Annotated in this window: 408 protein-coding genes, 2 tRNA genes, 1 other RNA gene, 3 pseudogenes and 2 riboswitches (1 of these 416 running past the window's edge); of the genes and pseudogenes, 239 read left to right on the top strand and 175 right to left on the bottom strand. The window is 72.0% G+C overall.

The genetic code is table 11. The features are described 5' to 3' along the window. From B9O00_RS02060 to B9O00_RS02045, 4 genes are all read right to left on the bottom strand, one after another. Window positions 1-551, bottom strand: the 5' portion of a protein-coding gene (locus tag B9O00_RS02060; RefSeq protein ID WP_085120756.1) for an electron transfer flavoprotein subunit alpha/FixB family protein. Its footprint begins 400 nt before the window's first position; only the first 551 of its 951 coding nucleotides appear in the window; it begins with the start codon at window positions 549-551; its stop codon lies off the left edge, out of view. An 80-nt stretch (window positions 552-631) separates the two neighbouring features. Then, window positions 632-1,381, bottom strand: a complete 750-nt coding sequence (locus tag B9O00_RS02055) for an electron transfer flavoprotein subunit beta/FixA family protein (protein ID WP_085120755.1) — start codon at window positions 1,379-1,381, stop codon at window positions 632-634. A gap of 185 nt (window positions 1,382-1,566) precedes the next feature. Continuing rightward, window positions 1,567-2,142 (bottom strand): cob(I)yrinic acid a,c-diamide adenosyltransferase, encoded by a 576-nt coding sequence (locus tag B9O00_RS02050; protein ID WP_085120754.1) that lies wholly within the window; start codon window positions 2,140-2,142, stop codon window positions 1,567-1,569. Between the two features lie 22 nt (window positions 2,143-2,164). Continuing rightward, window positions 2,165-2,359: a twin transmembrane helix small protein gene (locus B9O00_RS02045; protein WP_085120753.1), complete on the bottom strand. Its 195-nt coding sequence runs from the start codon at window positions 2,357-2,359 to the stop codon at window positions 2,165-2,167. 153 nt (window positions 2,360-2,512) lie between these two features. Here B9O00_RS02045 and B9O00_RS02040 point away from each other — a divergent pair, with 153 nt between their 5' ends. Next, entirely contained in the window at window positions 2,513-3,322 is an 810-nt protein-coding gene (locus B9O00_RS02040) for an FkbM family methyltransferase (protein ID WP_159460063.1), read from the top strand. 41 nt (window positions 3,323-3,363) lie between these two features. Here the strand turns inward: B9O00_RS02040 and B9O00_RS02035 are convergent, their stop codons facing one another. Next, window positions 3,364-4,341: a calcium/sodium antiporter gene (locus B9O00_RS02035; RefSeq protein WP_085120751.1), complete on the bottom strand. Its 978-nt coding sequence runs from the start codon at window positions 4,339-4,341 to the stop codon at window positions 3,364-3,366. A 224-nt stretch (window positions 4,342-4,565) separates the two neighbouring features. Between B9O00_RS02035 and B9O00_RS02030 the strand changes: the two genes are divergently transcribed. The 4 genes from B9O00_RS02030 to glcF all read left to right on the top strand — a co-directional run bounded on the left by B9O00_RS02030 (window position 4,566) and on the right by glcF (window position 10,066). Further along, entirely contained in the window at window positions 4,566-6,056 is a 1,491-nt protein-coding gene (locus B9O00_RS02030; RefSeq protein WP_085120750.1) for an FAD-linked oxidase C-terminal domain-containing protein, read from the top strand. Window positions 6,057-6,069: 13 nt separating this feature from the next. Continuing rightward, window positions 6,070-7,305 (top strand): glycolate oxidase subunit GlcE, encoded by a 1,236-nt coding sequence (gene glcE, locus B9O00_RS02025; protein WP_085120749.1) that lies wholly within the window; start codon window positions 6,070-6,072, stop codon window positions 7,303-7,305. A 67-nt stretch (window positions 7,306-7,372) separates the two neighbouring features. Further along, window positions 7,373-8,650, top strand: a complete 1,278-nt coding sequence (locus tag B9O00_RS02020; protein WP_143596121.1) for a hypothetical protein — start codon at window positions 7,373-7,375, stop codon at window positions 8,648-8,650. Window positions 8,651-8,710: 60 nt separating this feature from the next. Then, a complete protein-coding gene (gene glcF / locus B9O00_RS02015) occupies window positions 8,711-10,066 on the top strand; it encodes a glycolate oxidase subunit GlcF (protein WP_085120747.1) in 1,356 nt (451 codons plus the stop codon). A gap of 21 nt (window positions 10,067-10,087) precedes the next feature. On the opposite strand, the gene apbC is transcribed toward glcF, so the two are convergent. Further along, entirely contained in the window at window positions 10,088-11,224 is a 1,137-nt protein-coding gene (gene apbC, locus B9O00_RS02010; protein ID WP_085120746.1) for an iron-sulfur cluster carrier protein ApbC, read from the bottom strand. 142 nt (window positions 11,225-11,366) lie between these two features. Between apbC and hflK the strand changes: the two genes are divergently transcribed. The 4 genes from hflK to B9O00_RS01990 all read left to right on the top strand — a co-directional run bounded on the left by hflK (window position 11,367) and on the right by B9O00_RS01990 (window position 15,417). Beyond that, window positions 11,367-12,539, top strand: coding sequence for an FtsH protease activity modulator HflK (hflK, locus tag B9O00_RS02005; protein WP_085120745.1), 1,173 nt, complete (start codon window positions 11,367-11,369; stop codon window positions 12,537-12,539). A 15-nt stretch (window positions 12,540-12,554) separates the two neighbouring features. Further along, window positions 12,555-13,508, top strand: a complete 954-nt coding sequence (hflC, locus tag B9O00_RS02000) for a protease modulator HflC (protein WP_085120744.1) — start codon at window positions 12,555-12,557, stop codon at window positions 13,506-13,508. 31 nt (window positions 13,509-13,539) lie between these two features. Further along, window positions 13,540-13,737 (top strand): DUF2065 domain-containing protein, encoded by a 198-nt coding sequence (locus tag B9O00_RS01995; RefSeq protein ID WP_085120743.1) that lies wholly within the window; start codon window positions 13,540-13,542, stop codon window positions 13,735-13,737. Window positions 13,738-13,905: 168 nt separating this feature from the next. Further along, a complete protein-coding gene (locus B9O00_RS01990; RefSeq protein WP_085120742.1) occupies window positions 13,906-15,417 on the top strand; it encodes a DegQ family serine endoprotease in 1,512 nt (503 codons plus the stop codon). Between the two features lie 63 nt (window positions 15,418-15,480). On the opposite strand, the gene serB is transcribed toward B9O00_RS01990, so the two are convergent. After that, the gene (serB, locus tag B9O00_RS01985; protein WP_085120741.1) at window positions 15,481-16,386 is read right to left on the bottom strand and encodes a phosphoserine phosphatase SerB; all 906 of its coding nucleotides are present in this window, start codon (window positions 16,384-16,386) and stop codon (window positions 15,481-15,483) included. A gap of 25 nt (window positions 16,387-16,411) precedes the next feature. On the opposite strand from serB, the gene miaA reads away from it, so the two are divergent. From miaA to B9O00_RS01910, 15 genes are all read left to right on the top strand, one after another. Continuing rightward, window positions 16,412-17,476: a tRNA (adenosine(37)-N6)-dimethylallyltransferase MiaA gene (miaA, locus tag B9O00_RS01980; protein WP_085120740.1), complete on the top strand. Its 1,065-nt coding sequence runs from the start codon at window positions 16,412-16,414 to the stop codon at window positions 17,474-17,476. 117 nt (window positions 17,477-17,593) lie between these two features. Beyond that, on the top strand, window positions 17,594-19,387 hold the full coding sequence (locus B9O00_RS01975) for an acetolactate synthase 3 large subunit (RefSeq protein WP_218822764.1): 1,794 nt from the start codon (window positions 17,594-17,596) through the stop codon (window positions 19,385-19,387). A 95-nt stretch (window positions 19,388-19,482) separates the two neighbouring features. Continuing rightward, on the top strand, window positions 19,483-20,031 hold the full coding sequence (gene ilvN, locus B9O00_RS01970; RefSeq protein WP_085120738.1) for an acetolactate synthase small subunit: 549 nt from the start codon (window positions 19,483-19,485) through the stop codon (window positions 20,029-20,031). A gap of 112 nt (window positions 20,032-20,143) precedes the next feature. Further along, complete coding sequence (gene ilvC / locus B9O00_RS01965; RefSeq protein ID WP_268810736.1) at window positions 20,144-21,193, top strand: ketol-acid reductoisomerase; 1,050 nt, start codon at window positions 20,144-20,146, stop codon at window positions 21,191-21,193. A gap of 286 nt (window positions 21,194-21,479) precedes the next feature. After that, the gene (locus B9O00_RS01960) at window positions 21,480-22,184 is read left to right on the top strand and encodes an ArsR/SmtB family transcription factor (protein WP_085120736.1); all 705 of its coding nucleotides are present in this window, start codon (window positions 21,480-21,482) and stop codon (window positions 22,182-22,184) included. Window positions 22,185-22,254: 70 nt separating this feature from the next. Next, a complete protein-coding gene (locus tag B9O00_RS01955; protein WP_085120735.1) occupies window positions 22,255-22,845 on the top strand; it encodes a hypothetical protein in 591 nt (196 codons plus the stop codon). Then, window positions 22,845-23,837: a hypothetical protein gene (locus B9O00_RS01950; RefSeq protein WP_085120734.1), complete on the top strand. Its 993-nt coding sequence runs from the start codon at window positions 22,845-22,847 to the stop codon at window positions 23,835-23,837. Before B9O00_RS01955 ends, B9O00_RS01950 begins: the two co-directional genes overlap by 1 nt. A gap of 330 nt (window positions 23,838-24,167) precedes the next feature. Further along, a complete protein-coding gene (locus B9O00_RS01945) occupies window positions 24,168-25,742 on the top strand; it encodes a 2-isopropylmalate synthase (RefSeq protein WP_085120733.1) in 1,575 nt (524 codons plus the stop codon). A gap of 160 nt (window positions 25,743-25,902) precedes the next feature. Further along, a complete protein-coding gene (locus B9O00_RS01940; protein WP_085120732.1) occupies window positions 25,903-26,970 on the top strand; it encodes an NAD(P)H-dependent flavin oxidoreductase in 1,068 nt (355 codons plus the stop codon). Window positions 26,971-27,149: 179 nt separating this feature from the next. Continuing rightward, window positions 27,150-28,190, top strand: coding sequence for a rod shape-determining protein (locus B9O00_RS01935; protein ID WP_085120731.1), 1,041 nt, complete (start codon window positions 27,150-27,152; stop codon window positions 28,188-28,190). A gap of 98 nt (window positions 28,191-28,288) precedes the next feature. After that, complete coding sequence (gene mreC, locus B9O00_RS01930) at window positions 28,289-29,164, top strand: rod shape-determining protein MreC (protein ID WP_085120730.1); 876 nt, start codon at window positions 28,289-28,291, stop codon at window positions 29,162-29,164. A 13-nt stretch (window positions 29,165-29,177) separates the two neighbouring features. Further along, a complete protein-coding gene (mreD, locus tag B9O00_RS01925; protein WP_085120729.1) occupies window positions 29,178-29,705 on the top strand; it encodes a rod shape-determining protein MreD in 528 nt (175 codons plus the stop codon). A gap of 24 nt (window positions 29,706-29,729) precedes the next feature. Continuing rightward, window positions 29,730-31,616 (top strand): penicillin-binding protein 2, encoded by a 1,887-nt coding sequence (gene mrdA, locus B9O00_RS01920; RefSeq protein ID WP_085120728.1) that lies wholly within the window; start codon window positions 29,730-29,732, stop codon window positions 31,614-31,616. Window positions 31,617-31,621: 5 nt separating this feature from the next. Beyond that, complete coding sequence (rodA, locus tag B9O00_RS01915) at window positions 31,622-32,782, top strand: rod shape-determining protein RodA (protein WP_085120727.1); 1,161 nt, start codon at window positions 31,622-31,624, stop codon at window positions 32,780-32,782. A 126-nt stretch (window positions 32,783-32,908) separates the two neighbouring features. Continuing rightward, window positions 32,909-32,984, top strand: a tRNA-Lys gene (locus tag B9O00_RS01910). 199 nt (window positions 32,985-33,183) lie between these two features. Here B9O00_RS01910 and B9O00_RS01905 read toward each other — a convergent pair. The 3 genes from B9O00_RS01905 to B9O00_RS01895 all read right to left on the bottom strand — a co-directional run bounded on the left by B9O00_RS01905 (window position 33,184) and on the right by B9O00_RS01895 (window position 36,697). Then, entirely contained in the window at window positions 33,184-34,776 is a 1,593-nt protein-coding gene (locus B9O00_RS01905; RefSeq protein WP_085120726.1) for a TRAP transporter large permease, read from the bottom strand. Continuing rightward, entirely contained in the window at window positions 34,769-35,530 is a 762-nt protein-coding gene (locus B9O00_RS01900) for a TRAP transporter small permease subunit (RefSeq protein WP_085121066.1), read from the bottom strand. Before B9O00_RS01900 ends, B9O00_RS01905 begins: the two co-directional genes overlap by 8 nt. A 147-nt stretch (window positions 35,531-35,677) precedes the next feature. Further along, a complete protein-coding gene (locus B9O00_RS01895) occupies window positions 35,678-36,697 on the bottom strand; it encodes a TRAP transporter substrate-binding protein (protein WP_085120725.1) in 1,020 nt (339 codons plus the stop codon). A gap of 186 nt (window positions 36,698-36,883) precedes the next feature. On the opposite strand from B9O00_RS01895, the gene B9O00_RS01890 reads away from it, so the two are divergent. From B9O00_RS01890 to B9O00_RS01875, 4 genes are read left to right on the top strand one after another with little or no spacing between them, the layout of a single operon-like run. Further along, window positions 36,884-37,558: a GntR family transcriptional regulator gene (locus tag B9O00_RS01890; RefSeq protein WP_085120724.1), complete on the top strand. Its 675-nt coding sequence runs from the start codon at window positions 36,884-36,886 to the stop codon at window positions 37,556-37,558. Then, window positions 37,555-38,754, top strand: coding sequence for a mandelate racemase/muconate lactonizing enzyme family protein (locus B9O00_RS01885; RefSeq protein ID WP_085120723.1), 1,200 nt, complete (start codon window positions 37,555-37,557; stop codon window positions 38,752-38,754). The genes B9O00_RS01890 and B9O00_RS01885 overlap by 4 nt, the downstream gene beginning before the upstream one ends. Then, on the top strand, window positions 38,754-39,515 hold the full coding sequence (locus B9O00_RS01880) for an SDR family oxidoreductase (RefSeq protein ID WP_085120722.1): 762 nt from the start codon (window positions 38,754-38,756) through the stop codon (window positions 39,513-39,515). Before B9O00_RS01885 ends, B9O00_RS01880 begins: the two co-directional genes overlap by 1 nt. Before the next feature lie 15 nt (window positions 39,516-39,530). Then, window positions 39,531-40,496 (top strand): 2-hydroxyacid dehydrogenase, encoded by a 966-nt coding sequence (locus B9O00_RS01875; RefSeq protein ID WP_085120721.1) that lies wholly within the window; start codon window positions 39,531-39,533, stop codon window positions 40,494-40,496. Window positions 40,497-40,604: 108 nt separating this feature from the next. Here B9O00_RS01875 and B9O00_RS01870 read toward each other — a convergent pair whose 3' ends face one another. The 3 genes from B9O00_RS01870 to B9O00_RS01860 all read right to left on the bottom strand — a co-directional run bounded on the left by B9O00_RS01870 (window position 40,605) and on the right by B9O00_RS01860 (window position 45,474). Then, window positions 40,605-42,248: a hydantoinase B/oxoprolinase family protein gene (locus tag B9O00_RS01870; RefSeq protein WP_085120720.1), complete on the bottom strand. Its 1,644-nt coding sequence runs from the start codon at window positions 42,246-42,248 to the stop codon at window positions 40,605-40,607. Continuing rightward, on the bottom strand, window positions 42,245-44,365 hold the full coding sequence (locus tag B9O00_RS01865) for a hydantoinase/oxoprolinase family protein (RefSeq protein WP_085120719.1): 2,121 nt from the start codon (window positions 44,363-44,365) through the stop codon (window positions 42,245-42,247). The genes B9O00_RS01870 and B9O00_RS01865 overlap by 4 nt, the downstream gene beginning before the upstream one ends. A 164-nt stretch (window positions 44,366-44,529) precedes the next feature. Further along, complete coding sequence (locus tag B9O00_RS01860; RefSeq protein ID WP_159460062.1) at window positions 44,530-45,474, bottom strand: helix-turn-helix domain-containing protein; 945 nt, start codon at window positions 45,472-45,474, stop codon at window positions 44,530-44,532. A 227-nt stretch (window positions 45,475-45,701) separates the two neighbouring features. Here B9O00_RS01860 and B9O00_RS01855 point away from each other — a divergent pair, with 227 nt between their 5' ends. The 10 genes from B9O00_RS01855 (at window position 45,702) to B9O00_RS01810 (ending at window position 55,638) form a co-directional block, all read left to right on the top strand. Then, window positions 45,702-46,535, top strand: a complete 834-nt coding sequence (locus tag B9O00_RS01855) for a phytanoyl-CoA dioxygenase family protein (RefSeq protein WP_085120717.1) — start codon at window positions 45,702-45,704, stop codon at window positions 46,533-46,535. Next, window positions 46,532-48,127 carry an AMP-binding protein gene (locus B9O00_RS01850; RefSeq protein WP_085120716.1) on the top strand — a complete coding sequence of 532 codons (1,596 nt, stop codon included), beginning with the start codon at window positions 46,532-46,534 and terminating at the stop codon, window positions 48,125-48,127. The genes B9O00_RS01855 and B9O00_RS01850 overlap by 4 nt, the downstream gene beginning before the upstream one ends. Window positions 48,128-48,159: 32 nt before the next feature. Then, window positions 48,160-49,422: an ABC transporter substrate-binding protein gene (locus B9O00_RS01845; RefSeq protein ID WP_085120715.1), complete on the top strand. Its 1,263-nt coding sequence runs from the start codon at window positions 48,160-48,162 to the stop codon at window positions 49,420-49,422. 112 nt (window positions 49,423-49,534) lie between these two features. Continuing rightward, entirely contained in the window at window positions 49,535-50,413 is an 879-nt protein-coding gene (locus tag B9O00_RS01840) for a branched-chain amino acid ABC transporter permease (RefSeq protein ID WP_085120714.1), read from the top strand. 2 nt (window positions 50,414-50,415) lie between these two features. Then, window positions 50,416-51,333, top strand: coding sequence for a branched-chain amino acid ABC transporter permease (locus tag B9O00_RS01835; RefSeq protein ID WP_085120713.1), 918 nt, complete (start codon window positions 50,416-50,418; stop codon window positions 51,331-51,333). Beyond that, the gene (locus tag B9O00_RS01830) at window positions 51,330-52,049 is read left to right on the top strand and encodes an ABC transporter ATP-binding protein (protein ID WP_085120712.1); all 720 of its coding nucleotides are present in this window, start codon (window positions 51,330-51,332) and stop codon (window positions 52,047-52,049) included. The genes B9O00_RS01835 and B9O00_RS01830 overlap by 4 nt, the downstream gene beginning before the upstream one ends. Continuing rightward, the gene (locus B9O00_RS01825; protein ID WP_089229527.1) at window positions 52,049-52,753 is read left to right on the top strand and encodes an ABC transporter ATP-binding protein; all 705 of its coding nucleotides are present in this window, start codon (window positions 52,049-52,051) and stop codon (window positions 52,751-52,753) included. Before B9O00_RS01830 ends, B9O00_RS01825 begins: the two co-directional genes overlap by 1 nt. Before the next feature lie 42 nt (window positions 52,754-52,795). After that, window positions 52,796-53,749: a phytanoyl-CoA dioxygenase family protein gene (locus B9O00_RS01820; protein WP_085120710.1), complete on the top strand. Its 954-nt coding sequence runs from the start codon at window positions 52,796-52,798 to the stop codon at window positions 53,747-53,749. 4 nt (window positions 53,750-53,753) lie between these two features. Continuing rightward, a complete protein-coding gene (locus B9O00_RS01815) occupies window positions 53,754-54,974 on the top strand; it encodes a serine hydrolase domain-containing protein (RefSeq protein WP_085120709.1) in 1,221 nt (406 codons plus the stop codon). A 274-nt stretch (window positions 54,975-55,248) separates the two neighbouring features. Then, complete coding sequence (locus B9O00_RS01810; RefSeq protein WP_200808371.1) at window positions 55,249-55,638, top strand: hypothetical protein; 390 nt, start codon at window positions 55,249-55,251, stop codon at window positions 55,636-55,638. A gap of 24 nt (window positions 55,639-55,662) precedes the next feature. On the opposite strand, the gene B9O00_RS01805 is transcribed toward B9O00_RS01810, so the two are convergent. Continuing rightward, window positions 55,663-56,151 carry a MarR family winged helix-turn-helix transcriptional regulator gene (locus B9O00_RS01805; protein ID WP_085120707.1) on the bottom strand — a complete coding sequence of 163 codons (489 nt, stop codon included), beginning with the start codon at window positions 56,149-56,151 and terminating at the stop codon, window positions 55,663-55,665. A gap of 141 nt (window positions 56,152-56,292) precedes the next feature. On the opposite strand from B9O00_RS01805, the gene badH reads away from it, so the two are divergent. From badH to B9O00_RS01745, 12 genes and pseudogenes are all read left to right on the top strand, one after another. Further along, on the top strand, window positions 56,293-57,060 hold the full coding sequence (gene badH, locus B9O00_RS01800; protein WP_085120706.1) for a 2-hydroxycyclohexanecarboxyl-CoA dehydrogenase: 768 nt from the start codon (window positions 56,293-56,295) through the stop codon (window positions 57,058-57,060). 17 nt (window positions 57,061-57,077) lie between these two features. Next, the gene (badI, locus tag B9O00_RS01795; protein WP_085120705.1) at window positions 57,078-57,863 is read left to right on the top strand and encodes a 2-ketocyclohexanecarboxyl-CoA hydrolase; all 786 of its coding nucleotides are present in this window, start codon (window positions 57,078-57,080) and stop codon (window positions 57,861-57,863) included. Between the two features lie 143 nt (window positions 57,864-58,006). Further along, a complete protein-coding gene (locus B9O00_RS01790) occupies window positions 58,007-59,263 on the top strand; it encodes an ABC transporter substrate-binding protein (RefSeq protein ID WP_085120704.1) in 1,257 nt (418 codons plus the stop codon). Between the two features lie 79 nt (window positions 59,264-59,342). Continuing rightward, a complete protein-coding gene (locus B9O00_RS01785) occupies window positions 59,343-60,212 on the top strand; it encodes a branched-chain amino acid ABC transporter permease (RefSeq protein ID WP_159460061.1) in 870 nt (289 codons plus the stop codon). Further along, on the top strand, window positions 60,209-61,150 hold the full coding sequence (locus B9O00_RS01780; RefSeq protein ID WP_085120702.1) for a branched-chain amino acid ABC transporter permease: 942 nt from the start codon (window positions 60,209-60,211) through the stop codon (window positions 61,148-61,150). Before B9O00_RS01785 ends, B9O00_RS01780 begins: the two co-directional genes overlap by 4 nt. After that, the gene (locus B9O00_RS01775; RefSeq protein ID WP_085120701.1) at window positions 61,147-61,908 is read left to right on the top strand and encodes an ABC transporter ATP-binding protein; all 762 of its coding nucleotides are present in this window, start codon (window positions 61,147-61,149) and stop codon (window positions 61,906-61,908) included. Before B9O00_RS01780 ends, B9O00_RS01775 begins: the two co-directional genes overlap by 4 nt. Window position 61,909: 1 nt before the next feature. Then, on the top strand, window positions 61,910-62,617 hold the full coding sequence (locus tag B9O00_RS01770) for an ABC transporter ATP-binding protein (RefSeq protein WP_085120700.1): 708 nt from the start codon (window positions 61,910-61,912) through the stop codon (window positions 62,615-62,617). A gap of 14 nt (window positions 62,618-62,631) precedes the next feature. Then, a complete protein-coding gene (locus B9O00_RS01765; protein ID WP_200808370.1) occupies window positions 62,632-64,623 on the top strand; it encodes an AMP-binding protein in 1,992 nt (663 codons plus the stop codon). Then, window positions 64,608-65,762: a cyclohexanecarboxyl-CoA dehydrogenase gene (gene aliB / locus B9O00_RS01760; protein ID WP_085120698.1), complete on the top strand. Its 1,155-nt coding sequence runs from the start codon at window positions 64,608-64,610 to the stop codon at window positions 65,760-65,762. Before B9O00_RS01765 ends, aliB begins: the two co-directional genes overlap by 16 nt. Before the next feature lie 13 nt (window positions 65,763-65,775). Then, window positions 65,776-66,801 carry a zinc-binding dehydrogenase gene (locus tag B9O00_RS01755; protein ID WP_085120697.1) on the top strand — a complete coding sequence of 342 codons (1,026 nt, stop codon included), beginning with the start codon at window positions 65,776-65,778 and terminating at the stop codon, window positions 66,799-66,801. Between the two features lie 73 nt (window positions 66,802-66,874). After that, window positions 66,875-68,503, top strand: coding sequence for a cyclohexanecarboxylate-CoA ligase (gene aliA / locus B9O00_RS01750; RefSeq protein WP_085120696.1), 1,629 nt, complete (start codon window positions 66,875-66,877; stop codon window positions 68,501-68,503). Window positions 68,504-68,542: 39 nt separating this feature from the next. Beyond that, a pseudogene (locus B9O00_RS01745) lies at window positions 68,543-68,719 on the top strand (acyl-CoA dehydrogenase family protein); the annotation flags it as partial. 25 nt (window positions 68,720-68,744) lie between these two features. Here the strand turns inward: B9O00_RS01745 and B9O00_RS01740 are convergent. The 3 genes from B9O00_RS01740 to B9O00_RS01730 are packed head-to-tail and all read right to left on the bottom strand — an operon-like array spanning window position 68,745 to window position 71,217. After that, window positions 68,745-69,467 carry a gamma-glutamylcyclotransferase gene (locus tag B9O00_RS01740; RefSeq protein WP_200808369.1) on the bottom strand — a complete coding sequence of 241 codons (723 nt, stop codon included), beginning with the start codon at window positions 69,465-69,467 and terminating at the stop codon, window positions 68,745-68,747. Between the two features lie 59 nt (window positions 69,468-69,526). Further along, the gene (locus tag B9O00_RS01735; protein ID WP_218822762.1) at window positions 69,527-70,759 is read right to left on the bottom strand and encodes a multidrug effflux MFS transporter; all 1,233 of its coding nucleotides are present in this window, start codon (window positions 70,757-70,759) and stop codon (window positions 69,527-69,529) included. Further along, window positions 70,756-71,217, bottom strand: coding sequence for a MarR family winged helix-turn-helix transcriptional regulator (locus B9O00_RS01730; protein ID WP_179243905.1), 462 nt, complete (start codon window positions 71,215-71,217; stop codon window positions 70,756-70,758). Before B9O00_RS01730 ends, B9O00_RS01735 begins: the two co-directional genes overlap by 4 nt. A 547-nt stretch (window positions 71,218-71,764) precedes the next feature. Here B9O00_RS01730 and B9O00_RS01725 point away from each other — a divergent pair. The 3 genes from B9O00_RS01725 to B9O00_RS01715 are packed head-to-tail and all read left to right on the top strand — an operon-like array spanning window position 71,765 to window position 74,579. Further along, window positions 71,765-73,012, top strand: coding sequence for a patatin-like phospholipase family protein (locus tag B9O00_RS01725; protein WP_235017010.1), 1,248 nt, complete (start codon window positions 71,765-71,767; stop codon window positions 73,010-73,012). Then, complete coding sequence (locus B9O00_RS01720) at window positions 73,009-73,749, top strand: acetoacetate decarboxylase (RefSeq protein ID WP_085120694.1); 741 nt, start codon at window positions 73,009-73,011, stop codon at window positions 73,747-73,749. Before B9O00_RS01725 ends, B9O00_RS01720 begins: the two co-directional genes overlap by 4 nt. A 50-nt stretch (window positions 73,750-73,799) precedes the next feature. Beyond that, window positions 73,800-74,579 carry a 3-hydroxybutyrate dehydrogenase gene (locus B9O00_RS01715; protein ID WP_085120693.1) on the top strand — a complete coding sequence of 260 codons (780 nt, stop codon included), beginning with the start codon at window positions 73,800-73,802 and terminating at the stop codon, window positions 74,577-74,579. 25 nt (window positions 74,580-74,604) lie between these two features. On the opposite strand, the gene sorB is transcribed toward B9O00_RS01715, so the two are convergent. Then, the gene (gene sorB / locus B9O00_RS01710; protein WP_085120692.1) at window positions 74,605-74,910 is read right to left on the bottom strand and encodes a SorB family sulfite dehydrogenase c-type cytochrome subunit; all 306 of its coding nucleotides are present in this window, start codon (window positions 74,908-74,910) and stop codon (window positions 74,605-74,607) included. A gap of 11 nt (window positions 74,911-74,921) precedes the next feature. Next, window positions 74,922-76,133, bottom strand: coding sequence for a SorA family sulfite dehydrogenase catalytic subunit (gene sorA / locus B9O00_RS01705; RefSeq protein WP_085120691.1), 1,212 nt, complete (start codon window positions 76,131-76,133; stop codon window positions 74,922-74,924). A 177-nt stretch (window positions 76,134-76,310) separates the two neighbouring features. On the opposite strand from sorA, the gene B9O00_RS01700 reads away from it, so the two are divergent. Further along, window positions 76,311-76,844 (top strand): hypothetical protein, encoded by a 534-nt coding sequence (locus B9O00_RS01700; protein WP_085120690.1) that lies wholly within the window; start codon window positions 76,311-76,313, stop codon window positions 76,842-76,844. 19 nt (window positions 76,845-76,863) lie between these two features. Here the strand turns inward: B9O00_RS01700 and copD are convergent, their stop codons facing one another. The 10 genes from copD to B9O00_RS01650 all read right to left on the bottom strand — a co-directional run bounded on the left by copD (window position 76,864) and on the right by B9O00_RS01650 (window position 105,836). Next, window positions 76,864-77,772 carry a copper homeostasis membrane protein CopD gene (copD, locus tag B9O00_RS01695; protein WP_085120689.1) on the bottom strand — a complete coding sequence of 303 codons (909 nt, stop codon included), beginning with the start codon at window positions 77,770-77,772 and terminating at the stop codon, window positions 76,864-76,866. Window positions 77,773-77,782: 10 nt separating this feature from the next. After that, window positions 77,783-78,151, bottom strand: a complete 369-nt coding sequence (gene copC / locus B9O00_RS01690; protein WP_085120688.1) for a copper homeostasis periplasmic binding protein CopC — start codon at window positions 78,149-78,151, stop codon at window positions 77,783-77,785. Window positions 78,152-78,196: 45 nt separating this feature from the next. After that, window positions 78,197-78,982, bottom strand: a complete 786-nt coding sequence (locus B9O00_RS01685) for an anti-sigma factor family protein (protein ID WP_085120687.1) — start codon at window positions 78,980-78,982, stop codon at window positions 78,197-78,199. Continuing rightward, window positions 78,979-79,500, bottom strand: a complete 522-nt coding sequence (locus B9O00_RS01680; protein ID WP_085120686.1) for a sigma-70 family RNA polymerase sigma factor — start codon at window positions 79,498-79,500, stop codon at window positions 78,979-78,981. The genes B9O00_RS01685 and B9O00_RS01680 overlap by 4 nt, the downstream gene beginning before the upstream one ends. A gap of 19 nt (window positions 79,501-79,519) precedes the next feature. Next, window positions 79,520-80,992 (bottom strand): YncE family protein, encoded by a 1,473-nt coding sequence (locus tag B9O00_RS01675; RefSeq protein ID WP_085120685.1) that lies wholly within the window; start codon window positions 80,990-80,992, stop codon window positions 79,520-79,522. Then, on the bottom strand, window positions 80,989-81,429 hold the full coding sequence (locus B9O00_RS01670; RefSeq protein WP_085120684.1) for a DUF305 domain-containing protein: 441 nt from the start codon (window positions 81,427-81,429) through the stop codon (window positions 80,989-80,991). The genes B9O00_RS01675 and B9O00_RS01670 overlap by 4 nt, the downstream gene beginning before the upstream one ends. A gap of 174 nt (window positions 81,430-81,603) precedes the next feature. Beyond that, window positions 81,604-83,205: an MBL fold metallo-hydrolase gene (locus B9O00_RS01665; protein WP_085120683.1), complete on the bottom strand. Its 1,602-nt coding sequence runs from the start codon at window positions 83,203-83,205 to the stop codon at window positions 81,604-81,606. Continuing rightward, window positions 83,202-95,522: a hybrid non-ribosomal peptide synthetase/type I polyketide synthase gene (locus B9O00_RS01660; RefSeq protein WP_085120682.1), complete on the bottom strand. Its 12,321-nt coding sequence runs from the start codon at window positions 95,520-95,522 to the stop codon at window positions 83,202-83,204. Before B9O00_RS01660 ends, B9O00_RS01665 begins: the two co-directional genes overlap by 4 nt. Beyond that, a complete protein-coding gene (locus B9O00_RS01655) occupies window positions 95,519-101,857 on the bottom strand; it encodes a non-ribosomal peptide synthetase (protein ID WP_085120681.1) in 6,339 nt (2,112 codons plus the stop codon). The genes B9O00_RS01660 and B9O00_RS01655 overlap by 4 nt, the downstream gene beginning before the upstream one ends. Window positions 101,858-101,870: 13 nt before the next feature. Further along, a complete protein-coding gene (locus tag B9O00_RS01650) occupies window positions 101,871-105,836 on the bottom strand; it encodes an SDR family NAD(P)-dependent oxidoreductase (RefSeq protein WP_085120680.1) in 3,966 nt (1,321 codons plus the stop codon). 221 nt (window positions 105,837-106,057) lie between these two features. Here B9O00_RS01650 and B9O00_RS01645 point away from each other — a divergent pair, with 221 nt between their 5' ends. Beyond that, entirely contained in the window at window positions 106,058-106,825 is a 768-nt protein-coding gene (locus B9O00_RS01645) for a thioesterase II family protein (RefSeq protein ID WP_159460060.1), read from the top strand. Window positions 106,826-107,018: 193 nt separating this feature from the next. Here B9O00_RS01645 and B9O00_RS34205 read toward each other — a convergent pair whose 3' ends face one another. The 7 genes from B9O00_RS34205 to B9O00_RS01610 form a co-directional block, all read right to left on the bottom strand. Continuing rightward, the gene (locus B9O00_RS34205; protein WP_235017027.1) at window positions 107,019-107,108 is read right to left on the bottom strand and encodes an SEC-C metal-binding domain-containing protein; all 90 of its coding nucleotides are present in this window, start codon (window positions 107,106-107,108) and stop codon (window positions 107,019-107,021) included. Window positions 107,109-107,513: 405 nt separating this feature from the next. Next, a complete protein-coding gene (locus B9O00_RS01635) occupies window positions 107,514-107,951 on the bottom strand; it encodes a type II 3-dehydroquinate dehydratase (protein ID WP_085120678.1) in 438 nt (145 codons plus the stop codon). Between the two features lie 150 nt (window positions 107,952-108,101). Further along, the gene (locus B9O00_RS01630; protein ID WP_085120677.1) at window positions 108,102-109,457 is read right to left on the bottom strand and encodes a ferredoxin reductase family protein; all 1,356 of its coding nucleotides are present in this window, start codon (window positions 109,455-109,457) and stop codon (window positions 108,102-108,104) included. 112 nt (window positions 109,458-109,569) lie between these two features. Beyond that, entirely contained in the window at window positions 109,570-112,821 is a 3,252-nt protein-coding gene (locus B9O00_RS01625; protein WP_085120676.1) for an efflux RND transporter permease subunit, read from the bottom strand. Then, window positions 112,818-113,846: an efflux RND transporter periplasmic adaptor subunit gene (locus B9O00_RS01620; RefSeq protein ID WP_085120675.1), complete on the bottom strand. Its 1,029-nt coding sequence runs from the start codon at window positions 113,844-113,846 to the stop codon at window positions 112,818-112,820. Before B9O00_RS01620 ends, B9O00_RS01625 begins: the two co-directional genes overlap by 4 nt. 20 nt (window positions 113,847-113,866) lie before the next feature. After that, window positions 113,867-114,073: a YgaP family membrane protein gene (locus tag B9O00_RS01615; protein WP_085120674.1), complete on the bottom strand. Its 207-nt coding sequence runs from the start codon at window positions 114,071-114,073 to the stop codon at window positions 113,867-113,869. Window positions 114,074-114,218: 145 nt separating this feature from the next. After that, a complete protein-coding gene (locus B9O00_RS01610) occupies window positions 114,219-114,839 on the bottom strand; it encodes a TetR/AcrR family transcriptional regulator (RefSeq protein WP_200808368.1) in 621 nt (206 codons plus the stop codon). A 235-nt stretch (window positions 114,840-115,074) separates the two neighbouring features. Here B9O00_RS01610 and B9O00_RS01605 point away from each other — a divergent pair, with 235 nt between their 5' ends. The 3 genes from B9O00_RS01605 to B9O00_RS01595 are packed head-to-tail and all read left to right on the top strand — an operon-like array spanning window position 115,075 to window position 118,902. Next, a complete protein-coding gene (locus B9O00_RS01605) occupies window positions 115,075-115,599 on the top strand; it encodes a (2Fe-2S)-binding protein (protein ID WP_085120673.1) in 525 nt (174 codons plus the stop codon). Continuing rightward, window positions 115,596-116,654: an FAD binding domain-containing protein gene (locus tag B9O00_RS01600; protein WP_085120672.1), complete on the top strand. Its 1,059-nt coding sequence runs from the start codon at window positions 115,596-115,598 to the stop codon at window positions 116,652-116,654. The genes B9O00_RS01605 and B9O00_RS01600 overlap by 4 nt, the downstream gene beginning before the upstream one ends. After that, entirely contained in the window at window positions 116,647-118,902 is a 2,256-nt protein-coding gene (locus B9O00_RS01595) for a xanthine dehydrogenase family protein molybdopterin-binding subunit (protein ID WP_085120671.1), read from the top strand. The genes B9O00_RS01600 and B9O00_RS01595 overlap by 8 nt, the downstream gene beginning before the upstream one ends. Here B9O00_RS01595 and B9O00_RS01590 read toward each other — a convergent pair. The 9 genes from B9O00_RS01590 to B9O00_RS01550 form a co-directional block, all read right to left on the bottom strand. After that, window positions 118,899-119,489, bottom strand: coding sequence for a PAS domain-containing protein (locus B9O00_RS01590; protein WP_159460059.1), 591 nt, complete (start codon window positions 119,487-119,489; stop codon window positions 118,899-118,901). The genes B9O00_RS01595 and B9O00_RS01590 overlap by 4 nt on opposite strands. Window positions 119,490-119,688: 199 nt before the next feature. Then, entirely contained in the window at window positions 119,689-120,444 is a 756-nt protein-coding gene (locus B9O00_RS01585; RefSeq protein WP_143596119.1) for a hypothetical protein, read from the bottom strand. A 216-nt stretch (window positions 120,445-120,660) separates the two neighbouring features. Continuing rightward, the gene (locus B9O00_RS01580; protein ID WP_085120668.1) at window positions 120,661-121,845 is read right to left on the bottom strand and encodes a fumarylacetoacetate hydrolase family protein; all 1,185 of its coding nucleotides are present in this window, start codon (window positions 121,843-121,845) and stop codon (window positions 120,661-120,663) included. 2 nt (window positions 121,846-121,847) lie between these two features. After that, complete coding sequence (locus B9O00_RS01575) at window positions 121,848-123,398, bottom strand: UxaA family hydrolase (RefSeq protein ID WP_085120667.1); 1,551 nt, start codon at window positions 123,396-123,398, stop codon at window positions 121,848-121,850. After that, window positions 123,391-124,236, bottom strand: coding sequence for a fumarylacetoacetate hydrolase family protein (locus B9O00_RS01570; RefSeq protein WP_085120666.1), 846 nt, complete (start codon window positions 124,234-124,236; stop codon window positions 123,391-123,393). The genes B9O00_RS01575 and B9O00_RS01570 overlap by 8 nt, the downstream gene beginning before the upstream one ends. Before the next feature lie 19 nt (window positions 124,237-124,255). Continuing rightward, window positions 124,256-124,933: a DUF4286 family protein gene (locus B9O00_RS01565; protein ID WP_085120665.1), complete on the bottom strand. Its 678-nt coding sequence runs from the start codon at window positions 124,931-124,933 to the stop codon at window positions 124,256-124,258. Window positions 124,934-124,955: 22 nt separating this feature from the next. After that, entirely contained in the window at window positions 124,956-125,705 is a 750-nt protein-coding gene (locus B9O00_RS01560; protein WP_085120664.1) for an SDR family NAD(P)-dependent oxidoreductase, read from the bottom strand. A 71-nt stretch (window positions 125,706-125,776) separates the two neighbouring features. Then, the gene (locus B9O00_RS01555; RefSeq protein WP_085120663.1) at window positions 125,777-126,778 is read right to left on the bottom strand and encodes an ABC transporter substrate-binding protein; all 1,002 of its coding nucleotides are present in this window, start codon (window positions 126,776-126,778) and stop codon (window positions 125,777-125,779) included. 44 nt (window positions 126,779-126,822) lie between these two features. Next, window positions 126,823-127,626: an ABC transporter permease gene (locus B9O00_RS01550; protein WP_085120662.1), complete on the bottom strand. Its 804-nt coding sequence runs from the start codon at window positions 127,624-127,626 to the stop codon at window positions 126,823-126,825. A gap of 176 nt (window positions 127,627-127,802) precedes the next feature. Between B9O00_RS01550 and B9O00_RS01545 the strand changes: the two genes are divergently transcribed. Further along, window positions 127,803-128,630, top strand: coding sequence for an ABC transporter ATP-binding protein (locus B9O00_RS01545; protein WP_085120661.1), 828 nt, complete (start codon window positions 127,803-127,805; stop codon window positions 128,628-128,630). Further along, a complete protein-coding gene (locus tag B9O00_RS01540) occupies window positions 128,620-129,456 on the top strand; it encodes an IclR family transcriptional regulator (RefSeq protein ID WP_200808367.1) in 837 nt (278 codons plus the stop codon). The genes B9O00_RS01545 and B9O00_RS01540 overlap by 11 nt, the downstream gene beginning before the upstream one ends. Before the next feature lie 16 nt (window positions 129,457-129,472). On the opposite strand, the gene B9O00_RS01535 is transcribed toward B9O00_RS01540, so the two are convergent. From B9O00_RS01535 to B9O00_RS01525, 3 genes are read right to left on the bottom strand one after another with little or no spacing between them, the layout of a single operon-like run. Next, a complete protein-coding gene (locus tag B9O00_RS01535) occupies window positions 129,473-129,775 on the bottom strand; it encodes an AzlD family protein (RefSeq protein ID WP_085120660.1) in 303 nt (100 codons plus the stop codon). Then, window positions 129,772-130,497 (bottom strand): AzlC family ABC transporter permease, encoded by a 726-nt coding sequence (locus B9O00_RS01530; protein ID WP_085120659.1) that lies wholly within the window; start codon window positions 130,495-130,497, stop codon window positions 129,772-129,774. The genes B9O00_RS01535 and B9O00_RS01530 overlap by 4 nt, the downstream gene beginning before the upstream one ends. After that, window positions 130,487-131,401 (bottom strand): AraC family transcriptional regulator, encoded by a 915-nt coding sequence (locus B9O00_RS01525; protein WP_085120658.1) that lies wholly within the window; start codon window positions 131,399-131,401, stop codon window positions 130,487-130,489. Before B9O00_RS01525 ends, B9O00_RS01530 begins: the two co-directional genes overlap by 11 nt. 186 nt (window positions 131,402-131,587) lie before the next feature. Between B9O00_RS01525 and B9O00_RS01520 the strand changes: the two genes are divergently transcribed. Continuing rightward, entirely contained in the window at window positions 131,588-132,226 is a 639-nt protein-coding gene (locus tag B9O00_RS01520; RefSeq protein ID WP_085120657.1) for a hypothetical protein, read from the top strand. Between the two features lie 243 nt (window positions 132,227-132,469). Next, entirely contained in the window at window positions 132,470-134,839 is a 2,370-nt protein-coding gene (locus B9O00_RS01515) for a xanthine dehydrogenase family protein molybdopterin-binding subunit (RefSeq protein WP_085120656.1), read from the top strand. A 4-nt stretch (window positions 134,840-134,843) separates the two neighbouring features. On the opposite strand, the gene B9O00_RS01510 is transcribed toward B9O00_RS01515, so the two are convergent. From B9O00_RS01510 to B9O00_RS01500, 3 genes are read right to left on the bottom strand one after another with little or no spacing between them, the layout of a single operon-like run. After that, window positions 134,844-135,791, bottom strand: coding sequence for a LysR family transcriptional regulator (locus B9O00_RS01510; protein ID WP_085120655.1), 948 nt, complete (start codon window positions 135,789-135,791; stop codon window positions 134,844-134,846). A 38-nt stretch (window positions 135,792-135,829) separates the two neighbouring features. Further along, window positions 135,830-136,927: a mandelate racemase/muconate lactonizing enzyme family protein gene (locus B9O00_RS01505; RefSeq protein ID WP_085120654.1), complete on the bottom strand. Its 1,098-nt coding sequence runs from the start codon at window positions 136,925-136,927 to the stop codon at window positions 135,830-135,832. Between the two features lie 31 nt (window positions 136,928-136,958). Continuing rightward, window positions 136,959-137,843 (bottom strand): TauD/TfdA dioxygenase family protein, encoded by an 885-nt coding sequence (locus B9O00_RS01500; protein ID WP_085120653.1) that lies wholly within the window; start codon window positions 137,841-137,843, stop codon window positions 136,959-136,961. A gap of 231 nt (window positions 137,844-138,074) precedes the next feature. On the opposite strand from B9O00_RS01500, the gene B9O00_RS01495 reads away from it, so the two are divergent. The 10 genes from B9O00_RS01495 to B9O00_RS01450 all read left to right on the top strand — a co-directional run bounded on the left by B9O00_RS01495 (window position 138,075) and on the right by B9O00_RS01450 (window position 149,676). After that, on the top strand, window positions 138,075-138,833 hold the full coding sequence (locus B9O00_RS01495) for an SDR family oxidoreductase (RefSeq protein ID WP_085120652.1): 759 nt from the start codon (window positions 138,075-138,077) through the stop codon (window positions 138,831-138,833). 74 nt (window positions 138,834-138,907) lie between these two features. After that, entirely contained in the window at window positions 138,908-139,339 is a 432-nt protein-coding gene (locus B9O00_RS01490; RefSeq protein WP_179243904.1) for an OsmC family protein, read from the top strand. 188 nt (window positions 139,340-139,527) lie between these two features. Continuing rightward, window positions 139,528-140,856: a hypothetical protein gene (locus B9O00_RS01485; RefSeq protein WP_085120651.1), complete on the top strand. Its 1,329-nt coding sequence runs from the start codon at window positions 139,528-139,530 to the stop codon at window positions 140,854-140,856. 129 nt (window positions 140,857-140,985) lie between these two features. Beyond that, complete coding sequence (locus tag B9O00_RS01480; protein WP_085120650.1) at window positions 140,986-141,744, top strand: FadR/GntR family transcriptional regulator; 759 nt, start codon at window positions 140,986-140,988, stop codon at window positions 141,742-141,744. Between the two features lie 94 nt (window positions 141,745-141,838). Next, a complete protein-coding gene (locus B9O00_RS01475; RefSeq protein WP_085120649.1) occupies window positions 141,839-142,825 on the top strand; it encodes a substrate-binding domain-containing protein in 987 nt (328 codons plus the stop codon). 114 nt (window positions 142,826-142,939) lie between these two features. Beyond that, window positions 142,940-144,844 (top strand): sugar ABC transporter ATP-binding protein, encoded by a 1,905-nt coding sequence (locus tag B9O00_RS01470; RefSeq protein ID WP_085120648.1) that lies wholly within the window; start codon window positions 142,940-142,942, stop codon window positions 144,842-144,844. A 4-nt stretch (window positions 144,845-144,848) separates the two neighbouring features. Next, window positions 144,849-145,856: an ABC transporter permease gene (locus B9O00_RS01465; protein WP_085121058.1), complete on the top strand. Its 1,008-nt coding sequence runs from the start codon at window positions 144,849-144,851 to the stop codon at window positions 145,854-145,856. A 53-nt stretch (window positions 145,857-145,909) separates the two neighbouring features. After that, window positions 145,910-147,877, top strand: a complete 1,968-nt coding sequence (locus tag B9O00_RS01460; RefSeq protein ID WP_143596118.1) for a D-apionate lactonase family protein — start codon at window positions 145,910-145,912, stop codon at window positions 147,875-147,877. Window positions 147,878-147,905: 28 nt separating this feature from the next. Next, entirely contained in the window at window positions 147,906-148,895 is a 990-nt protein-coding gene (denD, locus tag B9O00_RS01455; protein ID WP_085120646.1) for a D-erythronate dehydrogenase, read from the top strand. A gap of 4 nt (window positions 148,896-148,899) precedes the next feature. After that, window positions 148,900-149,676, top strand: coding sequence for a hydroxypyruvate isomerase family protein (locus B9O00_RS01450; protein WP_085120645.1), 777 nt, complete (start codon window positions 148,900-148,902; stop codon window positions 149,674-149,676). On the opposite strand, the gene B9O00_RS01445 is transcribed toward B9O00_RS01450, so the two are convergent. The 4 genes from B9O00_RS01445 to B9O00_RS01430 form a co-directional block, all read right to left on the bottom strand. Further along, window positions 149,673-150,395: a GntR family transcriptional regulator gene (locus tag B9O00_RS01445; protein WP_085120644.1), complete on the bottom strand. Its 723-nt coding sequence runs from the start codon at window positions 150,393-150,395 to the stop codon at window positions 149,673-149,675. The two genes, B9O00_RS01450 and B9O00_RS01445, sit on opposite strands and share 4 nt — an antisense overlap. Next, window positions 150,392-151,924, bottom strand: coding sequence for a tripartite tricarboxylate transporter permease (locus tag B9O00_RS01440; RefSeq protein WP_085120643.1), 1,533 nt, complete (start codon window positions 151,922-151,924; stop codon window positions 150,392-150,394). Before B9O00_RS01440 ends, B9O00_RS01445 begins: the two co-directional genes overlap by 4 nt. 24 nt (window positions 151,925-151,948) lie before the next feature. Further along, entirely contained in the window at window positions 151,949-152,548 is a 600-nt protein-coding gene (locus B9O00_RS01435) for a tripartite tricarboxylate transporter TctB family protein (protein WP_085120642.1), read from the bottom strand. A 67-nt stretch (window positions 152,549-152,615) separates the two neighbouring features. Continuing rightward, window positions 152,616-153,620, bottom strand: a complete 1,005-nt coding sequence (locus B9O00_RS01430) for a Bug family tripartite tricarboxylate transporter substrate binding protein (RefSeq protein ID WP_085120641.1) — start codon at window positions 153,618-153,620, stop codon at window positions 152,616-152,618. A gap of 268 nt (window positions 153,621-153,888) precedes the next feature. Here B9O00_RS01430 and B9O00_RS01425 point away from each other — a divergent pair, with 268 nt between their 5' ends. The 9 genes from B9O00_RS01425 (at window position 153,889) to B9O00_RS01385 (ending at window position 162,319) form a co-directional block, all read left to right on the top strand. Further along, a complete protein-coding gene (locus B9O00_RS01425; RefSeq protein WP_218822761.1) occupies window positions 153,889-155,043 on the top strand; it encodes a pyridoxal phosphate-dependent aminotransferase in 1,155 nt (384 codons plus the stop codon). A gap of 26 nt (window positions 155,044-155,069) precedes the next feature. Next, the gene (locus B9O00_RS01420; protein ID WP_085120640.1) at window positions 155,070-155,852 is read left to right on the top strand and encodes an SDR family oxidoreductase; all 783 of its coding nucleotides are present in this window, start codon (window positions 155,070-155,072) and stop codon (window positions 155,850-155,852) included. Window positions 155,853-155,868: 16 nt separating this feature from the next. Next, a complete protein-coding gene (locus tag B9O00_RS01415; RefSeq protein WP_085120639.1) occupies window positions 155,869-156,765 on the top strand; it encodes an alpha/beta fold hydrolase in 897 nt (298 codons plus the stop codon). Continuing rightward, the gene (locus B9O00_RS01410) at window positions 156,762-158,057 is read left to right on the top strand and encodes a M20 family metallo-hydrolase (RefSeq protein ID WP_085120638.1); all 1,296 of its coding nucleotides are present in this window, start codon (window positions 156,762-156,764) and stop codon (window positions 158,055-158,057) included. The genes B9O00_RS01415 and B9O00_RS01410 overlap by 4 nt, the downstream gene beginning before the upstream one ends. Window positions 158,058-158,073: 16 nt before the next feature. Further along, window positions 158,074-159,078 (top strand): isopenicillin N synthase family dioxygenase, encoded by a 1,005-nt coding sequence (locus B9O00_RS01405; protein ID WP_085120637.1) that lies wholly within the window; start codon window positions 158,074-158,076, stop codon window positions 159,076-159,078. A 97-nt stretch (window positions 159,079-159,175) separates the two neighbouring features. Further along, window positions 159,176-159,712, top strand: coding sequence for a YcjF family protein (locus B9O00_RS01400; RefSeq protein ID WP_085120636.1), 537 nt, complete (start codon window positions 159,176-159,178; stop codon window positions 159,710-159,712). Between the two features lie 145 nt (window positions 159,713-159,857). Further along, a complete protein-coding gene (locus B9O00_RS01395) occupies window positions 159,858-160,526 on the top strand; it encodes a phosphoribosyltransferase (protein ID WP_085120635.1) in 669 nt (222 codons plus the stop codon). Then, the gene (locus B9O00_RS01390) at window positions 160,523-161,329 is read left to right on the top strand and encodes a bifunctional DNA primase/polymerase (protein WP_085120634.1); all 807 of its coding nucleotides are present in this window, start codon (window positions 160,523-160,525) and stop codon (window positions 161,327-161,329) included. The genes B9O00_RS01395 and B9O00_RS01390 overlap by 4 nt, the downstream gene beginning before the upstream one ends. Before the next feature lie 9 nt (window positions 161,330-161,338). After that, the gene (locus B9O00_RS01385; protein ID WP_085120633.1) at window positions 161,339-162,319 is read left to right on the top strand and encodes a ribose-phosphate diphosphokinase; all 981 of its coding nucleotides are present in this window, start codon (window positions 161,339-161,341) and stop codon (window positions 162,317-162,319) included. Here the strand turns inward: B9O00_RS01385 and B9O00_RS01380 are convergent. Next, window positions 162,291-163,412, bottom strand: a complete 1,122-nt coding sequence (locus B9O00_RS01380; RefSeq protein ID WP_200808366.1) for a hypothetical protein — start codon at window positions 163,410-163,412, stop codon at window positions 162,291-162,293. The genes B9O00_RS01385 and B9O00_RS01380 overlap by 29 nt on opposite strands. A gap of 35 nt (window positions 163,413-163,447) precedes the next feature. Between B9O00_RS01380 and B9O00_RS01375 the strand changes: the two genes are divergently transcribed. Next, window positions 163,448-164,086, top strand: coding sequence for a dienelactone hydrolase family protein (locus B9O00_RS01375; protein WP_085120632.1), 639 nt, complete (start codon window positions 163,448-163,450; stop codon window positions 164,084-164,086). A 9-nt stretch (window positions 164,087-164,095) separates the two neighbouring features. On the opposite strand, the gene B9O00_RS01370 is transcribed toward B9O00_RS01375, so the two are convergent. Together B9O00_RS01370 and pncA are read right to left on the bottom strand one after the other, a co-directional pair. Continuing rightward, window positions 164,096-165,475, bottom strand: coding sequence for a nicotinate phosphoribosyltransferase (locus B9O00_RS01370; protein WP_085120631.1), 1,380 nt, complete (start codon window positions 165,473-165,475; stop codon window positions 164,096-164,098). Between the two features lie 8 nt (window positions 165,476-165,483). Continuing rightward, on the bottom strand, window positions 165,484-166,122 hold the full coding sequence (gene pncA, locus B9O00_RS01365) for a bifunctional nicotinamidase/pyrazinamidase (RefSeq protein WP_085120630.1): 639 nt from the start codon (window positions 166,120-166,122) through the stop codon (window positions 165,484-165,486). A gap of 403 nt (window positions 166,123-166,525) precedes the next feature. Here pncA and B9O00_RS01360 point away from each other — a divergent pair, with 403 nt between their 5' ends. From B9O00_RS01360 to B9O00_RS01305, 12 genes are all read left to right on the top strand, one after another. Continuing rightward, window positions 166,526-167,533 (top strand): thiamine pyrophosphate-dependent dehydrogenase E1 component subunit alpha, encoded by a 1,008-nt coding sequence (locus tag B9O00_RS01360; RefSeq protein WP_218822760.1) that lies wholly within the window; start codon window positions 166,526-166,528, stop codon window positions 167,531-167,533. Further along, entirely contained in the window at window positions 167,533-168,513 is a 981-nt protein-coding gene (locus tag B9O00_RS01355; protein WP_085120628.1) for an alpha-ketoacid dehydrogenase subunit beta, read from the top strand. Before B9O00_RS01360 ends, B9O00_RS01355 begins: the two co-directional genes overlap by 1 nt. 29 nt (window positions 168,514-168,542) lie before the next feature. Continuing rightward, complete coding sequence (locus tag B9O00_RS01350) at window positions 168,543-169,571, top strand: DctP family TRAP transporter solute-binding subunit (protein WP_085120627.1); 1,029 nt, start codon at window positions 168,543-168,545, stop codon at window positions 169,569-169,571. Window positions 169,572-169,632: 61 nt separating this feature from the next. After that, complete coding sequence (locus B9O00_RS01345) at window positions 169,633-170,160, top strand: TRAP transporter small permease (RefSeq protein ID WP_085120626.1); 528 nt, start codon at window positions 169,633-169,635, stop codon at window positions 170,158-170,160. Then, window positions 170,160-171,452 (top strand): TRAP transporter large permease, encoded by a 1,293-nt coding sequence (locus B9O00_RS01340; RefSeq protein ID WP_085120625.1) that lies wholly within the window; start codon window positions 170,160-170,162, stop codon window positions 171,450-171,452. The genes B9O00_RS01345 and B9O00_RS01340 overlap by 1 nt, the downstream gene beginning before the upstream one ends. Window positions 171,453-171,508: 56 nt before the next feature. Then, complete coding sequence (locus B9O00_RS01335) at window positions 171,509-173,239, top strand: thiamine pyrophosphate-binding protein (protein WP_218822759.1); 1,731 nt, start codon at window positions 171,509-171,511, stop codon at window positions 173,237-173,239. Between the two features lie 64 nt (window positions 173,240-173,303). Beyond that, window positions 173,304-174,293 (top strand): TRAP transporter substrate-binding protein, encoded by a 990-nt coding sequence (locus tag B9O00_RS01330; RefSeq protein ID WP_085120623.1) that lies wholly within the window; start codon window positions 173,304-173,306, stop codon window positions 174,291-174,293. A 68-nt stretch (window positions 174,294-174,361) separates the two neighbouring features. Next, the gene (locus tag B9O00_RS01325) at window positions 174,362-174,853 is read left to right on the top strand and encodes a TRAP transporter small permease (protein WP_085120622.1); all 492 of its coding nucleotides are present in this window, start codon (window positions 174,362-174,364) and stop codon (window positions 174,851-174,853) included. Further along, on the top strand, window positions 174,850-176,127 hold the full coding sequence (locus tag B9O00_RS01320) for a TRAP transporter large permease (protein ID WP_085120621.1): 1,278 nt from the start codon (window positions 174,850-174,852) through the stop codon (window positions 176,125-176,127). The genes B9O00_RS01325 and B9O00_RS01320 overlap by 4 nt, the downstream gene beginning before the upstream one ends. A 23-nt stretch (window positions 176,128-176,150) precedes the next feature. Next, window positions 176,151-176,951, top strand: a complete 801-nt coding sequence (locus B9O00_RS01315; RefSeq protein WP_085120620.1) for an SDR family NAD(P)-dependent oxidoreductase — start codon at window positions 176,151-176,153, stop codon at window positions 176,949-176,951. An 11-nt stretch (window positions 176,952-176,962) separates the two neighbouring features. Further along, entirely contained in the window at window positions 176,963-177,781 is an 819-nt protein-coding gene (locus tag B9O00_RS01310; RefSeq protein WP_200808365.1) for a hypothetical protein, read from the top strand. Window positions 177,782-177,815: 34 nt separating this feature from the next. After that, the gene (locus tag B9O00_RS01305; protein WP_143596117.1) at window positions 177,816-178,598 is read left to right on the top strand and encodes an IclR family transcriptional regulator; all 783 of its coding nucleotides are present in this window, start codon (window positions 177,816-177,818) and stop codon (window positions 178,596-178,598) included. 13 nt (window positions 178,599-178,611) lie between these two features. Here the strand turns inward: B9O00_RS01305 and B9O00_RS01300 are convergent, their stop codons facing one another. After that, on the bottom strand, window positions 178,612-179,586 hold the full coding sequence (locus B9O00_RS01300) for a ribokinase (protein ID WP_235017009.1): 975 nt from the start codon (window positions 179,584-179,586) through the stop codon (window positions 178,612-178,614). 181 nt (window positions 179,587-179,767) lie between these two features. On the opposite strand from B9O00_RS01300, the gene B9O00_RS01295 reads away from it, so the two are divergent. The 3 genes from B9O00_RS01295 to B9O00_RS01285 all read left to right on the top strand — a co-directional run bounded on the left by B9O00_RS01295 (window position 179,768) and on the right by B9O00_RS01285 (window position 183,471). Next, window positions 179,768-180,559 (top strand): DUF2189 domain-containing protein, encoded by a 792-nt coding sequence (locus tag B9O00_RS01295; RefSeq protein WP_085120616.1) that lies wholly within the window; start codon window positions 179,768-179,770, stop codon window positions 180,557-180,559. A gap of 133 nt (window positions 180,560-180,692) precedes the next feature. Then, on the top strand, window positions 180,693-182,477 hold the full coding sequence (locus B9O00_RS01290) for an SLC13 family permease (RefSeq protein WP_085120615.1): 1,785 nt from the start codon (window positions 180,693-180,695) through the stop codon (window positions 182,475-182,477). A 136-nt stretch (window positions 182,478-182,613) separates the two neighbouring features. Next, a complete protein-coding gene (locus B9O00_RS01285) occupies window positions 182,614-183,471 on the top strand; it encodes a D-amino-acid transaminase (protein ID WP_085120614.1) in 858 nt (285 codons plus the stop codon). Between the two features lie 28 nt (window positions 183,472-183,499). On the opposite strand, the gene B9O00_RS01280 is transcribed toward B9O00_RS01285, so the two are convergent. Continuing rightward, on the bottom strand, window positions 183,500-184,567 hold the full coding sequence (locus B9O00_RS01280; protein ID WP_085120613.1) for an ABC transporter ATP-binding protein: 1,068 nt from the start codon (window positions 184,565-184,567) through the stop codon (window positions 183,500-183,502). A gap of 213 nt (window positions 184,568-184,780) precedes the next feature. Between B9O00_RS01280 and B9O00_RS01275 the strand changes: the two genes are divergently transcribed. From B9O00_RS01275 to B9O00_RS01250, 6 genes are all read left to right on the top strand, one after another. Continuing rightward, window positions 184,781-185,710: a carbohydrate ABC transporter permease gene (locus B9O00_RS01275; protein WP_085120612.1), complete on the top strand. Its 930-nt coding sequence runs from the start codon at window positions 184,781-184,783 to the stop codon at window positions 185,708-185,710. Further along, the gene (locus tag B9O00_RS01270) at window positions 185,710-186,573 is read left to right on the top strand and encodes a carbohydrate ABC transporter permease (protein ID WP_085120611.1); all 864 of its coding nucleotides are present in this window, start codon (window positions 185,710-185,712) and stop codon (window positions 186,571-186,573) included. The genes B9O00_RS01275 and B9O00_RS01270 overlap by 1 nt, the downstream gene beginning before the upstream one ends. Window positions 186,574-186,602: 29 nt before the next feature. Beyond that, window positions 186,603-187,943, top strand: coding sequence for an ABC transporter substrate-binding protein (locus B9O00_RS01265; RefSeq protein ID WP_085120610.1), 1,341 nt, complete (start codon window positions 186,603-186,605; stop codon window positions 187,941-187,943). A 208-nt stretch (window positions 187,944-188,151) separates the two neighbouring features. Further along, window positions 188,152-189,456, top strand: coding sequence for an NAD(P)/FAD-dependent oxidoreductase (locus B9O00_RS01260; RefSeq protein ID WP_085120609.1), 1,305 nt, complete (start codon window positions 188,152-188,154; stop codon window positions 189,454-189,456). Between the two features lie 289 nt (window positions 189,457-189,745). Then, window positions 189,746-190,891: a CaiB/BaiF CoA transferase family protein gene (locus B9O00_RS01255; protein WP_085120608.1), complete on the top strand. Its 1,146-nt coding sequence runs from the start codon at window positions 189,746-189,748 to the stop codon at window positions 190,889-190,891. Window positions 190,892-190,893: 2 nt separating this feature from the next. Continuing rightward, entirely contained in the window at window positions 190,894-191,280 is a 387-nt protein-coding gene (locus B9O00_RS01250) for a c-type cytochrome (RefSeq protein ID WP_085120607.1), read from the top strand. A gap of 176 nt (window positions 191,281-191,456) precedes the next feature. Here B9O00_RS01250 and B9O00_RS01245 read toward each other — a convergent pair whose 3' ends face one another. Then, window positions 191,457-192,485: a methionine synthase gene (locus B9O00_RS01245; RefSeq protein ID WP_085120606.1), complete on the bottom strand. Its 1,029-nt coding sequence runs from the start codon at window positions 192,483-192,485 to the stop codon at window positions 191,457-191,459. Window positions 192,486-192,585: 100 nt separating this feature from the next. Here B9O00_RS01245 and B9O00_RS01240 point away from each other — a divergent pair, with 100 nt between their 5' ends. The 3 genes from B9O00_RS01240 (at window position 192,586) to B9O00_RS01230 (ending at window position 197,470) form a co-directional block, all read left to right on the top strand. Next, window positions 192,586-192,921, top strand: coding sequence for a YrhK family protein (locus B9O00_RS01240; protein WP_085120605.1), 336 nt, complete (start codon window positions 192,586-192,588; stop codon window positions 192,919-192,921). Window positions 192,922-193,108: 187 nt separating this feature from the next. Then, a complete protein-coding gene (locus tag B9O00_RS01235) occupies window positions 193,109-194,251 on the top strand; it encodes an efflux RND transporter periplasmic adaptor subunit (RefSeq protein WP_085120604.1) in 1,143 nt (380 codons plus the stop codon). 21 nt (window positions 194,252-194,272) lie between these two features. Next, window positions 194,273-197,470 (top strand): multidrug efflux RND transporter permease subunit, encoded by a 3,198-nt coding sequence (locus B9O00_RS01230; RefSeq protein ID WP_085120603.1) that lies wholly within the window; start codon window positions 194,273-194,275, stop codon window positions 197,468-197,470. Between the two features lie 19 nt (window positions 197,471-197,489). Here B9O00_RS01230 and B9O00_RS01225 read toward each other — a convergent pair whose 3' ends face one another. Continuing rightward, a complete protein-coding gene (locus B9O00_RS01225) occupies window positions 197,490-198,062 on the bottom strand; it encodes a queuosine precursor transporter (protein WP_085120602.1) in 573 nt (190 codons plus the stop codon). 223 nt (window positions 198,063-198,285) lie between these two features. On the opposite strand from B9O00_RS01225, the gene B9O00_RS01220 reads away from it, so the two are divergent. Next, window positions 198,286-198,732 carry a GcrA family cell cycle regulator gene (locus B9O00_RS01220; RefSeq protein ID WP_085120601.1) on the top strand — a complete coding sequence of 149 codons (447 nt, stop codon included), beginning with the start codon at window positions 198,286-198,288 and terminating at the stop codon, window positions 198,730-198,732. 24 nt (window positions 198,733-198,756) lie between these two features. Here B9O00_RS01220 and B9O00_RS01215 read toward each other — a convergent pair whose 3' ends face one another. Both B9O00_RS01215 and B9O00_RS01210 read right to left on the bottom strand, forming a co-directional pair. Then, complete coding sequence (locus B9O00_RS01215; protein WP_085120600.1) at window positions 198,757-200,328, bottom strand: gamma-glutamyltransferase; 1,572 nt, start codon at window positions 200,326-200,328, stop codon at window positions 198,757-198,759. 7 nt (window positions 200,329-200,335) lie between these two features. Next, window positions 200,336-201,739, bottom strand: a complete 1,404-nt coding sequence (locus tag B9O00_RS01210; protein WP_085120599.1) for an amidase — start codon at window positions 201,737-201,739, stop codon at window positions 200,336-200,338. Between the two features lie 195 nt (window positions 201,740-201,934). Here B9O00_RS01210 and B9O00_RS01205 point away from each other — a divergent pair, with 195 nt between their 5' ends. Further along, window positions 201,935-203,125, top strand: coding sequence for an MFS transporter (locus tag B9O00_RS01205; RefSeq protein WP_085120598.1), 1,191 nt, complete (start codon window positions 201,935-201,937; stop codon window positions 203,123-203,125). Beyond that, entirely contained in the window at window positions 203,122-204,354 is a 1,233-nt protein-coding gene (locus B9O00_RS01200) for an amidase (protein ID WP_085120597.1), read from the top strand. The genes B9O00_RS01205 and B9O00_RS01200 overlap by 4 nt, the downstream gene beginning before the upstream one ends. Window positions 204,355-204,659: 305 nt before the next feature. On the opposite strand, the gene B9O00_RS01195 is transcribed toward B9O00_RS01200, so the two are convergent. Further along, on the bottom strand, window positions 204,660-209,273 hold the full coding sequence (locus B9O00_RS01195) for a PAS-domain containing protein (protein ID WP_089229524.1): 4,614 nt from the start codon (window positions 209,271-209,273) through the stop codon (window positions 204,660-204,662). 212 nt (window positions 209,274-209,485) lie between these two features. Then, window positions 209,486-210,001, bottom strand: a complete 516-nt coding sequence (locus tag B9O00_RS01190) for an adenine phosphoribosyltransferase (protein ID WP_085120595.1) — start codon at window positions 209,999-210,001, stop codon at window positions 209,486-209,488. Between the two features lie 104 nt (window positions 210,002-210,105). Between B9O00_RS01190 and B9O00_RS01185 the strand changes: the two genes are divergently transcribed. The 5 genes from B9O00_RS01185 (at window position 210,106) to spbR (ending at window position 215,527) form a co-directional block, all read left to right on the top strand. Continuing rightward, the gene (locus B9O00_RS01185) at window positions 210,106-211,437 is read left to right on the top strand and encodes an aspartate aminotransferase family protein (RefSeq protein WP_085120594.1); all 1,332 of its coding nucleotides are present in this window, start codon (window positions 210,106-210,108) and stop codon (window positions 211,435-211,437) included. Next, window positions 211,434-212,318: a beta-keto acid cleavage family enzyme gene (locus B9O00_RS01180; RefSeq protein ID WP_085120593.1), complete on the top strand. Its 885-nt coding sequence runs from the start codon at window positions 211,434-211,436 to the stop codon at window positions 212,316-212,318. Before B9O00_RS01185 ends, B9O00_RS01180 begins: the two co-directional genes overlap by 4 nt. Before the next feature lie 106 nt (window positions 212,319-212,424). Further along, window positions 212,425-213,405 (top strand): TAXI family TRAP transporter solute-binding subunit, encoded by a 981-nt coding sequence (locus B9O00_RS01175; protein WP_085120592.1) that lies wholly within the window; start codon window positions 212,425-212,427, stop codon window positions 213,403-213,405. Window positions 213,406-213,517: 112 nt separating this feature from the next. Beyond that, window positions 213,518-214,291: a DUF6969 family protein gene (locus tag B9O00_RS01170; RefSeq protein ID WP_085120591.1), complete on the top strand. Its 774-nt coding sequence runs from the start codon at window positions 213,518-213,520 to the stop codon at window positions 214,289-214,291. Between the two features lie 117 nt (window positions 214,292-214,408). Next, entirely contained in the window at window positions 214,409-215,527 is a 1,119-nt protein-coding gene (spbR, locus tag B9O00_RS01165) for a SpbR family protein (RefSeq protein WP_085120590.1), read from the top strand. A gap of 60 nt (window positions 215,528-215,587) precedes the next feature. On the opposite strand, the gene B9O00_RS01160 is transcribed toward spbR, so the two are convergent. The 3 genes from B9O00_RS01160 to B9O00_RS01150 all read right to left on the bottom strand — a co-directional run bounded on the left by B9O00_RS01160 (window position 215,588) and on the right by B9O00_RS01150 (window position 218,856). Continuing rightward, a complete protein-coding gene (locus tag B9O00_RS01160; protein ID WP_085120589.1) occupies window positions 215,588-216,955 on the bottom strand; it encodes a TRAP transporter large permease in 1,368 nt (455 codons plus the stop codon). A gap of 5 nt (window positions 216,956-216,960) precedes the next feature. Next, window positions 216,961-217,632: a TRAP transporter small permease subunit gene (locus tag B9O00_RS01155; protein WP_085120588.1), complete on the bottom strand. Its 672-nt coding sequence runs from the start codon at window positions 217,630-217,632 to the stop codon at window positions 216,961-216,963. Between the two features lie 168 nt (window positions 217,633-217,800). After that, a complete protein-coding gene (locus tag B9O00_RS01150) occupies window positions 217,801-218,856 on the bottom strand; it encodes a TRAP transporter substrate-binding protein (protein ID WP_085120587.1) in 1,056 nt (351 codons plus the stop codon). Window positions 218,857-219,130: 274 nt separating this feature from the next. On the opposite strand from B9O00_RS01150, the gene B9O00_RS01145 reads away from it, so the two are divergent. Beyond that, window positions 219,131-219,207 (top strand) — tRNA-Pro (locus B9O00_RS01145). A 62-nt stretch (window positions 219,208-219,269) separates the two neighbouring features. On the opposite strand, the gene B9O00_RS01140 is transcribed toward B9O00_RS01145, so the two are convergent. From B9O00_RS01140 to B9O00_RS01130, 3 genes are all read right to left on the bottom strand, one after another. Continuing rightward, the gene (locus tag B9O00_RS01140) at window positions 219,270-219,494 is read right to left on the bottom strand and encodes a hypothetical protein (RefSeq protein ID WP_085120586.1); all 225 of its coding nucleotides are present in this window, start codon (window positions 219,492-219,494) and stop codon (window positions 219,270-219,272) included. Window positions 219,495-219,604: 110 nt separating this feature from the next. Continuing rightward, window positions 219,605-220,012: a GFA family protein gene (locus B9O00_RS01135; protein ID WP_085120585.1), complete on the bottom strand. Its 408-nt coding sequence runs from the start codon at window positions 220,010-220,012 to the stop codon at window positions 219,605-219,607. Between the two features lie 10 nt (window positions 220,013-220,022). Beyond that, on the bottom strand, window positions 220,023-221,042 hold the full coding sequence (locus B9O00_RS01130) for a polyprenyl synthetase family protein (protein WP_085120584.1): 1,020 nt from the start codon (window positions 221,040-221,042) through the stop codon (window positions 220,023-220,025). Window positions 221,043-221,173: 131 nt separating this feature from the next. Between B9O00_RS01130 and B9O00_RS01125 the strand changes: the two genes are divergently transcribed. The 9 genes from B9O00_RS01125 (at window position 221,174) to B9O00_RS01085 (ending at window position 229,316) form a co-directional block, all read left to right on the top strand. Further along, a complete protein-coding gene (locus B9O00_RS01125) occupies window positions 221,174-221,407 on the top strand; it encodes a putative signal transducing protein (RefSeq protein ID WP_085120583.1) in 234 nt (77 codons plus the stop codon). After that, window positions 221,385-222,188: a tRNA1(Val) (adenine(37)-N6)-methyltransferase gene (locus B9O00_RS01120; protein WP_235017008.1), complete on the top strand. Its 804-nt coding sequence runs from the start codon at window positions 221,385-221,387 to the stop codon at window positions 222,186-222,188. Before B9O00_RS01125 ends, B9O00_RS01120 begins: the two co-directional genes overlap by 23 nt. 58 nt (window positions 222,189-222,246) lie before the next feature. Then, the gene (locus B9O00_RS01115; protein ID WP_085120581.1) at window positions 222,247-223,146 is read left to right on the top strand and encodes an ABC transporter permease; all 900 of its coding nucleotides are present in this window, start codon (window positions 222,247-222,249) and stop codon (window positions 223,144-223,146) included. Further along, the gene (locus B9O00_RS01110) at window positions 223,146-223,982 is read left to right on the top strand and encodes an ABC transporter permease (RefSeq protein WP_085120580.1); all 837 of its coding nucleotides are present in this window, start codon (window positions 223,146-223,148) and stop codon (window positions 223,980-223,982) included. The genes B9O00_RS01115 and B9O00_RS01110 overlap by 1 nt, the downstream gene beginning before the upstream one ends. A 116-nt stretch (window positions 223,983-224,098) precedes the next feature. Beyond that, window positions 224,099-225,163, top strand: a complete 1,065-nt coding sequence (locus tag B9O00_RS01105; RefSeq protein WP_085120579.1) for an extracellular solute-binding protein — start codon at window positions 224,099-224,101, stop codon at window positions 225,161-225,163. A 117-nt stretch (window positions 225,164-225,280) separates the two neighbouring features. Next, on the top strand, window positions 225,281-226,369 hold the full coding sequence (locus tag B9O00_RS01100) for an ABC transporter ATP-binding protein (protein WP_085120578.1): 1,089 nt from the start codon (window positions 225,281-225,283) through the stop codon (window positions 226,367-226,369). A gap of 58 nt (window positions 226,370-226,427) precedes the next feature. Then, window positions 226,428-227,393, top strand: coding sequence for a nitrilase-related carbon-nitrogen hydrolase (locus B9O00_RS01095; protein ID WP_085120577.1), 966 nt, complete (start codon window positions 226,428-226,430; stop codon window positions 227,391-227,393). A gap of 4 nt (window positions 227,394-227,397) precedes the next feature. Continuing rightward, complete coding sequence (locus B9O00_RS01090) at window positions 227,398-228,432, top strand: histone deacetylase family protein (protein WP_085120576.1); 1,035 nt, start codon at window positions 227,398-227,400, stop codon at window positions 228,430-228,432. 38 nt (window positions 228,433-228,470) lie between these two features. Then, a complete protein-coding gene (locus tag B9O00_RS01085; protein WP_085120575.1) occupies window positions 228,471-229,316 on the top strand; it encodes a S49 family peptidase in 846 nt (281 codons plus the stop codon). Between the two features lie 17 nt (window positions 229,317-229,333). Here B9O00_RS01085 and B9O00_RS01080 read toward each other — a convergent pair whose 3' ends face one another. Next, window positions 229,334-229,993 carry a Fe2+-dependent dioxygenase gene (locus B9O00_RS01080; RefSeq protein WP_085120574.1) on the bottom strand — a complete coding sequence of 220 codons (660 nt, stop codon included), beginning with the start codon at window positions 229,991-229,993 and terminating at the stop codon, window positions 229,334-229,336. A 107-nt stretch (window positions 229,994-230,100) separates the two neighbouring features. Here B9O00_RS01080 and B9O00_RS01075 point away from each other — a divergent pair, with 107 nt between their 5' ends. Both B9O00_RS01075 and B9O00_RS01070 read left to right on the top strand, forming a co-directional pair. Further along, on the top strand, window positions 230,101-230,949 hold the full coding sequence (locus B9O00_RS01075) for a 4-helix bundle domain-containing protein (protein ID WP_085120573.1): 849 nt from the start codon (window positions 230,101-230,103) through the stop codon (window positions 230,947-230,949). 93 nt (window positions 230,950-231,042) lie between these two features. Next, window positions 231,043-231,558, top strand: a complete 516-nt coding sequence (locus tag B9O00_RS01070; protein ID WP_085120572.1) for a hypothetical protein — start codon at window positions 231,043-231,045, stop codon at window positions 231,556-231,558. A gap of 196 nt (window positions 231,559-231,754) precedes the next feature. On the opposite strand, the gene B9O00_RS01065 is transcribed toward B9O00_RS01070, so the two are convergent. Beyond that, complete coding sequence (locus B9O00_RS01065) at window positions 231,755-232,099, bottom strand: carboxymuconolactone decarboxylase family protein (protein WP_085120571.1); 345 nt, start codon at window positions 232,097-232,099, stop codon at window positions 231,755-231,757. 157 nt (window positions 232,100-232,256) lie between these two features. On the opposite strand from B9O00_RS01065, the gene B9O00_RS01060 reads away from it, so the two are divergent. From B9O00_RS01060 to ppdK, 4 genes are all read left to right on the top strand, one after another. Beyond that, on the top strand, window positions 232,257-232,583 hold the full coding sequence (locus B9O00_RS01060; protein WP_143596116.1) for a hypothetical protein: 327 nt from the start codon (window positions 232,257-232,259) through the stop codon (window positions 232,581-232,583). Window positions 232,584-232,699: 116 nt separating this feature from the next. After that, on the top strand, window positions 232,700-233,611 hold the full coding sequence (locus tag B9O00_RS01055; protein WP_085120569.1) for a glycine--tRNA ligase subunit alpha: 912 nt from the start codon (window positions 232,700-232,702) through the stop codon (window positions 233,609-233,611). A 198-nt stretch (window positions 233,612-233,809) separates the two neighbouring features. Then, window positions 233,810-235,909, top strand: coding sequence for a glycine--tRNA ligase subunit beta (gene glyS, locus B9O00_RS01050; RefSeq protein WP_085120568.1), 2,100 nt, complete (start codon window positions 233,810-233,812; stop codon window positions 235,907-235,909). 45 nt (window positions 235,910-235,954) lie between these two features. Then, the gene (ppdK, locus tag B9O00_RS01045) at window positions 235,955-238,627 is read left to right on the top strand and encodes a pyruvate, phosphate dikinase (protein ID WP_085121055.1); all 2,673 of its coding nucleotides are present in this window, start codon (window positions 235,955-235,957) and stop codon (window positions 238,625-238,627) included. A gap of 85 nt (window positions 238,628-238,712) precedes the next feature. Here ppdK and B9O00_RS01040 read toward each other — a convergent pair whose 3' ends face one another. From B9O00_RS01040 to B9O00_RS00995, 10 genes are all read right to left on the bottom strand, one after another. Then, entirely contained in the window at window positions 238,713-239,132 is a 420-nt protein-coding gene (locus B9O00_RS01040) for a type II toxin-antitoxin system death-on-curing family toxin (protein WP_085120567.1), read from the bottom strand. After that, a complete protein-coding gene (locus tag B9O00_RS01035; protein WP_085120566.1) occupies window positions 239,129-239,353 on the bottom strand; it encodes an AbrB/MazE/SpoVT family DNA-binding domain-containing protein in 225 nt (74 codons plus the stop codon). The genes B9O00_RS01040 and B9O00_RS01035 overlap by 4 nt, the downstream gene beginning before the upstream one ends. Window positions 239,354-239,439: 86 nt before the next feature. Beyond that, on the bottom strand, window positions 239,440-241,245 hold the full coding sequence (locus B9O00_RS01030) for an ABC transporter substrate-binding protein (protein WP_085120565.1): 1,806 nt from the start codon (window positions 241,243-241,245) through the stop codon (window positions 239,440-239,442). Window positions 241,246-241,485: 240 nt separating this feature from the next. After that, window positions 241,486-242,319: a class I SAM-dependent methyltransferase gene (locus tag B9O00_RS01025; protein WP_085120564.1), complete on the bottom strand. Its 834-nt coding sequence runs from the start codon at window positions 242,317-242,319 to the stop codon at window positions 241,486-241,488. A gap of 1 nt (window position 242,320) precedes the next feature. Then, on the bottom strand, window positions 242,321-242,671 hold the full coding sequence (locus tag B9O00_RS01020; RefSeq protein WP_085120563.1) for a DUF6614 family protein: 351 nt from the start codon (window positions 242,669-242,671) through the stop codon (window positions 242,321-242,323). Next, complete coding sequence (locus B9O00_RS01015) at window positions 242,668-244,026, bottom strand: dihydroorotase (RefSeq protein ID WP_085120562.1); 1,359 nt, start codon at window positions 244,024-244,026, stop codon at window positions 242,668-242,670. The genes B9O00_RS01020 and B9O00_RS01015 overlap by 4 nt, the downstream gene beginning before the upstream one ends. 114 nt (window positions 244,027-244,140) lie before the next feature. Next, window positions 244,141-246,141 carry a TRAP transporter permease gene (locus tag B9O00_RS01010; protein ID WP_085120561.1) on the bottom strand — a complete coding sequence of 667 codons (2,001 nt, stop codon included), beginning with the start codon at window positions 246,139-246,141 and terminating at the stop codon, window positions 244,141-244,143. Between the two features lie 74 nt (window positions 246,142-246,215). Beyond that, on the bottom strand, window positions 246,216-247,373 hold the full coding sequence (locus B9O00_RS01005) for a TAXI family TRAP transporter solute-binding subunit (protein ID WP_085120560.1): 1,158 nt from the start codon (window positions 247,371-247,373) through the stop codon (window positions 246,216-246,218). A 264-nt stretch (window positions 247,374-247,637) separates the two neighbouring features. Next, complete coding sequence (locus B9O00_RS01000) at window positions 247,638-248,483, bottom strand: IclR family transcriptional regulator (RefSeq protein WP_085120559.1); 846 nt, start codon at window positions 248,481-248,483, stop codon at window positions 247,638-247,640. Further along, on the bottom strand, window positions 248,480-249,691 hold the full coding sequence (locus B9O00_RS00995) for a CaiB/BaiF CoA transferase family protein (RefSeq protein WP_085120558.1): 1,212 nt from the start codon (window positions 249,689-249,691) through the stop codon (window positions 248,480-248,482). The genes B9O00_RS01000 and B9O00_RS00995 overlap by 4 nt, the downstream gene beginning before the upstream one ends. Before the next feature lie 176 nt (window positions 249,692-249,867). Here B9O00_RS00995 and B9O00_RS00990 point away from each other — a divergent pair, with 176 nt between their 5' ends. The 3 genes from B9O00_RS00990 to B9O00_RS00980 are packed head-to-tail and all read left to right on the top strand — an operon-like array spanning window position 249,868 to window position 252,031. Further along, complete coding sequence (locus B9O00_RS00990; protein WP_235017007.1) at window positions 249,868-250,722, top strand: oxepin-CoA hydrolase, alternative type; 855 nt, start codon at window positions 249,868-249,870, stop codon at window positions 250,720-250,722. Beyond that, complete coding sequence (locus B9O00_RS00985; protein ID WP_200808364.1) at window positions 250,719-251,549, top strand: SDR family oxidoreductase; 831 nt, start codon at window positions 250,719-250,721, stop codon at window positions 251,547-251,549. Before B9O00_RS00990 ends, B9O00_RS00985 begins: the two co-directional genes overlap by 4 nt. 17 nt (window positions 251,550-251,566) lie before the next feature. Continuing rightward, complete coding sequence (locus B9O00_RS00980) at window positions 251,567-252,031, top strand: MaoC family dehydratase (RefSeq protein WP_085120556.1); 465 nt, start codon at window positions 251,567-251,569, stop codon at window positions 252,029-252,031. Window positions 252,032-252,070: 39 nt separating this feature from the next. Here the strand turns inward: B9O00_RS00980 and B9O00_RS00975 are convergent, their stop codons facing one another. Then, the gene (locus B9O00_RS00975) at window positions 252,071-253,180 is read right to left on the bottom strand and encodes a glycosyltransferase (protein ID WP_085120555.1); all 1,110 of its coding nucleotides are present in this window, start codon (window positions 253,178-253,180) and stop codon (window positions 252,071-252,073) included. A 157-nt stretch (window positions 253,181-253,337) separates the two neighbouring features. Here B9O00_RS00975 and B9O00_RS00970 point away from each other — a divergent pair, with 157 nt between their 5' ends. Continuing rightward, complete coding sequence (locus B9O00_RS00970) at window positions 253,338-254,261, top strand: glycosyltransferase family 9 protein (RefSeq protein WP_085120554.1); 924 nt, start codon at window positions 253,338-253,340, stop codon at window positions 254,259-254,261. A gap of 29 nt (window positions 254,262-254,290) precedes the next feature. Here the strand turns inward: B9O00_RS00970 and B9O00_RS00965 are convergent, their stop codons facing one another. After that, complete coding sequence (locus B9O00_RS00965; RefSeq protein WP_085120553.1) at window positions 254,291-255,250, bottom strand: glycosyltransferase family 9 protein; 960 nt, start codon at window positions 255,248-255,250, stop codon at window positions 254,291-254,293. 138 nt (window positions 255,251-255,388) lie between these two features. Here B9O00_RS00965 and ygfZ point away from each other — a divergent pair, with 138 nt between their 5' ends. Further along, complete coding sequence (gene ygfZ, locus B9O00_RS00960) at window positions 255,389-256,306, top strand: CAF17-like 4Fe-4S cluster assembly/insertion protein YgfZ (protein ID WP_085120552.1); 918 nt, start codon at window positions 255,389-255,391, stop codon at window positions 256,304-256,306. On the opposite strand, the gene meaB is transcribed toward ygfZ, so the two are convergent. The 3 genes from meaB to B9O00_RS00950 form a co-directional block, all read right to left on the bottom strand. After that, a complete protein-coding gene (gene meaB / locus B9O00_RS00955; RefSeq protein WP_085120551.1) occupies window positions 256,279-257,172 on the bottom strand; it encodes a methylmalonyl Co-A mutase-associated GTPase MeaB in 894 nt (297 codons plus the stop codon). The genes ygfZ and meaB overlap by 28 nt on opposite strands. A 58-nt stretch (window positions 257,173-257,230) precedes the next feature. After that, the gene (locus B9O00_RS32275; RefSeq protein ID WP_143596115.1) at window positions 257,231-257,770 is read right to left on the bottom strand and encodes a hypothetical protein; all 540 of its coding nucleotides are present in this window, start codon (window positions 257,768-257,770) and stop codon (window positions 257,231-257,233) included. A 188-nt stretch (window positions 257,771-257,958) separates the two neighbouring features. Beyond that, window positions 257,959-258,399: an Lrp/AsnC family transcriptional regulator gene (locus B9O00_RS00950; RefSeq protein ID WP_085120550.1), complete on the bottom strand. Its 441-nt coding sequence runs from the start codon at window positions 258,397-258,399 to the stop codon at window positions 257,959-257,961. A gap of 221 nt (window positions 258,400-258,620) precedes the next feature. On the opposite strand from B9O00_RS00950, the gene B9O00_RS00945 reads away from it, so the two are divergent. Continuing rightward, on the top strand, window positions 258,621-258,854 hold the full coding sequence (locus B9O00_RS00945; protein WP_085120549.1) for a DUF1127 domain-containing protein: 234 nt from the start codon (window positions 258,621-258,623) through the stop codon (window positions 258,852-258,854). 29 nt (window positions 258,855-258,883) lie between these two features. Here B9O00_RS00945 and B9O00_RS00940 read toward each other — a convergent pair whose 3' ends face one another. Further along, window positions 258,884-259,813: a LysR family transcriptional regulator gene (locus B9O00_RS00940; RefSeq protein WP_159460058.1), complete on the bottom strand. Its 930-nt coding sequence runs from the start codon at window positions 259,811-259,813 to the stop codon at window positions 258,884-258,886. 94 nt (window positions 259,814-259,907) lie between these two features. On the opposite strand from B9O00_RS00940, the gene B9O00_RS00935 reads away from it, so the two are divergent. Beyond that, window positions 259,908-260,696 carry an aspartate/glutamate racemase family protein gene (locus tag B9O00_RS00935; protein ID WP_085120547.1) on the top strand — a complete coding sequence of 263 codons (789 nt, stop codon included), beginning with the start codon at window positions 259,908-259,910 and terminating at the stop codon, window positions 260,694-260,696. 15 nt (window positions 260,697-260,711) lie between these two features. Here B9O00_RS00935 and hmuQ read toward each other — a convergent pair whose 3' ends face one another. Continuing rightward, window positions 260,712-261,035: a heme-degrading protein HmuQ gene (gene hmuQ, locus B9O00_RS00930; RefSeq protein ID WP_085120546.1), complete on the bottom strand. Its 324-nt coding sequence runs from the start codon at window positions 261,033-261,035 to the stop codon at window positions 260,712-260,714. Between the two features lie 86 nt (window positions 261,036-261,121). Next, on the bottom strand, window positions 261,122-261,916 hold the full coding sequence (locus tag B9O00_RS00925; RefSeq protein ID WP_085120545.1) for a ferredoxin--NADP reductase: 795 nt from the start codon (window positions 261,914-261,916) through the stop codon (window positions 261,122-261,124). Between the two features lie 357 nt (window positions 261,917-262,273). Between B9O00_RS00925 and B9O00_RS00920 the strand changes: the two genes are divergently transcribed. Next, complete coding sequence (locus B9O00_RS00920; RefSeq protein WP_089229520.1) at window positions 262,274-263,680, top strand: ABC1 kinase family protein; 1,407 nt, start codon at window positions 262,274-262,276, stop codon at window positions 263,678-263,680. A 120-nt stretch (window positions 263,681-263,800) separates the two neighbouring features. Next, window positions 263,801-264,892, top strand: a complete 1,092-nt coding sequence (locus B9O00_RS00915) for a magnesium transporter CorA family protein (protein ID WP_085120543.1) — start codon at window positions 263,801-263,803, stop codon at window positions 264,890-264,892. A 185-nt stretch (window positions 264,893-265,077) separates the two neighbouring features. Here the strand turns inward: B9O00_RS00915 and B9O00_RS00910 are convergent, their stop codons facing one another. Both B9O00_RS00910 and B9O00_RS00905 read right to left on the bottom strand, forming a co-directional pair. Beyond that, window positions 265,078-265,626 (bottom strand): GlcG/HbpS family heme-binding protein, encoded by a 549-nt coding sequence (locus tag B9O00_RS00910; protein WP_085120542.1) that lies wholly within the window; start codon window positions 265,624-265,626, stop codon window positions 265,078-265,080. Between the two features lie 17 nt (window positions 265,627-265,643). Further along, window positions 265,644-266,120, bottom strand: a complete 477-nt coding sequence (locus tag B9O00_RS00905; RefSeq protein WP_322111156.1) for a thioredoxin domain-containing protein — start codon at window positions 266,118-266,120, stop codon at window positions 265,644-265,646. Between the two features lie 129 nt (window positions 266,121-266,249). Here B9O00_RS00905 and soxX point away from each other — a divergent pair, with 129 nt between their 5' ends. The 7 genes from soxX (at window position 266,250) to B9O00_RS32270 (ending at window position 272,442) form a co-directional block, all read left to right on the top strand. Continuing rightward, window positions 266,250-266,726 (top strand): sulfur oxidation c-type cytochrome SoxX, encoded by a 477-nt coding sequence (soxX, locus tag B9O00_RS00900; protein WP_235017005.1) that lies wholly within the window; start codon window positions 266,250-266,252, stop codon window positions 266,724-266,726. A gap of 27 nt (window positions 266,727-266,753) precedes the next feature. Further along, on the top strand, window positions 266,754-267,245 hold the full coding sequence (gene soxY / locus B9O00_RS00895) for a thiosulfate oxidation carrier protein SoxY (protein WP_089229547.1): 492 nt from the start codon (window positions 266,754-266,756) through the stop codon (window positions 267,243-267,245). Between the two features lie 29 nt (window positions 267,246-267,274). Then, the gene (gene soxZ, locus B9O00_RS00890) at window positions 267,275-267,601 is read left to right on the top strand and encodes a thiosulfate oxidation carrier complex protein SoxZ (protein ID WP_085120540.1); all 327 of its coding nucleotides are present in this window, start codon (window positions 267,275-267,277) and stop codon (window positions 267,599-267,601) included. Window positions 267,602-267,654: 53 nt separating this feature from the next. Further along, complete coding sequence (soxA, locus tag B9O00_RS00885) at window positions 267,655-268,455, top strand: sulfur oxidation c-type cytochrome SoxA (protein WP_085120539.1); 801 nt, start codon at window positions 267,655-267,657, stop codon at window positions 268,453-268,455. A 129-nt stretch (window positions 268,456-268,584) separates the two neighbouring features. Further along, entirely contained in the window at window positions 268,585-270,270 is a 1,686-nt protein-coding gene (soxB, locus tag B9O00_RS00880) for a thiosulfohydrolase SoxB (protein WP_085120538.1), read from the top strand. Between the two features lie 25 nt (window positions 270,271-270,295). Further along, window positions 270,296-271,045, top strand: coding sequence for a cytochrome c biogenesis CcdA family protein (locus B9O00_RS00875; RefSeq protein WP_085120537.1), 750 nt, complete (start codon window positions 270,296-270,298; stop codon window positions 271,043-271,045). An 872-nt stretch (window positions 271,046-271,917) separates the two neighbouring features. Continuing rightward, window positions 271,918-272,442 (top strand): hypothetical protein, encoded by a 525-nt coding sequence (locus B9O00_RS32270; protein WP_143596114.1) that lies wholly within the window; start codon window positions 271,918-271,920, stop codon window positions 272,440-272,442. Window positions 272,443-272,507: 65 nt separating this feature from the next. On the opposite strand, the gene B9O00_RS00865 is transcribed toward B9O00_RS32270, so the two are convergent. Genes B9O00_RS00865 through B9O00_RS00855 form a run of 3 tightly spaced genes read right to left on the bottom strand, consistent with a single transcriptional unit; the run spans window position 272,508 to window position 275,388 of the window. Further along, window positions 272,508-272,981 carry a DsrE family protein gene (locus B9O00_RS00865; protein WP_085120535.1) on the bottom strand — a complete coding sequence of 158 codons (474 nt, stop codon included), beginning with the start codon at window positions 272,979-272,981 and terminating at the stop codon, window positions 272,508-272,510. A 12-nt stretch (window positions 272,982-272,993) separates the two neighbouring features. Beyond that, a complete protein-coding gene (locus B9O00_RS00860) occupies window positions 272,994-273,728 on the bottom strand; it encodes a hypothetical protein (protein WP_085120534.1) in 735 nt (244 codons plus the stop codon). Window positions 273,729-273,747: 19 nt separating this feature from the next. Further along, window positions 273,748-275,388 carry a fused MFS/spermidine synthase gene (locus tag B9O00_RS00855; RefSeq protein WP_085120533.1) on the bottom strand — a complete coding sequence of 547 codons (1,641 nt, stop codon included), beginning with the start codon at window positions 275,386-275,388 and terminating at the stop codon, window positions 273,748-273,750. A 105-nt stretch (window positions 275,389-275,493) separates the two neighbouring features. On the opposite strand from B9O00_RS00855, the gene B9O00_RS00850 reads away from it, so the two are divergent. From B9O00_RS00850 to B9O00_RS00840, 3 genes are all read left to right on the top strand, one after another. Then, a complete protein-coding gene (locus B9O00_RS00850; protein WP_085120532.1) occupies window positions 275,494-276,084 on the top strand; it encodes a thioredoxin family protein in 591 nt (196 codons plus the stop codon). A gap of 210 nt (window positions 276,085-276,294) precedes the next feature. Further along, on the top strand, window positions 276,295-277,611 hold the full coding sequence (soxC, locus tag B9O00_RS00845; protein WP_085120531.1) for a sulfite dehydrogenase: 1,317 nt from the start codon (window positions 276,295-276,297) through the stop codon (window positions 277,609-277,611). Beyond that, the gene (locus tag B9O00_RS00840) at window positions 277,595-278,272 is read left to right on the top strand and encodes a c-type cytochrome (protein ID WP_085120530.1); all 678 of its coding nucleotides are present in this window, start codon (window positions 277,595-277,597) and stop codon (window positions 278,270-278,272) included. Before soxC ends, B9O00_RS00840 begins: the two co-directional genes overlap by 17 nt. A gap of 29 nt (window positions 278,273-278,301) precedes the next feature. Here B9O00_RS00840 and B9O00_RS00835 read toward each other — a convergent pair whose 3' ends face one another. Further along, entirely contained in the window at window positions 278,302-278,646 is a 345-nt protein-coding gene (locus B9O00_RS00835) for an ArsR/SmtB family transcription factor (RefSeq protein WP_085120529.1), read from the bottom strand. Between the two features lie 279 nt (window positions 278,647-278,925). Here B9O00_RS00835 and B9O00_RS00830 point away from each other — a divergent pair, with 279 nt between their 5' ends. The 5 genes from B9O00_RS00830 to folE all read left to right on the top strand — a co-directional run bounded on the left by B9O00_RS00830 (window position 278,926) and on the right by folE (window position 282,854). Beyond that, window positions 278,926-279,312, top strand: a complete 387-nt coding sequence (locus B9O00_RS00830) for a c-type cytochrome (protein WP_085121051.1) — start codon at window positions 278,926-278,928, stop codon at window positions 279,310-279,312. Window positions 279,313-279,428: 116 nt separating this feature from the next. Then, complete coding sequence (locus B9O00_RS00825) at window positions 279,429-279,911, top strand: Lrp/AsnC family transcriptional regulator (RefSeq protein ID WP_085120528.1); 483 nt, start codon at window positions 279,429-279,431, stop codon at window positions 279,909-279,911. Window positions 279,912-280,024: 113 nt separating this feature from the next. Beyond that, window positions 280,025-280,927 carry a phenylalanine 4-monooxygenase gene (gene phhA, locus B9O00_RS00820; protein WP_085120527.1) on the top strand — a complete coding sequence of 301 codons (903 nt, stop codon included), beginning with the start codon at window positions 280,025-280,027 and terminating at the stop codon, window positions 280,925-280,927. A gap of 41 nt (window positions 280,928-280,968) precedes the next feature. Continuing rightward, window positions 280,969-282,072 (top strand): 4-hydroxyphenylpyruvate dioxygenase, encoded by a 1,104-nt coding sequence (gene hppD / locus B9O00_RS00815; protein WP_085120526.1) that lies wholly within the window; start codon window positions 280,969-280,971, stop codon window positions 282,070-282,072. 179 nt (window positions 282,073-282,251) lie between these two features. Beyond that, window positions 282,252-282,854: a GTP cyclohydrolase I FolE gene (gene folE, locus B9O00_RS00810; RefSeq protein ID WP_280523319.1), complete on the top strand. Its 603-nt coding sequence runs from the start codon at window positions 282,252-282,254 to the stop codon at window positions 282,852-282,854. Between the two features lie 42 nt (window positions 282,855-282,896). Here the strand turns inward: folE and B9O00_RS00805 are convergent, their stop codons facing one another. Both B9O00_RS00805 and B9O00_RS00800 read right to left on the bottom strand, forming a co-directional pair. Continuing rightward, window positions 282,897-284,465 carry an FAD-binding protein gene (locus tag B9O00_RS00805; RefSeq protein ID WP_085120524.1) on the bottom strand — a complete coding sequence of 523 codons (1,569 nt, stop codon included), beginning with the start codon at window positions 284,463-284,465 and terminating at the stop codon, window positions 282,897-282,899. A 96-nt stretch (window positions 284,466-284,561) separates the two neighbouring features. Beyond that, window positions 284,562-285,638: a fatty acid desaturase family protein gene (locus B9O00_RS00800; RefSeq protein WP_085120523.1), complete on the bottom strand. Its 1,077-nt coding sequence runs from the start codon at window positions 285,636-285,638 to the stop codon at window positions 284,562-284,564. A 175-nt stretch (window positions 285,639-285,813) separates the two neighbouring features. On the opposite strand from B9O00_RS00800, the gene B9O00_RS00795 reads away from it, so the two are divergent. After that, window positions 285,814-286,377, top strand: a complete 564-nt coding sequence (locus B9O00_RS00795) for a PAS domain-containing protein (RefSeq protein ID WP_085120522.1) — start codon at window positions 285,814-285,816, stop codon at window positions 286,375-286,377. A 27-nt stretch (window positions 286,378-286,404) separates the two neighbouring features. On the opposite strand, the gene B9O00_RS00790 is transcribed toward B9O00_RS00795, so the two are convergent. Then, window positions 286,405-287,847 (bottom strand): aldehyde dehydrogenase family protein, encoded by a 1,443-nt coding sequence (locus B9O00_RS00790; protein WP_179243903.1) that lies wholly within the window; start codon window positions 287,845-287,847, stop codon window positions 286,405-286,407. Window positions 287,848-287,907: 60 nt separating this feature from the next. Continuing rightward, window positions 287,908-289,008: a M14 family metallopeptidase gene (locus B9O00_RS00785; protein WP_085120521.1), complete on the bottom strand. Its 1,101-nt coding sequence runs from the start codon at window positions 289,006-289,008 to the stop codon at window positions 287,908-287,910. A 188-nt stretch (window positions 289,009-289,196) separates the two neighbouring features. Here B9O00_RS00785 and B9O00_RS00780 point away from each other — a divergent pair, with 188 nt between their 5' ends. Together B9O00_RS00780 and B9O00_RS00775 are read left to right on the top strand one after the other, a co-directional pair. Then, window positions 289,197-290,498, top strand: coding sequence for an ArgE/DapE family deacylase (locus B9O00_RS00780; protein ID WP_085120520.1), 1,302 nt, complete (start codon window positions 289,197-289,199; stop codon window positions 290,496-290,498). Between the two features lie 80 nt (window positions 290,499-290,578). Continuing rightward, window positions 290,579-290,791 carry a hypothetical protein gene (locus B9O00_RS00775; RefSeq protein ID WP_085120519.1) on the top strand — a complete coding sequence of 71 codons (213 nt, stop codon included), beginning with the start codon at window positions 290,579-290,581 and terminating at the stop codon, window positions 290,789-290,791. Window positions 290,792-290,801: 10 nt separating this feature from the next. Here B9O00_RS00775 and B9O00_RS00770 read toward each other — a convergent pair whose 3' ends face one another. Next, window positions 290,802-291,806, bottom strand: a complete 1,005-nt coding sequence (locus B9O00_RS00770; protein WP_322111155.1) for an aldo/keto reductase — start codon at window positions 291,804-291,806, stop codon at window positions 290,802-290,804. Window positions 291,807-292,074: 268 nt separating this feature from the next. On the opposite strand from B9O00_RS00770, the gene B9O00_RS32935 reads away from it, so the two are divergent. Then, a complete protein-coding gene (locus B9O00_RS32935) occupies window positions 292,075-292,446 on the top strand; it encodes a helix-turn-helix domain-containing protein (RefSeq protein ID WP_159460057.1) in 372 nt (123 codons plus the stop codon). A 64-nt stretch (window positions 292,447-292,510) separates the two neighbouring features. Here B9O00_RS32935 and B9O00_RS00760 read toward each other — a convergent pair whose 3' ends face one another. Next, window positions 292,511-293,437 (bottom strand): LysR substrate-binding domain-containing protein, encoded by a 927-nt coding sequence (locus B9O00_RS00760; RefSeq protein WP_085120516.1) that lies wholly within the window; start codon window positions 293,435-293,437, stop codon window positions 292,511-292,513. Window positions 293,438-293,610: 173 nt separating this feature from the next. Here B9O00_RS00760 and B9O00_RS00755 point away from each other — a divergent pair, with 173 nt between their 5' ends. Further along, window positions 293,611-294,909, top strand: a complete 1,299-nt coding sequence (locus B9O00_RS00755) for an aspartate aminotransferase family protein (protein ID WP_085120515.1) — start codon at window positions 293,611-293,613, stop codon at window positions 294,907-294,909. A 192-nt stretch (window positions 294,910-295,101) separates the two neighbouring features. Here the strand turns inward: B9O00_RS00755 and B9O00_RS00750 are convergent, their stop codons facing one another. Both B9O00_RS00750 and B9O00_RS00745 read right to left on the bottom strand, forming a co-directional pair. Next, on the bottom strand, window positions 295,102-296,274 hold the full coding sequence (locus B9O00_RS00750; RefSeq protein ID WP_085120514.1) for a pyridoxal phosphate-dependent aminotransferase: 1,173 nt from the start codon (window positions 296,272-296,274) through the stop codon (window positions 295,102-295,104). An 11-nt stretch (window positions 296,275-296,285) separates the two neighbouring features. Continuing rightward, complete coding sequence (locus tag B9O00_RS00745; protein WP_085120513.1) at window positions 296,286-296,495, bottom strand: DUF4169 family protein; 210 nt, start codon at window positions 296,493-296,495, stop codon at window positions 296,286-296,288. A gap of 203 nt (window positions 296,496-296,698) precedes the next feature. Between B9O00_RS00745 and B9O00_RS00740 the strand changes: the two genes are divergently transcribed. After that, window positions 296,699-300,490: an AsmA family protein gene (locus B9O00_RS00740; RefSeq protein ID WP_085120512.1), complete on the top strand. Its 3,792-nt coding sequence runs from the start codon at window positions 296,699-296,701 to the stop codon at window positions 300,488-300,490. Between the two features lie 127 nt (window positions 300,491-300,617). On the opposite strand, the gene B9O00_RS00735 is transcribed toward B9O00_RS00740, so the two are convergent. Next, window positions 300,618-300,860, bottom strand: coding sequence for a ribbon-helix-helix domain-containing protein (locus B9O00_RS00735; RefSeq protein ID WP_085120511.1), 243 nt, complete (start codon window positions 300,858-300,860; stop codon window positions 300,618-300,620). 68 nt (window positions 300,861-300,928) lie between these two features. Then, window positions 300,929-302,335 carry a class II fumarate hydratase gene (gene fumC, locus B9O00_RS00730; protein ID WP_235017004.1) on the bottom strand — a complete coding sequence of 469 codons (1,407 nt, stop codon included), beginning with the start codon at window positions 302,333-302,335 and terminating at the stop codon, window positions 300,929-300,931. A gap of 173 nt (window positions 302,336-302,508) precedes the next feature. On the opposite strand from fumC, the gene B9O00_RS00725 reads away from it, so the two are divergent. Further along, window positions 302,509-305,019 (top strand): cation:proton antiporter domain-containing protein, encoded by a 2,511-nt coding sequence (locus B9O00_RS00725; protein WP_085120509.1) that lies wholly within the window; start codon window positions 302,509-302,511, stop codon window positions 305,017-305,019. 6 nt (window positions 305,020-305,025) lie between these two features. Here B9O00_RS00725 and B9O00_RS00720 read toward each other — a convergent pair whose 3' ends face one another. Continuing rightward, window positions 305,026-305,661 carry an alpha/beta family hydrolase gene (locus B9O00_RS00720; protein ID WP_085120508.1) on the bottom strand — a complete coding sequence of 212 codons (636 nt, stop codon included), beginning with the start codon at window positions 305,659-305,661 and terminating at the stop codon, window positions 305,026-305,028. A 64-nt stretch (window positions 305,662-305,725) separates the two neighbouring features. Between B9O00_RS00720 and B9O00_RS00715 the strand changes: the two genes are divergently transcribed. Further along, window positions 305,726-305,932, top strand: coding sequence for a hypothetical protein (locus B9O00_RS00715; RefSeq protein ID WP_085120507.1), 207 nt, complete (start codon window positions 305,726-305,728; stop codon window positions 305,930-305,932). A gap of 21 nt (window positions 305,933-305,953) precedes the next feature. On the opposite strand, the gene B9O00_RS00710 is transcribed toward B9O00_RS00715, so the two are convergent. The 5 genes from B9O00_RS00710 to B9O00_RS00690 all read right to left on the bottom strand — a co-directional run bounded on the left by B9O00_RS00710 (window position 305,954) and on the right by B9O00_RS00690 (window position 310,382). Beyond that, window positions 305,954-306,598, bottom strand: a complete 645-nt coding sequence (locus tag B9O00_RS00710; RefSeq protein ID WP_085120506.1) for an ABC transporter permease — start codon at window positions 306,596-306,598, stop codon at window positions 305,954-305,956. A gap of 7 nt (window positions 306,599-306,605) precedes the next feature. Then, window positions 306,606-307,217, bottom strand: coding sequence for an ABC transporter permease (locus B9O00_RS00705; RefSeq protein WP_085120505.1), 612 nt, complete (start codon window positions 307,215-307,217; stop codon window positions 306,606-306,608). Window positions 307,218-307,229: 12 nt separating this feature from the next. Beyond that, on the bottom strand, window positions 307,230-308,192 hold the full coding sequence (locus B9O00_RS00700) for an ABC transporter ATP-binding protein (protein WP_085120504.1): 963 nt from the start codon (window positions 308,190-308,192) through the stop codon (window positions 307,230-307,232). Window positions 308,193-308,208: 16 nt separating this feature from the next. Then, window positions 308,209-309,369, bottom strand: a complete 1,161-nt coding sequence (locus B9O00_RS00695; protein WP_085120503.1) for a saccharopine dehydrogenase NADP-binding domain-containing protein — start codon at window positions 309,367-309,369, stop codon at window positions 308,209-308,211. A 116-nt stretch (window positions 309,370-309,485) separates the two neighbouring features. Then, window positions 309,486-310,382 (bottom strand): ABC transporter substrate-binding protein, encoded by an 897-nt coding sequence (locus tag B9O00_RS00690; RefSeq protein ID WP_085120502.1) that lies wholly within the window; start codon window positions 310,380-310,382, stop codon window positions 309,486-309,488. Between the two features lie 235 nt (window positions 310,383-310,617). Between B9O00_RS00690 and B9O00_RS00685 the strand changes: the two genes are divergently transcribed. Further along, window positions 310,618-311,757 carry a Rossmann-fold NAD(P)-binding domain-containing protein gene (locus tag B9O00_RS00685; RefSeq protein ID WP_143596113.1) on the top strand — a complete coding sequence of 380 codons (1,140 nt, stop codon included), beginning with the start codon at window positions 310,618-310,620 and terminating at the stop codon, window positions 311,755-311,757. 33 nt (window positions 311,758-311,790) lie between these two features. Here the strand turns inward: B9O00_RS00685 and B9O00_RS00680 are convergent, their stop codons facing one another. From B9O00_RS00680 to ssrA, 3 genes are all read right to left on the bottom strand, one after another. Next, window positions 311,791-312,000, bottom strand: a complete 210-nt coding sequence (locus B9O00_RS00680) for a hypothetical protein (RefSeq protein ID WP_085120500.1) — start codon at window positions 311,998-312,000, stop codon at window positions 311,791-311,793. Between the two features lie 87 nt (window positions 312,001-312,087). Continuing rightward, a complete protein-coding gene (locus B9O00_RS00675; RefSeq protein WP_085120499.1) occupies window positions 312,088-312,585 on the bottom strand; it encodes an SspB family protein in 498 nt (165 codons plus the stop codon). A gap of 78 nt (window positions 312,586-312,663) precedes the next feature. Continuing rightward, window positions 312,664-313,050: a transfer-messenger RNA gene (gene ssrA, locus B9O00_RS00670) on the bottom strand. Between the two features lie 100 nt (window positions 313,051-313,150). On the opposite strand from ssrA, the gene B9O00_RS00665 reads away from it, so the two are divergent. The 3 genes from B9O00_RS00665 (at window position 313,151) to B9O00_RS00655 (ending at window position 316,907) form a co-directional block, all read left to right on the top strand. Beyond that, on the top strand, window positions 313,151-313,690 hold the full coding sequence (locus tag B9O00_RS00665; RefSeq protein ID WP_089229519.1) for a GNAT family N-acetyltransferase: 540 nt from the start codon (window positions 313,151-313,153) through the stop codon (window positions 313,688-313,690). A 47-nt stretch (window positions 313,691-313,737) separates the two neighbouring features. Beyond that, complete coding sequence (thyX, locus tag B9O00_RS00660; protein WP_085120498.1) at window positions 313,738-314,676, top strand: FAD-dependent thymidylate synthase; 939 nt, start codon at window positions 313,738-313,740, stop codon at window positions 314,674-314,676. A 248-nt stretch (window positions 314,677-314,924) separates the two neighbouring features. Next, on the top strand, window positions 314,925-316,907 hold the full coding sequence (locus B9O00_RS00655; protein ID WP_159460056.1) for a methyl-accepting chemotaxis protein: 1,983 nt from the start codon (window positions 314,925-314,927) through the stop codon (window positions 316,905-316,907). A 27-nt stretch (window positions 316,908-316,934) separates the two neighbouring features. Here B9O00_RS00655 and B9O00_RS00650 read toward each other — a convergent pair whose 3' ends face one another. From B9O00_RS00650 to hemA, 6 genes are all read right to left on the bottom strand, one after another. After that, window positions 316,935-317,858, bottom strand: coding sequence for a DMT family transporter (locus tag B9O00_RS00650; RefSeq protein ID WP_085120496.1), 924 nt, complete (start codon window positions 317,856-317,858; stop codon window positions 316,935-316,937). Between the two features lie 69 nt (window positions 317,859-317,927). Continuing rightward, window positions 317,928-318,794, bottom strand: coding sequence for an ABC transporter permease (locus B9O00_RS00645; protein ID WP_085120495.1), 867 nt, complete (start codon window positions 318,792-318,794; stop codon window positions 317,928-317,930). 12 nt (window positions 318,795-318,806) lie between these two features. Beyond that, window positions 318,807-320,078, bottom strand: a complete 1,272-nt coding sequence (locus B9O00_RS00640) for an ABC transporter permease (protein WP_085120494.1) — start codon at window positions 320,076-320,078, stop codon at window positions 318,807-318,809. Between the two features lie 81 nt (window positions 320,079-320,159). Next, window positions 320,160-321,248 carry an ABC transporter substrate-binding protein gene (locus tag B9O00_RS00635; RefSeq protein ID WP_085120493.1) on the bottom strand — a complete coding sequence of 363 codons (1,089 nt, stop codon included), beginning with the start codon at window positions 321,246-321,248 and terminating at the stop codon, window positions 320,160-320,162. A 110-nt stretch (window positions 321,249-321,358) separates the two neighbouring features. Beyond that, complete coding sequence (locus B9O00_RS00630; RefSeq protein WP_085120492.1) at window positions 321,359-322,453, bottom strand: ABC transporter ATP-binding protein; 1,095 nt, start codon at window positions 322,451-322,453, stop codon at window positions 321,359-321,361. Between the two features lie 276 nt (window positions 322,454-322,729). Beyond that, the gene (gene hemA, locus B9O00_RS00625; RefSeq protein ID WP_085120491.1) at window positions 322,730-323,944 is read right to left on the bottom strand and encodes a 5-aminolevulinate synthase; all 1,215 of its coding nucleotides are present in this window, start codon (window positions 323,942-323,944) and stop codon (window positions 322,730-322,732) included. A gap of 264 nt (window positions 323,945-324,208) precedes the next feature. On the opposite strand from hemA, the gene B9O00_RS00620 reads away from it, so the two are divergent. Next, entirely contained in the window at window positions 324,209-324,658 is a 450-nt protein-coding gene (locus tag B9O00_RS00620; RefSeq protein WP_159460055.1) for a GNAT family N-acetyltransferase, read from the top strand. A 60-nt stretch (window positions 324,659-324,718) separates the two neighbouring features. Then, window positions 324,719-324,955, top strand: a complete 237-nt coding sequence (locus B9O00_RS00615) for a pentapeptide repeat-containing protein (RefSeq protein ID WP_085120489.1) — start codon at window positions 324,719-324,721, stop codon at window positions 324,953-324,955. A 55-nt stretch (window positions 324,956-325,010) separates the two neighbouring features. Here B9O00_RS00615 and B9O00_RS00610 read toward each other — a convergent pair whose 3' ends face one another. Next, window positions 325,011-326,399, bottom strand: a complete 1,389-nt coding sequence (locus B9O00_RS00610) for an aspartate aminotransferase family protein (protein ID WP_085120488.1) — start codon at window positions 326,397-326,399, stop codon at window positions 325,011-325,013. 116 nt (window positions 326,400-326,515) lie between these two features. Between B9O00_RS00610 and dapB the strand changes: the two genes are divergently transcribed. Beyond that, the gene (dapB, locus tag B9O00_RS00605) at window positions 326,516-327,316 is read left to right on the top strand and encodes a 4-hydroxy-tetrahydrodipicolinate reductase (RefSeq protein WP_085120487.1); all 801 of its coding nucleotides are present in this window, start codon (window positions 326,516-326,518) and stop codon (window positions 327,314-327,316) included. A 76-nt stretch (window positions 327,317-327,392) separates the two neighbouring features. Here the strand turns inward: dapB and B9O00_RS00600 are convergent, their stop codons facing one another. Continuing rightward, window positions 327,393-328,469, bottom strand: a complete 1,077-nt coding sequence (locus B9O00_RS00600; RefSeq protein ID WP_085120486.1) for a zinc-binding dehydrogenase — start codon at window positions 328,467-328,469, stop codon at window positions 327,393-327,395. Between the two features lie 76 nt (window positions 328,470-328,545). Between B9O00_RS00600 and B9O00_RS00595 the strand changes: the two genes are divergently transcribed. Beyond that, the gene (locus tag B9O00_RS00595; protein ID WP_085120485.1) at window positions 328,546-329,352 is read left to right on the top strand and encodes a helix-turn-helix transcriptional regulator; all 807 of its coding nucleotides are present in this window, start codon (window positions 328,546-328,548) and stop codon (window positions 329,350-329,352) included. Here B9O00_RS00595 and B9O00_RS00590 read toward each other — a convergent pair. Next, on the bottom strand, window positions 329,342-329,860 hold the full coding sequence (locus tag B9O00_RS00590) for a GNAT family N-acetyltransferase (protein ID WP_085120484.1): 519 nt from the start codon (window positions 329,858-329,860) through the stop codon (window positions 329,342-329,344). The genes B9O00_RS00595 and B9O00_RS00590 overlap by 11 nt on opposite strands. A 150-nt stretch (window positions 329,861-330,010) precedes the next feature. Between B9O00_RS00590 and B9O00_RS00585 the strand changes: the two genes are divergently transcribed. The 8 genes from B9O00_RS00585 (at window position 330,011) to B9O00_RS00550 (ending at window position 338,441) form a co-directional block, all read left to right on the top strand. Continuing rightward, window positions 330,011-330,625: a glutathione S-transferase family protein gene (locus tag B9O00_RS00585; RefSeq protein ID WP_085120483.1), complete on the top strand. Its 615-nt coding sequence runs from the start codon at window positions 330,011-330,013 to the stop codon at window positions 330,623-330,625. Between the two features lie 128 nt (window positions 330,626-330,753). Further along, the gene (locus tag B9O00_RS00580; protein ID WP_159460054.1) at window positions 330,754-331,425 is read left to right on the top strand and encodes a LysE family transporter; all 672 of its coding nucleotides are present in this window, start codon (window positions 330,754-330,756) and stop codon (window positions 331,423-331,425) included. A gap of 246 nt (window positions 331,426-331,671) precedes the next feature. Then, window positions 331,672-333,267, top strand: a complete 1,596-nt coding sequence (locus B9O00_RS00575; RefSeq protein WP_085120481.1) for an ABC transporter substrate-binding protein — start codon at window positions 331,672-331,674, stop codon at window positions 333,265-333,267. Between the two features lie 115 nt (window positions 333,268-333,382). Further along, entirely contained in the window at window positions 333,383-334,369 is a 987-nt protein-coding gene (locus tag B9O00_RS00570) for an ABC transporter permease (RefSeq protein ID WP_085120480.1), read from the top strand. Between the two features lie 13 nt (window positions 334,370-334,382). Further along, window positions 334,383-335,372 carry an ABC transporter permease gene (locus B9O00_RS00565; RefSeq protein ID WP_085120479.1) on the top strand — a complete coding sequence of 330 codons (990 nt, stop codon included), beginning with the start codon at window positions 334,383-334,385 and terminating at the stop codon, window positions 335,370-335,372. Between the two features lie 5 nt (window positions 335,373-335,377). Continuing rightward, window positions 335,378-336,406, top strand: a complete 1,029-nt coding sequence (locus tag B9O00_RS00560) for an ABC transporter ATP-binding protein (RefSeq protein WP_085120478.1) — start codon at window positions 335,378-335,380, stop codon at window positions 336,404-336,406. Continuing rightward, window positions 336,399-337,478: an ABC transporter ATP-binding protein gene (locus tag B9O00_RS00555; protein ID WP_085120477.1), complete on the top strand. Its 1,080-nt coding sequence runs from the start codon at window positions 336,399-336,401 to the stop codon at window positions 337,476-337,478. The genes B9O00_RS00560 and B9O00_RS00555 overlap by 8 nt, the downstream gene beginning before the upstream one ends. 120 nt (window positions 337,479-337,598) lie before the next feature. Continuing rightward, window positions 337,599-338,441 carry a universal stress protein gene (locus B9O00_RS00550; RefSeq protein WP_085120476.1) on the top strand — a complete coding sequence of 281 codons (843 nt, stop codon included), beginning with the start codon at window positions 337,599-337,601 and terminating at the stop codon, window positions 338,439-338,441. Window positions 338,442-338,802: 361 nt separating this feature from the next. Here B9O00_RS00550 and B9O00_RS00545 read toward each other — a convergent pair whose 3' ends face one another. From B9O00_RS00545 to B9O00_RS00530, 4 genes are all read right to left on the bottom strand, one after another. Then, entirely contained in the window at window positions 338,803-339,708 is a 906-nt protein-coding gene (locus B9O00_RS00545; protein ID WP_085120475.1) for a diguanylate cyclase, read from the bottom strand. Between the two features lie 186 nt (window positions 339,709-339,894). Then, entirely contained in the window at window positions 339,895-340,860 is a 966-nt protein-coding gene (locus B9O00_RS00540) for an ABC transporter permease (RefSeq protein ID WP_235017003.1), read from the bottom strand. Beyond that, window positions 340,857-341,801: an ABC transporter permease gene (locus tag B9O00_RS00535; protein ID WP_085120474.1), complete on the bottom strand. Its 945-nt coding sequence runs from the start codon at window positions 341,799-341,801 to the stop codon at window positions 340,857-340,859. Before B9O00_RS00535 ends, B9O00_RS00540 begins: the two co-directional genes overlap by 4 nt. 297 nt (window positions 341,802-342,098) lie before the next feature. Beyond that, window positions 342,099-343,763, bottom strand: a complete 1,665-nt coding sequence (locus B9O00_RS00530) for a peptide ABC transporter substrate-binding protein (protein ID WP_085120473.1) — start codon at window positions 343,761-343,763, stop codon at window positions 342,099-342,101. Between the two features lie 224 nt (window positions 343,764-343,987). On the opposite strand from B9O00_RS00530, the gene B9O00_RS00525 reads away from it, so the two are divergent. Beyond that, window positions 343,988-344,263, top strand: coding sequence for a GIY-YIG nuclease family protein (locus tag B9O00_RS00525; RefSeq protein WP_085120472.1), 276 nt, complete (start codon window positions 343,988-343,990; stop codon window positions 344,261-344,263). 83 nt (window positions 344,264-344,346) lie between these two features. On the opposite strand, the gene B9O00_RS00520 is transcribed toward B9O00_RS00525, so the two are convergent. The 4 genes from B9O00_RS00520 to ugpB form a co-directional block, all read right to left on the bottom strand. Then, window positions 344,347-345,885 (bottom strand): trimethylamine methyltransferase family protein, encoded by a 1,539-nt coding sequence (locus B9O00_RS00520; protein WP_085120471.1) that lies wholly within the window; start codon window positions 345,883-345,885, stop codon window positions 344,347-344,349. An 89-nt stretch (window positions 345,886-345,974) separates the two neighbouring features. Then, the gene (ugpE, locus tag B9O00_RS00515) at window positions 345,975-346,856 is read right to left on the bottom strand and encodes a sn-glycerol-3-phosphate ABC transporter permease UgpE (protein WP_085120470.1); all 882 of its coding nucleotides are present in this window, start codon (window positions 346,854-346,856) and stop codon (window positions 345,975-345,977) included. 1 nt (window position 346,857) lies between these two features. Then, entirely contained in the window at window positions 346,858-347,751 is an 894-nt protein-coding gene (gene ugpA, locus B9O00_RS00510; protein ID WP_235017002.1) for a sn-glycerol-3-phosphate ABC transporter permease UgpA, read from the bottom strand. 74 nt (window positions 347,752-347,825) lie between these two features. After that, window positions 347,826-349,136, bottom strand: coding sequence for a sn-glycerol-3-phosphate ABC transporter substrate-binding protein UgpB (ugpB, locus tag B9O00_RS00505; protein ID WP_085120469.1), 1,311 nt, complete (start codon window positions 349,134-349,136; stop codon window positions 347,826-347,828). Between the two features lie 150 nt (window positions 349,137-349,286). Here ugpB and B9O00_RS00500 point away from each other — a divergent pair, with 150 nt between their 5' ends. After that, window positions 349,287-350,174, top strand: a complete 888-nt coding sequence (locus tag B9O00_RS00500; protein WP_159460053.1) for a LysR substrate-binding domain-containing protein — start codon at window positions 349,287-349,289, stop codon at window positions 350,172-350,174. Here B9O00_RS00500 and B9O00_RS00495 read toward each other — a convergent pair. From B9O00_RS00495 to B9O00_RS00475, 5 genes are all read right to left on the bottom strand, one after another. Next, the gene (locus B9O00_RS00495; protein ID WP_085120467.1) at window positions 350,171-351,703 is read right to left on the bottom strand and encodes a sulfatase-like hydrolase/transferase; all 1,533 of its coding nucleotides are present in this window, start codon (window positions 351,701-351,703) and stop codon (window positions 350,171-350,173) included. The two genes, B9O00_RS00500 and B9O00_RS00495, sit on opposite strands and share 4 nt — an antisense overlap. 8 nt (window positions 351,704-351,711) lie before the next feature. Beyond that, window positions 351,712-352,260 (bottom strand): phosphonate degradation HD-domain oxygenase, encoded by a 549-nt coding sequence (locus B9O00_RS00490; RefSeq protein WP_089229518.1) that lies wholly within the window; start codon window positions 352,258-352,260, stop codon window positions 351,712-351,714. A gap of 147 nt (window positions 352,261-352,407) precedes the next feature. Next, a complete protein-coding gene (locus tag B9O00_RS00485) occupies window positions 352,408-353,199 on the bottom strand; it encodes a lipid-binding SYLF domain-containing protein (protein WP_085120465.1) in 792 nt (263 codons plus the stop codon). Window positions 353,200-353,445: 246 nt separating this feature from the next. Then, window positions 353,446-353,928, bottom strand: coding sequence for a RidA family protein (locus B9O00_RS32930; RefSeq protein WP_159460052.1), 483 nt, complete (start codon window positions 353,926-353,928; stop codon window positions 353,446-353,448). 11 nt (window positions 353,929-353,939) lie between these two features. Further along, a complete protein-coding gene (locus tag B9O00_RS00475; RefSeq protein ID WP_085120464.1) occupies window positions 353,940-354,608 on the bottom strand; it encodes an orotate phosphoribosyltransferase in 669 nt (222 codons plus the stop codon). Between the two features lie 187 nt (window positions 354,609-354,795). Between B9O00_RS00475 and B9O00_RS00470 the strand changes: the two genes are divergently transcribed. The 15 genes from B9O00_RS00470 (at window position 354,796) to B9O00_RS00405 (ending at window position 368,902) form a co-directional block, all read left to right on the top strand. Then, window positions 354,796-355,413 carry a transporter substrate-binding domain-containing protein gene (locus B9O00_RS00470; RefSeq protein WP_085120463.1) on the top strand — a complete coding sequence of 206 codons (618 nt, stop codon included), beginning with the start codon at window positions 354,796-354,798 and terminating at the stop codon, window positions 355,411-355,413. Window positions 355,414-355,698: 285 nt separating this feature from the next. Next, on the top strand, window positions 355,699-356,379 hold the full coding sequence (locus tag B9O00_RS00465) for an amino acid ABC transporter permease (protein ID WP_085120462.1): 681 nt from the start codon (window positions 355,699-355,701) through the stop codon (window positions 356,377-356,379). A 10-nt stretch (window positions 356,380-356,389) separates the two neighbouring features. Then, on the top strand, window positions 356,390-357,055 hold the full coding sequence (locus tag B9O00_RS00460; RefSeq protein WP_085120461.1) for an amino acid ABC transporter permease: 666 nt from the start codon (window positions 356,390-356,392) through the stop codon (window positions 357,053-357,055). Next, the gene (locus tag B9O00_RS00455; protein ID WP_085120460.1) at window positions 357,052-357,846 is read left to right on the top strand and encodes an amino acid ABC transporter ATP-binding protein; all 795 of its coding nucleotides are present in this window, start codon (window positions 357,052-357,054) and stop codon (window positions 357,844-357,846) included. Before B9O00_RS00460 ends, B9O00_RS00455 begins: the two co-directional genes overlap by 4 nt. Before the next feature lie 2 nt (window positions 357,847-357,848). Further along, window positions 357,849-358,778 (top strand): aminotransferase class IV, encoded by a 930-nt coding sequence (locus tag B9O00_RS00450; protein WP_085120459.1) that lies wholly within the window; start codon window positions 357,849-357,851, stop codon window positions 358,776-358,778. After that, a complete protein-coding gene (locus tag B9O00_RS00445; protein WP_085120458.1) occupies window positions 358,775-359,440 on the top strand; it encodes a GntR family transcriptional regulator in 666 nt (221 codons plus the stop codon). Before B9O00_RS00450 ends, B9O00_RS00445 begins: the two co-directional genes overlap by 4 nt. 103 nt (window positions 359,441-359,543) lie before the next feature. Then, window positions 359,544-359,681: a hypothetical protein gene (locus B9O00_RS32925; RefSeq protein WP_159460051.1), complete on the top strand. Its 138-nt coding sequence runs from the start codon at window positions 359,544-359,546 to the stop codon at window positions 359,679-359,681. Between the two features lie 191 nt (window positions 359,682-359,872). Then, window positions 359,873-361,111, top strand: a complete 1,239-nt coding sequence (locus B9O00_RS00440; RefSeq protein ID WP_159460050.1) for a multidrug effflux MFS transporter — start codon at window positions 359,873-359,875, stop codon at window positions 361,109-361,111. A gap of 100 nt (window positions 361,112-361,211) precedes the next feature. Next, a complete protein-coding gene (locus B9O00_RS00435; protein ID WP_085120456.1) occupies window positions 361,212-362,117 on the top strand; it encodes a LysR family transcriptional regulator in 906 nt (301 codons plus the stop codon). A 129-nt stretch (window positions 362,118-362,246) separates the two neighbouring features. Next, a complete protein-coding gene (locus B9O00_RS00430; protein ID WP_085120455.1) occupies window positions 362,247-362,747 on the top strand; it encodes an NADH-quinone oxidoreductase subunit NuoE family protein in 501 nt (166 codons plus the stop codon). After that, entirely contained in the window at window positions 362,744-364,309 is a 1,566-nt protein-coding gene (locus B9O00_RS00425) for a formate dehydrogenase beta subunit (protein ID WP_085120454.1), read from the top strand. The genes B9O00_RS00430 and B9O00_RS00425 overlap by 4 nt, the downstream gene beginning before the upstream one ends. Window positions 364,310-364,544: 235 nt before the next feature. Further along, the gene (gene fdhF / locus B9O00_RS00420; RefSeq protein ID WP_085120453.1) at window positions 364,545-367,397 is read left to right on the top strand and encodes a formate dehydrogenase subunit alpha; all 2,853 of its coding nucleotides are present in this window, start codon (window positions 364,545-364,547) and stop codon (window positions 367,395-367,397) included. Window positions 367,398-367,412: 15 nt separating this feature from the next. Continuing rightward, on the top strand, window positions 367,413-367,637 hold the full coding sequence (locus B9O00_RS00415; RefSeq protein WP_085120452.1) for a formate dehydrogenase subunit delta: 225 nt from the start codon (window positions 367,413-367,415) through the stop codon (window positions 367,635-367,637). A 123-nt stretch (window positions 367,638-367,760) separates the two neighbouring features. Further along, entirely contained in the window at window positions 367,761-368,285 is a 525-nt protein-coding gene (locus B9O00_RS00410) for a thiamine pyrophosphate-binding protein (RefSeq protein WP_085120451.1), read from the top strand. Between the two features lie 5 nt (window positions 368,286-368,290). After that, a complete protein-coding gene (locus tag B9O00_RS00405; protein ID WP_085120450.1) occupies window positions 368,291-368,902 on the top strand; it encodes a thiamine pyrophosphate-dependent enzyme in 612 nt (203 codons plus the stop codon). 15 nt (window positions 368,903-368,917) lie between these two features. On the opposite strand, the gene B9O00_RS00400 is transcribed toward B9O00_RS00405, so the two are convergent. The 4 genes from B9O00_RS00400 to B9O00_RS00385 form a co-directional block, all read right to left on the bottom strand. Then, window positions 368,918-369,529: a DNA-3-methyladenine glycosylase I gene (locus B9O00_RS00400; protein WP_085120449.1), complete on the bottom strand. Its 612-nt coding sequence runs from the start codon at window positions 369,527-369,529 to the stop codon at window positions 368,918-368,920. Beyond that, window positions 369,526-369,840 carry a YciI family protein gene (locus B9O00_RS00395; RefSeq protein WP_085120448.1) on the bottom strand — a complete coding sequence of 105 codons (315 nt, stop codon included), beginning with the start codon at window positions 369,838-369,840 and terminating at the stop codon, window positions 369,526-369,528. The genes B9O00_RS00400 and B9O00_RS00395 overlap by 4 nt, the downstream gene beginning before the upstream one ends. Before the next feature lie 70 nt (window positions 369,841-369,910). Continuing rightward, window positions 369,911-370,486 carry a TetR/AcrR family transcriptional regulator gene (locus tag B9O00_RS00390; RefSeq protein WP_085120447.1) on the bottom strand — a complete coding sequence of 192 codons (576 nt, stop codon included), beginning with the start codon at window positions 370,484-370,486 and terminating at the stop codon, window positions 369,911-369,913. 104 nt (window positions 370,487-370,590) lie between these two features. Continuing rightward, a complete protein-coding gene (locus B9O00_RS00385; RefSeq protein ID WP_085120446.1) occupies window positions 370,591-372,150 on the bottom strand; it encodes a hypothetical protein in 1,560 nt (519 codons plus the stop codon). A gap of 165 nt (window positions 372,151-372,315) precedes the next feature. Further along, a riboswitch (TPP riboswitch) is annotated at window positions 372,316-372,428 on the top strand. A 60-nt stretch (window positions 372,429-372,488) separates the two neighbouring features. On the opposite strand from B9O00_RS00385, the gene B9O00_RS00380 reads away from it, so the two are divergent. From B9O00_RS00380 to B9O00_RS00365, 4 genes are all read left to right on the top strand, one after another. Then, entirely contained in the window at window positions 372,489-373,613 is a 1,125-nt protein-coding gene (locus tag B9O00_RS00380; RefSeq protein WP_085120445.1) for a TRAP transporter substrate-binding protein, read from the top strand. 238 nt (window positions 373,614-373,851) lie between these two features. After that, on the top strand, window positions 373,852-374,661 hold the full coding sequence (thiM, locus tag B9O00_RS00375; protein WP_085120444.1) for a hydroxyethylthiazole kinase: 810 nt from the start codon (window positions 373,852-373,854) through the stop codon (window positions 374,659-374,661). Next, complete coding sequence (thiE, locus tag B9O00_RS00370; RefSeq protein ID WP_085120443.1) at window positions 374,658-375,305, top strand: thiamine phosphate synthase; 648 nt, start codon at window positions 374,658-374,660, stop codon at window positions 375,303-375,305. Before thiM ends, thiE begins: the two co-directional genes overlap by 4 nt. A 30-nt stretch (window positions 375,306-375,335) precedes the next feature. Beyond that, window positions 375,336-376,115 carry an enoyl-CoA hydratase-related protein gene (locus B9O00_RS00365; RefSeq protein ID WP_085120442.1) on the top strand — a complete coding sequence of 260 codons (780 nt, stop codon included), beginning with the start codon at window positions 375,336-375,338 and terminating at the stop codon, window positions 376,113-376,115. Between the two features lie 9 nt (window positions 376,116-376,124). On the opposite strand, the gene B9O00_RS00360 is transcribed toward B9O00_RS00365, so the two are convergent. Continuing rightward, window positions 376,125-376,562, bottom strand: coding sequence for a PaaI family thioesterase (locus B9O00_RS00360; protein WP_085120441.1), 438 nt, complete (start codon window positions 376,560-376,562; stop codon window positions 376,125-376,127). A gap of 126 nt (window positions 376,563-376,688) precedes the next feature. Between B9O00_RS00360 and B9O00_RS00355 the strand changes: the two genes are divergently transcribed. After that, entirely contained in the window at window positions 376,689-377,504 is an 816-nt protein-coding gene (locus tag B9O00_RS00355; RefSeq protein WP_085120440.1) for an SDR family NAD(P)-dependent oxidoreductase, read from the top strand. Window positions 377,505-377,537: 33 nt separating this feature from the next. Here the strand turns inward: B9O00_RS00355 and B9O00_RS00350 are convergent, their stop codons facing one another. From B9O00_RS00350 to B9O00_RS00340, 3 genes are all read right to left on the bottom strand, one after another. Then, window positions 377,538-378,674: an AbrB family transcriptional regulator gene (locus B9O00_RS00350; RefSeq protein WP_218822758.1), complete on the bottom strand. Its 1,137-nt coding sequence runs from the start codon at window positions 378,672-378,674 to the stop codon at window positions 377,538-377,540. A 16-nt stretch (window positions 378,675-378,690) separates the two neighbouring features. Further along, window positions 378,691-379,854, bottom strand: a complete 1,164-nt coding sequence (gene argE, locus B9O00_RS00345; protein ID WP_085120439.1) for an acetylornithine deacetylase — start codon at window positions 379,852-379,854, stop codon at window positions 378,691-378,693. Between the two features lie 131 nt (window positions 379,855-379,985). Beyond that, window positions 379,986-380,948 carry a transcriptional regulator GcvA gene (locus B9O00_RS00340; protein ID WP_085120438.1) on the bottom strand — a complete coding sequence of 321 codons (963 nt, stop codon included), beginning with the start codon at window positions 380,946-380,948 and terminating at the stop codon, window positions 379,986-379,988. A gap of 206 nt (window positions 380,949-381,154) precedes the next feature. On the opposite strand from B9O00_RS00340, the gene B9O00_RS00335 reads away from it, so the two are divergent. Further along, the gene (locus B9O00_RS00335) at window positions 381,155-381,373 is read left to right on the top strand and encodes a DUF1127 domain-containing protein (RefSeq protein WP_085120437.1); all 219 of its coding nucleotides are present in this window, start codon (window positions 381,155-381,157) and stop codon (window positions 381,371-381,373) included. Between the two features lie 121 nt (window positions 381,374-381,494). Here the strand turns inward: B9O00_RS00335 and B9O00_RS00330 are convergent, their stop codons facing one another. After that, window positions 381,495-383,807, bottom strand: coding sequence for a xanthine dehydrogenase family protein molybdopterin-binding subunit (locus B9O00_RS00330; RefSeq protein WP_085120436.1), 2,313 nt, complete (start codon window positions 383,805-383,807; stop codon window positions 381,495-381,497). Window positions 383,808-383,851: 44 nt separating this feature from the next. Next, window positions 383,852-384,628: an NAD kinase gene (locus B9O00_RS00325; RefSeq protein WP_085120435.1), complete on the bottom strand. Its 777-nt coding sequence runs from the start codon at window positions 384,626-384,628 to the stop codon at window positions 383,852-383,854. Window positions 384,629-384,821: 193 nt separating this feature from the next. Between B9O00_RS00325 and B9O00_RS00320 the strand changes: the two genes are divergently transcribed. From B9O00_RS00320 to B9O00_RS00300, 5 genes are all read left to right on the top strand, one after another. Beyond that, complete coding sequence (locus tag B9O00_RS00320; protein ID WP_218822757.1) at window positions 384,822-386,024, top strand: GNAT family N-acetyltransferase/peptidase C39 family protein; 1,203 nt, start codon at window positions 384,822-384,824, stop codon at window positions 386,022-386,024. After that, on the top strand, window positions 386,024-387,487 hold the full coding sequence (locus B9O00_RS00315) for a RimK family ATP-grasp domain-containing protein (RefSeq protein WP_085120434.1): 1,464 nt from the start codon (window positions 386,024-386,026) through the stop codon (window positions 387,485-387,487). The genes B9O00_RS00320 and B9O00_RS00315 overlap by 1 nt, the downstream gene beginning before the upstream one ends. Window positions 387,488-387,562: 75 nt before the next feature. Next, a complete protein-coding gene (locus B9O00_RS00310; RefSeq protein ID WP_085120433.1) occupies window positions 387,563-388,075 on the top strand; it encodes a hypothetical protein in 513 nt (170 codons plus the stop codon). Between the two features lie 67 nt (window positions 388,076-388,142). Beyond that, the gene (locus tag B9O00_RS00305) at window positions 388,143-388,802 is read left to right on the top strand and encodes a TetR/AcrR family transcriptional regulator (RefSeq protein ID WP_085120432.1); all 660 of its coding nucleotides are present in this window, start codon (window positions 388,143-388,145) and stop codon (window positions 388,800-388,802) included. 119 nt (window positions 388,803-388,921) lie between these two features. Then, entirely contained in the window at window positions 388,922-389,332 is a 411-nt protein-coding gene (locus B9O00_RS00300; protein ID WP_085120431.1) for a DUF2852 domain-containing protein, read from the top strand. Window positions 389,333-389,548: 216 nt separating this feature from the next. Here B9O00_RS00300 and B9O00_RS00295 read toward each other — a convergent pair whose 3' ends face one another. Together B9O00_RS00295 and moaA are read right to left on the bottom strand one after the other, a co-directional pair. Then, window positions 389,549-390,799: a tetratricopeptide repeat protein gene (locus B9O00_RS00295; protein WP_085120430.1), complete on the bottom strand. Its 1,251-nt coding sequence runs from the start codon at window positions 390,797-390,799 to the stop codon at window positions 389,549-389,551. A gap of 174 nt (window positions 390,800-390,973) precedes the next feature. Further along, window positions 390,974-392,011 (bottom strand): GTP 3',8-cyclase MoaA, encoded by a 1,038-nt coding sequence (gene moaA / locus B9O00_RS00290; protein WP_085121043.1) that lies wholly within the window; start codon window positions 392,009-392,011, stop codon window positions 390,974-390,976. A 280-nt stretch (window positions 392,012-392,291) separates the two neighbouring features. Here moaA and B9O00_RS00285 point away from each other — a divergent pair, with 280 nt between their 5' ends. After that, window positions 392,292-392,618, top strand: a complete 327-nt coding sequence (locus tag B9O00_RS00285) for a hypothetical protein (protein ID WP_085120429.1) — start codon at window positions 392,292-392,294, stop codon at window positions 392,616-392,618. Here B9O00_RS00285 and B9O00_RS00280 read toward each other — a convergent pair. From B9O00_RS00280 to B9O00_RS00265, 4 genes are read right to left on the bottom strand one after another with little or no spacing between them, the layout of a single operon-like run. Continuing rightward, a complete protein-coding gene (locus B9O00_RS00280) occupies window positions 392,615-393,121 on the bottom strand; it encodes a PAS domain-containing protein (RefSeq protein ID WP_085120428.1) in 507 nt (168 codons plus the stop codon). The two genes, B9O00_RS00285 and B9O00_RS00280, sit on opposite strands and share 4 nt — an antisense overlap. Before the next feature lie 11 nt (window positions 393,122-393,132). Then, complete coding sequence (locus B9O00_RS00275) at window positions 393,133-393,666, bottom strand: CAP domain-containing protein (RefSeq protein ID WP_159460049.1); 534 nt, start codon at window positions 393,664-393,666, stop codon at window positions 393,133-393,135. After that, on the bottom strand, window positions 393,663-394,925 hold the full coding sequence (locus B9O00_RS00270) for an MFS transporter (RefSeq protein ID WP_085120427.1): 1,263 nt from the start codon (window positions 394,923-394,925) through the stop codon (window positions 393,663-393,665). Before B9O00_RS00270 ends, B9O00_RS00275 begins: the two co-directional genes overlap by 4 nt. Then, window positions 394,922-395,566 (bottom strand): class I SAM-dependent methyltransferase, encoded by a 645-nt coding sequence (locus tag B9O00_RS00265; protein ID WP_085120426.1) that lies wholly within the window; start codon window positions 395,564-395,566, stop codon window positions 394,922-394,924. Before B9O00_RS00265 ends, B9O00_RS00270 begins: the two co-directional genes overlap by 4 nt. 102 nt (window positions 395,567-395,668) lie before the next feature. Between B9O00_RS00265 and B9O00_RS00260 the strand changes: the two genes are divergently transcribed. Then, window positions 395,669-396,673 carry a class I SAM-dependent DNA methyltransferase gene (locus B9O00_RS00260; protein ID WP_085120425.1) on the top strand — a complete coding sequence of 335 codons (1,005 nt, stop codon included), beginning with the start codon at window positions 395,669-395,671 and terminating at the stop codon, window positions 396,671-396,673. 45 nt (window positions 396,674-396,718) lie between these two features. Here B9O00_RS00260 and B9O00_RS00255 read toward each other — a convergent pair whose 3' ends face one another. Then, window positions 396,719-397,330, bottom strand: coding sequence for a CDP-alcohol phosphatidyltransferase family protein (locus B9O00_RS00255; RefSeq protein WP_085120424.1), 612 nt, complete (start codon window positions 397,328-397,330; stop codon window positions 396,719-396,721). A gap of 180 nt (window positions 397,331-397,510) precedes the next feature. Between B9O00_RS00255 and B9O00_RS00250 the strand changes: the two genes are divergently transcribed. The 4 genes from B9O00_RS00250 to B9O00_RS33375 all read left to right on the top strand — a co-directional run bounded on the left by B9O00_RS00250 (window position 397,511) and on the right by B9O00_RS33375 (window position 400,673). Then, window positions 397,511-397,999, top strand: coding sequence for a MarR family winged helix-turn-helix transcriptional regulator (locus B9O00_RS00250; protein ID WP_179243902.1), 489 nt, complete (start codon window positions 397,511-397,513; stop codon window positions 397,997-397,999). Between the two features lie 172 nt (window positions 398,000-398,171). Then, window positions 398,172-398,477 carry a non-heme iron oxygenase ferredoxin subunit gene (locus B9O00_RS00245; RefSeq protein ID WP_085120423.1) on the top strand — a complete coding sequence of 102 codons (306 nt, stop codon included), beginning with the start codon at window positions 398,172-398,174 and terminating at the stop codon, window positions 398,475-398,477. Window positions 398,478-398,551: 74 nt separating this feature from the next. Beyond that, window positions 398,552-399,874 (top strand): oxygen-independent coproporphyrinogen III oxidase, encoded by a 1,323-nt coding sequence (gene hemN, locus B9O00_RS00240; protein ID WP_085120422.1) that lies wholly within the window; start codon window positions 398,552-398,554, stop codon window positions 399,872-399,874. 106 nt (window positions 399,875-399,980) lie between these two features. After that, complete coding sequence (locus tag B9O00_RS33375) at window positions 399,981-400,673, top strand: cupin domain-containing protein (protein WP_200808362.1); 693 nt, start codon at window positions 399,981-399,983, stop codon at window positions 400,671-400,673. 138 nt (window positions 400,674-400,811) lie between these two features. On the opposite strand, the gene B9O00_RS00225 is transcribed toward B9O00_RS33375, so the two are convergent. From B9O00_RS00225 to B9O00_RS00215, 3 genes are all read right to left on the bottom strand, one after another. Next, window positions 400,812-401,384, bottom strand: coding sequence for a PAS domain-containing protein (locus B9O00_RS00225; protein ID WP_085120421.1), 573 nt, complete (start codon window positions 401,382-401,384; stop codon window positions 400,812-400,814). Between the two features lie 151 nt (window positions 401,385-401,535). Then, the gene (locus B9O00_RS00220; RefSeq protein WP_085120420.1) at window positions 401,536-403,164 is read right to left on the bottom strand and encodes an acyl-CoA synthetase; all 1,629 of its coding nucleotides are present in this window, start codon (window positions 403,162-403,164) and stop codon (window positions 401,536-401,538) included. A gap of 4 nt (window positions 403,165-403,168) precedes the next feature. Further along, complete coding sequence (locus B9O00_RS00215; RefSeq protein WP_085120419.1) at window positions 403,169-405,304, bottom strand: molybdopterin oxidoreductase family protein; 2,136 nt, start codon at window positions 405,302-405,304, stop codon at window positions 403,169-403,171. Window positions 405,305-405,566: 262 nt separating this feature from the next. Here B9O00_RS00215 and B9O00_RS00210 point away from each other — a divergent pair, with 262 nt between their 5' ends. The 8 genes from B9O00_RS00210 (at window position 405,567) to B9O00_RS00175 (ending at window position 412,686) form a co-directional block, all read left to right on the top strand. Then, window positions 405,567-405,887, top strand: a complete 321-nt coding sequence (locus B9O00_RS00210) for a c-type cytochrome (protein WP_085120418.1) — start codon at window positions 405,567-405,569, stop codon at window positions 405,885-405,887. 153 nt (window positions 405,888-406,040) lie between these two features. Continuing rightward, window positions 406,041-407,048, top strand: a complete 1,008-nt coding sequence (locus B9O00_RS00205; RefSeq protein ID WP_179243901.1) for a TRAP transporter substrate-binding protein — start codon at window positions 406,041-406,043, stop codon at window positions 407,046-407,048. A gap of 74 nt (window positions 407,049-407,122) precedes the next feature. Continuing rightward, window positions 407,123-407,731 (top strand): TRAP transporter small permease, encoded by a 609-nt coding sequence (locus tag B9O00_RS00200; RefSeq protein WP_085120417.1) that lies wholly within the window; start codon window positions 407,123-407,125, stop codon window positions 407,729-407,731. Window positions 407,732-407,741: 10 nt separating this feature from the next. Next, entirely contained in the window at window positions 407,742-409,139 is a 1,398-nt protein-coding gene (locus B9O00_RS00195) for a TRAP transporter large permease (RefSeq protein WP_085120416.1), read from the top strand. 102 nt (window positions 409,140-409,241) lie between these two features. Beyond that, window positions 409,242-410,096 carry a division plane positioning ATPase MipZ gene (locus tag B9O00_RS00190; RefSeq protein WP_280523317.1) on the top strand — a complete coding sequence of 285 codons (855 nt, stop codon included), beginning with the start codon at window positions 409,242-409,244 and terminating at the stop codon, window positions 410,094-410,096. Between the two features lie 92 nt (window positions 410,097-410,188). Continuing rightward, window positions 410,189-410,914 (top strand): hypothetical protein, encoded by a 726-nt coding sequence (locus B9O00_RS00185; RefSeq protein ID WP_085120414.1) that lies wholly within the window; start codon window positions 410,189-410,191, stop codon window positions 410,912-410,914. Window positions 410,915-410,982: 68 nt separating this feature from the next. Next, a complete protein-coding gene (locus B9O00_RS00180; RefSeq protein WP_085120413.1) occupies window positions 410,983-411,741 on the top strand; it encodes a J domain-containing protein in 759 nt (252 codons plus the stop codon). 21 nt (window positions 411,742-411,762) lie between these two features. After that, window positions 411,763-412,686 carry a homocysteine S-methyltransferase family protein gene (locus B9O00_RS00175; RefSeq protein ID WP_085120412.1) on the top strand — a complete coding sequence of 308 codons (924 nt, stop codon included), beginning with the start codon at window positions 411,763-411,765 and terminating at the stop codon, window positions 412,684-412,686. A 12-nt stretch (window positions 412,687-412,698) separates the two neighbouring features. Here B9O00_RS00175 and B9O00_RS00170 read toward each other — a convergent pair whose 3' ends face one another. Continuing rightward, window positions 412,699-413,253: a transglutaminase-like cysteine peptidase gene (locus tag B9O00_RS00170; protein ID WP_089229517.1), complete on the bottom strand. Its 555-nt coding sequence runs from the start codon at window positions 413,251-413,253 to the stop codon at window positions 412,699-412,701. Window positions 413,254-413,577: 324 nt separating this feature from the next. Between B9O00_RS00170 and galU the strand changes: the two genes are divergently transcribed. From galU to B9O00_RS00145, 5 genes are all read left to right on the top strand, one after another. Then, complete coding sequence (gene galU / locus B9O00_RS00165; RefSeq protein WP_085120410.1) at window positions 413,578-414,468, top strand: UTP--glucose-1-phosphate uridylyltransferase GalU; 891 nt, start codon at window positions 413,578-413,580, stop codon at window positions 414,466-414,468. 42 nt (window positions 414,469-414,510) lie between these two features. Beyond that, the gene (locus B9O00_RS00160; protein WP_085120409.1) at window positions 414,511-415,833 is read left to right on the top strand and encodes a UDP-glucose dehydrogenase family protein; all 1,323 of its coding nucleotides are present in this window, start codon (window positions 414,511-414,513) and stop codon (window positions 415,831-415,833) included. Window positions 415,834-415,836: 3 nt separating this feature from the next. Next, on the top strand, window positions 415,837-417,225 hold the full coding sequence (pgmG, locus tag B9O00_RS00155) for a phosphoglucomutase/phosphomannomutase PgmG (RefSeq protein WP_085120408.1): 1,389 nt from the start codon (window positions 415,837-415,839) through the stop codon (window positions 417,223-417,225). Between the two features lie 87 nt (window positions 417,226-417,312). Further along, a complete protein-coding gene (locus B9O00_RS00150; RefSeq protein WP_085120407.1) occupies window positions 417,313-417,840 on the top strand; it encodes a gamma-glutamylcyclotransferase family protein in 528 nt (175 codons plus the stop codon). Between the two features lie 71 nt (window positions 417,841-417,911). Beyond that, complete coding sequence (locus B9O00_RS00145) at window positions 417,912-419,306, top strand: methyl-accepting chemotaxis protein (RefSeq protein WP_085120406.1); 1,395 nt, start codon at window positions 417,912-417,914, stop codon at window positions 419,304-419,306. An 85-nt stretch (window positions 419,307-419,391) separates the two neighbouring features. Here the strand turns inward: B9O00_RS00145 and B9O00_RS00140 are convergent, their stop codons facing one another. Then, on the bottom strand, window positions 419,392-420,582 hold the full coding sequence (locus tag B9O00_RS00140) for a D-alanyl-D-alanine carboxypeptidase family protein (protein WP_085120405.1): 1,191 nt from the start codon (window positions 420,580-420,582) through the stop codon (window positions 419,392-419,394). 260 nt (window positions 420,583-420,842) lie between these two features. On the opposite strand from B9O00_RS00140, the gene B9O00_RS00135 reads away from it, so the two are divergent. After that, window positions 420,843-421,592, top strand: coding sequence for a hypothetical protein (locus B9O00_RS00135; protein WP_143596111.1), 750 nt, complete (start codon window positions 420,843-420,845; stop codon window positions 421,590-421,592). 18 nt (window positions 421,593-421,610) lie between these two features. On the opposite strand, the gene B9O00_RS00130 is transcribed toward B9O00_RS00135, so the two are convergent. Then, complete coding sequence (locus B9O00_RS00130; RefSeq protein ID WP_085121038.1) at window positions 421,611-422,372, bottom strand: proteasome-type protease; 762 nt, start codon at window positions 422,370-422,372, stop codon at window positions 421,611-421,613. 284 nt (window positions 422,373-422,656) lie between these two features. On the opposite strand from B9O00_RS00130, the gene B9O00_RS00125 reads away from it, so the two are divergent. The 5 genes from B9O00_RS00125 (at window position 422,657) to B9O00_RS00105 (ending at window position 428,293) form a co-directional block, all read left to right on the top strand. After that, window positions 422,657-423,196, top strand: coding sequence for a phasin family protein (locus tag B9O00_RS00125; RefSeq protein WP_085120403.1), 540 nt, complete (start codon window positions 422,657-422,659; stop codon window positions 423,194-423,196). A gap of 148 nt (window positions 423,197-423,344) precedes the next feature. Continuing rightward, window positions 423,345-424,274, top strand: a complete 930-nt coding sequence (locus B9O00_RS00120) for an aminotransferase class IV (protein ID WP_085120402.1) — start codon at window positions 423,345-423,347, stop codon at window positions 424,272-424,274. Window positions 424,275-424,410: 136 nt separating this feature from the next. Next, window positions 424,411-424,740: an ATP-dependent Clp protease adapter ClpS gene (gene clpS / locus B9O00_RS00115; RefSeq protein WP_085120401.1), complete on the top strand. Its 330-nt coding sequence runs from the start codon at window positions 424,411-424,413 to the stop codon at window positions 424,738-424,740. An 8-nt stretch (window positions 424,741-424,748) separates the two neighbouring features. Further along, window positions 424,749-427,100 (top strand): ATP-dependent Clp protease ATP-binding subunit ClpA, encoded by a 2,352-nt coding sequence (clpA, locus tag B9O00_RS00110; protein WP_085120400.1) that lies wholly within the window; start codon window positions 424,749-424,751, stop codon window positions 427,098-427,100. Window positions 427,101-427,150: 50 nt separating this feature from the next. Continuing rightward, window positions 427,151-428,293, top strand: a complete 1,143-nt coding sequence (locus tag B9O00_RS00105; protein WP_085120399.1) for a CaiB/BaiF CoA transferase family protein — start codon at window positions 427,151-427,153, stop codon at window positions 428,291-428,293. 11 nt (window positions 428,294-428,304) lie between these two features. Here the strand turns inward: B9O00_RS00105 and B9O00_RS00100 are convergent, their stop codons facing one another. The 8 genes from B9O00_RS00100 to B9O00_RS00065 form a co-directional block, all read right to left on the bottom strand. Next, window positions 428,305-429,000, bottom strand: a complete 696-nt coding sequence (locus B9O00_RS00100; protein ID WP_085120398.1) for a tetratricopeptide repeat protein — start codon at window positions 428,998-429,000, stop codon at window positions 428,305-428,307. Next, window positions 428,973-430,136 (bottom strand): GNAT family N-acetyltransferase, encoded by a 1,164-nt coding sequence (locus B9O00_RS00095; RefSeq protein WP_085120397.1) that lies wholly within the window; start codon window positions 430,134-430,136, stop codon window positions 428,973-428,975. The genes B9O00_RS00100 and B9O00_RS00095 overlap by 28 nt, the downstream gene beginning before the upstream one ends. A 124-nt stretch (window positions 430,137-430,260) precedes the next feature. Continuing rightward, a complete protein-coding gene (locus B9O00_RS00090; protein WP_085120396.1) occupies window positions 430,261-431,022 on the bottom strand; it encodes a CbtA family protein in 762 nt (253 codons plus the stop codon). A gap of 9 nt (window positions 431,023-431,031) precedes the next feature. Continuing rightward, window positions 431,032-431,223 (bottom strand): CbtB domain-containing protein, encoded by a 192-nt coding sequence (locus tag B9O00_RS00085; RefSeq protein WP_085120395.1) that lies wholly within the window; start codon window positions 431,221-431,223, stop codon window positions 431,032-431,034. Between the two features lie 36 nt (window positions 431,224-431,259). Next, a riboswitch (cobalamin riboswitch) is annotated at window positions 431,260-431,482 on the bottom strand. Between the two features lie 67 nt (window positions 431,483-431,549). Then, window positions 431,550-433,667: a CHASE2 domain-containing protein gene (locus B9O00_RS00080; protein ID WP_085120394.1), complete on the bottom strand. Its 2,118-nt coding sequence runs from the start codon at window positions 433,665-433,667 to the stop codon at window positions 431,550-431,552. Continuing rightward, window positions 433,639-434,265, bottom strand: coding sequence for a FecR family protein (locus tag B9O00_RS00075; RefSeq protein WP_089229516.1), 627 nt, complete (start codon window positions 434,263-434,265; stop codon window positions 433,639-433,641). Before B9O00_RS00075 ends, B9O00_RS00080 begins: the two co-directional genes overlap by 29 nt. A 201-nt stretch (window positions 434,266-434,466) precedes the next feature. After that, complete coding sequence (locus tag B9O00_RS00070) at window positions 434,467-435,858, bottom strand: glutamine synthetase family protein (RefSeq protein ID WP_085120392.1); 1,392 nt, start codon at window positions 435,856-435,858, stop codon at window positions 434,467-434,469. Window positions 435,859-436,060: 202 nt separating this feature from the next. Then, complete coding sequence (locus tag B9O00_RS00065) at window positions 436,061-436,528, bottom strand: RidA family protein (protein WP_085120391.1); 468 nt, start codon at window positions 436,526-436,528, stop codon at window positions 436,061-436,063. Window positions 436,529-436,737: 209 nt separating this feature from the next. Here B9O00_RS00065 and B9O00_RS00060 point away from each other — a divergent pair, with 209 nt between their 5' ends. Continuing rightward, complete coding sequence (locus B9O00_RS00060; RefSeq protein WP_085120390.1) at window positions 436,738-437,091, top strand: GFA family protein; 354 nt, start codon at window positions 436,738-436,740, stop codon at window positions 437,089-437,091. A gap of 23 nt (window positions 437,092-437,114) precedes the next feature. On the opposite strand, the gene B9O00_RS00055 is transcribed toward B9O00_RS00060, so the two are convergent. Further along, window positions 437,115-437,900 carry a M48 family metallopeptidase gene (locus B9O00_RS00055; protein WP_200808361.1) on the bottom strand — a complete coding sequence of 262 codons (786 nt, stop codon included), beginning with the start codon at window positions 437,898-437,900 and terminating at the stop codon, window positions 437,115-437,117. A gap of 303 nt (window positions 437,901-438,203) precedes the next feature. Here B9O00_RS00055 and B9O00_RS00050 point away from each other — a divergent pair, with 303 nt between their 5' ends. Then, window positions 438,204-439,355 (top strand): DUF2336 domain-containing protein, encoded by a 1,152-nt coding sequence (locus B9O00_RS00050; RefSeq protein ID WP_085120388.1) that lies wholly within the window; start codon window positions 438,204-438,206, stop codon window positions 439,353-439,355. A gap of 51 nt (window positions 439,356-439,406) precedes the next feature. On the opposite strand, the gene B9O00_RS00045 is transcribed toward B9O00_RS00050, so the two are convergent. Beyond that, window positions 439,407-440,342 (bottom strand): LysR family transcriptional regulator, encoded by a 936-nt coding sequence (locus B9O00_RS00045; RefSeq protein ID WP_085120387.1) that lies wholly within the window; start codon window positions 440,340-440,342, stop codon window positions 439,407-439,409. A gap of 198 nt (window positions 440,343-440,540) precedes the next feature. Here B9O00_RS00045 and B9O00_RS00040 point away from each other — a divergent pair, with 198 nt between their 5' ends. Next, the gene (locus B9O00_RS00040) at window positions 440,541-441,632 is read left to right on the top strand and encodes a porin (protein WP_085120386.1); all 1,092 of its coding nucleotides are present in this window, start codon (window positions 440,541-440,543) and stop codon (window positions 441,630-441,632) included. Between the two features lie 232 nt (window positions 441,633-441,864). Beyond that, on the top strand, window positions 441,865-442,521 hold the full coding sequence (locus B9O00_RS00035; RefSeq protein WP_085120385.1) for a hypothetical protein: 657 nt from the start codon (window positions 441,865-441,867) through the stop codon (window positions 442,519-442,521). 96 nt (window positions 442,522-442,617) lie between these two features. On the opposite strand, the gene B9O00_RS00030 is transcribed toward B9O00_RS00035, so the two are convergent. The 3 genes from B9O00_RS00030 to B9O00_RS00020 form a co-directional block, all read right to left on the bottom strand. Beyond that, window positions 442,618-446,322 (bottom strand): vitamin B12-dependent ribonucleotide reductase, encoded by a 3,705-nt coding sequence (locus tag B9O00_RS00030; protein ID WP_085120384.1) that lies wholly within the window; start codon window positions 446,320-446,322, stop codon window positions 442,618-442,620. 214 nt (window positions 446,323-446,536) lie between these two features. Continuing rightward, entirely contained in the window at window positions 446,537-447,469 is a 933-nt protein-coding gene (locus B9O00_RS00025; RefSeq protein WP_085120383.1) for a DMT family transporter, read from the bottom strand. Further along, window positions 447,466-448,497: a DUF6352 family protein gene (locus B9O00_RS00020; RefSeq protein WP_085120382.1), complete on the bottom strand. Its 1,032-nt coding sequence runs from the start codon at window positions 448,495-448,497 to the stop codon at window positions 447,466-447,468. Before B9O00_RS00020 ends, B9O00_RS00025 begins: the two co-directional genes overlap by 4 nt. 189 nt (window positions 448,498-448,686) lie before the next feature. On the opposite strand from B9O00_RS00020, the gene B9O00_RS00015 reads away from it, so the two are divergent. The 4 genes and pseudogenes from B9O00_RS00015 to B9O00_RS33615 form a co-directional block, all read left to right on the top strand. Continuing rightward, window positions 448,687-449,064 carry an NADH:ubiquinone oxidoreductase subunit NDUFA12 gene (locus B9O00_RS00015; RefSeq protein WP_085120381.1) on the top strand — a complete coding sequence of 126 codons (378 nt, stop codon included), beginning with the start codon at window positions 448,687-448,689 and terminating at the stop codon, window positions 449,062-449,064. A gap of 49 nt (window positions 449,065-449,113) precedes the next feature. Next, window positions 449,114-449,611 carry an outer membrane lipid asymmetry maintenance protein MlaD gene (gene mlaD / locus B9O00_RS00010; protein ID WP_085120380.1) on the top strand — a complete coding sequence of 166 codons (498 nt, stop codon included), beginning with the start codon at window positions 449,114-449,116 and terminating at the stop codon, window positions 449,609-449,611. After that, window positions 449,553-450,011: pseudogene (locus B9O00_RS33620) on the top strand (class I SAM-dependent methyltransferase); the annotation flags it as partial. The gene mlaD and the pseudogene B9O00_RS33620, both read left to right, overlap by 59 nt. A gap of 129 nt (window positions 450,012-450,140) precedes the next feature. Continuing rightward, window positions 450,141-450,443: pseudogene (locus tag B9O00_RS33615) on the top strand (transposase); the annotation flags it as partial.

Below are 450,443 nucleotides of genomic sequence, written 5' to 3'. Positions count from 1 at the left end.
CCGACGAAGCTGGACAGGCCCGCGTCGCCGGCCGAGCCGACCTCCTCGACCGCGGCGCTGCCGCCCTCGGCAGCGACGGCGTCGAAGGCCGTGCCGCGCACGGTGATCAGCTTCTTGGCGTCGGACGACTTGACCGTCGCCAGTGCGTTGCCGGCATAGATCGGCCGCACGAAGGTGTCGGCCTCGACGACCTCGCTGATGTCCGAGATGCCCTGGACGTCGAGCAGCGCCGCGGCGCGCGGCAGCACGTTGCGGCCGCCGGTCGTGGTCGGCGCCAGGATGTAGTCGTAGCCCCCGGCCAGCTTGACCAGCAGCGGGGCAACGTTCTCGGCCAGCTTGGCGCCGTACTCCGGCGCGTCGGCCTTCAGCACCTTGGCGACGCCCTCGATCTTCGCGGCCTCGGCGGCGGCGGCGGCGCAGTCGCTGCCGGCGACCAGGACGTGGATCTCGCCGCCGGCCTTGGCGGCGATCGCCTTGGCCGCGGCCACGACGTTCAGGGTGACCGGCTTGATCGAGGCGTTGTCGTGCTCGGCGTAGACCAGGATGCTCATGTGACGGCCCTATGGCTTGCTTGAAGGCGGGGGCTTGAGGTGGGACGGCGGCGCCGGGGGCGCTGCGCCCGGCGGCCTCCTCAGATGACCTTGGCTTCGTTCTTCAGCTTGTCGACCAGCTCGGCGACGCTGCCGACCTTGACGCCGGCCTGGCGCGCCGGCGGCTCGGTGACCTTGACGACGCTGAGGCGCGGCGCGGCGTCGACGCCGAGATCGGCCGGGCTCATCGTGTCGATCGGCTTCTTCTTCGCCTTCATGATGTTCGGCAGGCTGGCGTAGCGCGGCTCGTTGAGGCGCAGGTCGGCGGTCACGATCGCCGGCAGCTTGACCTTGATGGTCTCCAGGCCGCCGTCGATCTCGCGGGTCACGGTCAGCTCGCCGTCGGCCTTCTGGATCTTGCTGGCGTAGGTCGCCTGGCTCCAGCCGAGCAGCGCCGAGAGCATCTGGCCGGTCTGGCCGAAGTCGTTGTCGACCGCCTGCTTGCCGAGCAGCACCAGCTCGGGCTGCTCCTTGTCGACCACTGCCTTGAGGATCTTGGCGATGGCCAGCGGCTCGAGCGCCTCGTCGGACTGCACCAGGATGCCGCGGTCGGCCCCCATGGCGAGCGCCGTGCGGATCGTCTCCTGGCTCTGCTGCGGGCCGCAGGAGACCGCGACGATCTCGGTGGCGACGCCGGCCTCCTTCAGCCGCACCGCCTCTTCGACGGCGATCTCGCAGAAGGGGTTCATCGACATCTTGACGTTCTGCGTCTCGACGCCGGAACCGTCGGACTTGACGCGAACCTTGACGTAGGCGTCGATGACGCGCTTCACCGCGACCAGGACTTTCATGCTGCGTTCGATTCCATCCGCCGGAGGGAGCAGGCGGGGCGGAGGCCCCGTCACCATCCCGAAAGTGAGAGCTGGTGATGGCGGCTTCACGCCGCCGTTATTTGTGCAACCGCACAATAGGTAGATGGCGAAACGCTGTCAATTGCCGCTGGCCAGCGGCCAAGTCCTTGTTCAAGAAGCTTTTTCTACCGATGCTGACCAGGCACCCAGAGGACGTCGGCGGCGCCGCGGCCGTTGGCATGGCGGGCCAGCACGAACAGCAGATCCGACAGGCGGTTGAGGTAGCGGACGACCTCGGGATTGATCGCGTCCCGCTCGGCGAGGCGGGTCGTCTCGCGCTCGGCGCGCCGCACCACGGTGCGCGCCAGGTGCAGGTGCGCCGCCGCTGCCGAGCCGCCCGGCAGGACGAAGGACTTCAGCGGCTCGAGCCCGGCGTTGTAGCCGTCGATCTGCTGCTCCAGCCAGGTCGCCTGGCCGGCGAGGATGCGCAGCGGCGGGTATTCCGGGTTCTCGACCTCGGGCGTCGCGAGGTCGGCGCCGAGGTCGAAGAGGTCGTTCTGGATGCGGCCGAGCAGGGCGTCCAGCTCGGCGTCCTCGGGCGCACCGGTGTGCAGGCGGACCAGGCCGAGCGTGGCGTTGGCCTCGTCGACCGTGCCGTAGGCCTCGACCCGGAGGTCGTGCTTGGCGACGCGCTTGCCGCTGGACAGCGAGGTGCGGCCCTTGTCGCCGCCGCCGGTGTAGATGCGCGTCAGCTGGACCATGGGGCGGGGACGGCCGTGCGGCTCAGCGGCCGGCGGTCAGCATCGCGATGGCGAACAGCACCAGCGCCACCGCCTGGGCGATCACGCGCGCGCGCATCAGCTTGTTGCCGTACTTGCGGTTGAACTCGCCGCCCCTCGCCATGGAGAACAGGCCGGTGAAGAGGATGCCGAGCGTCACCAGCATGGCGATCGCGACGAGGACTATCATGAAGCTCATGGGGCCACGATATAGGCAGGCGCAGCAGCGCTGCCAGCGATTTTCCGCTTGCCCGGCGAGGCCCCGCTCGCCGAAATGCGCCCGGCGGCCCAGGGCCGTGCGCGCGGTCGTGCGCAGGGCCGGCCGAGGCGCCGCCAGAGGGGTGATCGGTCGATGGCCTGGCATCCGCTGTTCCGCCTCAGGCGCCTCGCCGCCGTGCGACGTCTGGCCGCGTGGCTCGACCGGCCGGTGCGCCGGCGCCTGCCGGGCCTCGCCTTCCCGATCTGGCTGAGGCTCGGCCCCAATCTCTCGCTGCTGCTCGCCAGCCGCCGGTCCGAGCCCGAGGAGCGTGCGCTGTTCGGCCGGCTGGTCGCGCTGCAGCGGACGCGCTGCCTCTGGGACGTCGGCGCGAACGTCGGCCTCTATCTCTTCGACTTCGTCGGGCGCCGCCCCGAGGCCGAGGCCCTTGCGGTCGAGCCGGATCCGGGCAACCTCGCCTGCCTGCGCCGGACCCTGCGCGACCAGCGGCTCGAGCGGGTCGAGATCGTCGCCGCGGCGGTCGCGGAGCGCACCGGGCGGCAGCGCTTCCAGAGCGATCCGGTGACCGGCGCCACGGGCGGGCTCGAAGCCGAGGGTCTCGTGCCCTTCGTGACCCTGCACTACGGCATGGCCGTGCCGGTCATCGAGGTCGAGACGCTGCGCCTCGATGACCTGCTCGACGGACGCCAGCCGCCCGACCTGGTCAAGCTCGACATCGAGGGCGGCGAGCTGCCGGCGCTGCGCGGCGCGCCGCGCCTGCTGTCGGAGGTCCGGCCGGTGCTGCTGCTCGAGGTCTCGGCCCGGCGCGACGAGACGGTGGCCCTGCTGCGGGCCGCGGGCTACCGGCTCTACGATGCGCGGACGCTGCAGCCGGATCGCGGCGAGGCCTGGAACCTGCTGGCGCTGCCGTCCGAAGGGCCGCTCGCGGTCGAGGCCCTGCGCTAGGCCCGATCGCCGTCTGCTCCGGGCCCCGCCGCCCCAGCCGCTCAGTGCATCTCGAGGGCGCTGTGCAGGCCCGGCGAGACCAGGATCACGATGTAGCCGACGTAGAGCGCCAAGAACAGCACGCCCTCCTGGCGGTTGATGCGCCAGCCGGTGACCGCTGCGACGAACAGCAGCAGGGTCGCGCCGAGCATCGCCCAGAGATCGAAGCCGAGCAGCGAGGCCGGGATCGGGATCGGCTTGATCAGGGCGGTCGTGCCCAGGATGCCGAGCAGGTTGAAGGTGTTCGAGCCGAGCACGTTGCCGAGCGCGATGTCGGACTGCTTGCGGAAGGCGGCGACCAGGCCGGTCGCCAGCTCGGGCAGCGAGGTGCCGAGGGCGACGACGGTCAGGCCGACGACGGTGTCGTCGACCCCGAAGGCCTCGGCCAGCTCGATCGCCGCGTCGACCAGCAGCTCGGCGCCCAGGATGACCGCGGCGATGCCGCCGGCGGTGACCGCCAGACCGGTCCACAGGGAGCCGGCCAGCGGCTCGACCAGCTCGACCTCGGCCTCGTGGATCGTGCGGGCGGCGTTCTGGCTGCGTCGATCGATCAGGTAGGAGCCGACCGCGTAGACCACGACCAGCACGACCAGGATCAGCCCCTCCGAGCGGTCGAGCCAGCCGGAATAGCAGAGCGCGATGACCAGCACGCTGGCGGCGACGACCATCGAGCCGTCGCGCAGCAGGGCGCCGCGCGGGCAGGCCACGGGATAGATCACCGCCGTGGCGCCGAGGATCAGCAGGATGTTGCAGATGTTGGAGCCGACGACGTTGCCGATGGCGATGCCCGGCGCGCCGGCCAGCGCCGCCTTGACCGAGGCGACCAGCTCCGGCAGCGAAGTGCCGAAGCCGACCAGGATGATGCCGACCAGCAGCGGCGAGACCTCGAGGCGGCGGGCCACGGCGACCGCGCCGCGCACCAGGAACTCGCCGCCGGCGAGCAGCAGCGCGAAGCCGATCAGCAGTTCGAGGTAGATCATCGCGCTCCGCTGTGCCGTCGCCGGGTGGTGGCGCTGGCCGCGCCGAGACAACAGCCCGTGACATCAGGTCGACGAGGGCCGATTGCAAGGCCGGGCGCGGCCGGGTGGCGCCGTTGACCCTCGCCGGAGGCCCTCCCATAATGCCCGAAGGAAGTGGTAATACCACTTGCCGGCGGCTTGGGGCGCGTGCGGCGCGGCGCCGCCGACGAGGGAGGAGACAGCGGATGCGGATGCCCGAGCCGGACGGCGCGGTCATCGCGCGCAAGCGCGCGATCGTCGAGACGCTGCGGACCCTGGTGCCGGGGCCGGGCGGCGTGATCTTCGACGAAGACGAGCTGCGCGCCTATGAGACCGACGGCCTGACGGCCTATCGCCAGATCCCGATGATCGTCGTGCTGCCGAGCTCGACCGCCGAGGTCTCGGCGGTGCTGCGCTACTGCCACGACGAGGGCATCAAGATCGTGCCGCGCGGCGCCGGCACCGGGCTGTCGGGCGGCGCGCTGCCGCTCGCCGACGGCATCACGCTCGGCCTGTCGAAGCTCAACCGGATCCTCGAGGTCGACTATCCCAACCGCTGCGTCGTGACCCAGCCGGGGGTCACCAACCTGGGCATCACCCGGGCGGTCGAAGCCGAGGGCTTCTACTACGCGCCCGATCCCTCCAGCCAGATCGCCTGCTCGATCGGCGGCAACATCGCCGAGAACTCGGGCGGCGTGCACTGCCTGAAGTACGGCCTGACGACCAACAACGTGCTCGGCGTCGAGTTCGTGCTGATGGACGGCACGGTGGTCCGCTTCGGCGGCAAGCACCTGGACGCCGAGGGCTACGACCTGCTCGGCGTGGTCACCGGCTCCGAGGGGCTGCTCGGCATCGTCACCGAAGTCACGGTGCGCATCCTCAGGAAGCCGGCGACGGCGCGCGCCCTGCTGCTCGGCTTCCCGAGCAGCGAGCAGGCCGGCGACTGCGTCGCCGAGATCATCGCCGCCGGCATCATCCCGGGCGGCATGGAGATGATGGACAAGCCGGCGATCCACGCCACCGAGGCCTTCGTGCACGCCGGCTACCCGCTCGACGTCGAGGCGCTGCTGATCGTCGAGCTGGACGGCCCCGAGGCCGAGGTCGAGCACCTGATCGAGCGGGTCGACGCGATCGCCCGGCAGCAGGGTGCGACCTACCACCGCGCCTCGGCCGGCGAGGCGGAGCGCGAGGCCTTCTGGTCGGGCCGCAAGAACGCCTTCCCGGCGGTCGGCCGGATCTCGCCGGACTACCTCTGCATGGACGGCACGATCCCGCGCAACCGCCTGCCCGAGGTCCTGGCGCGGATGCGCGAGATGAGCGAGCGCTACGGCCTCAGGGTCGCCAACGTGTTCCATGCCGGCGACGGCAACCTGCATCCGCTGATCCTCTACGACGCCAACAAGCCCGACGAGCTGGCGCGCACCGAGGCCTTCGGCGCCGAGATCCTGAAGCTCTGCGTCGAGGTCGGCGGCGTGTTGACCGGCGAGCACGGCGTCGGCGTCGAGAAGCGCGACCTGATGGGCGCGATGTTCGACGAGACCGACCTCAAGCAGCAGCAGCGTCTGAAATGCGCCTTCGATCCCGACCAGCTGCTCAACCCCGGCAAGGTCTTCCCGCAGCTGCACCGCTGCGCCGAGCTGGGCCGCCTGCACGTGCACCACGGCAAGCTGCCGTTTCCCGACCTGCCGCGCTTCTAGGACCGGTCCCGGCATGAGCGATTCCTGGAAGCCGACGGACGATGCCCAGGTGCTGGAGGCCGTCGCCTGGGCGAGCGCCGAGGAGGTGCCGCTCGAGATCGTCGGCCAGGGCAGCAAGCGCAGCTTCGGCCGGCCCCTGCAGTGCGAGCGCGACCTCGACCTCAGCGGCCTCTCGGGCATCACGCTCTACGAGCCGGGCGAGCTGGTGCTCTCGGCCAAGGCCGGCACGGCCCTGTCCGAGATCCGCGCGGCGCTGGAGGATGCCCGCCAGGAGCTCGCCTTCGAGCCGCCGGACCTCGCGCCCTTTTTCGGCCGGCCGGCCGGCGCCGGCACGCTCGGCGGCACGATCGCGGCCAACCTCTCGGGCCCGCGGCGCATCAACGCGGGCGCGGCGCGCGACCACTTCCTCGGCTTCCAGGCGGTCTCGGGCCGCGGCGAGCGCTTCAAGTCGGGCGGCCGGGTCATGAAGAACGTCACCGGCTACGACCTGCCGAAGCTGCTGGCCGGCTCCTTCGGCACGCTCGCGGTCATGACCGACGTGACGGTCAAGGTGCTGCCGGCGCCGGAGAAGCAGCGCACGGTCCTGCTGTTCGGCCTCGACGACGCGGCGGCGGTCGCCGCGCTGTCGGCCGCGCTCGGCTCGCCCCACGAGGTCTCTGGCGCGGCGCATCTGCCGGCCGCGGTCGCCGCCGGCTCGTCGGTCGACTTCGTCGCCGGCGCCGGCACGGCCGTCACCGCGATCCGCCTGGAGGGTCACGGCCCCTCGGTCGAGGCGCGCTGCGCGGCGCTGCGCGAGGCGCTGGCGGCCGGCGGGCCGGCGGCGGCGGCGCAGGAGGAACTGCACAGCCAGCGCAGCCGGACGTTGTGGCGCGAGATCGCCGAGCTGGCGCCCTTCGTCGTGCGCCCCGAGCTCGCGGTCTGGCGCATCTCGGTGGCGCCGAGCGAGGGGCCGAAGGTCGCCGCAACCCTGGCGGATCTTCCGGAGATGCTGCACTATTTCGACTGGGGAGGCGGGCTGCTGTGGTTGGGGACGGCGGCCGGCGGGACGGCTGAGGAGGTTCGCGTGCGCGGTGCGGTCGCGACGGTCGGCGGGCATGCCACGCTGCTGCGCGCGCCGGCGCGGGTGCGTCTGGCCGTGCCCGTCTTCCAGCCGCTCGACGCGGCCCGCGCGGCCTTGAGCCGGCGCGTCAAGGAAGGCTTCGATCCCCGGCGGATCCTCAATCCCGGCCGCATGGTCCCGGAGCTGTGATCCGCCGAGCCATGACCTGCCCGACGACGACCTGCCGGGCCGCGATCGAGGGACTGTGATGGGGTCGGTGTTGCGTTATCTCCTGCTCGGCCTCGTCCTGACCGCGCTCTGGCTGCTGGTCGCGCTCGGCCTCCTGCCGAACGGCCTCAGGAACGTCGAGGAGTTCGGCCTGTCCGGCTGGCCGGCCCTCGGCCTGCTGTTCCTGGTGCCGATCATGCTGATCTGGATGGTGCTCTGGCTGATCCGGCTGCAGCGCCGGGTCCTGCGCCTGCAGGAGCTGATCTTCGAATACGGCGCCGGACCCGTGCAGGCGCCGAGCTACCCGCTCCAGCGGGCGCGCGAGCGGGCGCAGGGGGGGGTGCAGATGCCGCCCGCGGAGCCCTGGCAGGAGGATGCGCTGACCGAGGCCTGGCGCGAGACGCCGGAGCCGGAGCCGGAAGAGCGGCCGGCGGCCCCGCCGGCGCGCGCGCCGAAGCGGGTCGCCTTCTCGACTCTCGACCCGCTGCCGCCGGAGTCCACCAGGCCCGGCTGGCCGGACCCGGAGCAGCCGGCCTATCACACGCCCGCGTCCGCTGCGCCGCAGGCCTACGCCTCCGCCGGCGCGGCCGCACGGGAGCGCCATGCGGCCTTCGATGCGCGGCGCGGCCAGGAAGACTGGCATGCGCGCCGGGCACCGAACGGCCAGGAGGGCTCCGCGGCACGGCCGGAGCCGCCGCCCGCCGGACCGCGTCCGGTCGATGCGCCGCCGCGTGCCGTGCCGTCGCGGGCTCCCGAGGCGGCGCCGGCCCAGCCGCCGCGGGCCCGCCTGCCGGAACCGGACCCCGGCGATCACGACACCAGCCCGGAGCCGCTGTCCGACGAGCTGGAGCCGCACCGACCGCCGCGTGCGGCGCCCAACGCGCCGCGGCTCGAGGCACTGTCGCCGACCTATCGGCCGCCCTCGGAGGTGCCGAACAAGGCGCTGTCGCCCGAGCAGCTCGCCGACTACGAATCGCGGGTCGAGCGCGAGCTCAACGCGATCGCCATGGATCTCGCCTCGATCCTCTCGTCGCCCCAGGACTACGACCGCGCCCTGGCGGCCCTCAACGGCGGCGCCGACGAGGCCTTCTTCCAGCTGCTGGCCCGGGATTTCCAGGCGGCCGACCGCGCGGCCCTGCGCCAGCAGCTCGCCATGGTCGGCGGCGACGCCGCGCTGGAGACCTATCTCGAGAAGTACGAGCAGCTGCTCGTCGTCGCCTACCGCAGCGATCCCGGCGGCAGCGACGTCCGGCGCCTGGTCGAGTCGGCGATGGGCCGGCTGCACCAGGCGATCGAGACCTATCGCCAGGACACGGCCCACGGCTGACCGGCCGTCCCGGAACCTGGAGCCGGGCCGGGCACCGCCAGCGAACGGAAGATCCATCCGATGCAGACCAGCTTCACCCTTGCGCAGCTCGCCGATCCCGAGGTCGCGGAGGCCAACGACATCCTGCGCGCCTGCGTGCACTGCGGCTTCTGCACGGCGACCTGCCCGACCTACGTGCTGCTCGGCGACGAGCTCGACAGCCCGCGCGGCCGAATCTACCTGATCAAGGACATGCTGGAGAACGACCGCACGCCGAGCGTGCGGACCGTGACCCACATCGACCGCTGCCTCTCGTGCCTGTCCTGCATGACCACCTGCCCCTCGGGCGTCCACTACATGCACCTGGTCGACCAGGCGCGCGCGCGCATCGAGGAGCGCTACGAGCGGCCGGCCGCCGACCGCCTGCTGCGCGCGCTGCTGGCCTGGCTGCTGCCACGTCCCGGTGCCTTCCGCCTGGCGCTGCTCGCCGCCTGGTTCGCCAGGCCCTTCGCCGGCCTCGCCGGCGGCCTGTTCGGCGGCCGGCTGAAGGCGATGCTGACCCTGGCGCCGGCCCGCCTGCCCAGCCCCTCGCCGGTCGACCGGCCGCAGGTCTTCCCGGCCGAGGGGCCGCGGCGGATGCGCGTCGCCCTGCTCGCCGGCTGCGCCCAGCAGGTGCTCGCGCCGGAGATCAACGAGGCGACGATCCGGCTGCTGACCCGCCATGGCGTCGAGGTCGTGATCGCCAGGGGCGCCGGCTGCTGCGGTGCGCTGACCCATCACATGGGCCGCGAGGCGCCGGCCCTGGCCTCGGCCAGGGCGAACGTCGACGCCTGGAGCCGGGAGCTCGAGGGCGAGGGACTCGATGCCGTGGTGATCAACGCCTCGGGCTGCGGCACCACGGTCAAGGACTACGGCCACATGCTGCGCCTCGAGCCGGCCCATGCCGACAAGGCGGTGCGGATCTCGGCGCTGACGCGCGACGTCACCGAGCTGCTCGACGAGCTGGGCGCGCTGCAGGTCCGGCGCCAGACCGGCCAGGCGATCGCCTACCACTCGGCCTGTTCGATGCAGCACGGCCAGCAGATCCGGCGCCAGCCGAAGGCGCTGCTGCAGGCCGCCGGCTTCGCCGTCCGGGAGCCGCTGGAGGGCCATCTCTGCTGCGGCTCGGCCGGCGTCTACAACCTGCTGCAGCCGGCGATCGCCGGGCGCCTGCGCGACCGCAAGGCCGGCAACCTGGAGCGCACCGGCGCCCTGGCGATCGCGACCGGCAACATTGGCTGCATGACCCAGATCGCCGGTGGCACCGGCCTGCCGGTCGTGCACACCGTCGGGCTGCTCGACTGGGCGACCGGCGGCCCGCTGCCGAAGGCGCTGGAAGGCGAGCCGGCCTTCGCCGCGACGGCCGGGGGCGAGACGCCGGCGCAGGCCGCGCAATAGCGGGCACGGGCCCGCCGCAGGCTACGTCATGACGATCTTCGGGGCCTGGCGCGGCCTGGCGCCGGCGCCGAACAGCTTGTCGCGCACCTTCTCGGCGATCGCCACGTAGGCCTTGGCGTGCGGGCTGTCCGGGTGGGAGACGACGATCGGCCGGCCGCTGTCCGAGGTCTCGCGGATCTCGATGTCGAGCGGCAGCTCGCCGAGGAAGTCCATGCCCAGCTTCTCGGCCTCCTTGCGCGCGCCGCCGTGGCCGAAGATGTGGGCCTCGTGGCCGCAGTTCGGGCAGAGGTAGAGGCTCATGTTCTCGACGATGCCGAACACCGGCACGTCGACCTTGCGGAACATGTTGAGGCCCTTGCGCGCGTCCAGCAGGGCGATGTCCTGGGGCGTCGAGACGATCACCGCGCCGGCCAGCGGCACCTGCTGGGCCATGGTCAGCTGCGCGTCGCCGGTGCCCGGCGGCATGTCGACGACCAGGACGTCGAGCTCGCCCCAGTCGACGTCGCGCAGCATCTGGGACAGCGCCGACTGGACCATCGGGCCGCGCCAGATCATCGGCGTGTCCTCGGCGATCAGGAAGCCCATCGACATGCACTTGACGCCGAAGTTCTCCATCGGCGTCAGGGTCTTGCCGTCCGGCGAGCCGGGGCGGCCGGTGATGCCCATCATGCGCGGCTGCGAGGGGCCGTAGATGTCGGCGTCGAGGATGCCGACCTTCAGCTTCAGGGTCGAGAGCGCGAGCGCCAGGTTGGTCGCCGTGGTCGACTTGCCGACGCCGCCCTTGCCGCTGGCGACCGCGACGATCGCCTTGACGCCGGGCACCATCGGCCGCTGGGCGCCGGGACCGGAGGCCTGGCGCGCGGCCGGCCCCGGCGCCTGTGCGGCCGGGGCAGCCTGGCCGGCGCCGGGCTTGTGGGCGGTCAGCACCGCGGTCACCGACAGCACCTCCGGCAGCGCCTCGACGGCCTTCTCCGCGGCCTTGCGCAGAGGCTCGAGCTGCGGGCCCCGCCGGGGGTCGACCTCGACGGCGAAACCGACGTTGCCGTCCTTGACGACAAGGCCCGTGATCATGCCCGCCGAGACGAGATCCTTGCCGCTGTCGGGGTCCTTGACCTGCCTCAAGGCCTCGAGCACCTGGCTCTCGCTCGGTCCGCTCATCCTTGAATTCTCTCCCTGTTACACGATATCCCGGGACACTCATGGCGGCAGCAGCCGCTCGGGGACGGATATGGGGTCCGCCCGGCGTCATTCCCACAAGACGCCGGAGAAATCAAATCAGCGAAAGCGGGAGAGATCGGGGATGCCCTGGCAATCGTCCAACGGAGGTGGTGGACCATGGGGCGGCGGCTCCGGCGGCGGGGGCGGCCCGTGGGGACGGCCTCCGTCCGGCGGCGGCGGGGGCGGCGGCTTCGGCGGCCCCAAGCCGCCCGATCTCGAGGACGTCATCCGCAAGGGCCAGGACCGGCTGCGCCAGCTGTTCCCCAGCGGACCGAGCAACCTGCTCTGGCTCCTGCTGGTCGTCGCGCTGCTCGCGATCTGGCTGGCGACCGGCATCTACCGCGTCAATCCGGGCGAGCAGGGCGTCGTGCTGCGCTTCGGCAAGTGGGTCAACCAGGAGGACCTGGCGCAGCCGGGCCTGCACTGGCATCTGCCCTGGCCGATCGAGACGCAGATCACGCCGCAGGTCGACGAGGTCCGGCAGATCGAGATCGGCTACGTGATGCGCGGCGGCACCACGCGCAACACCGGCACGGTCTCCGACCTGCCGAAGGAAAGCCTGATGCTGACCGGCGACCAGAACATCATCGACATCGATTTCTCGGTGCAGTGGCGCATCTTCAACGCCGGCAAGTTCCTGTTCAACATCCGCGACCCCGAGCTGACCATCAAGCTGGCCGCCGAGAGCGCGATGCGCGAGATCGTCGGCCGCACCGACATCCTGCCGCTGATCGCGACGGAGAAGGAGGCGGTCGCCCAGAGGACCCGCGACACGCTGCAGCGCATCCTCGACGAGTACGAGGCCGGCGTGACCATCACCGCGGTCAACATGCAGAACGTCCAGCCGCCGGAGCCGGTCGCCGACGCCTTCGAGGAGGTGCAGCGTGCCCGCCAGGACCTCGACACCAAGCGCAACCAGGCCGACGCCTACCGCAACCGGGTGATCCCGGAGGCGCGCGGCAAGGCGCGGCGGACCATCGAGGAGGCCCAGGCCTACAAGCAGCGCATCGTCGCCGAGGCGACCGGTGAGGCCGCCCGCTTCAAGAGCGTCTACGACGCCTACAAGCAGGCCCCGGACGTGACCCGCACGCGGCTCTACCTGGAGACCATGCAGAAGGTCCTCGGCCGCTCCGACAAGGTCATCTTCGACCTCGGCAACGGCAAGACCGGCGCGCAGCCGATCCTGCCTTTCGACCGCCTGCTGACGCCGCAGTCCGGCAGCAGCGCCGGCTCGACGTCCGGCAAGCAGCAGTAGGCGGAGGGCCAAACCATGCGATCCAATGCGCTTCTGATCGGCGGCATCCTCCTGGTCGTCCTGGCGATCCTGGTGTTCTCCGCCACCTTCACCGTCCAGCAGACCCAGCAGGCCGTGATCGTGCAGTTCGGCGCGATCCAGCGGACCGTCTCGACGCCCGGGCTGCACTTCAAGGTGCCGTTCATCCAGGAGGTCCGCTACCTGGAAAAGCGCGTGCTCAACCTCGATCCCGAGGCCGAGACCATCGTGCTGGCCGACCAGCGCCGGCTGATCGTCGACGCCTTCGTGCGCTACCGCATCGTCGCGCCGCAGCAGTTCATCCGCGTCGCGATCTCCGAGGCCAACCTGCGCAACCGCCTGGAGCCGATCGTCAACAACGCGCTGCGCAGCGTGCTCGGCACGGTCCTGCTGCCGACCATCCTCTCGGAGGAGCGGGACAAGCTGATGCAGCAGATCACCAAGAACGTGAACGACGCGGTCAACACCGAGCAGTCGAACTTCGGCATCGAGGTGCTCGACGTGCGCATCGTGCGCGCCGACCTGCTGCCCGAGGTCAGCCAGGCGGTCTATGCCCGCATGCGTGCCGAGCGCGAGCGCGACGCCGCGGAGTTCCGCGCCCAGGGCGAGGAGCAGTTCCAGACGATCACCGCCCAGGCCGACCGCCAGGCGACGGTCATCCAGGCCGAGGCGCAGCGTCAGTCGGAGATCCTGCGCGGCGAGGGCGAGGCCGAGCGCACGACGATCCTGGCCAAGGCCTTCGGCGAGGATCCGAGCTTCTTCGCGTTCTACCGCTCGATGCAGGCCTACGACCAAGCCCTGAAGTCCGACAACACGCGCTTCGTGCTGCCGCCGCAGGGCGAGTTCTTCCGCTACTTCAACAGCGAGACCGGCAAGCCCGCCGCCACCGGATCGTCCCAGGCGCCTGCCGGCGGGGCGTCCAAGCCGGAGCCGGCCGCGGCGGCGCAATGAGCCGCCGGGGCGCGGCCGGCGGTGCCGCGCGATGATCGACTTCGGCACGCTGCTGATCGCGGCGCTGGCCATGGTCATGGTCCTGGAAGGGCTGTTCGTCGCGATCGCCCCGGGCGCGCCCCGCCGCCTGCTCGAGCAGCTGGCCCAGGTGCCGCCCGAGGCGCTGCGCTGGGGCGGGCTGCTGTCGGCCCTGTTCGGCTTCTTCGTGCTGTGGTTGCTGCTCGCATGAGCCCGGGGCCGGCGGCGGCCGGGCACCGCTTCGCCACCGGCCGTTGCGGCAGCCGTTGCCCTCGGGGGCAGAGCGGACCATCTTGGAGCGAAGTGGACGAACTTCGAACAGATCGGGGGGCCGCCGACCGCCGGCCGCCCCTCGCCGAGGGAGCTTAGGGACCGACAGATGCCCAACCTGACCCAGACCGTTGCCGCGCCGATCCGTCGCCTCGGACCGGCGCTCGTCGTCGTGGCCGCCGCCTGCCTGGCGACAGCCGCGCCGGCGGCGGCGCGCTCGGCGCCGGAGAGCTTCGCCGACCTGGTCGCGCCGCTGCTCGACACCGTCGTCAACGTGCAGACCTCGATCACCGCGCCGGACAACCAGTCCGACGGCCAGGGCCTCGGCGACGCCCTGCCCGACGGCATCCCCGACGAGCTCCAGGACCTGTTCCGCCAGTTCCTCGAGAAGCGCGGCCAGAAGGGCGGGCCCGGCGCCGAGCCGGCGCCGCGCCGGCGCGAGAACGCGCTCGGCTCCGGCTTCATCATCGACGCCGACGGCTACATCGTGACCAACAATCACGTCGTCGAGGGCGCGGACGAGATCTCGGTGCGCCTGACCGACAACACGATCCTGCCGGCGACCCTGGTCGGTGCCGACCAGGCCACCGACCTGGCCCTGCTCAAGGTCGAGGCGGGCCACAAGCTGCACGCGACCCGCTGGGGCGACTCCGACAAGCTGAGGATCGGCGACTGGGTCGTCGCCATCGGCAACCCCTTCGGCCTCGGCGGTACCGTGACGGCGGGCATCGTCTCGGCGCGCGGCCGCGAGATCGGCGGGCGCTACGACGACTACCTGCAGACCGACGCCGCGATCAACCGCGGCAACTCCGGCGGCCCGATGTTCAACACCGACGGCGAGGTCGTCGGCATCAACACGGCGATCTACTCGCCGACCGGCGGCTCGATCGGCATCGGCTTCGCCGTGCCTTCGGCGATGGCGCGCAGCGTCATCGACTCGCTGCGCCAGTACGGCGAGGTGCGCCGCGGCTGGCTCGGCGTGCGCATCCAGACCGTGACGCCCGAGCTGGCCGAGGGTCTGCGCCTGGGCTCGGCGCACGGCGCCCTGGTCGCCTCGGTGACGCCGGGCGGCCCGGCCCAGAAGGCGGGCATCGCCGGCGGCGACGTGATCGTCGAGTTCGACGGCCGCCCGGTCGGCGAGATGAGCGAGCTGCCGCGCATGGTCGCCCAGACGGCGATCGGCAAGACCGTGCCGGTCAAGGTCGTGCGCAAGGGCGAGGAGAAGACGATCCAGGTCCAGCTCGGCCGGCTCGACGAGGCGCAGATCGCCGCGGCCGAGTCCGGGCAGCCGGCGCCCGAGGCGCCGGGCAGCGCCGACCTCAAGGACCTCGGCCTCGGCCTTGCCACGCTGACCGACGACCTGCGCCAGAAATACAGCCTGGAGCAGGACCTGGACGGCGTGCTGGTGACCGAGGTCAAGCCCGACAGCCCGGCCGACGAGCGCGGTCTGCGCCAGGGCGACGTGATCCTGGAGGTCAACCAGAACCCGGTCGCCGAGCCGGCCGACGTCGCCAAGGAGCTGGAGGCCACGCGCAAGGAGGGCCGCAGCACCGCGACCCTGCTGATCCAGCGCGGCGGCGAGCGCCAGTGGGTGCCGCTGAAGGTCCAGAAGAAGGGCTGAAGGACGCCCGGCGGGGAGCGCTGAGGGCCGGCCCGGCGGCGGGCCCTCGGTCGCTGGCCCTGGTCAGTTGCCGGCGCTGACGAACTCGTCGCGCCGGTAGCCCTGCAGGTAGAGCAGGCCGGTCAGGTCGGCGTGGTCGAGGCGGAAGGGCGCCGCGGCGCGCACCACCGGCTTGGCGCGATAGGCGACGCCCAGCCCGGCGGCGCGCAGCATGGCGAGGTCGTTGGCGCCGTCGCCGACGGCGCAGGCGGCGTCGGCGGCCAGGCCCCGCGCCGCGAGCAGCTCGTTCAGCGTCTGCAGCTTGGCTTCGCGCCCGAGGATCGGCCCGAGCGTGCGGCCGCTGAGCCGGCCCTGCTCGATCTCCAGGCTGTTGGCCCGGCAGTGGTCGAAGCCGAGCGCCGCGGCGATCGGCTCGGCGAAGTAGCGGAAGCCGCCCGAGACGAGCGCGGTCTCGGCGCCGCCGGCCTTCATCGTGCCGATCAGCTCGGTGGCCCCGGGATTCAGCGTGATCGCCGCGGCGGCCGCCTCCAGGGTCGCGAGCTCGAGGCCGGCGAGGCGGGCGACGCGCTCGGCCAGCGCCTCCTCGAAGTCGAGCTCGCCGCGCATCGCCCGCTCGGTGATCGCCGAGATCTCGGCGCGCAGGTTCAGCCGCTCGGCCAGCTCGTCGAGCATCTCCTGGGCGATGATCGTCGATTCCATGTCGGCGACCAGCAGCCGCTTGCGCCGCCCGGCCAGCGGCTGGGCGCCGAGGTCGATCGGCCGGCCGTCGAAGGCGACGCGCAGCGCGGTCTCGGCGGCCTCGGGCGCCAGTCCCGCGAAGGCCAGGTCGCAGGCGATGCCCGGCGCCAGCCAGTCCGGGCGGCCCGGCTCGGCGCCGGCGCGGCCCAGGGTGCCCCGTGCCTCCTCGACCTCGGCGTCGGAGATCGGCGTGCCCAGGGGATCGGCGAGCAGGGTGACGACAAAGCTCATGGCGCCGTCCTATAGAGGGCCGGCCATGACTGCTTCAAGCGACAATCGGGCAGGCGCCCCGCCCGCGGCCGGGCGGCCGATCCGACCGGCGGTGATCGTCGCGGGGCCGACCGCCAGCGGCAAGTCCGGCCTGGCCCTGGCCGTCGCCGAGGCCTTCGCCGGCACGGTGATTAACGCCGACGCCCTGCAGGTCTACCGCGAGCTGGAGATCCTGACTGCCCGGCCCGGCCCGGCCGAGCTGGCACGCGCGCCGCACCGGCTCTACGGCGTGCTGCCGGCCGCCGAGCGCTGCTCGGCCGGGCGCTGGCGCGACCTCGCGCTCGCGGCCATGGACGAGGCCGCCGCGGCCGGCCGGCTGCCGGTCCTGGTCGGCGGCACGGGGCTCTACCTCAAGGCCCTGCAGCAGGGCATCGCGCCGGTGCCGCCGGTGCCGCCGACAGTCCGTGCGGCGGCGGCGGCGCGCTGGGAGGCGCTCGGCCCGGCCGGCTTCCGCGCCGAGCTGCTGGCGCGCGATCCGGCGAGCGCGAAGCTGCATCCCAACGACCGGCAGCGCCAGCTGCGCGCCTGGGAGGTCCTGGAGGCGACCGGCCGGCCGCTCGCCGACTGGCAGCGCGAGGACTGGCAGCGCGAGGACGGGCAGCGCGGGGCGGGGGCCGTGCCGCCCTGGCGCTTCTGCAGCCTCGTGCTGCTGCCGGAGCGCGGCCCGCTCAACGCGGCGATCGACGCGCGCTTCGCCGCCATGGTCGAGGCCGGCGCGCTCGACGAGGTCGCGGCGCTGCTCGCCCAGGGGCTCGATCCGGCGCTGCCGGCCATGAAGGCGGTCGGCTTGCCGGAGCTGGCGGCGCACCTGCGCGGCGAGACGAGCCTCGCCGCGGCGGTCGCGGCCGGGCAGACGGCGACGCGCCGCTACGCCAAGCGCCAGATCACCTGGCTGCGCGGCCAGATGCTGCCAGATCAAGGGGTTAGCGGCAAATTGGGACAGAAAACGACCCGGTTTGTCATCCCGTCGCAATTTTCGGAAAGCCGAATCGAGGAAATCTTTTCGAATCTTCGTCGCTTTCTGTTGACCGCACTGCAGCAAGAGGCTTAGGGTCCCGCCTCCCCACTGCGTCGCACGCGATGCGGTGCAGGGTAGCCTTTGCTCCGCCGCACGAAAGGACCGTCAGCCGCGGCGGGGTCAACCGACAGTTCGATGGACCGGAAAGCGATGAGCGCGACCACCCAGGAGCCGAAGACCGAGACGACCCCCGACCTGCCGAACGGCGCCGAGCTTCTGATCAAGGCGCTGGTCGAGCAGGGGGTCGAGGTCGTATTCGGCTATCCGGGCGGCGCCGTGCTGCCGATCTACGACGCGCTGTTCCAGCAGAACGCGCTGCGCCACATCCTGGTCCGCCATGAGCAGGCCGCGGTCCATGCCGCCGAGGGCTACGCGCGCTCGACCGGCAAGGTCGGCGTCGTGCTGGTGACCTCCGGGCCGGGCGCGACCAACGCCGTGACCGGCCTGACCGACGCCCTGATGGACTCGATCCCCGTGGTCTGCCTGACCGGCCAGGTGCCGACCCATCTGATCGGCAACGACGCCTTCCAGGAGGCCGACACGACCGGCATCACCCGGCCCTGCACCAAGCACAACTACCTGGTGAAGTCGGTCGCCGACCTGCCGCGCACCGTCCACGAGGCCTTCTACGTGGCGGCCAACGGGCGCCCCGGGCCGGTCGTCATCGACCTGCCGAAGGACGTGCTGCAGGCCAAGGGGGCCTACCTCTCGAAGGAGTCGGTCAGCCACCGCAGCTACCGGCCGCAGACCGAGCCCGACCCGCTGGCGGTCGAGAAGGCAGTCGATATCCTGGCCCGCGCCAAGCGGCCGATCGTCTACGCCGGCGGCGGCGTCATCAACTCCGGGCCCTCGGCCTGCGAGGCGCTGCGCCAGTTCGTGCGCATGACCGGCGCGCCGATCACCAATACCCTGATGGGCCTGGGCGGCTATCCCGGCACGGACCCGCAGTTCCTCGGCATGCTCGGCATGCACGGCACCTACGAGGCCAACCTGGCCATGTACAGCGCCGACGTCATGCTCTGCGTCGGCGCCCGCTTCGACGACCGCGTGACCGGGCGGCTCAGCGACTTCTCGCCGGGCTCGACCAAGATCCACATCGACATCGACCCCTCCTCGATCAACAAGAACGTCATGGTCGACCTGCCGGTGATCGGCGACGTTGGCACGACGCTGGAGGCGATCAACCGCCTGTGGCGCAAGCGCAGCCTGTCGCTCGACAAGAAGGCGCTCGAGGGCTGGTGGCAGCAGATCGAGCAGTGGCGCAGCCGGGACTGCCTGGCCTTCACCCAGGCCGGCGACGTCATCAAGCCGCAGCACGCGATCCGCCGGCTCTACGAGATGACCCGCGGGCGCGACCTCTACATCACCACCGAGGTCGGCCAGCACCAGATGTGGGCGGCGCAGTACTTCAAGTTCGACGAGCCGAACCGCTGGATGACCTCGGGCGGCCTCGGCACCATGGGCTACGGCCTGCCGGCGGCGCTCGGCGTGCAGGTCGCCCATCCCGAGAGCCTGGTCATCGACGTCGCCGGCGAGGCCTCGATCCTGATGAACATCCAGGAGCTCTCGACGCTGGCCCAGTACAAGCTCCCGGTGAAGACCTTCGTCGTCAACAATCAGTGGATGGGCATGGTCCGGCAGTGGCAGGAGCTGCTGCACGGCAAGCGCTATTCCGAGAGCTACTCGGACTCCCTGCCCGACTTCGTCAAGCTGGCCGATGCCTTCGGTGCCCACGGCATCCGGGTGACCAAGGCGAGCCAGCTCGAGGCCGCGATCCAGGAGATGCTCGACACGCCGGGGCCGGTGATCGTCGACTGCTGCGTCGCCCAGGACGAGAACTGCTTCCCGATGATCCCCTCGGGCGCGGCGCACTACGAGATGCTGCTCGGGCCGAACGATCAGGCCGCCAAGCCGATCTCCGAGGAGGGCATGGTCCTCGTATGACCGCCTGCCCGTGACGGGGGCGGCCCCTGCCGCCTCCAGGGCAGCCTTCCGGCCCCTGCCTCGGCAACAAGACCATAAGAACGAAAGATCGTCCCATGCCCTCGAGCATCCAACCGAGCGTCTACGGCGCCGCGATCGGCGAGCCGCAGATCGAGAAGCGCACCATCGCCGTGCTGGTCGACAACGAGCCGGGCGTCCTGGCCCGGGTCATCGGCCTGTTCTCCGGCCGCGGCTACAACATCGAGAGCCTGACCGTCAGCGAGGTCGACCAGGAGAACCGGCTCAGCCGCATCACCGTGGTGACCAGCGGCACGCCGCAGATCCTGGAGCAGATCAAGGCCCAGCTCGACCGCCTGGTGCCGGTGCACCGGGTCCGCGACCTGACCATGGCCGGCGGCTTCGTCGAGCGCGAGCTGGCCCTGGTCAAGGTCGCCGGCACCGGCGAGAAGCGCGTCGAGGCGCTGCGCATCGCCGACATCTTCAAGGCCGAGGTGGTCGACGCGGGGCTCGACTATTTCGTCTTCCAGATCCAGCACCGCAGCGACAAGGTCGACCGCTTCATCGAGCTGATGCGGCCGCTCGGCCTGGTCGAGCTGGCGCGGACCGGCGTCGTCGCCATCCTGCGCGGCGCCAAGGGGCTCTAGGAATGGCGGCGCGAATGGCGGCTTTGCCGCCAGCGTCGTTGCGCCGATGACCCGCGGCGGCTAGAACGCCGCCGAACTTTTCCTGCGCGGGACGGGCTCGCGCGGCAATGAATTGACCGATCGACGGAAGGAAACGAAAGCGATGCGCGTTTATTACGATCGCGATGCCGACGCGAACCTGATCAAGGGCAAGAAGGTCGTCATCGTCGGCTACGGCAGCCAGGGCCACGCCCACGCCATGAACCTCCGGGACAGCGGAGTCACCGAGGTCGCGATCGCGCTGCGCGAGGGCTCGGCGACCCGCAAGAAGGCGGAGAACGCCGGCTTCAAGGTCATGACGCCGGCCGAGGGCGCGAAGTGGGGCGACGTCATCATGATGCTGACCCCCGACGAGCTGCAGGCCGACATCTACAAGGACGACCTGGCGCCGAACATGAAGGAGGGCGCCGCCCTGACCTTCGCCCACGGCCTCAACGTCCACTTCAACCTGATCGAGCCGCGGCCGGACATCGACGTCTTCATGATCGCGCCGAAGGGCCCGGGCCATACGGTGCGCAGCGAGTACCTGCGCGGCGGCGGCGTGCCCTGCCTGATCGCGGTCGCCCAGGACGCCTCGGGCAACGCCCACGAGCTCGGCCTCAGCTACGCGGCGGCGATCGGCGGCGCGCGCGCCGGCGTCATCGAGACGACCTTCAAGGAGGAGTGCGAGACCGACCTGTTCGGCGAGCAGGTCGTGCTGTGCGGTGGCCTCTGCGAGCTGATCACCGCCGGCTTCGAGACGCTGGTCGAGGCCGGCTACGCCCCGGAGATGGCCTACTTCGAGTGCCTGCACGAGGTGAAGCTGATCGTCGACCTGATGTACGAGGGCGGCATGGCGACGATGCGCTACTCGATCTCCAACACCGCGGAGTACGGCGACTACACCCGCGGCCCCCGGATCATCACCGAGGAGACGCGCGCCGAGATGAAGCGCGTGCTGGCCGATATCCAGGAAGGCCGCTTCGCCCGCGACTGGGTGCTGGAGTGCAAGGCCGGCCAGCCCTCGTTCAAGGCGATGCGTCGGCGCAATGCCGAGCACCAGATCGAGGAGGTCGGCGCCAAGCTGCGCGCCATGATGCCCTGGATCTCCGAGAAGGCGCTGGTCGACAAGACCAAGAACTGAGGCCTCGCGGCCTCGACGGGACGGCGGCCGGCTCCTCGCGGGGCCGGCCGCTTTCCGTTCCGGGCCATGCTTCGACCGGCGCCGAGGCATCGGCGGGCCGCCTGCGCTATCCTGGGCTTTCCGGGCGAGGCACGCGGCACGGGTTGCGCTGCCACGCCCCTCGACAGGCTCGGGACGAAGCAGGCTACGAGCTTTCTCCTGCAGTCGCTTCGTCCCGAGCCTGTCGAGGGGCGTGTGAGCCCTGCCGCCGCCCTCGCGCCGACCGATCCGACGAAGGAGCTTCGCCATGGTGACAGTCGCCCGCGCCGCCGCGACGGCGGCCCTGCTCGGCGATCCGAGCCGCCTCGCCATGCTGACCGCGACCCTCGACGGCCGGGCCCTGACCGCCGGCGAGCTGGCCCGGGTCGCCGGGGTCACGCCGCAGACCGCGAGCGGCCATCTCGCCCAGCTCACCGGCGCCGGCCTGCTGCGGGTCCTCCAGCAGGGCCGGCACCGCTACTACCGCCTGGCCTCGGCCGAGGTCGCTCAGCTGCTCGAGAGTCTGATGCAGGCGACCGCCGGCACCCTGCCCGAGGTGCGGGTGCCGCCGACCGGCCCGAAGGATGCCGAGCTGCGCTTCGCACGGACCTGCTACGACCACCTGGCCGGCCGGCTCGGCGTCGGGCTCGCCGACGCGCTGGTCGAGCGCGGCTGCCTGGAGCTGTCGCCCGACGGCGGCGCCCTGACGCCGGCCGGCGAGGCCTTTCTCGACGAGCTCGGCGTCGAGGCGCGAGCAGGGGGCGGCACGCCCTTCTGCCGGCCCTGCCTGGACTGGAGCGAGCGGCGCTTCCATCTGGCCGGCGCGCTCGGCCGCGGCCTGCAGCGCCGCCTGCTCGAGCTCGGCTGGATCCGCAAGGCAGAGGGCAGCCGGGCGATCCTGGTGACGCGGCCCGGCGAGCTGGCCCTGCGCCGCCGGTTCGGCCTGCGCCTCGACGAGGCCCGCGCCGCCTGAGCGGCGGCGTCACAGCCGGGCCGCCCGAGCGTCCTCCCGGGGGAATCATGCGGGAGCTTCGCGAGCCGCCGTGGCCGATACCTACTCGAAACTGTTCCAGACCTATCGGACGCTCTATGGCAACACCTCGAACGGCTTCCATCCGGCCGAGGTGCAGCAGAGCATCGGCCAGGCGCTCGACGCCTTCGGCGGGCTCACGCAGCAGGCCGACGCCACCGCGCCGGGCAGCGCCGCCTCGGGGGTGCTGCTGCAGCTCCAGGCAGCGCAGGGCTCGCTCGCCAGCCTGCTGCAGACCGCCAAGCAGCGCGACCAGACGAAGATCCAGAACGCCGCCGCCGTCGACCAGGCGAACTTCCGCCGCCTCGCCGAGCGGCAGGAGGCGGCGGACGCCGAGCTGCTGACCAACGTCACCTCGCTGGTCGGGACGATCTGGACGGCGCTGTCGCCCCAGGGCGGGCAGGCGCCTTCGGGAGACCGGGCCCAGACGGGCAGCGGCCAGACCGGGAGTGGCCAGACCGGGAGCGGCCAGACGGGCGGCACCACGGGCTCCGGGACCGGCGGCGGCCAGTCGCAGGCCGGCTGGACCGAGCCGGTCTCGGAAGAGACGGCGCAGGAGCTCGAGGACCTCAGCGGCGTCGACCGCCCGGAGGACGAGGCCTGATGACCATCGGCTCCATCGAATCCTTCGGCGCGTTCCGCAAGGCCGCCTTCGACTACCTGACCGGCGCCGGGCCGCTCAATCCCCAGGCCAACGTCGCGCAGCTGTACAACCGCTATTCGACCTACGATCCGCTGGGGCTGCCGGCGAAGGCCGCCCTGGTCAACGCGCCGCTGTACCAGGCGCTGGTCGCCTTCATCGACGCGGCCGGCACCCGCATCGTGCGGGTGCAGTCCGACCGCTGGAGCGTCCTCGACAAGGCCACGGCCCGGGCCGCCTACCTGCAGCGGGCCGCCGGCAACAACGTCGCGCTGTCGAACCAGGCGAGCCGGGCGAGGACCAGCTATCTGCACGTCTATCCGACGGGCACGACCAATCCGAGCGCGAACAGGGTGCAGTTCGCCGAGGGTCGGGCGACCGACAACGACTGGCGCATCGGCATCAACGTCAAGCCGGCGGACATTGCCACGGCCGCGCAGCGGCTGCTGCCGCTGATGGACGGTGTCAGCCAGATCAATCACATGAAGTTCACCGCGCCCGGCGCGGCGGGCAAGCCGGACTCGGTGATCGTCTACCTGCGGCGCGACGTCTCCTATCCCCTGATCAGGAGCGCCGTCCAGGGCGCGCTCGGCGGCATCGTCCTGCAGGGCAGCTTCTCGCCGATGTGGAACGAGGTCGCCGACGGCTTCGCCGAGGCGGCCGAGCCGCCGGAGGGTGGCGGCAGCTTCGGCAACTATCGCTCCACCCTGGCCTTCCTGGCCTGGGACATCGCGAGCGATTTCGGCAGCGCCGCACCGCCCCGCGGCGACTACTACGCGGTGCTGCGCGAGGTCTTCCGGGACTTCGGCATCCCGCCCAACGCCCCCCAGGAGCAGGAGCCGGTCGGCACGGCGCCGGGCTGGGCGAACCTGCAGAAGCTGTTCTTCCAGATCTCGGCGCGGGTCGACGGCCAGCCGCTCGACGCCTATGCCGGGCGGACGCTGGCCAACCGCTGACCCGGCCGTCGGCCGAAACCTCTTGTTTACCGCGCCGCGCGCAGTATATCGTCCTGCGACTTCCGGCCTGGGCCGTCAAAGACGAGAGCCATGATCGATCGGATCGACAGCGCGGTGATTGCGGACCGGGGCATTTCCCCGGCGCTGCCGCTCGCTCTCCTCGGCCTGCCGGCGGGGGCCCTCCTCCTTATCTGCCCCTGAGCGCTTCAGCCGCCGCGGCGGCAAGCGTTCGGGGGACTTCGGCCAGCGACAGCGGCCCCTTCAGCCATTTCCAGAAATGCCCGGGTACCGGCGGTACGACGGGCTGAAGGACCGGAGGGTTCCAGGACCATGACCAGCGACAAGCAGACGGCCGGCGTTGCGGCCGAGAACCACGTCAAGATCTTCGACACCACCCTGCGCGACGGCGAGCAGTCGCCGGGCTGCTCGATGAACCTGGAGGAGAAGATCCAGGTCGCCGAGATGCTCGAGGCGATGGGCGTCGACATCATCGAGGCCGGCTTCCCGATCGCCTCGAACGGCGACTTCGAGGCCGTGCGCGAGGTCGCCGCCCGCGTCAAGAACAGCCGGGTCGCCGGCCTGGCGCGCGCCACCCAGAAGGACATCGACCGTGCCTGGGAGGCCCTGAAGGGCGCCGAGGCGGCGCGCATCCACACCTTCCTCTCGACCAGCCCGCTGCACATGAAGTTCAAGCTGCAGATGGAGCCGGAGGCGGTGCACCAGGCGGTCATCGACAGCGTCTCCTACGCCCGCAAGCTCTGCGAGGACGTCGAGTGGTCGCCCGAGGACGGCACGCGCACCGAGCACGACTTCCTGTGCCGCTGCGTCGAGAGCGCGATCAAGGCCGGCGCGCGCACGATCAACATCCCCGACACGGTCGGCTACACCGTGCCCGAGGAGTTCCACGCGCTCATCGCCATGCTGATGAACCGCGTGCCGAACATCGACCAGGCGACGATCTCGGTGCACTGCCACAACGACCTGGGCCTGGCCGTCGCCAACTCCCTGGCCGCGGTGCGCGCCGGCGCCCGGCAGATCGAGTGCACGATCAACGGCATCGGCGAGCGCGCCGGCAACTGCGCCATGGAGGAGGTCGTCATGGCGCTGCGCACGCGCCACGACGTGCTGCCCTACGATACCCGGATCGACACGCGGAAGATCACGCCGGCCTCGCGCCTGGTCTCGACCATCACCGGCTTCTCGGTGCAGCCGAACAAGGCGATCGTCGGCGCCAACGCCTTCGCCCACGAGTCCGGCATCCACCAGGACGGCATGCTGAAGAACGCCCAGACCTACGAGATCATGACGCCGGAATCGGTCGGCCTGACCCGCTCGACCCTGGTCATGGGCAAGCACTCCGGCCGCCACGCCTTCAAGAGCAAGCTGGAGGAGCTGGGCTTCCGGCTGTCGGACAACCAGCTGCAGGACGCCTTCGTGCGCTTCAAGGAGCTGGCCGACCGCAAGAAGGACGTCTTCGACGAGGACATCGTCGCCCTGGTCGACGACGCCGTGGTGCGCCACAACGACCACATCCGCTTCGTCGAGATGAGCGTCGTCTGCGGCTCCAAGGGCCCGCAGAGCGCCGAGCTGACCCTCGAGGTCGAAGGCCAGCGCAAGACCGCCAGGGCCGAGGGCAACGGCCCGGTCGACGCGGCCTTCGAGGCGATCCGCGCCATCGTGCCGCACGAGGCGAAGCTGATGCTCTACCAGGTCCATGCCGTGACCGGCGGCACCGACGCCCAGGCCGAGGTGACCGTGCGCCTGGAGGAGCAGGGCAAGACCGTCAACGGCCAGGGCGCCGACCACGACACCATCGTCGCCTCGGTGCGTGCCTACGTGAACGGCCTCAACAGGATGATGGTCAAGCGCGAGAAGACCGCGCCGCCGGTCCAGGCCGCCGAGTAGGCGGCTCCGCAGACACGGCGGCCGAAGCGACGGCCCGATCGGACGGCCCCGCCCCCCTGGCGGGGCCGTCGCGCTTTCGCCGCCTTGATTCCGCCCGGAGCGCTTGTCAGGCTCGCGGGCGGGCAGGAAGCATCCCGGGGGGCAACCGAGGGAGGTCGCGATGGCCGTCCGCACCGCTCTGACCGAACGCCTGGGTCTCGAGCTGCCGATCGTCCAGGCGCCGATGGCCGGCGTCGCGACGCCGGCCCTGGCTGCCGCCGTGTCGAACGCCGGGGGCCTCGGCTCGCTTGGCTCTGCGACGCTGGACGCCGAGGCGCTGGCCGGGCAGATCGCCGAGGCCGGGTCGCTGACGCAGCGCCCGTTCAACGTCAACTTCTTCTGCCACGAGCGCCCGCAGGACGACCAGGCGCGCACCGCGGCCTTCCGGGCCCGCCTCGCCGGCTACTACGCCGAGGAGAACCTGGCGGCGGTCCCCGATCCGGGCGAGAGCTACCTGCCGTTCGACGAGGCCCGCCTCGCCGTCGTGCTCGAGGCCCGGCCGGCCGTCGTCTCCTTCCACTTCGGCCTGCCGCGCGCCGAGTGGCTGGCGACGATCAGGGAGGCCGGCTGCCTGACCCTCGCCACTGCGACCACGGTCGAGGAGGCGCGCGCGCTGGAGGCCGCCGGCATCGAGGTGATCGTCGCCCAGGGCTGGGAGGCCGGCGGCCATCGCGGCACCTTCAGGACGCCCTTCGAGCGGGCCCAGGTCGGCACGCTGGCCCTGGTGCCCCAGGTGGTCGACGCGGTCGCCTGCCCGGTGGTCGCCGCCGGCGGCATCGGCGACGGCCGCGGCATCGCGGCGGTGCTGACCCTCGGGGCCGCGGCGGCGCAGCTCGGCACGAGCTTCGTGGCGGCCGCCGAGTCGGCGGCGCCGGCGCTCTACCGCGCGGCGCTCGCCGGGGCCGGCGAGGCGGACACCCGCGTCACCCGCCTGTTCACCGGCCGCCCGGCGCGCGCCCTGGTCGCGCGCTACGTCGCCGAGATGACGCCGCACGAGACCGAGGTGCCCGACTATCCGCTGCCCGGGCCGATGGTCCGGCCGCTGACCGAGGCCGGCCTGAAGCGCGGCGTGCCCGACTTCCATCCGCTCTGGTCGGGACAGGCCGCGCGCCTGGCCCGCGCCGAGCCGGCGGCGGCGATCGTCGCGCGCCTGGGGCGAGAGACGGAGGCGGCGCTCCATCGCAGATGACCGGTGCGGGTCGTCGGCGACGGCCGGGGCGGCCTTAGCATCGCGTTAACCATCGTCTTCCTACGATGCCCGCCTTGCATTCCCGGCGGCAGCGCGCTATGCGCTTTGCCGGGTCGGCGACGCGGCGAATCGGGGCATGGCCGGCGTCTCTTCACCCCTACGGAAGGCGAAACGACCACATGCTGTCCAAGATGCTCGGCATCCTTTCCGCCGACATGGCTATCGACCTCGGCACCGCGAACACCCTCGTCTACGTCAAGGGACGGGGCATCGTGCTCAACGAGCCTTCGGTCGTGGCCATCGCCGACGTCAAGGGCAAGAAGCAGGTCCTGGCCGTCGGCGACGAGGCCAAGATGATGCTCGGCCGCACGCCCGGGAACATCCAGGCGATCCGGCCCCTGCGCGACGGCGTCATCGCCGACTTCGAGGTCGCGGAGGAGATGATCAAGCATTTCATCCGCAAGGTGCACAACCGGCGCTCCTTCGCCTCGCCCCAGGTCATCGTCTGCGTGCCCTCCGGCTCGACCGCCGTCGAGCGCCGCGCGATCCAGGAATCGGCCGAGGCCGCGGGCGCGCGCCGGGTCTTCCTGATCGAGGAGCCGATGGCCGCGGCGATCGGCGCCGGCCTGCCGGTGACCGAGCCGACCGGCTCGATGGTCGTCGACATCGGCGGCGGCACGACCGAGGTCGCGGTGCTGTCGCTCGGCGGCATCGTCTACTCGCGCTCGGTGCGCGTCGGCGGCGACAAGATGGACGAGGCGATCATCGCCTACATCCGCCGCAACCATAACCTCCTGGTCGGCGAGGGCTCGGCCGAGCGCATCAAGAAGCAGATCGGCTCGGCCTGCCCGCCCGAGGACGGCGACGGCGCGACCATGGAGATCAAGGGCCGCGACCTGATGAACGGCGTGCCCAAGGAGCTGGTGATCTCCGAGCGGCAGATCGCCGAGGCCCTGGCCGAGCCGGTCTCGGCGATCGTCGAGGCGGTCAAGGTCGCGCTCGAGCACACTGCGCCGGAGCTCGCCGCCGACATCGTCGACAAGGGCATCGTGCTGACCGGCGGCGGCGCCATGCTGGGCAACCTCGACTTCGTGCTGCGCGCGGCGACCGGCCTGCCGGTCTCGCTGGCCGAGGATCCGCTGTCCTGCGTCGCCCTCGGCACCGGCCGCTGCCTGGAGGAGATGCGCACTTTGAGAAACGTGCTGATTTCGACGTACTAAGTGCTTAACTCCTTCTTTATTTTGTTGTGGCGATCCTCTAGGTTCGAAGTGAACCCCAAGATTTGGCCTCTCGGGTCGGAGGCCGTGGGAGGACCGCGTTGAATAAACGCACCGGAAAGGTCGTTCGACTGGCCACGCCGCTCAAGGCCTGGACCCAGCGTTTCGCCTTTCTGCTGCTGGTCGGCGCGGCCTTCGGGCTGATGCTGCTCGGCAAGATCGACACCGTGCTGATCGAGCGCGCCCGCACCCAGCTGGCCGACGCCATGGCGCCGCTGCTCGACGCCGCCTCGGAGCCGGTCGCGACGGTCAACGGCACGCTGGAGGACATGCGGGATCTCGCGCGCATGCGCGAGGTCAACGCCATGCTGCGCGCCGAGAACCAGCGGCTGCTCGACTGGCGCCGCTCGGCGATCGCCCTCGCGGCCCAGAACGCCGCCCTGCGCGACCTGATGAAGCTGGCGCCCGACGCCGAGCAGCGCTACGTCACCGCACGCGTCGTCGCGGATCAGGGCAACGCCTTCGTACGCTCCGTACTGGTCGCGGTCGGCAAGTCCGCCGGCGTCGACAAGGGCCAGGCGGCGCTGACCGGCAGCGGCCTCGCCGGGCGGGTCGTCGAGGTCGGCGACAAGATCTCGCGGATCCTGCTGATCACCGACATCAACAGCCGCATCCCGGTCGCGGTCGGGGCAGCCGGCGACAAGGCGATCCTGGCCGGCGACAACTCGCCGAAGCCGAGCCTGATGTACCTGCTGCCGAACAGCTCGGTGAAGGTCGGCGACCGCGTCGTGACCTCCGGCAACGGCGGCCTGTTCCCGCCGGGCCTGCCGGTCGGCGAGGTGACCGAGGTCGCGGACGGCTCCGTACGCGTGCGCCCCTACGTCGACTGGGAGCACCTCGACTACCTGCGGCTGGTCGGCTACGACCTGCCCGGCCTGATCGCGGACTTCATCGGAAAGCCGGCGACGGCCCGCTGAGCGGAGAGGTCTCTTGCAGCCCAATCTCTGGCAGCGTCTCGACATCCTGGCGCGGGCCCTGACGCCGTTGGCGCTGACCGTCCTGCTGCTGCTGTTCAGCCTGACGCCGCTGCGCTCGCCCTACCTGGCGCCGGTCATGCCCTCGATCGCGCTGATCGCGGTCTACTACTGGAGCGTCTTCCGGCCCGACCTGATGCCGAGCGGCGCGGTCTTCCTGATCGGCCTGCTGCACGACCTGATCGGCGGCGGCCCCTTCGGCATCGGCATCCTGGCGCTGCTGATGGTGCAGGCCGCGGTCGGCGCCCAGCGCAAGTTCTTCGCGACCGCCGGCTTCCCGCTGCTCTGGCTCGGCTTCGCCGTGCTCTCCGCCGGGGCGCAGCTGCTGATCTGGATCTTCTCTTCTGCGCTCATCGGTCGCCTCGTCGATCCTTCGGCGGTCATGCTGCAATACGCCGTGACCTTGGCGATCTATCCCTGCCTGTTCTGGCTCTTCGGCCGCGCCCAGCAGCTGCTGCTGCGCGACGCCGAGCCGGTGCGCTGAGCGGGGCCGAGGGAGCCGGGACCGATGGGCGAGCGCCGCAACGAGGAGCAGGGCCGCTACCGCCGCTTCGCGCGGCGCGCCGTCATGCTGGGCGGCGGCCAGCTGCTGCTGCTCGGCGCCCTGGCCGGGCGCATGTACTACCTGCAGGTCGTCGAGGCCGAGAAGTACAAGCTGCTGGCCGAGGACAACCGGATCAACATCCGCCTGCTGCCGCCGCCGCGCGGCCGCATCGTCGACCGCTTCGGCACGCCGCTCGCGGTCAACCGGCAGAACTACCAGGTCCTGCTGGTCAGCGAGCAGGTCGCCGACCTGGACGACACGCTCGACCGGCTCGGGCAGATCGTCCCACTGACCGGCGACGACCGCGAGCGCATCCACCGCGAGATCAAGCGCAAGCGCAACTTCGTGCCGGTCACGGTCGAGGAGAACCTGACCTGGGAGCAGGTCAGCCGGGTCGAGGTCAACTCGCCGGACCTGCCCGGCGTCTCGATCGACGTCGGCGAGACCCGGCACTACCCCTTCGGCGACCGCCTGTCGCACATCGTCGGCTACGTCGCCGCGGTCTCCGAGAAGGAGCTGACCGGCGACCCGCTGCTCGAGCTGCCCGGCTTCCGGGTCGGCAAGAGCGGCGTCGAGAAGCTGCACGACGAGGACCTGCGCGGCACCGCCGGGACCAGCCAGATCGAGGTCAACGCCGTCGGCCGGATGATCAAGGAGCTGTCGCGCGAGGAGGGCCACGCCGGCCGCGAGGTCGTGCTGACCCTCGACAGCGGCCTGCAGGAGTTCGTCTTCAACCGGCTGAGCAACGAGCCCTCGGCCTCGGCGGCGGTGCTGGACGTCGAGACCGGCGAGATCCTCGCCATGGCCTCGGTGCCGAGCTACGACCCGCGGCCCTTCAACCTGGGGCTCAGCCAGCAGCAGTGGCAGGAGCTGGTCAACGACCCGCTGTCGCCGCTGTCCAACAAGGCGATCTCCGGGCTCTACGCGCCGGGCTCGACCTTCAAGGTGATGGTCGCCCTGGCGGCGCTCGAGGCCGGGGTCGGCGCCGACCACAAGGTCTTCTGCCCGGGCTTCATGGACCTCGGCAACCACCGCTTCCACTGCTGGAAGCGCGGCGGCCACGGCTCGCTCGACATGCAGGGCGCGATCCAGCACTCCTGCGACGTCTGGTTCTACGACACCGCCAAGCGCATCGGCATCGACCGCATCGCCGCCATGGCCAAGCGCTTCGGCCTGGGCGACACGGTCGGCGTCGACCTGCCGGGCGAGCGCGGCGGCACGATCCCGACCCGGGCCTGGAAGCTGGCCAACATCGGCACCCAGTGGCAGGGCGGCGAGACCCTGGTCAACGCGATCGGCCAGGGCTTCGTGCTGACCACGCCGCTGCAGCTCGGCGTCATGGTCGCGCGTCTCGCCGGCGGCAAGGCGGTGGTGCCCCACGTCACCCGCGGCCTGCGCGGCGGCGGCGCGCCCGACCAGCTGGTCAGCCTGCCGGCGCCCAAGCTCGACGTGCCCGAGGCGCATCTCGACATCGTCCGCGAGGCCATGGACATGGTGGTCAACTCGCCGCGCGGCACGGCGCACCGCTCGGCGATCGACCATCCGGGCTGGGAGATGGCCGGCAAGACCGGTACCAGCCAGGTCCGCCGCATCACCAAGGCCGAGCGCGAGGCCGGCGTGATCAAGAACGAGGACCTGCCCTGGCGGCGCCGCGACCACGGCCTGTTCATCTGCTTCGCGCCGGTCGACAAGCCGCGCTACGCCTGCTCGGTGGTCGTCGACCACGGCGGCGGCGGCTCCTCGGCGGCGGCGCCGATCGCCAAGGACATCATGACCGAGACCCAGCGCCGCGACCCGATCGGCAGCCGGCCCCTGCCGCTGGTCGCCCAGGTCGGACAGAACGAGGCCTAGCGCCGATGGCCGTGCTCGACGAGATGCACCTGAGGCGCAATCCGACCCTGACGGTCGGCCAGAAGTTCTGGTCGATCAACTGGGGCCTGGTGCTGCTGATCTGCCTGCTCTCCGGCTTCGGCCTGGCGATGCTCTACTCGGCGGCCAACGGCTCGTTCCAGCCCTGGGCCGGGCGCCAGGCGGTGCGCTTCCTGCTCGGCCTCTCGGTGATGTTCGGCTGCGCGCTGATCGACATCCGCTTCTGGTTCCGCTTCGCCTATCCGCTCTACATCCTCTCGCTGCTGCTGCTGGTCGCGGTCGAGATCATGGGCTCGATCGGCATGGGCGCGCAGCGCTGGATCGACCTCGGGGTCATCCAGCTGCAGCCCTCGGAGATCATGAAAGTCGCGCTGGTGCTGGCGCTGGCGCGCTACTTCCACGGCCTGACCGTGCAGGACGTCGGCCGGCCGCACTACCTGATCCCGCCGATCTTCATGGCCCTGGCGCCGGCCGCCCTGGTCATGCGCCAGCCCGACCTGGGCACCGCGATCATGCTGCTGATGGTCACCGGCGCGGTGTTCTTCGCCGCCGGCGTGCGCTGGTGGAAGTTCGCCATCGTGATCGCCCTGGTCGCCGGCGCGGTGCCGCTGGCCTGGAGCCACCTGCACGGCTACCAGCGCAACCGCGTGCTGACCTTCCTCAACCCCGAGAGCGACCCGCTCGGCGCCGGCTACCACATCATGCAGTCGAAGATCGCCCTGGGCTCCGGCGGCGTGCTCGGCAAGGGCTTCCTGCAGGGCTCGCAGAGCCACCTCAACTTCCTGCCCGAGAAGCAGACCGACTTCATCTTCACCATGCTGGCCGAGGAGCTCGGCATGGTCGGCGGCCTGCTGCTGCTGACCCTGTTCTTCCTGGTCTTCGTCTACGGCTTCGCGATCGCGCTGCGGAGCCGCAACCACTTCGGCCGGATCGTCGCGCTCGGCCTGACCATCAACCTCTTCCTCTATGTCTTCATCAACATCGCCATGGTCACCGGCCTGATCCCGGTGGTCGGCGTGCCGCTGCCGCTGGTCAGCTACGGCGGCACGGCGATGCTGGCGGTGCTGTTCTCGCTCGGCCTGGTGATCAGCGTCTCGGTCCACCGCGACGTCCGCATCCCGCGCCGCGGCCTGCGCGAGGAGGCCTGAGCCGGCGCCGTCCGGCGGGCGGCGGCGCGCCGCTCCGCCGCGCTGCATTTCCCCCTTCACAAAGCCGTCCCGCGTTGCTATCTACCCGGCTCCCGGCCGCCAGGACCCCGGCCGATCGCTTTGCGTGGGCGCATAGCTCAGTTGGTAGAGCAGCTGACTCTTAATCAGCGGGTCCAAGGTTCGAGTCCTTGTGCGCCCACCACTTCCTTCCATGACATAGCGCCGGCCACCGGCCTCCAGAGGAGGCCGGTGCTGCGGGATCGGGTCCCTTCCCGTTCTCGAGGCAGCGTCGCCGGCGGCGCCTGCGCGGGCCGCCGCTGGCGGGCCCGGCGGGCGTCGCGCCGTCCCCTGTGTTCCGCCGACCCGACGCCGCTGCCGGCCGGCGCTCGGCCGGATGCCCGTTACAGGAAGACGGTCACGATCGACGGCCAGCACAGCATCACGACCAGCGCGACGACCTGGATGGCGATGAAGGGCAGGAAGCCGGCGAAGATCGCGGTCAGCGTGATGTGCTCGGGCGCCACCGATTTCAGGTAGAAGGCGGCCGGGCCGAAGGGGGGCGAGAGGAAGCTCACCTGCATGTTCATGCAGAAGGTGACGCCGAACCAGATCGCCACCTGGCTCGGCTGGACATGGCCGAACCAGCCGATCTGGTCGGCCGGCAGCTTCAGCACGATCGGCAGGAAGACTGGCATGATCAGCAGCACGATGCCGACCCAGTCCATGAACATGCCCATGACCAGGAAGATCACCATCATGACCAGGATGATGCCCATCGCCGGCAGCTGCATGCCGACGATCAGGTTCGCGACGTAGGTCGGCCCGCCGGCCAGGGTATAGGCGGCGGCGAGCGAGGCTGCGCCGATCGTCACCCAGATGATCGTCCCGGTGGACTTCAGGGTGCGCATCAGGCTGTCCCAGACGATCTCGAAGGTCATCTCGCGCCGGACCAGCGAGATCACGAAGACCGCGATCACGCCCATGCCGGCCGCCTCGGTGATGCCGGTGATGCCGCCGTAGATCGAGCCGAGCACCACCCCGATGACGATCAGGGGGGCCACCAGCCCCTTGCCGATCCGCCAGGCGTCGAGCACGCGCGCGCGGCCGAACAGGGCCAGCAGCGCCAGCGCCAGCGCCAGGCCGCCGGCGAGCCACGGCAGGTCGGCGGTCATGCCGAGCCCGATCGGCTCGACCCCCGGGGTGACGAGGTTCTGTCCGGTCAGGGTGAAGAAGAGGTTGCGCAGCAGCAGCACCGCCAAGGCCATCGCGACCAGGATCGCCACGAAGGCCACGAACATGAGCCGCTTCTCGGCGGCCGTCGGATCGCCCGGCCGGGGCGGCGGCAGCGGCGCCTGGTCGGGCCGCAGGTTGGAGCGCAGCAGGATGTAGACGACGTAGAACGAGGCCAGCATGAAGCCCGGCAGGAAGGCCGCGGTGAAGAGCGCCTGGATCGAGGTCTCGGTGATCAGCCCGTAGAAGATCAGCACGATCGAGGGCGGGATCATGGTGCCGAGGCTGCCCGAGGCGCAGATCGTGCCGATGGCGAATTTCTGGTTGTAGCCGAGCCGCAGCATCTGCGGCAGCGCGATCAGCCCCAGCAGCACGACCTCGCCGCCGATGATCCCCGACATCGCCGCCATGATCACGGCCATGATCGAGGTGACCAGCGCGATCCCGCCCCGGGTGCGCGACAGCCAGAGGTTCAGCGAGGAATACATGTCGCGCGCGATGCCGGATCGTTCCAGCAGCGCGGCCATGAAGATGAACAGCGGCACCGATATCAGCACGTAGTTCGTCATCTGCCGGTAGATCGCCTGGCCGAGGACGTTCAGCGGGCCGCGGCCGAAATCGCCGTAGAGCAGCTCGGGGCCGAACTTCAGGACCAGCGTGACGACGGCCAGGAAGGCCGAGGCGAAGCCGAGCGGCATGCCGATCGCCAGCAGCACGAACATGGAGACCAGCAGGATCAGGCTGAGCGTGCCGATATCAACCATTGCCGTCGGTCCCCAGTGCCTTGCGGATGTGCTCGATCTCCTGCTCGTCGACCTCGTCGCCGGCATGATGCTCGGGCGCCTTGTGCCAGTCGGCGATCAGGTTCGACGTGGCCTGCAGCGCGACGAGGCCGATCACGGCCAGGATCGCCGTCTTCACCGTCGAGGGGATGGGCGGGTCCCAGGCGGTGCCGAAGGTCTCCATCCGCATGAGCTTCGCCAGCACCTCGTTGTAGCCGCCCCACACGAGCGAGGCGAAGAACACCCAGATCAGCACCACCGTCACCGTGTCGGCGAGCTTCTGGGCCCAGCGCGGCATCAGGTCGTAGATGACGTAGATGCGGATGTGGCTGCGCTGCTGCATGGCGTAGAGCCCGGCCAGCAGGAACACGAAGCCGGCGATCCAGAGCGACATCTCGTTGGCCCAGAGCGTCGGCCTGAAGAAGACGTAGCGGGCGACGACCTCGTAGAACATCACGCCGACCACGACGGCGACGGCGATCATCGCCAGGCGGCCGAGGATCAGCGACAGGATGTCCAGGGGGCCCGTCACCTCGACCTCGATGGCGCCGCGGGTGTCGGAGAGATAGAGGCCCGTCGCGAGGCAGGCGGCGAGCAGGAGCCAGAGAAAGACCCGCACGATCGTGTGGTCGCCGGGCCGCAGGATCGTCGACATGCTGACGTCGCTGCCGAGCAGCAGGACGCCGATCACCAGCCAGAGCCAGACCAGCCCCAGCGCCGCGATCAGCCCGATCATCAGAAACCGCATGGGCCGCCGCAACGGTCCCAGCCAGAGGCTTTGCTCGCCCACCGCACCCTCCCGATACGATCCGGGCGGGCCCCCGCGAGGGAGCCCGCCCGATCCGTTATACCCGAAACGGCCCTGTGATTTGTTCAGGGCGACTTATTCGGGCAGGGCGTCGATCGACTTCAGATAGGCCTCGTGGCTCGCAACCAGGGCCTTGGCCTCCGGAGTCGTGGCGAACTCCGACCAGGTCGCGATCGCCGCCTTGCGGAATGCCAGGCGATCCTCCGGCGACCAGTCCCAGATCTTCACGCCGGCGGCCTTCAGCTCACGCGCCGCCTTGGCGTTGGCCTTCGCGGAGGTCAGGGCCTGCTGCAGCGCGAGCTTCTGCATGGCGGTTTCCATGATCCGCTTCTGGTAGTCGGGCATGGCGTCCCACACCGCCTTGTTGCAGGCGAGGTGGTCGGACGGCATCGAGTGGAAGCCCGGGTAGGTCGCGTTCTTGGCCACGTCGTAGAGGCCCATGCCCTTGTTGTTGGCGAGGATCGAGGCGTCGGCGCCGTCGATGATGCCGGACTGCAGGGCGGTGAAGACCTCGGTGAAGTCCATCACGATGGGCTTGGCGCCGAGCTTCTCGAAGATCTTGGTCTCCATGCCCGGCGGGGAGCGGAACTTCCAGTTCTTGAGGTCGGCGACACCCTTGAGCGGCTTGGTCGAGACCAGGGACTCCTGGCCGACGACCCACCAGCCGATCAGCTGCATGCCGTACTTGTTGTAGAGCTTCTCGGCTTCCTGCAGGCCGCCGCCGGTGTAGAGCCAGCCGAGCTGCTGGAAGGGCGTCTCGTAGCCGCCCATGATGTCGCCGACGAACTGGAAGGCGGGGTCCTTGCCGGTCTGGTAGGCGCCGCCGGTCATGTCGCAGTCGAGGATGCCGTTGGCCGCCGCATCGAAGGTCTCGACCGAGGAGACCACCGACGAGGAATAGAACATCTCGATGGAGATATCGCCGTTCGACATCGTCTGGACGTCGTCGACGAACTGGGCGGCGTTCTTGCCCGAGATCGTCTCCGGCCCGTAGTGGGTCTGGATGCGCAGATGCGTCTTCTGACCAGCATTCGCAGCCGGCATGGCTGCCAGAACCACGAATGCCGTCGACACCAGTAGCGTCTTGAACGTCATGAGAATTCCCTCCCTGTTTCGGCCCAGCGGGCTGGCGCTTGTCGCGTCTTCTGTCCAGAAAGATGGTATACCATCTACGCGAAGGCTAGCAAATGCCGGTTTGACGATCAACCACGCTTGGTATACCAAAATTGGAATTCCAGACACTCGCCGGGGTCCAGACGCTCGCCGCCGAGGGGAAGTGAGATGGCAGACGAGAATCTGGCGATCGAGATCGCCAACCGGCTTCGGCGCGACATTCTCCGCGGTGCGCTGCCGCCCGGGACACCGATCAAGGAACGCGACAACGCGGCCGAGCTCGGGGTCAGCCGCACGCCCATGCGCGAGGCGATCCGCATCCTGGCGACGGAGCGGCTCGTGGTCTTGCGGCCGGCGCGCAGCCCGCGCGTGGCCTCTCCCTCGATCGGCGAGGTGGTCGACCAGGTGCTGGTGCTGAAGACGCTGGAGACGCTGTCGGCGGAGCTGGCCTGCAAGCGGGCGACGGAGGCCGACCTGGCCGAGATCCGGGGCCTGAACGACAAGATGTCCGCGCTCTACGAGAGCGGCGATTCCCTCGACCTGTTCGAGATCGACATGGCGTTCCACGCCGCCATCGTCCGCGCCGCCCACAGCGAGGACCTGGCCGAAACCCACCGCGCCTACCTCGCCCGGCTCTGGCGCGCGCGCTACCTCTCGGCCCGCCAGCGGCGCAACCGCGACCGAGCCCGGACGCACCACGACGCGATCCTGGCCGCGCTGGAGTCGCGCAATCCCAGGGCGACGCGGGCCGCCATCAAGGTTCATCTCGACCATCTGGCGGCCGACATCCGGCCGATCCTGGAAAGCGAGCAGGCCGGACAGCCGGCGGAGGCCGCCAAGTGAAGATCATCGGAATCCGCACCTTCCGGACCGCGGAGTTCGCCAACGTGCTCTGGGTGCAGGTCGAGACGGACGGCGGCGCGACCGGGCTCGGCGAGACCTTCTACGGGGCCGAGGCGGTCGAGGCGCACATCCACAACACCCTGGCGCCGCGGCTGCTCGGGCAGGATCCGCTGGCCATCGAGCATCTCCACAAGGAGATGACCAACCTGCCGATGGCCCAGGCCTCGACCGGCGTCGAGTACCGCGCCGCCTCGGCGATCGACATCGCGCTCTGGGACCACTTCGGCAAGCTCTGCGGCCAGCCGGTCTGGCAGATGCTCGGCGGGCGCTGCTGGGACCGCATGCGCCTCTACAACACCTGCGCCGGCACGCGCTACGTGCGCACCAACGTGATCAAGCCGGTGACCAACTGGTCGCTCGGCGAGACCGGGCGCTACGAGGACCTCGACGGCTTCATGAACCGCCCGGCGGCGCTGGCCGAGGACCTGCTGGACAGCGGCATCACCGCGATGAAGATCTGGCCCTTCGACCCGCACGCCGCCGAGTTCCGCGGCCAGTACATCGGGGCCGAAGCGATGAAGGCCGGCCTGAAGCCCTTCGAGGAGATCCGCAAGGCGGTCGGCGACCGCATCGACATCATGCTCGAGATGCACTGCCTCTGGGCGCTGCCGGCGGCCATGGCGATCGCCCGCGAGGTCGCGGCCTTCCGGCCGCTCTGGTTCGAGGACCCGATCCGCATGACCAACGCCCAGGCGCTCGCCGAGTTCGCGCGCGCCACGCCGGTCATGACCTGCGCCTCGGAGACGCTGGGCTCGCGCTTCGCCTACAAGGACTACCTGGACCGCGACGCGACCCAGGTGGTGATGGCCGACCTCTGCTGGACCGGGGGGCTGACCGAGGGCCGCAAGATCGCCGCGATGGCCGACACCTACCACCGCCCCTTCGCGCCGCACGACTGCATCGGCCCGGTGGGCTTCGCCGCCGCCATCCACATGAGCTTCAGCCAGCCCAACACGCTGATCCAGGAGTCGGTGCGCGCCTTCTACAAGGGCTGGTACCGGGAGCTGGTCACGGACCTGCCGCGGATCGAGGGCGGCTACGTCTATCCCCCCGAGGCGCCCGGCCTCGGCCTCGAGCTGCTGCCGGCGGTCTTCGACCGGCCCGACCTGACCACGCGCTACAGCGAGGCTTCCTGATGCATCTCTTCGACCTCACCGGCCGCACCGCCCTCGTCACCGGCTCTTCGCGCGGGCTCGGCCGCGCCTTCGCCGCGGGCCTGGCCCAGGCCGGAGCTCGGCTGGTGCTGAACGGCAAGGACGAGGCCCGGCTCGCCGCCGCCGCTGAGGCGCTGCGCGCCGAGGGCTACGAGGTGCTGGCCGCCGCCTTCGACGTGACGCGGGAGGACGAGGTGGTCGCGGCCTTCGAGCGGCTCGATGCGCAAGGCGTCGCCGTCGACATCCTGGTCAACAACGCCGGCATCCAGTTCCGCAAGCCGATGCTCGAGCTGGCGACCGCGGACTGGCAGCGGGTCATCGACGCCAACCTGACCTCGGCCTTCGTCTGCGGCCGCGAGGCGGCCCGGCGCATGGTGCCGCGCGGCCGCGGCAAGATCATCAACGTCGGCTCGCTGACCTCGGAGCTGGCCCGCGCCACCGTCGCGCCCTACACGGCGGCCAAGGGCGGCATCAAGATGCTGACCAAGTCGATGGCCGCGGAATGGGGCGGCTTCGGACTCCAGGCCAACGCCATCGGCCCGGGCTACATGGCGACCGACATGAACGAGGCGCTGATGGCCGACCCGGCCTTCGACGCCTGGGTCAAGGGCCGCACGCCGGCCCGCCGCTGGGGCCGGCCGGAGGAGCTGGCGGGCCTCGCGGTGTTCCTGGCAGCCCCCGCCTCGGACTACGTGAACGGCCAGATCATCTACGCCGACGGCGGCATGATCTCGGTCCTCTAGGAGGGGCGACGCGCGATGCGGATCGCCTTCCACGGCGCCAACGCCAGCACCTTCGCGCCAGGCTTCGCCGAACTGCTGGAGGCGCCGCACGAGATCGCGGTGCTGTCGGACGAGCTCGCCGGCCCCGGCGAGGCGGAAGCCTTCACGGCCGCCGAGGTGGTGATCGGGGTCCGGCTGACGCCGGCGATGCCGCAGGCCGCGGCGCGGCTCTATCAGGTCGCCGGCGCCGGCACCGACGGCATCGACCTGGCCGCCCTGCCGCCCGGCTGCGCGCTCTGCAACGTCTACGGCCACGAGCCCGCCATCGCCGAGTACGTCTTCGCCGCGCTGCTGGCCCGGCACGTGCCGCTCGCCGAGGCCGATGCGCAGCTCCGGCGCGGCGACTGGCACTACTGGGCCGGCAAGCCGACCGGGCTGCGCAGCGAGCTCGGCGCCCAGACCCTCGGCATCGTCGGCTTCGGCCATATCGGCCGGGCCGTGGCGGCGCGGGCGGCGGCCTTCGGCCTGCGCCTCGAGGTCGCCAACCGCTCGCCGCTGGCCGGCGGGCCGGCGGTCGCCAGGGCCTGGCCGCTCGACCGCCTGGCCGAGATGGCGGCCGGGCTCGACGTGCTGCTGAACACCCTGCCGCTGACGCCGGAGACCCGCGGCCTGATCGGCGCGCCCGAGCTGGCGGCGCTGCCGCCGCGCGCCCTGGTGATGAACGTCGGCCGCGGCGCCGTGATCGAGGAGGAGGCGCTCTACCGGGCGCTCGCCGGACGGCGCATCGCCGGGGCGATCCTCGACACCTGGTACGTCTATCCCGATGCGGCGAACCCCGCCCCGCTGCCGTCGAGCCTGCCCTTCCACGAGCTGCCCAACGTCGTGATGACGCCCCACATGTCCGGCTGGACCCAGGGCACCATCGACCGCCGCCGCGCCGCCATGGCCGAGAACGTCAACCGCCTGGCTCGAGGCGAGGCGCTGCTGAACCGGCTGCGATGACCGGCGGGCCGGCGACCGGTCGCCGACAACCCGGCCGGCACCATCGCCGCGACGATCCGGCTCGACCACGACCGCCTGCCTTCGCAGTCCGCGGGACGGCGGGAGCGGTCAGGTCTCCGTCTCCGTGACATAGCCCCTGGCGCGATCGGCGGCCCGGGCTTCCGGCGTGCGCTCGGCGGGGTCGCCGAAGCCGCCGCCGCCCGGCAGCTGCAGGATCAGGCGCCGGCCGGCCGGAACGTGCTGCCAGCCCTTGGGGCGCAGCCGGGTGCCGTCGTCCAGGGCGACCGAGCCGGGCGCGCCGTCGGCGCCGCCGTCGCGGCCGCGAGCCGGCGTGCCGATGCGGTCGAACATCGCCGAGAAGTCGAACTCGTGGCCCTCGGCCGGGGCGATCTCGATGGTCTGGCCGAGGCCGCCGCGCTGCCGGCCGGCGCCGCCGGAATCCGGACGCAGCTCCTTGCGCCAGATGACGATCGGGCCGGTGTGCTCGGTCGCCTCGATCGGCATGGTGTGCACGCCCGAGGGAAAGGCCGTCGCGGAGAGCCCGTCGAGACCCGGCCGGGCGCCCATGCCGCCGGAGTTGAACATCAGCACCTCGGCGTGCCGCGCCCCAGGCCCCGGCGCGCCCGGCGCGGGGCGAACCGAGATGTGGATGTTCCAGAGCGCCGCCGCGCCCTCGGCCAGGATCTGTCCGGGCAGCGCCTTGGCCAGCGCGCCCAGCACGAGATCCGGGATCATGTGGCCGATGACGTGGCGCAGGGCGACGGGGGCCGGGCGCTCGGCGTTCACGATGTTGGCCGGCGAGGAGATGGTGAAGGCCGCCAGCGAGGCGGCGTTGTTGGGGATGTCGGGCGCGACCACGCACTTGATCGCGTAGCAGGCGTAGGCCTTGGTGTAGGTCAGCGGCACGTTGATGCCGCAGCGGCTGACCGGCGAGCAGCCGCTGAAGTCGACGTTGACGCTGCCCTCGCCGCCGCTGTCCTCGCCGATGGTGACCTCGGCGGCGAGCCTGACCGGCTCGTCGTAGCCGTCGGTCAGCAGCGTGTTCGACCAGCTTCCCTTGGGCAGGGTCGCGATGCGCTCCAGGATCGCGGCGCGGGTGCGCGAGAGGATGAACGCGGCGAGGCTGTCGAGCCCGTCCAGGCCGGCCTCGTCGAGCATCTCCATCAGCCGCCGGTGGCCGACGTCGTTGCAGGAGGCCAGCGAATAGAAGTCGCCGATCACCTGGCTGGGCTCGCGCACGTTGGCGCGCACGATCGCCAGGAGATCCCGGTTCACCTCGCCGCGCTCGGCGAACTTCATGATCGGGATCTGCAGGCCTTCCTCGTAGACCGACTTGCCGTCCGCGCCGAAGCCGCGCCCGCCGACGTCGACGACGTGCGCCGTGCAGGCGAAGAAGCCGATCAGCTCGCCGCCGCGGAACGAGGGCGAGACCATCGTGATGTCGTGCAGGTGCCCCGTACCCTTCCAGGGATCGTTGGTCACGTAGGTGTCGCCCGGGTACATCCGCTCGCGCGGGATCTCGGCGATGAAGTTCGGCACCGCCTCGGCCATGGTGTTGACGTGGCCCGGCGTGCCGGTGACCGCCTGGGCCAGCATCCGTCCCTCGGGATCGAAGACGCCCGCCGACAGGTCGCCGGCCTCGCGCACCGAGGTCGAGAAGGCCGTGCGCAGCAGCGTCATCGCCTGCTCCTCGACCACGGAGACGAGGCGGTTCCACATCACCTGCAGGCGGATCGTGTCGATCTGGCTCATGCCGCTGCTCCTTTCCGCAGCAGAAGGATCGTCCGGTCGCTCTGGATCACGGCGTCGAACAGCGAGGTCACGACCGTCGTGGTCTCGCGCTCGACGATCAGCGCGGGGCCGGCGACGCGCACGCCCGGGGCCAGGCTGTCGCGCGCAATGACGGCGCTGTCGAGCGCGGCGCCGCTCGCGGGATCGAAGACACGGGCGCTCGCCGGTGCCGTCACCGTCTCGCCGTCGCTGCGCAACGTGTGCCCCGCGCCCGCCGGACGCTGGTCCTCCGCCTTGACCGAGAAGGTGACGAGCTCGATCGCGGAGCCCTCGACGGCACGCCCGAAGAACGCCGCGTAGCGGGTGCGGAAGGCCTCCTCGATCAGCGCCCGGTCCTCCGGGACGAAGTCGCGGTCGGGCAGCGGCACCGGGATCTCCCAGCCCTGGCCGGCATAGCGCATGAAGGCGGTGACCTCGCGGCGGATCTCGCCGTCGGTGCCGGCGCGCACGAAGCTCTCGGCGGTCGACTTGAGGTCGCGCAGCAGCGTGTTCAACGCCGCCGGCTCGAAGCGCGACAGCGCCATGACCTGCGAGGCCACGGCCTCGTAGCTGAAGGGCGCCTTGAGGAAGCCGATCGCCGAGCCGACGCCGGCGCCGGTCGGGACCAGGCAGCGCTCGATGCCGAGCTTCTCGCAGAGCCGCGCCGCATGCAGCGGCGCGGCACCGCCAAAGGCGATCATGGTGTTGTCCGCGATGTCCTTGCCGTTCTCGACCGCGTGGACCCGCGCCGCGTTGGCCATGTTCTCGTCGACCACCTCGCAGATGCCGAAGGCGGCGGCCTGCGGCGCGAGGCCGAGCCTGTCGCCGACCTCGCGCGCGACCGCCCCGGTGGCCTTCCCGAGCGAGAGCCGGATCTTGCCGCCGGCGAAGTCGTCGGGATCGAGCTTGCCGAGCAGCAGGTCGGCGTCGGTGATCGCCGGGCGCTCGCCGCCGCGCTGGTAGCAGGCCGGCCCCGGCTCCGAGCCCGCCGATTCCGGCCCGGCCTGGATCCGGCCCATGGCGTCGACCCAAGCGAGCGAGCCGCCGCCGGCACCGATCTCGATCATCTCGATGACCGGGATCGAGATCGGCATGCCCGAGCCCTTGCTGAAGCGGTAGGTCCGCGCGACCTCGAAGCTGCGCGCCGTGTGCGGCCGGAAGTCCTCGATCAGGCAGATCTTGGCCGTGGTGCCGCCCATGTCGTAGGAGACCACGCGGTCGAGGTCGAAGCGGCGCGCGATGTCGGCGGCGAAGATCGCCCCGCCGGCGGGGCCGGATTCGACGAGGCGGATGGGGAACTCGATCGCGGTCTCGACCGAGACCAGGCCGCCGCCCGAGTGGATCAGGAAGACCGGGCAGGCGACGCCGGTCTCGCGGAGCCGGACCTGCAGGCGCGACAGGTAGTCGGCCATGCGCGGCTGCACGTAGGCGTTGGCGCAGACGGTGTTGAAGCGCTCGAACTCGCGCATCTGCGGCGAGACCTCCGAGGAGAGGGAGATCGGCAGGTCGAGGTGCCGGCGCAGGATCTCGCGGGCGCGCCGCTCGTGCGCAGGGTTCGCGTAGGCGTGGATGAAGCCGATCGCCACGGAGCCGAAATCGCCGGCCGCGATCGTCCTCGCGATCGCCTCGAGGGCGGCCTCGTCGAGCGGCTGCAGCTCCTCGCCCTGGGCGCCGATCCGGCCTCCGACCGGGAAGCGATCCTCGCGCGGCACCAGCGGCGCCGGCAGCACCAGGTTCAGGTCGTACTGCTCGAAGCGGCTCTCGCTGCGCATCTCGACGACGTCGCGGAAGCCCTCGGTGGTCACGAAGGCCGTGCGCGCGCCGCGCCGCTCGATCAGGGCGTTGGTGGCCAGCGTCGTGCCGTGGATGATCATGCCGAGCGCGGCGGGCGCTATGCCGGCCTCGCGGGTCACGATCTCGATGCCGTCCAGGATCGCCTGCTCGGGTGCTGCGTAGTCGGTCAGGACCTTGGCCGAGAAGAGCGTGCCGCGCAGCTCGAGCGCCACGTCGGTGAAGGTGCCGCCGATGTCGGCGCCCAGCCTGATGTCCTGTCTGATGTCCTGCCTGATGTCCTGCCTGATGTCCTGCCGGTCGGTCATGCGTACTCCCTTGCCGCGCGCCCCGGTCCCGAGGCCCCGCTGCCGCCCGCCGCGGCGACGGCAGGCAAGACTAGCGAAGTCGTGCGCGGCGCTCCGGCAAATTCCGCCTGTCGTTCCGCCATTCTTCGACGATCTGGCCGGCGCCGTCCGGCCGCGCACCGGCGCTAGCCGCTGCGCGCCTGGCGCGGCGTCACGCCGAAGCGGGCCTTGAACATGCGCGTGAAGGAGGACTGGTCCTGGAAGCCCCAGGCATAGGCGATCTCGGCGATCGTCTTGTCGGGCGCGGCCAGGATGCTCCTGCGGCATTCGTCGAGCCGCCGGTCCCTGAGATAGCCGGAGAAGGTCTCGCCGGCCTCCGCCATGACGCCGTAGAGGTGGCTGCGCGACATGTTGAGCGCCGAGCAGACGCCCTGCACCGAGAGCCCGGGCTCGGCGAGGTGGGCGTCGACGAAGCCCTTGATCCGCTCCAGGGAGGCGCGGCCCCGGTTGCTCCGGGCGAGGCCCTCCTCGCCCTCGGCCTCCGCCTCGCCGCTGGCGGCGCGCACCAGCAGCGACGAGAGGTGGACGGCGGCGAGGTCCTGGACGTCGAGCACCGCCACGGGGTCGGGGGCGATGACGTTGCGGATGTACTGCGCGGTCAGCTGCCCGGCGCCGCGATTGCCCCGGATGACCGGGCTGGACAGCCGGCCGCCGGAGCCGAGGCGCGGGCGCAGCATGGCCTCGTCGAGGGTCACGCAGAGGATCTTGAAGCGCGAGGCGAACTGCACGGCGAAGGGCGAGGCGGTGTCCAGCAGGTAGATGTCGCCGGGCTCGACCCGGGCGCCGACGCCGAACTGCTCGACGAAGACGCTGCCGTAGAGCAGCAGGTTCGCGAAGAAGTAGGTGTTGCCCTGCCGGTGCACGCCGCGGCGGGTCAGGTTGACCGGGTGCCCCTCGGCGGCGACGCTCGAGACCTGCAGGTCCTGGCCGTGGAAGCTCTCGATCCGCCCCGAGAAGCGCTCCGGCCGGCCCTCCGGCTCCAGGGGCACGAAGGCGTCGCAGACCGCGTCGCGCCAGTAGGCGAACTGCTCAGCCTCGGGAATTCCCTCGGTCGTCCACACTCCCAGCACGGCTTCCTCCAGGCTCTCTTTGTCTTCTTTTGCGCGGATCATAGGTCCCGGCGCGCCGTCCTGTCAGCACCCGGTGCCCCTGCCGCGGCCCGAGAGCCTGCCCGAGGCCGCCCGCGGGACGCCATGCAAAGTCGTCGTGGACGCCCTGCACAGAACGGCCGGTCTCTCGGCCTTAGTGTGGCGCCTCGCCGGGGCGCCGCCGCGCCCCCTCTTCCGAAGGGTCGGCCATGGATCCCGAGCTCGTCACCCGCCACAGGGAGCACCTGCTTCGCGACGGCTACACCGTCATCGAGAACGCTTTCGACGCGGCGACCCGCGACGCCCTGATCGAGGGGCTGCTGCGGCTGGAGCGCGAGGGCGAGGCCGGCTATGCCCGGACGACCTTCGAGGGGATGCAGACGGTCCGCGTCTACAACCTGCTCGCCCGCGGCGAGGTGTTCCGGCAGGTGCCGCTCAACCCGGCGGCGCTCGCGGTCGCCGAGGCCGTGCTCGACCCTGAGCTGCTGCTGTCCTCGCTGTCGGCGATCACGCTGGGGCCGGGGCAGCCGGCCCAGCCGATGCACGAGGACACCCAGCAGATCCCGCTGCCGCGGCCGCATCCGCCGATCGCCGTCAACGCCATGTGGGCGCTCAGCCCCTTCACCGAGGACAACGGCGCGACGCGGATCGTGCCGGCCAGCCACCTGGCCGCGGAGCCGCCGGTCTACGGCGGCGCCTACGAGACCCGGGCGGCGACCATGCCGGCCGGCAGCATCATGCTGTTCGACAGCCAGCTCTGGCACGCGGGCGGCGCGAACCGCACCGACGAGCGCCGCTTCGCCATCTCCTGCTACTACTGCGCCGGCTGGCTGCGCCAGCAGGAGAACCTGCAGCTCGGCCTGCCGCGCGAGACGGTCCAGACCTTCCCGCGCCGGCTCCAGGAGCTCTGCGGCTACTCGGTCTACCGCGGCCAGTACGGCCACATCGACAACCGCGACCCCATCGAGCTGCTCGGCCAGCCGCGCAGGCGCTCGATGGTCTGGGAGGCGAGCGACCGCCGCCAGCAGGCCCGCCCTGCATGACCGGGGGTTCGCTCCCGCCGGTTCCGCGCTCCGTGGTGCACATGCTGCTGGAGACGGCCGACGCCTTCCCGGACCGTCCCGCCGTGACCTTCGGGGAGGTGACCCTCAGCTATGCCGAGTACCGCCAGGCGGTCCTGGCCCTGGCGGCGATGTGGCGGCAGATGATCCGCCCCGGCGAGCGCATCGCGCTGCTGCTGTCCAACTCGCTCGACATGGCGGTCAGCACCTTCGCGGCCCATGCCGCCGGCGCCCAGGCCGTGCCGCTCAATCCGGCCTACACCCTGCGCGAGCTGACGCCGATCCTCGACGACGCGGCGCCGCGCCTGCTGGTCCACGAAGCGGGCCTGGCGGCGGATCTCGTGCGGCTCTGCGGGGCCAGGGGCATCTCGCGGATCGAGACCGGGGGCGGCGGGGCGACCTTCCTGGGGCTGGCGGAAGGTCCGCGGCAGGCCGATCCCCGTCTGGTGCCGAGCCACGGCCAGCTGGCGACCCTGCAGTACACCGGCGGCACGACGGGCCTGCCGAAGGGGGTCGACATCACCCACGGCCAGCTCGCCGTCAACCTGGCGCAGCGCGAGGCGCTGCTGCCGACCGAGCGGGGCGGCGAGGTCATGCTCTGCTCGATGCCGCTGTTCCACGTCTCGGCCGTCGCCATGTGCCTGCACCTGGCCTGCTATGCCGCCTCGCACCTGGTGATCCTGCCGCGCTATCGCCCGGACTGGGTGCTGGAGGCGATCGGCCGGCATCGCGCGACGCTGATGTCGGCGGGGCCGACGATCTTCCACGGCCTGCTCGGCTTCGAGGGCTTCGGCCGGGCCGATCTCGGCAGCCTGCGCTGCTGCTATTCGGGAGCGGCGGCGCTGCCCGAGGCGACGCTGCAGCGCTGGGAGGCGGCGAGCGGCTGCGTCATCCTGGAAGGCTACGGCATGACCGAGGCCGGCCCGGTGCTGACCTACAACCCGGCGCGCGGGCCGCGCAAGGTCGGCTCGGTCGGCGTCGCCGTCCCGGCCAGCGAGCTGCAGATCGTCGACCCCGAGCGCGACGGGACCGTCCTGCCGGCGGGCGCGGTGGGGGAGATCCGCGTGCGCGGCCGGCACGTCATGGCCGGCTACCGCAACCGGCCGGAGCTCAGCGAGCAGGCGCTGGCCGGCGGCTGGTTCCATACCGGCGACCTCGGCCGGCTCGACGGCGACGGTTACCTCTTCATCACCGGCCGCCGCAGCGAGGTCATCAACGTCGGCGGCTACAACGTCTATCCGCGCGAGGTCGAGCAGGTCCTGCTGGAGCATCCGGCGGTCGCCGAGGCCGCGGTCTTCGGCGCCGCCGACGACTACTACGGGCAGGTCGTCCAGGCCTATGTCGTGCCGCGCGGCGGCGCACGCCTCGACGAGCAGGCGCTGATCGAGCACTGCCGGTCGGGCCTGGTCCGCTACAAGGTGCCGCGCGCGGTCCGTTCGGTCGACAGCCTGCCCAAGACCAGCGTCGGCAAGCTCGCCCGCCGCCTGCTCGAGCCGATCGGCTCGACGGCGGCCGGCGCGCGTCCGGCCGCCGCGCCGCCCGGCGGCGTGGCCGAGGAGAGTTCCGTCGGTTGAAGCAAGAACATCGTTCGCAAGGGAGGAAGAGCATGAAGAGATCGAGGATGTGGAGGGCGGCCACGGCGGCCGCGTCGGCGGCCGTCCTGGCCGGCGCGCTGGGCTCGGCGGCCTGGGCCGCGGATACCGTCAAGGTCGGCTACCTGATCCCGCTGTCCGGCACCGCCGCCGCGGCGATCGGCCAGGAGATGAGCCGGGCGACGCACCTGGCCGTCGATCACATCAACGAGGAGGGCGGCATTAAGGCCCTGGGCGGCGCCAAGCTGCAGCTGGTCGAGGTCGACACCCGGGGCGACCCGCAGGTCGCGATCACCGAGGCCGAGCGGCTGATCAACGTCGAGAAGGTCTCGGTGCTGATCGGCGCGTTCCAGAGCAGCGTGACCTTCCCGGCGAGCGCGATCGCCGAGAAGTACCAGGTGCCCTGGATCGTCGACCTCTCGGCCAAGGCGGAGATCACCGAGCGCGGCTTCAAGTACGTCTTCCGGCCGACCCAGATCCCGTCGTCGGGCAACGCCGACAGCGCGGCCGACTTCATCGCCTGGGCCGGCAAGACCACGGGCAAGCAGCCGAAGACCGGCGCGATCGTCTACGAGAACACCGACTGGGGCCAGGACCTGGCCAACACCATGCGCAAGCGCATGGCCGAGATGGGCATCAAGGTCGTCTTCGACGAATCCTATCCGCCGAACTCGCCGAACCTGCGGCCGCTGGTCGTCAAGCTGAAGGGCGCCCATCCGGACGTCATCTCCATGACCTCCTACACCGGCGACGCCGTCCAGCTGCAGAAGCTGATCGCGCAGCTGCGCGTCGACGCCATGGCCATCGTCGGCAGCGCCGCCGGCCACGTCGACCGCACCTTCGTGCCGACGGTCGGCGTCAAGGCGGCCGACATGGTCTTCACGACCAACGGCTGGGCCGGCTACGACTCCGCGATCACCACGCCCTTCGCCAGGCGCTTCTGGGATCAGTACGTCGGCAAGTACCAGGCCGACCCGACCGAGTTCGGCGTCACGGCCTACGCCGACGTCTGGATCCTGAAGGACGCCCTGGAGCGGGCCGGCTCGGCCGACCCGAAGGCGATCCGCGACGCCCTGGCCAAGACCGACATGAAGGACAACGACATCACCAGGCTGGTCGGCTACGACATCGCCTTCGACTCGAAGAACCAGAACACGCTGAAGCGCTTCGTCGTCCAGCAGATCAAGGACGGCAAGTACTACACGGTCTGGCCGTCGAAGCTGACGCCGGCGGGCTACAAGATGGTCTGGCCGGTGCCGGACTGGAGCGACCGCTAGGCGGCGCGCGCCGCCGGGACAGGAAGGGCCGGCCCGGACCAGCGGGCCGGCCCTTCCGCCCGGCGCGACATCGCGTTTCCGGCGACACGGCAGCAGTGAGGCGAGCCGGTTCATGACAAGCATTCTCCAGGCGCTGTTCGACGGCCTGGCCAGCGGCGCGATCTATGGGATCATCGCGCTCGGCCTGAGCCTGCAGTTCGGCGTCATGAAGATCATCAACTTCGCGCACGGCTCGTTCCTGATGGTCGCCATGTACCTGACCTTCTGGGCGACCAGCCTGCTCGGGCTGCACCTGCTGGCCGCGATCCCGCTGGTCGTCGCCGTGCTCTACCTGGTCGGCTGGGGCACCCAGCGCTGGCTGATCGAGCCGGTCTACCGCAAGGAGGCGACCCGCGAGCCGATCAGCGTGCTGATCTTCACGACCGGGCTCTGGATCTTCCTCGACAACCTCTTCCTGGTGCTCGCCGGCCCCGACTACCGGACGCCGGCCGGCGACTGGGCGAACGGCGTCTTCGTCCTGGGCGACCTGATCTTCACCTATCCGCAGGTCGCCGGCCTGGTCGTCTCGGTGCTGGTGACCCTGCTGCTCGTGCTCTTCATGCGCTACACCCGGCTCGGCCGCGCGATCCGCGCGACCGGCCAGGACCGCGAGGCGGCCAGCGTGCTCGGCATCGACAGCGCGGCGGTCTACCGGACCTCCTTCGCCATCGGCCTGGCGATCCTCGGCGTCGCCGGCGCCCTGCTGCTGGCGATCTTCCCCGTCGATCCCTTCATCGGCGACCTGTTCGGCGTGCGCGCCTTCATCATCGTGGTGCTCGGCGGCATCGGCTCGATCGGCGGCGCGCTGGCCGGCGGCCTGATGGTCGGCCTGATCGAATCCCTGGGCGCCCAGTTCCTGCCGATCACCTATTCCGAGGCGCTGATCTTCGCGATCTTCCTGGCCGTGCTCTACTTCCGGCCCCAGGGCCTGTTCGGCGTGGAGCGGGCCTGACCATGGCCGCGCGCGCGCTCCTCCTGCCGCTCGGCGCCGCCGGCGCCCTGTTGCTGCCGCTGGCCTTCGGCAACCCCTATGCCCTCTCGGTCGTCATCCTGGCGCTGCTCTACGCCTACCTGGCGCTGTCCTGGAACCTGATCGGCGGCATCACCGGCCAGCTCTCGCTGGGCCACGCCGCCTACTTCGGCATCGGCGCCTACACCTCGACCGTGCTGTTCGCCGACCTCGGGCTGACCCCCTGGCTCGGCATGCTGGCGGGCGCGGTCCTGGCCGGGATCGCCGCCGTGGTCATCGGCCTGCCCTGCTTCCGGCTGCGCGGCGCCTACTACGCCCTCGCGACGCTCGCCGCCGCGGTGATCCTCAAGGTCGTCGTCGAGAACTCCAACGAGCTGCTGGGCGGCCCGCGCGGCCTCGACGTCCGCCTGCTGCACGATGCGCCGCTCTACTTCCAGCATACCAGCAAGCTCTTCTACTACTACGTCGTCCTGCTGCTGGTCGGCGGCGCGCTGGCGGCCAATCGCTGGTGCCTGCGCTCGCGCTTCGGCTACTACCTGACGGCGATCCGCAACGACCAGGAGGCCGCCGCCGCGCTGGGCGTCGACGCCCGGCGCTACAAGCTGCTGGCGGCGGTGCTGAGTGCCGCCATGACGGCGATCGGCGGCACCTTCTACGCGCAGTACGCCCTCTTCATCAGCCCCGAGAAGGTCTTCGGCGTGCACCTCAGCGTGCAGATCGCGGTGATCTGCATCATCGGCGGTCGCGGCACGCTCTGGGGCCCGCTGCTCGGCGCCTTGCTGCTGCTGATGGTCGTCATGCGCTTCGAGCCGCGCGGCGTGATCGCGCTGCTCGGGCGGGCTCTGTCCGGCTCGCGCCGGCTCTCCGGAAAGGCGGCGAAGGTCCGCAGGGAGGCGGCATGAGCCTGCTGGAGTTCCGCGACGTCACGCGCCAGTTCGGCGGCCTGCGCGCGATCGACCAGGTCAGCTTCGAGGTCCGGGAGAACGAGACCGTCGGCCTGATCGGCCCCAACGGCGCCGGCAAGACCACGCTGTTCTCCATGGCTTCCGGCTTCCTGGCGCCGAGCGCCGGCGAGATCTGGTTCTCCGGCGCCCGGATCGACGGCCGGCCGGCGCCGGAGATCTGCCGCCGGGGGCTGGTGCGCACCTTCCAGATCGTCCGCCCCTTCGGCGAGATGTCCGTGCTCGACAACGTCATGATCGGCAGCTTCCTGCACCATCGCGACCGGGCCGAGGCGCGGGCCGACGCCCTGGCGGTGCTGCGCCGCTTCGGCATGGCCGAGCGCGCCGGGCAGCCGGCCCGTACCCTGACGCTCGCCGGCCGCAAGCGGCTCGAGGTCGCCAAGGTCATCGCGACGCGGCCCAGGCTGCTGATGCTCGACGAGGTCATGGCCGGCCTGACGCGGGTCGAGATGGACGAGATCATCGCCCTGATCCGCAGCCTGCGCGACGACGGCGTCACGATCCTGCTGGTCGAGCACAACATGCACGCGGTCATGGCGCTCAGCGACCGCGTCGTGGTGATCCACCACGGCCGCAAGATCTGCGACGCCGAGCCGGAGGTCGCGGCCAACGACCCGGCCGTGGTCGAGGCCTACCTGGGCGGGGACGAGGAGTGATGCTGGAGATCGAGGGGCTCCACGCCGGCTATGGCGACGTGCGCGTGCTGCACGACGTCACGCTGCGGGTCGACGAGGGCGAGATCGTCAGCATCGTCGGGGCCAACGGCGCCGGCAAGACGACCCTGATCCGCGCGGTGATGGGCACCCTGCCGACCACCAGCGGCAGCGTCCGCTTCCTGGGCGAGCGCCTGACCGGCCGGCAGTCCCACGAGATCGCCCGGCTCGGCCTGGCCCAGGTCATGGAGGGGCGCCGCCTCTTCCCGCACATGACCGTCGAGGACAACCTGCTGATCGGCGGCGACATCCTGCGCGACACGGCCCGCCAGCGGCGCAACCTCGGCTGGGTCTACGAGATGTTCCCGCGCCTGCGCGAGCGCCGCACGCAGCTGGCCCGCTCGTTCAGCGGCGGCGAGCAGCAGATGCTGGCCATCGCCCGGGCGCTGATGACGGGCCCGAAGCTGCTGCTGCTCGACGAGCCGTCGATCGGCCTGGCGCCGGTCATGGTCAAGGAGATCTTCTCGCGCTTCCCCGGCATCAACGCGGAGGGCGTGACGATCCTGCTGGTCGAGCAGGACGTGCGCCGCTCGCTGTCGCTGTCGCGGCGCGGCTACGTGATCGAGCAGGGCCGGGTGGTGCTGGAAGGCGACCGCGACTTCCTGCTCGGCAACGAGGAGGTGAAGCGCGCCTACCTGGGGGTCTGAGCGCGCCGGTTCGAACGAGGACCCTGGAGGAGGGATGCTGGAATGAGCGCTGTCGATACGAGCCCGCGCATCGATCTCGAGGAGGCTATGCGCAAGCTGGAGCAGGACGGCTACGCGGTGCTGGAGAACGTGCTCCGACCCGAGGAGCTGAAGCTCTATTCGGATACCGTCGATCGCCTGATGGCCGAGGAGCGGGCGCATCCGCCGGTGCCCCGGGACGGCCTCGCGGATCCGGAGCAGGACGCCCTGATCCGCGACTACTACCTGGGCCACTACACGGTCAGCGAGGCCGAGGCCGACCGCCTGGTCGCGCGCGCCCGCCACGAGCGCGCCCGCAACCGCAACACCCCCTGGCCGGTGCCCTACGGCAAGGTCTCGAAGAACTTCATCCACCTGCCGACGCTGTTCGACCAGGACCAGTCCCAGCGCGTCTGGCAGATCATCTCCAAGGCGCCGGAGATGGCGCCGGTCGTCGAGAACCCGGCGGTGCTCGGTCTGGTCCGCCACATGCTGGGCGAGGACTGCAACCTGCACGACTACCAGGCAACCAGCATCGGCCCGCACACCGGCGGCGGCGCCTGGCACGTCGACGCGCCGCTCGGCCAGATCCCCGAGCCGCTGCCCGAGTTCCCGCTGATGATCCAGACGGTCTGGCTGCTCGACGACTTCACGGCGGACAACGGCGCGACCCGCGTCATGCCCGGCAGCCACAGGTACCGCAAGTCGCCGACCTGGCTGCACGGCTCGCTGGAGGGCGAGGTCGTGCTGACGGCGCCCGCCGGCTCGGTCGCGCTCTGGCTGTCGAACACCTGGCACCGCTCCGGCCCGAACGACACCGACGGGCCGCGGCGCGCGCTGATCTGCAACTACAACCGCTCCTGGCTGCGCGGCTTCACCGACTTCGTCGCGACGCTGGATCCGGCGGTCGCCGACAGCTTCTCGCCGACCGTGCGCTATCTGCTCGGCTACGGCGCGCGCGCGCCCGAGTGCCGCTAGGCGCATGGAGCGGGAAGCGGGCGCGGCGCCGGCGGTCGAGGGGCGCTGGCGCGAGGACCTGGCGCCGCTGGTCGAGGTCTTCCGCGCCAACTTCGTCCGGCGCGGCGAGGTCGGCGCCTCGCTCTGCGTGATGCAGGAGGGCGAGACGCTGGTCGACGTCTGGGCCGGCGCCGCCGATCCGGAGAGCGGCCGGCCCTGGCGGGCGGACACCGTCGGCGTCGTCTTCTCGAACAGCAAGCCGGCGACCGCGCTCTGCCTGCACCTGCTGGCGGAGCGTGGCTTCGTCTCGCTCGACGACCCCGTGGCCCGCTATTGGCCGGAGTACGCGGCCGAGGGCAAGGACGGGACGACGCTGCGCATGCTGCTCGACCATTCCGCCGGGCTGCCGGCCCTGCGCGCGCCGCTGCCCGACGGCGCCGCCTTCGACTGGCAGGAGATGACCGCGCGCCTGGCCATCGAGGCGCCCTTCTGGGAGCCGGGCACGCGCTGCGGCTATCACGGCCTGACCTTCGGCTGGCTGGTCGGCGAGGTCGTGCGCCGCATCTCCGGGCTCTCCCTCGGCACCTTCTTCCGGCAGGAGGTCGCCGGGCCCCTCGGTCTCGACTTCTGGATCGGCCTGCCGGAGCGGGAGGAGCCCCGCGTCGCGCCGGTGATCCCGCACCGGCCGGCGCATGGCGAGGCGCCCCGGGGCCGCTTCGAGCGGGCGGTGGCCGAGCAGCCGGAATCGCTCTCCGCGCTCTACTTCCGCAACACCGGCGGCTGGCGGCCGAGCGGCTTCAACAGCCGGCGCGGCCGCGCCGCCGAGATTCCGGCCGCCAACGGCATCAGCAACGCCCGCGGCCTGGCCGGGCTCTACGCCGCCCTGGCCTGCGGCGGCCGCGCCGGGGTGCCGCGGCTGCTGAAGCCCGGGACGGTCGCGGAGATCACACAGGTCTCCTCGGCGACCCACGACGACGCGACCCTGCGCGTGCCGACGCGCTTCGCTGCCGGCTTCATGCGCTCGATGGACAACCGTGGCCGCGGCCTGGACAGCGTCGTCCTGGCGCCCGGCGCCTTCGGCCATGTCGGCGCTGGCGGCTCGCTCGGCTTCGCCGACCCGGGCCGGGGGCTCAGCTTCGGCTACACGATGAACCGCATGGGCCCCGGCGTGCTGCTGAACCCGCGCGGGCAGAGCCTGGTCGACTGCCTGGATCGTCTCCTGCCGCCCGGGACCCGCTCCGACTAGCGACCGGCCCGGCGGCACCGGCGCCGTCGCCCGCCCGGTCCAGCGCCTCGATCCCCGGACCGGGCGCAGGCCGGGGAAGGCCGGCGGTCGCCCGGATCCGGATCGGCGTGCCGCGGCGAGCCTGTCCATGCTATTGCTTCGGGCGGCCTGCGGTCCGGATCGGCGCCGGGAGCGCGGGTCGTGGCAGAGGGGCGACCGCACGCCGAGCGGGGACCGCGTTCGCCCGACTCGGGAGGGAACAATGAGAGCGTCTGCGCTGAGTTTCCGAGCCGCCGTGGCCTTCGTCGTGGTCGGCATGGTCTGGGGCATCGTCATGGCGATCTCCCAGGACCATTCCGCCATGCCGGCCCACGCCCATCTGAACCTTCTGGGCTGGGTCTCGCTCTTCCTGTTCGGCATCTACTACCGCCTGCATCCGTCGCTGGACGCCGCCAGGAGCGCGGCCTTGCAGGTCCGGGTCTGGATCCTCGGCACTGCCGTGCTCGCGGTCGGCGTCGGCCTCCTGCACACCGGCCATCCGGTCGGCGACCCGATCGCCGCCGTCGGCTCGCTGGTGGTCCTGCTCGACATGCTGCTGTTCGGCTGGCTGGTCTTCAGGAACGAAGGGGCCGACGCCGACCGCCGCCGCGAGCTCGAGCCGGCCGCGGCGACAGCCGGCAGCTGAGGGGGCGGGCTGCCGCACCGGCGGTCAGAGCCGCTTCATGTTGTCGAGCAGGCGGTTGAGGCCGGTCAGCAGGGCGGTCCGGTCCTCGAAGGAGAAGCCGGCCAGCGCCTCGTCGTAGTACTCGTGGATCGCCGGGCGGATCGCGCGCCAGAGCTCGCGGCCGCGCTCCGAGAGCCGGATGCGGCGCGAGCGGCCGTCGTTGCTGTCGCGCAGGCGCTCGAGGCAACCCTGGTCCTCGAGTCGGGTGACGACGCCGGCGATGTTCTGCCGGCTGACCATCAGGAAGCGCGCGAGATCGCCGACGCTCAGGCCGTCTTCCGCCTGTGGCCGGGACAGCGCGCCGATCACCGCCCACTGCTGCGTCGTCACGCCGAACTCATCCAGGGCCCGCGTGCCGGTTTTATGCATCATGTTGGCAGACTGGTAGAGCCGGAAGAAGATGCGGTTGGCGATCTCGGCCAGCGCGGCTTCCCTGGTTTTCTCAGTGCCGAACTCGCCTTTTTGCTGCGTCATGGGATTCCGTCGCTCCTCTCCGCCTCGGGCTTCCTGACGCCCATATAGGCAATATATTGACATAAATCGTCCGACTGCCCGATGATGGATTCACGGCCGCCGGCAGAGCGGCAAGGAACTACAGGCGGTGGAGGAAATCCAGTGAGGCGGTTCGAGGGACGCTGCGCGGTCGTGACCGGCGGCGGCGGCGGCATCGGCGGCGCGGTCTGCCGCCGCCTGGCCGAGGAAGGCGCGCGCGTCGCCGTCTGGGATCTCGACGCGGCGGCCGCGGAGCGCTGCGCGGCGGCGCTGACGGCGGCGGGCGGCGAGGCGGCGGCCTTCGCCGTTGACATCGCCGAGCGGCCGTCGGTCGACGCCGCGCTCGCGGCGACGGAGGCGCGCCTCGGCCCGGTCGACCTGCTGGTCAACAACGCCGGCTGGGACGTCTTCCGACCCTTCCTGAAGACCGAGCCGGCGCTCTGGCAGAGGATCATCGCGATCAACCTGACCGGTGCGCTCAACACCCACCATGCGGTGCTGCCCGGCATGGTCGAGCGCGGCCGCGGCCGGATCGTCAACGTCGCCTCCGACGCCGCGCGCGTCGGCTCGTCGGGCGAGGCGGTCTACGCCGCCTGCAAGGGCGGCCTGGTCGCCTTCTCCAAGACGCTCGCCCGCGAGCACGCGCGCCACGGCATCACCGTCAACGTGGTCTGCCCCGGGCCGACCGAGACCGCCCTGCTGCAGGGCGTGCTCGACACGGCTGCCGATCCCGCGAAGCTGGCCGAGGCCTTCCGCCGCGCCGTGCCGATGGGCCGGCTCGGGCGGCCCGACGACCTGCCGGGCGCGATCGCCTTCCTGGGCAGCGACGACGCCGGCTACGTCACCGGGCAGGTGCTGAGCGTCTCCGGCGGCCTGACCATGAACGGCTGAGCGGAGGCGAGCAGACGATGGACTATCAGGATATTCTCTACGCGGTCGAGGACGGCGCCGCCTGGATCACGATCAACCGCCCGGAGCGGATGAACGCCTTCCGCGGCCGGACCTGCGACGAGCTGATCCACGCCTTCGGGCGCGCCGGCTGGGACCGCTCGATCGGCGTCATCGTGCTCGCCGGTGCCGGCGAGCGCGCCTTCTGCACCGGCGGCGACCAGTCGGCCCACGAGGGCCAGTACGACGGCCGCGGCACGATCGGCCTGCCGATCGAGGAGCTGCAGACCCTGATCCGCGACGTGCCGAAGCCGGTGATCGCGCGGGTCCAGGGCTACGCGATCGGCGGCGGCAACGTGCTCTGCACGCTCTGCGACCTGACCATCGCCTCGGAGAAGGCGGTCTTCGGCCAGGTCGGCCCGAAGGTCGGCTCGGTCGATCCGGGCTTCGGCACCGCGCTGCTGGCGCGCTCGGTCGGCGAGAAGAAGGCCCGCGAGATCTGGTACCTCTGCCGGCGCTACAGCGCCCAGGAGGCCCTGGCCATGGGCCTGGTTAACGCCGTCGTGCCGGCCGAGGAGCTCGACGCCGAGGTGCGCCGCTGGTGCGCCGAGATCATGGAGCGCAGCCCGACCGCGATCGCCATCGCCAAGCGCTCCTTCAACGCCGACAGCGAGAACATCCGCGGCATCTCCTCGATGGGGATGCAGGCCCTCAACCTCTACTACGCGAGCGAGGAATCGAAGGAGGGCGTGCGCGCCTTCAACGAGAAGCGCAAGCCGGACTTCCGGAAGTTCTCCGGAAGCTGAGCGGCGCCGACGCGGACAGACCAAGAGAAGAGCCGGCGCGGACAGGCAGCCGGCCGAAGGTCCGCCGGAACCGGCGGACCCGTGTATCCGGATCCGGCGCCTCGGCAGAGGCGGCGGACCGGCACCGCAACAGGGAGGAGGCAATGGTGGACAAGAGATTCGAGCTTTCCAGAACGCTCGCCCGGGCCGCGCTGGCCGCGGTCGGGCTGGCCATGGTGGCGGCCGTCGCGGCCGGTCCGGCGCGCGCCGCCGATCCGATCCGCATCGGCCTGGTCGCCGGCATCTCCGGCGCCTGCGGGCCGCTGGTCGACGGCGAGGTCAAGGCCGTCGAGCTCGGCGTCGACCAGCTCAATGCCAAGGGCGGCCTGCTCGGCCGGCCGATCGAGCTGATCAAGCGAGATTCCAAGACCAAGCCCGACGAGGGCGCCAAGCTGGCCCGCGAGCTGGTGCTCAACGACAAGGTCGACGTGCTGACCGGGACCTGCTCCTCGGCGGTGATGCTGGCCGTCTCGGCGGTCTCCAAGGAGCTCAAGACGCCCTTCTACTCGACCATCGGCAACAGCCAGAAGGCCAACATCGAGGCCTTCCAGCCCTACTTCTGGCAGACCCAGGCGCACGCCCTGATGGAGGCCGCCGCCGCGGCCGAGTTCGTCGCCGGCCACGCCGACTGGAAGCGCGTCGTGCCGATGGGCTTCGACTACGAGTGGGGCCACACCTCGGTCGACACCTTCGTCGCGCACCTGAAGCAGCTGCGCCCGGACATGGAGATCGCCGATCCGCTGTTCCCGAAGATCGGCGAGAGCAACATGACCTCCTACATCACCGCGGCGCTGGCGCAGAAGCCGGACGTCGTCTACGCGGCGGTGTTCGGTGGCGGCCTGATCAACCTGATCAAGCAGGGCAAGAGCTTCGGCTTCTTCCAGCGCGCCTCGCTGGTCACGCTGATGACCGTCGACACCATGCAGGCCCTGGCCAAGGACATGCCGGCGAAGGGCGTCTCCGGCTACGCCCGCGCGCCCTTCTTCGAGCTGATGGGCAATCCCAAGGCCAAGGCCTTCGTCGAGGCCTACCGCGAGCGCTACGGCGTCTATCCGGACGACTGGGCGACCTCGAGCTACGACGGCCTGATGTACCTGGCCGCGGCGATCGAGGCGGCGGGCGGCACCGATGCCGACAAGCTGATGGCGGCGGTCACCTCGATCACCGTCCACGGCCTGCGCGGCGACGCGCTGAAGGTGCGCGACTTCGACCACCTGATGAACGCCCCGGTCTACGTCGGCGACGTGACGACGGACAGCCCCTACGGCTTCCCGATCATGAAGAACGTCGTGCGCATCGATGCCGACAAGACCATGCCGTCGAAGGAGCAGGTCGAGAAGCTGCGCGCCGCCGCGCAGTAGCCTCGCTCGAAGGACGGCGGGTCCGCGGCCGCGCCGCGGGCCCGCCCGACTTCCGGTCCCGCGCGTCCAGGAGCAGCGCATGCTCACGGTTCAGATCGTCAACGGGCTGATGGAAGGCATGATGCTCTTCCTGATCGCCTCGGGCCTGACGCTGATCTTCGGCGTCTCGCGGATCATCAACTTCGCGCACGGCTCGCTCTACATGCTGGGCGCCTTCCTGACCTACCAGCTGGTGCCGCTGTTCTCCGACGGCTCGCTCCTGGGCTTCGCCGTCGCCGTGCTGCTCGGCGCCGTCCTGGCCGCGGCGGTCGGCGCGCTCTTCGAGATGGCGGTGCTGCGGCGGATCTACCGGGCGCCGGAGCTGATGCAGCTGATCGTGACCATCGCCCTGGTGCTGATCGTGCGCGACCTGGTGCGGCTCGTCTGGGGACCCAACAACGTCAGCGTCTCGATGCCCGACGCGCTGGCCGGGGCGGTGCAGATCGGCGACAGCTTCTTTCCGACCTTCCAGTTCGCGATCTTCGGCGCCGGCCTGCTGGTCGTCGCCCTGATGATCGCGATCATCCGCTTCACCCGCGCCGGCGTGCTGCTGCGCGCGGCGACCGACGACCGCGGCATGGTCGCGCTGCTCGGCATCGACCAGCGGCGCATCTTCACCGCGACCTTCGCCGCCGGCTCCTTCCTGGCCGGGCTCGCGGGCGGCCTCGCCTCGCCCTTCGGCAACGTCAACTACCTGCTCGACACCGAGGTCATCGTCGCCGCCTTCATCGTCGTGGTGATCGGCGGCCTGGGCAATCTCTACGGCGCGCTTGCCGGGGCGCTGGCGGTCGGCGTCATCAAGTCGCTCGGCGTGCTCTACTTCCCGCGCCTCGCCATGGTGCTGATCTTCCTCGTCATGGCTGCGGTGCTGCTGGTCCGCTCGATGGGGCGGCGGGAGCTGCAGCGATGAGCGCGGCCCGGATCGACTGGCGCATCGTCGCGGCCGGCTGCCTCGCCGTGCTGGCTGCGATCGCGCTGGGCGGGCGGGGCGGCGCGCCGCTGGTCACCGAGATGCTGCTGATGGCGCTCTTCGCCAGCAGCCTCAACCTGCTGATGAGCTACGGCGGCATGGTCTCCTTCGGCCACGCCGCCTTCTTCGGCCTCGGCGCCTACGGGCTCGCGCTCGCCGTCTCGCGCTTCGGCCTGCCGGTTGCGGCCGGACTCGCCTGCGGGCCGCTGCTCGCCGGCCTCCTGGCCCTGGTCTTCGGCACGCTCTGCGTGCGTCTCAGCCACATCTACTTCGCCATGCTGACCCTGGCCTGCGGCCAGATCACCTTCACCGTGCTGTTCCAGTGGTACGACTTCACCGGCGGCGACACCGGCATCACCGGCTTCATGGCGCCGGCCTTCGGCCTCGACGAGCGCTGGTTCGCGGTCGTCGTGCTCGGCGTCGTGGTCGCCTGTCTGCTCGCCCTCTGGCGGGTCGTGAACGCGCCGCTCGGCATCACCATCCGCTCGGTCGGGGAGGACCCCGAGCGGGTCTCGGCCTCCGGGCTCAACCCGCGCCGCGTCCAGCTCACCGCCTTCGTGATCGCCGGCACGCTGGCCGGCGTCGCCGGCAGCCTCTTCGCCGCGCTGCAGGGCAACGCCTTCCCGGACTACGCCGGCCTCGGCTTCACGCTCGACAGCCTGATCATGGTCGTGCTCGGCGGCCTCCGGTCCTTCGGCGGCGGCCTCTACGGCGCGGTCATCTACGTGCTGCTGCGCAACTACGTGCCGCTGCTCGTCACCGAGTGGGAGCTGGTGATCGGCGTCATCCTGCTGCTCGTCGTGCTGTGGTCGCCGGAGGGCTTCGCCGGCGGCCTGCAGCGGATCGGGCGCCGGCTGCGCTCGGAGCCGCGGCCATGACCGCGACCGCCGGCCGGCCGATCCTGGAGGCCGAGGGCGTGGCCCGGCAGTTCGGCCGCTTCGTCGCCCTGGGTGGCGTCGACCTCGCGCTCGAGGCCGGCGAGAAGCGGGCGCTGATCGGGCCCAACGGCGCCGGCAAGTCGACCTTCATCAACGTCGTCGGCGGCCAGCTCGCGGCCAGTGCCGGCACGATCCGCCTGGACGGCCGCGACGTGACCGGCCTGCAGCCGCACCAGCTCGCCCGCAGCGGCCTCGGCCGCACCTTCCAGATCAGCCGGACCTACCGGCAGATGAGCGTGCGCGAGAACCTGGTCGCCGCCTACCTGGTCGCTCGCGGCCACGGCTACAGCCTGTCCCGGGGGCGGCTGCGCGCACTGGCCGCCGAGGCCGAGGCGCTGCTCGAGCGGGTCGGCATCGCCGGGCTCGCCGAGCGCCCCGCCGACGACATCTCGCACGGCGACCGCAAGCGGCTGGAGTTCGCCATGGTGCTGGCCGGCGAGCCGCGCCTGCTGCTGCTCGACGAGCCGACCGCGGGCATGGGCCTCAAGGAGCGCCACGAGCTGATGGACCTGGTCGCCGAGGAGGCGAGCGGCCGCGGCCTGACCCTGCTGTTCGTCGAGCACGACATCGACGTGGTCTTCCGCATCGCCGACCGGATCACCGTGATGGCGCGCGGCCAGGTCTTCGCCGAGGGCACCGCCGACGAGATCGCCGCCGACCGCGAGGTCCAGCGCATCTATCTCGGGGAGGGCCACTGAGATGCTGCGGATCGCGGGCCTGCACGCGGCCTACGGTCACGCCCTGGCGCTGCACGGCGTCGACCTCGAGGTCGATGAGGCCGAGGTCGTCTGCCTGGTCGGGCGCAACGGGGTCGGCAAGTCGAGCACGATGCGCGCGATCGTCCAGGACCTGATCCGGGTCACCGGCGGCACGGTCGAGTACGACGGCCGCTCGCTGGTCGGCCTGGCGCCGGAGCGGGTGATCCGACGCGGCATCGGCTACGTGCCGGAGGACCGCCGGGTCTTCGCCTCCATGACGGTGCTGGAGAATCTCCGGGTGCCGGCGCCGAAGCCGTCGGGGCGCGGCGACGACTGGACCATCGAACGGGTCTTCGAGCTCTTCGCGCCGCTCTCGGAATACCGCCACCGCAAGGCCGGCGTGCTGAGCGGCGGCGAGCAGCAGATGCTGTCGATCGCCCGCTCGCTGCTGACCAATCCGCGCCTGCTGCTGCTCGACGAGCCGCACGAGGGCCTGGCGCCCAAGGTCGCCGACGAGGTGGTCGGCGCCATCGTCGAGCTGAAGCGCCGGGGCGTCTCGATGCTGATCGCCGAGCAGTCGCTGCGCACGATCCGCGCCTGCGCCGACCGGGTCTACGTGATCGACCGCGGCACGACCGTCTTCGGCGGCAGCGCGGCGGCCTTCGAGGCCGATCCCGAGCTCGCCCGCAAGTACCTGACCGTGCAATGAGGCGGGAGGAGGCCGTGACGCGAGGTCCGGACAGCACCGACGACGCCGTCGCCTGGCGGCCCGACGCGGCGACGGTGGCCGGGGCCAACCTGACCGCCTTCCTGGCTCATTGCGGCGTCGCCGACGAGGCTGCGCTCGAGGCCCTCGCCCGGGCCGAGCCGGAGCGCTTCTGGCAGGCCGTGATCGACTTCGCCGGGCTGCGCTTCGAGCGGCCCTGGGAGCGCCTGCTCGACCTGTCGCGGGGCGCCCCCTGGGCGCGCTGGTGCGTCGGCGCCACGACCAACGTGGTGCTGAGCTGCCTCGACCGCTGGCGCGGCACGGCGACCGAGGCCAAGACGGCGATCGACTGGGAGGGCGAGGACGGCAGCCGGCGGCTGATCAGCTACGGCGAGCTCGACGCGGCGGCCGGCCGCGTCGCCGCGGGCCTGGCCGGGCTGGGCCTGGAGCCCGGCGACGTCGTCGGGCTCTACCTGCCGAACCTGCCCGAGGCCGTCGTCGCCTTCCTCGCCGTCGCCCGGCTCGGCGGCATCGTGCTGCCGCTGTTCTCCGGCTTCGGCGCCGAGGCCGTCGCCGACCGCCTGGGCGACGCCGGCGCGGTCGCCGTGATCACGGCCGACAGCGCGCCGCGGCGCGGCCGGCCGGTGCCCATGAAGTCCGTGGTCGACGCCGCCGCCGCGCGGCTGCCGGGCCTGCGCCACCTCGTCGTGCTGCGCCACGGCGCCGGCGCGGTCGACTGGGTGCCGGGGCGCGATCTCTGGTGGTCGGAGCTGGAGGCGCTGGCCGCCGGGCGGACGCTGCCGACCCGCGCCGTCGAGGCCGACGCCCCGCTGATGCTGGTCTACACCTCGGGCACGACCGGCCGGGCCAAGGGCACGGTGCACAGCCACTGCGGCTTCGCCGCCAAGATCGCCCTCGACCTCGGCATCTACCTCGACTTCAAGGCGAGCGACCGCATCCTCTGGATGTCGGACCTGGGCTGGCTGGTCGGCCCGATCCTGATCGTCGGCACGACGCTGCTCGGCGGCACGCTGGTGCTCGCCGAAGGCGCGCCCGACTATCCCGAGCCGGACCGCATCTGGCGCCTGGTCGAGCAGCGGAAGGTCTCCTTCCTCGGCATGGCGCCGACCCTGGCGCGCGCCCTGATGCGCCACGACCCGGCGGAACTGGCGCGCCACGACCTCTCCTCGCTGCGGCTCTTCGCCTCGACCGGCGAGCCCTGGACGCCGGACGCCTGGAACTGGGTCTTCCAGTCAGTCGGTCGCGGCCGCGTGCCGCTGCTCAACTACGCCGGCGGCACCGAGGTCGGCGGCATCCTCGCCAGCACCTTGCGGCGGCCGCTGAAGCCCTGCTCCTTCGCCGGGCCGATCGCCGGCTGCGGCGCCGACATCGTCGACGCCGAAGGCCGGAGCCTGCCGCCGGGCGAGGTCGGCGAGCTGGTCATGCGCCAGCCCAGCATCGGCCTGACCCGCGGCCTGTGGCGCGAGCCCGAGCGCTATCTCGAGTCCTACTGGCGGACCATTCCCGGCCTCTGGGTGCACGGCGACTTCGCGAGCCGCGACGCCGAGGGCTTCTGGTTCATCCACGGCCGCTCCGACGACACCATCAAGATCGCCGGCAAGCGCACCGGGCCGGCCGAGGTCGAGGCCCTGCTGCTGGCCGGCGGCCGGCTCGCCGAGGCCGCCGTCGTCGGCCTGCCCGATCCGGTCAAGGGCTCGGCCCTGGTCTGCGTCTGCGTGCCCCTGCCGGCTGCGCCGGAACCGGAAGCGCTGGCCGCGGAGCTGGAGGCGGCGGTCGTCGCCGGCCTCGGCAGCTCGTTCCGGCCGCGGCGGGTGCTCCTCGTCGAGGAGCTGCCGAAGACCCGCAACATGAAGGTCATGCGCCGCGTCGTGCGCGCGGTCCTGCAGGGCGACGACCCGGGCAACCTCGACGCCCTGGTCAATCCCGAGGCGGTGGCACGGCTGCAGCAGCTGGTCGAGGGACGGGAGGACCGATGGACTTCGGACTGAGCGAGGAGCAGCAGGCGGTCCGCGAGGCCGCCGAGCGCTTCGCCCGCGAGCGCCTGGCGCCGGGCTACGCGGCGCGCGACGGCGCCGGCCTGCTGGACCGGGCGCTGATCCGCGAGATGGGCGCGCTCGGCTTCCTGGCGCCCGAGCTGCCCGAGGCGCTGGGCGGCCTCGGCCTCGATCGCCTGACCAGCGGCCTGGCCATGGAGGCGCTCGCCGCCGGCGACTTCAACATGGCCTACGTGCCGCTGCTCGCCTCGCTGAACGGCCAGATCGTCGCCGAGCACGCCGTCCCCGAGGTCGCCGCCGAGTGGGTGCCGCGGATCTGCGCCGGCGAGGCGATGGTCGCGCTGGCGCTGACCGAGCCGCGCGGCGGCTCCGACGCCGGCAACCTGCAGCTCTCGATGCGCCGCGACGGCAACGACTGGATCCTCGACGGCGAGAAGACCTCGATCTCCTGCGCCGAGCAGGCCGATGCCGCTGTCGTCTTCGCGCGCAGCGGCCGGCCCGACCAGGGCGCGGCCGGGGTCAGCGCGATCCTGGTGCCGCTCGACCGGCCGGGCATCGCCCGCACCCGCTTCGAGGATCTGGGCCAGCGCGCCGTCGGGCGCGGCTCGATCTTCTTCGACGCGGTGCGCGTGCCGGGCCGCTACCTGCTCGGCGCCGAGGGCGAGGGCTTCCGCCAGGTCATGCAGGGCTTCGACTTCTCGCGCGCCCTGATCGGGCTGCAGTGCCTGGCCGTCGCGACGGCCAGCCTGGAGGAGACCTGGGCCTACGTGGCAGGGCGCGAGGCCTTCGGCCGGCCGCTCTCGGCCTTCCAGGGCGTCTCGCACCGCCTCGCCGAGCTCGACACCCAGCTCCAGGCCGCGCGCCTGCTGTGCCTCAAGGCGCTGTGGCTGAAGGACCGGGGGCTGCCGCACACGGCCGAGGCGGCGATGTGCAAGTGGTGGGCGCCGAAGCTCGCCTTCGAGGCGGTGCAGGCCTGCCTGCTGTTCCACGGCCATGCCGGCTACTCGCGCGAGCTGCCCTACGAGCAGCGGCTGCGCGACCTGCTCGGCCTGCAGATCGGCGACGGCACGGCCGAGATCATGAAGACCATCGTCGCCCGGCAGCGCGTCGGCCGCCAGGCGGTACCGAACTGAGCGGGAGGCAGCGATGAAGGCCCTGGTACTGGAGGAACGCGGCGCGGCGGGCCTGGACCTGCGCGACTTCCCGGATCCGACGCCGGCGCCCGGCGAGGCGGTGATGCGGGTCGCCGCCGCCTCGATCAACCGCGTCGACCTCTACATGCGCGACGACGGCCGCGGCATCCGTCACGCGCTGCCGATGGTGCTGGGCGTCGACGGCGCCGGCGAGATCGTCGAGGCGCCAGCCGGCAGCGGCTTGCGGCCCGGCCAGCCGGTCGTCCTCTATCCGGCGGGCTTCTGCGGCCGCTGCCGCTTCTGCCTGGCCGGCGACCAGCCGCTCTGCGAGCAGGTCGCCTATTCCGGCGAGCACCGCCACGGCACCTTCGCGGAATACGTCGCCATGCCGGCCGCCTGCTTCCTGCCGCTGCCCGAGGGCGTCGACCCGCTCGCCGCCGCGACCCTGCCGGTCGCCTACCTGACCGCCTGGCGGATGCTCTTCGGCAAGCAGGCCCTGGGGGCCGGCGAGACGGTGCTGATCATGGGCGTCGGCGGCGGCGTCGGCGCGGCCTGCCTGCAGCTCGCCCGCCTGACCGGCGCGCGCGCCCTGGTCACCTCCTCGAGCGCGGAGAAGCTGGCGAAGGCCGCGGAGCTGGGCGCCGAGGCCGGCATCGACTACCGGCGCGAGCCGGTCGCGAAGCGTGTCCTGGAGCTGACCGGCGGGCAGGGCGTCGACCTGGTGATCGACAACGTCGGCGAGGTGAGCTGGGGCGACTCCCTGCGCGCCGTCCGGCGCGGCGGCCGCATCGTGACCTGCGGCGCGACCACCGGCGACCAGCCGCCGGCCGACCTCAGGCGCCTGTTCATCCGGCAGATCGCGATCTTCGGCTCGACCCTGGGCAGCGTCGAGGAGTTCCGCCGGCTGCTCGCGGTCGTCGCGGCGGGCGACCTCGCGCCGGTGATCGACCAGGTCCGGCCGCTCGCCGCGTTCCGCGAGGCCTTCGGGCGGGTCGAGAGCGGCAGCCAGTTCGGCAAGGTGGTGCTGCGCGTCCCGTGACGCGCGGAAGAGACGGCGCCGGTCCGAGACGGCGCCGCGGAGAAAAGAACGAAAGAACGGGGAGGATGAGACGATGGAGTTCGATCCGGTGCTGATCGCGCCGCGTCGCCGGCAGATGCGCGCGCAGGGCTTCTGGCCCGACAGGACGATCAACGACTACCTCGCGGCCTGCCTCGCCGAGCGGCCCGACCAGGAGGCCCTGGTCGGGACGAACAGCGTGAGCGGCGAGGAGACGCGGCTGACCTACCGCCAGCTCGCCGAGCGCGCCGAGCGGATCGCCGGCGGGCTGGTCCGGCTCGGCATCGGGGCCGGCGACGTCGTCTCCTACCAGCTGCCGAACTGGTGGCAGTTCACCGCGCTCTATCTCGCCTGCGCGCGGATCGGCGCGGTCGCCAACCCGCTGATGCCGATCTTCCGGCACCGCGAGCTGATCTTCATGCTCGGCCTGGCCGAGAGCCGGCTGCTGGTGGTGCCGCGGGTCTTCCGCGGCTTCGACTACCAGGCGATGGCGAAGGAGGTGCAGGCCGAGGTGCCGACCCTGGAGCGGGTCGTGGCGATCGGCGATCCCGGTCCCGAGGGCTTCGAGGCCGTGCTGATGGCCGGCGCGCCGGTCGCCGGGCCGGCGCCGACCGGGCCCGACGACGTGACCCAGCTGCTCTACACCTCCGGCACGACGGGCGAGCCGAAGGGCGTGATGCACAGCTCGAACACCCTGATCTCGAACCTGCTGCCCTATGCCGAGCGGCTCGGCCTGGGCAGCGGCGACGTCGTGCTGATGGCCTCGCCGATGGCGCACCAGACCGGCTTCATGTACGGCCTGATGATGCCGATCCTGCTCGGCGCCCGGGCGGTGCTGCAGGACGTCTGGGAGCCGAAGCGCGCGGCCGCGCTGATCGCCGCCGAAGGGGTCAGCTTCACCATGGCCTCGACGCCCTTCCTCAACGACCTGGCCGAGGCGGTCGTCGCCGGCGGCCTGTCGCTGCCGAGCCTGCGCATCTTCCTGGCCGCCGGCGCGCCGATCCCGCGCCCGCTGGTGCAGAAGGCCAAGGAGGGGCTGGGCGCCGCCATCGTCTCGGCCTGGGGCATGACCGAGAACGGCGCGGTCACCACGACGAAGCTCGACGATCCGGAGGAGAAGGCCGCCAACACCGACGGCTGCTGCCTGCCGGGCATGGCCGCCAGGGTCGTCGACGCCGGGGGCCGGGAGGTGCCGCGCGGCGAGGAGGGCCGGCTGCTGGTGCGCGGCTGCTCGCTCTTCGCCGGCTACCTGAAGCGCCCGGAGTGGAACAACACCGACGCCGAGGGCTGGTTCGACACCGGCGACCTGGCGCGCATGGACGCTGAGGGCTACATCCGCATCTCGGGCCGCGCCAAGGACATCATCATCCGCGGCGGCGAGAACGTCCCGGTGGTCGAGATCGAGGGGCTGCTGTTCAAGCATCCGTCGGTCGCGGCCGTCGCCATCGTCGGCTTTCCGGACGCGCGCCTCGGCGAGCGCGCCGTCGCCTTCGTCACCCTGCGCGAGGGCACCAGCCTGACCTTCGGGGAAATGACCGAGTTCCTGGCCCAGCAGCGCATCGCCCGCCAGTACCTGCCGGAGCGCCTGGAGATCGTCGAGGAGCTGCCGCGGACGCCGAGCGGCAAGGTCCAGAAGTTCAAGCTGCGCGAGGTCGCGCAGGCCTTCTCCCCGACGACCGCCTGAGGCGGCCGCCTCCGGCAATCGCCGCACGCCGCGCGGGCCGGCTACCAGGCCTGCCTGCAGTCGGTGATGACCCACGGCGGCATGGGCTACGCCAAGGAGTACCAGGTCGAGCGGCTGCTGCACGAGGTGCTGGTGACGCGCCTCGCGCCGATCAGCGAGCAGCTGATCCTCTGCTACATCGCCGAGCGCGTGCTCGACCAGCCGAAGTCCTACTGACCGCCGCCCGGCGCCGCCAAGCCCGTCAGGACGGGCGATGCAGCTCCTCGATCTCCCGGGCGACGAGCTCCTGCAGGCGCCAGAGATTGCGGTCGTGGATGCCGTGCTCGCGCAGGTGCGTGACCGTGTTGAAGAGGTATTCGGCGCAGGAACCGACATGCCCGCAGGCCCGCGCCAGGGTCCAGGCGACCTCCTCGAGCGGCAGCCGGCTGGCGATCCGCTCGCCCTTGGGGCCGACCCAGAAGGTCAGGGCGCGGGTCCGCCCCTCGGCGGTATGGACCGGCAGCCAGCGCACCATGTCGGCCGTCTCCCGGAACCGGACCTCGCGGAACAGCACGCGGCGGACCTGCTGCTCGCGCCCCTCCTCGGGCAGGCGGTAGATCACGCCGTCGCAGCGTCCGCCCCGCTCCAGCGCCATCATCAGGCCGGGCTGCTCCGGCGACCCGCGCCAGCGCCGCATCCTCATGCAGAAGGAGCGGTGCCAGCCGTAGGCCGTGGCGCGCTGGTGCGCGATCGCGTCGAAGTCGGGCTTCCAGATCAGCGAGCCATAGGCGAAGACCCAGAAGGGCCGGTCACCACACTCCTCGTTGTAGCGGCGGGCCAGCTCGTCGAGCTCCGCCTCGGTCAGCAGCGTGCGCCCCGGCTCCGGTCCCAGGTCCGGCTCCGGCCGGATCGTATGGGCCACCAGGTCGGCCGAGAGGGCCATCCGGCGCGCCGCGCGCCGTCCACCGCGAGAGGTATCAGCCATCGTCGCTCCGTCTTCCTGCAGGCCACTCGGTCGCGGTTGCGCCTCGCCGCCGCCGCGCCTCAGGGCTTGTCGGGGTCCTCCGCAGGGCGCCGCCTCAGCGCGATCCAGAAAGACAGCTGTGCGATCAGGCCGGCCGCCGTCAAGACCAGGGCGGCCGAGAGGGCGTGGTCGCTGCCGATGCTCACGAGGCTGGTGCAGAGCGCGCCGACGGCCATCTGGGCGGCGCCGTAGAGGCCCGAGGCCGAGCCGACGACGTGGGGATTGACGCTGATCGCCTGGGTCAGGGCGGCCGGGGAGGCCGTGCCGGCGCCCAGGGTGAAGACGAACATCGGGCCGATCGTGAGGGCGAGGCTCAGGTGCCCCGACAGCGCGGCGACCAGCAGCACGGCGGCCGCGACGACGCTGAGCGCGTTCGCGCCGACCAGCAGACGGCCGATCGGCAGGCGCGTGATCAGGTGGCTGGCCACGGCGCTGCCGACCCAGACGCCGAGGATCAGGATCGCCAGGCTGACGCCGACCTCGTAGGTCGGCCGGTGCAGCTGCTCGACCAGGATGAAGGGCACGGCGGCGACGAAGCCGTAGAGCGAGGTGGTCGCGCAGCCGCCGCCCAGGGCATAGCCCAGGAAGGCGGGCGACTTGAGGAGCCGGAGGTAGTTGCGCGCGACGCCGGCGCCGCCGCCGGCCGTCGCCTGGCGGGTCTCCGGGAGCAGCCGCCAGGTCAGCGTGAGGTTGGTGATGCCCAGCAGGCAGAGCAGCAGGAAGATCGACCGCCAGCCCAGCTCGGTGGCGAGGAAGCTGCCGACGATCGGTGCGAGCCCCGGCCCCAGCGTGACCATCAGGTTCATCAGCGCCAGGCGCCTTGCCGCCTCGCTCGGGGCGGCGGTGTCGCGCACGATGGCGCGGGCCAGCACCAGGCCGGCGCAGCCGCCGAGCGCCTGCAGCAGCCGGAGTGCGATCAGCGAGGTCGCGCCGGGCGCCAGGGCCGCCGCCAGGCTGGCCGCCGAGTAGATCGTCAGCCCGACCATCAGCACGGAACGGCGGCCGAAGCGGTCGGCGAGCGGCCCGTAGACCAGCTGCCCGAAGGCCAGGCCCAGGATGTAGAGGCTGATCGTCATCTGCATCGCGGCCGGCGTGGCGCCGAGATCCGCCGCCGCGATCGGCAGGGCGGGCACGAAGATGTGCATGGCCAGCGTGCCGGTGAAGGTCAGCACCGCCAGCAGCCAGAGCGGCACGCGCGAGCGCGGCGCCATGGCGACCGCGAAACCGCCGGAGACCTCGCCCCCGACGCTCATTTCGCGGCCTCCTCGCACGCCGGCGAGAGCACGTTGCAGATGTGCTCGAGCACCCGGAAGGTGGTCTCGATCTCCGCGTCGGACAGCTCGGCCAGGGCCGCCTCGCGGACCTGGCGCGCGACCGCCTCGACCTGCGCCACGGTCGCCTGGCCGTCCGGCGTCAGGACGATGGTCTTCGCCCGGCGGTCCGTGTCGTCCTCCCGGCGCTCGAGCAGGCCCGCCTTCTCCAGGCAGTCGAGCAGCCGGACGACGGCCGAGCTGTCGAGCGACAGCGAGGCCGCGAGCTCCTTCTGGCGCATCGGCTTCGGCGAGCGCGAGACGCGCAGCAGCGGCAGCCAGGTCGCCTCGGTCAGCCCGTAGGGCCGCAGCCCCTGGTCGACCGACCGCCGCCATTGGCGCGCCGCCCGCGCCAGCGTCGAGCCGAAGACTCCGCGGATCGTTTCCTGCCGTGTCGGCACGGCCGCCTCGTAATAGATGACTAGTCATCTATTGTTATCTCATCGAATGACCGGCAGCTAGCGAATCGCCGCAGGGCTGCCCGGCTTGCAGGTCGGGGCGGGCCGCAGCAGTTCAGACCGCCGACCGCCAGAAGACCTGCCGCCGACCTGCGCGAGGCGACGAGTGGCGGGGCCTGGCGGGGCGAGAACCGTGAGGGGCGTGGCCTGACCGGGGGCAGCCTGCACTCTATCCGCGACGCTTCCGATCCTCGCCGGATCAGTCGCCCGTTTCATACTTGTGCGAATGGATTGACACCCATTTTCTGCCTTTGATTATTCGACTAATATTAAATGACTGTAATATTGCTCTCATTGAAAGCGGTCTGGAGGGCGCCATTTCTTCGAGACAAGCAATTCAGACGGTCGGTGATGGTGCGTCCCGCCGCGGCGCAGGGCCTCGCGGCCGGTTCGGGCGAGGCGACGACTGCAGTGGGACCATCCGGTCGACGGCCACGCCGAGATCGACGGGCACCGCGCGGGACTGTCGGCGGGTAGGGAGCAGAGATCGATGCAGATGCCGGATCGACGGACCGGGGCGAGCCGCGGCGCAGACCGCCGACCGAATGGCCGAAGCTCCTTCGACTGCGTCGCGCTGCTGCTCCAGGGCGGCGGAGCGCTGGGCGCCTATCAGGGCGGTGTCTACGAGGCGCTGGCGCAAGCCGATCTTCACCCGGACTGGGTGGCCGGCATCTCCATCGGCGCCATCAACGCGGCGATCATCGCCGGCAATCCGCCCGAGCTGCGCGTCGAACGGCTGCGCGCGTTCTGGGACCGCATCACCGGCCACCCGCTCGGCGCCTGCGCGGAGCCGCTGCTCGGCGCCGGCGGGTCGCTGAACGGCGTCGGAGAGGCCGCGCATCGCTTCTTCGACCGGCTGAGCGCCTTCCACGCCCTCACCGCCGGTACCCCCGGCTTCTTCAGGCCACGCTTCCCGCCGCCCTGGATCGTGCCGGGTGGCCGTCCCGAAGCCACGAGCTTCTACGACACCTCCTCGCTCGGGACGACGCTCGAGAGCCTTGTCGATTTCGATCGCATCAACAGCGGGGCGATGCGCTTCAGCGTCGGCGCGGTCAACGTGCGGACCGGGAACTTCGCCTACTTCGACACGACGACCCACACGATTCGCCCCGAGCACATCCTGGCGAGCGGCGCCCTGCCGCCCGGCTTTCCGGCGATCGAGATCGACGGGGAGCACTACTGGGACGGCGGCCTCGTCTCGAACACGCCGCTGCAGTGGGTCGTCGATTCGGAGCCGCGCCGCGACATGCTCGCCTTCCAGGTCGATCTCTGGAGCTCGCGCGGGAAATTCCCGCTCGACCTGACCGACGTCGCGGTCAGGCAGAAGGAGATCCAGTTCTCCAGCCGCACCCGGGCCAGCACGGACGGGCTGAAGCACATGCAGAAGGTCCGCTCGGCGCTGACCGCCCTGCTGCCCGAGCTGCCCGAGGCCCTCCGCGAGTCCGCCGAGGGCAGGATGCTGGCCGAATTCGCCGACCAGAAGGTCTACAACATCGTGCAGCTGGTCTATCGGTCCAAGCACTACGAGGGGAACACCAAGGACTACGAGTTCTCCCGTCTCAGCATGGCCGAGCACTGGCGCGCGGGCCACGAGGATGCGCTTCGGGCACTGCGGAACCAGGCAATCTTCGAACGGCCGGACCGGTCGGAAGGCTTCCGCTCCTTCGATTTCGGCTTCGCCGACAGCCGCCGTGCCGACGGCGACGCCGCCCCCCGGCACGAGGAGAGCCGTCGATGAAGCAGGACGAGGTCCTGAAGCGCGCCTTCGCGATGCCCCTGACCAGCCCGGCCTATCCGCCGGGCCCCTACCGCTTCGTCGATCGGGAGTTCTTCGTCATCACCTACCGCACCGATCCGGACAGGCTGCGCGCGCTCGTGCCGGAGCCGCTGGTCGTCGAGGAGCCGCTGGTCAAGTACGAGTTCATCCGGATGCCCGATTCGACCGGCTTCGGCGACTACTGCGAGACCGGGCAGGTGATCCCGGTCTCGCTGGACGGCCGCAGGGGCGGCTACAGCCATTGCATGTTCCTCAACGACGAGCCGCCGATCGCCGGCGGCCGCGAGCTCTGGGGCTTTCCGAAGAAGCTCGCCAATCCGAGCCTGCGCACCGAGATCGACACGCTGGTCGGCACCCTCGACTACGGGCCGGTGCGCGTCGCGACCGGAACCATGGGCTACAAGCACCGGGAGGCCGACCTCGACGCGGTGAAGACCTCGCTGCAGGGGCCGAACTTCCTCTTGAAGATTATCCCCCACGTCGACGGCACGCCGCGCATCTGCGAGCTCGTCGAGTACCGGCTGGAGGACATCGTCGTGAAGGGCGCCTGGACCGGGCCCGGCGCGCTGTCGCTGATGCCCCACGCCCTGGCCCCGGTCGCCGAGCTGCCGGTCCTGGAGGTGGTCTCCAGCATCCACATCGTCTGCGACCTGACCCTGGGACTGGGCAAGGTCGTTCACGACTACCTCGAACAGTGACGATCCCGAAGCACGACGGGACGTTCGCCCACCACACGGGAGCCCAGGACATGCGCATGCAAGGCAAGGTCGCCGTCGTCACCGGCGCGGCGAGCGGTATCGGCAAGGAGATCGCCCGGACCTTCGTGCGCGAAGGCGCCAGGGTGGCGATCGCCGACCTCAACCAGCAGGGCGCCGACGCGACCGCGGAGGAGCTCGGCGGCGCCGGGGTCGCCGCCGGCGTCGCCATGGACGTCACCGACGAGCAGCAGGTCGAGGCCGGCATCGCGAAATCGCTGGAGGTCTTCGGACGGATCGACGTGCTGGTCAGCAACGCCGGCATCCAGACGGTCTTCCCGATCGAGGACTTCCCCTTCGCGAAGTGGAAGCAGCTGCTCGCGATCCACCTCGACGGCGCCTTCCTGACGACGCGGGCGGTGCTGCGCCACATGTACGCCCGCGGCGGCGGCGGCAGCATCATCTACATGGGCTCGGTCCACTCCAAGGAGGCCTCGCCGCTGAAGGCGCCCTACGTCACCGCCAAGCACGGCCTGATCGGCCTGGCCAAGGTCGTCGCCAAGGAGGGTGCCGCGCACGGCGTGCGCGCCAACGTCATCTGCCCCGGCTTCGTGCGCACCCCGCTGGTCGACAAGCAGATTCCGGAGCAGGCCAAGGAACTCGGCATCTCCGAGGCCGACGTGGTCAAGGACGTGATGCTGAAGGACACGGTCGACGGCGAGTTCACGACGGTCGAGGACGTCGCCGCGGCGGCGCTGTTCTTCGCCGGCTTCGAGACGAACGCCCTGACCGGGCAATCCCTGGTGGTCAGCCACGGCTGGTTCATGCAATGACCCGCTGCGGCCGACGGGGGGCGGGTCAGTAGGTCCTGGACAGGTAGTCGACGATCGCCTGGACGTCGGCCTGCTCGACCGGCGCGTGGTAGGTCCTGATCATCTTCTGCACCTCGGCGCTCCAGAAGGCCGCTCCGCGGTGCGGCGGCTGGGTGCCGATGTAGTCGGCCGAGTGGCAGAGGCTGCAGTTGGCTTCGGCGGCCTCGACGCCGGGTCCCGGGCGGAAGGCCGCGGTCTCGTCCGGCAGGCTGTAGCTGCGGGTCTCCGCCCGGGCCGGACCGGCGGCGAGGGCGAGGCCGAGGGCGGCGAGCAGCAGGGTCCTGGTCTTCATGGCCTGCTCCCTCACGCCGCGACGACGCGCGTCGTCTCGACGACGTTGCGCCTGTAGCCGGAGGGGTTCCACAGCGGCTCCAGCGGCTGCGACTCGCCGATCCGGTTGGTTGCCTTGACCAGCAGGCGGTGCTCGCCCCTCGGCAGGCGGACAGAGGCCGTCCACTGGCGGAAGGAGTAGCGGCCGAGGTCGTCGCCCAAGGCCGCGCTCAGCCAGGAGCGGCCACCGTCGGCCGAGAGCTCGACCTCGGCGATGCCGTAGCCCCCGTCGAAGGCGATGCCGCGCAGAGCGAGCGGGCGATCCGCCGGCACCGTTTCGCCGTCGGCGACGCTGGTCACGAAGGAGCGCACGTCGAAGCGATTGATCGGCACCGTCTTCGCGGCCTTCCGGCCGGGCTCGGTGCAGGCGTTGTCGGGGATGCGGTAGGCCGGGTCCATCCAGAAGCTCTCGAACTCATGATCGAGCACGGTGATCGCGCTCAGGTGCTTGACCCAGTAGGTGCCGTACCAGCCCGGCACGATCAGGCGCACCGGATAGCCGTTGAGCCAGGGCAGCTCCGCGCCGTTCATGGCGTAGGCGATCATCACCTCGCCGTCGCGCGCATGGTCGATGTCGAGCGCCTTGGCGAAGTCCGGCGTCTCGGGCAGCACCGGCCCGTCGAGGCCGTCGAAGGAGACCTGCACGGCGCCGGCCCGGACGCCGGCCCTGTCGAGCACGGCCTTGAGCGGGACGCCGGTCCAGCGGGCGTTGCCCATGGCGCCGTTGCCGAGCTGGCCGCCGCCGACGCGCGGCTCGAAGAAGCCGCGGCTGTTGCCGGAGCACTGGTTGACCGCGACCAGCTCGAGCGGCTCGAAGCCGCTCTTCAGCTCCGCGAGCGACAGCGACAGCGGCTGGTCGACCCTGCCCCCGACCGCGATCCGGTAGGCATCTGGATCGATCTCCAGCGGGATGCCGGCCAGGTGGTAGCGCACGAAGAAGGCGTCGTTCGGCGTGATCACGCTCTCGTCGAAGACCGCGAAGGGCGTCTCCAGCTGCGGTGGCCGTTCAGTCAGGCCGATCAGCGGCCGCTTGCCGGGATAGCGGACCAGCGGCCGCTCGCCGTTGGCGAAGGGCAGGGTGACGCCGTCGGCCGCCAGCGCCGCCAGCGCCGGCGCGGCCAGTCCGCTGCCGACGCCGAGCGCCGCGGCGCCCGCCGACTTCAGGACCTGTCGTCTGCTCAACATCGGATGAGTTCCTCTCGGGAGGCTGTCTCTGTCTGGAAGGAGACAGCCGAGGGGGCGGGCCTATTCCCCGGCGATCCCGAGAAATCTCCGGGCGGGGGGAATGAACGGGGGTGGTGCGCGGTCAATTCCCCAGAGGCCGACGTCCCGCCGGTCCCTCTCCAAGGAACGAGCCCCGTCATGACGACCGTCCTGCCGCCCTCCGATCCCGGCGGCCTCTCGCGCCTGCCTGCCGCGCTGCTGGCGGGCGGCATCGCGATCGCCGCCAACACGGCCCTGCTGGCGCTGGCCGACCGCGCTGGCCTGGTCACCGCCCACGGCGGGCTGCTGCGCCTGCTCCAGCTGGTCGCCGGCCGGGCCGCCGCCGCGGCCGGCCTGGCGGGACCCTGGAACGGCCTGCTGCTGCCCGCCACCTCGGGCGCCGTCTTCAAGGTCGGCTTCCACCTGGCCGTCGGGCTCGTCATGGCGCTCGTCTACGGCTTCGCCGCCGAGCCGGCGCTGGCCGGACGCCCCTGGGCCAAGGGCCTGCTCTGCGCCGTCGCGGTCTGGTTCCTCAACGCGCTGATCGTCCTGCCGGCGATCGGCGAGGGCCTGGCCGGATCGCGGCATCTCGAGGCGGCCGGCATGATCGGCTTCGCCGCGATCCATACCGCCTTCTTCCTGATCCTGGCGCCGCTCTACGCCCGGCTGCGCGGCACCCCGCGGCCCGCCTGAGCCGGGCCGGCCGGCGGCATCAGCCGGTCGGGTCCAGCAGCCCGAAGACGGCCACCAGCGCGAGCGCGGCGGCCCCGAGGGCGAGCTCGGCCAGGGCGCGCCTGCCGATCGATCCGAGCGCGGCCTCGTGCCCGCCGGCGAGGCGCGGCATCAGCAGGTAGCGGTTCGACAGGGCCAGGCCTACCATGACGGCGACCAGCGCGACCTTGGCGACGAGCAGGACCTGGTAGGGCGACGACCAGTCGGTCGGCCAGCGGCCGAGCACGAGCGCCGTGTTGGCCAGCCCGGTCGCGATCACCAGCGCGACGGCGCCGTGCCCGGCGGTCGAGAAGCGGCGCAGCGCCAGCTCCGCCTGGCGGCGCAGCGAGGGCTCGCGCAGCGCCGCCAGGCACGGCGGCAGGACGGCCAGCGCGCCCAGCCAGGCGCCGCCGGACAGGACGTGCAGGGCCTCGTTGCCGGCCTGGACGGTGCCGCGCGCGCCTTCGTCGGCCGCCGCATGGCCGGACAGGGCGAGGCTCGCGAGCAGCAGGCCGGAGCAGGTCGCCACGATCGCCCAGGGCCGCCCCACGGCGAGGACGGGCCGCCTCGTCGTGAGGAAGCCGGCCGCCAGCAGCCCGCAGAGCGCCGCGCGAGCCAGCCAGACGGAACCCAGCGAGGTGTCGAACAGCAGCGCCGACAGCAGGTCGAGGTCGAGGGCGGAGTGCCATGCTCCGCCGATCTGCGCGGCCTCCAGCGGCAGCCAGAGCAGCGTGGCGACCGGGACCAGCACGACCGCAGCGCGGAGCGTCGGCCCGAGCCGCGGGGCGAGCGCGCCGCGCAGCGTCGCGGGGGCGAGTACCGCGAGGAACAGGCTGGCGCCGAACAGCAAGGCTCCGGCGGCGTCGAAGGTCAGGCGGCAGAGCGCGAGAGCGGCGATCGGCCCGGTCACGACCTGCCGGTCAGGGCCTGACCGTGAAGGCGTAGGCGCCGTGCGAGCTGTGGCCGTCCCTCGACAGGGCATGCCACTCGACCCTGTAGCGGCCGGCGGCGAGCGGCGACTCGACCGGTACGACCATGACCTTGTCGCTGTCCTTGGCGAGCTGCGGCTTCCCGGTCGGCAGCACCTGCTTGCCCGCCGTCGTCAGCGTGACGCCGCTGAGCGCGATCTCCAGCCCTTCCGAGAAGGTCAGCGTCAGCTCGCTCGGCGAGGCGGCGACGACGCTGCGGTCGGCCGGCACCGACGACAGCAGGTGGGCATGGGCGAAGGCCGTCCCGACGCCGCCGAACAGGATCAGCGCGGACAGCAGGAAGGTTCGGACGAGGGTCATGACCACCCTTCTGGACTGTCCGGCCGATCGGGTAAAGCGGCCGCTTCAGGCATCGGGAGCGACCTGTCGGCGCACCGTGTCGGCGAGCGGGTGCAGGCGGTCGGGCGGCAGCGGGCCGACCAGGCTGTAGCCGATGCCCTGTTGCGCCCAGGTGAAGCCGGCGACGTCGCCCTTCGACCGCTCGGCCATCGGCGCGTCGCGCTCGACCGCCATCGGCCGGCTCAGCACGACCAGGCGCGTGCCCCTGTCGTCGTCGTACATGAAGAGCACCGCGGGGCCGTGCGGCGTCGCGACCAGACGGCCGCCCATGAAGCGGAAGCCCGAGGCCGTGAGGTCCGGCACCTTGACTGGACGCTGCAGGCGCTGCGAGGCCCAGGCGACCAGCCGCGCCTGCTGGTCGGCGCGGATCTCGACCGGCTGGACCCGGTCCGGCGCATAGACCGCGTAGCTGTCGGCGGCCTCCTGGGCCAGCGCCAGGATGCCGCCCGGGCCGGCCGGCGCCTCCGGCGCGACCGCCTGGTGCAGCGACCAGCCGGCGCCGCCGCCGAGGCCGAGCAGCAGGGCCGCGGCGGCGGCGCGCCACCAGACGGTTCGCGTGCGGCGCCGTGCCTCGATCAGGCGGGCCAGGCTGAGCTCGGGCGGCAGCGGTTCGTCGGCGACGGGGGCGAAGGCGGCGCGCAGGGCCGCGCGCTGCCGGCGATAGCCCTCGATGCGCCCGGCGACCTCGGGATGGGCCTCCAGGTAGGCCTCGACCTCGGCCCGGCGCGGCGGGTCGAGGGCCTGGTCGACGAAGGCCTGCAGGTCGTCTTCGGTGATCGGCCGGCGGCTCATTTCACCCTCCGCAGCTTGGTCTCCCGTGCGGCGGGCTCCTCCTCCAGGGCCCGGCGCAGCTTCTCGCGGCCGCGCGCCAGGCGCGACATCACCGTGCCGATCGGCACGCCGAGCACGCGCGCGGCCTCGGCATAGGTGAGATCCTCGACGGAGACCAGCAGGATCACCGCGCGCTGCTCCTCGGGCAGCTCGGCCAGGGCGGCGCGCAGGCCGTCGAGCCTGAGGCCCTGCTCCTGGGTCGGCTGGCGGGCGAAGACGCTTTCGTCGGCCTCCTCGACGGCGATGTGCCGGCCGCGGCGCTGGGCCTGGCGCAGCCGGTTGATCGCGAGGTTGTGCAGGATGGCGAACAGCCAGCTCCGGGCGTCGCCGTCCTGGCGACGCTGGTGCCAGCGGCCGATCGCGCGCTCCAGGCAGTCCTGCACCAGGTCGTCGGCGGCGGCGCGGTCCCGCAGCAGCGCGCGTGCGTAGCGGCGCAGCGGCGGGATCAACGGCTCGATCAACAGCATCATGTCGTTCATGGCCGCCGCCGACGATCCGTCACCGGGCCTGGACCTGCACCGGCGCGCCGGGCCTGCCGTCGGTCACCGAGGCGATCACGAGGTAGTGCCTGGGCGCCTCGTCCTCGCCCTGGACGATCTGGCGGATCGGGCCGAGCGCGTTGACGATCGCGGCGCCCCGCGGGTTGGCGGTGAAGGCGGCGAGCGGCTGCAGCGGGCCGCTGCCGTCCGGCTTCGCCGCCAGGGCCAGCACGTAGGGCCGCTTCGGCTCCAGCCCGGTCACCGAGGCCTGGAGCACCTGCGACAGGCCCTGGTCGAACAGCGTGACGCTGGTCGGCGCCTTGGCGTCGGCGGCCCCACCCGTGGCATCGGCGAGCAGGAAGTGCGCGGCGGCGCCGGCGGTGCCCAGCGGCTGCAGGCCCGTCCTGCCGTCGCCCTCGGGCACCGCGTTCGGAACGTAGGTCACGGCCTGGGGCGCCTGACCGATCGGGATCGTCGCGACGACCTGGTTGGTCAGCGTGTCGATCGCCGCCAGGGCATCGGCGTTCTCCAGGCCGACGTAGATGCGGCTGCCGTCGCCCGAGGGCCAGAGGCCGTGCGGCAGGCTGCCGACCGGGATCGTCGCGACCTGGGAGAAATCGTCGGTCCGGTACACCTTGACCTCGCTGGCGCCGCCGATCGTCACGTAGGCGAAGCTGCCCTTGGCGTTGTGCGCGATGTTCACGTGGTTGGTGATCGGTCCCGTGTCGAGGATCTTCAGCACCGTGAAGGGCGGCCTGGCGTCGAACACCACGACCTTGCCGACGTCCTTCTGCGTCAGCCAGACCTGCCTGCCGTCCGGCGTCGCCGCGATGTCCGGGCAGAAGGGGCTGGCCTGCTTGACCCGTCCGACGATCCGGTGGTCGGCGACCGAGATCACCACGGTCTCCGGATTGAACGAGGAGCAGACGTAGCCGTACTTGCCGTCGGGCGAGAAGATCTGCATGCCCGGGCCGGCCGGCACCTTGATCCGCGTCTTCTCCTCGAAGGACTTGCCGTCGAGCACGGCGACGTAGTCCTCGCCGCGGATCGTCACCCAGACCTCCTTGCCGTCGGGCGTGAAGAAGGCCTCGTGCGGCGAGCGCCCGACGTAGGTCGTGTGCTTCACGGCATTGGTCGCCGTGTCGACGAAGGTCACGGAGTTGCTGCCGACCGAGACCACCGCGAGCGTCCTGTGGTCGGGTGAGAAGCCCATGCCGTGGACCAGCACCTGGCCGCGGTAGAGCGGGCTGAGGTTGCGCGGCTGCGGGTCGCCCAGCCGGATCACGCCGAGCAGCCGGTTGTCGGCGGGATCGGTGACCGAGACGGTGTTGGAGAACTGCTCGGCCGCGTAGACCCGGTCGTGGTGGCTGAGCGGGATGTCCGGCGACTGGGCCGAGGCCGGCGCCTGGCCGGCGCGGGCCGGGGCGGCCAGCAGGGCGCCGGCCAGCAGGCCGGCGGTCAGCAGGGTGGTGGCGAGAAGGCGGCGCTTCATTTCGGGGTCTCCTGGAGGGCGGCGGCGGGCGCCGTGGGGGCTGGGGCGGCGGGCGGCAGCGGCTCGCCGACGGCGAGCCGCATGGCGGCGATCTCCTGCTGCTGGGTGACGATGATCTCCTGGGCCAGGCGCTTCAGCGCCTCGTTGCGGCCGTGGCGCAGCTCGGCGACGGCCATGTCGATGGCACCCTGGTGGTGCGGCACCATCATCGCGACGAAGTCGCGGTCGACGTCGCCGCTCGGCGTCACCGTCATGTCGGCCATCATCCTGCTCATGGCCGCCTCGTTCTCGGCGAGGAAGGGGGCTTCGGCGCCCGCGGCGGCGATCTGGGCCGCGGGCCCCTGCCGCGTGGCCTCCTGCGCCGAGGCACCGGCGGCGAGCGCCAGGACGAGCGCCGCGCCGCACGCGGCGACGGCGAGGGAACGGTGGTTGGGCATGCTGGACTCCCGAGGGCAGGTGACGGGCCTCTGGGAGTAGGACAGCCGGCGCGCCGGATTATTCCGGCGGGACCACCGACGCCGTCCGCTTACCGCGTCGTCCCGGGCGTCAGTCGAGCCCGAACGCCTTGAAAAGGCTTCCGGTTGGCGAGCCTTGCGATTCGGGATGACGGCTCAAGAGGAAGCCGTCGCGCCGGCCGAGATGGTCTCGGCCCGGCCGTAGAGCCGCTCGGCGGGGATGCCCAGCGCGCCGCACGCAGCGATCAGCTTCTCGGACTCGCGCATCGGCACGCTCTCGGGGTCGGGCGCGATGCTGGTGACGAACTTCAGCCAGGGCTCCAGGCCCATGGCGTAGACGCAGACCCGCCTGGCCTCCAGGCTGCGGATCGCCGCCAGGGCCCGCGCGCTGTCCGAGCCGTCGAGCCGGCGCGCCTGGTCCTGGGCACGGCTCGGCGCCGTCGGCAGCAGGCAGCCGTAGAGCCAGCTCATCGGTGCGCCCTTGCACTCCATGCCGAGGAACAGCGTGTCGAGCCGCCCGACGATCGGCCGCAGGCGGTCGTAGAGCGCGGGGTCGAGGTTGTTGGAATCGGCCGCGAAGACCAGGCGCAGCCGCTCCGCCTCGACCAGCCAGGCGGCCTTGGTGCGCACGTCGAGATCGGCGTGCTCGCCGAGAAAGGGCAGGGCGGCGATCCTGAGGTCGCCGTCGACCACCTCTTCCAGGCTGCCGAGCGCCCGCACGTCGCGGAAGCCGATCGCCTCGAGCGCCAGCTTGAGCGACGGGTCGACCAGGCTGCCGCCGCCCGCCGGCACGAGCACGGTGCCGACCTTCCAGCGCAGCGCCAGCAGGGTCTCGATCTGGGCGTGGTCGGCGTGGTTGTGGGTGATGACCAGGTAGTCGATCCACTCCGGCAGGTCGGCGGCGGTGAAGCGCTCCGGGGCCGCGCCGCTCTCGTAGGCGATCACGGGATCGACCAGCAGCGACTTGCCGCCGGCCGTCTCGACCAGCACGCAGGCGTGGCCGAAGTAGCGCCAGCGCGTCGTTCCGGCCGGCGCCGTCGCTGCCGGCACGGCCTCGGTCAGAAGGCTCTCCAGCAACGCCAGGCGGTCGCCCTCGACGCCCAGGGCCTCGGCGATCTCGGCCAGCGGCCGCGGCCGGCGTCGCAGGCTGCCGAGCAGGTCCCAGGCCGGGCTGGCGAAGGGCAGCTCGAGGTAGAGGTCGCCCGGCTCGTCGAGCCGCGGCGTGCTGAAGGCGAAGGGCCGCTCGTCGCTGGCGACGTGCCGGAGCATGACGCCCTGCAGGCCCGGATCGTAGGCCGGGCTGCGGTAGAGCAGCGCCTCGTCGAGCCTGAGGTCCGGCGCCCCGGCCGGCGTGTAGACCAGCTCCGCGGCGCCGCGCAGGCTCTCCGGCAGGCGGCCGTAGAGCGGCGCCATGGCGAGGCCATCGGCCTCGGCCAGCAGCTTCCAGCAGGCGGCGAGCTCGGCGGCGAGCCGGAGCGCCGGCCCTTGCCGGGCGCGCGTCCAGTCGATCAGCGCCCGGATCTCCTCGACCCGCTCGCCGCCCAGGTCGAGGAAGGGGCCGCCGAGCAGCGCGGGGTCGCGCAGCGCCGCGGCATGGACCTGCGGCATCGCGACGTAGGACTCCATGGTCTTGAGGTGGCGGTGCTGGGCGTTGAGCGCGCCGGTCGCCGGCGAGACCAGGTGCGGCCAGGCGTGCCAGCGCGCGACCAGCGGCTCGACCACGACGTCGGGGCGCAGGCAGTAGAGCGGCAGGCTCACGTCAACTCCTTCTCGCGGGCGGCCAGCTGGCGGCGGACCTCGTCGGCGAGGCCGCGCGGGGTCGGATGGTCGAAGACCGCGGCGATGCCCAGGCCGAGGCCGAAGCGCTCGCGCAGGAAGGCGAGCAGCTTCATGGCCAGCAGCGAATGGCCGCCGCGCTCGAAGAAGGAGTCGTCGGCGCCGAGCTCGGGATCGTCGAGGACGCGCCGGAAGGCCCCGGTCAGCTCCGCGGCGAGGGCATCGGCGTCGGCCGGCGGCACCGCGTTCGCCGCCGCGCCCGGCGCCTCGGGCATCTCCGCCCGCTTCGGCGGCAGCGGCGCGGCGAGCGGATCGAAGCGCGTCTCGGCCTCGGCGATCATCGCCGGCAGGTCGCGGACCGAGACGGCGACGCGCGGCTCGCGGCCGGCCAGGATGCGGCGCAGGGCGGCCGCACCCTCCGCTGCGGTCAGGCCGTCGTCGGCGGTCGGCAGGCCGGTCCCCCAGGTGCGGTGCGCCTCGACCGTCATGCCGGCCTCGACCCAGTCGTCCCAGTTGACCGCGACGGTCCGCCAGCCGCTGCGTCGCGCGATCGCCGCCGCGGCGAGGTCGAGGAACTCGTTGGCCGCCGCATAGGCGACCTGGCCGAACTTGGCGGCCGGCAGGAACGAGCCGAGGGTCGAGCAGAGCACCAGGAAGTCGAGCGGCTGGCCGGCCAGCGCCGCCTCCAGCGCCCGCGTGCCGGCGACCTTCGGCGCCAGCACGCGCTCCGTATCGGCGCGCCCGCGGTTCTGCACGACGCCGGCGAGATCGGCGAGGCCGGCGGCGTGGATCGCCCCGGTGACCGGCCCGAAGCGTGCCGTCGCGGCCCGGACCGCCTCGGCCAGCGCCGGGCCGTCGGCGAGGTCGAGCGCCGCCGTCACGACCTCGGCGCCGGCGGCCTCGAGCTCGCGGACCAGGCGCAGGCGCGGCGCCAGCGGATCGCCGTCGGCGATCCGTGCCTCCCACTCGTCCCGCCCGGGCAGCGGCTGCCGGCCGAGCAGCAGCAGGCGCATGCCCGGCTCGCGGGCGAGGTCGCGGGCGAGCGCCGCGCCGACTCCGCCGAAGGCGCCGGTGATCAGCACGAGGCCGTCGCGGCGCAGGCCGGCCGGCCGCTCGGGCAGCGGCAGCGCCGAGACGCCCGGCACCCAGCGCGTGCCGCCGCGCCGCGCGACGACGGTCTCGGCGCCGCCCAGCGCCAGCTCCTGCGCCAGCTGCTCCGCCCTGGCCTCGGCCGGCGCCGGCTCCAGGTCGATCGCGCGGACCGTCGTTTCCGGATACTCGTGGGGCAGCACGCGCAGAGCGCCGACGGCGGCGGCGAGCTCGGGCCGGAGCGCTTCCTCGCCGGTGACGTCCGCGGCGCCGAGGGTCGCGAGGTCGAGGCGCAGGCGGCGGCCGGACAGGGCGCTGCCGAGCGCCTGCATCAGCGCCAGCAGGGCGTGCAGGCCGCGCTCCTCCAGCGTCTCCGGTGCCGCCTCGTCGAGGCCCCAGAGGTGCAGCACGCGCCGGGGCGGCGCATCGAGCGCCGCCAGCAGCCGGCGGAAATCCTCGGCCTCGGCCGGCCGCACCGAGAAGCGTCCGGGTGCGCTGTTCTCGAAGCGCTCGCCGGCCTCGACCAGGGTCACGGCCTGGCCATCGCGCGCCAGCCGTTCGGCGAGCGTCGCTGCGACGCCGCCGGCGTCCGCGAGAATCAGCCAGGGGCCGTCCAGGCCGGCGCCCTCCGCGGCCGGCGCCGGCGTCCAGCCCGGCCGGTAGAACCACTCGGCCATCGCCGGCCGCTTGCCCAGCGGCGCCGCCTGCGGCACGGGACGGCGCTTCCGCGGCTCGGGCCGGAAGAGGCGCCGCTCGAAGGGATAGAGCGGCAGGGACACGCGGCGGCGCGGGGCGGCATGCAGCGCCGGCCAGTCGAGCGGCACGCCCTCGACCCAGAGCCCGGCCGCCGCCGCTTCCAGGCGCGAGCCGCCGGCCGGGGTCTCGACGGCATGGGCCAGGCTCGGCAGCGCCGTCAGGCCGGCGCCGCGGGCCAGCGCCGTCAGGGCCTGGCCGGGGCCGCACTCGACCGCCAGCGCGATGCCCGCCTCCCGCAGGGTCGCGAGGCCGTCGGCGAAGCGCACCGCAGAGAGCAGGTGGCGCGCCCAGTAGCCGGGGTCGGTCGCCTCGTCGGCGGTGATCCAGCGACCGGTGACGTTCGAGACGAAGCGCTCGCGCGGCGGCTTCGGCCGGGCGCGGGCGACCGCCTCGGCCAGGGCCTCGGCGGCCGGCGCCAGCATCGGCGAGTGGAAGGCGTGGGAGGTCTGCAGGCGCCGGCCCGGCCGGCCGGCCTCGGCCAGTCGTGCCTCCAGCGCCGCGACCGCCGCCTCGGGGCCCGAGACGACGCAGAGCCGCGGCCCGTTGACCGCGGCCAGCGCCAGTCCCTCGCCGCCGGGGGCGTCGAGCAGGGCCCGGACCTCGGCCTCGCCGCCGTTGACCGCCAGCATCGCCCCGCCGGGCAGCGCGCCGATCAGCCGGCCGCGCTCGACGATCAGGGCCAGCGCCTCCGCCTGGCCGAAGACGCCGGCGAGGCAGGCGGCGACGTACTCCCCGACCGAATGGCCGAGCAGGCCCTCGGCGGTCAGGCCGAGCGCCTGCCACTGCCGCGCCAGGGCCAGGCTCACGGCGAAGACCGCCGGCTGGGCGATCTCGGTGCGGCGCAGGGCTTCCGGCCCGGCGGCGCCGTCGCCGTACAGCAGCTCGGCCAGCGACAGGCCGAGCAGCGGCCGCAGCTGCTCCGACAGGGTGTCGAGCTCGCGCCGGAAGACGCCGCCCGCGGCGTAGAGCGCCCGGCCCATGCCGGGGTGCTGGCTGCCCTGTCCGGGCAGCAGCAGGGCGACCGCCGGCGGCTGCACCGCCGCGCGGCCGGTGATGCCGCCGCCCGGCATCTCCAGCGCGGCCGCCGCCTCGGCGGCGCTCTCCGCGACGACGGCGCGGCGGCGACGCAGGGCCGCGCGGCCCTGCTGCAGGGTGAAGGCGACGTCGGCCAGGCGCTGGTCCGGATGGGCGCGCAAGTGGGCGGCCAGGGTCGCGGCCTGTCGCTGCAGAGCCGTCTCGCTCTGGGCCGAGAGCGGCAGGACCTGCGGTCCGGCCGCCGGCTCCCGCGCCGCCTCGTCGGGCTCGGCCGGCGCGGCCTCCAGGATCACGTGGGCATTGGTGCCGCCGATGCCGAAGGCGCTGACGCCGGCCCGCAGCGGCCGGTCGCGCTGTGGCCAGGGCCGTGCCTCGGCGACGACCTCGAAGGGGCCGGCGGCGAAGCCGATGCGCGGGTTGGCCGGCAGGGCGTGCAGGCTTGCCGGCAGGATGCCGCGGCTCAAGGCCAGCACCGCCTTGATCAGCCCGGCGATGCCGGCCGCGGCGTCGGCGTGGCCGATGTTGCTCTTGACCGAGCCGAGCAGCAGCGGCTCGGCCCGGCCGCCGTAGGCGCGGGCCAGTGCCGTCACCTCGACCGGGTCGCCGAGGGCGGTGCCGGTGCCGTGGGTCTCGACGTAGTCGACCGCGTCGCGCTCCAGGCCGGCCGCCGCCAGGGCCGCGCGGATCGCCGCCGCCTGGCCTTCGACGCCGGGCGCGGTGAAGCCCATCTTGTCGGCGCCGTCGTTGTTGACCGCGGCGCCGCGGATCACCGCCAGCACCCGGTCGCCGTCGGCCCGGGCGCGGGCCAGCGGCTTCAGCAGCACGACGCCGGCCCCGGATCCCGGCACCGTGCCGGCGGCATCGGCGGCGAAGGCCCGGCAGTGGCCGTCGGGCGAGAGGATCATCTCCGGCTCGTAGAGATAGCCGTGCTCCTGCGGGAAGCTGATCGCCACGCCGCCGGCCAGGGCCATCTCGCAGCGGCCGTCCTGCAGGGCCTCGACCGCCAGCGCGACCGCGACGAGAGAGGTCGAGCAGGCCGTCTGCACGGCCAGCGCCGGGCCCCTGAGGTCGAGCCGGTAGGCCGTCTGGGTCGCCAGGAAGTCCTTGTCGTTGCCGGTCACCATGTGGAAGCCGCCGGAGCCGGCCAGGTCCTCGCCGGCCGGCACCAGCACCTCGCGCAGCCAGGTGTTGTAGGCGCTGCCGGCGAAGAGGCCGATGCGCCCGCGGCTCGCGCCCGGCGCGTAGCCCGCGTCCTCCAGGGCGTGCCAGGCGCACTCCAGGAAGACCCGGTGCTGCGGGTCGAGGACCAGGGCGTCGCGTGGGCCGAGGCCGAAGACGGCGGGGTCGAAGGCCTCGGCGTCGTCGAGGATGCCGCCGACCGGCACGAAGGCCGGATCGTCGATCAGCCGTTCCGGCACCCCGGCCCGGCGCAGCGTCTCCCGGTCGAAGCGCGTCAGGCCTTCGCGGCCCTCGACCAGCAGGTCCCAGTAGGCCTCCAGGTCGGGCGCGCCGGGGAAGCGCCCGGCCATGCCGATCACGGCGATCGGCTCGCCGCTCGCCTGCGGGGTCGCCTCGACCGGCTCGGCCGCCGGCGCGGGGGCCGGTGCCGCCTCGGCGGCGGCGACCTCTGCCGCCGCGCCCTGCTCGACGAGGCGTCGGGCCAGGGCCCGGACCGTCGGATGGGCGAAGAGCTCGCTGACCGGCAGGGAGATGCCGAAGTCCTGCCTCAGGCGGCTCTGCAGCTGGACCAGCAGCAGGGAGTGGCCGCCGACGTCGAAGAAGTTGTCGTCGTCGCCGACCGCAGGCCGGTCGAGCAGCTCGCTCCAGAGCGCGGCGAGCCGGCGCCGGACCGTCGTCTCGCCGGTCTCGCCGCCCGTCGCCGGGACGGCCGCGGCCGCCGGCGCGGAGGGCTCCTCGGAGCCGCTGCCGGTGTCGCCCGGCAGGGCGTTCCAGTCGACCTTGCCGTTGGGCGTCAGCGGCACGGCCTCGATGGCGATCACCGCTGCCGGCACCATGTGGCCCGGCAGCCGCTCCTTCAGGGTCCGGCGCAGGGCGTCGAGGTCCGGGCGGGCGCCGGATGCCGGCAGGATCCAGGCGAGCAGCCGCTGCTCGCCGCGCCGGTCCGCGCGCACCGCGGCGAGGGCCCGGGCGACGCCGGGCAGGGCGGTCAGCACCGCCTCGACCTCGCCTGGCTCGATGCGGAAGCCGCGCAGCTTGACCTGGCGGTCGATGCGACCGAGGAAGACGAGCGTGCCGTCGGCGGCCACCCGGACCAGGTCGCCAGTGCGGTAGAGCCGGGCGCCTGGCACCTCGGAGAAGGGATCGGCGACGAAGCGCTCGGCGGTCAGCCCGGGCCGGCCGAGATAGCCGAGCGCGACGCCGGGGCCGCCGACCAGCAGCTCGCCCTCGCAGCCGGGCGGGACCGGCTCCAGGCGCCGGTCGACGACCTGGGCCGAGCCGTTCGGGATCGGCCGGCCGATCGGCAGGCTGGCGCCGTCGCCGCCGCCCTCGAAGATCGCGGCGCAGACCGTGGTCTCGCTCGGCCCGTAGCCGTTGAAGAAGCGGCGCCCCGAGGCCCAGCGGCGGGCCAGCGCCGGCGGGCAGGCCTCGCCGGCGACGCCGAGCAGGCGCAGGTCGGGATAGGCGCCTTCGGGGATCACGGCGAGCAGCGAGGGCGGCAGCGTCGCGGCGGTGATGCGACGGCTGCGCAGGTAGGCGCCGAGCTCGGGCCCGGCCAGGGCGTCCTCGCGGCTCGGCAGGTGCAGCGCGGCGCCGGCGCCGAGCGCCATGACGATCTCCCAGACCGCGGCGTCGAAGGACAGCGAGGCGAACTGCAGCACCCGGTCGCCGGGGCCGAGGCGGAAGACCCGCCGCTGCGCCGCGATCAGGGCCCGCAGGCCGCGGTGCGGCGAGAGCACGCCCTTCGGCCGGCCGGTCGAGCCCGAGGTATAGATGACGTAGGCCGGGCTCTCCGGATCGATCGCAGGCGGGCTCCAGGCCGGCGGCGGCTCGGGCCGATGCTCGGTCTCTGGCTCGTCGAGCAGCAGGACCGGCAGGCCGCCGAGCGGCAGGCGCTCGCGATGGGCGCGGTCGGTGATCGCCAGGACCGCGCCGCAGTCCTCGAGCATGAAGCGCAGCCGCTCCTCGGGATAGGCGACGTCGAGCGGCACCACCGCGCCGCCGGCCTTGAGGATCGCCATGAAGGCGGCGACCAGGGCGGCCGAGCGGGGGGCTGCGAGCGCGACCCGGCTGCCGGGCCCGACCCCGGCGGCGGCCAGACGCGCGGCCAGGGCGTCCGAGCGCGCGGCGAGCCGGCTGTAGCTCAGGGTGCCGTCCCAGGAGACGGCCGCCGGGGCGTCGGGCGCCAGCTCGGCCCAGTCGTCGAGGATCTCATGGGCCAGCGCCGGGGCGACCTCGATCAGCTCGCCCCGGCCGAGGGCGAGGCGTCGCTCGCGCTCGGCGCCGTCGTAGAGCGAGAGGCCGTCGAGCCGTGCCTGCGGGTCGCGGCTCATCGCCTGCAGCAGGTGCCGCAGGTGGCCGAGGATCTGCCGGGCCGCGGCCGACGACAGGCGCCGTGGATCGCGGACGACGACCAGGGTCGCGGAGGTCGTCGCGTCGCCGGCCGTTCCCCGCGGCCATTCCGCGACCAGGGTCACGGGGAAGTTCGTCGCCTCGGCGACGCGCGCCAGCTCGATGGTCAGGCCGCCGGCGTCGAGCGCCTTCGGCCGCGGGTAGTTCTGGATCAGCACGAGGCTGTCGAAGGGCAGGCTGCCGGCGGAGAGACCGGCGGCCGACAGCGCGTCGGGCAGCGGCGTCCCGGCGAAGCCCGCCCGCTCGATCGCCTGCGCGCCCAGGTCCTGCAGCCAAGTCTCGACCGGCGCGCCGCCGGGCAGGGCGACCCGGACCGGCAGGGTGTTGATCAGCATGCCGACCAGGGACTCGACCCCCGGCAGCTCCGGCGGCCGGCCCGAGACCGTCAGGCCGAAGGCGGCCTCGTCGCGGCCGGTGTAGCGGCCGAGCAGCAGCGCCCAGGCGGCCTGGATCACCTGACCCACGGTCACCCTGCAGCTGCGGGCCAGGGCCTCGACGGCCTGCGCCTCCTCCGGCCCGAGCGCGAGCTGGCTAGGCGCACCGGCCGGCTCGGCGCCGGCCGGCGCCAAGCCGGGGCCGGCGAGCAGGCAGGGCTCGAGGCCGGCGAGCTGCTGCCGCCAGTAGGCCGCGGCGGCGGCCTCGTCGGCCCGCTCCAGCCAGCCCAGGTAGCGCGCGAAGTCGGGCGCGGCCGGCAGGCCGGCCGGGGCGCCGCCGGCGGCCGCGCGGTAGAGCGCCGCGACCTCGGCCATGACCAGCGAGACCGACCAGCCGTCGAGCAGCAGGTGATGGGCGCTCCAGACCAGCTCGTGGCGCGCCTCGCCGCAGCGCACCAGGGTCAGGCGCAGCAGCGGCGCGCGCGCCAGGTCGAAGCCGGTGGCGCGGTCGGCCGCGAGCAGGGCCGCGAGCCGCCGGCTCTGCTCCGCCGCGTCGTGGCGGCGCCAGTCCTTCTCGACCCACTGCGGGTCGGCCGACTCGTGGATCAGCTGGACCGGGGTGCCGTCCCGGCCGAAGCGGAAGGCCGCGCGCAGGGCCTGGTGGCGCGCGGCGACCCGGCGCCAGGCCTCGCGCAGCGCCGCGGCGTCGAGCGGGCCGTGCAGGGTCAGCTGCAGCTGGTCGAAGTAGGTCTCCGGCTCGTGCAGGCTGTGCAGCAGGATGCCGCGCTGCAGCGGCGTCAGCGGCAGCGTCGCCTCGACGTCCGGCGGCAGCTCGAGGCCGGCGCGCGCGGCGCGCGCGGCGCGGCCGATCTCGCCCAGGGCCGCGGCCAGGTCGTCGAGCAGGCCGGCGGCGGCCTCGGCGCAGCCGGTCTCGCCGGGGAAGCCGAGGTAGAGCAGCAGGCCGCCCTCGACGACGCCGATGTTGAGCTCCAGGACGTGGCTGCGCGGGCTCTCCGCGGCGATGGTCGGCCCCGGATCCTCGACGACCGGCCGGAAGGGCGCCGCGTTCCAGCCGGTCAGCTCGCCGACGAAGTTCAGCAGGATCTGGGCCTGCGGCAGCTGGGCCAGCACGGCCGCTTCCGATCCGCCGAGGTAGCGCAGCAGGCCGAAGCCGAGGCCGTCGAGCGGGCTGTCGGCGGCGGTCCGGGCGATCGCGGGCAGCAGCTTCGCGAGGTCCGTCTCCTCCTGGTCGAGCAGCAGCGGCGCGATCGAGGTGAACCAGCCGACGGTGCGCGAGAGGTCCAGGTCCTCGAAGGGCGAGACCCGGCCGTTGCGCTCCAGCTCGACGCGCAGGCGGCTGCCGCCGCGCCGGCGCAGCACGAGCAGCAGGGCGGCCAGAATGACCTCGTCCGGGCGCACGCCGTAGGCCGCGGGCGCGTTGCGCAGGACGTCGGTCGTCACCGCCTTGTCCAGGGCCAGCTGCACCGAGGCGCCGTCGCCGTCCAGGCCGGGCTCCGTGCCGGCCTCCGGCAGCAGCAGGTCCGAGGGATGGGCGAGCAGCCCCAGCCAGTAGGTCAGGTCTCCGGCGTCGGCCGAGCCCGCCGCCTCGGCCATCCGCTCGGCCCACAGGCGGAAGGGCGTCGCCGGGCGCCGCAGCCGCGGCGCCCGGCCCCGGCTCGCCGCCTCGTAGGCGGCCTCCAGGTCGTCGAGCAGCACGCGCCAGGACAGCACGTCGACGCAGAGGTGATGGATGGTCAGCAGCAGCCGCCCCTCGTCGGGCAGCAGCACGGCCGCGAGGTTGCGTCCGCGCGCCGGGTCGAGGCTCTCGTGCGCGGCCGCGAAGGCCTCGGCCCGCCTGGCGGCACGGGCCTCGCCGTCGAGGCCGGCGAGCTCGACGACGGTGAGGGCCGGCGCCGGCCCGGTCTCGGGCACCGCGCAGCGGAAGGCGCCTTCGCGGTCCTCGACGGTCAGCCGCAGCACGTCGTGGCAGGCGACCAGGGCGGCGAGGGCCTGCTCCAGCGCCGGCCGGTCGAGCGGCGTCGGCACCGCGAGGACCACGGCCTGGTTGAAGTGCCGCCAGCCCGCGACGACATGCTCGCGGAACCAGCCGAAGGCCGGGGTCAGCGGCAGCGGGCCGACGCCCGGCGGTCCCTCCGGCTCTTCGTCGAGGGGCGTGGCCGCGGCGGCGATGGCGGCGACGGTCTGGTGCTGGAAGATCGTCCGGGCGGTCAGCGCCAGGCCGGCGCGCCGCGCCCGCGCGACGATCTGCAGGCTGCGGATCGAATCGCCGCCGAGCTCGAAGAAGTTGCCCTCGGGCCCGATGTCGTCGCGCTCCAGCACCTCGGCGAAGACCTGGGCGACCAGCCGCTCGCGCTCGCCGGCGAAGGCCGGCGGCGTCCCGGCCGCGCGCGGCGCCGCCGGCCGCACCGCCAGCGCCCGCCGGTCGAGCTTGCCCGACGCCGTCCTCGGCAGGCTCTCCAGGCGCTCGACGGTCGCCGGCACCAGGTGCGCCGGCAGGCGCTCGGCGAGCCGTCGGCGCAAGGCCTCCGGATCGGCCGGGCCGGTGACGAAGGCCGCGAGCTGGCTGCCGCCGCCGCCGTCGGGCCGGCCGACCACGGCGACCTCGCCGGCGTCCGGCAGCCGGGCCAGCTCGGCTTCGGCCGCCGCCGGCTCGACGCGCATGCCGCGGATCTTGAGCTGGCCGTCGCGCCGCCCGACGAACTCCAGGCTGCCGTCGCCGCGCCGGCGCCCAAGGTCGCCGGTCCAGTAGGCCGGCGGGCAGCCGGGCAGGCGCGGCCGGAAGGCCTGCGCCGCCGCCGCCTCGCCGAGATAGCCGTCGGCGAGGCCGGCGCCCTCGATGACGATCTCGCCGACCAGGTCGGTAGCGACCGGCCGGCCCTCGGGGTCGACCAGATGGACCGAGACGTTGGCGAGCGGCGGCCCCAGCGGCACGGTCGCGGCACCGGCCGGCAGCGGATCGCGGCGCGGGTCGAAGAGCGTCGCCGTCACCGTCGCCTCGCTGGGGCCGTAGCCGCTCAGCCAGGCGACGTCCGGCGCCAGGGCCTGCCACTGCTCCGCGGCGCTGCGGTGCACCCGGTCGCTGCCGGTGACCAGCAGGCGCAGCGAGGCCGGCGGCCTGCCGCCGCTCTCGGCGAGCTCGCGCACCCAGGCGTGCCAGAAGGGCGCCGGCAGGTTGGCGACGGTGATCCCGGCCTCGCCCAGGAAGCGCCCGAAGGCCTCCAGGGAGTCGAGGGCCTCTGCCGGCGGCAGCACCACCGCGGCGCCGGCCAGCAGGCTCGGCAGGATCTCCTCCAGGGCGACGTCGAAGGCGGGGGCCGCGAACTGCAGCACCCGGTCGCCCTCGCCCAGCCCGAAGGCCTCGGCGGCCGCCAGGGCATGGTTGAGCAGGGCCGTCCGGCCGACGGCGATGCCCTTCGGGCTGCCGCTGCTCCCGGAGGTGAAGCAGAGGTAGGCGTGCGTGCCGGCGGGCGCTTCCGGCGGTGCGTCGCCGGCTTCCGCGAGCTCCTCGACGAGCAGGGGCGCGACCCCGGCCGGCAGGCGATCCGCGGTCGTCCGGTCGGCGAGCGACAGGGTCAGGCCGGCGGTCTCGGCGATCCGCGCCAGATGCGCCGCCGGGGCGTCGGACGGCAGCACGACGAAGGCGCCGCCGGCCGCCAGCACGCCGAGCAGGCCGGCGACCAGCTCCGGCCCGCGCGGCAGGCACAGGCCGACCGGCTGCCCGGGCTCGAGGCCGGCGTCGAGCAGCCGGCCGGCGAGCGCCGTCGCGCGTCCGGCCAGCACGCCGGCCGCAATCGTCTGCCCGTCGGCGGCGACCAGGGCCGGAGCCTCGGGCCGGTCGCGCAGCCTGTCGAGGATCAGCCGGTCGAGGCGGGCGTCGGGCAGCGGGCGCTCGGGCCCCTGCCAGCTGGCGCCCGGCCCGTCCTCGAGCGGCAGGCGGGAGATCGGCGTGTCGGGCGCCGCGGCGGCGGCCCGGGCCAGGGCGCCGAACTGGCGCGCGAAGCGCTCGGCGGTGGCGGCCTCGAAGAGCTCGGGGTCGTACTCCAGGTAGCCGGTGAAGGGCGCGCCGGCGGCGGCCGGCGGTTCCAGGGCGAGATTGAGGTCGACCTCCGGCGCCATCGGCGGCAGCTCGAGCGGCCGCGCCTCGATGCCCGGCCAGGCGAGCCCGCTCATCTCCGCGGTCTGCAGCACGAACATCGCCTGGAACAGCGGGTTGCGGTTGAGCTGGCGCTGCGGCTTGAGCGCGTCGACGATGCGGTCGAAGGGCGCGTCCTGGTGCTGGAAGGCCTCCAGGCTGGCCTCCCGCGCGCGGCCGAGCAGGCTCGCGAAGCTCGGGTCGTCGGAGAGGTCGAGGCGCAGGGCGACGGTGTTGACGAAGAAGCCGATCAGCTCGTGGGTCTGGGCCTCCGAACGGCTGCCGAGCGGGCAGCCGACGACCAGCTCGTCCTGGCCGCTCCAGCGCGCCAGCAGGGCGGCATAGACCGCGAGGTAGGCCATGAAGGCGGTCGCGCCCTGGCGGGCCGCCAGGCGCGTGAGGTCGGCCTCGGCCGGCAGGGCGAAGCGGTGCGCGGCACCCCGGCTGCCGCGCAGGGGCCGGCGCGGCCGGTCGAGCGGCAGGCCGGGGTCGGCGGGGGCGCCGGCGAGACGTTGCTGCCACCAGGCGAGCTCGGGCGCCAGGGTCGCCTCGTTCAGGTGGCCACGCTGCCAGTCGGCGAAGTCGGCGAACTGCAGCGGCAGCGCCGGCAGCCCGGCCGGCTCGCCGGTCAGCTCGGCGCGCATCAGGGCCGCGAGGTCGCGGAACAGGATGCCCATCGACCAGCGGTCGGAGATCAGGTGGTGCAGCCCGACCAGCAGCAGCCGGCGGTCCTCGGCGAGGTGCACCAGCCGGACCCGGAACAGCGGGCCGCGGGCGAGGTCGAAGGGCGCCGCGGCCTCCGTCTCGAGCAGGGCCTGGACCCCGTCGGGCGCGCCCCGATCCTCCTCCAGCGCGGGCGGGGCCCAGGGCGCGATCGCGAGCCGCGGCTCCCCGTCCGGCGCGTCCTCCGGCTCCTCGATGCGCGCCCGCAGGATCGCGTGGCGACGGGTCAGGGCGCCGAGCGCCCGGCGCAGCGCCGCGACGTCGAGCGTGCCGCCCAGCTCCCAGGCCGCGGTCATGGCGAAGCTGCTGCCGCTCTCGCCCAGCTTCTCCAGGAACCAGAGGCGGCGCTGGTTGAAGGTCAGGGGCGCCGGCGCGTCGGAATCGGGCCGGGCGGCCAGGGCCGGCGCTTCCGTGCCGGCGAGCGCCTGCAGCAGCTCCGCCTTGCGCGCCGCCAGCTCGGCGCGCAGTCCCGGCTCGATCGAGCCGGCCGGGCCGCGGACGCGCAGCGCGCCGCCCTCGGCTTCCAGGCCGACGCCGAGCCGCTCCAGTTCGGCGAAGAGTTCGTCGAGCGGCCTCATAGCGTGAAGTCTTCGACCGCCCCGGCGGTCTCCGGGCCGGTCTTCGGGGCCGGCAGGGCCTCCTGCAGCCGCGCGGCCAGGCGGCGCAGGGTCGGGTGGGCGAAGAGCTCGCCGATCGGCAGCTCGACGCCGAAGCGCTCGGCCAGCCGCTCCTGCAGCTTGACGACCAGCAGGGAATGGCCGCCGACGTCGAAGAAGGAGACGTCCAGCCCGACCTCCTCGCGGCCGAGCAGCGTCGCCCAGATCGCCGCCAGCTCGCGCCGGATCGCGGCTTCGCCCTGCGGCAGCGGCGTGCGCGGAGCCGGTGCGGCGCGGGGCGGCGCGGCCGCGGGGACCGGCAGGCGGTCCCAGTCGACCTTGCCGTTGGGCGTCAGCGGCACCTCGGCGACCTCCACGATCAGCGCCGGGACCAGGTGGTCGGGCAGGATCCGCCGCAGCTCCCGGCGGAGCGCTGCGCCGTCGAGCCGGGCGCCGGCCGCCGGCACGGCCCAGGCGAGCAGGCGCCGCTCGCCGAGCGCGTCGCCGCGCACCGCGGCCAGCGCCCGGGCGACGCCGGGCCGGGCGGCGAGGGCCGCCTCGGTCTCGCCGGGCTCGATGCGGAAGCCGCGCAGCTTGACCTGGCGGTCGAGCCTGCCGAGGAAGGTCAGCGTGCCGTCCTCTTCCAGGCGCACCCGGTCGCCGGTCCGGTAGCGCCGGGCGCCCGGACCGCCGTCGGGATCCGGCTGGAAACGCTCGGCTGTCAGCCCGGGCCGGCCGAGATAGCCGAGCGCGACGCCGGGGCCGGCGATCGCGAGCTCGCCGGGGACGCCGGGCGGCAGGGGCGCACCGGCGGCGTCGAGCACCGCGAGGCGCGCGCCGCAGAAGGGCCGGCCCAGGGTGCCGGCGCGCGCCGTCTCGTCCCAGGGCGCGAGCGCCGCCGTGACCGTCGCCTCGCTCGGCCCATAGAGCAGGAACAGCCGGCGCCCGGCCGCCCAGCGCCGTGCCGTTTCCGGCGGGCAGACCTCGCCGCCGACCGCGACGACGCGCAGGGCCGGCAGAGCGCCCGGCTCGGTCGCGCCCAGCACCGCCGCCGGCGCCTGCAGATGGGTGATCGCCTGGCCGGCCAGGGTCGCGGCGAGGCTGCGGCCCGGCATCACCGCCTCGCGCGGCGCCGCCACCAGGGTCGCGCCGGCGGCCAGCGCCATGGCGAGGTCGGAGAGCGCGACGTCGAAGGCCGGCGAGACGACCTGCAGCAGCCGGTCGCCCGGCTGCAGCGCGTAGGCCTCGGCGAGCGCGGCGCCGAGGCGGCAGAGCGCCGCCTGGTCGAGCAGCACGCCCTTCGGCCGGCCGCTGGTGCCGGAGGTGTAGATCACGGCGGCGGGCGCCAGGCCGGGCGCCGCCCGACACCGGGCCGGCTGTCCGGCGGCCGCCTCGTCGAGCCGGAGCTGCGGGCAGGGGTAGTCGAGGGGCCCCTCGGCGAGCGCGGCGACGACGCCGGCGTCGGCCAGGGTCCAGGCGATCCGGCTGCTCGGGTAGGCGGGGTCGAGCGGCACGGCGGTCGCCCCGGCGCGCCAGATCCCGAGCAGGCCGGCGGCCTGGCGGGGCGAGGCCGCGGCGACCAGGGCGACACGGTCGCCGGGGGCGACGCCGAGCGCCTGCAGGCGGCCGGCGATCGCGGCGGCCCGTCGCTCCAGCTCGGCGTAGCTCAGGTCGCCGCGCCCGTCGCAGAGGGCGGCCGCCTCCGGCCGCTCGGCGGCCTGGCGCGCCAGCAGCGCGTCGAGGCGGGCTTCGGCCGGCGCGACGCTGCGGGCCGCGAGCAGCGGCGCGGCGCCTTCGCCGAGCGGCAGGCGGTCGAGCGGCGTTGCCGGATCCGCGGCCGCGCCGTCGATCAGGGCGGCGAGGCCCCGGGCCAGGCGCTCGGCCAGCGCCGCCGGCACGCGCCGCCCGGCATACTCCAGCCGGACCTGCGGGCCCTCGTCGGTCGCCGTCACGACCAGGGCAAGGTCGACCCGCGCCTCCGGCGATTGCGGCGCCGCGACGAGACGCGCGGTCACGCCCGGCAGCTCGAGGCGCCACAGGCGGGCGTCCTCGACGATCAGCATGGAGCGGAGCGCCTCGCCGGTCCCCTTGCCGCCGCCCGGCCAGCCGGCGGCGCCGGCCTGGATCCAGGAGGGCGGCACCTCCTCGTGGCGCAGGCCCTCCAGCAGCGCCCGGCGTGCCGCCGCGATCGTCTCGTCGAAGCTCGGCGAGTCGCGCAGGTCGACGGCGAGCAGGACCGGGTTGGCGAGAAAGCCGACGACCGGCTTCAGCTCGGCTAGGCCGCGCCCGGCGAAGGGCGTGGTGAGCAGCGGCCGCTCGACGTCGCCGAAGCGGGACAGCAGCGCCGCCCAGGCGGCGAGCATCAGCACGAAGGGCGTCGCCCGGCCGCCGGCGCCGAGGCGATAGAAGCGCTCGACCGGCGCGGCCGGCAGCGGGACCGGCGCGATCCCGACCGGTCCGCCGGACGCCGCGCCGGTCCGGAGCCCGGCCAGGCGCGGCGCCTCGGCGCCGGCCAGCGAGGCCTGGTAGCGCTCCAGGCGTCCGGCCAGCAGCGGCCGGATCCGCTGCTGCCAGCGTGCGACGTCGCCGCACTGCAGGCGCGGCGGCGCCGGCGGCTCGCCGCCGCCCAGGCGGGCCCGGTAGAGGGCGGCCAGCTGCTCGACCAGCAGCTGGCCCGACCAGCCGTCGCCGGCGACGTGGTGCAGCACCATGACCAGGCAGTGGCGCTGCTCGCCGAGCCTCGCCAGCAGGGCGCGGAAGGGCCGCTCGCGGTCGAGCGCGAAGGGCTGGCGGCCGACCTGCTCGATCAGCGCCTGGAGCGCGGCTTCGGGCTCTGCGGCGGACGAGAGGTCGTGGCGGGCCAGCAGGCTCGCCGGGGCCGGGTCGACGCGCTGCACGAGCCCGGTCTCGTCCTCCTCCAGCCGGGTGCGCAGCGACTCGTGGCGCGCGACCAGGGCGCTCACCGCGGCGTCCAGGGCGTCGGCGTCGAGCGGGCCGTCGAGGCGGTAGGCGATCGGCAGGTTGTAGGCGATGCGGCCGGGGTCCTGCCGGTATTCCTCCCAGAGCCAGGCCTGGTTGACCGTCGCCGGCGCGGTGCCGCCGTGCCGCGACGCTGCCGGTGGCGGCAGCGGTGCCTGCTCGGCCTCCGGGTCAGCCGCGACGCGCTGCGCCAGCTCGGCGAGCCGCGGCGTCTCGAACAGCCAGGCGACCGGCAGGGGGCGGCCCAGCGCCACGCCGAGCCGGGTCATCGCCAGGATCGCCTGCAGCGAGCTGCCGCCGAGCGCGAAGAAGTCGGCCTCGGCCGTCTCGACTGCCGTGCCGAGCACGGAGCCCCAGGCCTCGGCGAGCAGCGCCTCCAGCGGATCGAGGACGCCGCGCCGGACCTGTCGTCCCCGCCCTGTCGCGGCGGGCGCCGGCAGGGCGGCGAGGTCGAGCTTGCCGTTGGCGTTGAGCGGCAGGCGCTCGAGGATCACGTAGTGCGTCGGCACCAGGGCGCGCGGCAGGCGGGCGGCCAGGAAGCCGCGCAGCGTCTCCGGCTCGAGCCCGGGCGGACCGGCGACATAGGCGACCAGGCCAGCCGCCTCTCCCGCGCCGAGGACCAGGACCAGGCTCTCGCGCACCTCGGGATGGCGGGCCAGCACGGCCTCGATCTCGCCCGGCTCGATGCGCACGCCGTGGACCTTCATCTGCCGGTCGCGGCGGCCGAGGCCGATCAGCCGGCCCTCGGCGTCGTGGAAGCCGAGGTCGCCGGTGCGGAAGCGCGGCGTGCCGAGCGCGGCCGGGCCGAAGCCGCCGAAGCGCTCGGCCGTCGTCTCCGGGGCGTTCAGGTAGCCGTTCGAGACGCCGAGGCCGCCGATCACGATCTCGCCGGGCGCGCCGCTCGGCAGGACCTGTCCGGCCTCGTCGACCACGGCGACGCGGTTGCCGGGGATCGGCCGGCCGAGCGGGACGCGGTCCTGCTCGTCGCCCTCGACCTCGTACCAGGTCGCGTCGGCCGAGACCTCGGAGGAGCCGTAGAGGTTGAGCAGCCGGCAGCGGGGCAGCCGGGCGCGGAAGCGCGCCGCCAGCTCGGCCGGCAGCGCCTCGCCGCTGCTGACGCAGACCCGGAGCGAGGCCAGCCGCTCGCCGAGGTCGGGCAGGCCGTCGAGCCAGATGCGCAGCAGCGAGGGCACCAGCACCAGGCGCGTCACCCGACGCTCCCGGATCAGCGCCGTCAGCGCCTGCGGGTCCTGGGCGGTTGCCCGGTCGGCGATGACCACGGGGCAGCCGGCCAGCAGCGGACCGAACAGCTCGGCGGCGAAGTCCGCGAAGGCCGGAGAGGTCTTGAGGCAGCCGCGCTCGTCCGCCGCGAAGGGGAAGGCCCCGGCCATCCAGGCCAGGCGGTTGACCGCACCGCGCTGGGGGCAGAACACGCCCTTCGGCCGGCCGGTCGAGCCGGACGTGTAGATCAGGTAGGCGGCATCCTCAGGCCGGGCCTGCGGCAGGGCGAGACCCTTGGCCGGCGGCGCGTCCGGGCCGACGACGCGGCAGCCCTCCGTCGTCAGCCAGGCGGGCCTCCCCCGGGCGACCAGCAGGGCAGCTCCGCTGTCGGCGACCATGGCGGCGAGCCGCTCGCCGGGATGGCCGAGATCGAGCGGCAGGGCGACGCCGGCGCCCTGCAGGGTGGCCAGCAGCGCCACGACGAAGTCGACCGAGCGCTCCAGGGCGAACGCGACCGGCCGGCCGGGCTCGAGTCCGGCCTCGACCAGCCGCTCGGCGAGCGCGGTCGAGCGCGCCAGCAGCTCGCCGTAGGTCACCTCGCGCTCGCCCTCGATCAGCGCCACGGCCGCCGGCCTCCGCTCGGCGCCGGCGACGAAGAGCTGGGCGAGAGTCTCGGCCGGAGCCGCCGGCGGCGGCGGGTTGACGTGCTCCAGCCGTGCTGCCGCCGGCTCGGGCTCGAGCAGCGGGAGCCGGTTCACCGGCCGCTCGGGCTCGGTCAGGCCGTGCCGCAGCAGGCAGGCGAGGGCACCGGCCAGCGCCTCTGCGACCGCGGGCGCGATCAGCCCCTCGCGGTACTCCAGCCGGCCGGCGATGCGGCCGCCGGAATCCGCCAGCTCCAGCGCCAGGTCGGCGCGGGCGAGGCTGGTCTGCAGCGGCTCGATGCCGAGGCCGTCGCCGGCCGCGGCCGGCAGCAGATTGAACAGGGCCTGGAACAGCGGGGCCATGTCGGCGCGGCGCTCGGGCGCGGCCAGCTCGACCAGCTCCGCGAAGCCGAGCGCCTGGTGCGCGAAATCCTCGGCGGTGGCGGCGTGCAGCCGCTCGACGAGGGCGCCGAAGCCCGGTGCGCCGGAAAGATCGCAGCGCAGCGGCAGCAGGTCGGTCAGGCAGCCGACGATCGCCTCCGTGGCGGGACCGTCGCGGTGGTCGACGGAGGTGCCGACGACGACCTCCTCGGCCAGGGCGAAGCGGCCGAGCGTGCCGGCGTAGGCGGCCAGCAGGACCTGGAAGACGGTCGAGCGGCGCGCCGCGGCGAAGCGCCGGACGGCAGCGGTCAGCGCCGGATCGAGTTCCAGCGGCACGCTCCGGCAGCGCGCCGTCCGGCCGGCCGGCGTCGCGGCCGGCAGGTCGAGCGCCGGCAGGGGCCCGGCGAGCCGCTCGCGCCAGTAGGCGCGGTCGTCCTCCAGGCGCCGGCGCCGCGCCTCGCGGCCGAGCCAGTGGCTGTAGTCGGCCTGCTGCAGGGCGACCGGGGGCAGCTCGGCCCGCCGCCCCGCGCGCTCGTCGGCATAGAGGCCGGCGAGCTCGCCGAGCAGGCGCTGCAGGCCGGTCCAGTCGAGGATGATGTGGTGGCAGCCGAACAGCAGGGCGTCGCCGGCCGCGGCCGGCAGAGCCGCGCGCCAGAGCGGTGCCCGGTCGAGCGCATAGGGCCGCTCGACGAAGGCCAGCGCCGCGGCCGTCTGCCCGGGCCCGGCGGCCGCGGCGGAAAGCTCCTCCAGGGGCGGGGCCGCCGCCGGCTCGACGATCTCCAGGATCTCGCCGTCCTGCTCCTCGAAGCGCGTGCGCAGCACCTCGTGGCGGGCGGCCAGGGCGGCGAGGGCACGGTCCAGGGCCGGCCGGTCGAGCGGCGCGGCGAAGCGGATCAGGCAGCCGAGGTTGTTCAGGCCCGCCGCCGTCTCGATCTGTTCCTGGATCCAGAAGCGACGCTGCGCCGGGCCGGCCGGCGCCGGCGCCTGCGAGGGTCGCGGCCCCGGCGCCGCCGTGGCGTCGGGCGCGAAGCCCTCGCCTTTCAGCAGCTGGACGAGCAGCGCCTCCGCGCCCAGATCCGTCGACCCGACCCCCACGAGATTCCTTTCCCTAGCGTCCCGCCAGTCGAGCCTGCATCGCCGCGCGCTCGTTTGGCGAGAGGCTTTCGATGACGGCGAGCTGTCGGGCCACGGCGTCGACCATGCCGGGCTGCGGTTCGAGGGCGCGCAGTTGCCGGGTCAGGCCTTCGACCGTCGGCTGCCGGAACACCGCGCCGACCGGCAGCTCGACGAAGAAGCGGCTGGACAGGCGCGCCGCCAGCCGGCCGGCCAGCAGCGAGGTGCCGCCGGCCAGGAAGAAGTCGTCGTCGACCGCCGGCTCCTCGATCGACAGCACCTCGGCGAAGATCGCCGCGACCCGCCGCTCGGCCTCGTCGCGCGGCGCGACGCGCGCGCCGCCTTCGCCGGCGGCGAGGCGGCCGAGGTCGAGACTGCCGTCGGCGCGGTGCGGGATCTCGGCGACCGGCCGGACCAGCACCCAGGCGGGCCGGCCGAGGGCGTCGGCGTGGCGCTCGGCGCCGGCGGCTCCCGCGCCGGCCAGCCAGGCGACCGGCCGCAGCAGCGGCGCCGGCGCGCCGGTCGTGAAGGCCGCGTGCAGCGGGTGGTCGCCGTCGAGCCCGACCAGCCAGGCGCTGCCCGGCCGCCGGAGCGCGGCCTCGAGGGCCGTCAGCCCGGCGTCGGCCTCGAGCCCGAGCAGGCCGTCGGCCTGCAGCAGCGCCGCGTTGGTCCGGCCCTCGCTCATGCCGACGCCGGTCCAGGACGAGAAGGCGAGGTGCGAGACGCGCCGGCCCTCGGCGATCAGCCGGCCGGCCGTCTCGGCGGCGGCGGCGTTGACCGCGGCGTAGCTCGGGACATGGCCGCCGACCCGGCCGACGATCGAGCCGGCGACGGTCAGGCTGGCCTCCGGCCGCCCGTCGAGCAGCGTCGCCAGCGCGGCCAGGCCGTCGAGCGCGGCGCGTCGCAGCGCCGGCAGCTCGGCGCCGTCGTCGTCCTGCAGGGCGACCGGCCGGCCGACGCCGGCGAGGTGGATCATGCCGGCGAGCCTGCGCCCGGCTTCGGCCTCTGCGGCTGCGACGGCGGCGGCCAGGGCCTCCCGGTCGCCGACGTCGAGGGCGGCATAGCCGACCTCGCCGAGGGTCTCCAGCGCGGCCAGGGCCTCGGCCCGCTCGGCGGGCAGCGCGCGCCGCTCGCTCCGGCCGATCAGCAGCAGCCGGGCGCCCTCGCCGAGCAGGCGGCGGGCGGCCGCGCGGCCGATGCCGCCGAGCCCGCCCGTGACCAGCCAGAGGTCGCCGGGGCGCACCGGCGGTCGCCCGTCCTCGACGACCGGGGGGTCGAGCGGCTCGAAGCGCGCGACGAAGCGGCGGCCGCGACGCCAGGCGGTCTCGGGCTCGGCGCCGGCGGCGCTCTCGGCGGCCAGCACGTCCGGCAGCGAGGCCAGCTCCGGCTGCGGCAGGTCGACGACCCGCCAGCGGACCTCCGGCAGCTCCAGGGCGAGCGAGCGGAGCAGGCCGGGGATCAGCGCGGGCCCGGCGGCGAGCGGCTCCCCGGGCGCCAGGGCGACGGCGTCGCTGACGGCGGCCAGCACGCTTCGCGGCCGGCGCTCCGCCGGCAGCGTCGCGACCGCCCGGCCGAGCGCGAGCAGCGAGCGGTAGGCTTCCTCGCCCGGCGCGCCCTCGCATCCCGCGAGATGGACGACGGTGCCGCCCGGCGGCAGGGCCGTGCCGGCGAGCGCTTCGCCGCCGACGCGCCGCTTCGCGACCACCCCTGACGCGAGGGCTTCGGAGCCGACCAGCAGGTCGACGGCCGGCACGGGCCCGGTCGCCGGCGGCGGCGATGCCTCCATCCAGACCTTCCGGTGCAGCGCCAGGGCGCAGCGCTCGGCGCCGCCGATCAGGCTCCCGACCCGCTCGATCGCGGTGTCGTAGGCGCCCTCGGCGAAGCGCTTCTGCAGGGCCGGGCGCTGGATCTTGCCGATGCCGGTGCGCGGAATCTCGGCCGCGCCGACCGGAATCAGGTAGTCGGCCGAGAGGCCGAGCTCGCGGGCGAGACGGCCGCGCAGCGCCAGGGCCAGGGCGCGCAGCACGTCGTCGTCGGCCGCGTCCGGCGGCGCGCCGAAGAAGACCGCGACGCGCTCGGCGGCGCTGCCGGGCGCGCGGACCGGCACGGCCGCGACGCCGGCGCGCTCGATGCCGGGAACGGCGGCTGCGACGGCCTCGATCTCGTGGGCGAAGAACTTGGCGCCGTTGACGATCAGCGAGTCCTTGAGGCGGCCGGTCAGGTAGAGCCGCCCGGCGGCCAGGAAGCCGACGTCGCCGGTGTCGAACCAGCCGTCCCGCAGGACGGCGCCGGTCAGGTCGGGCCGTCCATGGTATCCGGCGAAGATCTGCGGGCCGTTCAGCTCCAGTCTGCCGATCTCGCCTTCCTTGAGCGGCCGCCCGTCCTCGCCGGCGATGCGCAGCGCGCTGCCGGGCACCGGGGCGCCGAGGCTGGCGAAGGGGCCGATCGCGTGGCCGAGTTCGGCCAGGGTGATCGGCGCGCAGGTCTCGGACATGCCGAAGCTCGGCCGCATCACGCCCTGCTTCAGCCCCTGGGGCGCCAGGCTCTCCTCGAAGGCGCGCAGCGAGCCTTCGGTCACCGCCTCGCCGCCGTTGTAGAGCGCCTTGAGGCAGGCGAGGTCCCGGCGTTGCGGGCCGGCCTTGCCGACGGCGTCGGCGATCAGGCTGAAGGCGAAGTTCGGCGCCCAGCTGACCGTCACGCGGTGGCGGTCGATCAGCTCGACCCAGCGTAGCGGTTCGGCCAGGATCGGCGCCGTCGGCGCGTGGACCTGGTCGGAGGCCAGGATCACCGGCACGGCCATCAGGAAGACGAAGCCGCCGACGTGGTCGAGCGGCATCCAGTTGAAGAAGACCTCGCGGCCGCGCTCCAGCGCGACGCCCTGGCGCGCGGCGGCGCTCATCGAGAGGATCGCGGCGTGGCGCTGGCAGACGCCCTTGGGCGTGCCGGTGCTGCCCGAGGTCAGGATGATGACGGCGGTTTGGCCGGGGTCGCGGGCCGGCGTCGGCTCGGCGGGCGATCCGGTCCCGAGGGCCGCCGTCTCGACCACCGCGAGCTCGCCGCCGAAGAGGGCGCGGGCCCTGAGGGCGGCCGCGCCGCCGACCAGCCTCGGCCGCCCGAGCACCGCCCAGACCGCCCGAAGCCGCTCGAAGGCCGCCGGGTCGGCGCCGGCATCGGGCAGGGCGATCGGCGCCGGCACCATTCCGCCCAGCACGCAGGCCCAGAAGGCGCCGAGGAAGCCGGCGGCGCCGGCGGTGTCGAGCAGCAGGATGTCGCCCGCCGCGGCGCCGGCCGCCCGCAGCCCGCCGAGCATGCGCAGCGCCCGCCCCCGCAGCTCGGCATAGCTCTCGCGCCGCTCCGCGAGATTCTCGTCCAGGTAGCTGATGCCCCGGTCGGTGGCCGCGGCGCGCTCCAGCGCCTCCGCGAGGGTCCGGGGATGGTCGGCGGGAACGACCAGGGGGGCGCCCTCGGCGACCGCGTCCCGCTCGGACAGGCGCCGGCCGATCTCGGCGCGCTCGGCCGAGGGGCCGCGCGCCTCGGCGGCCTGTCCGGATGCCGGCCGGCCGTCGGGCGTCAGGCGGCGGCGGCTCGGGAAGCGCGGCGTGCTGCGCGGCAGGGCGGCGACGGCGGCGTCCGCGACGCCGTCACGTGCCCGGAAGCCCTCGGCCAGCCGTTCGAGTGCCGCGACGTCCCACAGCGGCAGGCCGGCGAGCAGCGCATCGCTCTCGCGGCCGGCGGGGGCGAGCCTGGCGACGGCGGCGACCCGGTCGAGGCCGTGGCGCTCGGCGATGCCTTCGGGCAGGGGCGACAGGGCGCCGGGGCCGGCCAGCCAGGCGACGCGCCGGCTCCTGCCGGCGGCGTCCTCGAGATCCAGCACCCGGGCCGCGGCGATGCCGGGCAGCTGCCGCAGCGCCGCTTCCGATTGCTCCGCTCCGCCCGGTCCGGTGGTGTCGAACTCGTCCACGGCCGCTGCTCCCGGCTCCTCGGAATCGACGGCGTCTTGGCCAATCTGGGTGGCCGTACGAGAACCGGACACACGCACAAATAGCATCCAGCGGCAAGGCCAACGGAGGCGGACTATGCCCGATAGGTGGCCCCCTTTCAAGTTAAGCCCCGGTAACCTTGCGGACCCCCCACGCATTGAGACATCCTCGGCGCCGCAGCAACATAGGGAGTGTCGAGGAGGTGGGCGGCAGAGGCCCCAGCGCCGGCCCGGACGGCTGGTTCGTGCGGCCGCAGCGCGCCGGCGCGGCCGGCGAGAGCCGTTGCCGGCTGTTCTGCTTCCCCGGGGCCGGCGGCGTTCCCGGCAACTTTCACGGGTGGGAATCGGGCTTTCCGGAGACCGTCGAGCTCTGGCTGGCACGGCTGCCGGGGCGCGAAAGTCGCGCCGCCGAGCCCCTGCCCGGCAGCATCCGGGACCTGGCGGAAATCCTGGCCGGGATCGTCGCGCCGGCGCTCGACCGGCCCTTCGCGCTGTTCGGCTACTCGATGGGCGGGACCGTCGCCTACGAGCTGGCCCTCGCGCTGCTGGCGCGCGGCCTGCCGCCGCCGCGCCACCTCTTCGCCGCGGCCAGCCGCTCGCCGCTGCAGCCGCGCGCGCTGCCGCCGATCCACGCGCTGCCGTCCGAGGCCTTCTGGCAGGCGCTGACCGAGGACGACCGGCCGCCGGCGGACGCCGCGATCCTCGCCGAGCTGGAGCCGCGCCTGCGCAGCGACCTGCGGCTGCTCGAGACCTACCGGCCGCCGGTGGAGCCGCAGCCGCTGGCCTGCCCGATCACCGTCTTCGGCGGCCGCGAGGATCGGCTGCTCGACCTCGAGGACCTGGCGCTCTGGCAGGGCGTGAGCGGCGCCGGCTGCGAGATCGTCGTGCTCGACGGCGGCCACGGCTTCGCCTTCGAGGCCTCGGCCGGCGCCGAGCTGCGCCTCAGGATCCGGCAGGCGCTCGGGGCCTGACGGGGCCGGGGCCGAACGACCGAGATCAGCGACCCGGACGCCGCGGCCGACCGGCTCCCACGGCCTCGGCAAGCGCATCGAGGCTGGGTTCGAGATCGACCAACGTCGTCGCCGAGATCCGCTCGCTGTCGCTGCCGACGAACCGCGTCCGCGCCGTAGGGCGCCCGGCGTCAGCGCCGATAGTACTTCCGCTCTATGAAAGCTCCGGGCCTTCAGGCAGCAGGCCTTGAAACCTGCGTCCCGAGCCGCAGGGGCAGGGGTCGTTGCGGCCGAGCTTCTCGATCAGCTCCTTGTCGCCGTGGACGACGCGGTCACCGCGCTTGACCCGGCTCTCCGAGTTGAAACCCCTTCCGGCGCTTGCTCATGGTCTCAAGCGAGACCTCATCGATCCTGCGTGCCATGGCGCACCCCCTTCCTGTCTCCTGAGTCGCTTCGGCCGGCGTCCGGCGCGGGGGAGGGCTTATGGAGAGAAGCGCTCGCACCGTCAAGCCGGCATCGGCGTTCGCCGCGGTGCGTGGAGCGGCCCGGGTTGATTGGTCTCGAGGCACCGCGACATCGAGGACGTGGGCCGGCGCTGCCGTGGCGGAGAGCGAGGCGCCGCGCCAGCCGGTTTCGGGCCGGCCGATACACGCTCGGAGGAGGCCGGGGCGCCCAGTTCGCCTCGGCAGCAATGGCCGCTCCCGCTCCCTCAGCCTGCGGCGAGCAGACGCTTCGCCGCACGCACCGCGACCGGGTAGCCCTCGGCGCCGAGGCCGGCGATGACGGCCGTCGCGACCGTCGAGACGTAGGAGTGGTGGTAGAGGGGCTCGCGGCGATGGACGTTCGAGATGTGCAGCTCGATGAGCGGCCCCGGGAACATCTTGAGCGCGTCGAGCAGCGAGACCGAGGTGAAGCTGAGCCCGGCCGGATTGATGACCAGGGCGCCGGCCGCGTCGATCGCCTCGTGCACCCAGTCGATCAACTGGCCTTCCCAGTTGGTCTGCCGGAACGCCAGCGGACTGTCGCCAGCCTCCTGCCGGCACAGGGCCTCGATCTCGGCAAGGGTGGTGGTGCCGTAGATCGCCGGCTCGCGCCTGCCCAGGCGGTTGAGGTTGGGGCCGTTGAGGACATGGATGGCCGTGCTCACGTCTGCCTCCCTTCGTGGGGCGCGAAGGCATCCGGCCCCCGCTCGTCTCGCCCCTTGTAACGTAACGGCAAAGGCGCGGCGGCCGGAGGAGGATCTCCGGCACGGCCGGGCCAAAGCCAGGCGGCCACCGCCAGCCGGCCGGCGGGCCGCTCACCGCATCGCGAAGAGCTCCTGGTGGAAGCGCTCGCCGACCGGCAGTCCCTGGGCCGCGAAGTTCCTGCGCAGGGATTCGCCGAAGCCCGCCGGGCCGCAGAACCAGAAGCTGGCCTCCCGCCAGTCCGGCACGGCCGCGCGGATGCGCTCGCCGGTCAGCAGGCCGTCGCGGGCGTCGACCAGCAGGTGCAGGCGGACCTGCGCGGCCTCGGCGTCGGCCGTCAGCTTGGCGAGGGCCGTCTCGTCGTAGTCGGTCGTCGTGTGGAACAGGTCGACGAGGGGCAGGCGGGCGCCCTCCGGATCGGCCTGGCGTCGCAGCGCCAGGTGCTTCATGCCGGCGATGAAGGGCGTGATGCCGATGCCGCCGCCGATCCAGATCTGGCGGGGCCGGCCGTCGTCGAAGTCGAAGCAGCCGTAGGGCCCCTCGATCGTCACCGGCTGGCCGACCTTCAGGGTCTGGCGGAGCCGGCCGGTGTGGTCGCCCAGCTCCTTGGTGACGAAGCGGATGCGCCGGGCCTCGTCGTTCCAGGCCGAGGCGATGGTGTAGGGGTGCGCGCCCTCCGAGGCTTCCGAGGTCGCGAAGGCGAACTGGCCGGGCCGATGCCCCGGCCAGCCCTGGGGCACGTCGATCTCGGTCTCGAGGGCCTTGACGCCGGGATAGTAGCGGAGCGAGGCGATCCGGCCCCGGACCCGCCGCCCCCAGCCGACGCGGCCCAGCAGGGAGACGGCTGCCGCGTAGGTCCCGGCGGCCATCAGCAGCGCCAGCACGACGCCGAGCGGCGAGGTCCAGTAGCCGAACCTGGTCAGCACCACCGAGTGGAACACCAGCACCAGGTAGGCCGCCGGCAGCAGGCGGTGCGTCCTGTGGAACAGCCGGTAGGGGAAGGCGGTGACGAGCGCCAGCACGATCAGCAGCATCGCCGCGTAGAAGGCCCATTCGCCCAGGCCCTCGGCGGCGCCGCGCAGGCTGGCGAGGACCTGGGCGACCGGGTTCTCGAGCGCTGCCCGCGCACCGCGCGCCGGCCGGGCCATCCAGCCCAGCCCGACCGCCCACTTCGGCCCCTCGCTCCACAGCCAGTGGGCCAGCGAGACGACGAGCGCCGCGATGCCGAGCCACTTGTGCAGCCGGTACATCTTGTCGAGGCCGCCGAGCCGGCGTTCCGGCCAGCGCGGCCGCAGGGCCAGGACCATGGCGACGCTCATGCAGGCGATGGCGACGACGCCGCTGTACTGCAGCATCGCCTGGCGCAGCGCGCCGAAGCCGGCCGTCTGGAGCAGCTGCGGCTCCGCGAGCAGCCAGAGCGCCGTCAGGAGCGCCAGCAGCAGCCAGAACGTGCGCCTGATCGTCCGCATGATGCTTCGCTCCGCTGCTCGCTATGCGGGGGTTGCGTATGGCCATTGCCGCCGCACGTCTTTGACGTGCGTCAAGGAGCGCGGGCTGCCGGTGTGCGAGGGGCGGCGGCCGTCAGGCCGCCTCCGGCTCCGAGCCCCGCGCGCGCCGCTCCTGGCGCGCCAGATAGGCGTAGTAGAGCAGGGGGATGACCAGCAGGGTCAGCAGGGTCGAGATCAGGATGCCGAAGATCAGCGAGATCGCCAGGCCCTGGAAGATCGGGTCGTCGAGGATGAAGAAGCCGCCGAGCATCGCGGCGAGGCCGGTCAGGGCGATCGGCCGGGCGCGGACGGCGGCGGCCTCGACGACCGCCTCGTGGAGCGGGCGCCCCGCGGCCCGGGCGTGGTTGACGAAGTCGATCAGCAGGATCGAGTTGCGCACGATGATGCCGGCGAGGCCGATCATGCCGATCATCGAGGTCGCGGTGAACTGTGCGCCGAGCAGGGCGTGGCCCGGCATGATGCCGATCAGGGTCAGCGGGATCGGGGCCATGATGACCAGCGGCACGAGGTAGCTTTTGAACTGCCCGACGACCAGCAGGTAGATCAGGGCGAGGCCGACCAGGTAGGCGAGGCCCATGTCCCGGAAGGTCTCGTAGGTGATCTGCCACTCGCCGTCCCACTTGACCGAGAAGCGCGTGGTGTCGCCCGGCTGGGCGATGAAGTGCTGCGCCAGGTGCAGGCCGTCGACCGGGTCGCGGCCCAGCTTCGAGACCAGCGCGAACATGCCGTAGAGCGGGCTGTCGGTCGCCCCGGCGTCGTCGCCGACGACATAGGCGTAGGGCAGCAGGTCCTTGTGGTAGATCGCCTTCTCCCAGCCGGCCCGGACCACCCGCACGACCTCTGAGATCGGCACCAGCGCGCCGCTCGAGGAGCGCACCTGCAGGGCCAGCAGCTGGTCGAGCGAGGCCTGGTCGCCGGCCGGCAGGCGCAGGCGGATCGGCAGGGCGACCTTCTCGCGCCCGTCCAGCACGTAGGTCGCGTCGTCGCCCGACAGCGCGGTCCTGAGCGCGCGCGCGATCGCGGCCTGGGACAGGCCGAGGCGGGCCGCCCTTTCCCGGTCGACCACGACGACGTCGCGCGGCGAGTCGGCCTCGACGCTGGTGTCGACGTCGACGAGATCGGGGTTGGCCCGGAAGTCGCCGGCCAGCGCCGTCGCGACGGCGCGCAGCCTGGCGTAGTCGGGGCCGTAGATCTCCGCGACGATCGGCGCCAGCACCGGCGGGCCCGGCGGCACCTCGACGAGCTTGACCGAGGCGCCGTAGCGCTCGGCGATCGCCGCGAGCTTCGGGCGGACGGCCAGCGCGATGGCGTGACTCTGGCGGTCGCGCCCGGCCTTGTCGACCAGCTCGACCTGCAGGTCGCCGACCGTCGGGCCGGCGCGCAGGTAGTACTGCCGGACCAGGCCGTTGAAGGTGATCGGCGCACTGGTGCCGGCGTAGCCCTCGTAGCTCTCGACCTCGGGCACGCCGGCCAGCGCGCGCGCCAGCTCGCCCAGCACCCGGTCGGTCTCCTCCAGGGTCGAGCCCTCGGGCATGTCGAGGACGACCTGGAACTCCGACTTGTTGTCGAAGGGCAGCATCTTGAGGATCACCGCCTTGACGACGACGAGGCCGCCGGCCAGGACGACCAGCGCGACGACGCCGGCGAACAGCAGCAGGCGCCGGCCGCCGGCGCCCGGGCCGTCGAGGAAGGGGTGCATCAGCCGGCGGAACAGCCGGTCGAGCCAGCGCTCCTCGCGCCGCTCGGCCGCCGCCGGCGCCGGCGCGTGGTGGTGCCGCATGATCTTCAGGCAGAGCCAGGGCGTCGCGACCAGGGCGACGACCAGGGACAGCAGCATGCCGGCCGAGGCGTTGATCGGGATCGGCCGCATGTAGGGCCCCATCAGGCCGCTGACGAAGGCCATGGGCAGCAGGGCGGCGATGACCGTGAAGGTCGCCAGGATCGTCGGCCCGCCGACCTCGGAGACCGCGGCCGGGATCGCCGACTTCAGGGACTTGTGGCCGAGTGCCGCGTGGCGGTGGATGTTCTCGACGATGACGATCGCGTCGTCGACCAGGATGCCGATCGAGAAGATCAGCGCGAAGAGCGAGACGCGGTTGATGGTGAAGCCGAGGCCCCAGGAGGCGAAGAGCGTCAGCATCAGGGTGATCGCGACGGCGCTGCCGACGACGATGGCCTCGCGCCAGCCCAGGGTCGCCAGGACCAGCAGCACGACCGAGGCCGTCGCGAAGAGCAGCTTGTGGATCAGCTTGTCGGCCTTGTCGGTCGCGGTCCTGCCGTAGTCGCGGGTGACCGCGACCTCGACGCCCTGGGGGATCTCGACGCCGCGCAGCGCCGCGATCCGCTCGGCGACGGCGCGGGTGATGTCGGCGGCGTTGGTGCCGGACTTCTTGGCGATGGCGAGGGTGACGGCCGGGGCCCGGCCGCTCTTCGGGCCGGGCCGGCCGGGCGGTGCGCCGTACCAGGCGTAGCGCGCCGGCAGGTCCGCCCCGCGCGTCACCCGGGCGACGTCGGAGAGGAAGACCGGCTGGCCGTTCTTGAGCCCGATGACCAGGCCGGCGACCTCGTCGGCATCGGCCAGGAAGGTGCCGGCGGTGACCGGGACGTCGCGGTTGCCGGCGACCCGGTCGCCGGCCTGGGTCACCACGTTGGCGGCCTGGAGCGCGCCGGCCAGGTCCTCGACCGACAGGCCGTAGGCCGCGAGCTTCGCCGAATCGAGCGTGACCGTGACGGCGCGGTCCGGCGCGCCGATCGTGTAGACGTCGCGCGTGCCCGGGATGCGCTTGAGGTCGGTCTCCAGCATGTGCGCGACCTCGGCGAGCTCGACGCGGCCGCGCGAGGGGTCGTCGGTCCAGAGCGTCAGGGCCATGACCGGCACGTCGTCGATGCCCATGGGCCGGATCAGCGGCTGCCCGACGCCGAGCCCCGGCGGCACGAAGTCGGCGTTCTGGTAGACCTGGTTGTAGAGCCGCACGATCGCCGTCTGGCGCGGCACGCCGACCTGGAACTCGACGGTCACGACGGCCATGCCCGGCCGGCTCACCGAATAGACGTGCTTGACGCCCTTGATCTCGGAGAGCTTCTGCTCCAGCGGGAAGGCGACGAGGTTCTCGACGTCCTGGACGTCCGCGCCCGGGAAGGGGACGAAGACGTTGGCCATGGTGACGTCGATCTGCGGCTCCTCCTCGCGCGGCGTGACGACCAGCGCGAAGAGGCCGGCGAGCACGGCGACCAGCGCCAGGATCGGCGTCAGGCGCGAATCCTGGAACGCCCGCGCGATGCGGCCGGCGAAGCCGAGCGGCGCCGGTTCCGGAGCCTCGGTCATGGCTGGCTCTTGGCGCGCGCCTCGGCGGCATAGGTCACGGCGGCGACCGGATCGGCGGCGATGAGCTCGCCGGCCGACAGCCCCGCGAGGACCTCGACCTTGTCGTCCAGCCGGTGGCCGAGGCGGAGCTGGCGCAGCGCGACCTCCCTGCCCTGGACCACGTAGACCCCGCTGACCTCGCTGCGCTGGACCAGCGCGCTGACCGGGATCAGCAGCCGGGTCGCCTCGCCGATCTCGAAGGCGCACTTCACGGTCTCGCCGGGGAACAGCCCGAGGTCGCGCTGCGGCAGCTCCAGGCGGACCGTGAAGCTGTGGGTCTCGGGATCGGCGTAGGGGAAGACCACGACCTTGGTGGCGGCGACGCGCCTGGCGCCGGTGCCGTCGAGCAGGATGTCGGCCGTCGCGTACCTGCGGATCGCCGCCGCCGCGGTCTGGGGAATCCGGACGGAGACCCGGAGGGCGTCGAGCGAGATGCCCGTGATCAGCGGCTGCCCGGGCTGCACTTCCTCGCCGACCTGGACGAAGCGTTTCGTGACGTAGCCGGCATAGGGCGCCATGACCGCGGTGTAGTCGAGCTGCTGCTGCGCCGTGCGCAGCGCCGCCTGGGCCGTGTCGCGGCGCGCGCGGGCGGCGTCGAAGGCGGCCTTCGAGGCCGTCCCGTGGGAGAAGAGCGTCTCGATGCGCGAGAAGTTCGCCCGGGCCTCCTCGTAGGCGGCCTCGGCCTGATGCACCGCCGCCTGCTGCTCGACGTCGGTCAGGCGCAGGATCAGCGCGCCCTTGGGCACGTAGTCGTTGACGTCGTAGGGCAGCTCCAGCACGCGCCCCGCGGTCTGCGCCGACATCGTCGCCTCGTGGACCGCCTCGACGACGCCGTCCCAGATCTGCTCGCGGCGCGCCGTCACCGGCGTCACCTCGAGCGTCGCGAAGGGCAGGGCGGCGGCCGAGGGCGCCTGCTGGGCCGGAGCCGGTGCGGCGGACAGCGTGGCGAGAAGCGCGAGCGCGGCGGCGAGAGCGGGAGGTCCCATGATCGGCGTTCCGGCCCGCCCTACTTCGGGAAGGCCGTGCCGGGCCTGACGCCGACCGCGCGCAGGATCATCGCCAGCGGACAGAACCCCGTGACCGAGGCCTGCATGAGATTGACGCCGACGAAGGCCGTGAAGAGCAGCCACCAGGGCGAGACGAAATGGGCGAGCGCGACGCTCGCGACGACGAAGGCACCGGCAAACAGCAGGACGAAGCGGTCGACGTTCATGGCCCTCTCCCTCTTTGCGCGGGGCGCGCACCGACGGGCGCCCGCGGGCGCAACAGTGCCAAAAGTTGCAGGAGGACGGACTGACCCAGGTCAAGCGGAGGTGGATCGGGACGGGGCGCCGGTCCCGACCGGCGTTCCCGTGACGTCAGTCGGGCCGCCCGCGCTGTACCCTCAGGCCGTCGACGAGGACGTCGATCAGCCGGCGCACGCTGGCCTGCCAGCCGGGCTGGCCGTGCTGCATGCACAGGCCGATCAGGGCGTGCAGCAGATCGTGGGGGCCGATGTCGGGGCGGATCGCGCCGGCGGCGACGGCGCGCTCGAGCAGACTGCCGACCGCCGCCCTCAGGCGCTGCTTCGAATAGGTGAAGAGCTCCGAGTCGCCGTGCGCGGCCAGCGCCAGCGCGGCGGCCATGCCCTTCTTGGTGGCGACCAGCTCGACGTTGCGGTGCAGCCAGCTGCGCAGCGCCTCGACCGGGTCGTCGGCGCCCTGCAGCCGCTCGGCCAGCTCGGCGACCTGCTCGACCTCGCGGCGGTAGACCGCCTCGAACAGCGCCTCGCGGGTCGGGAAGTGGCGGTAGAGCGTGCCGATGCCGACCCCGGCTTCGCGCGCCACGGCCTCCAGGCTGGCGTCGGCGCCGCCGGCGCTGAACACCGTCTTGGCCGCCACGAGCAGGCGCTCGCGGTTGCGCAGCGCATCGGCGCGCGGCTTGCGGCCAGCGCCCGTCTCCGCCTCCGCTTTCTTCGTCGCCTGCCTCTTGTCTGCCACCGCTCGCGCACCAGATCGGAAAAATAACCGGAGGATGCCTCCGTCTCCTTGAAAAGCGGAGGAACCCTCCGTATAAAAGGGTCCATGCACATCTGAGCAGGTCGGCTGCGTCCGTCAAGCCCATCCGGCCCCGACCCGGCCCCTCCCGGCGCCCCGGAGCCGCGCCGCCCCAAGGCCGCACCGCCTGCCCCGTGCCCGCCCGATCCATTCGACGATACACCGACGGGAGCAGTCCATGAGCTTCTCGATATCGCTTTCCGTGAACGGCGTGACGCGGGAGGTCGCGCTCGACGACCCGCGGGTCACGCTGCTCGACCTGCTGCGCGAGCGGCTTCACCTGACCGGCAGCAAGAAGGGCTGCGACCGCGGCCAGTGCGGCGCCTGCACGGTCCTGCTCGACGGCCGGCGCGTGAATGCCTGCCTGGCACTGGCGGTCGCCTGCGACGGCGCCGAGGTCGTCACCATCGAGGGCCTGGCCGCCCAGGACCCGAGCGGGGCCGACGGCCTCCATCCCGTCCAGGCCGCCTTCATCGCCCACGACGGCTTCCAGTGCGGCTTCTGCACGCCCGGCCAGATCATGAGCGCGGTCGGCCTGATCCGCGAGGGCCAGGCCGGCGACGACCCCGAGCGGGTGCGCGAGGGCATGAGCGGCAACCTCTGCCGCTGCGGCGCCTACGCCGGGATCACCGAGGCGGTGCTGGAGGCCCAGCGCGTCCTCACGGCCGGGGATGCGGGCCACGAGCAGGAGGACGCGGCGTGAAGCGCTTCGACTACGTGAGGCCGGCGACGGTCGCCGAGGCCGTCGCCGCGGCCGCCGAGCCCGGTGCCGCCTATCTCGCCGGCGGCACCAACCTGCTCGACCTGATGAAGAGCGGCGCCGCCGCGCCGGGCCGGCTGGTCGACGTCAGCCGCCTGCCGGGGCTCGACCGCATCGAGGAGCTACCCGACGGCGGCCTGCGCATCGGCGCCCTGGTGCGCAACGCCGACCTGGCTCACGATTCGGATTTCGCCCGGCGCTTCCCGGCGATTGCCGAGGCCCTGCTGTCCGGCGCCTCGGCGCAGCTCAGGAACGCCGCGACGGTCGGCGGCAACCTGCTGCAGCGGACCCGCTGCGCCTGGTTCGCCGACCCGGCCAGCGCCTGCAACAGGCGGGCACCCGGAAGCGGCTGCGACGCCCGCGGCGGCGACAGCCGGCAGCAGGCCGTGCTGGGCTGGAACGAGGCCTGCGTCGCGACCCATCCCTCGGACTTCTGCGTGCCGCTGGCGGCGCTCGACGCGGTGGTCGAGATCGAGGGCCGGGCGGGGCGTCGCGCGGTGGCGTTCGAGGATTTCCACCGGCTGCCGGGCCAGACGCCGGAGCGGGAGACCACGCTGGCGCAGGGCGAACTGGTCGTCGCCCTGCGCCTGCCGGCCGGGGCCGAGGCCTTCTCGGCGAACGCCCGCTACCTCAAGGTCCGCGAGCGCACCTCCTTCGCCTTCGCGGTGGTCTCGGCGGCCGCCGCGCTGCGCCTGGAGGGCGGCCGGATCGCCGAGGCCCGGCTCGCCCTCGGCGGCGTCGCGGCGAAGCCCTGGCGCTGCCCGGAGGCCGAGGCCCTGCTGGCCGGCCGTCCGCCCGGGCCGGAGGCCTTCCGTCAGGCCGCCGAAGCGGCGCTCGCCGAGGCCCGCGCGCCCGGCGACAACGCCTTCAAGATCGAGCTGGCGCGGCGTACCGCGGCGCGCGCCCTGACGCTGGCCCTGGCCGGCACGCCGGCGCGCGTTCCGGCGCTGCCGGCCTCTCCCTTCGCCCCCGTTCCCGGAGCTCTCGTCCATGCCTGAGATCACGCTCACCCAGGACCCGGTCCACCTGCGGCACGGCTCGAACATCGGCCGGCCGCTGACCCGCCGCGACGGCCTGCTCAAGGTCACCGGTGCCGCTCGCTACGCCGCCGACAACAACCCGAAGGGCCTGCTCCACGCGGTCGTCGCGGTCAGCACGGTCGCGCGCGGCCGCGTCGTCGCGCTCGACGTCGAAGCCGCCATGGCCCACCCCGGTGTCGTCGAGGTCATGACCCCGGCGAACCGGCCGGCGCTGGCCGGCGACCCCGACGCCAAGCCCAATCCCCTGGTGTTCCGGCTCGACCTGCTGCAGAGCGACCGGGTGCGCTATGCCGGCCAGCCGATCGCCTTGGTCGTCGCCGAGACCCTGGAGGCGGCGACCGAGGGGGCCGTGCTGCTGGCGCCGCGCTACGAGAGCGAGCCGCCGGCCGTCGGCCTGGACGACGGCGAGCGCTTCGTGCCGACGGCGGTCGGTCCGGGCGCCCCGGCCGAGTTGCGGCACGGCGACGTCGAGGCCGGGCTCGCGGCCGCCGCGCAGGCGATCGAGGCGACCTACGAGACCCCGCCGCAGTACCACAACCCGATGGAGCCCCACGCGGTGGTGGCCCGGTGGGACGGCGACCGCCTGACCCTCGACACGCCGAGCCAGGCCATGGCCATGGCCCGCCTGCGACTCGCCGCCCTGTTCGGCATCCCGCCCGAGAACATCCTGATCCGCAGCCCCTTCCTGGGCGGCGGCTTCGGCTGCAAGGGCCTGCTGTCCGGGCCCCAGGTGCTCGGCGTGATGGCGGCCAGGCTGGTCGGCCGGCCGGTCAAGCTGGCGCTGACCCGGGCCCAGCTCTACGGGCCGGTCGGCCACCGCTCGCCGACCCGCCAGCGCCTGCGCCTCGGCGCCGACGGCGAGGGCCGCCTGACCGCGCTGGAGCATCACACGCTGATGAGCAGCAGCCGCTTCGACGAGTTCTTCGAGCCGGCTTCCAACGCCTCGCACGCGCTCTACGCCAGCCCGGCGATCGCGACGCTGCACGAGGCGGTGCGCCTCGACTGCGGCACGCCGATGTTCATGCGGGCGCCCGGCGAGGCGCCCGGCTCGGCGGCCCTGGAGAGTGCGGTCGACGAGATGGCCGAGGCCTGCGGCCTCGACCCGCTGGAGTTCCGACTGAGGAACTACGCCGAGGTCGAGCCGACGACCGGCCGGCCCTTCTCCTCGAAGGCGCTGCGCGAGTGCTATGCCCGCGGGGCGGAGCGCTTCGGCTGGGAGCGGCGGCCGCTGGCGCCGCGCAGCCTGCGCGACGAGCACGGCCTGCTGGTCGGCTGGGGAGTCGGCACCGCGATCTTCCCGGCGCTGATGTTCGAGGCCGAGGCACGAGCGGTGATCCGGCGCGACGGCGGCGGCACGGTCGAGATCGGCGCCTGCGACATGGGACAGGGCGCCTGGACCGCGCTCGCCCAGATCGCCGCGGACGCCGTCGGGCTCGACGGCGAGAGGGTGGAGTTCCGCTCCGGCAGCTCCGACCTGCCCGACGGCGGCATCGCCGGCGGCTCGGCGCACACCGCCACGGCCGGCTCGGCGATCCACAGCGCCGGCGCTGCGGTGGTCGCCCGGCTGGCCGAGCTCGCCATGGCCGACGAGCGCTCGCCGCTGTTCGGCGCCGGCAACGCCGGCGTCGTCGCCCGCGACGGACGGCTCCATCGCCGCGACGACGAAAGCCGCAGCGAGGGCTATGCCGAGATCCTGGAACGGGCAGGCCTCGCCGAGGTCGAGGCGCGTGGAAAAGGCGCGATGGACGCGGCGGCGCAGCAGCGCTACGCGATGCAGGCCCACGGCGCGGTCTTCGCCGAGGTCAAGGTCGACCCCGACCTCGGCCAGGTCCGCGTCACCCGCCTGGTCGGCGCCTTCGCGGCCGGCCGGATCATCAATCCCCGGATGGTCGTCAGCCAGTACTACGGCGGCATGATCTGGGGCGTGTCCTTCGCCCTGCACGAGCAGGCCGTCATGGACCGGCGCTCGGGGCGGCCGATGAACGCGGACCTGGCCGGGTACCACATCCCGGTCAACGCCGATCTGCCGGCCCTGGAGACGATCCTGGTCGAGGAGGAGGACCCCCACGTCAACGCCCTCGGCATCAAGGGCGTCGGCGAGATCGGCATCACCGGCACGGTCGGCGCGATCGCCAACGCGGTCTGGCACGCGACCGGCGTGCGGGTCCGCCAGTTCCCGATCACCCTCGACCGGCTGCTGGGCTAGGACGGGTCCCATTCGATGTGCGGGTCGACGATGATCTCGACGTCGTCGACCGCCAACAGCCGGTTGCTCGGCGGCTGCTCCCGGGCGTGGAAGTCGCTGTTGATGCCGCCCAGGATGATGTCGACCTCGTCGCCGTCGCTCGACAGCGGCAGCAGCAGGACGGCCACGACCTTCCAGCTGCTGGCATCCAGCCACTTGGCGCTGCCCTGTGCGAGCACCGGAGCCCGGCGGCGAACGACGGTGCCGAAGAGAAACCGGATGAAGTCGCTCGACTCGCCGTAGGTGGTCTCGTCGACCATCCGGCCGGTCAGGTCCCGTTGGCTCAGTTCGCGGACCTGCGTGCCGATCAGACGATAGCGGAAGCGCAGGGGGGCTTCGACGACGTCCACCATGAAGACCGACGGCAGCAGGTCCTTGATGGCCGCGGGATCGAAGTCCTTTCGGGACGGCATCGACCTGGTTCTCGGCAGCTGCTGCCAGTACCTCTCGAGCCGGCTCAGCACCCGCGAATGGATGTGCGCGGTGTCGCCGGGCTTGCCCTCGACGACGGGGACCTGCCCGGGCGCGTCGCTGAACGGCGCTACCACCTGATCATCCCTGTCCTGTTCGCCCGTGCCCGATCCCCGTGCCCGATCCCCGTGCCCGATCTCCGGGCCCGATCCCTCTGCCGGGCCTGCCGCTTCTCGCGGGGAGGGGGCGGTGTCGAATCTGCAACTTTAGATCTGCGCAGTCGAGGGCCATGTCAACCGATGCCGGACCGCTGCGAGCGCCGGCGTCGCCTCGACGTCAACCGCCGCGCTCGATCGTCAGGCTCGCCATCCAGTCGATTTCCAGGCGTTCGGTGGCACCCAGGGGGACGACGCCGCAGAAGCTGCCGGTGGTGACGACCTGGCCGGCGCGCGGCCCCTCCGCCCCCCGGACCGGCGCCTTGGCCCAGGCGACGAGCGGCGCCAGCGGATCGCCGTTCGGATGGGCCGCGGTTCCTTCGAAGACGGTCTCGCCGTCGCCGCGGACCGCGAGCGGCGGCAGGGCGGCCAGCCGTCCGGGCGCGATGTCCGGGCCGAGCAGGTAGCCGCCGTTGCCGAGCCGGTCGGCGAGGAACAGCGGGAACGGCGCGCCGGGTCCCTCGACGAGGCGCAGGCGGATCACCTCGACACCGAGATGGACGGCGGCGACCGCGGCCCGCACCGTCTCTTCCGTCGCGTCCTCCGGCGGCGGAAGCTCGGCGCCGAGCCGGAAGGCGATCTCGACCTCGATCGCCTCGGCGCCCCAGCCGGCGAGCGAGGCCCGGCCGTCCGGCCCGAAGCGGCCGAGCCGCGCGATCGGGGCCCCGACAGATTGCCCGTCCGGGCGGATCGCGACCTTCCAGGCGACGGCCGGCGTGCCGAGCGCCCGCAGGGTCGCCGCCTGGACGGCCAGCGCCGCCTCGAAGCTGTCCGGCACCGTCAGCTCGGCGGCGGCCAGCTTCCGGCTGTCGCGCTCCGCCTCGGCCAGGGCCCGGGCGAGGCTTGCGACCTCGGGATACTCGCTGTTCCGCGCCATCCGCATCACCCGTCATCCCGGAGGCCGCTTTGCCCGACATCTGCGATGCCGTCGGCAAAGCGGGCTGTCCGGGAGCCGGGGCCACGAGCCGCGGCGGAACGGCTCCGGGTCCCGGCTCGCAAGGCGCGCGCTCTGAAAGCCTGTCGGCTCCCGGGCTCGCCCGGCGGCCGGGATGACGAAGAAGAGGACCTGTCTCCGGTCCCGGCCATCGTCGGCTCAGCCGGCGAGCAGGCCGCGGCGGGCGAGGCTGCGCATCAGGTCGGCGGCGCCGAAGCGCCAGGGCTCGCAATCCTGGCTGTGGCGCATGCGGCTGACCAGGCTGCCGAGCTCGGGCGCCGCCACCGTGACGACGTCGCCCAGGTGGTGGGTGAAGCCCTGGCCCTCGCCGTCGCGGTCCTGGGTCGGCGCGAAGAGCGTGCCGAGAAACAGCGCCGCGCCGTCCGGGTACTGGTGCTGCGGCCCGACCATCTGGCGCACGAGGTCGGCCGGGTCGCGGCTGATCCGCGACATGTCGGAGCTGCCTTCCAGCCGGAAGTTGTCCTCGCCCTCGACGATCAGGCTCACGGTCATGCGCCGGACCCGTTCGAGATCGAAGGTGCCGTCGAAGAAGCGCAGGAACGGCCCGACGACGCAGCTCGCGTTGTTGTCCTTGGCCTTGGAGAGCAGCAGGGCCGATCGGCCCTCGACGTCGCGCAGGTTGACGTCGTTGCCCAGCGTCGCGCCGACGATGCGCCCGTCCGAGGCGACCACCAGCACGACCTCGGGCTCCGGGTTGTTCCAGGTCGACATGGGATGCAGGCCGGCGTCCAGGCCCGTGCCGACGGCCGAGAGCGGCTGGGCCTTGGTGAAGATCTCGGCGTCGGGGCCGATGCCGACCTCCAGGTACTGGCTCCACATGCCGCGGGCGATCAGCGCCTCCTTGAGGCGCAGGGCCTCCTCCGACCCGGGCTTGAGCGCCTGCAGGTCGTCGCCGACGATGCCGGCGATGTCCTTGCGGATGCCGTCGGCGGCGGCCGGGTTGCCGCGCGCCCGCTCCTCGATGACCCGCTCGATCATCGAGATCGCGAAGGTGACGCCCGCCGCCTTCAGCGCCTGCAGGTCGACCGGCGCCAGTAGCCAGGGCTTCGCGGCGTCGCGGCCGTCCGGCGGCGTGTTGGCGAGGATCTCCTCCAGCGTGCCGAGCGGCTCGCCCGCGGCGGCGCGCAGCGCGGCGGCCGGATCGGCGGTCTCGCAGAGGTCGCGCATGGTCGGGAAGGCGGCCGTGACGTCGAAGACGCCCGCCTCGCGGATCGCGACGACCGCGGGGCCCGCGACGTCGGGCCGCCAGGCCCGTCCGGCCAGCGTGCCGGCGGTGCCGTCGGCCGGCAGGGCCGCCGCGGCGCTCAGTTCCAGCTTCGCCATGGTCACATCACCGCGCCGATCTGCCAGGGCACGAACTCGGCGTCGCCGTAGCCCAGGGCCTCGGACTTGCTCTTCTCGCCCGAGGCGACGCGCAGCATGGTCTCGAAGATCTCCCTGCCCTTGTCCTCGACCGACACGCCGTCCAGCACGTCGCCGCAGTTGATGTCCATGTCCTCGATCATCTTGCGGTACATCGGGGTGTTCGTCGCCAGCTTGATCGAGGGAGAGGGCTTGCAGCCGTAGGCCGAGCCGCGGCCGGTCGTGAAGCAGACCAGGTTGGCGCCGCTGGCGACCTGGCCGGTCGCCGAGACCGGGTCGAAGCCCGGCGAGTCCATGAACACGAAGCCCTTCTCGGTGACCGGCTCGGCGTAGCGGTAGACGCCGCGCAGCGTCGTCGTGCCGCCCTTGGCGGCGGCGCCCAGCGACTTCTCCAGGATCGTCGTCAGGCCGCCGGCCTTGTTGCCGGGCGAGGGGTTGTTGTTCATCTCGCCGCGGTTCCGCTCGGTGTAGTCCTCCCACCAGCGGATCAGCTCGACCAGCTTGCGGCCGACCGCCTCGTCGGCGGCGCGCCGGGTCAGCAGATGCTCGGCGCCGTAAATCTCCGGCGTTTCCGACAGGATCGCCGTGCCGCCGTGCTCGACCAGCAGGTCGACGGCGGCGCCCAGGGCCGGGTTGGCGGTGATGCCGGAATAGCCGTCGGAGCCGCCGCACTGCAGGCCGACGGTCAGCTCGGAGGCCGGGATCGCCTCGCGGGTCGCGCGGTTCGCGGCCGGCAGCATCTCCTTCAGGGCCGCGACGCCGGCCTCGACGGTCTTGCGGGTGCCGCCGAGGTCCTGGATCGTCATGGTCCGGAAGGTGTCGCTGTCCTCGACGCCGTAGGCCTCCTTCCAGGCGCTGATCTGAAAGGATTCGCAGCCCAGGCCGATGGTCAGCACGGCGGCCATGTTCGGGTTGGTCGCATAGCCCCACTGGGTGCGCTTCAGCGTCTCGTAGCCCTCGCCCCTGAGGTCGAGGGCGCAGCCGGTGCCGTGCACCAGCGCGATCACGCCGTCGATGTTCGGGTAGTCGGCCAGCACGCCGGAGCGCTCGATCTCGCGGGCGACGAAGCGCGCCGCCGTCGCCGAGCAGTTCACGCTGGTCAGGATGCCGACGTAGTTGCGCGTGCCGGCCTTGCCGTTGGCGCGCCGGTAGCCCTGGAAGGTCGCGCGCTGCTCGGGCGGCAGCAGCCGGTCGTTGGGCCTGGCCTCGGCGAAGCGGTAGTCGCGGGCGAAGTCGTGCAGGCCGACGTTGTGTTCGTGCACCCAGTCGCCCGGCGCGATCGCCGCGGTGGCGAAGCCGATGGTCTGGCCGAACTTGACCACCGCCTCGCCCTCGGCGATCGGCGCGATCGCCATCTTGTGGCCGCGCGGCACGGCGGCCGACGCCGTGACGCCGGCGGCGGCCTCGGACAGGCTGCCGCCCGCCTCGACCGCATCGACCAGCACCACGACGTTGTCGGAGCCGTGCAGGCGGATCGCCCGCGCGGGCGCCGCGCCAGTGACGCCGCTAGCCAAAGGCCTTCACCTCCTGCCGCTGCTCGCCGAGCTGCTCGATGCCGAGCTCGACCACGTCGCCGGCCTTGAGAAAGACGTTCGGCTTCATGCCCAGGCCGACGCCGGCCGGCGTGCCGGTCGTCACGACGTCGCCCGGCAGCAGCCGCATGAACCTGCTGAGGTAGGAGACGAGGTAGGCGATCGAGAAGATCATCTTGGCCGTGGTGCCGTCCTGCATGCGCTTGCCGTTGACGTCGCACCAGAGCCTGAGGTTCTGCACGTCGGCGACCTCGTCGGGCGTAACCAGCCAGGGTCCGAGCGGGCCGAAGGTCGGGGCGCTCTTGCCCTTGATCCACTGGCCGCCGCGCTCGATCTGGAAGGCGCGTTCCGAGACGTCGTGGCAGAGGCAGAAGCCGGCGACGTAGCCGAGCGCATCCTTCTCCTCGACCCGGTAGGCGGCCTGGCCCATCACGAAGGCGATCTCGACCTCCCAGTCGGTCTTGACCGAGCCCTCGGGCAGGACGATCGCGTCGTTCGGGCCGGACAGGCAGCTGGTCGCCTTGCTGAAGACCACCGGCTCGGTCGGGATCGCCAGGCCGGTCTCCTCGGCGTGGTCGACGTAGTTCAGGCCGATCGCGATGAAGTTGCCGACCTGGCCGACGCAGGGACCGAGGCGGGTGCTGGCCGGAACCTCGGGCAGGCTCGCCGGATCGACCTTGCGCAGCTTGTCGAGCCCGGCGGGCGACAGCGCCGGGCCGGCGATGTCGGGAACCACGGAGGAGAGGTCGCGGATCTTGCCGCCCTTGTCGAGAAGGCCCGGCTTTTCCGCCCCCGGCTCACCGAATCGAAGAAGTTTCACGCGTTCCGCCCTTTCCCTGTCATTGCTCCGCGTCCTCGCGGAGGGAGAACTCCAGCCGGTAGACGCCACGCTCCAGGCCGACGGCGCCCCGCTGCTCCAGGCCGCCCTCGACCAGGCGGTCGGCGGCGGTGTCCACGGCGCCCGAGGATACGCCTTCGACCAGAATGATCCAGCTCGGCACGCCGACCTCGCGGCCCTTGCGCTCCGCGGTCTCCAGTCCGCTGGCCTCGGGATCGGCGATGCAGAGGTGGACCCCGGTGACGCCCGGCAGCTCCTGGATCGCCGCCAGCGCCCCTCCCGTCAAGTGCGCCTTCAACAACGCGGCGTTGCGCGGCTCCGCGTCGAAGCGCAGCGTCAGCATCGTGCCGCCCTCGCCGGCCCCGTGCGACCAGACGGTCCGGCAGACGCCGCGGGCGGTGTTCCGGAAGTCGGCGGTCGAGCGCCTGGTCCAGTCGGTCGGGTTGTTCAGCCGCTCCAGATAGTCGGGGCCGACCAGCACCGCCTCGTCGCGCGCCTCGTAGAGCGTGAAGTACTCCGGGCTGCCGCGCTCCGCGACCAGCCGGCGGCCACGGTGGAAGCCGGGGATGGCGACGCGTTCGGGGATGTGCTGGCGGTCGTGCCACTCGATGAAGTTCTCCCGGCCTTCCGGCAGGATGTCGTTCCAGATGGCGACGACGGCGCGTCCGATCAGGCTCATCGCGGCTCCTCGTCAGGGGGGATCAATAGGTCGCGCGGCCGCCGGACAGGTCGAAGACGCCGCCGGTGGTGAAGCTGCAGTCGCCGGAGGCCAGCCAGGCGACCATCGCGGCGACCTCGTCGGGCTCCAGGAAGCGGCCCATCGGGATGCGCGCCAGGATCTCGTCCAGGCGCTGCCGCGGGGCGTCGCGGCTCATCGCGGTCAGCGAGGCGGCGGGCGTGATCGCATTGACCAGGATGCCGTCGCGCGCCAGCTCCTTGCCCAGGCTCTTGGTCAGCGCGACCAGGCCGGCCTTGGCGGCGCTGTAGGCGGCGGCCTGGGCCATGCCCTCCTTGGCCTGGATCGAGGCGACGTTGACGATCCGGCCGCGCCGCGCCTCGGCCGGCACCGCCAGCATCAGCGGCAGCAGCGCCCGGCAGGCCAGGAAGGCGCCGGTCAGGTTGACATCGAGGATGCGGCGGAACTCCTCGACGGGAATCTCCCAGGTCGGGTGCAGGTCGCCGACGATGCCGGCATTGTTGACCAGGATGTCGAGCTGGCCGTGGTCGCGGCCCAGGGTCTCGGCGGCGCGGGCGATGCTGGCCTCGTCGGTGACGTCGACGGCGGCGAAGCCGTCCCAGAGGCCGGCGGCCTCGCCCGCCGGGGCCGTGCGGTCCCAGGCGACCAGGCGGGCGCCGTCGGTCTTGAGGCGACGGCCGATCGCCGTGCCGAAGCCGCCGGCGGCGCCGGTGACGACGGCGAGCCGTCCGGAGAGGTCGTAGCGTGCAGTCACGGGGGATCGCGTCTCTCGGAAAGAGAGGGCGCCGCGGCGGGGCACCGGCCGCGCCGCGGCGCCCGAGGGGCCTAGGGCTGGACGAAGCTGTTGGTGAAGAAGGTGTCCGCGGTCATGTCCGTGGTCACGTCCTGGTAGGTCTTCATCAGGTCGAGCGTGCGCTGCCAGTCCGCGCGGGCCATCACGCCGAGCGGCGCGTTCGGCGCCGAGGGCGAGGGCAGCAGGGTCAGCGAGACCTCGAGCTGCTCGGCCAGCAGCTTGGGGTCGGCCTGGGGCTTGGCCTTCATCGCCGCGGCGACGGCGGCCTCGGGATCGGCCTTGGCGGCCTGCATCGCCTTGACCGTCGCGCGCACGAAGCGCTTCACCAGGTCCGGGTTGTTCTTGATCGTGTCGTCGCTGGCGATGACCGTCAGGCCCTGGGTGTTCACGCCCAGCTCGGCGAAGGAGAAGACCTTCTGCTTCAGGCCCTTCTGCTTGAGGATGATCACCTGGCCCTCGAGCCCGGCCAGGATGCCGTCGGCCTGGCCCTGCAGGATCGCGACCAGCTTGCCCGGGCCGTCGACGTTGAGGATCTTGACCTTGCTGGGGTCGATGTCGTTGGCCTTCCAGATCGCCGGCAGCAGCTGCATCGAGGCCTCGCCGGCGGTCGCGCCGATGGTCTTGCCCTCGATGTCCTTGATCGTCTCGACGCTGCGGTCGGCGCGGAAGGACATGCCGTAGGGCGAGGTGTTGAGCACGCCGGCCACCGACCTGACCGGGGCGCCCCGGGTCACGCCGGCGATGACGCTGCCGCCGTCGGCGATGCCGAAGGTGTCGCCGCCGGTCGCCACGACCTGCACCGCGCGGCCCGAGCCCTGGCCCTCGCCGATCGTCAGGTCGATGCCCTCGGCGGCGTAGATGCCCTTGTCGACGCCGAGGTAGAAGATCGAGTGCACGCCGCTGAGCAGCCAGTTGAGCCTGAGCGAGACCTTGTCGTTGGCGGCCGCGGGGCCCGCCGCCGTCAGCAGCGAGCCGGCCAGGAAGGCCGCCGCCAGGGCGGCGGTCCAGAGCCTGCGTGTCGTCCGTTCCGTCATCGTTCCCTCCCGTTGCTTTCTTGGAAGTTGCCTTGGTGGTCGGGTCAGGTCGGGCTCTTGCCGACCGTGAAGTCGTCGCGGCGCTGCGAGACGTGCCAGGGGATCATCCAGCGCTCGACCAGCTCGACGACGGCGTAGAGCCCGAGGCCGAGCAGGCTGAGCACGACGATCACCGCGAAGGTCATGCTGGTGTTGAGGTTGCCGTTGTAGTTGAGCAGCAGGTAGCCGAGCCCGTTGTCCGAGGCGACGAACTCGGCGACCACCGCCGCGGTCGAGGACAGCGCCGCGGCGACCTTGAAGCCGGCGAACAGCGAGGGCAGCGCGCCCGGCAGCTCGACCCGCCAGAAGATCTTCAGGCGGCTGGCCCGGTAGCTCCTGGCCAGGTCGTAGAGCTCGGACTCGATCGACTTGAAGGCGACGATCGAGTTCACGACGATCGGGAAGAAGGACAGGAGGAAGACCAGCAGCACCTTCGAGGGCAGGCCGAAGCCGACCCAGATGATGAAGAGCGGCGCGATGGCGATCTTCGGGATGATCTGCAGGACCACCAGCAGCGGATAGAAGACCGCCTCGAAGGCGCGCGAGTAGACAACCAGCAGCGCCAGCGCCACGCCCAGCACGACGGCGGCCAGGAAGCCGATGACCATCGGCTGCAGGGTGACGAGTGCCGCCGGCAGCACGACGTGCAGGTTGGCGACCAGATCGGTCAGCACCTTCGAGGGCGCCGGCAGGATGTACTCCGGCAGGCCGAGCGCGCGGACCGCCAGCTCCCAGACCAGGAAGGCGCCGATCAGGCTGATGGCGACGCTGAACCGCTTCAGCGGCCCCTTGGCAAAACTGGCACTCACTGGACGTCTCCCCGGCGGCGGCCTTGTCCCGGCCGCCTTGACCAACTGACCGGAACAGCGTTACGACTGGAACAACGTTCCGTCAAGCGGCTTGGTCGCCGGGGCGGACGGGAGGAACCGGGGTTGGCAAACGGCGCAGGCCGCGCGACCCTCGACAAGCGACGGGAGGAGCGTGGATGGCGGAGGCGGCGAGTCTCGACCTGGACCTTTCGGGCCGGCCGACCTCCGGCGCGGGCGCGCCGGCCGGCGTGGTGCTGCGGGAGGTCAGCAAGGCGTTCGGCGAGATCGTCGCGCTGGAGCGGGTCGACCTGACCATCGCCGACGGCGAGTTCGTCGCCGTGGTCGGGCCCTCGGGCTGCGGGAAGTCGACCCTGCTGCGCCTGATCTCGCGCCTGGCTGCGCCGACGACCGGTTCGATCACGGTCTTCGACGATGCCTCGCCCCTGCCGCCGCGCGGCATGTCGATCGTCTTCCAGAACCACGTCCTGCTGGCCTGGCGCACCGTGCTCGACAACGTGCTGTTCCCGGCCGACATGGTCGGCGAGCGTCGCGACCACTACCGCGACAAGGCGATGGAGCTGCTCGAGACCGTCGGCCTCGCCGAGTTCGCCGGGCGCTATCCGCACGAGCTGTCGGGCGGCATGCGCCAGCGTGCGGCGATCGCCAGGGCGCTGCTGCTGAAGCCCAACCTGCTGCTGATGGACGAGCCCTTCGGCGCGCTCGACGCCCTGACCCGCGAGCAGATGCGCCTCGACCTCGAGGCGCTGTGGCTGAAGAACCGCATGACCGTGCTGTTCATCACCCACTCGATCGACGAGGCGGTGCTGCTGGCCGACCGGGTCATCGTCATGACGCCGCGGCCCGGCCGCATCGAGCGGATCATGCCGGTCGGGATCCGGCGGCCGCGCGGCCTCGCGGCGCGCCGCGATCCGGAGTTCCTGGAGAAGTCCGGGGAGATCACCGAGATCTTCCTGTCGCGCGGGGTGCTGCACCGTGAGGATTGAGACGGGCTCCGCACCGGAGGGCACCCGGCGGCGCGCCGGGGCGCCGGCCCCGGCCGAGCCGCGCGCCGGCGGAGCGGTCGACCGCATCCTGGCGATGATCGAACTGCTGGCCGGCGCTGACGAGCCGCTCAGGCTGTCGGAGATCGCCCAGCGCCTGGCGATCCCGAAGAGCGCCGCGCACCGCCTGCTGAGCACCCTGGTCGAGAAGGGCTGGGCCGAGCAGAACGCGGCCAGCGACTGCTACGGCCTGACGCTCTACATGGCGCTGCTCGGCCAGAGCCAGCTGGCGCGCCTGAAGATCCACGACCTGCGCCAGCCGATCCTCGACGACCTCGCCAAGCAGACCCGCGAGCTGGTCCGCCTGACCGCCCTGCAGAGGGACCAGCTGGTCTGGATCGGCTCGTCGCGCGGCCGCCGCTCGGGCCTGGTCTACGAGCCCGACATGAACGAGCGGATCGTCCCCTTCGCGACGGCCAACGGCAAGGTCTGGCTGGCGACGCTGCCGCGCGAGACCGCCCTGCGCATCGCCCTCGACGCCGGCCTCGGCAGCGGCCGGGGGCTCGGGCCCGGCGTGGTCACGACCCTGGAGCAGCTCGGCGAGGAACTCGACCTGACTGCGGCGCGCGGCTACGGCACGGCGCGCGAGGAGGCCGAGGAGGGCGTCGGCGCCGTCGCCGTGCCGGTCCTGGCCGGCGGCCGCTTCGTCGGCTCGATGAGCGTCGCCGCCCCCATGGCACGCCTCACCGAGGCGCGCATCGAGGAGATCCTGCCGCGCCTGCGCCGCGCCGCCCAGAACATGGCTCTGGCCTGGCAGGCGGGCGGCTGAGGTGGCGGTCCCGCTCTCAGCCGAGCAGGGCCCGCAGCGCCACCACGCAGAGCACGCCGAAGATCACGGCGGCGAGCCGCGGCACCTTGAGGAAGGCGAGGACGGTGAGGACGGCCGCCGCGGTCTCGGCCGGGCCGGTCGCCAGCACCATCGGCGCGATCACCGCGGTCAGGATCGCCCCCGGCACGGCCTCCAGCGCCGCGGCGGCGCGACCGGTCGGCGTGTAGCGCCGCACCATCAGCCAGCCGCCCAGGCGGGTCGCATAGGTGACCAGGGCCATGCCGAGGATCGCGAGCAGGGTCTGGGGATCGAGGGTCACGGCGCGGGCTCGTCGAGGGGCCGGCGGGCCGGGCCGACGAGGGCGCCGGCCAGGGCGCCGGCGAGGCCGCCGGCGGCGATGTACCAGGGGCCGTCGACCAGCAGGTAGGTGGCGGTCGCGACACCGGCGCTGGCGGCGATCGCGACGGCGCTGCGCGGGCCGCGGCCGAGGTCGACCAGCAGGGTCAGGAAGATCGCCGTGAAGGCGAAGTCGAAGCCGTAGGCGGCGGGATCTTCGAGCAGCGCCCCGACCACCGCGCCGACCCCGTTCCAGGCGACCCAGTTGAGATAGAGGAAACCGCCGAGGCCGAGGTAGTAGGCGAAGGTCAGGCGCCGGCGCACGGCCCGCTGCTCGGCCAGCGCCCAGACCTCGTCGGCCATCAGGAACAGCGTGACCAGGCTGCGGAAGCCGTGGATGTGCCGGATCTTCGGCGCCAGCGAGGCGCCCATCAGGACGTGCCGGCAGTTGACCATCAGCGCCGAGACCGTGACCAGCAGCCAGGGCGCGGGATCGCTCCACAGCTTGACGGCGACGAACTGCGAGCTGCCGGCGAAGACCGTGGCGCTCATCACCAGGACCTCGAGCGGCGAGAGACCCTGCTGGGCGGCGAGCGCCCCGAGCAGCAGGCCGAAGGGCACGACGGCGACGGCTGCCGGGAACACGTCGACGACGCCGGCCCTGAGCTCGGCCAGCGCGCTCTCCGTCACGGCCTCAGGCTGCACGGCGACCGCCCGGCTCCCGTCCGGCGGCGCGGAAGCGACCCGGCGTGACGCCGACCCGCGCCTTGAAGGCCCGGGTCAGGTGGCTCTGGTCGGCGAAGCCGCAGGCCAGTGCGACCTCCCCGGGTGCCAGGCCGGCGGCGAGCAGGGGCCGTGCCGCGCGGACCCGCCGGTCGGTCAGCCAGGCGTGCGGCGTCAGCCCGGTCTCGCGGCGGAAGGCGCGGATCAGGTGGAAGCGGCTGAGCCCGGCGACGGCGGCCAGCTCGGCCAGCTCGACGTCCTCGGCGAAGTGCGCGTCGAGGTAGTCGCGCACCCGCCCGACCGCCCGGTTCTCGCGGCCGGGCACGATTGCTTCGCCGATGTCGGCGTGGCGCGACAGGATGACGGCGAGGACCGAGACGAAGCGCTCGTCGCCGGCCAGCCGGTCGCCCTCGGCGAGGCTCCGGTGCGCCGCGGCGAAGCGCGCCGCCGCCTCGGGGTCGTGGACCACCGGCGCGCGGAAGCTCGGCGTCGCGGTCACCGGGCGGCCGGTCACCTCGCTCGCGACCTGGCGCATCAGCGCGACCGTCGGATAGGTCATGCGATAGGCGTAGCCCTCGCCGTGCGGCTCGCCGTCGTGGACCTCGCCGGGCTGGACGAAGCAGAGGTCGCCGACGCCGGCGTAGCGGCGCTCGCCGTTCAGCAGGTAGGTCTCGCAGCCGCCGACGATCGTGCCGACGACGTAGCTGTCGTGGGTGTGCAGGGCATAGCGGTGGCTGAAGAAGCGCGCCGCCAGGCACTCCAGGTCGTCGTAGCGGGTGCTGCGCCAGTAGCGCGCGCGGTCGCCGGCGCCGAGCTCCTGCTCGCCGCCGAGCCTGACGTCGGGCCCGCTGCTCGCGAGGGCCTGATGCTGGTCGACCGGGTTCATGACAGCCAAGCTAGCAAGCCGCGCAGGCGCCGTCTTGAACAGGATTGCGCCGGCCGCCGCCGCCGGCCGCCGGCGAGGGCCAGGCCATGGAACCATCCCGCACGGGCTTCGTTCCCCCCGACCGTCGTGGGGCCTTCCGGCACCGCGCCGCGGGCCTTCGGAAGCTGACGAAAGGGCGACCAGGCGATGATCGAGGACGACAAGATCCTGGAGGCCTATCCGGTCCGGGAGGTCGTGGCCCGGTTCGAGGAGGCCCGCGCCTTCGAGGACGCGGTCGACCTCGTCGAGCGGCACGGCGTCGACCGGGCGGCGGTCAGCATGATGGCCAGCCGCGAGGCGGTGCAGCAGAAGCTCGGCCACCGCTTCAGGCTGTCGAGCGAGCTCGAGGACGAGCCGGCCGTGCCGCAGTCGGTCTTCTCCAACCGCTACGAGATCGCCGAGGCGAAGGGGGCCGCGATCGGCCTGCCGGTCTACATCGGCGGCGCCGGCGCCGGCCTCGCGGTCTTCGCTTCCGGCGGTACGCTCGCCTTCGCGGCGGTCATCGCGGCGGCCGGGGCCGCCGCCGGCGCCGGCATCGGCGCCCTGCTGTCCCGCGCCATCTCCAAGCGCCACGCCGAGCACCTGGAGGAGCAGCTGGCCGAGGGCGGGCTGCTGCTCTGGGTCCGCGTCGGGGACGAGGCGCAGGAAAGGCAGGTCGTCGACCTGCTGACCTCGGCCGGCGGCCGGGACGTGCGCGCCCACTCGATCACCCGCTACTGGGGCTCGGACGACATCCCGCTGCACGACTTCAACCCCGATCCCTGGCTGGGGCGCGAGGCGGAGTAGCGCATCGGCTCCCGGCCCGGCCGGCGCCCGATCTTGGCGCCGCGGTCAAATGTCTTTGCGCTCCCGGCGGGGCGACAGCCGCCTTCGCGCCGTGCTCTACTGACGGCCCGAATCCGCATCGCCGTCGCCCAGCCGCCGAAGCCGGCTGCCATCCCGTGGCCGGACGCGGGCGCACGGCATTCCGCTTCGATCCGCGCCGCGAGCGGCGCCGAGAGGCTGCCGAGTCGCCGAGAGGGAGGCCCCATGTCCCCTGCCGAGTCCTCCGTTCCGCCGTTTCGCCCCGACGACGGCCGTCCCGACGCCGGACACCCTGCCGCCGGCCGCCTCGAGGACCGCCGCCTCGCGACCGGGCACGGCCGCTACACCGCCGACATGGCGGTGCCCGGCATGCTGCACGCCGCCTTCGTGCGTTCGCCCTACGCCAGTGCCCGGCTGGCCGGCCTGGACAGCTCGGCGGCGCGGGCGCTGCCGGGCATCGTCGCCGTGCTGACCGCGGCCGATCTCGCCGCCGACGGCATCGCGCCCTTCTCGGTGCCGATGGCGATCGAAGGACCGGGCGGCAGAAGCTACCGGCAGACGCCGCGGCCGCTGCTGGTCGGCGAGCGCGTGCGCTTCGTCGGCGAACCGCTGGCGCTGGTCGTCGCCGAGACCGCGTCCGCCGCGCTCGACGGCGCCGAGGCGGTGGCCTTCGAGCTGGAGCCCGAGCCGGTCGTCGCGACGCTCGACCAGGCGGCGCGGCCCGACGCGCCGCTGCTCTGGGACGAGGCGCCCGGCAACCTCGCCTACCACTGGCGCCGGGGCGACTGGCAGGCGGTCGGTGCCGCGCTCCGCGCGTCGCACCGCGTGACGCGCCTGGAGGCCCGGGTCTCGCGGGTCTCGGCGGCGCCGATGGAGCCGCGCGGCGCCCTCGCGGTGCCGCAGCCGGACGGCCGCACGAGCCTCTACGCGAGCGTGCAGGCGGCCCAGGGGCTGAAGGCGACGCTGGCGACGATGTTCGGCCTCGAGGCCGGGTCGATCCGGGTCGTCGCCCCCGACGTCGGCGGCAGCTTCGGCATGAAGGCCGGCCCCTTGCGCGAGGAGTGCCTGGTGTTCTGGGCGGCGCGGCGTCTCGGCCGGCCGCTGCGCTGGGTCGCCGAGCGCGGCGAGGCCCTGCTGTCCGACGAGGCCGGGCGCGACGTGCGGATCGTCGCCGAGCTGGGCCTCGACGGCGAGGGGCTGTTCACCGCGCTCGCGGTCAGCATGGAGGTCAACGTCGGGGCCTATGCCTCGGGGCGCTCGACCGTGCCGATCATGAACATCGGCGGCATCGCCGGCGTCTACCGCACGCCGCTGATCGCCGGCGAGGTGCTCGGGCGCTTCACCAACGCGGCGCCGACCGCGCCCTACCGCGGCGCCGGGCGGCCGGACGCCACCTTCGCGGTCGAGCGGGTGATCGACCAGGCGGCGCGCGAGGCCGGCATCGACGCCTTCGAGCTGCGCCGGCGCAACCTGGTGCCGGCCTCGGCCATGCCCTACCGCACGCCCTTCATCTTCACCTACGACGCCGGCGACTTCGCCCGCACCATGGAGCTGGCCGCCGCGCGCGCCGACTACGCCGGCTTCGCCGCCCGGCGTGCCGAGGCCGGGCGGCGCGGCCGGCTGCGCGGCATCGGCATCGCCAACCCGATCGAGGTCGCCGGCGGACCCTTCGCCAAGCCCGGCCAGGACTTCGCGACGCTGCGCGCCGCGGCCGACGGCACGGTCACGCTCTACTGCGGCGCGATGTCGGCCGGCCAGGGACTCGAGACCGCGATGATCGGCCTCGCCGCCGAGCGGCTCGGCCTGTCGACGGATCGCTTCCGCTACGTCCAGGGCGACAGCGACGCGGTGCCGCAGGGCAAAGGCATGGGCGGCTCCTCGGCGATGACCACGGCCGGATCGGCGGTGCTGCGCGGCGTCGAGCGTCTGCTCGAGGAGGGCCGGCAGATCGCCGCCGACGAGCTGGAGGCTGCGGCCGCCGACCTGGAGTACGAGAACGGCCTGTTCCGCATCGTCGGCACCGACCGGGTGCTGTCGCTCGCCGAGGTCGCGCGCATCGCCGAGCGGCGCGCCGGGGACGGCGCCGGCGGCTTGGCCGGCCAGGGCGACTTCACGCCCGGCGCGCCGACCTATCCCAACGGCTGCCACATCTGCGAGGTCGAGATCGACCCCGAGACCGGCAGCTGCGAGGTCGTCTCCTATGTCGGCGTCGAGGACATCGGCCGCGTGCTCTTCCCGCAGCTGGCGGCGGGGCAGGTCCACGGCGGCGTCGCCCAGGGCCTGGGCCAGGTGCTCTGCGAGGAGCTGCGGCTCGATGCCGAGGGCCAGCTGCTGGCCGGCAGCTTCATGGACTACGCCATGCCGCGGGCCGAGGACCTGCCGGCCTACGACTGCGCCTTCGCCGAGACCGCGACGGGCCTCAACCCGCTCGGCGTCAAGGGCGTCGGCGAGGCCGGCACGGTCGGCGCGCTGGCGGCCGGCATGAACGCGGTCTGCGACGCCCTCGCCTCGGCCGGGGTCGAGCGCTTCGACATGCCGGCCTCGCCGCAGCGGGTCTGGGCGGCGCTGGCGGCGGCGAAGGCGGCCTCGGACTAGCGCCTCAGGCCTGGCGGGAGGCCTCGGCGCGCTCGTCGAGGCCGGCGAGGCGCACGGCCGGCAGGCGCCCGGCGGCGCCGGCCAGGGTCGCGGCGACCAGCTCGGCGGCTGGGCCCGGCTCGCGGTGGGCGAGCCGCACCGAGGCGATCGTCCGGGTCAGCACCATCGAGGGCGCGCAGGGGATCGCCACGACGCCCGGATAGTCGGCCTCGGCCAGCCGTGCCGGCAGGTAGGAGAGGTGCCGGGCGTCGGCGAGCAGCGGCTTCAGGAACAGCATCGAGGAGGTCTCGATCCGCGCCGCCGGCGGCGCGAGGCCGGCGCCGACGAAGCGCGACTCCAGCCACTGCCGGACGGCGCCGCGGAAGGTCGGCATGGCCCAGGGATAGTCGAGGGTCTCGGCCAGCGGCACGGGCCCGCGGCCGGCCAGCGGGTGGCGCTCCGAGGCCGCGACGACGAAGGGGTCCTCGCCCAGCCGCTCGACCAGGAGGTCGGCGTCCGGATGCAGCGGCGCGGTGCAGACGGCGAACTCGATGCGCCGCTCGCGGACCTGCTCGATCAGCCCCTCCGAGACGTCCTCGACGACGGTCAGGCGCAGGTCCGGGCTGGTCGCGTCGAGCAGCCGCTTGGCGACCGGCAGCAGGCTGACCGCGACGCCGGGGCTGACGCCGAAGGCGACGAAGCCGCCGACCGCGTCGCGGATGCGCAGCAGCTCGCGCCCGGCCAGCTCCATCTCGGTCATGATCATGCGCGCGCGCTGGGCGAAGGCGTGGCCGTAGACCGTCGGCGCGAGGCCCGAGGGGCTGCGCTCGAACAGAGCGACGCCCAGCACATCCTCGAAGCGCCTCAGCCGCCGGCTCAGGGTCGGCTGGGAGAGGTTCAGGCGGCCGGCCGCCTTCTGGATGCTGCCGCTCTCGTAGGCGGCGAGGAAGGAACGCAGGTCGTCCGGAGTCATGCGCCCGATCGCCGTCCCTGCCGCCGAGCCTCGGCCGCTCAGCCGTCGACCGCCAGCCGCCGCAGGGAGAATCTGGAAACCTCCAGGCCGAGGCCCGGCTTGCCGGACAGTGTCAGCTTTCCGGCGACCGGCCGCAACGGCTCCTCGAAGAGCGCGTCCCACCAGGTCATGTATTCGACCCAGGCGCCGGTGCGCTGGGCGGCGACCAGGTGCGCCTGGATCTCCGGGGCGACGTGCACCGAGATCGGCAGGTCGGCGATCTCCAGCACCGCCGCCGCGCGCAGCCAGGGGGTGATGCCGCCGATGTGGTGGACGTCGAGGATCGCGTGGTCGACCGAGCGGGCGAGCTCCTGGACGTCGGCGAGGCGCGAGACCCGCTCGCCGGCGGCGACCGTGACCAGGCCCTGCTCGCGGACCCGTCGCAGGCCCTCCCAGTGGCCGTCGCGCACCGGCTCCTCGAACCAGAAGAGGTCGGCCTCGCTGTCGGCCATCAGCCGGGCGAGCTTCAGCGCCTCGTCGCTGCGCAGGCCCCAGAGCACGTCGGTCATGATCCTGACGTCCGGCCCGACGACCCGGCGCAGCGCCACGGCGCGGGCCACGTCCTCCTCCGGCGGCCGGCCGCCGAGGCGCAGCTTCACGGCGTCGAAGCCGCGCTCGACCAGCTCGGCGCCGGCCGTCTCGATCTCGGCCAGGGTGAAGTGCCGCCAGAGGCTCCAGCTGGCGTAGCAGGGCACTGCGTCGCGGTAGCCGCCGAGCAGTCGCCACAGCGGCTCGCCGGCCTGCTTGCCGGCGATGTCCCAGAGGGCGATGTCCAGGGCGGCCAGCGCCAGGGTCGCGGCGCCCTCGTGCAGCAGGTCGACGGTCCAGTTCCACATCCGGTCGTAGAGCAGCGTGCGGCGCAGCGCGCACTGCCCCTCCAGCCGTTCGGCCAGGTCCTCGACGATGCGGCCGACCGCCGCCATCTGGCGCGGGCTCTCGCCGGTCACGTAGCCGAAGCCGCTCGGCCCGTCCTCGGTGTGGACCAGCACCACCAGGCTGACGAAGCGGGTGCGCGCGCCCAGGAAGGGATGGACGATCGGCGGGTCGAGCCGGGTCGCGACGAGGTGCGTCTCGACCCCGGAGATCTTGAGACTCATCGGATCGGGAGGCCCAGGGGACCGCGGCGGCTCACGCCGCGGCCGCGTTGGCCAGGGTGGTGCGGTGCATCAGGCGGCGCAGCGGCAGCTCGAAGTCGCCGGTCGCCTTGTGCAGGCAGGAGCGGTTGTCCCACATCACGACGTCGCCGACCTGCCAGCGGTGCCGGTAGACGAACTCGGGCCGCACGACGTGCCGCTCCAGGAAGGCGACCAGTTCGTCGGACGCGGCCTGGTCGAGCCCGACGACCCGGCTGATCACGCCCTCGCAGAGATAGAGGCACCGGCGGCCGCTGCGCGGATGGACGCGGACCAGGGGATGCTCGATGTCGCCCGAGCCGAGCTGCTGCAGCGCCGTCTGCGAGGCCCGTCCGCTCGGCTTGTCGATGTCCTTGTTGGTGCGTGCCCGGAAGGCCAGGTACCTGTCGGTGCTGAACACGGCTGTCAGGCCGTCCAGCCTGCGCTTCATCTCGTCGGAGAGCGCGTCGTAGGCCGCGGCCGTGCTGGCGAACCAGGTGTCGCCGAGCGGCTCGCCGTCCCGCACCGGCACCTCCAGGGCGTGCAGGATCGAGCCGCGCGGCGGGTTGCGGGTCAGCCACATGTCGGTGTGCCAGTAGCGCCCGGCGTCGGCCATGCCGATCGGCTCGCCCTTCTCGACGATGTTCGAGATGACGAAGACCTCGGGCCAGTCCCTGTGGTTGTAGCGCTCCAGCACGTAGCGATCGAGTGGCCCGAAGCGCCGGCTGAAGGCGATCTGCCGCTCCGGCGAGAGCGCCTGGCCGCGGAACACCACGACGCCGTAGCGGTCGTAGGCGGCCTCGATCTCGGCGAAGCTCGCCGGATCGATCTCGCCGGCGAGATCGATGCCGCGGATCTCGTGGCCGAGCGGCGCGTCGGCCTCGACGATCTCGATGGCCATGGGGCCCTCCGGTCGTTGTGCTGCCGGCAGTTTGTCGGCCGGGACAGGCGCGATGAAGGGCGCATTCTGCCGTAGGGTATGCGTCCGCCGTATAGCCGCGCGAAGGCAGCCATGCGCGGGGCGGCCCGCGAGGGCGCTTCCGCTCCGCCCGCCGCCGCGGCTAGGTTGTGCCGGACGGAGGCCGGCCGAGACGGGCCGGCGCGCAAGAAGAGCTGGAGGGAGACGGCAACGATGGCGACGACGGAGAAGGTGGCCCTGGTCACGGGCGCGGGCAGCGGCATCGGGCGGGCGGTGGCCCTGGCGCTGATGGAGGCGGGCTATGCCGTGGTGCTGGCCGGCCGCCGCGCCGACGCGCTGGAGGCGACCGTCGAGGCCGGCAAGGCCAAGGGCGGGCGCGCGCTGGCGGTCGCCGCCGACGTCGGCAGCCCGGACTCGGTCAAGGCCCTCTTCGCCCGGACGAAGGAGGCTTTCGGTCGCCTCGACGTGCTGTTCAACAACGCCGGCAAGGGCACCCCGGCGATCCCGCTCGAGGACCTGACCTACGAGCAGTGGCAGAGCACGGTCGACGCCAACCTGACCGGCGCCTTCCTCTGCACCCAGGAGGCCTTCCGGATCATGAAGGACCAGAGCCCGCGCGGCGGCCGGATCATCAACAACGGCTCGATCTCGGCCTATGCGCCGCGGCCGCTCTCCGCACCCTACACCGCGACCAAGCACGCGATCACCGGCCTGACCAAGTCGACCGCGCTCGACGGCCGGGTCTACGACATCGCCTGCGGCCAGATCGACATCGGCAACGCCGCGACCGACATGACCGCGCGCATGGTCGACGGCGTGCTGCAGGCCGACGGCTCGACCAAGGCCGAGCCGCGCATGGACGTGCAGCATGTCGCCAACGCCGTGGTCCACATGGCCAGCCTGCCGCTCGACGCCAACGTGCTGTTCATGACCGTGATGGCGACCAAGATGCCCTTCGTCGGCCGCGGCTGAGCCGGCCGGGCTTGCCGGCCGGGCCGGCCGCCCCACCCTTGCCTCCGTCACCCGGGAACGGAGGAAGGGCGAAGATGAAGATCAAGCGCAAGGGTTCGGCGGCCTGGCAGGGCGGCCTGAAGGACGGCCGCGGCAGCCTTTCGACGGAGAGCGGGGCGCTCAGCGAGTACCCCTACGGCTTCGCCGCCCGCTTCGAGGGCCAGAAGGGCAGCAATCCGGAGGAGCTGCTGGGCGCCGCCCATGCCGGCTGCTTCACCATGGCGCTGTCGCTGATCCTCGGCGAGGCCGGCCTCAAGGCCGAGCGCATGGACACCACGGCCGAGGTCACGCTGGAGCAGGTCCCCGACGGCTTCGCCATCACGGCCGTGCACCTGACCCTGAAGGCGAAGATCCCCGGCACCGACCAGAAGGCCTTCGAAGCGCTGGCCGGCAAGGCCAAGGCCGGCTGCCCGGTCTCCAAGCTGTTCAGGACCGAGATCACGCTCGACGCCACGCTGGTCGCGTAGAGCCGGGACGGCGGGGCCGCTCGTCCGGCACAGGGCGGCCCTGCGCTCTTCGGCCAACTGCACTGCAGCAAAATCCTGTAGGAGGCTCGTCACGCAGGAGATTTGGGCCTCGTGACCTCCGACAGCCGCTGCATCGCCGATCCCGACGTCGCCCCCCGTCGTTCCGCCCGCTCCGCGGGGCCGCGGCCTTGAGGGCACGGGCGGTCGCGCTCTGGCGGCATCTGGCGCTGCCGGCCGTCATCTTCCTGCTCTGGGCCTGCGCGGCCCTGCAGATCCTGACCGGCGCGCGGCTCTTCGCCGATGCCGCCGGCTTCTGCGTCGCGCTGATCGCGGTCGCGGCGCTGGCGACCAGCCGCGGCATGGGGCCGCGGGTGCTGGCGATCCTCGGCGGCGGCGGCCTGGCGCTCGCCTGGCTGGCCGACGACTGGCCGGCGGCGCTGGCCGGCCTCGACCGGGCGGCCGCCTTCGCCGCCTTCCTCGGCTGCCTCTACGCCCTGCGCGGCATCGTCCAGGCCTCGCCGGCGCTGCCCACCGTGCAGTCCGCCTTCGTCGCCTTCCGGCCGACCGCGCGGCGCGGCGCGCTGCAGCTGCTCGGCCTGCTCTTCTCGGTGCCGCTGGCGATCGGCGCGATCAGCATCATCGCGCCGCTGGTCGCCAAGGAGGAGGACCCGGCGATCCGCGAGGACATCGCGACCTGGGCGCTGCGCGGCGTCGGCCTGGCGGTGCTGTTCTCGCCCTTCACCGTCTGCATGGGCATCGTCGTCTCCTCGCTCGGCAGCGCGCTGCCGATGGCCTGGCTCCTGATCGTCGGCTTCGCGACGGCGCTGCTGCTGGCGGCGATCCCCCACGCGCTCGGCCAGTGCCGCCTGCCGCGCAGCCTGCCGCGCGCCTTCTGGGTCGCGCTCTGGCGGGTGCTCGCGCCGGTCGTCCTGCTGATCGTCGCCAACATGACCCTGGTCTTCGCCGGCGGGCTGACGCCGGTGCGCGCGGCGATCCTGCTGGTGCCGCTGGTCGGCCTCGCGGTGACGCTGCGCCGCGACCGGGCCGCCCAGCGCCAGACCGCCGAGACGATCCTCGCGGCCTGGCGCCGCTTCGACGCCGAGATCGCGATCTTCGTCGGCTCGCTGGTCTTCGCCGGGGTGGTCACGACGATCCCCGAGGTCCGCGAGCCGGTCGCCCGCCTGACCGAGCTGCTCGGTCCCGGCGCCCTGATCGGCGCGACGGTGCTCGGCATCGCGGTCATGGCCTCGGTCGGCGTCCACATGGTGGTCACGGCGACGATCCTGCTGACGGTCTTCGCGCCCTTCATGCCGGACACGCCGCATCTCGTGCTGCTCGGGCTGGCGGGCCTGATGGGCTGGGCCTTCGGCGCGATGGCGGCGGCCGGCTCGCTGTCCTTCGTCGCGGCGGTCAACATCCTCGGCGTGCGGGCACGCCGCCTCGCCTTCGGACCGAACCTGCGCTTCATGGCCGCAGCCATGCTGGCGCTCGGCCTGGTCGGCCTGTTGCTGCCCTAGCCTCTCGGGCGAACGCCGGGGCGCTGCGCCATCGCGCCGCTTGACAGGGCCGGGCCGTCGATGGCCTGCTGGCGGAACGACTGGTCTACTGGCCGGGCCAGCAGGACAGACCCTATTCGCGGCAGGGCGATGCAGCAGGTCTTCTCCGTTCTGGAACAGGTGCTCGAGCTGCGCGGCGGCGTGGAGCGGCGCAGCGTGCGCGAGCTCGTCGCCGACAAGGTCGCGACCCTGATCGCCTCCGGCATCCTGCAGGTCGGCGACGTGCTGCCGAGCGAGCGCGAGCTGGCCGCCGCCTTCCGGGTCAGCCGCGAGACGGTGCGCGGCGGCATGCAGATCCTGGCCGCCCACGGCATCATCGAGATCTCGCACGGCGCCCGGACCCGGGTGATCAGCGCCGCGGTCGGGCCGGTCGCGACCGGCCTGCGCGAGCCGAAGCTGATCAACAGCTACGACCTGGGCTCGATCCACGCCGCGCGCCTGCTGGTCGAGCGCCGGGTCGTCGCCGACGCGGCCCTGGCGATCGACGCGCCGACCCTGGAGCTGCTCGAGGAGTCGCTGGCCCAGCAGCGCCAGGCGAAGGACGACCCGGTGCGCTTCCTGATCTGCGACCGGGAGTTCCACCTGGCGATCTACCGTTCCTGCGGCAACCCGGTGCTCGGCGACTTCGTCGGCGATCTCTACGCCTACATGATGGAGCACCGGCGCAAGGCGGTCTCGCGGCCCGGCGCGATCCTGAAGAGCTACGGCGACCACCAGAAGATCCTGGCGGCCCTGCAGGCCCACGACCCCGAGGCCGTGGTCGCCGCCTTCGACCTGCATCTCGACCGCATCTACACGACCACCCTGTCGATTCTCGACGAGGAGGCGGATCTCTCCCCCGCCGGGTGACCGAACCGGGCAGGGGCGCCGGATGCCGCGGCGAAGGGCGGCAGCAACAGCGTGCAAGGTCGCGATCAAGCGGCCGCACCATGGGAGGATGACCATGAACAGACGGATCTTCACCTACACCCTGGCCGGCCTCGTGGTCGCAGCCGGCGTCGGTCTCGGCGGCAGCCTGCCGGCCCAGGCGGCGTCCAAGGAGCTGGTCTACCTGACGCCGGGCCTCGACCTGCCGTTCTGGCGCTATCTCTCGAAGGGCATCGAGTCGGTCGCCAAGAAGAACGGCTACAGCTACCAGGCGCTGGATTCCCACAACAGCGCCCAGACCCAGCTGCAGAACGCCCAGGACGCGGTCGCCCGCGGCGTCGCCGGCATCATCATCTCGCCGACCGACAGCTCGACCGCGCCCAGCGTGCTGTCGCTCGCCAAGAGCGCCGGCATTCCGGTGGTGATCGCCGACATCGGCACCAACAGCGGCGACTACGTCTCCTTCATCATCTCGGACAACTACGAGGGCGCCCACGGCGTCGGCGAGGCGCTGGCCGCGGCGCTGAAGGAGAAGGGCTGGGAGAAGGGCTCGGTCGGCCTGATCACGATCTCCCAGGCGCGCAAGAACGGCCAGGCCCGCACCAAGGGCTTCCGCGACGGCCTCAAGGCCGGCGGGGTCGAGACCAAGGAGGCTGGCCTGCAGCAGATGCAGTCCTACACGGCCGAGGAGACCTTCAAGTTCACCCAGGACATGCTGACCGCCAACCCGGACATGCGCGGCCTCTTCGTGCAGACCGACCAGCCGACGATCGGCGCGCTGCGCGCGATCAAGGCGGCCCGGCGGCAGGGCCAGATCCTGGTCGCCGCCTTCGACGGCATCCCGGACTTCGTCGACCTGCTGAAGAAGAACGAGATCGTCGCGAGCGGCATGCAGCAGCCCTACCTGATGGGCGAGCGCTCGGCCGAGGCCATGGTCGAGCACCTGAAGGGCGGCACGCCCAAGAAGGAGATCGTCGTGCCGATCCTGGTGGTCACCTCGAAGAACATCGAGAAGCTGCTGCCGACCGTGAAGGAGACGGTCTTCGCCAACGAGATGAAGTGACGCGCCGCCGGTGCCGCTTCGTCGCGTAAGCTGTTCCCCCGCGGCCGGCCGAGCCTTTCCGGCCGGCCGCGGGCGGGACTTCTTGGCAGGATCGCTGGGCAGGACCCGACGTCGATGAACTCCGCGGCTGTCGCCGGGTACGGCGAGGAAGCGATCCTCGTCGCCTCCGGCATCGAGAAGACCTTCGACCGGACCCGGGCGCTGGCCGGCGCCGACCTGGAGCTGCGCGCCGGCGAGGTGCACGGCCTGCTCGGCGCGAACGGCGCCGGCAAGTCGACCCTGTCCAAGGTGATCTCCGGCCACGTCCAGCGCGACGCCGGCCGGCTGGTCTACAAGGGCCGGCCGCTCGCGCTCCGCTCGACCCGCGAGGCGCTGGAGGCCGGCATCGCCATCGTGATGCAGGAGACCAGCCTGGCGCCGGACCTCTCGGTGCTGGAGAACATCTTCCTGCCCGAGCTCGGCCGGCCCGGCCTGCTGTCCTACGGCTCGATGCGCCGCCGCGCCGTCGGGCTGCTCGCGAACCTCGGCCACGAGCACGTGCTGCCGCTCGACCGCGAGGTCGCCCGCCTCTCGGCGGCGCAGCGCCAGCTGGTCGAGATCGCCAAGGCCCTGGCGCTCGACGCCGACCTGATCATCTTCGACGAGCCGACCGCCTCGCTCAGCCCCTCCGAGGTCGAGCGGCTGTTCGACATCATGGCGAAGCTGCGCGACGACGGCCGCGCGCTGATCTTCGTCTCGCACCGCCTGGAGGAGGTCTTCGCGATCACCGACCGGGTGACGATCATGCGCGAGGGCGCGACCGTCGCCGCCTCGCAGCCGACGGCGAGCCTGACCCAGGCCGAGGTGATCCGCCACATGGTCGGCCGCGACATCGGCGCGCTCTACGCGACCCCCGGCCTGCAGGAGGAGGACGAGCGGGCGCCCGCGGTCTTCTCGGTCGAGAACCTCGCGGCCCCGCCGGCCGTGCGCAACGTCTCCTTCTTCGTGCGGCGCGGCGAGATCCTCGGGCTCGGCGGGCTGGTCGGCGCCGGCCGCTCGGAGACCGCCGAGGCGATCTTCGGCCTGCGCCCGCGCAGCGCCGGCACGATCCGCCTCGAGGGCCGCGAGATCGCTCCGCGCAAGCCGGCCGACGCCGTGCGCGCCGGCATCGGCTTCGTCGCCGAGGACCGCCGGGTCCAGAACATCGTGCCGGACCTCTCGGTCAAGGAGAACCTGCTGCTCGCCCATCTCGGCGCGCACCGGGGCTTCGGCCTCGGCTACCGCAGGCGGCGGCAGAAGGTCGAGGAGCTGATGGCCGCGCTCGGCCTGCCCGCCGAGCGGCTGCTCGACGCCAACATGCTGAACTTCTCCGGCGGCATGCAGCAGAAGATCATCATCGCGCGCTGGCTGCTGCTCGAGCCGAAGGTGCTGATCCTCGACGAGCCGACCAAGGGCGTCGACATCGGCACCCGCCAGGCGATCTACGGGATCCTGCGCCGGATCGCCGACGAGGGCGTCGCGGTGGTCGTGATCTCCTCCGACTTCGAGGAGCTGCTCGGCGTCTGCGAGCGGGTCGTGGTGATGAGCGACGGCAACGCCATCGCCGACCTGCCGAGCGCCCTGCTCGACGAGGAGAAGCTGACCCTGCTGGCTGCGCCGCGCACCTCGATGACCCGCAACACCGAGGTGCTGACCGCGCTGTCCGGCGAGTGCGGCGGCGTCGGCTTCTGGGCCCTGCTCGACGAGGATCGGCTGCTCTGCCTCAACAGCGTCGTCGCCGACCCGGCGGCCGCGCCCGGCTTCGCCGCGGGTGAGGCCAAGCGCCTGGCCGACACGCGGATCCCGGCGGCGCTGGCGCGGCGCGGCGGCGACTTCGTGACCGAGCCCGACGGCAGCCGCGCGACCCTGCTGGTGCCGGTCACCAGTCGGCGCGGCCACGACCTGGGCTGGATCGGCCTGACCCTGCCGGGCGAGGCCGCCCGGCCCGCCGCCGAGCGGGTGAGAGAGAGGATCGAAGCGCTCAATGCAGAAGCAGGCTGACCCGATGACGGAGACCTCCCGCAGTCCCGCCCGCAGCCCCGGGAGATCCGCCGCGGCGGCCGGCGAGGGCCGCCTGCTGAAGCAGCTCGCGACCTCGCTCGAGCTGCGCATGCTCGGCCTCGCGCTGGTCATCGGCGCCGTGCTGTCGCTGCTCTCGCCCTACTTCCTGACCGAGAGCAACATCTTCAACATCCTCGACCAGTCCGTGGTCATCGGCATCCTCTCGATCGGCATGACCTTCGTGATCCTGACCGGCGGCATCGACCTGTCGGTCGGCTCGGTCGCGGGGCTGAGCGGCATCGTCCTGGGCCTCGCGCTCAAGGACTATCCGATCCCGGTCGCGATCCTGCTGGGCGTCCTGACCGGCGCCGGCGTCGGCCTGGTCTCCGGCATCCTGATCGGCTACTTCCGCCTCGCCGCCTTCGTCGTGACGCTCGGCATGATGGCGATCGGGCGCAGCCTCGCCTACATCTTCTCCGGCCAGACGGCGATCTCGGGCTTCCCCTCGGACCTCTCGTCGATCGTCTACACCGACGTCTTCGGCATCCCGACCAACGTGCTGTTCCTCGGCTTCGCCTACCTGCTGGCCTGGGGCTACCTGACCTACACCAAGGGCGGACGGACGATCTACGCGATCGGCTCGAACAAGGAGGCGGCGCGCGCCGCCGGCCTCGGCGTGCTGTTCTACTCGATCCTGCCCTACGTCGTGTCCGGCGCCCTGGCCGCGGTCGCGATCACCTTCTCGGTCGCGCAGATCCTCTCGGTCGACCCGCTGACCGGCAACGGCATGGAGCTCGACGCGATCGCCGCCGTGGTGATCGGCGGCGCCAGCCTCTACGGCGGCCGCGGCTCGATCGTCGGCACCCTGATCGGCGTGCTGATCATGGTCATGATCCGCAACGGCCTGAACCTGCTCGGCGTCTCGCCCTTCTGGCAGGGCTCGGCGATCGGCTCGATCATCATCATGGCGCTGCTCGTCGAGCGGCTGGTGCGTGCGCGCTCGGAGCGCTGAAACGACAAAGCGAGGGCGGACCGCCCCGCGACACGGCAGAAGGAGGAAGGCCCATGGCCCCAGAACCGTCCCGCGGTGAACCGTCCCGCGGTGAACCGTCCCGCGCCATCCGGCTCTACGGCACCGAGCAGCAGGTGGCGCCGCCGCTGCTGCTGCGCGCCGGCCGTCTGACAGCCGAGTTCGAGGCCGGCAACCTGCGCTACATCCGCCTGGACGGCCTCGAACTGCTGCGTGCCGTCTCCTTCATCGTGCGCGACCGCAACTGGGGCACCTACGATCCCGAGATCGCCAACCTGGAGATCGATCAGGTCGAGGGCCGCTTCCGGGTCAGCTACGATGCGGTGACGAAGGACGCCGGGCAGGCCTTCCGCTATCGCGCGGTGATCGAGGGGCGGGAGGACGGCCTCGCCTTCCGCGCCCAGGGCGAGGCGCTCAGCGACTTCGTCACCAACCGCACCGGCTTCGTCGTGCTGCATCCGGCCGGGCTCGCCGGCCTGGCGGTGGAGATGGAGAAGGTCGACGGCAGCCGGGTCGCCGGCCGCTTTCCCGAGCTGATCGATCCGGTCCAGCCGATGATGGACCTGCGCTGCCTGACCCACGAGGCGGCGCCGGGCCTGACGGTCGCCTGCCGCCTGGAGGGCGAGGCCTACGAGATGGAGGACCAGCGCAACTGGACCGACGCCTCCTACAAGACCTACGTGCGGCCGCTCGCCAAGCCCTGGCCCTACACCCTGGAGGCCGGCTCGAGGCTGGAGCAGTCGGTGACCCTGACGATTTCCGGCCGGGCGCCGGCGCGCGCCGCCGGCGGCGAGGCGCTCGCCGTGACGATCGGCGCGGCGCTCGGCCCGGCGCCGTCGCTCGGCCTCGGCCTCGACCCCGACGAGATCGGGCCGAGCGGGGCGGTCGCCGCCGCCCTCGCCGAGGCCGGCGCCGGTCACCTCGTCTGCCACTACGACCCGCGCCGCGGCCACGACCGGACGGCGCTGGAGCGCTCGGCGGCGCTGGCCGCCCGGCTCGGCGCGACGCCCTGGCTGGAGGCCGTGATCGCGACGGTCGAGGCGGCCGGGCAGGAGGTCGCGGCGCTCGGCGAGACGGTCGCCGCGCTCGGCTCGCCCTTCGAGGTCGTGCTGCTGTCGCCGGCGCCCGACCTCAAGTGCACCCTGCCGGGCAGCGTCTGGCCGCCGGCGCCCGACGCCGAGGCCCTGTTCAGGGCGGCGCGCCAAGCCTTCCCGAAGGCCCGCCTCGGCGGCGGCATGTTCAGCTACTTCACGGAGCTCAACCGCAAGCGGCCGCCGACCGCTCTCATCGACCTGGTGAGCTTCACGACCTCGGCCCTGGTCCATGCCGGCGACGACCGCTCGGCCATGGAGGGGCTGGAATCGCTGCCGGCGATCGCGGCGAGCGCCCGGGCCATCGCCGGGGGGCTGCCGGTCTCGGTCGGGCCGAGCGCCATCGGCATGCGCCAGAACCCCTACGGCGCGGCGCCGATGGACAATCCGGACAACCTCCGCCAGGCGATGAACTTCAACGACCCGCGCCAGCGCGGCCTGTTCAACGCCGCCTGGACGCTCGGCTACTACAGCCGCTTCGCGGCCGGCGGCGCCGAGGCGATCGCGGTCGGCGGCACGACCGGGCCCTTCGGCCTGGTGCACACGCCGCAGCCCTGGCCGACCCCCGGCTGGGAGCGGCAGGGCGCGCTCTACCCGGCCTTCCACGTCGTGCGCGGACTGGCGCGGCTGGCCGGCCGGCCGCTCAGCACCCTCGACAGCCCGGCGCCGAGCCGGCTGCAGGGCGTCGCCGTCGAGACGGCCGAGGGCCGCGAGCTCTGGCTTGCGAACCTGACCGCCGAGCCGCTACGAGTGAGCCTGCCGGCGGCGGCGAGGGGCGTCGCGCTGCTCGATGCCGAGCGCTTCGTCGAGGCGGCCGGCGACAGCGGCCTCGCCGACCGGCTGTCGGCGCCCGCCGATCCCGGCGCCCTGACGCTCGATGCCTACGCGGTCGCCCGCGTCCGTCTCGCCTGACCCTCTGGTAAGAAGGACCACAGGTTCGATGCATGTCCTGATCATCGGTGCCGCCGGCATGATCGGCCGCAAGCTGAGCGGCCGCCTGCTCGCCGACGGCAAGGTCGCCGGCCGCGGGATTTCCCGCCTCTCCCTGGTCGACGTCGTGGCGCCCGAGGCGCCGGCCGCGGCCCCCTGCGCGGTCGACACCGCGACCGCCGACCTCAGCGAGCCCGGCACCGCCGAGCGGCTGGTCGCCGAGCGGCCGGCGCTGATCTTCCATCTCGCCGGCGTCGTCTCGGGCGAGGCCGAGCAGAACTTCGAGAAGGGCTACCGGGTCAACCTGGACGGCTCGCGCCTGCTGTTCGAGGCGATCCGCCTGGCCGGCCAGGCGCAGCCCTACAAGCCGCGCGTCGTCTTCACCTCCTCGATCGCGGTCTTCGGCGCGCCCTTCCCGGAGGCGATCGGCGACGAGTTCCTGCAGACGCCGCTGACCAGCTACGGCACCCAGAAGGCGATCACCGAGCTGCTGCTCTCCGACTACAGCCGGCGCGGCTTCCTCGACGGCATCGGCATCCGCCTGCCGACCATCTGCATCCGGCCGGGCCGGCCGAACCTCGCCGCCTCGGGCTTCTTCTCGAACATCCTGCGCGAGCCGCTGGCCGGGCAGGAGGCGGTGCTGCCGGTCGACGAGTCGGTGCGCCACTGGTTCGCCAGCCCGCGCGCCGCGGTCGGCTTCCTGCTGCACGCCGCCGGTCTCGACCTGGCCGAGGTCGGGCCGCGCCGCAACCTCAACATGCCCGGCCTGACCGCGACGGTCGGCGAGGAGATCGAGGCGCTGCGCCGGGTCGCCGGCGACAGGGTGGCGGCGCTGATCCGCCGCGAGCCCGACCCCGCCATCGTGCGCATCGTCGACGGCTGGCCGCGCAACTTCGACACGAAGCGCGCGCTGGCCCTCGGCTTCCGCGCCGAGACAGCCTTCGACGAGATCATCCGCGCCCACGTCGAGGACGAGCTCGGCGGCAGGATCGGAGGCTGACGAGATGCCGCGCTTCTCCGCGAACCTCGGCTTCCTCTGGCCCGGCCGGCCGCTGCTCGAGCGGGTCGAGGCGGCCGCCCGCGCCGGCTTCCGGGCGATCGAGCTGCACTGGCCCTACGAGACGCCGGCCGCCGAGATGAAGGCGGCCTGCGCCCGGCTGGGCCTGACCCTGCTCGGCATCAACACCGTGGTCGGCGATGCCGCGAAGGGGGAGTCGGGCCTGGGCGCGCTGCCGGGCCGGGAAGCCGACTTCCAGGCTTCGGTCGACCAGTCGGTCGCCTGGTGCCGCGGCTCCGGCGCGGTCGCCATCCACTGCATGGCGGGAGTCGTGCCGCCCGAGCAGAAGGCGGCGGCGCGGGAGACCCTGCTGCGCAACCTGGAGGCGGCGGCGGCCAAGGCCGAAGGGCTGACCCTGCTGCTCGAGCCGCTCAACCCGCGCGACAAGCCCGGCTACTTCTACTCGACCGTCGGCGAGGCGGCGGCGATCATCGCCGAGCTAGGCCGGCCCAACGTGAAGCTGATGTTCGACGCCTACCACGTCGGCGTCACCGAGGGCGACATCCTGACCAGGCTGGAGCGGCACCTGCCGATCATCGGCCACGTCCAGATCGCCGCGGTGCCGTCGCGCCACGAGCCCGACGAGGGCGAGATCGCCTATCGGGCGGTCTTCGAGCGGCTCGATTCGCTGGGCTACGCCGGCTGGGTCGGCGCCGAGTACCTGCCGCGCGGCGACACCGACGCCGGCCTGGTGTGGACGCGGCACCTGGGGGTGACGCTCTAACCCTCCGCGTCCTCGAAGGCGGCCAGGATCTCCTGCTGGCCGGTCCGGGTCAGGTGGTGCAGGAAGTCCGAGACGCCGAGGCCGAGCGCGTTGACGTGGCTGCGCATCTGCTCGGCGGCGCCGCGGCTGTCGCCGCTGCGGATCCGCTCCAGGATCGCGTCGTGCTCGACCAGCGAGCTGCTCATGCGGCCCGGCTGCGAGGTGATGTAGCGGCGGTAGGGCGCCAGCAGCTTGGCGCTGTGCAGCTGCTCCTTGAGCATCCAGTTGCCGCAGACCTCGACGATGCCCTGGTGGAAGCGCAGGTTGGCGGCATAGAAGCGCTCGACGTCGCCCTCGGCGCAGGCCGCCTCGCAGGCCGCCTCGTGGGCCTCCAGCTCGGCGATCTGGGCCGGCGCGATGCGCCGCGCCGCCTGCTCGGCGGCCAGCGCCTCGAGCTCGGCGACGACCTTGAAGGCGTCGAGCAGCTGGATCAGCGTCAGGCGCGCGACGTGCGCGCCCTGGCGGCCGTTCATCACCACCAGGCCGCTCGCCGCGAGCCGCTGCAAGGCCTCGCGGACCGGCGTGCGCGAGGCGTCGAAGTGGCTGGCCAGCTCGCGCTCGTCGAGCCGCTCGCCCAGGCTGCGCTCGCCCGACAGGATCTCGTCCTCGAGCCGCTGGGCGATCTGCGCCGAGAGCGACTTCTCGCCGGAGGGCCTGGCCTTGATCGCGTTCTTCGTCATCCGTCCGTCTGCCGCAGCGGTTCCGTCCGCCCTGTCCCGTTGCGGGCGGCGCGCAGCCGGCGCCAGCCCATCGCCGCTACGGGATATAGCAGTGCGACCAGGGATAACAGTAGCATGACGAGTGCGATCGGCCGGTCGATGAAGACCGTCCAGTCGCCGCGGCTGACGATCAGCGCGCGCCGCACGTTCTCCTCCAGGATCGGCCCGAGGATCAGGCCGAAGGCCATCGGCGCGGCCGGCAGGCGCAGCAGCCCCAGGACGTAGCCGACCAGGCCGAAGAACAGCATGATGTAGACGTCGTTGATCGAGTTGCGGATCGCGAAGGAGCCGGCGACCGACAGGGCGGCGATGCCGATCATCAGGATGTGCATCGGCGTGCGCATGACCTGCACGATCGCGCGGATCAGCACCAGGTTGCAGGCCAGGGTCGCGGCGACCGCGAAGAACAGGCCGCCGTAGATCACGCCGACGAAGCCGGGGTTCTCGGCGAACAGCAGCGGCCCGGGCCGGAGGCCGTGCAGCAGCAGCGCGCCCATCAGCACGGCGGTCATGGTGTCGCCGGGCACGCCGAGCGTCATCATCGGCACCAGGGCGCCGCCGACGCAGGCGTTGTTGGCGGCCTCGGGCGCGGCGATGCCCTCGGGCGCGCCCCTGCCGAAGCGTTCCGGCGTCTTCGACAGGCGCATCTCCTGGGCGTAGGCGACGGCGACCGCGATCGCCGAGCCGGCCGCCGGGATCGCGCCGATGAAGGTGCCGATCAGCGAGCCGCGCAGCATCGGCCTGGTCAGCCGGACCAGCGAGCGCCAGGGCGGCAGGATGCTGCCGATCGCCGGCACGCCCTCGGCGCCGGCCTGGCGGCTGCCGAGGTTGCGCATGACCTCGGCCAGGCCGAACAGCCCGACGGTCAGCGGCACGATGTCGATGCCCGACTGCAGGAAGGCGAAGCCGAAGTCGAAGCGCGGCACGTCGGTCAGGGCGTCGAAGCCGACCATGCCGCAGAGCAGGCCGAGCGCGCCGACCAGGATGCCGCGGAAGGTCGAGCCGGGCGAGGAGTAGGCCAGCATGGTCAGGCCGAAGACCGTCGCCATGGCGAACTCGGGGCTGCGGAAGCTCATCGCCGCGTCGGCGATGATCGGCGCGACCACGACCAGGATCGCGAGGCCGATCATGCCGCCGATCGTCGAGGCGAAGAGCGCGTAGCTGAGCGCGTGGCCGGCCTTGCCGGCGCGCGCCAGCGGGTAGCCGTCGAACTGGGTGACGATGGCGCCGGGCGTGCCCGGGATGTTGACCAGGATCGCCGAGATCGAGCCGCCGAACACGCTGGCCGAGAAGACCGCGATCAGGAAGACCATCGCGTGCTCGGGCGACATCGGATAGCTGACCGGCAGCAGGATCGCCAGGGCCATGGTCGAGCTGACGCCGGGCAGGGCGCCGAGGATCGTGCCGAGCATCACGCCGCCGAGCGACAGCGCGAGCAGCGTCGGCTGGGTCAGGATGTCGGCGAGCGCCTGCAGGAAGGGGTCGAGCATGTCGGGTGCCGCCTCCCGGGGCGGTCAGGGCAGCGGCGCGTGGATCACGACCACGAAGCCGAGATAGAGGATGCCGACGATCAGCGCCGTCGAGACCAGGGCGACGGCCAGGGCGAGGCCGCGCTCGCCGCGTCCCGCGAGGCCGCGCCAGCCGGTCAGGGCGAGGATCCAGCCGAGCACGAAGAATGCCGTCGCCGCGAGGTAGCCGATCGCCTCCATGATCGTCGGATAGACCGCGAGGGTGGCGAGCAGGCCGAGCGGCACGAGGTGGCGCCGCAGGCCGCCTTCCTCGGCGGCGGGCGAGCCGCCCCCCGTCCCGGGCCCGGCCTTGCCGCGCAGCAGGCGGACCAGGCCGCTCGCCAGGATCGCGACGGCGCCCAGCGTCACCGCGCCGAGCACCAGCAGCGGCATCAGCGCGGGGCCGGGGTCGAGGCCGGCGTAGAGGTCGCTGAAGATCTGCTCGTTGGTGGCAACCGACAGCCAGCCGGTCGCCGCCCAGGCCAGGAAGAACAGGCCGACCAGCAGGTCGCGCAGCGGCGTCGAGGGCTGGGCGGCCGCCGCAGCGGGCGCCGCTCCGCCATCGGACGGGGCGCTCTGCGGGCCGGGGATCGAGGGACTGGCCATGGCGGAATCCGGAACGGCAAGAAGATGGCGGGACGGGCGCCGCAGCAGCGGCACCCGCCCCGAGGGCCTACTGCTTCTTGTTGGTCTTCACCAGGCCGGCCTCGAGCAGGACCGGATAGATCGCCTCGTCGGTCTCGACGATGCGGGCCGCCGTCTCCTTGGCGTGCATCGGCGTCACGACGAAGCCGGCCTTCCGGCCGGCCTCGACGAAGGCCGGGTCGGACATGGTCTTGTAGAACAGCTCCTCCAGGGCCTTCACGCGGTCGGCGGGCACGCCCTTGGGCAGGAACAGCGCGCGCCAGTCGCCGGCGACGAAGTCGAAGCCCTGCTCCTTGAAGGTCGGCACGTCGGGCACCAGGAAGTGTCGCTCGTCCGAGGCGACGCCCAGGATGTTGACCGTGCCGGCCTTGTATTGGTCGACGAACTGGTGCACCGGCAGGGTCGCCGACTGGACCTCGCCGGCCAGCAGGCCGGCCACGGTCGGCGCGTAGCCCTGGTAGGGCACCTTGGTCATCTTGACGCCGAACTTGCTCTCGATCAGCGCGGCGACGATGTAGGACGAGCCGCCCGGCGCGTCGTTGCCGTTGGTGATCGAGCCCGGCTTGGCCTTCAGCCGGTCGATGTAGTCCTTGACCGTCTTGATGCCGGTGTCGGCGCGGACCTCGAGGGCGCCCGGATCGGGGCCGAAGAAGACCAGCGGCTCGACCTGGTCGAGCCTGGTCGCGTTCGGGTTGATGTACTGCCGGGCGACGAAGCTGGAACCCATGATGCCGATCGTGTAGCCGTCCGGCGCGGCCTCGGCGACGTGGCGGATGCCGGCGGCGCCGCCGGCGCCGGTGACGTTGGATACCACGACGGGCACGCTGGTATTCTTGGCGACGTAGTCGGCGATCAGGCGCGCAGCCGTGTCCTGGCCGCCGCCGGCCGGCCAGTTGACCACGATGGTGATCGCCTGGTCGGGAAAGCCTGCGGCCGCGGCGCCGGTCGCGCCGGCCATGGTGCCTGCCAGGGCCAGGACCGCGGCAGCGGCGCCGAGCCTGACGAACTTAGGAATCGAGATGCTCCGGTTCATGAGCGGAAGGCCTCCTGTCTGGTTCCGGCATGACGCTTGTCCCGCGCCGCGGATCGTCCCCGCGCCCCCTCGGGATACGCCGGTCGCGTCACCCCTTGTGGTCTCGATGGTGCGCGAGAGATCTGACGCTTGACAAGATCAAAATACCAAAAGACTGTTCTAGGTATGCAAAAACACCAGAAGACGGAGTTTTTGCACACCAAAGTGGCGGCCTGCCCAGAATCGGGGCAGCGGTTTGATCGACGGATGACCAGGGGTGGGGATCGGCATGAGTCACGGCGAGGCGGCGATGCTGCCCTTCGAGCAGCGCAACCGGCATTTCGACCGGCTGGTCGCGACCGAGGGGCTGATGTGGCTCGGCCAGAACACCAACCACTTCACGCCGCCCGCGGCCGTGACCGAGGCGATGCACGCGACCATCGACGAGGAGCGCTACCACGTCTATGCGCCGCCGGTCGGGCTGGAGGAGCTGCGTGCCCTGATCGTCGAGGACCTGGGTCTGCCCGGCCTCTCGGCGATGGTCACCGACGGCGCCGTGGTCTCGCTCTACCAGAGCTGCCACGCCCTGCTGCGGCCCGGCGATTCGATGGTCACGACCGATCCGAGCTGGGCCTGGCCGATGAAGTTCGCCCGCTCGATCGGCGCCGCGGTCCGGCAGATCCCGATCTACGGCCCCGAGCACGGCTACCGCCTCGACCCGGAGCGGCTGGAGGCCGAGATCGACGAGACGACGCGGCTGATCTACTTCGTCGATCCGAACAACCCGCTCTCGACAGTGGCGACGGCACGGGAGATCGAGCGCATCGTCGAGATCGCCGAGCGCCACGACTGCGTGCTGATCCAGGACTGCACCTACCGCGACTTCGCCTACGAGCATCACCTGGCGGCACGCCTCGCGCCCGAGCGGGTGATCACCATCACCAGCTTCTCGAAGTGGCTGGGGCTCGCCGGCCTGCGCGTCGGCGCCCTGGTCGCGACGCCGCAGCGCGTCCAGCAGCTGGCCGACGCGCCGCCCAACGTGCTCGGCTCCAGCATCCTGGCGCAGCGCGCCGCGATCGCTGGCCTGAAGCACAAGGCCGCGTGGTTCCCCGAGGTGCTGCGCCGCCAGCGCGGCAACCAGGCGCGGATCCGCGCCGCGGTCGAGGCGGTGCCGGGCCTGGTCATGCCGGTCGCCCAGGCCAACGGGAACTTCGTGATCATCGAGACCGGCGAAGCCGGGGTCCGGCCGGAGGCGCTGGTCCAGGCCATGGGGCAGAGGAAGATCATGATCCGCCAGGGCAGCTACCACACCCCGACCTTCGGCGATCGCTTCGTCAAGGTCAGCACCACGGTGCCCGAGGCCTGGGCCGACGCCTTCTGCGAGAGCCTCGCCGAGGCCGTCGAGCAGGCCCGCGGGCTCAACAGCGACAGCGCTCTGTTCTGAGCGCCTTCTTCGACAGGGAGACGAGCATGGATCTTGGTCTGGCCGGGCGCAGCGCGCTGATCACCGGCGCATCGCAGGGCATCGGCGAGGGGCTCGCCGAGACCTTCGCCGAGGAGGGCGTCAACCTGCACCTGACCGCACGCCGCGCCGAGCCGATGGAGGCGCTGGCCGCCCGCCTGCGCGAGCGGCACGGCGTCACCGTCTCGGTGCACCCGATGGACCTGACCGAAGAGGGCGCGATCGAGGGCCTCGTCGAGGCGGTCGGCGACGTCGACATCCTGGTCAACAACGCCGGCGTCATTCCGGGCGGCGACCTGCAGACCATCGACCAGCAGGCCTGGCGCGACGGCTGGGAGCTCAAGGTCTTCGGCTACATCGCGCTCTGCCGCCTCTACTACGCGCGCATGAAGGCGGCCGGGGGCGGTGTCATCGTCAACAACATCGGCAACGCCGGCGAGCGCTACGATGCCCAGTACATCGCCGGCACCACCGGCAACGCCTCGCTGATGGCCTTCACCCGAGCACTCGGCGGCCCCAGCCTGGACGACAACATCCGCGTCGTCGGGATCAATCCCGGGCCGGTCGACACCGACCGCATCTACAAGCTGCTGAAGCGCCGCGCGCTCGACTGGTTCGGCGACGAATCGCGCTACGAGGAGCTGCTCGACCGCTATCCCCTGAAGCGGCCGGCTCATGTCCGGGAGATCACCGATACCATCGCCTTCCTGGCGTCCGACCGGGCCGGCTACATCACCGGCACGATCGTGACGGTCGACGGCGGCATCGCCTCGCGCAGCTCGATCATCTGACGGAAGGGGAAGGGGCATGCCCTACGCGACGGCCGACGACGGCGTGAGGCTCTGGTACGAGACGGCCGGCAGCGGCTCGCCGGTGGTCTTCGTCCACGAGTTCGGCGGCAACCATCTGAGCTGGGAGCCGCAGATGACGGCCTTCGCGCGCCGCCATCTCTGCATCACCTTCGCGGCGCGCGGCTATCCGCCCTCGGAGGTGCCCGCGGACATCGGCGCCTACGGCCAGGCGCGCGCCGCCGACGACGTCGTCGCGGTGCTCGACGCCCTGGGCCTGGAGAAGGCCCACCTGGTCGGCCTGTCGATGGGCGGCTTCGCGACGCTGCACGTCGGCCTGCGCCATCCGGAGCGGGTGCTCTCGATCGTCTCGGCCGGCACCGGCTACGGCGCCGAGAAGCACCTGGAGGACTATTTCCGCAGCGTCAGCGAGGCGGTCGCCGAGGGCTTCGAGAGCCTCGGCTCGCGCGAGTTCGCCAAGACCTACAGCCTGGGTCCGAGCCGCGTGCAGTTCCAGAACAAGGATCCGATCGGCTGGCAGGCCTTCGCCGAGCGCCTGGCGACCCACGACGCGCGGGGGGCGGCCAACACCATGCGCGGCGTGCAGGCGCGCCGGCCCTCGCTCTACGACCTGGAGGAGGGCCTCAAGGCCTGCGACCTGCCGGTGCTGGTGATGACCGGCGACGAGGACGACCACTGCCTGCAGCCCGGCCTGTTCCTGAAGCGCACCTTGCCGCGCTGCGGCCTCGCGGTGCTGCCGAAGTCGGGCCACACCCTCAACCTGGAGGAGCCGGCGCTGTTCAACCGCCTGGTCGGCGACTTCATCGCCCAGGTCGAGGCCGGGCGGTGGGAGCGGCGCGACCCGCGGGCCGATCCGAAGACGGTGATGCCGACCGTCGACCTGGGCAGGCGATGACCGGGGAGGGGGCCGGCAGCGCGGCCGGGCTGCGCGCGGCCGGGGCGATCGACGGCGGTCGTCTCTGGCGGCGCCTGGAGGCACTCGGCCGTTTCGGCGCGACCGCGACCGGCGGCGTCTGCCGCCTCGCCCTCTCCGAGGCGGAGATCGCGGCGCGCCGGCAGCTCGTCGGCTGGGCCCGCGACGGCGGGCTGGAGGCTTCGGCCGACGCCGCCGGCAACCTGTTCCTCGAGCTGCCGGGCGAGGCGCCGGAGCTGGCGCCGGTGCTGACCGGGTCGCACATCGACTCCCAGCCCTCGGGCGGCCGCTTCGACGGCGCCTACGGCGTGCTCGCCGGCCTGGAGGCGCTGATCGCCCTCAAGGAGGCCGGGATCCGGCCGCCGCGCCCGCTGGTCGTCGCCGCCTGGATGAACGAGGAGGCCGCGCGCTTCGCGCCCGGCATGATGGGCTCCAAGGCCTTCTGCGGCGAGTGGCCGCTCGAGCAGCTGCGCGCCGTCGCCGACGCCGAGGGCGTCACGGTCGGCACGGCGCTGGACGCCGTCCGCGCGGCCGAGGCCGGGTTGCCGGAGCGGCCGCTCGGCTTCCCGCTCGCCGCTTTCGTCGAGGCGCACATCGAGCAGGCGCCGCTGCTCGACCGGGCCGGGGTGCCGATCGGCGTGGTCACCGGCATCCAGGGCACCAGGCGCTACCGGGTGACCGTGACCGGCGTCGCCGGCCATGCCGGGACCGTGCCGCAGGCCGAGCGGCAGGACGCCATGATGGCGGCGGCGCGCATGATCGCCGCGCTCGACCGCCTGGCCCCGGAGGTGCCGGGGCTGATGCTGACGGTCGGCCTGCTGCGCCTGCAGCCGAACGCGCCCTCGGTGATCCCGCGCGAGGCCTACTTCAGCATCGACATCCGCCATCTCGACGACGCCGGGCTGGCCACGGCCGACGCGCGGATCCGGGCGATCGTCGAGGCCGGGGCGGCACCCTGCTCGGTCCGGCTGGAGCAGATCGCCGAGGCCGCGAACCTGACCTTCCCCGAGGCGATGCAGCGGCGCATCGCCGCCGCCGCAGCGGCCCTCGGCCTGCCCGCCCGGCACCTGCCCTCGGCGGCCGGCCACGACGCCCGGCACCTCAACGGCGTCTGCCCGACCGGCATGATCTTCATTCCCTGCCGGGACGGCATCAGCCACGACGAGCGCGAGTGGTGCCGGCCCGAGGACGTCGCCGCCGGTGCCAGGGTGCTGGCGCACGTCCTGCTCGATCTCGCCTGCAACCCGCCGCCGCCGCCTTCTCGCGTCGGCTGACCCGAGGAGGAAGAGGATGTCCGAGGCCGCCGTTCCCCTTGTCGATCTGAGCGAATCCCGGGAGGGGCCGGGGCGTGCCGTGGCGGCCGAGGCGATCCGCCGGGCCTGCGAGACCATCGGCTTCTTCGCGGTCACCGGGCACGGCGTGCCGCAGGACGTGATCGCGGCGGCGCGACGCGAGGCGCTCGCCTTCTTCGCCCGGCCGCGCGAGGTCAAGATGCAGACGCCCCAGCCGCCCGAGCGGATCAGCCGCGGCTACAGCTGGCTCGGTAGCCGCGGCCTCGCCTTCTCGCTCGGCAACCGGACGCCGCCCGACCTGCAGGAGAGCTTCGCGATGGGCCCGGTCGAGCCGGCGCCGGCCGCGCTCGACGGCACCGAGGACGCCCGCGCCTTCTTCGCGCCCAACGTCTGGCCGGCCGTCCAGCCGGGCCTGCAGCCCGCCTTCGAGGCCTACTACCGGGCGATGGCCGAGCTCTCCGCGCACGTCCTGCAGCTCTTCGCGACGGCCCTCGGCCTGCCGCGGGACCACTTCGACGCCGAGATCGACCACCACACCAGCACGATGCGGGCGATCCTCTATCCGCCGCCGCCGGAGACGGTCGAGGAGGGCCAGCTGCGCGCCGGCGAGCACACCGACTACGGCACCCTGACCATCGTGCGCGGCGACGACGTGCCCGGCGGCCTGCAGGTGCGCACGCGGGCCGGGGCCTGGATCGACGTGCACCCGCCGGCCGAGGGCTTCGTCTGCAACATCGGCGACCTGATGATGCGCTGGAGCAACGACCACTGGCTGTCGAACCTGCACCGGGTCGCGCTGCCGCCGGCCGAGGCCGGGAACCGCGCCCGCCTGACCTTCGCCTTCTTCCACAATCCCAACGCCGACGCCCTGATCGAGCCGATCCGCGGCTTCTACCGGGAGGGCGAAGCGGCGAAATACCCGCCGGCGCGCTTCGGCGACCTGTTCCTGCGCAAGCACCTGAGCGCGCAGACCATGAAGGCGGCCCAGGGCGCCGGCGCCTGAGCCGCGGGCCCCGCGCAGCGGCGAATCGCGTGTGGCCAGAGGCCGGGCGGCTGGCTATCCTGCCGGCCTCTTCCGAAAGGCTCCTGCGGGGTTCGAGATGGCGACGAAGAAGGCTGAGCGGAACGCGGCGGACGAGGTGATCACCGGCGAGGTCCGGATCCTCGACCCGATCACCGAGAAGCCCGAGGCGATGGCCGCCGCCGGGACGGTCAAGACCTACGTGATCGCCTCGATGAGCGTCGGCACCCTGCCGCTGCCGCTGTTCGACACCGCCGCGCTCTTCGCGCTGCACATGCGCATGGTCCAGCAGCTGGCCCACCGCTACGGCCACCGCTATTCCGAGCATGCCGCGCGGGCCACCATCCTGTCGCTGCTCGGCGGCGGACTCTCGGTAGGCCTCGGCATCGGCGCCGCGAGCCTGCTGAAGGCCGTGCCGGGCATCGGCTGGGCGCTCGGCGGCCTCGGCCTGCCGACCCTCGCGGGGGCGACGACCTACGCCATCGGTCAGACCTACATCAAGCACTTCGAGGAGGGCGGCACGCTGCTCGATCTCGACGCCGAGACGCTGCGTGGCTTCTTCAACGCCCAGTTCCGCAGGGGCCGCGCCTTCGCCACCTCGACGGCCGCCGCCTGAGCCTTCCGGTCCCCTCCGGGCGGTCGCCGGCCGGCCACGGCTGAACGCCGACCCGCGAAGGCCGGCGCCGCCTGACCTGGATCAAGCAGCCGGCGCGCCGCCTTGGCTAGACTGTGTGCCGGTGGACCGGGCGCGGGAGCGGCGGATGCGGATCTTCGCCAATCGGACGGCAGCGGGACGGGAGCTGGCGGAGCGCCTGCTGGAGAAGCGCTACGCCGATCCCGTGGTGCTGGCGCTGCCGCGCGGCGGCCTGCCGGTCGCGGCCGAGGTCGCCCGGGCGCTCGAAGCGCCGCTCGACCTGGTGCTGGTCCGCAAGATCGGCCTGCCGTCCCAGCCCGAGCTGGCGGTCGGCGCGGTCGTCGACGGCGATCGCCCCGAGCTGGTCGTCAACGAGGCGCTGCGTTCCGTCGTCGAGGCCGACCCCGAAGCCTTCGCCGCGCTCGAGGCGCACGAGCTGCGCGAGATCGAGCGGCGGCGCGAGCGCTATCTCAAGGACCGTCCGCGGGCGCGCGTCGCCGGCGCCACGGCGATCGTCATCGACGACGGCCTGGCGACCGGCGCCACGGCCCGGGCCGCGCTCAAGGCGCTGCGCCGCCAGGGACCGGCGAAGCTGGTGCTGGCCGTGCCGGTGGCGCCGCCCGACACCCTGGCGGCGCTCGCCGCCGAGGTCGACGAGGTCGTCTGCCTGGAGACCTCGGCGAGCTTCTTCGCGATCGGCCAGTTCTACGACGACTTCGGGCAGCTCGACGACGCCGAGGTGGTGCGCATCCTCGATTCCTTCGCCCCGCCGACGGCGGGCGGAGGGCCGGCGTGACGGGCGAGGTACCCCCGTCCGCCGGCTGCGAGGCGGCAGCGCTCGCCTACCTGGCGCGCGGCTGGTCGGTGCTGCCGCTGCGTCCGGCGGACAAGCGGCCGCTGGTCGCCTGGGAGCCGCTGCAGCATGAGCGGCCCGACGCCGAGACGCTGCGCGCCTGGTTCGCGCGCTGGCCGGCGGCCAACGTCGGCATCGTCACCGGGGCGCTGTCGGGCCTGGTCGTGCTCGACGTCGACCCGCACCACGGCGGCGCGGACTCCCTGGCGGCGCTGGAGCGGGCCCACGGCCCCCTGCCGGCGACGGTCGAGGCCGAGACCGGCGGGGGCGGGCGCCATCTCTACTTCCGCCATCCCGGCGGCCTGGTGCGCAATCGGGCGGGCCTCAGGCAGGGCATCGACCTGCGCGGCGACGGCGGCTACGTCGTGGCGCCGCCCTCGCGCCATCCGAGCGGCGGCCTCTACCGCTGGCGGCCCGGCGGCTCGCCCGACGCGCTGCCGCCGGCGCACCTGCCGCTCTGGCTGCTCGGGCAAGGCGGCGGCCGGCTCGGCCGCAGCCTCGCCGACTGGCGCGAGCTGGTCCGCGCCGGCGTGCCCGAGGGGCAGCGCAACGACAGCCTCGCCTCGCTGGCCGGCCATCTGCTGTGGCACGGCGTCGATCCGGATGTCACCCTGGAGCTGCTGCTCGCCTGGAACCGCCAGCGCTGCCGGCCGCCGCTCGACGACGCCGAGGTCGCGCAGGTCACGCGCAACATCGTGCGCCTGCACGAGCGCGAGGACGGCCCGCCGGGATCGGCTGCCGGATAGGGAGGCCCGATGAAGCTCTTCGCGCTCGATGCCAGCCGCGCTTTCGGCGAAGCCGTCGCCGACGCCCTCGGCCTGCCGCTCGCCGCCCAGGAGGAGCGCGCCTTCGAGGACGGCGAGCACAAGGTGCGGCCGCTCGAGGGCGTGCGCGGCGCCGACGTCTACGTCGTCCAGGGCCTGCACGGCGGGCCCGATCAGAGCGTCCACGACAAGCTCTGCCGCCTGCTGTTCTTCCTGGCATGCCTGCGCGACCAGGGGGCCGCGCGCCTGACCGCGGTCGTGCCCTATCTCGCCTACGGCCGCAAGGACCGCCGGACCAAGCCGCGCGACCCGGTGACGACGCGCTACGTCGCCCAGCTGTTCGAGGCGGTCGGCCTCGACCGCGTCGTCACGCTGGAGGTCCACAACGTCGTCGCCTTCGAGAACGCCTTCCGCTGCGAGACGGTGCATCTCGACACCCGGCCGATCTTCGCGCCGCTCGCCCGCGCCCTGGCGGCCGGCGGCGGCGAGATCGTCGTCGCCTCGCCCGACCCCGGCGGCGTCAAGCGCGCCCAGCTGTTCCGCGAGTACCTCGAGGCCGACCTCGGCCGGCCGCTCGACGGCGCCTTCCTGGAGAAGCGCCGTTCGGCCGGCGTGGTCAGCGGCGAGCGGGTCGTCGGCGAGGTCGAGGGGCGCACGGTGCTGGTGATCGACGACCTGATCAGCACCGGCGGCACCATGGCCCGCGCCGCCAGGGCCTGCCGTGCGCTCGGCGCCCGCGAGGTGCACGCCCTGGCCGCCCATGGCCTCTTCGTCGGCGAGGCGGCGAAGGCCCTGGCGGAGCCGGACCTCGGCCGCACCGTCGTGACCGACAGCGTGCCGCCCTTCCGGCTGCCGCCGGCCCTGCTGGCGGAGCGCGTCCAGGTGGTCGCCGCGGCGCCGCTGTTCGCGGCGGCGCTGCGCCGCCTGCACGAGGGCGGCTCGATCAGCGAGCTGATGGCGCCGCCGGACTGAGCAGAGCGGCCTCGGCGATGTCCAGGTAGCGGCGCGCCAGCGGCTGCCACTTGGCCGGCTCGCGCGGCTCGGGCTCGAGCAGGTGGACCAGGGTCAGGCGCGCGCGCACCAGGGCCCGGAAGGCGAGGTAGAAGGCGGTCAGGCCGGCCGGCGGGCGGCCGCCGATGCGCGCGACGACCGCCTCGACCAGCAGCGGGCCGATCCAGCCGGCGTCGAGCCGCCGGCACTCCAGCTCGAGGAAGGCCAGCTCGTCGTAGGGATCGACCAGGCGCAGCGAGCGGTTGAACTCCAGGCAGTCGATGATGACGGGCGGGTCGGTCAGGCAGATGTGCTCGGGCCGGAGGTCGCCGTGGCCCTCCAGGATCATGCCCGCCTCGACCCGCGCGGCGATCGTTCCGGACTGGGCCTCCAGCGCCGCCTCGACGGCGTCGAGCAGGCGCTCGTCGCGGCCGTGGTCGAGCATGAAGTCGCGGGCGGTCAGGATCGCCCGGTTGACCGCCTGCTGCCGGCGCAGCTCGGCGAGATGGACGCGCGCCGACAGCCTCGGCCGCTCGGCGCCCGCGTAGAAGTCGGCGAGGCGCCGGCCGACCGCCTCGATCTGCGCCTTCGTGATGCGGCCCTCGACGATCGCCGCCTCCAGCATCTCCGACTCCGGCAAGCGGCGCATCTCGACCAGCCAGTCGACGATCTCGCCGGCCGGCCCGGTGCCGCCGTCGCCGGCCAGCCCGCCGTCGATCGCCAGCTGGCCGTCGGCGGAGCGCGTCAGGGTCCGCAGGCCGAGATAGACGTCCGGCGCCAGCCGGCGGTTGAGCCGCAGCTCGGCGCGGCAGCTCTCCTCGCGCGCCGCCAGGGTCGAGAAGTCGAGATAGGGATAGCGCACCGGCTTCTTGAGCTTGAGCACCCGTCCGGCGCCGAGGAAGACCCAGGACATGTGGGTCTCGCGCACCTCGCCGTCCGGCTCGCCGGCCACCATGCCGCGCAGGAAGGCGACCTTCTCGGCGAGCGGCACCGCCGGATCGGGGCGCGGCGCGGGCAGGCCGCGGCCGGGCCGCGGATTGATCTCGGTCAGAGCCTTGCCGGGCGACTGGGTCACAATGGCCATCGTTCGATCGCAGGAAGGGGGCGGCCATGAGCATAGCGCAGACGCTGCGCCTCGGCGAAAGGGGCTCCGAGGGTTTTCTCGCCCTGCCCGCGCCGGCGAGCGGCCTCGTCGTCTTCGCCCACGGCTCCGGCTCGAGCCGCTTCAGCCCGCGCAACGGCTACGTGGCCGAGCGGCTCAACGAGGTCGGGCTGGCGACGCTGCTGTTCGACCTGCTGAGCGAGGAGGAGGCGGCCGACCGGCGCAAGGTCTTCGACATCCCGCTGCTCGGCAGCCGCGTCGCCGAGGCCGTCGAGGCGCTCGCCGCAGAGGATGTCCTGGCCGGCCTGCCGCTCGGCCTGTTCGGCGCCAGCACCGGTGCCGGCGCGGCGCTGGTCGCCGCCGCGGCCCTGCCGGAGCGCGTCGCCGCGGTGGTCTCGCGCGGCGGCCGGCCCGACCTCGCCGGCGCAGCGCTGTCGCGCGTGCGCTGCCCGACCCTGCTGGTCGTCGGCGGCGACGACACCGCCGTCATCGAGCTCAACCGCGAGGCGATGGGCTGGATGACCTGCAAGGCGCGCCTGGCGATCGTGCCGGGCGCGACGCACCTGTTCGAGGAGCCGGGCACGCTCGACCAGGTCGTCGAACTCGCGGCCGACTGGTTCCGGTGCCACTTCGCGGCGCGGCCCTGAGCGCCCCGCTCACTGCCTGCCGAAGCCGTCGACCTCGGCCGCGAGCGCCCGCAGGCCGTCGGTGACGGCGACCTCGTAGGGGGGCGCCTCCGCGAGCCGGGTCAGCGGCTCGGGCAGGCGGGCGAGCTGCTCGGCGGCGTGGGCGCGCGCCTTGGCCAGGCTGGGCAGCGGCGCGACCGGGCGGCCGGCGCGCAGCACCGGGCGCAGCAGCGGCGCGTCCCAGCCGGGTCCGGCGGGCGCCGGCTCGTCGGCGCGGGCCAGCAGGTCGCCGATCGGCCGGCCCTCGGCGTCGCGGCGCCGGTGGACCTGGGTCGGTCCGGGCCAGTAGGCCTTGCCCTCGGAGCGCTTGCGGCGCGCCCGGCCGGCATAGGCCTTGAGCTTGTAGGCGCAGTCGAGCGCCGGCAGGTCCTCCGAGGTGACCAGGCTGGTGCCGATGCCGAAGAGGTCGATGGGCGCGCCCGCCCGGGTCAGGGCCGCCAGCTCCGCCTCGTCCAGGCCGCCGCTCGCGACGATCTTCGTCTCCGTCAGGCCGGCGTCGTCGAGGATTCGGCGCACCTTGCGGGCGTGCGCGCCGAGGTCGCCGCTGTCGAGCCGCACGCCGCGCACCGCGATGCCCTCGGCGGCGAGCCGCGGCGCGATCTCGGTGACGGTCCGGGCGGCGCGCTCGGTGTCGTAGGTGTCGAGCAGGAAGACGGTCTGGTCGGGCCGGGCGCGGGCGAAGGCGAGGAAGGCTTCGGCCTCGCTGTCGAAGGCCTGGACGAAGGAGTGCGCCATGGTGCCGACGAGCGGGATGCCGAAGGCCTGCTCGGCCGGCACGCTGGCGGTGCCGGCGAAGCCGGCCAGCCAGGCCGCGCGCGCCGCCAGCAGGCCCGCCTCGCCGCTGTGCGCCCGGCGCAGGCCGAAGTCGACCAGGCCCTTGCCGGGGGCCGACAGCACCATGCGCGCCGCCTTGGTCGCGACCAGCGTCTGGTACTGCAGGAAGTTGATCAGCCGCGTCTCGACGAGCTGCGCCTCCAGGATCGGCGCGGTCACCCGGACCAGCGGCTCGTCGGCGAAGACCGGCGTGCCCTCTGGCAGGGCGTCGAGGTCGCCGGTGAAGCGGAAGCCGGCGAGGTAGTCGAGCAGCCGGCCGGTGAAGCGGCCGGAGCGCCCGAGCCAGTCGAGCTCGGCCGCGTCGACCCTGGCTTCGGTCAGGAAGCCGACGACCTGCTCCAGCCCGGCCGCCAGCAGGAAGCCGCGCCGCGCCGGCAAGCGGCGCACGAAGAACTCGAAGACCGCCGTTCCCGTCGTCCCGGCCGCCAGGTAGGCCTCCAGCATGTTGAGCTGGTAGAGGTCGGTCAGCAGCAGGCTGCGGCCGTAGTCGATCTCCGGGAAGGGGCTGGCCGGCATGATCGCGGTCAGGCGGCGAGGTCCGCCACGGCGAGGGAGCCTGCGCCGACCGCCTGCATCGCCCGGCGCGCCTCGGCGAGCGAGCCGGCGAGATCGATCGCCCGGCAGGCTTCCTCGATCACGTAGGCCTCGAAGCCCTCGTGCCGGGCGTCCTCGACCGACCAGCGCACGCAGAAGTCGGTCGCGAGGCCGGCGAAGAACAGCCGCCGGAAGCCGCGCTCGCGCAGGTAGCCGGACAGGCCGGTCGGGGTCCTGCGATCGTTCTCGTAGAAGGCCGAGTAGGAGTCGATGCCGGGGTGGTAGCCCTTGCGCAGGATCAGCTCGGCGCGGTCCAGCCGGAAGTCACGGTGGAACGCGGCGCCCGGCGTGCCCTGGACGCAGTGGTCGGGCCAGAGGGTCTGCGCGCCGTAGGGCGCCTGGACGGTCTCGAAGGGCGCCCGTCCGGGCTGGGCCGAGGCGAAGGAGAAGTGCCCCGGCGGGTGCCAGTCCTGGGTCGCCACGACATGGGCGAAGCGCGGCAGCAGGCCGTTGACCAGCGGCACGACCGCGTCGCCCCCGGGCACCGCCAGCGCGCCGCCGGGCATGAAGTCGACCTGCAGGTCGACGACCACGAAGCAGTCGTTCTCGTTCGGTCTGATGGCCGCCATGCCGGGCCTCCCTGCCTGCCGCCTTCGTCATCGGAGGCCGGCGAGGCCAGCGTCAAGGACTTTCGCCACCGAGGCGGGTTCGAAGTCGGCCTCGGCTTCGCGCCAACGCCCGTCCGCTGCATGCCGGCCTTGCCGTGCGTGCAGCTTGACCGGCGATTTGTTCCAAACTAGAGTATATCTTGTTCCGTATCGTGGAACAGTAGTCGAATCCGAGCCCGAGTCAATACGGGACGGACGGGAGCACGTCGGAGACCCTGCGGCCGAGCCCGCCGGGCGGCCTGTGCGGCCGCCTGCCTGCCCGCCGCCCAGCTCGGCACCTTCCTTCCGATCCGACCGACTCGAGCCGGCTTCCTTCGAGGCGCCGCCCGTTCCGGCGCCGGCCAGGGCAGAGGAGACAGAGCAGGTGCCTCCGGCTGACACGCCACCGGTTTCCAACCTAGACGTCGAGCGCTACCGCGCCGGCTTCCGGCAGATGTGCCGGATCCGCGCCTTCGAAGAGCAGGCCATCGCCGCCGCCCAGGAGAAGCTGGTGCTCGGCGCGATCCATCCCTCGATCGGCCAGGAGGCCGTGGCGGTCGGCGTCTGCGGCAATCTGCGCAAGAGCGACATCATCCTCTCGACCCACCGCGGCCACGGCCACACCATGGCCAAGGGCGCCGAGGCGCTGCCGATGATGCGCGAGCTGTTCGGGCGCGACGGCGGCTACTGCCAGGGTAAGGGCGGCTCGATGCACATCGCCGACTTCTCGGTCGGCATGCTCGGCGCCAACGGCGTGGTCGGCGCCAACATCAACATCGCCGCCGGTGCCGCCCACGCGATCCGGCTGAAGGGCGAGGACGGCGTCGTGGTCTGCTTCTTCGGCGACGGCGCGATCAACCGCGGGCCGTTCCTCGAGGGCCTGAACTGGGCCGGCGTGTTCCAGTTGCCGATCCTCTTCGTCTGCGAAGACAACGGCTTCGCCGCGACGACCCGGACATCGGCCATGACCTCGGGCGCCGGGCCGGCGGCCCGCGCCGAGGCGATCGGCATCCCGGCCAGCACGGTCGAGGGCAACGACCTGCAGGCGGTCGACGAGGCGGCCCGCGAGCTGGTCGACCTGGTGCGCGGCGGCGGCCCGCGCTTCCTGGTCGCGCGCACCTACCGCCTGACCGGCCACACCAGCAGCGACGCCGCCGGCTACCGGCCGCAGGCCGAGGTCCAGGAGCGCTGGCTGAACGACCCCATCGAGAACTGCCGCAAGCTGCTCGAGGCGGCCGGCGTGCCCGCCGCCGAGCTGGCGGCGATCCGCGAGGCCGCCGAGGCCGAGATGCGCGCGGCCAAGGACGAGGCCGCTGCCACCGGCTGGCCGGCCGTCGAGCTCGCCTATGCCGACGTCCAGGACGTCGGCGATCCGCGCACGAGGGCCTTCTGATGCCGCGTCTCAGCTACCTGGAAGCCGGCAAGCTGGCGCTCGCCGAGGAGATGCGCCGCGATCCCCTGGTCTGGGCGGTCGGCGAGGACTTGGGCCGCGGCGGCGTGTTCGGCCAGTACAGGGGCCTGGCCGAGGAGTTCGGCCCGGCGCGCATCTCCGACGCGCCGATCTCCGAGTCCTGCATCATGGGGGCCGCGGTCGGCGCCGCCATGATGGGCACCCGCCCGGTCGTCGAGATGCGCTTCTCCGACTTCGCGCTCTGCGCGGTCGACGAGCTGGTCAACCAGGCCGCCAAGGCGCGCTACATGTTCGGCGGCCAGAGCCACGTGCCGCTGGTCGTGCGCGAGCCGATCGGCATCTGGCGCTCCTCGGCCGCCCAGCACTCGCAGTCGCTCGAGGCCTGGTACGCGCACATCCCCGGCCTGGTCGTGGTCGTGCCCTCGACCCCGGCCGACAACCGGGCGCTGCTCAAGGCGGCGATCCGCTGCGACGACCCGGTCGTCTACATGGAGCACAAGAACCTCTGGGCCCTCGAGGGCGAGGTGCCCGAGGCCGCGGAGCCCGGCGAGCTCGGCAAGGCGCGCGTCGTCCGCGCAGGCGGCGACGTCACCATCGTCTCCTGGTCGGCCGCGGTGCACACCTGCGCCGCGGCGGCGGAGAGCCTGGCCGGCGCGGGCATCGAGGCCGAGGTCCTCGACCTGCGCACGCTCTGGCCCTGGGACCGCGAGGCGGTGCTGGCCAGCGTCGAGCGCAGCGGCCGGCTGCTGGTCGTCCAGGAGGCCGTCTCGGTCGCCGGCTTCGGCGCCGAGATCGCGGCCAGCGTCGCCGAGGCGCTGCACGGCGCCCTGAAGGCGCCGGTCCGCCGGCTCGGCGCGCCGCGCATCCCGATCAGCTACGCGCCACCGCTCGAGGACAAGGTCCGGGTCACCGAGGCGATGGTCGTGGAGGCCGTGCGCAGCATGACCGCTGCCGCGGCGTGAGAGAGAAGAAACCGGAGGGAGGAAGAACCATGCGTTTGACCAAGATCGCTCTGGCCGCCGGCCTCGCGCTGGCGACCGCGCTGCCGCTGCTCCACCAGGCCGCGGCCGCCGACTACAAGGACGAGTACAAGATCTCGACCGTGGTGCCGGCGCCCTTCCCCTGGGGCATCGCCGCCGACAAGTGGGCCGAGCTGGTCGGCCAGCGCACGAACGGCCGCATCAAGATGAAGGTCTATCCCGGCAGCCAGCTGGTCTCCGGCGACCAGACCAAGGAATTCACCGCGATGCGCCGCGGCATCATCGACATGGCGGTCGGCTCGACGATCAACTGGTCGCCGCAGGTCAAGGAGCTGAACCTCTTCTCGCTGCCCTTCCTGATGCCCGACTACAAGGCGATCGACGCCCTGACCCACGGGCCGGTCGGCGACAAGCTGTTCCAGATCCTGCGCGACAAGGGCGTGGTGCCGCTGGCCTGGGGCGAGAACGGCTTCCGCGAGGTCTCCAACTCGCGCCATCCGATCCGCAAGCCGGCCGACCTGGAAGGCCTGAAGATGCGCGTCGTCGGCTCGCCGCTGTTCAACGACACCTTCACCGCGCTCGGCGCCAATCCGACCCAGATGAGCTGGGCCGACGCCAAGCCGGCCCTGACGACCGGCGCGGTCGACGGCCAGGAGAACCCGGTCAGCGTCTTCACGATCGCCAAGATCTATGCGGTCGGGCAGACCAACCTGACGCTCTGGCACTACGTCGCCGACCCGCTGATCTTCGCGGTCAACAAGGAGGTCTTCGAGTCCTTCACGCCGGAGGACCAGAAGATCGTCCGCGAGGCCGCGGTCGAGGCCGGCGCGCTCTGCGTCGAGCTGGCGCGCAAGGGCCTGACCGACGGCGACACCTCGGCGATCGAGGAGGTCCGCAAGCTGGGCGTCGACGTCGTCGAGCTGACTCCGGCGGAGCACCAGGCCTTCGTCGATGCGACCCGCGGCGTCTACAAGGACTGGACCCAGAAGATCGGTCCGGACCTGGTCAAGATGGCCGAGGACTCCATCGCCAAGCGCTGAGGGGAGCAGGGGCGGCGTCCCGCGCCGCCCCCTCCTGCCACAGGCACCCGGAGCCAGAGCCATGTCCGAGTCCGTCGATCCGGAAATCGGGGCGCCGCGCGAGACGCCGCCGCACGTGCGCGTGCCGATCGGCATCGAGCGCGCGCTCGGCGCCGTGGCGATGGCCCTGATCTGCCTGATCTCCTTCGGCAACGTCGTGGTCCGCTACACGACGGACGTGTCCTTCGCCTTCACCGAGGAGTTCTCGGTCTTCCTGCTGGTCTTCATGACCTTCGTCGGCGCCTCGCTGGCCTTCGCGACCAACGAGAACATCCGCATCGCCTTCCTGCGCGACCGCTTCGGGCCGCGCGGCCGGATGGTCTGCGACGTCGTCGCGGCGCTGGCCTGCCTGCTGATGTTCGGCCTGGTCGTCTGGTACGGCGGCCAGCTGACCCTGGACGAGTACCGCTTCGACGAGACCTCGCCCGGCCTCGGTTACCCGAACTGGATCTACACCATCTGGCTGCCGCTGCTGTCGATCGCGATCCTGCTGCGTGTTTTCGGCCGCCTGCTCGCGACCCTGCGCGGCAGCTACGGGGGCCGCGGCTGATGGCGACGCTGCTGCTGATCGGGGTCTTCGTCGCGCTGCTGCTGATCGGCGCGCCGATCGCCGTCTCGCTCGGCCTGGCCGGCGCCGCGGCCGTCGCGGTCGGCCTCGACCTCAACTCCGTCGGCATGATCGGCACCAACGCCTACGCCTCGATCGCCAAGTACCCGCTGATCGCGATCCCGCTGTTCGTGCTGACCGGCATGGTCTTCGACCGCTCGGGCGTCGCCGGCCGCCTGGTCGTCTTCGCCCAGGCGATCGTCGGGCCCCGGCGCGGCGGCCTGGCCGTCGTCGCGACCCTGGTCTGCATGCTGATGGGCGGCATGTCGGGCTCCGGCCCGGCCGACGCCGCCGCCGTCGCGACGATCATGATCCCCTCGATGATGCGCGCCGGTTATCCGCGCGAGTTCTCGGCCAGCGTGATCGCCGCCTCGGCCTCGACGGCGATCCTGATCCCGCCCTCGATCGCGCTGATCGTCTACTCGATCCTGGTGCCCGGCACCGACCTGCGCGCGCTCTTCGCCGCCGGCGTGCTGCCCGGCGTGCTGGCCGGCGTCGCGATCATCCTGCCGACGCTGCTGCTCAGCCGCCGCCACGACTTCGGTGCCGCCGAGGAGCAGCAGCGGCCGGCCTTCTGGCCGAGCCTGCGCGACGCGGTGCCCGGCCTGCTGGCGCCGGTGATCATCCTCGGCGGCCTGCGCTCCGGCCTGTTCACCCCGACCGAGGCGGCCTCGGTGGCCGTCGCCTACGGCTTCCTGGTCGGCCTGCTGGTCTATCGCAACATGGGTTGGGCCGACGTCTGGAAGGTGCTCGCCGACAGCGCCGAGACCTCGGCCGTGATCATGGTGATCATCTCGCTGGCCGGGCTCTTCGCCTGGGCCGGCTCGACCCTCGGCGCCTTCGACCAGGCGGCCCAGGCGATCCTCGCGGTCAGCGGCAGCGGCCTGGTCGTGCTGATCCTCGTGATGATCCTGCTGCTGTTCGCCGGCATGGTGCTGGACGGCGTGTCGATCTACCTGATCACCCTGCCGCTGCTGGTGCCGATCGCCGCCGCCTTCCACTGGAACCTGACCTGGTTCGGCGTGCTGATGGCGATGAACATCGCGATCGGCCAGTTCACGCCGCCGGTCGCGGTCAACCTGATGGTCACGGCGCGCATCTCGCGCGTGCCGATGGAGGCGACCGTGCCCTGGGTGCTGTGGCTGGTCCTGTCGATGGCGACGGCGATGCTGCTGGTCATCCTGTTCCCCGAGATCGCCCTATGGCTGCCCCGGCTGCTCGGCTACCGCGTCTGAGTGCCCGACCTCGTGTCCCTCGCGACTTTCGAAAGATCTGTCAGGAGAAAAGACCCTTGACCTCGAACGAAATGACCGGCGGCGAAGCCGTCGCCCGCATGCTCCAGGCCTACGAGGTCGGGCCGATGTTCGGCATGGGCGGCTTCCAGCTGCTGCCGTTCTACGACGCGGCGCGCCGGCTCGGCCTGAACCACAACCTGATCAACGACGAGCGCTGCGCGGTCTTCATCGCCGACGCCTATGCCAAGGTCAGCGGCCGCGTCGGCGTCTGCGACGCGACCCTCGGGCCGGGGGCCACCAACCTGGTGACCGGCCTGGTCGAGGCGCTCAACGCCGGCTCGCCGCTGGTCGTCTTCGTCGGCGACACCCACCGCGCGCACTCCTGGAAGAACATGACCCAGGAGACCCGGCAGGCCGAGATCCTGCGACCGGCCTGCAAGGAGCTGATCCGCATCGAGATGATCGAGCGGATCCCCGAGCTGGTGCGCCGCGCCTTCGCCGTCGCGACCGCGGGCCGGCCGGGGCCGGTCGTGGTCGACATTCCCGAGGACGTCTGCCACGCGACCCATCCCTTCGAGGTCACTGAGTTCGAGGCCGACCCGGCGCTGGCCGCGGCGCCGGCGCTGCGCTGTCGGCCGGCGGCCGAGGACCTGGCCCGGGCGGCCGAGATGCTGGCCGCGGCCGAGCGGCCGCTGATGCTCTGCGGCGGCGGCGTGCACCTGAGCGGCGCGACCGCGGCCGTCGAGGCCCTGGCCGCGGCGATCAACCTGCCGGTCGCCCACACCATGACCGGCAAGGGCGCGATCGCCTGCAGCAGCCCGCTCAGCGCCGGCCTGTTCGGCCGCTACGACCGCATCGCCAACAAGCTGATCGAGGAGTCCGACTGCCTGCTGGTCGTCGGCTGCAAGCTCGGCGAGATCGCGACCAAGCGCTACAGCGTGCCGGCCGCCGGCAAGACCGTGATCCATCTCGACAGCGTCGCCGAGGAGTTCGGCCGCACCTTCCAGCCGGCGCTGCGCCTCTGGGGCGACGCGCGGGAGGGCCTGGCCGACCTGGCGGCGGCGCTGGCCGGGCGCGCCGGGGCGATCCGCGCGCGCCGGCAGGGCTACGTCGACGACGTCGCCGGCCGCATGGCCGCCTGGCGCAGGTCGGTCGAGCCCCGGCTGACCTCGGGCGAGCGGCCGATCAACATGGCGCGGCTGCTCCACGAGCTGAACCGGATCATGCCGGAGGACGGCATCCTGGTCGCCGACGGCGGCTTCGCGGCGCACTGGGGCGGCCTGCTCTACGACACCAAGAAGGCCGGCCGCGGCTTCGTGCCCGACCGCGGCTTCGCCTCGATCGGCTACGGCCTGCCGGGCGCCATGGGCTGCGCGCTGGCGGCCCCCGGTCGCCCGGTCGTCGGCCTGACCGGCGACGGCGGCTTCAACATGGTGATGGGCGAGCTGGAGACGGCGCGCCGCCTCAAGCTGCCCTTCACCCTGATCGTCGTGAACAACGCCGCCTCGGGCTACGTCAAGGCGCTGCAGCACCTGATCTACGGCGCCGGCAGCTACCAGTCGAGCGACCTGGTCGAGGTGAACTACGCGCGCGTCGCCGAGTCGCTCGGCTGCCGCGGCATCCGGGTCGAGGACCCGGAGCAGCTCGCCGCCGCCCTGGCCGAGGGCCTGAAGGGCGGCGAGGGGCCGACCCTGCTCGACGTCGTGGTGACCCGCGACCCGGCGCAGATGCTGCCGGGCGTCGACAACCGGACCGTCCAGGTCAAGAAGGGCGACCGCGTCGCCTGAGCCGATCCCGAAAATCCCGAGACCCGGAGCAACCGGGCGCTTTCCACAAGGAGGAGTCTAAGAGATGGACCGCAGAACCCTGCTACTCGGCACGCTTGCGCTGCCGCTGACCCTGCCGCTCGCGCGCGCCGTGGTCCGCCCGGCGCGGGCCGAGATCGACGAGATGACCCTGCAGGTCGCCCACATCTACGATCCGGGCAACCTCTGGTACGAGGCGACCCAGCGCTACCTGGACGCGGTGACCAAGGCGACCGGCGGCAAGGTCAAGTTCAACGTCGCGGCGAGCGGCACGACCGGCACCTGGCAGGAGTCGATCGAGGCCCTGCCGCTCGGCACCAACGACATCGTCATCCAGTCGGTCGGCACGCTCGACCGCTACGACCCGCTGCCCGGCATTGAGGCCTTCCCCTACCTGATCCGCGACCTCGACCACTTCAAGAAGGTCTACTACGGCCCGATCGGCGGCGAGCTCTACGGCGACATCGAGAAGAAGACCGGCTTCAAGATCGTCGGCGCCGGCTACCGCGGCGCGCGCAAGCTCTCGGCCAACCGCAAGGTCGTCACGCTCGACGACCTGAAGGGGCTGAAGCTCCGCGTGCCGCCGCTCAAGATGTACAAGCGGACCTGGGAGCTGCTCGGCGCCAGCCCGGTGCCGATGCCCTTCCTGGAGGTCTTCACCGCCCTGCAGCAGGGCGTCATCGACGGCCAGGAGAACCCGCTCGAGGTGATCGAGAGCAAGAAGCTCGACGAGGTGCAGAAGTACGTCATGGCGACCGACCACGTGATCGGCGCGATGACCTTCATCTTCGACTCGAAGCGCTTCGCCTCCTTCCCGCCGGAGCTGCAGAAGATCCTGCAGGAGGAGGGCGAGAAGGCGATGCTCTGGGCGACCGCCGAGATGGTCAAGCAGGAGGATTCCTACCGCCAGAAGCTGAAGGCGCGCGGCATGGAGTTCGTCAAGCCCGACCTGCCGGCCTTCCGCAAGGCCGTCGCGCCGATCAAGGACGAGTTCCCGGAGCTCAAGTCCTGGGTCGAGCGCGTCCAGGCCGCCTAGCAGCCTCCTGCCCCTGACGGATCGGCGCGGCGGCCTGTCGCCGCCGCGCCGGCCCGGGAGACCGAGCCATGGCCTTCTCCCGACTCGCCGATGCGATCGAGCGCCTGCTCGACGCCCTGCTGCTGGCCGCGATCAGCGTCATGGTCGCCGCCATCTGCTGGCAGGTCTTCGGCCGCTACGTGCTGAACCACGCGCCCGGCTGGACCGAGGAGGTGGCGCGCTTCCTGATGGCCTGGATCACCCTGCTCGGCAGCGCCGCGGTATTGCGCCGGCGCGGCCACATCGCCGTCACCGTCGTCGTCGAGCTGCTGCCGCGGCCGGTCGCCGTGGCGGTCGGCCTGGTCCGCGACCTGCTGATCCTGGTCATGGCCGGCGCGCTCGGCTGGTACGGCTACGCCTTCGCGGTGATCGGCGGCCGCCGCGATTCGGCGGCCATGGAGATCCCGATGTTCTACCCCTACCTCGCGATTCCGGCCGGCGCCGTGCTGATCGGCCTGCTGCTGCTGCTCGCCCGGGCCGGGCGCGAGGACCGGACCGAGGCGGGAGGGGCGCTGTCATGACCCTGCTGCTCGGCGCCGTCATCGTCGGCCTGATGCTGATCGGCATGCCGCTCGGCTTCGCCATCATCATCGCCTGCCTGACGGTCATCTGGGCCGGCGGCGGCGTCAACCCGGCGATCGTCGCCCAGCGCCTCTTCGCCGGCCTCGATTCCTTCACGCTGCTGGCCATCCCCTTCTTCCTGCTCGCCGGCGCGCTGATGAGCGAGAGCGGCATGACCCGCCGCCTCGTCGCCTTCGCCAACGCCATCGTCGGGCGCTTCACCGGCGGCCTGGCGATGAGCAACGTCGTCGCCTCGACCTTCTTCTCCGGCATCTCCGGCTCGGCGGTCGCCGACACCTCGGTGATGGGCCGGATCTTCATCCCCGAGATGGAGCGCGAGGGCTACGGCCGCAGCTTCTCGGTGGCGGTGACCGCGGCCGCCTCGGTGGTCGCGCCGATCATCCCGCCCTCGATCGGCTTCATCGTCTATGGCGTGATCACCGACCAGTCGATCGTCCGGCTGTTCGTCGCCGGGCTGGTCCCGGGGGCGATCTATTCGCTGCTCGCCCTGGTCGTCGTCTACCTGACGTCGCGCAAGCGGCGCTACGCGGTCCACGAGCCGGAGCCGCTGTCCGAGGTCGTCAGCCGCGGCATCCAGGCGGGGCCGGCGCTGGTCATGCCCTTCCTGATCCTGGCCGGCATCTTCTCCGGCGTCTTCACGGTCACCGAGTGCTCGGCGATCGCCGTGGTCTACGCCCTGGTGGTCGGCGGCCTGGTCTACCGCGAGCTGACCTTCGGCCGGCTGCTCGCGGCGCTGCGCGAGACGGCCTACACGACGGCGGTCATCATGATCATCGTCGGCGCCGCCAAGCTGTTCGCCTGGCAGCTCGCCTACACCCACATCCCCGACGCGGCGCTGGCCTGGGTCACCTCGGTGGCCCACGGGCCGCTGGTCTTCCTGCTGATGGTCAACGTGCTGCTGCTGCTGGTCGGCACCTTCATGGAGGCCAATGCCGCCATGGTCATGCTGGTGCCGATCCTGCATCCGGCCGGCGTCGCGCTCGGCGTCGACCCGGTGCAGCTCGGCGTCATCGTCGTGGTCAACCTCTGCCTCGGCCTGATCACGCCGCCGATCGGCCTGTGCCTCAACGTCGCCTGCAAGATCGCGGGGCTGCCCCTGGAGCGCAGCCTGCGCGACATCGCCCCCTTCGTGGTCATCGGCATCGCCGTGCTCGCCGCCCTGTCGCTGGCGCCCGCGGTGTCGCTCTGGCTGCCCAAGCTCATCATGAACTGACCGATGGAACCCTGGAGAAGAGAATGGCGGATCGTCTGAAGGACAAGGTGGCGCTGGTGTTCGGCGCCGGCTCGGTCGGCGAGGGCTGGGGCAACGGCAAGGCCGCGGCCGTCGCCTACGCCCGCGAGGGCGCGGCCGTTGCCTGCGTCGACATCGGCCTGCCGGCCGCCGAGACGACGCGCGAGGTCATCCTCGCCGAGGGCGGCCGGGCGATCGCCTGCGCGGCCGACGTGACCAGGCTCGCCGAGATCGAGGCGGCGGTGGCGCAGACCCTCGAAGCCTACGGGCGCATCGACATCCTGCACAACAACGTCGGCATCAACGCGGCCGGCGGCCCGGTCGAGGCCAGCGAGGAGAGCTGGGACCGGGTCATGGCGGTCAACGTCAAGAGCGTGTTCCTGGCCTGCAAGGCGGTGCTGCCGATCATGGAGCGCCAGGGCTCGGGGGCGATCGTCAACATCTCCTCGCTCGCCGCGATCCGCTGGACCGGCTACCCCTACAGCTCCTACTACGCCTCGAAGGCGGCGGTGAACAACTTCACCAAGTCGCTGGCCGTGCAGTACGCCGCCAAGGGCATCCGCGCCAACGCGATCATGCCCGGCGTCATGGACACGCCGCACATCTACCAGCAGATCAGCGGCTACTACAAAAGCGTCGAGGAGATGGTCGCCGCGCGCAACGAGATCCCGCCGATGAAGCGCATGGGCGACGGCTGGGACATCGCCATGGCCTCGGTCTTCCTGGCCTCGGACGAGGCCAAGTACATCACCGGCGTCGAGCTCTGCGTCGACGGCGGCCTGCACTGCTCCGTCGTGCCGACCTGAGGAGGCCCTGCTTGTCTTCCGCCACCGGACCGCTGGTCGCCGACACGATCACCAAGCTGCCGCCCGAAGCCGCCGGCGCGGTCGTCGTCTCGGGCTCGCACGGCGGCCGCTACCCCGGCTACCTCGCGGCCAAGGCGGGCCTGCGGGCGGTGATCCTCTGCGACGCCGGAATCGGGCTCGACGGCGCCGGCGTCGCGGCCCTGCCCTATCTCGACGCCCTGGGCATCGCCGCGGCGACCGTCTCCCACCTCTCCTGCCGGATCGGCGACACCGGCGACATGCTGGCGCGCGGCCGGATCAGCCGGGCCAACGCCGTCGCCGCCGCCTGCGGCGTCGCGCCGGGCCAAGGGACCGCCGAGGCCGCCGCGCGGCTCGAGGCCGCGCCGCTGGTGCAGGCCGACCCGCCGTCGCTTGGCGAGAGTCGCAGCGAGCTGCCGGGCAGCGGCCCGCGGCGCATCCTGCTGCTCGATTCGGCGGCGCTGGTGCGGCCCGAGGACGCCGGCAAGATCGTCGTGACCGGCTCGCACGGCGGGCTGGTCGGCGGCAATCCGGCGATGGCGCTCAGGGTCGACGGCTTCGCCGCCGTCTTCAACGACGCCGGCATCGGCATCGACGAGGCCGGCATCCAGCGGCTGCCGGCGCTCGACGCCCGGGGCATCGCCGCCCTGACCGTCGCCGCCGCGACGGCCCGGATCGGCGAGGCCCGCTCGAGCTTCGAGCAGGGTATCATCTCGGCGGTCAACGAGACGGCGCGCCGTCTGGGCGGCGCGGTCGGCGTGCCGGCGCGCGCGGTCCTGCTGGCCTGGAGCGAGGCCGCCGCCGTCTCCTGACGGCTGGCGGCCGCTGCACGAGGGGAGGTTGCGCTTGGAAGGCGACGTCACGGTCAAGTCGGTGCGCCGGGCCGTCCAGCTGATCAAGCTGCTGGGCGAGCAGGCGACGGCGGGCTGGCGCCTGTCGGACCTGGCGCTCGCCGCCGGGCTCGGCAAGGCGACGACGCACCGCCTGCTGAACGCCCTGACCGAGAGCGGCTTCGCCTACCAGGACCCGGACACGCGCCGCTACTTCCTCGGCTACGAGATCGTCCGCCTGGGCTCCCTGGCGACCCGCTTCGACGTCGCCGAGCTGGCCCGGCCGGCGCTGCTGCGCCTGGCGCGCGAGACCGGCGACACGGTGTTCCTCTCGGTGCCCGAGGGCCTCGAGGCGGTCTGCCTGGAGCGCCAGGTCGGCGACTTCCCGATCAAGACCCTGACCCTCGACGTCGGCGACCGCCGGCCGCTCGGCGTCGGCGCCGGCAGCCTGGCGCTGCTCGCCTTCCTGCCCGAGGAGGAGGCCGCCGAGATCATCGCCAGCAACGCGGCGCGCCTGGAGCGCTATCCCGGCTTCGCGCCGGCCGAGCTGCGCCGCCTGATCGCCGAGGCGCGGAGGCGCGGCTATGCCTTCAACGACGGGCGCATCGTCAGCGCGATGTGCGCGGTCGGCGTGCCGGTCTTCGACCTGCGCGGCCGGGTCGTCGCGGCGATCTCGATCGCGGCGATCCGCGAGCGCATGGCCGCCGAGCGCATCGACTGGATCGCCGGCCTGCTGCAGGCCGAGGCCCAGCGGCTGCGCGACCGCCTGGCCGAGCTCAGCAATCCTGTGCCGGCGTAGGCCGGCGCTCCCGTCACCCCTCCATCGGCTCCGCCGGCGCCAGCCGCGGCAGCGCGGCCTCGATCTCGGCGGCGGTCGGCAGGCTCGGCTGGGCACCCGGGCGGGTGCAGGCGAGGCCGCCGGCGACGCTGGCGCGGCGCAGCGCCTCGGGCAGCGGGCGGCCGGCGTCGAGGGCGGCGGCGAAGACGCCGACGAAGGCGTCGCCCGCCGCCGTCGTGTCCCGCGCCTCGACCGCCAGCGCGCCGACCCGCCAGCGCCGGCCGCCCGCAACGGCGAGGGCGCCGTCGGCGCCGAGGGTCACGAGCAGGCTGCAGCCGCAGCGCGCCGCCAGGGCCGCCGGCTCGTCGCGGCAGCCGAGGTGGCCGGCCAGGGTCCGCGCCTCGCCCTCGTTGACGACCAGCCAGTCGAGGAGCGGCAGGGTTTCCGCCGGCAGCGGGGCCGCCGGCGCCAGGTTGAGCAGCACGCGGCCGCCGGCCTCGCGCATCCGTTCGGCGGCGCGGCGGCTCTCCGCCGGGGGCACCTCCATCTGGAGCAGCAGCAGGCGGTCCGGGCCGAGCAGGGCCTCGGGCAGGTCGCCGGCGCGCAGCGCCTCGTTGGCGCCGGACGCGACGACGATCTGGTTCTCGCCCCGGCGGTCGACGGCGATCAGGGCGCAGCCGGTCGGCGCCGCGTCCTCGGCGAGGGCCGAGAGCCCGACCCCGGCGCCGCGCAGCTCGGCGAGCGCCAGCCCGGCGAAGGCATCGCGGCCGCAGCGCGCGACCAGGGCGACCGCGGCGCCGGCGCGGCGGGCAGCGAGGGCCTGGTTGGCGCCCTTGCCGCCGGGATGCACCCCGTAGCCCGGGCCGCGCACCGTCTCGCCCGGCGCCGGCAGGTGCTCGACGGCGACCGAGAGGTCGAGGTTGAGCGAGCCGAAGACGACGATCACGACGATGCGCCGCCGCGCCGCCCGGTCGCCGGAGCGCCGCCCGCCAGCGGGTCTCGAACGCACAGGTCTTGGCGGTAGCTCGGCATGGAATTCCCCGGGCAATGGTCAGCGGCGGCCGAAGACACCATATCAGCCGTCAGGCTCTGCCGGGGCAGGGATTCCGTCCCGCCCGACCGGCGGCCGCGAGGCCGCGGCCCGGCGTGTTCGACGTTCTCCTGCCCCCTGGATCCAGGAGGAGAGACCCATGCGCCAGGAAACGATGACCGGACGGATCGGGACGGCGGCCGGCCAGCCGGCGATTCGCAGGATCGGGCCGGCCGACCTGCGGGAGGCCCTGAAGCGCGGGCTGGAGGACTTCCGGGCCAAGCCCAGCCACGTCGTCTTCCTCTGCATCCTCTACCCGATCGTCGCCCTGGTGCTCGGCCGGCTGATCGTCGGCTACCAGGTGCTGCCGGTGCTGTTCCCGCTGGCCGCCGGCTTCGCCCTGGTCGGGCCGGTCGCCGCGGTCGGGCTCTACGAGCTGAGCCGCCGGCGCGAGGCCGGCCTGCCGCTGGCCTGGCGCGACGCCTTCGACGTCATGAAGCCGCCCAGGGTCTGGTCGATCCTGTCGCTGGGCCTGGTGATGGCGGCGCTCTTCGTCGCCTGGCAGACTGCCGCGATCGCGATCTACCGGGCGACCCTCGGCGCCTTCCCGCAGTCGCTCGGCGAGTTCGCCGAGCGGCTCTTCACGACCGCCGACGGCTGGATCCTGATCGTCGCCGGCAACGCCGTCGGCTTCCTCTTCGCCGTCGTCGCGCTGGCCGTCGGCGTCGTCTCCTTCCCGATGCTGGTCGACCGGCCGGTCGAGCCGGCGACGGCGCTCTGGACCTCGGTGCGCGCGGTCGCCGCCAATCCCCTGCCGATGCTGGCCTGGGGCCTGATCGTCGCCGTCGCCCTGCTGCTCGGCACGCTGCCGCTGTTCGTCGGCCTGGCGCTGGTCCTGCCGCTGCTCGGCCATGCGACCTGGCATCTCTACCGGCGCACCGTGATGACCTGAGTGGGGTGGCGGCGCGATCCGCCTCTTCCGCCGCTGCCCCGCGGCCGGCGCCGCGGCCGGATCGACCCGCGAAAATCGCGCGACGGACCGGCGCTGCCTCGTGCTATGGCGAAGCCGAGAAGGAGGCCTCGCCATGATTGCGGAGCTCGGCGCACTGCAGCCCTATGCAGCCCTGGCCCTGATCGTCGGGATCTTCGTTGCCTTCCTGCTCGAGCCGCTGCCGGCCGAGGTCGTCGCCTTCTGCGGCGCCGCGCTGGCCCTGGCGCTCGGCCTGATCGGCACCGACGACCTCCTGAAGGCGATCGCGAACCCGGCTGCGGCGACGATCGGCGCGATGTTTCTGCTGACCGCGGCGCTGGTCCGCACCGGCGCCCTGGAGGCGGTACTGGAGCGCCTGCGGCCGCTCGCCGAGCGCCGGCCGGCACTGGCCATCGGCTCGCTCCTGGCGGCGGCGGCCGCCGCCTCGGCGCTGCTCAACAACACGCCGGTCGTCATGGTGCTGATCCCGATCATGATCGCCCTGGCCAAGGACACGCGGATCGCGCCGTCCCGGCTGCTGATCCCGTTGTCCTACCTGGTCATCCTGGGCGGCACCTGCACGCTGATCGGCACCTCGACCAACCTGCTGGTCGACGGCATCGCGCGCGATCTCGGCCTGAGGGCTTTCGGCCTCTTCGAGATCCTGCCTCTCGGCCTGATCGTCGTCGCCGCCGGTGCCGGATTCCTGCTGCTCGTCGGCCGCCGCCTGCTGCCCGAGCGCGCGCTGCCGGCGGCCAGCGCCCTGGAGCGCCAGCCGCGCAGCTACCTGGTCGAGGTGGTGATTCCGGCGACCTCGCCGTTGGTCGGGCGCCGCGTGCTCGAGGTCGAGAGCTTCCGCGCCGGCCGCAGCCAGGTCATCGACGTGATCCGCGCCGAAGTCTCGCTGCGCCGGCAGCTCGACCGGGTCGTGCTGGCCGCCGGCGACCGGATCGTGCTGAAGACGCGCGACAGCGAGGTCATGGCCTTCCGGCCCGGCGCCCGGGACGCGGTCGCGGGCACCGGCGCGGAGCCGCTGCGCACGCGCGACAGCGTCGTTGTCGAGGTGCTGGTCGGGCCGGCCGCCCGGGTCGTCGGCCGCAGCCTCGCCGAGCTGCGCTGGCGCCGAACCTACGGCGTCTACCTGCTGGCGCTGCACCGCGAGGGCGCGGCGCTCGACGCCCGGCCGGAGGAGACGCGCCTGATGGTCGGCGACACCCTGCTGCTCGACGGCGCCGCCGCCGACCTCTCGCGGCTCGCCGAGGACATGCGCCTGACCAACCTGACCCTGACGAGCGCGCGGGCCTACCGTCGCGGCAAGGCGCCGATCGCCGTCGCCGCGCTCGGCCTCGTCGTGCTGCTGGCGGCGCTCGGCGTCGCGCCGATCCTGACCCTGGCCCTGGTCGCGGTCGCCGTCGTGCTGCTGCTGCGCTGCGTCGACTTCGACGAAGGCGTCGGCGCCATGGACGGCCGCCTGCTGCTGCTGATCGTCTCGATGCTCGCGGTCGGCGCCGCGCTGGAGCGCAGCGGCGCCCTGGCGCTGGTCGTCGAGCGGCTGACGCCGCTGCTGGGGCGCCTGCCGCCCTGGGCGGTCCTGGCGGTCTTCTACGCCGTCACCATGGTGCTGACCGAGCTGGTCACCAACAACGCCGTCGCCGTGCTGATGACGCCGATCGCCGCGGCGACCGCCGCCCAGCTCGGTCTGGAGCCGCGGCCTTTCGTCGTCGCGGTGATGTTCGCGGCCAGCGCCAGCTTCGCGACGCCGATCGGCTACCAGACCAACACCCTGGTGCACGCTGCCGGCGGCTACCGCTTCGCCGACTTCCTGCGCGTCGGCCTGCCGATGAACCTGGTGGTCGGCACGACGACCGTCGCCGCGATCCCGCTGTTCTGGCCGCTGTGAGCCGGCCCCGGCAGGTCTGCCCTTCGCGACAGGGATCTTGACGGGCCGCCGCTTCTCGCGCACGACCGCTCCGTCTTTTCCGTCCGTCCAGGGGGTCGCCGGGCGACCCGTCACTCGCTGCTTTGGAGTCGACTGCATGCGTCAGGTCTATGTGAACGGCCGCTATCTGCCGGAAGGCGAAGCGACGGTTTCGGTGTTCGATCGCGGCTTCCTGTTCGCCGACGCGGTCTACGAGGTCACCGCGGTGCTCGACGGCAAGCTGGTCGACTTCGCCGGCCACCTCGCCCGTCTGCGCCGCTCGCTCAAGGAGCTGGGCATGGCCCTCGAGCTCTCCGACGAGGAGCTGCTGGCCATCCATCGCGAGCTGGTCCGGCTCAACGGCATCGACGAGGGCCTGATCTACCTGCAGATCACGCGCGGCAACGCCGGCGACCGCGACTTCCTGTTCCCGGACCCGGCGACGCCCAAGACCGTCGTGCTGTTCACCCAGAAGAAGAAGCTGCTGGACAGCCCCCTGGCGGCGCGCGGCCAGCGCATCGTCACCGTCGAGGACCTGCGCTGGCGGCGCTGCGACATCAAGACCGTCCAGCTGCTCTATCCCTCGATGATCAAGGAGCTGGCCAAGAAGCAGGGCGCCGACGACGCCTGGATGGTGCGCGACGGCCTGGTCACCGAGGGCTCCTCGAACAACGCCTACATCGTCACGGCCGAGGGCGCGATCGTCACCCGCGACCTGTCGAGCGACATCCTTCACGGCATCACCCGCAAGGCCGTGCTCGACTGCGCGGCGGACCTGGAGATGACGGTCGAGGAGCGGCCCTTCACCGTCGAGGAGGCGAAGGCGGCGAAGGAGGCCTTCTCGACCTCGGCCTCCGGCTTCGTCAATCCGGTGGTCGAGATCGACGGCGCGACGATCGGCAGCGGCAAGCCCGGGCCGGTCGCCGCCCGGCTGCGGCAGATCTACCTCGAGAAGAGCCGCGCGGCCGCGATCTGACGGGCCGCTCCGGGAGCCGCCGCCGCCGTCAGCCGACCCGGCGGCCGCTCTCGGCGTCGAAGAGGTGGGTGTGCTCGGCCGCCACGCCGAGCGGCAGGCGGTCGCCGACCGCGACCTCCGGCGTGCCCTGCAGGCGCAGGGTCAGCAGGTCCTCGCCGGCCCGGCCGTGGACGATGGTGTCGGCGCCCTGCGGCTCGACGACCTCGACCAGGCAGTCGAGCGCGGGCCGCTCGGCGTCGATGGCCAGGTGCTCCGGGCGCAGCCCGAGCACCAGCCGCGCCGGTCCTGCCGCCTGGCCGTTCAGCGCCGGGTCGAGGCGGATCCGGCTGTCGGCGGCGGTGCGCGCGACGCCGCCGGCGACCTCGACCGGCAGGAAGTTCATCGGCGGCGAGCCGATGAAGGAGGCGACGAAGCGGCTGGCCGGGCGCCGGTAGACCTCCATCGGCCGGCCGATCTGCTCGACCCGGCCCTCGTTCATGACGATCAGCAGGTCGCCCATGGTCATGGCCTCGATCTGGTCGTGGGTGACGTAGACCGAGGTGCCGCCCAGCGCCTCGTGCAGCTTGCGGATCTCCAGGCGCATGGCGACGCGCAGCTTGGCGTCGAGGTTGCTGAGCGGCTCGTCGAACAGGAAGACGTCGGGGTCGCGCACGATCGCCCGGCCCATGGCGACGCGCTGGCGCTGGCCGCCCGAGAGCTGCCGGGGCTTGCGCTCCAGCAGGCCGTCCAGGTGCAGGATCTCGGCGGCGCGCGCGACCCGGGCGGCGATCTCGGCCTTCGGCGTGCCGCGCAGCTCCAGCCCGAAGGCGATGTTGCGCGCGACGCTGAGGTGCGGATAGAGCGCGTAGTTCTGGAAGACCATCGCGACGTTGCGGTCCTTGGGCTCGGCCAGGGTCACGTCGCGCTGGCCGATGTGGATCGTCCCGGCGCTGGTCTCCTCCAGGCCGGCGATCATGCGCAGCAGGGTCGACTTGCCGCAGCCCGAGGGGCCGACGACCACGGCGAACTGCCGGTCGGCGATCGTCAGGTCGACGCCGTGGATCACCTCGACCGGCCCGAAGGCCTTGCGCACGCCGGCGATGCGGACTTCGGCCATCTCCCATCCTCTCCTTCGCTTCGACTCCCGGGCCCTGGATAGCCGGCTTCCGTGACCGTTCGATGATGGCGGCGGCCGGCAGGGCCGCGGCGGCCCGGAGCGTCCCGCGCTGTCATGCGCTCTTCATCGTTCGGCAGGGGAACTGTCAGGCGCGTGTCATCGCCCTGTCGCGGCTGCGGCCTATCACCGGCTCCGAGCAGCGAGGGGGACGGGATGGCGCAGGGCGCCCTGGCGATCGAGGCACCGCGGGTCCGCATCCGCGCGGCGCGCCGGCTCGGGCCGGCGGCGCGGGCCTGGCTGCTGCTGCTGCCCTCGATCTTCTTCCTCTGCCTCTTCACCTACTGGCCGATCGTCCAGGTGCTGCTGCAGTCGCTCAGGATCGAGACCTTCGGCTCGGACAGCGTCAGCTACGGCCTCGGCAACTTCGAGCGGCTGTTCGCCGACGCGGACTTCAGCGGCGCGCTGATCAACAACGGGCTCTACGCGGTCGGCACCATCGTGCCCTCGATCGTGCTGGCCCTGGCGCTGGCCGTCGGGCTGCAGGAGGCGACGCGGCTCAACGCGCTCTTGCGCACCGTCGTGTTCTTCCCGGTGCTGCTGCCGCTGGTCGCGGCGGCGGCCCTGTTCCTCTTCGTCTTCCTGCCGGGCATCGGCCTGCTCGACTACTACCTGGCCAAGCTCGGCGCCGGGCAGACCAACTGGCTGGGCGATCCCGGCATCGCGCTCTGGTCGCTGGTCGGCCTGACGGTCTGGAAGAACGCCGGCTACTACATGCTGTTCTTCCTGGCCGGGCTGCAGGCGATCCCCCAGGACCTCTACGAGGCGGCGCGCATCGAGGGCGCGGGCGCCTGGGCGCGCTTCCGGCGCATCACCCTGCCGCTGCTCGGGCCCAGCCTCGCCTTCGTCTCGGTGATCGCCCTGGTCAACGTGATCACCCAGGTCGACCACGTCGTGGTGCTGACCAAGGGCGGCCCCTCGGGCAGCACCAACCTGCTGCTGTTCTACATCTACCAGACCGCCCACGAGAGCTACGACTACGGCAAGGCGGCCGCCGCCACCGTGGTCTCGGTCACGCTGCTGCTCGGCCTCTCCTTCGTCTCGCTGCGCACCCTGGAGCGCGGCGTGCACTACGAGGCCGCCTGATGGCCGGCCGCCCGATCCCGCAGCGCCGCGGCGCCCGGCGCGGCGAGGGCGCGCGCTGGCTCGCCGTCGCGCTGCTCTGCGGCGTCGCGCTGGTCTGGTCGACGCCGCTGCTCTGGATGCTGGTCGCCGCCTTCCGGCCGCAGAACTTCGGCGGCCTCGACATGGCCTCGCTCTGGCCGGACTTCACGCCGACCCTGGCGAACTTCGCCGAGGCGCTCGATTCCGCCGACTTCGCGCTGCTCTACCTCAACACCGTGATCGTCTGCCTGGGCATCCTGGCGGTCCAGCTCGCGACCATCACGCTGGCCGGCTACGCCTTCGCGCGCCTCAGGTTTCCGGGCCGCGAGCTGGTCTTCTACGGCTTCCTGCTGCAGCTGATGCTGGTGCCGCCGATCCTGATCGTGCCGAACCTGACGACGGTCACCGAGCTCGGCCTCTACGACGACCTGCTCGGCGTCATGGCGCCCTACTTCGCCTCGGCTTTCGGCGTGTTCCTGATGCGCCAGACCTTCCGCACCATCCCGCGCGACTTCGAGGAGGCGGCGATCGTCGACGGCGCGACCTGGTGGCAGCTGATCGTGCGCGTCCTGGTGCCGCTGGCGCGGCCCGGCATGATTGCCTTCGGCATCGTCTCGGTGGTCACCCACTGGAACGAGTTCCTCTGGCCGCTGATGGTCATCTCGTCGCCCGGCAACCAGACCCTCACGGTCGGGCTGGCGTCCTTCACGATGGGCGCGGAAAGCGCCTCGCAATGGGGCGTGATCGCCGCCGGGACGTTCCTGGTCGCGGCGCCGCTGCTGCTCGCCTTCGGGCTGTTCCAGCGGCAGTTCGTCAATTCCTTCCTCTTCTCCGGAATCAAGTGATCCGAAGCCGACCCACAAGGAGGTCCGTCATGCAGCTGTTGTCGTTGAGAGGGCTCGCCACCGCCGGTCTGGCGGCGAGCGTCGCCCTGGGGGCCGGCCTGGCCGCCGCCCAGGCCAAGACCGAGATCGAGATGTTCTTCCCGGTGCCGGTCGAGGGCAAGCTGGCCAAGGAGATGCAGAGCCTGATCGAGCGCTTCAACGAGGCGCATCCCGAGATCAAGGCGACCGCCGTCTATACCGGCAGCTACGACGAGACCAACCTGAAGACCCGCGCCGCGATCAAGGCCGGCCGGCCGCCGGCGGCCGTGATCATGAGCGCGAACTTCATCCTCGAGTACCAGCTCAACGACGAGATCCAGCCGCTCGATCCGCTGATCGAGGCCGACGGCAAGACCCCCGACGCCTTCATGGGCCAGTTCTGGCAGGCGCTGCACGGCAACGCGCAGTTCGCCGGCAAGGTCTGGGCGGTGCCGTTCCAGAACTCGACGCCGCTGCTCTACATCAACGCCACGCAGTTCCGCGCGGCCGGCCTCGACCCGGACCATCCGCCGGCGACCTGGGCCGAGTGGCTGGCCGCCGCCGAGAAGCTGACCAAGCGCGAGGGCGGCGAGACCAAGCGCTGGGGCCTGATGATCCCCGAGAACTACGACTACCTGGGCTGGATCATGACCGCCCTGACGATGTCGAACGGCGGCCTCTACTACAATCCGGAGTACGGCGGAGAGGTCTACTATGACGCCCCGACCATGCTCGGCGCGCTCTCCTTCGTCGACGAGCTGGCGCACAAGGCCAAGGTCATGCCGGCGGCGATCACCGACGGCAAGGCGGTCTCCACGGCCTTCTTCGCCGGCCAGGCCTCGATGGTCGTGCTCTCGACCGGCTCGCTGTCGTTCGTCCGCGAGAACATGAAGGACGACTACCGGGTCGCCTTCGTGCCGCGCAACCTGCGCAACGCCGTCGCCATCGGCGGCGCCTCGCTGATGATGCCCAAGGGCCTGTCGCCGGAGAAGCAGAAGGCGGCCTGGACCCTGATGAAGTGGCTGACCAGCCCGGAGATCGCCGGCCAGTGGAGCCGCTTCACCGGCTACTTCGCGCCGAACAAGGCGGCCTACGACCTGCCGGAGATGAAGCAGTTCATCGACAGCCATCCCGACGCGAAGGTCGCGCTCGACCAGCTGAAGTACGCGCGCTCCTGGTTCGCGACCTACAACACCGTCGCGGTGCGCAAGGCCCTGGAGGACCAGGTCCAGGCGGTCATCACCGGCGACGCCAAGCCGGCCGAGGCGCTGAAGGCGGCCCAGCAGAAGGCCGACGAGCTGATGAAGCCCTACGTCGACAGCACCGCGCTCAAGCTGCCGGCGGCCATGTAGTCCCGCCGATACCCCCTTTCGGCCATGGCGCCGGAACCTGGCCCGGGGGCGACCCCGGGCCTTTTTCTTTCGGGCGGCCCGCGTCGCCCCCGCGACAGGCGGTGACGGCGACGGTCCGGCGGGCGCTCGCCGGGCATCGTAAAGCCTGCTAGAGCAGAGCCGCCGCGGGATCGATCGGGCGGCCGGGAAGCAGGAAAGGACCGGGGACATGGCGGAGAGGTTCGATGCGATCGTGATCGGCGCCGGGGTGATCGGCGCGGCGGTCGGGCTGGAGCTGGCGCGCAAGGGCTGGAAGACGCTCAACCTCGACCGCCTGCCGACCGCCGGCTACGGCTCGACCGGCGGCTCCTGCGCGATCATCCGGACCCACTACTCGACGGTCGAGGGCGCGGCCCTGGCCTACGAGGGCTACTTCTACTGGAAGGACTGGGCCGGCCACCTGGGGGTCGAGGACGAGCGCGGCCTGGCCCGCTTCCACGACACCGGCTGCCTGGTCATGAAGACCGAGTCGAACGGCCAGCTGCGCAAGATCGTCGCCAACATGGCCAGCCTCGGCATCCCCTACCAGGAGTGGGACGCCGCGACCGTCGAGCGCAAGCTGCCGCACCTGCGCCTCGACCGCTTCGCCCCGGCCAAGCGGCCCGAGGATCCCGGCTTCGGCGAGCCGACCGGCGGCCGGCTCGAGGGCGGCGTGTTCTTCCCGGCCGCCGGCTACATCAACGACCCGCAGCTCTCGGCCCACAATCTGCAGCGCGCCGCCGAGGCGGCCGGCGGGACCTTCCGCTTCAACGCGCGGGTGACGGAGATCCGCAAGGACGGCGAGGGCCGGATCGCGGGCGTCACCCTGGCCGACGGCAGCGCGATCGACGCGCCGGTCGTGGTCAACGTCGCCGGCCCGCACTCCTACAAGCTCAACGAGATGGCGGGTGCCACCGGCGACATGACCATCAAGACCCGGGCGCTCAAGCAGGAGGTCGTGCACGTCCCCATGCCGGTCGCCGACTGGGACAAGGTCGGCATCGTCACCTCGGACAGCGACATCTCCTGCTACACCCGGCCGGAGAAGGGCAACTTCCTGCTGATCGGCAGCGAGGACCCGGAGTGCGATCCGCGCGAGTGGGTCGATCCCGACGACTACGACACCAACTTCACCGAGCAGTGGCGCATCCAGGCGCTGCGCACCGCTCAGCGCATCCCGACCCTCGGCATCCCGAGCCAGATGAAGGGCGTGGTCGAGCTCTACGACGTCTCCGACGACTGGATCCCGATCTACGACGCCTCCTCGGTGCCGGGCTGGTACATGGCGATCGGCACCAGCGGCAACCAGTTCAAGAACGCCCCCGTCGCCGGCGTCATGATGGCCGAGCTGGTTGAGAAGGTGCAGGCCGGCCACGACCACGACGCCGAGCCGCTGCAGCTGCATCTCAGGCACACCGGCCGGACCATCGACCTCGGCTTCTATTCGCGCAGGCGCGAGATCAACAGGGAGAGCAGCTTCTCCGTGCTGGGGTAGGGGGCGCGGCCGATCGCCGGCTCTCATTTCCCTCTCCGCCCCCCGGGGGCGGAGAGGGCAGGGAGAGGTGGGGGATTCGGGCCCTCGCGGCTGTCGGGGTGGGGCCGCGGCAAAACCCTATCCTCGATCGAGAGGTCGGCGCTTCCCCATCCGCCGTATGCCCCACCTCTCCCTGACCCTCTCCCCCCGAAGGGGCGGAGAGGGGACGCTGACGGGGCTCGCAGCGTCCGGATTCGCGCTCGCCGGCCGTCGGCGCTAGTCTCGGCGGAAAACGGGGAGCGGAACGCCCATGAAGGATCTCGAAGGCCTGCTGGTGGTCAGCCTGGAGCAGGCGGTGGCGGCGCCCTACTGCTCGGGGCGTCTGGCCGACGCCGGCGCGCGGGTCATCAAGATCGAGCGGCCGGAGGGCGACTTCGCGCGGCGCTACGACGACTACGTCAAGGGCGGCAGCGCCTACTTCGTCTGGCTCAACCGCGGCAAGGAATCGCTGCGCCTGGACCTCAAGGAGGCGGCCGACAAGGCGCTGCTCGGCCGCCTGCTCGACAAGGCCGACGTCTTCATCCAGAACTTGGCGCCGGGCGCCGCGGCCCGGCTCGGCTTCGGGCCGAAGGAGTGGCGGCAGCGCCGGCCCGGCCTGATCTATTGCGCGATCTCCGGCTACGGCGAGGACGGGCCCTATCGCGACCAGAAGGCCTACGACCTGCTGGTCCAGGCCGAGTCCGGGCTCTGCGAGATCACCGGCACGGCCGAGGGGCCGGCCCGGGTCGGCGTCTCGGTCTGCGACATCGCCGCCGGCATGACCGCCTTCCAGGCGATCCTGCAGGCCCTGATCGGCCGCGGCCGCACGGGGCAGGGTCGGGCGATCGAGGTCTCGCTGTTCCACGCGCTGGCCGACTGGATGAATGTGCCCTACCTGCAGTACCGCTACGGCGGCAAGGCGCCGAAGCGCAGCGGCCTCAGGCACCCCTCGATCGCGCCCTACGGCGCCTTCGCCTGCGCCGACGGCAAGGCGATCCTGATCTCGATCCAGAACGAGCGCGAGTGGGCCAGCCTCTGCGCCCAGGTGCTGGAGCGCCCGGAGATCGCGAGCGATCCGCGCTTCGACAGCAACGTCCGGCGGGTCGCCAACCGCGCGGCGCTCGACGCCCTGGTCGCCGAGGTCTTCGCCCGGCGCGACCGCGAGGCCAACATCGCGCGCCTCGAGGCGGCGCGCATCGCCTACGGGCGCCTCTCGGACCTGGAGGACCTCTCCAGGCATCCCCAGAACCGCCTGATCCGGGTCGCCACCGAGAACGGCCCGGTCGAGCTGCTGTCGCCCGGCGCCGTGGTCGCCGGCGAGACGCTCGCGCTCGGCCCGGTGCCGGCGCTCGGCCAGCACGACGCGGCGATCCGCGCCGAGTTCGCCGAGGGGGCGGCCGGCAGCCGGGTCGCCTGACCATGCGCCGGGCCGCGGCCGCCGTCGTCGCCGGGGCCTGCCTCGCCGCCGCGCTGCTGGCGGCGCCGGCGGCCGCGCGGGCGGCCGGCGACGTCGCCAAGGGCCGGGAGATCGCCCGGCAGCACTGCACGCGCTGCCACGTCGTCGGCGACCTCAACCGCTACGGCGGCATCGACTCGACGCCCTCGTTCCAGATCATCGTCAAGCGCGACGACTGGCGCGACCGCTTCGAGGCCTTCTATGCGCTGCGGCCCCACCCGGTCTTCGTGCGCATGCCCGACATCCCGCCGCCGACCGACAATCCGAGCAACGTCGCGACCTTCGAGATGACCCGCGCCCAGATCGACGACCTGGTCGCCTACGTCGCGACGCTGCGCGAGAAGAAGTAGCGTCCGTTCGCCGGCTCGATCACAGCGGAGGATCAGCCACATTCGCTTCATCCTGAGCCTGTCGAAGGGTGAAGCGAAGCGGCACCGGCCGGGCCGGAATGGCTTCACCCTTCGACAGGCTCAGGATGAAGCCATTGGCGATCCTTCGGGTCGACTAGGCGACCCGGCGGGGCCCCCTACTCCACCACCCCCAGCTCCTTCCTGAGCAATCGCGCCCCGGCGCCGAGCGCCTTCAGCTTGCCCTCGGCGACGGCGCGCGGCAGCGGGGCCATGCCGCAGTTGGTGCAGGGCTGGACGCGGGCGGCGTCGGCGTACTCCAGGGCCTGGCGCAGGGTCGCCGCGACCTGCTCCGGCGTCTCGACCGTCTCGCTGGCGACGTCGATGGCGCCGACCAGCAGCTCCTTCCTGTCGAGCAGGCCGAGCAGCGAGATCGGCACCTTGGAGTTGGCGCACTCCAGGGAGACCTGCTGGATCTTCGACTCGTTGAGCGGCGGGAAGATCGCCTCGTACTGGCGCCACTCGCCGCCCAGCGTCTTCTTCCAGTCGATGTTGGCCTTGATGCCGTAGCCGTAGCAGATGTGCACGGCGGTCTTGCACGTCAGGCCCTGGGCGGCGTGCTCCAGGGCGGCGACTCCCCACTCGCGCACGTCGTCCATGAAGACGTTGAAGGCCGGCTCGTCGAACTGCACGACGTCGACCCCGGCGGCCTCCAGCTCTTTCGCCTCCTCGTTGAGGATCTCGGCGAAGGCCATGGCCATGTCGGCGCGCCGGCCGTAGTGGCCGTCGGCGATGGTGTCGCAGATGGTCATCGGGCCGGGCAGGGTGAACTTGAGCTGGTGCTCGGTGTGGGCGCGCATGAAGGCCGCCTGCTCCCGGTGCACCGGCCCCTTGCGCCGGACCGGGCCGGTGACGGTCGGCACCTCGACCACGTAGCGGTCGTTGCGGATGCCCATCTTCGTCTTCTTCTCCCAGTCGATGCCGGCGACCTCCTGCAGGAAGCCGTGGACGAAGTGGACGCGGAACTGCTCGCCCTCGGTGACGATGTCGATGCCGTCGGCCTCCTGCTCCTTCAGCCAGACCAGGGCGGCGTCCTTCTTGGCGCGCTCCAGCTCGGCGCCCTCCAGGCGCCAGGGCGCCCAGAGCTTCTCGGGCTCGGCCAGCCAGCTGGGCTTCGGCAGGCTTCCGGCGATCGTCGTGCGCAGCATTCTGTGGCCTCCCCGCGGCGTCGTTGCTCTCGTTGCCGGCAGCATATCCCCGGGCCGGGTTTTCCGGAACCGATCCCGCCGTGCCAGCGTCGATAAGGTCATGGAGTCGGTCTATCCGGTATGGTTCCTGCGCTTCGTCGCGCACCTGGAGGAGCAGTCGCGCGTCGTCCGCGAGACGGTGCACGACTTCGAGTGGGTGCACACGCTGGTCGGCGTGTTCGGCAACCTCACCTTCTTCGTCGGCAGCATCTTCTTCTTCTGGGACTCCTGGCAGAACGCCGGCGTCTGGCTCTTCGTGATCGGCAGCCTCGCCATGCTGATCGGCGCCGTCGGCGCCGCGCTGTCGCGCTGGGAGCGGCGCCTGCTGCGCCGCCGGCTGGAGCGCGAGCGCGTCGCCGGCCAGGGCGGGTCGCGAAGCCGGCTAAGCAGCTGGTAACGACTTCAAAGGCATACCGTCATCGGGCGACCTAGTGTAGTCTGCCGCCCGGCGGGCTGGGGTAGGCTCGCAGGAACGGGCGACCGGGGGGTCGGAACATGCCTGCGCAGCCGATGAACAAGCCGCAGCGCGGGCTGCCGGTCCGCGGCACCCGCCTTTCGTCACGCGTCCGAGCTGTAGCGGTGCCATGAGAAGAGTCATCATCTTCGTCGTCGTCTTCGTGTTGCTGGCTGCGCTGGTCGGGGGCTTCGCCTACTTCCAGTTCGTCATGAAGCCGAAGATGATCCAGCAGATCATCTCGAGCCAGCAGCCGCCGGCGACCGCGATCGCCGTGGAGGTGGCGAAGACGGAGAGCTGGCGGCCGAGCCTGCCGGCGATCGGCACCTTCGAGGCGATCCAGGGCATCGACCTCTCGACCGAGGTCAGCGGCATCGTCAAGGCGATCCATTTCGACTCGGGCCAGGAGGTCAAGCAGGGCGCCCTGCTGGTCGAGCTCGACACCTCGACCGAGCAGGCCGAGCTGAAGTCGGCCGAGGCGCAGCTCAAGAAGAGCCAGGCCGACCTCAAGCGACAGAGCGAGCTGGTCCAGCGGGGCAACACCTCGCGCACCAACTACGACGCCGCCGTCGCCGACCGCGACAGCAATGCCGCCGAGGTCGAGCGTATCCGTGCGGTGATCGACCAGAAGGTCGTGCTGGCGCCCTTCACCGGGCGGCTCGGCATCCGCAAGGTCGACATCGGCCAGTTCATCTCGGCCGGCGACGCGCTGGTCACGCTGCAGCAGCTCGACCCGATCTACGTCGACTTCCCGATGCCGGAGCAGGACATCGCGCGCCTCGCGATCGGCCAGGACGTCGAGGTCAAGGTCGACGCCTTCTCAGACAAGAGCTTCTCCGGCAAGGTCGCCTCGATCGACGCCCGGGTGAACCAGGAGACGCGCAACATCCTGATCCGCGGCCAGGTGCCGAATCCCGACAGGCGGCTGCTGCCCGGCATGTTCGCCAACGTCAACGTGCTGGAGGACAAGGCGCGCGACGTCGTCACCGTGCCGCGCACCGCGATCACCTACAGCCTCTACGGCGACAGCGTCTTCGTGGTGAAGGAGCCGGAGGGCGGCGCCGGGAAGGCCGGGCCGGGCTCGGTCGTCGAGCTCGAGCGGCGCTCGGTGACGGTCGGCGCCGTGCGCGGCGACCGGATCGTCGTGACCGAGGGCGTGAAGGCCGGCGAGCGTGTCGTGACCGGCGGCCAGAACAAGCTCTATCCGGGCCAGAAGGTGAAGATCTCCGACAAGCCGGCGCTCGAGGCCCCGGCTCAGACCCCCAGGCTCTAGGGCGTCGGCGGGGCAGGGGCCATGGGCAGCTTCACCGACATCTTCATCCGGCGGCCGGTGCTGGCCTCCGTGGTCAGCCTGCTGATCCTGCTGATCGGCCTGCAGGCCGTGTTCTCTCTGCAGATCCGCGAATACCCGGAGCTGTCGAGCACGACGATCACGATCACCACGACCTACCCCGGCGCCAACGCCGACCTGATCAAGGGCTTCATCACGACGCCGATCGAGCAGGCCGTGGCCAGCGCCGAGGGCATCGACACCCTGACCTCGACCTCGCAGCAGAACGTCTCGACCGTCACGCTCAACCTGCTGCTCAACGCCAACGCCGACCGCGCGGTCGCCGACGTGCTGTCCAAGGTCAACCAGGTCCAGAGCGTCCTGCCGAGCGAGGCCAACGACCCGATCGTCAAGAAGCAGACCGGCGACAGCACGGCGCTGATGTACATCTCGTTCAACTCGGACGTGATGACCGCGCCGCAGATCACCGACTACCTGACGCGCGTCATCCAGCCGAAGCTGCAGACGGTCAACGGCGTCGCCGACGCGCAGATCCTGGGCGGCCAGACCTTCGCCATGCGCATCTGGCTCGACCCGGACAAGATGGCGGCGCTGCAGATCACGCCTTCCGACGTCGCCGACGCCCTGGCCCGCAACAACTTCACCTCGGCGGCCGGCCAGATCAAAGGCGACTTCGTCCAGGACTCGATCAATGCCGAGACCTCGCTCGACTCGGCGGCGGCCTTCTCGCGCCTGGTGGTGGCGACGCGCGGCGACTCGCTGATCCGCCTGCGCAACATCGCGAACATCGAGCTGGGCCCGGAGAGCGCCGACTCCTCCTCCGCCTTCGACGGCACCAAGGCCGTGTTCATCGGCGTCTACACGACGCCGACCGCCAACCCGCTGACCGTGATCCAGAGCATCCGGGACCTGATGCCGGAGATCCAGCGGCAGCTGCCCCAGGGCCTGTCGGCTGCGGTCGCCTACGACGCCACGGCCTTCATCAACGCCTCGATCGAGGAGGTCGAGCGCACCCTGGGCGAGGCGGCGATCATCGTCGTCGTCGTGATCTTCCTGTTCCTCGGCAACTTCCGCTCGACCCTGATCCCGATCGTCACGATCCCGCTGTCGCTGATCGGCGTGATGGTCATGCTCCAGGGACTCGGCTTCTCGATCAACCTGCTGACCCTGCTCGCCCTGGTGCTGGCGATCGGCCTGGTCGTCGACGATGCCATCGTCGTGGTCGAGAACATCTACCGGCACATCGAGGACGGCATGAAGCCGTTCGAGGCGGCGTTGCGCGGCGCCCGCGAGATCGCCATGCCGGTCGTCTCGATGACCATCACGCTGGCCGCCGTCTACGCGCCGATCGGCTTCGTCTCGGGCGTCACGGGCGCCCTGTTCCGGGAGTTCGCCTTCACCCTGGCGGGGGCGGTCTTCGTCTCGGGCATCATCGCGCTGACCCTGTCGCCGATGATGTGCTCGCGGCTGCTCCGCCACGAGAAGGGCGGCGGCGCCTTCGCGCGCTTCCTCGACCGCCGCTTCGAGGGCCTGAAGAACGCCTACCGCTCGCGCCTGACCAAGACCCTGGGCTTCCGGCTGCTGACCGTGACGATCCTGATCGCGATCGTCGCGATGACCGCGATGCTCTACCTGACGACGCCGAGCGAGCTGGCGCCGACCGAGGACCAGGGCATCCTGTTCTCCCAGGTCAAGACGCCGGAATCGACCAACCTCGACTACCTGGAGCACACGACGGCCGACCTCTACGACGTCTTCAAGACCGTGCCGGAGAAGGACCACGTCTTCGCGATCAACGGCCTCGGCGACGTCCACACCGCCTTCTCGGGCATCCTGCTGAAGCCCTGGAACGAGCGCAGCCGCGCGGCCAACCAGGTGCTGCAGGAGCTGCAGCCGAAGTTCGCGACGATCCCCGGCGGCCAGGTGCTGGCCTTCCAGCCGCCGGCGCTGCCCGGCTCGACCGGCGGCACGCCGGTGCAGTTCGTGATCACCTCGACCAGCGACTACAAGCAGATCGCCGACGTCCTGCAGGACCTGCAGCAGGCGGCGCAGAAGAGCGGCCTGTTCATCTTCACGGACACCGACCTGCGCTTCAACTCGCCCCAGGTCCAGTTCTCGATCGACCACGACAAGGCGAACCGCCTGGGCATCTCGATGCAGGACATCGGCTCGGCCCTGGCGACCTTCCTGGGCGGCAACTACGTCAACCGCTTCGACCTCTACGGCCGCAGCTACCAGGTGATCCCGCAGGTGCCGCGCGAGTACCGCATGACCGCGGACTGGCTGACCCGCTACCAGGTGCGCACCTCGAACGGCGACCTGGTGCCGCTGTCGACCGTCGCGACGGTCTCCCGGACGGTCCAGCCGAACGCGCTCTCGACCTTCCAGCAGCTCAACTCGGCGACGCTGTCGGGCGTGCCCTACCCGGGCCGCACCCTCGGCGAGGCCCTCGATTTCCTGCGCAACTACGCGGAGAAGAACTTCCCCGAGGGCTTCACCTTCGACTACGGCGGGCAGAGCCGCCAGCTGGTCAAGGAAGGCAACACCCTGGCGCTCGCCTTCGTCTTCGCGCTGATCATCATCTTCCTGGTGCTGGCGGCGCAGTTCGAGAGCTTCCGCGACCCGATCATCATCCTGATCGCCCTGCCGACCTCGATGTTCGGCGCCCTGCTGCCGGTCAACATCCTGTCGCTGACCGGCGGCTCCTCGATCAACATCTACACCCAGATCGGCCTGGTCACGCTGATCGGCCTGATCTCCAAGCACGGCATCCTGATGGTCGAGTTCGCCAACAAGCTCCAGGAGGAGGAGGGCTACGGCAAGATGCAGGCCATCGAGGAGGCCGCGGCGGTGCGCCTGCGGCCGATCCTGATGACCACCGCGGCCATGGTCGTCGCCATGGTGCCGCTGCTGATCGCGAGCGGCGCCGGCGCGCGCAGCCGCTTCGACATCGGCCTGGTGATCGCCTCCGGCATGACCATCGGCACGATGTTCACCCTCTTCGTGACTCCGGCGATCTATTCCCTGGTGGCGCGCGACCACACCGCCGACCGGGCGCGCCAGGCCGGCGACCTCGAGACCGGCCGGGACTCCGGGCACGGCTCCGGCGGGCACGGCCCGACGGGCGGGGGGGCGAGCGGCAATCCGGGCGGGACCGAGCCCTCGGGCGGCGGCGCGCCGACGCCGGCGCCGGCCGAGTAGGCCGGCCCGGCCGTCCGGTTCAGCGGCTGGGCGCGAGCTCGGCCCTGGGCAGGAAGGACATGAGGGCGCGGAACGGGACCAGCATGATCACGGCGACGGCCAGCTTCACGGCATAGTCGCCGAGCGCCAGGGTCGGCCAGGGCACCGCGGTGCCGGCGAAGGCGAGGCTGAAGAACACCAGCGTGTCGAGCGTCGAGGCCAGGCCCGAGGAGATCAACGGCGCCTGCCACCAGCGCATCCGGCGCAGCCGGTCGAAGATCAGCACGTCGAGCAGCTGGGCGAGCAGAAAGGCGGTGCCCGAGGCGAGCGCGATGCGCCAGCCGGCGAAGGCCGCCGACAGCAGCACGGCGACCGCGAAGCCGGCGTAGACGACGCGGCGCGCCTTGGCCGGGCCCATCGAGCGGTTGCACAGGTCGGTGACCAGGAAGGCGACCGGGTAGCTGAGCGCGCCCCAGGTCCAGAGATGGTCGGCCGGGATGCCGAAGACCGTCAGCTCGAGCTGGATCGGGTGCTGCACCAGGATGTTCGAGGCCACGACCACCACGGTCATGGCCAGCACGCCCAACAGGACGCCGCGCGTCGCGTAGCTCATCTCGCCGCCTTTTCACTGTGCCCGGCAGCCTCCGCGGCCGCCGGCGAACGGCCGCTCTCCTAGCAGAGGGCCGCCGCAAGCGCCATTCCCCAGGCTTCAGGCGCAGTTCTCCACAGATAACTGCGCTGCCGCGACTCGACGGCAAGGTCGCTACCCGATATGGTGTTGATGCCTGGCTTGAGCGCAATATCTATTGTGCACTACGACAGCTTGGAGGCTGGCGATGACCTGGACACCGGACCGTATCGACGAACTGACCCGCCTTTGGAACACGGGCCATTCCGCCTCGATGATCGGCAAGAAACTCGGCGTGTCGAAGAACGCCGTGGTCGGCAAGGCGCATCGCCTGAACCTGCCGGCGCGGCCTTCGCCGATCCGCAAGGACGCACGGCCCGCGCCGCGGCGCAGGCCGGCGGCGCTGCCGACTCCGGTGGTGCCCGACGAGCCCGAAGGCAGCGTCGCGGCCTTCGAGGCACCGAAGCCGACACGCCTGGCCGAGCGCCGCTCGGGCCAGAGCTGCCAGTGGCCGATCGGCGATCCGAGCGACAAGAGCTTCCACTTCTGCGACGACCCGGCCCTGCCCGGCAAGCCCTACTGCAGCAAGCACTGCGCCTCGGCCTACATCAAGAAGGACCGCGATCGCGACCGCGGCGAGTCCCGGGTCGCCTGACGCGCTCTCGCGCCGGCACGCCGCTCAGATGACCTGGGCGGCGCCGCCGCGCCGGGGATCGCCCACCGCGGCGAGCACGCCGTCGGCCGCCCGGCGCACCAGATGCACCCCGCCGAAGAAGAGGTTGGGCTCCGGCCAGCGGGTCGGCGCCCCGAATTCGGCCAGCCCGGCCAGGGCTGCCGCCTTGAAGCCCGGCTCGACCTGGACCGTGCCGTTCTCGACGTGGAGCCGGGGGGCTGTGACCGCGGCGGCCGGGTCGAGGCCGTGGCCCAGGCAGTTCACCAGCACCTGCAGGATCGCCGTGCGCAGCCGGTTCGAGCCGCCGGAGCCGAGCGCCAGCAGGCCGCCGTCGGCGGTGCGCGCCAGGGTCGGCGCCATCATCGAGCCGAGCCGCACGCCGGTCGGCCAGGCATGGAAGCCGAGCGGGTTCAGGTCCGCCTCGCCCAGCATGTTATTGAGATGGATGCCGCTGCCCGGCAGCACGCGCCCGCAGCCCTCGCCGTTCGACAGGGTCGCCGCCGCGGCATTGCCCCGGCGGTCGACGACCGACAGGTGGGTCGTGCCGCGGCTGACGCCGGGGCGGCCGGCGAGCTCGGCCCGGTAGCGGGCGACCAGGTCCGGGTCGAACAGCCGGGCCGCCGCCGCGGTCTCGCTGTCGGCGTCCTCGGCCGTGGCCAGCCCGCTCTCCAGGCGGGCCCGGCTGGTCAGCGCCATCGCGCGGCCGAGCAGCGACAGGTGCCGGGCCGAGCCGAAGCCGCCGAGCGCCTCTCCCGCCAGCAGGTCGAGTGCGAAGGCGATCAGCAGGCCGCCGCTCGACGGCGGCGCATTGGTCAGGATCCCGGCGCCGCCGAAGCGGGTGGCCAGGGGGCGGCGGCGGCGGACCCGGTAGCCGGCGAGGTCCTCGGCAGCCAGCAGGCCGCCGGTCTCGCGGCAGAGCGCCGCCAGTTGGCCGGCCCGTTCGCCGCGGTAGAAGGGGGCGGCGCCCTCGCGGCCGAGCTGCTCCAGGCTGGCGGCGAGATCGGGCTGCACCATGCGCTCGCCGCTCGCGCGCAGCCCGCCGTCCGGCCGGCAATGGAGGCTGCGCAGGGCCGGGCAGGCGGTGACGATCGGCGCCACCACCGAGGCGACGAAGGCGTCGACCGGGCGCAGCAGGTAGCCCTCGCGCGCCAGCCCCACGGCCGGCGCGAGGCTCAGCGCCAGCGGCAGCCGGCCGAGCTCCCGCGCGACGGCCTCCAGCCCCGCCGGCAGGCCGGGCACGGCGGTCGCGCCGAGGCCGATGTGGAAGACCTGGCGGGCCGTGCCGAAGTCGGCCTCGATCGCCTCGAAGTCGAGCGCTCCGAGGTCGGGCCGCCGGGCCGGGGTGTCGACGAAGAAGTCGTAGATCCGGGCCTCGCCGCCGGCGGGCTCGGCGAGCAGGAAGCCGCCGCCGCCCAGCGAGGCCAGGACCGGCTCGCAGACGCAGGCGGCCGCGACGCCGGCGCAGGCGGCGTCGAAGGCGTTGCCGCCCTCGGCCAGGATCGTGGCGGCGGCCCGGACCGTCTCGTCGTGGCCGCCGGCGACAGCGCCGCCCGCCCCGCCGAGGATCCCGGCCGCCATGCCTTGCTCAGCCGATGGCGAGCGGCGGCCGCTGCGTCGGGTGGGCGCGCTCGAAGGCGCGGGCCGCCCGCAGCACCAGCGCGTCCTGGTAGCGCGGCCCGACGATCTGCAGGCCGATCGGCAGGCCCGCCGCGGTCAGGCCGCAGGGCACGCTGGCCGCCGGCTGGCCGGTCAGGTTGAAGGGGTAGCTGAAGGGCGTCCAGTCGGTCCAGCGCTCGCCCGCGGCGTTGCGCGGGCACTCGAGGCCGGCCTCGAAGGCCGGCAGCGGCAGGGTCGGCAGCAGCAGCAGGTCGTAGTCCTGGTGCAGGTCGATCATCCGCACCGTGAAGGCCTCGCGGCCCTTGACCGCGCGCAGGTACTCCAGCAGCGAGAAGGCGGCGCCCTTGGCGGCGACCTCGCGCAGGCCGGGATCGATCATCGCCTGCTTGTCCTCCGGGATGCCGGACATCATCAGCGCGGCACCGGAGAACCAGTGCTTGGCGAAGATCTCCGCCGTGTCGGGCAGGTCGAGGTCGGGCTGCTCGACCTTGGCGCCGAGCGCCTCGAAGTGGCGTGCGGCCTTCGCCACGGCCTCGGCGACCTCCGGGTCGACCGGGCGGCCGTTGAGGGTCGGCAGATAGGCGACCCGCAGGCCCTCGACGCCGCCCTCCAGGCCGTCGCTGTAGTCCTCCCAGTCGTAGGGCAGGGCGTAGGGGTCGCGCGGATCGGGCTCGGCGATCACCGTCAGCATCAGCGCGCAGTCCGCGACCGTGCGGGCCATCGGCCCGACGTGGGCGACGGTGCCGAAGGGGCTCAGCGGGTAGGCCGGCACGCGCCCGAAGGTGGGCTTGAGGCCGGGGATGCCGGTGAAGCCGCAGGGGATGCGGATCGAGCCGCCGCCGTCGGTGCCGAAGTGCAGGGCGCCCATGCCGCTGGCCGCGGCGACCGCGGCGCCGCCCGACGAGCCGCCCGGCGTCTTGCTCGGATCCCAGGGGTTGCGGGTGATGCCGGTCAGGTCGTTGTCGGTCACGCCCTTCCAGCCGAACTCGGGGGTCGTCGTCTTGCCGAGCAGGATCGCGCCGTGCTCCTTGACCCGCGCCACCGCCGGCGCGTCCTCGTGCCAGGGGCCGGCGGGATCGATGGTCCGCGAGCCGCGCAGGGTCGGCCAGCCCTCGGTCAGCAGCAGGTCCTTGACGCCGAGCGGCACGCCGTCGAGCCGGCCGCGCGGCCGGCCCGCCTGCCAGCGCTTCTCCGACTCGCGGGCGGCGGCCAGCGCGCCCTCGCGGTCGACCAGGCAGAAGGCGTTGAGCTGCCCGTTGAGCCGCTCGATCTGCGCGAGCGCAGCCTCGGTGGCCTCGACCGGCGACAGGCTCTTGTCGCGATAGGCGTCGAGCAGCTCGTTGGCGCTCAGGAAGGCGGCGTCGTCGGCCATGTCGTCTCCTCGGGGTGGTGCGAAGCGGGCGAGCGGGAGCACCATTCCTGGCACGGCTGCCGGCATCTGTCGACCGCCGGCGGCCGGGGCATAGGGTCGCCGCGCGTCCGCCGCGCTCCTGTTGCCCCGGCGCCGCATGGCAGCCCTCCCTGCGGCGGCGTGGACCGTTCCGGCCGGAGCGGATAGAGCGGGATCATGGACAGCCCTCCGCTCGAGCTCACGGCCCGCGACCGCCGCCAAAGCCTGATCGCGATCGTGCTCCACATGCTGGGCATCGGCATCGCCTTCGGCGCCTCGATCCCGCTGACCTCGCTGGTGCTCGAGCGCTGGGGCGAGGACGCCGGCACGATCGGCCTGGTCGGCGCCCTGCCGACCCTGGCGAACGTCCTGCTGCTGCCGGCCCTGCGGCGCCTGGCCGCGCAGCTCGGCACCGGCCGGGCGATGGTCCTCGGCTGCGGCCTCGCGGCCGTCTCGATCGCGGTCATGCCGCTGCTGCCGGCGCTCGGCAGCTGGGCATTGCTGCGCTTCCTGGCCGGCGCCGGGCTGGCGCTGCCCTGGCTGATCGGCGAGACCTGGATCAACGCCGTCGCGCTGTCGCACAACCGCGGACGGATCATCGCGGTCTATTCCTCCGCCCTCTTCGTCGGCTTCGCCATCGGGCCGTCGCTGCTGACCCTGGTCGGCACGGAGGGCCGTCTGCCCTTCCTGGTCATCGGCCTCGCGACCGCGCTGGCGGTGCTGCCGCTGCTGCCGGTGCTGCACCTGGCGCCGCCCCTGCCGCTCCGCCCCGGCCTGCGGCTCAGCCAGGTCGCGCGGCGCGCGCCGACGATGCTGCTCGCCGGGATGGCGGCCGGCTTCGCCGAGTTTGCCAGCTTCTCGCTGCTGCCGGTCTTCGGCGTGCGCAACGGGCTCGCCGAGCCGGCCGCGCTGCTGCTGCTGACCGTGTTCCTGGTCGGCGGCATCCTGCTGCAGCTGCCGCTCGGCTGGCTCGGCGACCGCTGGTCGCGCCGCCCGACCCTGGCCCTGGCCGGCCTGCTGGGCCTGGCCTGCGCCCTGGCGCTCGGCCTCGCCGGCGGCGACCCGCTGGCGGCCGGCGCCGTCTGCTTCCTGCTCGGCGGCGCGGTGCTGGCGCTCTACAACCTCGGCCTGGCCCTGCTCGGCGAGCGCTTCGACACCGCCGACCTGGGGGTCGCCAACGCCGCCTTCATCATGGTCTATTCCGCCGGCAGCCTGGTCGGCCCGGCGGTCGGCGGCCTCGCCACCGAGCTCTCGGTGACCTGGGGCCTGCCGGGTACGCTGGCGGCGATCTGCCTGATCGTGGTGACGATGGCCCTCTGGCGCGAGCGCGGCGGAGCGCCGGCTAGGAGAAGAGGAAGAAGCGAATGAGCGACGTCGGCCAGGACCGCGATGCCCTGGACCATGACCCCCTGGGCCATGATCCCCTGGGCGCCTTCATTCCGGGCGGCCGTTTCGAGGTCGGCCCGGACTCGATCGGGCCGCTGTCGGGCCTGACCTTCGCGGCGAAGGACATATTCGACGTCGCCGGCCGGGTCACCGGCTGCGGCAATCCCGACTGGCAGCGCAGCCACCCGCCGGCCGAACGCCATGCCGCCGCCGTCGCGGCCCTGCTGCGGGCCGGCGCGACGCTGGTCGGCAAGACCATGACCGACGAGCTGGCCTACAGCCTGAACGGCCAGAACTTCCACTACGGAACGCCGGCGAACAGCAATGCGCCGGGCCGGATCCCCGGCGGCTCGTCCAGCGGCTCGGCCTCCGCGGTCGCCGGCGGACTCTGCGACACGGCGCTGGGCAGCGATACCGGCGGCTCGATCCGCATCCCGTCGAGCTACTGCGGTCTCTACGGCTTGAGGCCGACCCACGGCCGGGTCGACGACGCCGGGGTGATGCCGCTGGCGCCGAGCTTTGACACGGTCGGCTGGTTCGCGCGCGACGCCGAGACCCTGGAGCGGGTCGGCGCCGTCCTGCTCGGCGACGATGTCGAGGCCGCGCCGTTCGAGCGGCTGCTGCTCGCCGACGACGCCTGGGCGCTGGCGGTGCCGGAGGCCCGCCAGGCGCTCGCGCCCTGGCGCGAGCGCCTGGAGCAGCGCCTCGGCAAGGCGACTGCCGTCACCGTCGGCGAGCCGGGCGGCGGGCTCGAGGCCTGGATGTGGCGCTTCCGGCACATCCAGGCCGGCGAGATCCAGCAGGTCCACGGCGCCTGGATCGAGGCGACGCAGCCCCGCTTCGGCCCGGAGATCGCCGAGCGCTTCGACTGGGTGAAGACGGTCACGGCCGGGCAGATCGCCGAGGCCGGCGCGGCGCGCGGCGCGTTCACGGCGCGGCTCAGGGCGCTGGTCTCGCCCGGCACCCTGATGCTGCTGCCCAGCGCCCCCTCGATCGCGCCGCGCCTGGACGCCGACGCCGAGTCGCTGCGCCAGCACCGCAGCCACGTGCTCTCGCTGACGGCGATCTCCGGGCTCTCGGGCCTGCCCCAGGTCAGCCTGCCTCTGGCCAGCCTCGACGGCTGCCCGCTCGGCCTCTCGCTGATCGGCCCGGCCGGCAGCGACCGGGCCCTGCTGACCTTCGCCGAGCGCTTCGTCGCGACCCCGGCCTGAGCGGCGGATGCTCTCGTGATCGGGTCTAGCCCGCATTTCTCAAACTGGAAGGGGTCGTCACGTGCGTTATCGTCCGACAGGCCAGGAGAGGTGCGCAGCGCGATGCGGCGCATCGGGCAAGCGCCTCGACGCAGCCTGTCGGACGATAACGCGCGCCCCCAGTGGCGTCCTGCGGGTCGCGCCAGTCGGGCCCGCCCGCGGCGTCGAAGCCCTCGACCGTAGCGCCGCTACGCTCTTCGGGCTTCTCCTGGCGGATCGAGCCCGACTGGCGCGATGACGCCCCCTTCCAGTTTGAGAAATGCGGGCTAGTCGGCGCCCGCCGAGGTGAGGCGGCGGCGCGTGCGCGGCAGCGCGCGCCCGGCCGGGAAGCGCACGACGGCGCGGGTGCCGCCGCCTTCGTTGCCGGACAGCTCGAGGCGGCCGCCGTGCAGCTCGACCAGTGCCTTGGTCAACGGCAGGCCGAGACCGGTGCCCTCGTGCCTGCGGTTGAAGCCGGAGTCGGCCTGGGTGAAGGGCTCCAGCACGCGCGCCAGGTCCTCCGGCTTGATGCCGATGCCGGTATCGGCGATGCGGATCGCCAGCTCGCCCTCCGCCTCCTGCCAGGCCTCGACGGAGACGGTGCCGCCGGCCGGCGTGAACTTGACCGCGTTGGAGAGCAGGTTGATCAGGATCTGCTTGAGCCGGCGCGGATCGGCGAGCAGCGGCGGCAGCTCCTGCGGCACCGACTCGCGGAGCCGCACGCCGCCGCGCTCGGCACGCTGGCTGATCAGGCGCAGGCTCGCGGTCACGGCGTCGGCCAGCTCGATCGGCTCCTCGGCCAGCTCGAGCATGCCGGCCTCGGCCTTCGAGACGTCGAGGATGTCGTTGATGATGTCGAGCAGGTGCGTGCCGCTGTCCCGGATGTCCTGGGCGTAGGTGCGGTAGCGGCCGTCGCCGAGCGGGCCCAGCAGCTCCTGCGCCATGACCTCCGAGAAGCCGATGATGGCGTTGAGCGGCGTGCGCAGCTCGTGGCTCATGTTGGCCAGGAACTCGCTCTTGGTGCGGTTCGCCAGCTCGGCCGTCTCCATGGCGCCGCGCAGCTCGGCCTCGGCCTGCCGGCGCTCGGTGATGTCCTGGGCGGCGCCGATGATCCGCACGGTGCGGCCGGTCTCGGGATCGACCTCCGGCCGGCAGTGCACGCGGACCCAGAGCACGCGGCCGTCCGGCAGCAGGACGCGCAGCTCGTCGACCGACTGCTCGCCCGCGAACAGGCGGCGATGCCGCTCCTCGGACAGCTCCCTGTCGTCGGGGTGGATGACCCCGATCAGCCGGTTCCAGGCGCTGCCGGGCACGCCGTGGTCGAGCAGGTCGAGCGCGACGTTGCCCACCGAGCCGGCCGACCATTCGGCGACCGGCGTGCCGTCCTCCTCGATGCGGAACGAATAGAGCAGGTCGGAGGTCATCTCCGAGATCAGCCGGTAGCGCAGCTCGTTCTGCCGCAGGGCGTCCTCGATGCGCCGCCGATCGGTGACGTCGGTGTAGGTCGTCACGAAGCCGCCGCCGGGCAGCGGATCGCCGCGCACCTCGATGTAGCGGCCGTCCGGCCGCTGCCGCTCGAAGCGGTGCGCCTCGAAGCGGCGCGCCAGCTCGACGCGCTGGCGGACCTGCTCGTCGACGTCGCCGGGTCCGTATTCGCCCCGCTCGGCGTTGTAGCGGACCATGGCCTCGAAGCTGCCGGAGGCCAGCACCTCGTCCGGAAACTGCAGCAGCTCGTGGAAGCGGTCGTTGTAGCCGATCACCCGGAGGTCCCTGTCGACCACCGTGATGCCGGCCCGCATGTTCTCGAAGATGATGCGCAGCAGGTCGGCGGCCCGGTCGCGCTCCTGGGCGGCCTGCAGGCGCTGCAGCTCGATGGTCACGGCATTGGCGATCATCTGGACGATGTCGTCGTCGCCGGCCCGGCTCGGCGCCGGCTCGTCGCCGATCGCGAAGATGTGGCCGAGCACCCGGTTCTGGCTGTCGAGCAGCAGGTGCCCGCGATAGGCCTCGGCGCCCATCTCGGCCAGGACCGTGTCCTGCGGGAAGCGTGCCGCGACGTCGCGCGGCCAGAAGCAACGCTGCCGGCCGTTGTAGACCTGGTCGCAGGGCGAGCCCGCCAGGTCGTAGAGGAAGGGCGGGATGGTGCCCGGCAGCCTGCCGTCCCACATCGCCAGGACCTCGGCCTGGCCCGCCTCGCTCGCACGCCGCGCGACGCCGGCCCAGCGGTAGCCCAGGCCGACCTGCAGCGCCTCGGCGGCGGCCTCCAGCAGGTCGCGGCCGCGGGTCCGGCTCTCGACCAGGATCGACAGCACGCGCTCACGCCGGACGTGGACGCCGATGTCGGTCCACAGCAGCACGCTGCCGCCGTCCGGTGTGCGTGCGCCGGAGACCTGGACGACCCGCCCGTCGGCATAGTTCAGCTCGAGCCGGTAGGGCGCATCGCGGTGGCGGGCGACGCGCTCGGCGACGAAGGCCTCCGGGTCGGCGCCCTGGAGGTCGAACAGGCCGTCGGCCATGGCGGCGCGCACGATCGCCTCGAAGCTCGCGCCGGGCTCGGCGATCCTGCCGATCGTCGGGCTGACCTGGCGGTAGACCTCGTTGCAGATGACCAGGCGTTCCTCGGGGTCGAACAGGGCGAAGCCGTCGGGCAGCGAGGCGACCGCGGCCTGCAGCTGCAAGCGTAGCGTTTCCGCTGCGGCGCGGGTCTCGACGATCTCGGTGACGTCGTTGGCGGTGCCGCGATAGCCGAGGAAGGTGCCCTGCTCGTCGAAGATCGCCTTGCCGTTGATGCGGTAGCGGCCCGGCTTGTCGGAGCCGATGACCTTGCCGGTGTAGATGAATTCCCGGACGTCACGGTGCGCCGCGAGATCCGCCAGATGGGCCTGCCAGGCCGGGTCCGAGGTGTCGGCCTGGACGAGCTCGACCCGCGTCAGGCCCAGCGCGCGCTCGACCGGCAGGCCGGTCACCGTCGCGAAGCGCGGCGAGAAGTAGGTGTAGCGATGGTCGGCGTCGGTCTCCCAGATCCAGTCGCTGTTCATGTCGGCGATGTCGCGGAAGCGCTGCTCGCTGAGCCGCAGGGCCTCTTCGGCCTGCAGGCGCCGCAGTTCCAGCGAGGCGCCGCGGGCGACCAGGCGCAGCAGCTCGGGATTGGCGGGGTTGCCGTCGTGCGGCCGGTCGTCGAGCGCGATCAGGTAGCCGATCACCGTGCCGTCGACCAGCTCCAGCCGGCGGCAGAAGTAGGCGACGGCGCCGCTCGTGCCGATCAGCTCGCAGCCGGCGAACTGCTTGTCGGCATCGCGGCCGACGAACTCCTCCAGCGGGTCGCCGTGATGGCTGCCCGGGCCGCTGAAGCTGAGTCGCACGCCCTGCGCCGGCGCGACGCTGCCGAACCAGCTGGCCAGCTCGACGCGGCCGTCGTCGAGCCGTCGGGCGATGCCGGCGCCGCGGAAGCCGATGGCGATGGCTGCGGCCTCGGCGAAGGCCGCCAGCGTCGCCTCGCCTTCCTGGCGCCGGACCAGGGTCTCGAGCACGCGCTCGCGTCGGCGCCGCTCGGTGATGTCGCTGATCACGACGACCCGGCCGCCCTCCTTGGTCGGCAGGCCGGACATCTGCAGGATGGTGCCGTCCGACAGCGTCTGGACCAGCTCGTAGGGCGCGTCGCGATGCCGCTCCAGACGCCGCCGGAGGAAGGCCTCGCGGTCGGGCTCGGAGTCGCTGTAGGCGCCCAGGTCCCAGACGCTGCCGAGGATCTGCTCGTAGGTCAGCCCCGGCTTCAGGACGTCGCGGAACCCGGGCACGTAGCGATGGTAGGCGTCGTTGAACACGACCAGGCGGTCGTCCTCGTCGAACAGGGCGAAGCCGTGGTCGAGGCTGCTGATCGCACTTTCGAGCCGGCCCTGCAGCTGCTGCAGCGCCGCCTCGGCGTGGCGGATCTCGGTCAGGTCGTCGCCGATGCCGCGATAGCCCTTGAAGGTCCCCTGGGCGTCGACGATCGGCCGGCCGCTGATCCGGAAGGTCCGCGTGTCGGCGCCCGGCACGGCGATGTCGTAGGCGAAGTCGGTGAAGGGCCGATGCGCCTCCAGGTCGGCCAGGTGGGCCCGCCAGGCCGGATCGTCGGGCGAGGCGCCGACCAGCTCCAGGCGGGTCCGCCCGAGCACCTGCCGCGGCGCCAGCCCCGTCACCTCGGCGAGGCGCGGCGAGAGATAGGTGAAGCGGTGCTCGGCGTCGGTCTCCCACAGCCAGTCGGAGCTGATGTCGGCGAGGTCGCGCAGCCGGTCGGCATTGTCCGTGGCCTCGGCACGCAGCCGGGTCGCCTCGCCGAGCAGCGCGGCGAGGCCGGTGAGCGCCGGCACCGCCGCGACAAGCCCGAGGCGGAGCAGGGCGATGGTCGCGGGCTCGGTGCCGGCCGGCAGCACGACTGCGCCGAGCAGGCCAGCCGTGCCCAGCAGCAGGCCGGCCGCAAGGAGTGCCGGACGTTCGGCCTCCGTATCCGCCGGCGCCAGGAAGCCGAACGCGGCGCCCAGCAGCAGCAGGGAGGAAAAGCCGTCCACGGCCAGTGCCAGGCCATCGGCCGCCTCGCCGGCGAGCAGGGCGGCACCGGCCGGCAGCAGCAGCGCGCCGGCCAGGAACAGCAGGCGGCGGCGCAGGGGAACCCGGCGGTCGGACCAGGCCGCCAGGGCGGTGGCGAGGGCGAAGACGGCGAAGCCGCTTTCCGCGAGCCCCGGGGTGGGGGGCAGCGCCGCGGCGAGGCCGGCGACCACGGCGGCCAAGGGGCAGAGCAGCCAGAGGCGCCGTGCCGGCCGGTCGCGGACCAGGGCCACGGCCAGGAGCGAAAGCCCGCCGAGCAGCCCGACGACCAGAAGCGCCGGCAGGGCAAGGCTCGCAGTGAGGCTCAAATGCATCCGGAAAGACGTCCGCCCGCTGGCGAGCGGTCCGGGCCGTTCTGCACTCCCCGGCCGGACCTGCTCTCAATTCATCTCAAACTATAGGTATGCCCGTTAATCCGGCGTTAACATAATCCCGCCATTGCGGGCATCGTTCGGGTGATCTCCCCCAGGGGTTGTATTTCTGCGCACACGACTACGCCCGCCGGATCCGCGCGGTCGGCGCCTGCCTAGTCGTCGTAGGAGATCAGGGTGTGCACCGGCAGGTCGAGCTTGTCCCGGCCGTTCAGGAAGCTGAGCTCGATGATGAAGGCGGCGGCCGCGACCTCGGCGCCGACCGAGCGCAGCAGGTGGACCGCGGCGGCGGCGGTGCCGCCGGTCGCCAGCAGGTCGTCGAGGATCACGACACGCTGGCCGGGCTCGACCGCGTCGGCCTGGATCTCGATCGTGTCGGTGCCGTACTCGAGGTCGTAGGTGTGCTTGATCGTCTTGCCGGGCAGCTTGTTCTTCTTGCGCACCATGGCGAAGCCCATGCCGAGGTGCAGGGCCAGCGGCGCCGCGGTCAGGAATCCACGCGACTCGATGCCGACCAGCAGCGCCGGCCGGTAGGGCTCGATCGCCTCGGCCAGGCGCTCGACGGTCGCCTTCCAGGCGGCCGGCTCGGCCAGCAGGGTCGAGATGTCGTAGAACAGGATTCCCGGCTTCGGAAAGTCCGGGATGCTGCGGATGTGCTCCTTGAGGTCCATGCGGGACCGTCCCCTCGCTTCGGTTCGATGGCGGCGCTAAGCTAGCCGCGAAACCGCCCGGGAACAATGCGCCGGGACACAGCAGAACGAAGCGAAGCCGCCCGATGACCGCGATCCTGCACCGCCAGCCCAAGAATGCCCTGCCCCTGGCGGTCGCCGGGGACGGACCCTACGTGATCGACAGCGAGGGACGCCGCTATCTCGACGCCAGCGGCGGTGCCGCGGTCTCCTGCCTCGGCCACAGCTGCCGGCCGGTGATCGAGGCGATCAAGGCGCAGCTCGACCGGCTGCCCTACGCCCACACCTCCTTCTTCACCAACGAGCCCTCCGAGCAGCTCGCCGAGCACCTGATCGCCCGGGCGCCGGCAGGCCTCGAGAAGGTCTACTTCGTCTCCGGCGGCTCGGAAGCCAACGAGACGGCGCTCAAGCTGGCGCGCCAGTACTTCTACGAGAAGGGCGAAATGCAGCGCCGCTACTTCATCGCGCGCCACCAGAGCTACCACGGCAACACCCTGGGGGCGCTCTCGGTCGGCGGCAATCCGGGGCGCCGCGCGATCTTCGAGCCGATCCTGCTGGACACGCGCCACGTCTCGCCCTGCTACGCCTACCGCGGCAAGCGGCCGGACGAGAGCGAGGAGGCCTACGGCCGGCGCGTCGCCGACGAGCTGGAGGCCAAGATCCTGGAGCTCGGCGCCGAGACGGTGATCGGCTTCGTCGCCGAGACCGTGGTCGGGGCGACGCTCGGCGCCGTGCCGGCGGTGCCCGGCTACTTCCGGCGGGTGCGCGAGATCTGCGACCGCCACGGCATCCTGCTGATTCTCGACGAGGTGATGAGCGGCATGGGCCGCACCGGCCGGCTCTTCGCCTGCGAGGACGAGGGCATCGCCCCCGACCTCCTGACCTGCGCCAAGGGCCTGGGCGCCGGCTACCAGCCGATCGGCGCCTGCCTGCTGTCCGGCAGGATCTACGACACGATCGTCGGCGGCAGCGGCTTCTTCCACCACGGCTTCACCTACATCGGCCACGCCACGGCCTGCGCCGGCGGCCTGGAGGTCCAGCGGACCATCGAGCGCGAGGACCTGCTGGCCAACGTCGCGCGCCAGGGGGCGGCTCTGCGCGCGGCCCTGGAGGAGCGCTTCGGCAACCACAACCACGTCGGCGACATCCGCGGCCGCGGGCTGTTCCTCGGCCTCGAGCTGGTCGAGGACCGCGGCAGCAAGCGGCCCTTCGATCCGGCGCGCCGGCTCAACGCCCGGATCAAGCGCCGGGCTATGGCCGAGGGCCTGATGTGCTATCCGGGTGGCGGCACGGTCGACGGCCTGGCCGGCGACCACGTGCTGCTGGCGCCGCCCTTCATCATCGGCGAGCCACAGGTCGCGGAGATCGTCGACAAGCTGGGGCGGGCGGTCGACGCGGCGCTGGCGGAGCCGGCGTGACATCCGGGGCGGCGGAGGCCTGGGCGCCGCTGATCCTGGCGGTGGCGCCGAACGGCGCGCGCAAGACCAAGGCCGACCATCCGGCCCTGCCGATCGAGCCGGCGGAGCTGGCCGAGACGGCGGCGGCCTGCGCGGCGGCCGGCGCCGCGATGATCCACCTGCACGTGCGCGACGCTGCCGGGGCGCACAGCCTGGACCCCGGCCGCTACCGCGAGGCGACGGCGGCGATCCGCGAGCGGGTCGGCGAGGCTCTGGTGGTGCAGATCACCACCGAGGCGGTCGGCCGCTATGGCCGCGACGAGCAGATGGCCTGCGTGCGTGCCGTCCGGCCCGAGGCGGTCAGCCTGGCGCTGCGCGAGCTGGCGCCCGACGCCGGGTCCGAGCGGGCGGCCGCGCGCTTCTTCGCCGAGCTCGCCGAGGCCGGCACGCTGATGCAGTTCATCCTCTACGACCCGGCCGACCTGGAGCGCTTCCTGGCGCTGCGCGCGGCCGGCACGATCCCGCCCGGACAGCGCTCGCTGCTCTACGTGCTCGGCCGCTACAGCGCCGGCCAGCGCTCCGAGCCGGGCGACCTGCTGCCGTTTCTCGCGGTGTGCGACCCGTCGGCCGGGGAGCCGGGGCCGCCCCTCTGGTCGCCCCTCTGGTCGCCCCTCTGGTCGCTTTGCGCCTTCGGGCCGAAGGAGACGGCCTGCGCGCTGGCCGCGGCCAGCCTGGGCGGCCACGTCCGGGTCGGCTTCGAGAACAACCTGCAGCTCGCGGACGGCCGGATCGCGCCGGACAACGCCGCTTCGGTGACCGCCGTCGCCGGCGCGGTCCGGGCGATCGGCCGGCCGCTCGCCGATGCCGCGACGGCCCGGCGGCTGATGGCGCCCGGCGCCTGACAGGCTGCGCCCGGTCGTCGCCTAGCCAGCGCCCGCGCGGCAGTGTTGAATGCTGCGCTTGCCGCAAGGGCTTGGTTCACGAAGCAGGTTGGAGGTTGGTTGGACGATGAGGAAAAGCGCACTCGCCGGCATCGCGCTGGCCCTGGCGGCCGGGGTCTGGGGCGCGAGCTCGTCCGGCGTCGCGGCGACGGATCAGCAGCTGGTCATGATCGGCACGGGCGGCATCACCGGCGTCTACTATCCCGCGGGCGGCGCGATCTGCCGGCTGCTCAACAAGAACCGGGAGAAGACCGGCATCCGCTGCGGCGTCGAGCCGACCAGCGGCTCGATCTACAACATCGACGAGATCCGCAGCGGCGACCTGGAGTTCGGCATCGCCCAGTCCGACTGGCAGTACAACGCCTACAAAGGCATCTCCGAGTTCCAGGACAAGGGGCCCTTCGAGAAGCTGCGCTCGGTCTTCTCGCTGCACGCCGAGCCTTTCACGGTGCTCGCCCGCGACGACAGCGGCATCAAGACCTTCGACGACCTGAAGGGCAAGCGGGTCAACGTCGGCAATCCGGGCTCCGGCCAGCGAGCCACCATGGAGGTCGTGCTCGAGGCCGAGGGCTGGACGCTGGACGACTTCTCCGAGGTCTCGGAGCTGAAGCCGGCGGAGCAGAGCGAGGCGCTGTGCGACGGCAAGGTCGACGCGATCATCTACACGGTCGGCCATCCGAACGGCTCGGTCCAGGAGGCGACGAACGACTGCGACACGCATCTCGCCGGGGTCGGCGGGCCGGCGATCCAGAAGCTGGTCGAGGACAATCCCTATTACCGCTGGGTGACGATTCCGGGCGGCCTGTATCGCGGCTCGCCCGACGACGTCACGACCTTCGGGGTCGGCGCGACGCTGGTGACCAGTGCCGACGTGCCCGACGAGGTCGTCTACCAGCTGGTCAAGGCGGTGTTCGACAATCTCGACGACTTCCGCAGCCAGCATCCCGCCTTCGCCACCCTGAAGCCCGAGCAGATGATCAAGGACAGCCTGTCGGCGCCGCTGCATCCCGGCGCGATCCGCTACTACAAGGAGCGGGGCTGGATGTGACCGGGTGTCCGGCCGCGCGGCACGGCGATCATCCGAGATTGACCGGCGCAGCGGTCCCGCTAGGGTGAGCGCTTGCGCCGCGCGGTCGCGCGCCGGCCGACAGGACTGAGCCATGCAGCACGCCTCGCGTTCCCGTTCCGGGCGCTCCCTCGAAGGTTGCCAGCCGCTGCCGCAGATCGATTTCGCGGCGCTCGACCGGCCGACCCTGGAGGCGATGGCCGTGGCGGCGGCGCAGGTCGCCGAGGTGCACCGCGTGCTGGCCAAGACCGGCGACAACGTCGTCGGCGAGCTGCTGCGCGGCACCGGCACCTTCTACGAGTGGGACCACTACCCCAAGGGCGACGTCTACGACCACGAGACCCACTCCCAGTACTACTACCACGCCCATCCGCCCGAGCAGCGCTTCGCCGACGAGCACGGCCACTTCCACACCTTCCTCCGGCCGCGCGGCATGCCGGCCGGCGTGCGCCCGGCGCCGGTGCCGAACTACCAGGTGCCGCTCGACGCCGACGACGCCCTGTCGCACCTGGTGGCGATCGCCATGGACAGCCGCGGCCTGCCGGTGCGCCTCTTCACCGTCAACCGCTGGGTCACCGGCGAGACCTGGTACGGCGCCGAGGACGTGATCCGCATGCTGCCGCGCTTCTCGATCGGCCACGCCCGGCCGTCGTGGCCGGTCAACCGCTGGATCAGCGGCATGATCGCGTTCTACCGGCCGTTCATCGTCGGCCTGCTGCGCCAGCGCGACCAGGCGGTGCGGCGCTGGCAGAGCGAGCAGGCCCCGCCGGACGTCTACGAGGACCGGCGGCTCGAGGTGACCTCCTATCTCGACATCGACCTGCTGGACGACCTGCGCCGGCTCGAGGCGGCGCAGGCGGCGGCCTGACCGGCCGCGCGCGGCTTGCCGAATTAATCGGCACTTAACGCTTTCCGTGTGAGCCTCAGGCTGCGGCCCTGCCCTTGGCGCAGCCGCAGTCATCTGTGCAGGTTCTGGACGAGGCGTATGGCCAGCAGACTCTCCCGCGACGACGTCGAAAGGCTTCTGACCGATCCCTCCTCGGCGAGCCGCGCCGATACCGCCGCCAAGGTCGCCGAGCGGTTCGCCGGCGCCGGCCTCAGCGAGTCCGAGCGGCGCCTCGCCGAGGACATCTTCCGCTCGCTGGCGCGCGATGCCGCCCTGACGGTGCGCGAGGCGCTGGCCGCCCATCTGAAGCACAGCCCCGACCTGCCGCAGGACGTCGCCCGGCGCCTGGCCGCCGACGTCGATTCCGTCGCCCTGCCGATGCTCCAGTACAGCGCCGTGCTGGACCCGGAGGACCTGATCGCGATCGTGCGCGAGGGCCAGCGCAGCCGCCAGCTGGCGATCGCCGGCCGCTCCCACGTTCCGGAAAGCGTGTCCGATGCGCTGATCGACAACGGTGACGCGACGGTGGTCGCCCGCCTGATCGACAACGACGGCGCCGAGATCGCCGAGGCCGCCTACGACCGCGCCTTCGCCGCGCACGGCCGCGAGGGCCTGGTCGGCGATTCCCTGGCGCGCCGCGGCAACCTGCCGGCCAGCGTCTCGGCGCGCATGATCGCCGCCGTCGCCGAGCAGCTGCAGGACTACCTGATCCGGCGCAGCTCGCTGACCCCCGACGCCGCGACCGACCTGATCCTGCAGGCCCGCGACCGCGCGCTCGCCGACCTGGTCGGCGCCCGCACCCTCAACGACGAGGCCGAGCTCGACCGCCTGGTCGAGCAGCTCGCCACCGCCGGGCGCCTCTCGCCCTGGCTGGTCCTGCGCACGCTCTGCTTCGGCGACCTGTCGTTCTTCGAGGCCGCGCTGGCCCGCCTCGCCCGCGTGCCGTTGGCCAACGCCCGCATCCTGATCCACGACGAGGGCGCGCTCGGCCTCTCCTCGATCTGCCGGCGCGCCGGCCTGCCCGAGCGCCTGCTGCCGGCCTTCCGCACCGCCCTCGACGTGCGCATGGAGACCGACTACGACGGCACCGGCAACGACCGCCGCCGCTTCGTCGAGCGCATGCTCGAGCGCCTGCTGACCGTCGGCGAGGACGCCACCACCATGGAGCCCGCCGACCGCGAGTTCCTGGCCCGCAAGCTGCACCAGATGGCCGCCTGAGGGCGCCGTCCGTCGTCCAGGCAGGGCGCCGGCCGGCTCCGCCGAGCGGCCCCGCCTGCCTCAGTCCAGCAGCGTGCGCGGCAGCCAGAGCGCCAGGTCGGGGAAGGCCATGACCAGGCCGAGGCCGGTCAGCTGCAGCATCACGAAGGGCACGATGCCGCGGTAGATGTCCTGGATCTTCACCTCGGGCGGCGCCACCCCCTTCATGTAGAACAGCGCGAAGCCGAAGGGCGGCGTCAGGAACGAGGTCTGCAGGTTGACCGCGAGCAGGATCGCGAACCAGGAGAGCACCTCGGACTTGATCGGGATGTGCTGGCCGAAGTCGAGCACCGCGACGATCGGCGCGAAGACCGGCAGCACGATCAGCGTGATCTCGATCCAGTCGAAGAAGAAGCCGAGCACGAAGACCATCGCCATCAGGGCGACCAGCACGCCCCAGGGGCCGAGGCCGACCGACTGCACCAGCTCGATGATCGTCCGATCGCCGTGCAGCGACTTGAAGACGAAGGAGAAGCAGGTCGCGCCGATGAAGATGCCGAACAGCATGCCGCCGGTCAGCGCCGAGCGGATGCAGACGTCCTTCAGCGTCCGGTAGCTCAGCCGGCCGTTGACGATCGCCAGCAGGGTCGCGCCGATCGCGCCGACGCCGGCGGCCTCGGTCGGCGTCGCGAAGCCGGCGAAGATCGAGCCGAGCACGAAGACGATCAGCAGTACCGGCGGGATGAAGCTGCGCACCACCAGCACGGCCAGCTCGCGGCCGCTGTCCGGGCCGATGTGGGCGGGCAGGGGCGGCGCCGCCGCGGGCTTCAGGATGCCCATGCCGAAGATGTAGAGCAGATAGAAGCCCGACAGCATGAAGCCGGGGATCACCGCGCCGACGAAGAGGTCGCCGACCGAGATCGACAGCAGGTCGGCCATGATCACCAGCATGATCGAGGGCGGGATCAGGATGCCGAGCGTGCCGGAGGCCGCGATCGTGCCGGTCGCCAGCGGTGTCGAGTAGCCGCGCTCGATCATCACCGGCAGCGCCATCAGGGTCATCAGCACCACCGAGGCGCCGATGATGCCGGTCGTCGCCGCCAGGATCGTGCCCATGATCGTGACCGAGAGCGCGAGGCCGCCCGGCAGCCGCCGGGTCAGGATCTGCAGGGTGTAGAGCAGGTCCTCGGCGACCTGGGACTTCTCCAGCATCGTGCCCGTGAAGATGAACATGGGAATCGCGACCAGGACCAGGTTCTCCATCGTGCCGCCGTAGATGCGCAGCGGCAGCGAGAAGAGCTGCATGTAGCGGAACTGGCCGATCAGGTCGCCGAACAGGGCGAAGCCCAGGCCGACGCCGCCGAGCACGAAGGCGACCGGGTAGCCCGAGAAGATGAACAGCGCGAGCGCCGCGAACATCACCAGGGGCAGGATCTCCAGGAAGGTCATGGCGGTCACTGTCTCCCCGGATGGTCGGCGCGGTGATCGGCCTGGTAGGCGGCGATCTCCTCCTCGGTCTCCTGCTTCAGCTCGACCAGGTGGTCGACCTCGACGAACTGGCCGGAGCGGCGCCTGAGTTCGGGCGGGCCGAAGAGGTAGACGACGTGGCGCAGCAGCACCGAGACCGCGGCGGCCGCCAGCAGGGTGAAGCAGAGCGGCAGCATCGACTTGATGATCCAGCGGTCGGAGAGGCCGGTCATCGCCGAGGAGATCTCGTTGGTCCGCCAGGAGCGCCGGGCGAAGTCGATGCCGAAGTCGAGCAGGATGTAGCAGTAGGTCAGGACGAACAGCAGGCAGCCGGCCAGCTCGATCCAGGCCCTGAGCCGCGGGCTCATCTTCTCGCGCACGATCTCGACCCGGACGTGGGCGTCCTTCAGGTAGGCGAAGCCGATGCACAGCAGGAACAGGGCGGCATGCAGGTGCCACTCCATCTCCTGCATCTTGGTCGAGCCGATCTCGCGGTGGAACCAGCTCTCGGTCAGCGCCGGGTTGGAGCCGACCCAGACGCGCCAGACGACGTCGGTCGCGATGACCAGGGCGAGCGGGATGAACAGCCAGGAGGCGAGCCGGCCGATCGCCGAGATGACGGCGCTCAGCCCGTCGCTGATCTTGAGCAGGGCATGCATGGCGGGTGTCTTCTTCCCCCGGGAAGGCGGCCGTCGGGCCGGGGCCGGCCCGGATGCGGGCCGGGCAAGGCAGGGGCGCCGCCGGTCCGGCCTTCGGCCGGGCGGCGGCGCCCCCAGTTCCGCTTCGGAGTCGCGTCCCTCGTCAGAGCCTCGTCCGGGCCCCGGCGATCACAGGTAGCCGAGGTCCTTCCAGATCTTGTAGTTGGCCCGGAAGGTCGAGAGCGATTCCCAGACCTTGGCGAAGGTCGGATTCTGGGCGACCAGCTCGGCGGCGACCTCGTCCCAGGCGGCGTGCAGCTTGTCGAGGATCTCCGGCGGCCAGCGGTGGACGATCACGCCCTTGGCCTGCAGCTCCTTCAACGCCGCGAACTGGATCGCCTCGCCCTCGGCCAGGCCGTAGGCGATGGCCGACTGGCAGACCGTCTCGAGCTGCGCCTTGTGGACGTCGGACAGGCGATCCCAGACGTCCTTGTTCATCATCAGCTCGAACAGCGTCGACTGCTGGTGCCAGCCCGGGAAGTAGTAGTGCTTGGCGACCTGGTAGAATCCGAGCTTCAGGTCGATCGCCGGCATCGAGAACTCGGTGGCGTCGATCGTGCCCAGCTCGAGCGCCGGGAAGATGTCGCCGCCGGCGAGCAGCTGGGTCGACACGCCCATCTTCTCCATGACCCGGGCGCCCAGGCCGAAGAAGCGCATCTTCAGGCCCTTGAGGTCGTCGACCGACTTGATCTCCTTGCGGAACCAGCCCGAGGCCTCGGGCGCGATGACGCCGCAGATCAGCGACTTGATGTTGTACTTGGCATAGATCTCGTCGAGCAGCTGCTGGCCGCCGCCGAAGTAGATCCAGGCGGTGTACTCGCCGGCGCTCGGGCCGAAGGGCACGGTCGCGAACAGCGCCAGGGCGACCTCCTTGCCGGTCCAGTAGCCCGGCGTCGACCAGGCCGATTCGATGGCGCCGGCCGAGACCGCGTCGAAGGCCTCCAGCGCCGGCACGATGGCGCCCGGCTCCTGGAAGTGGATCACGAAGTCGCCGCCCGAGATCGCCTTGATCCGGTCGGCGATGACCAGGCCGAGCGAGCCGAGCTGGGTCAGCGAGCTGGAGTAGGTCGACTGCATGTTCCACTCGACCTTCTGCGCCACGGCCGGCCGCGCGGCGCCGGCCAGGACCAGGCCGGCGACGGCGGCGGCCGTCAGCGCAAAGGTCGTCGTCCCACGGATGTTCATTTCTCGATGCCCTCCCGTTCTTGCTTTTCGGACCGGTCCCCGAGCGGGCCGGTCGCTTCTTTCCTGGCAGCGGTCTGGCTGCCGGACCACTTTGTGGGTGCGGCAAAATATCTCACCCCATGCGTTTGGCACAAGGCAAATCACCCCGAAACGCATCCCTCGGAGCGTCCCGGAGCGCGCTGTCGCGGCCTGCGATCGGGCGATTGCATCGCGCGGCGAGGGGCGCTATACAGCGCCCTCCCGCGGCTTCCGGCAGGAGGCTGCGGTCGCCAGCCGGGGAGTAGCTCAGCCTGGTAGAGCACCACGTTCGGGACGTGGGGGCCGGAGGTTCGAATCCTCTCTCCCCGACCATACCGGCGGAAGAGCAGGGACGCCCGTCGCGGATGCCGCGGCGGGCGTTTCGGCTTTCCGGGCTAGAGCATCAGCAGCAGGCGACGGGCGCGCGGGTTGCGCCGGGCCAGGCGCTGCAGCAGCAGCTGGCGGATCAGCAGGTCGGCAGGGGTCGCCTTGCGCGCTGTCCTGCGGCCCGCCCCGTTGGCCGGCCCGGCCGCGGGCAGTGCCGCCGGCGGCCGGTCGGCCTCGCCGCGCGCCATGGCCTGCAGGATGGCCGACGCGCCGCCGTCGTTGCTCTGCTCCATCGCCCGACCTCGCTGCGGCTGTCTCGCTACCGCTGAGACGGGCGGGGCGGGCCGGCTGTGACGGTGCCGGCGGCCTCCGCGGCGCGGCCAGGCCCGCGCGAGCGGCGCGGCTAGTCCTCGGGCTCGCCCGGGAACTGCGGGGCATCCGCCGGGATCGCGACGCCTGGCAGGCGGCTCCTGGTCCAGATGTGGATCGCGGCCGAGAGGTCGACCGGCCGGTCGAGCGAGCCGGCCTTGATCGTGATCGTCTCGGAGGCCGGCCCGGGCTCGTGCCAGAGTCGCGTGCCGCAGTCCGGGCAGAACAGGCAGCCGAGCGTCCGGCCGCTGTCGGTCGGCCGCGACCAGCGCTTCGGCTGCCCGCGGGTCAGGCGGAACGAGCGGCGCGGCACCTGGAAGGACAGGCCGAAGGCCGAGCCGGACTGCTTGCGGCATTCGGTGCAGTGGCAGGCGTAGAGCGCGATCGGCTCGTCGGCGCATTGGTAGCGGATGGCGCCGCACTGGCAGCCGCCGGTACGCACGGCGCGCGCCCTAGTAGAGCCGCTCGACGCAGAAATCGACGACGTCGAGCAGGGCCTGGCGCGCCGCGTTGTCGGGCAGGGCGGCCATGGCCTCGCAGGCGCGGTCGCCGTAGAGCCGGGCGCGGCGCTTCGATTCGGCGACCGCGCCGTGCCGCTCCATCAGCTGCAGGGCGTGCGGCAGGTCGTCCTCGCGCTGCTCGAGGTCCTCCAGGCAGCGCCGCCAGAAGGCCCGCTCGGTCTCGTCGCCGCGCTCGTAGGCGAGCACCACCGGCAGGGTGATCTTGCCCTCGCGGAAGTCGTCGCCGCGGCTCTTGCCCAGGCCGTCGTCGTCGCCGGTGTAGTCGAGGATGTCGTCGACCAGCTGGAAGGCGATGCCGAAGTTGAGGCCGTAGGCGTAGAGCGCCTCCTCGTCGACCTCCGGCCGCTCGGCGACGATCGCGCCGACCTGGCAGGCGGCGGCGAAGAGGGCGGCGGTCTTGGCCCGGATCACCTCCAGGTAGGCGGCCTCGTCGGTCGCCATGTCGTTGGCGGTCATCAGCTGGTGGACCTCGCCCTCGGCGATGATCGCCGAGGCGTCGGACAGCGCCTTCAGGACCTTCAGCGAGCCGTCGGCGACCATCAGCTGGAAGGCGCGGCTGAACAGGAAGTCGCCGACCAGCACGCTGGCCTTGTTGCCGAACACCGCGTTGGCGGTCTGCAGGCCGCGGCGCAGCTCGCTGGCGTCGACCACGTCGTCGTGCAGCAGGGTCGCGGTGTGGATGAACTCGACGCAGGCCGCCAGGGCCATCTGCCGCTCGCCCTCGGCGCCGCAGAGCCGCGCGCTGGCCAGGGTCAGCATCGGCCGCAGCCGCTTGCCGCCGGCGGCGATGATGTGGCCGGCGAGCTGCGGGATCAGCGCGACCGGCGACTGCATCTTGTCGATGATGATCTCGTTGACCCGCCGGAGGTCGCCCTCGACGAGGCGGGTCAGCGGCTCGAGGCCGCCGCCGCTCGGCGTCTGCTGTTGCTTCAGGTCGATCGCTACGGCCAAGATCGATTTCCGTGTCTGTCTGGACGCCGTGCAGCGTCCGGCCGGGCCCTGGGAGGTTCGCAGCGCAGCATAGGGGCCACTTCAAGGCGGTCAAGCGGAACCCGGTAGCACTGCAGGATGGTGAGACCCTCATGAAAGAAGTTTTGCGCACCACCGATCCCGTCAAGATCTCCTGGTTCAAGGCCCTGCTCAAGGACGCCGGAATCGAGGCCCTGGAGCTCGACCTGCACACCTCGGTGCTGGAGGGCTCGGCCTTCGCGATTCCGCGCCGGCTGGCGGTCGCCGATTCGGACTTCGAGCGGGCGCGGCGCGCTCTCGAATCGGCCGGCGAGGAGCTCAGCGGTGGCGGCGGATTCTTCGGCTGAGCCGGTGGCGGGGGCGACCGCCGAGAACGCGCCCGACGCCGCGCCCGACGCCTTCCTCGGCGGCCGCCTGACGCTGTTCCAGCCGGCGGCCGGCTACCGGGCGGCGATCGATTCCGTGCTGCTGGCCGCGGCGGTGCCGGCGGCGCCCGGCGAGCGGCTGCTCGAGCTCGGCCTGGGCAGCGGCGCCGCGGCGCTCTGCCTGCTCGCGCGGGTCCCGGGCTGCCGGGTCGTCGGGCTCGAGCTGCAGCCGCTCCTGGCCGCCCTGGCGCGGCGCAATGCCGCGACCAACGGCCTGGCCGGGCGGCTCGAGGTGGTCGAGGGCGACCTCCGCCGCCTGCCGGCCGCGCTCGGCCGCGGCTACGACCGGGTCTTCGCCAACCCGCCGTTCCACGAGGCCGCCAGCCCGGCGCCCGACGCCCAGCGCGCCGCCGCCCATCACCTGGCGGCCGGCAGCCTGGCCGACTGGGTCGGGGCGGCGCTGCGCTGCCTGAGGCCGCGCGGCACGCTCAGCCTGATCCTGCGCGCCGACCGCCTGCCCGAGGTGCTGGCGGCGCTGGCCGGGCGGGCCGGCGACCTGCGCCTGCTGCCGCTCTGGCCGAAGCCGCAACGCCCGGCGCGGCGCCTGCTGCTGCAGGCGCGCAAGGGCGCGCGCGCGCCGCTGACCCTGCTGCCCGGAATGCTTTTGCATGAGCCCGACGGGCGCTTTACCCTGGCCGCCGAGGCGGTGCTGCGCGACGCGGCCGCCCTTCCGCTGGCCGCCGAGGGGCCGGCGGACGCCTGATCCGCCCGGCCGGACCGCCTGGCGGATCGGGACCCGGCAACGTCAGATCCAGGGGAGCATGCTCGCCACCTTACGCCGCCACCCAGCGCTGCAGCGCCTGCTGCTGATCGGTCCCTCGGCCGCGGTCATCGGCTTCTTCATGGTCGTGCCGCTCGGCCTGATGGTCGCAGTCTCGCTGATGGGGCGGAACATCTACGGCGGCGTCCACTGGGGCGACTTCACGACCGAGGCCTACGTCAAGTTCCTGTTCGAGCGGAACCTCGACGACACGCTGGCCTTCAACCCGGTCTACCTGCAGATCTTCCTGCGCTCCTTCTGGCTGTCGTTGAGCACCACGGTGGTGGCGCTGCTGTTCGGCTTCCCGGTCGCGCTCTACATGACGCTGCAGCGCGAGCCCTACCGCACGGTGCTGATCTTCCTGGTCACCGTGCCGTTCTGGACCAACCTGCTGGTGCGCAACTACGCCTGGGTCCTGCTGCTGCGCGACACCGGCCTGATCAACGGCGCGCTGCTCGGACTCGGCGTCATCGACCATCCGCTGCCGCTGCTCTACACGCCCTTTGCCGTCGCGATCGGCCTCGCCTATTCCTTCATGCCCTTCATGGTGCTGCCGATCTACGCCAGCCTGGAGAAGATCGACTTCCGCCTGGTCGAGGCGGCCTACGACCTCTACGCCGGCCGCCTGACCATGCTGCGCCGGGTCGTGCTGCCGCTGGCCAGGCCCGGCATCGTCGCCGGCTCGACCCTGGTCTTCGTGCCCTGCCTCGGCGCCTACGTGACGCCGGCCCTGCTCGGCGGCAGCAAGACCATGATGATCGGCAACCTGGTCGCCGGCCGCTTCAGCGAGGCGCGCGACTGGCCCTTCGGCGCGGCGCTCGCCTTCTTCCTGCTGGCCATGGTGCTGCTCGCCATGCTGCTGCAGGCGCTGCGCAGCCGGCGCCAGGCGGAGGCCGGCTGATGGCCGAGGCCACGGCCGCCCGCGCCGCGCCCGCCCGCCGCCGGCGCAAGGGCTTCCAGACCCGGCGCTTCCCGGGTCTCGCGACCTTCTCCGCGATCTTCTTCGGCTACCTCTACCTGCCGATCGTCATCCTGGTCGCGCTGTCGTTCAACGCGAACCGCACGGCGACGATCTGGACCGGCTTCACCACCGGCTGGTACGGCCGGGCCCTGGCCAACGGCGACATGCTGCAGGCCGCCGGCAACTCGCTGACCATCGCCGTCTCGGCGATGGTGCTCTCGACCGTGCTGGCGACCCTGGGCGCGCTCGGCATGAGCCGGCGCCGCTTCCGCGGCCGCACCGGCGTCACCGCCCTCCTGTCGCTGCCGCTGATCGTGCCGGAGATCGTGACCGCGGTCGCGACCCTCCTGTTCTTCGTGGCGCTCGGCCTGCAGCTCGGCCTCGCCACCGTGATCCTGGCCCACACGGTCTTCTGCATCCCCTTCGCCTACCTGCCGATCCGCGCGCGGCTGGAGGACATGGACCCGGCGCTGCGCGAGGCCGCGGCCGACCTCTACGCCAACGAGTGGAAGAGCTTCCTGCGCGTGATCCTGCCGCTGCTGCTGCCGGGCATCCTGTCGGGGGCGATGCTGGCCTTCATCATCTCGCTCGACGACTTCGTCATCACCTTCTTCACGGCCGGCGCCGGCTCGACGACGCTGCCGGTCTACATCTTCAGCCTGATCCGCATGGGCGTGACGCCCGAGGTCAACGCGATCTCGGCGCTGATGCTGCTGATCTCGATCACCTTCGTCTCGCTGTCCTTCGTCCTGGCCAGCGGCAAGCACCGCATCTGAAGCGGGCAAGAAGCGGACAAAGACGGCCGCCAGGGCGTCGCCGGTTTGGGCATAGGGCGTCGCCGTGCTAAGGTCGCTGAATGATCGTTCAACCAAAGAAAACGGGAGGCATCACCATGAGATCGTTGCGCATCCTGACCGCCAGCGCCGGCGCGCTGGCCCTGGCGGCTGCCGCCTTCTCGCTGCCGTCGGCCGCCAGGGCCGAGGGCGAGCTGCATCTCTTCAACTGGTCGAACTACTTCCCGCCGAAGCTGATGGAGAAGTTCGAGAAGGAGACCGGCATCAAGGTCACGCTCGACACCTACGCCTCGGACGAGGACATGCTGGCCAAGATCCAGGCCGGCGGCGGCGGCTACGACATCGTCTTCCCCTCGGGCTCGACGGTGACGGTGCTGATCGACCAGGGCCTGGCCGAGAAGGTCGACGCCTACAAGATGCCGAACTTCAAGAACGTGCTGGCGCCCCACGACGCGCCGACCACCGATCCCAAGCGTGAGTACTCGATCCCCTACATGTGGGGCACGACGGGCGTCAGCTACGATTCGGCCAAGGTGCCGGGCGGCTCGCTGCCGGAGAGCTGGGAGTGGTACTTCAAGCCGTCCGAGGAGCTGACCAAGCTCGGCATCGCCTCGCTCAACGACATGCGCGACGTCTACTACGCCGCGGCCTACTACCTCGGCATCGACAAGTGCACCGAGGACCCGAAGCAGGCGCAGCAGATCCTCGACGTGCTGCTGGCCCAGAAGCCGCACCTCAAGCTCTACAGCTCCGAGGGCACGATCGACCGGATGATCGCCGGCGAGGTCGCGATCCACATGCAGTGGAACGGCGCCGCGCACCGGGTCAAGAAGGAGCGCCCGAGCGTCGTCTACGTCTATCCGAAGGAGGGCACGACCTTCTGGTCCGACAGCCTGATGGTGCCGGCCAACGCGCCCGACAAGGAGAACGCCAAGAAGTTCCTGAACTGGATGATGGATCCCGAGAACGCGGCCATCGCCAGCAACTACACGGGCTACATGAACGCCATCAAGGGCTCGGACAAGTACCTCGACGAGAGCCTCAAGGCCGACCCGGCGGTCAACATGCCGCCCGAGTACGCCGAGCGGCTGCGCGGCTACAAGGCCTGCTCCGAGAAGGCCGTCGAGCTGCGCGACCGCGTCTGGACGCGCCTCAAGGGCTGAGCCGGCCCGACGGCAGATGACAGGCGACGGGCGGACCGGGGCGTGGGGAGCGCTCCGGTCCGCTTCGCGCCGGGCCGGATGGCGGGACCACGCAACGGAACGGGGACGGAAGGCAGCATGGCAGTCAGCGCGGTCGAGGCGCAGGGCGTCACCAAGGTCTTCGGCAGCGGCGCCGGCGAGGTGCGCGCGCTCGACGAGGTCGACGTCGCGATCCGCCAGAACGAGTTCTTCACCCTGCTCGGGCCTTCGGGCTGCGGCAAGACCACCCTGCTGCGCCTGATCGCCGGCTTCGAGCAGCCGACCAGCGGCGAGATCCTGCTCGAGGGCCAGCCGATCGCCGGCACGCCGCCCTTCCGCCGGCCGGTCAACACGGTGTTCCAGAGCTACGCCCTGTTCCCGCACATGAGCGTCGCCCAGAACGTCGGCTTCGGCATGGAGATGCTGGGCAAGGACCGCAGGACCATCGCCGAGACGGTCGAGCGCACCCTGGACCTCGTCAAGCTGGGCGGCCTCGCCGGTCGCAAGCCGGCGCAGCTCTCCGGCGGCCAGCAGCAGCGCGTCGCCCTGGCCCGCGCGCTGGCCAACCGGCCCAAGGTGCTGCTGCTCGACGAGCCGCTGTCGGCGCTCGACCTCAAGCTCAGGAAGGAGATGCAGATCGAGCTCAAGCGCCTGCAGGGCGAGACCGGCATCACCTTCGTGTTCGTGACCCACGACCAGGAGGAGGCGCTGACCATGTCGGACCGCATCGCCGTGATGTCGGCCGGCCGGATCCTGCAGGTCGGCAGCCCGACCGAGATCTACGAGAAGCCGACCCGGCGCTTCGTCGCCGACTTCATCGGCGAGACCAACTTCCTCGCGGCCGAGGTCGTCGCCGGAGAGGCCGGCAGCCTGCGCGTGCGCCTGCCCGGCGGCCGCGAGCTGTCGGTGCTCGACGCCTTCGAGCACAAGCCCGGCCAGACCGTCACCCTGGCGGTCCGGCCGGAGCGGGCCGAGCTGGCCGAGGGCGGCGCCGAGGCGCAGCTGGCCGGCCGGGTCGAGAACCTCGTCTACTTCGGCACCGACACGACCTACCACGTCGGCCTGGAGGCCGGCGGCGGCTTCGTCGTGCGCCTGCAGAACCGCGAGGGCGCGCGGCGTCGCCACGAGGTCGGCGCGAGCGTCGGCATCCGGCTGCCGGCCGAGGCCGTCCAGGTGCTGCGCGATTGACCGCCGGCCGCGACCTGCCTACATCGCCGCTTCGCCGCCGCCGCCCGGGGAGCCTGCCATGACCGACGCCGCCGCCAAGACACCCGCCGCCAGCCCGTCGGCCGCGAGCCCGCCCGACAGCCTCAAGGTCGCGCTCTGGGCGACCAACATTGCGCAGCCGCTGAACGGCCTCGACGGCTGGGCGGCCCTGGTCGACCGCCGCATGGCCGAGGCCAGGGCCCAGGGCGCCGAGCTGCTGGTCATGCCGGAGTACTGCTCGGAGCAGTGGCTGTCCTTCGCGCCCGCCGAGCTGAAGCTGACCGACGAGATCGCCTGGATGGCGGCGCAGTCGGAGGCCGCCCTGGCGGCGATCCGCGACCTGCCGGCCAAGCACGACATGGCGCTGCTCGCCGGCACCCTGCCGGTGCCCTTCGACCCGCAGGACGACAGCGTCCCGCCCTTCCTCAACCGCGCCCACCTGCTGCTGCCGGACGGGCGCATCGTGCGCCAGGACAAGCTCTGCCTGACGCCGGGCGAGAGGGACCCGGCCGGCTGGAACCTCTCGACCGGCGACGCGGTGAAGATCGTCGAGTGGAAGGGCGTGCGCCTGGCGACGCTGATCTGCCTCGACGTCGAGATGCCGGCGCTGTCCAGCCTGCTGGCGCCGCTCGACCTCGACCTCCTGCTGGTGCCCTCGATGACCAGCAAGCTCTCGGGCTACTCGCGCGTCTTCGGCTGCGCCAAGGCGCGGGCCGTCGAGCTGCAGTGCGCCGTCGCCACGGTCGGCGTGATCGGCTCGGCGGCGACCGGCAAGCCGCGCGAGGGCAACGTCTCGGGCGCCAGCCTCTTCGTGCCCTGCGAGGAGCCGCTCGGCCACACCGGCAAGGTCGCCGAGGTGCCGCCCGCGGGCAGCGCCGAGGACGCCGGGCCGCTGCTGGTCGCCGAGGTGCCGCTCGCGACGATCCGCGAGCTCAAGCAGGGCAAGGCCGAGGTCTGGCCCGGCGCCTGGCGCGCCGATCACGTCAAGGCGGTGAAGGAGGACTAGGGGAGTGCTGACGGTCTACAGCGACGATCATCGCCTGCAGGACGGCAAGGCCGAGCTGGAGGGGGGCAAGCTGGTGCCCTGCTATGAGATGCCCCGGCGCGCCGACCTGGTGCTGGCGCGGGTCCGCGAGGTCGGGCTCGGCGAGGTGGTCGAGCCCGAGCGCTTCGGCGTCGAGCCGATCCTGCGGGTCCACGAGGCCGGCTTCGTCGCGTTCCTGCAGAGCGCCTGGGACCGCTGGACCGCGACGAAGCGGACCTTCGACGCGCTGCCCTTCACCTGGGCAGTGCGCGGCATGCGCACCGACCGCGTGCCGGAATCGATCGACGGCCAGCTCGCCTACTATTCCTTCGACGCCGGCACGCCGATCACCGCCGGGACCTGGCGGGCCGCCTCCAGCGCCGTCGACGTCGCGCTGACCGGCCAGCGAAGGGTCGCCGCCGGCGCGCGCGCCGTCTTCTCGCTGTGCCGGCCGCCGGGCCACCACGCCGCTGCCGGCTACTACGGCGGCTACTGCTTCCTCAACAACGCGGCGATCGCGGCCCAGGCCTTCCGCGACGGTGGCGCGGCGAAGGTCGCGATCCTCGACGTCGACTACCACCACGGCAACGGCAGCCAGTCGATCTTCTACCGCCGCGGCGACGTCTTCTTCGCCTCGCTGCACGGCCATCCGCTCGACGAGTATCCCTTCTTCCTGGGCTACGAGGACGAGACCGGCGAGGGCCCGGGCGAGGGCGCGAACGCGAACTTCCCGCTGCGCTGGGGCACCGGCTTCGACCTCTGGGGCCAGGCGCTCGATGAGGCCTGCAGGCGCATCGAGCGCTGGGGCGCCGACGCCCTGGTCGTCTCGCTCGGCGTCGACACCTACAAGGACGACCCGATCAGCCGCTTCCGGCTGGAGCAGGGCGACTACCCGGCGATCGGCCGGCGCATCGCCGCGCTCGGCCTGCCGACCCACTTCGTCATGGAGGGCGGCTACGCGGTCGAGGAGATCGGCATCAACGCGGTCGGCGTGCTGACCGGCTTCGAGGAGGCGGCGTGAGCTTGTCCGCCCGGTCCCCCCGGCCCATCTGATCCGCCATGGATCGCTACAAGCTTCTGTCCTGGCTGCCGCTCAAGCGCTTCCGCGAGCCGCCGCCGGTCGTCTCGGTGCTGCGCCTCGACGGCGGCATCGGCCCCGGCGGCACGCTGCGCCGCGGCCTCAACCTCAAGTCCCTGGCCGGGCCGATCGAGCGCGCCTTCCAGCCCAAGCGCCTCGCCGCGGTCGCTCTGGTGATCAACTCGCCGGGCGGCTCGGCCGCGCAGTCGGCCCTGATCGCCAAGCGGATCCGCCAGTGGGCCGACGAGAAGCAGGTCCCGGTGATCGCCTTCGTCGAGGACGCCGCGGCCTCGGGCGGCTACTGGCTGGCCTGCGCCGCCGACGAGATCTACGCCGACGAGGCCTCGATCGTCGGCTCGATCGGCGTGATCTTCGCCGGCTTCGGCTTCGTCGGCCTGATCGACAAGCTCGGCGTCGAGCGGCGCGTCCACACCGCCGGCACGCGCAAGGCGATCCTCGACCCCTTCCGGCCGGAGAACCCGGCGGACGTCGAGACCCTGAAGACCCTGCAGGCCGAGATCCACGAGGGCTTCAAGGCCTACGTGCGCGAGCGCCGCGGCCCCCGGCTGAAGGGCGGCGACGAGCTCTTCACCGGCGAGTTCTGGACCGGCAGGCGGGCCTTCGAGCTGGGCCTGGTCGACGGCCTCGGCGACATCCGCTCGCAGCTGCGCGCGCGCTTCGGCGAGAAGGTCCAGCTGCGCGCCGCGATCCGTGAGCGCCGCGGCCTCTCCCGCCTGCTGCGCCCCGGCCTCGACACCTCGGAGCTGGCCTCAGACCTGCTCGCCGTCGGCGAGGAGCGCCTGCTCTGGAGCCGCTTCGGGCTGTAGCGGACCGGCCGCCGGCCTCAGTCCTCGACCCAGAGCCGCAGCAGGTTGCCCTGGACCTTGGCCAGGCGGTCGAGGCCCGCGCCCTCCGGGCGCTCGCGGCGCAGCTCGGCGAGCGCCGTCTCCAGGTCGAACAGCAGCTCGCGGCGCAGCGGATCGCGGATCCGGCTGCGGATCCAGCCGACCGCGGCCAGGCGCTCGCCGCGGGTCACCGGCTCGACCCGGTGCAGCTCGGTGGTCGGGTAGAGCACCAGGCGGCCGGGCTCCAGCTTGAAGGCGCGCTCGCCGTCGTTGCCCTCGATGACCAGCTCGCCGCCGTCGTAGCTTTCCGGCTCGCTGAGGAAGAGGGTGACGGAGAGATCGACGCGCTGGCCGTCGATCACCGCGTCGTCCAGGTGCGTGCCGTAGGCCATGCCCTCGCGATAGCGGCTGAGCAGCAGGCGGATCACCGCCTTCGGCTGGGCGGCGGCGCGGAAGACCGCGTTGCCGGCCAGCGCCTGCTCGATCTTGCGGACGATGCCGCGGCTGGTGACGTCGTCGGCCGCCTGCTCGTTGCGCTTGGCCGCCCTGGCGCGCCAGCCGGCCGTGCGCCGGCCGTCCTCGAAGCGGGCCGACTCGCCAAGCGCCTCGACGAGGATCTTGCAGTCGGCTGGGGGCAGGAGCTCGAGGACGAGATACATTGAGATTGATTATCATTAGCGGGTAAGCTAGGGAAGTGATCCCGGCCCGACCCGGCCGATCCGCCTTTCCCGAGCGGTACGGCATCGATGAATAGCGGAGGAACCCGATGAACGACAGGCCCAAACTCTGGACCGCGCTGGGCGTCGCGCTGCTCGCCGGCACGGCGCTGAGCCAGCCGGGCCACGCCTTCGGCAAGGCGGCCGGGCCGGGGGCGCTGCAGCTCGCCGACTCGAGCGAGGGCGGCGAGGGGGGCGAAGGGGCGCCGGCGCCCGCCGTCCAGGGTGGTGAGGGCGGCGAAGGCGCTGCCGAGCCCGCCGACCTGGCCAGGGACGACGTCGCCTACCTGCTGCGGCTGGAGCGGCTGCGCGGGCACCTGATGGCGGGCATGGCGCTCTATCGCAAGGGCGAGCCCAGGGCCGCCGAGGTCCACCTGGAGCACCACGCCGCGGCGCTGCACGAGGATCTCGAGGAGGCCTTCGAGGCGCGCGGCGTGGCGGCGTTCGAGGACCGCATCGAGGTGCTGGCGAAGGCGGTCGAGGACGGCGCGCCGGCCGACCGGGTCGCGGCCGACGAGGCGGCGCTGCAGCAGGCGCTCGCCGCCGCCGAGGCGGCCGTCGCCGGCCTGCCGCTCGGCGAGCGCATGGAGGTGGTCGAGGAACTGGTGCGCAGCGCCGGCCGCGACTACGGCTCCGCGGTCAAGGACGGCCGCATCGTCGACGTCACGGAATACCAGGACGCCTACGGCTTCCTGCAGTCGGCGCAGCGCCTGGTCGAGGCCGCCCGCCCGGCCGCCAGCGGCAAGGCCGCGACGGCGCTGCAGCAGATCCAGCAGCAGCTCGACCTGGCGCGGCCGGCCCTGGCGGAAGTGCTGCCGCCGGAGCGCACCGAGACCGACGCTTCGGTGCTCTGGGGTGCCGCGGCGCGCATCGAGATCGCCCGGCTCGGGCTGAAGTAGCCTCGGAAAGGGCCCGTCCGGCAGCCCCGGGCGGGCCCTTTCTCCGGCCGTCCGTTGAGAATGAGAATCGTTCGCAATTAGAGGAGAAGCGGAATGTCGGTGATCGAGCCGATCGGGCAACAGGCCGACGATGGCCTGCCGATCCTGGAAGCCTCGGAGCGCCTGCTGCTGTCGCTGCTGCGCCGCTGGCTGGAGGGGGCCACGCGCGGCGACTACGCGGAATGGCAGGCGGCCTGGAACGAGGCGGCGGCGGTGCTCGGCCCCGAGCCGGCGCGCGCCGTGCTGGCGGCCATGGAGCGGACGATCCGGCGGGTCGCGCTGCATGCCGACGGCCGGGTCACCTACCACAAGCCCTGCTGCCGCTGCGTCGGCGCCGACGAGATGACCCTGCTGCAGCTGGTCGCCCGCGGCCAGCGCCGGATCGGGCCGCGGCCGGAGCTGCTGGCCGCGCTGCTGGTCGCCCCGGCCGGCGTCGCGCCGGTCGCCGAGGCGGCGATGCGGCTCGGCGAGGCGCTGCTCGCCTGCGGCCAGGCCCTGCCGCTGCGCGAGCTCGAGCGACTGCAGGCCGCGCGGCCGGAGGCGCCGGCGTCGGTCTCCGTCCTGCACTGAGGCTGTCCGGCTCCCTCTCCGCTCCTCGGGGGCGGAGAGGGCGGGGGAGAGGTGGGGCCGTCCGTCAGCACGGGACCTTCGGCTACTGGGGGTGTCCGGAGGATCCGGTTCGTGAAGGCGGCGAACCCCCCACCTCTCCCTGACCCTCTCCGCCCCGACGGGGCGGAGAGGGGACTGGGCCGGCACGGCCGGCCGCCTACCCTCGAGTGAAGGAATCGAAGGCGCGCAGCGCCTCGCCGCCGTAGACCATGGAGGGGCCGCCGCCCATCTGGACGGCGACCGCGATGGCCTCGCCGACCTGCTCGCGCGTCGCCTTGAGCTGGGCCAGGGTGCGGGCGTGATAGGCGACGCAGCCGTCGCAGTGCGCCGCGATGCCGAGCGCCAGCGCGATCAGCTCCTTGGTCTGGCGGCTCAGCGCGCCGTCCTTGTAGGCACCCTTGCCGAGGGCGGCGAAGCCGGCCATGGCGTCGGGCACCAGCTCGGTCAGGGCCTTGGCGCCGTCGCTGACGGCCTGGGCGGTCTCGCGGTAGGTCGTGGTCATGGTGCTTCCTTGCGGTGCGGAGGGGCGCCGGCGGGCCGGCTGACATCGGTCGGAGCGGAGGCTAGGCGGGTCCGCGCGGCCGTCCCTTGAGCAGGATCAAACCGCGGCGCTTTCGGTCGCGCGGGCCGGCGCGACGATCCGGACCGGCGGGCCTCGCTTGACGCTGCGGCGGAGGGGGTCCTACAACGCCGGGATGTTCGGCCTGCCCTCGATCCAGAAGCTCATCGTGCTCGCCGCGATCGTCGCGGCGGTCTGGTACGGCTTCAAGTTCATCGGCCGGATCGCCGAGCAGCGCGAGGCCGAGCGCAAGCTGCGCGAGCGGCAGCGCGGCGACGGCGGCCGAGGTCCCGGCGGCGGCCGGCCGCAGGGCGCCGAGCGGGCCGCCGAGATCAAGGCCGAGGAGATGGTTCCCTGCCCGGCCTGCGGCGCCTACGTCGCCAGCCGTCGGGCGCGCAACTGCGGGCGCGCCGACTGCCCCTACTGACCCCGCTTCCGGGCGGCCGCGGCCGCCCGATACCGCGCCTTGATTTGGCCGGGGGGCGCCGATAGGGTGCGGCTCCCTTTCCGCAGCGCAGCAGAGCGCGTTGCCCAGCCGCCGTCATGCCCAAACGCCACGCCGACAAGAGCACCTGCTTCCAGCGCCTCGTCCTGACGCTCCAGACCTACTGGGCGGAGCAGGGCTGCGTGATCCTGCAGCCCTACGACATGGAGGTCGGCGCCGGGACCTTCCACCCGGCGACGACGCTGCGCGCGCTCGGTCCCGACCGGGTCTGGAACTGCGCCTACGTGCAGCCCTCGCGGCGGCCGACCGACGGCCGCTACGGCGAGAATCCGAACCGGCTGCAGCACTACTACCAGTACCAGGTGCTGATGAAGCCCTCGCCGGCCGACATCCAGGAGCGCTACCTGGGCTCGCTGCGCGCCATCGGCATCGATCCCCTGGCCCACGACATCCGCTTCGTCGAGGACGACTGGGAGAGCCCGACCCTGGGCGCCTGGGGCCTCGGCTGGGAGGTCTGGTGCGACGGCATGGAGGTGACGCAGTTCACCTATTTCCAGCAGGTCGGCGGCATCGACTGCGCCCCCGTGCCGGTCGAGCTGACCTATGGCCTGGAGCGGCTGATCATGTACGTCCAGGGCGTCGACAACGTCTACGACCTGGACTGGGACGGCATCCCGGCCGAGCAGGGCGGCAAGTCCTACGGCGACGTCTTCCTGCAGGCCGAGCGGGAGTTCAGCGCCTACAACTTCGAGGTCGCCGACACGGCACGGCTGTTCCGCCACTTCGAGGACGCCGAGGCCGAGTGCCAGCTGATCCTGGCCGGCGGCCGCGCCCTGCCGGCCTACGACCAGTGCATGAAGGCCAGCCACGTCTTCAACCTGCTCGACGCCCGCGGCGTCATCTCGGTGACCGAGCGCCAGGCCTACATCGGCCGGGTGCGGGCGCTCGCCAAGGGCTGCTGCGAGGCCTGGGTCGCCAGCTTCCCGGAGAGCAAGGGGGAGCAGGCATGAGAGGCATGGCCGATGGGTCCGTGCTGGCACGGACTCTGCCCTCCAACCTGCCGCTGACGTCCCCCGTTCGCTTCATCCTGAGCCTGTCGAAGGGTGAAGCGAAGCCGGCACGGGCGGCGCCGAATGGCTTCACCCTTCGACAGGCTCAGGATGAAGCCATCTTGCGATGGGGCTGGGCATCACGAGGGGAGCGGGTCCATGGCTGAGCTCCTGCTCGAGCTGCTGAGCGAGGAGATCCCGGCGCGCATGCAGGCGCGTGCCGCGGAGGAGCTCAAGAAGCTGGTCACCGGCAAGCTGTCGGCCGCCGGCCTCGCCGTCGAGAGCGCGCGGGCTTTCGTCACGCCGCGCCGCCTGGCCCTGGTCGTCGAGGGCCTCCCCGAGCGGCAGCCCGACGTCACCGAGGAGAAGAAGGGCCCGAAGGTCGGCGCGCCCGAGCAGGCCCTGGCCGGCTTCATGAAGGCCAACGGTCTCGCCGACATCGCCGAGGCGGAGGTCCGCGAGACCGACAAGGGCAGCTTCTACTTCGTCGTGCGCCGGATCGAGGGACGCGACACGGCGCTCGTGCTGCCCGAGATCCTGGCGGCGGCGATCGGCGAGCTCGGCTGGCCGAAGTCGATGCGCTGGGCCGAGAACGCCTTCCGCTGGGTCCGGCCGCTGCAGGGTGTTGTCGCGCTCTTCGACGGCGAGGCCCTGGCCGGCGCGGTCGAGCTGGGCCGCGACCGCGTCGCCTTCGGCGCCACGACCGTCGGCCACCGCTTCCTGGCGCCCGCGCCCTTCGCGGTATCGGGCTTCGCCGACTACCAGGCGAAGCTGGCCCGAGCTTTCGTGCTGCTCGCCCCCGCCGAGCGGCGCGCCGCGATCCTGGAGCAGGCCCGCGCCCTGGCGGAGGCCGAGGGCCTGACGCTCAAGGAGGATCCCGGCCTGCTCGACGAGGTCGCCGGGCTGGTCGAGTGGCCGGTCGCGCTGGTCGGCCGGATCCCCCAGCGCTTCATGGCGATCCCGCCGGAGGTGCTGACCACCTCGATGAAGGCGCATCAGCGCTACCTCTCGCTGGAGACGCCGGACGGCGCGCTCGCCGACCGCTTCGTCGTGGTCGCCAACATCAGCGCCGACGCGGGCTCCGAGCGCCGCCGCAACATCGTCGGCGGCAACGAGCGGGTGCTTTCGGCGCGCCTCTCGGACGCCGCCTTCTTCTGGGACCAGGACCGCAGGCGCAGCCTGCAGAGCCGGGTCGGCGCGCTGGCCGACATCGTGTTCCATGCCAAGCTCGGCACGCTGCAGGCCAAGGTCGAGCGGATCGTCGAGCTGGCCGTGGCGCTGTCTGGCGACATTCCCGGCGCCGGGGCCGATGCGGTGCGCTCGGCGGCCGAGCTCTGCAAGGCCGACCTCACCACCGGCATGGTCGGCGAGTTCCCGGAGCTGCAGGGCGTCATGGGCCGCTACTACGCGCGCCACGACGGCGAGACGCCGGAGGTCGCCGAGGCGATCGCCGAGCACTACGCGCCGCTCGGCCCCGGCGACCGCTGCCCGACCGCGCCGACCTCGGTCGCCGTGGCGCTCGCCGACAAGATCGACACGCTGGTCGGCTTCTGGGCGATCGACGAGAAGCCGACCGGCAGCAAGGACCCCTACGCCCTGCGCCGCGCCGCCCTCGGCGTCATCCGCCTGATCGTCGAGAACGGCCTGCGGCTTTCGCTAACCAGGGCTTTCGAAACGGCGCAGCAGGGCTACCGACACCTGGAGGCGGCGCCGGTCGCGGCCTCGCTGCTCGACTTCCTCGCCGACCGCCTGAAGGTCGCCCTGCGCGAGCAGGGCGTGCGCCACGACCTGATCTCGGCGGTCTTCGCGACCGGACGCACCGGAGGCGGCCGGGAGGACGACCTGGTGCGGCTGCTCGCCGAGGTCGAGGCGCTCGGCGGCTTCCTGGCCGGCGAGGACGGCGCCAACCTGCTGGTCGCCTATCGCCGCGCCGCGAACATCGTGCGCATCGAGGAGAAGAAGGACAAGGCGCGCTACGAGGGCGCGGTCGCCGCCCCCTTGCTGCAGGCCCCCGAGGAGCAGGCCCTGGCCATGGCGCTGGAGGAGGCCGAGGAGCAGGCCGCAGCGGCGCTGGCGCGCGAGGATTTCGTCGGCGCGATGCGGGCTCTGGCACTTCTTCGCCGCCCGCTCGACGCATTCTTCGACAAGGTTACGGTCAATGCCGAGGAACCGGCCCTGAGGGAGAACCGCCTGCGCCTGCTGGCGCGCATCGGTGGAACCCTCGGCACGGTCGCCGATTTCTCGCTGATCGAAGGGTAACTGAGGGCTGATCCTATGAGCGCGGTGATCTCGGAGAGACAGGCGATGGCGAAGTGGGTCTACAGCTTCGGCGGCGGGACGAGCGACGGAGGCGCGGAGATGCGCAACCTGCTCGGCGGCAAGGGCGCGAACCTGGCCGAGATGGCCTCGATCGGCCTGCCGGTCCCGCCGGGCTTCACGATCACCACCGAGGTCTGCACCGAGGTCACCCAGAAGGGCGGCCATCCCGGCGACCTGGCCGGGCAGGTCAAGGCGGCGCTGGCCCAGGTCGAGCAGGCGCTCGGCATGTCCTTCGGCGACACGGCCAACCCGCTGCTGGTCTCGGTCCGTTCCGGCGCCCGCGTGTCGATGCCGGGCATGATGGACACGGTGCTCAACCTCGGCCTCAACGACGAGACCGTCGAGGGCCTCGCCCGGCGCTCCGGCGATCCGCGCTTCGCCTACGATTCCTACCGCCGCTTCATCCAGATGTTCGGCGACGTCGTGCTCGGCGTCGAGCACCACCACTTCGAGGAGATCCTGGAGCTCGCCAAGGAGGACCTCGACAAGAGCCTCGACACCGAGCTGACCGCCGAGGAGTGGCGCCAGGTCATCGGGCAGTACAAGGCCAAGGTCGAGGAAGAGACCGGCGCGCCCTTCCCGCAGGACCCCGAGGCCCAGCTCTGGGCGGCGATCGACGCGGTCTTCAAGTCCTGGACCAACCAGCGCGCGGTCAGCTATCGGCGGCTCTACAACATTCCCGAGGAGTGGGGCACGGCGGTCAACGTCCAGGCCATGGTCTTTGGCAACATGGGCGACGACTGCGCGACCGGCGTCGCCTTCACCCGCGATCCCTCGACCGGCGAGAACCAGTTCTACGGCGAGTACCTGGTCAACGCCCAGGGCGAGGACGTGGTCGCCGGCATCCGCACGCCGCAGAACATCACCATCGCCGGCAAGCAGAAGAACCAGTCCGACCTGCCGGCCATGGAGGAGACCATGCCGGAGATCTTCCGGCAGCTGGTCGAGGTCCGGGAGACGCTCGAGCAGCACTACCGGGACATGCAGGACATCGAGTTCACCGTGCAGTCCGGCACGCTCTACATGCTGCAGACCCGCAACGGCAAGCGCACTGCCAAGGCGGCGCTGAAGATCGCCTGCGACATGGTCGAGGAGGGCCTGATCGACGAGGCCGAGGCGGTCTCGCGGGTCGAGCCCGGCTCGCTCGACCAGCTGCTGCACCCGACCCTCGACCCCAAGGCCCAGCGCAAGGTCATCGCCCGCGGCCTGCCGGCCTCGCCGGGCGCCGCCTCGGGCATGGTGGTGTTCGACGCCGACGAGGCCGAGCGCCAGCGCGACGCCGGCAACAAGGTGCTGCTCTGCCGGGTCGAGACCAGCCCCGAGGACATCCACGGCATGCACGCCGCCCAGGGCATCCTGACGACGCGCGGCGGCATGACCAGCCACGCGGCGGTGGTCGCCCGCGGCATGGGCCGGCCCTGCGTGTCCGGCGCCGGCGAGCTCAGGATCGACTACAAGAGCGGCGTGATGCGGGTGCGCGACGTCGAAGTCAGGGCCGGCGACCTGCTGACCATCGACGGCGGCACCGGCGAGATCATGCTCGGCGAGGTCCCGACCATCCAGCCCGAGCTGTCCGGCGACTTCGCCAAGCTGATGGGCTGGGCCGACAAGCACCGCCGGCTCAAGGTGCGCACCAATGCCGAGACGCCGGCCGACTGCCGCACCGCCGTCAAGTTCGGCTGCGAGGGCATCGGTCTCTGCCGCACCGAGCACATGTTCTTCGACGCCGGCCGCATCGTCGCGGTGCGCGAGATGATCCTGGCCGAGGACGAGGCCGGGCGGCGCAAGGCGCTCGACAAGATCCTGCCGATGCAGCGCGACGACTTCGTCGAGATCTTCCAGATCATGCGCGGCCTGCCGGTGACGATCCGCCTGCTCGACCCGCCGCTGCACGAGTTCCTGCCGCACGGCGAGGAGGAGATGGCCGAGGTCGCCGAGGCCGCCGGCGCCAGCGTCGACAAGCTGCGCGCGCGGCTGCTGCGCCTGTCCGAGACCAACCCGATGCTCGGCCACCGCGGCTGCCGCCTCGGCATCACCTATCCCGAGATCTACGAGATGCAGGCCCGGGCGATCTTCGAGGCCGCCTGCAAGGTCCAGAAGGAGACCGGCGAGACGGTCGAGCCCGAGGTCATGATCCCGCTGGTCGCCATGCCGCGCGAGCTGGAGATCCTCAAGGAGCTGGTCGACAGGACCGCGAAGGAGGCGATGGCCGCCGCCGGCGTCGAGGTCGCGTACCTGGTCGGCACGATGATCGAGCTGCCGCGCGCCGCGCTGCTCGCCGGCAAGATCGCCGAGGCCGCCGAGTTCTTCTCCTTCGGCACCAACGACCTGACCCAGACGACCTACGGCCTGTCGCGCGACGACGCCGGCAACTTCCTGCCGGCCTACGAGGCGCGCGGCATCGTCAAGCAGGACCCCTTCATCAGCCTCGACCAGGAAGGCGTCGGCGAGCTGGTCGGCATCGCCGCCGAGCGCGGCCGCAAGACCCGCCCCGGCCTCAAGCTCGGCATCTGCGGCGAGCACGGCGGCGACCCGGCCTCGATCCGCTTCTGCGAGTCGGTCGGCCTCGACTACGTCAGCTGCTCGCCGTTCCGCGTGCCGATCGCCCGCCTCGCCGCCGCCCAGGCCGCGCTGGCCGAGAGGCTGCGGGACGTCTGATCGGAGCGAAGCGGCGAACGGGCCTGGCCCTTCGGCAGGCTCGGGGTGAAGCGAAACGGGGGCCCGCTCCGGCCCTCTCGTCGCTTCATGGCGAGCTTGTCGCACCATGGAGCGGCGGCGCTCGGCGCGCGACGCAGCTGTCCGACAGCCAGAGCGCCAGCTGGTCCTCGGTGAGGTCGCCGGCTGCGAGGTCGCGGATGGCGACGACTAGGTGGGCGTCGCTGGCAGTCAGCTCCTGCCCGTGCAGCTCGAGGAACAGTTCCATCGCGACCGCGGCGCTGCGCTTGTTGCCGTCGACGAAAGGATGGTTCCTGGCCAGGCCGAAGGCGTAAGCCGCGGCTAGCTCGAAGACTCCGGGCGTACCATAGGCGGCCTTGTTACGAGGACGCGCGAGGGCCGCTTCCAGGGCGTCGGCATCGCGCAGCCCCTGCGCGCCAACGTGCTCGTCGATCTGCTCGCTGTGGATCGTCTCGACCAGTGCCCGCGACAGCCACCGCCAAGTCACTTGGCGAGCTCGCGCAGTGCCTTGCGGCGCTTTCTCATGATCGCCCGCGCCTTGTCGAGCGCGTCTGCAAACTCCGGATCGTAGGGGCGGACCTCGAAGCCCCGCTCGGTCGGCACGAGCTGCAGCTGGTCGCCGATCTGGACGCCGAGCGCGTCGAGCACCTCGCCGGTCAGCACGACGCCGGCAGAGTTGCCGATCTTGCGGATCTTGAGGGTGTGCATGGCGGCGGCTCCGATCCCGTTGTCACGAGGGTTATAACGCTCGTTCCAACATAGGTCGTCGCCGGCCTCGGCGCCAGCGCCGGCGCTCAGGCCGGGGGCCCGCCCGGCTCCGGCGCCAGCGGCAGCGTCACGACGAATTCGCCCTGCGCGCCGGGCACGGCCCGGACGCTGCCCCCGTGGGCCTCGACGACGCTGCGCACCATGAACAGGCCGAGGCCGATGCCGCCGGCCTTCGGCGCCTTGGCCGCCCGCTGGTACTTCTCGAAGATCTTCTCGGCCTCCTCGGCGGCGATGCCGGGACCGTCGTCGAGGACCGTGACGCGCACGCTGCCCTCGGCCTTCGCGAGGCGCACCCGGATCGCGCCGCGCGGCACGGAGTACTTGATGGCGTTGTCGAGCAGGTTGGCGAAGACCGCCGAGATCAGCACCTCGTCGGCCGAGATCACGACGTCGGGCTCGGCGCTCTCCTCGACCTCGAGCTGGAAGCTGCGCTCCGGCACCAGGGCGCGCCGCTCCTTCAGCAGGCCGGCCAGCATCGGCCTGAGCGCTATCGGGCCGATCGCCGAGGGCTTGTCGCGGTGCTCGCGGTTCTGGCCCAGGCAGGCGGCGATCTGCTCGGTCAGCATGGCCGTCGCCGCCTGGATGCGGTCGACCTCGCGCCGCGCCTTCTCGCCGTCGCCGCTCGACAGGAAGCGCTCGAGCAGCTGGGCGGCGACCGAGATGACGTTGAGCGGGGTCGCGAAGTCGTGGGCCAGGATCGACAGCAGGTTGCGCTCGCGCGCCAGCACGGCCTCGGTCTGCCACTGCGCCGCCTCGCGCTCGCCGATCTCGCGGCGCAGGCGGCGCGACAGTGCCCAGAACCAGGTGCCCAGGGCGCCGGCCAGGACCAGCGCCGCGGCCAGGGCCGCGACCGTGCGGTAGAGCCCGCGGTGGTCGACGCGCGCGTCGGGCTGGTAGAGGAAGCCGGCGAGCTCGAAGTCGGGAGGCATCATGCCCAGGCTGGCGTAAGTGTCGGCGATGTGGCGCCAGCGGCCTTCGTGCATGTAGCCGATCTCGACGACGTCGGCGGCCATCAGGCGCCGCGTCTGGGCGGCCTCGAACAGCAGGTGCCGCAGGCTGTGGCGGGTGCTGTAGCGCGCGCGGATCAGGCGGGCGATCTCCTGGGGATGGTCGAGCGCGTAGTGCCAGCCCTTGATCGTCGCCTTCAGGAAGGCCGAGACGCGCTCGGGATGCCGGGCCAGCTCGTCCTCGGTCGTGAACAGCACGTCGCCGTAGAAGTCGATGCCGGCCGAGCGGGCGGTGAAGACCTGGTAGTCGAGCCCGGCCTCCTCGAGCGCGAAGACCTCGTCGGTGACGTAGGCGGTGGTCGCGTCGACCTCGCCGCGCGCCAGCGACTCGATGTCGAAGGAGTGGGGGACCTGCTCGATGCGCTCGATGTCGATGCCCTCGTAGCGCAGGTAGGCCAGCAGCTCGGCCGCCTGCGGCTCGATCATCATGCGCTTGCCGACCAGGTCGTGGACGCTGTCGATGCCCCGGCCGCTCAGCGTCACGATGGCGTAGGGGGAATGCTGATAGATCGCCGCCAGGGCGACGACCGGCAGGCCCTTGGCGCGCGCCAGCACCAGGTCCGAGCCGCCGACGCCGTAGGTCGCCATGCCCGAGGCGACGACCGGGGCCGGGTCCTCGCCCTGCTTCGCCTCGACCAGCTCGACCTCGAGGCCGGCGTCGCGGTAGAAGCCCTCGGCGACCGCGGCATAGTAGCCGGCGAACTGGAACTGGTGCCGCCACTTCAGCTGCAGGACGATGTGCTCCAGCGGCTTGCTGCCACCGTCCTGGGCGGCCCAGGCCGGGCAGGCGACGAGCGCCAGCAGGATCGCGCAAAGAAATCGCAAGATCAGGTCCGTCTGGTCCGGTCGCCGTGCCCGGCACCACTTTGACGCCGGGTGATTACGGGACGGTTAAGTCGCTGCGGCCGTCGAAACGACGCGACGGTCTCCTGTGCTGTCCAGGAGATCCTACAGTCGTCTTCGCCAACCGGCCATGCAAAGTGGCGGCAGGACCGCGGCAGGCGGCGCCGTTACTTGACCTCTTGCGTGCTCTTCGGGGCGCGGAAGGTTCGCGCCAGGCGCGTATCAGGCCGGCCTTTCGAACAGGCCGGTGGTCACCACGATACGGCCCTCCGCGAGATTGCGCGCCAGGTTGGCGGCCATCTCGCGGAACTCGGGGCCCTGCAGCGTGTGCGCGCCGGGCGGCAGCTCCCGCCCCGCCGCCTTCAGCTCGGCGGCCCGGCGGCGCTGCGCCTCGATGCCGGCGCGCACCTCGGCCGTGCGGTCGTCCCAGCGCCGGCAGGCGAGGCCGGCGGCTTCGATCAGGCCGCGGATCGCAGCCGGCGGCAGCAGGTGCGAGTTGGCCGGCTCGCTGGCCCAGGGCACCGGGAAGCGCGGCGCCTCCGCGGGGCCGAGCTGGACGTCGTGCAGCAGGAAGCGGCCGCCCGGCGCCAGGACGCGCGCGACCTCGCGGTAGAGGGCCGCCTTGTCGGGGATGTTCATCGAGGCGGCCTGGGTCAGCACCAGCGGGAAGCTGGCGTCGGCGAAGGGCAGGCGGGTCGCGTCGGCGCAGGCGAAGACCGCCTCGGTGCCGGTCGCCTCGGCGAGCGCCCGGGCGTCGGCGCAGAAGGATTCGGTGAGGTCGATGCCGACCGCCGGCACGCCGCGCGTCTCGGCGAGATAGCGCGCCGGGCCGCCGAGCCCGCAGCCGAGGTCGAGGAAGCGCGCGAGGCCCCGCCACTCGACCAGGTCGGCGACCTCGTCGGTCGCCTCGCGGCCGCGCGGGTGCAGCTGGTCGAAGGCGGCGAGGTCGGCGGCCGAAGGCCTGGCGCCGCCGGTCGCCGCGGCGGCCAGCTCCAGGATGCGCGGCGCCAGGCGGCCGACTCGGGCGTAATGGTCGGTGACCGACTCGCCGGCCATGTCAGAAGCGCTCCTCGCCGGTCCGCCGCTGCGGGTCCGGGAAGTCGCGGTAGAGCGCGAAGGAGACCCGGGCGATCTTCGAGTTGACCGCGTGGTGCAGGCCCTCGATCGGGTCGACGCGGGTCGAGACGCTGGTGAAGGCCTGGTCGAGCTGCTCCAGGCCGTCGAACTCCATGATCAGCTGGAACTCGCCGAGCTCGCGCGGGCCGAGCCCGAGCTTGCGGCGCAGCAGGCGCCAGTCCTTGAGCAGGCCCTGCTCCTTGAGGTGGCCGAGGTAGCCCTCGACGGCGCCGGCGAACTCCAGGTCGGCGGTGCCCGGCTTCAGGTCGAAGAAGCCCTGGTAGACGGTCACCCCTCGAGCTCCAGGTTGCTGGCCGGCAGGGTGTCCTGGAAGCGCACCGGCCTGCCGGCGGGCGGGCCGTCCAGCTGGCCGTCGCGCATCACCGCGCGGCCGCGGATCCAGGTCATCACCGGCCAGCCGGTCACCGTCGTGCCCTCGAAGGGCGACCAGCCGCACTTCGAGGCCAGCCAGTCGCCGGTGATCTCGCGCCTTGCCTTGAGGTCGACGACCGTCAGGTCGGCGTCGTAGCCGATCGCCAGGCGCCCCTTGCCGGCGATCTGGTAGATCCGGTTCGGGCCGTGGGCGGTCAGGTCGACGAAGCGCTCCAGGGTCATGCGGCCGGCGGTGACGTGGTCGAGCAGCAGCGGCACCAGGGTCTGCACGCCCGGCATGCCCGAGGGCGTGCGCGGATAGGCGCCCTGCTTCTCCTCCAGGGTGTGCGGCGCGTGGTCGGAGCCGACGACGTCGAACAGGCCCTGGCGCAGGGCGTCCCACAGCGCGGCCCGGTGGCCGCCGTCGCGGATCGGCGGGTTCATCTGGGCCAGGCTGCCGAGGCGGTCGTAGCAGTCCGGCGCCTCCAGGGTCAGGTGCTGCGGCGTCACCTCGCAGGTCGCGATGTCCTTGTTGGCGGCGAGCAGCGGCAGCTCCTCGGCCGTCGTGACGTGCAGCACGTGGACCTTGCGGCCGGCCAGGCGGGCGATGCGCAGCAGCCGGTCGGTCGCCCGGCGCGCGGTCTCGACGTCGCGCCAGACGGGATGCATCGAGGGCTCCGCGCCGTCGCGCACCAGCGCCAGGCGCTCGCGCAGCCGCGCCTCGTCCTCGCAGTGCACGGCGACCCGCCGGCGGCCGTGGCGCAGCGCCTCCAGCAGGGTCTCGTCGTCCTCGACCAGCAGGCTGCCGGTCGAGGAGCCCATGAAGATCTTGACGCCGCAGCAGCCGGGCAGGTTCTCCAGCTCGGCCAGGTGCTCGGCGTTCTCGGCGGCGGTGCCCATGAAGAAGGCGTGGTCGGTCCAGGTCCGGCCCTCGGCGCGCCGGACCTTGTCGGCCATGTCGGCGACGGTCAGGGTCGAGGGCTTGGTGTTGGGCATCTCGAAGACCGCGACGACGCCGCCCAGGGCGGCGGCGCGCGTGCCGCTCTCCAGGTCCTCCTTGTGCTCCAGGCCGGGCTCGCGGAAGTGCACCTGGGTGTCGATCACGCCGGGCAGCACGGTCAGGCCGCTGCAGTCGACCACCTCGGCCGCCGTCGCGCCGGAGAGGTCGCCGATCCGGGCGATCCTGCCGTCGCGGATCGCGACGCCGCCGTCGGCCAGTCCGCTGGGCGTGAAGATTCTGCCGCCCTCGAGGATCGTGTCGAAGCTTTCTGCCACCCTTGCGTCTCCCGGGCTCGTGTCAGGTGCCCCCGAGACTTACTGCGCTTGGCCGCCGAGCGCCACTGCCCAGCACAGCGAGGGCCGCCCCCGTGCCCGCGGGGTCGGGCGGAATCAGGTGCTCGCCGCCTTCTGCGCCTGCTCGGCGCGGTTCGCGCGCCAGGCGCACAGCACCGGCGGGATCGCGAGCACGAGCCCGACCAGCGACAGGCCGATCTGGCTGAGGCCCAGCACGCCCTGCACGGGCGCGGCCACCAGCACGCCGGCGAAGGCCAGCAGCAGCCTCGAGGCGATCGCCGCCGGTCCGGAGCCCATCGTGCCGACGAACGCGAGGTAGCCCTGCATCGCCGCGGCGACGAACCAGATCCCGGCGAAGGCGCAGACCACCGCCAGCACCACGGCGCCCGGCGCGCCCAGCCCGATCAGCGCGGGGTTCGCCACGAAGAAGAAGGGCACGAGGTAGATCACCGCGCCCAGCCGCGTCGCCTCCCAGCCGGTGCTGATCGGGTTGGCGCCGGCCATCGTCGCCGCCGCGAAGGCGCCCAGCGCCACCGGCGGGGTGATGAAGCTGACGACGCCCCAGTAGAGGATGAAGAGGTGGACGGCCAGCTCGTTGAGCCCGGCCTGCACCAGGGCCGGCGCCAGGACGATCGCGAGGAAGATGTAGCAGGCCGTGACGGTCATCCCCATGCCGAAGACGAAGGAGGTGAGCGCGCCCATGAGCAGCAGCATCGGCACCGAGTCGCCGGCGAAGTGCACCAGTTCCGTGGCCAGCGGCCCGGTCAGGCCGGTCGCCTGGAAGGCGCCGATGATCATGCCGATGCCGAGCAGGATGGCGACGATCTCCGCGAGCGTCCGGCCGACCGAGACCAGCAAGTCGACGAAGCCGCGGGCGCTGAACAGGGCACCCTTCCTGATCTGGTCGACGACCAGCAGGAGCAGGATCGCGTAGAAGGGCGCCGTCGTCTCCCAGCGGAAGGCCGTCATCAGGAAGATCAGCAGCGCGAAGACCGAGATGTAGACCCAGCCGCCGCGCAGCGTCGGCCCGACCCGGGGCAGCTCGCTCCTGGGCAGGCCCCGCAGTCCGCGGCGCGCGGCATAGGCGTCGATCTGCACGAACAGGCCGAAGTAGTAGAGCGCCGAGGGGACGACCGCGGCGAGCATGATCTCGACGTAGGGCAGGCCCAGCCAGGAGGCCATGACGAAGGCGGTCGCCCCCATGATCGGCGGCATCAGCACGCCGCCGGTCGAGGCGCAGGCCTCCGTCGCCGCCGCGAAGCGCGCCGAGAATCCGCTCCGCTTCATCGCCGGGATCGAGACGACGCCGGTGGTCAGGACGTTGGAGATCACCGAGCCGGACATGGAGCCCATCAGGCCGGAGGCGAAGATCGACACCTTGGCCGCGCCGCCGCGGTAGTGGCCGACGAGGCCCATGGCGATGTCGTTGAAGAAGCGGCCGCCACCGGTGAACTGCAGCACGGCGCCGAACAGGATGAAGCCGATGACCAGGCTGCCGAAGGCCTGCATCGGGATTCCGAAGGACGCCTCCGACGAGATCATGAAGTACGGCACGACGTCCAGGAACGGCTGGGTGAAGCCGCTCAGCGGATCGGGAACCTGCTCGGCGAAGGTCGGATAGAGCGAGAACAGCAGGACAATGGCGAAGAGCACGAGGCCTCCGGCCCGCCGCATCGCCTCCAGGATCAGGGCATAGAGGACGACCGAGAACCAGACCGCCGTCTCGGGCGCCGCGTACTCCCAGCCGTTGTCCAGGCTCTGGCCGGTGGTCAGCGCGAAGTAGCCCGCAACGAGGAGCGCGGTGAGCGCGAGCAGCCAGTCGTACCAGGGAATCCGCGGCGAGACCTTGCCCCGCACGCGATAGCAGAGGAACGTGATGGCGAGGAAGATCCCGGCGAGGAGATAGAGGTACATCTCCTCGAGCATCGCGTAGCCGGCGATCCTCAGGTTGAAGAGCTGGTTGACCGCGATTCCGATGGCGACCGCCGTCCCGGCCGCGATCGACCAGCGGGCCGGACCGGCGAAGACCGCGCCCTCGGCCTCGAGCTCCGCCTCGATGGCCCTGACGCCGCGATCCTGGGGATCGTTCCGCTCCATCCTGCTGCTCCCCCTCGGCGCCCGCCGAGTCTCCCGCCGGAGCTGCCGGCCCGGCGGGAGCCCGTCGAAGACGATCAGAAGGCGGTGTCGAAGCCGCCGGCCTTCAGGGCCTCGCGGCGCTTCTGCTTCCAGGCCGCCTCCCAGTCCTGCGGGTTCTCGGCCCGCAGCGCCGCCCACGCCTTGGCGAGCGCGTCCTGGCGCGCGATCAGCCGGTCGTTGTGCGCCTGCGCCTCGTCGGACCAGACCCCGGCCTCCTTGTAGTAGCGCACCGCGCCTTTCTGGTAGGGGATCACCCAGTCGAACTTCTGGAACTGGAGCCCCCAGCCGTCGATGCCCGGCGCCTTGCCGGAATACATCGGCAGCAGCTCGAACATCGCCTTGGTCATGTTGTAGGCGAGGTCGGGGGCCGTGCTGTCCAGGCCGATCAGGATCGGGTAGGCGAAGGCCGCCATGTCGCGGCCCTCGGTGCCGTCGATGGTCGCCCCGACCGTGGCGTGGACCTTGATGTAGTAGGGCGCGACCGTGAGCAGCCGCCGGAACGCCGCCTCGTCGGTCGGGTCGAAGGGCGGCCAGAAGAGGCCGCGCGGACCGGCTGCCGCCTCGTAGCAGTTGCCGGCGTTGGTCGCCGAGAAGGCGGCGTCCACCGTGCCTTCGACCAGTCCGTTCCAGGCGGCTCCGAAGCCGCCGAACTCGACCTTCTCGACGTCGTCCCAGCCGAGCCCGCCGTAGGCGAGCCAGGCGGTGCTGTTGACGTTCAGAGCCGGCGCGCCCTTGATCCAGGCGACCCGCAATCCCTTCAGGTCGGCGAAGGTGAAGCCCTTGCAGTCCGGCTTGCCGACCTTCTCGCAGGCGTCGCGGGCGACGCCGAGGGACATGGCGACGCCGCCGCCGGCGTTGCTCGCCAGCAGGCGGATCTTCTGCGGCCCCCAGTCCTTGCCGGCGAAGGCGAAGACGCCTTCCTGCGCCAGGTAGACTCCGATGCCGTTGGCCGAGAACGGCACCTTGCCCTGGCGCAGCGGCTCCAGGCGCGCGACGTCGTTGCCGGCAGGCAGGATCCGCAGGTTGATTCCCGCGGCGACCTGTAGCGCGGCGCCGATGGCGACGGCCTGGTTGTAACCGGCCGAGCCGGTTCCGTAGGCGGTCCAGACCAGCTGCTTAGGCAGCTGGAAGTCGGCGGCAAGGGCAGAGGACGCGGCGAAGCACGCCGCGGCGGCGAGGGTCGCAAGTCGCATGTCATTCCTCCCTAAGGGCAGCGGCGTCACCTTGTTTTGCGATCGCCGATCTCAGCCTTGCATGGAACCCCCTCCCGCTCAACATAAATTTCAAAATCGCAGCGCATATAGACATAGTGTTCAATATAATGAAATTACTGGCACGAGGAGGGCGGGCGTGACGGCTGCGGCGCCGGCTTCGATGGCCGGCGCCGGCGGACGCGGCGGGACGAGGCAGGCGCCGGCGGTCGGCGCGATTGGGGAAGCGAGGCGCCGCTGCGGCGGTTAGTCGGCCGGCGCGGGCAGGGCGAAGACGCCCGAGAGACGGATCGCGTCGGCGGCCTCGGCCAGCCGCGGCCCGAGATCGGTCTCGAAGTAGCTCGCGACCGCCCGGTAGCGTGGCACCGCGCAGGCGATCGCGACGCAGAGCCCGTCCTCGGTCCGCCCGAGCGGCGCTCCGGCAGCGACGAGGTTCGGCCGCCAGTCGCCGTAGGACACGCAGAAGCCCTGCTTGCGGCAGCGCTCGACTGCGGCGGCCGTCGCGTCGGCGAAGGCGGCGAACTCCTCGGCATGGAGCGCGCGCAGCTCCGCGAGCTTGTCGGCGAACTCCCGGCCGTGCAGCAGGGACAGCAGCGACCAGCCGAGCGCGGAGCGGTGGAGCGGCCCGGTCTGCCCGATGTCCGGGATGTGCGGCCAGCCGGGCGGGCTGCCGGCGGTCTGGACGTGGACGAAGGAATCGCCCGACATCACGCCGACGGAGGCGTTGCCGGCGCAGAGCTCGGCGAGCTCGCGCATCGGCCCGAGCACCTCGTGCCGCCAGGGCATCGCCGAGAGCACCGGGTAGTTCAGCGCCAGCAGCTTCGGCGCCAGGCGGAACGCGCCCTTGGCGTCGCGCCGCAGATAGCCCAGGTGCACGAGGGTCTTGCACAGCCGCGACACGGTCGGGCGGTTCAGGCCGAGGCGTCGCGAGATCTCGGCGTTGCCCAGCGCGCGGTCGCCCGAGCTGAAGCACTGGAGGATCTCGATGCCGCGGATCAGGGTCGAGGACAGCGACGCGTCCTGCTCACTGCCGGGATTGCGGGGAACGCGCTCATCCGCCCGCGCCTTGGCAATGTTCCGCGCCTTGGTCATATGATGCCCTTGGCCTTGTACCCCTCGATTTCGGCGTCCTCGAGACCGAGGATCTCTCTATAGATATAATCGTTGTCGGCAGCCAGAGCCTTTGCCGCCCAGCGGATCCGCCCCGGACGCCTCCTGAACCGCGGCACCAGGCCCTGCATGCGCACCTGGCCGAAGTCCTCGTCCGGCGTCTCGGCGATCGCGCCGCGGGCGACGAACTGGGGATCCGCGAAGATCTGGTCGACGGAGTAGATCGGTGCGAGCGTGCCGCTGGCCGCGCGGAAGGCGGCGACGGCTTCCTCCTGGGTGTGGGCGGCGATCCAGCCGCCGAAGATCCGGTCCAGCTCCTCGCCGTGCTCGACCCGCGCGGCGTTGGTGGCGAAGCGCGGGTCCTCGGCCAGCTCGGGCCGGCCGATCGCCCGCGCGTTGTTCGCGAAGGTGCGGTTGGTGCTGCCGGCGAGCGAGACGTAGCGCTTGTCGGCGGTCAGGTAGACGTCAGACGGCGCCGAATAGAGGTTCCGGTTGCCGCTGCGCCGGCGCACCTCGCCCAGCTGGTCGTACTCGATCGCCAGCACCTCGATGATGCGGAACAGCGCCTCGGTCAGGGACAGGTCGATCTCCTCGCCCCGCTCGCGGTCGCCCTGCGCGACCCGCCAGAGCGCGGCCAGGATGGCGAAGGCGCCGAACAGCGCGCCGATGGGATCGCCGATCGGGTAGCCGGTGTGCATCGGCGGCTCGTCCTCGCGGCCCGAGATCGCGGTCAGCCCGCCGATCGCCTCGAAGATGCGGGCGAAGCCGGGCAGGCCGGCGTTCGGGCCGTCCTGGCCGAAGCCGCTGACGCGCAGCACGACGAGACGCGGGTTGGCGCGCCAGAGCGTCTCGATCCCGAGGTCCCAGCGCTCCAGGGTGCCGGGCCGGAAGTTCTCGATGACGACGTCGCTCTTCGCGACCAGGCGCAGGAACAGCGCCCGCCCCTCGGGCGTGCGCAGGTCGAGTGCGCCGAAGTACTTGCCGCGGTTGGTGACTTTCCACCACAGCGACTTGCCCTCCCGGAACGGGGGAAAGCCGCGCAGGCCGTCGCCGAGTCCGGGCAGTTCGAGCTTGATCACCTCGGCGCCGAAGTCGGCCATCAGCGTCCCGGCCATCGGCCCTGCGATGATCGTCGCGATGTCCAGCACGCGCAGGCCCTTGAGGGGGCCTTCGCCCTCCGGTCCGGTCATTGGGTTACCTCCACTTATTCGAAGGATGCTAACATCAGATTTCATTATTTCAAACGATATAGCCAATCATGTCATATTTTCTGTTGCCTGCCCTCCGCCGCTGCCCGATAGTCGGGCGGTCGCGACGGACCAGGGCCGAGGTTCGAATCGGCCGCCCGGGCGAGGGGAGCGAAGCGGTGACGCCAACGGAGACGGACAGCACGCGGGTCAGGGCCGAGCGTCGGGGGGCGGTGCTCCTGCTGACCCTGGACGGGCCGAGGACGCGCAATGCGATCGGCCCGCAGGTCTATCGGGAGGTGCAGGCCCGCGTGCTCGACGCCGGCCTCGACCCCGCCGTCGGGGCGATCGTGGTGACCGGCGACGGCGGCTTCTTCTCCTCGGGCGGCAACGTCCGGGCGCTGCGCGAGAGCGCCGCGCGCAGCCTCGCCGCCGCGACGGCCAACACCGACGGGCTCAACGGAATGATCCGGGCCGTCGTCGATGGCCCGAAGCCGGCCGTCGCCGCCGTCGAGGGCGGCGCGGCGGGCGCCGGCGTTGCCCTCGCGCTGGCCTGTGACCTGATCGTCGCGAGCGACGCCGCGCGCTTCACCGTCGCCCACGTGCGCGTCGGTCTCAGCCCGGACGGCGGCGCGACCCACTTCCTGCGCTCGGCGCTGCCCCGGCAGCTGGTCATGGAGCTCTGCCTGCTCGGCCAGCCCCTGCCGGCCGAGCGGCTGGCGCAGGCGGGCGTGGTCAACCGGCTCGTGCCGGCGGGCGAGGCCCTGCCGGCGGCCCTCGAGCTGGCCGAGCGTCTGGCCGCAGGTCCGCCGCAGGCGCTCGGCGGGATCAAGCGGCTGGTCAACGCCGCGCCGGAGAACGGCCTCGCCGCGCATCTCGAGCTCGAGGCTCGCTCGATCAACCTCGCCCGCTTCGGGCCGGAAGCCGCCGAGGGGCTCACGGCCTTCCTCGAGAAGCGTCGTCCCGATTTCGCTTCAGCGGGCCGGCACCGCGGCCCGCGGCCGGCGGCTTCCCCTGCGGGAGAGGCCCGGTGAGCGGCACGCTGAAGGGCCGCACGATCCTCGTGACCGGGGCGAGCCGGGGCATCGGGCGGGCGATCGCCCTGAGGGCGGCGGCTGAAGGGGCCAACGTCGTGATCGCGGCCAAGTCGGATGTCGCCCATCCCAAGCTGCCCGGCACGATCCACAGCGTTGCCGAGGAGGTGCGCGCGGCGGGCGGGCGCGCCCTCGCCGTGAAGCTCGACGTGCGCGACGAGGCCTCGATCGCGGCCACGGTCGAGGCGACGGCCGAGGCCTTCGGCGGGCTCGACGCCGTGGTCAACAACGCCGGCGCGATCCGGCTGGAGCCGGCCGCCCGGCTCGAGCTGAAGCGCTTCGACCTGCTCCACCAGGTCAACACCCGGGCGCTGCTCGCGGTCACCAAGGCCGCGCTGCCGCTTCTGGAGGCGTCGGACAACCCTCACGTCCTCAGCCTGTCGCCGCCGCTCAACCTCGAGCCGCGCTGGCTCGCTCCCTACATTCCCTACACCGTCACCAAGTACGCCATGACGCTGCTGACGATGGGCCTGGCCGAGGAGCTCCGCGACAAGGGCATCGCGGTCAACACGCTGTGGCCGCGCACGACCATCGCGACCGCGGCGGTGCGGTTCGAGGTCGGCGAGGCGCTGATCGAGCGCTCCCGGACGCCGGCCATCGTCGCCGACGCGGCCTGCCTGATCCTCTCGGCGCCGGCGACGGAGCTGACCGGGCAGACGCTGATCGACGAGGACCTGCTGCGGCGCTTCGGCGAGACCGACTTCGAGCGCTACCGCAACGGGCCGCCGGGCGCCGAGCTCGCCCTCGACCTCTTCATCGACGCCTGAGCCGGCGGGCACGGCAGATGCCGACGCTGGAACGTGCGGAATACGAGGCACTGGTCGGGTGCGAGATCGGCCTGTCCCCCTGGATCGAGATCGACCAGGAGCGGATCGACCGCTTCGCCGACTGCACCGGCGACCGTCAGTACATCCACGTCGACCCCGAGCGGGCGAGGGCCACGCCCTTCGGCATCACCGTCGCCCACGGCTTCCTGACCCTCTCGCTGCTGTCGGAGATGAGCCGGGAGCTGCCGAAGCTGGCCGGCGTCGCGATGAGCGTGAACTACGGCGTCAACCGGCTGCGCTTCGTGTCGCCGGTCCCGGCCGGCAGCCGCGTCCGCGGCCGCTTCGTGCTGGACCGGCTGGAGGCGGTCGGCCCCGGGGTGGTGCAGAGCACGCTGAGCGTGACGGTCGAGGTCGAGGGGCGGGAGAAGCCGGCGCTGGTCGCGGAATGGCTGGTCCGGCGCTATCTCGGCGGCGAGGCCTGAGGGCCGGAGGCACGGCTGCCGAGGGAACGGCCGGCCGCGTCACACCTCGATGTCGGTGCGCGGCGGCGGCGCCTTGCGGCGGGTCTCGCGGAGGCCCCGGGCGCCGGGCAGCATCAGGGCCGAGAGGCTGAGATAGGCTTCGAGCCAGCGGGCCAGGGCGCGCGCCTCGCCGTGACCGGCGTCGAAGGCGGCGCGGCCGTTGGCGGCCAGGCGGTCGTAGAGCAGCGGGTCGTCGAGCGGCCGGCGCAGGGCGGCGGCCAGCGCGTCGGGCGTGGTGTCGCGGGCCAGGAGGCCGCTGTCCTCGTGGCGGACCAGCCCGGACGCGGCCGGGGCGCCGGCGGCGACCACCGGCTTGGTCTGCGCCCAGGCTTCGACGATGCCGAGGCCCATGGCGTCGCCCGCCGCCGTGCAGAGCACCAGGTCGGCGGCGGCGAAGGCACGGGCGCGGTCGAGCTCGGGGCCGAGGTCGCGCAGCGGCACCTGGCAGCCGAGCGCCAGCTTCAGGCGCTTGCGGTCGACCCCGGGCATCCAGAGCGTCGGCAGCGGCAGGCGGCGCGCCGCCAGCAGCACCGCTCCCAGGGCCTCCAGGTCCAGTGTCCAGGGCAGCAGCACCACCGTCGCATCGACCGAGGTCGCCAGGGTCGCGCGCGGCAGCGGGTCGACCAGGTCGCCGTCGGCGAAGGGCGGCAGCGGGCGCACCCGCTCCTCGGGCCAGCCGCGATCGACCGCCTGCCCGGCGATCTCCGGCGACAGCGCGACCAGGTAGCGGCAGCGCCGCAGCGCCAGCGCCGCCTCGGGATCGGTCGCGATGCCGAGGGTGACCGCCTCGGGCTGCGCGGGCAGGCGGGCCATCGAGGCCTCGTCCCAGACCGCGATCACGTCGGGCTTGAACAGCTCCAGCTCGGCCGCGACCGCGGCGCGGCTGCGTCGGTCCAGCCTGCCCGCGCCGCCGGCCGCCGGCCAGCGGCGGAACGGCAGGGCGAGTCCGGGCCGGCCGAAGCCGGCGAGCGCCTGCCAGCCCGGCCGGCGCGCCAGGATCAGCTGCTGGCGCAGCTCGTCGGGCAGCGAAAAGCCGTCGGCGACCCGGGAGAAGAGCTGCGCCCGGGGACCGCCGTCGTAGGGGCCGGCGAAGAGCTGGCTGATCCGCATGGTCGTTCCGCGACTCTGCTCCCGCAGGCCCTCGTCCGCTGCTCGTGCCCGCCATTTGTGCGCATGCAGAGGTTAGCGGACCGTCAAGGCGGAGAGGGCGGCGGCGCCGGCGGCCACGCCCTTGCCACTGCGGCACCGTCCGCCTATAGGGGCCGCCATGGGGCAGCGGCCGCGGATTCTCGTCATCAAGCTGAGCGCGCTCGGCGATTTCGTGCTGTCGCTCGGTGCCTTCCAGGCGATCCGCGCGCATCACCCCGAGGCCGAGCTGGTGCTGCTGACCAGCCGCCCCTTCGAGGGGCTGGCCCGCGCCAGCGGGCTGTTCGACGAGGTCTGGCTCGACGCGAAGCCGCCGCTCTCCAACCTGCCGGCCGTGCTGGCGCTGCGCCGCCGGCTGCGCGGCGGCCGTTTCGCCCGGGTCTACGACCTGCAGCGCAGCGACCGCACCGGCTGGTACTTCCGCCTGCTCTGGCCGGACCCGCCCGAGTGGGTCGGCAAGGTCGCCGGCTGCTCGCACCGCTACACGGGCATGGCCGAGAGCCCGAAGCACATCGTCGAGCGCGAGGCCGAGCAGCTGGCGGTGGCCGGCATCGCGGGCGTGCCGCCGATCGACCTCTCCTTCGCGCGCGCCGACGTCTCGGGCCTCGGCCTGCCGGAGCGCCATGCCCTGCTGGTGCCCGGCTGCTCGGCCCACGTGCCGGCGAAGCGCTGGCCGCCGGAGCGCTACGCGGCCCTCGCCAAGGCCCTCGCCGCCGGGGGGACGACGCCGCTGCTGATCGGCACCGCCGCCGAGCGCGCCGAGATCGAGGCGATCGCCGCGGCCTGTCCCGAGGCCGTCAGCCTGCTCGGCCGCACCAGCCTGGAGCAGCTGGCGACCCTGGCCGGCGAGGCGCAGCTCGCCGTGGGCAACGACACCGGTCCGGCGCACCTGATCGCCGCCGCCGGCTGCCCTACGCTGATGCTGTTCTCCGCCGCCTCCGACCCGAGGGCCGCGCCGCGCGGCCCTCGGGTCGCGAGCCTGCGGCGGGACAGCCTTGCCGATCTGTCCCTGGAAGAGGTTCTGGCGGCGCTGGCCGGGCTGTAGCCGCTGCCGATCGGCTCGGGAGAGGGCGCCTATCGCCCCGTGCGCGCCAGCAGCGCCGTCGCGGCCTCGACCACCGGGGCGACCGCCAGGCTCTCCATGTAGCAGCGGGTCTTGCTGGCGAAGTCGAAATCGGGCCGCGCCTTCAGCTCCGCGAAGCTCTCCGGCGTGCGCACGACGGCGCAGCGCGGCCCCCAGGGGGCGTAGCGCCACTCCGGGCTCGGGCCGAACAGGCCGAGGGTCGGGCAGCCGGCGGCGGCGGCCAGGTGCATCAGGCCGCTGTCGTTGCCGAGGTAGAGCCGGCAGCGCGCCAGGGCGGCGCCGAGCACCGGCAGCGGCGCCCGGCCGACCAGGTTGACCCGCCGGTCCCGCGGCAGGGCGGCCAGCACCGGATTGGCCTGGAAGCTCTCGTGCTCGGCGGCAATCACCGCGATCCGGGCGCCCGGCAGCGGGCCGTCCGCTGCGGTCAGGGCCAGGGCGACCTCGGCGAAGCGCTCGGCCGGCCAGACCTTGCCGGCCCAGTTGGCGGTCGGCCCGATCGCCAGCACCGGCGGGCCCTCGCTGGGCAGGATCCGCTCGGCGCCGGCCTCGTGGGCGGGGATCGTCCAGAGGGTCGGCGCCGGCGGCGGCTCCTCGCCGAGCAGCCGGCCGAGCTCGACGACCCGGTGCAGGGAGTCGTCGCGCCGGCCGATGACGTAGCGCCGGCCGGCCGGCAGCAGCCAGGCCAGGGCCGAGGCGCGCAGGTCGCAGACCGCCGCCCAGCGGTGCCGCACCAGCCGGCCCCAGAGCTCCAGCCAGTGCAGCCCGGCGCGCTTCTTGCGCAGCACCACGATGCGCTCCAGCCCCGGCACGCCGGCGAAGATCGGCGCCGCCACCGGGCCGGCGACCACCGTCACCCGGGCGCCGGGGTGGCGGCGCACCAGGCAGTCGAGCGCGCCGGTCGAGAGCACGGCGTCGCCCAGGCGGGTCGAGGTGACGAACAGCAGGCGCATGGGGTCCGGCGGGGGTCGGGGCGAGAGAGGGAAGGGTCGGGCGCCTTATAGGGGATCGGGCTTGGGCGTGCCATGGCTTGTCAGGAGGCGTGGTTCGCGCCACCTCTTGATTGCGACAGCCGAGCCGAAAGGAGAGCCATGACCGAGCGCCTTGCCTTCCAGTCCGACAGCCGGTCCCTGCTCTCGGTCGCCGGCCCGGACCGCGTCGCCTTCCTGCAGGGCCTGGTCTCCAACGACGTCGCCAGGGCGAGCGAGTCGCGCGCGCTCTGGAGCGCCTTCCTGACTCCCCAGGGCAAGTACCTGCACGACTTCTTCCTGGTCGGGCACGGCGCCGGGGACAATGGGGAACTGCTGCTCGACGTCGAGGCCGGGCGTGCCGCCGACCTGGCGAAGCGCCTGAAGATCTACAGGCTGCGCTCCAAGGTCGAGGTCGGCGCGCCCGACGGCTGGACCGTCGCCCTGGCCTTCGGCGCGGACGCCCTGGCGGCGCTCGAGCTGCCGGCGACGCCGGGGGCGGCCCGGCCCTGGCAGGGCGGCGTCGCCTACGTCGATCCGCGCCTGGCCGCCGCCGGCGCGCGCCTGATCCTGCCGCGTGCGACGGCCGAGGCGTCGCTGGCCGAGGCCGGCTTCGCGGCTTCCGGCCCCGACGAATGGGACCGCCGGCGCCTGGCGCTCGGCCTGCCCGACGGCAGCCGCGACCTGGAGGTCGAGAAGACCGTGCTGCTCGAGGCCGGCTTCGACGAGCTCGGCGGCATCGACTGGCAGAAGGGCTGCTGGATGGGCCAGGAGCTGACCGCGCGCACCAAGTACCGCGGCCTGGTCAAGCGCCGGCTGCTGCCGGTGACCCTGAGCGGCAGCGCCGAGCCCGGCACGCCCGTCACTGCCGACGGCCGGGAGGTCGGCAGCCTGCGCTCGGTCGCCGACGGCCGCGGCCTCGCGCTGCTGCGCCTGGAGGCGCTCGACGCGCCGGGGCCGCTCAGCGCCGGCGCGGCGACGGTCGAGCCGCAGGTTCCCGCCTGGGCGCGCCTTCAGAGCGCCGCGGCGAAGGGCGCCTGACCGGGCGCCAGCGCCGGCAGGCCGCGGGCCCTCAGGCCCTCGCGGCCCCAGCGCTCCAGGATCGCCGCCCTGAGCCAGGCCTCGGCCTGGGCGTGGCGCCGCTCGCCGAGCCGCCCTTCCTGCTTCAGCCAGGCGTCGTGCGCATCGAGCGTCGCGACCAGCTCGGCCAGCCCCTCGCCGCTCTCGGCCGAGACGCCGAGGCTCCGCACCGGCCAGCCGTCCTCCGGCTCGGCCAGCGAGAGGGCGCCGGCGAGGTCGGCCAGGGCGCGCTGCGCGACCTTGCCCATGTCGGCCTTGGTGACCACGGCAACCTGCGGGATCTCGACGATGCCGGCCTTCATGAACTGCAGCGAGTCGCCGCCGCCGGGCTGGACGCAGAACACCACCGTGTCGGCGACGCCGGCGACGTCGGTCTCCGACTGGCCGACGCCGACGGTCTCGACCAGCACCCGGTCGAAGAGCGCGCGCATCAGCACGACCGCCGACCAGGTGATCTCGGCGAGCCCGCCGAGCCGGTCGCGCGCCGCCATCGAGCGCACGAAGAGGCCGGCGTCCTCGGCGTCGCTGCGCAGCCTGAGGCGGTCGCCGAGCAGCGCCCCGCCGGAGCGCCGCGAGGAGGGATCGACCGCGACCACCCCGACGGTCTCGCCGCGCCCCCGGTAGGCCGCGATCAGCCTGCCGGTCAGGGTCGACTTGCCGACCCCCGGCGGGCCGGTGAGCCCGACCACCTGCGCGCGGGGCTCGGCGTAGGCCGCCTCCAGCAGCGCCACGACCTCGGGCGTTCCGGGCGCCGACTCAAGGTGGGCGAGCGCTCTGGCGAGCGCGCGCTTACTTCGTGGCAGAGGCGGGGGGGCGCCGATCGACATTCAATTGGCTATGAGATTGCTCTTAGCGTCGGCGGCTTATCTGACGATCAGAAAGATGTTAGGGGCATGAGAAAGAGCCTTCCCATCGTATTGCTGTGACTACATCGAGATATTGATTTGGATCTTTGTTCGACAGCCAGCAATATCCAATCCTAATTTTCCTAACTGGGTTCTTGAATAGATCGCTTGATATCGCTATATCGAGCGTTAACTTAAAATTTATCTCTTCATTTGGTAATAGCCGAACGGGAATGCATTTTCCCTTTTTGTTGAACCCCTTTTCAGTTGTTGGTATGGATATAGTTCTCAGCTCGTCAGCTTTTATTGCCTCAATGTATACACAGTGGTTAGAGACATTTTTTATGGATAGAAGGATATGACGGAGGTTAAGTTCAGACGTCGAGTCATTGACTGTAACTACTAGCGGGACATCAGGTTTCAAATGTTCATAAGCGGATTTTCCTGTCTTCACCGCGGAAGTAGCAAGCCCCAACACGGCGGCGATGTCGTCGATAACGAGTGCGTTGCGCACGTCCGGGTCAGCCTGGGCTGAATTGGCCTGGATCGCTTTCACGGATTTCGACTCGTCACGCTGCATGCTCATCTCCCATGACGTGTGTCAGCGCCGGAGCGGATCTCGGCATGTTACGCATGAAGCACGGGATAGTCAGCGCTTTCTGCAACGATTTTGCCCGGTGTAGAGGTCTCGAATTTGGAGCCTGTTGCGGCGAGTGAACTGCCTGGGAGAGCCTCCTCCTGCCAGCTCGAACGGAAAGCAGTTCGCCGTCACCGTGTCGTCTCGCTCAGCACGGCCAGGCTCTCGAAGCGCTTGATCCAGGGCTTGTAGAAGTGGCGCTCGGTGAAGCGGGCGTAGTCGGACATGTCGGGAACTGCCAGCTTGACCACGAAGTCGGGCTCGCCGGTCACGTGCCAGACGTGGGAGACCTCGGGCTGGCCGATCAGCTCGGCCTTGGTCTCGGCGACCCGCTCGGGCCGGTCGCGCTCCAGGGTCAGCAGCACGAGCAGCGTGACCCGGCGGCCGAGGAAGCCGGGGGCGACGACCGCGACCTCGCGCTCGATCGCGCCGATCTCGCGTAGCCGCTGGACCCGGCGCAGGCAGGCCGCGGCCGACAGGCCGACCAGGGCCGAGAGCTCCTTGCCGGTGCGCCGGCTGTTCTCCTGCAGCAGCGCCAGCAGGCGGAAGTCGAAGCTGTCGAGCTCGGCCACGGGATCCCCTTCTGCCGCGTCGCGGGTCCCTCCTTGGTACGGCGGGACGGGCCCGGGCTCCAGGGCGAAGCGCCCCGCCGCGCGAAGATTCCGCGTCGAGGGGCGAAGTTTGCGCGTCCTTCGCACGGCGACGCGGCGATCGCGCACCCGCCGCAAGGCCGGTGCCCGAGGCTCTTCCCACGGCGACGGGCCCTTCCGCGCCCTTCCGAGGAGAGAGCATCATGACGCTGCAGACTTCGTTCGACCCCTTCGGCCGGGCCGCGCGGCCGGCCTTCTTCCCGGCGGCCGGGCGCGTGCTGTTGCTGCCGCTCCGCGCGGCCAGCCGGCGCTGGCGCAACGGGCGCGACGCCGAGTGGCTGGCCGAGCTGCCGGACTACCTGCTGGCCGACATCGGCATCGGGCGGGCCGACGTCGAGGCGATCCGGTGCTGCGGGGCGCCGCCGGGCGCGCGGTGACGGCCGGCGCCGCCCGGCCGGGGCGCGCCCTACGCTTCGTAGCGCCAGCGTGAGGCGGCGGCCGCCGCGCGCAGCGCGGCGAGCAGGGCGGCGACGAAGCGGGAGGGGCGGAAGTCCTCGGTGGTGACCAGGCCGGTGACCCGCGACAGGCCGGCACCGGCCAGCGGGCGCAGGACGATGCCTTCCATCCGGCAGGCCAGCACCGAGAGCTCCGGCAGCACGGTCAGGCCGAGCCCGGCGGCGACCATGGCGAGCGCGGTGACCAGCTGGCGCGCCTCGCAGGTCACCTGCAGCTCGGCGAAGCGGCCGCCCAGGGCCGTCGCGACCAGGCTGTCCGAGGCCGTGCCGATCGGCGAGCGCACGAAGGGATAGGCGATCACCTCGTCGATCGACGGCTCCGCGTGCCCGGCCAGGGGATGGCCGGCCGGCAGCACGACGCAGGCGCGGTCCCGGCACAGCGGCTCGAAGACCAGGCCGCGGGTCGGCGTCCAGATGCCGGTGACGGCGAGGTCGACGCGGCCGCTGCGCAGCCGCTCGAAGGCCTCGGCGTCGTCGATCTCGCGGACGTCGAGGACCTGGGCCGGGAAGCGCGGCCGCAGGGCGGCGAAGGCGGGAGCCAGGAACAGCGCAGCGAAGGAGGCCGGGCTGGCGACGCGCAGGATCTCCGCGGTGCCGCGGCCGAGCGAGCGCAGCTGGTCGAGCAGCGCGGCATGGCCGTCGAGCAGGCCGCGCAGCGCCGGCAGCAGGGCCGCGCCGGCCGGGGTCAGCTCGATCGTCCCGCCCTGCCGCCGGATCAGCGTCGCCCCGAGCTGCGCCTCGAGCTGCTGGACGTGCTGGGTGACCGCGGGCTGGGTCAGGCCCAGTGCCTCGGCGGCCAGGGTGAAGCTCTGGTGATTGATGACGGCGAGCAGGCTGCGGACGCGGCGGATCGGGATTTCCCTGTTGCCGGCCGGGTCCATCGGATGTGCCTCATCGACATAATGAAACATGATTTGAACGGAAGAAAATAACGAACCAGGATCCCGCGGCAAGTCGTCGTCCGGGAGGTGGGCCGTGCTGCAGCAGTCTCGCGACAGGTCGATCACGCGGATCCGCGCGCGGCGCGGCCACTGCTGCTACGGCATGGGCCTGGGCGTCATCCTGCTCGACGAGGTCTATCCGGGCTTCCCGGGCGACCTGCGCAACGCCAGCGCCTATCCCTTTCCGATCCAGTACGAGATCGCCGAGGGCGTCGACATCCACGGCCTGGTCCGCGAGGCGGACAAGTCACCCTGTCTGGAGCCGGTGATCCGGGCGGCGCGCAAGCTGGAGCGCCTGGGTTGCCGGGCGATCGCCGCCGAATGCGGCTACTTCGCCTGGTTCCAGCGCGAGATCGCCGAGGCCGTCGATATCCCGGTCTTCCTGTCGAGCCTGCTGCAGGTGCCGCTGGCCCAGCGCCTGATCGGGCCGCGCCGGCTGGTCGGGGTGCTGGTGGCCGAGGGCGACCGCCTGGAGCAGCGGCACCTTGAGTCGGTCGGCGTGACGCTCGGGACGAACTATGTCGTGGCGGGGGCCAAGGACGGCGGGCAGTGTCCCGAGTTCGACAGCCTCTGGACCCGGGACCTGCGCCCGGACCTGCCGACCGCGGACTACGAGACCGCCGAGGCCGACCTGCTGCGCGTCGCCGAGGCCTTCGCCGCACGGCATCCGGCGATGGGAGCGCTGGTCCTGGAATGCACCGGCTTCCAGCCCTTCGGGCGCAGCATCCAGAGGGCCCTGGACCTGCCGGTCTTCAGCTGGTCGACGCTGATGGACTACGCCTATTCGGTGGTCGCCCACCGCGACTTCTACGGCCACGTCTGAGCCGCCGTCCGCGGCTCAGGCCGCCGTCTCCGCCGTGCCCTCGACCGGTTCGAAGCCCTCGAACTCGGGCGGGCCGAGGTAGAGGTCGCGCTTGGAGCCGGCGCCGGCGTGGGCAAGGCGGAAGGCCTCGGAGCGGGTCCAGGCCTCGAAGTCGGCCTTCGAGTCCCAGACGGTGTGGGTCGCGTAGAGCGCCTGGCCCTCGCGGGCCGGCCCCTTCAGCAGGTGGAAGGCGCGGAAGCCCGGCACGGCCTTCAGGTGGCTGTCGCGGCTGCGCCAGATCTCCTCGAACTCGGCCTCGCGGCCGGGCTTGATGCGGAAGCGGTTCATCGCGACGAACATGCGGGGCTGCTCCTTCTCGGTCGGGTGGGGCCGGGCGCTCGGGCTTCTGCGCCCGGGTCCCTGCGCTCGGGCCTCTGCGCCCCTACCTAGTCCGCGAAGGCCTTCTCGACTAGGAAGTCGCCAGGGTTGGCGTTGGAGCCCTCGGCCAGGCCGGCGCCCTCGCAGAGCGCCTTCGTGTCGGCGATCATCGCCATGGAGCCGCAGATCATGACCCGGTCGCTCGCCGGATCGAAGCCTTCCAGGCCCAGGTCGGCGAACAGCTTGCCGCTGGCGATCAGGTCGGTGATCCGGCCGGTGTGGACGAAGTCCTCGCGGGTCGTGCTGGCGTAGTAGGTGACGCGCTGCGGCGCGATCTCGCCGACCAGCGGGTCCTCCGCCAGGGCGTCGACCAGCTCGGCGCCGCAGGCCAGGTCGGCGACGTTGCGGCAGGTGTGGGTCAGCACGACCCGGTCGAACTTCTCGTAGGTCTCGGGCTCGCGCAGCAGGCTGGCGAAGGGCGCGATGCCGGTGCCGGTCGACAGCAGGAACAGGCGCCGGCCGGGCTTCAGGGCGTCGAGCACCAGGGTGCCGGTCGGCTTCCTGCCGAGCAGGACCGGGTCGCCCGGCTGGATGTGCTGGAGCCGCGAGGTCAGCGGCCCGTCGGACACCTTGATCGAGTAGAAGTCGAGGCCGTCGTCCCAGGACGGGCTGGCGATCGAGTAGGCGCGCAGCAGCGGCTTCTCGCCGTTCATCAGGCCGAGCAGGACGAACTCGCCGGAGCGGAAGCGGAAGCTCGCCGGCCGGGTCAGGCGGAACGAGAAGAGCTCGTCGGTCCAGTGGCGTACGGCAAGGACGCTCTCCTCGGTGACGGTCTTCGGCAGGGCAAGGGCGTCGGACGCCATGGGCCACGGGCTCCCAGCTCAGTTGCATGGATTTTCCTCGCCACGGGCCTGTCCGCGGGGGCGGTTCGACCGCCCTCCGAACCGGTGGCGAGGCTCCGTCATTTAACGGCTCGGCCGCGGAACGCAAGGAAAAGAAGCCGGGCAGAAGCGGGGCGAAACCCAGGCATGCACGCAGGTCGAGGGGAGGCGGTGACGGAGGGAAGATTCGCTCTGTCGCGCCCGTCGCCGGCAGCAGCAAATAACCCCGCCTTCCCTGGGGTCGGCTCTGCCGGGAGGCGGCTCCGGGCCGCGCCGGACCCTGCGCGGCCCCGCTTCCGCGGCTGGACTTCCCGCTGCCGCTGCCCCATGTCCTCGCCCATGACGAAAAGCGACAGAGGCGGCGGCCCCGCGGAGGCTTTCGACGAGCGCGGCTTCGGGGACGAGGGGGCGCGGCTCGGCGGGCGGCTGCGGCGTTTCGCCCAGGTCGGCGGCGAGGTCGGCTGGCTGGCGGCGCAGCTGGCCGGCAACCGCGTGCTCGGCACGACGCTCGACAAGGGCCGGCACTCGCGCCAGCTCAAGGCGGCGCTCGGCGGGCTCAAGGGGCCGCTGATGAAGGCGGCGCAGATCCTGGCGACGATCCCCGATGCGCTGCCGCGCGAGTACGCCGAGGAGCTGCGCCAGCTGCAGTCCAACGCGCCGCCGATGGGCTGGCCCTTCGTGCGCCGGCGCATGCGCAGCGAGCTCGGCGCGGGCTGGGAGGGGCGCTTCGAGAGCTTCGGCCGGGAGGCCGCGGCCGCCGCCTCGCTCGGCCAGGTCCACAAGGCCGAGAGGGACGGCAGGCTGCTGGCCTGCAAGCTGCAGTACCCGGACATGGCCTCGGCGGTCGAGGCCGACGTCCAGCAGCTGCGCCTCGCCTTCTCGGTCTACCGCCAGTACGACCGGGCCATCGACACCTCGGAGATCTACGCCGAGCTGACCGCGCGGCTGCGCGAGGAGCTCGACTACGAGCGCGAGGCCAGGCACATGGCGCTCTATCGCCGGATGCTGGCCGAGGAGGCCGGCGTCACGGTGCCCGAGCCGCTGCCGGAGCTCACGACCCGGCGCCTGCTGACCATGACCTGGCTGGAGGGCCGGCCGCTGCTCGAGGTCGCCGCCGGCGCCGACCAGGAGACGCGCAACCGGATCGCCCTCAACATGTTCCGGGCCTGGTACGTGCCATTCTACTTCTACGGCGTGATCCACGGCGACCCGCACCTGGGCAACTACTCGGTCAGGCCCGACGGCGGGGTCAACCTGCTCGACTTCGGCTGCGTCCGGGTGTTCCGGCCGGGCTTCGTCGAGGGCGTCATCGACCTCTACCGGGCCTTCGAGAGCGACGACGACGCGCTCGCGGTCAAGGCCTACGAGTCCTGGGGCTTCGCCGGCATCGCCGACAAGCCGGAGCTGATGGCGGCGCTCAACATCTGGGCGCGCTTCCTCTACAAGCCGCTGCTCGAGGACAAGGCCCAGTCGATCATGGGCGAGGCCGGCTCCTTCGCCGGCGCCGAGGCGGCCGGCCAGGTGCACAAGGAGCTGCGCCGCCTCGGCGGCGTCAGGCCGCCGCGCGAGTTCGTGCTGATGGACCGCGCCGCGATCGGCCTCGGCTCGGTCTTCCTGCACCTCAAGGCCGAGATCAACTGGCACCGCGTGTTCCGCGAGCTGATCGCCGGCTTCGACGCCAGGGCCCTGGCGAAGCGCCAGAAGGCGGCGCTGAAGGCCGTCGGCCTGCCGGAAGAGGTGCCGTAGGGGGGCTTCGGCCCGGGCCTGCGGCGAGGTGCGCGCGGGTGAGGGGCGGCGCGCCGCTCAACCCCCCTTCCCCGAAGCTCCGGGCTTTGCCAAAAGGAGAGGCCAGCAGGGAACGCGCCGATGATCCACGTCTACCGCTACCGTCCGGCCGGAACGCAGCAGGGCGGGGACGCCCGGCAGTCGGCGGTCGAGCGGGTCGCCTTCGAGACGGGGGACGTGATTCCCGAGGACGCCGTCTGGATCGACGTGATGTCGCCCGATCCGGAGGAGCGCCAGGCCCTGGAGTCGGCGCTCTGGATGTTCCTGCCGACCCGCGAGGAGGCCAGCGAGATCGAGCCCTCCAGCCGGCTCTACCGCGAGGGCGACGCGATCTACGTGACGGTCAGCGCGCTGGTGAAGTCGGACAGCGACGAGCCGCAGACCTCGCCGATCTCCTTCGTGCTGGCCGGCCGGCGGCTGCTGACCCTGCGCTACTCCGACCCGATGCCCTTCAAGACCTTCGCCCAGTACCTGGAGCGCAACCCGGAGAGCTGCGCCGCCGCCCAGGTCACCCTGGCCGGCCTGCTGGACGCGCTGATCGACCGGGTCGCCGACGTACTGGAGCTGCAGGGCGGCAAGCTCGACAAGATCGGCTGCGAGGTCTTCGAGAAGCCCGACGCCAAGCCGGGCACGCGCGACTACACCAACATGCTGGGCGCGCTCGGCCGCGTCGCCGACCTGACCGGCAAGGCCCGGGAGTCGCTCTCGACCATCGAGCGCGCGCTGCTCTACGTCTCGACCGTGGCGCGCCAGGAGCTGACCAAGGACCCGGCCGCCGGGCCCGAGGCGGCGACCGCCGGCGGCAGGAACGGCAAGGCCGGCAAGGGCGCCGCCAAGGACCCCCTGTCGAAGACGACCCAGGTCCGCCTGAAGACCCTGGTGCGCGACGTCGAGACCCTGTCCGACTACACCAACTTCCTGTCCGGCAAGGCCGACTTCCTGCTCAACGCCGTGCTCGGCCTGATCGCCAACGAGCAGAACGGCATCATCAAGATCATCTCGGTCGTCTCGGTGATCATCATGCCGCCGACCCTGATCGCCTCGATCTACGGCATGAACTTCCACGACATGCCCGAGCTGGGCTGGCCCTACGGCTATCCCGCCGCCCTGCTGGTCATGCTGATCACCGCGCTGATCCCCTACCTGATCTTCAAGCGCCGCGGCTGGCTGTAGACAGGGTCGCTCTCCCGAGTCGTTCCCGCTCTTCCATTCGCTTCATCCTGAGCTTGTCGAAGGGTGAAGCGAAGGCGGCACGGACAGGGCCGAATGGCTTCACCCTTCGACAAGCTCAGGATGAAGCCATCTTGTAGGAGGCTTGTGGGTAGCCTGCCTGACGGTGGCGAAGCGGCGCCCGCCCCCTACAGCGGCAGCTTGGACTGGATCGAGTCGAGGCCGGCCTGGGCGCAGCCGGCGTCCTCCTCGCCCGAGGGCGCCCCGGAGACGCCGATGGCGCCGACGACCTGGCCGGAGACCTCGATCGGCAGGCCGCCGCCGAGCATCAGGACGCCGGTGATGGAGCGCGCGCCGGACTGTGGCTGGCCGGGCTGGGTCGCCGCGGCCAGCGACAAAGTGTCGCTGCGGAAGGTGACCGCGGTCCAGGCCTTGCGGGTCGCGGTGTCCGGCGTGTGCGGCCCGGCGAAGCGGGCGCGCAGCATGGCCTGCGGGATGCCGAAGCGGTCGACCACGGCGACCGCGACCTGGAAGCCGCGCTCCGTGCAGGTCGCCAGGGTCGACATCGCCAGCTCGGCGGCGAGCTGGGGGGCCAGGACCTTGAAGGTCACCAGGGCCTCCTCCTCGGCCCGGGCCTGCGGCGCGAGCGAGGCGGAGAGCGACAGGGCGAGGCCCAGCGCGAGAGTGGGCGCGAGAGTGGGCGCCAGCAGGCTGGCGGCGGCGAGGCGGCGGATCATGGCGGTCTTCCTCCTGTCTATTGCTTTGTCTGTTGTCGGGGCGTGCCGGCCGCGGTCTCGGGCTGCGCCAGCAGCTCGTCGAGCTGCGGCCAGAAGAAGTCCTCGCCCGGATAGCCGACGATGCGCCCGACCTCGCGGCCGTGGCGCAGCAGCACGAAGGTCGGGCTGAAGCGCAGGCCCTCGATCGCGGCCAGGTCCTGGGGGAGCGGCGCGGTCATGTCGACCCGGCGCAGCGGCGCCTGCCGGCCCTCGTCGCTCAGCGGATAGCTGCCGCCGATCTCGGCGTCCCAGCGCGCGCACCAGGGGCAGGCCGGCCGCGAGAACAGCACCAGCTCGGCCGGTGCCGGCTCCGCCGCGCGGGCCGGGGCAAGCGGGGCCGGGGGCAGTCCCGCCACCAGCAGCAGAAGAAGGGCCAGCGGCAGCGTGCGGAGCGCCGCGGCGAGGCGCCGGCCCGGGGGGCGCTTCGGCATGGCCGTGACCGGGGTCAGGGACACATTCGTCTTCCAATATATTCGTTGTTGATATAATGATCGAACCGGCTAGGATTGCACGCAAGAAAACGACGTCCAGCCGCGGCAGGCACGCTGCCGGGCCCAACGAGGCGGCTAGAGGAGGAAGGGCTCTTGAAGAGAAGTCAGCTTGCGGCGGCGGTCGCGGTGCCGCTGGTCATGGCGCTCGCAGCCGGGATCGGGGGCGGCTCCCGCGCCCAGGCCGAGGACCTGGTGGCCTACCAGATCGTCGACGGCGCGATTCCGAAGTCGCTGACCGGCAAGCCGGGCGACCCGGCCGCCGGCGAGGCGACCGCGGTCAACCGCAAGCTCGGCAACTGCCTGGCCTGCCATTCCCTGCCGATCAAGAACCAGCCGTTCCCCGGCGACCTCGGCCCCGACCTGGCGTCCGTTGGCTCGTCCCTCAGCGAGGGGCAGCTGCGCCTGCGCCTGGTCGATTCGAAGAAGATCAATCCCGATACGGCGATGCCGAGCTTCTACAAGGTCGAGGGCCTGCACCGGGTCGCCAAGGCCTTCGAGGGCAAGCCGATCCTGACCGCCCAGCAGGTCGAGGACGTCGTCGCCTACCTGATGACCCTCAAGGGCAACTAGACAGCGAACATGCAGGAGATGAAGGACATGAGCGAGAGCGCGTTCCGCGCGATCACCCGCCGGCGCTTCGTCGTGACGGTCGCCGCCGGCAGCGCGGCCGCGGCGGCGCTGACGCTGCTGCCGGACGCCCCGGCCCAGGCGCAGGAGGCCTCGAAGAAGCTCGAGGACGCGATCAAGAAGGCGATCGGCGACAAGCAGCCGGCCGACGGTGCCGGCGTCATTGCGCTCGACGTGCCGCAGATCGCCGAGAACGGCAACACCGTGCCGCTCGGCATCGCGGTCGAGAGCCCGATGGCCGCCGACAACTACGTCAAGACGGTCCACCTCTTCGCCGACGGCAACCCCTCGCCGGGGGTCATCGCCTTCCACTTCACGCCGAAGAGCGGCAAGGCCGAGGCGGCGACGCGCATGCGTCTGGCCAAGACCCAGAACGTCGTGGCGCTGGCTGAGATGTCGGACGGCAAGGTCTTGATGACCAAGGCCGAGGTCAAGGTCACGATCGGCGGCTGCGGCGGCTGAGCGGAACGAAGCAGAGGAGCTAGACAGACATGGCGGACCATACGCCCCGCATCCGCGTGCCGAAGAAGGCCGCGAAGGGCGACGTCGTCGAGATCAAGACCCTGATCAGCCACCAGATGGAATCGGGTCAGCGCAAGGACAAGCAGGGCCAGGTCATCCCGCGCGAGATCATCAACAAGTTCACCTGCGCCATGAACGGCGAGACGGTCTTCTCGGCCGACCTCGAGCCGGCGATCTCGGCCAATCCCTACCTCTCCTTCTACGTGAAGGTCGAGGGGCCGGCCGATCTCAAGTTCACCTGGGTCGACGACAACGGCTCGGTCTACGAGGCCGACGCCAAGATCGCCGTCGCCTGATCCCGGGACCGGCAGCGGACGGCCGGAGAATAAGAACCAGAGGAGGGGAGAGGATGCGCCGATTCGCAATCGCCCTGGCTGCAGCCGGCGTGATCAGCGTCGCCGGGGCCGGGGTCGCCTTCACCGAGACGATGGACTGGGGCAAGTACCAGGCCGGCGACAAGCGCTCCGGCTATACCTACGCCCAGCCCGAGACCCGGGCGATGCAGGACGACGAGTTCGAGAACCCGGGCTTCCTGCTGATGGAGAGCGCCACGGCGATGTGGAGCAAGCCCGAGGGCGCGGCCGGCAAGTCCTGCGCCGACTGTCACGGCGACGTCTCCTCGATGAAGGGCGTGGCGACGCGCTATCCGGTGTTCTTCAAGCCCTCGGGCAAGATGATGAACATCGAGCAGCGCATCAACCAGTGCCGCACCGAGCAGATGAAGGCCGAGCCCTGGAAGTGGGAGTCCGACCAGCTGCTGGGCATGACCGTGCTGGTCAAGTACCAGTCCGAGGGCCTGCCGATGAACGTGGCGATCGACGGTCCGGCGGCGCCCTTCTACGAAAAGGGCAAGGCCTTCTACTACGAGCGGCGCGGCCAGCTCGACCTCGCCTGCTCGAACTGCCACGAGGACCACTCGGGCCAGAACCTCAGGGCCAACATCCTGAGCCAGGGCATGCCCAACGGCTTCCCGACCTACCGCCTGAAGTGGCAGAAGGTCGGCTCGCTGCACCGGCGCTTCAAGGGCTGCAACGACCAGGTGCGTGCCGAGCCCTACAAGCCCGGCTCCGACGAGTACGTGGACCTGGAGCTGTTCGTCTCGCACCGGGCCAACGGCCTGCCGGTCGAGACCCCGTCCGTGCGCAACTGACCGGACGCGCGGCGGATCCCGCGGCGGATCCTTTGCCAAGCTGTTGCCCAGGGGGCGCGGAGGCCGGCCCTCCGCGCCCCCCGTCTTTCCGCGGGGCGCGTCCCCGCAGCCGAGGAGGCAGACTTGTCGATGTTCACGCGGCGTGACTTCCTGACCGTGGCGGCGGCCACGGCGATCCTGACCGGGACCCAGGGCCGGCTCGGCCGGCTGGCCGCGGCCCAGCGGCTGAGCCAGAAGGACCTGCTGGCCTTCGAGCCGCTCGGCCAGGTCACCCTGCTGCACGTCACCGACATCCACGCGCAGCTCAAGCCGATCTATTTCCGCGAGCCGACGGTCAACCTCGGCGTCGGCGAGGTCGCCGGCCTGCCGCCGCACGTCACCGGCAAGGACTTCCTCAAGCGCTACGACATCGCCGGCGAGAGCGCCGAGGCCTATGCCCTGACCGACCAGGACTTCGTCGCCCTGGCGCGCGACTACGGCCGGGTCGGCGGCATGGACCGCCTGGCGACGCTGATCAAGGCGATCCGCGCCGAGCGTCCGGACAACACCCTGCTGCTCGACGGTGGCGACACCTGGCAGGGCTCCTACACCTCGCTGGCGACCAAGGGCGCCGACATGGTCGAGGTGATGAACGCGCTCGGCACCGAGGCGATGACCGCGCACTGGGAGTTCACCTACGGCGAGGAGCGGGTCAAGGAGCTGATCGAGCAGGTCGCCTTCCCCTTCCTGGCCGGCAACGTGCGCGACACCGAGTGGGAGGAGGCGGTCTTCGACTCGACGGCCTTCTTCGAGCGCGGCGGCGTCAAGATCGCGGTGATCGGCCAGGCCTTCCCCTACACGCCGGTCGCCAACCCGCGCTACATGGTGCCGCACTGGTCCTTCGGCATCCGCGAGGACGACGTCGCTGCCTCGGTCCAGGACGCCCGCGCCAAGGGCGCCGAGCTGGTCGTGCTGCTCAGCCACAACGGCTTCGACGTCGACCGCAAGCTGGCCGGCCGGGTCGAGGGCATCGACGTGCTGCTGACCGGCCATACCCACGACGCCCTGCCGCGGATCGAGACGGTCGGCAAGACCCTGCTGGTCGCCTCCGGCAGCCACGGCAAGTTCCTCAGCCGCCTCGACCTCGACGTCAAGGGCGGCAAGGTCGCCGACTTCCGCTACCGCCTGATCCCGGTGCTGACCGACGCGATCCAGCCGGACCCGGAGATGGCCGCGCTGGTCGAGAAGGTCCGCGCGCCCTACGCCGCCGACCTCGGCAAGGTGCTCGGCAAGACCGATTCGCTGCTCTACCGCCGCGGCAACTTCAACGGCACCTTCGACGACCTGATCTGCCAGGCCATGCTGGCCGAGCGCGATGCCGAGATCGCCCTGTCGCCGGGCTTCCGCTGGGGCGCGTCGCTGCTGCCGGGCCAGGAGATCACGCTCGACGACGTCTACAACATGACGGCGATCACCTACCCCGCGACCTACCGCAACGAGATGACCGGCGAGATGCTGAAGACGGTGCTCGAGGACGTCGCCGACAACCTGTTCAATCCCGATCCCTACTACCAGCAGGGCGGCGACATGGTGCGGGTCGGCGGCCTCGGCTACCGCATCGACATCCACAAGCCGATCGGCCAGCGCATCTCCAACATGACCCTCCTCAAGGACGGCAGCGCGATCGACCCGGCCCGCAGCTACGTCATCGCCGGCTGGGCCTCGGTCAACGAGGGCACCCAGGGGCCGCCGATCTGGGACGTGGTGACCGACTACATCCAGAAGCAGGGCACCGTCGTCGTGCCGCCGAACCAGACCATCGAGGTCGTTACCTGAGGCCGGGCCCGGCGCCATGGAGGGGATGGACGTCACCTATGCCGGGGCGGCGCTCGCCGGACTGCTGAGCTTCCTGTCGCCCTGCGTGCTGCCGCTGGTGCCGCCCTATCTCGCCTTCCTCGGCGGCGTCTCGGCACACGAGATCGAAGGCCGGGCCGGGGCGGGCGGCGAGGCCGTCCGCCCGAAGCCCTTCGGGCGCACCTTCTGGATGGCGCTGGCCTTCGTGCTCGGCTTCGCCACGGTCTTCGTGGCCCTCGGCGCCGGCGCCTCGGCGATCAGCGGCCTCGTGACCCGCTACATCGACGTGCTGGTGCCGATCGCCGGCGTCGTCGTGCTGGTGCTCGGCCTGCACTTCCTCGGCCTGTTCCGCATCCTGCTGCTGTTCCGCGAGGCGCGCTTCCACGTGCAGAGCCGGCCGGTCGGCCTGGCCGGTGCCTACGTCATCGGCCTCGCCTTCGCCTTCGGCTGGACGCCCTGCGTCGGCCCGGTGCTGGCCTCGATCCTGCTGGTCGCCGGCAGCGGGGACTCGGTCTTCTACGGCGCCAGCCTGCTCGCGACCTATGCCGCCGGCATCGGCATCCCCTTCCTGCTGGCGGCCCTGGCGATCGGCAGCTTCACGCGCTTCCTGGCGCACTTCCGCCGCTATCTCGGCTGGGTCGAGAAGGCGCTCGGCGCGATCCTGGTCGCGACCGGCGTGCTGTTCATCACCGGCGGCATCGCCGACGTCTCCTACTGGCTGCTCGAGACCTTCCCGGTGCTCGGCCGCATCGGGTGACTGCCTGTCTCCATTCGCTTCGTCGTGAGCCTGTCGAAGGACGCGCAGCGCGGCGCAAAGCGCGAGCGAAGTCGGCACGGGCGGTGCTGGCAAACGCCTGATCTATTCGCGGATTGTGAAGGGAGAGCGAGCGCATAAGCGCCCAACCGTCCGTACCGTTCAAGACCCGATCCGCTACTTCCTGTCGAACGGCGACAATTGACCGACTCGGCGCGGTTGTTTCACGTAATCAGGTTGGCCGCAACGAGGGGCCGAGGCTGTGGCGGCCCCGACCCCTCAAGACCCCGCTCCAGTGGAGCCGTCGCGGGGTGCATGGTAGCAGCAGCCGAACCCTAGAGGGTCGGAATCGTGCCGGTCAACTGGCTCCTATGCTGGTCATAGGAGATGAAAATGACCAAGAGCACGAGAAACAGCGGTAAGTCGTGGTCGACTTCGGACAAGGTCCAGCTTCAGCAGTTGGCCGCGGGGAATACCCCGACGCGGGTCATCGGTCTTAAGCTCGGCCGTACCGAAGGTGCCGTATATAGCAAGGCGTCGGAACTCGGAGTGAGCCTGAGCCCGACGAACCAGTCGCCGTACAACAGGCGTAAGTCTTAAGGTCGGCATAGCAGCCGGACGGCCGCGTCCTAAGTGTGCCGTTCGGCTGTCGACCACTGATGCCTGCGAGAAGCGAGCGCGAGAGCTAGCCGGTCGAGAGCGTCAAGAACTAGGCGTCTTGCTCGCTGGGCCATCGTTTGTCTCGCTGTTCAGCTTGTGCATCTTCGGCGACATCTTGAGCGCATGGTGGATCGCTGCGTCTCGCAGTCGCGCCGCCTCTTGATCGTTTTGGTTTTCGTCCGCCAAGTTTCAGGAACCATCTAGACGAGGGAACAATGAAAGAAGAGCATCCCAAGTCAGCCCCCACCGGGCAATGGAAGATGCCCGAAACCGAGATTCGAACTGCGCTAGGCCATTTCATCATGGGATGGGCTGGCCTGGAAGCGGTATTGGAGATCAGCATCGCAAAGCAACTTGGTCTAGAGGCACTGGAGGCGTCTATCGTTACGTCAAGTATACAATTCAAGGGAAGGTGTGCAATTCTCTTAAGCTTACTGAACAGGAATCCGGGCAAGTACGAAAGGGGAATTAATGCCGTCAAACAAATTCAGAATATATGTGACAGAAATGATATACTTCATAGCGTGATGGGCGGAAGTGAAAGTATCATTTGGTTTAATAGAAGAAAAACAACCAACAAATTTACTAGTAAGATAGAAAGATATGATTCTAGACGGCTAAACCTACTTGCCTTGAAGTGCGGCGACTTGGCTGGAGAGCTTATGGAGTGTTTATCGATTTCGAAAGATAACTATACGTCATTCTTCCAGGAAGCCCACAATCGCGCTAATAACGTGTAGGCATCGCCGCGGCTGCCGTAAGCTCACGATCAGGCCATTGAATGGCCGGGAGGAGCGTCGGGCCGCTACGGCTTGATGTAGATCCAGCCGTCGAGCTGGCGCTCGACGATCTCGGCGATGCCGGCCTGCACGTAGTCGACGCCCTCGATCAGGTCGTCCGGGCTCCTGTGGGTCGTCTCCATGGTGTTGCCGCAGCCGAGGAACTCGATGCCGTACTTCAGCAGGCTCTCGATCCGCTCGCGCACCGGCGAATCCTTGTAGAGCGCGACCATGCCCGGGCCGAAGGCGACGACGGCGATCTTCACGTTGTCGATGCCGTAGAACTTCTGCAGGTTCACGGCATTCCACAGGATGTTGTTGATCTCCCGCTCGTCGCTGGTCGAGATCTGCAGCAGGATCCGTCGCGGGTCGTCGAAGCCCGGCTGCGGGTCGCTCAGCACGGTCTCCTTGAACGCGGCCCGGGCGGGCTGGGCGCCGGCGGCGAGCGGGGCCAGCAGGGCGAGGAGGAGGGCGGCCTGGATCAGCCGGAGCCGGCGCATCGTCTCTCTCCTTCAGCCGAAGGTCAGCCAGAACAGGCGGTCGTAGGAGCGCAGCTCGCGCAGCAGGTTGACGACCCGCTGGGCGTCGGCCTGGTCGATCGCCTCGGGCAGCGTCGCCAGCGAGGCGACGGCGCCGCCGACGATGCGCTGGAACTCCGGCGCCTTGGCGGTTTCGGCCGGCGCCTCGTCCTGGCAGCGCTTGTAGAGGAAGTGCGTCACCGAGACGGCGTAGCGCAGCGCGTTCATCTGGTCGCGGTCGCCGAAGTCGAGGCGGGCGTCGCGGAACTCCCAGAGCCGGTCCATCGCCGCGTTGGCGTCCTCGACGCAGTCGGCGAAGACGCGCTGGCCGTTGCGCTTGCGCAGCGCGGCGAGCCGTGGGCGGATCGGCTGCAGCTGCTCGGCGGCCGGCTCGATCTCGGCGTTGGCGGCCAGGGCCTCGGCCTTCTGCAGGCGCACCGCGACCTCCTGCAGCGCGTCGTCGAACTCGCCGTCGTCGGCGTAGGCGTCGGGCGGGCTGGTCAGGAAGGGCAGCACGCCGCTGCGCCAGGCGTCGACCGCGTCCTGCAGCTCCAGGTCGGCGACCGCCGGATTGCCGTTGTGCAGGTAGAAGACGGCGCTGCGGTAGTGGCCGTAGGCGGCCTCGACCGCCGCGTTGTAGCGCGACAGATCGCTCGCCGCGGCCACCCCGGGCAGAGTCAGGCCCGCCAGGGCCAGGCAGATCAGCAGCGCGAGCAGGCGGGATCGCATCCTGGCTTCTCCTCCCTCGTCATTTGTCCTCCGCCAGGACCGGCAGCATCAGCCGGTCGACCGGCGCGTAGTCGTCGGTCAGCAGCGGCACGTCCGGGGCCGCCGTGCGCCGGGCCAGGTCCTCGGCCGGCCAGCGCAGCCACAGCGTGCCCTCCGGGTCGTCCGCGTCGGGCGCGCCGCGGTAGCGTTCGGCCGGGCTGGGCTCGCGGCCGGCGACCACCAGGAAGGTGATGCGCCCGCCGCCGCTCAGCTGTTCCGCATCGGCCCAGACCTCGACCGTCTCGAAGACCGCGCCGAGCGTGCGCACGACAGCGTAGACGAACAGCGGCCGGCGCGCCGAATCGACGGCGTTCAGGACGTAGAAGCCGTGCGGCGCCAGGCGCCGGCGCAGCAGCCCGGCGAACTCCCGCGTCGTCAGGTGCTGCGGCACCGAGATGTCGTGGAAGGCGTCGCCGACGACGATGTCGAAGCGCGTCTGCGCGGGCAGGCCCTGGAGGATCCGCCGGGCGTCGCCGTGCTCGATCGCGAGGCCCGGCGCGGGGCGCAGCCAGAGCGCCCGCTCCGCGACCCGGGTCACCGCCGGATCGAGCTCGGCCACGGTCAGGCGCGCTCTCGGATGGCTCGCCGCCCAGGCGCGCGGCAGGGTATAGGCGCCGCCGCCGACGAAGAAGGCCGAGAAGGCCCCCGGCCCGTCGAGCCGGCCGCCGAGGCGCGCGCGCAGCAGGCGGTCGGTCAGGCGCAGGTAGCTGGAGTGCAGCCGCGCCGGGTCGTCGCGGTCGTTGATGCCGTGGCCGAGGTGGTCGAGCACCATCAGCGCGGCGGGCCGGCCGATCTCGCCGGTCAGGTCGACGACGCGGATGCAGTAGTAGTCGCTCTCCTCGAGGCAGGGGGCGGTGAAGGCGGCGAGCGGCCGTCCCGCTGCCCCGATGCCGAGCCCGGCCAGCAGGGCGAGGGCGAGGGCTGCGGCGGCCTCGCGCCGCGCCGGCCGGGCGGCGGCGGCGAAGGCGAGCGCCAGCAGCAGGTAGCAGCCGGCGACGCTCAGCACCGTCCCGATCGTGCCGATCCAGGACAGGAAGAGGTAGCCGGCCAGCAGGGTCCCGGCGATCGAGCCGGCCGCGCCGACCGCGTACATCTGGCCGATCGCCCGGCCCGGCGCCTCCGGCAGGGCATCGACCGCGAGGCGGGTCAGGATCGGCGAGACCGTGCCGATGAACAGGCTGGGCAGCAGGAACAGCACGAGGGCCAGCAGCACCAGGGCGGTCACCGGGTCGGCGATGCCGCCGAGCAGCCAGGGCGAGGCCAGGCGGATCAGCGGCAGGCAGGCCGCGGTCGTCGCGGCCGCGGCGAGCAGCAGCCAGGCGAGCCGGAGCGCGCAGCGCCGGGCGCCGCCGTCGCTCAGCCGGCCGCCCCACCAGTGGCCGAGCGAGAAGCCGGCCAGGACCACGGCGATCACCGCGGTCCAGGTGTAGAGCGACATGCCGACGTAGGGCGCGATCATGCGCCCGGCGACGATCTCCAGCACCAGGCCGCCGGCCGAGGTCGTCGCCAGGGCGCCCGCATAGGCGGCGCGCCGCCAGCCGCGGCCACCCGAAGCGCTCGGCCGATCGATTCCGTCCAGGGTCGTCCTCCGCTCCCGCCCCGGCGTTTCCCGGGTGCGCACTACACATTCGCAAGATACTATATGTCGAACGCCTTTGCCCCACACCTTCGCCGTGCGAAGGCCGTGCGTGAGCGGCGACCTGGAATGACGGGAGGACCGCGAGGAATGATCACCCGCCGACGCTTCGCCAGCCTGGCCGCCGCCGCGGGCGCCGGCCTGCTGACCGCCTCCGCGACCCGGGCGCGCGCCGCCGACGGCCCGAAGCTCAACGACGACGGGCTCTACGAGGAGCCCTTCTTCATCCAGTCCTTCCTGGACCTGGGCGAGGACCTGGCGGCGGCGACCCAGCGTGGCCGGCGCTTCGCGATCATGTGGGAGCTGAAGGGCTGCCCCTATTGCAAGGAGACGCACTTCGTCAATTTCGCCGACCCGGCGATCCGCGATTTCGTCTCCGGCCACTTCGACATCCTGCAGCTCAACCTGATCGGCGCGCGCGAGGTCACCGACTTCGACGGCAAGGCCATGGAGGAGCGCGAGCTGGCGCGGCGCTGGGGCATCCGCTTCACGCCGACCTTCATGTTCTTCCCCGAGACGCCGGAGGCGGTCGGCGGCCGGCCCGGCAACGAGGCCGAGGTCGCCCGCATGCCCGGCTACTTCAAGCCGCCGCACTTCCTGGCGATGTTCCACTACGTCGAGGACAAGGCCTACGAGCAGGGCGACTTCCGCGGCTACCTGAAGCGCTTCCTGGCCGGCTGACGGGCCGGCCTGCCCGGCGCGCGCCGGGCGCGATGAATTGTCGCGGGCGGGCCGGGCGCAACCGTTCGTCCGACAACATATTCGTCTTTCATATAATGACGCTTTCGACTAACCTGCCGGCAGGATCGGGCGCCCTCCCGGGCGGCCGGCAGCCGACGCAAGGACGCAGCCGCGACGACGGCCGCGCGAAGGTACGGGAGCCCTGAAGAGATGAAAGACGACGTCAAGGACCGCAATGCGCCGCAGTCGCCGGCGCGTCGCCGTCTGCTCGCCGGCGGAGCGGCCGCCGGTGGCCTGCTCGGCGCCGGCGCCCTCGGCCTGTCCGGCGGCCTGAAGGCCGCCCGGGCGGCGACCGCGCCGGCAGCCGCGGACAGCCTGCCGCCCGCGGTGCCGGACTGGACCCGCTATCTCGGCGCCGGGGTCGACGCGCACCCCTACGGCATGCCCTCGGAGCACGAGGCCAAGGTGGTGCGGCGCAGCGTCGAGTGGCTGACCGCGACCCGCGAGTCCTCGGTCAACTTCACGCCGCTCTATGCGCTCGACGGCTTCGTGACGCCGAACGGCCTCTGCTTCGAGCGCCATCACGGCGGCCTCGCCGAGGTCGATCCGGCCGAGCACCGGCTGATGATCCACGGCCTCGTCGATCGGCCGCTGCTGTTCACCGTCGAGGATCTGAAGCGCTTCCCGCAGGAAAACCGCTTCTACTTCCTGGAATGCGCCGCCAACAGCGGCATGGAGTGGCACGGCGCCCAGCTCAACGGCGTGCAGTACACCCACGGCATGGTGCACTGCGTGCAGTACACCGGCGTCTCGCTGCGCACGCTCCTCAAGGAGGTCGGTCTCAAGGACAAGGCGGCCTGGGTGCTGGCCGAGGGCGCGGACGCGGCGGCCATGACCCGCTCGATCCCGCTCGAGAAGGCGCTCGACGACTGCCTCGTCGCCTACTCGATGAACGGCGAGCGGCTGCGCCCCGAGCAGGGCTATCCGATCCGCCTGGTGGTGCCCGGCTGGGAGGGCAACACCTGGGTCAAGTGGCTGCGCCGGCTCGAGCTCGGCGACCAGCCCTGGTACCAGCGCGAGGAGACCTCGAAGTACACGGACCTGCTGCCGAACGGCAAGGCGCGCATGTTCACCTGGGTGATGGACGCCAAGTCGGTGATCACCAGCCCCGCGCCGGAGCTGCCGATGCAGCAGGAGGGCCCGGTGGTGATCAAGGGCCTGGCCTGGTCCGGCCACGGCGCGATCAAGCGGGTCGACGTGACGGTCGACGGCGGCATCAACTGGCAGACCGCGCAGTTGCACGGCCCGGTGCTGCCGAAGTGCCTGACCCGCTTCACCTTCGACTGGGTCTGGGACGGCAAGCCGGCGCTGCTGCAGAGCCGCTGCATCGACGAGACCGGCTACGTCCAGCCGACCATGGCGGCGCTCCAGGAGAAGCGTGGCGTCAACTCGATCTACCACAACAACTCGATCCAGACCTGGCAGATCAACGAGAACGGGAGCGTCGAGAATGTCCGTCTGGGATAAGGCCCGCTGGGCGACCCTCCTGACCGCCACGGCGCTGTCTCTCGCCATGCTCGGCGGGCTGTCCGTGCATCCGGCCCGGGCAGCCGAGCAGCGCTACGGCCTCGGCACGCCGGCGACGCCGGAAGAGATCGCCGGCTGGAACATCGACGTGCGGCCCGACGGCCTCGGCCTGCCCGAGGGCTCCGGCTCGGTCGCCGACGGCGAGCAGATCTTCCTCGAGCGCTGCGCCGCCTGCCACGGCGAGTTCGGCGAGGGCGCCGGGCGCTTCCCGGTGCTGATGGGCGGTCAGGGCACGCTCGACAAGGCCGCGCCGGTCAAGACCATCGGCAGCTACTGGCCCTACGCCAGCACGGTCTGGGACTACGTGCACCGGGCCATGCCGTTCGGCGACGCCGAGTCGCTGAGCGCCGACGAGACCTATGCCGTCGTCGCCTATCTGCTGAACATCAACGACATCGTCGGCGACGACTTCGTGCTGACCAAGGAGAACCTGCCGAAGATCGTGATGCCCAACGCCAAGGGCTTCTTCACGATGGACGCGCCGGAGTTCCAGCCCTACGAGCCCTGCATGAAGGACTGCAAGAAGGAGGTGAAGGTGATCGGCCACGCGCGGGTCATCGACGTCACCCCGGACAAGCCGGCGGGCGCGGGCGTGGAGTGAGGCAGGGCGAGCGCCGGCGCGGCGGCGGCCTAGCCGACCGCCGTGCGGGCCTCCCGCAGGCCCCGCGGCTCCGCCGACTTCTCGCAGTAGAGCTCGTAGAGCAGCCCGATGATCTGCTCGGTCTCGTCGCTGGCCAGGCTGTAGAAGATCTGCTTGCCGTCGCGCCGCGTCTCGACCAGTTCCTCGTCGCGCAGGATCGCGAGCTGCTGCGACAGGGTCGGCTGGCGGATCTTCAGCAGCTCCTCGAGCTCGCCGACGCTGCGCTCGCCCTGGGACAGGATGCAGAGGATCAGCAGCCTGTTCGGATTTGCCAGGGTCTTGAGGAAGCGTGCGGCCTGCTCGGCGCTGGCCATCATCTGGATAGGATCGATCATGGGACTTCCCGCGACCCCGGAGGGGCCGTTGCTCTGGCGGACTGACACGGACCTGTCCAATTTGGTCGGTACTGCGAGCACCGCAATGCCTACGCGGTCGATGTCGATTTTATTCCATAACTTTTTTGTGAACTGTAGCGGATGTGGCACAACGCCCGCCAGCCCCCTGCGCCGGAGCCCTCCCGGGGGTTGCGGCGTTCCCGCACGGTAGCCATCGCCGGTATGGGCCCTATGATGCCCGGCGGCCGTTCCGAAAAACCGAACGAAAGGGAGACAATGATGCGAAACGCCCTCTTCAGTGCCGGGCTTCTGCTCGTTTTCGCCGCCGCCCAGCCGGCCTTTGCCGACGGCGACGCCGCGGCAGGCGAGAAGGTCTTCGCCCGCTGCAAGGCCTGTCACACGATCGAGGCGGGCGGCCCGAACCGCGTCGGCCCGAACCTGCACGGCATCGTCGGCGCTCCCGCGGGCGAGGGCCGGAACGACTACAAGTTCTCCAAGGGGATGCACGAGGCCGGCGAGAAGGGCCTGACCTGGACCGAGGACAACCTGCGCAAGTGGCTCGCCAACCCGCGCGAGTTCGTCAAGGGCACCAAGATGATCTTCCCCGGGATCAAGAGCGACAAGGACATGGACAACATCATCGCCTACCTGAAGGCGAACAGCTGACCGCTACCGCCTGAGCCGTCCCGTCGCGCCGTTGCGCGGGACGGCCGGTCGGAGGCTATGATCGGCGCTCCCGCGCGGCTTCGCGGCCGCTCGGCACGAGCTTGGAGGGATCGCCGATGGCCGGGTCGCCGCGCCGCCTGACCGATGCCGACCTGCGCATCCTCAGGGTGCTGCAGCGCGAGGGACGCCTGACCAACGCCGAGCTGGCGGAGCGGGTCGGCCTGTCGCCCTCGCCCTGCCTGCGCCGCCTGAAGCAGCTCGAGAGCGAAGGCGTCATCGAGGGCTATGCGGCGCTGCTCGACCGCGGCAAGCTCGGGCTCGGCATCGAGGCCTTCGTGCGGGTCAACGTCGAGCGCCACCGGGACGCCGACACCGAGGCCTTCGAGCGCGAGGTCCGCCGCCTGCCGGAGATCGTCGGCGTCTGGATGATGGCCGGCGACATGGACTTCCTGCTGCACGTCGTGGTCACCGACCTGGAGGCCTACGGCCGCTTCACCCGCGACCGCCTGATCCGCCTGCCCGGGGTCAAGGACCTGCACACCTCCTTCGTCATCGATGCGGTCAAGTCGCGCGGGGAATTGCCGCTCGGATTGGAATAATCTGCCGATCTGATAATGAAAGTGGGCATCTTCGGCAGGAAATGGCCGGGAAGGCGCACTACATTACGAAGCTGACAGTCCGTCGCACGCCGCACCCGGACGAGGAGGCTTCGATGACCGGCAGCCTGGCCGAGACCCCCGCGATCCAGTGGGACAAGTCGTTCCGCGGTGCGCCGCGCCCGGTCGCCGCCGACTACACGGTCGCGCAGCGCTGGCAGGACTACGGCCCGGAGGACCACGCCGTCTGGCGCACGCTCTTCGAGCGCCAGAGCCGCCTGCTGCCGGGGCGCGCCTGCCCGGCCTTCGTCGAGGGCCTGGAGCACCTGCCGTTCGGGGCCGAGGCGATTCCCGATTTCGAGGCGCTGTCCGAGCGGCTCGAGCGCGCCACCGGCTGGCGCGTGGTCGCCGTGCCGGGCCTGGTGCCCGACGCGGTCTTCTTCGAGCACTTGGCGAACCGGCGCTTTCCGGCGGCGCACTGGATCCGCCGCCGCGACGAGCTCGACTACCTGGAAGAGCCGGACCTGTTCCACGACATCTTCGGCCACGTGCCGATGCTGGTGAACCCGGTCTTCGCCGACTACCTGCAGGCCTACGGCCAGGGCGGCCTGCGCGCGCTCGGCCGCAAGGTGCTGCACCGCCTGGCGCGGCTCTACTGGTACACCGTCGAGTTCGGGCTGGTGCAGGGCGACCGGGGCCTGGAGATCTACGGCGCCGGCATCGTCTCCTCGCACAGCGAGACGATCTTCGCGCGGGAGGACGCCTCGCCCAACCGGATCGCCTTCGATCTGGAGCGCGTCATGCGCACCCGCTACCGCATCGACGACTTCCAGGAGAGCTACTTCGTCGTGCGCGACTTCGAGGAGCTGCTCGGCCTCGCCGAGATCGACTTCGCGCCGCTCTACGACCGCGTCGCCGCGCTCGAGGACATCGAGCCCGGCGCGCTGCTGGAGGGCGACCGCCTGCTGCACCGCGGCAGCGGCCGCTACCATGCGGCCCGCCGACGGCCGGCGGCCTGAGACCGAGCCTCCGAACCGAAACCCCAGCAGGGAGACGAACCATGGGTCCCTTCCCGAAGGACGGCGAGCCGGCCGTCATCGACGCGCTCAATCCGATGGGTACCGACGGCTTCGAGTTCGTCGAGTACACCGCGCCCGATCCGAAGGCACTGGGCGAGCTGTTCCGGACCATGGGCTTCGCGGCGGTCGCCCGGCACCGCTCCAAGGACGTGACGCTCTACCGCCAGGGCGACGTCAACTTCGTGGTCAACGCGGAGCCGGATTCCTTCGCCCAGGCCTTCGCCAGGGTCCACGGTCCCTCGGCCTGCGCCATGGCCTTCCGCGTCGTCGACGCGGCCAGGGCCTACCGGCGGGCGATCGAGCGCGGCGCCAAGCCGGTCGAGAACCGGGTCGGGCCGATGGAGCTCAACATCCCGGCGATCGAGGGCATCGGCGGCTCGCTGATCTACCTGGTCGACCGCTACGGCAGCAAGGGCTCGATCTACGACGTCGACTTCCTGCCGCTCGAGGGGGCGGAGGCGGAGAGCGCCGGCAAGGGTCTCACCTACGTCGACCACCTGACCCACAACGTCCACCGGGGGCGCATGGACGTGTGGGCCGGCTTCTACGAGAAGCTCTTCAATTTCAAGGAGATCCGTTACTTCGACATCGAGGGCAAGCTGACCGGCCTGCACAGCCGGGCGATGACCAGCCCGGATGGCAAGATCCGCATCCCGATCAACGAGTCGGCGGACGACAGGAGCCAGATCGAGGAGTACCTCAAGGCCTACAAGGGCGAGGGCATCCAGCACATCGCGCTCGGCACCGATGACATCTACGCGACCGTCGAGGGCCTGCGCGAGCGCGGCGTCGTCTTCATGGATCCGCCGCCGGCGACCTACTACGAGATGGTCGACGAGCGGGTCCCGGAGCACGGCGAGGACCTGGCGCGCCTCAAGCGCAACGGCATCCTGATCGACGGCGCGCCGACCCCGGACGGCGGCCGCCTGCTGCAGATCTTCACCGCCACGGTGATCGGCCCGATCTTCTTCGAGATCATCCAGCGCAAGGGCGACGAGGGCTTCGGCGAGGGCAATTTCCGAGCCCTCTTCGAATCGATCGAGCAGGACCAGATCAAGCGCGGCGTGCTGAAAGCCGCGAGCTGATCCGGACGGAATCCGGCCGGCCGGGCTTGACCCGGCGCAATTCATCCTAGTTCGTCGTTCCAGGGTGCCGGCGCGTCGCCTGTGGTCGCGCCGGCCAGGGCGATGCGCGGATTTCATTGCGCTCCTAACTGCTTTACGGTCGAGGTATCGGGAGAACGCACCGGATGGATGTTCCGCACGTGACCAGCATTGCCCAGAGTGACAGCGACGCCCGGCCGAGCCGCGAGGAGGCGGAGGCGGCGGTGCGCACGCTGCTGCGCTGGGCCGGCGACGACCCGGGCCGCGAGGGGCTGCGCGACACGCCGAAGCGCGTCGCCAAGGCCTTCGAGGAGTGGTTCGGCGGCTACGGCGTCGACCCGCAGGACTACCTCAGCCGGACCTTCGAGGAGGTCGACGGCTACGACGAGATCGTCGTGCTGCGCGACATCGACTTCATCAGCCACTGCGAGCACCATCTGGCGCCGATCATCGGCAAGGCGCACGTCGCCTATCTGCCGGACCGCCGGGTCGTCGGCATCTCCAAGCTGGCCCGGGTCGTCGAGGGCTATGCCCGGCGCCTGCAGATCCAGGAGCGGCTGACCAGCCAGATCGCCAAGGCGATCGAGACGACCCTCCAGCCGCTCGGCGTCGGGGTCGTGATCGAGGCGACGCACCAGTGCATGACGACCCGCGGCGTGCGCAAGTCGGGCGTGTCGATGGTGACCTCCTGCGTGCTCGGCAGCTTCCGCAGCGACCGCCGGACCCGCCAGGAGTTCCTGCGCCTGATCGGCCACGGCGGCTGAACCCCTCGTCTCCGTCCCGATGCGGCAAGCCCGGTCGGGGCGTCAGACCGGGATCGACTGGGCGTGGCGGAAGAAGTTGTTCGGGTCCCAGGCGCGCTTGGCGGCGCGCAGGTTCATCGGGTGGCTGCGGTAGTTGTCCTTGAAGTAGAGCCAGAGCGCCTGCTCGACCTCCGGGCCCGTGCCCAGGTCGACGTCCGGGTAGTTGTAGTAGCAGCCGTCGACCACGCCGGCGGGGTCGCGGGCGGGATCGGGCGTGCCGCCGTAGGGTGCGTAGACCGCCTGGTAGAGGCCGCGCAGGTAGTCGACCTGGGCCCGCCCCCTGGCGTCGTCCGGCGCGCCGATCGGCTGGGCGGTGTTCCAGTAGGTCTGGTACTGCAGCTTCAGGATCGAATCGCGTTGCGGCACCGGCGTCGCCGCGGTCCCGAGCCGGTTGATGGCACCCCCGTAGGTATCGACCTGGACCAGGGTCTGCTTCATGTCGTCGGCCGACAGGCCCGGCGGCACGACCTGCAGCCCCTCGAACAGCGCCGCGGTCTGCGCGGCCGGGAAGCCCTTGCGCATGTAGGCCGACTTGTACTTGCCGCGCTGGTTCGGGCCCGAGCCGTTCAGGGTCTGCAGCGCCTCGTAGTAGGTCAGCCACTGCAGGCTGACCGACGAGGGATGCAGCCCGCCGAGCCAGCCGACGTGGCCGACCAGCGGTCCCCGCTGCGGCCGCAGCGGGGCGATGGCGGCCAGGGCGCTCTCGACCGCGCCGGCGCGCTCGTGGCACCAGGCCCGCCCGTCCTCGCCGAGCTCGCGCGGCAGCGCCTGCTGGAAGATCACGTTGATCTGCCCGACCGCCCGGTGATTGAGCTTCAGCAGGGCGAAGCCGTTCCAGGTCTCCGGGCGCTGCGAGGCGAGTTGCTCGGTGTAGACGTCGAGCAGCTGCTGCAGCATTCCGGGCGTCGTGAACTGCTCCCAGTCGTAGCTGTAGATGCGCAGGGCCGCCTCGGACGGGGCGGCCGGCGGGTCCTCGAAGTAGTAGCGCGTGATGATGCCGAAGTTGCCGCCGCCGCCGCCTCTGCTGGCCCAGTAGAGCAGGGCCTCGTCGCCGCGCGAGCCGGTATCGACCGTGACGATCCGGGCCGGCGCCCCGGCATCGGGCTTGACGGCCAGCTCGACCGCCGTCAGGTGGTCCACCGTCAGGCCGTGCAGGCGCGACAGCAGGCCGTAGCCGCCGCCGCAGATGTGCCCGCCGGCGCCGACGGAATAGCAGGAGCCGGCTGGCAGCGTCCGGTCGTAGCCGGTCAGCAGGCCGAGATAGGCGTCCCAGTTGCTGGCGCCGGCCTCGACGTAGAAGCCGCGGGACTCGTCGACGCCGACCCGCTTCATGCCCGAGAGGTCGATCAGCGCGCGGGTCTGGTCGGAGTAGACGAAGCTCTCGTAGCAATGCCGGCCGCTGGCGACCTTGACCTGGCCCTGCAGCGCCACCGAGGCGTCGAGCGCCGCCGCGACCTCGGCCGCGCTGGCCGGCGTGAAGACCTTGGCGAGATTCGGCGCGAACCAGCGGCGATTGAAGCCCTGCCGGTCACTGAGGATCGGCGGGCGGCCGGCCGGCGAAGGCGTGGGCATGACGGCTCCTCGATCCGCTGGAGGATTCGAGGATGCCACCTATGAGAGAGTCGTCCGAAGAAAAAAGCGCCCGCCCGGGGCGCGCCGGCCGGTCCGTCAGGCCGCGGCCCTGGCCGCCGAGAAGGGCACCATGCGCTGCCGGGCCTCGTCCCAGAGGGCGTAGCGCCACTGCAGCAGGGCGCGGCTCAGGCCCATGGACGGGCCGCGCCGCAGCGCCGGGATCGCCTCCAGGCAGGCCTGCAGCCTGTAGTTCGGCACCCGCGGATTGAGATGATGGATGTGGTGCAGCCCGATGTTCGCCGTGAACCACTGCAGCGGGCGCGGCAGCTTGAGGTGCAGGGAGCCCGCCAGCGCGGCGCGCTCGTAGCTCCAGCTGCCGTGGCGCAGCCAGGCAGTGCTCTCGAAGCGGTGCTGGACGCTGAACAGCCAGACGCCGGCGATGGCGGCGACCACCACGGTCGGCAGCCAGACGGCCGCCAGCGCCAGGGGCCCGATCGCCCAGGCGAGGCCGCCGTAGAACGCCAGCAGCGCCAGGTCGGTGGCATAGACCGCACGCCGCTCGCGCCGCCAGTCGCTCGGCATGTCGAAGGGCAGGCGGTAGAGCAGCAGGAACACGAAGGGCGGGATCAGCAGGTTGGCGATCAGCGGATTGCGCACGGCCCGGTAGCCGAGCCGGCGCCAGGCCGGCAGCGCCCGGTATTCCTCGACGGTCAGGCAGGAGGAGTAGATGTCGGCGCCGCTCTGGCGCCGGTCCAGGTCGTTCCAGACGAGGTGATGGATGGCGTGCTGGCGGCTCCAGGCCTCGAAGGGCGTCAGGGTGAGCAGGCTGCACAGCCGGCCGACCCAGCGGTTCGCGGCGCGGCTGCGGAAGAACGAGCCGTGGCCGCAGTCGTGCTGCAGGATGAAGAGCCGGACCATGAAGCCGGCGGCGATGGGCGCCAGCGCCAGGGTGAGCCAGAAGGAGACGCCGAGCGCCGCGTACATCGTCGCGCAGCTCGCCACGAAGCCGCCGAGCGAGCAGGCCAGCTGGAAGATGCTGGTCCGCGGCTCCGGCGTCTGGAAGGCCGCGACGGCGCGCTGCAGAGCCCCGCCCGACCGCGTGTCCTCCGGGACGGTCGTCGCTGCCGGCCGCTCGTCGGTCACTAGGGCGGCACTCAATTCGTCCTGGCTCATCGGGCTGTCCTCCGGCAGACCGGAAAGCCCGGCGCGTCCCACCTTATATGGGAAGCCGGAGGTCACGCGCCATTCACGAAATCACTGCGGATTCTTCCGGGCCGGTCGTCGCGTCCCGGTGGTGGCTCTGCTATGGTCCGCCGCTCCGAGACGCGTCCGGGACCGATAGAGCGTCATGGCAGCGCCCCCGAGCGAAGCGGCCGAGGCCGCCCCCGACGTCATCGCGGAGGCGGAACTCCGCCAGCTCTTCGACTATTGGCAGGCCCGTCGGGTCGGCGACCGGCTGCCGCGCCGTGCGGCGATCGACCCGATCGAGATGGGCGGCCGGCTGCTGCCCTACGTCATGCTGGTCGAGTTGCTGGAAAGCGGGACCCGCTTCTTCTACCGCCTGGTCGGCACGGACGTCGCCTTCGGCGTCGACCCGACCGGCACGGTCCTGAACGACGCGGTTCCCGAAGGTGGCTATCGCAAGCACATCGTCGAGCTCTACTGCCTCGGCGCAGCCAGCCGGAACGGCCTCTACGCGCGCTTCGGCTATGGCACGCGACCGCTCGGGCCGCACACGCCGACGGCGGTCAGCCGCCTGTTCCTGCCGATCGAGGAGCGCGACGGCCAGCCGGCCATGATGCTGGTCGGCCAGATGTGGTCCGGGCCGTCCTACCGCAACGCCTCGCTCTGGCAGGTCACGCCGGAGCGGATCACCCGCGAGGCGCTGTTCCGCCTGACCGGCGCGGCGTGAGGCCCGCCGCGCCGGCCGGCTCGCCGCTCAGGGCATGGCGTAGGCGGTCTTGACCGTGGTGTAGAACTCGACGGCGTAGCGGCCCTGTTCGCGCGCGCCGTAGCTCGAGTTCTTCCGGCCGCCGAAGGGCACGTGGTAGTCGACGCCGGCCGTCGGCAGGTTGACCATGACCATGCCGGCCTGGCTGTTGCGCTTGAAGTGCTCGGCATGCTTCAGGCTGCTGGTGGCGATGCCGGCCGACAGGCCGAACTGCGTGTCGTTGGCGACCGCCAGCGCGCTGTCGTAGTCCTTGACCCGGATCACCGAGGCGACCGGCCCGAAGATCTCCTCGCGGTTGATCCGCATGGCGTTGTCGGTCTCGGTGAACAGCGCCGGCTGCAGGTAGAAGCCCTCGGTCTCGCGGTTGAGCCGCTCGCCGCCCCAGGCCAGCTTCGCGCCCTCGTCCTGGCCGACCTTGATGTAGTCGAGGTCCTGGTCGAGCTGGCGCTGATCGACCACCGGACCGATCTGCGTACCCTCCTTGAGGGCGTTGTCGACCTTGAGGGCCTTCAGCTTGCTCGTCAGCGCCTCGACGAAGCGGTCGTGGATGCCCTCGGTCACGATCAGCCGCGACGAGGCGGTGCAGCGCTGGCCGGTCGAGAAGAAGGCGCCGTTGAGGGCGCTGTTGGCGGCGACCTCCAGGTCGGCGTCGTCGAGCACGACGAAGGGGTTCTTGCCGCCCATCTCGAGCTGGAACTTCTTCATCGCCTCGCCCTCGATGCAGCGCCTGGCGACGTGGCGGCCGGTCGCGACCGAGCCGGTGAAGGAGATCGCGGCGACCTTGGGCGAGGCCAGGATCGCCTCGCCGACCACCGAGCCGCGGCCCATCACCAGGTTGAACACGCCCTTGGGCAGGCCGGCGCGCTGCAGGATGTCGGCGAGCGCCCAGGCGCAGCCCGGCACCAGGTCCGCGGGCTTCATCACCACGCAGTTGCCGAAGGCCAGCGCCGGCGCCAGCTTCCAGGCCGGGATCGCGATCGGGAAGTTCCAGGGCGTGATCAGGCCGACCACGCCGAGCGGCTCGCGCGTCGCCTCGGCGATCACGCCGGGCCGCGTCGAGTCGATCCGATCGCCGGCGATGCGCAGCGCCTCGCCGGCGAAGAACTTGAAGATCTGGCCGGCGCGCACCGTCTCGCCGATGCCCTCGGGCAGGGTCTTGCCCTCCTCGCGGCTGAGCAGGCGGCCGAGCTCCTCCTTGCGCGCCAGGATCTCGGTGCCGGCGGCGTCGAGGATGTCGAAGCGCTGCTGCGGCGTCGACCGCGACCAGGCCGGGAAGGCGGCGGCCGCGGCGTCGATCGCCTGGCCGGCCTGCGCGGCGTCGCCCTGGGCGTAGAGCCCGACGACGTCCGACAGGTCGGAGGGATTGCGGTTCTCGCTGGCGTTCGGGGCGTCGACCCACTCGCCGGCGATCAGGTTGGCGTGCATCGTCATGGCTCTCCTCCGGTGTTTCTCTCGGGGTCGTCGTCGGCGCCGGCCGGAACCGGCCCTGCGTCACGCGGCGGCGAGGCCCTCCAGGGCCTGGCGCTGGATCTGGCGGCTGCGGAACAGCACCATCTCCTGCCAGTCGAGCATCTGCGGCGCGAAATGCGCCCGGATCTCGGCCTTGATGCGCTTCGTCGTCGGATCGTTCCAGTCGACGTTGGTCTCGTTGTGCAGCCAGTGGTCCTGGCGCAGCACCTGCATGCCGCGCGGCGGCTGGTAGGTGCCGTACTCCAGGGCGACGAAGGTGACCTTCTCGCCGAGCAGCCGCTCCCAGCCGTACTCGGCGAGACCGGTCTTCGGCACCGACGAGGAGGTGCCGAGCCGCGGCTGGGTCACCGATTCGCCGTACCAGGCGAGCGCGCGCTTGACGTTGACCGAGCCCGGCGTGTGGTCGGCGATCGGCTCGCCGTAGCCGAAGGGCCCGAGGCCGGTGTGGTAGTCGACGACGGCGACGAGGTCGCGCTCGGCCAGGCGGTAGTCGGCGATGATCCGCTCCAGCGTGCGGCGCGCCCAGGTCGGCTCGCGGCCGCCGAAGAAGACGCCGCCGGGACGGCTGTACTGGCCGCCCGAGCGGGCGAGGTTGAGCTGGGTCTCGCCGTGCTGCTCGCGATAGGCCTTCACCTTGCGGTCGGCGGCCTCGATCGTCGCCTCGTCCAGGGACCGGGGCACCAGCGCGTCGTGCAGCTCCTCGTAGCCCGGGTTCTCGGGCAGCGGCCGGGAGAAGTCGACCCAGTTGCGGTTGAGGTCGACGCCCTCCTCGGTGCAGCGGCGCAGCCAGGCGAAGCCGTAGGGATTGACGGCGTGGACGATCAGCACGCCGACGCCCGCCGGCAGGCGGGAGCGGCCGTTCTCGATCCAGTCGCACTGGCCGGCCGAGCCCGGGAAGCCCTCGACGCCGTGGGTCGAGGAGACCATGACCAGCACCTTCTTCGCGTCCTCGGGGCCGAACCAGGCGACGTCGGTCGCGAGTTCCTCGCCGTTCGGGCCGGCATGCGGGTTGACGTAGCTCTTCGGCTTGACCCCGGCCTTGTCGCAGGCGGTCATGAACTTGCGCCGTGCCTCGGCATAGTCCTTGGCGAAATAGGTTCCGGCGGCCGTCAACAGATCCATGAGCGTCTCCTGCGAGGGGCGGCAGGGCGGCACGCCGTCCGGCGGCCATGCGCCCGTCGGCTCACCCCGATCGGCCCGGTGGGGTCGGAAGGGGCAGAGCCTAACGCTTCGCGCGCCAAAGGGAAGGGCTGGCGGCAAGCCGCCGCTGCCGATAGCCTGCCGCCCGTTCCACGACGGGGGAAGGACCGATGGCGAAACTGGACGCGGCGACCGAGAAGCGGATCCTCGAGGCGGTCGACCAGGGCTTCGAGGAGCAGATCGGCTTCCTGCAGGAGCTGATCCGCAAGCCGTCGCTGCGCGGCCAGGAGCAGACCGCCCAGGACTTCCTGCACGACGCCTACAAGGCGCGCGGCTACGCCCTCGACCGCTGGGCGATCGAGCTGGACTCGATTCGCTACCACCCTGGCTTCTCGCCGGTCACCATCGACTACGCCGGCGCCTTCAACGTCGTCGCGACGCACCGGCCGCGCGAGGAGACCGGGCGCTCGCTGATCCTCAACGGCCACGTCGACGTGGTGCCGACCGGCCCGCACGAGATGTGGCAGAACCCGCCCTTCGAGCCGAAGCGCGAGGGCGACTGGCTCTACGGCCGCGGCTCCGGCGACATGAAGGCCGGCCTCTCGGCCAACCTCTATGCCCTCGACGCGCTGCGCCGGCTCGGCTGGCAGCCGGCGGGCCGCGTGCACCTGCAGTCGGTGGTCGAGGAGGAGTGCACCGGCAACGGTGCGCTGGCCTGTCTCGCCCGCGGCTACGAGGCCGATGCGGCGATCATCCCGGAGCCAGAGGACGACAGGCTGGTGCGCGCCAACGTCGGCGTGCTCTGGTTCAAGGTCACGGTGCGCGGCGTCCCGGTCCACGTCCGCGAGGCCGGCAAGGGCGCCAACGCGATCGAGGCGGCCTATCGCCTGATCCAGGCGCTGCGCGGCCTGGAGGAGGAATGGAACGCCCGCAAGGGCGCGCACCGCCACTTCGAGGCGCTGGACCACCCGATCAACTTCAACGTCGGCAAGATCGCCGGCGGCGACTGGGCCTCCTCGGTGCCGGCCTGGTGCAGCTTCGACGCGCGCATCGCGCTCTATCCCGGCGTCCGCGCTGCCGAGGCGGCGGCCGAGATCGAGGCCTGCCTCAGGCAGGCCTCGCGCGCCGATTCCTTCCTGGCCAACAACCCGCCCGAGGTCGCGTGGAACGGCTTCTTCGCCGAGGGCTACGTGCTGGAGGAGGGCAGCGAGGCCGAGTCGACGCTCGGGCGCGCGCATCTGGCGAGCTACGCCAGCTCCCTGGAGAGCTTCGTGACGACCAGCTATCTCGACGCGCGCGTCTTCGTGCTCTACGGCGACACGCCCTGCCTGGTCTACGGGCCCTATTCGGACAACATCCACGGCTTCGACGAGCGGGTCAGCCTGGCGTCCCTGAAGCGGGTGACCGGCACCATCGCCCTGTTCGTCGCCGAGTGGTGCGGCCTGGAGGCCGTCGAGGCGGCGGGCGCCTGAGCGCGGCACAGCCTGCCGCTTGCTGCGCTGCAGCAGGCGGCTAGAATGGGCTGTCCCCCTCCCGAGCCGTCCCGCCCGCCTTGTCCCGCCCCGTCACCATCGGCCACAACCAGGGCCCGCCGCTCGATCCCGAGCGCAGCGGGCGCCTCTATGCCTGGAAGAAGGCGATCGAGAAGGCCTGGGACAACCCGCCGATCGAGGTCGTTCGGCGGCGCGTCGCCCGGGCCCGCGAGCTCGGCATGACCTACCGCGAGTACACCGCGATCTACCTCGACACCGGCCGCTACCCCTGAGCCGGGCCGGTCAGCCCGGCGCGGCGGTGTAGGTCGGGCGCCCCTCGATCGGATAGGCGGGATCGTTGTAGCCGGGGGTCGAGGGATGGCCCGGCGAGACCATGCCGTCGATCAGCGCCTCGTCCTCGGCCGTGAAGGCGAAGTCGAGCGCGCCGAGATAGTCGCGCCACTGCTCGAAGGTGCGCGGCCCGGCGATCACCGAGCTGACGAAGCGGTTGTTGAGCACCCAGGCCGTGGCGAACTGGCCGGCGGTCACGCCGCGCTTCTCGGCATGCGCCAGGACCTGCCTGGCCAGGACCAGCGATTCCCGGCGCCATTCGGTCTGCATCATGCGCGTGTCCTGGGCGCCGGCGCGGCTGCCGCTGGGCGGCGCCGAGTCGGGATCGTACTTGCCGGACAGCACGCCGCGCGCCATCGGGCTGTAGGGCACGACGCCCAGGCCGTAGTGGTCGCAGGCCGGCAGCAGCTCGACCTCGGGCATGCGGTTGAAGGCGTTGTAGTAGGGCTGCAGCGCGACCGGGCGGTCGATGCCGGCCTGATCGCAGAGGTTGCAGATCTCGGCCAGCCGCCAGGCGCGGAAGTTCGACAGCGCGAAGTAGCGCACCTTGCCGGCGGCGATCAGGTCGGCCATGGCGCGCACGCTCTCCTCGAGCGGCGTGCCGATGTCCTCCTTGTGCATGTAGTAGACGTCGATGTAGTCGCTGCCGAGCCGGGTGAGCGATTCGTCGCAGGCCTGAAGGATCCATTTGCGTCCCAGGCCCCTGCGGTTCACATCCTGGCCCATCGGGTTGCAGACCTTGGTCGCCAGGACCCAGTCGTGGCGGCGCGCTGCGATCGCCCTGCCGGTGATCCGCTCCGACTCGCCGTCGGCGTACTGGTCGGCGGTGTCGATGAAGTTGACCCCGGCCTCCGTCGCATCGGCGACGATGCGCTCCGCCTCGGCGACCTCGGTGCGCAGCCCGAACATCATCGTGCCCAGGCAGAGCCGCGAGACCCGAAGACCGCTTTCGCCCAAACGTCGATATTTCATAACGCCTCCTGTTCGCCCCTTGATTGTGTCCGGCAGAATTCCCATTGTTGAGTCGGCTTTAGTTCTTCGCATGCCCAGAGTTCATGGGGAATTTCCCAGAAAACTGAATGGTTTACAAAATATTACGCTTCCCGTCTTGCGAGGAATCAAGGGTTCATACGCTATTGCAGCTATGTTGACACGGTTCTGTGACGATCCTCGGCAGATGCCTGCGACGACGCAAGCAATAACAACCAGGAAGGAACAAAGGACGATGTACCATAAAACCGACGTGCACATCGGGCGCAAAGTTCGTGAACGGCGCGTCGCTCTGGGCTGGAGCCAGTCCGACCTTGCAGACCGTCTCGGTATCAGCTTCCAGCAGGTACAGAAGTACGAAAGCGGCGCCAACCGGATCAGCGGCAGCCGCATCTGGGATATCGCCAACGTGCTCCAGACTCCGGTCAGCACCTTCTTCGAGGGGCTGGACGGCGCCAATGCGGCCGCCGCCGCGGCCGGCGGCGAGGAGGAGCGGAGCTTCGACCGGCAGACGCTGGAACTGGCCCGCGCCGTCAACCAGATCGACGACGAGCAGGTCAAGACCCAGCTGATCCGGCTGGTCAAGGCTTTCGCCAAGGCGGCCTGACGGCCGCCCGGGCGTCCCGGTGCGCTATCGACCGCCCGGCGCCGCTGCGTGCCGGGCGGCTTTTCTAGGTGCCGAGCGACGCGCCTGGTCCGGTCGACGCCCCCTGGCCCGCGGCGGTCTCGAGCAGCCAGTCGCGCAGCAGCGCGACGCCGGGCCGCGGCGCCGGACCGCTCGGTGCCAGCCAGTAGGACTGCGCGGTCAGTCCCAGCCCCGGCAGCGGCGCGACCAGCCGGCCCTCGGCCAGCTCCTCCGCGGCCAGCAGATCGCTCTCCAGCACCACCCCTAGACCCTTGGCCGCCGCCTCGATCGCGACGTCCGACGGGTCGAGCTCGATCAGCCGTGCCGCGGCGGCGTCCCGCGCCAGGCCCTGGCGCCGGAACCAGTCTGCCCAGGACAGCACGTTGACCCGCGTCGCGATCAGCGGCTGCGACAGCAGATCGCGCGCCGAGCCGATCGCCGCGGCCCGCGCCGGGGCGCAGAGCGGCTGGATGCGCTCCTCGAGCAGCGGCAGCGCCCGGGCCTGCCACTGCCGCGCCTCGCCGTAGACGATCGCCAGGTCCGTCGCGGCCGGGTCGTAGTCGCCGTGGCCTTCGGCGGCGACGCGGATGTCGAGCGCCGGGTGGCGCTCGAGCAGCGCCGGCAGGCGCGGCAGCAGCCAGCGGCCGGCGAAGGACGGCGGGGTGCGCAGCCGCACGACCTCGGCCGGCCGCCGGGCCCGGCGCCGCTCGGCCAGCTCGCCGGTCGCCCGGCGCAGGATCTCGAAGCCTTCGCTGACGCTGTCGAAGAAGGCCCGGCCGTCGGCCGACAGCAGGACGCCGCGGCCGGCCCGCTCGAACAGCCGGACCTCGAGCCCGGCCTCCAGCAGGCGGATCTGATGGCTGACCGCCGAGGGCGTCAGGGCCAGCTCCTCGGCCGCGGCGCGGAAGCTGCCGAGCCGGGCGGCGGCTTCGAAGACGACCAGCGCTCTCAGCGGCAGGCTGGATCCGGCCATTCTCGGCGACTCCCGGCGGGCGACAGCCGTCAAGAATGGTGAACTCACCTCACCTGTCCAGCGAGTTCTTTGCGCTTGTGCCCGGAAGGCCGACGGCCGCCTGATGGAGTCCGCGCGGCTGCGGCCGTGCCGACCGCTCAGACGACCCTCGACCACTTCGGGAACGACCGCCGATGGACCAGACGCCCCCGCCCGCCGACGCCGCCTTCTGGACCCGCGCCCGCCGCCATCTGCTGACCTTCGGCGGCGAGTTCGTGCCCTTCGTGCCGGTCCGGGCCGAGGGCTCGTTCCTCTACGACGCCGCGGGCCGGCGGGTGCTCGACTTCACCTCCGGCCAGATGAGCGCAATCCTCGGTCACTGCCACCCGGAGATCGTCGCGACGGTGCGCGAGCAGGTCGGCCGGCTCGACCATCTCTTCTCCTCGATGCTCTCGGAGCCGGTCGTCGACCTCGCCGAGGCGCTGGCCCGGCTGGTCCCGGAGCTGCCGCGGGCGATCCTGCTGTCGACCGGCGGCGAGGCCAACGAGGCGGCGATCCGCCTGGCCAAGCTGGTCACCGGCAAGTGGGAGGTCGTCGGCTTCGCCCAGTCCTGGCACGGCATGACCGGTGGCGCGGCGGCCGCGACCTACAAGGCGGGGCGGCGCGGCATCGGGCCGCTGGCCGCCGGCTCCTTCGCGATTCCGGCGCCCAACCCCTACCGGCCGCGCTTCGCCGGCGTGACCTGGCAGCAGGAGCTGGACGACGCCTTCGAGCTGATCGACCGCCAGTCGACCGGCAACCTCGCCGCCTTCATCGCCGAGCCGATCCTGTCGAGCGGCGGCGTGCTCGAGCTGCCGCCGGGCTATCTCGCGGCGCTCAAGGCGCACTGCCGGGCGCGTGGCATGCTGCTGATCCTCGACGAGGCGCAGACCGGCGTCGGCCGCACGGGCCTGATGTTCGCCTTCGAGCGGGACGGCGTGGTGCCCGACATCCTGACCCTGTCGAAGACGCTCGGCGCCGGCCTGCCGCTGTCGGCCGTGATGACCGGCGACGCCATCGCCGACGAGGCCGAGGCGCGCGACTTCCTGTTCTACACGACCCACGTCAACGACCCGCTGCTGGCGGCGGTCGGCCTGACCGTGCTGAAGGTCGTCGAGCGCGACGGCCTGGCGGCCCGCGCCGCGGAGGCCGGCCGGCGCCTGGCCGCCGGCCTGAACGGCCTCAAGGAGCGCCATCCCTGCGTCGGCGACGTGCGCGGCCGCGGCCTGCTGATGGGCCTGGAGTTCACCGACGCCGCCGGCCTCGCGGCGGCGGCGATCTCGGACGCGGTGACCGATCGGGCCCTGGAGCTCGGCCTCTCGGCCAACATCGTGCGCGCCGGCTCGTCGGGCGGCACGATGCGCATCGCTCCCTCGCTGACCGTCAGCGACGCCGAGATCGACCTCGGCGTCGCGCTGCTCGACCAGGCGATCGGCGCAGTGGTGCCCGCCTGAGGGGGGCGGTACCGCCGGCGCCCGTGCCGCCGCGCGACCAGCGTCAACGGCTTCATCCTGAGCCTGTCGAAGGGTGAAGCCGTTCGGCACCGACCGTGCCGGGTTCGCTCCATCCTTCGACACGCTCAGGATGAAGCGAATTGGCGGTGCCAATGATGCACGCCGGGGGCCGCGGCCGTGTCCCGCCGCGCGTCAGAGCTTGGCCGCGAAGGCCGCCAGGCGGCCCATCGCGTCCTTCAGCATCGTGTAGGGCGTGCCGAGGTTGAGGCGCAGGTGGCCGGCCGCGCTGGCGCCGAAGCCGTCGGCCGGCAGCAGGGCGAGGCCAGTGTCGTCGAGCAGGCGGTTGGCGAAGTCGAGGGCGCTGAGGCCGCTCCGGCGCACGTCGACCAGCACGAACATGCCGCCCTCCGGCCGCAGGCAGGAGAGTCCCGGGATCGCGTCGACCGCCTCGGCGACCGCCAGGCGGCGCTTGGCATAGGCCTCGCGCAGCGCCGGCAGCGCGCCGGGCGCGGCCTCCAGGGCGGCCAGGGCGGCGTCCTGGACGAACTGCGGCGAGCCGTAGGTGTTGGCGATGGCCAGGCGGAACAGGTGCTGCGGCAGCTCGGGGGTCGGGCTGACCGACCAGCCGGCGCGCCAGCCGGTCATGGCGTGCGACTTCGACAGGCTCGAGACGACGATCGTGCGCTCCGCCAGCTCGGGCAGCGAGGCCGGGTAGACCGGGTCGTCGAGATAGACCAGGTCGGCATAGACCTCGTCGGAGACCAGCCAGAGGTCGTGGGCCCGCGCGATCTCGCCGATCGCCTGCCACTCGGCGCGGCCGAGCACGGCGCCGGTCGGGTTGTTCGGCGAGGCGATCAGGATCAGCCGGCTGTTCGGCGTCACCGCCTTCTCGATCTCGGCCGGGTCGACGTGGAAGCCGCGCTCGGCCGGGCTCGGCACCGCGACCATGACGCCGCCGGGCGTCGCCACGGTGCCGGGGTAGGTCAGGTACATCGGTTCCGGCACGATCGCCTCGTCGCCGGGCCCGAGCAGGCTCAGCACGACGGAGAAGAGGGCATTCTGCGCGCCGGCCGCGACCACCACCTGCTCGGGCGAGGTCGCGCGGCCGGTCTGACGGGCATGGCGCTCGGCGATCGCCTTGCGCAGCCGCGGGTCGCCGAGGATCGCGGTGTAGCGCGTCTTGCCGGCGTCGAGCGCCGCCTTGCAGGCCGCGACCGCCTCGGGCGGGCTCTCGAAGTCGCTGTCGCCGACCGTCAGGACCAGGGTGTCGATGCCGGCGGCCTGGCGCTCCCAGGCCCGGAAATGCACGGCCCAACCTTCGGAGCCGTCGGCGGCGAGCCGCTCGACCAGCGGTCCATAGCGCATGGGATCTGTCCCTACTTCTCTTGTTCTTCGGTATCGTCCGCGCCGGGACCGGCCAGGCGCAGGCCGTCGAGCCGGCGCTGCTCGCGCTCGGCCTCGGCCTCCTGGCGCCGGCGCTCGGCCTTGGTGCGGCCGTGGCGGGCGCGGTTGGCCTCGGCCGTTGCGGCCGCCTCGGCGCGGGCCTTCGCCCTGCGCTGCTGCCGTAGGTTGATGATCTCCGCCATCGTCCGCTCGATCGCTGCCCGGACCGAGGGCTTAGCACAGGCGCGGCCGGGGACAGAAGCGGCAGCTTCGCGCAGCCCGGCGGGCGCGGCGCCCGAAAGCGTCGCAGGCCGCACGCCTCGTTTGCCAAGGCCTTGAGCAGCCAGTAAGTTTCGAAAACGATGCTGCACCGCCAACGACCGCGGCCCAGGGACCGGGAATTGTCTTGCGCACGCTGCTGATCGTCCTCGGCGCGATCCTGTCGCTGCTCGTCCTGGCCGTGCTGGCCGGCCCGATGCTGGTCGACTGGAACGCCTTCAAGCCGCGCCTGGCGGCGGCGGTCGAGCAGGCGACCGGGCGGCAGCTCGAGATCACCGGCGACCTCAGCCTCTCGATCCTGCCGACCCCGACGCTCTCGGCCGAGGGCGCCAGCCTGTCGAACGTCGCCGGCGGCTCGGAGCCGACCATGGTCTCGCTGAAGACCCTGGAGGTCCAGGTCGCTCTCGGGCCGCTGGTCGGCGGCGACCTCAAGATCAAGTCGCTGGTGCTGGTGCAGCCGCGGATCCTGCTCGAGCGCCTGGCCGACGGCCGGGTCAACTGGGACCTGGCGCCGCCGAAGGCCGCCCCGGCCGCTGCCCCCGCGGCCACCCAGGCGCCGGCCGGACAGGCGGGGTCCACGGCCCCGGCCCAGCAGCCTGCGGCCCAGCAGCCCGCGGCGCCGGCCGCGAGCGGAGGCGGCGGCGAGCCGCTGTCGGTCAGCCTGCAGCAGGTCAGGATCGAGGACGGCACGCTGGTCTACCGCGATGCCGTGGCCGGCCGGGAGGAGAAGGTCGAGGCGCTGAACGCGACCCTGAAGGCCGATTCGCTGCGCGGCCCCTTCCAGATCGAGGGCAAGGCGCAGGCGCGCGGCACGGCGGCGAGCTTCACGGCCTCGACCGGCCAGCTGGCGCTGGCCGGCGCGACGCCGGTGACCCTGACCCTGACGCTGCCCGAGCTCGGCGCCACCGAGGCGCGCTTCACCGGCGACCTGACCGCCGGCGAGGCGCCGAAGGCCGCGGGCGACCTGACGGTCAAGGGCAAGAACCTGCTGGTGCTGCTCGACTTCGCGGCGCCGGGCAGCGACCTGCCGGGCGGCCTCGCCCAGCCTTTCGCCCTGTCGGGCCGGCTCGCCTACGGCGACGACAAGCTCGGCCTCTCGGCGATCGACCTGTCGATGGCCGACAGTGCGGTCGGCGGCAAGACCAGCGTGACCTTCGGCAAGCCGACCGACCTCGAGGTCGCGCTGACGGTCTCGCGGCTCGACCTCGACAGCCTGCTCGCCGACGGTGGCGGCGGCGGCCAGGATCCGGCCCCGGTGCCGAGCTTCAGCCTGCCGGCGGGGCTGCGCGCCTCGGTCGACCTGCAGGTCGACACCCTGGTCTGGCGCCGCGAGATCGTCCGCCAGGTGCTGGTCAATGCCGACCTGCAGGACGGCCGCGTCGCGCTCAACCAGGCGCTCGCGCTGCTGCCGGGCGGCGGCAACGTCGTGCTGTCGGGCAACCTGACCGCCGAGCAGCACCAGCCGCACTTCGTCGGCCGCCTGGAGGCGACGGCGGACAACCTGCGCGCCATCATGGGCTGGCTCGGCGTCGACGCCGGGGCGGTGCCGAGCGACCGGCTGCGGCGCGCCAGCCTGCTCGCCAACGTCGACGGGACGCCGCAGCAGGCCTCGATCACCGGCATCGACCTGGAGATCGACGCCAGCCGGGTCACCGGCGGCGTCGCGCTGGCGCTGCGCGACCGGCTCGGCGTCGGCCTCGGCCTCACCGTCGACCGGATCAACCTCGACGCCTACCTGCCCGGCGGCGGGCCGGAAGCCGAGGCCGCGCAGCCTGCCGGAAAGCCGAAGCCTGCGGCCCAGGCCCAGACGCAAGCCCAGACGCAGGTCCAGCCCGAGGCGAAGGCCGGGGCCGGCAAGGCCGCCGAGGACCAGGGGCAGGCGGCGGGGCAGGCGGTGGGGCAGGCGGCGGGCCAGGCCGGGAGCCCGCAGCAGCCGGCAGCGGCGACCGCCCCGAAGGGCGGGGTCGCCGGCCTGCTCCGCGCGGTCGACGCCAACATCGACCTGACGCTGGGCCAGGTCACCTACAACGGCCAGTCGGCGCGCCAGGTGACGCTCGACGGCACCCTGCAGCAGGGCCGCCTGACCCTGCGGCGCCTGACCGTCGGCGATCTGGCCGGCGGCGCCTTCAGCCTGTCCGGGGTATTCAGCGGCCTGCCGGACGCGCCCTCGGTCGAGGACGGCAGCTTCGACATCAGCGTGACCGACACCGGCCGGCTCAGCCGCCTGCTCGGCCAGCCGGCCGACGGCGTGCTCGCCCAGCTCGGCAGCTTCCGGGCCAGCGGCAGCGCCTCGGGTTCCGCCAAGGGCTTCAGCTACAACGCCGACGTGACCGCGCTCGGCGGCTCGATCTTCTCGTCGGGCAAGGTCGCGGGCCTGCCCGACCAGCTCAAGATCAGCGACGCGCGGCTGCAGGCCAGCGGCGTCAAGGGCCCGGCGCTTGCCAAGGTCGCCGGCCTGCCCGCCGACTCGCCCCTGGCCAGGCTCGATACCGTCGATCTCACCTCGCAGTTCGACTACAGCGCCGCCGAGGCGCACTACGACACGCGGCTCAAGACCCTCGGCGCCGAGTTCGACGCCCAGGGCAAGGCCGGCGACTTCGCGAGCGGCCTGCCGTCCTTCGACTTCCGCTTCGCCGCGATCAAGGACGACTTCCCGGCGCTGCTGCGCCATCTGCTCGGCCAGTCGCCGCTGGCGCCCAATGCCGGCAAGCTGGACCTGCGTGCGCAGATCTCGGGCAACCCGCTGCAGATCAAGATCGCCGATCTCAAGGGCGACGTCGGCCCGACGATCGAGAGCGGCACGATCGAGGTCGCCCTGGCCCGCGCCCGGCCCTTCGTGAAGGCCGATCTCAAGACCCGCGAGATCGACCTCGGGCGGCTGTTCGGCGACGGCGGCGGCGGCGGCGCCGATCCGGCGCCGCGCTGGTCGCGCCAGCCGATCGAGCTCGGCGCGCTGCGCCAGGTCGACGCCGAGTTCGCCCTCGACGCCAAGGCGCTGCGCCAGGGCAAGCTGGTGCTGGCGCCGGCGGCGCTGCGCGGCAAGCTGGACGGCGGCGTGCTGACGATCGACCGGCTCGCCGGCACCTTCTACGACGGCAGGCTGGAGGCCAGCGGCAAGCTCGACGCCTCGGGCGACCTCGCGGCCGCGACCCTGGCGGCGAAGCTCGCCGGCGCCGACGTCGGCGCCTTCCTGCACGACCAGGGCAGCGACCGTGCCAAGGGCCGCGTCGACCTCGACGCCGAGCTCGCCAGCCGCGGCAACAGCCCGGCGGCGCTGGTCACGGCCCTCGGGGGCCAGGGCAAGGTCGGCGGCGAGCTGACCATCGACGTCAAGGCCCGGGAGGAGGCCGGCAACGTGCTGCTCGGCATCCTCGGAAAGCAGGTCAAGGAGCTGCGCGGCGTCACCAATCCCCTGAACGAGCTGTTCGGCGCCTTCGCCGGGCAGCCGGGCAAGCTCTCGGGCACGATCCAGGTCGAGGGCGGCGTCGCGACGACCAGGGACCTGCAGCTCGCCGGCAACGGCGCGCGCCTGGAGTCGCGCGGCACGCTGGCCAACCTGCCGGCCTGGACCCTCTCGCTGAACAACGCCCTCTACAAGGAGGGCATCTCGGACCCGCAGGTCGAGATCGACCTCACGGGGGCGCTCGACCAGCCGAACGTGCGGCTCAAGGGCACCGGGCTGCAGATCACCCCGGGCAAGAGCGCGCCGCCGGCCGCCAATCCGCTGGAGCAGCTGCTGCAGAAGGCGCTGCCCGGCGCCCAGCAGCAACTGCAGCAGCCGTCGGATCAGCTGCAGATCACGCCCGACTCCCAGACCGACTCCCAGTCGGACAGCCAGAGCCAGCAGCAGAGCAGCCCGCCGAAGCCGGCCGACATCCTGCGCGGGCTGATCCAGGGGCTCGGCAAGAAGAGCAACTGACCGGCGCGGCGCCCCGAGGCGCCGCGCCCGCGGAGCCCCGTGTCAGAGGGCGTCCGTGTCAGGGGGGGCGTGTCAGGGGCCGGTATCAGGGGGCCGGTATCAGGCGGCCGGTATCAGGGGGCCCGTGTCAGGCGGCGACGCGCTCGCGCAGGCGCTGCATCAGCCAGACCCGGACCGCGCTCGACAGGTTGCCGTCGCTGCCGTCGGCTGCACGCTCGCGGTCGATGCGCTCGACGAGGGCGTTGACCGAGGCGCCTTCCTCGCTCGCCGCGTCCTGGAGCGCCTTCCAGAACACCGCCTCCAGGGACAGGCTGGTCCGATGGCCGGCTATGGTGACCGATCGTTTGCGCAGGATCCCGCTTCTGCTCATGCTTCCTCCAACTATTCTGCTTCCGGCCTCGGCGGCCGCTGCGTCCGGCGGTGCGGACGCTCCCTCGGTCATCGGCGCGGCCCCAGCATCGCCTCGGGGCGCACCCAGCGGTCGAAGTCCTCGGCGCTGACGTGGCCGAGCGCGACCGCCGCCGCCTTCAGGGTGGTGCCCTCCTTGTGAGCCTTCTTGGCGACCTCGGCGGCTTTGTCGTAGCCGATGTGCGGATTGAGCGCCGTGACCAGCATCAACGAGCCGTGCAGCAGCTCGGCGATGCGCGCCTCGTCGGCCTCGATGCCGGCGACGCAGTTGTCCTGGAACGACTGCGCGGCGTCGCCGATCAGGCGCGCCGACTGCAGCAGGCTGTAGATCAGTACCGGCTTGAAGACGTTGAGCTCGAACTGGCCGCTCGCGCCGGCGACGGTGATCGTCGTGTGGTTGCCCATGACCTGGGCGCAGACCATGGTCAGGGCCTCGCACTGGGTCGGGTTGACCTTGCCCGGCATGATCGAGGAGCCCGGCTCGTTGGCCGGCAGGCGGATCTCGCCGATGCCGCAGCGCGGGCCCGAGCCGAGCAGGCGGAGGTCGTTGGCGATCTTCATCAGCGAGGCGGCGACGGTGTTGAGCGCGCCCGAGGCCTCGACGATCGCGTCGTGCGCCGCCAGCGCCTCGAACTTGTTGGGCGCCGTCACGAAGGGCAGGCCGGTCAGCCCGGCGACCTCGGTGGCGAAGGCCTCGGCGAAGCCCGGCTCGGCGTTGAGGCCGGTGCCGACGGCAGTGCCGCCCTGGGCCAGCTCCAGCAGGGCGGGCAGGGCGGCCTCCAGGCGGCGCACGCCGCGGGCCGCCTGCTCGGCATAGCCGGAGAACTCGTTGCCGAGGGTCAGGGGGGTCGCGTCCATCAGGTGCGTGCGGCCGATCTTGACGACCGCACGGAAGGCCTGGGCCTTGGCGGCCAGGCCCTCGGCGAGATGGCGCAGCCTCGGCAGGGTGCCCTGCGCCATCTCGGTCGCCGCCGCGATGGCCATGGCCGTGGGGAAGGAGTCGTTCGACGACTGCCCCCGGTTGACATGGTCGTTCGGATGCACCGGGCTCTTGCCGCCGCGCCGGCCGGCCAGGATCTCGTTGGCGCGCCCGGCGATGACCTCGTTGGCGTTCATGTTGGTCTGGGTGCCCGAGCCGGTCTGCCAGACGACCAGCGGGAACTCGGCATCGAGCCTGCCGTCCGCGACCTCCCGGGCAGCCTGCTGGATCGCTCCCGCCAAGTCACCCGGCAGTGCGCCGAGCCGCTCGTTGACCCGCGCCGCGGCCAGCTTCTGCAGGCCGAGGGCATGGATCAGCGCGGGCGGCATGCGCTCCTCGCCGATCCGGAAGTTCTGCAGCGAGCGCTGGGTCTGGGCGCCCCAGTAGCGCGCCGCCGGCACCGCAATCTCGCCGAGCGAATCGCTCTCCAGCCGGGTTTCCGGCGTCTCGCTGGTCAAGGCATTCTCCCCGGGCCGATCGTTGCCTGTCCTCTGAGTTAGGTAGCGCGGACATCGCGTGCTACCCCAAATCCGGGCTACTGCCGTCCGGGAACCGCGACGCATTGTCAGCGGTTCCGCTTGACCATGGGCCCACTGGCAGCCGTTCCGGCCTTCGGGCAGAGTGGCGGCCGATGACCGAGCTCGTGCCGATCCTGCTGGCGCTGATCGCTCTCCTGACCGGCGTCAGCCTGCTGGCGCCGCTGTCGGAACGGGTCCGGCTGCCCTTCGCGGCGCTGCTCGCGGGCCTCGGCATCCTGCTCGGCCTCGCCGACGTGCTGCTGCACCTGCTCGGGCTGGGCTGGCCGGCCGGCGGCCGCTTCGCGGTGATCGACAACCTGTTCGACGGCCTGCGCGTCATCGGCCTGGGGGCGGACGGCTATCTCTACCTGTTCCTGCCGCCACTGCTGTTCGCCGCCGCGCTCGAGGTCGACGTGCGGCTGCTGCTCGACGAGGTCGCGGCGGTGCTGCTGCTCGCCGTCGTCGCGGTCGCGGTCTCGGCCGGGGCGATCGGCTTCGCCCTCTACGAGGCCTCCGAGCGCGGGCTGGTCGTCTGCCTGCTGCTCGGCGCCATCGTCGCGACGACGGATCCGGCCGGCGTCATCGCGATCTTCCGCGACCTCGGCGCGCCGCGCCGCCTGACCGTGCTGGTCGCCGGCGAGAGCCTGTTCAACGACGCCGCGGCGATCGCGCTCTTCGCGCTGCTGCTGACCATGCTGACCCTCGGCCTCGAGCCGCACCCGATGGCGGCGGCGACGGCCTTCCTGATCGACTTCGTCGGCGGCCTCGGCCTCGGCTTCCTGCTCGCCCGGCTGTCCTGCCTCCTGCTGGCCTACCTGCGGGACATGCCGATCGCCGCGATCACCCTGTCGGTCGCGCTCGCCTACCTCGCCTTCATCCTGGGCGAGAACTATCTCGGCGTCTCCGGCGTCGTCGCCGTGGTCACCGCCGGCCTGGTGATCTCGGTCGAGGGGCCGCTGCGGATCTCGCCGGGCTCCTGGAGCCATCTCGCCCAGACCTGGCAGCAGCTCGACTTCTGGGCGACCTCGCTGGTCTTCGTGCTGGCCTCGATGCTCGGCGTGCAGCTGCTCAAGGACATGACCTGGAACGAGCTCGGCCTGCTCGGCGTGCTGGTCGTCGCGGCCCTGGCGGCGCGCGCGCTGGTGCTGGAGGGGCTGTTCCCGCTGCTCGTCCTGACCGGCCTCGCCCGGCCGCTCGGCCGCAAGACGCGCTTCGTCATGCTCTGGGGCGGCCTGCGCGGGGCGGCGACCCTGGTCCTGGCGCTCTCGGTGGTCGACAGCCCGGCGCTCTCCGACGAGGTGCGGCGCTTCGTCGGCGTGCTGGCGACCGGCTACGTGTTCTTCACGCTGTTCGTCAACGGCACGACCCTGAGGCCGCTGATCGGCTGGCTGAAGCTCGACCGCCTGTCGCCGACCGAGCGGGCGCTGCGCGACCGGGTCATGGCCCTGTCCGGCCAGGCGATCCGGCGCCAGGTCGCCGAGACCGCCGAGAGCTACGGCTTCGATTCGGCCCTGGCCGACGGCCTGGGGCCGCCCGATCCGCCGCCTGGCGACGCGCTGCGCGTCTCGCCCGAGCAGCGCCTGGAGGTCGGGCTGCGCACCCTGGCGAACCGCGAGAAGGAGCTCTACCTCCAGCACTTCCAGGACCGCTCGCTGTCGCGCGGCCTGGTCGGCCGGCTGGTCGCCCTGGCCGACCGGCTGCTCGACGCGGTCAAGATCGAGGGCGCCGAGGGCTACCGCCGCGCCGGCACCCGGCCGGTGCTGCTGACCGGCAGGCTGCGCTTCGCTCCGGCGGTGCAACGGCTGACCGGCTGGAGCACGCCGCTCGCCGAGGCCCTGGCCGACCGCTTCGAGCTGCTGCTCGCGGTCCAGCTCGTGCTGCGCGAGCTCGAGAGCTACAACCGCCAGTCCCTCGGCCCGCTGCTCGGCAATGCGGTGCGCGACGCCCTGGCGGGCCTGATCGAGGCACGCCGCACCGCGGTCGACGACGCCCTGGCCGCGGTCGACCTGCAGTACCCCGGCTTCGCCCGCGCCCTGCGCCGCCAGTACCTGGCGCGCGCCGCCCTGCGCCTGGAGGAGAGTGCCTACCGCCACCAGCTCGAGGAATCGGTGATCGGCCGGGAGGTCTTCGCCGACCTGATGGCGGACCTCGAGCGGCGGCGCCGGGCCCTGGACCGGCGGCCCTCGCTCGACCTCGGCCTGCGGCTGATGGAGATGGTCCGCCGCGTGCCGCTGTTCCGCCAGGCCGACACCCGCGGCCTCGCCGAGCTCGGGCAGATGCTGCGCGCCCGCCTGGCCTATCCCGGCGAGCGCATCGTCGCCCGGGGCGCCACCGGCCGATCGATGTACTTCATCGCCTCCGGGGCGGTCGAGGTGCACCTCGACGACCGCTCTGTCCTGCTCGGTCCCGGCGAGTTCTTCGGCGAGCTCGCCCTGCTGACCCGGCAGCCGCGCAACGCCGACGTCGTGGCCAGCGGCTACTGCCACCTGCTGGAGCTCGAGGCGCGCGACTTCCGCCGCCTGATGCGCCGCCATCCCGGCCTGCGCCAGCAGATCGAGCGCATCGCCTCGGAGCGCCGGAACGGCGCGCCGGCGCCGGAGCCGCAGCCGGACATCGCTTCCTGAGCCGGCTCAGAGGCTGCCGAGAAACGCGTCGATCGCCGCGATCGCCTCGTCCCGGTTCTGCGCGGCGCTGCGGCCGCTCGCCTTGCGCGGCTTGAGGTCGTGGTCGCCGTCGGCCAGCCAGTGCAGCCGCAGGGCCGGCGACAGGGCATAGCCGGCGACCTCCTCCGGGCCGCCGAAGGGATCGCGCGTGCCCTGCAGGATCAGGCCCGGCGTGGCGAGGCCGGCCAGGTGCGCGGTGCGCGTGCGCTCCGGCCTGCCCGGCGGGTGGAAGGGATAGCCGAGGCAGACCAGGCCGCGCGCCGGCCTGCCCTCGGCCTCCAGCTCGGCGGCCAGCAGGCTGGCCATGCGGCCGCCCATCGACTTGCCGCCGAGCACCACCCCGCCGGGCCCGCCGAGCGCCTCGACGACCTCGCGCCAGCAGGCCAGCAGCACCGGCTCGCGGTCGGGCGGGCGCCTGCGGCCGTCTGCCCGGCGCCTGGCCATGTAGGGGAACTCGAAGCGCGCGACCCGGCGGCCGCGCGCCGCCAGGCCCTCGGCGACGGCGGTCATGAAGGGCGTGTCCATGCCGGCCCCGGCGCCGTGCGCCAGCGCCAGGGTCAGCGCCGCCGCGCCTCCGTCGATCTGCAGGAACGATTCGTTCACCGGCTCTTAACCCTCCTGGCGGCAGGTTAGAGGCTTCGGAATTTCGGGCAAGGAGTGCCGCGCCTTGGAAACGGAAGACGACATCCGCCAGCGCGACCTCAGCGGCAAGACCGTCCGCGAGATGGACGAGCAGGAGAAGCTGGAGATCAAGCGCCGCTTCGACGAGTTCGTCGAGCTGGTCAAGACCCGCAAGGTCCGCGTGCAGACCCCGGCCCGTCCGAGGCAGGTGACCAAGTGGAACCCGCTCGCCCAGGGCGCGAAGCGGGTCTGACCCCGGCCGCCGCGAGGCGGTTCAGGAGCGGGCGACGCCGACGGCGCGCGTGAGCGCCGCCTGTCCGGCGCCCAGCAGCAGCTCGATCAGGATCGCCAGGGCCGCTGCCGGCACCGCGCCGGCGAGCAGCCGCGTGGTGTCGCGCAGCGCGATGCCCTGCAGGATCAGGTCCCCCAGGCCGCCGCCACCGATGAAGGCGGCCAGCGTCGCGATGCCGACGCTCTCGACCGCGGCGGTCCGCAGCCCGCCCAGGGTCGCCGGCAAGGCCAGGGGCAGCTCGACCCATGCCAGGCTCTGCCAGGGCGTCATGCCGATGCCGCGCGACGCCTCCAGCAGGGCCGGCGGCAGGTCGCGCAGGCCGACGTAGGCGTTCAGGTAGATCGGCAGCAGCGCGCGCAGGGTCAGGGCCAGCAGCGCCGGCGCGAAGCCGATGCCGAGCAGGGGGATCGCGAGGCCGAGCACGGCGAAGCTCGGAACGGTCTGCCCGAGGTTCGCGACCACCGAGAGGATGCGGCCGAGCCGCGGCGTGCGCGAGGCCGCGACCGCCATCGGGAAGGCGATCGCGAAGCCGAGGCCGGTCCCCGAGAGGGTCAGGGTGAGATGCTCGCCCAGCAGGCGGCCGACGAGGTCCCGGTTGTCGAGCAGGAAGGCGACGAGCGTTTCCATCGGCGGGCTAGCTCCGCACCGTCCGCTCGAGCAGCCGCAGCAGCTGGTCGCAGGCCAGGGCGAGGGCCGCGGTCGGCAGGGTGCCGGCCAGGATCAGGTCGTTGTCGGCGGTCGCGATGCCGCGGAAGATCAGCGTGCCGAAGCCGCCGGCGCCGATGTAGGCGGCCAGGCTGGCGATGCCGATGGTCATGACCGCGGCGATGCGCAGGCCGGCGACGATCAGCGGCAGCGCGAGCGGCAGCTCGACGAGGCCGAAGAGCTGGCGCCGCGTCATGCCGATGCCGCGGCCGGCCTCCAGGATCGGCGCCGGCACGCTGGCGACGCCGATCGCGACGTTGCGCATGATCACCAGCAGCGAATAGATGCTGAGGCCGACGATGGCGGTGCGGACGCCGAGCCCGAGCAGCGGAATCAGGAAGGCGAAGAGCGCCAGGCTGGGCACCAGGTAGAGCAGCCCCGCGACGGTCAGGGCCGGCAGCTCGAGCCAGCGCAGCTTGGCCGCTGCGACGCCGAGCGGCAGGCCGACGAGCAGCGCGATCAGCACGGCGCCGAAGGCGACCGTCAGATGTTCGAGGCCGAGACGCAGGATCGCCTCCGGATTGCTCAGGACGTAGTGCACGAAGGGCGCCCCTCAGCCCGGCGGTGCGACGGCCGCGGCGATGCCGCGCACCAGGTCGGCCGGCTCGAGCAGCCAGCCGTTGCCGCCCGGCGCGGCGCCGAGCGCGATGGTGCGCGCCTCCCGGCGCCCGGCGGCCAGGGCGCGCAGCACCTCGAGCAGGGAGGCCTCGGCCGGCAGGTCGGGCCGTTCGACCGTCGCCGGGCGGCCGAAGTCGCGGGCCCTGACGAAGTGCAGGCCGAGCAGCTCGCGGCTCTCGGCGAGATAGTCGGAGACGAAGGGCGTCGCCGGCGCGAACAGCAGCTCCTCCGGCGTGCCCGCCTGGACCACCGCGCCGTCCTTGAAGACGACGATGCGGTCGGCGAGGCGGAAGGCCTCCGGCAGGTCGTGGGTGACGAAGACGACGGTCTTGCGCGTCTCGCGCTGGATGCGCGCCAGCTCGTCCTGGAGCTGCTTGCGGATCAGCGGGTCGACCGCCGCGAAGGGCTCGTCCATCAGGATGACCTCCGGGTCGGCGGCGAGCGCGCGGGCCACGCCGACGCGCTGCTGCTGGCCGCCCGAGAGGGCCGCAGGTCGCCGCCGGGCGTACTCGCCGGGCGGCAGGCCGACCCGCTCCAGCATCTCGTGGGCGCGCTGCCGGCACTCGGCGCGCGGCCGGCCGGTGATCCGCAGCACCGCCGAGACGTTGTCCTCGACCGTCATGTGCGGGAACAGGCCGATCTGCTGGATCACGTAGCCGATGCGCCGGCGCAGCTGCACGGCGTCGATGGCGGCGGCGTCGACGCCTTCGACCAGGATCCGGCCGGCGGTCGGCTCGATGACGCGATTGATCATCTTGAGCGTCGTCGTCTTGCCGCAGCCCGACGGGCCGACGATCGCGCAGAACTCGCCCTCCGCCACCGAGAAGGTGGCGTCGCGTACGGCCGTCGAGGCGCCGTAGCGCTTGGCCACCTGCTCGAGACGGAGGGCTTCGGTCATGGCGCGCGCTGGCTCGTCAGTGGGTCTGCAGGGCCAGGCCGTGACGCTCACCGAGCGCCCGCAGCGCGGCCGTCAGCTCGCGGGCGATGGCCAGGCAGTCGTCCAGCGGATAGCGCCGGCACTCGTAGCCGAACACCTCCTTCAGCGTGCCCGCCGCGACGTCGGTGAGCACGATGGTGCCGTCCGCCTCGATCGCCTCGATGCCCTCTGCGCGCTGCGCCTCCCAGTTGATCGCGACGGCCTCGTCGCGGCCGAGGCCCTCGGGCAGGGCGAGCGCGACGCCGCTCTCGTCGACCTGCAGGGGATAGCCGCCGACCAGGCCGAGCGGGCCGGGGGCGTGGATCAGCCGGCCGACCGGCTCGAGCAATGCCGTCAGGATGCGGATCGCCGAGGCCGCGACGATCCAGGTCGCCGCCGCCGCACCCGGAATGCGGGCGACGTCCGGCACCGCCGCGAAAAGCGCCGCGCGCTCGACCCGGTCGCTCACGTCCCGACCGTCGACCGAGATGCGGACCGGGAAATCGAGCCCGTGGGCATGGCCGTGCATGAGGATGTTGTAGGCGTGAAAGTGATGCGCCACCAGCGTCACGCCGACCCGGTGGCAGGGCACGCCGAACTGCGCCGCCACGACCTGCTGCAGTGCCGGCACCAGCAGGTCGCCGTTGCCGATGCCGACGTCAGGCGCCAGGCCCGCGGCGGCCAGCGCCGGGTTGACGCCGTCGGGATAGGAGCTGTTGACGACGACCGTGCGGATGCCGCTGTCGCGGACCGCGCGCATCAGGTTGTAGGCGAGGGCGGCATGCGAGGCCGACCAGACGCCGGAGCCGGCGCCGACGACGTGCAGGCGCTGCTTGACCGCCTCGGGCAGCAGGTCGCGCAGCCACCAGGTCGCCAGCGTCGTCGCGTTGAACACCAGGTCCGGGTCCAGCCGTGCCAGCAGCTCGGCGGTGCCAGCGACGTCGCGCAGGTCGGCGCGCTCGACGCGGACCCGGGTCTCGCAGCCCCACTGGAGGGCGCCCTGCTGGGCCGAGTTGGCGCGCCGCCAGGCGCGGTCGGAATCGAGGTCGGCGAGGACGATCTCGCCGCGGAAGCTCGGGTGGCGGGCGAGCAGCTCGACGACGATGCCGCCGAGCTCGCCGGCGCCGAAGACGACGACCTTCCGATGCCGCTTGATCATGATCTTGTAGGCTCTCCGTGAGGGTGGGGCGGGCGCAGTCAGCCGGAGCCGGCCCGGACCGCGGGGATCCGGGCCGTCCGGAGCTCCGTCCGGTCGATGGGGCGGGTGGCCGGCGCCTAGTGCAGCAGGCCGGCCTTCTGGAGGAACTCGCGGGCGACGGCCTCGGCCGGCCGCTTGCCCTGGTCGATCGCGGAGTTGATGGCGACCATCGTCGCCTCGTCGATCTTGCCGGCCAGGGCGTTCAGTGCATCGGCGACGTCGGGATGGGCGGCCAGGGTCTGGCTGCGCACGACGGGCGTCAGGTAGTAGGGCGGGAAGAAGCGCTTGTCGTCCTTCAGCACGGTCAGGTCGTTGGCCTTGATCCGGCCGTCGGTCGTGAAGACCGAGATGACGTCGACGTTGCCGCCGGCGATCGCCTGATAGACCAGGCCCGGGTCCATGCCGCGCGTGCCCTTGAACGCCATGCCGTAGGTCTTGGAGAGCCCGGGCAGGGCGTCCGGCCGCACGAGGAACTCCTGCGTCGAGCCGAGGGTCAGGTCGCCGGCGTGGGTCGCGAGGTCGCTGAGCGAGGCGATGCCCAGCTTCTCCGTGTCGGCCCGGCGCATCGCCAGGGCGTAGGTGTCGTTGAAGCCGAGCGGCTTCAGCCAGGTCAGGCCGAACTGCTCCGCGTAGGCCGCCTTGACGATGCCGTAGGCCTCGTCCGGGTCGTTGACCACCTTGTGCTTGAGGATCGCGAGCAGGGCGGTGCCGGTGTACTCCGGATAGAGGTCGATCTCGCCGCTGACGATCGCCTCGTGGATCACCGAGGTGCCGCCCAGGCCGATCTTGCGGTCGACCTCGTAGCCCTTGGCCTCCAGCAGGTCGGCCAGCATGTGGGTGACGACGATGCTCTCGGTGTAGTTCTTCGAGCCGACGGTCAGCTTGTCGGCGGCCTGGGCCGGGCCGAAGAGGGACAGGGAAGCGAGCAGCGCGGCGCCGGCCAGAACCGTGCGCCGGGTCGATCCTTCGAGCATGGACTCTTCCTCCAGAGGGTTGCCGCCGAGCCGGCGTGCCGCCCGCGATCCCGCTCCCCGGCGGGGCTCGTCACGGCCCGGTCATAGTCTCCGGCCTATTTCAAAAAATCAAATAAAATCAACGACATCAGAGTGACGTCACTCTGATGTCACGCACATTCTGGGCTGGCCAGAGCGACCGGTCCGGGCCTAATCTCGCCGCTCCGGACGACACAGCGACGCGGCGAGGGACGGCGTGGCCAAACCCACCTTGATGATCTTCGGACTGGGCAACGTCGGCGGCCAGGTGCTGGAGTTCCTGGCCCGGGTGCCGAACCTCGGCTGGCGCGTCGTCACCGCGGGACGCGACGCCGAGCGGGGCCTGCGCAAGACCCGCTCGGCGATCTTCGGTGCCAGCTACCTCGGGCTCTACCCCGATATCGGCTTCCAGCGCGCGGACCTGACCGACGTCGCCGCGACGGCGGCGCTGATGAGCGCCGTGCGGCCGGATATCGTGGTCAACGCGGCGAGCTCCGCGGCCTGGTGGCTGCGCGACCTGCTGCCGCCGGCGATCCGGCGAGATCTGGTCTCGCTCGGCCCCGGCATCTGGTCGGCGGCGCACATGGCGCCGGCCTTCAGCCTGATGCGCGCGATCGAGAAGAGCGGGACCGCGCCGCTCTACCTCAACGTCTCCTACCCCGACGTGGTCAACGTCGCGCTCTGCAAGGCCGGCCCCGGCCCCTCGGTCGGCGTCGGCAACATCGACCTTCTGGTGCCGGCGATCCAGCACGTCGCGGCGCGCCGGCTCGGCGTGCCGATGCGCCACATCGTTCCCTACATCGTCGCGCACAACCACCATTCCTACGGCGTCCTGACGCGCGGCACGACGGACGGCCACGACTTCTTCCTGAAGATCGTGCTCGCGGGCACCGACGTCACCGACCGCTTCGACCGGGAGCGCCTGATGGCCGAGGTCGCGGAGACCTCGTCGATCCCCGAGGCGGCGGGCGCCAGCGCCCTGGCCGCCGGCTCGCTCTGCAAGGTGCTGCTGGCGATCATGACCGACAGCGGGGAGCGCTCGCACATCCCCGGCCCGAACGGCCTGCCGGGCGGCTATCCGGCGGTGCTCGGCGCCGGGGGCGCGCAGCTCATGCTGCCGGCGAGCCTTGGCCTCGACGAGGCCATCGCGATCAACGAGGAGGGGCAGCGGGCCGAGGGCGTCGAGACGATCGGCGGCGACGGCCGCATCGTCTTCACCGAGGCCGCGAGGCGCGTGCTGCGCGACAGCTTCGACCTCGACATCGAGGGTTTCGCGCCGGCCGAGTCGCAGCGCGTCGCCGCGCAGGTCGACCGCAGCCTCAAGGCGCTGGGCGCACGCTACGGCCTGCACAGCTGAGGCGGCGGCGCCCGGCGGCCGCCGGCCCGGGCGCTACCAGGACGACTTCTGTTCGCGCATCAGCTTCTCGGTGATCGCCTCGAGGATCCAGGTATTGCGCGAGATCTTGCCGGGCCGCCGGGCGCGCGCCTCGTCGATCAGCGAGAAGAGATAGACCGACCCGCGCAGGGTGAAGCGGAGCTCCTCCTCGGCCTGCGGCGGGGAGCCCGGACTGCTCGTCGGGGGGGAGGAACGCTCTGTCATTGGGGCTCCGGTCGGCGCAGGGGCGGGACCGACTCTAGCAGGGCGGCCTCCGGAAGCCGACGGCGACTTGCGGCGGGCGGAGGGCCGTCAGGTCTTGTTGCGGAAGCGGTCGAGCGTGACGACGTTCTCGCCGGGCTTGGCTTCGGGCTCGGCCTCGTCGTCGGCGGCCTCCTCCGGCTCCCCGGACTCCGCGCCCTCCTCTTCGCTCTCCTCGTCCTCCTCCTCGACGGCGGTCGAGGCGAACTGCAGGCCGAAGCGCACCGAGGGATCGGCGAAGGCGGCGACCGCGGCGAAGGGCACGACCAGCGTCTCCGGCACCTCGTTGAAGGTCAGGGTGACGCTGAAGCGCTCGGGCTCGACCGTCAGGTCCCAGTAGCGGTGCTGCAGCACGATCGTCATCTCGCGCGGATAGCGCTGCTTCAGCGCCGGCGAGACCTCGACCCCCGGCCAGTCGGTCCGGAAGGTCAGGTAGAAATGGTGGTCGCCGGTCAGCCCGTGCTCGGCGGTCACCTCCAGCGCCTCGCGCACGACGTTGCGCAGCGCGTTCTCGACCATCCGGTCGTATCGGAACAGATCGTCCATCATCTCGGCAGTCTAGCGACATCCGGCCGATAATAAAGGGCCCGCGAGGGCGCGGTCCGGCGGCGGCCTGGGAAGGGGGGAAGGCGGGGCGCTTCTGTTGCCAGGTGCGCCCCAAACCCCGCCTAGACGCGCTGAACGCCTAGGACTTTAGAGTCGGTTCATCCGACCGCATTACGCGGCGAGACGAGCCTCAGCATAGTTGTCGTTGGCAACTATGATTTTGGCCCGATAACGGCGGTACCATGCCGGGCGCCGATCGCATCTTTACTGCAGGTGTCGATCCTGGTTCGCCCCCGTCGGCGGGGCGGCGCCGGCTCCATCGAAGCCCTTGGCACCGCTCCCGGAAACTGGTGGAGGCGCCGGGTACTGCCCCCGGGTCCACTCTGCCTATTCCATACGCCCGTTTAGCGCCATATCCGGTTGCCCGGCAGGGATGAATGTAGGGACTTTTGCCGCCGGCGCAATATGCCGTAAGGGAGGGCGGGCTGATGGCGGCGACCGGGGATGGCGACCGGGGATGGCGACCGGGGGCGGCCGCCGGGAAGCGTCGGCAGGAGGAGATGAAAGGATGGAGCACACGCCGACGGCGGGGGTGCGGGTGCGCGAGGAGCGGCGTGGCGATGCGGCGGTCGTGGACGCGCTGATCGCGGAGGCCTTCCGCGGCCACCCCTACAGCCGCGGCCAGGAGCCGGCGGTCATGGCGGCTCTGCGCGACGGCGGTGGCGCGACCCTTTCGCTGGTCGCCGAGGAGGCCGGCGCCGTCGTCGGCCAGGTCGCGTTCTCGGCGGTCACGCTCGACGGGCGCGCGACGGGCTGGCAGTGCCTCGGCCCGCTGGCGGTCCGGCCCGACCGCCAGCGGCTCGGCATCGGCAGCGCGTTGATCCGCGAAGGCCTGGAGCGGCTGCGCGCCGCCGGCGCGGCGGGATGCCTGCTGGTCGGGGACCCGGCCTACTACGAACGCTTCGGCTTTCGCGGCTTTCCGGACCTGACGGCCCCGGGCGTGCCGGCGAGGAACCTGCTGGCTCTGCGGTTCGGCGAGGCCTTGCCGGCGGGCTCGGTCGGCTTCGACCCGGCCTTCTCGGCCGGCGAAGACCGTCCGTCCTCCTGACCTTCCTCTCGCTTGACTCGACTCTGCCGCGCGCGGAGCTTGGGACCATGCCCGTCAGCGACGACCAGCGCGCCGAGATCGCGGCGCAGCGCGGCAGCAGCCGCCCGACCCGCCGAGCCACCGTCGAGGCGCTCGAGGAGATCCTCTACGAGCCGCTGCCGGTGCTTGACCACGGCTTCGTGCGCGTCGTCGACTACATGGGCGACGACGCGGCGGTCGTGCAGGCGGCGCGTGTCTCCTACGGCACCGGCACCAAGAAGGTGCACGAGGACCGCGGCCTGATCCGCTACCTGCTGCGGCACCGCCACACCACGCCCTTCGAGATGTGCGAGCTCAAGGTCCACGTGAAGCTGCCGATCTTCGTGGCGCGCCAGTGGATCCGGCACCGCACGGCCAACGTCAACGAATACTCCGGGCGCTACTCGATCCTCGACCGCGAGTTCTACGTGCCGGCGCCCGGGCACCTGGCGGCGCAGTCGGCCGCCAACCGCCAGGGCCGGGGCGAGGTGCTGCAGGGCGCCGAGGCCGCCGAGGCCCTGGAGATCCTGAAGCGCGACGCCGAGACGGCCTACGACCACTACGAGCGGCTGCTCAACGCCCGCGAGGACGGCACGGTGCTTGACGAGGGCCGCCAGGGCCTGGCGCGCGAGCTGGCGCGCATGAACCTGCCGATCAACTTCTATACCCAGTGGTACTGGAAGGTGGATCTGCACAACCTGCTGCACTTCCTGTCGCTGCGCGCCGACGCCCACGCCCAGTACGAGATCCGGGCCTATGCCGAGGTCCTGCTCGAGGTCGTGCGGCGCTGGGTGCCGGCGACCTCGGAGGCCTTCGAGGACTACGTCTCCGGCGGCGCCCAGCTGTCGCGCCAGGGCCTCGACATCGTCCGGCGGATGCTCGCCGGCGAGGCCGTCACCCAGCCCGACAGCGGCCTTTCGCCCCGCGAGTGGCGCGAGCTGATGGCGACCCTCGGCCGCGGGGACTGACCGCCCTTCCCGGCGCGGCCGGGGGCGACGCGGTTTCCCGCGGTTGTGGGATGCTTGGGCGCCCAGGACTCTCTGCTTCCGCTATTGCACGGACCCGAAGTAGCGGGCGCCGCCGCCTAAGTGCGAACTTTGCATCCGCCCCTCGGCCGGCGCTCCCGGCAGCGCGAATTAACGGAAGGGAAAGGCAGGGCCTGTATCTGCTTTCGGCTGTAGGGCCCCGCGCCGACACATCTGCCGGGAGAGTAGTCATGCTGCGCAAGCTGCGGGTCGGAAAGATCGGGTTGCGCCTGGCCGTGGCTCTGGGCGCGACGGCGCTGCTGGCCGTCGCGGTGACCACCAGCGCGAACCTCTGGGTTGCCGCGGACCTCAGCAACCAGGCTTTCGAGCAGAAGCTGTCCGGCCTGCGTGCCCAGCTGGTAGACGCCATCGCGGCCGAGGCGCGCCGCGCGCTCTCCATGGCCTCGACCGTCGCCGAGGACACCGCGGTGCAGGAGGCCCTGGCGGCCCGTGACCGCGAGCGGCTCGCCAAGATGTTCGTGCCGCAGTTCGACAAGGTGAAGCAGGAGCACGGCGTCCGGCAGTTCCAGTTCCACCTGGCGCCGGCGACCTCGTTCCTGCGCGTCCACAAGCCGGAGAAGTTCGGCGACGACCTCTCGTCGTTCCGCTTCACCGTCGTCGAGGTCAACACCAAGGGCAAGGCCATCTCGGGCCTGGAGCGCGGCGTCGCCGGCCTCGGCATGCGCGGCGTCGTGCCGGTGACGCACGACGGCAAGCAGGTCGGCTCGGTCGAGTTCGGCCTGTCGTTCGGCCAGGCCTTCTTCGACGAGTTCACCAGGCACACCGATGCCGACGCGGCGCTCTACGTGCTGCGCGACGACAAGATCGAGACCTTCGCGACGACCTTTCCGAAGAGCGTGAGCTTCGATCCCGAGCTGCTGCGCCAGGCGGCCGGCGCGGCCAGGTCGACGATCCTGCCGCGCATGGACATCGAGGGCGTCGCGCACGCCGTGCTGCTGACGCCGATCGAGGACTTCAGCGGCAGGGTGATCGGCGTTGCCGCGGTCGGCTTCGACCGCAGCGCCATCGACGCCGCGCTGGCCTCGGGCCACCGCCTGTCGATCGCGATCGGGCTCGCCGCGCTGCTGGCTGCCCTGCTGATCGCCTGGCTGATGAACCGGCAGATCGCCAGGCCCGTCTCGGCGATCACCGAGATCATGCGCCGGCTGGCCGCCGGCGACACCACGGTCGCGATCCCCGGGCGCGAGCGGCGCGACGAGCTCGGCGCCATGGCCGAGGCGGTCCAGGTCTTCAAGGACAACGCCGTCGAGAAGCTGCGCCTCGAGGAGGAGCAGCGCGCCGCCGAGCTGCGCGCCAAGGAGGAGAAGAAGCGCGCGCTGAACGGCCTGGCCGACGGCTTCGAGGCCTCGGTCGGCAGCATCGCCGGCAGCGTCTCGACGAGCGCCGGCAAGATGGAGCAGACGGCCCAGGAGATGGCCGAGATCGCGCAGCGCACCGACCGGCGCGTCGCCGAGGTCAAGGACACCTGCGCGGGCGCCAGCGGCAAGGTGCAGACCGTCGCGACGGCGGCCGAGCAGCTCAGCGCCTCGATCTCGGAGATCTCGCAGCAGGTCGCGCGCGCCAACGAGGTCTCGCATCGCGCCGTCGAGGAGGCGGCGGCGACCGACGGCACGATCAAGGGCATGACCGAGGCCGCCGAGCGGATCGGCGAGGTCGTCAACCTGATCCAGGCGATCGCCGAGCAGACCAACCTGCTGGCGCTGAACGCGACGATCGAGGCGGCGCGCGCCGGCGAGGCCGGCAAGGGCTTCGCGGTCGTCGCTTCCGAGGTCAAGAGCCTGGCGACCCAGACCGCCAAGGCGACCGACGAGATCGCTCAGCAGATCGCCGCGATGCAGGCCGCGACCGGCGGCGCCGTCGAGGCGGTCGCCTCGATTGCCAGCCGGATCCAGCAGATCGGCGAGGTCACGACCTCGATCGCCTCGGCCATCGAGGAGCAGAGCGCCGCGACGCGGGAGATCGCCCGCAACACCCAGGAGACCGCCGGCGGCACGCGGGCGGTGTCGAGCGGCATCGAGGAGGTGCGCCAGGACGCCAGCGCCTCGAGCGAGGGCGTGCGCCGGGTCGCCGAGGCGGCCGGCGAGCTCAACGCCCAGACCGGCAAGCTGGAGAGCGAGATGCGCGCCTTCCTGGCCAAGGTGCGGACGGCCTGACGCGGCCGCCCGGGCCCTGGCGTTGCCTCAGCTGACCACGCCGGTCGGCGGGCGGCGGCGGCTGAGGCCGGTCGAGGCGTAGATCAGCACCGCGGCGAGCAGCACCAGGCCGCCGGCCAGGGTCGAGGCCGCCGGCACCTCGCCGACCAGCAGCCAGGTCAGCAGCGGGCCGAGCACGACCTCGAGCAGCGACAGCAGCGTGCCCTCGGCGACCGGCAGGACGCGGGCCCCGCGGGTGTAGAGCACCAGGCCGACGCCGAGGTTGAGCGTGCCGAGCAGCAGGGCGAAGACGGTGTCGGCGGGGGTCAGCAGGAAGGACAGGCCGCCGGCGAGGCAGAAGGTCGTCGCGAAGGCCGTGCCGAACAGCCCGCCGTAGAACACCGAGGGCAGCATGTCGGCGTTCTTGCGCCAGCGCAGCACCACCGAGTAGAGCGCGAAGCCGAGCGCCGCCGCCAGGCCCAGGATGTCGCCCAGCGAGCCGCCGCCGGCGAGGCCGTCCGAGACCATGATGCCGACGCCGACCAGGGCGACGGCCATCGCGACCCAGGTCGTGCGTCGCACCCGCTCGCCGAGCAGGAACTGGCCGAGCACGGCGCCGAGGATCGGCGAGCAGGACAGCAGGAACAGCACGTTGGCGACCGTCGTCGTGGTGATCGCCAGGACGTAGATCGAATAGGTGAAGCCGATGCAGAGCCCGGCCAGGGCCGCCGGCCAGCCGGCCGAGCGCAGCAGCGGCAGCGCGCGGCGCCCCTCGGTCAGCGCCAGATAGAGGCAGAGGAAGACGACCAGAGAGGCCGAGCGGTAGAACAGGATCTGCCAGGCGTCGGCGGCCTGGATGAAGCGGACCAGCGGGCCGCCGATCGACCAGAACAGCGTCGCCAGCAGCACCATCGCCCGGCCCCTGGCCAGGCGCGCGCCCTCCTCGTCGAAGCCGGCCATCAGCGTCGTCATGGGACGCGATCATGAGGCCGTCGGGTACCGAACGGCCACGGCTTTTTTCGCGGCCGCGGCCGCCGCGGCCTATTGCGGGGTCATGCCGCGCAGGCGCTCGGAGCGGCGGCGCAGCAGTTCGAGCACCGTCATCAGGGCGATCGAGACGACGATCAGGCAGGTCGCCACGGCCAGGATCGCGGGGCTGATCTGCTCGCGGATGCCCGACCACATCTGGCGCGGGATCGTGTACTGCTCGGGGTTGGGGGCGATGAACAGCACGACGACGACCTCGTCGAAGGAGGTCACGAAGGCGAAGAGCGCGCCGGAGATCACGCCGGGCAGGATCAGCGGCATGATGACCTTGCGGAAGGTCGTCGCCGGGTTGGCGCCGAGCATTGCCGAGGCGCGGATCAGCGACTGGTCGAAGCCGATCAGCGTCGCCGTCACCGTGATCACCACGAAGGGCGTGCCGAGCGCCGTGTGCGCCAGGATGATGCCGAGCAGCGAGCCGGTCAGGCCGACGCTGGCGTAGAAGAAGTAGATGCCGGCCGCCGTGATGATCAGCGGCACGACCATCGGCGAGATCAGCACCGACATGATGAAGGTGCGCGCCGGCATGTGGCTGCGCGACAGGCCGAGCGCCGCCAGGGTGCCGAGGACGGTCGCCAGCAGCGTCGCGAAGAAGGCGACGATGATCGAGTTCTCGACCGACTGCATCCAGCGGGCGTCGTTCAGGAACAGGTGGTACCAGCGCGTCGAGAAGGCCGAGGCGTGCAGCGTCAGCATCTCGTGGGTGAAGGTGAAGTAGGGCTCCGCGTTGAACGACAGCGGGATGATGATCAGGATCGGCGCGATCAGGAACAGGAACACGCAGCCGCAGAGCACCCGGAACAGGACGTACCAGATCTTCTCGATCGGGCTGGCGTAGCTCGGCAGGGTGGTCAGGACGGACATGGCGGTTCCTCCTCAGCCGAGCGAAAGCTTCTCGACGCCGACCAGGCGGTTGTAGAGCGCGTAGAGCAGCAGCACGCCGGCCAGCAGGATGCCGCCGAGCGCCGCGGCCAGGCCCCAGTTCAGCGACTTCTGCATGTGGAAGGCGATGAAGTTGGAGATCATCTGGCCGGTGCGGCCGCCGACCAGGGCCGGCGTGATGTAGTAGCCGATCGACAGGATGAAGACGAGCAGCGCGCCGGCGCCGACCCCGGGCAGGGTGTTCGGCGCGTAGACCTTCCAGAAGGCCAGGAAGCGCGGCGCGCCCAGCGACATCGCGGCACGCATGTAGCTCGGCGAGATGGTCTTCATCACCGAATAGAGCGGCAGCACCATGAAGGGCAGCAGGATCTGCGTCATCGCGACCAGGGTGCCGGTCTGGTTGTAGATCATCTGGATCCGGCCGTCGTCGGAGATCAGGCCGAGCCAGACCAGGATGTCGTTGAGCACGCCCTCCTTGCCGAGGATCACGATCCAGGAGGTCGTGCGCACCAGCAGCGAGGTCCAGAAGGGCAGCAGGACCATGATCATCAGCAGGTTGCTGGTGCGGATCGGCAGGGTCGCGAGGAAGTAGGAGATCGGGTAGCCGAGCAGCAGGGTCAGCAGGGTGACCAGCAGCGACATCCAGAGCGTGCGGATGAAGATCGGCACGTAGATCTGCGTCTCCTCCGGCGCCATCACGATATTGCCGTGGTCGTCGTACTGCCGGTCCGTGGCGGCCAGGTACTGCAGGATCGAATAGGCGTGGCCGAGGCGCTCGATCGTCGCCCAGGTGTTGAGCTTGCCCCAGTCGGGGTTCTCCTGGATGAACCAGTCGCGCCAGCTGGTCACGTTCTTGGCGTCGTCGATGTGCCGGGCGGTGCGCGTGAAGATGCTGCGCAGGCCGCCCTCCTCGAAATTCACCCGGGTCGCGACCTGGCCGATCGTGCGGTCCTCGCGGGTCTGCTTCATGTCGACCGCGAAGGCGGCGAAGACCGACTCGGGCGGCAGCTGGTCGCGGTCGGTCCAGTCCTTGAAGGCGGTCACGGTGTTCGGCAGCAGGGTCACGATGGTGTCGTCGTAGATGCTGCGCCAGAGCATCTGGGCGATCGGGTAGATGAAGGTGACCGCCAGGAAGACGAGCAGCGGCGTCACCAGCAGGAAGGCGCGGATCTTCGCGCGGCGCTCGGCGCGGTGCAGCGCCCGACGCAGCGGCGTGCCGTCCGCCGTGGTCAGCCCCTGCAGCTCGTCGATCGTCGCCTGCGCCATCTCGGAAGTCCCTGACGGAATGAGGAAGGGCAAGAGGGCTGCCGGCGGGCAGGACAGCCCGCCCGCCGGCAGCGGCTCAGGTTACTGCGCCAGCCAGGCGGCGAAGCGCTCGTTCAGCTGGTCCTGGTAGTCGGCCCAGAACTCGAAGTCGTTCTGCAGCGCATTCTTGAAGTTGTCCGGGCTGGTCGGCATGTTCGGCCCCATCTTCATGTCCGAATCGTGGAAGTTGCCGATCAGCGGCACCGACGACTTGCGGGCCGGACCGTAGGAGATCCAGGAAGCCTGGTCGGCCAGACGCTGCGTGTCGGTCGAGAACTTGACGAAGTCCAGGGCTTCCTTGGCGTGCGGCGCGCCCTTCGGGATGACCCAGAGGTCGAGGTCCCAGACCTGGCCGTCCCAGACGATGACGAAGGGCTTCTTCTCGCTGGCCACGGCGTTGAAGATGCGGCCGTTGTAGGCGGTGGTCATGGCGACCTCGCCGTCGGCCAGCATCTGCGGCGGCTGGGCGCCGGCCTCCCACCAGATGACGTCCTTCTTGATCGTGTCGAGCTTCTTGAAGGCGCGGTCGACGCCCTCGGGGGTCGAGAGCACCTGGTAGACCTTGTCGGCCGGCACGCCATCGGCCATCAGGGCGAACTCGAGGTTGACCTTCGGGCCCTTGCGCATGGCGCGCTTGCCGGGGAACTTCTTGGTGTCGAAGAAGTCGGCGATGGTCTTCGGCTTCTCGCCCGGGAACTTGGTCGCGTCGTAGGCGTAGATCGTCGACCAGACGATCGTCGCGACCGAGCAGTCGGTCAGCGTGCCGGGCAGGAAGTCCTGCCGGGCCGGCGTGCCGTCCGGGGCCGGCGGCAGCATCGAGGAGTCGATCGGCTCCAGCAGGCCCTCGTCGCAGCCGCGCACCGCGTCCGACAGCTCGACGTCGACGACGTCCCAGGTCACGTTGTTGGCCTCGACCTGCGCCTTGATCTCGGCGAGGCCGCCGTTGTAGTCGGCCGAGACGATCGGGATGCCCGTCTTCTTGGTGAAGGGCTTGTGATAGGCCTCGACCTGGCTCTTGGTGTAGGCGCCGCCCCAGGACACGACGGTCAGCGGCTCGGCGGCCTTGGCGGCGCCCGCGACGAAGGCCGCGAGCCCGACCGCCAGGACGGTCGTCTTAAGCAGGTTACTCATTACCTCAGCTCTCCCTGTTGAAACGGCCGGTTGGGTCGCCCGGCCTCTCGGATCCGTCCCCTGGCGGGAGCGGCCTCCCTCTCCGACCGCCCGTGCTCGGGTGCCTGGGCTCAGGCGTCGAGCGCGCGGCAGTCCTCGATCGCCCAGCCGAGCTTCACCCGGCTGCCTCGCTGCAGCGACGAGTGGCCCTGGGCGTTCGGTACCTTGACGACGAAGTCGTCGCTGCCCGCGAGGCTGCAGCGGGTGCGGATGTGGTCGCCGAGATAGATCAACTCCTCGACCTTGGCGTCGAAGACGTTCGGCAGCGCGCCTTCCGGCGGGTTGATCTGCACCCGCTCGGGGCGCAGCGACAGCGTCGTCGGACTGCCTTCGCCGGAGACGTTGACCGGCAGCGCCTGGACCTGGCTGCCGCTGTCCAGCGTGACGAGGCAGGCATTCGAGCCGTTCAGCTTGGCGACCTTGCCGTTCAGCCTGTTGTTCTCGCCGATGAACTGGGCGACGAAGGCGTTCTTCGGCCGCTCGTAGAGGTCGGACGGCGTCGCCAGCTGCTGGATCACGCCGTCGTGGAAGACCGCGATGCGGTCCGACATGGTCAGCGCCTCGGACTGGTCGTGGGTCACGTAGACGACGGTGATGCCGAGCTGCTCGTGCAGGTGCTTGATCTCGAGCTGCATGTGCTCGCGCAGCTGCTTGTCGAGCGCGCCGAGCGGCTCGTCCATCAGCACCAGCGTCGGCTCGAAGACCAGGGCGCGGGCCAGCGCCACGCGCTGCTGCTGGCCGCCGGACAGCTGGGCCGGCCGCCGGTTGCCGAAGCTGCCGAGCTGGACCATGTCCAGGGCCCGCTGGACGCGCTCGGCGACCTCGCTCCTGCCCTTGCGCCGGACCTGCAGCGGGAACGCCAGGTTCTCGCTCACCGTCATGTGCGGGAACAGGGCGTAGTTCTGGAACACCATGCCGATGTCGCGCTTGTGCGGCGGCACGTTGTTCAGCCGCTTGCCGCCCAGCTCGATGTCGCCGTGCGTCGGCGTCTCGAAGCCTGCCAGCATCATCAGCGTGGTCGTCTTGCCAGAGCCCGACGGCCCGAGGAGGGTCAGAAACTCCCCCCGGCTGATGTCGATGTTGAGGTTCTTTACGACCAGCGTTTCGCCGTCGTAGCTCTTCTGGACGTCCGTGAATCGTACGAGTACGTCGTTCTTTCTTGCCATTCCCTGCCACCGGCTCCCGCGTCGCTCGTGATCCCCCGCGTCCGCACAGCCGTTTCTTGTCTGATGCCCTTATGTCTTTTCGGTATGGCTGTCTTGCTGCAGCCCGATGGTTCGGATGCTATTTCAACGGCGCCGTGATTTCGAGTCAGTTTTTGGGCAGTGCACAAAAGCGGGGCCGCGAGCCGCCCGCCGAGCGACGATAGACCACGCCAACCCTCGCCCCGCCGCCGCAGCGGGAGGAGAAGGTGCCTGTCGAGCCGGCGACTGCCGGGGGCGTCACGCGGCGCGGCGGAGCCCGAGTTCCGACCAGATGGTCTCGAGCGCGAACAGCAGCTCGTCCATCTCCTGCGGGCCGTGCAGCGGCGAGGGCGTGAAGCGCAGCCGCTCGGTGCCGCGTGCCACGGTCGGATAGTTGATCGGCTGGACGTAGATCGCGAAGCGCTCCAGCAGCGCGTCGCTGACCGCCTTGCAGAGCCGGGCCTCGCCGATCAGCAGCGGCACGATGTGGCTCTCGCTCTCGATCATCGGCAGGCCGGCGGCGCGGAAGCGGCGCTTCAGCTCCGCGGCGTTGGCCTGGTGCTGCCGCCGCTCGGCGTCGCTCGTCTTGAGGTGCCGCACGCTGGCCAGCGCCCCGGCGGCCAGCACCGGCGCCAGCGAGGTCGTGAAGATGAAGCCGCTGGAATAGGAGCGCACGAAGTCGACCAGCGCCGCCGAGCCGGCGATGTAGCCGCCCATCACGCCGAAGGCCTTGGCCAGCGTGCCCTCGATCACGGTCAGGCGGTCCATCAGGCCCTCGCGCTCGGCGATGCCGCCGCCGCGCGGGCCGTAGAGGCCGACCGCATGGACCTCGTCCAGGTAGGTCATGGCGCCGTGCCGGTCCGCGACGTCGCAGATCTCGCCGATCGGCGCGACGTCGCCGTCCATCGAGTAGACGCTCTCGAAGGCGACCAGCTTCGGCCGCTCCGGCGCGAGGGCGGCGAGGCGGCGGTCCAGGTCCTCGGGATCGTTGTGCCGGAACACCTGCTTCTCCGCCCGGCTGTGGCGGATGCCCTCGATCATCGAGGCGTGGTTCTTCTCGTCCGACAGCACGACGCAGTCCGGCAGCTGGGAGGCCAGGGTGCCCAGGCTGGCCCAGTTCGAGACGTAGCCGGAGGTGAACAGCAGCGCGCCCTCCTTGCCGTGCAGCTCGGCGAGCTCGCGCTCCAGCAGGACGTGCAGGTGGTGGGTGCCCGAGATGTTGCGGGTGCCGCCGGCGCCGGCGCCGTAGCGCGCGACCGCCTGCTGCATCGCCTCGATGACCGCCGGATGCTGGCCCATGCCCAGATAGTCGTTCGAGCACCAGACCGTGATCGGGCGCGGCGCGTCCCCGCCGTCGTGGCTCAGCGCCCCGGGGAAGCTGCCGGCACGGCGCTCCAGCTCGGCGAAGACGCGGTAGCGGCCTTCGGCCTTGAGGGCGCGCAGGCGCTGTTCGAAGAAGGCGTCGTAATCCATCGTGCGCTCGATACCGTTGTGTGTCGTGTCGGGCTCCGGGAAGCCCTGTCTGTACCTAAGCCTGCCCCCCGGATCGTGAAAGTCTCGTGAGCATCAGCGAAAAGTCTCGCAGATTGCCGCCTGCCGGGGCAATGAAGGATGCTCGCGAGGCGGCGCCCTGCCGCAGTCGGGTAGCCAGAGTCGGACAGCAAGCAGAGGCAGCCGATGGATGGTCTTTTGACGGTTCGGCCGGTTCGACGCAGTGACCTGCATCAACTGGCCCTGATGATGGTCGAGCTGCACCGGCACCTGGAGCTGCCGCCCTCGCCGGCGACGCCGGCGCTGCTCGAGGCGCAGCTGTTCGCCGAGCACCCGCCGTTGGCCTGCCTGGTCGCCGAGCGCGGCGGCGCGCTGGTCGGCTACGCCGCCTACTGCGACCTCTACAACAGCGACTACATGGCGCAGGGCTTCTGGCTCTGCGACCTCTTCGTCGAGCCGGGCGGGCGCAGCGGCGGCGCCGGGCGGGCGCTGCTCGCCGAGCTGTCGCGCCTCGCCGTCGACCAGGGCCGCGTCTCGATCTGGTGGGGCGTCCACCGCAGCAACATCCGGGCGATCGGCTTCTACGACCGGATCGGCGCCGGCGACTTCAAGGTCGACCTGCGCGAGCTGGAGACCGAGGCGCTGCAGGCCCTGGCTGCCGAGGCGCGCGGCCTGGCCAGCGACAGCGCGGCCTGAGGCCGGGCCTGGAATGGCCCCCGATCCGTCGACCCACAGCCTGTCGGAGGAGACCCGGTGATGCCGGAAGGAAACAGCTTCGTCGACCGCGACCTCGCGGATGCCGAGTTCCGCAACGTCTCGCTGAAGGGCGCACGCTTCGAGGATGTCTCGCTTGCCGGCGCGCGCTTCGACGACATCGACTTCAGCGGCGCCGAGATCGGCCGCAACTGCAACTTCGCCGGCATGACCGTCGCCGGGGTGCCGCTGGCCGAGCTGTTCGACGCCTACAGGAAGCAGAAGGCCGGGCGGGACTGACCCGCCCGGCCCCCACTGGAACCCTCTGGCGCCGGAACCCCCTGGCGCCGAAGCGTTACTCGGCGGCCATGCCCTTGCTGTTGGCCCAGTCGAGCGTCTCGGCCAGCGCCGTCTCGAAGCGGTCGAGCAGCTCGTTCATCTGCGCCTCGTCGATGATCAGCGGCGGGCAGAAGGCCACCGTGTCGCCGAGGTTGCGCAGGATCAGGCCGTGCTCCTGGCAGCGGTCGAAGCAGTACTGGCCGACCGCACCGGCCGGGTCGAAGGGCGCCTTGGTCTTCTTGTCGGCGACGAACTCGACGGCGGCGATCATGCCGACGCCGCGGACCTCGCCGACCAGCGGATGGTCGGCCAGGGCGCGCAGCCGGCGCTGCAGGATCTCGCCCTGCTTCGCGGCGTTGGCGACCAGGTCCTGCTCCTCGATGATCTTGATGTTCTCGAGGGCGACGGCGGTCGCGGCCGGATGGCCCGAGGCGGTGAAGCCGTGGCCGAAGGTGCCGATCTTGGCGGTGTTGTCGGCGATGCCGTCGTAGACCTTCTGGTTCATCAGCAGGGCCGAGAGCGGCAGGTAGGACGAAGTCAGCGCCTTCGACATCACCACCATGTCCGGCTCGATGCCGTAGAGGTTGCTGCCGAACAGCTTGCCGGTCCGCCCGAAGCCGTTGATCACCTCGTCGGCGATGATCAGCACGTCGTGCTTGCGGCAGACCTTCTGGATCTTCTCCCAGTAGGTCGCCGGCGGCACGATCACGCCGCCCGCGCCCATCACCGGCTCGCCGATGAAGGCAGCGACCGTGTCCGGGCCCTCGCGCTGGATCATCTCGTCGAGCTGCCCGGCGAGCCGGCTGGCGAACTCCTCCTCGCTCTCGCCCTCCCAGGCGTAGCGATAGTGGTGCGGGCAGGCGGTGTGCATGATGTTCGCGATCGGCAGGTCGAAGTCGCGGTGGTTGTAGGGCAGGCCGGTCAGGCTGCCCGACGCGATCGTGATGCCGTGATAGCCCTTGATGCGGGCGATGATCTTCTTCTTGTGCGGCCGGCCGAGCGCGTTGTTGTAGTACCAGACCAGCTTGACCGCGGTGTCGTTCGCCTCGGAGCCGGACGAGGTGTAGAACACCTTGCTCATCTTGCCGGGCGCCAGCTGCAGCAGCTTCTCCGACAGCGCGATCGAGGGCTCGTGGCTCTTGTGCGCGAAGGAGTGGTAGTAGGGCAGCTTGGCGAGCTGGTCGGCCGCGGCCTTGACCAGGCGCGGCTGGCCGAAGCCGACGGCGACGCTCCACAGGCCCGCGAGACCCTCGATGTACTGCTTGCCGGCGGTGTCGTAGACGTAGATGCCCTCGCCGCGCTCGATCACCATGGCGCCCTTCTCTTCGTGCTTGCGGGCGTTGGTGTAGGGATGCAGGTGGACCGCGACGTCGCGGAACTCGGGGGAATTGGCGCGGGAGGCCATGGCGGAAGCTCCGAAATCCGGTGGTGGAGGAAGTCGGCGCGTAGCCTAGTCCGCGACCCGGGCGGCAGCAAGCGGAGCGAGGGCGGGAAGCCCGACAGCAGGGGAGACATGCGCAAATGACGAGGATCTGCGTGGCCGGAGCGACCGGCTGGACCGGCAGGGCGGTCGCGGCGGCGGCGCTCGACGCCGCGGACGTGACGCTGGTCGGCGCGGTCGCGCGCCGCGCCGCCGGCCAGGACATCGGCGAAGCCCTGGGCCGCCCGTCCGCCGGGGTCGCGATCAGCCCCTCGGTCGAGGCGGCGCTGCAGGCGGCCGAGGCCGAGGTGCTGGTCGACTACACCCATCCGACCACGGTCAAGGCCCACACCCTGACCGCCCTCGCGAGGGGCGTGTCGGTGGTCGTCGGCACCTCGGGGCTGACCGCCGAGGACTATGCCGAGCTCGACGCGGCGGCGCGGGCGGCCGGGCGCGGCGTGCTGGCCTCGGGCAACTTCGCGATCACCGCGGCCCTGGTCAGCCACTTCGCGCTGATCGCGGCGCGCTTCATCGAGCACTTCGAGATCATCGACTATGCCAAGGCGGCCAAGCCCGACGCGCCGAGCGGCACGGCGCGCGAGCTGGCCGAGCGGCTCGGCGAGGTCCGCAAGCCGCGGATCGACCACCCGATCGACCAGACCATCGGCCCGAAGGAGCTGCGCGGCGGCTCGATCAACGGCGTGCAGGTCCATTCGGTCCGGCTGCCGACCTACACCGCCTCGGTCGACGCGCTCTTCACCGTGCCCGGCGCCCGCCTCAAGCTGACCCACGACGCCGGCACCGACGCGAGCGTCTATGCCCAGGGCACGCTGCTGGCGGCGCGCAGGGTCGGCGGCTTCGTCGGCCTGAAGCGCGGCCTCGACCAGCTGCTGTTCGAGTAGCGGGTCGTCCGGCCCCTCGGGCGGGGGAGCGGGCCCGCCCTCTGCGACCCCCGGGGCGCCCCCCGGGGCCGCTCGGTCACGGGCGCCGGGGCTCGATCACGCTGAGACGGAAGGGGCCGGCCTCGGCTGCGGCATCGGCGACCGCATCGTTGACCTGGGCGAGGCTGAAGCGCGTGACGCTGAACGCCTCGAGCGGGACCAGGCCGGCCCTGACCAGGGCGATCAGCCGGGGCACGGCGGCGCGCGGATACATCCATTGCCCGCGCAGGGTGATGTCGTTGCGCATCAGCTGGCGGTAGGGCAGCTCCAGTCCGACATCCGATCCGCCCATCAGCACGATCGTGCCACCGGGACGGACGGACAGCGCCGCCGCCCGCACCGGCGCCGCGTCGGGCAGCGGCGGCAGGATGTCGAGCACGCAGTCGATCGCCCGGTCGCCCGCCTCCTGCAGGTGGCTGCGGTCGGCTTCCTCGTCTCCCGAGAGCGCCACGGTCCGGACCCTCCGGCCGAAGCGGTCGCGCAGCTCCGCCAGTCGCTCCGCGTTGCGCCCGGGCGCGATCACGCGGGCGGCGCCCATCGCCAGGGCCAGGGCCACGGCGGCGCTGCCGAAGTGTCCCGTCGCGCCGCTGACCAGGGCGGTCTGGCCGGGCTGCAGGCCGCCGGCGAGCAGGCCGCCGTAGGGCACGAGAAAGGAGCCGAGGGCGCACCAGGCCGCGGCCCGCTCCTCGTCGATCGCACCCAGGGCGAAGGCGTTTTCCAGCGGCACGCGCATCCGCTCGGCGAAGGCGCCGTCGTGGAAATGGCCGTGCAGACGCTGCGCCCCGGCGCTCGGCGCGGCCCATCCGTGGAGCAGGATGTCGGGGGCCTGGGCGGCGTCGCGGCTGCGGATCGTCGGGTCGCAATAGACCCAGTCGCCGGGCTCGAGACGCGTCGCGTCCGGCCCGGCCTCGATCACGCGGCCGATCGCGCCGCAACCCGGGACGACCGGCAGCCGCAGCCCATGGGGCCGGACGTTGGCGAAGACCTCGTCGGCATAGGAGAGCACCGGCACCGCGATCACCTCCACGGCGGCCTCGCCGGGAGCCGCGACCGGGTCGGGCAGGGTCTCGACGCTCAGGGCGGCACCGAACTCTCTCAGGACGGCGGCTCTCATGTGCGCTCCTCTCGTTGTGTCGCCCACAGCTAGCAGCCCTTCCGATCCCATCCAGAGCTGGTATCATCCTAGGATCATGGCGGCCTACCCGAACGTCGCACTCGGCGAGTTCCTGCGCGCGCGGCGCGAGCGGCTCGACCCGGAGGAGCTCTCGCTGACCAGCCTGCGCCGGCGCAGGACGGCGGGCTTGCGCCGCGAGGAGGTGGCCGAGCGCGCCGGCATCGGCGTCGACTGGTACGTCCGGCTCGAGCAGGGGCGCTCCGCCTCGCCGCCGATGGCGACGATCGATGCTCTCGCCCGCGCGCTCTGCCTCGACGAGATCGAGCACGACCACCTGCGGGCCCTGGCGCGGAACGCGCCGGCGCGCGCCTTCCGGCGCGAGACCGTGCCCGAGGTCCTCCGCATCCTCGTGTCGAGCCTGCAGGAGCCGGCCTACGTCACCGGGCAGCGCTGGGACGTGCTTTTCTGGAACGCGGCCGCGTCGGGCCAGCTGGTCGACTTCGACGGGATCGCGGAGGACAGGCGGAACATCCTGCTCTTCATGTTCCTGGATCCCGCCGCGCGGCGGCTCTTCGGGGCCCGGTGGCCGGCGACGGCCCGGCGCATGGTGGCCCAGTTCCGCAAGACCTACGACCACTGGGCGACCGACGGCGCGTTCAAGAGCCTCGCCGCGCAGCTGACGAAAGAGAGCCCCGACTTCGCGACCTGGTGGCGAGCACACCAGGTCGGGGCGAGCGAAGGCGGCGCCAAGACGCTCTACCGGCAGGCGGATGCCAGGTCCTACGTCTACGGGAGCTTTCAGGTCGCGGACAGTCCCGAGCTGCGGCTGACGATCTATTCGCCGCTCCGGCCGGGACCGGCCGCCTCGCCGCCTACAGCTTGACCTTCATGCGCGGGCCGGCCTCGACGAAGCCGAGGCGGCGGTAGAAGGCCCAGGCGCGGCTCGCATCCGGCGCGTCGTCGGCGTGCGGCGCGGTCAGCTCCAGGCGGGTCCAGCCGGCGGCGCGGCCGTGCTCGGCGGCGCGGGCGATCAGCCGGGCGCCGAGCTGGCGCGAGCGCCAGGCCGGCTCGACGTAGAGCTCGGCGACCTCGCCGAAGCGGCCACGCGCGAAGACCGCGCCCAGCTCGGTCAGGGTGATCAGGCCGGCCGGCGTGCCGTCGGCCTCCTCGGCCAGATAGGCGGCGAAGCCCGGCCCCTCGTCGAACAGGCGCCCGGCGGCCTCGCTCAGCGTCTCGACCGGCAGCAGCTGGTCCGGCGGCATGATGCCGGCGAGCAGGCGGTGGACCAGGCTGCCGATGGTCCCGGCGTCGGCCCTGGTCGCCGCCCGGATCGTGCAGTCGGGCTCGGCGGGCAGCGGCGCGAGCGGGTCGGAGGGGGCGCGTGTCGTCATGGCGTGGGTCCGGCGTCAGCTGGGGCCCGACCGGCCGCTCGGCGGTCCGGGCGCAGCCCCAGCTTTTCTAGGGGGCGGGTGAGAATAACTGTCTTGATCGCCGCCGCGCCGCTATCCGCTAATGGCAGCGGGCGCACGACGGGAGGGGCGATGCTGACGCTCTACGACTACCTGGACTCGGGCAACGGCTACAAGGTGCGGCTGCTGCTGGCGCAGCTCGGCCGGCCCTGCGAGCGGATCGAGCTCGACATCGACCGCGGCGAGACGCGCACGCCCGACTTCCTGGCGATCAATCCGAACGGCCGCATCCCGGCCCTGGTGCTCGACGACGGCCGGCCGCTCGCCGAATCGAACGCCATCCTCTGCTATCTCGCCGAGGGCACGCCCTTCCTGCCGGCCGATCCCTACGAGCGGGCGCTGGTCATGCAGTGGCTGTTCTTCGAGCAGTACAGCCACGAGCCCTACATCGCCGTCGCGCGCTACCTGCTGCGCCACCTGCCGGCCGACCACCCGCGCCGGGCGCGGCTGCCCGAGCTGCGCGAGCGCGGCCATCAGGCCCTCGCGGTCATGGAGGGCCACCTCGCCGGCAACGCCTTCTTCGTCGGCGGCCGCTACTCGATCGCCGACATCGCGCTCTACGCCTACACGCACGTCGCCGCCGACGGGGGCTACGACCTCTCGGGCTATCCGGCCCTGGGCGCCTGGCTGCAGCGCATCGCGGCCCAGCCCGGGCATCGCGGCCTGTTCGACCTGGCCGAGGGGTGACCGCGGGCTAGCGTGCCGCGCCGGGCCGCTGTTATAGAGCGGACCGGTTCGGGGATCCGGCCGGCGGCGCGTCCCGCCGGGCTTCCGAGCCGGTCCGCTCGTCACGGGCAGCCCTGGAATCCGGATTGGTGTCGCCGCTCGTCGTCCTGTTCGTCAAGGCCCTGGTCGGCGGCTTCGTCGTCGCCGTGCCGGTCGGCGCGATCGGCGCGCTCTGCCTGCGCCGGGCGCTGCAGGGCCTGTGGGTCGTCGGCCTGGTGACCGGCTTCGGCGCGGCGGTCGCCGACACCATCCTGGCGGTCGGCGCGGTCTTCGGCCTGTCGCTGGTCACCGACTTCCTGTGGCAGTACCAGGAGTGGCTGCGCCTGCTCGGCGGGCTGTTCCTGCTGGTCTTCGGCATCCGGATGATCGGCCAGAGCCGCACGCTGATCGACCGGGTGACCCACGGCGCGCCGACCGCGACCGCGCCCTCGGTCAAGCTCGACAAGGCCGGCAGGGGACTGGTCGCCGGCTTCGGCCTGACCATCATCAATCCGGCGACGCTGTTGGCCTTCGTCGGCGTCTTCGCCGGCCTCGGCCTGCTCCACGACCGGCCGCAGGGCCTGCTCGCCAACGGCATGGTGGTGGTCGGCGTCTTCGCCGGCTCGATGGCCTGGTGGAGCGTGCTGACCGGCGGCGTCGCCGCCGTGCGCCACCACATCCCGCCGCGCACGGTCGGTCTCGTCAACGCCGGCCTCGGGCTATTGGTCGCAGGCTTCGGGGTCGGCGCGCTGGTCTCCTTTGCAGACATGACCTTCTTCTGAAGGCGCGGGCCGATGCGGCTCGCCGGCGCCGTGGCGAGAGGTCGAATCCAGCGATTGCAAGGTCTTGTGCGCTGCGGCGATTTCCGCTTGTAACCGAACTATCGCGGCGGCAAGGTTACGGCTTCCGAACGGCTGACCCCGGTCGTTCCCGTCGGAACATCCGAACGGCGCACCGCAGAAAAGCGGGGTGACGCACGGCATCCGGATCAACGGATGCCTTGGAACTGAGGCAACAGGGAGACAATTATGCGATTCCGCACAGGTCTCATGGCGGCCGCGGCTCTGGCCGCCGCCGTCGCCTTCGCCACGACCGGCGAGGCGAAGACCTTCCGCTACGCGACCACCGGCGACATTCTCGGCCTGGACCCCCACATCAACAACGAGGGTCCGACCAACACGATGAAGGGAAACATCTACGGTTCCCTGCTGCATCGTAAGGCAGACCTGTCGCTCGAGCCGGACCTCGCCACCGAGTGGAAGGCCGTCGACGACACCCACTGGCGCTTCAAGCTGCGCCAGGGCGTGAAGTTCTCGAACGGCGATCCCTTCACCGCCGACGACGTGATCTTCTCCTTCAAGCGCCAGACGCAGGAGGCCTCCGACATGGCCTTCGCGCTGTCGTCCGTGAAGGACATCAAGAAGATCAGCGACTACGAGATCGAGATCGAGACCAAGGGTCCGGACCCGATCCTGCTGCTCAACATGCCGAACTTCTTCATCGTCGATAAGAAGTTCATGGAAGAGAACAACGCCGTCGAGGTCGTCAAGGGCGCCGGCAAGACCAACTGGGCCAACCTGCACGCCAACGGCACCGGCCCCTTCATGGTCAAGGAGTGGGTCCAGGACAACCGCCTGGTGCTCGAGCGCAATCCCAACTACTGGGGCAAGGACAAGCTCGAGACCAACGTCACCGAGGCGATCTTCACGCCGATCCCGAACGACGCGACCCGCGTCGCCGCCCTGCTCTCGGGCGAGATCGACATGATGTACCCGGTGCCGCTGCAGGACGTGCAGCGCCTGGAGTCGGACCCGAACGTCAAGGTCCAGCAGGGCCCCGAGCTGCGCACGATCTTCCTGGGCATGGACCAGTGGCGCAAGGAGTCGCTCGACATGCCCGGCTCCGGCAAGAATCCCTTCCTGGACGTGCGGGTGCGCGAGGCCTTCGCCCACGCCATCGACCTGAAGGCGATCCACCGGGTCGTGATGCGCGGCGCCTCGACGCCGACCGGCGAGATGATCGCTCCGGGCATCAACGGCTTCCAGGAGGACCTGAACACGCCCTACAAGTACGACCCGGCGCTGTCCAAGAAGCTGCTCAAGGAGGCCGGCTACGAGAAGGGCTTCCCGGTCACCTTCGACTGCCCGAACGACCGCTACGTCAACGACGAGGCGATCTGCACGGCGATCGTCCCGATGCTCGAGCGCATCGGCATCAAGGTGACCCTGAACGCCCAGACCAAGTCGCTGCACTTCAACAAGATCGGCTCGGCCTCGGGCAACAACACCAGCTTCTACATGCTGGGCTGGACCCCCGGTTCCTACGACGCCTACAACGTCCTGCAGAACATCATGACGATGGACGGTGCGGGCCAGGGCGCCTGGAACTGCGGGCGCTACAGCAACCCGAAGGTCGAGCAGCTGACCGACCAGATCGCGGTCACGGTCGACGAGAAGAAGCGCAACGAGATGATCCACGAGGCCTTCAAGATCCATAAGGACGACGTGGGCCACATCCCGCTGCATCAGCAGGCGCTGGCCTGGGGCTACCGCTCCGACAAGGTGGCGAAGATCATCCAGCGCCCGTTCAACGACGTCGACCTGCGCTACGTCACGATGAAGTAGCGCCCGTCAGGGCCAGCACGACGGCCCGGGTGCGCAAACGCCCGGGCCGTCGGCTTTTTCGATCCAGGCAGGATCGCATCCTCGAAGCTCTCGCGCAGGACAGGGCCGCCCATCCATGTTCGCCTTCATCGTCCAGCGTCTGTTCCAGGCGGTGCTCGTCATGCTGGTCGTCGGCTTGATCAGCTTCGCGCTGTTCCGCTTCACCGGCGACCCGGTCAACAACATGCTCGGCCAGGAGGCGACGATCGAGCAGCGCCAGGCGCTGCGCGAGAAGCTCGGCCTCAACGATCCCGTGCCGATGCAGTTCTTCAAGTTCCTGGTCAACGCCAGCCAGGGCGAGTTCGGGCTCAGCTACCGGGTCGGCAAGCCGGTCGAGGAGCTGATCGCCACGGCGCTGCCGGCGACCCTTGAGCTGGTCTTCGTCTCGGCCCTGATGGCGCTGCTGATCGGCGTGCCGATGGGCGTCTATACGGGCTTGAAACGCCACGCTCCGCTCAGTCGGATGTTCCTCACCGTCTCGCTGGTCGGCGTCTCGCTGCCGACCTTCGTGATCGGCATCCTGATGATCCTGGTGTTCGGCGTCTGGCTGGGCTGGCTGCCGACCTTCGGGCGCCAGGGCCTCGTCGACCTCGGCTTCTGGGAGACCGGCCTCCTGACCCTCAAGGGCTGGAGCTTCCTGATCATGCCGGCCTTCACGCTGGCGCTGTTCCAGCTGACCCTGATCATGCGGCTGGTGCGCGCCGAGATGCTCGAGGTGCTGCGCACCGACTACATCAAGTTCGCCAAGGCACGCGGCCTCAGGAACCGGGCGATCAACTACGGCCACGCCCTGAAGAACACCCTGGTCCCGGTGATCACCATCATGGGCCTGCAGGTCGGCTCGCTGCTCGCCTTCTCGATCATCACGGAGACGGTCTTCGCCTGGCCCGGCATGGGGCGGCTGTTCCTGGACTCGATCCGCTTCGTCGATATCCCGATCATGTCCTGCTACCTGATGCTGATGGCCTTCTTCTTCGTGATCATCAACCTGTCGGTCGACCTGCTCTACTACGCGGTCGATCCGCGCCTGCGCGCCGAGACGCTCGGCGGCGCGGCGCACTGAAGGGGGGCGAGCCATGGCGATCGCACCAGAAGAGATCCAGGTCTCGCCGGGCCTGTTCGGCCGCGTCATCGACGGCGGTCGGCGCTTCTTCGACGGCGACATCTTCTACGCCTTCAAGAAGTCGCCGCTGACCATCGCCGCCTTCGTCGTCACCGTGCTGATGTTCGCCATCGCGCTCTCGGCGCACTGGCTGGCGCCGTTCGACACGATGAACCTCTCGTCGCTCAACCTGATGGACGCGCGCCTGCCGCCGATCGGCTGGCAGTTCAACGACGGCGGCATGATGGTCGACCCCGACCCGCGCTTCCTGCTCGGCACCGACGAGCAGGGCCGGGACCTGCTGTCGGCCATGATGTTCGGCCTGCAGATCTCGCTCGAGGTCGGCTTCGCCTCGGTGATCCTGGCGGCGGTCTTCGGCACGCTGCTCGGTCTGGTCAGCGGCTATGCCGGTGGCCGGGTCGACTCCTTCATCATGCGCGTCGCCGACGTCCAGCTGACCTTCCCGGCGATCCTGATCGCCCTGCTGATCGACGGCGCGACCCGGACCATGATGGATCCCGACACGCACCAGGCCTTCAAGCTGCCGATCCTGATACTGGCGATCGCCGCCTCGCAGTGGGTCAACTTCGCGCGCACGGTGCGCGGCTCGACCCTGGTCGAGAAGAACAAGGAGTACGTCCAGGCGGCCCGCGTGATCGGCATCCGACCCTCGCTGATCATGATCCGCCACGTGTTGCCCAACGTGCTCGGACCGGTTCTGGTCATCGCGACGCTGTCGCTGGCCATCGCGATCCTGACCGAGGCGACGCTGTCGTTCCTCGGCGTCGGCGTGCCGGCGACCGAGCCGTCCCTGGGCACGCTGATCCGGCTCGGCCAGAACGTGCTGTTCTCCGGCATGTGGTGGCTGACGATCTACCCCAGCCTCGTGCTGGTCATCCTGGTGCTGGCCGTGAACCTGCTCGGCGACTGGCTGCGCGACGCCCTGAACCCGAGACTGCGGTGAGCCCGATGGCCGAGAACACGACAAGGGAGAAGCCGGCCCGCAAGGGGGCGCTGCTCGAGGTCGAGAACCTGCGCGTCGAGTTCCCGACGCGCCGCGGCACCCTGACGGCGGTCGACGACATCTCCTTCCACATCGACGAGGGCGAGGTGCTCGGCGTGGTCGGCGAGTCCGGCGCCGGCAAGTCGATGACCGGCACGGCAATCATCGGCCTGCTCGAGCCGCCCGGGCGGATCGCCGGCGGCGAGATCCGGCTCGACGGCCGGCGCATCGACAACCTGCCCTACGAGAAGCTGCGGCGGATCCGCGGCCGCGAGATCGGCATGGTCTTCCAGGACCCGCTGACCAGCCTCAATCCGCTCTACACCGTCGGCCATCAGCTGATCGAGACGATCCAGACCCACACCGACATGAGCGAGAGCCAGGCGCGGCGGCGGGCGATCGATCTGCTCGCCGAGGTCGGCATCCCGGCGCCGGAGCGGCGCATCGACCAGTATCCGCACCAGTTCTCGGGCGGCATGCGCCAGCGCGTGGTCATCGCGCTCGCGCTCTGCGTCAATCCCCGCCTAGTCATCGCCGACGAGCCGACGACCGCGCTCGACGTCTCGATCCAGGCGCAGATCATCAAGCTCCTGAAGAAGCTGTGCAGCGAGCACGGCGCCGCAGTCATGCTGATCACCCACGACATGGGCGTGATCGCCGAGACCGCCGACCGGGTCGCGGTCATGTACTCCGGGCGCATCGCCGAGGTCGGGCCGGTGCGCGAGGTGATCCGCAACGCCAAGCACCCCTACACCCACGGCCTGATGGGCTCGATCCCGATGGTCGGCCACGACCTCGACCGGCTGACCCAGATCGAGGGCTCGATGCCGCGCCTGACCGAGATTCCGACGGGCTGCCCCTTCAACCCGCGCTGCCCGAAGGTCTTCGAGCGCTGCCGCCACGAGCGGCCCGAGCTGATCGCGGTCGAGGACACGCGGGTCGCCTGCTGGCTCTACGAGGAAGGCGAGCAGAGGAGGACCGGCAGCCATGGCTGACGCCGCCGTCGCCCAGGCCGCCCGCAGCGGCACCGACGACGTCCGGCCGCTGGTCCGGGTCGAGGGCTTGGCCAAGCACTTCGACGTCTCTCCGCCCTGGCTGACCCGCGTGCTGCGCCATGAGGACCGCACCCTGGTGCGCGCGGTCGACGGCGTCTCCTTCGATATCCCGGCGGGCCGCACCTTCAGCCTGGTCGGCGAATCCGGCTGCGGCAAGTCGACGGTCGCGCGTCTCGTCGTCGGCCTCTACAACCCGACCGCCGGCGAGGTCGAGTTCGACGGCGTCTCGATGGCGAACCTGAAGAGCCGCCGCGAGATGGCGCCGATCCGCAAGCGGCTGCAGATGATCTTCCAGGACCCTTACGCCAGCCTCAATCCGCGCTGGCGGGTCGCCGACATCGTCGCCGAGCCGCTGCGCGCCCACGGCCTGATGACGGACCGGCGGGCGATCCAGAAGCGGGTCGGCGAGCTGCTCGAGCTGGTCCGCCTCTCGGCGCGCGACGGCGAGAAGTTCCCGCACGAGTTCTCCGGCGGCCAGCGCCAGCGCATCTCGATCGCCCGGGCGCTCGCCTCGAATCCGGAGTTCCTGGTCTGCGACGAGCCGACCTCGGCGCTCGACGTCTCGGTGCAGGCGCAGATCCTGAACCTGATGAAGGACCTGCAGCGCGAGCTCGGGCTGACCTATCTCTTCATCAGCCACGACCTGGCCGTCGTCTACCACATCTCCGACTACGTCGGCGTGATGTACCTGGGCCGGCTGGTCGAGTGGGGCACGGCGCGCGACATCTTCCGCCGGCCGCAGCACCCCTACACGCGCATGCTGCTCGACGCGATCCCGGACCTGGAGATGAGCGGCCGCCAGCGTATCCCGGTCGCCGGCGAGGTGCCGAGCCCGATCCATCCGCCGAGCGGCTGCCACTTCCACCCGCGCTGTCCCTTCGCCAACGAGCGCTGCAAGGCCGAGGAGCCGAAGGCGATCGCCACCCCGGCGGGCGGCAAGGTGCGCTGCCACGCCATCGAGGAAGGCCGCCTGACCGAGGAGGTCGTGCAGCACGCGCTCGGTCGCGACTAGGCGATCCGGGCCCGGCGCGGCGGCGCAGGCCTGCTTGACGCACGTCAATGCTGGTGGCTGCGTACCGGGGTCTTCTCAGCCGCGGAAAAACACCCCTGCAGGCGGGAGAAAGGGACGGCGATGGCCTACAAGACGATTCTGGTCCACCTCGACGACAGCAAGAGCTGCAAGAAGCGCGTGCAGGCCGCCCTCGACCTGGCCGCTCGGCAGGACGCCCACGTCGTCGGTCTCTATATCGCGGCCGAGTTCGCCGCTCCGGCCTACCTGATGGCGCAGATGCCGCAGGACCTGCTCGACCGCCAGGAGGCCCTGCGCAAGGAGGCGACCGACAAGGCGCTGGCCGCCTTCGACGAGGCGGCGCGCAAGGCCGGCGTCCATGCCGAGCCGCGCTCGGCGCGGGCCTATGCCGACGAGGTCGAGGACGTGCTGAGCCTGCACGGCCGCTATGCCGACCTGGTGGTGCTCGGCCAGCACGATCCGGACGACGACCTCTCGATGGGCGAGAGCGCCGTCGAGCAGGCCGTGCTCGCTCTCGGCCGGCCGCTGCTGCTGGTGCCCTACGTCGGCGCCGCGGCCGGCTTCGGCCAGCGCCCGCTGCTGCTCTGGGACGCCAGCCGGGAGGCGGCGAGCGCCGTCGACGACGCGCTGCCGCTGCTGCAGGCCGCCAAGAAGGTCGACATCCTGTCGGTCAACCCCCGCCACGGCATCCGCGGCCACGGCGAGGAGCCGGGCGCCGACATCGCCACGGTGCTGGCCCGCCACGGCGTCAAGACCGAGGCGCGCCACGTCATCTCCAAGGAGATCTCGATCGCCGACACGATCCTGTCCAGCGCCAGCGACCTGGGCAGCGACCTGCTGGTGATGGGCGCCTACGGCCACAGCCGGCTGCGCGAGCTGGTCATGGGCGGCGTCACCCGCTCGGTGCTGCAGCATCTGGCGATGCCCGCGCTGATGAGCCACTGAGGAAGGTCGGGGAGCGGCCGGCGGCGCCCGGACCCGGCCTCGGCCGAGGTCCCGCCGCCGGTGGTGATAGCGGCAGAGCCCGGGCCCGAAGCCGAGCGGGCGACAGAGGGGCCCGGCCGCCGTCGTCGCCGGCGGCGACCTGCAGGCAGGCGGCCCGGCCGCCCCGCCCGCGGGCCCAGTCCTCCAGCCCAGTCCTCCAGGCGGCCGGCAGCACGAGGCTGCCGATGATGCTGCGATAGGTCGCGCGCGTCGCCGGGGCGACCGCGTTGAGCCCCTCCCGGAGCGTCGGCCACTCGCCGTCGGCGCGGATCGGGGCGCGGTCCGATCGAATCTCCGTCTCCGGTGGAGACGGCCCGCCGGGTCACTTCTCGGATACGTCCCAGACCGAAACGCGATTCCGGCCCTCGCTCTTCGCCCGGTAGAGCGCCTTGTCAGCGCGCTCGATCGACTGCTCCACGGGAACATCGGGATCGAGCAGGGTGAGGCCGATCGAGACGGTGGTCTGGAAGTCCTCATGACCGTGCGCCTTGTGCCGCAACCCGGCCAGGCCTTCGCGGATCCGCTCGAAGAGCTTCCGGGAGGTGTCGAGGGTCGTGTTCGGCACGCAGATCAGGAATTCCTCGCCGCCGTACCGGAATATCGAGTCGTATGGCCGGATGTTCGCTCTGACGAAGGCCGCGATGGCGGCGAGGACCTGGTCGCCCACGACGTGCCCGTAGGAATCGTTCACGTCCTTGAAGAGATCGAGGTCCATCATGGCGACGCTGCACGGTCCGATCTTGCGTCTCACCAGGACCTGCTGCTCGCGCAACTTGGTCAGCATGCCGATGCGGCTTCTGGCTCCGGTGAGCGGGTCGGTATTGAAGAGCGTTTCCTCGAACTCGCGCGCCAGAGTCAGGATTTCGAGGCGCATCTGCTTCAGCGCGCTCGTCAGGCGTTCGTAGTCCGCCACGCTGACCGTCCTGCTCTCGCCGGACAGGCGCAGCAGCAGGGTCGCGACTTCGTGCACCTTCCGATGCTCGTTCTCGAGAGCATGGAAGCAGGGATTGGCCGAGAGCCTCTCCGAGCCGGGTCCGTAGTACCACTGGCCGAACCGGCATCTGCGGTGGGCGTCCGCGGCCAGGTCCCGTTCGTCGGGCTGGATGCGGCAGATCAGGCAGCAGTAGATTGACTCGACCCACAGGTCGTGGTGGTGGAGCGCCTGGTCGAGCTGCGCCAGCGCACCCTTTATTTCTTCTGGCGTCAGGTCCGGCGCGCCATCAGCCATTCCTTGTTCTTTCTGAAAGGGCCATGAGCGCGCTGCCGTCTGATCGTGGCGCGGCCGGAGCGACCTGGAATGCCGGCCGTTTCTTGGAGAAGGCCGCGATCCCCGAAGAAAAGAGGGTACGTTGCTCGGTGGGGAGGGTTCAAGCGGCACTTCGGGCAGCTGCCTCCGGCGCCGTCGCCGCCCGGGCTACCGCCGGTCGGTGCGGGGATCGAGGGCGTCCTGCAGGCCGTCGCCGAGGAAGTTGGCGGCGATCACCGTGACGAAGATCGCGAGGCCCGGCCAGACCGCCAGCATCGGCGCGCTCCAGATCGTCTCCTGGGCGCCGGTCAGCATGTTGCCCCAGCTCGGCAGCGGCGGCTGGATGCCGAGGCCGAGGAACGACAGCACCGATTCGATCAGGATGACGTTGCCGACCGAGAGGGTCGTCGCGACGATCACCGGCGAGAGGGCGTTGGGCAGGATGTGGCGCCGCAGGATGCGCAGCGGGCCGGCGCCCAGCGCCTCGGCGGCGCGCACGTACTCGCGCGCCTTGAGGCTCAAGACCGTGCCGCGCACCAGGCGCGCCGTCGTCGTCCAGCCGACCAGGGCGACCAGCAGCACGATGCGCCACAGGCTGGCGCTGCCGGAATCGGCGACCGACTGCGGGATGCCGAGCTTGGTCAGGTCGACCGCCGCCATGACGATCAGCAGCGGCAGCAGCGGCAGGGCGATGACGCTGTCGACCAGGCGCATCAGCAGGGCGTCGACCCGTCCGCCGAGGTAGCCGGCGACCAGCCCCACCACGGTGCCGATCGTCGCCGCGACCAGGGCCGCGGCGAAGCCGACGCCGAGCGAGACCCGGCCGCCGCGCAGCAGGCGCAGCAGCAGGTCGCGGCCGAGCTCGTCGGTGCCGAGCGGGTGGGCGGCCGAGGGCGGCGCCGAGCGCGCCAGCAGGTCGATCTGCTCGGCGCCGAAGCCGAGCCACTGCTCGACCAGCGGCTCGCCGGCGCTGGCGGCGGCGATCAGCAGCAGCAGGGCGAGTGCGCCGACCGCCAGGGGATGGCGCAGGAAGCGGCGCCGGAAGGCCGCCGCGGGGCTGCCGCCCGGCACCGCGGCGCCGGCGGCCTCCGCGGCCAGCAGGGGCGCGCGCTCCTGGATCGGCCCGCCGCTCACCGGTAGCTGACCCTGGGATCGAGCCAAGCGTAGGCGAGATCGGCCAGCAGGTTGGCCAGCAGCACCGTGGTGGTCGCCAGCAGCAGGCCGACCAGGGCGAGGTTGTAGTCGTTGCCCATGATCGCGTCGTAGATCGTCTTGCCCATGCCGAGCCAGCCGAAGATCGTCTCGGTGATCAGCGCGCCGGAGAAGAGGGTGCCGAAGTCGAGCGCCAGGATCGTCACGTAGGGGATCAGCGCGTTGCGCAAGGCATGGCGCCAGATCACCTGCGGCTCGCTGAGGCCCTTGGCGCGCGCCGTGCGGATGTGGTCGGCGCGCAGCGCCTCGATCAGCGAGGCGCGCAGGTAGCGCAGGTGGCCGCCGACGCTGGCCAGGGTCAGCGCCAGCACCGGCAGCGCCAGGTGGCGCGCCGTCGAGGCCAGGCTGCCGCTGCCCATGCCGCCGGCCGGCAGCCAGCCGAGCGCCACGGCGAACAGCATGATCAGCAGGATCGCCAGCCAGAAGGGCGGCAGCGAGATGCCGGCGAAGGCGGCGAGGTTGACCGCGCCGTCGGCGAGCCCGCCCGGCCGGCGGGCCGCCAGCATCGCGCCGGGCAGGGCGATCAGCGCGGCCGCGGCGAAGGCGAGGCCCATCAGGGTCAGGGTGTTGGCCAGGCGCGGCAGCAGGATCGCCTCGACCGGCAGGGCGAAGAGCCGCGAGTAGCCGAGGTCGCCGCCGAGCGCCGCGGTCAGCCAGTTCCAGTAGCGCTCGAGCAGCGGCTGGTCGAGGCCGTAGAGCGCCTTGAGGCGGACCAGGTCGGCGGGCGTCAGGTGCGGATCGGCGGTCACCATCAGGTCGATCGGATCGCCCGGCATCAGGCCGATCAGGCCATAGACCACGAAGGACATGACCAGCAGCACGATCAGCGACTCGACGAGCCGGCGGCCGAGGAAGGCGGTCATGGGTCGGCGCTCTGGGCAGCCTGGGTCCTGCCCTCCCGGCTTCCTTTCACGTCGTACCCGTCCCCTCTCCCGTCATCCCCGCCCCCTCCTTCGTCATCCCCGCGAAAGCGGGGATCCAGAGAAAGGCGTTGCCGGCACGGTCGCCGCCGGTTCGTGCCCACGGTGTCGTCCTCTGGATCCCCGCTTTCGCGGGGATGACGAAGGGAGAGAAGGCGATGACGGGAGAGGGCGTGAGGATGACGAAGGGAGAGCCGGCGGCGACGAGGGAAGCGGCCGCTCAAGCCTCGCGCGCAGGCCCTACCCATCCTTGCGCCGCCAGTTCTCGATCCACAGCGTCGTCGGGTTCTGGTGGCCGGTCGGGCGTACGCCCTCCAGCCATTTCGGCAGGACGTAGGGATCGGCCCGCCAATAGAGCGGCAGGGCCGGCAGGGTCTCGGCGTAGCGGGCCTGCAGCCTGGCCCAGAGCGCCTTGCGCTTGTCGCGGTCGAGCTCCGTCTCGATGGCGTCGATCAGGCGGTCCATGTCCTTGTTGCAGTAGCCCTGGACGTTCTGGCCGGCCCAGTGGTTCTCGGCGGTCGGGATCTGGTCGCAGTAGAGCGTCGTGCGCGGCACGTTCTCCGGCGACGACAGCCAGGCGAACATGGCGAGGCCGGGGAAGGCGCGCTGGGTCACGGTCTGGCCGAAGAAGACGCGCGCCGGCTCGTTCTTGATAGTGACCTCGATGCCGAGCTGCTTCCACTGCGCCTGCAGGACCTGCTCGACCAGCTCGCGGCTGCGGTTGCCGGCGGTCGTCATCAGGCTCAGGCGCAGCGGCTCGCCCTTGTCGTTGCGCCGGATGCCGCCCGGCCCGCGGTGCCAGCCGGCCTCGTCGAGCAGCCGGCCGGCGCGCGCGGGATCGTAGGGGTAGTGCTCGACGTCGGGATCGTAGATCCAGTCGAGCGGGCTGACCGAGCTGTCGGCGACCGGCTGCTTGCCGGCGAAGAGCTGCTTGCTGATGGTCTCGCGGTCGGCGCCGAGCAGCAGCGCCTGGCGGACCTTGAGGTCGGCCAGGATCGGGTTGTCCAGGTTCGGCGCCAGGTGCTCGTAGACCAGCCTCGGCTTGTAGATCACCCGGTAGGCGTCGCCGTGGCGCTTCTCGAAGGCCAGGGCCTGGTCGAGCGACAGGCCGAGCGAGCCGGCGATCATGTCGATCGAGCCGGACAGCAGGTTGGCCTCCAAGGCCGCCGTGTTCTCGATGGTCCGCAGCACGACGCGGTCGAAGAAGGGCTTCTCGCCCCACCAGGTCGGGTTGCGCGCCAGCACGATCTCGGAGCCCGGGGTCAGCGAGACGATCTTGTAGGGGCCGAAGGCGAGCCCCGGGTTGGTCGGGTCGCTGTCGAAGGCGGTGCGGAAGCGGTACTGCGCGGGATCGGCCTCGAAGATCGGCCGCTCGATGTGCGCCGGCAGCAGGCGGAAGTCGCCGGCGCTCTGGTAGTCGAAGTCGACCCGGTCGAGGTGGAAGGTGAAGCGCTTCGCGTCGAGCACGTCGAGCTTGTAGATCCGCTTGTAGAGCTCGAAGTTCGAGACGCCGGAATTGGGGTTGCGGCCGACCTCCCAGGTGAACTTCACGTCGTCGGTGGTCACCGGCGTGCCGTCGCCCCAGGTCGCGTCGGGCTGCAGGCTGTAGGTGACCGCGATGCCCTTCCTGCCGTCGGGCGTCGTCTCCAGCTGCGCCGTGCCCTTGGCCAGGTCGGGCAGCTCCGTGCAGACCATGCAGACCGGCTTCCAGTCCTGGTCGTAGGCGGTCAGCGGCCTGAGGGTCATGCCCTCGACGTAGACCTTGGCCAGCATCGATTCGATGTTCGGGTTGAGCGTCGCCGGGTACTGGGTCAGGCCGATCGTCAAGGTGCCGCCGGCGCGCGCCGCGGGCGGACTGGCCAGCGCGCCGACCAGCAGGGCCAGGACGAGAAGGATCAGTCGCATCGCCGCTCCCCGTTGTTCTCGGGGCAGCTTAGCAGGTGAGCGCGGCAGGTTCGAAGTTAAGGCTTGGACAGGTGGGCGGGAGCGACAGCCTTCTGGCCACCTCTTCGGCTTCGCCCTGCGTCTGTCGAAGAGGAGCTCCCTGTTGTTGGTACCCCCAATTCGCTTCATCCTGAGCTTGTCGAAGGGTGAGGCGAAGCACGCGCAAGCTGATGGCCTGAGTCTACATCCTGCGCCGTTGTGATGGCAGCTACCACACCGGCGTCGCACAGATCGACCTGGAACGACGTGTCGCCGAGCACAACAACGGTGTGTACAAGGGCTTCACCTCGGTTCGACGGCCCGTGGAGTTGGTCTTCGCCGAAGAGTTTCCGCTCGCCATTCAGGCGATCGAGATGGAGCGGCGCATCAAGGGCTGGTCGAGGGCGAAGAAGGAGGTGCTGATCGCCCGCGACTGGGGCCGCCTGCCTGAGCTCTCGCGGTCGGGCAAGTGCCGCGAATGAATGGCTCCGCCCTTCGACAGGCTCAGGACGAAGCCATCCGGAAACCACATCCGAACAGGGGCCACGCAGTCGGTCCACCCCCCTCACGCCGCCAGCCGGCCGTACTCCTCCTTGCGGCGGGCGACGTAGGCGGCCAGCGCCTCGCGGCGGCCCTGGTCGAGCGGCGGCGGCTCGTACTCCGCGAGCAGCCGCTTCCAGACCGCGTTGGCGCGCTCGGTCGCGGTCTTCGAGCCGGCCTCCTGCCAGGATTCGAAGTTGCGCCAGTCCGAGAGGATCGGCGCGTAGAAGGCGGTCTCGTAGCGCTCCAGGGTGTGCGCCGTGCCGAAGAAGTGGCCGCCCGGGCCGACGTCCTGCATCGCCTCGAAGGCCAGGCTGTCCTGGTCGACCGCGATCGGCTTCATGAACTCGGTCATGTTCTGCAGCAGCTCGGCGTCGAGCACGACCTTCTCGAAGGAGGCGACGAGGCCGCCCTCCAGCCATCCGGCGCCGTGGTGCAGCATGTTGGCGCCGCCCATCAGGGCGCCCCAGAGCGACATCATCGACTCGTAGGCGGCCTGGGCGTCGACCGAGGTCGAGGCGTTGGCGTTCGACGAGCGGTAGGGCAGGCGGAAGCGGCGCGCCAGCTGGCCCGCGGCCATCGAGGCCTTGGCGTACTCCGGCGTGCCGAAGGCCGGTGCCCCGGACCTGAGGTCGACGTTCGAGGTGAAGCCGCCGTAGACGACCGGCGCGCCGGGCCGGGCCAGCTGAGTCAGCACGATGCCGGCCAGCGCCTCGGCGTGCTGCTGGGCCAGCGCCGCCGCCAGGGTCACCGGCGTCATCGCGCCCATCAGGCAGAAGGGCGTGACGACCGCCGGCTGGCCGTGCTCGGCGAGCGCGATCAGCCCCTCGGACAGGGGCCCGTCGATGCGCCGCGGCGAGTTCACGTTGATGACGCTGAAGATCGACGGCCGGTCGAGCAGGTCCTCGCGGCGCTCGCCGCGCGCGATCGCCACCATCTCCAGGGCGTCGACGACCCGCTCGGCGCCGACCGCCGTGCCGTAGAAGGCCTTGTCGGTCAGGGTCAGGATCGCCTCGTAGCAGTCGAGGAAGCGGGTGTCGGCCGGCAGGTCCATCGGCGCGACCGCCTGGTGGGTCACGTACTGCACGATGTTGAGCGACTGGCCGAGGCGCAGCAGGTTCAGGTAGTCGGCGAAGTTGCCGTCGCGCCGGCCGCGGTCCAGGTCGGTGACGAAGGGCGGGCCGTTGACCAGGCCGAAGATCGCGGCGTCGCCGCCGATCTCGAGCGCCTTCGCGTCGTTGCGCGGCGTCATGGTGAAGCGCTCCGGCACCGTGGCCAGGCTCTGCTCGACCAGGCCGCGGTCGAAGCGGACCAGGCCGCTCGCCCGCTCGACCTCGGCGCCGCCCGCCGCCAGGCGGTCGAGCGCCCGGTCGCTCATGAACTCGATGCCGAGCTCCTCGAGGATCCTCAGCGCCGCCTGGTGGATCGCCTCGACCTGATCCTCCGACAGCACCTCGACCGGCTTGTAGGGATTGCGGACCTGCTGCCAGGGCAGCTGCTGCAGCCCCCCGGCCTGGCGTTGGGCCCCGCGTCCGCTGCGGCGCCCGCCCTCTCGACGGGACATTGTGGCTCTCTCCCTCCGGCCGCAGCGAAGGCGGCCGGAGGGAGAGCTTAACGGAAGGAGCCGAGGAGACAAGGGGCGGTCCGCCGGGGCTACTTCTCCTGGTCGACCAGGCCGCGCACGAACCAGCGCTGCAGCAGCACGACGACCAGCACCGGCGGCAGCATGGCCAGCAGGGTCGTCGCCATGGTCAGGTTCCACCGCGTGTCGGCGTTGTCGGTCGGCAGGGTGCGCGCGACGCCGATCACGACGGTGGTCATCTCGGCCCGGGTCGTCGCCAGCAGCGGCCAGAGGTACTGGTTCCAGCCGTAGATGAAGAGGATCACGAAGAGCGCGGCCATCGAGGTCCGCGACATTGGCAGCAGGATGTCGCGGAAGAAGCGCAGCGGACCGGCGCCGTCGACCTTGGCCGCCTCGCAGAGCTCGTCGGGCACGACCAGGAAGAACTGGCGGAACAGGAAGGTCGCGGTCGCCGAGGCGATCAGCGGCAGGATCAGGCCGGCGTAGCTGTCGAGCAGCGAGACGTTCAGCTCCAGCCGCCAGCCGAGCCAGCCGGCCAGGGCGGTCACGGGACTCAGCACGTTCGCCGCGACCTCGAAGGTCGGCACGATGCGCACCTCGACCGGCAGCATCAGGGTGATGAAGATCAGCCAGAAGGCGGCCGTGCGGAAGCGGAAGCGGAAGTAGGTGACGGCGAAGGCTGAGAGCAGCGAGATCGACAGCTTGCCGAGCGCGATGCCGAGCGCCATCACCGTCGAGTTGACGAGCTGCCGCTGCAGGTCGTCCTTGGCCCAGGCCGCGGCGAGGTTGTGCCAGAGGGCGCTGCCGGGCAGCGTCGCCAGGGTCAGGCGCGCCGTGTCGTCGGGCTGCGAGGCGATGACCAGGGCGTAGTAGAGCGGCAGGAAGACGAGCAGCAGGCCGGCCGACAGCAGCAGCCAGCAGAAGGCGTCGAAGCGGGGCGAGCGCTCGACCATCTCAGGCGTAGCTCACGCGCTTCTCGACGAAGCGGAACTGCAGGATGGTCAGGGCGACGACGATGACCATCAGCACGATCGACTGGGCCGCCGAGGAGCCGAGGTCCTGGGCCTGGAAGCCGTCCTTATAGACCTTGTAGACCAGCAGGCGGGTGGCGCCGCCGGGCCCGCCGCCGGTGATCGCGTCGACGATGCCGAAGGTCTCGAAGAAGGCGTAGATCACGTTCATGACCAGCAGGAAGAAGCTGGTCGGCCCGAGCAGCGGCAGCACGAGGTCGCGCAGCCGCCGGGCCGGGCCGGCGCCGTCGATCGCCGCGGCCTCGATCAGGCTGGCCGGGATCGCCTGCAGGCCGGCGAGGAAGAAGACGAAGTTGTAGGAGACCTGCTTCCAGGCGGCGGCGGCGACGATCAGCAGCATCGCGTCGCCGCCGTCGAGCAGCGGGTTCCAGCCGACGCCGAGGTCGCGCAGCGCCAGGGCCAGCACGCCGAAGGCCGGGTGGAACAGGAACAGCCACAGCATGCCGGCGATCGCCGGCGCCACGGCATAGGGCCAGATGACCAGGGAGCGCAGCAGCAGCGAGCGGCGCAGCACCCGGTCGGCGGCGACCGCCAGCGCCAGCGCGACGCTCATCGACAGCAGCGTCGTCGCCGCCGAGAACCGGAGGGTCAGCCAGACCGAGTCCCAGTATTCGGGCGAGGCGAAGAGCGCCCGGAAGTTGTCGAGCCCGACGTAGATCGAGCGGTCGAGGAAGGGATCGGAGAGGAAGAAGGCCTCGACGATGCCCCGGCCCGCCGGCCAGAAGAAGAAGACCGCCAGGACCAGCAGCTGCGGGGCGAGCAGCAGCCAGGGCAGGGCACGGCCCTTGAAGACGACGTCTTTGCCTCGGATTGCCACGGTGACGGGAACGGCCCGCCGACCCCCTCCCGCCGCGGGGGCGGGGGAGAGGGCCGGCCGGCGCGTCCGCTTCCTCAGTCGGCGACGGTCTTGGCGAAGCGCGCGAGCAGCGGGTCGGCGCGCCGGACCATGTCGTCGGCGGCCTGCTGTGCGCTCTTCTCCTGGGACCAGATCTTCTCCATCTCCTCGTTGAGGATCTCGTCGATCTGCACGAGGTAGCCGAGGCGGATGCCGCGGGTGTTCTCGCTCGGCTGGCGCAGCAGCTCCTTGATCGCCAGCTCCTGGTGCGGGAACTTCTCGTAGTAGCCCTGCTTCCTGGCCAGCTCGTAGGCGTCGACCGTGATCGGCACGTAGCCCGAGTTCCGGTGCCAGTCGAACTGCAGCTCGGGCGCCGACAGGAACTTGAAGAAGGCCGCGGCGCCGTCGTAGACGGCCTTGTCGAGCCCCTTCATGACGAACAGCCCGGCACCGCCGATGAAGGTGTTGCGCGGCGTCTTCGTGCCCTCCTCGACCGGCAGCACGGCCGCGCCGAACTTGAACTTGGCGTTCTGCGAGATGCCGCCGTAGCCGGCCGAGCTCTCCAGCAGCACCGCGCAGCGCTCGGCGTAGAAGGCCTGGTGCGCGCCGGTCCACTGGCGACCCTGGTACTCGAAGAGCCCCTCCTTGGACCAGCGGCCGATGCGGGCGAGCTGCTCGACCACGCCGTTGTGGTTGAACACCAGCCGGGCGTCCGGGCCATCCATGCCGTTGCCCTCGGTGGCGAGCGGCAGGTCCTGCACGAAGGCGTAGTTCTTGAGCAGCACCCACTCCTGCCAGGCCGAGGTGACCGGGCAGGGGTAGCCGGCGGCCTTGAGCCTGCGGGCGGCCGCCTCGAGCTCGGTCCAGGTCGCGGGGATCTTGTCGATCCCGGCTTTCTGGAAGGCGTCGGCGTTGTACCACATCAGCGGCGTCGAGGTGTTGAAGGGCATGGCCATCTGCTTGCCCTTGTACCGGTACATGGCCATCACCGGCTCGAGGTAGCGCGACCAGTCGACCTCGATGCCCGCCTCGGCCATGACGTCGTCGACCGGCTTGATGGCGCTGGAGAAGATCAGCGTCGGCGCGGCGTTGGCCTGGACCTGCACGATCGCCGGCTGCTTGCCGGCGCGGTAGGCCGCGATGGTCGCGTTGACCGTGTCGTCGTAGGTGCCCTTGTAGGTCAGCACGACCTTGTAGTCGTCCTGGCTGGCATTGAACTCCTCGACGTAGCGGGTCAGAACCTTGCCCAGCTTGATGTCGGGAGAGAACGCGTGCCAGAAGTCGACTTCGGTGGCGGCCTGGGCAGCGCTCGACGCCAGGGCGGCGAGCGTTCCGGCGGCCAGCATGCCGAGGATGCGCAACGACATTGGAGGCTCCTTCCATTCGGGAACGGGGAACGCGGGAAAGCGCAGGCGCCCTGCGACGCCCTGCCGCCGTGAGCGGCAGCGGAATAAGAAATACTTTATGGCTGTGACGGTGATATGAATTTACCTAATGACAATCGTGTTGCAGGCTCGATGAACTTCAGCCAGATGCGCGCCTTCCACGCGGTCGCCCAGACCGGCAGCTTTTCGCTGGCCGCCCAGCGGCTCGGCGTGACGCAGCCGGCCGTGACCGTGCAGGTCAAGGCGCTGGAGGAGTCGCTCGGCACGCTGCTCTTCGTGCGCGGCGGCGCGCGGGCCGAGCTGACCGCCGACGGCCAGCGGCTGCTCGGCCCCGTGCAGCGCATCGTGCGCACGCTGGAGGAGATCCAGCACGAGATGGCGGCGACCCGCGAGCTGCGGCGCGGCCTGCTGCGCATCGGCCTCTCGACCCCGGCCACGGTGCTCAGCCTGGTCGCGCGCTATGCCGCGCTCTATCCGGGGATCGAGCTGGCGCTCCAGGTCGGCAACACCGACCAGCTGACGGCCGACCTGGCGGCCAGCCGGGTCGACGTCATCTTCGCCTCGCAGATCACCTGCGACGCGCAGTACTTCAACCTGGCGCTCGGCCGGCAGGAGATCGTGCTGGTCGCGCCGGGCGACCATCCGCTGGCCGCGCGCGGCAGCGTCACGCCGCGCGAGCTCGCCGGTCTGCCGCTGGTGCTGCGCGAGGAGGGCTCGGTGACGCGCGCGGTCTTCCTGGCCGCCCTGCGCAAGGCCGGCGTCGAGCCGCGCAGCGTGGCCAGCCTGGGCAGCCGGGAGATGGTCAAGGAGGCGGCGGCGGCCGGCCTCGGCCTGGGGGTGGTCTTCTCCGGCGAGGTCGGCGAGGACCGGCGCCTGGCGACGGTCCGGCTCGACTGCCCCCCCGGTCTCGGCGCCGACCTGGGCGCCGACGTCTACCTGACCTGCCGCACGGACCTGGCCGGGCTCGGCGCCGTCGGTGCCCTGGTCCGCCTCGCCGTCGAGCAGCTCGAGGGCGCCTAGGCCGGGGTCGCGAGCTCCGGCGCGCTGTCCCTCCCGTCGCGGACCAGGCCGGCCGGCGTCACCCGCCAGCTGGTCAGGGTGCGGTCGGCGTGGCGCAGCCGGTGGGTCAGCAGGCGCCGCGTGCAGTCGGCGACGACGCCGGCATGGGCCGGGTCATCGGCGAGGTTGCGGGTCTCCCCGGGGTCCTCTGCGAGGTCGAAGAGCGCCGGCGGCAGGCCGGCGAAATGGACGAAGGCCCAGCGCTCGTCGCGCAGTGCCATGAAGCAGGCCTCCTCGCGCCCGAGGGGCAGCGGGACCTCCGTGCCCAGGACGTCGCGGAAGTCCTGCTCGTAGACGGCGAAGCCGCGCCAGTCCTCCGGGGTCTCGCCGGCGAGGAAGGGCAGCAGCGAGCGGCCGTCGCAGGACGGCGGGATCTCGGCGCCGAGCCAGTCGAGGATCGTCGGCAGCAGGTCGACCGCCTCGGTGAAGCGCTCGACCACCCGGCCGCCCCCGGCCCCCGTGGCGCCGGGCGCGGCGACGACCAGCGGCACGTGGAAGGAGGCGCCGGTCAGGCCGCGCTTGCCGACCAGGCCCTGGTCGCCGAGCTGTTCGCCGTGGTCGCTGGTGAAGAGCACCAGCGTCTCGTCGAGCTGCCCGCTCTCCTCCAGCACCGCCAGGACCCGGCCGACCTCGGCGTCGACCTCGCTGCAGAGCGCGTAGTAGGCGCGGCGCAGCTCGGCGACCTCGGCCGGCGACAGCTCGGCGGCGAGCCCCTCCAGGGCCGGGTGCGCGACCGTCGCCCGGGTGCCGCGGCGCAGGGCCTCGAGGTAGGGGTGGGTGCCGGCCGGGTCGCAGGCCGTCGGAGCCGGCGGCTCGATGCCGCGGTAGGGCGCGAGGTAGGCCTCCGGCGCCGCGAGCGGCGGGTGCGGCCTGAAGAAGCCCAGGTGCAGCAGCCAGTCGCCCTCCGGCGGGCGGCGCAGGAACTCGACGGCGGCCTCGGCGAGCCAGCGGCTGTCGTGCTCCTCGGCCGCGAAGGGTCCGCGGGCCAGCTCACCCCGCAGCGTCGCGAAATGGGCCTCGTAGCTCTCCAGCCTCGGATGCCCGCGGCCCTCGAGCCAGCGCAGGTAGGCCTCGCGCCCGGCCTCGAAGGGGCGCAGCACCTCCCAGCCCTCGGCGATGCTCCAGTGCCGGAAGCGCGGGTCGTCGTGCGGCGTGACCCGCGGGTCGGGGATCGTCGTGGTGTAGCCGATCAGGCAGGGCGCGACGCCGGCGGCGCGCAGCAGCCGGGGCAGGCTCGGCAGGCCCGCCGAGGTCGGCGTCCAGTTGGTCGCGACCCGGTGATTCATCAGGTACTGGCCCGTCGCCAGCGAGGCGCGGCTCGGGCCGCAGGGCGTGCCCTGGACGAAATGACGGGCGAAGGTCGTGCCGCGCGCGGCCAGCCGGCTCAGGTTCGGCGTCGCGACGCAGGGGTGGCCGAGGCTCTCCAGCGTGTCGCCGCGCCACTGGTCGGCGACGATCAGCAGAACCTTGCGGCCCGGGCGGTGGGCCATGGCTCGCCTCAGCGGTCCGTCGGGGCGAGACAGCGCTCGGCAATCGCGCGGAAGTGCGCGAGCGCCGGCGTCGCCCTGTCCGGCACCTTGCCGCCCTCGTCCCAGCGGCGCAGGCGGACGGCGTCCTCGAAGTGCGGGTCGCGCTCGAAGGCGTCGGCTTCCGCCGCGTCCATCGGGCCGCCCTGCAGGCGCAGGGTCATGACCGAGGTCGGCGAGAGCGAGCCGAAGTAGCCGGGCTCGCGCAGGCAGAGGTAGCGCTTGGCGTCGACGTGCAGGCGGATCGGCTCGCAGACCTCGGGGCCGAACAGGCCGGCCAGGGCCTTGGCCGCCAGCGCCTCGTGGCGGTCGTCGACGGCGCGCTCGTAGGCGGCGCGGGTGTCCCGGTGCAGGAGATGGCCGACGTCGTGCAGCAGCGCCGCCGTGACCAGCGCGCCCGAGGCGCCCTCCGCTTCGGCCAGGTGGGCGCACTGCAGGGCATGCTCGATCTGGGTCACCGACTCGCCATAGCTTTCCGCTCCCTTGGCGTCGAACAACCCGAACAGCGTCTCGATGTCCACGGCGCCGATCCTCCCTCAAGTCTCGCCGCCGGATAAATGACGATTATCGACGATGTCGTTAAGTGAAATAAATATTATAATAGAGGCGGCGGCCCGGCCGGAGCCGGACCGCCGCCGCGCGCCCGGAAACGTCGCGAAGGGTCGGGATCAGCCCGACAAGGCGGCACGCAGGCGCTGGGCCTGCTGCACCCCCGCCGTGCCGCTGATCAGCTGGCTCGGGGTCACGGCCTTGCCGTAGTAGGCCTGGGTCGCGTCCTGGTCGAAGGAGATGTCGCTGACCCCGACGTCACCGCCGGCGAAGGCGCCGCCGGCACCGGACCACATCACGATGTCGCCCTTGCCGCCCGCGGCCTCGGCCATCTTCGAGTAGTCGACGACCGTCAGGTCGGCGCCGGCATCGAGCGACCAGTTGTTCTGCTGCTTGAAGCTGTCGACCGCCTTCTGGTCCATCAGCACCATCGCGATCGGACCGGCGGAGACGCCGGCCTGGGCGCCGATCGTGATCGCGCCCATGTCGTAGAAGGCGGGGCTGCTCCACTTGCCGTCCCGGTGGGCCAGCATCACGCCCTCGCCGCCCTTGGCGCCGGCGATCAGCGCGCCCTTGGCGTAGTCGGGCACGACGTAGACGCCCTTGGCGCGCTGCAGCAGCGCGGCCATCTTCGGGTCGGCCTTCATCTTGTGGACGACGCCGGTCGCGCGCTCGATCAGGCTCTTCGCATCGGCGACGGAGTCCGAGCCGGTCTTCGTCGCGCCGGTCTTCATGTCTGTCGTCGCCTTCATGCCGGCCGAGCCGCTCATGTCGCTCGTCGCCGCGGGTGCCGTGCCGGTCGCGCCGGCGCCGCTGTTCATGTGGGCGTCGTTGCCGGCCGCGAAGGCCGGGGCCGCCAGCAGGCCGGCGGCGAGCAGGGCGGTGGTCGTCAGGTACGGAAGCTTCCGCATGGAGATCCTCCAGTTTGTTGCTGAACCGGCGGTCACCGGCCGTTGATCGCGACAACGGGGCCCGCGAGGACGACGTTCCGGCCGGCCGGCCGCGTCAATTCGTCCCGGGGGCCCCAGGATCGCCGCCCTCACCGCGGTGCCCCGATCCGTCCCGCCAGCAGGGCGGCGAAGGTCAGCAGGGCGCCGAGACCGCAGACCTCGGGCCAGCTGCCCCAGGGCTGGGCGGTGCCGGCGGGCGCCGGGCCCTCAGTCCTTGAGGGCGAAGCTGATCTCGCCGGCGATCGGGGCGTTGCGCGCCAGCTCGTGCTGGTAGAGCGCCATGCGGGCGTGGCCGCCGCGCTCCCGGCCGAAGATCTCGATCAGGAGGTCCGAGGCGCCGTTCAGCACCGAGGGCGCGTCCTGGAAGCCGGGTGCGGCGTTGACGTAGCCGACCAGGCGGATCGGCCGCTCGATGCGCGCCAGGTCGCCGAGCACCGCGCGCGCCAGGGCCAGGTGGTTGAGCAGCATCAGCCGCGCCGATTCGTAGCCGTCCGCGACGGTCAGCTCGGCGCCGAGCTTGCCCGGCTTCGGGATCACGTCCGTGCCGCTTGCGTCCTTGACCGTGCCGTAGGTGCCGGAGACGTAGAGGATGTCCCGGTGCACCACGCCCGGCACGAAGGTGCCGATCGCCCGCGGCGGTTCCGGCACCGCGAGGCCGAGCGCCGCCAGGCGCGCCTCGATCCCGGACAAGGGAAGGGGCCTCAGCCGGCCTGCCTCGCCGCCCAGCCGTCGGGGTCGGTCAGGAAGCTGCGCACCTCGGCGACCTGGCCGTCGGTCAGTCGCCCGCTCTCCTCGGCGACGGCCAGCACGTCCCACCAGGTGGCCAGGCCCTGCAGGGCGACGCCCTGCTCGGCGAGGCTGGCGGTCGACTGCGGGAAGATGCCGTAGTGGAAGACGACGAAGCAGTGCTTCACCTCGGCGCCGGCGGCGCGCAGCGCCTCGATGAAGACCAGCTTGGAGCCGCCGTCGGTCGCCAGGTCCTCGACCAGCAGGACGCGCGCGCCCTCGGGAAAGGTGCCCTCGATCTGGGCGTTGCGGCCGAAGCCCTTGGGCTTCTTGCGCACGTAGACCATCGGCAGGTGCAGGGCGTCGCTCAGCCAAGCCGCGAAGGGGATGCCCGCCGTCTCGCCGCCGGCGACGGCGTCGAAGGCCTCGACCCCGGCGCTGCGGGCCAGCTGCTCCAGGCCCAGGCGCATCAAGGTGGCGCGGGCGCGCGGGAAGGAGATGATGCGGCGGCAGTCGACGTAGACCGGGCTCTTGCGGCCCGAGGTGAAGGTGAAGGGCTCGTCCGGCCGGATCAGCACGGCGTCGATCTCGAGCAGGGTCGCGGCGGCCAGGCGCGCCGTGTCGGTCAGCTGGTGCTCGGTCATGGCGGGAGACTCCTCGGATTGCGCGCGCCGGTGATAGCCGCTGGCCGCGCGGCGGGCAACGGCCGTCGCGGCCTTCGGCGGCTTCTGTCGATTGACAGATTGTCGACAATCTGACGATGCTTGCTGCGGGAGAGCGCGCGTCCGTGGGGGACGCGTCGAGAGAACGCGAGAACAGGGGGACCAAGCCATGCTTCGCCGTACCGCGTTGGCGTGCCTCGCCGCCGCCTTCGCCCTTGCCGTCGCCGCCCTGCAGCCGCCCTCCGCGGCGGCCGAGGAGCCGTCGACCTGGGACGCCATCCACGACCGCGGTTCGCTGAGAGTCGGCGTCACCGAGGCGCCGCCCTGGTTCTCCAAGGACCCGGCGAGCGGGGAGTGGGAGGGCCTGGGCTCGGCCATGGGCAAGCAGATGGCCAAGGAGCTGGGCGTCAAGTTCGAGCCGGTCGAGGTGACCTGGGGCACCGCGATCGCCGCGCTGCAGGCCGACAAGATCGACATCATGTTCGTGCTCGACGCGACCCCGCAGCGCGCGCTCGCCGTCGACTTCCCGGCGCACCCGATGCTCTGGTACGCCCTCGCGGTGCTGGCCCGCGACGACATGAAGATCTCGACCTGGGACGACCTCAACAAGGAGGGCGTCAAGGTCGCGGTGCGCCTGGAGCCGAACAAGCGCTGGCGCGACTGGGTCAACACCGCGATCTCCTACTACTACGACACCGGGCAGACCCAGGCCTGGTACGAGGAGTTCCTCAGGAAGTTCGGCGTCGACCCGAAGAGCGTGCCGGCGATCCGCCGCGAGGACTGGTAGGGGGCGTCGGCCGGGCCGGTCCGCCGTCCGACGGCGGGCCGGCTGCGTCCGCTTCGCCCTTCTGCTGCGATGAAAGCGTCGCCCGCCCTTCTCTTACCGGCCTCCTCTTCCTTCGTCATCCTCGCGAAAGCGAGGATCCAGAGGAAAGCGTCGCCTGCTCGGGCCGTCGGTGGTTCGTGCCCACGGCATCGTCTTCTGGATCCTCGCTTTCGCGAGGATGACGAGCGGGAGGAGAAAGCCGCGGCGCGGACCCCGGCCGCGCAGTGCAGCCTCGGAGGGACCTGAATGGGCTACGAGTGGGACTTCGGGATCGTCCTGCGCAACGCCGACCTGCTGCTGCTCGGCCTGGCCAACACGCTCAAGGTGACCGGGCTGGCGCTGGCCTTCGGCCTGCCGCTCGGCCTCGCCCTGGCGCTCGGCCGGCTGTCGCCGCGGCGCTGGCTCAGGGCGCCGGTCGGCCTGGTCGTCGAGTTCTTCCGCTCGACGCCGCCGATCGTCCAGCTGTTCTGGTTCTTCTTCGCCCTGCCGCTGCTCACCGGCATCGAGATCGATCCCTTCCGGGCCTCGGTGCTGACCTTCTCGATCCAGTCCTCGGCCTTCTTCGCCGAGGTCTTCCGCGGCGGCATCGTCTCGATCGAGAGGGGCCAGTGGGAGGCCGCCAAGGCGATCGGCATGGCGCGTGGCCAGGCGCTGCGCCGGGTCGTGCTGCCCCAGGCGGTCAAGCGCATGATCCCGGCTTTCCTGGAACGCGTCATCGAGCTGATGAAGACCACGACCCTGGTCGCCACGGTCTCCTATGCCGACCTGCTGTACCAGGCCAACAACATCGCCCAGCGGACCTACCGGCCGCTCGAGGTCTTCACCGTCGCCGCGGTCCTCTACTTCGTCGTGCTGTTCCCGCTGTCGCTCTCGGTGCGCGGCCTGGAGCGGCGGCTCGCCCGCAGCGGCGAGACGACGGCGCACTAGGGGGGGCCGGATGGATCACGTCTGGGACTTCACCAGCGTCATCGCGAGCCGCAAGCTGCTGCTGATCGGCCTGCTGCACACGGTCGAGCTCGGCGTGCTCTGCCTCGTCCTCGGCCTCACGGCCGGCGCCTTCGTCGGTGCGGCGCGCTATTCGCGCAACCGCTGGGTCAACTGGCCGGCCAGCGCCTTCGTCGAGGTCTTCCGCAACACCCCGGCCCTGGTCCAGATCATCTGGTTCTACTTCGCCTTCCCGATCCTGGTGCCCATCGACATCGACCCCTTCCTCGCCGCGACCCTGGGGCTCAGCCTCAACACCACGGCCTTCGCCGCGGAGATCTACCGCGGCGGCATCCAGTCGCTCGGCCGCGGCCAGTGGGAGGCGGCCAGGGCGCTGGGCATGACCTACGGCCAGCAGCTCACCCGGATCATCCTGCCCCAGGCGGTCAAGCGCATGGTCCCGGCCTTCATGAACCGCGCGGTCGAGCTGATGAAGATGACCTCGCTGGCCTCGGTCATCGCCTACGGCGAGCTGATGCACCAGGCCAAGACGATCTCGACCTACAACTTCAATCCGATCGAGACCTACACCGTGGTCGCGCTGATCTTCTTCGCGCTGATCTATCCGCTCGCCCTGGCCATGCAGCAGGTCGAGCGCCGCCTGAGGAGGAGCGAGTGAGCGAGCAGGGGGGCGAAGTCCTGCGCATCGAGGGCCTGCGCAAGGCCTTCGGTGCGACCGAGGTGCTGAAGGGCATCGACCTCTCGGTCGCCAAGGGCGAGGCGGTGGTGCTGCTCGGCGCCTCGGGCTCGGGCAAGTCGACGCTGCTGCGCTGCGTCAACTTCCTGGAGATCCCGAGCGCCGGTCGCGTCGTCATCGACGGCACGGCGGTCGGGCGGGAGCGCGACGGCGCCGTGCTCTACCGCGAGGCCGAGCTGATCCCGATCCGCGCCCACGTCGGCATGGTCTTCCAGCACTTCAACCTCTTCCCGCACATGACCGCGCGCGAGAACGTCATGGAGGGGCCGCGCACCGTGCTGCGCCTGCCGCGCGCCGAATGCCGCGAGCGCGCCGGGCGCTACCTCGCCAAGGTCGGCCTCGCCGACAAGATGGATGCCTACCCCTCGCACCTCTCGGGCGGCCAGCAGCAGCGCGTCGCGATCGCCCGGGCGCTGGCCATGGAGCCGCGCCTGATGCTGTTCGACGAGGCGACCTCGGCGCTCGACCCGGAGCTGGTCGGCGAGGTGCTGCAGACCATGAAGGACCTGTCTGACGAAGGGATGACCATGCTGATCGTCACGCACGAGCTCGGCTTCGCCTACGCGGTCGCCGACAAGGTGCTGTTCCTGCACGACGGGCGGATCCACGAAGAGGGCCCGCCCGACGAGCTGCTGGTGCGCCCCCGCGAGGCGCGGACCCGCGAGTTCCTGCGCGGCCACGCCAGCTTCCGCCTGCCGGAGGCGGAGTTCTGACCATGGCCGAGAGCGCGTCCAGCCACCTCTCCACCCACGACGCCGAGGCCGATCCGCGCAACGAGGACATCCGGATCTACCTCGACGGCGCGATCGTGCCGCGGGCCGAGGCCAAGGTCTCGGTCTACGATTCCGGCTTCCTGCTCGGCGACGGCGTCTGGGAGGGCCTGCGCCTCTACGACGGCCGCTGGGCCTTCCTGGAGGAGCACCTGGACCGGCTGTTCGAGGCCGCCAAGGCGATCGACCTCGACATCGGCCTCGACCGCGCCGGCGTCGTCGCGGCGCTCGACGCGACCGCGGCGGCCAACGGCATGACCACCAACGTCCATGCCCGCCTGATGGTGACCCGCGGCGTCAAGGCCAAGCCCTTCCAGGACCCGCGCCTGTCGCGGAGCGGGCCGACGGTGGTCATCATCATGGAGCACTCGACGCCCTCGGAAGAGACCTTCCGGCGCGGCATCCGCCTGTTCACCGTGCCGATCGTCCGCGGCCTGCCGATCAGCCAGGACCCCAAGCTCAACTCGCACTCCAAGCTGAACTGCATCCTGGCCGGCATCCATGCCCAGAAGGCGGGCTACGACGAGGCGCTGATGCTCGACCCCCACGGCTTCGTCAACACGACCAACTCCTGCAACTTCTTCGTCGTGCGCAAGGGCGAGGTCTGGACCTCGACCGGCGACTACTGCCTCAACGGCATCACCCGCGGCAAGGTCATCCGGCTGTGCCGCGAGAACGCGATCCCGGTGTTCGAGCGCAACTTCTCGCTGGTCGACGCCTACGGCGCCGAGGAGGCCTTCATCACCGGCACCTTCGGCGCCCAGACGCCGGTCGTCGAGATCGACGGCCGCCGGATCGGGGAGGGCGGGGCCGGGCCGGTGACCCGGCGCATCCGCGCGCTCTACAAGGCGCTGATCGAAAGGCCGGCGGCATGACCGACCTCGCGGCCCTGAAGCCGATCGAGGACCGCACCCGGCGCGGCCAGATCGCCCAGCGCCTGCGCCAGCTGATCGTGTCCGGCGATCTCGCGCCCGGAAGCCGCCTGACCGAGGCCGAGCTCGCCGGCAGGCTCGGCGTCAGCCGCGCGCCGCTGCGCGAGGCGATCCGCGAGCTGGTCGAGCGCGGCCTGCTGGTCAGCGAGCCCTACAAGGGCCTATTCGTGCGCTCGGTGACCCGCGCCGACCTGGAGGAGCTCTATTCCCTGCGCACAGCGCTCGAGCAGTTCGCCTTCCGCCAGGCCTGGCCGAAGCGCACGCCGGAGGCGCTGGCCGAGCTGCGCCGCCGCAACGCGCGCCTGGACGCGGCGATCGCCGCCGGCGACCAGCCCGACCGGGCCATCGACCTGGAGATGGAGCTGCATTCCTGGTGCTACGAGCTGAGCGGCCACCGCCTGCTGCTCGAGTCCTGGCAGCGCATCCGGCCGAACCTGCAGTTCTATTTCGTGCTGCACCAGCGCGCCCACGGCCGCGCCGGGCCGCTGCGCGAGGCACACGACCGCTACGTCGCGCTGGCCTGCGGCGAGGACCTCGAGGCCATGCTGGCGCACCTGGAGAGCCACATGCGCCAGGGTCTGGCGCGCACCCTCTCGTTCATCTGAGGCTCCGGGACAGCGGAACGTTCCCGGGCGCGGGCCTTTGCCGACGGGATGGCGCCGGGCGACCGCCGGCGCCCCCCACCGCTGTCAGACGGAAGGCTTGGCTATGACGGTCGAGAAGAACACCCAGGAGGCCCGCCAGGGCGAGCGCAGCAGGACCGCCTGGCGCACGCTGATCTGGTCGACGACGCTCAGCACCATCGGCGTCGGCGTCGTGCTGATCTGGTACTTCGTCATCCACTGACCGACCGAACTCCCTGCTGGGATGGCCGCCTGTCGGCTGCCATGTCCGTTCCGCAGGTCGCAATCGGCCGGCGCGGCGCTACTCTCATGTTGCGATGCAATATGAGTGCCGGCCGCGGGTCGCCGGGGCGGCGCTCCGGCGTCGTGCAGCAGGCAGCCGGCCAGGGAGAGTCGCGTGGCAGGGGGATTCGTTTGGCGCTGAAAACCAGTTCCGTCGGCTATACCGCGTTCCTGGCCTCGCTGTCGGCGCTGCCGCCGATCTCGATCGACATGAACCTGCCGGCGGTGCCGGGCATCGAGGCGAGCTTCGGCGAGCCCTCCGGCCAGGGCGCCCTGACGCTCAGCCTCTTCGTCGCCGGCTTCCTGATCTCGCCGCTGATCGGTGGCCCGCTGGCCGACCGCTTCGGCCGCCGGCCGTCGCTGCTCGGCGCGCTGAGCGCCTTCGCGCTGGCCTCGCTGGTCTGCGCCGCGGCGCCCTCCTTCCTGACCCTGCTGCTCGGCCGCTTCCTGCAGGGCACTGCGGCCGGCATGGGCGTCGTGCTGCCGCTGGCCATCGTGCGCGACGTCTTCGAGGGGGCGACCGCCCGCCAGCGGCTGTCCCAGGTCACCGCCATGATCGGCGTCGCGCCGCTGATCGCCCCGGCGCTCGGCAGCCTGGTGCTGAGCGTCGCCGACTGGCGCGCGATCTATCTCGCCCAGGGCGCCTGGGGCGCCGTGATGGCCCTGGTCGTCGGCCTGCTGTTCGCCGAGACCCTGCCGCGCGAGCGGCGCCAGCCGCTGCATGCGGCGAGGCTGGTCCGCAACTACGCGACGGTGCTCGGCACCCGGGAGTTCCTCGGCTACGCGCTTTGCTTCGCCTTCGGCTTTGCGGCGCTCTTCGCCTATGTCTCCGGCTCGCCGACCCTGCTGCTCGAGGACCTGGGCATCTCGAAGTTCTGGTTCTCGGCGATCTTCGCCCTGACCTCGGCGGGGCTGATCATGGGCTCGCTGCTCTCGGCCAGGCTCAGCCGCCTGGAGATGCCGGCCGGCCGCCTGGTCGCGTTCTGCCTGGCCGGCACCGGGCTCTGCATCGGCGCCGCCTTCGCCGCCGCCCTGGCCGGCTGGGTCAGGGTCGCGACGATCATCCCCTGCGTGTTCGGCATGATCTTCGCCTTCGGCCTCTCGGCGCCCAGCATGAACCATGCCGCGATCCACCCGCTGCCGCACATGGCCGGCGCCGCCTCCGGCGTGATCCGCTCCCTGCAGATGCTCATGGGCGCGGCTGCCAGCGCCCTGCTGACCGCGCTGATCGGGCCCTTCAGCTCGGCGGTCGCGATGACCGGCACCATGGCGCTCTCGATCCTGCTGGCGATCGCGGCCTACCTGCTGCTGCTGCACGGCCGCGGGCCCCGGCTCGCCGAGCCGATCTCCGGGGCGTCCGGCGCCGAGTGACGCTTGGAGGACAGCCAGTGGCGCCTGGGCGTCTGGCGCGACCCTGCATTCTTGTGCATTTTTCTGCGTTCCTTTCGACAACGCAGCGAATCACGCCCAGATGGATATCCGGCAGTTGCAGTACCTCGCCGCCCTGGCGCGGGAGCGACACTTCACGCGCGCGGCCGCGGCCTGCAACGTCACCCAGCCGACCCTCTCCGGGCGGATCCGCCAGCTCGAGCAGGAGCTCGGCGTGCCGGTGGTCGAGCGCGGCCAGCGCTTCCACGACCTGACGCCCGAGGGCAAGCGGGTGCTCGGCTGGGCGCTCAAGATCCTGGAGAACTGCGACAACCTGAAGGACGAGCTGGCCCTGACCCGCGGCGCGCCGAGCGGCCGGGTCGCGCTCGGCGTCATCCCCTCGGCGCTGCCGACCCTGCCGCCGCTGACCGGCGTGGTGCACGGCCGCTTCCCCGGCCTCGGCTTCTCCGTCGCCTCGATGAGCTCCGAGGAGATCCGCCAGCAGCTCGAGGAGTTCTCGATCGACGCCGGCGTCACCTATCTGGACAACGAGCCGATCGACCGGGCGGTCGTCCGCCCGCTCTACCGCGAGCGCTACCGGCTGTTCGTGCGCCTCGACCATCCGCTGGCCGAGCGCAGGCGGGTCTCCTGGTCGGAGGCCGCCGAGCACCCGCTCTGCGCCCTGACGCCGAACATGCAGAACCGGCGCATCGTCGACGCCGCCTTCCTGCGCGCCGACTGCCGGCCGACCCCCGAGGTCGAGAGCAGCTCGATCATGAACCTCTGCGCCTACGTCCGGGTCGGCGGCTTGGCCAGCGTGCTGCCGGAGCTCTTCGTCGGCATGATCGGCGACGACGGCATCCGCGCGATCCCGCTGGTCGAGCCGACGGTCGAGCACACCGTCGGCCTGGTCACCCTCGACCGCGATCCGCTGCCGCTGGTCGTCGAGGCGCTGCTCGAGGCCGCCACCGCCTACCGCCTGCCCGGCGAGCTGACGGCGCGGCTGTAGCCATTCAGGGAGCCCGACGAGTTGACCCAAGGCATAAGGCGGCCCAATCGGCGCATAGGGAGAATCGATTGGCAGCGGCTTGCCGCTTTGTCCGACCCTGCGCCCGCTTGGCAGGGGCGGAGCGAGGCGATGCAGGCCGACGGCGCGACACCAGCGGATTCCCTTGACACGGCGGTGCTGCGGGCGCTCTGCGCCCGCCACGGCGACGCGCCGGAGCGGCTGATCGAGATCCTCCACGACCTGCAGGAGCTGGCCGGGCACGTCCCCGAGGCGGCGCTGCCGGTGATCGCCGAAGCGCTCAACCTGGGTCGCGCCGAGGTCCACGGCGTCGCCAGCTTCTATCACGACTTCCGGCGGGCGCCGGCCGGGCCCGTCGTCGTGCGGCTGTGCCGCGCCGAGGCCTGCCAGGCCCGTGGCGCGCTCGCCCTGATCGACGAGGCTCTGGAGCAGCGCGGCGCCGCGCTCGGCGAGACCGCGGCCGACGGCGTCACGCTCGAGGCGGTCTACTGCCTCGGCAACTGCGCTCTGGGACCGGCCGGCACGGTCAACGGGCGCCTGCACGGCCGGCTCGGCGCGGATCGGCTGGAGCGCCTGGTCGCCGAGGCGTTCGCCGAGGAGGAGGCGCGATGACCGTCACGCTCTGGCTGCCCGGCGATTCCGCCGCGGCCTCGGTCGGTGCCGACGCGGTCGCGGCGGCGCTGCTCAACGAGGCGGCGTCGCGCGGCCTCGAGCTCCGGCTGCGGCGCAACGGCTCGCGCGGCCTGTTCTGGCTGGAGCCGCTGCTCGAGGTCGAGACCCCGGCCGGCCGGATCGCCTACGGCCCGGTCGCGGCGGACGACGTGCCGGGCCTGCTCGACCGCGGCCTGCTGGAGGGCGCCGGCCATCCGCTCTGCCAGGGCCCGACCGAGGAGATTCCCTACCTGAAGGACCAGGAGCGCCTGACCTTCGCGCGCGTCGGCGTCATCGAGCCCCTCGATCTCGCCGGCTACGAGGCTCAGGGCGGCCTGGCCGGGCTGCGCCGTGCCCTGGCGCTGACCCCGGCGGAGATCGTCGACGCGGTCACCGACTCCGGCCTGCGCGGCCGCGGCGGCGCCGGCTTCCCGGCCGGCATCAAGTGGCGCACCGTGCTGGAGCAGCCGGCGGGCCCCGACGGCGGGTCCAAGTACGTCTGCTGCAACGCCGACGAGGGCGATTCCGGCACCTTCGCCGACCGCCTGCTGATCGAGGGCGACCCCTTCCTGCTGATCGAGGGCCTGGCCATCGCCGGCCTTGCGACCGGCGCCGGGCAGGGCTTCGTCTACCTGCGCTCCGAGTACCCGCGGGCGATCGAGGTCCTGAAGCGGGCGATCTGCGTGATGGAGCAGGCCGGCTGGCTGGGCGACGACCTCGGCGGCTCGGGCCGGACCTTCCGCCTGGAGGTCCGCCGCGGCGCCGGCGCCTACATCTGTGGCGAGGAGTCGGCCATGCTGGAGAGCCTGGAGGGGCGGCGCGGCACGGTGCGCGCCAAGCCACCGATCCCGGCCGTCGCCGGCCTGTTCGGCAGGCCGACCCTGGTCAACAACGTGCTGACCCTGGCCGCCGTGCCGACCATCCTGGCGCGGGGCGCCGCCTTCTACCGCGACTTCGGCCAGGGCCGCTCGCGCGGCACCCAGGCCTTCCAGCTGGCCGGCAACGTCCGGCGCGGCGGCCTGGTCGAGAAGGCCTTCGGCGTCAGCCTGCGTGCGCTGATCGAGGACTTCGGCGGCGGCACGGCGAGTGGCCGGCCGTTCCGTGCGGCCCAGCTCGGCGGCCCGCTCGGCGCCTACGTCGGCGCGGCCCAGCTCGACACGGCGATGGACTACGAGAGTGTCGCGGCGGCCGGCGGCCTGCTCGGCCACGGCGGCATCGTGGTCTTCGACGACACGGTCGACATGGCCCGCATGGCCCGCTTCGCCTTCGAGTTCTGCGAGATCGAGAGCTGCGGCAAGTGCACGCCCTGCCGGATCGGCGCGGTGCGCGGCAAGGAGGCCCTGGAGCGGATCCTCGGCGACCGAGACCTCGCCCGCAACCTCGCCCTGGTCGAGGAGCTCTGCGAGCTGATGGCCGACGGCTCGCTCTGCGCCATGGGCGGCCTGACCCCGATGCCGGTGCTCTCCGCCCTGCGCCTCTTCCCGGAGGACTTCGGCCGCGCGCCGGCCGCGGCGGCGGAGTAGCGAATGATCAGCGCTTCTCTCTTCCCGTCGTCCCGGGCACTAGGCGAGCCTGGACGCCGACAGGCGTCCGGCCTGCGAGCCTTGCGACCCGGGACCCAGGGCCGTTCCGCCACGGCTTGTGGCCCCTGGGTCCCGGATAGCTCGCTTTGCCGACGAAAGCAGAGCTTTCGGGCAAAGCGGCTTCCGGGATGACGATGACAGTGTGGCCGGTCGCTGATCGCAGAGGAACATCACCATGACCCTGATCAAGGAAACCGACCACGGCACGCCGGCGCGCGCGGGCGCGCCGGTCACGCTGGAGATCGACGGCATCGCGGTGACCGTGCCCGAGGGCACCTCGGTGATGCGCGCGGCCCAGGTGGTTGAGCGGCCGCTGCCGAAGCTCTGCGCCACCGACAGCCTGGAGGCCTGGGGCTCCTGCCGGCTCTGCCTGGTCGAGATCGAGGGCGTCAAGGGCACGCCGGCCTCCTGCACCACGCCGGTCCGGCCCGGCATGAAGGTCACGACCCAGTCGGAGCGCCTGGCGCGGCTGCGCCGCGGCACCATGGAGCTCTACATCTCCGACCACCCGCTCGACTGCCTGACCTGCTCGGCCAACGGCGACTGCGAGCTGCAGGACATGGCCGGCGTCGTCGGCCTGCGCGAGGTGCGCTACGGCTTCTGTGGCGAAAACCACTTCGACGCGGCGAGCCGCGAGGCTGTCGACGCCTCGAACCCCTATTTCCAGTTCGATCCGGCCAAGTGCATCGTCTGCTCGCGCTGCGTGCGCGCCTGCGAGGAGGTCCAGGGCACCTTCGCCCTGACCATCGAGGGCCGCGGCTTCGCCTCCAAGGTCTCGGCCGGGCTCGCCTCCGAGGACTTCTTCGCCTCCGACTGCGTGTCCTGCGGCGCCTGCGTCCAGGCCTGCCCGACCGCGACCCTGGAGGAGAAGAAGGTCGTCGAGGCGGGGCTGCCGAGCCGCAGCGTGCTGACGACCTGCGCCTACTGCGGCGTCGGCTGCTCCTTCAAGGCCGAGCTCAAGGGCGACGAGGTGGTGCGCATGGTGCCCTGGAAGGACGGCGGCGCCAACGAGGGCCATTCCTGCGTCAAGGGCCGCTTCGCCTGGGGCTACGCGACGCACCGCGACCGCGTCACCACGCCGATGGTACGCGAGCGCATCACCGATCCCTGGCGCCCGGTCTCCTGGGACGAGGCGATCGGCTTCGCCGCCGGGCGCTTCAAGGCGATCCAAGCCGGGCACGGCAAGGGCGCGATCGGCGGCGTCACCTCGTCGCGCTGCACCAACGAGGAGGTCTTCGTCGTCCAGAAGATGATCCGCGCGGCCTTCGGCAACAACAACGTCGACACCTGCGCGCGGGTCTGCCACTCGCCGACCGGCTACGGCCTGAAGTCGACCTTCGGCACCTCGGCCGGCACCCAGAACTTCCGCTCGGTCGAGCGCGCCGACGTGATCCTGCTGATCGGCGCCAACCCGACCGACGGCCACCCGGTCTTCGCCTCGCGCCTGAAGAAGCGGCTGCGCCAGGGCGCGAAGCTGATCGTCGTCGACCCGCGGCGCATCGACCTGGTGAGGAGCCCGCATGTCGCGGCGGCCGAGCATCTCCAGCTCCGGCCCGGCACCAACGTCGCGGTGATGAACGCGCTGGCCCACACCATCGTCACCGAGCAGCTGGTCGACGGCGCCTTCGTCGCGGCGCGCTGCGACACCGCCGAGTTCGAGCGCTGGCGCGCCTTCGTCGCCGAGGAGCGCAACAGCCCCGAGGCCCTGGAGGAGATCATCGGCGTGCCGGCCGAGCGGCTGCGCGCCGCGGCCCGGCTCTACGCGACCGGCGGCAACGGCGCGATCTACTACGGCCTCGGCGTCACCGAGCACAGCCAGGGCTCGACCATGGTCATCGCGCTCGCCAACCTCGCCATGGCGACCGGCAACATCGGGCGCGAGGGCGTCGGCGTGAACCCGCTGCGCGGCCAGAACAACGTGCAGGGCTCCTGCGACATGGGCTCTTTCCCGCACGAGCTGCCGGGCTATCGCCACGTCGCCGACGCCGCCGTGCGCGGCGGCTTCGAGGCCGACTGGGGCGTGACGCTGTCGCCCGAGCCGGGCCTGCGCATCCCCAACATGCTGGCCGCCGCCGTCGACGGCTCGTTCCGCGGCCTCTTCGTCCAGGGCGAGGACATCGCCCAGTCCGATCCCAACACCCGCCACGTCACGGCGGCGCTCGAGGCCATGGACTGCGTCGTCGTTCAGGACCTCTTCCTCAACGAGACCGCGGCCTACGCCCACGTCTTCCTGCCCGGCACCTCGTTCCTGGAGAAGGACGGCACCTTCACCAACGCCGAGCGGCGCATCAACCGCGTCCGTCCGGTGATGAGGGAGGCCTGCGGCCTGTCGGAATGGGCGGCGGTCTGCCGCCTCGCCGAGGCGCTGGGCTATCCGATGCGCTACGGCTCGGCCGCCGAGATCATGGACGAGATCGCGCGCCTGACCCCGGCCTTCGCCGGCGTCAGCCACGGCCGCCTGGACCGCGAGGGCTCGCTGCAGTGGCCGGTGAACGAGGCCCACCCCGACGGCAGCCCGATCATGCACGTCGGCGGCTTCGTGCGCGGCAAGGGCCGCTTCATGCTGACCGAGTTCGTGCCGACTGACGAGCGGACCAGCCGCTTCTTCCCGCTGATCCTGACCACCGGCCGGATCCTCAGCCAGTACAACGTCGGCGCCCAGACCCGGCGCACCGAGAACCTGCGCTGGCACGGCGAGGACCGGCTGGAGATCCATCCCTTCGACGCCGAGGAGCGCGGCGTCGGCGAGGGCGACCTGGTCTCAGTCGCCAGCCGGGTCGGCGCCACGACCCTGCGCGCCACCGTCACCGAGCGGGTGCCCCAGGGCGTGGTCTACACGACCTTCCACCACCCGCTGACCGGCGCCAACGTGATCACCACCGACTACTCCGACTGGGCGACCGAGTGCCCCGAGTACAAGGTGACCGCGGTGCAGGTCATGCTGTCGAACCTGCCCTCCGACTGGCAGGAGCGGCATCGCGAGCGCAAGGGGCGCCACTACCGCGTCGCCGCGCCGGCGGCCGAGTAGGGGAGGCCGAGTCCCGTGACCCCCGAGGACCTGACCCGCAAGGTCAACCAGATCGCCGCCTTCCACGGCGCCTACCCGCGCGACGAGGCCGTCGACGCCGTCGCCCGGCACATCCGCGACTTCTGGGACCCGCGCATGCGGGAGAAGCTGGCGGCGCTGGTCGCGGCCGGCGGCGAGGGGCTGAGCCCGGTCGCCCTGGCGGCGGCCAAGGAGGTCGTCGGGGAGAGGGCCCGGGTCTGACCACGCGGCGCGCGTCACCGGGCGAGAGACGGCATATCGTCATGGCTGATCTTGGGAAGCGACAGCAGCCTTCGTGATCTCGAACGGCTAGGCTCCGGCCGGAACGGAAGATCGGAGGGCGCCATGCCGAACGCGGAAGAAGGGCCCGACTGGCCCCTGGATCTCCATCGCGTGCTGAAGGCCGCCGAGGTCCGCCAGGTGGCCTATGTCCCCGACGCCGGGCACAGCCGGCTGATCGAGCTCTTCGACGAGGACCCCGAGGTCGTCGCCAACGTGCTGACGACGGAGGAGGAGGGGGTGGCCATCGCGGCCGGCGCCTGGCTCGGCGGCCAGCGGAGCGTGCTGCTGATGCAGTCGAGCGGCGTCGGCAACTGCATCAACATGCTGTCGCTCTCGGCGATCGGCCGCTTCCCGCTGCTGATGCTGGTGACGATGCGCGGCGAGTGGGCCGAGTTCAATCCCTGGCAGGTGCCGATGAGCCGGGCGACGCAGCCGGCGCTGGAGGCGATCGGGGTGCGGGTCCTGCGTGCGGAGACCCCTGCGGACCTGGTCGAGGCCGTCGAGGCAGGCGCCGCCCTCGCCTACGAGGCGGACCAGCAGATCGCCGTGCTGATCGGCCAGCGCCTGCTCGGCCGCAAGAAGTGGTGAGGCCGATGCCCGACTCGAACAGCGACTCGAACAGCCTGCCGGGCCTCGGCCGCCGCGCGGCGGTCGCGGCCCTGCTCCGGGACCGCGGCAACAGGCTCGTCGTCACCGGCCTCGGCTCGCCGACCTACGACGTCCACGCCCTCGGCGACCGGGACGACAACTACTACCTCTGGGGCGCCATGGGCGGTGCCGCGCTGGTCGGCCTCGGCCTCGCCCAGGCGCAGCCGGACCGGCGGGTCCTGGTCGTCACCGGCGACGGCGAGCAGCTGATGGCCCTGGGCGGCCTCGCGACCATCGCGGTGGCGGGGCCGCGCAACCTCGACATCGTGGTGCTCGACAACCAGCACTACGGCGAGACCGGCATGCAGGCGAGCCACACCGGCCGCGGCATCGACCTCGCGGCGGTCGCCGCGGCCTGCGGCTTCGCGGCGACCGGCACCGCCCGCACGCTGCAGGAGGTCGAGGCGCTGGCCGCGACGCTGCGCGAGGCGGCCGAGGGGCCGCGGCTCTTCGCGATCAAGATCGCGGCCGACAACCCGCCGCGCTCCCTGCCGTCGCGCGACGGCGTCCAGATCAAGAACCGCTTCCGCACCCACCTCGGCTTCGCCGCGAGCTGACGCGCCGTCGGCCGCTCAGCGGCCCGGTCGCGCGAAGGCCCTGCGCGCCCGCTCGACCTCGTCCCGGATCGCGCAGCCCTCGACATGGTCGTCGACCAGGCCCATGGCCTGCATGAAGGCGTAGACCGTGGTCGGGCCGACGAACCTCCAGCCGCGCTTCTTGAGCTCCTTCGAGAGCGCGACGGACTCCGGGGAGGTCGAGACGGTCTGAGGGCCCGCGCGCTTCGCCGGATCGGGCTCGTAGCGCCAGACGAAGGCGGCCAGCGAGCCTTCCTGCCGGACCAGCTCCCGCGCCCGCTGCGCGTTGTTGATCGCCGCCTCGATCTTGCCGCGGTGGCGGACGATGCCCTGGTCCCGGAACAGCCGCTCGAGGTCGGCCGGGCCGAAGCGCGCGACCCGCTCGAAGTCGAAGCCGTGGAAGGCGGCTCGGAAGTTCTCGCGCTTGGCCAGGATCGTGCGCCAGCTCAGCCCGGACTGGAAGCCTTCGAGGCAGAGCTTCTCGAAGAGCCGGCGGTCGTCCTCGACCGGGAAGCCCCATTCCCGGTCGTGGTAGTCGAGGAACTCGGGCGCGGCGGCGGACCAGCGGCAGCGCGGCCGGCCGTCCGACCCGACGACCGTGTCGCTCATGGTGCCACCTTCCCCTGGGTCGCCGCCTCCAGCAGGAAGCTCAGCCGCGCGTCGGTGCGGGCCGCCGCGATCTCCAGGATCTCGGCGCTGACCACCTTCTCGCCGACGAAGGGGTCCTCGGCGAGCCGGGCCTCCAGCTCCGGCAGCGAGGCGCCGTGCGCCAGGATCGCCCCGCCGGCCTCGGGCTTCAGGCTGCCGACGAGCAGGAAGACGCCGTCCTGGAGGCCTTGCTGGATCCAGGCCTTGTGGCCCTCCAGGAAGCGCGGCGCCTGGGCCCGGTTCTCGGTGAACTTCAGCAGGACGATGAACATCGGGTCCGGTTCCTTCGATCGGGTTGCGGAGCGGGGGTAGCGGGTCACGTGAGTGGGTCACGTTGGCGGGTCAGGCGGGCTGGCGCACGCAGGCGTCCAGCCAGTCGCACAGCGCCTCGACCTCCTCGCGCAGGAAGGCCTCGTCGCGGAAGGCGTTGGCCAGGGTCGCCACGCCCTGGCTGCGGGCCAGCAGCGACATCGCCAGCCGGTCGGCCTCGGCGCCGAGCCCGAGCAGCTCGAACTGCCGGCGCAGCCAGTCGCGGAACAGGGCGAAGATCCCGTTGGCCTGCGCCTGCGCGCCGTGGTCGAGCTTGGCCAGCTCGCTCGAGAGCGTCCCGACCGGGCAGCCGTAGAGCAGGATCTTCGCGCGGTTCGCGACGAGGATCCGGATGAAGCAGCGGATCCGCTCGGCGGGGCCGTCGCCCTCGGCCTCCCAGCGGTCGAGCATCTCGCGGGTCCGGGCCAGACGCAGGGCGATCACCGCTTCGAGGATCTCGTCCTTGGTCTTGAAGTGGTAGTAGAAGTTGCCGCGCGAGATCCGCACCGCCGCCGCGATGTCGGCGAAGGAGCTGTGCGCGTAGCCCTGCCGGTAGAACAGCTCGTCGGCTGCCTCGACGATCTGCTGGCGGGTCGCGCCGGCGCTCATGGAAGACGCCTTCCCGTCCCTGGAGACATGACCGGCCCTCGCGGCTCGAAGCGGATTGGGACAACTGTCCTATCGCGCATTCCTAGGACAATTGTCCTAGTCGGTCAAGGCGGGCCTCGGCGCTGCAGCTCGGCGGCGAGGCGCCGGATCGCGGCGGCGTCCCAGAAGGCGCCGGCGAGCACCAGGAGCGCGGCGAGGGCGCCGCTGGTCCAGGGCGCGAGCGGCGGCGTCATCGGGCAGTCGGCCAGCTGCCGGGCGGCGAGCGCGATCCACAGCAGGGCGGCCAGCGCCAGGGCGGCGGTGACGGCGAGGGCGCCGGGCGCGGAGCCGCCGAGCGCCCGGCGGGCCAGCCAGCTGCGGGTCTCCCGCTCCTCGGGTGCCGCGAGGGCCAGGTCCGCGGCGGCCAGGGCGGCCTCGCGCCGGGCCTGGCCGGCGCGCAGCAGCAGCAGGCCGAGGACCACGCCGAGCACCAGCGGGAAGAGGCCGATGAAGCTGACTAGGTCGACCGGGATCGCGCCCGAGGTGCCGGAGAGCGCCGCGAGCTGGCTGCGCTGCTCGGCGAACTGCTTCTCCAGCCGCTCCTGCCGCTTGCCCAGCGCGTCGCGCAGCCCCTGCTGGAGCGCCAGGATCTTGCGGATGCCGGCGACCGGCGCCGTGGCGACCTCGCCGATCTGGCGCATCTGCGCGGTGATGCTGTCCTTGACCGCCTGGCCGTAGTCGATCTTGCCGCCGACGGTGCGCCACCAGTCGCCGCCGAGGGCCTCGTCGACGGCCTTGTCGTGGCGGATCTCGATCGCCTCGACCGCGGCGCGCTGGCTGTCCAGCTCGTCGGCCGCGGCACGCAGGGCGGTGGCGGTCTGCATGGCGGCGGTCTGCGCGGCCGGGCCGCTCGCGCTCCGGGCCGCCTCGTCCGCCGCCTGCCGGGCCGTTGCCGCCGTCGCCGCGAGGGCGCTCAGGTAGGCGGGCCGGATCTCCCGGCTCCAGTCGGCCTGGGCATGCGCATAGGCGGCGGCGACGATCTGCTGCCGGGCATAGGCGACCAGCCGCTCGCCGGCGTCCTGCGCGTCGGCGGCCAGCGCCTGCAGGATCGGCTTCAGCTCCGGCGGCACGGCCGGAGGCGGCGGGCCCTGGCCGGGCAGGATGACGATCGACTGGCCCGGCGCCTCGCTGCCCGGCGCCTCGCTGCCCGGCAACGGCTGGATCTGCTGCTGCAGCATCGGCTGCTGCATCGGCAGTTGCTGCATCTGCTGCTGCATCGCCGGTGCGTTCTGCGCCTGCGGCCACTGGACCGGGCTCGGCGGACGATCGGCGACGGGCGGCTCGCCCCGCAGCGTGCGCTCCACCATCGTCCTCAAGGCGGCGAAGCGGCCGATCATCTCCGCGGTGACCGCGTCGAGCAGCCTGTCGACCCGCTGGCCGGCGCTCTGCTCGGCCGTTCGCAGGCGCTCGATCTCGGGATCGAGCCGCGCGAGCAGGGCGGCGTTGCCGGCCATCTCCGCCTCGAGCGCCGCGATCTCGCGCGCCGTCTTCAGATAGGGATGGACGGACAGCAGGTGGATCAGCGCCAGCAGGCCGGCGGCGAGCAGCAGGATCCGCCGCGCCTTCAGCAGATCGCTGCGCGCCGCGGTCAGCGCCTCGCAGGCGACGGTCTGGATGTAGCTCATGCGCGCCCGCCCGAACCGGCCCGGCCGCCCGACGGCGGTCTCAACCGGAATGCTTCGCTGTCGATGCCGGTGAGTCAACCATCGGTGACGCCGGGATCGGGTCGCGGGGGCGACGCGCGGGGCGCTCCCCTTTGACAGTGGCGTGACGGCTTGCCATCTTCGGACTCGTTAGGCCTGGGGTGTCTTCCGCATGGGCTCGCCCGCGCGCGAAGGCTGAGAACAGACCCACCGAACCTGATCTGGATCATGCCAGCGCAGGGAGTCGCCGACGCCTCTATGCTCCCGCTCGAGGAGTCTTACGCGCCGACGGCCCCGCATCGACACGCGAGGAGCCGAGGATGAAACGCAAGCCGACCTTTTCCCGGCGCCGCCTGATCGGCGGTGCAGGGACCTCCATCACAGCGCTCGGCGCTGCCACCCTGTCCACGGGCCTGGCCGGGAGTCTGGCCGCGCCGGCGGTCCGGGCCGAGAGCCGCTTCGAGTGGAAGATGGTGACCTCCTGGCCGGTCGACGCGCCGGGACCGGGAACCACCGCCGCGCGCCTCGCCCGGCGCATCACCGAGGGCAGCGGCGGGCGCCTGACCGTCAAGGTGTTCGGCGCCGGCGAGCTGGTGCCGGCCTTCGAGGTCTTCGACGCCGTCTCCTCGGGCACCGCCGAGCTGGGCCACACGGCCTCGCTGTTCTGGGCCGGCAAGATGGCGATCGCGCCGATCTTCACGACCGCGCCCTTCGGCCTGCTGCCCGAGGGCCACAACGCCTGGATCGCCTACGGCGGCGGCCAGGCGCTGTGGGACGAGCTCTACGGCCCCTTCGGCGTCAAGCCGTATCTCGCCGGCAACTCCGGCTTCCAGATGGCCGGCTGGTACCGGCGCAAGATCGAGGGGCTGGAGGACCTGAAGGGCCTGAAGATCCGCGCCGCCGGCCTGGGCGGCGAGATCCTGCGCCGGCTCGGCGCGGCGCCGGTGGTGATCCCGCCCGGCGAGATCTTCACCGCGCTCAAGACCGGGACGATCGACGCCGCCGAGTTCCTCGGGCCCTGGAGCGACACGGCCCTGGGCCTGAACAAGGCCGCGCCCTACTACTACTGGCCGGGCTTCGACAAGCCGAACGGCAGCGCCGAGGCCCTGGTCAACGCCAAGGCCCTGGCGGCCCTGCCGGCCGAGCTCAGGAGCCTGGTCGAGACCGCCTGCGAGGCCGAGAACGCCCGCGGCCTCGCCGAGGCCGACTGGTACAACGCCCAGAGCCTGCAGGGCCTGGAGGCCGGCGGCACGACGCTGCTGCGCTTCCCCGAGCCGGTGCTGCAGGCCGCCAAGCGCGAGGCCGAGGGCGTCATGGACACGGTCGCCGCCAAGGACCCGCTCTATGGCCGCATCCTCGAGTCCTGGCGGGCCGCCCGCACGGCCTCGATCGCCTGGGGCCGGGTCAGCCGCCATGCCCTGCTCGATGCGCAGCTGGCGTCGTGAGCGGCCGCATGCCCTTCGATTCCGTCATCCCGGGCGCCAGGCGAGCCCGAAAGCCGACCGGCCTTCGGGTTGCGAGCCCTGCGACCCGGGATCCAGGGCCGCTCCGCCGTGGCGCGCGGCCCCTGGATCCCGGACAGCTCGCTTCGGCAGCGGCAGCGAAGCTGCCGGGCAAAGCGGCTTCCGGGATGACGAAGGAAGTGTGGCCCGCGTAGAGAACATCCCGTCCAAGGAACCCTTCATGTCCACCCTGCTTACCCCCGGCGCCACCCTGGCCGCGATCCGCCATCAGGGGCCGCTGGTCCACAACATCACCAACTTCGTCGCCATGGACCTGGCGGCCAACGCGCTGCTCGCGGCCGGCGCCTCGCCGCTGATGGCGCACGCCCGCGAGGAGGTCGCCGAGGTCGTCGCCCTGGCCGCTGCGCTGACCGTCAACATGGGCACCTTCTCGCCGGCCTGGATCGAGGCGGCGGAGCTGGCGGCCGGCACGGCGCGGACCCTGGGCAAGCCCTGGGTGCTCGATCCGGTCGGCGTCGGCGCGACCGCCTTCCGGCGCGACAACGGCCGGCGGCTGGTCGCGCTCGCCCCGACGGTAGTGCGCGGCAACGCCTCGGAGATCCGGGCGCTGGCCGGGCTGGCGGACAGCGGCGGCAAGGGCGTCGACGCCGCGGACACGGTCGAAAGCGCGGCCGAGGCCGCCGACGAGCTGGCCCGGCGCCTGGGCTGCGTCGTCGCGGTCACCGGGGCGATCGACCGGGTGACCGACGGCCGGCGCATCGCCACGGTCGCCAACGGCCACGCCATGATGACCCGGGTGACCGCGCTCGGCTGCTCGCTGACCGCCCTGACCGGCGCCTGCCTGGCGGTCGAGGCCGATCCCTTCGTCGCCGCCGTCCATGCCCTGGCCCTGGTCGGCGTCGCCGGCGAGCAGGCGGTCGAGGCCGCCGCCGGCCCGGGGTCCCTGCGCGTCGGCTACCTGGACCGGCTCTACGGCCTCGCGCCGGAGGAGCTCGACCGCGCCGCGCGCATCGCCGAGGCGCATCGATGAGCCGCCCGGTCTTCGACCTCTCGGTCTACCTCGTCGTCGGCCCGGCCGACTGCCGCGGCCGGCCGGTGCCCGAGGTCGTCGCGGCGGCGCTCCGGGGCGGCGTCACCCTGGTGCAGCTGCGCGACAAGGAGGCCTCCGAGGCCGACTACCTGGCGCTCGGCCGCGCGGTCCGGGGGCTCTGCGCCGAGGCGCGCGTGCCCTTCGTCGTCAACGACCGGGTCGAGGCGGTCGCGGCCCTGGAGGCCGAGGGTCTGCACGTCGGCCAGGAGGACCTGGCGGCCGAGGCGGCGCGCGCGGCGATCGGGCCCGACCGCCTGCTCGGCCTCTCGGTGCATGCGCCGGAGCAGCTGGCCGGCCTCGCCGAGGGCGCGGTCGACTACCTCGGCGTCGGCCCGGTCTTCCCGACCGCCAGCAAGGCCGACGCGCGGCCGGCGAGCGGCGCCGGCGGCATCGCCCTGATCCGCGGCGCGACCGCCCTGCCGATCGTCGCCATCGGCGGCCTCGATGCGGCGCGCGCCGCGGTGCCGATCGTCGCCGGCGCCGGCGGCGTGGCCGTGGTCTCGGCGATCGCCGGCGCACCCGACCCCGAGGCCGCCGCGCGCGCCCTGGTCGAGGCGGTGGCGGCGGCGCGCCTGCCGCGCTAGCCTCCCGGCGCAACGGAGGGGAAGGGCGGCATGACGGACACGGTACAGGTGACGCGCGACGGCGCGGTGGCGACGGTCTGGCTCAACCGGCCGGAGCGGATGAACGCGCTGAACCTCGACACCTGGCGTCGGCTCGGCGAGATCCTGCAGGCGCTCAACGCCGAGGAGGACCTGCGCTGCCTGCTGTTGCGCGGCCGTGGCGGCAAGGCCTTCGGCGCCGGGGCCGACATCTCGGAGTTCGAGGTCAAGCGCTTCTCGGCGGCCCAGGCGGAAGCCTATGCCGAGACCATGCATCCGGCGCTCGACGCGCTGACCGACTCGCCCCATCCGACCCTGGCGGCGATCGAGGGCGCCTGCACTGGCGGCGGCCTGGAGCTGGCCCTCTGCTGCGACCTGCGCCTGTGCAACGCCTCGGCCCGCTTCGGCATCCCGATCAACCGGATCGGCCACGTGCTGCCCTACGAGGGCTTGGTGCCGCTGGTCCGGCTGGTCGGCCGGGCCGTCGCCCTGGAGCTGCTGCTCGAGGGCCGCGTGATCGGGGCGCAGGAGGCCTACGAGAAGCGTCTGGTCAACCGGGTCGTCGCCGACGCCGACTTCGAGGAGGAGCTGGCGGCCTCGGCCGCCCGCATCGCCGCCGGCGCGCCGCTGGCCGCGCGCTGGCACAAGCAGAACGCGACCCGCGCCCTCGACCCGCGCCCGCTCAGCCCGGTCGAGCTGGCCCAGCCCTTCCAGTCCTGCGACAGCGACGACTACCGCGAGGGCGTGCGCGCCTTCCTGGCCAAGCGGCGGCCGGTGTTCGAGGGCAGGTAGGGGCGCCGCCTACGCCGGCTCGCCCTCGAGGCTCTCGCTGCCGCGCTTCAGGCGGAAGGTGCCGTCGCCGCGACCGACCAGGCGGCCGTCCTCGGCGAAGACCTCGCCGGTCGAGAAGTAGATCGTGCGCCCGCCGCCGGTGCGCCGCGCCTTGGCGATCACGCGCTCGCCCAGACGGCCGCCCGAGATGAACTGGCTGGTCAGCGACAGGGTGACGGCCCGGCGCACGTTGCCGGGCACCGAGCACCAGGTGCCGGCGTAGCCGCAGGCGGCGTCGAGCAGCGTCACCAGGGCGCCGCCGTGCAGCAGGCCCGAGCGGTTCATGTGGATCTTGCCGATGGCCAGCTCGACCTCGGCGTAGTCCTCCTCCCAGCGCACCAGCCGGTAGCCGACCAGGTCGCGGAAGCCGCCCTCCGGGCCGTGAGTGTCGATCGGTGACTCGCTCATGGCCGGCAGGTTGTGCGGCGCAGCGGAGTCTGTCCAGCCCCCCGGGCCGCGGGGCTGCCGTCCGCTTCCGCCCCGGCCGGCGCTTCGCTATAGGTCGAGGCGACGACGGAAAGGGAGGAAGCGGAGATGGCGGGACGGCTCGAGGGCAAGCGGGCGATCGTGATCGGGGCGGGTTCCTCGGGGCCCGGCTGGGGCAACGGCAAGGCAGCGGCGGTGCTGTTCGCGCGCGAGGGCGCCAGGGTGCTCTGCGTCGATGTCAACGCGGCGGCGGCGGCCGAGACCGTGGGGATCATCGAGGGCGAGGGCGGCACGGCGCGGGCCTTCCGCGCCGACGTCACCGACGGCGCGCAGGTCGCGGCGCTGGTCGAGGACTGCCTCGCCGCCTGGGGCGGCATCGACGTACTGCAGTTCAACGTCGGCATCCTGGGCCTGGGCGGCCCGGTCGAGGCCAGCGAGGAGACCTGGCGCCGGGTGCTCGACGTCAACCTGACCAGCCTGTTCCTCTGCTCGAAGCACGTGCTGCCGGTCATGGAGCGGCAGTTCGAGGCGACGGGGAAGGGCGGGGCGATCGTCGCGATCTCCTCGATCGCCGGCATCCGCGACATCGGCGTGCCCTATGTCGCCTACAACGCCAGCAAGGGCGCGGTCATCCCCTTCGTGCGCTCGGTCGCGCTGCAGTACGCCAAGAAGGGCATCCGGGCCAACGCCGTGCTGCCCGGCCTGATGAACACGCCGATGATCCGCGAGCCGCTGAAGGACGCCTACGCCGGCGGCGACATCGAGAAGATGATCGCGATCCGCGACGCCCAGTGCCCGACCGGCAGGATGGGCGACGCCTGGGACGTCGCCTACGCCTCGCTGTTCCTGGCCTCCGACGAGGCGAAGTACGTCACCGCGACCGAGCTGGTCGTCGACGGCGGCATGACGGCGAAGTGCGTCTAGGGGCGGCCTTCGCGGGCCGGTGGCGCCTGGCCCTCAGCTCCAGCCGCCCCGGCCGGGCGGCGGCGTGCGGCCGCTGAGCAGGCGGAACAGGATCGGCGCGAAGACGACGATCACCAGGATCCGCACGATGTGGTGGATCGCGACGAAGGCGGCGTCGGCGCCGAGCGCGATCGCCGTCAGCCCCATCTCGGCGAGGCCGCCCGGCGAGAAGGCCAGCACGATCGGCGCCGCCGGCAGGCCGGTGATCTCGTGCAGGGAGAAGGCGAAGAGCACGGTCATGCCGAGCACGATGACCGTGACCCCGAAGGACTGGGCCAGGGTGCTGGCGATCAGCTTCAGGGAGGTGCCGGCGAAGCGCGCGCCGATCGCCGTGCCGATCGCGACCTGGGCGCAGGCGATCAGGTCGGCCGGCGGCTTGGCGTGGGTGACGCCGGCGAGATGCAGGGCCATGGAGACCAGCATCGGCCCGACGATCGAGGCGGCCGGGATGCGCAGCAGCCGGGCGCCCAGGTAGCCGGCGAGCCCGGCGGCGCCGAGGATCAGGTAGTCGGGCAGGCCGAGGCCGGCGAGGTCGGGCCCGGCCGGCGGGCGGCTCGCCATGTCGAGCAGGCCGAGCAGCTGGAAGGCGGTCGGGATCGACAGCACCGCGACCATGATGCGGATCGCGTGGGTCAGGGAGATGATCCGGCCGTCGCCGCCCATCTCGATGCCGACGATGGTCATGATCGACAGGCCGCCCGGGGTCGCCGAGAAGTAGGCGGTGACCGGGTCGTAGCCGCAGAGCTTGCGGAAGTAGAGCGTGCCCAGGCCGGCGCAGGCGGCGATGTAGAAGACGATCGCCGCCAGGGTGACGGTCCAGCGCCCGGCCCCGGCCAGGATCTCCGGCGTGAAGCCGCTGCCCAGCATGACGCCGAGCACCGCGACCATCACGGTGCGCAGGGGGGCGGCCATGGCGATCGGCGCGCCGGCGATCGCCGCCGCCGCCGTCGCGACCATCGAGCCGATCATCCAGGCAAGCGGCAGCTGCAGGCTGCTGGCCAGCCAGCCGCCGAGGCCGCCGAGCGAGAGCGCCAGCGCGACGGCCGCGAGCCGCGACCAGCTCGGGATCTCGGGCAGGACCCGCGCGGTCGCCCGGCGCAGGGATCCCGGGCGCAGGCTGTCCCGCGGCACCGCCGGCCGGCCCGGGTCAGGCGGCCAGGCGCTCGATCAGCCGCTCCATGAAGCGCTCGCAGAGCGCCACCTGCTCCAGCGAGACGAACTCGTCGGGCTTGTGCGCCTGCTCGATCGAGCCGGGGCCGCAGACCACCGAGGGGATGCCGGCCTCGGAGATCAGGCCGGCCTCGGTGCCGAAGGCGACCTTCGAGGTGCTGTTGGCGCCGGTCAGGGCCTTGGTGAGCTGCACCACCTCGTGGTCGGCGGGCGTGTCGAGGCCGGAGAAGAAGGAGTAGAGCTCGAACTCGATGCCGGTGTTCGGCCGGATCGCCTGCATCCTCGGCACCAGCACCTGCTCGGCGTAGTCGGTGACCTGCTTCATCAGCGCCTGCGGGTCGTCGGCCGGCAGGTTGCGGAACTCGAAGTCGAACCAGCAGTCCTTGGGCACGATGTTGAGCGCCGTGCCGCCCTGGATGACGCCGGTGTGCACCGTGGTGTGCGGCACGTCGTAGTTCTCGTCGAAGGGGCCGTTCCGCTGCTTGTCCTCGGCCATCTCGATCAGCTTGCCGATCAGGCGCGCGGCGTACTCGATGGCGTTGACGCCGGTCGGCGCCAGCGAGGAATGGCATTCGAAGCCATGGACCCGGCAGGTGTGGCTGAGCTTGCCCTTGTGGGCGTTGATTACCTTCATGTCGGTCGGCTCGCCGATGATCGCCATGCGCGGCCGGACCGGCTTCGTGGCCAGGTGCGCGAGCAGCGGCCGGACGCCCAGGCAGCCGACTTCCTCGTCGTAGGAGAAGGCGAAATGCACCGGCTCGCTGAGCTTCGCCGCAGCGAACTTCGGCGCGCAGGCGAGGCAGATCGCGATGAAGGACTTCATGTCGCAGGTGCCGCGGCCGAACAGCTTGCCGTCGCTCTCGGCGACCTGCCAGGGATCCCTGGTCCAGTCCTGGCCGTCGATCGGCACGACGTCGGTGTGGCCCGAGAGCGCGATGCCCGGCCGGTCGGTCGGGCCGAGGGTGGCGTAGAGGTTCGCCTTGGTCCGCTCGTCGTTGTAGACCACGTCCGAGGCGACCCCGAGGTCCTTCAGGTAGTCGCGGATCCAGTGGATCAGCTCGAGGTTGGAGTTGCGGCTGGTCGTATCGAAACCGATCAGGCGACGGATCATCTCGACGCTGGCGTCGGACGGACGGGTCATGCTGGGCTCGCTCGTGATCTCGAGAGGAAAGGCTGGAAGCCTCGAATAGCACAGGCGGCGCGGCACCGTCAGGTGCCGCGGGCGCAGGGCCGGCCTGCGGCCCCGGCGGGAACCGGGGGCGGACCGTCGGCTCAGCCGATCTGTGCCTCCTCGGCCTCCGGCGGCAGCAGCAGCTCGACCCGCGTCTCCTCGGCCTCGGCCTCCTCGATCAGCCACTCGCGGAACAGGCGGACCTTCGGCCATTCGTCGGTCGGCCGCGGCGAGACGATCCAGTAGGCGAGGCGGGTCTTGAGGCGCGGGCCGAAGGGGATGGCCAGGCGGCCGTCGGCGAGGAAGCCGGCGACCAGCGAGCGGCGGCCGAGCGCGACGCCCTCGCCGTTGGCCGCGGCGGTCAGCACCATCCACATGTCGGAGTAGCCCGGCCCGCGGTCCGGATCGATCCCGCAGTCCTCCAGGCCGGCGGCGCGCAGCCAGATGCGCCAGTCGGGGCTGTCGTCGGTGCGGCTGACCTCGTCGTGCAGCAGGGTGTGGCGGCGCAGGTCCTCCGGCCGCTTCAGCGGCGGCTCGCCCGCCATCAGGGCCGGCGCGCAGACCGGGAAGATCTCGTCGCCCATCAGGTAGTCGCAGCGCAGGCCGGGGTAGTTGCCGTAGCCGTAGCGCACCGCCAGGTCGATGTCGTCGCGCGAGAAGTCGACCAGCCGGTCGTCGGCCTGGACCAGCACGTCGATGTCGGGATGGCGCTCGCGGAAGCGGCGCAGGCGCGGCAGCAGCCAGACGCCGGCGAAGGAGGGCATGGCGGAGATGCGCAGCGGCCCCTCGACGTCGCGGGCATGGACCCTGCGGGTGCCGGCGTCGATCAGGTCGAAGGCCTCGGAGAGCAGGGGCAGGTAGGCCTTGCCGGCCTCGGTCAGCGCCAGCGAGCGGTTGAGCCGGCGGAACAGTGGAACCCCGAGATGGTCCTCCAGCGCCTTGATCTGGTGGCTGATCGCCGCCTGGGTGACGCTCAGCTCGTCCGCCGCCTTGGTGAAGGACAGGTGGCGGCCGGCGGCCTCGAAGGCGCGCAGGGCATTGAGCGGCGGCAGGCGGCGGGACATGCCAGGGCTCCCCCTCGTTGGCACCCGGTCGGTTCGGTCGAAGCATCGCGGCCAAGGGTAAAGAAAAGCTTATCGCATTAGGCCGACTAATGAGAACGATGAGATAACATCGTTTGTCGCGGCAGGGCGAATTCTCCATTTTCTCCTTCAGGAAGGCGGTGCGGCCCGCGAGCGGCCATCGGCCTTACGAGATAAGGAGAACTATCATGACGACCATGGAATTGCGGCGTCCGCAGGTCGCGGCGCCGAAGCGGCGGGCTCGTCCCTCCCTGATCGCCGGCCTCGTCGGCACGCTCTTCACCTGGCAGGAGCGCTGGGCGCAGCGCGAGCGCCTGAAGGGGCTCGACGACCACATGCTGCACGACCTGGGGCTGAGCCGCGTCGACGCGCAGGCCGAAGCCGACAAGCCGTTCTGGCGTGCCTGAGCGCCGACCGCCGGCGGCGGCGGCGAACGTCACGACGAGAAGGGCGGGAGCCGCGTGCTTCCGCCCTTCTTGATTCCGGGACCGGGGATGTCGGCGCGGCAGCCGGAACGGCCGCCGCGCCTCAGCCTTCCGTGCCCTGCAGCGCCCGCCAGACCTTCTCCGGGGTCAGCGGCGGGTCGAGGTGCTCGATGCCGCGCTCGCTCAGGGCATGGAGCACGGCGTTGAGGATCGGCCCCGGCGCACCGATCGAGGGCAGCTCGCCGACGCCCTTGGCACCGATCAGGCTGTTCGGGCTCGGCGTCGGCGCGAAGGCGAGGTCGAAGGCCGGCAGGTCGTCGGCGCGCGGCAGGGCGTAGTCGAGCAGCGACCCGGACAGCAGCTGGCCGCTCTCCGGGTCGTAGCGCAGGGACTCGGTCAGCACCTCGCCGGCCTCCTGGGCGATGCCGCCCTGGACCTGGCCCTGGGCCGAGGCCTCGTCGAAGACCCGGCCGAGATCGTCGACGCCGGTGAAGCGGTCGAGCCGCACCTGCCCGGTCTCGGGATCGACCTCGACCTCGGCGACGTAGGCGCCGTTCGGGAAGGTCGTGTGGATGCCCGCGAAGTCGAGCTGGCCCAGGCAGCCGGCCTCCGGCTCGCTCTCCCGCTGCGCCGCGTCCAGCGCCTCCCAGCCGGCTGCGACCTCGGCGAGGCTCAGGGCCCGGTCGGTGCCGACGATGCGGAAGCTGCCGGCGCCGTATTCGATGTCCGGGGCTGCCGCCTCCAGCAGCAGCCCGGCCGAGGCCTTCATGCGATCGACCATCTGCAGCGCGGCGCGGTGCACGGTGTTGCCGGCGACCGCCAGCAGGTTCGAGCCGCCGGTGCCGCCGCCGATCTCCAGCCAGTCGCTGTCGCCCTGCTCGACTCGGATCCGCTCGACCGGGATGCCGAGCGTGTCGGCGGCGACCACGGCCAGCGCCCGGCGATGGCCCTGGCCGGAATCCTGGCTGCCGCTGCGCACGCGCACGGTGCCGTCGGGCAGGGCGCGGACCTCGCTGCGCTCGGCGGTCGAGCCGCCGGTTGCGTGCAGGTGCAAGCCGAGGCCGGCGCCGCGCAGCCGGCCGCGCGCCCGGCTCCCGGCGCGCCGGCCCTCGAAGCCGCCCCAGTCGGCGGCCAGGAGGACGCGCTCCAGCATCGCCGGGAAGTCGCCGCCGTCGTAGGTCTCGCCCATCGCCGTCGGGTAGGGCAGGTCGGCGGGCCGCACCAGGTTGCGGCGCCGGAGCTCGACCCGGTCGAGGCCGAGCCGGGCCGCCGCGACGTCGATCAGCCGCTCCAGGGTCGAGACGGTCTCCGGCTTGGCGGCGCCGCGGTAGGCGTCGGTCGGCACGGCGTTGGTGAACAGCCCCTGGACCCGGTAGTGCAGGCCGGGGATCCGGTAGCAGTGGCCGAACACGCGCACCGCGCCCTTGGTCACGATGCCGGGCGCCGCGGTGTTGAGGAAGGCGCCCATGTCGGCCAGGGCATCGATGCGGAAGCCGAGGAAGCGGCCCTCGGCGTCGAGCGCCAGCTCGGCGCGGTCGACCCGGCCGCGGCCCATGGCGTCGGCCAGCATCGCCTCCATGCGGCTGGCGACCCACTTGACCGGCCGGCCGGTCTCGCGCGCCGCGACCAGGGCCAGGACCTGCTCGGGGTAGGGCCAGATCTTGACCGCGAAGCTGCCGCCGACGTCCTCGGTGATCACGCGGACCCGGCCGGTCGCGACGCCCAGGCAGGCGGCCATCGCGCTGCGCAGCGAGACGACGCCCTGGCTCGGCGTCCAGAGCGTCCAGCGGCCGCCCGCGGCGTCGGCGTCGGCGTCGAACGTGGCGAGCGCGCCGCGGGTCTCGATCGGGGCGATGGCGATGCGCGGATGGCGGACGGTCAGGGCGACCCGGTGCGCGGCGCCGGCGAAGGCCGCCTCGGTCTCGGCCCGGTTGCCGATCTGCCAGTCGAAGGCCCGGTTGCCCGGCGCCTGCTCCCAGACCGGCGGCGCGTCCGGCGCGGCGGCCGCCTCGGGATCGACGACGACCGGCCGCTCGTCGAGCTCCAGCTCGATCGCCTCGAGGGCGTCGAGCGCCGCCTCCAGGGTCTCGGCGATGACCGCGGCGACCGGCTGGCCGACGTGCTTGACCGCGCCGCGGGCCAGCACCGGCCGCTCGGGCTCGATCATCGGCGTGCCGTCGCTGCTCTCGATCGCGCCGCGGCAGGTCAGCGGCCCGATGCCGAGCCGGGCCAGGTCCTCGCCGGTCAGGACCAGGCGCACGCCCGGCGCGGCGCGCGCCGCCGCGACGTCGAGCCCCGTGATCGCGGCATGGGCCAGCGGCGCGCGCAGGATCGCCATCTGCAGGCAGCCGGCGGGCGCGCGGTCGTCGAGGTAGCGGCCGCGGCTGCGCAGCAGTCGCTCGTCTTCGAAGGTCATGTCGGAAGGCACTTCTGAGTGAGGGAGCGGCGGCAGGGCACGCGCTAGGGCGTGAACTGCTCCTTGAGGATGCGTTCCTCGAGATTGTGCTCGGGGTCGAACAGCAGGGTGAAGACGGTGGAGCGGTCCTCCTGCACCGTCACCCGGGCGACGTTGCGCACCTCGGTGAAGTCGGCGACGGCGCTGACCGGGCGCTTGTCGCGCTCCAGCACCTCGAAAACGACCTGGGCGGTGTGCGGCAGCAGCGCGCCGCGCCAGCGCCGCGGCCGGAACGCGCTGATCGGTGTCAGCGCCAGCAGCGGCGTGCCGATCGGGATGATCGGGCCGTGGGCCGAGAGGTTGTAGGCCGTGCTGCCGGCCGGGGTCGCGACCATGATGCCGTCGCAGACCAGCTCCTCCAGGCGCGCCACGCCGTCGATGCGGATCCTGACCTTGGCGGCCTGGCGGGTCTCGCGGAACAACGCCACCTCGTTGACGGCGATCGCCTCGACCCGCTGGTCCTCGACCGTCTCGGCGACCATGCGCAGCGGATGCAGGCGGACGGTGACGGCGCGCGCCAGGCGCTCGGGCAGGTCGTCCTCGCCGTACTCGTTGAGCAGGAAGCCGACGGTGCCGCGGTTCATGCCGTAGATCGGCAGGCCGCGGCCGATGTGGGCGTGCAGCACCTCCAGCATGAAGCCGTCGCCGCCCAGCGCGACCAGCGCCTCGGCCTCGTCGAGCGACGCCGAGCCGTAGCGCGCGGTCAGCGCCTGCAGCGCCTCCTGGGCCTCGCTGCCGGGGCCGGCGACGAAGGCGACGCGGCGATAGTCGGGGGCGGGCACGGCGGAACCGGCGGCCTCGACCTCGGGTTCACCGCATGATGGCGGGGCGGAACCGTCCTGCACTTTTTCGTCTGCTCCCCTCTCGACGCAGCGAGTATAGCGCTGCAGAGTCGAAGCGACAGCCTTGCGACCGTCCCCGTGGTCCGAAGTCGGGAGTCGAGGTCGGGCCTGCCGTTGCGCCGCGAGGCACCCAGTGATTTCCGAGAGCGTCCTGACCAGCCTGTCGCCCGTTCCCGCACCAGCGTCCGCCCCGGAGGCGGCCGCGGAGTCCGCCGCCGCCCTGGTCGTCAGGCCGGCGACGCTCGCCGACGTCGACGCCCTGGTCGCGCTGGAGAACCGCTGCTTCGACAGCGACCGGCTGTCGCGACGCAGCTTCCACCACCTGCTGACCAGGGGCCATGCCGCGCTGTCGCTGGCCGAGCGGGACGGCCGGCTGCTCGGCTATGCCCTGGTGCTGTTCCACGGCCAGACCGCGCTGGCCCGGCTCTATTCCCTGGCCGTCGCGCAGGAGGCGCGCGGGCAGGGCGTCGCGCGCCGCCTGCTGACCGTCGCCGAGGCCGACGCCCTGGCCGAGGGCTGCGCCGTGCTGCGCCTCGAGGTGCGCGCCGACAACGCGCCGGCGATCGCGCTCTACCGCGACGCCGGCTACCGCCGCTTCGCCGTGGTGCCGGACTACTACGAGGACCACGAGCCGGCCGAGCGGATGGAGAAGATCCTGACGCGCGGCGCCGGCAAGGCGCGCGACGTGCCCTACGTGCCGCAGAGCCTGGACTTCACCTGCGGCCCGGCGAGCCTGATGATGGCCATGGCGGCGCTCGACCCGGAGAGCCCGCGCGACCGCTCGAGCGAGCTGCGCCTGTGGCGCGAATCGACCCTGGTCTTCATGACCTCTGGCCACGGCGGCTGCGGCGCCTACGGTCTGTCCCTGGCGGCCTGGAAACGCGGCTTCGACCTGCGCGTCTTCATCACCGACAAGGGCCCGCCGTTCCTCGACTCGGTGCGCAGCGAGGACAAGAAGGAGGTCATGCGCCTGGTGCATCAGGATTTCGTCGCCGAGGCCCTGCTCGCGGGCATCCCGGTCGAGGAGCGCGGCCTCTCGGCAAACGAGCTCGCCGACTTCGTCGAGGCGGGCGCGGTGCCGGTGGTGCTGATCAGCTCCTACCGGATCTACGGCGAGAAGTACCCGCACTGGGTGACGGTGACCGGCGCCGACCATCGCTTCCTCTACATCCACGATCCCTTCGTCGACGTCGACCAGGGCAAGACCGCGACCGACTGCATCCACGTGCCGATCGCGCGCGCCGAGTTCGACCGCATGGCGCGCTACGGCAGCGCCCGGCTGCGCGCCGCCGTGGTGCTGACCGGGCGCCGCCGGACGGCGGGGGAGGCCGCCTGATGGCCGGGCCGATCATCGTCGTCGAGGACGACGCCGACCGCGAGTGGGCGGAGGCCGCCGGCACCGCGGTCACCGCCCAGCAGTACGTGCGCAGCCCCGAGCGCTTCAACGCCCGCGGCCAGCGCGTCGTCAACCTGTCCGGCGACTACAGCTACCTCGACTTCGGCTACTACTGCTCGCTGCTCGCCGAGGCGCGGCGCCAGAAGCCGATCCCCAACGTTGCGACCATCGCGACGCTGTCGCGCAAGGCGGTCTATGCCCTGGAGCTGCCGGAGATCAACGCGGCGCTGCGGCGCGACATCGAGAAGCTGCCGGCGGCGCCGCGCTCGGCCTTCACGCTGATCCTGTCGTTCGGCCAGGCCCTGGACGGCCGCTTCGCCAGCTTCGCCCGGGTCGCCTTCGACCGCTTCCGCTGCCCGCTGCTGCGCGCCGAGGTCGTCAAGGACGAGCGCTGGCAGGTCAAGACCCTGAAGCCGCTGGCGCCGAGCGCGCTCAGCCCCGAGGAGTTCGAGGCCTTCCTGGCGGCGCTGTCGCGCTACACCCGCGCCGAGTGGCGCGAGCGCCGGCGCAAGACCACGACGCCGCGCTACTCGCTGGCCGTGCTGTGGAACCCCAACGAGGCGCTGCCGCCCTCGAGCGCGCGCACCATCAAGAAGTTCCAGAGCGTCGGCGCCTCGATCGGCCTCGAGGTCGAGCCGATCGAGCGCAAGGACTTCCTGCGCCTCGCCGAGTACGACGCGCTGTTCATCCGCGAGACCACGGCGATCGACAACCACACCTACCGCTTCGCCAAGAAGGCCGAGGTCGAGGGCATGCCGGTGCTCGACGATCCCATGTCGATCGTGCGCTGCACCAACAAGGTCTACCTGGCCGAGCTGCTGCAGGCCAACAAGCTGCCGGCGCCCAAGACCCTGGTGCTCGACCGCACCCGGGTCCAGCAGGCCGAGGAGCTGCTCGGCTTCCCCCTGGTGCTCAAGATCCCCGACGGTTCCTTCTCGCGCGGCGTCTTCAAGGCGAACGACCGCAACGAGCTGCAGAAGATCGCCCGCGACCTGTTCAAGCGCTCCGACGTGATCCTGGCCCAGGAGTTCATGTACACCGAGTTCGACTGGCGGGTCGGCGTGCTCAACCGCCAGCCGATCTTCGTCTCCCAGTACATGATGGCCGAGAAGCACTGGCAGATCGTCAAGCACGAGGCCGACGGCAAGCACGACGAGGGCCGCTTCAAGACCTTCGCCGTCGACGAGGCGCCGAAGCAGGTCGTCGACATCGCGGTCAAGTCGGCGAACCTGATCGGCGACGGGCTCTACGGCGTCGATCTCAAGCAGAACGACAAGGGCGTCTTCGTCATCGAGATCAACGACAACCCGAACATCGACCGGGGCGTCGAGGACGCGGTCCTGAAGGACGAGCTCTACGCCATCGTGCTGCGCGACTTCCTGAGGCGGATCGAGACGCGGTAGGCGGCCGCCTTCACCCTTTTCCGGCGTGCCCGCCTCGCCTACCTTGGCACCTCACCACGACAGGGAGAGCGGGCGATGCGGTGGATGACGATGGCGGCGGGGCTGCTGGTCGCGGCGCGACTGCTGGCCGGCGGGCCGGCGATGGCGGAGCAGGCGGTCACGCCGGCCGACAACGCCGGCGACGAACGGGCCGGCTACTACTATCCCGCACCGCAGACCGAGGAGACCTACGTCGCCCGCGCCAAGACCCTGAAGGAGGCCAACCGCAGCCTGCGCCTGGGCTTCGTCACCGGCTTCACCAAGGGCCAGCTCGACTCGCCGACGCCGATCTGGTTCGCGATCTACGCCAAGGGCGCCGAGTCCGACGAGATGATCATCACGGCGCTGGAGGAGGGCAAGATCGACACGCTCTACCGGGCGCGCGGCCTGCTCGCCGTGCTGACCGCGATGGCGCGCCAGCTGCCGGTGTTCCAGGAGAACGGCCTGCAGGACTGGTTCACCTTCTTCGACCTCGCCAAGATGCTCGGCTTCAAGAAGGTCACCATCTCCGACGGCAAGACCTACGCGCACCGGGTCAACATCGAGTAGCGCCGCCGGCCCGGCCGGCCGACAAAGCGGCTGCGTCGGCGCCCGGCCTTATGTAAAAGCTGTTCACATGAGCTGGTCACGGCACGGTCGCGACGGGGACGAGGGGCGCGGCAAGGGGCGGCGCAGCTATCACCACGGCAACCTGCGCGAGGCGCTGATCGAGGCGGCGCTGGACCTGATCGCGGCCAAGGGCCCGGCCGGCTTCACCGTCGCCGAGGCGGCCCGCTCGGCCGGCGTCAGCCCGGCCGCGCCCTACCGCCACTTCCGCGACCGCGACGCCCTGATGGCCGACGTCGCGCGCCAGGGCTTCGAGCGCTTCGAGGCCTTCCTGAAGACCGCCTGGGCCGACGGCCGGCCCGACAGCTTCACCGCGCTCGGCAACGTCGGACGGGCCTACCTCGCCTTCGCGCGCACCGAGCCGGCCTACTATTCGGCGATGTTCGAGGCCGGCGTGCCGCTCGACGAGCATCCCGAGCTGCGCGAGGCCGGCGACCGCTCCTTCGCCATCGTGCGCAAGGCCTGCGAGCAGCTGTCCGAGACCCTGCCGAAGGACGAGCGCCCGCCGGCGCTGATGATGGCCCTGCACATCTGGTCGCTGTCGCACGGCATCGCCTCGCTGTTCGCGCGCGGCGACGCCGGCCTGCGCAAGCTGCCGATGAGCCCCGAGGACCTGCTCGAGGCGGCCGTGCTGATCTACCTCCAGGGCCTCGGCCTGGGCCGGCCCTGACGACCGGCCCGCGGCATGGCTCCGGCCCTGCCGATTTTTCGCCGGCCCGTTCTTGAAAGGCGACCGGCATCGTCCACCTATGTTAATGTCAATAACATTCACATGGCGTGAGGCGCAGCATGGATATCGCAGCGAAACTCGACGACATCGGCAAACCGGCCTGGATCGGCCTGATGGTCGTCGGCTTCATCCTGTTCTGGCCGATCGGCCTGGCGATCCTGGCCTTTCTCATCTGGAGTGGACGCATGGGGTGCTGGAAGCGAGGTCACATGTCCGAATTCCGCAAGGCGCGCGGGCGCTGGTACGGGCCCTGCGGCGGCGGCCGTTACTCGAGCGGCAACAGCGCGTTCGACGAGTACCGCGCCGAGACCCTGCGCCGGCTCGAGGACGAGCAGAAGGAGTTCATGGACTTCCTCGACCGCCTGCGCCAAGCCAAGGACCGCGCCGAGTTCGAGCAGTTCATGGCCGAGCGCCGCGACCGGCCGCAGGGGCCGGCCCCCGAGGCACCGGAGCCGCAGCCCCGGGCCTGAGCCCCGGGCGAGCGACGGTGACGAGAGCGTCGGACCTGCCGGGGTCCGGCGCTCTTTCCCTGTCGGCGTCCGGCTTACACATTCTTCGACGCCCCAAGATGGCTTCATCCTGAGCTTGTCGAAGGGTGAAGCCATTCGGCGCCGTCGGTGCCACCTTCGCTTCACCCTTCGACAAGCTCAGGATGAAGCGAATGAGGGCGTCTCGGCGCGAAGCAGTCACTCGCTCAGCGCGTCCGCCACCTCGGCCACCACCGCCTGCCAGTCCCCGGGGGTCGGCTGGCGGTGCAGGCGCGCGGTCGGGTACCAGGGGCTGTCGGCGCGGCCGCACTGCCAGCGCCAGTCGGGCGCGAAGGGCAGCAGCAGGTCGAGCGGGCGGCCGAGCGCGCCGGCCAGGTGCGCGCTCGCGGTGTCGACCGCGACGACGCGCTCCAGCGCGGTCATCAGCGCCGCGGTGGCGGCGAAATCGGGAAGCTCGAGGCCCAGGTCCGGGATGCCGTGGCGGGCCAGCCAGGCCTGCTGGGCGGCGTCGCAGCCGACCTGCAGCGAGACCCAGCGCCCCGGTGCCGCGGCGATCAGCGGCTCGAGCGTCTCGAGGGCGAGGGTCCGGTTGGCGTCGTTCGGATGGCGCGGGCTGCCGGCCCAGACCAGCCCGACCGGCCGGTCGAGGCCGGCCAGGCGCGCCCGCCAGTCCCCGGCCTCCGCAGGATCGGCGGCGAGATAGGGCACGCGCGCCGGGATCGAGGCCTCGTCGGTGCCGAACAGGCCGGGCAGGCTGAGCAGCGGCGCATGGGCGTCGTGCGGCGGTGCCGGCTGCCGGTCGTCGAGCGCCTCGACCTCGGGAAAGCTCAGGGCTGCGAGGCGCAGCAGCGGGGCCGGCAGGTGCAGCAGCGGACGGATGCCGCGGGCCTGCAGCAGCGGCAGCCAGCGCAGCGTCATGATCGCGTCGCCGTAGCCCTGCTCGCCGTGCAGCAGCAGCTTGCGGCCCTCCAGAGGCTCGCCCTGCCAGCGTGGGCTGTCGTAGCGGCGCGGCGTCAGGCCGGCGCGCTGCCAGCGCGCCTCGTAGAGCGGCCAGGCCTCGGCGAGGCGGCCCTGCAGCAGCAGCGTCACGGCCAGGCCGAAGCGGGCCTCGGCCTCCTCGGGGGCGATCTTCAGGGCCTCGCCGTAGAGCAGCTCGGCCTCGGCGTTGCAGCCGAACTCACCGAGCAGCAGGGCGAGGTTGCAGAGCGCCTGGTGGTTCTCGGGATTGCGGGCGATCGCCGCCTTGTAGGCCTCGGCCGCGCTGGCGATCTCGCCGGCGTCCTTGAGGCAGTTGCCGAGCGTGTTGAGCGCGGCGTCGTCCTGCGGCGACTGGCTGAGCGCCTGGTCGATGGCGACCAGCGCCTCCTGCAGGCGTCCGGCCCGCCGATGGGCGACGGCCAGGGCGTTCAGCTCGCCGGCCGAGAGGTCGTCGCGGTCGATCAGGCTCAAGCGGGCACACTCCCGGAGGGGAAAAGACCCGCGGAGGCTCGCCGATCTAGGTTAACGAAAGATTTTCGTGGCCGCCGCGGCTGCCTGGAGGTCCCGGGGGCGAGGCGCCTCCTGCGCCGCCGTCACCCTTCGTGGTTCGACAGGCTCACCACGAAGCGCGCGGCACGGAACGCCTCAGCCGCCGGTCACCGACATGTGGCGCGGCACGGCGGTGGCGCTGCGGCGGCGCCGGTCGATGACGAAGTCGTGGCCCTTCGGCTTGCGGGTGATCGCCTCGCGGATCGCGCCCGTCAGGGCCGCGTCATCGCCGGACTCCGACGGGCTGGCGCGCAGCGGCGCGCGCAGGTCGGCGGCGTCCTCCTGGCCGAGGCAGAGGAAGAGGGTGCCGGTGCAGGTCAGGCGGACCCGGTTGCAGGATTCGCAGAAGTTGTGGGTCAAGGGCGTGATGAAGCCGATGCGCCGGCCGGTCTCGCGGCACAGGCTGTAGCGCGCCGGGCCGCCGGTGCGGTGGTCGCTCTCCTCCAGGGTCCAGCGCTTCGCCAGCTCGCCGCGTACCAGCGACAGCGGCCAGTACTGCCCGAGGCGCTGCTCGGTGCCGATGTCGCCCATCGGCATGACCTCGATGAAGGTGAGGTCGAAGCCCTCCTCGCCGCACCAGGCGACCAGCCGGTGGATCTCGTCGTCGTTGACGCCCTTGAGCGCCACGGCGTTGATCTTGATCTCCAGGCCGGCGGCCTTGGCGGCGGCGAGGCCGTCCAGCACCTTGTCGAGCCGGCCCCAGCGGGTGATCGCCGCGAACTTGTCCGGGTCGAGCGTGTCGAGCGAGACGTTGACGCGGCGCACGCCGGCGGCGACCAGCGGCTCGGCGTAGCGGGCCAGCTGGCTGCCGTTGGTGGTCAGGGTCAGCTCGTCGAGCGCGCCGGTCCCGAGGTGGCGGCCCAGGCGCTCGATCAGCCAGAGGATGTTGCGGCGGACCAGCGGCTCGCCGCCGGTCAGGCGCAGCTTGCGCACGCCCAGGCCGACGAAGGCGCTGCACAGCCGGTCGAGCTCCTCCAGCGACAGCACCTCGGCCTTGGGCAGGAAGCTCATGTCCTCGGACATGCAGTAGACGCAGCGGAAGTCGCAGCGGTCGGTCACCGAGACGCGCAGATAGCTGATCGCGCGCTGGAAGGGGTCGAGCAGCGGCGCGGCCGGCGCGGGACGGTCCGTCATTCCGTTGTCGTTCGTCCCGTTGCTGTTCGCTTGGCGACCGGCGGTCGAGAGTTCGGCCGTCTGAGCCGTCATGCGGGATCCTCCTCACTTGCCGAGCGGCTCCGCGGCGGTCCCGGCCGGTTGTCCCGGGCGGGCCGCTCCTTGGTCGGCTGCGGAGCGTTCTTTCCATTCGAACATAACGCAGCGCCGGCGGGTTTTCGCCCCCATTTTGCATCCGGCCTTCGCGCTCCCCGCGATTCCGCCTCTTGGCGGCCGGGCCGGCGCGGGCTAGCAATGAGCGATGTCCGGCGGGTCCCCCAGAAGCGCGCTCGACGGCCTCGGGGCGCGCCTCGTCGCCGGCCTGGTGCTGCTGGCCGCGCTCGGCGGCCTGCTGGCGGTCGAGTGGCGCGAGCTCTTCCCGCGGCAGGTCGCGACGACCCCCGACCCGAACGACCCGGTCGCCGTCTGCATCGCCGAGCGCAGCAGGCAGATCGAGACGCTGGTCCAGGAGAACCCGAGCATGGCCGGCCAGAAGCGGCTGTTCCTGGAGCGCGCCGAGGCGATGTGCCGGGCGACGGCCGGGCCGGGCGGCAACGGCGCCCCGCCGCCGCCCCTGCCGAGCAACTAGCCGCGCGGGCCGCTCGCCGGCATCTCGCGCAGGAGGTCGGGCGAGAGGTGCGCGTAGTCCTCGATGGCGAGCGCCTTGTCGATCGCCGTGCCGTCGCTCGACAGCGGCAGCAGGCCGCACTCGTAGAACAGCTCGCGGTCGCGGAACTCGAAGGTGCGGATCCGGGCGAAGTGGGGCTGGCCGGTCCGGTGCACCGCCCGGTAGCCGTCGACGAAGACGTCGCTGTCGTCGAGGTCCGAGAAGGTCAGCATGTCCAGGTAGAACCCGGTGAAGTCGAACTTCGCCCAGGTCACGATCTCGGTGCCGACCAGCCGGTAGCGCACGCGGAACGGCTCCGGCTCGATGTCGACCAGCATGACGTTGGGCAGCAGCTCCTTGATGTCGGCCGGGTCGAGATCGTCGCGCAGCGGCACGGGACGGTCGCGCTTCAGGTCGCTCCAATGCCGATGCAATGCGGCGATGCGGCGCGACTCGACGGTTGCGGGATCGGGCAGGAAGGGCATCGGCCGGCGGCCTAGCGTGCCGGCTGCCCGAGGACGAGCGTCCAGAGCCGCTGCGCGCCCTTGACCGTGCGCGGGTCGAGATCGATGCCGGCCTCGGTCATCGGTCCGGCCAGCAGGTTCTCGTCGTGGCCCGGGCTGTTCTGCCAGGCGCGCAGCACCGAGAGCGGCGTGCGCTGGCCGGCGGCCAGGTTCTCGGCCGCCGCCCGATAGCGGTAGCCGGCCGCGGCCAGGCGGTTCGGCAGGCAGTCGCCGCTCGGGCTGCAGTGCGCGAAGTAGTCGTGCCGGGCCATGTCCTCGTTGTGTGCCCTGGCGGCGGCGGCGAGGTGGTCGTTCCAGGCCAGCCTGCCCAGACCGCGGGCCTGGCGGTAGCCGTTGATCAGCTCGAGCAGCGTGCGTTCCTCCTGGGCCAGCTTTCCGGCGGCGCCGGGCGCGGCGCTGCCGCCGCCGGCCAGGTCGGCGGCGTGGCAGGCCGGTGCGAGTATCGCCGAAAAGGCGAACAGCAGCGACAGAATATACAGTCGCCACGATGGTGCGGCCCGGGTCACGGCCGGTCCTCCGCACGGCTGCGGGTCAGGCGCAGCAGCAGCGGCGAGCTGCGGATCAGCGCGACGAAACGCGAGCGCCGGGCCGCCGGCACCGGCGGGCGGCGGGTCATGCGGTAGAGCACGAAGACGACGAAGCTGCCGTGCATGGTCGAGGTGTAGAGCCAGAAGGCCGGCGGACCGAAGTGGTTGATGACCAGCGAGGCGGCGAAGGGGCCGACGGTGGCGCCGAGCGAGAAGAAGAAGGTCAGGCCGAGCGACAGCTCGACGTACTGGCCCGGCCGGGCGTGGTCGCTGGCGTGGGCGACCGACAGCGAATAGAGCGGGAAGGCGAAGCCGCCGAACAGGAACACGCCGGCGAAGATCAGCCGGCCCTCGGCGTGCGAGAGCAGCAGGCTGGCCGCCGCGGCGCCGGCGGTCGAGAGGATCAGGATGGTGCGCCGCTCGAAGCGGTCGGACAGCCAGCCGAGCGGGAACTGGAAGAGGGCGCCGGCGGCGATGCCCAGGCTCATGAAGAGCGCGATGCGGTTGACGTCGAAGCCCATGCCCTGGGCATAGACCGGGCCCAGCGTCCGGAACGCGCCGTTGGTCAGGCCGATGGTGATGCAGCCGGCGCAGGCGACCGGCGACAGCAGCCAGATCGCGCGCGGCCGCAGCAGCGCGCTCTCCGGCGGCGCCGGGCTCTGCAGCCGCGAGGCGGCGACCGGGATCAGCGCCGTGCAGTAGAGGATCGCGACGATCACGAAGATCGCGAAGCCGCCGGCGCCGACCACCGGCATCAGGAACTGCGCGCCGGTCACCGAGCTCAGGTCGACGATGCGGTAGATCGACAGGATGCGGCCGCGGTTGCCGCGGTCGGCCAGGGCGTTGAGCCAGCTCTCGATGACCGTGGCGATGCCGGCGAAGGCCAGGCCCATCAGGCCGCGCGCCGCGGTCCAGACCCAGGGGTCGATGAGCAGCAGCATGGTCAGGACGGCGACCGCGGCGACCGCCGCCATGACCGCGAAGATGCGGATGTGGCCGGAGCGCTGGATCAGCTTGGCGGTCAGGAGGCAGGCGGCGAAGGTGCCGACGTAGTAGGCGGCGCCGATGATGCCGAGCTGGACCTCGGAGAAGCCCTCGGCGCGGCCACGCACCGCGACCAGGGTCAGCAGCACCCCGTTGCCGGCCAGCAGGATGCCCGCCGAGACCAGGATCGGCAGCAGCTGGCCGATCCGGGCGCCGACCCCCGCGCTGCCCGCCACCGCGGCGTCTCCGGTCATGCCGCCGGGGCCCCGGGCTGCGCGGGCGCCGGGTCGGGCGCACGCTCGAGCACCAGGTGGTGCAGATGCCAGTGCTTGCGGTCGCCCTTCGGGGTCGTCGTGTCGCTCTGCTCTTCGCGCCGCTCGACAACGCGGTAGCCGGCCAGCAGGGCGTCGACCGCCGCGGTGTCGTGCAGCGTCAGGCCGGCGTCGCGGCTCCAGTCGTCGCGCGGCCCGAGCAGCTGGCCGCAGAACAGCCCGCCGGGCGGCAGCGCGGCGCGGATCGTCGCCCAGGTCCGCGCGAAGGGCTCGGGGCCCAGCAGGAACAGCGAGAAGCTGGCGTTGATCAGCGCGGCCCCGGGCAGCGGGTCGAGGGCCTCGATGCGGGCGACCCGGCAGAACAGGCGGGGACTGCCCGCCACTTCCGGTTGATGCTTGAGGGCCTCGATCGCCGCGCTCTCGGAATCGAGGGCCAGCACGCGCCAGCCGCGGCGCAGCAGCTCGACCGTGTCGCGTCCGCTGCCGCAGCCGAGATCGAGCGCCTGGGCCGGCGGCCGGCCGGTCGCGTCCCAGGCCGCGAGGGCGGCCAGCAGGGTTTCGCGCGGCGGCCGCTCGGCCGTCTGTCGGTAGTAGCGTCGCCAGCGGTCGCCCGAGCCATGCATCGGCGGCCAGCTTAGGCGGCGTCGGAGCGGATTGACAGAGGCTGCGCGCCGCCCGATATCCGCTGCCGCGCCGGCTCGCGGCGTGTTCCGGAACCCCAGGAAATGAGCAGCAGGGATCTGCGTGCGGACCGGCGCCTCGAGGTCGGTCTGACGCTGCTGGCGGACGGTCGGCCGGCCGCCGCCGCCAAGGCGATCGAGGCGGCCCTCGAGATCGACGACGGCTATGCCGAGGCCTGGTTCGCCCTGGCCGAGGCCCGCGCGAAGGCCGGCCACCGGCGGCGCGCGGCTGCGGCCTATCGCCGCTACCTGGCGCTGCAGCCGGACGACGCCCTGGGCGCCGGCCTCAGGCTCGCCCTGCTCGGCGCCGCGGCGGCGCCCGGGCGGCCGCCCGAGGCCTACCTGCGGCGCCTCTTCGACCAGTACGCGCCGCGCTTCGAGCGGGCGCTGCGCCAGCGCCTCGGCTACGACGCGCCGGAGCTGCTGGCCGAGGCGGTCGCCGCGGTGACCCCCGCCGATGCCGCGCCGCGCCGGGTCCTCGATCTCGGCTGCGGCACCGGCCTCTGCGGCCCGCTGTTCCGCGAGCGGGCGGTCTGGCTGGAGGGGGTCGATCTCTCGCCCGGCATGCTGGGCCTGGCGCGTGCGCGCAAGGTCTACGACGCCCTGGTCGCCGAGGAGGCTGAGCGCTACCTGGCGACGGTCGTCCGCACCGGGGAGGCGGCGGGAAGCGGCGAGGGGGCGGCCCGCACGCCCTTCGACCTGATCGTCGCCGCCGACGTTCTGGTCTACCTCGGCGACCTGGCGCCGCTGTTCCGGGCGGCCGCGTCCGCGCTCCGGCCGGGCGGTCTCTTCGCCTTCACCCTCGAGCGGGACGAGTCCGAGGCCTTCCGCCTGCAGCCGAGTCAGCGCTACGCGCACCATCCGGCCAGCGTCGCGGCGCTCGCCGCGGCGGCCGGCTTCGAGACGCTGCAGCTGGCACCGGTCAGCTGCCGGCTGGAAGCCGGCCGGCCGGTGCCCGGCCTGCTGGTGCTGCTGCGGCGGCCGGGTCCGGCGCTGCAGGACCCCGCGGCCCTGCCGGCCAGCGGCTCGCGCGGCCGGCCGCGGGCGTGACCGCCTGCCGAGGCGGGGCGCGTCGCCGGTTCCGGCTCTTCGCTCTCAGCCGTCGCGAAAGCTCTGCCGGCCGGCGAGCAGGCGGCTCGCGGTGGTGATCCAGCAGAGCCCGCCGAAGATCCAGGCCAGCGTTCCGAAGGCGGCCGGGAACAGGCAGATCGCGGCCAGGAAGGCGATGGTCTCGCTGCCCTCGGTCAGGCCGCCGAGGTAGTAGAGCGACTTGCGGCCGTGCAGGCTGGTCGAGAGGCCGCGCTTGGCCGCGATGACCGCATAGGCCAGGAACGAGCTGCCGGTGCCGACGAAGCTGAAGATCACGAAGGCGGCGGGCAGGGCGTTCGCCGGCTCGGCCAGGGCGAAGCCGAAGGGCACCGCCGAGTAGAAGACGAAGTCGCAGGCGATGTCGAGGAAGCCGCCGAGGTCGCTGCCGCCGCCGCGCTGCCGGGCGACCGCGCCGTCCAGCCCGTCGGCCAGGCGGTTGGCCAGGATCGCGGCGAGCGCCAGGTCGTAGCGCTGGGCGGCGAGGGCCGGCAGGGCCAGCAGGCCGACCAGGAAGCCGGCCAGGGTGATCTGGTTGGCGGTGATCCCGAGACCCGCGATGCGCGCGGCCGCCCGCTCCAGGGGCGGGTCGATCAGGCGACGCAGGGCGGCATCGAGCATGGCCCATCCTTATGGCCCGACCGGGCCGGGGTCGAGGCGGCGCGCGCCGCCTCACCGATTCGTTATAAATCGAACAGTGTATAACAAGTGACAACTGTCACGGGTTGGCAACTTTGCGGCTTCCTCGTAAGCTTCTTGCTACCAGAGGTAAGGGGGAGGCCGGCCGTGGCGCGACAATCGATGGTTCCGACGGACACTCCCCAGGAGGACGAGCGCGTGGTGCGGCTGGCCGAGAGCAGCCGCCCGGAGGATCTGGCGGGCCGGATCCGCGACGTCCACCGGCAGTTCGGCCGGGTGCTGCAGCAGCGCATCAGCGAGCTCGGCCTGACGCTGGGCACCTGGTACTTCCTGCGTGCCCTCTGGGAGGAGGACGGGCTGAGCCAGCGCGAGCTGTCCCAGCGCATCGGCACGATGGAGCCGACCACGGTCAGCGCGCTCAACGCCATGGAGCGGCTCGGCCTAGTGCGCCGCGAGCGCGATCCGCACGACAAGCGGCGCCGGCGCGTCTACCTGACCGACCACGGCCGCAGCCTCAAGGGCGAGGCGCTGGGGCTGCTCGGCGAGCTCGACCGCCAGGCCCTGCAGGGCTTCAGCGGCGCCGACGTCGGCCAGCTCCACACGCTGCTCGACTCGGTCGCGGAGAACCTGAAGCTGCCCCGGGGGCACTGAGCCCGCCGGCCATCTCCCGGAACCCGATCCCGGGAGCCCGGCCCCTCCGGGCCGGCGCTTGCCGGATCCGGCCGACTTTTTCCTTGCGCCCCGGCGCCGGCCGCGTTTCCTCTAGCCGCAGAGTCCCGCGAGGCGGGGCGGCACCAAGGGACGGCAAGGGGAACGGCGGGACATGGGCTGGCACAGGGTCGCGAACGCGGGAGACGTCGCCGAGGGCGCGGTGATCGAGGTCGAGGTCGGCAATCAGCAGGTCGCGCTCTACCGCGTCGCGGGCGAGCTCTTCGCCACCGACAACATCTGCACCCACGCCTTCGCCTGCCTGCACGAGGGCTACCTCGAGGGCCACACCATCGAGTGCCCGCTGCACCAGGGCATCTTCGACATCCGCAGCGGCGAGCCGCTCGAGGGCCCGGTCGACGAGCCGCTCAGGACCTTCCCGGTCAAGACCGAGGGCGACGACGTCCTGATCGAGATCTGAGCCGCGGCCCCGCGCCTGCGCGGGGTTTGCGCCAAGTCAAATCGGCGGCGGCGCGTCGGCGCTAGAAGAGGCGCATGGACGCCTCCCTGCTCGCCCGCTACGACCGCCCGGTGCCGCGCTACACCAGCTATCCGACGGCGCCGCACTTCCACGCCGGCGTCGACGCCGCGCGCTACGCCCGCTGGCTGGGCGCGCTGCCGGCCGAGGTGCCGCTGTCGCTCTATCTGCACATCCCCTTCTGCGACACGCTCTGCTGGTTCTGCGGCTGCAACATGCGGGTCGTGCGCGAGCACGGGCCGGTCGCCGCCTATCTCGACCTGCTGGAGCGCGAGATCGACCTGGTGGCGGAGCGGCTGCCGGGACGCTTCGCCCTGTCCGGGCTGCACTTCGGCGGCGGCTCGCCGAGCCTGCTGCGGCCCGCGGAGATCGGCCGGCTGATGGCCGCCGTCTGGCGCCGCTTCGACCGCGCCGAGGGGGCCGAGATCGCCGTCGAGATCGATCCGCGCGACCTCGAGGCCGAGGTCGTCGAGGCCTTCGCGGCCGGCGGCGTCACGCGCGCCAGCATCGGCGTCCAGGACTTCGACCCGCGGGTCCAGAAGGCGGTCAACCGGATCCAGTCCTTCGACTGCACCCGGGCCGCCGTCGAGGCGCTGCGCGCCGCCGGCATCGGCTCGGTCAACATCGACCTGCTCTACGGCCTGCCCTACCAGGACGCCGCCAGCGTCGTGGAGACGCTGGGCCAGGCGCTGACGCTCGGTCCCGACCGGGTCGCCCTGTTCGGCTATGCCCACGTGCCCTGGATGAAGAAGCACCAGCGCCTGCTGCCCGAGGCGGCGCTGCCCGACGGCCCGTCGCGCTGGGACCAGGCCGAGGCCGCCGCGGCGCGTCTGGTCGCGGCCGGCTACCGGCGCATCGGCCTCGACCACTTCGCACGGCCCGAGGATCCGCTCGCCGTCGCCCAGGCCGAAGGGCGCCTGCGCCGCAACTTCCAGGGCTACACGACCGACGAGGCGGCGGTCCTGCTCGGGCTCGGCGCTTCCTCGATCGGCAGCCTGCCCCAGGGCTACGTCCAGAACACCGCCGATCTGCCGAGCTACCGCAGGGCGGTGCTGGCCGACCGCCTGCCGGTCGCGCGCGGCGTCGAGCTGAGCGAGGACGACCGCACGCGGCGCGCGCTGATCGAGCGGCTGATGTGCGACTTCGCCGTCGAGCTCGACCCCGCGGCCTACGCGGCGGAGCTGGCGAGCCTGGAAGGCCATGCCGCGGACGGCCTGGTCGAGCTGGCCGGCGGCCGGCTCGCGGTCACCGAGCGCGGCCGTCCCCTGGTCCGTTCGGTCGCCGCCGCCTTCGACCGTTACCTCGCACCCGCCGAAGGGCGCCATTCGCGCGCCGTCTGAGCGCGGCCCAGCGCCGGGTTCTTTGTCGCCGTGACAAGCCTGCGCTGGCCTGGCCGGCCGGGGGAGCGCTAGCCTTCGCTGCGAAGCCGGCGAGGGAGGTCCTGCGATGTCGGACGATACGATCCTGGCGCCGAAGTGGCGCTGGACCCTGGCGGAGGCGCAGGCCTGGCCGCTCGAGCCCGGCCGCGCCTCTCCGAATCTCTTCCGCCACGGCACGCTGAACCTGCGCTGGTACGCGCCGCGCGGCCGCGACAGCCAGACGCCGCACGAGCAGGACGAGATCTATGTCGTCGCTTCCGGCCGCGGCAGCTTCCTGGTCGACCGGGTCCGCCTGCCCTTCGGGCCGGGCGACGTGCTCTTCGTGCCGGCCGGCGTCGAGCACCGCTTCGAGGACTTCTCCGCGGACTTCGGCACCTGGGTCGTCTTCTGGGGGCCGCCCGGCGGCGAGACGGCGGACGGCGGCGGGCCGCGGCGCTGGCGCTGGACCGTCGCGGACGCCGAGGCGGCGCCGCGCGATGCCGAGGACCCGCTGGCCGCCCGCCTGTTCGACCACGGCTCCATGAACCTCTGGTGGTACGCGCCGCGCGGCCGCGACCCCCAGGGCCCCCACGGTCAGGACGAGGTCTACGTCGTCGAGTCCGGCAGCGGGACCTTCTTCGTCGAGGGCCGGCGCGAGCCCTTCGGGCCGGGCGACGCGCTCTTCGTGCCGGCCGGCGCCGAGCACCGCTTCGAGGACTTCACCGACGACCTCGCCGCCTGGGTCGTCTTCTGGGGGCCCGCGGGCGGGGAGGGCGGCTGAGGCCGCTCCCTTCCTTCACGATTCCCCGCGGGGGACAGGTCGGATCGGCGGAGTCGCTCCGGGTGAGGGCGGCCCGCGCCGACGGTCGCCGGCTGCCTTGCCCGGACCGCGATGCGCCCGCCGGGGAGACGTGCCGGTCTAGCGGCAGGCGCCCAGGGGGATGTCGGTCAAGGAGCAGCGCTGGATGTCGGTCGGCGGGAAATCCGTCGTGGTCAGGCGCGGCAGCCGCGGCCGTTCGTAGCTCGTCGCGCCCAGGATCACCGATACCTTCCCGTTGTCGGAGCGCAGCGGCAGCATGAGACGCTCGACGCGCGAGACCTGCCTGCCGTCCGACAGCATCACGACGCCTTCGGCGCGGATGAGCTGGCCGTGATCCAGCACCGCCTCCCAGCGCGAGCGGAACATGTCGATGGCCTGCGGGGTGAACAGGCTCTCCGTATCGGTGCCGCGCCGGATGCCGCCATGGATGTCGGCGATCGCCTGGCCGGCCAGGCGATAGCGGTAGTGGCCGTCCTCGTGGCGCTCCAGCAGCCAGACCATGTCCAGGCTGTCCTTGAACTGGACCGGGTCGACGGCGCCGCGGTGGGGAACCGCATCCTCCTGGCGCAACGCGAGCCAGTGCCGGATGATCTTCTTGAATCGAGAATCCGCGAAGCCGGACAGGAAGCGGTCGAGCCCCAGCTCGACCCTCGGGGCCCATATGCCGTCCATCCACCGCTCCGTTTTCCCGGTCCCCGACTGCGAGAGTAGTTGACGGGCAGCGTTAACATTGTCTGAACGGATGGCGATCCGGCCTCCGGCGACCCGTGCCACCTGAACGCCACCTCGGCGAAGGCGAGGCTGGCGCCGATCGCGTCGATGGCTAGCTCCGGCTGCGCAGCGCGCGGCGGATGATCTTGCCGGTGGCGGTCATCGGCAGGGCCTCGAGGAACTCGACCTCGCGCGGGTACTCGTGGGCGGCGAGGCGGGTCTTGACCCAGTCCTGGATCTCCTTCGCCAGGCCTTCCGAGGGCACGTGGCCCTCGGCCAGCACGACGAAGGCCTTGACCCGCTCGGTGCGCAGGGGATCGGGGATGCCGACCGCCGCGGCCAGGGCGACCGCCGGGTGCCTGAGCAGGCAGTCCTCGATCTCGCCCGGGCCGATGCGGTAGCCGCCCGAGGTGATGACGTCGTCGTCGCGGCCGACGAAGCGGAAGTAGCCTTCCTCGTCCCGCAGGCCCCGGTCGCCGGTCAGCAACCACTCGTCGCCCTTCGCATCCCGGACGAACTTGGCCTCGGTCGCCTCGGGCTTGTTCCAGTAGCGCAGGAACATGACCGGATCGGGCCGGCGGACCGCGATGTTGCCCTCCTCGCCGTCGGCGACCGGCTCGCCCGCCTCGTCGACCACGGCGACCGCGTGGCCGGGCACGGCACGGCCCATCGAGCCTGGCTTCACGGGATAGAGGCCGGCGCAGTTGGCGACGATCAGGTTGCACTCGGTCTGGCCGTAGAACTCGTTGAAGGTGAGATCGAAGGTCTCGCGGCCCCAGTCGAGCAGCTCCTCGCCCAGGGTCTCGCCGCCCGAGCCGATCGAGCGCAGGCGATAGTCGAAGCGAGCCCTCGGCTCCTTCACGGCGCGCATCAGCTTGAGCGCGGTCGGCGGCATGAAGGCGTTGCGCACCTCCAGCTCGGCCATCAGGCGGAAGGCGTGCTCGGGGTCGAACTTGGCCATGCGGTGGGCGACGACCGGCACGCCGTGGTGCAGGCTCGGCAGCAGCACGTCGAACAGGCCGCCGATCCAGGCCCAGTCGGCCGGCGTCCAGAAGCGGTCGCCGGGCTTCGGAAACAGCTCGTGGGGCAGCTCGACCCCCGGCAGGTGGCCGAGCAGCACGCGCTGGGCGTGGAGCGCGCCCTTCGGCTGGCCGGTCGTGCCCGAGGTGTAGATGATCACCGCCGGGTCCTCGGCCGCCGTGTCGACGGGCCGGAAGGCCTCGCTCGCCTTGTCGAGCTCGTGCCAGAAGCTGCGGGCGCCTTCCTCCGGTCCCTCGATACAGAAGACGGTCCTCAGGTCCGGCAGACGGTCGCGCAGGCCGGCGACCTTGGCGAGGCCGGTCCGGTCGGTGACCAGCAGCCGCGCGCCGCAGTCGCCCAGGCGGTACTCCAGCGCCTCCTCGCCGAACAGGGTGAAGAGCGGCACCGAGATCGCGCCGAGCTTGAAGGCGGCGAGGTGCGCCAGCGCCGTCTCCGGCGCCTGGGGCAGCAGGATGCCGAGCCGCTCGCCCCTGGCCAGGCCGTGCGCCGCGAAGGCGTTGGCCAGGCGGTCCGACAGGCGCTTCAGCTCGTCGAAGCTGTAGTCGCGCCGGCTGCCGTCGGCCTTCAGGTGGATCAGCGCCAGGCGCCCCGAGCCGTGGGCCCAGCGGTCGCAGGCGTCGACGCCGATGTTGTAGCGCTCGGGAATCGCCCAGCGGAAGCGGGCGACGAGCTCGTCGTAGCTGCCGGCCTCGGGAAGCATCCGGTCAGGCGCCGCGCTCGATCCAGACCGCCGTGTCGTGGAACACGGCGCCGCCGCGCGGCGCACCGGCGTCGGCCGAGGTCAGGGTGTTGACGCCGAGGCCGTCGGGGAAAGCCTTGTTGGGCCAGATCGACTCGATGACCACGACGTCGGGCTGGACGCCGTCGAAGGCCCTGGCGTGCAGGCGGATCGAGCCGCGCGCGTTGCCGACCCTCATCAGATCGCCGTCGGCGGCGCCGAGGTCGTCGAGCGCGCCCGGGTGGATCAGCAGGGTCGGCCGCTGCTCGCGCTTCCGGGAGCCCGGGGTCTCGGTGAAGGTCGAGTTGAGGTAGCTGCGCGCCGGGGCGGCGACCAGGCGGAAGGGATGCTTCTCGTCCTGCAGGTCGATCGCCGTCCAGTAGTCGGCGCGCGGCGGCATGCCGGCGTGCGCCTGGCCGATTGCCGCCCAATCGGCGGTGAAGCGGTAGCGGCCGCCGGGATGGGCGAAGCCCTCGCGGAAGTGCTGGCGGTCGGGGCTGTCGCTGCAGTCGAGCCAGCCGTCGCCCTCCAGCAGGTCGAGCGCCGAGCCGTGACCCGAGGCCTGCCAGGTCGCCTCGATCAGCTCCAGGGCGGTCATCTCGAAGCCGGGGTGCGCGACGCCCAGCCGCTTCGCCAGGGCGCAGATCACCTCGTGGTTGGAGCGGCACTCGCCCGGCGCCTCGACGACCTTCTGCGTGACCTGCAGCCAGGTGTGGCCGCTCGCCGTGTAGAAGTCGTCGTGCTCCAGGAACATGGTCGCCGGCAGCACGATGTCGGCCATTGCCGCGGTCTCGGTGAGGAACTGCTCGTGGACGCAGGTGAAGAGGTCGTCGCGGGCGAGGCCGGCGAGGCACTTCTTCGTCTCCGGGCAGACGTTGGCCGGGTTGGTGTTCTGGACGAAGAGGGCGGTCACCGGCGGGCCGTCGCCCAGGTCCCCGGGATCGCCGGTCATGACCGGACCGAAGCGCGACTGGTCGAGCTTGCGCACCGACCTGTCGAGCAGGTCCAGGCCCTCGATCAGGGTCTTGTCGAGGTGGTAGATCGCGCCGTTGCCCCAGAGCGCGCCGCCGCCCTCGACCGCCCAGGCGCCGGTCACCGCCGGCAGGCCGGAGACGGCGTGCACCGAGGCGGCGCCGTTGCGCGAGCGCGAGAAGCCGTAGCCGACCCGGATGAAGGACTTCTTCGTCGAGCCGTAGAGCCGCGCGAAGCCCTCGATCGCCTCGACCGTCAGGCCGGTGATCGGCGCCGCCCACTCGGGCGGGCGGGCCAGGAAGTGCGCCTCGGCCCCGGCGTCCCAGTCGGTCATGCGGGCCAGGTAGTCGCGGTCCGCCAGGCCCTCGCGCAGCAGCACGTGGATCACCGCGGCGGCGAGCGCGGCGTCGGTGCCGGGCTTGAGGCAGAGGTGGATGTCGGCCTGCTCGGCCGTGCCGGTGCGGTAGGGGTCGACGACGACCAGCTTGGCGCCGCGCGCCTTGCGGGCCTTGGCGATCCAGGTCATGACGTTGACCTGGGTCGAGACCGGGTTGCCGCCCCAGACCACGACGAGGTCGCTCTTCTCGATCTCGCGGGCGTCGACCCCCGACTTGGCGCCGACCCCGGCCAGCCAGCCGGATTCGGCGAGCGTCGTGCAGATCGTCGACCACTGGCGGGACCAGCGCTTGGCGTGGCGCAGCCGCTCGATGCCGTCGCGCTGCACGTGGCCCATGGTCCCGGCGTAGAAGTAGGGCCAGACCGTCTCGCTGCCGTAGCGCGCCTCGGCCTCGGCCAGGCGGTGCGCGACCTCGTCGAGCGCCTCGTCCCAGGAGATCTCGCGGAAGGCCTCGCGGCCCACGCCCTTGGCGCCGACTCGCTTCAGCGGATTCAGCAGGCGGTCGGGATGGTGGATGCGCTCGGCGTAGCGGGCGACCTTGGCGCAGATCACGCCCGCCGTGTAAGGGTGCTCGGGGTGGCCGCGAACCTTGCCGATGCGGCCGGGGGCGGGGCCTCCCGGCGCGTGGGCGTCGCCCGGCTCCAGCACCTCGACCTGCAGGGCGCAGGTCGAGGGGCAGTCGTGGGGACAGGTCGAGCGGGCCCAGATGTTCGGGCGCGCGGACGGCGAGGCGGGGGAGGCGTCGAGCGGCATTCCGCCACTCTAGAGCAGATCGTGACCTGAAGGAATCGCGTCGCGATCCCGCAGGTCACGTGAATCTGCTCTATCTCTATGATCCCAGACCGGATTCACGTGATCGATCGGAACCCGAGCGGTTCCGATCGATCACGATCCGGTCTGGCGAAGTCGGCGGCGGACGGAAATCGGTGCTAGTCTTCCTGCAACGCATGCGGGCGATCGGTTCTTCCGGTTTCGCCCAGGCAGTCCCCGACGTCCGGCAGGAGGGACCCCGTCCATGATCGCCAAGCGTCCGCTGTTCGCCGCCGTCGCCCTGCTGGGCGGCCTGTCGTCGACCGCCGCCCTCGCCGAGACCGCCGGTTCGGCCCGGCAGGGCGCTGAGGTCGCCGGGCGCTGGTGCACCGCCTGCCACGCCACCGGCGTCGGCGCGAAGGCAGCCGACGCGGCGCCCAGCTTCGAGGAGATCGCCCGCGACCGCTCGCCGGACTACATCCGCGGCTTCCTCGCCAATCCGCACAGCCGCCAGGCGATGCCCAGGTTCGAGCTCAGCCGCCAGGACATCGAGGACCTGGTCGCCTACATCGAATCGCTGAGGTAGCGCCGGCGCCGCCGCTGCCCGGACGGCACCTGCCGGCCGACGGACGGACCGCCGATTCGACTATAGGTCGGCGCCTGCAGTCTGGTAGATTCCGCGGTCTGGGAAGATCCCCGAGCAAGATCGCAAGAACCACCAGAGGGAGGGAAACACTCGATGATGCGAAGCCTGACAGGACTGTTGACCGGCGCGGCGCTGGCCGGTCTCGTCGCGGCGGCACCGGCCTATGCCCAGTGCGACAGCGGCGAGATGGTCATCAAGTTCAGCCACGTCGTGGCGCCCCAGGGCAATCCGAAGGGCGAGGCCGCCACCAAGCTGGCGCAGCGCATCAACGACGAGATGAACGGCGTCGCCTGCATGGAGGTCTACCCGAACTCCCAGCTCTACAACGACGACAAGGTGCTGGAGGCGATGCAGCTGGGCGACGTCCAGATGGCCGCGCCCTCGCTGTCGAAGTTCGAGAAGTACACCAAGAAGCTGCGCATCTTCGACCTGCCCTTCCTGTTCAAGGACATCGAGGCGGTCGACCGCTTCCAGATGAGCGACAAGGGCCAGGAGCTGCTCGGCTCGATGAAGAGCAAGGGCCTGCTCGGCCTCGCCTACTGGCACAACGGCATGAAGCAGCTCTCGGCCAACAAGCCGCTGATCGAGCCGTCCGACGCCGCCGGCCTGAAGTTCCGCATCCAGACCTCCGACGTGCTGGAGGCGCAGTTCAAGGCGCTCGGCGCGAACCCGCAGAAGATGGCCTTCTCCGAGGTCTACGGCGCGCTGCAGACCGGCGTCGTCGATGGCCAGGAGAACACCTGGTCGAACATCTACACCAAGAAGTTCTACGAGGTGCAGGACGGCATCACCCACACCGACCACGGCATCATCGACTACCTGGTGGTGGTCTCGGCCGACTGGTGGACCGGCCTGAAGCCCGACGTCCGCGACAAGCTCAAGAAGATCCTCCTGGAGGTGACCAGGGAGAGCAACGAGGCCTCGGCGGCGATCAACGAGGACAACCGCAAGAAGATCCTCGCGGCCGGCACCACGATCCGCGAGCTGACGCCGACGCAGCGCGAGGACTGGGTCAAGGCCGTCGAGCCGGTCTGGACGCAGTTCGAGGGCGACATCGGCGCCGACATGATCGCGGCGGCCAAGGCGGCCAACAACGGCTGAGCCCGGCGGCGGCCCCGGCCGGCGGCGACGCCGGCCGGGGCGCCTGTCCGGCCTGCGGGGGGGGAGGGGCGGCGGTGCAGTCTGTCGGCCAGGTCGTCAACCGCATCGAGGAAGGCCTGATCTCCTTCTTCTTCGCGGCCATGGTGCTGATCACCTTCCTGCAGGTGGTGCTGCGCTACTGCTTCAACGAAGGCTTCGTCTGGGCGCTGGAGCTGACCACCTACTGCTTCGCCTGGATGGTGCTGATCGGCATCTCCTGGGGCGTCAAGGTCAACACGCACCTCGGCGTCGACGCCTTCGTCAAGCTCTTCCCGGGCAGGGTCCAGCGCGCGCTCATCCTGTTCGGCTGCCTCTGCTGCATCGCCTACGCGGCGATCCTGCTGATCGGCGCCTGGGAGTACATCTCCAAGATCTACCGGATCGGCATCGCGACCGAGGACCTCTACGTCCCGCGGTTCCTGGGCGAGCTGATCCACGGCAGCCAGGGCTACGAGGAGATCCCGATCCCGCGCTGGATCCCCTATTCGGCGCTGCCGATCGGCCTGACCCTGCTGCTGTTCCGCTTCGTCCAGGCCTTCTGGCTGCTGCTGACCGGCCGGCGCGCGACGCTGATCGCCGGCCACGAGGCCGAGGAGATGGCCGAGGAGGCGAAGCGCGGCGGCCTCGCCGACGCGGGCCGCTGAGGGCCGGGCCATGGAATCGCTGCTGCTCTTCGTCCTGGTCCTGCTGCTGCTCGTCCTCGGCGTGCCGATCGCGGTCTCGCTCGGCCTGTCGAGCCTGACCATCATCCTGCTGTTCAGCAACGACTCCCTCGCCTCGACGGCGCTCAAGCTGTTCAACGCGATGGAGCACTACACGCTGCTCGCGATCCCCTTCTTCATCCTGTCCTCGACCTTCCTGTCGACCGGCGGGGTGGCGCAGCGGATCATCCGCTTCTCGGTCGCCTGCGTCGGCTCGTTCCGCGGCGGCCTCGCCATGGCCGGCGTCTTCGCCTGCATGATGTTCGCGGCGCTCTGCGGCTCCTCGCCGGCGACGGTGGTGGCGATCGGCTCGATCGTCATCGGCGGCATGCGCCAGGTCGGCTACAGCCGCGACTTCGCCGCCGGGGTCATCTGCAACGCCGGCACGCTCGGCATCCTCATCCCGCCCTCGATCGTCATGGTGGTCTATGCCGCCGCCACCGACGTCTCGGTCGGGCGGATGTTCCTGGCCGGCGTGATCCCCGGCGCGCTGGCCGGCGTCATGCTGATGGTCGGCATCTACGTCGCCGCGGTGCGCCGCGGCCTGCCGGCGCAGCCCTGGCAGGGCCTGGGCGAGATCCTCTCGGCGGCCGGCGACGCGGCCTGGGGCCTGTTCCTGATCGTGATCATCCTGGGCGGCATCTACGGCGGCATCTTCACGCCGACCGAGGCGGCCGCCGTCGCCGCGGTCTACTCCTTCCTGATCGCGGTCTACGTCTACCGCGACCTCGGCCCGCTGAAGGGCGTGCCCTGGCGCAGGGAAGGCGAGGGGCTGGGCGGCGCGGTGCTGCGCAACGGCATCGCCACGCTGCGCGCCTTCCTGCCCGGCTGCTTCCATGCCGACACCCGCAAGGTGCTGGTCGAGGCGGCGCGCGTCACGCTGATGCTGATGTTCATCATCGCCAACGCGCTGCTCTTCGCCCACGTGCTGACCAGCGAGCGGATCCCGCAGGTGATCACCGAGACCTTCATCCAGGCCGGCCTCTCGCCCTGGATGTTCCTGGTCGTGGTCAACCTGCTGCTGCTGCTCGGCGGCCAGTTCATGGAGCCCTCGGGCCTGCTGCTGATCGTGGCGCCGGTGGTCTTCCCGATCGCGATCAAGCTCGGCATCGACCCGATCCACCTGGGCATCGTCATGGTCGTGAACATGGAGATCGGCATGATCACGCCGCCCGTGGGCCTCAACCTCTTCGTGACCTCGGGCATCACCGGCATGTCGGTCATCCAGGTCGTCCGCGCGGCGCTGCCCTGGCTCGGCATTCTCTTCGTCTTCCTGATCCTGATCACCTACGTGCCCTGGATCTCGACGGTGCTGCCGAACCACCTGATGGGGCCGGAGGTGGTGCGGTAGGCGGGGCGCCGGCGGAGCGGCCGGCGACTCGGGGCTTCCCTCGAATCCGCCCGCTCCGGTAGCCAGGAAAGCGGCGACAAGATGTCAGGAGGACAGCCCGCCGTGAGCGTGCTCGCACCCAATCCGTCCGTCTCCTTCGCGCCGGCTGTGGCCGGCCCGCGCGTCGTCGTGCTGGGCAACGAGAAGGGCGGCAGCGGCAAGTCGACGACCGCCATGCACCTGGTCGTCGCGCTGCTGCGCCTCGGCTACAAGGTCGGCGTCGTCGACCTCGACGCCCGCCAGGGCACGCTCAGCCGCTACGTCGAGAACCGCACGGCCTTCGTGCAGTCGACCGGCCTGCCGCTGCCGCTGCCCGAGCTGCGCCGGGTCGCGCGCTCCGAGAGCCCGAGCCGCGAGGTCGCCGAGAGCGAGGAGCGCACGCGCTTCGACGGCGCGCTGGCCGAGCTTGCCGGCCTCGACTTCCTGGTGATCGACACCCCCGGCAGCGACTCGCACCTCTCGCGGCTCGGCCACCAGGCCGCCGACGTGCTGATCACGCCGCTCAACGACTCCTTCATCGACCTCGACCTGCTGGCCCGCATCGATCCGGAGGGCCGGCGCATCCTCGGCCCCAGCGTCTACAGCCAGATGGTCTGGGAGCAGCGCCAGCAGCGCGCCCGCGCCGGCGGCCGGCCGGTCGACTGGATCGTCATGCGCAACCGCCTCTCGCACCTCGACGCGCGCAACAAGCAGAAGGTCGGCGGCCTGCTCGACCAGCTGGCCAAGCGCATCGGCTTCCGCCTGGCGCCGGGTTTCGGCGAGCGCGTGATCTTCCGCGAGCTGTTCCCCAAGGGCCTGACCCTGCTCGACCTGCGCGAGGCCGGCACCGACCTGACGCTGTCGCACCTGGCGGCGCGCCAGGAGGTCTTCTCGCTGCTGTCCGCCCTCGGCCTGGAGGCCGATCCGGGAGAGGACTGAGCGGCGCCCGGCGCCTGCCCGACCGGCGTCTTCCACGCTGGCGGGCAGCCGCCGCCCGCATTATCTCTTTAGGCGATGGAGCGCCGTCGCCGATGAACGACCGACCCAAGCAATCCGAGGGCAGGCTGCCGAGCGAGACCGGCGGGACCGGCGCCGAGGTCGACGCCTTCCTGCGCAAGGTGGCGGCGATCCGCCCGACGGCCGCCGGCGGCGGGCGCGGCCGGCTGATCTTCGCGCTCGACGCGACCGCCAGCCGGCAGCCGACCTGGGACGGCGCGATGCAGATCCAGGCCGAGATGTTCGAGCAGGCCGGCGCGCTCGGCGGCCTCGACGTCCAGCTGGTGTTCTACCGCGGCTTCGGCGAGTGCAAGGCCAGCAAGTGGCAGAGCGAGGCCAGGGGCCTGCTGCGCGCGATGACCGCCGTGACCTGCCTGGCCGGCCGCACCCAGATCGCCCGCGTGCTGCGCCATGCCCTCGGCGAGACCGCGAAGAAGAAGGTCAACGCCCTGATCTTCGTCGGCGACGCCATGGAGGAGGCGCTCGACGAGCTCGGCCACCTGGCCGGCGAGCTGGGCCTGCGCGGCCTGCCCTGCTTCCTGTTCCACGAGGGCCGCGACCCGGTCGCCCGCGATGCCTTCGAGCAGATCGCCCGGCTGTCGGGCGGCGCCTGCTGCCGCTTCGATCCCTCGGCGCCGCAGCAGCTGCGCGACCTGCTGGCCGCCGTCGCGGTCTATGCCGCCGGCGGCCGCAAGGCGCTGGCCGACTTCTCCGAGCGGCGCGGCGGCATCGTGCGCCAGCTCACCCACCAGGTCCGCTAGCGCATGGCCGCGCGGGGCGGGCCGGGGCGGGGCCGACGGGAGCAGGGCCTGCGCGGGGAGGACGGCCGATGATCGCCTACGTCCTGTTCGGCCTGATCCTGATCGGCGGCATCGTGCTGCTGCTCAAGTGGTTCACCACGGTCGAGCCGAAGCAGGTGCTGCGCGCCCTGACCTGGGTCGGCGCGGCGCTCGGCGTCGGCCTGATCCTGTTCCTGCTGTGGGGCGGCGCCCGGGTGCTGGCGCCCTTCGCCTTCGCCTTCCTGCTGCCGCTGCTGTTCCGCCTGCCGGGCCTGCTGCGCCGGCTGCGCAGCTCGCTCGGCCCGCAGCCCGGGCAGACCTCGACCGTCGAGACCCGCTTCCTGCGCATGGTGCTGGACCACGACACCGGCGCGATGAGTGGCACGGTGCGCGAGGGGCCCTGGCGCGGCCGGCGGCTCGACGAGCTGAGCGAGGCCGAGCTGCTCGAGCTGTGGCGCGAGTGCCGGGCCGAGGACGAGCAGTCGACGGCGGTGCTCGAGGCCTACCTCGACCGCGTGCACGGCGACGACTGGCGCCAGGGGGCTGGGCAGGGTGCCGGCCAGAGTGCCGGATCGGCGCCGGGCGGCGGCCCTGGCGGCGGCCCTGGCGGCGCCGGGGGGCGCGAGGCGAGCGGCGGCATGAGCCGGGACGAGGCGCTGCAGGTGCTCGGCCTGGAGGAGGGCGCCGACGAAGCGGCGATCCGCGCCGCGCACCGCCGGCTGATGCGCCAGTTCCATCCGGACAGCGGCGGCTCGAACTACCTCGCCGCCAAGATCAATCAGGCGAAGGAGCGGCTGCTCGGCCGCTGACGACCTGCACAGGGGGAAGCGATGACGGCTGGCGTGACGATCCTCGACGGCGGCATGAGCCGCGAGCTGGTGCGGCTGGGTGCCGAGCTGCGCCAGCCGGAATGGTCGGCGCTGGCCCTGATCGAGCGGCCGGAGATCGTCCGGCGCGTGCATGAGGAGTTCATCGCCGCCGGCGCCGGGGTGATCACAACGAACAGCTATGCGCTGGTGCCCTTCCACATCGGCGAGGCGCGCTTCCGCGCCGAGGGCCTGGCCTTGGCGCGGCGTGCCGGCGAGCTGGCCCGCCAGGCGGCCGACGCCGCGCCGGGCGGCGGGGCGCGGGTCGCCGGCTGCCTGCCGCCGGTCTTCGGCTCCTACGAGCCCCGGGCCTTCGATCCGTCGCGCGTCCAGGACTATCTCTCGGTGCTGGTCGAGGGCCTCGCGCCCTACGTCGACCTCTGGCTCGGCGAGACGCTGAGCCTGATCGCGGAGGGCGCGGCCGTGAAGACGGCGACCGCCGCCACCGGCAAGCCCTTCTGGATCTCCTTCACGCTCGACGACGGCGAGGCGGCGGATCCCGCGGGCCCGGCGCGGCTGCGGTCCGGCGAGACCGTGGCGGCGGCGGCGGGCTGGGCGCTCGAGGCCGGCGCCGGAGCATTGCTGTTCAACTGCAGCCAGCCCGAGTTCATGGCCGCCGCGGTCCGCCAGGCGGCCGGGACCGTCACGGCCGCCGGCCGGGCGCTGCCGCTCGGGGTCTATGCCAATGCCTTCGAGCCCAAGCCGCGCAGCCACCGGGCCAACGAGGGGCTGAGCGAGACGCGCGGCGAACTGACCCCCGAGCTCTACCTGGACTTCGCGCGCGACTGGACGGCTGCCGGCGCGCGCATCATCGGCGGCTGCTGCGGCATCGGCGTCGGCCACATCCACGGCCTCGCCCGGGCCTTCGGAGGGAGCGCCGCCGGCTGACCGGCGGCCGGCTCAGCGATAGAGCCAGAGGTCGGTCTCGTTGAACGAGAGCTGCGGCCGGAAGCTCGGGAACTGGTCCTGCGGCTGAGGCCAGCGGTAGCGGTTGTCGAGGACCAGGACCTCGTCGTCGAGCTTGACCGCCAGCAGGGCGTGGCCGCTGACCCGGTCGGCGTCGACGCCGGTTACCAGGCGCAGGCCGTCCTCGGTCACCCCGAGGCGCCGCAGCAGGAAGTATTTCGCAATCGCAAAATCCTCACAATCGCCCCCGAAGGTCACGAAGCTGTCCGGGTCGAGCCAGCGATCGCGCACGCGGAAGCGGGCTTCGTCGGACCGGTAGGGGATGTCGTTGAGGATCGCATTGGTTGCGCAGACGAGATGAAAGAGACTGCCTCCGCCCCGGCGCTGGACCCGCTCGATGATGCGCTGCCAGGCCGGCGAGCCGCCGACCCGCGCCCGCCGCACGACGTCGCTCCAGATCGCGTACTGGCCGATGCCGTTCGGCACCCTGACGGCATCGCGGCCGAACAGCCGCCAGGCCGAGGCGTCGGTCATGGGAACCGCGGTCATCGCTCGCGCATTGACCGGCAGGCAGGCTCCGGCGAGCAGGCCCGCGCCGATGCGCGCGAGAAAATCCCGACGGCCTGATCGCGCGGTCATTGTGCCTCAACCCCGTAGTACTCGGCTCCGGAGAATCCTTATGGTTTCTATGTAAACGTAATATGTCTTTGTGACCGCTCGTTGACCTTTCCCGACAGGTTTGACGAGCCGTCGACCCGGTGCCGGCCGTCCGTCCGGCCGGTGCGGTTGTCGCCTATCGCAGGCTGTGGCAAGACTGCGCCCGCCGGGTCCATCGACACCCCCCTGGATCCACAGCAGATCGGCGTGACACCCATGAAGAAGATCCGCAAGGCAGTCTTCCCCGTCGGCGGCCTCGGCACGCGCTTCCTGCCGGCCACCAAGGCGATGCCGAAAGAGATGCTGCCGATCGTCGACAAGCCCCTGATCGAGTATGCGGTCGAGGAGGCGAAGGCGGCCGGCATCGAGGAGTTCATCTTCGTCACGGGGCGCGGCAAGTCGGCGATCGAGGACCACTTCGACCATTCCTGGGAGCTGGAGACGGCGCTCTACCAGCGCGGCAAGACCGAGCTGCTGGAGGCCTCGCGGGCCTCGCTGCTGAAGCCCGGCCAGGTCGCCTACACCCGCCAGCAGGATCCGCTCGGCCTGGGCCATGCGGTCTGGTGCGCGCGCCGCATCATCGGCGACGAGCCCTTCGCGGTGCTGCTCGCCGACGACCTGGTGATGGCCGACGAGCCCTGCCTCGCGCAGATGTTCGAGGTCTACAACGAGACCGGCGGCAACGTCGTCGCGGTGATGGACGTGCCCAAGGGCCAGACCGACCGCTACGGCATCCTCGACGTGGTCTCGGAGCAGGGGCGCCTGGCCAAGGCCCGCGGCCTGGTCGAGAAGCCGAAGCCGGCCGACGCCCCCTCGACCCTGTCGATCATCGGCCGCTACATCCTGCAGCCCGAGGTCATGCACGAGCTCGGCCGGCAGCAGGCCGGCGCCGGCGGCGAGATCCAGCTGACCGACGCCATGGCCCGGACCATCGACAGCGTGCCGTTCCACGGCCTGCGCTTCGACGGCACGCGCTTCGACTGCGGCAGCAAGGAGGGCTTCCTGGAGGCCCAGATCGCCTTCGCCCTGCAGCGCAGCGACCTGGGCGAGGCGATGGCCGACATCATCGGCCGCTACAGCTCCGAAGCGCGCCGCATCGCTTCCTGATCCCGCCCATTCTTCCCCCACGCTTCGCCCGGAGACTTCGCGATGCGCATCGCCATGATCGGTACTGGCTACGTCGGACTGGTTTCCGGGGCCTGCTTCTCTGAGTTCGGTACGGACGTCGTCTGCGTCGACAAGGACGCCGGCAAGATCGACCGCCTGAAGCGCGGCGAGATCCCGATCTACGAGCCCGGCCTCGACCAGCTGGTCGCCAAGAACGTCAAGGCCGGCCGGCTGTCCTTCACCACCGACCTCGCCGAGGGCGTCGCCGGCTGCGACGCCGTCTTCATCGCCGTCGGCACGCCGTCGCGCCGCGGCGACGGCCACGCCGACCTCAGCTACGTCTTCGCCGCCGCCGAGGAGGTCGCGACGGCGGTCGACGGCCCGACCGTGCTGGTCACCAAGTCGACCGTGCCGGTCGGCACCGGGCGCAAGGTCAAGGAGATCGTCGACCGGGTCCGCGGCGGCGGCGACATCGAGGTCGCCTCGAACCCCGAGTTCCTGCGCGAGGGCTCGGCGATCGAGGACTTCATGCGGCCCGACCGGGTGGTCATCGGCGCCGACACCGACGAGGCGCGCGAGACGCTGCGGGCGCTCTACCGGCCGCTCTACCTCAACGAGACGCCGATCCTCTTCACCGCGCTCGAGACGGCCGAGCTGATCAAGTATGCGGCCAACGCCTTCCTGGCGATGAAGATCACCTTCATCAACGAGGTCGCCGACCTCTGCGAGAAGGTCGGCGCCGACGTCCAGCAGGTCGCCCGCGGCATCGGCCTCGACGGGCGCATCGGCGGCAAGTTCCTGCACGCCGGCCCGGGCTACGGCGGCTCCTGCTTTCCCAAGGACACCCTGGCGCTGGTGCGTACCGCCCAGGAGGCGGCGGCGCCGATCCGCATCGTCGAGACGGTCGTCGAGGTCAACGAGGCGCGCAAGCGGCGCATGGCCGAGAAGGTCGTGGCCCACTGCGGCGGCTCGGTCGAGGGCCTGACGATCGGGGTGCTCGGCCTGACCTTCAAGCCGAACACCGACGACATGCGCGACGCGCCCTCGCTGGCCATCGTGCCGGCCCTGCAGCAGGGCGGCGCCACGCTGCGCGCCTACGACCCCGAGGGCATGGCCGAGGCCCGGCGCCTGCTCGACGGCGTGACCTGGTGCCAGGATACCTACGAGGCGATCGAGGGCGCCGACTGCCTGGTCATCATCACCGAGTGGAACGCCTTCCGGAACCTCGACCTGGAGCGGGTCAGGGGCCTGATGAAGCGGCCGCGGATCGTCGACCTGCGCAACATCTACAAGCCGGAGGACATGGCCGAGCAGGGCTTCGACTACCTTTCGGTCGGCCGTCCGGCCGCGCCCGCGGGAGCCTGAGCGATGGAACGTCACACCTTCGACCAGACGGTGCTGCGCGCCTACGACGTGCGCGGCGTGGTCGGCAAGACGCTGCACGCGGCCGACGCCGAGGCGCTGGCGCGCGGCGTCGCGACCCTGGTGCGCCGACAGGGCGGGACCAGCGTCGCCGTCGGCTACGACGGGCGGCTGTCCTCGCCGGAGCTGGAGGCGGCCGTGGTGCGCGGCCTGGAGGCGAGCGGCGTCGAGGCGCTGCGCATCGGCCTGGGGCCGACGCCGATGCTCTACTATGCCGTCCACGAGCTCGATGCCGGCGGCGGCATCATGATCACCGGCTCCCACAATCCGCCCGAATACAACGGCTTCAAGCTGATGCTCGGCAAGAAGTCGCTGTTCGGCGAGACGATCCAGGAGCTCGGCCGCCTGGCCGCGGCCGGCGACTGGGAGCGCGGCGCCGGCAGCAGCCGCCAGATCGACCTGATGGAGCGCTACGTCGCCCGCCTGCTGCGCGACTTCGACGGGCCGCGCGACCTCAAGATCGCCTGGGACGCCGGCAACGGCGCCGCCGGCCCGGCCATGGTGCGCCTGACCGCCGGCCTGCCCGGCGAGCACATCCTGCTGTTCGAGGAGGTCGACGGCCGCTTCCCGAACCACCATCCCGACCCGACCGTGCCGGAGAACCTCGAGGTCCTGCGCCGGACCGTGCTGGAGCAGGGCTGTGATCTCGGCATCGCCTTCGACGGCGACGGCGACCGCATCGGCGCCCTCGACGGCCAGGGCCGGGTGCTCTGGGGCGACCAGCTGATGCTGCTGCTGGCGCGCGAGGTGCTGGCCGAGCGCCCGGGCGCCCCGATCATCGCCGACGTCAAGGCCAGCCAGGTGCTGTTCGACGGCATCGCCGCCCTCGGCGGCAGGCCGATCATGGGCCAGACCGGCCACTCGCTGGTCAAGGCGAAGATGGCCGAGACCGGTGCCCCCTTCGCCGGCGAGATGAGCGCCCACCTGTTCTTCGCCGACCGCTTCTACGGCCACGACGACGCGCTCTACGCCGCCGTGCGGCTGCTCAACGCCATCGGCCGCTTCGGCGGCAGCCTGGCCGAGTTCCGCGATTCCCTGCCCAAGGTGGTCAACACGCCGGAGCTGCGCTTCCCCTGCGACGAGACCCGCAAGTTCGGGGTGATCGAGGCGGTCGCGGCCCGGCTCAAGGAGGCCGGGGCCGAGGTCAACGATGTCGACGGCGTGCGGGTCAAGACCGCCGACGGCTGGTGGCTGCTGCGCGCCTCGAACACCCAGGACGTGCTGGTCGCGCGCTGCGAGGCGCAGGACGAGGCCGGCCTGCAGCGGCTCTACGCGGCGCTCGCCGCGCAGCTCGGCGCCAGCGGCCTGGAGGCGCCGCCGCTGTCGCTCGGCTAGGACGGCGTTCGCCGGACCCCTGGCCTCTTGAATCGTCGGCGCCGAGGCTCTATCCCGGCGCCTCTCGACGGTCCGGGGGCGACGGCGATGCGCTTCTTCTTCTACGGCACCCTGCTCGACGCCGATGTGCGGCGCCTCGTGCTCTCCGAGAGCCACGCGCGGCTCGAGCTGGCCCCGGCGACGCTGAGCGGCTGGGTCCGCACCCCGGCGCGCCACGGCAGCTTTCCGGTCGTGCGCCGGCATCCGGGCGGCCGCGTCCGGGGCCTGCTGGCCGAGGGCATCGACCTCGCCGGGCTCCATCGCATGGCCCACTTCGAGGGCGACGGCTACACGGTCGGACGCCAGGCGGTCGCGGCCGGGGGCGGCCTGGTCGAGGCCCATGTCTTCCTGCCCGAGCGGCGCGGGCTCTGCCTGGCCGGCGACTGGACGCTCCACGACTGGCAGCGCCGGCACAAGCGCCGCTTCCTGCCGCGGGTCGAGCGCTGGATGAGCGAGTTCGGCGCGGCCGGGCCCTGGTCCGGCGATCTCAGCTGGCACGCCCGGCGGCGCATCGCCGGGATCGCCCGCCAGGCCGGCGACCTGCCGCCCGGGGCCTGGCTGCGGCTCGCCGCCTGAGCGACTTTACCGGCGGTTAACCCTGGGCGCCTACCTTCCTCCGTAAGTAGTCTTACGAACGGAAAGGGCCGATGGCAGCGGAGCAGGCAGGGCAGGGCAACCTCATCGAGAGCGCGGCCCGGGAGGCCGGCGATCTCTCGATCGAGGCGGCCGACGTCGCGGGCAACGTCGAGCAGCTGAGCCGGGTCCTGGAGACCCAGGCCCAGGCCTTCTCGGCGATGGTCGAGACCGCGAACTCCTTGGCCGGCAACAACCACGCGGTGCGCGAGGCCTCCTCGCTGTCGCGCGAGGCCGCGGCCCGGGCGGCCGGCGAGATCGCCCGCTCGCGCGGCACGATCGACGAGTCGCTGGCCGCGATCCACCAGCTGGTCGCCTCGGTGCATCACATCGAGGAGCGGCTCGGCGGCCTGCAGGCGGCCCTGGCCGAGGTCGCCAAGGTCTCCGGCGACATCGACGCGATCGCCCGCCAGACCAACCTGCTGGCCCTGAACGCGACGATCGAGGCGGCGCGGGCCGGCGAGGCCGGCAAGGGCTTCGCCGTGGTCGCCGGCGAGGTCAAGGGACTGGCGACCCAGACCAGCCAGGCGACCAAGCAGATCGAGCAGACCCTGCGCGGCCTGACCGAGCAGGCCGAGGCGCTGATCGCGCGCGGCAGCGAGAGCACCGAACGCGCCCAGGCCGTGCGCAGCGGCACGACCGCGATCGGCGAGGTCGTCACCGTGCTCGAGGAGACGATCCGCCAGGTCGAGCAGCAGGCTGCCGGCATCGCCCAGTCGACCGAGGAGATCGACCGCCAGTCCGACAGCTTCCTCGGCACGCTGGAGGCCGCCTCCGAGGACCTCGGCACCTCCTCCGGCACGCTCGGCGAGGCGCGCGACCGGATCGGCCGCCTGGTGCAGATGGGCGAGCGCCTGGTCGGCCTGATGGCGAGCAGCGAGGACAATGCCCTCGACCATCCCTTCGTGGTCAAGGTCCAGGACGCCGCCCGGCAGGTCTCGGCGGCCTTCGAGCGCGGCCTCGAGGAGGGCGCGATCACCGAGGCGGCGCTGTTCGACGTCGACTACCGGCCGATTCCGGGCAGCAATCCGCAGCAGGTCATGGCCCGCTTCACCGAGTTCACCGACCGCGTGCTGCCGGCGATCCAGGAGCCGGTCCTGGCCAGCGACCCGACGATCGTGTTCTGCGCGTCGGTCGACCAGCGCGGCTACCTGCCGACGCACAATCGCAAGTTCTGCCAGCCCCAGGGCAACGACCCGGTGTGGAACAACGCCAACTGCCGGAACCGCCGGATCTTCGACGACCGGGTCGGGCTCGCCGCCGGACGCAACCAGGCGCCCTTCCTGCTGCAGGCCTACCGGCGCGACATGGGCGGCGGCCAGTTCGTCCTGATGAAGGACGTCTCGGCGCCGATCACGGTGCGCGGCCGCCACTGGGGCGCCGTGCGCCTCGCCTACAAGCCCGCCTGACGCGCGGCGGCCGCCGGCCCGAACGACGAAGGCCCGCGGCGAGCGCGCCGCGGGCCTTTCGATTCTCCGGAAGCGCCGCGGGCGCTCAGCCGTCGGTCGCGATGATCAGGCAGTCGATCGAGCGGCGCTGCAGCTCGCGGCAGGCCTTCTTCGCCTCAGCCGAGGCGAGCCCCAGGATGCGCGCCCGGTAGAGCGTCTTGTCGCCGACCGGCAGGCTGGTCACCACGACCTGCTCCGCGGGCAGCAGCTTGGGCAGCCGCGCGCTGGCCTTCTTGGCCAGCGCGAGCGCCGAATCGTAGTCGAAGAAGGCGCCGACCTGCACGCCGTAGGGGCCGCTGACGCTGGCCGCCTGGGCCGGGCGGATCAGCCCGCCGAGCACCGAGCCGTCGTCGGAAGCGCCGTCGTCGGCGGTCTCCTCGTCGTCGGACGAGTTGTCGTTGGCGACCGCGTCGTCGGCGGCGTGCGCGGCGGCGAGCAGGGTGCGCGGCTTCGGCGGCGAGGGATCCGGCGAGAAGCGCGGCAGCCCCGCCGCCTTGATGAAGCCGCGATCGAGCAGGCTCATCATGTGCCGGTCGCGCGAGCGCGAGGTGCGGCCGCCGAACACCACGGCGATCAGCCGTCGCCCGTCGCGCACCACCGAGGCCGCGAGGTTGAAGCCGGAGGCGCGGATGTACCCGGTCTTGATGCCGTCGGTGCCGTCGTACTTGGTCAGCAGGTGGTTGTGGTTCTTGTAGGTGTTGCCGTGATAGCGGAAGGCCTTCGCCGAGAACACGTCGTAGTACTGCGGGAAGTCGCGCAGCAGGGCCTTCGACAGCGTCGCTATGTCGCGGGCGGTCGAGACCTGGTGGCGGTTCGGCAGGCCGGAGGCGTTCCGGTAGGACGTGCGGCTCATGCCCAGCTCGTGGGCCTTCTCCGTCATCAGCTGCGCGAAGTGCACCTCGGTCCCGCCCAGCGCCTCGGCGATGACCACGGCGACGTCGTTTGCCGACTGCGTGGTCAGGGCCAGGATCGCGTTCTCGACGGTGATCGTGTCGCCGGCCTTGAGCCACAGCTTGGAGGGCGGCATCCCCTGAGCGCGCTTCGAGACGGGCAGCTTGTCGTCGAGCTTGACGGTACCGCGGTCGAGCGCCTCGAATAGCAGGTAGAGCGTCATCATCTTGGTGAGCGAGGCCGGGTAGTTCCGGTCGTCGGCATGGTCTTCGTGGAGCACCGTACCGGTGTCGTAGTCGATGACGATGGAAGCATACCTGGCGGAACTCGGGGTCGGCGCAGCCATCAGGGCGAGCGCCAGCGAGGCCAGAGTGAGACCGGCTAAACGCAAGGAGAATCGAGAAATTGCTCGACGAAGCACAGGTCACCTCCGAAGATTCGTCCGTAAGCCTCGCGAATCACGTCTTCTTTTACGCGAATCGGCTCGTCGCTGTCCAGGGCACAGGCGCCCGGGCGGCGCCGCTCAACCCCCGAGCCCGGCCAGCGACCGACAGCATGACGAGCTTAGGGTTAACAGGTAAAGGCTTTCCTACGATGCTCCGGACGGTGCGACGAGCGGTCCCGCTTGCCCTGCGGGGGCTCCGCCGCGGCCTCGTCGGCGGCCTCGGGCTGGGCGGCCTGCTGCTGCTCGCCGCTTGCAGCTACCGGGGCGACCTGGAGACGCCCTTCGCGCAGAAGCTGACCTGGTTCAGCCTGCTCAACGGCGACGACATCCGCGCGGCCTGCCATGCGGGCGCGCCCGACCGCATCCGGGTCGTCTACAACGGCCGCTACCAGGAGCAGCTGAGGGTCTACGACCTCGTCGCCAGCGATCCCTCCGGGCCGAACGCGGGCGGTGCCGAGCTGACCGCTCGGGTGCAGGACGCCGCGAGCTACGGCAAGCTCGGCTCGGTCGACCTGTCGACGCCGCTCTCGGCCTGGCAGTGGCAGAAGGCGCAGGCCTCCCTCGATGCGGAGGAGTTCCAGCGGCTCGAGCGCACGCTCGAGCAGGCCGGCCTCGGCCAGAAGCCGCCGGTCGGCACGGAGCTGCGCTCGACGCGCTTCTACTGGATCGCGATCGCCTGCGCCGGCGGCAAGGTCTGGTTCCAGGCCTGGCAGGCGCCGCAGACCGACGTCACCCGGCTGCCCTTCGTCTCCCTGCTGCTCGGCGCCGACCACACCGGCGTGCCGTTCAACGCGCCGCGGCCGCTGAGCGCCGCCGAGACGGCGACCGCCCAGCCCGGGCCGGAGCGCGAGCAGGACTACAAGGCCTTCAGCCTGAAGGTCACCGAGAACGGCCTGGGCGGCCTGATCTAGGGAAGCCGGTGCCGCCGGCTAGTCGTCGCGGACCAGCGAGAGCCGGCGGGCGTCGGCGGCCGGCAGCAGGCTGTCGATCCAGGGGCCGGCCGGCATCTCGGCGGCCAGCTTGGTGATGTGCTCGTTCCACCAGGTGCGCTGGGCGACCAGGTCCTCGTAGTCGTACTGCACCTCGCGCCATTGCCGGTCGAGGCTGGCGAAGGTCATCAGGTCGATCGGATAGCCGACGTCGGCCGAGGAGAAGCGGGTCGAATCGAACGACAGGTAGGCGAGCTTCAGCGCCGTCTCCATCGGCGTCTCGAAGCGCAGGGCCCGGTCCAGGATCGGCTTGCCGTAGGCCACCGCGCCGATCGAGAGGTAGGGCGTGCGCCGGTCGACGGCGATCCAGTTGCCTTCCGGATAGACCAGGAACAGCGTCGGTTCGGGATCGTCCTCCAGCTGGCCGGCGATGATGGCGTGGAGGTTGAACTTCAGGTCCGACTTCTCCAGGGCCTCGCGGTCCTGCTCCTCGACCTCGCGGATGCACTGGCAGTAGCTGTCGACCGCCTCGAGCATCGAGCTGTGGCCGTGCGGGAAGCGCTTGCGCTGGGCGCGGTCGAAGAAGGCCAGGGTCTTGTCGCGCAGCGAGCGCAGGCCCGAGGTCATGACCGCGACCTGGGCGCCCTCGGGACCGTGGCGGGTCGCCTTGCGGGCGTTGCTGACCTGGCTGCCGGAGGTGATCCGGCCGTCGGCCAGCAGCACCAGCCCGTCGTTCACCAGCAGTCCCAGGCAGTAGGTCATCGGCAGGTCACCCGCAGCGTCCCCGCCGGCCGGCGGCATCTCGATCGGCAAGCGTGACAGGTTCGCCGCGCCGCGACAAGGCAACGCAGCGGCGCTTCCCAAAGGGGCCGGGGACGGGCGGTGCGGGGCGGCGGTTTGCCCCATGTTGCAGTGCAGCAAAAAGTGCTTGACTTACAACCACGGGTGCCTATCTTCTGGGCATGTTGCGGTGCACAAACCCGCACCGGCAGTAAAAGCCAGAATCACTCAGCTCCCCCCGAGTGCCCCCAGCGAGGAGATCCCCCATGTCCACCGCCAAGAAGTCCGCCGCCACCGTCCAGCAGGACGTGCTGGCGCCCGTCGAAGCCGCCGTCAACGCCGGCAAGGAGACCGTCGAGGCCGTCATGAAGGCCGGCACCGACGCCTATGCCAAGCACTACGAGCAGACCGTCTCCCTGACCAAGGACCATGTCGAGAAGACCTCGACCATGCTGTTCCAGAACTACGACGAGATGGTTTCGCTCAACAAGGCGAACCTCGATGCCGTCGTCGCCACCACGACGACCTTCGCCAAGGCCTTCGAGGTCCTGGCCAAGGAGCTGATGGGCTTCGCCCAGGGCAACGTCGAGACCGGCATGACCACGACCAAGAAGCTGCTCGGCGCGAAGAACCTGCAGGAGATGATGGACCTGCAGAGCGAGTACAGCCGCTCGCTGTTCGACGGCTGCGTCGCCGAGAGCGCCAAGGTCGCCGAGATGTCTATGAAGACCGCGAACGAGGCCTTCGCGCCGATCCAGGAGCGGGTCCAGGTCACGGTCGAGAAGATCACGAAGCCGGCGGCTTAAGCCCCTCTTCACCACTTCCCGACTACGCTTTGGGCCCGGCGAGCGATTGCCGGGCCCTTTTCGTGTTCGCCGCTGCGGCGACGCCTTTCCCGTGTTAACCTTTGCGGAGCTGCCGTCCACGCTGTCATCGAGAGGGAGCCCCTGGTCGATGTCTGGTTCGCCGGAACGCACTGCCTGGTTCAACGGCGACTTCCTGCCGGAAAGCGCGGTGCGGATCCCGTTCCGCGACCGCGGCTTCATCCACGGCGACGGCGTCTTCGATACGGCGCGCACCTTCCGGGGCCGGATCCACAAGCTCGAGGAGCACGTCGCGCGGCTCTACCGCTCGATGGCCTACCTGAAGCTCGACTGCGGCCTCGCCCCCGAGCAGCTGATCTCGATCAGCCGGGAGCTGGTCGCCCGCAACGAGCCGCTGCGCGGCGCCGAGGGCGACTGGTGGGTGACCCAGCGGGTGACCCGCGGCGTGCCGGCCGAGGGCGCCGACGACCGTGCGGGCAGCGACCGGCCGACGATCATCGTCGAGTGCACGCCGCTGCCGCTGGCCAGGCGCGCGCCGCTGTTCCGCGACGGCATCGACGTCGTGATCCCCTGGGTGCGCCGCACGCCGCCCGAGAGCCTGTCGCCGCGCGCCAAGACCCAGAACTATCTCAACCTGGCCCTGGGCCAGCTGGAGGCCAGCGCCCAGGCGCCCGAGGCCTGGGCGGTGCTGCTCGACCTCGAGGGCAACCTCACGGAGGGCATCGGCTGCAACGTCTTCCTGGTGATCGACGGCCGGCTGAAGACGCCGCGGGCGCAGAAGGTGCTGCCCGGCATCACCCGCGAGACGGTGATGGAACTGGCGGCCGAGCTGGGAATTGCCGTCGAGGAGACCGACCTCGACCCCTACGATGCGCTGACGGCGGAGGAAGGCTTCCTGACCTCGACCAGCCTCTGCCTCTGCCCGATCCGCTCGATCGACGGCCGGCCGCTCGGCGGCGGCAAGCTGCCCGGGACCGTCACCGAGCGGCTGACACGGGCTTTTTCGGAGAGCGTGCAGTTCGACTTCGTCGGACAGTATCTCTCGCATTTGGCGGCCTGAACGATGGCGGCGCAGCCCTTGCGGCCGGGCGCCCCCTTGACTGACGGCTCCGCGCCGCAACCTAATTCATCAGGGCGGAGCCGAAGCGCCGGAGGTTGCGCGGGGCGCCCGGAGATCCGCCGGGACAAAGAGGACGATGAGCGACGACGACAACAAGCGGAGGGACGGCGGCAACTCGACCGGCGTGATCGTGCGCACCCGGACCAAGACGAAGAAGCCGTCGATGTACAAGGTCCTGATGCTGAACGACGACTACACGCCCATGGAGTTCGTCGTTCACGTTCTGGAGCGCTTCTTCGCCAAGAACCGCGAGGAGGCCACGGCGATCATGCTGCACGTGCACCGGCGGGGTGTCGGAGTCTGCGGCGTCTACACCTACGAGATCGCCGAAACCAAGGTGACCCAGGTCGTGGAGTACGCCCGCAAGCACCAGCACCCTCTGCAGTGCACTTTGGAAAAGGAATGATGCGCTAGATGCTTTCGGCCAATCTCGAAAAGACTCTGCATCGTGCCCTGGCCTTCGCCAACGAGCGCCGCCACGAATACGCCACGCTCGAGCACCTGCTGCTCGCGCTCGGCGAGGACAGTGACGCGATCGCCGTCATGCGGGCCTGCGGGGTCGACGTCGAGAAGCTCAAGAGCGAGGTCGGGGACTACATCGACAACGAGCTCTCGAACCTGATCAACGCCCACGCCGGCGAGGCCAAGCCGACCGCCGGCTTCCAGCGCGTCCTGCAGCGCGCCGCGATCCACGTGCAGTCCTCGGGCCGCGAGGAGGTCACGGGCGCCAATGTCCTGGTCGCCATGTTCTCGGAGCGCGAGAGCCACGCGGTCTATTTCCTGCAGGAGCAGGACATGACCCGTCTCGACGCGGTCAACTACATCAGTCACGGTATTGCCAAGGTGCCCGGTCACGAGAAGCCGCATACTGTGCGCGGCGCCGAGGAACAGCCGGAGGCGTCCACGGACAAGGAATCGAAGAAGGGTCGCGAGGCGCTCGACGCCTACTGCATCGACCTGAACGAGAAGGCCCGCAAGGGCAAGATCGATCCGCTGATCGGCCGCGCCCACGAGATCGAGCGCACGATCCAGGTGCTCTGTCGCCGCACCAAGAACAACCCGCTCTACGTCGGCGATCCCGGCGTCGGCAAGACGGCGATCGCCGAGGGCCTGGCGCGCCGCATCGTCGACGGTGAGGTGCCCGACGTGCTCAAGGACGCGACGATCTTCGCGCTCGACATGGGCGCGCTGCTCGCCGGCACCCGCTACCGCGGCGACTTCGAGGAGCGCCTCAAGGCGGTGATGAACGAGATGGAGCAGCAGCCGCACGCGGTGCTGTTCATCGACGAGATCCACACGGTGATCGGCGCCGGCGCCACCTCGGGCGGGGCGATGGACGCCTCGAATCTGCTGAAGCCGGCCCTGCAGGCCGGCGGCCTGCGCTGCATCGGCTCGACGACCTACAAGGAATACCGCAACTACTTCGAGAAGGACCGGGCCCTGGTCCGGCGCTTCCAGAAGATCGACGTCAACGAGCCGTCGGTCGAGGACTCGGTCAAGATCCTGCGCGGCCTCAAGCCCTACTACGAGAAGCACCACGGGGTGCGCTACACCAACGAGGCGCTGCGCAGCGCCGTCGAGCTGGCGCACCGCTACATCAACGACCGCAAGCTGCCCGACAAGGCGATCGACGTGATCGACGAGGTCGGCGCCGCCCAGACGCTGCTGCCGGAATCGCGGCGCAAGAAGCAGATCGGCGTCAAGGAGGTCGAGGCGGTGGTCGCCAAGATCGCGCGCATTCCTCCCAAATCCGTCTCGAAGGACGACAAGGAGGCGCTGCGCAACCTGGAGCGCGACCTCAAGACCATGGTGTTCGGCCAGGACAAGGCGATCGAGGCCCTGTCGAGCGCGATCAAGCTGGCCCGCGCCGGCCTGCGCGAGCCCGAGAAGCCGATCGGCTGCTACCTCTTCTCCGGCCCGACCGGCGTCGGCAAGACCGAGGTCGCCCGCCAGCTCGCCCATTCGCTGGGCATCGAGCTGACCCGCTTCGACATGTCGGAGTACATGGAGCGCCACTCGGTCAGCCGCCTGATCGGCGCGCCGCCGGGCTACGTCGGCTTCGACCAGGGCGGCCTGCTGACCGACGCGATCGACCAGCACCCGCACTCCGTGCTGCTGCTCGACGAGATCGAGAAGGCCCATCCGGACCTGTTCAACATCCTCCTGCAGATCATGGACTACGGGAAGCTGACCGATCACAACGGCAAGAACGTCGATTTCCGCAACGTCATCCTGATCATGACCACCAACGCCGGTGCCGCCGACATGGCTAAGCACGCGATCGGCTTCGGCCGCGAGAAGCGCGAGGGCGAGGACCAGGACGCGATCAACCGGATGTTCACCCCGGAGTTCCGCAACCGGCTGGACTCGGTCATCCCCTTCGCCAGCCTGACGCCGGAGATCGTCCAGCGGGTCGTCGACAAGTTCGTCATCCAGCTCGAGGCGCAGCTCGCCGACCGCAACGTCACCATCGAGCTCAGCGCCGCGGCGCGCCGCTGGCTCGGCGAGAAGGGCTTCGACCAGCACTTCGGCGCGCGTCCGCTCGGCCGGGTCATCCAGGACCGCATCAAGCGGCCGCTCGCCGAGGAGCTGCTGTTCGGCAAGCTGACCAAGGGCGGTGTCGTCAAGGTCGACATCGTCGACGGCGAGCCGGCCTTCGTCTTCGAGGAGCTGCCGGCCGGCTCCGGCAAGCCGCCGAGCGGCCGCAAGAGCGGCAACGGCGACGGCACGGCCGAGACCGACAAGGTGCCGGAGCTGGTCGGCTAGCGGCCCGCGGCGGCCCCGGGGCACCGGGGGAGACGGGGGGCGCCCTCGCCATGACCCTGCTGCCGGGGACCCGGGTCCTCGACCTCTCGCAATGGCTGCCCGGCCCGATGGCCGGGCAGCTGCTCGCCGATCTCGGCGCCGCGGTCTGCAAGGTCGAGCCGCCGGGCGGCGATCCCATGCGCGCGCTGGGGCCGGTCGACGACGATGGCGTCTCGGCCTGGTACAAGGCGATCAACGCCGGCAAGACCGTGGTCCGCCTCGACCTCAAGAGCGGCGAGGGCCGGGACGCCTTCCGCCGCCTCGTCGCCGAGGCCGACATCCTGCTGGAGAGCTACCGGCCCGGCACCCTCGACAAGCTCGGCCTCGGCCGCGACAGCCTCGCCGCCCTGAACCCGCGGCTCGTGCACTGCGCGCTCTCCGGCTATGGCCAGACCGGCCCCTACGCCCTCAAGGGCGGGCACGACATCAACTACATGGCGGTCGGCGGCGGCCTCGCGGCCTCGGGCCCCGAGGCCGCGCCGGTCATGACCTATCCGCCGGTCGCCGACCACGCCTCGGCGCTGCAGGCCGTGGTGGTGATCCTGGCCGCCCTGCTGCGCCGCGGCGGCGGTCCCGAGGCCGGGCGCGGCGCCTACCTCGACGTCAGCCTGACCGAGACCGTGCTGGCCTGGCAGGCGCTGCCGATGACCGGGGCGCTGCGCCCCGGCTGGCAGCCGACGCGCGGCCGCGCCCTGCTCAACGGCGGTGCCGCCTGCTACCGGGTCTACGGCACCGCCGACGGCCGTTTCGTCACCCTGGGCGCCATCGAGGCCAAGTTCTGGCGGTGCTTCTGCGAGGCGGTCGGCCGGCCCGGGCTGGTCGCGCGCCAGTGGGAGCCCTTCCCGCAGAAGGCGCTGATCGCCGAGGTCGAGGCGATCTTCGCCGGGCAGCCGCTGGCCCACTGGACCGCGCTGCTCGGCCCGCTCGACTGCTGCTTCGAGCCGGTGCCGGAGCTCGCCGAGGTCCCGGACCACCCGCAGGTCGCCGCCCGCGGCCAAATCCGCCGGCGCGGCCAGGAGCCGGGCGAGGGGCCGCGCGTCGAGAGCCTGCTCGGTGCCTGGATCGACGGCTCGCCGCCACCGGATCGCGCGCCGCTCCGGGAGCTGGAGCCGGCCGCCGCGCTGGCCGCCTGGCGCCGTTCCGCCGCGGTCTGAGCGGACCCCGCCTACCGGGCCGAGAGCGCCTCGGCCTGCTGCAGCCAGTAGTCGGCCCCGGCCGGATCTGGCGGCATGCCGAAGGCGCCGTGGCGCAGCTTCTCCGACAGGGTGCGCATCGCCAGGACGTGGCCGCCGGCCGCCGCGGCCTCCAGCCAGCGCCGCGCCCGCGGCTGGTCGGGCTCGACGCCCCGACCCTGGGCGAAGTCCTCGGAAAGGTCGAACATCGCGGTCAGGTCGCCCTGGGCGGCGAGGCGCCGGTGCGCCTCGTGCTCCGCGCCGTAGTCCTCGCGGATCGCGAAGTAGATCGACGCCAGGCGGTTGGTCTCCAGGTTCTCGGGCGCGAGCGCCAGGGCGCGGCGCAGCGGCGCCTCGGCGGCATCGTAGGCGCGCAGCCCGACCAGCACGGCGGCCAGGTCGACCTGGGCGCCGAGATCGTCGGGCCGCCGCTCGGCGATCGCGGCGAAGTGCTCGATGGCGTCGGTCTCGCGGTAGGTCGCGAGCAGGCCCCAGGCGAGCCGCCGCTCGACCGCCAGGTTGCCGGGCTCGGCTGCCAGCGCCCGGCTGCAGGGCTCGACGGCCTGCAGGCGCGGCGCCTCGAGGCAGAGGGCGACGAGGCCGCCCGGCCCGGGAGCGGCGGCGGCGGGGCCGGCCGCGGCCGCCAGCAGGACGGCGGCGCTCAGGACTCGCCGCGGAACGGGGTCCATTCCTCGCGCATCCCCTCGATCTCGTGGCGCACCGAGCGGCGCTCGCGCTCCAGGAAGTCCTCGACCGCGCTCTCCAGGCGCGGGTCCTGGATCAGGTGGGCGCTGTAGGTCTCGACCGGCAGGTAGCCGCGCTGGACCTTGTGCTCGCCCTGTGCGCCAGCCTCGACGCGCTGCAGGCCGTGGGCGATGGCGTAGTCGATCGCCTGGTAGTAGCAGGCCTCGAAGTGCAGGAACTTGTAGTCCAGCACGCAGCCCCAGTTGCGGCCGTAGAGCGCGTCGCCGCCGACCAGGTTGAGCGCGCCGGCGACCGGCCGGCCGTCGGACTCGGCGATGATCAGCACGACCTTGTCGCCGAGCCGCTCGCCGAGCAGGTGGAAGAACTCGCGGGTCAGGTAGGCGCTGCCCCACTTCTTGTCGACGGTGTTCAGGTAGAAGCGATAGAAGGCCTCCCAGTGGCGCTCCTCGATCTCACTGCCGGTCAGCGCCTTGAGCTCGACGCCAGCCTCGACGACCGCCCGCCGCTCCTTGCGGATCGCCTTGCGCTTGCGCGAGACCAGCCGGTCGAGGAAGTCGTCGAAGCTGGCGTAGCCCTCGTTGGTCCAGTGGTACTGGCGGCCGATCCGCTGCAGGAAGCCGAAGCGGCCGAAGCGCTCCCACTCGTCGCGGGTCGGGAAGGTCACGTGCAGCGACGAGACCTCGTGCCGGCGTGCGATCTCGGTCAGGCCGGCGATCAGGGTGTCGGCGACGGCGTCGCGCTCGGCGTCCGGGCGGATCAGCAGGCGCGGGCCGGTGACCGGCGTGAAGGGCACGGCGCACTGCAGCTTCGGATAGTAGCGGCCGCCGGCCCGCTGGTAGGCGTCGGCCCAGCCCCAGTCGAAGACGTACTCGCCGTAGGAGTGGTTCTTCAGATAGAGCGGCACGGCGCCGAGCAGCCGTCCGTTCTCGCCCTCCAGCAGCAGGTGCTGGCCGAGCCAGCCGGTCTCGGCGGTCGCCGCCTTGCCGTCCTCGAGCGCGCTCAGGAAGGCATGGCTGACGAAGGGGTTGCCGGATCCGGCGCAGGCGTCCCACTGCGCGGGATCGACCTCCTTCAGCGAGGCCGCGACCTTGATCAGGACCGGCGAGGCGCCGTCGGGCAAGAGCTTCTCCCTGGAGGCGGCGGGGCGCCAGCGGCCCGGCCTCCGGAAGGAAGTCTAAACCTGCCCCGGCCCCTGGCAAGGTCGCGCAGGCTGACCTCTCCGTTGCGGCGAACGCAGCCTGGCCCTAGTCGAACCGGCGGTAGAAGACCGACGACAGCCAGCCGAGCAGCGACCAGAAGATCGCGCTGACCACGATCGAGGCGGCGGCGAAATGGCCGGCCAGCTCGGGCGGCACGGCGCCGCCGAGCGTCTCGGGCTGCGGCGCGCCGACCGCATGCGGCAGGGCCGCGACGACGACGCCCAGCGCCTTGGCCGGCCAGCCGCGGCCGAAGGCCAGCAGGCCGAGGCCGGCGGCCGCGCAGAGGGCGGCGGCGGCCCACCAGAGCTGGCGGTCCTGCAGGTCGGCGGCGAAGGATCCGGGGACCTCGGGCGGCAGGCCGAGGCCGGGCGCCAGGGTCACGACGACGAAGCCGGCGGCACCCCACAGCACGCCGCCGAGCGGCGTCACCTCGCGGCCGTGCAGCACGAAGCCGGCGGAGATCAGCAGCGCGAAGCCGACGCCGAGCAGCAGGTTGGCGAGCAGGCTGTAGGCGGTGCGCTCGAGGCCGTCCGCGGGCGCCCAGGCGCCGCCGTGGTCGTCGGCTGCCGAGCCGTCATGGGCCTCGGTGCCGTGGGCCAGCGCTTCGGGCAGCAGCACCTCGGCCAGGCCGGCGAGCAGGCTCCGGCTCGACGGCTCGGCGAGCCCGGCATGGGCCGGCAGCTCGCCGCTCTCGTAGAGCTCGGCGTGACGGATGATCGGCGCCGTCGTGACGCTCTGAACCGCCGTGATGAGGACGCCAGCGATCGCCCCGGCCGCCAGCGCGGTCAGGAAAAGTCGACGCAGCATGACGCTGCCTCAGTGGCAGGGAAAGGCGAAGGAGTGCCGGCTGTCGTGGGCCGCGTTGTGGATCGTCATCGGGCTGGCGAAGCCGACGCCCCAGACCAGGAACAGCCCGAACAGGATCGCCAGGGTCGCCGAGAGGACCGCGACGCTGCGCTCGCTGCGCGCCCGCGTCTGCTCCTGGGTCGTGTCGTTCAGGTAAGCCATGTCATCCCTCCTGACGCCGTCACACCCGACGGCTGAGTCGAACCGATCGCGACGGCCGGTCTCCTGGCTTGCGGGTCGTTGCGCTTTCGGCAGCCTTCCCGAGCCCCTTGCGGGGGACCCAGTGGCATCGCCGAGGCCTCGAGCGCTCGCCGCCTACAGTTGCGGGGGCAGCCGTGGATTTGACGTCCGGGGAGCCCTCTCATCGAGGCCCGCCCGCGCGTCTCACCGCGTTCCCGACACCGTCGCTGACGATACGCTAGCCTTTTCGGGCGGGTCGCGCAAAGCCGGAAAGCGGCGCCGGCCGCGGCATCGGCGACCCGCCGAGGTTATGTCGAGGCTGTTGCGCCGGCCGCGGCGCCCTGGACTCGTCCCCAGGCCCAGAGCGCGACCGGCTCGGCACGGCCGCGCAGCGGCTGCGGCGCCAGCGCCTCGAAACCCTCGGTCGCCGCCGTCCCGGCGGGGCCGGCGGCGCGGGCCCGGGCGACGCAGGCATCGGAGGCCAGGATCACCGCGCCGACCTTCCGGGACAGGCCCTCCAGCCGGCTGGCGACATTGACCGTGTCGCCGATCACCGTGAACTCGAAGCGCCGCCGGCCGCCGACGTCGCCGAGGAACAGGCGGCCGTGGTGGACGCCGACCGCGACGGCCGGCGCCTCCGGGTCCTCGGCGCGCCAGGCGGCGGCGGCCTCGGCGATGCGCCGGGCGGCGGCCAGGGCGTGGGCGGCGTCGTCGTCGCGCGGGTCGGGCACGCCGAAGGTCGCGAGCGCGCCGTCGCCGAGGAACTTGTCGAGCGTGCCGTCCTCGGCGAAGACCGCCTCCTCGACCAGGCCGTGGAAGCGGCGCAGCTCGGCCAGCGAGCGTTCCGGCGGCAGGGCCTCGGCCCGCGCCGTGAAGCCGACCAGGTCGACGAACAGCACGGCCGCGTCCTGTTGCCGGGCGATCGGCCCGTCGGGCCGCCCGGCCAGGGTCTCGACCAGCGACGGCGAGAAGTAGCGCGACAGGTTGGCACGCTCGCGCTCGACGCGCCGGCGCCGGGCCAGCTCGGCCAGGGCCTGGACCGTGGCGCCCCAGACGCCGCCGGCCAGCACCGCCGCCGAGGGCACCAGGACGCCGAGCCACAGCCGCTCCTCGACCAGCAGCAGGTAGGCGGCGCCGAAGCCGGCCAGGAGCAGCAGCAGCACGGCCGGCAGCGCCAGGGTCGGGCGCAGGGCGAGGCCGGCGGCGAGGGCGAGCAGGCCGCCGGCCAGGGCGAGCACGAGGTCGAGCCCGACGACCAGCGGCCCGCGCTTCAGGAAGCGACCGGTCAGGGCGTCGTCGATGATCGCCGCCTGCAGCAGGTGGCCGGGCTCGTTGGCGGCGTAGGGGGTCGCGAAGCCGCGCCCGGCGACCGCCGCCGAGGCGCCGACCACGACCAGCCGGCCGGCGAAGGCGGCGTCCGGGACCTTGCCGGCCAGCAGGTCGGCGAAGGACCAGGCCGGGTAGTCGGCACCGGTGTGGTTGACCAGGACCCCGAGCTGGCGGTCGGTCGGGATCGTGCGCCCGTCGAGCAGGATGCCGCGGCCGAAGTCGATCTCGGCGGGACCGCCGCCCTCGAACAGCCGTACCGCCTCCAGCGCCGCCGAAAGGTAGAACTCGCCGTCGATGCCGAGCGCCGCGAGCTGGCGGCGCGGCCGGCCGTCGCCGCTCAGCAGCACCAGGGCGTGGCCCAGGCCGGCGGCGGCGGCGAGCAGCGACGGCTCGGGCAGGGTGAGGCGGCCCGGGTGCAGCGACAGCGCGGCCGGCTGGTCGCCCGAGAGGCCGGACAGCCGGGCGACCGCCCGGTCGCGCAGCGCCCCGCCGGGCGCGGCGGACCGGCCGCTCCGGTCGAAGGACAGCGCGAAGGGCAGCACGACGTCGCCGGCCGCGGCGATCGCCCGGCGCAGCCGCTGGTCGCCCTCGCTCGTCGCCGTCAGGCGGTCGAGTGCCGCGGCGCCCGGCGAGCCGTCGGGCAGCAGGCGGCGCAGCGCCGACAGCTGCGCCTTCATGCCCTCCGGCAGCGTCGTCTCGGGCTGCTCGAGCAGCAGGTCGAGCAGGATCGCCTTGGCGCCGGCGGCGTGCAGCCGCTCGACCGCCTCGGCCAGCGCGCCGCGGCGCGGCGGCCAGCCGCCGGCCGCGCCCAGGCTCCGCTCGTCCAGCGTGACCACGGCGATCTGCGGCGCCGGCGGGATCGGGCCGCGCAGCCGGAAGCGCCAGTCCAGGGTCTGGGCCTCCAGGGCCGAAAGACCGCTGTGCCCGACCAGCCAGGTGCCGCCGGTGGCGACCAGCGCGACCAGCAGGCCGCCGGCCAGCACCGCCAGGCGCCGCCGGCGGCGGTCCCCGGGCCGCTCTCCCGGACGCTGCTTCGGGCCGGGTCCGCGCGGCGCGGCGCCGGCCGGGTCAGGGCAGGCGGGTGCGCGCGAGGGCATCGTCCACGCGGTCCTTGCCCCAGCGCTTCGCCGGGCTCGGCGGCTGGCCGTCGGGCACGTCGGTGCCCTCGCCGGCGTCGAGCGTGACGGTCTCGCCGGCGCCGCTGACGGCGACCTCGCCGCTGGCGACGAAGACCGCGGTCGAGCCGGGCTTGCGCTCGACGATCCAGTCGGTGCCGCGCGGCACGGCGATGGCCGAGCGGGTGCGCACTTCCAGGCGGTCCGGCCCGCTCTGGTCGGTCAGCAGGCGCAGGATGCCTTCGACCAGCTGCAGGAACTGGCCCGGGTGCTCGGCGTCGCGGCGATGGAACCGCACCTCGCAGCGGCTGTCGGGGCCGAAGGTGACCAGCGCGCCGTCGGTGAAGCGCAGGCGCACGCGGCCGTCGGGGAAGGTCAGCACCTCGTCGCCGTCGGCGACCGCCATGCCGTGCTTCATCGGAATCTGGCGGCCCTGGCGCAGCAGGAAGGCCTGGCCTTCCAGGGCCGCGACCGTCGCCACCGTCGGCGGCGCCGGGTCGTCGGCGAGCGTCGCGCGCGGCGCGATCAAGAGGGCGGCGAGCAGGGCCAGGCCCGCCGCCAGCAAGGGTCTTCGGATCATCGATTGCGTCCTTCCGCTCCCGAATGGGGTCGTCGAGGCGTGCCGCCAGGCCAGGATAGCTGGTGAGGCCGCCGCTGTCGCGGAAGTGCACCGATAGTACAGTCGGGCCGGAAAGGCGCGCGGTTCAGGCGTCGGCGGCGACGCGACCGGGAGCGATGCCCGATCGCCGGGCTCGTCGGGAGAGCGCCGCGAGCGCGATCCCTAGAGGTACCACTCGTACTCCTGGGGCGAGATCAGCCAGTCGAACTCGTCGTACTCGGCCTCCTTGCAGGCGGCGTAGAGCGTCGGGTAGCCGGCGCCCAGGTAGTCGTCCATGACCTTCGACTGGGCCAGGGTCTCGATCGCCCGGCGCGGGCGCATCGGCAGCGCCGGGTCGAAGGCGGTGCCGGCGTTGCCCTCGGTCGGCGGGCCCGGATCGATCTCGTTGACGATGCCGTGGTGGATGCCGGCGAGGAAGCTGGCGAGCGCCAGGTAGGGATTGGCGTCGGCGCCGGCGACCCGGTGCTCGATGCGCCGCGAAGGCCCGTCGCCGATCGGCACGCGCAGCGCCACCGAGCGGTTCTCGAAGCCCCAGGAGCGGTTGATCGGCACGAAGATGTTCGGCTCGAAGCGGCGGAACGAGTTGACGTTGGGCGCCAGGATCGCCATCGCGTCGGGCAGGGTCGCGAGCACGCCGCCGATGGCGTGGCGCAGGGTCGGGCTGGCGAGGTCTTCGCCGCCGTCCAGCGTGCCGTCGAAGACGTTGCGGCCGTCCCTGTCGAGCAGGCTGACGTGGAGATGCAGGCCCGAGCCGGCGCGCTCCGGATAGGGCTTGGCCATGAAGGTCGCCTGCAGGTCGTGCTTGCGCGCGACGCCGCGCACCGCGCGCTTGAACAGGATGCAGTCGTCGGCGGCGCCGACGGGATCGTCGACGTGGCGCAGGTTGATCTCGAACTGGCCGGGCGCGTACTCGGCGGTGATCGCGCCGGTCGGCACGCCCTGGATCATGCAGGCCTCGACGATCTCCTGCAGGATCGTGCCGTAGGCGTCGATGACGTCCATGCCGTAGACCTGGGTCGCCGCCTCGCGCTGGCGGGTCAGCGGGTTGATCGGCGGCTGCGGCCCGCGCTCGGCGGTGCGCTCCTTGTCGACCAGGTAGAACTCCAGCTCGAAGGCGACGACCGGCCGGAGGCCGAGGTCGTGCAGGCGGTCGACGCAGCGCTTCAGGATGTAGCGGGGGTCCAGCTCGAGCGGCCGGCCGGGGCCGCGGTCGAACTGCAGCAGGCACTGGGCGAGCGGCATCGAGGACCAGGGCACCGGGTCCAGGGTCTCCGGGATCATCCGGGCGAAGACGTCGGGATCGCCGTCGGAGAAGCCCTTGCCGCCCGGGTCGTGGCTCATGCCCTGGGTGTCGAGCAGGAACACCGAGGCCGGGAAGGTCAGGCCGCCCTTGGCCACCTTCTTCAGGTCCTCGATCGGATAGCGCTTGCCGCGCACGACCCCGGAGAGGTCGGCGAAGAGCGTCTCGAAGGCCTCGATCTCGGGATGCTTGGCGACGAAGGCCTCGGCCTCGCGCAGCAGGTCGGCGGCAGGAGCAGGTTCGCTGTCTGGCATGATGGCCGACAGTTGAGCCGGGCGTCACGAAACGGTCAAGGGGGACGGTAGCCGGGGGCGGGGCGGCATGGCGCCGCCCGGGCCCAGGTCCGCTCCGCCCTTCGACAAGCTCAGGACGAAGCGGAAGGGCGCTGGCGGTTCAGTCGGCCACGATGGGCTTCATCCTGAGCCTGTCGAAGGGTGAAGCCCACCCGGCACGCCCTCAGCCGATCTCGGCGATGCAGTCGACCTCGACGGCGACGTTGCGCGGCAGGGCGCCGGCCGAGACGGCGGCGCGGCAGTGGCGGCCGGCGTCGCCGAAGACCTCGACCATCAGGTCGCTGGCGCCGTTGACGACCTCGGGCTGCTGGGTGAAGTCGGGAGTCGAGTTGACGAAGCCGCCCAGGCGCACGATGCGCTTGACCCGGTCGAGGTCGCCGCCGCAGGCCGCCTTGAGCTGGGCGACGATGTTGATGGCGCAGAGCCGCGCCGCCTTCTGGCCGTCCTCGACCGACAGGTCAGCGCCAACCTTGCCGAGGTACTTCAGCTGGCCGTCCTCGAGCGTGACCTGGCCCGAGACGAAGACCAGGTTGCCGGAGATCACGTAGCCGACGTAGTTGGCGACCGGCGCGGCCGGCTCCTTGAGGTCGATGCCGAGTTCCTTGAGCTTCGCGTCGATCTTGCCGGCCATGGCTGGTCTCCTTCTCGCCTGCGCTGTCGCGTTCGTCTTCTGTCGGGATGCCCGGGCCCTCGGCCCACGCGGCGCGGACGATAGCGAAGCCGTCCGGCCCGAACCAGCCCGATTGCGACAGGTCCGGTCCGACCCGCGCGCCCGGCCGCTTCTCGCGCGCCCGGCAAGGTGGCAAAGTCTCGCTGTCCGTCAGGCCGGAAGGAAGCGCCATGACCACCTACACCGGCGGCTGCCATTGCGGCGCCGTGCGCTACGAGGTCGAGCTGGAGCTCGAGCGGCTGGTTTCCTGCAACTGCTCGTTCTGCGCCAAGCGCGGCACGCTGATGGCCTTCGCACCGGAGGAGGCCTTCCGGCTGCTGCAGGGCGAGGCCGCGCTGGTCGACTACCTGTTCAACCGCAAGGTCATCCACCACCTGTTCTGCCGGACCTGCGGCCAGGAGTCCTTCGCCCGCGGCATCCGCCCCGACGGCGTCCGGACCGTGGCGATCAACGCGCGCTGCCTCGACGACATCGACCTCTCCGGCCTGCCGGTCATCGAGTTCGACGGCAGGAACAAGCTCTGAGGCGTTGGACCCGGCGGCCGGCTCTACAGCCCCATCCGCCGGATCTGGGCCTGCAGGTTGGCGATGCGCGCCTGGTCGCTCGGGTGGGTCGACATGAACTCCGGCGGCTGGCCGTTGGACTGCGCCATCATGCGCCGCCAGAAGTCGACCGCCTGGTGCGGGTCGTAGCCGGCGCGCGCCATGTACTGCAGGCCCAGGGTGTCGGCCTCCAGCTCCTGCTTGCGCGAGAAGGGCAGGATCACGCCGTAGTTGACGCCGGCGCCGAGCACCGCGGCGATCTGGTCGGCCATCGGCGTGTTGTTCGCCGCCAGGGCGGCGTTCGCCAGATCGAGCCCGACCTGGCCGAGCAGCTGCTGGGAGTAGCGCTCGGCCGAGTGCCTGGCCATGACGTGGCCGACCTCGTGGCCGATCACCGCGGCCAGCTGGTCGTCGTTCTGGACGAACTTCATCATGCCGCTGTTGACGCCGATCTTGTTGCCCGGCAGGGCGAAGGCGTTCAGCGAGTCGTCGTGGATGACGGCGAAGTTCCAGGTCTCGCCGCCGCGCCCGGCGGCGGTGACGATCCGTCCCGCGACCCGGTCCAGCTGCGCGTCGTAGTCTGCGTCGTGGACGACGCCCTGCTGCTGCAGCGTGCGCTGCCAGGTGCCGTCGGCCAGGGTCGCCAGCTGGTCGTTCGAGACCAGGATCAGCTGGTCGCGGCCGAGCGCCTGGTTCTGCGTGCAGCCGGAGGTCGTGGCGGCGAGGGCGAAGAGGGCCGCGGCAGCCAGGCCCTTCGCCAGGCGTCCCATCGGCTCGGGGGTCTCGGTCATGCGCGCTCCCATCGTCCGGCTTCTCCTCTGGCTCGCGTCCGTCCCTGCAACGCGGGCCGCCGCCGGATGGTTCTGTCGCATGGTTCTGCCGCCGGCGGCCGACCCGGCCGAAAAGTCTGGGCGGGCGGGGCCGCTTCGGCAAGCCCGGCGGCGGCCGGCCGGCTCGCGCCTTCCCTTCGCTGCGGGAAGCGCGTACCTGTCGGAAAAGGCTAAACTCATCGGTAAGATTTTCCCGTCACCGTATAGGATCGCCGGCCGGCGCGGCCGGTGGTTCCGGCCGAGCGTGGGGGCTCGAGTGCGCGCATGAGCCAGTCAAAGCCGACGCCGCTGCTCAGCAGCGAGCAGGTCGAGCGCCTGCTGCGCGACCCCAGCCCGCAGTCGCGCGGCGACACGGCGGAGGCCGTCGGCCGGCTGATCGCCGCCGCGCCGCTGACCGAGGCCGAGCGGGCGCTGGCGAACGACATCATCGAGGTGCTGGCCCAGGACCTGGAGCAGACGGTGCGCGAGGCGGTCGCGCGCAGCCTCAAGGACTGCCCGCTGCTGCCGCAGAGCATGGCGCGGCGCCTGGCCGAGGACGTCGAGGCGGTCGCCCTGCCGATCCTCAGCGCCTCCGAGGTGCTGGGCGAGGACGACCTGCTGGCGCTGGTGCGCGACGGCGTGCTGGCCAAGCAGCTCGCCATCGCCGGCCGGCCCAGGGTCTCGCCGGGCGTCTCCCACGCCCTGGTCGAGACCGGCCGGCCGCCGGTGATCACCACCCTGCTGGCCAACCCCGGGGCCGAGATCCGTGAGGACTCGCTGCACCGGATCATCGACCTTTCGGCCGCCGACGAGACGCTCGGCCGCGCCCTGGTCGAGCGGCCGTACCTGCCGCTGGCCGTGCAGCAGCGGCTGGTCGGCACGATCTCCCAGGAGCTCTGCGACCTGCTGGTCCAGCGACACGGCCTGCCCGGCTCGCTGATCGAGCGCTTCGTGCGCCAGGGTGGCGAGGGCGCCCTGACCCGCCTGGTCCGCCGCGAGCCCCGGATCGAGGAGGTCGAGCAGCTGGTCCGCCGGCTGCACGCCGAGGGGCGCCTGACCACGACCCTGGTGCTGCGCGCCCTGCTGGAGGGCGACCTGCAGCTGTTCGAGGCGGCGATGGCCCGTCTCGCCGGCGTGCCGACGGCCAACGCGCGGACGGTGATGTACCGGGGCGGCCTGACCGGCCTGCGCCGGCTCTACGGCCGCACCGGCCTCGCTCCCGAGCTGTTCGGCGCGGTCCGACTGGGCATCCAGGTGGCCCGGGACCTCGGCGTCGCCGAAGGCGACCGGATTCCCGAGGACGCCGAGCAGGCCTTCGCCAACCGGCTGATCCAGCGCGTCGTCGCCAGCTATCGCGAGGTCTATCCGGCCGAGCTCGAGACGGTGCTCAGCCAGCTCGCGCTCAGGGTCGCGACCCCCGGCGGCACCGGCGGCTGAGCCGGCGCCGCGCGGCCCGTCCCCGGCCGGCCCGTGTCCGGCCGGGGACGGTCACGCCGCGAAGGGGTTGCCGAGCGAGTCGCCCTCGGTCGCCGAGTCGCGGCCGGTGACCATGTCGATGAAGGCGCGCAGGGCCGCCGGCACGCGGCGCTGGCCGGGGTAGTAGAGGAACAGGCCCTCGAAGCAGGGCGACCAGTCCTCCAGCACGCGCACCACCTGGCCGGAGCGCAGCGCCGGCTCGGCCAGGCTCTCCAGCGTGTAGGCGATGCCCAGGCCGTCGACCGCGGCGCGGACCGCCAGGGCCGGGCAGTTGACCATGACCCGGCCCTCGACCGGGATGTGACGGGAGACGCCGTTGCGCTCGAAGGGCCACTCGAAGGCGCCGCCGTCGCCGACCGAGCGGTACTGGACGCAGACGTGGCGCTGCAGGTCTTCCGGCGCGCGCGGCTCCCGCCGGCGGGCGAAGTAGCTCGGCGCGCCGACCACCGCGACCTTCATCGGTCCCATGACGCGGACCGCGATCATGTCCGCCGAGGCCCAGTCGCGCCGGCCGATGCCGGCGTCGTAGCCCCTGGCGACGATGTCGGTCGGCCCGTCCTCGACGTGGAGATCGAGCTGGACGTCGGGATAGGTCGACAGGAAGCGCGCCCAGACCGGTGCCACGACCGCCGCCGCCGACAGGTGGCTCGCCTTGATGCGCAGCCGCCCGAAGGGCCGGTCACGCTCCTCGTCCAGGTCGGCGAGCGCGCCGGAGATCTGCTTGATCGCCGGGCGCAGCCGCTCGAGCAGCCGGTGGCCGGCGTCGGTGACGGCGACGCTGCGCGTGGTGCGGTTCAGCAGGCGCATGCCGAGCCGCTCCTCGAGCTGGCGCATGGTGTGGCTGAGCGCCGAGGGAGTGACGCCGAGCTGTTTCGCCGCGGCCCGGAAGCTCAGGTGATCGGCGACGGCGACGAAGGCCGTCAGGTCGGCGAACTCGCTGCGGCGCATTGATGAGCCTCTCTCATGACCCTATGCAACAGATATCGGATTTTCATTTATTGCCGCCGTCAATAGCGTCGGCGCGCTGCCTTGTCCAGGCGCCGCATCGCGTCGTGTCCGGAGGGACGGGCGGGCAAGCGAAAGAGACCGATTCAATCAAATGGGTTGCTGGCGGCTCGCCGCCAGGACTGAAAGGAAGGGAAAGAGATGAAGAGCTACGTCCTCGGGGCGACAGCCTTGTCGACGGCCGCCGCCGGCCTGGCTCTCGCCGCTCCGGCTCATGCCCAGATCCAGCTGGGCCTTGGCGGCTACATGCAGCAGTACTTCGGCTACGCCAACAGCGACACCAACGTCGGCTCCGGCAGCGACGCCTTCAACGGCTTCGACGTCAAGTCGAACTCCGAAGTCTGGTTCGTCGGTTCGACGACCCTCGATAACGGCCTCAAGTTCGGCGTGAACATCCAGCTCGAGGGCAACACCAACACCGGCGACCAGATTGACGAGTCCTTCCTCTTCGTCGAGGGCTCGTTCGGCCGCTTCAACATCGGCTCCGAGAACTCGGCCGGCTACCTGATGACCTTCGCCGCGCCCGACGTCGGCGTCGGCGTCAACTCGACCTCGGTGATCACCGGCTTCATCCCGCAGTCGGGCGGCTTCGCCGGTGCCGGCTTCTTCCGGGCGCCGCTGGGCTCGACCTACGTCGAGCTCGACCGCAACAACGACTCGACCAAGATCACCTACTTCACGCCGCGCTTCTCGGGCTTCCAGTTCGGCGCGTCCTACCTGCCGGATCCGCAGCAGGATTCGAATGCGCAGGTCGACGAGGCGACCGTCTCCTACCGCAACGGCTTCTCGCTCGGCGGCAACTACGTCAACTCCTTCGACGGCTTCGACGTCGCCGTGTCGGGCCGCTACGACTGGGCCGACGACCAGTCGGCCGCCGGCACCGACCCGAGCCTCTATTCGTTCGGCGCCAACCTGGGCTACGCCGGCTTCACGCTCGGCGGCTCCTATGCCCACACCGACGACATGGGCGCCAACACCGGCCGCTCGTTCGACATCGGTGCGTCGTACGAGACCGGTCCCTGGGGCGTGTCCTTCACCTACTTCAACGGCCAGGCCGAGGCGACCGCCGCTCCCGGCGACAGCGAGTACAAGGCCTACGAGGGCGCGGCCAGCTACGCCCTGGGCCCGGGCGTGACGGTGATCGGCTCGGTCTCCTACCAGGATCTCAGCGCCGACACCGGCTCCGAGTCCCAGACCTGGGCCGTGATCAGCGGCCTCAAGTTGAAGTTCTAGCAAGCGACGGGACGGGCGGGAGGCGGGCCTGGCCCCGCCTCCCGCCCCGTGCCGCCGGACGGCGACGGTCCCCGGATTGCCCGGGGGACGCCGCCTGCTCAACCCGCTGAAGACTGGGCGGGACGGCGCCGCGGAACGGGGGGCGAGGCGCGGAGCGAAACGACGCTCCGCCTTCGAGGATCCCTGTTCCGGACGGGTCGCCGTCCCCTTTTTTTCACCCAGGAAAGACAGCATGCGGGTCCGCCCCTTCGCAGAGAAACTTCTCGTCCTGCTCGCCCTCCTGCTGGCGGCGGGCATCCTCCTGGCCGCCAAGCGGCCCGAGGCGCCCGAGGCGCCCCATGGCCGGCCGGCGCCCGAGCGCCTGGCCAGCTGCCCCGGGGCGGGCCTGCCCTGCGTGATCAATCCGGCGCGGCTCGGCGACGCCGAGGCCGAGGCGATCTACCAGGCGATCCGCGGCGACATGCAGAAGGCCTATGCGCTGTCCGACGACCCGATCGCCTGGTCCTACGCGACCTGGCGGCGCTACGCCGTGGCGCCCTTCCGCTCGGCCGGGCACGGCGGGGTCTTCGTCAACGTCTACGGCAACGACCTGGCGGCGGGGCTGGAGCCCGGCGCCGGAGCCCTGCCCGAAGGCGCGCTGATCGCCATGGACAGCTTCGTCGTCACCGCCGAGCGGACGATCCGAGCCGCGCCGCTGGCGCTGATGGAGAAGATGCGCCCCGGCTACGATCCCGCGGCCGGCGACTGGCGCTTCATGACGATCGACACCGACGGCCGGATGAGCGGCCTCGGCCGGCCGGCCGACCCGGTCCTGCGGGCCTGCGCCGCCTGCCACGGCGCCGCGCCGGCCGGCCAGGACCGGCTGTTCCGGCTGCCGCCGGCCCGCTGAAACGCCGGGACAGGAAATGCCTCGGGCCCGGCAGTGCCGGGCCCAAGAAGACGGCGCGGTCCGGAGGCCGCGCCGTTCAGTCGGGGGAGGCAGCGGTCAGCTGCAGCCGCTGGTGCCGCCGCAGGTGTCGCACTTCAGGCAGGTGCCGTTGCGCACCAGGGTGAAGTTGCCGCATTCGCCGCAGCTGTCGCCCTCGTAGCCCTTGAGCCGGGCCTCGCGCACCCGCCGGACGTAGGTGTCGTCCGCCATCTCCTCCTCGATCAGCGTCTCCTGGCCGTAGGACAGCTCGGAGACAGCGACGCTGCCGGCGAAGGCCTGCGGATCGACGGCCAGGGCGTTGGCGCCCTGGACGCCGCCGCCCAGGCCCCCCGGGAACACCGTCAGGCTGCGCACGTAGCCCTTGGAGGCGATGCGCCGCACCGTCTCCTGGACCGCCCGCGCGGCCGATCCCGGCAGCGGATCGGCGACCTCGGACTGGGTCTCGCCCTTGCCGGTCGTGTCGGGCGACAGGTCCTCCGGGTTGACGTGCGCCAAGTCGTGGCGGCTGAGGTAGGAGATCGCCAGCTCGCGGAAGATGTAGTCGAGCACCGAGGTCGCCATCTTGATGGCGTCGTTGCCCTCGACCATGCCGGACGGCTCGAAGCGGGTGAAGGTGTAGGCCTCGACGAACTCCTCGAGCGGCACGCCGTACTGCAGGCCGATCGAGATCGCGATCGCGAAGTTGTTCATCAGGCTGCGGAAGGCCGCGCCTTCCTTGTGCATGTCGACGAAGATCTCGCCGAGCCGGCCGTCCTCGTACTCGCCGGTGCGGATGTAGACCTTGTGGCCGCCGACCACGGCCTTCTGGGTGTAGCCCTTGCGCCGCTGCGGCAGGCGCTGGCGGTCCGACTGGGTCTTCTCGATGACCTTCTCGACGACCTTCTCGACGATCCGCTCCGCGACCTGGCTGGCCTTTGCGGCGGCCGGCGCCGCGACCAGGGCCTCGACGACCTCGTCCTGGTCCTCGGCCTCGTCGATCAGCGAGGCGGCCAGCGGCTGCGACAGCTTGGAGCCGTCGCGGTAGAGCGCGTTGGCCTTGATGCCGAGCTTCCAGGACAGCAGGTAGGCGTCCTTGCAGTCCTCGACCGTCGCCGTGTTCGGCATGTTGATGGTCTTGGAGATGGCGCCCGAGATGAAGGGCTGGGCGGCCGCCATCATGCGGATGTGGCTCTCGACCGAGAGGTAGCGGGTGCCGAGCCGGCCGCAGGGATTGGCGCAGTCGAACACCGCCAGGTGCTCGTCCTTCAGGTAGGGCGCGCCCTCCAGGGTCATGGCGCCGCAGGCGTAGGTGTTCGCCGCCTCGACCTCCGCCCTGGTGAAGCCGAGCGCGGACAGCATGTCGAAGCCGAGGTCGTTGAGCTCGGCCTCCTCGAAGTTGAGGACCTTGCGGCAGAAGTCGTCGCCGAGCGTCCACTTGTTGAAGGCGAACTTGATGTCGAAGGCGCTGGCCAGCGCGTTCTCCAGGGCGTCAAGCGCGGCGGCGGTGAAGCCCTTGGCCTTCAGGCTGGCGTGGTTGATGGCCGGCGCGCCGCGCAGCGTGCCGTGGCCGACCGCGTAGCGCACCATCTCCTCGGCCTGGGCCTCGTCGTAGCCCAGGGTGGCCAGCGCCCGCGGCACGGTCCGGTTGATGATCTTGAAGTAGCCGCCGCCGGCCAGCTTCTTGAACTTGACCAGGGCGAAGTCCGGCTCGATGCCGGTGGTGTCGCAGTCCATCACCAGGCCGATCGTGCCGGTCGGCGCGATCACCGAGACCTGGGCGTTGCGGAAGCCGTTCTCCTCGCCGAGCTTCAGCGCCTCGTCCCAGACCCTGGCCGCCGCCTCGGCGAGCCGCGGGTCCCGGCAGTTGGCGATGTCGAGCGGCACCGGCTTGACCGAGAGCTCCTCGTAGCCGCCCTGCATGCCGCGGGCGGCGCGGCGGTGGTTGCGGATGACCCGCAGCATCGACTCGCGGTTCGCCTGGAAGCCCGGGAAGGCGCCGAGCTCGCGGGCCATCTCGGCCGAGGTGCGGTAGGCGGCACCGGTCAGGATCGCGGTCAGCGCGCCGCAGAGCGCGCGCCCCGCCTCGCTGTCGTAGGCCAGGCCCATGGCCATCAGCAGGCCGCCGATGTTGGCGTAGCCGAGGCCGAGCGTGCGGTAGTCGTAGGACAGCTTGGCGATCTGCGGGCTCGGGAACTGCGCCATCAGCACCGAGATCTCGAGCGTCACGGTCCACAGCACCGTGGCGTGCTCGTAGTCCTCGATCGCGAAGCGGCCGTCGTCGTCCATGAAGGCGAGCAGGTTCAGCGACGCCAAGTTGCAGGCCGTGTCGTCGAGGAACATGTACTCCGAGCAGGGGTTCGAGGCGTTGATCCGACCGCCGGCCGGGCAGGTGTGCCAGTCGTTGATCGTCGTGTCGAACTGCACGCCGGGATCGGCCGAGGCCCAGGCGGCGTGGGCGATCATGTCCCACAGCTCGCGCGCCTTCAGGCTCTTGGAGACCTTGCCGTCGGTGCGCCGGATCAGCCGCCAGTCGCCGTCGGCCAGCACCGCCTCGATGAAGGCGTCGGGCACGCGCACCGAGTTGTTCGAGTTCTGGCCGGAGACCGTGCGATAGGCCTCGGAATCCCAGTCGGTGTCGTAGGTCGGGAACTCGACCCGCTCGTAGCCCTGGGCCGCGAACTGCATGACCCGCTTGATGTAGCTCTCGGGGATCGCGACGGCGCGCGCCGCCTTGATCGCGGCCTTGAGCGCCGGGTTGCGCTTGGGATCCAGCGCCGCATCCGCGTCGCCCTCGACGACCGGCTCGCGGCAGGCGGCCATGACGGCGTTGAGGTGCTTGCCGCAGAGCTTCGAGCCGGCGACCAGGGCCGCGACCTTCTGCTCCTCGACGACCTTCCAGTTGACGTACTCGACGATGTCCGGGTGGTCGAGGTCGACGGTCACCATCTTGGCGGCGCGGCGCGTCGTGCCGCCCGACTTGATGGCGCCGGCGGCGCGGTCGCCGATCTTCAGGAAGGACATCAGGCCCGACGACTTGCCGCCGCCGGCGAGCGGCTCGTTCTCGCCGCGCAGGCGCGAGAAGTTCGAGCCGGTGCCCGAGCCGTACTTGAACAGCCGCGCCTCGCGGACCCAGAGGTCCATGATGCCGTTGTCGTTGACCAGGTCGTCCTCGACCGACTGGATGAAGCAGGCGTGCGGCTGCGGGTGCTCGTAGGCGCTGGCCGCGCGGGTCAGCTTGCCGGTCCGGTAGTCGACGTAGTGGTGGCCCTGGCTCGGGCCGTCGATGCCGTAGGCCCAGTGCAGGCCGGTGTTGAACCACTGCGGCGAGTTCGGCGCGGCCATCTGCGCCGCCAGCATGAAGCGCATCTCGTCGTAGTAGGCGCGGGCGTCTTCCTCGGTGTCGAAGTAGCCGCCCTTCCAGCCCCAGTAGGCCCAGGTGCCGGCGAGCCGGTCGAAGACCTGCTTGGCCGAGGTCTCGCCGCCGGAGCGCTCGGCCTCGGGCAGCCCGGCCAGCGCCGCCTCGTCGGGCTCGCCGCGCCACAGGAAGGCCGGCACGTCGGCCTCCTCGACGCGCTTCAGGGCCTTCGGCACGCCGCGCTTGCGGAAGTACTTCTGCGCCAGGATGTCGGAGGCGACCTGGCTCCAGTCGGCCGGCACCTCGACCTGGTCGGCCTTGAAGACGACCGAGCCGTCGGGGTTGCGGATCTCGCTCTGGGTCAGGCGGAAGGGGATCGCCTCGTAGACGTCCCGGTCCTCTGTCGTGAAACGACGGGCGATACGCATGGCCTGACTGCTCCCCCTTGCGAGCGCGCTTGGTCGTTGGACTGCCGTCGCGGCCGGGGTCGGCGGAATCGGAGTCGCCCCTTGTCCGCCAAGGCGCGCCTGACCGCTGTCCACCGCCCCCTCGTCGATGGCGGACGGGAATCAAAACACAGAGACCCGACCAGATCTAGAAGCTATTTTGGGGCGGACGCCACATATAGGGGTTGACGCTAGGTTAGCTGCGGCGTCGCCCGGCGAGGACCAGGGCCGTCAGCACCAGCAGGCCGCCGGCGGCCTGCTGCAGGCTCAGCCGCTCGCCGAGCAGCAGCGCCGCGCCGCCGATCGTGACCAGCGGCTCGAGGTTGAAGAACAGGGCGGAGCGGCTCGGCCCGGCGTGGCGCACCGAGCCGGACTGCAGGAAGACCGCCACGAGGTAGCCGCCCGTCGCGACGGCCAGGGCGATCCAGCCGGTCCAGGGTCCCGGGGCGGCGCCGGCCGGGACCGGCGGCAGCGACCAGCCGCCGAGGGCGAGCAGGGTCAGGCCGCAGAGCAGGCCGGCAGCGAGGTTCAGCTGGACCAGCACGGTCATCGGCTCGTGCTCCACGACGATCCGGCGCATCGACAGGAAGAGGCCGGCGGCACCGCCGGCGCCGGCGGCGATCAGCGCGAGGCCGAGCGGCGAGAGCGTGCCGAAGCTCGGCCCGATCGCCAGGGCGAGGCCGGTGAAGGCGAGCAGCATCAGCGCCAGCTCGCGCGGCCTCGGCGCCCGCCGCTCCAGCGCGGCCTCGCCGAGCGCGGTCAGGATCGGGAAGGTGAAGAAGATGATCGCCGCCAGGCCGACCGGGATGAAGCGGACCGAGCCGAGATAGCCGGCCGAGGCGACGAACCAGCAGGCGCCGGTCAGCCAGGCGGCCGGACGCGCCGCCGGCGGCAGCAGCAGCGGCCGGCGGCGCGCCAGGCAGAGCCCGGCGAAGACCAGGGCGCCGAGCCCGAAGCGCAGCAGCAGCACCGTCTGCGGTGTCGCGCCCTCGCGGTAGCTCAGCGCCGCCAGGGCGGTGATCGTGCCGAAGCAGCAGGCCGAGATCAGCGCCAGCAGCTGGCCCAGGGCGGGGTCCGCCGCGGGAGCGGGCGCCAGCTCGACGGACCGGGCGGTACCGGTCCCGGTCATGCGCGCTCGGCGAGCGGCAGGTTGACCAGCAGGTTCTGCGGCTTGAGGCGCAGCTCGCCGGCCTCGTCCATGGCCATGGCCAGGTAGACCGGCCGGCCGGCGATGTCGGCGCGCATCTCGCTGGGATTGCGGAACTCCAGGCGGAACAGCGAGAGCAGGCGGGCGAGGCGCGCCTCGCCGACCTCGCGGCCTTCGTAGAGGTCGTTGAGCAGGCGGTTGCCCTCGGCGTCGAGGCCGAGATGCCAGACCCAGCGCTCGTCGCGGATCTGCTGGACCGGATGGAGGGCGACCTCGACCGCCAGGAAGCGCCGCACCCAGGCCTCGAGCACGCGGCAGAGCGCATCCAGGCCGTCGCCGGCGAAGTTGAGGTTGAGGACCGTGTCGTGGCGCGAATCGCGGCTCCAGTAGAGCTCGGCGTTCTCGCTGGTCAGCACGTCGAGCTCGATGGTGCGGAGCGGCGTCTGCGCCTCGACCAGCAGCTCGCCGAGCGAGCCGAAGCCGCCGCTGGTCGCGTACATCTCGACCGTCTCGGCGTCGGCGGCCATGACGTGGCCGTCGGCGACCGTGACCTTCTGGGTGCGGAACAGCAGCTCGGCGGCGCGGGCGCGCAGCGGCTGGTCGCTGCCCTCCAGGATCGCGCGCAGCACGACATGGGCCATCTGGTCGAAGAAGAGCGGCGGGACCGGCGGCTCGCCGGCCGCCGGGTCCGGCGGGTTCAGCACCAGGTCGAGGTAGGCGCCCTCGACGCTGCCGGCGGCGAGCAGCCGCTGGCGGAAGGCGAGCACGATGCGATAGGCCTCGATCGCGTCGGGGTCCTCCAGGGCGGCGATCTCGGCCTCGGCGACCGGCCGTGCCGGCTCGGCCAGCAGGGCCCGGTGGAGGGCATGCTCGGCGGCGTTCGACTCCTCGACCGGCCGGACCTCGGGCCGGTTCCAGTAGGCGCGCAGGTAGGCCTCGGTAACGCCGAGCCGGCCGTCGGCCCGCGGCTCGAGCAGGTGGTAGCCGGAATCGCGCCAGAAGTCGGGCATGTCAGCGTCCCCTCCGGGGCCGGCCTTAGCGTGGCCCCGGGCGCTTGTCCAGCGCTTGTCCGGCTTTCGCCGGTCCGCAGGGGCCGCCGCGTGCGCGGCGCCCAGGCCTCTGGACGATCGCGACTCCCGGTGCGATAGTCCGGCCCGCTTTTTCCGGCCGAACGGCCGGCAACCTGCTTTGGGGCGACGATGGCGACGCTGGGAACGCGTCTTTTCACCTGGCTGAACGGCGAGCTCGTCGGCCAGGACGGTGAAGGCAACAAGTACTACCGCCAGAAGGGCGGCGGATTCGTGCATCGCGACTCGCTGCGCCGGGAACGGCGCTGGGTGATCTACACCCAGGGCCGCGACGAGGCGAGCCGCGTGCCGCCGGAGTGGCACGCCTGGCTGCACCACTGGAGCAGCGAGCTGCCGCCCAAGGACGGCATCGCGCGGCGCCCCTGGATGAAGCCGCACCAGCCGAACCTGACCGGTACCGAGCTGGCCTACCGCCCGCCGGGCCACACCCTGGAGGGCGGCAAGCGCGACCGGGCAACCGGCGACTACGAGGCCTGGTCACCCGAGTGACCCGGGTTCCGGATCGTTCCCCCCAGACCGGAAGCTGAGGACCGACGTGATGCAGCGCAACATCATCGAGACCATCATCGGCGCGGTCGTGCTGCTGGTCGCGACCGGATTCGTCGTCTTCGCCTTCTCGATCGGCGGCCTGGACGGCATCGGCTCGGGCTACAGCGTGACCGCCCGCTTCGACGACGCGACCGGCGTGACCGCCGGCACCGACGTCCGCATGAGCGGCGTCAAGATCGGCACGGTGGCCAGCCAGACCCTCGACCCGAAGACCTTCGACGCGGTCGTCGCCATGACCATCCAGGACGGCGTGCCGCTGCCGGCGGACAGCTCGGCGCGGATCGTCCCCGATGGCCTGCTCGGCGGCAATTTCATCGACGTGCAGCCGGGCGGCGCACTCGACGACATCAAGCCCGGCGGCTCGATCGGCCGCACCCAGGGCGCCATCAACATCGTCGACCTGGTCGGCCGCTTCATCTTCGGCGGCAGTGGCGACAAGGGCGCCTCCGGCGACAAGAGCCCGGGCGAGCCGGCGACCTTGCAGTGACCGCCCGTGCTGCCGACCCGGTGATCGCCTCGTGAGCGGCCAGTCCTGGGATCCCGAGCGCTACCAGCGCAACGCCGGCTTCGTCGCCGAGCTCGGCCTGCCGGTCGTCGAGTGGCTGGCGCCGAAGCCCGGCGAGCGCATCCTCGACCTCGGTTGCGGCGACGGCGCGCTGACCCTGAAGCTGGCCGCTCTCGGCTGCGACGTCGTCGGCGTCGACGCCAGCGCCGAGCAGATCGAGGCGGCCCGCGCGCGCGGGCTCGACGCCCGGATCGTCGACGGTGCCGGGCTCGCCTTCGAGGCCGAGTTCGACGCGGTCTTCAGCAACGCCGCCCTGCACTGGATGCTGGATCCCGCGGCGGTGATCGCCGGGGTGCGCCGGTCGCTGAAGCCCGGCGGCCGCTTCGTCGGCGAGTTCGGCGGCGGCGCCAACGTGCGCCGGCTCCACGAGGCGCTGATCGCCGCCCTCGACCGCCGCGGCCTCGACGGCCGCGCCGCCTCGCCCTGGTTCTTCCCGAGCGTCGGGCAGTACCGGGCGCTGCTGCTGCAGGCCTTCTACTCGATCCGCTCGGAGCGCCAGCTGATGGAGCAGCTGGACTACAACCTGCTGTTCCGCTGGTTCGTCGGGCTGGCGATGGACGCGCCGGTGTGGGACCCGACGGTGTTCACCAAGAACCGAGAGCGGCTGCTGGCGGGCGAGGTGGCGCAGGAGTTCCTGCGGGCGGTGCTGAGCCAGGGCCGGGTCAGGGCGCTGCTCTCGGACGAGCACTTCTCTGTCGACGGTACGCTGATCGAGGGCTGGGCCTCGATGAAGAGCTTCCGGCCGAAGGACAAG

This window comes from Tistlia consotensis USBA 355 (assembly GCF_900177295.1).
Lineage (GTDB): Bacteria > Pseudomonadota > Alphaproteobacteria > Kiloniellales > DSM-21159 > Tistlia > Tistlia consotensis.
Note: the sequence above shows the minus strand (reverse complement) of the source record. Positions and strands in the feature narration are given on the sequence as shown.

Bases quoted from the DNA above. Each gene is read 5' to 3' on its own strand.
- B9O00_RS02055 (WP_085120755.1), bottom strand. From the start codon at position 1,381: ATGAAAGTCCTGGTCGCGGTGAAGCGCGTCATCGACGCCTACGTCAAG.
- B9O00_RS02050 (WP_085120754.1), bottom strand. From the start codon at position 2,142: ATGGTCCAGCTGACGCGCATCTACACCGGCGGCGGCGACAAGGGCCGC.
- B9O00_RS02045 (WP_085120753.1), bottom strand. From the start codon at position 2,359: ATGAGCTTCATGATAGTCCTCGTCGCGATCGCCATGCTGGTGACGCTC.
- B9O00_RS02040 (WP_159460063.1), top strand. From the start codon at position 2,513: ATGGCCTGGCATCCGCTGTTCCGCCTCAGGCGCCTCGCCGCCGTGCGA.
- B9O00_RS02035 (WP_085120751.1), bottom strand. From the start codon at position 4,341: ATGATCTACCTCGAACTGCTGATCGGCTTCGCGCTGCTGCTCGCCGGC.
- B9O00_RS02030 (WP_085120750.1), top strand. From the start codon at position 4,566: ATGCGGATGCCCGAGCCGGACGGCGCGGTCATCGCGCGCAAGCGCGCG.
- glcE (WP_085120749.1), top strand. From the start codon at position 6,070: ATGAGCGATTCCTGGAAGCCGACGGACGATGCCCAGGTGCTGGAGGCC.
- glcF (WP_085120747.1), top strand. From the start codon at position 8,711: ATGCAGACCAGCTTCACCCTTGCGCAGCTCGCCGATCCCGAGGTCGCG.
- apbC (WP_085120746.1), bottom strand. From the start codon at position 11,224: ATGAGCGGACCGAGCGAGAGCCAGGTGCTCGAGGCCTTGAGGCAGGTC.
- hflK (WP_085120745.1), top strand. From the start codon at position 11,367: ATGCCCTGGCAATCGTCCAACGGAGGTGGTGGACCATGGGGCGGCGGC.
- hflC (WP_085120744.1), top strand. From the start codon at position 12,555: ATGCGATCCAATGCGCTTCTGATCGGCGGCATCCTCCTGGTCGTCCTG.
- B9O00_RS01995 (WP_085120743.1), top strand. From the start codon at position 13,540: ATGATCGACTTCGGCACGCTGCTGATCGCGGCGCTGGCCATGGTCATG.
- B9O00_RS01990 (WP_085120742.1), top strand. From the start codon at position 13,906: ATGCCCAACCTGACCCAGACCGTTGCCGCGCCGATCCGTCGCCTCGGA.
- serB (WP_085120741.1), bottom strand. From the start codon at position 16,386: ATGAGCTTTGTCGTCACCCTGCTCGCCGATCCCCTGGGCACGCCGATC.
- miaA (WP_085120740.1), top strand. From the start codon at position 16,412: ATGACTGCTTCAAGCGACAATCGGGCAGGCGCCCCGCCCGCGGCCGGG.
- B9O00_RS01975 (WP_218822764.1), top strand. From the start codon at position 17,594: ATGAGCGCGACCACCCAGGAGCCGAAGACCGAGACGACCCCCGACCTG.
- ilvN (WP_085120738.1), top strand. From the start codon at position 19,483: ATGCCCTCGAGCATCCAACCGAGCGTCTACGGCGCCGCGATCGGCGAG.
- B9O00_RS01960 (WP_085120736.1), top strand. From the start codon at position 21,480: ATGGTGACAGTCGCCCGCGCCGCCGCGACGGCGGCCCTGCTCGGCGAT.
- B9O00_RS01950 (WP_085120734.1), top strand. From the start codon at position 22,845: ATGACCATCGGCTCCATCGAATCCTTCGGCGCGTTCCGCAAGGCCGCC.
- B9O00_RS01945 (WP_085120733.1), top strand. From the start codon at position 24,168: ATGACCAGCGACAAGCAGACGGCCGGCGTTGCGGCCGAGAACCACGTC.
- B9O00_RS01940 (WP_085120732.1), top strand. From the start codon at position 25,903: ATGGCCGTCCGCACCGCTCTGACCGAACGCCTGGGTCTCGAGCTGCCG.
- B9O00_RS01935 (WP_085120731.1), top strand. From the start codon at position 27,150: ATGCTGTCCAAGATGCTCGGCATCCTTTCCGCCGACATGGCTATCGAC.
- mrdA (WP_085120728.1), top strand. From the start codon at position 29,730: ATGGGCGAGCGCCGCAACGAGGAGCAGGGCCGCTACCGCCGCTTCGCG.
- rodA (WP_085120727.1), top strand. From the start codon at position 31,622: ATGGCCGTGCTCGACGAGATGCACCTGAGGCGCAATCCGACCCTGACG.
- B9O00_RS01905 (WP_085120726.1), bottom strand. From the start codon at position 34,776: ATGGTTGATATCGGCACGCTCAGCCTGATCCTGCTGGTCTCCATGTTC.
- B9O00_RS01900 (WP_085121066.1), bottom strand. From the start codon at position 35,530: ATGATCGGGCTGATCGCGGCGCTGGGGCTGGTCTGGCTCTGGCTGGTG.
- B9O00_RS01895 (WP_085120725.1), bottom strand. From the start codon at position 36,697: ATGACGTTCAAGACGCTACTGGTGTCGACGGCATTCGTGGTTCTGGCA.
- B9O00_RS01890 (WP_085120724.1), top strand. From the start codon at position 36,884: ATGGCAGACGAGAATCTGGCGATCGAGATCGCCAACCGGCTTCGGCGC.
- B9O00_RS01880 (WP_085120722.1), top strand. From the start codon at position 38,754: ATGCATCTCTTCGACCTCACCGGCCGCACCGCCCTCGTCACCGGCTCT.
- B9O00_RS01875 (WP_085120721.1), top strand. From the start codon at position 39,531: ATGCGGATCGCCTTCCACGGCGCCAACGCCAGCACCTTCGCGCCAGGC.
- B9O00_RS01870 (WP_085120720.1), bottom strand. From the start codon at position 42,248: ATGAGCCAGATCGACACGATCCGCCTGCAGGTGATGTGGAACCGCCTC.
- B9O00_RS01865 (WP_085120719.1), bottom strand. From the start codon at position 44,365: ATGACCGACCGGCAGGACATCAGGCAGGACATCAGGCAGGACATCAGA.
- B9O00_RS01855 (WP_085120717.1), top strand. From the start codon at position 45,702: ATGGATCCCGAGCTCGTCACCCGCCACAGGGAGCACCTGCTTCGCGAC.
- B9O00_RS01850 (WP_085120716.1), top strand. From the start codon at position 46,532: ATGACCGGGGGTTCGCTCCCGCCGGTTCCGCGCTCCGTGGTGCACATG.
- B9O00_RS01845 (WP_085120715.1), top strand. From the start codon at position 48,160: ATGAAGAGATCGAGGATGTGGAGGGCGGCCACGGCGGCCGCGTCGGCG.
- B9O00_RS01840 (WP_085120714.1), top strand. From the start codon at position 49,535: ATGACAAGCATTCTCCAGGCGCTGTTCGACGGCCTGGCCAGCGGCGCG.
- B9O00_RS01835 (WP_085120713.1), top strand. From the start codon at position 50,416: ATGGCCGCGCGCGCGCTCCTCCTGCCGCTCGGCGCCGCCGGCGCCCTG.
- B9O00_RS01830 (WP_085120712.1), top strand. From the start codon at position 51,330: ATGAGCCTGCTGGAGTTCCGCGACGTCACGCGCCAGTTCGGCGGCCTG.
- B9O00_RS01825 (WP_089229527.1), top strand. From the start codon at position 52,049: ATGCTGGAGATCGAGGGGCTCCACGCCGGCTATGGCGACGTGCGCGTG.
- B9O00_RS01820 (WP_085120710.1), top strand. From the start codon at position 52,796: ATGAGCGCTGTCGATACGAGCCCGCGCATCGATCTCGAGGAGGCTATG.
- B9O00_RS01815 (WP_085120709.1), top strand. From the start codon at position 53,754: ATGGAGCGGGAAGCGGGCGCGGCGCCGGCGGTCGAGGGGCGCTGGCGC.
- B9O00_RS01805 (WP_085120707.1), bottom strand. From the start codon at position 56,151: ATGACGCAGCAAAAAGGCGAGTTCGGCACTGAGAAAACCAGGGAAGCC.
- badI (WP_085120705.1), top strand. From the start codon at position 57,078: ATGGACTATCAGGATATTCTCTACGCGGTCGAGGACGGCGCCGCCTGG.
- B9O00_RS01790 (WP_085120704.1), top strand. From the start codon at position 58,007: ATGGTGGACAAGAGATTCGAGCTTTCCAGAACGCTCGCCCGGGCCGCG.
- B9O00_RS01785 (WP_159460061.1), top strand. From the start codon at position 59,343: ATGCTCACGGTTCAGATCGTCAACGGGCTGATGGAAGGCATGATGCTC.
- B9O00_RS01780 (WP_085120702.1), top strand. From the start codon at position 60,209: ATGAGCGCGGCCCGGATCGACTGGCGCATCGTCGCGGCCGGCTGCCTC.
- B9O00_RS01775 (WP_085120701.1), top strand. From the start codon at position 61,147: ATGACCGCGACCGCCGGCCGGCCGATCCTGGAGGCCGAGGGCGTGGCC.
- B9O00_RS01770 (WP_085120700.1), top strand. From the start codon at position 61,910: ATGCTGCGGATCGCGGGCCTGCACGCGGCCTACGGTCACGCCCTGGCG.
- aliB (WP_085120698.1), top strand. From the start codon at position 64,608: ATGGACTTCGGACTGAGCGAGGAGCAGCAGGCGGTCCGCGAGGCCGCC.
- B9O00_RS01755 (WP_085120697.1), top strand. From the start codon at position 65,776: ATGAAGGCCCTGGTACTGGAGGAACGCGGCGCGGCGGGCCTGGACCTG.
- aliA (WP_085120696.1), top strand. From the start codon at position 66,875: ATGGAGTTCGATCCGGTGCTGATCGCGCCGCGTCGCCGGCAGATGCGC.
- B9O00_RS01740 (WP_200808369.1), bottom strand. From the start codon at position 69,467: ATGGCTGATACCTCTCGCGGTGGACGGCGCGCGGCGCGCCGGATGGCC.
- B9O00_RS01735 (WP_218822762.1), bottom strand. From the start codon at position 70,759: ATGAGCGTCGGGGGCGAGGTCTCCGGCGGTTTCGCGGTCGCCATGGCG.
- B9O00_RS01725 (WP_235017010.1), top strand. From the start codon at position 71,765: ATGCAGATGCCGGATCGACGGACCGGGGCGAGCCGCGGCGCAGACCGC.
- B9O00_RS01720 (WP_085120694.1), top strand. From the start codon at position 73,009: ATGAAGCAGGACGAGGTCCTGAAGCGCGCCTTCGCGATGCCCCTGACC.
- B9O00_RS01715 (WP_085120693.1), top strand. From the start codon at position 73,800: ATGCGCATGCAAGGCAAGGTCGCCGTCGTCACCGGCGCGGCGAGCGGT.
- sorB (WP_085120692.1), bottom strand. From the start codon at position 74,910: ATGAAGACCAGGACCCTGCTGCTCGCCGCCCTCGGCCTCGCCCTCGCC.
- sorA (WP_085120691.1), bottom strand. From the start codon at position 76,133: ATGTTGAGCAGACGACAGGTCCTGAAGTCGGCGGGCGCCGCGGCGCTC.
- B9O00_RS01700 (WP_085120690.1), top strand. From the start codon at position 76,311: ATGACGACCGTCCTGCCGCCCTCCGATCCCGGCGGCCTCTCGCGCCTG.
- copC (WP_085120688.1), bottom strand. From the start codon at position 78,151: ATGACCCTCGTCCGAACCTTCCTGCTGTCCGCGCTGATCCTGTTCGGC.
- B9O00_RS01685 (WP_085120687.1), bottom strand. From the start codon at position 78,982: ATGAGCCGCCGGCCGATCACCGAAGACGACCTGCAGGCCTTCGTCGAC.
- B9O00_RS01680 (WP_085120686.1), bottom strand. From the start codon at position 79,500: ATGAACGACATGATGCTGTTGATCGAGCCGTTGATCCCGCCGCTGCGC.
- B9O00_RS01675 (WP_085120685.1), bottom strand. From the start codon at position 80,992: ATGAAGCGCCGCCTTCTCGCCACCACCCTGCTGACCGCCGGCCTGCTG.
- B9O00_RS01670 (WP_085120684.1), bottom strand. From the start codon at position 81,429: ATGCCCAACCACCGTTCCCTCGCCGTCGCCGCGTGCGGCGCGGCGCTC.
- B9O00_RS01660 (WP_085120682.1), bottom strand. From the start codon at position 95,522: ATGAGGCCGCTCGACGAACTCTTCGCCGAACTGGAGCGGCTCGGCGTC.
- B9O00_RS01630 (WP_085120677.1), bottom strand. From the start codon at position 109,457: ATGCGGACGATCAGGCGCACGTTCTGGCTGCTGCTGGCGCTCCTGACG.
- B9O00_RS01625 (WP_085120676.1), bottom strand. From the start codon at position 112,821: ATGACCGAGGCTCCGGAACCGGCGCCGCTCGGCTTCGCCGGCCGCATC.
- B9O00_RS01620 (WP_085120675.1), bottom strand. From the start codon at position 113,846: ATGGGACCTCCCGCTCTCGCCGCCGCGCTCGCGCTTCTCGCCACGCTG.
- B9O00_RS01615 (WP_085120674.1), bottom strand. From the start codon at position 114,073: ATGAACGTCGACCGCTTCGTCCTGCTGTTTGCCGGTGCCTTCGTCGTC.
- B9O00_RS01605 (WP_085120673.1), top strand. From the start codon at position 115,075: ATGAGCTTCTCGATATCGCTTTCCGTGAACGGCGTGACGCGGGAGGTC.
- B9O00_RS01595 (WP_085120671.1), top strand. From the start codon at position 116,647: ATGCCTGAGATCACGCTCACCCAGGACCCGGTCCACCTGCGGCACGGC.
- B9O00_RS01585 (WP_143596119.1), bottom strand. From the start codon at position 120,444: ATGGCGCGGAACAGCGAGTATCCCGAGGTCGCAAGCCTCGCCCGGGCC.
- B9O00_RS01580 (WP_085120668.1), bottom strand. From the start codon at position 121,845: ATGGCGAAGCTGGAACTGAGCGCCGCGGCGGCCCTGCCGGCCGACGGC.
- B9O00_RS01565 (WP_085120665.1), bottom strand. From the start codon at position 124,933: ATGAGCCTGATCGGACGCGCCGTCGTCGCCATCTGGAACGACATCCTG.
- B9O00_RS01555 (WP_085120663.1), bottom strand. From the start codon at position 126,778: ATGACGGAACGGACGACACGCAGGCTCTGGACCGCCGCCCTGGCGGCG.
- B9O00_RS01545 (WP_085120661.1), top strand. From the start codon at position 127,803: ATGGCGGAGGCGGCGAGTCTCGACCTGGACCTTTCGGGCCGGCCGACC.
- B9O00_RS01525 (WP_085120658.1), bottom strand. From the start codon at position 131,401: ATGAACCCGGTCGACCAGCATCAGGCCCTCGCGAGCAGCGGGCCCGAC.
- B9O00_RS01520 (WP_085120657.1), top strand. From the start codon at position 131,588: ATGATCGAGGACGACAAGATCCTGGAGGCCTATCCGGTCCGGGAGGTC.
- B9O00_RS01515 (WP_085120656.1), top strand. From the start codon at position 132,470: ATGTCCCCTGCCGAGTCCTCCGTTCCGCCGTTTCGCCCCGACGACGGC.
- B9O00_RS01510 (WP_085120655.1), bottom strand. From the start codon at position 135,791: ATGACTCCGGACGACCTGCGTTCCTTCCTCGCCGCCTACGAGAGCGGC.
- B9O00_RS01505 (WP_085120654.1), bottom strand. From the start codon at position 136,927: ATGAGTCTCAAGATCTCCGGGGTCGAGACGCACCTCGTCGCGACCCGG.
- B9O00_RS01500 (WP_085120653.1), bottom strand. From the start codon at position 137,843: ATGGCCATCGAGATCGTCGAGGCCGACGCGCCGCTCGGCCACGAGATC.
- B9O00_RS01495 (WP_085120652.1), top strand. From the start codon at position 138,075: ATGGCGACGACGGAGAAGGTGGCCCTGGTCACGGGCGCGGGCAGCGGC.
- B9O00_RS01490 (WP_179243904.1), top strand. From the start codon at position 138,908: ATGAAGATCAAGCGCAAGGGTTCGGCGGCCTGGCAGGGCGGCCTGAAG.
- B9O00_RS01480 (WP_085120650.1), top strand. From the start codon at position 140,986: ATGCAGCAGGTCTTCTCCGTTCTGGAACAGGTGCTCGAGCTGCGCGGC.
- B9O00_RS01475 (WP_085120649.1), top strand. From the start codon at position 141,839: ATGAACAGACGGATCTTCACCTACACCCTGGCCGGCCTCGTGGTCGCA.
- B9O00_RS01470 (WP_085120648.1), top strand. From the start codon at position 142,940: ATGAACTCCGCGGCTGTCGCCGGGTACGGCGAGGAAGCGATCCTCGTC.
- B9O00_RS01465 (WP_085121058.1), top strand. From the start codon at position 144,849: ATGACGGAGACCTCCCGCAGTCCCGCCCGCAGCCCCGGGAGATCCGCC.
- B9O00_RS01460 (WP_143596118.1), top strand. From the start codon at position 145,910: ATGGCCCCAGAACCGTCCCGCGGTGAACCGTCCCGCGGTGAACCGTCC.
- denD (WP_085120646.1), top strand. From the start codon at position 147,906: ATGCATGTCCTGATCATCGGTGCCGCCGGCATGATCGGCCGCAAGCTG.
- B9O00_RS01450 (WP_085120645.1), top strand. From the start codon at position 148,900: ATGCCGCGCTTCTCCGCGAACCTCGGCTTCCTCTGGCCCGGCCGGCCG.
- B9O00_RS01445 (WP_085120644.1), bottom strand. From the start codon at position 150,395: ATGACGAAGAACGCGATCAAGGCCAGGCCCTCCGGCGAGAAGTCGCTC.
- B9O00_RS01440 (WP_085120643.1), bottom strand. From the start codon at position 151,924: ATGCTCGACCCCTTCCTGCAGGCGCTCGCCGACATCCTGACCCAGCCG.
- B9O00_RS01435 (WP_085120642.1), bottom strand. From the start codon at position 152,548: ATGGCCAGTCCCTCGATCCCCGGCCCGCAGAGCGCCCCGTCCGATGGC.
- B9O00_RS01430 (WP_085120641.1), bottom strand. From the start codon at position 153,620: ATGAACCGGAGCATCTCGATTCCTAAGTTCGTCAGGCTCGGCGCCGCT.
- B9O00_RS01425 (WP_218822761.1), top strand. From the start codon at position 153,889: ATGAGTCACGGCGAGGCGGCGATGCTGCCCTTCGAGCAGCGCAACCGG.
- B9O00_RS01420 (WP_085120640.1), top strand. From the start codon at position 155,070: ATGGATCTTGGTCTGGCCGGGCGCAGCGCGCTGATCACCGGCGCATCG.
- B9O00_RS01415 (WP_085120639.1), top strand. From the start codon at position 155,869: ATGCCCTACGCGACGGCCGACGACGGCGTGAGGCTCTGGTACGAGACG.
- B9O00_RS01410 (WP_085120638.1), top strand. From the start codon at position 156,762: ATGACCGGGGAGGGGGCCGGCAGCGCGGCCGGGCTGCGCGCGGCCGGG.
- B9O00_RS01405 (WP_085120637.1), top strand. From the start codon at position 158,074: ATGTCCGAGGCCGCCGTTCCCCTTGTCGATCTGAGCGAATCCCGGGAG.
- B9O00_RS01400 (WP_085120636.1), top strand. From the start codon at position 159,176: ATGGCGACGAAGAAGGCTGAGCGGAACGCGGCGGACGAGGTGATCACC.
- B9O00_RS01395 (WP_085120635.1), top strand. From the start codon at position 159,858: ATGCGGATCTTCGCCAATCGGACGGCAGCGGGACGGGAGCTGGCGGAG.
- B9O00_RS01385 (WP_085120633.1), top strand. From the start codon at position 161,339: ATGAAGCTCTTCGCGCTCGATGCCAGCCGCGCTTTCGGCGAAGCCGTC.
- B9O00_RS01375 (WP_085120632.1), top strand. From the start codon at position 163,448: ATGAGCATAGCGCAGACGCTGCGCCTCGGCGAAAGGGGCTCCGAGGGT.
- B9O00_RS01370 (WP_085120631.1), bottom strand. From the start codon at position 165,475: ATGCCGGCCAGCCCCTTCCCGGAGATCGACTACGGCCGCAGCCTGCTG.
- pncA (WP_085120630.1), bottom strand. From the start codon at position 166,122: ATGGCGGCCATCAGACCGAACGAGAACGACTGCTTCGTGGTCGTCGAC.
- B9O00_RS01355 (WP_085120628.1), top strand. From the start codon at position 167,533: ATGCCGCGTCTCAGCTACCTGGAAGCCGGCAAGCTGGCGCTCGCCGAG.
- B9O00_RS01350 (WP_085120627.1), top strand. From the start codon at position 168,543: ATGCGTTTGACCAAGATCGCTCTGGCCGCCGGCCTCGCGCTGGCGACC.
- B9O00_RS01345 (WP_085120626.1), top strand. From the start codon at position 169,633: ATGTCCGAGTCCGTCGATCCGGAAATCGGGGCGCCGCGCGAGACGCCG.
- B9O00_RS01340 (WP_085120625.1), top strand. From the start codon at position 170,160: ATGGCGACGCTGCTGCTGATCGGGGTCTTCGTCGCGCTGCTGCTGATC.
- B9O00_RS01330 (WP_085120623.1), top strand. From the start codon at position 173,304: ATGGACCGCAGAACCCTGCTACTCGGCACGCTTGCGCTGCCGCTGACC.
- B9O00_RS01325 (WP_085120622.1), top strand. From the start codon at position 174,362: ATGGCCTTCTCCCGACTCGCCGATGCGATCGAGCGCCTGCTCGACGCC.
- B9O00_RS01320 (WP_085120621.1), top strand. From the start codon at position 174,850: ATGACCCTGCTGCTCGGCGCCGTCATCGTCGGCCTGATGCTGATCGGC.
- B9O00_RS01315 (WP_085120620.1), top strand. From the start codon at position 176,151: ATGGCGGATCGTCTGAAGGACAAGGTGGCGCTGGTGTTCGGCGCCGGC.
- B9O00_RS01295 (WP_085120616.1), top strand. From the start codon at position 179,768: ATGCGCCAGGAAACGATGACCGGACGGATCGGGACGGCGGCCGGCCAG.
- B9O00_RS01290 (WP_085120615.1), top strand. From the start codon at position 180,693: ATGATTGCGGAGCTCGGCGCACTGCAGCCCTATGCAGCCCTGGCCCTG.
- B9O00_RS01285 (WP_085120614.1), top strand. From the start codon at position 182,614: ATGCGTCAGGTCTATGTGAACGGCCGCTATCTGCCGGAAGGCGAAGCG.
- B9O00_RS01280 (WP_085120613.1), bottom strand. From the start codon at position 184,567: ATGGCCGAAGTCCGCATCGCCGGCGTGCGCAAGGCCTTCGGGCCGGTC.
- B9O00_RS01275 (WP_085120612.1), top strand. From the start codon at position 184,781: ATGGCGCAGGGCGCCCTGGCGATCGAGGCACCGCGGGTCCGCATCCGC.
- B9O00_RS01270 (WP_085120611.1), top strand. From the start codon at position 185,710: ATGGCCGGCCGCCCGATCCCGCAGCGCCGCGGCGCCCGGCGCGGCGAG.
- B9O00_RS01265 (WP_085120610.1), top strand. From the start codon at position 186,603: ATGCAGCTGTTGTCGTTGAGAGGGCTCGCCACCGCCGGTCTGGCGGCG.
- B9O00_RS01260 (WP_085120609.1), top strand. From the start codon at position 188,152: ATGGCGGAGAGGTTCGATGCGATCGTGATCGGCGCCGGGGTGATCGGC.
- B9O00_RS01255 (WP_085120608.1), top strand. From the start codon at position 189,746: ATGAAGGATCTCGAAGGCCTGCTGGTGGTCAGCCTGGAGCAGGCGGTG.
- B9O00_RS01250 (WP_085120607.1), top strand. From the start codon at position 190,894: ATGCGCCGGGCCGCGGCCGCCGTCGTCGCCGGGGCCTGCCTCGCCGCC.
- B9O00_RS01245 (WP_085120606.1), bottom strand. From the start codon at position 192,485: ATGCTGCGCACGACGATCGCCGGAAGCCTGCCGAAGCCCAGCTGGCTG.
- B9O00_RS01240 (WP_085120605.1), top strand. From the start codon at position 192,586: ATGGAGTCGGTCTATCCGGTATGGTTCCTGCGCTTCGTCGCGCACCTG.
- B9O00_RS01235 (WP_085120604.1), top strand. From the start codon at position 193,109: ATGAGAAGAGTCATCATCTTCGTCGTCGTCTTCGTGTTGCTGGCTGCG.
- B9O00_RS01230 (WP_085120603.1), top strand. From the start codon at position 194,273: ATGGGCAGCTTCACCGACATCTTCATCCGGCGGCCGGTGCTGGCCTCC.
- B9O00_RS01225 (WP_085120602.1), bottom strand. From the start codon at position 198,062: ATGAGCTACGCGACGCGCGGCGTCCTGTTGGGCGTGCTGGCCATGACC.
- B9O00_RS01220 (WP_085120601.1), top strand. From the start codon at position 198,286: ATGACCTGGACACCGGACCGTATCGACGAACTGACCCGCCTTTGGAAC.
- B9O00_RS01215 (WP_085120600.1), bottom strand. From the start codon at position 200,328: ATGGCGGCCGGGATCCTCGGCGGGGCGGGCGGCGCTGTCGCCGGCGGC.
- B9O00_RS01210 (WP_085120599.1), bottom strand. From the start codon at position 201,739: ATGGCCGACGACGCCGCCTTCCTGAGCGCCAACGAGCTGCTCGACGCC.
- B9O00_RS01205 (WP_085120598.1), top strand. From the start codon at position 201,935: ATGGACAGCCCTCCGCTCGAGCTCACGGCCCGCGACCGCCGCCAAAGC.
- B9O00_RS01200 (WP_085120597.1), top strand. From the start codon at position 203,122: ATGAGCGACGTCGGCCAGGACCGCGATGCCCTGGACCATGACCCCCTG.
- B9O00_RS01195 (WP_089229524.1), bottom strand. From the start codon at position 209,273: ATGCATTTGAGCCTCACTGCGAGCCTTGCCCTGCCGGCGCTTCTGGTC.
- B9O00_RS01190 (WP_085120595.1), bottom strand. From the start codon at position 210,001: ATGGACCTCAAGGAGCACATCCGCAGCATCCCGGACTTTCCGAAGCCG.
- B9O00_RS01185 (WP_085120594.1), top strand. From the start codon at position 210,106: ATGACCGCGATCCTGCACCGCCAGCCCAAGAATGCCCTGCCCCTGGCG.
- B9O00_RS01175 (WP_085120592.1), top strand. From the start codon at position 212,425: ATGAGGAAAAGCGCACTCGCCGGCATCGCGCTGGCCCTGGCGGCCGGG.
- B9O00_RS01170 (WP_085120591.1), top strand. From the start codon at position 213,518: ATGCAGCACGCCTCGCGTTCCCGTTCCGGGCGCTCCCTCGAAGGTTGC.
- spbR (WP_085120590.1), top strand. From the start codon at position 214,409: ATGGCCAGCAGACTCTCCCGCGACGACGTCGAAAGGCTTCTGACCGAT.
- B9O00_RS01160 (WP_085120589.1), bottom strand. From the start codon at position 216,955: ATGACCTTCCTGGAGATCCTGCCCCTGGTGATGTTCGCGGCGCTCGCG.
- B9O00_RS01155 (WP_085120588.1), bottom strand. From the start codon at position 217,632: ATGCATGCCCTGCTCAAGATCAGCGACGGGCTGAGCGCCGTCATCTCG.
- B9O00_RS01150 (WP_085120587.1), bottom strand. From the start codon at position 218,856: ATGAACATCCGTGGGACGACGACCTTTGCGCTGACGGCCGCCGCCGTC.
- B9O00_RS01140 (WP_085120586.1), bottom strand. From the start codon at position 219,494: ATGGAGCAGAGCAACGACGGCGGCGCGTCGGCCATCCTGCAGGCCATG.
- B9O00_RS01125 (WP_085120583.1), top strand. From the start codon at position 221,174: ATGAAAGAAGTTTTGCGCACCACCGATCCCGTCAAGATCTCCTGGTTC.
- B9O00_RS01115 (WP_085120581.1), top strand. From the start codon at position 222,247: ATGCTCGCCACCTTACGCCGCCACCCAGCGCTGCAGCGCCTGCTGCTG.
- B9O00_RS01110 (WP_085120580.1), top strand. From the start codon at position 223,146: ATGGCCGAGGCCACGGCCGCCCGCGCCGCGCCCGCCCGCCGCCGGCGC.
- B9O00_RS01105 (WP_085120579.1), top strand. From the start codon at position 224,099: ATGAGATCGTTGCGCATCCTGACCGCCAGCGCCGGCGCGCTGGCCCTG.
- B9O00_RS01100 (WP_085120578.1), top strand. From the start codon at position 225,281: ATGGCAGTCAGCGCGGTCGAGGCGCAGGGCGTCACCAAGGTCTTCGGC.
- B9O00_RS01095 (WP_085120577.1), top strand. From the start codon at position 226,428: ATGACCGACGCCGCCGCCAAGACACCCGCCGCCAGCCCGTCGGCCGCG.
- B9O00_RS01085 (WP_085120575.1), top strand. From the start codon at position 228,471: ATGGATCGCTACAAGCTTCTGTCCTGGCTGCCGCTCAAGCGCTTCCGC.
- B9O00_RS01080 (WP_085120574.1), bottom strand. From the start codon at position 229,993: ATGTATCTCGTCCTCGAGCTCCTGCCCCCAGCCGACTGCAAGATCCTC.
- B9O00_RS01075 (WP_085120573.1), top strand. From the start codon at position 230,101: ATGAACGACAGGCCCAAACTCTGGACCGCGCTGGGCGTCGCGCTGCTC.
- B9O00_RS01070 (WP_085120572.1), top strand. From the start codon at position 231,043: ATGTCGGTGATCGAGCCGATCGGGCAACAGGCCGACGATGGCCTGCCG.
- B9O00_RS01065 (WP_085120571.1), bottom strand. From the start codon at position 232,099: ATGACCACGACCTACCGCGAGACCGCCCAGGCCGTCAGCGACGGCGCC.
- B9O00_RS01055 (WP_085120569.1), top strand. From the start codon at position 232,700: ATGCCCAAACGCCACGCCGACAAGAGCACCTGCTTCCAGCGCCTCGTC.
- glyS (WP_085120568.1), top strand. From the start codon at position 233,810: ATGGCTGAGCTCCTGCTCGAGCTGCTGAGCGAGGAGATCCCGGCGCGC.
- ppdK (WP_085121055.1), top strand. From the start codon at position 235,955: ATGGCGAAGTGGGTCTACAGCTTCGGCGGCGGGACGAGCGACGGAGGC.
- B9O00_RS01035 (WP_085120566.1), bottom strand. From the start codon at position 239,353: ATGCACACCCTCAAGATCCGCAAGATCGGCAACTCTGCCGGCGTCGTG.
- B9O00_RS01025 (WP_085120564.1), bottom strand. From the start codon at position 242,319: ATGGCCGGCGAGTCGGTCACCGACCATTACGCCCGAGTCGGCCGCCTG.
- B9O00_RS01010 (WP_085120561.1), bottom strand. From the start codon at position 246,141: ATGGAGCGGAACGATCCCCAGGATCGCGGCGTCAGGGCCATCGAGGCG.
- B9O00_RS01005 (WP_085120560.1), bottom strand. From the start codon at position 247,373: ATGCGACTTGCGACCCTCGCCGCCGCGGCGTGCTTCGCCGCGTCCTCT.
- B9O00_RS01000 (WP_085120559.1), bottom strand. From the start codon at position 248,483: ATGACCAAGGCGCGGAACATTGCCAAGGCGCGGGCGGATGAGCGCGTT.
- B9O00_RS00995 (WP_085120558.1), bottom strand. From the start codon at position 249,691: ATGACCGGACCGGAGGGCGAAGGCCCCCTCAAGGGCCTGCGCGTGCTG.
- B9O00_RS00980 (WP_085120556.1), top strand. From the start codon at position 251,567: ATGCCGACGCTGGAACGTGCGGAATACGAGGCACTGGTCGGGTGCGAG.
- B9O00_RS00975 (WP_085120555.1), bottom strand. From the start codon at position 253,180: ATGCGGATCAGCCAGCTCTTCGCCGGCCCCTACGACGGCGGTCCCCGG.
- B9O00_RS00970 (WP_085120554.1), top strand. From the start codon at position 253,338: ATGGGGCAGCGGCCGCGGATTCTCGTCATCAAGCTGAGCGCGCTCGGC.
- B9O00_RS00965 (WP_085120553.1), bottom strand. From the start codon at position 255,250: ATGCGCCTGCTGTTCGTCACCTCGACCCGCCTGGGCGACGCCGTGCTC.
- ygfZ (WP_085120552.1), top strand. From the start codon at position 255,389: ATGACCGAGCGCCTTGCCTTCCAGTCCGACAGCCGGTCCCTGCTCTCG.
- meaB (WP_085120551.1), bottom strand. From the start codon at position 257,172: ATGTCGATCGGCGCCCCCCCGCCTCTGCCACGAAGTAAGCGCGCGCTC.
- B9O00_RS32275 (WP_143596115.1), bottom strand. From the start codon at position 257,770: ATGCAGCGTGACGAGTCGAAATCCGTGAAAGCGATCCAGGCCAATTCA.
- B9O00_RS00945 (WP_085120549.1), top strand. From the start codon at position 258,621: ATGACGCTGCAGACTTCGTTCGACCCCTTCGGCCGGGCCGCGCGGCCG.
- B9O00_RS00940 (WP_159460058.1), bottom strand. From the start codon at position 259,813: ATGGACCCGGCCGGCAACAGGGAAATCCCGATCCGCCGCGTCCGCAGC.
- hmuQ (WP_085120546.1), bottom strand. From the start codon at position 261,035: ATGTTCGTCGCGATGAACCGCTTCCGCATCAAGCCCGGCCGCGAGGCC.
- B9O00_RS00925 (WP_085120545.1), bottom strand. From the start codon at position 261,916: ATGGCGTCCGACGCCCTTGCCCTGCCGAAGACCGTCACCGAGGAGAGC.
- B9O00_RS00920 (WP_089229520.1), top strand. From the start codon at position 262,274: ATGACGAAAAGCGACAGAGGCGGCGGCCCCGCGGAGGCTTTCGACGAG.
- B9O00_RS00915 (WP_085120543.1), top strand. From the start codon at position 263,801: ATGATCCACGTCTACCGCTACCGTCCGGCCGGAACGCAGCAGGGCGGG.
- B9O00_RS00910 (WP_085120542.1), bottom strand. From the start codon at position 265,626: ATGATCCGCCGCCTCGCCGCCGCCAGCCTGCTGGCGCCCACTCTCGCG.
- soxY (WP_089229547.1), top strand. From the start codon at position 266,754: ATGAGCGAGAGCGCGTTCCGCGCGATCACCCGCCGGCGCTTCGTCGTG.
- soxZ (WP_085120540.1), top strand. From the start codon at position 267,275: ATGGCGGACCATACGCCCCGCATCCGCGTGCCGAAGAAGGCCGCGAAG.
- soxA (WP_085120539.1), top strand. From the start codon at position 267,655: ATGCGCCGATTCGCAATCGCCCTGGCTGCAGCCGGCGTGATCAGCGTC.
- soxB (WP_085120538.1), top strand. From the start codon at position 268,585: ATGTTCACGCGGCGTGACTTCCTGACCGTGGCGGCGGCCACGGCGATC.
- B9O00_RS00875 (WP_085120537.1), top strand. From the start codon at position 270,296: ATGGACGTCACCTATGCCGGGGCGGCGCTCGCCGGACTGCTGAGCTTC.
- B9O00_RS32270 (WP_143596114.1), top strand. From the start codon at position 271,918: ATGAAAGAAGAGCATCCCAAGTCAGCCCCCACCGGGCAATGGAAGATG.
- B9O00_RS00865 (WP_085120535.1), bottom strand. From the start codon at position 272,981: ATGCGCCGGCTCCGGCTGATCCAGGCCGCCCTCCTCCTCGCCCTGCTG.
- B9O00_RS00860 (WP_085120534.1), bottom strand. From the start codon at position 273,728: ATGCGATCCCGCCTGCTCGCGCTGCTGATCTGCCTGGCCCTGGCGGGC.
- B9O00_RS00850 (WP_085120532.1), top strand. From the start codon at position 275,494: ATGATCACCCGCCGACGCTTCGCCAGCCTGGCCGCCGCCGCGGGCGCC.
- soxC (WP_085120531.1), top strand. From the start codon at position 276,295: ATGAAAGACGACGTCAAGGACCGCAATGCGCCGCAGTCGCCGGCGCGT.
- B9O00_RS00840 (WP_085120530.1), top strand. From the start codon at position 277,595: ATGTCCGTCTGGGATAAGGCCCGCTGGGCGACCCTCCTGACCGCCACG.
- B9O00_RS00835 (WP_085120529.1), bottom strand. From the start codon at position 278,646: ATGATCGATCCTATCCAGATGATGGCCAGCGCCGAGCAGGCCGCACGC.
- B9O00_RS00830 (WP_085121051.1), top strand. From the start codon at position 278,926: ATGCGAAACGCCCTCTTCAGTGCCGGGCTTCTGCTCGTTTTCGCCGCC.
- B9O00_RS00825 (WP_085120528.1), top strand. From the start codon at position 279,429: ATGGCCGGGTCGCCGCGCCGCCTGACCGATGCCGACCTGCGCATCCTC.
- phhA (WP_085120527.1), top strand. From the start codon at position 280,025: ATGACCGGCAGCCTGGCCGAGACCCCCGCGATCCAGTGGGACAAGTCG.
- hppD (WP_085120526.1), top strand. From the start codon at position 280,969: ATGGGTCCCTTCCCGAAGGACGGCGAGCCGGCCGTCATCGACGCGCTC.
- B9O00_RS00805 (WP_085120524.1), bottom strand. From the start codon at position 284,465: ATGCCCACGCCTTCGCCGGCCGGCCGCCCGCCGATCCTCAGTGACCGG.
- B9O00_RS00800 (WP_085120523.1), bottom strand. From the start codon at position 285,638: ATGAGCCAGGACGAATTGAGTGCCGCCCTAGTGACCGACGAGCGGCCG.
- B9O00_RS00795 (WP_085120522.1), top strand. From the start codon at position 285,814: ATGGCAGCGCCCCCGAGCGAAGCGGCCGAGGCCGCCCCCGACGTCATC.
- B9O00_RS00790 (WP_179243903.1), bottom strand. From the start codon at position 287,847: ATGACGATGCACGCCAACCTGATCGCCGGCGAGTGGGTCGACGCCCCG.
- B9O00_RS00785 (WP_085120521.1), bottom strand. From the start codon at position 289,008: ATGGATCTGTTGACGGCCGCCGGAACCTATTTCGCCAAGGACTATGCC.
- B9O00_RS00780 (WP_085120520.1), top strand. From the start codon at position 289,197: ATGGCGAAACTGGACGCGGCGACCGAGAAGCGGATCCTCGAGGCGGTC.
- B9O00_RS32935 (WP_159460057.1), top strand. From the start codon at position 292,075: ATGTACCATAAAACCGACGTGCACATCGGGCGCAAAGTTCGTGAACGG.
- B9O00_RS00760 (WP_085120516.1), bottom strand. From the start codon at position 293,437: ATGGCCGGATCCAGCCTGCCGCTGAGAGCGCTGGTCGTCTTCGAAGCC.
- B9O00_RS00755 (WP_085120515.1), top strand. From the start codon at position 293,611: ATGGACCAGACGCCCCCGCCCGCCGACGCCGCCTTCTGGACCCGCGCC.
- B9O00_RS00750 (WP_085120514.1), bottom strand. From the start codon at position 296,274: ATGCGCTATGGACCGCTGGTCGAGCGGCTCGCCGCCGACGGCTCCGAA.
- B9O00_RS00745 (WP_085120513.1), bottom strand. From the start codon at position 296,495: ATGGCGGAGATCATCAACCTACGGCAGCAGCGCAGGGCGAAGGCCCGC.
- B9O00_RS00735 (WP_085120511.1), bottom strand. From the start codon at position 300,860: ATGAGCAGAAGCGGGATCCTGCGCAAACGATCGGTCACCATAGCCGGC.
- B9O00_RS00725 (WP_085120509.1), top strand. From the start codon at position 302,509: ATGACCGAGCTCGTGCCGATCCTGCTGGCGCTGATCGCTCTCCTGACC.
- B9O00_RS00710 (WP_085120506.1), bottom strand. From the start codon at position 306,598: ATGGAAACGCTCGTCGCCTTCCTGCTCGACAACCGGGACCTCGTCGGC.
- B9O00_RS00700 (WP_085120504.1), bottom strand. From the start codon at position 308,192: ATGACCGAAGCCCTCCGTCTCGAGCAGGTGGCCAAGCGCTACGGCGCC.
- B9O00_RS00695 (WP_085120503.1), bottom strand. From the start codon at position 309,369: ATGATCAAGCGGCATCGGAAGGTCGTCGTCTTCGGCGCCGGCGAGCTC.
- B9O00_RS00690 (WP_085120502.1), bottom strand. From the start codon at position 310,382: ATGCTCGAAGGATCGACCCGGCGCACGGTTCTGGCCGGCGCCGCGCTG.
- B9O00_RS00680 (WP_085120500.1), bottom strand. From the start codon at position 312,000: ATGACAGAGCGTTCCTCCCCCCCGACGAGCAGTCCGGGCTCCCCGCCG.
- B9O00_RS00675 (WP_085120499.1), bottom strand. From the start codon at position 312,585: ATGATGGACGATCTGTTCCGATACGACCGGATGGTCGAGAACGCGCTG.
- B9O00_RS00665 (WP_089229519.1), top strand. From the start codon at position 313,151: ATGGAGCACACGCCGACGGCGGGGGTGCGGGTGCGCGAGGAGCGGCGT.
- thyX (WP_085120498.1), top strand. From the start codon at position 313,738: ATGCCCGTCAGCGACGACCAGCGCGCCGAGATCGCGGCGCAGCGCGGC.
- B9O00_RS00655 (WP_159460056.1), top strand. From the start codon at position 314,925: ATGCTGCGCAAGCTGCGGGTCGGAAAGATCGGGTTGCGCCTGGCCGTG.
- B9O00_RS00650 (WP_085120496.1), bottom strand. From the start codon at position 317,858: ATGACGACGCTGATGGCCGGCTTCGACGAGGAGGGCGCGCGCCTGGCC.
- B9O00_RS00645 (WP_085120495.1), bottom strand. From the start codon at position 318,794: ATGTCCGTCCTGACCACCCTGCCGAGCTACGCCAGCCCGATCGAGAAG.
- B9O00_RS00640 (WP_085120494.1), bottom strand. From the start codon at position 320,078: ATGGCGCAGGCGACGATCGACGAGCTGCAGGGGCTGACCACGGCGGAC.
- B9O00_RS00635 (WP_085120493.1), bottom strand. From the start codon at position 321,248: ATGAGTAACCTGCTTAAGACGACCGTCCTGGCGGTCGGGCTCGCGGCC.
- B9O00_RS00630 (WP_085120492.1), bottom strand. From the start codon at position 322,453: ATGGCAAGAAAGAACGACGTACTCGTACGATTCACGGACGTCCAGAAG.
- hemA (WP_085120491.1), bottom strand. From the start codon at position 323,944: ATGGATTACGACGCCTTCTTCGAACAGCGCCTGCGCGCCCTCAAGGCC.
- B9O00_RS00620 (WP_159460055.1), top strand. From the start codon at position 324,209: ATGATGGTCGAGCTGCACCGGCACCTGGAGCTGCCGCCCTCGCCGGCG.
- B9O00_RS00615 (WP_085120489.1), top strand. From the start codon at position 324,719: ATGCCGGAAGGAAACAGCTTCGTCGACCGCGACCTCGCGGATGCCGAG.
- B9O00_RS00610 (WP_085120488.1), bottom strand. From the start codon at position 326,399: ATGGCCTCCCGCGCCAATTCCCCCGAGTTCCGCGACGTCGCGGTCCAC.
- dapB (WP_085120487.1), top strand. From the start codon at position 326,516: ATGACGAGGATCTGCGTGGCCGGAGCGACCGGCTGGACCGGCAGGGCG.
- B9O00_RS00600 (WP_085120486.1), bottom strand. From the start codon at position 328,469: ATGAGAGCCGCCGTCCTGAGAGAGTTCGGTGCCGCCCTGAGCGTCGAG.
- B9O00_RS00595 (WP_085120485.1), top strand. From the start codon at position 328,546: ATGGCGGCCTACCCGAACGTCGCACTCGGCGAGTTCCTGCGCGCGCGG.
- B9O00_RS00590 (WP_085120484.1), bottom strand. From the start codon at position 329,860: ATGACGACACGCGCCCCCTCCGACCCGCTCGCGCCGCTGCCCGCCGAG.
- B9O00_RS00585 (WP_085120483.1), top strand. From the start codon at position 330,011: ATGCTGACGCTCTACGACTACCTGGACTCGGGCAACGGCTACAAGGTG.
- B9O00_RS00575 (WP_085120481.1), top strand. From the start codon at position 331,672: ATGCGATTCCGCACAGGTCTCATGGCGGCCGCGGCTCTGGCCGCCGCC.
- B9O00_RS00570 (WP_085120480.1), top strand. From the start codon at position 333,383: ATGTTCGCCTTCATCGTCCAGCGTCTGTTCCAGGCGGTGCTCGTCATG.
- B9O00_RS00565 (WP_085120479.1), top strand. From the start codon at position 334,383: ATGGCGATCGCACCAGAAGAGATCCAGGTCTCGCCGGGCCTGTTCGGC.
- B9O00_RS00560 (WP_085120478.1), top strand. From the start codon at position 335,378: ATGGCCGAGAACACGACAAGGGAGAAGCCGGCCCGCAAGGGGGCGCTG.
- B9O00_RS00555 (WP_085120477.1), top strand. From the start codon at position 336,399: ATGGCTGACGCCGCCGTCGCCCAGGCCGCCCGCAGCGGCACCGACGAC.
- B9O00_RS00550 (WP_085120476.1), top strand. From the start codon at position 337,599: ATGGCCTACAAGACGATTCTGGTCCACCTCGACGACAGCAAGAGCTGC.
- B9O00_RS00545 (WP_085120475.1), bottom strand. From the start codon at position 339,708: ATGGCTGATGGCGCGCCGGACCTGACGCCAGAAGAAATAAAGGGTGCG.
- B9O00_RS00535 (WP_085120474.1), bottom strand. From the start codon at position 341,801: ATGACCGCCTTCCTCGGCCGCCGGCTCGTCGAGTCGCTGATCGTGCTG.
- B9O00_RS00530 (WP_085120473.1), bottom strand. From the start codon at position 343,763: ATGCGACTGATCCTTCTCGTCCTGGCCCTGCTGGTCGGCGCGCTGGCC.
- B9O00_RS00520 (WP_085120471.1), bottom strand. From the start codon at position 345,885: ATGTCCCGTCGAGAGGGCGGGCGCCGCAGCGGACGCGGGGCCCAACGC.
- ugpE (WP_085120470.1), bottom strand. From the start codon at position 346,856: ATGGTCGAGCGCTCGCCCCGCTTCGACGCCTTCTGCTGGCTGCTGCTG.
- ugpB (WP_085120469.1), bottom strand. From the start codon at position 349,136: ATGTCGTTGCGCATCCTCGGCATGCTGGCCGCCGGAACGCTCGCCGCC.
- B9O00_RS00500 (WP_159460053.1), top strand. From the start codon at position 349,287: ATGAACTTCAGCCAGATGCGCGCCTTCCACGCGGTCGCCCAGACCGGC.
- B9O00_RS00495 (WP_085120467.1), bottom strand. From the start codon at position 351,703: ATGGCCCACCGCCCGGGCCGCAAGGTTCTGCTGATCGTCGCCGACCAG.
- B9O00_RS00485 (WP_085120465.1), bottom strand. From the start codon at position 353,199: ATGCGGAAGCTTCCGTACCTGACGACCACCGCCCTGCTCGCCGCCGGC.
- B9O00_RS00475 (WP_085120464.1), bottom strand. From the start codon at position 354,608: ATGACCGAGCACCAGCTGACCGACACGGCGCGCCTGGCCGCCGCGACC.
- B9O00_RS00470 (WP_085120463.1), top strand. From the start codon at position 354,796: ATGCTTCGCCGTACCGCGTTGGCGTGCCTCGCCGCCGCCTTCGCCCTT.
- B9O00_RS00465 (WP_085120462.1), top strand. From the start codon at position 355,699: ATGGGCTACGAGTGGGACTTCGGGATCGTCCTGCGCAACGCCGACCTG.
- B9O00_RS00460 (WP_085120461.1), top strand. From the start codon at position 356,390: ATGGATCACGTCTGGGACTTCACCAGCGTCATCGCGAGCCGCAAGCTG.
- B9O00_RS00450 (WP_085120459.1), top strand. From the start codon at position 357,849: ATGGCCGAGAGCGCGTCCAGCCACCTCTCCACCCACGACGCCGAGGCC.
- B9O00_RS00445 (WP_085120458.1), top strand. From the start codon at position 358,775: ATGACCGACCTCGCGGCCCTGAAGCCGATCGAGGACCGCACCCGGCGC.
- B9O00_RS32925 (WP_159460051.1), top strand. From the start codon at position 359,544: ATGACGGTCGAGAAGAACACCCAGGAGGCCCGCCAGGGCGAGCGCAGC.
- B9O00_RS00435 (WP_085120456.1), top strand. From the start codon at position 361,212: ATGGATATCCGGCAGTTGCAGTACCTCGCCGCCCTGGCGCGGGAGCGA.
- B9O00_RS00430 (WP_085120455.1), top strand. From the start codon at position 362,247: ATGCAGGCCGACGGCGCGACACCAGCGGATTCCCTTGACACGGCGGTG.
- B9O00_RS00425 (WP_085120454.1), top strand. From the start codon at position 362,744: ATGACCGTCACGCTCTGGCTGCCCGGCGATTCCGCCGCGGCCTCGGTC.
- fdhF (WP_085120453.1), top strand. From the start codon at position 364,545: ATGACCCTGATCAAGGAAACCGACCACGGCACGCCGGCGCGCGCGGGC.
- B9O00_RS00410 (WP_085120451.1), top strand. From the start codon at position 367,761: ATGCCGAACGCGGAAGAAGGGCCCGACTGGCCCCTGGATCTCCATCGC.
- B9O00_RS00405 (WP_085120450.1), top strand. From the start codon at position 368,291: ATGCCCGACTCGAACAGCGACTCGAACAGCCTGCCGGGCCTCGGCCGC.
- B9O00_RS00400 (WP_085120449.1), bottom strand. From the start codon at position 369,529: ATGAGCGACACGGTCGTCGGGTCGGACGGCCGGCCGCGCTGCCGCTGG.
- B9O00_RS00395 (WP_085120448.1), bottom strand. From the start codon at position 369,840: ATGTTCATCGTCCTGCTGAAGTTCACCGAGAACCGGGCCCAGGCGCCG.
- B9O00_RS00390 (WP_085120447.1), bottom strand. From the start codon at position 370,486: ATGAGCGCCGGCGCGACCCGCCAGCAGATCGTCGAGGCAGCCGACGAG.
- B9O00_RS00385 (WP_085120446.1), bottom strand. From the start codon at position 372,150: ATGAGCTACATCCAGACCGTCGCCTGCGAGGCGCTGACCGCGGCGCGC.
- B9O00_RS00380 (WP_085120445.1), top strand. From the start codon at position 372,489: ATGAAACGCAAGCCGACCTTTTCCCGGCGCCGCCTGATCGGCGGTGCA.
- thiM (WP_085120444.1), top strand. From the start codon at position 373,852: ATGTCCACCCTGCTTACCCCCGGCGCCACCCTGGCCGCGATCCGCCAT.
- thiE (WP_085120443.1), top strand. From the start codon at position 374,658: ATGAGCCGCCCGGTCTTCGACCTCTCGGTCTACCTCGTCGTCGGCCCG.
- B9O00_RS00365 (WP_085120442.1), top strand. From the start codon at position 375,336: ATGACGGACACGGTACAGGTGACGCGCGACGGCGCGGTGGCGACGGTC.
- B9O00_RS00360 (WP_085120441.1), bottom strand. From the start codon at position 376,562: ATGAGCGAGTCACCGATCGACACTCACGGCCCGGAGGGCGGCTTCCGC.
- B9O00_RS00355 (WP_085120440.1), top strand. From the start codon at position 376,689: ATGGCGGGACGGCTCGAGGGCAAGCGGGCGATCGTGATCGGGGCGGGT.
- argE (WP_085120439.1), bottom strand. From the start codon at position 379,854: ATGACCCGTCCGTCCGACGCCAGCGTCGAGATGATCCGTCGCCTGATC.
- B9O00_RS00340 (WP_085120438.1), bottom strand. From the start codon at position 380,948: ATGTCCCGCCGCCTGCCGCCGCTCAATGCCCTGCGCGCCTTCGAGGCC.
- B9O00_RS00335 (WP_085120437.1), top strand. From the start codon at position 381,155: ATGACGACCATGGAATTGCGGCGTCCGCAGGTCGCGGCGCCGAAGCGG.
- B9O00_RS00330 (WP_085120436.1), bottom strand. From the start codon at position 383,807: ATGACCTTCGAAGACGAGCGACTGCTGCGCAGCCGCGGCCGCTACCTC.
- B9O00_RS00315 (WP_085120434.1), top strand. From the start codon at position 386,024: ATGGCCGGGCCGATCATCGTCGTCGAGGACGACGCCGACCGCGAGTGG.
- B9O00_RS00310 (WP_085120433.1), top strand. From the start codon at position 387,563: ATGCGGTGGATGACGATGGCGGCGGGGCTGCTGGTCGCGGCGCGACTG.
- B9O00_RS00305 (WP_085120432.1), top strand. From the start codon at position 388,143: ATGAGCTGGTCACGGCACGGTCGCGACGGGGACGAGGGGCGCGGCAAG.
- B9O00_RS00300 (WP_085120431.1), top strand. From the start codon at position 388,922: ATGGATATCGCAGCGAAACTCGACGACATCGGCAAACCGGCCTGGATC.
- moaA (WP_085121043.1), bottom strand. From the start codon at position 392,011: ATGACGGACCGTCCCGCGCCGGCCGCGCCGCTGCTCGACCCCTTCCAG.
- B9O00_RS00285 (WP_085120429.1), top strand. From the start codon at position 392,292: ATGTCCGGCGGGTCCCCCAGAAGCGCGCTCGACGGCCTCGGGGCGCGC.
- B9O00_RS00280 (WP_085120428.1), bottom strand. From the start codon at position 393,121: ATGCCCTTCCTGCCCGATCCCGCAACCGTCGAGTCGCGCCGCATCGCC.
- B9O00_RS00270 (WP_085120427.1), bottom strand. From the start codon at position 394,925: ATGACCGGAGACGCCGCGGTGGCGGGCAGCGCGGGGGTCGGCGCCCGG.
- B9O00_RS00265 (WP_085120426.1), bottom strand. From the start codon at position 395,566: ATGCATGGCTCGGGCGACCGCTGGCGACGCTACTACCGACAGACGGCC.
- B9O00_RS00260 (WP_085120425.1), top strand. From the start codon at position 395,669: ATGAGCAGCAGGGATCTGCGTGCGGACCGGCGCCTCGAGGTCGGTCTG.
- B9O00_RS00255 (WP_085120424.1), bottom strand. From the start codon at position 397,330: ATGCTCGATGCCGCCCTGCGTCGCCTGATCGACCCGCCCCTGGAGCGG.
- B9O00_RS00250 (WP_179243902.1), top strand. From the start codon at position 397,511: ATGGTTCCGACGGACACTCCCCAGGAGGACGAGCGCGTGGTGCGGCTG.
- B9O00_RS00245 (WP_085120423.1), top strand. From the start codon at position 398,172: ATGGGCTGGCACAGGGTCGCGAACGCGGGAGACGTCGCCGAGGGCGCG.
- hemN (WP_085120422.1), top strand. From the start codon at position 398,552: ATGGACGCCTCCCTGCTCGCCCGCTACGACCGCCCGGTGCCGCGCTAC.
- B9O00_RS33375 (WP_200808362.1), top strand. From the start codon at position 399,981: ATGTCGGACGATACGATCCTGGCGCCGAAGTGGCGCTGGACCCTGGCG.
- B9O00_RS00225 (WP_085120421.1), bottom strand. From the start codon at position 401,384: ATGGACGGCATATGGGCCCCGAGGGTCGAGCTGGGGCTCGACCGCTTC.
- B9O00_RS00220 (WP_085120420.1), bottom strand. From the start codon at position 403,164: ATGCTTCCCGAGGCCGGCAGCTACGACGAGCTCGTCGCCCGCTTCCGC.
- B9O00_RS00215 (WP_085120419.1), bottom strand. From the start codon at position 405,304: ATGCCGCTCGACGCCTCCCCCGCCTCGCCGTCCGCGCGCCCGAACATC.
- B9O00_RS00210 (WP_085120418.1), top strand. From the start codon at position 405,567: ATGATCGCCAAGCGTCCGCTGTTCGCCGCCGTCGCCCTGCTGGGCGGC.
- B9O00_RS00205 (WP_179243901.1), top strand. From the start codon at position 406,041: ATGATGCGAAGCCTGACAGGACTGTTGACCGGCGCGGCGCTGGCCGGT.
- B9O00_RS00195 (WP_085120416.1), top strand. From the start codon at position 407,742: ATGGAATCGCTGCTGCTCTTCGTCCTGGTCCTGCTGCTGCTCGTCCTC.
- B9O00_RS00185 (WP_085120414.1), top strand. From the start codon at position 410,189: ATGAACGACCGACCCAAGCAATCCGAGGGCAGGCTGCCGAGCGAGACC.
- B9O00_RS00180 (WP_085120413.1), top strand. From the start codon at position 410,983: ATGATCGCCTACGTCCTGTTCGGCCTGATCCTGATCGGCGGCATCGTG.
- B9O00_RS00175 (WP_085120412.1), top strand. From the start codon at position 411,763: ATGACGGCTGGCGTGACGATCCTCGACGGCGGCATGAGCCGCGAGCTG.
- B9O00_RS00170 (WP_089229517.1), bottom strand. From the start codon at position 413,253: ATGACCGCGGTTCCCATGACCGACGCCTCGGCCTGGCGGCTGTTCGGC.
- galU (WP_085120410.1), top strand. From the start codon at position 413,578: ATGAAGAAGATCCGCAAGGCAGTCTTCCCCGTCGGCGGCCTCGGCACG.
- B9O00_RS00160 (WP_085120409.1), top strand. From the start codon at position 414,511: ATGCGCATCGCCATGATCGGTACTGGCTACGTCGGACTGGTTTCCGGG.
- pgmG (WP_085120408.1), top strand. From the start codon at position 415,837: ATGGAACGTCACACCTTCGACCAGACGGTGCTGCGCGCCTACGACGTG.
- B9O00_RS00150 (WP_085120407.1), top strand. From the start codon at position 417,313: ATGCGCTTCTTCTTCTACGGCACCCTGCTCGACGCCGATGTGCGGCGC.
- B9O00_RS00145 (WP_085120406.1), top strand. From the start codon at position 417,912: ATGGCAGCGGAGCAGGCAGGGCAGGGCAACCTCATCGAGAGCGCGGCC.
- B9O00_RS00140 (WP_085120405.1), bottom strand. From the start codon at position 420,582: ATGGCTGCGCCGACCCCGAGTTCCGCCAGGTATGCTTCCATCGTCATC.
- B9O00_RS00130 (WP_085121038.1), bottom strand. From the start codon at position 422,372: ATGACCTACTGCCTGGGACTGCTGGTGAACGACGGGCTGGTGCTGCTG.
- B9O00_RS00125 (WP_085120403.1), top strand. From the start codon at position 422,657: ATGTCCACCGCCAAGAAGTCCGCCGCCACCGTCCAGCAGGACGTGCTG.
- B9O00_RS00120 (WP_085120402.1), top strand. From the start codon at position 423,345: ATGTCTGGTTCGCCGGAACGCACTGCCTGGTTCAACGGCGACTTCCTG.
- clpS (WP_085120401.1), top strand. From the start codon at position 424,411: ATGAGCGACGACGACAACAAGCGGAGGGACGGCGGCAACTCGACCGGC.
- clpA (WP_085120400.1), top strand. From the start codon at position 424,749: ATGCTTTCGGCCAATCTCGAAAAGACTCTGCATCGTGCCCTGGCCTTC.
- B9O00_RS00105 (WP_085120399.1), top strand. From the start codon at position 427,151: ATGACCCTGCTGCCGGGGACCCGGGTCCTCGACCTCTCGCAATGGCTG.
- B9O00_RS00100 (WP_085120398.1), bottom strand. From the start codon at position 429,000: ATGGACCCCGTTCCGCGGCGAGTCCTGAGCGCCGCCGTCCTGCTGGCG.
- B9O00_RS00090 (WP_085120396.1), bottom strand. From the start codon at position 431,022: ATGCTGCGTCGACTTTTCCTGACCGCGCTGGCGGCCGGGGCGATCGCT.
- B9O00_RS00085 (WP_085120395.1), bottom strand. From the start codon at position 431,223: ATGGCTTACCTGAACGACACGACCCAGGAGCAGACGCGGGCGCGCAGC.
- B9O00_RS00080 (WP_085120394.1), bottom strand. From the start codon at position 433,667: ATGCCCTCGCGCGCACCCGCCTGCCCTGACCCGGCCGGCGCCGCGCCG.
- B9O00_RS00075 (WP_089229516.1), bottom strand. From the start codon at position 434,265: ATGATCCGAAGACCCTTGCTGGCGGCGGGCCTGGCCCTGCTCGCCGCC.
- B9O00_RS00070 (WP_085120392.1), bottom strand. From the start codon at position 435,858: ATGCCAGACAGCGAACCTGCTCCTGCCGCCGACCTGCTGCGCGAGGCC.
- B9O00_RS00065 (WP_085120391.1), bottom strand. From the start codon at position 436,528: ATGGCCGGCAAGATCGACGCGAAGCTCAAGGAACTCGGCATCGACCTC.
- B9O00_RS00060 (WP_085120390.1), top strand. From the start codon at position 436,738: ATGACCACCTACACCGGCGGCTGCCATTGCGGCGCCGTGCGCTACGAG.
- B9O00_RS00055 (WP_200808361.1), bottom strand. From the start codon at position 437,900: ATGACCGAGACCCCCGAGCCGATGGGACGCCTGGCGAAGGGCCTGGCT.
- B9O00_RS00050 (WP_085120388.1), top strand. From the start codon at position 438,204: ATGAGCCAGTCAAAGCCGACGCCGCTGCTCAGCAGCGAGCAGGTCGAG.
- B9O00_RS00045 (WP_085120387.1), bottom strand. From the start codon at position 440,342: ATGCGCCGCAGCGAGTTCGCCGACCTGACGGCCTTCGTCGCCGTCGCC.
- B9O00_RS00040 (WP_085120386.1), top strand. From the start codon at position 440,541: ATGAAGAGCTACGTCCTCGGGGCGACAGCCTTGTCGACGGCCGCCGCC.
- B9O00_RS00035 (WP_085120385.1), top strand. From the start codon at position 441,865: ATGCGGGTCCGCCCCTTCGCAGAGAAACTTCTCGTCCTGCTCGCCCTC.
- B9O00_RS00030 (WP_085120384.1), bottom strand. From the start codon at position 446,322: ATGCGTATCGCCCGTCGTTTCACGACAGAGGACCGGGACGTCTACGAG.
- B9O00_RS00025 (WP_085120383.1), bottom strand. From the start codon at position 447,469: ATGACCGGGACCGGTACCGCCCGGTCCGTCGAGCTGGCGCCCGCTCCC.
- B9O00_RS00020 (WP_085120382.1), bottom strand. From the start codon at position 448,497: ATGCCCGACTTCTGGCGCGATTCCGGCTACCACCTGCTCGAGCCGCGG.
- B9O00_RS00015 (WP_085120381.1), top strand. From the start codon at position 448,687: ATGGCGACGCTGGGAACGCGTCTTTTCACCTGGCTGAACGGCGAGCTC.
- mlaD (WP_085120380.1), top strand. From the start codon at position 449,114: ATGCAGCGCAACATCATCGAGACCATCATCGGCGCGGTCGTGCTGCTG.